The following is a 461,373-nucleotide window of genomic DNA, read 5'->3' as shown; positions in this document are numbered from 1 at the left end:
GCTGTTTGTTACGATCAAACATGAGTGTGCAATCGGGAGCATAGCCGACAATCGGTTTCGGTCGAGAACACCGCATAAAACCAAAATCGGGAGTTCCCGGTGTTTCATCAGGGCCGAGGATTGTATCCCAGCCATCGTCATATTCCCGGACCACGAACCCGCCGGGTATCTCATACTGCTTTGTAATCTCCGTTTTCCAGTGGGAAGGACTGCCGTCCCAGGCTGAGTCCCACAGCTCAGAGACAGTATTGTTGACAGACTGGACAAGGATCAGAATGTTGTCGTCCCAGCCGGGCACGTCACGAGCCAGTGCCCTAAAATCGGTGCGGGAAACTTTGATGTATATTCCTCTGCCATCATCAGACGTTGCGGTGCGGCTGTAATCTTCGGGAACAATGTAATGGCGACCGGCAATGGTTGCCTTTTTCTCACGATGCCAGAATAGCCCCGCTGACGAATTGTTGGCGCAAATGCCGATGATGAGAAGGGCGGCCGCGAAGCTCGCCAATCTGATAAACCAAACTTTCCATCTTGAGCACCAACGCTGTGCGGTGCTCATTTGATCTTCCAGTCATGCTGAGACGGGTTTTCACAAAGCATAAATTTCCCTTTTTTCTGGGTGGCATTATGCGCAATTCACAATTCCGTGAAACCCCACACTCAATCGTGCAACAAGGCGGATGTATTTTAGAGCTAAGTTTAGTTGTTCTGGAACGAGTTTATCCGGCCGGAATAATCTCTACGGCCTATTTAACGTTGCCATCAGACCGAGCGAGGTCGATCAGACCAGCATCTGGCAGAAACTTCATGAGAAAAAGCAATGCCCCGGTGTTTACTGGGGCCGGAAGGACACTAAACACCGGGGCGATGCACTATGCGGGCGGAGGTAATACATAGCGCACGATGTTTAAAGCATGGACGGTTATTAAGCGCTAATAGCAATTAATAGGAATATACAGCAAAGCATAAATTAGGAGTTATAAAAATAAAAGCTCTTACCTGCGCCCCCGCGCCAAGTAAGAGCTACGCCAATGTATTAGAAATATGTAATAAAAATACTTAATACTTACCACGGCGCAATATCATAGTAGCAATAAGTAGCTATATGTAAAGTCCACTGTCTAATATTTCCTACTAGGAAGAATTTTGCGTTGCAGGTGCTGGCATGAGGCGTGAAAATACACCCTGCGATGGCTGCACAGGCGCGAGCGCCTGTTTAAGGAAGGGGGAGTGAAGGTATTCAGGGACGGCGCCATCCGAGACTAAATAGCAAGAAATACTTTTTTAACACGAGGGTGTCAGAAAAGACTCTTACTACCAGTGTCAGCAATTAATCGCTTTATAAGCAAATCAGCAATTCCTACAATTGGGTAGCACTTCTATCGGCGCGGTATCAACCGCACTGCGACAACGGCAATCAACAGCGCGACCGATACCGCGCCCTCCATGGTGTAGAACCAGTTCATTTATTTTCCCGCCCCTCCGGCGATCAACACGGTTCGTCACATCTCCGAACTTGGGGAAGAGACGGCGCATAGCCTCATGATTGGTCGTGATGTTGTAAAGATTGCACATGCGATCCTCCGTAATGAAAGGAGGTAGCGCGCAAATTATCGGCGTCCAGTTATGTTGAAATACGACAGGGGCCGTATTTCCTCTCAAGCAGGATTGATTGAATATCTTCACACCTTCCAAAGTCGGAAGGCTTGATAGGAGGGCAACATGAAATACGCAATTATCGTTTTAGCCACATTGCTGGCTGGCGCATCGACAGCTTCGGCGATGGCGAGTTGGAAGCCGCCGGCAAAGCAATGCTATGAGTGCAAGAAAAGCAAATAATTCAAAAGGGAGCCTTTCACAGGCTCCTATTTTTTCCGTCCAGCCAGCGCATCTCCGCCTTGCTGCTTATGTGCGCGGCAGAACCAAAGCTGGCCGTATTTAGTCTTATATCCAAACGTGCCCCATGCCTTGCAGTCGGCATCATTACACCAATGCTCGAACAGTTTGCCCGGTTGCGAAACGTGAGCCTTGTCGTTGTTGTATCCTGACATTTATTACCTCGGAGCGCGATAAACCACGAATTCACTCTGCCCTTTCATCGTGCAAGCCTCACAGCGAAGCTTCCATTGATGCTGTTGCAGCGGTTCGTCTTTGCCAATTTTGCGCTGAACTTGTTTTATGCTCACATCGTTAATGTATCCGCATCGTGTGCACATTCCACATAGAACCGCCCACGGCTCCAGATCAACAATGCGGGTGAACGCGTCAATTTTTTCGTGTGAAGGTGGCCTTGGCATGCGATTTATCGAACGACAATTCGTTCCCATATGCCATCGCCAAAAGGCTTGCCGCCATGGCGGCGCATGAAAACGCTCATGCGTCTTTCCGAAGGGAAGCTAAACACGCAAAAATCGATTCCAGACTTACGCGCCATGCGATGAGGCAAGCGTGCACCAAGACGTCCTGCGTCTCGGTGCACTTCACGCCGAGCGCATTTCAATGCGTATGCTTCAGGAAGGGCGACTTGAAACGTATTCATCACGCAGCCCTCTTTAAAAATGTGCGTTGGCCATGGGTGACGGCAAAGCGTGAGAGCTCAACTTCACGTGCAAGAAAGTCTCGGTCTTTCAGGAGCGCTTCTATAGCCGCGTGCACATCCCCGCCGTGGTAGGCGAGAACCATCTCAATTTCGGCTTCATAATTCTGCACAAAGGTGTTCATGGATTTCTCCTGAATTATTGAATGTTCCTATTTTGTTCTAATTTGGGATGGTAGTCAAGACGTATCGAACGTGATACGAAATGTGAAATAAACTGTGAAACAATATGTGTAACAAAATTGAATTTCAGTCAGAAAATATATAACAAAAACAATGGATTGGTCGGTGGTTCGAATCCACCCGTCCGTACCATCTAATCTCCCAAAGTATATGATTTTATTATACAAACCAGTTTTGTTTAAATCCTTTGCTGGGCAAGCCCATTTTTGCGCCACACTCACAGTTATGAAATGCCTGGCGCGGGCCCCTTAATTATTTGCAAGAACGCAGCATAGAAGATGTCGAGGCCTTCCGCACCGGGATAATCGAAGTATCGAGCATACAGATAATCTGAAGTCCTTCGCTTCGAATAAATTAGAAGGGGATGGCTCGATAATCCGGGCTGTTAGGTCTAACGGGTTGACTGAGCGCACTTCTTCTTGTTGTGCCAGAGTGCATTCTGTTGCCAGTTCCCCACCATGTTCGGTCAATAAGGGGTGGCTTGGTCAACGATCTCGGCCAATCCGTATTCCCCGATCTGCGCCTTGACCTATTTGGTGTTTCAGTAAGCGCCAGGCCGTTCGGAAACACCGCTGAAGAAGCGAATGTCCACACCATCTGACAAAGTGAACTCAATAAATGGATGGCAATTCTGAAGGCGCAATAACATTATCGCGTTGGCAGTTTTGAGCTCGAAATCGCCCTAAAAAAATTTGGCTGAACTTTTAAAGTTTATACGCGAGATGCTAACGAATTTGATACCTTCATCAGTCAAGTTGCAAGGAATCCCAAGGACTTATGAGGAGTAATCTTGGGTGGCATTTAGGAGGAATTTATGAAGATTACTGCGCTGGAAACCGTGCGCGTGGCTGAACGCGCTAACCTGCTCTGGGTACTTGTCCATACCGACGAAGGTATTACCGGGCTTGGTGAAACATTTTTCGGCGCAGAAACGGTCGAAGCTTATATTCACGAATATGTTGCACCAAGGGTAATAGGTCGCGATCCTTTGGAAATCGACCTGCTGGCAGCGGATCTCGTTGGTTATGTGGGCTTTCGCTCGTCCGGCGCAGAAGTCCGCGGAAACTCGGCTTTCGATATTGCGTTGTGGGATATATTCGGCAAAGCCACCAACCAACCGATAGCGCAGCTTCTGGGTGGTTTTTCGCGACGGGAAATTCGAACCTACAATACCTGTGCGGGTACTGAGTATATCAAGAAAGCGACTGGTCAAACTACGGGCAATTATGGTCTTTCAACCGGTCGCGATTACGATGACCTCAACGGCTTTTTGCACCGTGCAGATGAATTGGCCCACTCTCTCCTTGAAGATGGCATAACGGCTATGAAAATCTGGCCGTTCGATGCAGCAGCGGAAAAAACGCGGGGACAATATATCTCGTCAACGGATATGAAAGCCGCGCTTCAACCTTTTGAAAAAATCCGCAAAGCTGTTGGTGATCGCATTGACATCATGGTGGAGTTTCACTCCATGTGGCAGCTTTTGCCCGCTATGCAGATCGCGAAAGCACTAACGCCTTATGGTACTTTCTGGCATGAAGATCCGATCAAGATGGACAGCCTTTCCAGCCTTAAGCGCTATGCAGAAGTCTCGCCTGCGCCCATTTCCGCATCTGAAACACTCGCATCCCGCTGGGGTTTTCGCGATTATCTTGAAACCGGCGTTGCTGGAATTGTCATGCTGGATATCTCCTGGTGTGGAGGATTGTCAGAGGCCCGGAAAATTGCATCGATGGCCGAAGCATGGCATCTGCCTGTCGCTCCGCATGATTGCACGGGTCCAGTGGTGTTATGTGCTTCGACCCATTTGTCACTGAATGCGCCTAATGCTTTGGTGCAAGAGAGCGTCCGCGCTTTTTACAGGACCTGGTATCGCGATCTTGTCACCGCCCTCCCAGAGGTGAAGAATGGCATGATTACGGTTCCTCCCGGTCCTGGCCTTGGCATGGAATTAAATCCGGAGCTGGATAAGGCATTCACAGTGAGCCGCCGTATTTCAGATACGACCTCGATTTGATGTCGGGTGAAAACTCCCAGTTCTGATTGGAGGCTCCATGTCTGCCACAACGCAACAGCAGGGCGGCAGCGCACTTCCGGCAATTGCCGGACCTGCGCTCATGCTCATAGGCATGCTGATGTTTTCATTGAACGATGCAATGGGTAAATGGCTCGTTGCCAGTTACAGCGTGGGTCAGGTCATTCTGATCCGCAGCGTTGCAGCACTTGTCATTCTAGCCCCTTTTCTTTGGCGGGCCGGGCTGCAACCCATCGTAAAAGCAGAGAAGCCGCTTCTTCAGGCAGCGCGTGTTTTCTTTTCGACCTTTGAGGTCTTTGCGTTCTACTATGCTGTCATGTATCTGCCTTTGGCTGACGTCATGACCTATTGGCTGGCCGCACCGATCTATGTGGCAGCGGCATCGCCTTTTCTGCTTGGCGAAAAGGTTGGCTGGCGGCGCTGGACAGCTATCGGCATCGGTTTTGTGGGCGTCATTATCGCGCTCAATCCGTCCAGCGCCATGTTTACTGCTCCAGCCATCATCTCGATCCTTGGCACGATTGCCTTTGCATTTATGATGATTTCGGGCCGCAGTCTCCGCGCCACACCGGACAAGACGCTCGTTTTCTTCCAATTAATGGGTGCGCTGATCGCAGGCGTTATTTTTGCGCCGCTGGATTGGCGCCCGCTGGGCGCACCCGCCGAGATCGCGCTTATGCTGCTTTTGGGTATTGTAGCGATGGCTGCCCATATGCTCGTCAACCGTGCGCTGAAAATCTCCGACGCAGCAACGGTGGCACCACTCCAATATACGCTTTTGCTATGGGCTGTCTTATTTGGCTGGATGTTCTTCGGGGATATTCCGAAAACGAGTATGGTGGTTGGCGCAGCGCTGATCGTCGGATCAGGATTGTTTATTTTCTTCCGCGAACAACGAGTGAAACGGGGAGCGTAAATGGACGAGCAGTTGCCCCGTTCATAAAATCCTCTCGAAAAAAAAGCCCGCGGTGAGAGATCACCGCGGGCTTTCTTGTGCGTTTGAACCTAAACTTACTTGCGCAGATCGGCAAGGATACTCTGAGCACGTTCCACGATGTCAGTGCCGATATCAGCTTTATGTTTCTCGTAAATCACCTGAGACTTTTCGAGAATACGCGCCTGTTCTTCTGGTGTAATCGTGTTGAACTTCACGCCAGCCGCTTCGATTTTTTCGAGCGACTTTTTGTTAAGTTCGGCGATTACCTTGCGCTCTACATCGCGACCGACGTCAGCACATTCCCTCAGAGCTGCCTGCTCTTCAGGAGAGTAGGTGTCGAAGATCGGCTTTGAGAACAAGAAAAGGAATGGTGTGTAGGCGTGTTTTGTTTCCGAAACATAGGCTTGCACTTCATAGAATTTTGAAGTGTCGATCGTCACGTATGGATTTTCCTGAGCGTCGATGGCCTTGGTTTCCAGCGCCGAGAAAATTTCGCCAAATGCCATCGGAGTGGCATTGGCACCAAAATTCTTGAACGTATCGAGGAAGATATTGTTCTGCATCACGCGAACCTTCATCCCTTCAAGATCTTCCCATTTGTTGATGGGATGCTTGGAGTTTGACAGGTTGCGGAAACCGTTTTCCCAATAAGCCAGATTAACTAGACCGGCTGCCTCGAGCTTTTCATTTAGCAGATCGCCAAACTCACCATCCATGACGGTATAGGCTTCATCGGAATTCGCAAACAGGAATGGAAGATCAAAGATGCCAAGTGCTGGAACAATACCAACCAGCGGCGATGAGGAAGTGACAACAGCTTCCTGAACGCCGGAACGCAGAGCCTGAGTTGCCTGAAGGTCGCCGCCCAATGCGCCGCCCCAGAACGCTGTGAGCTTCAGATTGCCATTCGACTTTTCGTCGAGACATGCTTGCATCGCCTTGATGCCGTCGCCGACAGGGTGATCGGCATTGATACCATTGGAGACGCGGATGTTGCGGCTCTTGAATTCAGCCTGTGCTGGCCCGACGGCAAAAGTGGCAACGGCAGAAACGAGTGCGGTTGTTGCGATTAGGAATTTTCTCATGAGTATCCTCCCAGAGTTAGAGAAAATGAAAGAGTACCAGTGGCTCAATAGAGCCAGCTGGCGGGAACAAGAACGAGATCGGGGAACAGCACCAGAAGGAACAGTACGCAAATCTCGGCAAGCAGGAACGGGAGTACGCCCTTTATGACCCGACCCAGTGGAACGCGACCAACACCTGAGACCACGTTCAGCACGACACCGACTGGTGGTGTGAGAAGACCGATAGATGTGTTCATGATGAAGAGGACGCCGAAGTAAACGGGGTCGATCCCTGCTTTCTGAATAATCGGCATCAGAACTGGCGTTAAGATCAGGATCGTTGGCGTCAGATCAAGCGCTGTGCCGACCACCAGAACCAGCAGCATGATGACGAAGAGCAACAAAGTCGGACGGTCGATCAACGGTTCGATGTAGTTGCTGATTTCGGCCGGAATGTTGGCTGCCGTAATGAGCCATGCAGATACGAGTGCGGCACAGACGAGGAACATAACGACGGAAGTCGTTTTCGCTGCGCGAAGGAACACGTGACCAAGGTCCGTGATCTTCAGTTCGCGGTAAATGAACATACCCACGAAGAGTGCATACATGGCCGCAACCACAGCTGCCTCCGTTGGCGTTACGACGCCAGCCTTGATGCCACCCAGGATGATTACGGGCATACCGAGTGCCCATGCGGCGCGACCACTGGCTTTTAGGCGCTCTTTGCCCGAAACGCGTGGAAGAGTTTGAACTTTGTCCTTACCAACTACCAATAACCAGGTGATAATCAGGGAAATACCCATCAGAATACCGGGAAATACACCTGCCATGAACAACTTAGTGATCGAGACATTGGCGGCCACACCGAAGACGATGAAGGCCATCGAAGGTGGAATCACAGGTGCAATAATGCCGCCTGCTGCGATAAGACCAGCAGAGCGAGGAACATTGTAACCTGCTTTGGCCATCATAGGGATGAGGATAGCAGCCAGAGCAGCAGTGTCCGCGGCTGCGGAGCCAGAAATCGACGCCATGATGATGGCTGCAAAAATGGCCACGATGCCAAGTCCACCGCGAATATGGCCAACACATGCAATCGCGAAGTCGATAATACGTCGGGACAGGCCGCCCGAGTTCATCAACTCACCAGCCAGAATGAAGAACGGAATAGCCAGCAGCGTGAATGTATCTGCGCCTGCAATCATGTTCTGCGCAATGATTTGCGAATTGAACATGTCCATGTGCCACATAAGCGCGACACCACAGAGCATAAGCGCGAAAGCGACTGGAACGCCGATGGCCATAGCGCCGACGAGCGATCCAATGAATACGAGAAGAGTCATCAGGCACGCTCCGAAAGTTGTTCAATGCTCATATGTTCGCCGGCGAATGCCGAAATCTCTTCTTCGGTGATGCGACCCGTCAAAATGCGAAACAATCTTTCAAGCGAGATCAGGAAAATGCCGGCGCCGGTGAACAATCCGATGCCGTAAACCCAGCCCATGGAAAGGCCACTTACAGGTGCAACCATGGAGGAGTTGATGGGCAGCTGCTGCCAGGTTCCCAGAAAGAGAATTGCGGAAACGCCCAGAATAACCAGATTGGAAACGCCCATAAGGACAACTCGGCCCTTTCGCCCGAAGCGAGAAACCACTGTTTCCACACCCATATGCAGGTTTTCACGGTGAGCAACGACCGCGCCAATAAAGGTCAGCCAGACAAAAAAGTATCGGGACATTTCATCGGAAATGGCAATGCCTGAATTCATGCCATAACGAAGGACGACATTGACGAAAACCATCAGTGCCATGCCTGCCAGAGCTAAAATCATAAGCAGCGCCAGAAAGCGAAAGAACAGGTCGATCAGCTTCTGAATCATGGAATTATACCTTTGTGAGAAGGCCGCGAGCGGCAAGGTTCCGGAAGAGCGCCCTTGTGCCGAAAGTCCATTCCGGGCATGCATCGGTACGATCGACCCAATTGACAAGTCGGCCCAGCGACGGCGTCGAAATCTCCACGCGATCACCGATTTCGTGCGTGAAACCTTGGCCGACACCGCGTCGGTCTTTGACGGGGGCGAACATGGTTCCCAGGAACAGGACGGCCCCATCGGGATATTGGTGATTACGATTACGAAGCTGCGATACCAGATTGGCAGGTGAGCGGCTGATGGCTTCCATTGGGCTTTCGCCAGTCATTTCGAAGCCGTCTTCACCCTTTACCAGCAGTGAAACGCGAACCTTGGAAAGAACGTCAAGCGTGAAGGCATCGTGGAACAGGCGGATGAATGGGCCAACTGAACAGGATGCATTGTTGTCCTTGGCTTTTCCAAGCAACAGAGCCGATCTGCCTTCAACATCGCGCAGATTGACGTCATTGCCAAGCGCTGCGCCAAGAATTTCACCGTCGGAACGCACCGCGAGAACTACCTCGGGCTCCGGGTTATTCCATTCTGAAATCGGGTGAATGCCTACCTTATCGCCACATCCTACAGAAGACATCGGCTGTGCCTTGGTGAAAATCTCGGCGTCCGGTCCAATGCCGACTTCGAGATATTGCGACCAGAGATTCATGTCTTGAAGAAGGGTTTTAATGCTGGCCGCTTTTTCTGAACCAGCCGTAACGCCGCGCAGGCTGTCCCCAAGGACGGGAGCGAGCTTTTCACGGATAGAACGAGCGCGAGAAGGATCACCCTTTGCCTGCTCTTCAATGACACGCTCCAGCATACTGTCGGCAAAAGTGACACCAGCAGCTTTGATTGCTTGCAGATCGATTGGAGCCAAAAGGTGGCCAGTCGTACCACTCAGAAAATCGTCCAAAGAGCCGAGATCCGGCAAGTCTGTGGTGGCGGCGAGCTTCGCGGCAATACCATCGATCTCAAACAGGCCCGACACGGTTGCAGCAATAGCTGTCAGGTCGAGCACGCGTTCATCACGGATCAGAACCGGGCAGGGGCCGTCTGCAATCTTAGACCAGACACGTCCTACCAGAACGGCGGTCGTGGCGTCGTCCGGCAAAATTTGTTGTGCACTCAACGAATGCTTTGAAGTCAAGCTGTCCTCCTCCCGGCAGTCTCCATCAAAATGGAAAGCTACAATTATATGGCTCCAGTCCGGCGCAGTGGTTTCAGAAGGTCGATAGTTCCGCAGGGTTTAACCCGTCGGTTTATCTCATCCTTTTCGCCAGTTGCGGCGCCCCCCACTGTTCAGGCAGTGACCCTCCAAAGCCAACTTGCCTTATTGTCAGGATGTCTGACAACTGTATATATCGTTTTAGTTCGAGAATTTATCGCTGTCTAGAACCGAAATCGGTTGTTCAGAAAAATGCAGCTTTCCGCCTTCTTTGAATCATAGGCAGCGACCCGTCCTAGTAGGATTCAAGTACCAGCCCGATCCTGGCTGCGGCTCCCATAAGATGCTTGCGCATGGCATCCCGCGCCAGCGCTGGATCGCGGCTGGCAATGGTGTCGCGTAAATTGACATGCTCCTCAATCGTTATATTGACGATTTCTTCCAGAACGGCCTTTGAGCGGGCAACGTTGATTGCATGACTGATGCGCTCAGTAATAAATCCGACGAATGTTGAAAAATATTCGTTTCCGGTGGCATCAGCCACTGCCTTGTGAAAGGCGAGGTCCGCAATGATCCCTTGATCTGTCCATTTTGCAGCCCCGGTCATTTGCTCGAGTGCTTCATCAAGACGTGCCAGATCCTTGGCAGTGTGATGGGCTGCAGCCAATCCTGCCGCTTCGATCTCGAGAGGGAAGCGCAACTGGAACAGGTCGCGAAAACTATCGCGGCTGAACAATTCATCCTCATTTATTCGGATCGAACGTGCCTGTCGCTCGGTTACGAAGGCACCGACGCCTTGTCGAGTATCGACGAGGCCTTCATTGCGCAACTGCGCAATCGCTTCGCGAACAACTGAGCGGCTTACGCCAAAGGATTTTGAAAGGACATGTTCAGTCGGTAGCTTGTCGCCAGGCTTTAAACGCCCTTCATGGATATCGCTGCCGATCTGGGCGGCGATCCGCGCAGGAAGGTGTTCGCTGCGCTTTATATGGCCAAAATCCGTCGACATGTTGCGTCCTTCTAATTGCTCGTCTCTGAACAAGGCGGCAAGCTCAATTGGCAACCCGGGTTCATCATAAGGCTAGGGTCTATCGCAGTCTTGATTGCGGATAGCAATTGGCGCTGCACATTAGGCATACGCTTTTCAAAATCCGGTCGTTTAAGCCGACCAATTCCATGCTCTGCGCTCATGGAGCCGCGATAGCTATCGAGTACATCGTTGATGATGTTTTTTGCTTTGTAGATACGAGCATCGATCTCCGCGCGGTCGAGCGTGTTCGGAGGTAATACATTAAGATGGACATTCCCATCGCCCACATGACCATAAGATACGCAGACACAGTCTGGCAGACCAACATAGACCGCGGTCTCTGCATCACGTACAAAATCCGCAAGGCGCGATAGGGGCACGGAAACATCGGTGCGCAAATGAGGGCCTCTCTTGGCTTGGCCTTCGTTCATGCCTTCGCGGAACAGCCACAGCTTGCGGGATTGGTCGCGGGATGTCGCGATGACGCCATCAGCCACCAGCCCGTCTTCCATAACCTTTTCAAGGAAGCGGCCCATGAGATCTTCGATGTCGATTAATCCAGAACCGGAGATCTCCATCAGAACATAGGCTGAATAATTGCCGTCCATTGGCATGGCCAAGTCCGGCATCGCTTCTCGCGCCAGTGTGAAAGCAAGCGGCGGCATAAATTCGAATGCCGACATCAGATCGCAACAGTCGCGTCGTGCGCGGCGATAAAGAGCGATAGCGTCATCGAGAGCGTTGAGACTGAGCAGTGCAGTCGCTACCTGCTCCGGTTGCGGCATAAGCTTTACCGCGACCGCTGTAACAATCCCCAAAGTTCCTTCTGCGCCAATGAAAAGCTGCTTCAGATCGATGCCGCGATTGTCTTTACGCAAGGTTGAAAGACCATCGAAAATGGAACCGTCAGGTAGGACTACTTCAAGGCCGAGCACGAGCTCACGTGTCATGCCATATCGCAACACATTGATACCGCCCGCATTGGTCGATACGTTGCCGCCGATGCGACAAGAACCCTGTGCACCCAATGCCAGCGGAAAGAACATCCCCGCGGCCTCTACCTTGTCCTTGAATTCGGACAGAATACAGCCAGCATCTACCACGGCGGAAAAATCATCTACATCGATGCTGCGAATAGCGGTCATACGTTCGAGGCTGATTACGACCTGAGATTCTGGCGAGTCGGGCGTTGCTCCCAGTACGAGGCCAGTGTTGCCGCCTTGCGGAACAATAGACAGGCCACGAGCGCGAACAGCTTTAACACAAGCAGATACGTCCGCTGTGGAGCGGGGGCGAAGCACTGCAACTGCACTGCTCTTCACGTCGTCGTGCCAGTCGCTGCAATAGCGCGCTACTTCTTCACCCGAGAGAACAAGGTCCATGCCCAGGCTGCCGATCAGCGCCTGTATATGCTCATGCGTTGCAGTGTCGACGCTCATCATCTTGCGTTCCTGGGACATGATTCCTCCTGCGGCCTGCCTGCCAATGCGAAGTAGGTGGCAACTGCATTATTTTGGTTTTCAAGTGCATGATATAAGGTTATCAGACAACCTTACAAATACTTTTTCGCAATCGGCGTTTTTACGATGGTGAAATCGACTACGGTACATGGTGGAGGAGAAACAAATGCACATTTTGATCATCGGCGCGGCAGGCATGGTTGGCCGCAAACTCTCCGAACGTCTCACGAAAGACGGTTCGCTTGATGGTAAGACGATTGAGACGCTTACGCTTGTGGATGTGGTGACGCCCCAGGCGCCTGCGGGTTTTGCCGGACAGGTAACCCTTGAAACTGGTGACCTTTCCGCACCCGGCACTGCTGAAAAGCTGGTCGCAAGTCGCCCAGATGTAATCTTCCATCTGGCAGCTATCGTTTCGGGCGAAGCAGAGCTTGATTTCGACAAAGGCTACCGTATCAACCTTGACGGTACGCGTTACCTGTTCGATGCGGTTCGTGTTGCCCACAATGAAGATGGATATTTCCCACGCATTGTCTTCACCTCGTCGATTGCGGTCGTGGGTGCGCCACTTCCTTTCCCAATTCCCGACGATTTCCATCTAACACCGCTCACCAGCTATGGCACGCAAAAGGCAATTTGCGAACTTTTGCTGTCCGATTACACCCGCCGGGGCTTCTTCGATGGAATAGGCATCCGACTGCCCACAATCTGCATTCGGCCTGGCAAACCCAATGCGGCTGCATCTGGATTTTTCTCAAATATCCTGCGTGAACCGCTTGTCGGCCAAGAAGCTGTCCTGCCAGTTTCTGATGATGTTCGCCATTGGCACACCTCACCACGTTCCGCTGTTGGCTTCCTGATCCATGGAGCCACAATGGATCTCCAACGCGTGGGCTCGCGTCGCAATCTGTCTATGCCCGGCCTTTCCGCGACTGTAGGAGAGCAGATTGCAGCGTTACGCCGTGTAGCGGGCGATAAGGCTGTTGCTCTCATCCGTCGCGAACCGGATGAAATGATCATGCGCATGTGCGCGGGTTGGGCTCCGGGTTTTGAAGCCAAACGCGCGCGCGAGTTGGGCTTTACTGCCGAATCCTCGTTTGACGAAATCATCCGTGCTCATATTGAGGATGAGCTTGGAGGTTCACTGTGACGCGTAAAATTGCTTTTCTTGGCACCGGCCTTATGGGCGCGCCGATGGTGCGCCGCCTTCTCAATGCTGGCTTTAGCGTTCACGTGTGGAATCGTGACTCAGCCAAAGCTGAAGCATTAGTCAAAGACGGCGCGGAAGTGGCATCAAGTGCTGCTGAAGCAGTCACGAACGCCGAAATCGTCTTCACCATGCTGTCCGATGGGAGGGCTGTGGGTTCAGTGTTGTTTGATGGCGGGGTCGCGACAGCTTTGAAAGCTGGTGCCATCGTTATCGACACGTCTTCAATCGCGCCGCCAATTGCAAGAGAACATGCCGAGAAACTTTCCTCTCTCGGCATTCGTCACATCGATTGTCCCGTGTCAGGCGGCACAGTTGGTGCGGAAGCAGGAACACTGGCATTAATGGCTGGCGGTGATGCAGTCTTGATCGAAGAACTGGCAGATGTTTTTGCGGCGCTCGGGCGTGTCACTCATGTCGGCCCCTCCGGTGCAGGACAGATTTGCAAACTGGCTAACCAGCAGATTGTGGCAATCACAATTGGTGCAGTTGCTGAAGCGATGATGCTCGTAGAAGCCGGTGGTGCGGATCGTGGCAAGTTCCGTGATGCCATTCGGGGTGGCTTTGCAGAAAGTCGTATTCTTGAATTGCATGGGAAACGCATGGTGGATCGTAGTTTCCAACCGGGCGGTCCTTCAGGGCTGCAATTGAAAGATTTGAATGCCGTGGCAGCGATGGCCGAGAGCCTTTCGCTGACGTTGCCATTGACTGAAGAAATTCGCGATGAGTTCCGGGCTTTTGTAGAAGCCGGCCATGCGGAAACGGATCATTCGGGAATTTTGCTGCATATTGAAAAGATCAATAATCGCCAGCGGGAAGACGATAAATGAGTGATGATCAAAACACACCGCGCCGTCTGCGCTCGCAGGACTGGTTCGACAATCCCGACCACCTTGATCTGACAGCGCTCTATCTGGAGCGCTTCATGAACTACGGTACGACGCCAGAAGAACTCAGGTCAGGCAAGCCGATTATCGGCATTGCGCAGTCTGGCAGCGATCTTAACCCCTGTAATCGTCACCATCTTGATCTTGCCAAACGCATCCGTGACGGCATTCGCGATGCAGGCGGAATAGTGATCGAGTTTCCAAGCCACCCGCTGTTTGAAAACTGCAAGCGACCAACTGCAGCGCTCGACCGGAATCTCGCCTATATGGCGCTTGTCGAGATCCTTTATGGTTATCCGCTTGATGGTGTTGTCCTCACCACCGGTTGCGACAAGACCACGCCTTCCGCACTGATGGCGGCTTCCACCGTGGATATTCCGGCTATCGTGTTTTCCGGAGGTCCGATGCTTGATGGTTGGCATGAAGGCAAGCTCGTCGGTTCCGGAACGGTAATATGGCAGTCGCGTCGCAAATATGCGGCTGGCGAAATCACCAAGGAAGAATTTCTCGAAGCGGCACTCAGTTCCGCGCCTTCGGTGGGCCATTGCAATACAATGGGCACGGCCTCCACAATGAACGCAATGGCCGAGGCTTTAGGTATGTCGCTCACCGGTTGCGCTGCCATTCCCGCTGCATACCGGGAACGTGGTCAGATGGCATATCGGACGGGTCGTCGTGCTGTGGAGTTGGTGCTCGAAGACATTCGACCATCCAACATTCTGACACGTGAAGCGTTTGTAAATGCCATCAAGGTCAACTCCGCCATTGGTGGTTCGACCAATGCCCAGCCACATCTTATGGCGATGGCAAAACATGCGGGTGTGGAGCTGAAGCCTGACGATTGGCAGGACGAAGGCTTTGATATTCCGCTGCTTGCCAATATTCAGCCTGCTGGCAAATATCTTGGCGAGAAATTCCATCGTGCCGGTGGTGTGCCAGCGATTATGTGGGAACTGCTGTCCGCAGGAAAAATCGACGGCTCTTGCGCGAGTGTTACTGGAAAGACAATGGCGGAGAATCTCGAAGGTCGGGAATCATCGGATCGTGACGTCATTTTCCCTTACGACAAACCACTCAAGGAGCGTGCTGGCTTCCTCGTTATGAAGGGCAATCTGTTTGATTTTGCCATTATGAAAATGAGTGTGGTCTCACCTGAGTTTCGTGATCGCTATCTGTCAGAGCCGGGACACGAAGGAATTTTCGATGGGCGGGCTATCGTTTTTGATGGCTCGGAAGATTATCATAAGCGCATCAACGATCCTGCGCTCAACATTGACGAACGCTGCATTCTCGTCATTCGGGGCGCTGGTCCGCTCGGTTGGCCGGGGTCTGCCGAAGTCGTAAACATGCAGCCGCCGGATCATCTGATCAAGCGTGGAATCACGAGTTTGCCAACCATCGGTGACGGTCGCCAATCGGGCACAGCAGATAGCCCGTCTATTCTCAATGCTTCACCGGAAAGTGCAGCGGGTGGTGGTCTGGCCTGGGTGCGTAACGGTGACACCATTCGTATCGACTTCAACAAGGGGCGGTGTGATATGCTGGTGGACGAGGCAGAAATTGCGCGCCGCAAAGCGGAAGGTATTCCGCAGACACCTGCAGATGCAACGCCTTGGCAGATGATCTATCGACAGACGGTAACGCAGTTGGCCGATGGAGCTACGATCCGGGATGCGGATAAATTCCGCCAATTGTCCAAAACTCCGCCGCGCCATAACCACTAGTGAACTGGTGAAGCGGTTGAAATAAAAGCAGGCAAGTATAGCTATCCTATAGCGCCGATCTCATTGAAACAGGTCGGCGCTATAAGCGTTTGATTTAACACGCACCTTATGAGGAGGATAGTTATGCCAAAATTCGTGACGATCGGATATGGCGATCAAGAAGGTTATGATCGGACTCCGAAATCCATTCGGGACGCAGCTCATGCCCACGATGCGAAATTGCAGAAGAATGGGGTGTTGATGGGCATAGCGGGCGCGTCCGTGCAGGTTCGCAATCTTGACGCTGTTCAGGTTGAAACGACGAATGGACCATTCATGAGTTCCTCCCTGCCAGTGGCCGGATTTGCTATAATTGAGGCCGCCAATCTGGAGGAAGCCATAAAATTAGTGTCACAAACGCCCTGTGCTGTTGCTCGCGGTGTCGTTGAGGTTTGGCCACTGGAACGTTCGTCCTAACGCTGCACGGAAAACGTTGTTAAGCAAAGCGCCCGGTAATTTTCAACAGGCGCGTAAAAGTTTTTCATGGGCTCGTTCTATGCACGGCCAAGCATTGTGATCGTTAAAATTTTGAGGGAGACATGCTGGCCAAGTTTTCTTTATCTCCGTATTTAACTTATGGTTGCATCTTTTTGGAAGATAACGCATTTTCTACCAGTTAATTTGTCCGGATCGATAATATAAGCGTTGTATTTCGTCTGTTTTCTTGCAAGAAAAACATCAGCTGGCGATGGAGAAGAGATGCAATGGCCAACATCCCTTTGACGCGTAGCCAGTTTCTTCTTCCTTTCATGGGCATACTTGATGAGTTGGGTGCGCCTACGAGCGCGCTTTTGGAGAAAGCACGGCTACCATCTTCTCTCGAGACAAAGGGCGATCTCTATGTTCCGGTATTGCCAGCAATCCGGTTTATTGAAACTGCCCAAAGCTCTCAGGGCATTACAGATTTCGGTTTCCTAGCCAGCCAGCGGCTGCATTTTTCTCATCTGAGAGAAAAAACCAGAGCACTGATCGCACACTCCCCGACATTGCTTGTTGCATTGCGGCATGCCTGTACCGAGGCTTCGAGGGAAGACACTATCCTGAGCATGTGGATCGAACACGATAGTGACCACGTCCGGGTTTGCAGCAAGCTCGCAATAACAAAAGAGCTTCAGCACCTGGAGCATGCACAATGGCTTCAGAATATTTTCTCGATCTATATTGTGCGGCAATTTACTGGTCCCAGCTGGACACCGCCAGCAATGGCTTTTGAAGCGCACTATTCGCCGAGTGAAGCGACGCAATCTTTCTGGCCAAATGTGCGCTTCATGTCTGGACAGCACGCGGCGTGGATCAGCATACCTATCTCATGCCTTAGTCTCTCCAACCGTTTAGCTGGATCGTTTCATCCAGTGCAGGATCAGGAGGATGGGCCCTCGGGCTATGATATCGTGGAACTTCTCAAACTGATGTTGCCATCTTATCTTGACGGAGGCGTTCCCACGCTTGCTGAGATCGCGGAGATGGCAGGCGTCAGTGCGCGTACCTTCCAGCGCAAACTCGCGAATGTTGATTTTGTGTATTCAGATATTCTGGATGCTGTGAGATTTGAGCGCTCAAGCAACTTATTACGTGAATCCGATTCCAAGATCATCGATATCGCATTTGCGTCTGGCTATTCTGACCCAGCCCATTTCACGCGAGCATTTCGCCGTATTTCCGGTGTAACCCCCCGCCAATTTCGTGAACAATCGCGATTGCGATAAGTGTTTCACCTGAAGCACCGTCGCCTGACTAAAGTTGGCACGAAATGGCAAGACTGATGATCTGTCCCTGCTAGAAGCAGTTTGAAGAGAACTTGTCCGCCAATCCCTCAATGATTGGTTAGATGTCGTTTGCATTGGTCCGTGTCACGCTCTGCGGCATGGCATCATCTTACGAATACAGGGTAAATTCAGCGTTTGCTTAAAGGGGGAAAGATGCAGGGCATAAATGGTCTGTTCAGTTGGTGCAAGCAATGCGGCACCATGATTATTTCGATCGCTGGCCTTATTACGTTTAATACTGGCGCGGCGTGGTCCCAATCCTCGGCTGATGATCTTTCGCAACAATTAGCCAATCCTCTGGCCAGTCTCATTAGCGTTCCTTTTCAAAATAACTTCGACTTTAAGGCCGGGTCTAACAAAGACGGTTTTGCCTACGGTCTCAACATTCAGCCTGTTATTCCATTCAGCTTAAACGACGATTGGAACGTTATATCGCGCACAATTATACCAATCGCTTATCGGGATTATATGCCTGGTGGCAGCGTTTCCGGGTTAGGTGATATAAATGCCAGCTTTTTCCTGTCTCCCAAGAAAACGGGGCCTGGCGGCTTGATATGGGGCGTCGGGCCGGTATTTCTTCTTCCTACGGCGACCGACGATTATTTAGGTAGCGGGAAATTTGGACTTGGCCCTACAGCGGTAGCACTTATTCAGGAAAAAGCGTGGACCGTCGGTGCGTTAGGTAATCATATTTGGTCTGTCGCGGGCCCTTCGGGCAGGCAAGACGTGAGTGCCAGCCTGTTGCAGCCGTTTGTTTCCTATAATTTCGGCCAGGGAAGATCGATGTCGCTCAGCGTGGATTCAACCTACGACTGGGAAGCGGAGCAGTGGACAGTTCCAATTAATTTAGGCGCTACGCAGGTTTTCAAGGTGAACGATCAGGCCATGAGCCTTCAAGTAGGTGGGCGTTATTATGCTGATGGTCCTGCCGGTACGCCAGAGTGGGGACTTCGCACGACCCTGACATTTATGTTTCCTGAATAGCGAAATGACAAAGTCGGATGGAAATGTCACAAAATGGCAAGACTGGCAGTTCGCGAGTGTTAGAAGCGATCTGGATAGGGTTAGTCAGCTGATCAAATAGTGATTTGCAGACCGTTTTTGGATTGATCCCTGCCGCATTCTGCGAAGGGGCGCCGTCATCGTTATTTTGATTGAATGAAGAGGTATTCCATGTTCCGTTCGGTTGGGATCAGTTTCGTAGTTGCCTCGGTTGCATGGACCGGTGGTGCCTTTGCTGAGACCTCAGGCAGCAAAATGCCGGTCACAGTTGAGAGTTTCGTCCGCGCTGAGACCGACCATTACCTCGCAGCCAATGTGAAGGACATAGGCCGATTGGGAGAGTTTAAACACTCTCGGGAACCCGTGGCGATCGATAAGCAGACCGTCATTCGTATGAACCGCGATACGCTTTATTCATTTGCTGTGTTTGATCTTGCTGCCGGGCCAGCCACGATATCACTGCCAGATACGGGCAAGCGTTATATGTCGATGATGATCGTTGATCAGGATCACTACCTGCCAATTGTCGCCTATGGTACGAAGCCGGTTACGCTAACACAGAAATCCGTTGGTACGAGATATGCTTTTGTCGCTGTCCGGACGCTGGTGGACCCCAACGATCCAAAAGATCTTGATGAAGTCCATAAACTCCAGGATGCCATTAAGGTCAGCCAGAAGGAGCCTGGCAAGCTCGATATCCCAAACTGGGATGACGAGAGCCTGACAGAAATCCGAAATGCTCTGCTCGCGTTAGCAAAACATCAAACGTCATATAACGGTTCATTTGGAACCCGCAGCGCGGTCGATCCGATCCGTCATCTAATTGGTACAGCTTCTGGATGGGGTGGCATTCCAGAAAAAGACGCAATGTACCCGAGTTTTACGCCAGAGAAAAACGATGGCAAAACGGTCTATACCCTCAACGTGCCAAAGACTGTGCCGGTGAAGGCTTTCTGGTCGATCAGCGTTTACAACGCCAAAGGCTTCTTCGAGAAAAACGACTACAATGCCTATTCGATCAACAACCTTACGGCGACAAAAAATGCGGACGGATCGGTTACTGCGCAATTTGGTGGTTGTGATGGAAAAATTCCAAATTGCCTACCCGTCGTTGAGGGCTGGAACTACACTGTAAGGCTTTATCGGCCGGATCAAAATGTTGTTAGTGGCGAATGGAAATTTCCAGAGGCCGAACCGCGTTTAAACTAATTCACATCGGCTAAAAGGCTAAGTTTACAACAACAAAGACGCGTGGCGAAACGCGGAGTGTCCGTTATCTGCACAACTATGACGGACATCCGCTTACGAGCAGCTTGAAACTATAAATCTAGGAGCATTTGAATGTTGTCGAAGGTCGGCCGAATGGCCTTGCTCACCACTGTAGTATTCGCTGGCCAAGCTGTGAGTTCCGCGATGGCAGAAAATGCCGCTGGCCCAAAGGTAACGGACCCGCATTTTCACCTCACACCAGGATATCTGCAGTCGAGTGAGCTTCCCAACAGTCTTGTTTTGCTGGGTTCGCCTCCAGCTGAGGGAAGTGCTGCACTGGCACGTGATGAGGCAGCAAGAGAGGCTACTATCGCACTACGCGGAAAAGCGCGCTGGGATCAGGCACGGACAGATGCGGATTTGCAATTCCCCCAGCCTGCGAAGAATTTCTCATGCGCTATGGGTGTGGATATTAGTGAAGAGAAGACACCGCATCTCTATAATTTGATGCAGCGAGTTCTCACCGATGCGGGTCTTTCGACCTATGGCATCAAGAACAAATATAATAGAACTCGACCTTTCGTCGTGCACAACGAAGGTACATGTCAGCCAGACGAAGAAAATGTGTTGCGTCAAGACGGTTCCTACCCATCGGGGCACACGGCTGCGGGATGGGCATGGGCGCTCACATTGGCCGAAGTCAATCCAAAGCGTGCGGATGATCTGTTTAAGCGCGGATTGTCGTTTGGACAAAGTCGGGTGATCTGTAACGCTCACTGGCAAAGCGATGTCGATGCCGGACGCATTATGGGAGCAGCAACAGTTGCTAAACTACACAGCAATCTTGAATTCCTTGCTGATATTCAGGCAGCGCGGAAAGAATTGGAAGCAGCGAGCAGCCCGACTGTCGATTGTGCTGTTGAGGATCAAACGCTCTCAGAACAAGTTCAATGACAACCCTTTCCCTCAACTGATCACTGAAGCGGAATTTCGGGGGGATAATGCATCACAATAGACTTTTCGCAATTGCGCTGACAGCTTTGATTGGTAGCCAGCATGTGAGCTTAGCTGCTGATATTCCGATGACCCCCGCCGTCTCTGAGCCTGTAAGGCAAGAAGTCAACCCGGACGGGTGGCGTTTTAGTGCAAGTCCTTACTTCTGGGCTGCAGGCATTAGCGGCACCGCAGGTCAATTTGGGCTGCCGCCGGTAAAAATGAACTCTGACTTCGGAAGCCTCTTCAAAGAACTCGATTTCTCGTTCATGGGTGTCATTGAAGGGCATTATGATCGTTATAGTCTGTTCAGCGATATCATCTATACTAAAATATCAACAGGCGGTCAGACTCCTTACGGGGTGTTGAGCAACAGCGTCGATATTAAATCTGAGACGTTTTCCGGCTTTTTCGGTGGCGGTTACAGTCTTCTTGAAGAGGGAAGAAACCGCCTTGATGTGGTGGCAGGAGGACGTGTCTGGTACGCGAGTACGGAAATTTCTTTTGATGGTGGATTATTCGACGGGCACAGCGGGCGCGACAGCGCTGCATGGGTCGATGCCATGGCTGGAATGCGCGGCAAGTATTTCCTGACGGACACTTTGTACTTCAGCGGCTGGGGTGTTGTGGGTGCAGGGCAGGCAAAAATTGACTGGGACGTGGCTGGAACATTGGGCTACCAGTTCAAGGACAATCTATCGGCTGTTGCAGGCTATCGTGCGCTTGGCGTGGACTACAATCACAATGGCTTTGTCTACGATGTGGTTCAAAAAGGGCCCATACTAGGAGTGGTCCTGCACTTCTAAATAGCATCTGATGGCCAGCTCTGGGTTGCAACGAAATACGGCATCTGACGTATGTGCCAATCCGTATCTTCCGATTAATGTCATGCTGGATTGTGAAAACAGTGCCAGCATGATCACCGTTTAATTTGGTTCTTGGCGCTTTCTGGCCTTAGCCAGTATCGGAGGAAAAGATGAAGACTATTTTGTTATTCGCAGCTGGCTCATTGATGACTGCTAGTGCTGCGTTGGCCGCAGCTCCAACCAGCGGTCAAATTGATACATCGACCGCCGTGAAGCAGGAGCAGGGTGCCACGATGCAGTTGGCAGTAGGACCAAACCGGATGGGTAGAACCTCTGGGCCAAGCGGCGGTCTTTCGGGCGGTAGAACTCTCTTTGGTTAAAAAACTGCAATGCACTGCCTCGCAATTTGCGGGGCAGAATTTTCTAAATCATCCTCGATAATAATATTTCTCTCTCGTATTTTCTATCATTTCTTCCCCTGCTGAGCGCGCCAGGTCGCAGGGCTTAACGAAGTGACGCGCCGAAATTCCCGATTGAAATTGGATTTGGTCTGAAATCCTGATTCAAACATTATTGTAGTTACGGACAACGCAGTCTCGCGCAACAGGCGGCACGCTTCAGTGATGCGATAATCATTGATGTATTGTGATACATTTTTGCCGGTAATGCGGTTTATGGAGCTTGATATTTGGCGTGCTGGCAGCCCCACTTTTCGTGCAAGCCTTATGAGAGTCAAATTCTCGTCCAGATATAGTCTGTTCTGAATGAGGATATGTTCAACACGTGCGAGATTGTCACGATCTTGCTCATCATAGACCTCATCTTCACTACTTTCGAGTGGTGCAGAAGGCTTCGCGCGACTTGCAGCCATTGCTGTGAGGCCCACGAAAAGCAGCCCGAGCAGATTGGCGTTGCTGACGATCAGTGCCGCATTTTTTCCGTTGGTCCATTCAAAATCCATCAAGACTGCCAGATCGAAAAACGCCGATAGGCAAAGCGATACTGCGGCAATAACAAGTGCGCGATGTGCCGAAATCGCGCTATCAAAACGCGCGTCGTCAAGCGCGTCAGGTCCAGTTCTGCCAAGATATAGAAGTGCGAGTGCATATCCGACAAACAGAACAATAAGGCCAAAATCTAAGAGAAGGGGAATAGTCAGGAGAATGACGGTAACCGCCACCGGGAAAGCTGCGATATGCCAAATGTGACGGTCTTTAGCGTTGCTCTGTCCTCGTATCAGGCTTCGAAAACTTGCATAGACAAGTGGAGGCAAGCAGCTCGCGACAATGGGAAGAATGTAGCGAAACTCTGCCAGCCCATAGCCCCAGCGAAGGCCAACTACAAAAGACTGAACCGCGCATAAAGCGATCAACAGTTGGAAGGGGCGATTGGAAGCAGCGTTCTCCTGCCGACGCCACATCTCTACCAACAGGATGAGCAACAAAAGCGCGACGACAAAGGGCAAAGGAACGAAAATCAAAAGCGGTCTCGTAATCTGATGGGCGATATGTTGCCGACCAATGATCTATATCGCGATTCTGAACGACCTGAATCGTGATTTAGAACGCCAGATAATACGATATCTGGAAAGCATGGCTCATCGTATGAAATATGGAGATACACAATGAGCCGCTTTAATCTGTTGTTCTCAGCCATCGCTATGGGCACAACACTCACCACTTTCAATGCATTCGCTGCGGACGTGGGTGTCCGCACATTTGAAGTACCATCACAAGCACGCGGGAAAAATCTTGCTGTAACACTCTGGTATCCCGCAGCGGGAAGCGGCGAGTCGGTACTGTTTGGCGATAACAGGATATTCCAAGGTAGTGCTGCATTAAAAGATGCACCGTTCGACAGCGGGCAGCTTCCACTTGTCATACTGTCCCACGGCTCAGGAGGGCGCACCGAGGCGATGGGCTGGCTTGCAGTGGAACTTGCAAAAGCAGGATTTATTGTTGCAGGCCCCAATCATCCCGGCACAACTTCCGGTGACTCTTTACCCGCTGAAACGCCAAAGCTTTGGGAGCGCGCACAGGATCTCTCGACTGTCATCAATTACTTGACCAGTAATCCCGACTGGTCAGCTCTTATCGATGCGGATCGTATCGGCGTCGTCGGCTTTTCGCTCGGCGGCTCAACTGCATTAGAGATTGTCGGTGCTCGAGCCAGTCTGGAAAGTTATGCGCGCTACTGCGACACTTACACGAAATGGGATTGTGCGTGGTACGCAGGCGGTCGGGGCTATGCCGATGGTGAGGCTGTGGACGTTGAAAAGCTTGATCTGCGAAGTATCGATAAGGCGCGTTTTGAACAGTCAAACCTCGATCAGCGTATCAAGACTGCTGTGATGATCGATCCGGGGTTGGCGCAAGCCTATGTGGAGCAAAGTCTCAAGGAAATCAAAATACCGATGAGCTTTATCAATCTTGGCAATGCAGGAGACGTTCCGACTGCAGTTCTCGCGGATCATCTGGCAGCACTCATTCCAAACAGTACATATGTGACGGTCAAGGATTCGGATCATTTCAGTTTTCTCCCTGAGTGTAAGGAAGGAGCGTCTGCATTTCTCAAATCAGTTGGAGAAGTTGATCCGATTTGTGAGGAAACCAGCAGGGAGCGCAAGGATATTCATGCTGAAGTTTCCAATCTGGTGTTGATGAGCTTGCAGATGACGCTCAAACGTTAATCGATCTCTATTATGTTAATAGACAATCAAAGCAGCGGGCACGTTTTGCCCGCTGGTGCCTTGTTGAAGGCTTGCCATCTCATCCGATGCACTTTGCGTGATGATCCACGTCAATAATAGCAGGCACATCGCCAGTACGGCGCTGACAACAGTATCCGGTTTCATGGAGTTATTCGTCCTTTGACGTCAGTCTTGCAAACGGCGCCAGGAACTGGTGTCAGCAACAGATATTAAATTATAGCTGTTATGCAATTAGAAGGTCACGCTGAAATGTTTAAAAATCTATTCAAATAATATTATCTATCGTCTGAATGCTGGAAGATGATCAGATCAACTGCATCAATTTCGGGTGGCGTTACTTTTTCTCCAGTGGGCTTTGTAAATATAAGTACTGCAATACAGTAGACGATAAAAGACAGTACGCCCAAAGCGAAAATTATGACGAAGATAAGTGGCCAATCAATCATGTCTGGAATAATCGATTGATGCATTTGGTTTTTCAAGAACTATTTGAAAATTCGATGCTTTGCCCGTCCACGAATAGATTTGATCCAGCTGTTGTTGAACATTATTGCACCAATGACGAACGCAACGACACCAAGAATCATCATTCCAACGGCGACTCCTTGATCGCCAAACTGCTGATAGAGCCAGCCTGATTTTTCAACGATCTGAGCCGGTTGCCCGAGCCTTAAAATCCCCTGAATGAGCGCGCCAACGCCGACAATCAATAAGCAAACACTACGGATCATGAGGGGAAAGCCTACACGAGATTAACGCAAACGTTCGGACAGGAGAGGCCTCAGCTTTGCGCGCTCGTGAATAAAACTCGCAAAGACAGGGACACGCTGAAGGGCAAATTTTCCGTACTGTTCTGGAAAGCCTCGGAAAACTGGAGCGGGCGAAGGGATTCGAACCCTCGACCCCAACCTTGGCAAGGTTGTGCTCTACCCCTGAGCTACACCCGCTCGCGCCAGTCTTCTCTGAGAGAAGTCGTTTCCGTTAGGCACGCGCTATATGGACTAATGATTTCGGGATTGCAACAGGGAATTTGATGTTTTGGCTAAGATATTTACAAAGATTCACAGGCTGATCCATTCCGCTGTTAACGCTTGCGCCTTGCGATGCTGATGATGGAGGCAAATGCAGCAAAGCCAGCAGCAACGAGCAAGATGTTGGGGATATTGACGATCCCCCAATGGGCGAGCAGAAAGGCAACAAAAGCCGCGCCGAGCGATTGTCCCATCAATCTCGCAGTTCCAAGCATGCCACTTGCCGCGCCACTTCTGGCACGTGGAGCAGAGGTGATAATCATGCGGTTGTTGGGTGCCTGGAAGAAGCCGAAACCAATGCCGCAAATTGCCATTCGCCAGCAAATGTCTTGAATCGTGGGTTGTTCTGGCAAAAGTCCGACCAATGTGAGACCAATCGCAAAGATTACCAATCCAACCAGCCCGAGCGTGGCGGGCGAGTATTTATCTGAAAGTTTACCTGACAGTGGGGCGATAATGGCGAGCGCTATTGGCCAGGGCATTATCAGGAAGCCGACTTCGATGGGTGTGAAACCATAAACAGATTGAAACAGAAACGGCAGAGAGATGAAGGCCATCATCTGCGCCAGAAATGACATGATCGATGTGCAAAGCGACAAACTGAAAACGGGGATTCGCAACAGATCGAGCGGTAACAGCGGATCGCTTGTGCGAAGCGAGCGACGGATGAGCCATACTGCAGCGAACACGCAAGCAGCAGCCTGCAATAAAAGCCAGCCAGCATCGAGTCCATTGCCAGCACTGTCGATCACCGTTACCAGCAACCCAAGCGCGAGCGCACTGAGGACGGCACTCAGATAGTCGAAACGGCGTGAAGAGCGTTCATTGTCGGGCAGGCTCTTGATGCCCATTGCGACTGCCAGCACTCCAAGCGGAATATTTATGACGAAAAGCCACGGCCAGCTGAGCGAATGCAGGATGATTCCCGCAAGAGTGGGGCCGATGGTCGAGGAAACAGCAACAAAGAGCGCGTTGAGACCGATGGCCGTGCCGAATTTGGCCTGCGGAACCGTATAGCGCAGCAATGCAGTGTTGACGCTCATCAGGCCTGCAGCGCCAAAGCCCTGAATGATGCGCGCTATGGTCAGCGCTTCCAATGAACGGGAGAAAACACAAGCGATCGAGGCAAGTGTGAACAATGATACGCCTAAAAGGTAGACACGCCGGTAGCCATATATTTCACCCAGTGCGGCCAATGGTAAAAGCGTGATGACGATGGCCAGCTGATAACCATTGACGATCCAGATCGATGCTGCAGGTCCTGCGGAAAAGTCCGCTGCGATTGTCGGAAGCGCAACATTGGCGATGGTGCCGTCAATGACGGCAAGGGTGAGCCCCACCATGAGCGTTGCCCAAGCCCAGTATATGCGCGGCTTGGGAAGGCCATCCGGTGCTACGAATGTCCCTTCTTTGACGACCATTTCATGCTTCATTTCACGACCAATTATATGGGTGGCGAGCGACAGATCGTTGCGCTGCGAATAAACGAGAGAATTCTGCCAACCTTATCCGGATTGGCAAGGTCAGCAAGGCATCTACTCTAAAATTCTGCGCAAAACATCGTCTTTAACCCATGAAAGGAGTCAGGTAACGCTATTGTGTGCTGTTTTCCGCAGTAACAGGGAAGTTCATCACCCGTGCATAGTGGCGTGGGTTAAAGCTCAGATAGAGTGGGCAGATGCTTGCGACCAAAATGAGATGCATTATCCAGCCGGAAGCAAAGCTGCCGGTCAGATTATGCAGGAAAGCTGTAGCAATCGGGCCGAGGGCGGCAATCAGAAAGCCACCGCCTTGCATCATAGCCGCCAGCGCGCCAGCTTCTTCCGGTTTTGGAAGGTGGTCGAGCGATGTTATCATTGCGAGCGCGAAACTACCGCCGAGACCGGCTCCACAAATTGCAGACCAGAACATCGGGGAAAGCTGTGGGGTGAAGGCGAGACCCGCAAATCCTATGCCCTGCATGGCCAATGTCAGAAAGAGCCAAGGTCGACGGTCGACGCTGCGTCGTGCAAGAAGTGGGAGGCCAAAGGCCGAGAGCGCCTGTGCAATTGCCATAACTGCAACCAAATTGCCGGTCGCTGAGGCTTCAACGCCCAGCGACTGATAATAAGGTGCAAGCCAGGCCACCATCGACGAGTAACCTGCATTCACCAACCCGAAGGCAGCCATCAGTATCCATGTTCTTGGGCGTTGAAGCAGTTTGATCGTTATACCCGATTTCGAACCAGATGATGCCGTTTCACTGAGGATAGGTATTGCTGCGAACAAAGCTACGACTGTAGGAATTGCGAGAACTGCGAGCGCAAGGCGCCAATTGTGCTCGGAACCCGCAAACCATGGTGTCAAACGTGCGCCAAGCGCTCCACCACCCATGATCATTGCGGAATAAAGACCAGTAACAGCTGCAATACTTGCTGGAAACTTTGCTTTGATGAGCCCAGGCATCATTGCTTGAATCATGGCAACGCCTGCACCGCAGAGAACGGCAGTGAGCACCAGTGAGAATCCGTTTGGTACGAAGCCGCGCAGGACCGAGCCTGCTGCAAGCACAATCAGCGCTGCGAACATGCTGCGCCGAGTGCCGATCGATGACTGAATACGTGGCGCGATAAAGGCACCAAGCCCCATCAACAACATCGGTAGAAACGTGAGCAGCGACAGCGCACCAAAGCCCATTCCGGTATCGCTTGCGATATCAGTGAGAACAGGCCCCGGTGCCGTGAGGAAAGGTCGGAGATTAAGACCGATCAAAACAACCAGAATTATAAGAGCGACTGAGCTGGCTTGTTTGCCAACGGGCGCGGCTGTGATGGGATTCATGTTTTATCTAGCGCTTTGACTGTTCTTTTTCCTGCCATACACGATAGAGACGTTCGCCATCGTCAGGGGAGCAATGCTCAACATTGATGCCAGTTTGCTCGCTTATAGGCTTGGAAAGCTCTTCTGCAATCTTTGCAGTCGAGAGATTGTAGGGCGCAGCCTGATCGTTTGAATAGGCAAATATGATTTTGCCTACGCCTGACATCCGCATGGCAGCAAAGCACATGGGGCAGGGCTGACCGCTTGCATAAACGCTGCAACCGTCGAGGCGCGACGATTGCAATGCTTGGCCTGCAGCGCGTAATGCCAGCAACTCGGCGTGCGCAGTTGGATCGCAGTCTGCCTGCATGCGATTTATACCGGTTGCAATGACCTTCTCGTCTTTAACAACAACAGCGCCGAATGGGCGTCCACCGTGCTCGACATTTTCAAACGCAAGTGCGATTGCCTGATCGAGAAATGTGCGGTTCACACTCATTTCGCGCCAGCCTTTTCCAGCATCGCCACCATAGGTGTAAAGCCGCGCTGACGCGCATGCTGCAATGGCGAAACGCCATCATTATCGGCAAGATTTACATCTGCTCCAGCATCAATCAACAATTTCACGATATCGACATGGCGCTGCCCACCATCTCCAAGGATGATGGCTTCGAGAAGAGCGGTCCAACCGAGATTATTGACGTGATCAACCTTCACGCCGGCTTCAATCAGCGTTCGCACGGTTTCTACATGACCACGTTCTGCGGCGGGGATTAGCGCTGTGCCGCCATAGCGATTGGTGCTTTGAAGGTCAGCGCCGTGGGAAAGTGTGAGTTTCAGGATTTCGAGATGGCCGCGTGCACCCGCATAAAGATAAGGACTATCCTTGATCGCATCTTTGGCGTTCACATCTGCGCCCGCTTCAATAAGCGCGCGAGCGACATCGACATGATTGGCGTGGGTGGCGGCAAGCAGTGCCGTTTCGCCGCGCTTGCCGCGTGCATCGAGCTCGACACCTGCTTTGATCGCCTCATCTACTGCCGAAAGATTGCCGGCTGCTGCTGCTTCAATGAGCGAGCTTTGCGCATATGCAACTGCGTAGTGGCCCGGCAGTGTTGGTTCGGTCATGACTAATGTCCCTGCAATCAATGCCAAGGCACTCAAGCTGAATATTGTTTGACGCATCGGCAGTGCTCCTAATTTGTTGATTAAATACTAGCTACAAGTCATATTTAGAAATTAAATGTTCAACTGGGCCCTATTCAAATTATGAATAACGTATTCAGTCTCGATCTTCTGCGCGCGTTTGTAGCTGTTGTTGATAGTCGGAGCTTCACGGCTGCGGCACAGCAACTGCACTCCACCCAGTCGACTGTAAGTCAGAAAATAATCCGTCTTGAAGAAGCGGCGGGGCAATCTCTTCTGGAACGTGCACGGCATGATGTCCGCCCAACAGATGCCGGCGAAAAGTTGCTCGGTTATGCTCGGCGAATGCTGCATTTGCACGATGAAGCAGCCGCAGCTATGACTGGCAATGCACTGACCGCCGTTCTTCGGCTTGGATTGGCCGAGGATTTTGCGGCAAAGCTCGTGACTCCGGCACTCGCAGCTTTTCTACGCACGCATCCCAATATGAAGTTGGAAGTGACCAGCGGATTGAGCCGCGAATTACAAAAGGGCTTTGAAACGGGTGAGTTTGATCTTGTCATGATCAAACAGAGGCGGGGGGAGACTGCAGGAACCATGCACTGGCCCGAACCACTGTCATGGCTGGAGAGCACGGATTATCCGGTTTCGCACGTTGATCCATTGCCGCTGGTCGTGTTTCCACCAAACGGGCTTTATCGCAGCGACATGATGGAAGCGCTCGACCGCATTGGGCGGCCGTGGCATGTCGTTTTTACAAGTTCCAGTCTCGCGAGCGTTCAAAGTGCCGTTGCTGAAGGATTGGGCGTCAGTCTTCTCCCCACACGCGTTGCGCAGCCTGGGCATCGAATTGTGCCTGTCGCGGCAGGTTTACCCGCTGTTGATCCGATGGAAATCGTCATTCGCCATATGGAAAATGGTCCCGACCAGATAGGCCAGTTGGTCGAAATGCTTGCCGAAATTGTTGGGGAATGATCGAATATTGCTTTAACAAGCTGATTTAATGTGACTCATTGCGTCAAACAACGTGAGACTGCTTGACTCTACCGCAAACGCGGTGTTTTTGCCTGTTCGTAGCGCTACAGATATGCCGACAGGATAGCCCCCACTTTCACCATCTTAAAGTTCCTTTCGCTCGCTGCGACAGCCAAACGGCATGGTTCTTGCTTATTGCAAGCGGGAGGCGCTTTACGGGATTATGATAATGTCCAACACCACCATCACTCATAACGATGGAAACACCCTGTTTCCAATCGTTCTTTCAATCGTTGCGGCTGCTGCAACAGGCGTTCTTTGGGCCTATGCGAACCCGATCCAGCTCGTGCCAGGCGTTATCCAGTGGCGTATCTTCGCTTTCCTTCCGCCGCTTGTTGGCATTCTTCTTGGCCGTAAAAGTGGCTTTATCTGCGGTTATCTCGGTACAGTCATCTGGTCTTTGCTCGCTGGAACTTTCATTCCTGCGCATTCGCTCATCATTGATGGCATCATGGTTGGCTTGACTGGCTTGATCCCCGGCATGTTGTTCGATCCAAAGACGACAACATTTAATCGCACGACATTGATTAAAATTGCAGCAACCTGCCTTGTTGTTGGTCTTTTGATGGTTGCCTCCGTTTCGGCCAGCTTGGCTTATCTCGGTATTTTCCCATACTGGTGGGCAGTGTTGTATCTCGGCCTTTCGGACATTGTACCAATGCTCATTGGCACACCGCTGCTGGTCGTCCCAGCTCTGAAGATCCTCAAGGGCGCTCATCCGTCCGGCTTCACCCGTTTCTGATTGCGAGCCCAGAAAAGTGCTCCAACTACAGAATGTAAAAGTAGGCGTTGGCGATTCCGTTTTAGGCATTGCCGAAGCCAGCCTGAATATTCGTGATGGCGAACGCCTTCTCATTTGCGGCGCTGGCGGCAGTGGTAAAACCACGCTGCTCAACGCGGCGTCCGGCATCGTACCGCGTCTGATCACGCCTCAGGTTTTCGCTGGCGAAATATCGCTTAATGGCAAGCCAATTTCCTCCATGCCGAAAGACGAACTCTTCAGCATGGTCGGGGTGGTGTCGCAGAATGTCGAAGACCAGCTATGGGATTTGAGCGTTGAAGATCTCGTCGCCTTTCCGTTGGAAAATCGCGGTCTTGCCAGAGATATAATCCGTGCGCGGATCGACGATCTTCTGAATGAGCTGGAGCTCAACGCTTTGCGTGGTCGCCGCGTGCTGACGCTTTCAGGCGGCGAACGCCGGATGGTTGCGATGGCAGCAGCTCTGGCCGCCGAGCCGAAACTACTCATTCTTGATGAGCCGACCACAGGTCTCGATCCAGCTGCACGGCAGCGTCTTGTGCGCGTTTTGAAGAAGCTCGGCGCGGAAATCCCTGCTCTGCTGATTGCAGAACAAGACCCAGCATCTTTGCAAGCTGTGGTGACAAATGTCGGTTTGTTGAAAGAAGGAAAGCTGGCGCCTCTCGTGTCGCTTTCCGAAATCATCAATAATGCTGCGGCATGGGAAGATGCGGGCGTTCTCCCACCCATTGGCGTTCGCAAGCGTCTTATTGGTGCCAAGCCTGACGGCACGGTGTTTGTTTCCGTTTCCGGCATCAAGACCCAGCTTCAGCGTCGTGACGGTCAGCCAGTGTTGGAAAACGTGAACTTCCAAATCCGTGCCGGTGAAGTCGTGGCTTTGATAGGCAAAAACGGTGCCGGCAAAACCACGCTGTTTCAATCGATCCTTGGGCTTCAGAAAATTGCAGCAGGTTCAATTATCATTGGAGGCGAGAATGCCGACAAGTGGACGGCCGCAAAGCGTGCCCGGTCGGTCGCCTATCTGCCGCAGAATATGCGCCGTATCCTGTTTAATATGACTGTGCTGGAAGAGGTGGTTTTTGCTATCACCGCAGCCACGCGTGCAGCAAAGGATGATGCGGTGACTGCGCGCGCAACGGCGTGCCTGCAAAAATATGGGCTTGGTGGGCACGAAGAAACCAACCCGTTTGCGCTCTCGTCCCGTCAGCAGGCTCTGCTTGGTCTTGCTTGTGCGGAAGCAGCAGGCGCTTCGGTTGCCATCCTCGATGAGCCGCTTCTGGCGCGTGATCTTAACGGTCGCCGTATGCTGGAACTGTTCCTCGAAACGGCACTTTCTGAAAACCGTGCGGTCATGCTGATCTCTCACGATTTGGAACTCGTGGACGATGTTTCGTCCCGTGTCATGATACTGGATCGTGGTCATGTCACCTATGACGGCGATGTGGATGCATCATGGGAGTCGGACGCCTATCGTGCGCTTGACTGGCCAAAACCGCGCGTTGTCGAGACAGGAGAAGCAGCATGAAAGTCTTTTATGATCTGAACTTCTTCGTCAAACTTGCGGCGGCATTCCTGGTCATGCTTGCAGCCTGGCTTGTGCCGGGCTGGAAATATGGTTTGCCGCTGGCGCTCCTTACGGTCGCCTTTCTGGTGCTGGTCAAGGTGCCGGGCTTACGTGGCTATCTCAAAGGTGCTGTGCTGCTGACGCTGCTTGTCATGGCGAGCTGGATTCTCAACCTCGTCCTTCAAGGCATGGCTTTCGTTGATACTTTGCCGATTGCGGCAGGCATGGCTGCACGTCTGGTGACAACGACTGCGGCGTTCTATTTTGTGATGGAAACCAGCACGCCCGGCTCTATTCTGGCTGCTGCCAGTGCGGCCCGACTGCCGCCGATGGTGACGCTCGTCTTGTCTCTGACATTCGGCATTATTCCTATGCTGCGCGAGGATTTTGAACGTATCGCAGACGCTCAACGCGCGCGCGGCATGGAAATTGATGACGTTTCTTTCCCAATGCGTCTGCGTTTTGCGCTGGCGCGCGGGGTGCCATTGTTGGTTCAGGCTATCCGCATGGCCCATGCGATTTCGCTGTCGCTCGCCATTTATGGTTTTGATACCAAGCGCAAGCGTACCACATGGCGTAACGTCGGCCTGCTGGTCGAATCGAGACTTAATTCCAAGGATGTAAAACGATGACTGAAGACAGCGCAAAACTCTCCGGAAACGGCCAAGTCTGGACTGTCGATGTAGCGGGCAGCAAGGTCGATCTGCCTATTGTGCCGATCAATCCAAACTTCGCCATTTCGTTGATGATGGTCATTGATCTCGGTGTTCGTTTTGGCGAACACGTAGGCAAGGCACTGGCTGAAAAGCTTGCGCCGTTGAAGCCGGATGTGATTGTCGGCGCTGCAACGCTTGGCATTCCTGTTGCGATTGAAGTCTCGCGAGCACTTGGTCTGGACAACTATGTTATTCTGCAGAAATCGCCAAAGATTCATCTTGGCGACGCGCTGGTGCAGACCATTTCTTCCATCACCTCAAAAGGCGAGCAGCGCCTGCTTCTCGATCGTCAGGCGATCCCGCTTCTCAAGGGCAAGCGCGTGGTTGTGGTGGACGATGTCGTTGCTTCCGGCTCAAGCCTCAAGGGCTCGGTAGAACTGGTACGCAAGGCGGGCGGAGAAGTCGTTGGGGTTGGCGTGATTCTTACTGAAGCTAAGGATTGGCAGGAGGTACTTGGTGATGATGTGAAGCTGCTTCACAGCCTCGCGCATATTCCACAGTTCGATAATCAGGATGGCGAGTGGAAGCCGATATCCAAGAGTTTTCTCTAAAGACCGCAGCCATGCTGCCGTTGCACTCGAAAACGCCGCGCTTGTCGCGGCGTTTTTTATGCATCTTGCGCCTTGTTTCGCGCGACGGTTACTATCCGGAATTATCCTTCGTCAGCACACATAAAACTTTTCAGAAAACGCGCTGCATTTCGGATTGACTGATTTTGTATCCAGGATATTGTACTCAGAAAAGTTGGGAGGCTTATCTATTGGCGGCTTTTGAATGGCGCAGTCAGACCCGTTTGTTGGACGAAGTTGCAGAGGCACTTCGCGAGCGAATTTATTCGGGCGTTTATGCGCCGGGCGCGATACTCCGGCAGGAGCACATGGCCGCTGAGTTCGGCATCAGCCGCACTCCGTTGCGTGAGGCGCTGCGTGTCCTAGAACGCGACGGACTGGTTGTTCATCTGCCGGGTCGAGGTGTTCGCGTGGCTTCTGCCGATCTTACCCGCCTCATTGATGCATATGCTGTGCGTGAAGTGCTGGATGGTGTTGCAGCGCGCTTTGCCGCGGAGCGCGCTACAGACGAGGATATCGCAAAGCTGCGTGCCCATGTTGCCGGGCAGGGTGCAGTCGTCGATCCGTGGGACCCGAAAGCCTATACCCAATCCAATGTCGATTTTCATATGGCGGTGATGAACACAGCAGGCAACGCTTCGCTGATTGCATTCGTTCCGCTGTTGCGCATGACCTCGCAGGTATTTGCCCCCTCCTTCTCGCTGTCGGTGGACAGGGCGCGCGATGCGATCCGCGAACATGGCGGGATTGTTGAGGCTATTGCTGCGCGTGATGGCGAAGGGGCCGAACGGCTGGCGCGGGCTCATATTCGCGCGACCACGGCACGACTGGAGGCTGAAATGCCTCTTCAGGAGAATGAAAATGAAGCATGATAACAAGGCTGGAGGCTCTGGCTTGCTGCGCTATGGCAATTACATAAACAATGAGTGGCTTGCTGCGCTGGGTGGCGAACACATCACTTTGCGTAATCCTTCTGATGGCAGCGATCTGGCTCTCATCGCGCGCGGTGCGAAGGCCGATGTTGATCTGGCCGTGGCCGCCGCGCGCGCCGCACTTTCCGGTGATTGGGGCAAACTGACCGCGACAGAACGCGGTCGTGTGCTGCATCGTATTTCAGAAGAAGTGTTGAAGAACGTCGATCTGCTCACCGAGCTGGAATCGAAAGATGTCGGCAAACCGATTACGCAGGCGCGTGCCGATGTGATTGCGCTTGCACGCTATTTCGAGTTCTACGGTGCTTCTGCCGACAAAGTGCATGGCGACACGCTGCCATATCAGAACGGCTTCACGGTTCTTTCAATTTACGAACCGCATGGTGTCACTGGCCATATCATTCCTTGGAATTACCCAATGCAGATCCTTGGCCGCAGCCTTGGTGCAGCACTGGCGATGGGCAATGCAACAGTGGTGAAGCCTGCTGAGGAAGCCTGCCTTACCATTCTGGAATTTGCGAAGATCGCAGAACAGGCTGGTCTTCCGAAAGGTGCACTTAATATCGTGACTGGTCTTGGAGCGGAGGCGGGGGCCGCTCTCTCCGAGCATCCGGATGTCAATCATATTTCCTTCACTGGCTCGGTTCGTACCGGGGAGCTCATTCAGGCAGCCGCTGCGAAAAACACTGTGCCTGTTACGCTTGAGCTGGGCGGTAAGTCGCCGCAGATCGTTTTTGCTGATGCAGATATTGAACGCGCTGTCCCGTTTCTCGTTAATGCGGGTATCCAGAACGCAGGCCAGACCTGTTCTGCGTCGTCGCGCATTCTGGTCGAACGCAGCATCTATGAAGATGTTGTGGCACGCATGAGCGAACGTTATCGCGCGTTGAAAGTTGGTCCGGCGGGCGATGACCTGTCAGTTGGTCCGGTGGTCTCGCCGCGCCAGAAGGCAATCATCGAAGGCTATCTTGATGTAGCGAAAGAAGATGGGCTGGCGATAGCGGCGCAAGGTGTGCTTGTCGATGACGCGCCGGAAGGCGGTGCTTATGTTCTGCCGACTTTGATCCGCGATGTTCCTGCCGATCATTGTCTTGCGCAGGAAGAAATCTTTGGGCCGGTACAGGTCATCCTGCCATTCGATACGGAAGAAGAAGCAATCGCCATTGCCAACGGCACGTCCTATGGTCTCGTGTGCGGAATCTGGACCAATGATGGTGGACGTCAGTTCCGGCTCGCCCATGCGATCCATTCCGGTCAGGTCTTCATCAATAATTATGGTGCTGGCGGCGGTATCGAGTTGCCGTTCGGCGGCGTGAAGAGATCGGGGCATGGTCGTGAAAAGGGTTTCGAAGCGCTTTATGGCTTCGCCTCGCTGAAAACGATTTCCGTTTATCACGGTTAAGAATAGCATTTGGGAGAATGACAGTGTCGCTTGAAGGTAAGGTCGCGCTCATCACTGGAGCAGGTTCTGGATTTGGCGAGGGTATGGCTAAGCGTTTTGCCGCTGGCGGCGCTAAGGTCGTGGTCGTTGATCGCGATCAGGCTGGTGCGGACCGCGTTGCATCGGAAATAGGTAATGCAGCACTTAGCGTTGCTGCCGATATTTCCAGGGAATCCGATGTTGATGCGGCCGTAGAAGCGGCCCTGTCGAAATTCGGCAAGGTCGATATTCTGATCAACAATGCTGGCATTGGCCACAAACCGCAGAATGCCGAACTGGTTGAGCCGGAAGAATTCGACCGCATTCTTGGTGTCAATGTGCGCGGCATCTATCTGATGACGCGCAAGCTGATCCCGCATATGAAGCAGAATGGCGAAGGCGTCATTCTCAATGTCGCGTCGACCGGTGCTGGTCGTCCGCGTCCTAATCTCGCCTGGTATAATGCGACGAAGGGCTGGGTGGTTTCCGTCACAAAGGCGCTGGCCATCGAGCTTGCGCCTGCAAAAATTCGTGTTGTCGCACTGAACCCGGTTGCAGGCGAAACACCGCTTCTCACCACCTTTATGGGTGAGGATACCGAAGAAATTCGCAAGAAGTTCCGCGATTCCATTCCGATGGGCCGCCTGTTGAAACCTGATGATTTGGCTGAAGCTGCGGCTTTCCTTTGCTCGCCCGCTGCATCTATGATTACCGGGGTGGCGCTCGACGTGGATGGCGGGCGTTCGATTTAAATAAGAGATAAGGGGAGCCCAAGAGGAACGATGAGTAAACTGCTGAAAGCCGGGCTGATAACAGCCACGATGCTGGCATCGATCAACGGTGCCTTTGCAAAGGATACGCTGGTGGTCGGCGAAGTGCTGGAACCTCCAGGCCTCGACCCGACGGCAAATGCCGCTGCCGGTATTCGGCAGGTTACTTATGCCAATCTCTATGAAGGTCTGGTTCGTATCGTCGAAGACGGCACAGTGAAGCCACAGCTTGCTGAAAGCTGGACCGTTTCAGACGATAAAAAGACTTACACTTTCAAGCTGCGCCAGGGCGTGAAGTTCCACGATGGAACGCCATTCGATTGCTCGGTTGTAAAATTCTCCTATGAGCGCGCGGTGGCTCCAGATTCCACGAATGCGCAGAAGGGTCTTTTTGAGCCAATCGCCAGCACTGAATGTCCTGATTCAGCGACCGCCGTTGTCACACTGAAACGTCCAACCTCGAACTTCCTGTTCAATATAGGTTGGGGTGATGCTGTAATGGTTGCGCCTAATTCAGCAGCCGATAACCGCACCAAGCCTGTCGGTACAGGCCCGTTCAAGTTCAAGCGTTGGGTACAGGGTGATCGTGTCGAACTCGACCGCAATCCAGACTATTGGGGCGAGGCTGCAAAACTCTCTGCAGTTACCTTCCGCTTTGTGAGCGATCCATCGGCTGCAGCAGCGGCCATCCTTGCGGGGGACATTGACGTATTCCCGATGTTCCAGGCTCCTGAACTGATCAGCCGCTTCAAGAACGATGATAAGCTTCAGGTGGAAGTAGGTGATACTGCAGGTAAAGTTCTGCTTTCGCTTAACAATGCCAAGGCTCCATTCGACAATGTGAAGGTGCGTCAGGCACTGGCCCATGCCATCGACAGCAAGGCACTGATCGAAGGTGTTTATTCCGGGTTTGGGACGCCAATCGGCTCGCATTATGCACCAGTCGATCCGGGTTATGTCGATCTGTCCGAAACCTATCCGTATGATCCGGCCAAGGCGAAGCAGTTGCTGGAAGAAGCAGGCGTTCCTGAGGGCACGTCGATCACCATTACGCTTCCACCTCCGGCCTATGCGCGTCGCGGTGGTGAGATCATTGCGGCCATGCTGGCGGAAGTGGGCATTCAAGCCAATCTCGTTCCAATCGAGTTTGCGCAGTGGCTTGACCAGGTATTCAAGCGTTCAGATTTTGATGCGACGATCATTGCTCATACCGAAGCACGTGATCTCGATATCTATGCCCGTGACAAATACTACTTCAATTACAACAACCCGGAATATAAGGCGCTATACAAAGCTTATGCCGAAGCCGGTAGTGACGAAGAACAGCTTGAACTCGTGAAGAAGCTTCAGGAAAAGCTTGCCGCAGACGAGCCGAACATCTTCCTCTATGCGCTGCCAAAAATCGGTGTGTGGAATAAGAACGTCAAAGGCCTCTGGAAGAACATGCCAATCCCGGCTGATGATCTGACACAGGTTTACTGGGAAAACTAAAAAATGATCCGCCCCGGCGTTTGGTGCTTAGGGGCGGATATTCACGCGCGTTCCGAAAGGTGTAAGACGGTTTTCGGACAAAAATGCGCGTAGAACAACTTGAAGGGCCGCGCAGCGATAATAACCAAGGGGCTGCGGCGCGGTAAAGAATGGAATGCGGAGTGTGCGGCAGACGCCAACACTTCAAGGAGGTCGCTTTGCTGGCTTATATATCCGGGCGGTTAGTCTCGCTCTTGCTTACGACGCTTGCGGCCTCCGTCATCGTCTTTCTGTTGATGCAGGTGCTGCCGGGCGACCCCGCGGCAGTCATCCTTGGTATCAATGCACAGCCTGAAACATTGGCTGCATTGCATAAGCAGCTTGGCCTCGATCAGCCGCTGTGGTGGCGGTACCTATCATGGATTGGCGGCTTTCTGAAAGGTGACTTCGGAACAAGTTACACCTATTCCGTGCCGATCAGTGAGTTGCTCGGTCCGCGCATCATGGTCACGCTGCCGCTGGCTTTACTTTCCATGGTGCTCTCTGTTGCAGTCGCCATTCCCGTGGGTGTTTATGCGGCTTCCAAGCGTGGCAAGACCGGCGATGTTCTTTCGATGGGTGTGGCGCAGGTCGGGGTGGCGATCCCGAATTTCTGGCTGGGCCTCCTGCTCATCCTTCTGTTTGCACTGCAACTTGGCTGGTTCCCCGCATCTGGTTTTGCCGGATGGGAAAATGGCTTCTGGGTAGGTATTCGTTCGTTGTTCTTGCCTGCGCTGGCACTCGCCTTGCCGCTTGCCGCCATTCTTGCGCGCGTTACCCGTTCAGCTGTTATTGAAACACTCGGCGAAGATTTCGTACGGACCGCGCGTGCAAAAGGTCTCACACGCAACGCGGCACTCTGGCGTCATGCAGTGCCGAATGCGCTGATCCCGGTTGTGACGATTATCGGTCTGCAATTTTCCTTTCTGCTCGCAGGGACTATCATTATCGAGAACGTTTTTAATCTTCCCGGCCTTGGAAGGCTGGTGTTTCAGGCGATTGCGCAACGCGATCTCATCACCGTTCAGTCGCTGGTTACATTGCTCGCAGCTTCCGTGATTGCCGTCAATTTCGTCGTTGATCTGGTCTATGGCTTCATTGATCCGCGTCTTTCGACAGGAGGCAGCCGATGAGCGACGTTCAGAACATCGCCAAACTGAACCGCTTCCGAGTGTTGTTTCTAAGCCGTAGCTTGTTTGTCGGGTCGCTCATTACCGCTATTTTGGTAGCTATGGCCTTGGTGTCTTATTTCTGGACGCCATATTCGCCCACCGCGATGAACTTCCGCGATAAACTGCAAGGCCCAAGTCTGACGCATTTCTTCGGAACAGACAATTTTGGTCGCGACGTCTTTTCCATGATCATGGTCGGCGCGCGCAATTCGATTGCTGTTTCGATCATTGCCGTGCTGGTTGGCGCGGGTGTCGGCATTCCGCTTGGCGCCTTCGCAGCAGCACGCGGCGGTATGGTTGATGGCTTTGTCATGCGAATGACAGACCTTGCGTTCGCTTTTCCGGCACTTCTCACCGCCGTTATCATCACCGCCATTTTTGGTCCGGGTGCGGTCAATGCGATGATTGCAATTGGCATCTTCAACGTACCGGTCTTCGCTCGCGTGACACGCGGTGCATCACTTGGTCTTTGGAAACGGGAATATGTGCAGGCCGCACGCTGTGCTGGACGTGGCGACATCTCGATCACGATTTTGCATGTGCTGCCAAATATCAATCACGTGCTCATCGTGCAGGCGACTATCCAGTTTGCGCTGGCCATCGTTGCAGAAGCAGGTCTGTCCTATGTCGGGCTTGGCACCCAACCACCAATGCCAAGCTGGGGCAAGATGCTCAATGATGCACAAACTTTCATTTATGACGCGCCATGGCTGGCGATTTTCCCCGGCCTCGCAATCACGCTCGCCGTTCTGGGGCTTAACATGCTCGGAGACGGATTGCGCGATGTGCTCGACCCGCGCGTAAGGAGGCAGAGATGACAACACCTTTGCTTGAAATGATGAATATGTCCGTGGAACTACCCATTGGCTTGAAGGTCGCGGATATTGTTTCTGACATTACGCTGACACTTAATCGCGGCGAACGCTTAGGCATCGTAGGTGAATCCGGCAGCGGTAAATCTATTACCGCCCTTGCGGCCATGGGGCTGCTTCCCGATCGTATGCGCGTGCGTGGCAAGCTCCGGTTTGGCGGTCAAGACCTCGCGTCTTTGCCGGAGGCGCAATTATGCAAAATGCGTGGACGCCGCATGGCGATGATTTTTCAGGAGCCGATGACTGCGCTTAATCCAGTGAAATCCATTGGAGCACAGATTGCCGAAGGTCGCCGTCTGCATCTCAGCGAAAGCCGCACCGATGCCGAGCGGAAGGCTCGCGAGTTGCTCGACCGTGTTGGATTGCCCGCACCGCGCTTCAATCTTGATCTATATCCGCACCAGCTTTCGGGTGGTCAACGCCAGCGCGTGATGATCGCTATGGCAATAGCCTGCGAGCCTGACCTGCTGATTGCTGATGAACCGACAACTGCACTTGATGTGACGGTACAGGCGCAAATCCTCGATCTCATGGATGAACTGATCGATGAGACCGGAACGGCGCTGATGCTGATCACGCATGATCTTGGTGTGGTCTCGGAAATGACCGACCGTATTGCCGTCATGTATGCAGGGCGGATTGTGGAAACGGGGCGAACCGAAGCCGTCTTTCGTCGTATGGCGCATCCTTATGCACGAGGTCTGTTTGCGGCGTCACCGCATGGCGCGGCACTGGTGCGACATAGCTCCGGCGGGCGGCAACGGTTGAAAGCCATTCCGGGCGTCGTACCTGATCCGCTTACACGTCCGGCGCATTGCTCATTTGCTGATCGCTGCGCCTTTGTGCAGGATGATTGCCGGCTGACAATCCCGCCTCTTGATGTGTTGGATGAGAACAACGGGATCACACATCGCGCTGCCTGCTTCCATCCTTGCGAAGGCGAGGTGATGGCATGAGCAAGCATATCCTGGAAGTGCACAACGTTGTGCGCGAATATCGTCTGCCGCGTGCTTCGTTTTTGTCGAAGCAGGAGAGCCTGCGCGTGCTCCATGGCGTCAGCGTCGACATCGAAGCGGGGCAAAGTCTTGGCATTGTTGGCGAAAGTGGTTCCGGTAAATCCACACTTGCGCGTGCCGTGATGGGGCTGGAACGACCGCAATCTGGGCAGATCCTGATCAACGGGCAGGATATTTATGCGCTGGATCGCGGTGGGCTGCGTGAAGCGCGTAAAGGCTTCCAGGCGATTTTTCAGGACCCTTACGGCTCTCTCGATCCACGCCATACAGTGAGGCGGATTATATCCGAGCCGATTGTCTCGCTGGAACGTGGAACAAGCACTGCTGAACGCAATGAACGCGTTGCGGAGGTGCTGGCAGCGGTTGGTCTGCCGCCCGCATCGGCAGACAAATACCCCCATGAATTCTCTGGGGGGCAGCGTCAGCGTATCGCGATTGCGCGCGCTCTGATTACCAAGCCTGCACTCATCGTTGCCGACGAGCCAGTCTCGGCGCTTGATGTTTCCATTCAGGCGCAGGTGCTGAATTTGATGATGGATTTGCAGGAAAAATTTGGCCTTAGCTATCTTTTCATCAGCCACGATCTTGGTGTCGTGCGTGCGATTACCGACCGCGTTGCCGTGATTTATCGCGGCAATATCGTCGAAGAGGGACCCACCAACGAAGTCTTCGACAATCCGCAGCACGAATATACCCGTGCGCTTGTTGATGCGGTGCCAAAGCCTTTTTCGGGACGGCGCAAACGGGCTCCGCGCAAGACTGCCAACCTCCAATTACCGGAATGATAAAAGGGAACTTAAATGTCAAATCTTGCAGATTTGTCTGCCGTTGCGCTTGTCGATGCCTATAAAACCAAGACGCTTTCTCCGGTAGAAGTAACAGAAGCAGTTATTAATCGCATTGAAGCCTATGAACCGAAACTCAATGCACTCTGGGCTTATGATCCGGATGCTGCACGTGCAGCGGCAAAAGCATCGGAAGCGCGCTGGGTGAAGGGTGAACCGGCGGGCGTAATTGACGGTGTGCCGCTGACGCTCAAAGAAAATATCGCAACAGAAGGTTTGCCCGTACCGCTAGGCTGTGCGGCATTGCCGTTGAAGCCTGCTGCAGCTGACGCCCCGGCTGCTGCTCGCACGCGTGAAGCTGGCGGAGTGCTGCTCGGCAAGACGACCATGCCGGATCTTGGCATGTTGTCTTCCGGCCTTTCGAGCTTCCATAAGCTTGCACGCAACCCATGGGATTTGAACACCAATCCGGGTGGTTCAAGCGCAGGGGCGGGTAGTGCTGCTGCTGCCGGTTACGGACCTTTGCATGTCGGCACAGATATTGGTGGTTCGGTTCGTTTGCCTGCTGGCTGGTGTGGTCTAGTGGGCCTCAAGCCGTCCTTCGGGCGTATTCCGATTGATCCGGCATTTTTAGGCCGGGTTGCCGGTCCTATGACCCGAGATGTTGCCGATACCGCGCTTTATATGTCGGTTTTGTCAAAACCAGATCGTCGTGACGGCATGAGCCTGCCTTATCAGCCGATTGACTGGATGGATCTTGATGTCGATGTGAAGGGCCTGAAGATCGGCTTTTGGCTCGATGCTGGTTTCGGCGAAGATGTTGGCGAAGAAACGAAGGCAGCCGTGGAAGCCGCAGCGAAGCTTTTTGCCGACGCGGGTGCCATTATCGAGCCGGTTGCGCCGTTCTTGAATCGCACGATGATTGACGGTCTTGATCGTTTCTGGCGGGCGCGATCATGGTCGGACATCAAGAAGATGACACCTGAAAATCGTGCAAAGATATTGCCTTATATCTATCAGTGGACCGAAACCGCAGAAAACCTATCTGGGGAAGAAGTCTACACAGGCTTCGCCCAGATTGATGCCATGCGCAATGCAGCACTTGCTGCATCGAAAGGCTTTGACTTCATCATTTCGCCGACGGCGCCAATGGCGACCTATCCGGCAGAATGGGCATCGCCGATCAATGATCCGCAGCGTCCATTCGAGCATATCGCCTTTACGGTTTCGCTCAATATGTCGGAGCAGCCCGCTGTTTCCATCAATTGCGGCTATACCTCAAAGGGTCTGCCCATTGGTTTGCAGATTTTCGGTCAGCGTTTTGATGATCTGGGTGTGTTGAGGCTTGCAAAAGCCTACGAGGATATGCGGCCAGCGCAACGGCCTTGGCCAGTCATCGGATAAGTAAAAAGGCCGCTTAATGTGGCCTTTTTATTATTTTGATCTGAGTGGCGCCCGCTCTTTGTAACGCTCGGTGGCGGTCAGCTTCACGATAAGCGGATCGGCATCACGCCAGCCGTAAATTTCCGTACGCAGATACTCCAGTTCCGTGTCCAGTTCGTCCTCGTCGACTTCCGTCCACCAGGATTTCGGGCGACCATCAGTGCCATCAGACCAGCGATAGCGCCGCTCTTTCAGCTTGTCCTTCATTTCGAATGGACTGTTTTCAGCATAGATGCGCAGGCGCGATTTGCGGCTGGCTTTGAGCAGTTCTGAAAATGGGGTTTGTTTTCGGCCTGACGTTTCGCGCAACACCGCCAACAATGCCTGACAATCATCCTCGGCGCGGTGGCCATTATGAAAATAGCCGCTTTGACCGATCAGATAGCCAAGCTTGGTTCCTTCAAAGCCACGTGCGGTCCAATCGATTTCTTTCACCGAGCAGGCCCATGGCTTGTTGGCAAAGGTTGGCGAAAATCGCTCAAGAAATGGTCGGTCGAAACCCGCATTATGCGCGATGATCAGATCAGCGTCTGCGATCAAGGCTTCCAGTTTCGCGCGCGGGATCATCTGCCCTGCCACCATCTCATCGGTGATACCGGTAATGCGCGTGATCTCCGCTGGAATAGGTTTAGATGGTTCCTGCAATGCACCGAAAGTGGCGCAGACATCGCCAATAGAGCCATCATCTGCATAGCGGAAGGCTACCGCGCCGATCTCGATAATTTCTTCCTGTGCGGCACTCAAGCCAGTGGTTTCCGTATCGACCACAACACCAAGACGCGGGAAAGCAAGTTTGTCAGCATCGGGCACAATCGGGGCAGGGTCGAGTCTCTGCAAAATCCGATAACGACCACTGTCCTTGAGGCGCTGTACCATTTCCGATTCATCCATACCGGTTGTCTTGCCGGGTTTGGTGCGGGTAGGGCGCAGTTCCGCCTGTTTTCTCCCGTCCACTGCTGGAGGAGTAAAAAGGTCGAACTGATGGCGCATATGTTTTCTCCGCTGGGGCTGTGCGTATTGATAAAATGACATTTCAGAACTTCGTCACCAAGCCCTCAATAAATTTAGTAACAGGTAATGTTGGTATTCTTGGCTTTTCTTGCCATATTTGGCGAGTGTGTAAAATCAATATCTGGGGATAACTGGAAGTCGGTAGAATCCAAAATTCTCTATATACGCAGCGATCCTGTTGATTGTAGGTTATTATTAGAATATTATTATTTTATAATAAAGTAATTAAATGGAGTTTCTTCTTATTTATACTAAGAGCCCACTTGATTTAAATCGTTTGTTACCGTTTTAAAGGGGATCAATTTCGATTTTCATGCATTTTTAATTTAACGGTACCGTCTGTCGTGAAATTTGTTCCGCCTCTCTTGATTATGTTGTTTGCGACGACAATGTCGGGCGTTTGGATGCTCGACACCAGACGCGGGCACATATTGCTATTTGGACTGGGATTCGCAACCTTTGCGGCTGGCTTGCTGCTGCAGGTTCTGCATCTTTTGCCGAGCTTAAATGGGGCGGTATTTGCAGCGACTACCTTCTATCTTCTGGCCGGACTTTTCTTTTGCGAAGCTGTGATGGTTCGTCTTGGCAAGCAGTTTTCCCCGTTTACGGGTGCGTCGATTAGTGTGCTTACATTGGTGGTAATTGCCTATCTCGGGCAAGCTGGCATTGCTTACAAATATATGGCGGTTGTTTCAAATTTCGGGCTTGGAGCACTGATTGCTGTCCTTTGTATAAAGTCTCGGAGACTAGCGGAAGGCAATTGGATCGAGCGGACATTGCACAGTCTACTTGTGATATTTGCGCTACATTTCTTTCTCCGAAGCGTGCTAACTTTCAACATGCTCGATGGTGTTCAAAGCACCCAGCAATTGATCAATTCCCAATACTGGACTCTTGTAACGATTTCCGTCTCATTCATCAGTGTATTGCTCGGCCTCGTTATTCTCGTTGTTGCGACCGCTGACGTGATCAACGAACTGCAAGGGGAGCGTGACTCTGATCCGCTAACAGCCGCTCTTAATCGTCGTGGATTGGAACGATCTGTTCAAAGGAAACTCAACACATCGGCTTGCGATAATCGCGCGGTCATCATTGCAGATATCGACCATTTTAAAGCAATCAACGATGAATTCGGTCATTCTATTGGCGATCAGGTGTTGGTGGAGTTTTCTTCTCTCCTTCATTCAATGGCTGAAGAGGGCACAATTGTTGGCCGTGTTGGTGGCGAAGAATTCATCTTGATTGTCGAAGGCAGCGCACAGCAATCCGAAATCTTTGCCAATCGCCTGTGTAATCATGTGGCACGCTACAGTTTCTCGATGTTGCCAAATGGGCGCAAAATTACCAGCAGTTTTGGCGTGGCGCTTATGCGCGAGCACGAGACAATTTGGGATACTGCGGAACGCGCAGATATTGCCCTTCTAGGCGTGAAACGCCGCGGGCGTAATCGCGTGGCGGTCGAGGGTTTTGAGTTTCGGAACGTTAGCCATTTCGACTATTTGCTCACGGCATAGTGACCCTGCCTGAGAGCGACAGCCAGACTTTCTTTGTTTCGGCTGAGCGATTGTAAAGAATTTAGTTACCATAATTCTGCATGCTTAGTGTGACTTTCAAGTTAGCACTTTCGCCATGATTGCTTCGCTTTTCCGCCGAACTTTCATGCAAAGCGACAGCGAGAAAACCAGTTATTATTCAGGACGAGTAGTATGGCGTTCGTCACAGAAACGTATAATTTCGCTTTGCCGCGTGGGATTAATATCCCTAACCCCTTTGTATTTAAAGGTATTTTGCGTATTGCAGGTCTGTTGGGTGCCGGCCTTCTGGCAGGTAGCTGTCTTATGACCGCGTTGGGTACTGTAGAAGCCGTTCTGCCGGCTTTCGTGCCTTTAGCACCTGTCATGCGACGTCTTCCGACGGCAACACCCCATCGATTAGCCGTTGTAGATCAAAAAATCGGCCTGGGTCATGTTATCCGTCAGCGCTTCATCGAAGCCTATACTGCCGATGCGCCCTATTCCAATCTTGATTGGCGGCGCAACAAAGCAATTGCGGATGCGGCGATCATTGCAGATGTCGGTCCTGAATCGGTCATAGAAGACGTGCCGGTTGCGGTGACCGTGATAACTGAACCGCGCGAGGAGCGCGTGGCACAGCTTGCGCCCATCCAAGATGTGATTTCTCCGGCCGTTTTGGAGTCAGCCTCGAAAACGGCGCAGACGGCTGCACAAGATTATATTGAAAGTTCAGTGGCTGCTTTGCCATCCGGCGATGCGGTTCCCGTTCCGGTGGCTGCACCAGATACACAAATGGCGCATGCGCCTATTGAAAATGATACAGACAGCTTCGTGCCTGACGAAGTTCCTTTTCCTGGCCAGAAGCCCATCATCGATAAACCAACTGTTGCAAAGCCTGAAAAACAGGAAAAAACACAGCTGGCTTATGCGCCTCCAAGTGGCCAAACCGAGAATATTCAACGCGGCCTTTTTGGTCGGCTCTTCGGTCAGGCAGCGCGTAACAAGACGGCGATTTATGATATCTCCGCAGCGACAGTTTATCTGCCTAGCGGTGAAAAGCTGGAAGCCCATTCAGGCATGGGCCACATGCGCGACAACCCGCGTTATGTTGACCAGAAGATGCGCGGGGCCACGCCGCCGAGCACCTATAAGCTTCGAATGCGGGAAAGTCTTTTCCACGGTGTTGAAGCTGTGCGTTTGCTTCCTGCCGATGGACGCAACCCGTATAATCGGGACGGACTTCTGGCCCATACCTATATGCTGCGCCGCGCTGGCGATTCAAATGGCTGTGTGGTCTTCAAAGATTATAAGCGGTTTCTAAATGCGTTCAAACGTGGGGAATTTGATAAGATGGTCGTTGTAACGAGCATGTCTTCATCATCGAAGCCTGCACGCATTGCTTCCATTTTCTGATCGCCATAGAAAAGAGCGCCAGAGTAAAATCCTGTTCAATTCAGGCGCTCCAATCGGTATCAAGCTCCAATGTTTTCATAAAGCGGAGCGGTGATTTCAAGGATCAGGTCAAGGGCACGATCAGCAGATTGCTGGTGTTCGGGCAATTCAAATTCTGCAAGTTCGATTGCCGCTATCTGCGACGAAGGAATTGCGGCCAGTGCGTCGCGCAGTTGTGGCGCGAGCAAACCATTTTCGATTGCATAAGCGGCTGGAATTAGCCCCGGCTCCATGACATCCCAGTCAATGTGTACCCAGACCGGGCCTGCACCGATCGCCGTTAAAAGCGATTGTGCATTCGCGGCTTCGGGCCTGATCACAGTTACATTGTTGCGATTGAGCGTTTCCATTTCATCTGGATCAATGTCGCGCGCTCCGAAAATCACCACCTTTTCAGGTGTTACATTGCCGCCGTGTCCGCTATCCCAAAGTCCGCAGATACCAGCGAGCGCCATTCCGCCCATGTAGCCTGATCCGGTTGTTTCCGGCGTGTTGAAATCGCCATGCGCATCGACCCACAGAACGGTCAGTCCATCAATCTGGCTGGCTGCTTGTGGAATGGTCGCAAGGCTTGCCGAACAGGTGTTGGTGGCAAGGAGCGGTCTGCGTCCAGCGGTCAGTTCTTCGGAAACAGCTGCCGCAAGACCTTTGAGCGTTTCACGCGCTCGCGGAAGTGCTTCGCTCCAGTCATCAGAGACAGCAGGTGCAGGTGTGCCAACCGTCTTTATGGAAAGATCGTAACGTGCTGCCAGAGCTTTGCCGACGGCGAGGGCACCCGGAATAGCGCCGGGAGTACGGTCTGCTACACGGCCTTGCGAGGTGATGATGCTCGATTTCATGCGAGTCGTCCTTGATACTTGAAACAGGCAGAAGTTCTTTAGCGAGTCTGAAGAATTAACTCTATCTCTTTGTTTTTGCGAAGCTTACAGCGGCTCCAGCTAATATTGAATCGTTGGAACCGCTGTAACTATTTGTTTTACGCATTTCCGAACGCAAAACCGGTTCCTACTTTTGCTGGAAATGCTCTAAAGCCATGAAATTCGCATTGATAGAGTTCACTTGAATTTGAGCCGTAGGTTTAAAGTTTGTTCCGTTGATGAAAATGCATTCTCGTAATCGGGGGCAACTTGATATAAGCCTGCGCGACATCGTTCCTTGTTCCGGTTACTGAATTTGTTGGGATCGATAAATATTCTTGCTCACGGTTAGAAACAGGAACCGATGATGTTCAACGGTTTTCGGCTTTTTGTGCCCATATTGGCGGGTGCCAATCTGCGCGACCGGTTAATTGGCAGTCTTGGCGCATTGATCGGCATTTGCCTGACGGGTCTGATAACCGCACTCGTTATGGGTAAGGGGATTGGACTGCCTTTGATCGTGGCACCAATCGGCGCTTCTGCAGTGCTGATATTTGCAGTTCCCGCCAGTCCACTGGCACAACCTTGGTCAGTCATCGGAGGAAATGTGATCTCGGCGCTTGTCGGCATCACAGTTGTTCGTTTCATAGGTAATCCGTTGATCGCCATCGGGGTCGGTGTTGCTCTGGCTATTGCGATCATGTCGCTTTCGCGTTGCTTGCATCCTCCAGGTGGCGCTGCCGCTTTGACAGCTATTATTGGTGGCTCAAACGTGACCGATTTGGGCTATCACTTTGCTTTCATACCCGTCGGGTTGAACTCTGTGTTGCTGGTTGCCCTTGGCATCGCCTTTCACAAACTGGCTGGGCGGAAATATCCGCATGTGCCCGTTGCAGCCCCTGCCAATACCCATAAAACCAATGACCTTCCTGCTCCTTTGCGGGTCGGTTTTACGTCTGACGACGTTGCTTCGGCGCTGAAAGAAGTCGATGAGACGTTTGATATTGACCCGGGTGATCTGGACCGACTGTTAAGGCAGGTCGAGTTGCAGGCGCTTATCCGCACCCATGGTACAGTGACGGCCAAAGACATCATGTCGCGCGATGTTATCAGCATCGCCGAGCACGACAGCCCAGACGAAGCGCGGCGCCTGCTGCTAGAGCACAATATTCGCACCTTGCCGGTGGTTGGCGAACAGGGAAAGCTGCTTGGCACTATCGGGTTGCGCGAGCTGAACCAAACTGCGGCAAATGTCGGTGTTTTAATGATCAATGCTGTAAAGGCGCAAAAAGATGATCCGGTTGTTAAACTGGTGCCGCTGCTGACAGACGGTCGCTCTCATGCAATTATGGTTACGGATCAGGACAACATTGTTCAGGGGCTCATTTCGCAAACGGATTTGCTGAGTGCGTTGGCGCGTTCGCTGCGGTTTCAGGAACCAGAGCCGCCTAAGAAACGTAAATCACGGCTTAATCTGCTTCGTGGCGCGGGCATATAACGTCACAAATATTGCACCGACTCCTCCAATGGGCTGGCGTTTTGGGCGGCGATATCGCCGTTGCGCGCCTGCGTTTCGTCGGCGCTCCTAAGATAGGGCCGCCGATCCGCCGGTCCTGGCCGAAATAAATTGCACCTAAGCTGCGCCAACACGATTCCAAAGGAGTAGAGAATGCGCGGCGCAGATATTTTGGTCCAAATGTTGATTGGCTATGGCGTTGAGACAATCTTCGGGGTGCCGGGCGATACCAACGTGCCTCTGTATGAAGCTCTACAGCAGCGGGAAGGCGAAATACGACATATCATGGCGCGCGATGAACGCTCCGCCGGGTATATGGCCGATGCCTATGGACGTTTTACAAACAAGCCCGGGGTCTTTGAATGTCCGTCGGGCGCAGGCGCTATGTATTCGCTGCCGCCGGTCGCTGAATCGAACGGATCGTCAATACCTGTTATTCTCCTTACCATTGATATTCCTTTGCCGGGAGAAGGGCGCGGTGTTCTCACCGAGCTTGATTGCGCAAAACTGTTTGAGCCTGTGACCAAGCTCTCGGTGCAGGTGAAATCGGCCGAAAAACTGCCCGAAATCATTCGTCGTGCGTTTCGTGTTGCCTGTTCCGGTAAACCGGGCGCGGTGCATCTCCAGATTCCCGAAGATATGCTTCTTGCGGAGGTTGATCCGGCGCGGATATCGCTGCATGTCGAAGAAGAGTGCAAAACCTTCCCGGCATTCCCGACACTGCCGCCAAAACAGAAGCTGCAAGAACTGCTCGAACTGATTGCGAAAGCAGATCGACCTTTGATCGTGGCGGGTGGTGGTGTTAATCGCGCCAGAGCCGGTGAACAGATTTCAAGGCTGGCCGAGAAGTATAACATTCCAATGTGCACAACGATGACGGGGCAGGGTGCGATTGACGATGATCATCGTCTGGCCATCGGCGTGATCGGAGATAATGGCTATCATCCTCATGCCAACTGGGCGTTGGAACATTCCGATTTTACATTGTTTGTCGGTTCCCGCATTGGTTCTGTTGTGACGATTGGCTGGACTTTCCCAAAGATCACACTCAACAGACGTCTTGCGCAAATTGATATTTCGCCTGAAATAATGGCCAATAATTACGAAAATCTGCTCTCTATTCAGGGCGATGCATTGCTGGTGTTGGATGAGTTGCTGCAGATCGAGCTGACGATTGAGCCCAAAAAGCACGATAGCTGGATCGAAGAATTGAACGCCCATAGGCGCATCTTCTGGGAACATGCCGAGGAAGCATTGAACGACGAGCGTGTTCCTTTGCGCCCTGAACGTGTTGTGCGTTCGTTCAACGAAGCGCTCAGCCAGTCGAGCCAACCAGCCCTGATTTACTCTGACGCAGGCACACCCACGCCCTATATGACACGTTTTCTCAAGATCAATGATCAGGAAACACGGTTTGCCATTCCGCGTGCTTTTGGTGGTCTTGGATCAGCACTTCCTGCCACTGTCGGTGCTTGGCGAGCCGATCCTGACAAGCGACCGATTGGACTGTTTGGCGATGGATCATTCGGCATGACGGTAGGCGAGCTTGAAACGCTGGTGCGTTTGCAGGTGCCCGCGATCCTTATTTTGTTCAACAATGCGACTTTCGGCTGGATCAAAGGCCTGCATCGATTAAAGGGGCATAACCAGTGCTTCGGTGTCGATTTTCTTGCGCCCAAAGGTCAGGCAATTGCCGAGGCCTACGGCTTGAAGGCATGGACCGCCAAAACCGCCGATGAGGTTGACCAAGCGATGGCGGAAGCCTTTGCCTGGAAAGACGGGCCGTGTTTTATCGACGTCCATGTTGAATCGATAGCTGACCGGGTGCCGCCAGTTTATTCTTGGCTTTTAAAGCGCGGTGAAGATCCGCTCAACCTGAAGCCAGTTGAGCGTTCTTACATCTAAACTGATGACGCCACAGGCAGATGATGTTTGTGGCGTTTTGCTTCTGCAATGAACCAGTCGCGGAACAGTCGGACATTTTTCGAGCCCTGCCGCGCCTGCGCTGAGCAGAGAAAATAGCTCTCGCCAGATGTCTGTACGCGCTCAAGTGCCAGCTTGAGTTTTCCGGACTGCAGTTCCTCCTGCACTAAAATTTTAGGTGCGATTGCAAGCCCCATACCTGCAACAGCACATTCGATGATTACATCATGTGTTGGCAGGCGCGGCCCAAAGATACGCTTGTTGTAATGAATACCTGCACCCCGCAGCCAGTGCAGCCACAGGCTTGGCCTGTTTGAGTTCTGGATCAGCGGAAAGTCGAGCAATTCGACATCTCCGGTCAGTCCGTTCTCGGGTACAATTTCCGGTGAACCGATCACCACCAATTCTTCAGGAAACAGCAGACGGCTGCGCACATTGGCCCAATTGCCAATGCCGCGCAGTATGGCTAGATCGAGATCGGATTTACCCCAATCGAGATCATGTGAGCAGGGAAACACCTCGAACCATATTTGAGGATATGTCCGGGCGAAGGTGCTGATGATGCTCGGCGCCCATTTCCGCATTAGTGTCGGCGGCAGGCCAACTTTGAGCAGGCTCTGCGTTTTATACCCACGCACTGCATCCATAGAAACTTCTTCAAGTTTTGCGAGAATACGCGAAACTTCCTCGTAGTAACTCTGTCCTTCTTCCGTGAGAACCAAACGCGGCCCCGCCCGTTCAAATAGCTTGAGACCGAGAAAAGACTCAAGATTTTGAATCTGACGGCTGACGCCGCTTTGCGTCATGCCGAGATTTTCCGATGCGCGTGTGAAGCTCAGATAGCGCACCGACGCATCGAAAGCATGCAGAGCTGAAAGAGAAGGAAGAAAGCGGCGCATGGGTTTCCTCAGATTTTGATCATGAGTTTAATTCATGCTTAATCCAATTTTCAATGCTTTTATTTGATGAGAAAGCGCCGCATTCTCATTACAAATAAACATAAGGGAACACGATGGACTACGGTGATAGTATCGACCGAAATCTGGTCAGTATCCTGGAGGAAAATGCACGTCTCCCGGCGAGTGAACTGGCAAGGCGCGTGGGCCTTGCCCGATCGAGTGTTCAGGAACGAATAGGCCGTCTGGAACGGCGCGGCGTCATATTGGGATACCGGGCTATCGTCCGTCGGACCAAGGATGACAACAGCATCTCCGCTTATCTGTTCATCACAGCTTCACAACGCATAGTGCAGCGCTTGTTTGCGGCGTTACGCGCTTATCCGGAAATTCTTACAGCAGATGCCATCAGCGGTCCGGCGAACATATTGTGTCGGGTTCATGTCGGATTTCTCGAAGATCTGGAGGCATTGATTGAAGAGCTGGCACAGATCGAAGGAATCGAGAACGTCAGTTACTCAGTGGTACTTTCCAATAAATTTAATAGAGAAAGCAGCCTGGCGCATTCAAGCGCACAGTAATGCTCGGTTCAACAAGAGGGAAACAACGATGAATAGACGTAAGTTTATCCAGACAACGCTTTTGGGCGGCACTGCTGTCATGCTTGCCCCTGGCTTTTCGTGGGCTGTCGAAGACGGCGTGACACTGAAATCCATCAAGGACCGGGGCGCGTTGCGCATCGGCGTATTCAACGGCACACCGCCGTACTACCAGAAAAACCTCGCCACTGGTGAATGGGACGGTTTCTGCGTTTCCATGGGCAAGGACCTCGCCGAATATATTGGTGTGCCGCTGGAAATGGTCGAAACCACCTGGGGCAACTCCGTCATGGACCTTCAGGGTGGCAAGATCGACATTATGTTTGCTCTCAGCAATAATCCTGAACGTGCGAAATCGGTCGACTTCACCGAAGCTATGATGGACAACGTCTTCACCGTCATCACCAGCAAGGATCGTGAGATCAAAAACTGGGAAGAGCTGAACAAGCCTGAAATTCGCGTCACGGTTGATCTCGGTTCTACGCAGGATCTCTTCGCTCGCAAAACGTTGCCCAACTGCACGCTTGTCGCGCTTAAAGGTGCGGATGAAACCGTTATCGCTCTACAATCTGGTCGGGCCGATGTAATCGTGCAGGTCGCACTGATGTCTGTTGTGACGGCGCATAAGCTTGGCGACAAATTTAAAGTATTTGTTCCTGAGCCGCTGGATAGCCAACCCACCACGATTGGCGTGCGCAAAGATGCAAACGGCGAATTCCGCGACTACGTTGACGTTTGGCTCAAAAAACGTCGTGAAGACGGCAAGGTCAATGAATGGATCGTCAGCAGCCTTTCGCTAGTGGGTGTGCAGCCATCTGACTTGCCGCCAACTTTGAAGTTCTGACGCGTCAACCATCATGCAGCATCAGCAAAGATCACTCGGTGTCATCATGCTTGACACCGGCTTTCCGCGTCCGCCCGGAGATGTCGGGAATCCGGCATCATGGGAGATGCCGGTAAGGTTCAAGAAGGTAAGCGGAGCATCACCCGACAAGATCATTCGTCAGGGTGGTGCGGGGTTGATCGAAGACTTCGTTATTGCTGGCGAGGCTCTGATTGCTGAAGGATGCAGGGCGCTCGTTACCTCTTGCGGCTTCATGGCGCGCCACCAAGGCACTTTAAACGGAAAACTGTCGGTGCCGATTGCTACCTCCAGCCTGCTTCAGTTGCCGATGGTCAGCACATTGGTCGGCCCGCAGCGCGCGGTGGGGGTAATCACCTATGATGAAGCGAGCCTTGACGATGCAATCTTCGCCGCCTGTGGTGCCAGCATCGGCACGCCAAGGATTGGCATGCCGGGCGGTGGTGCCTTTCGCGAGTTGATTGAAGGCAGCGGAACTTATGATCGCTCGGCTCTTGAAACTGAAATTACAAACGCCGCACAAGAGCTGAAGTTACGCGAACCCAATCTTGGTGCCGTTGTTCTTGAGTGCACGAACATGCCGCCATTTGCACAAGCAGTCGCAAAAACATGTGGCTTGCCGGTGTTCGATGTCCTGTCGCTGGGGCATTGGCTGTTCAGCTCAACGTCTTCCCGTGCCTTCGCCGGGATGTCAGAAAGAGTGAATTAATGGACTATCAATGGGACTTTTCCGGCCTTTGGCAGTATCGGGGATTATTCCTCCAAGGCCTGGCCTACACGGTCGGTTTTACGATTATAACCGTACTCTCGGGCATATTCGTTGGAACAGTCTTTGCTCTTGGCAGGCTTTCCGGCAACAAAATCATCACCGTTCCCATTATGACGGTCGTTGAGATATTTCGCTGTACGCCAGTACTGGTGCAGTTGGTCTGGTGCTACTACGCACTCCCGATGCTGATTGGTTTTGAAATTTCGCCTGCCATGGCGGCTTTCATTACGCTTACCTTCTATGGTGCTGCATTTTATGCGGAAATCATCCGTGGTGGCATCGTTTCCATTGATGCGGGGCAGTGGGATGCCGGCCGTGCAATCGGTATGCGTCGCGGTCAGCTCATGGGAAAGATCATATTGCCGCAGGCACTGCGCCGCATGGTGCCGCCACTGGTCAACCAGTCCGTGCTTCAGCTGAAAAACACATCGCTTTTGTCGGTCCTTGCTGTGCCTGATCTTCTTTATCAGGGCCAGCTTGTAACTTCGGCTACCTACCGACCGCTTGAAACCTACACCCTGATTGCAGTGCTTTATCTCGCTGTCCTGTTCCCTCTGACACGGCTCGCCCATGGGCTGGAAGGCAGGCTGAAATGATGAGCCGAATGAAGCAAGCAAGCCTTGTGGAGATAAGCCATGAATGCTGAACCGATGATCGAAGTGCGTGGGCTGAAAAAGTCTTTTGGCGACATTGAGGTGCTGCGCAATATCAGTCTCACAGTTGAGCGCGGGCAGGTGGTTGCGCTGATCGGGCCAAGTGGCTCCGGCAAATCGACACTGCTCCGCAGTCTTAATCTGCTTTCGCTGCCAGATGCGGGTTACATCGCAATTGGTCAGCAGAAGATAGATTTCTCGTCCGGAGATGTGTCGCTCAAGGACAAATATCTCGCGGCATTCCGCGCCAATACCGGGATGGTGTTTCAGAACTTCAATCTGTTTCCGCATATGAGCGTTCTCGATAACGTCATGATTGGGCCGGTCACTGTTCTCAAACAGGACAAAAAGGCTGCCCGCGAACTGGCCATGGAACTGTTGGAAAAGGTCGGGCTTGCAGCCCGTGCGGACGCCAGACCAGAGCAGCTCTCGGGCGGTCAGAAACAGCGCGTTGCGATTGCAAGGGCGCTCGCGATGCGCCCCGATGTGATGCTGTTTGACGAGGCAACATCGGCTCTTGATCCAGCACTGGTCGGTGAAGTTCTGGCGGTCATTCGGCAATTGGCCGAGCAGGGCATGACGATGATCCTTGTGACCCATGAAATGGCCTTTGCTCGTGATGTCGCTGACAAGGTCATCTTCATGCAGGACGGTTACGTCGTTGAAACCGGCGATGCCCGTCAGGTGATCAATGAGCCGCATGAACCCGCAACCCGAGAGTTTCTGAGCCATTTCCACGGCGGTCTCGCATAAATGCACGCGCAGAACGGATAAATGTCATGACAGGCAATGTAATTGTCGTCGGGGCTGGCATTATCGGCTCCACCACCGCCTTGCGGCTCGCTGATGCCGGTCTGAAAGTAACGCTTTGCGACGGCTCAGAACCGGGCGGAGAGCAAAGTGCAAGCTACGGAAACGGTGGCTGGATCAGTCCCGCCTCGATCATTCCCATGAGTATGCCTGGCTTGTGGCGACAGGTTCCCGGATTTCTGTTTGATCGTAACGGGCCACTGACCGTTGACTGGAAATCGGTCCCAAGGCTGACACCATGGCTCACGCGGTTTCTGCTCGCAGGGGCCACAAAATCGCGGGTGACAAAAACTGCGGCCAAGCTCAACTGGCTGCTTAATGATGGACCGAAACGCCACCTTGAGCTGGCCAGCAAGACCGGGCAGGAACATCTCATCGTGCAGAAGGGCCTGCTTTACGCCTATCCTGATCGTGCAGCCTTTGAAGCTGAAGCGCTTAGCTGGCAGCTGCGCCGTGATAACGGCATTCTGTTCGACGAATGGCAGGAAGCAGAACTGCGTGAACGCATTCCGGCGCTTGGAGGCAATTTTCGCTTTGCCATTCATGTAACGGAAGGCGCGCATTGTCTCGATACTGGAGGCTATGTTGCGGGTATTGCAGCGCAAGCGGAAAAGGCAGGCGTTCGTTTTATTCGAAAGAACGTCGTAAAAGTTCTCACAGGTGTTTCGCCGCGTGTTGTGCTCGATAATGATGAGAGTATCGCTGCCGATTATATCGTGCTGGCAGCGGGCATCCATTCCGGGCGCATCATGAGCGATCTCGGCTTGTATGTGCCGATGCAAAGCGAGCGGGGGTATCATGTGACCTTGCCCTTGAACGAGCTTCCCTTTGATATCCCGATCATGCCGAGCACCGGGCGAATGGGCAATACACCCACCAATATGGGTTTGCGTCTCTCCGGTCAGGTCGAGCTGGCAACGGTGGAGAAAGCGCCCGACTGGCGACGCTCGGAGGTGCTGCTTAAGCACGCATTGGCGAGCTATCCCAATTTGGAAAAGCAGGATCTGCAGCATCTCAAACTTTGGATGGGGCATCGCCCGTCGCCTGCAGATGGCGTTCCGGTGATAGGCAAACTCACGCCCCATCCGGGGATCATTGCCGCCTTCGGTCACGGTCATATCGGGATCGCTGCAGCCCCCAAAACCGCTGAGATCGTTCTCGACGCAATCAACAACGTACCCCCATCAGACAGCGTTCGCGCCTTCTCGCCCGCGCGCTTCGGTTGTTAGAGCGGTTCCTGTTAATATTGAACCGTTGGAACCGCTCTATCTTTTTGTTTTTACGCATTATCCCTACGCAAAACCGCTTCGCACTTTTGCTGGAAATGCTTTGATTACCCATAATTCAGAGGAATGAAACTATGATGCTCAAAGGTGGCTTCACCAATTATGGCCAGCAGATCGGTGTGCTGATGCTGGACACGATTTTCCCTCGTCCTGCTGGCGATATCGGCAATGCGCTGTCCTATGATTTTCCTGTGCGTTACAAGACAGTAAAAGGTGCACATGCCACACGCATCATGGGCAAAAATCCTGATCCAAAACTGATCGAGCCGTTCATCGATGCGGCACGCGAACTCGAAGCGGAGGGCGTACGCGCCATTACCACAAGTTGTGGTTTTTTGGGGCCGTTCCAGAAAGATATTGCCGCAGCGGTCAACATTCCAGTCTTCACATCATCACTGATGCAGGCGCCGATTATTCACGCGATGCTGCCACCTGGTAAAGTCATCGGTGTCTTCACTGAGCGAGCGCATCATATGAATGATGCGCATTTCAAAGGCGTTGGCTGGTCGTCCGATGTAATCCCTGTGCAGGTGCAGGGCATGAAGCAGAATGCCGAGTTTCCACAGACCTATATTGAAGGTCGCGATTATCTCGATACGGAAGTGTTGAAGGAAGAAATGCTGGAAATGACGCGGGAATTTATGGTGAGCTGTGAAAATCCGGGCGCTATTCTGTTTGAATGCACCAATATGTGCCCGTTTTCATCTTATGTTGCGGCGGAATCCGGCTTGCCTGTGTTCGATATCAATACGCTGATCAATACCTTCTATCTGGCAGCAAATCCACGTCGATATCTCTAAATTCAACCCAATGATAAATCACAGCGGCAGTGCATTTTAGCCGCTGTGAGAATTTTCAATCATTTTTCATGAGGAAAGGTGGATCAGACTGTCATCAAACAGTCCGTTTCAACATATTCCACCGACACAGAATAAATTTGCCCCAAGACCGCATATTTCAGTCGCCTGATCTTTGAGATTTTGTCTCGAAGCCGAGAAACTACGCTCGGCTGATCCATGTTCGCGCGCCGCGCCTAAGGTTCTGCCCGAAATTGCGATGGTCAGCGAAAGTGGATGTGCCGATGCCCTATCAGTTAAGCCTTCTCGACAAGAGCCCGGTGGCGCAATCAGGGAGCGCGGAAATAGCGCTCGCGAATACCGTTTCTTATGCGCAGGCTGCGGAGCAGTCGGGTTACAAGCGGTTCTGGGTTGCGGAGCACCATCACGCGGATGAGCTGGCCGGGCCTTCACCTGAGGTGCTTGTTTCCTATCTTCTGGCATCGACAAAGCGGATCAGGATTGGTTCCGGCGGCGTGATGCTGCAGCATTACAGCCCTTACAAAGTTGCCGAAAACTTTAACCTTCTGGCAGCCCTTGGGCGCGGACGCGTTGATCTCGGTGTTGGCAAGGCTCCAGGCGGACTTCCATTGTCAACCAAGGCCTTGCAGCAGGAAACAGGCAGCGAAAAACGGCTCGATTTTAACAGCAAGCTTGAACAGCTCAGCGCATTTCTTGGCGGTGACAAGATCGCTTCCGGCCCGTTTGAAGGACTGGCCGCAACTCCCAAACCACAGGTGTCTGCGGAAAAATTCGTGCTGGGTGCAAGCCCTGAAAGCGCGTTGCTCGCCGCGCATTCCGGCTGGGATTTTGTTTATGCCGGTCATTTGAACGGCGATACTGCCAATCTGCAGAAGACGTTCGACGCCTATCGCAATGTGACTGGAAAAGTGCCCGTGCTGGCGCTTGGTGCGGTCGTTGCCGAGAGCCAAGACGCGGTTGATGCTGCGGTTTCGAAAATTAAAATCTTCAAGGTTCATCTCACCTCCGGACAATCAGTTTCGGTTGGCACACAGGAGGCAGCCGCCGAGTTTGCGCGGCAGGCTGGAGAGACTGATTATCGGGTTGAAGAAAAACATCCAAATGTGCTCGCAGGTTCAGCAAAACAAGTGAAGCAGAAGCTCGATGAACTGCACGAGCAATATGGGGTGGCTGAGTTTGTGCTCGAGTTTCCCGCTGTTTCTCATGAACTAAGAATAGCTGCCATCGAAAGCCTCGCAGGCGAACGTCTGGCTATTGCCGCCTGATCCAAAGCCACTGGCTATAGGGAGTACCTCAAATGAGTTCCAAGCAGATTAGATTCGGTGTGATGCTGCAGGGTGCAGGCGGACATATGAATGCCTGGAAACATCCATCCGGGCCGGCAGATGCCAGCGTGAACCTTCAGTTTTTCATTGATGCGGCACGCAAGTCCGAAGAGGCTGGCATCAGCTTCGCCTTCATCGCGGACGGGCTTTATATCAACGAGATTTCCATTCCGCATTTTCTCAATCGCTTTGAGCCTTTGACGGTCCTTTCAGCGCTCGCTGCAAACACAAAGCGCATTGGTCTCGCAGGCACGGTTTCGACGTCCTATAGCGATCCGTTTACGATCGCGCGGCAATTCGCATCGCTTGATCTCATCTCCGGCGGTCGTGCGGGCTGGAATGTGGTGACAACACCGCTCGAAGGGTCAGGCCGCAATTATGGCAAGCCGCATCCCGAGCACGCTCTGCGTTATGAAATCGCCGATGAATATCTTGAAGTGACCAAAGGTCTTTGGGATTCATGGGATGAAGACGCCTTCGTTCGCGATCGTGAAAGCGGACAGTTTTACAAGCCGGAAGGTTTTCATCGGCTCGACCACAAGGGGCGCTTCTTCTCGGTTGAAGGGCCGCTCAATATCCAGCGCTCGCCTCAGGGCCAGCCTGTTATCTTTCAGGCTGGTGCTTCCGAAGCGGGTGTAGGACTTGCGGGCAAACATGCGGACGCTGTCTTCACCAATGCGGGCACCATCAAGGACAGCCAGACATTTTATGCGCAGATCAAAGCAAGTGCGGTTGCCCATGGGCGTTCGCAGGACGATGTCGGCATTTATCCGGGCATCGGCCCCATCGTTGGACGAACCGAAGCTGAAGCCGAAGAGAAATACCAGGCGATCCGCAATCTCGTAAGCATCCACGAAGCGCTCTCCTATCTCGGACGTTTCTTCGATCACCATGATTTCACCGCCTATGATCTCGATGCGCCTTTCCCTGAGCTTGGTGATGTCGGCAAGAACAGCTTCCGTTCGACAACGGATCGCATCAAGCGCGACGCGGCTGCAAACAAGCTGAGCCTGCGTGAAGTGGCGCTGAATGTGGCCTCGCCACGCACGTCCTTCATCGGCACGGCAGAGAAGATTGCCGACGAAATCATTCTCTGGAAAGAGCAGAAGGCTGCTGACGGTTTTATCCTTGGCTTCCCGGTGATTGCCGAAGGGCTGGATGATTTCATTGCCTATGTTCTGCCAATTCTGGAAGAGCGCGGATATCATGAAGGCAGCCTGAAACACGATACGCTGCGCGAAAATCTCGGGCTTGAGCATCCGCAGAGCCGTTATGCGAAGCACGTTGAAAACAATGATGCCGGAAGTCACCGAAAGGGTGCGGCATGAATATTCAGCGGTCGCCAGACGTAAACCGGAAACTGGAAATCGAGACAGGTCTTGCCTCGTTTATCGACGAGTTTATCGCTTTGCGTCGCGACATTCATACCCATCCGGAACTGGCGTTCAAGGAAACCCGGACGTCTGCTCTGGTGGCAGATTATCTGAAGCAATGGGGCTATGACGTTACAACCGGCGTTGGCGGTTCTGGCGTGGTTGGCACATTGAAGCGTGGCAACTCCGGCAAGACCATTGGCATCAGGGCGGACATGGACGCCTTGCCGATCAACGAGGCGACTGGCCTCGATTACGCAAGCAGCAATTCTGGTGTGATGCACGCATGTGGCCATGACGGACATACGACAGTTTTGCTGGCTGCGGCTCGCTATCTTGCCCAGTCTGGTCGCTTTTCCGGTACGGTGCATCTGATTTTCCAGCCCGCTGAGGAGATCGGGGCAGGTGCCCGACGCATGATCGAAGACGGCCTCTTTGAGCGCTTTCCGTGCGATGCTGTCTATGGTTTGCATAACTGGCCGGGTGTGCCCGCAGGAAAGTTCGGCTTTGTCACCGGGCCTGCGATGGCATCGGTGGATCGCGCAAGAATTCGCGTGAACGGGCGTGGCGGTCATGGTGCAGAACCACACAAGTCGGTCGATCCGGTTGTGGTTGCCTCATCCATTGTTCTGGCCCTGCAAACGGTGGTCGCGCGCAATCTTGATCCGCTTGATATGGGTGTGGTGACGGTGGCCTCCATTCATGGCGGCGATGCGTTGAATGTCATTCCCGCGCATGTCGATCTTGGCATTACCATCCGCTCGTTCTCGCAAACTGTACGTGAAGAGTTGCGGCGGCGGATTGAAGCTGTCGCGCGCTCACAAGCCGAAAGCTTTGGTGCTGTTGCTGATGTCAATTATCAGTGGGGCTTTCCTGCCCTGATCAATGCAAAAGCCGAGACGGAATTTGCGCGACAGGTCGCGCTCAGCACTTTCCCCACTGGCACCGTTATCGAAGATTTCCGTCCGCGCACGGCAAGCGAGGACTTTGCGTTCATGCTCGAACAGAAGCCGGGGACGTACTTTTTCGTCGGCAATGGCGACAGTGCGGGCCTGCATAGCCCCAATTATAATTTCAACGATGAAATCCTGCTTCCAGCCGCGCTGTTTTGGGTTCGACTGACTGAAGCCTCGCTGATCTGAGATTGCACGATTTCTTCAATATGGATGGCACATCATGGCGGATGAATTTCTATACACTTCAACGACCGATATTCGTGCGGTGCCGCTGATCGAGGCGCTGACAATCGAGTATGACACGCGCTACGGCACCTATTTCAATGAAGAGGGTGCAGCAGCCGAAATGAACAAATATCCGCCGGAAGCCTTCGCGCCTCCGCACGGCAATTTCCTGCTGCTGCTCCGTGACGGTCAGACAATCGGTGGTGGTGCATTCATGCGCTATGACGATGTGACAGCCGAATTCAAGCGCATCTGGACGCATAGTGATCTGCGCAGGCAAGGGCTTGCCAAAAAGGTGCTTGAAGAGCTGGAAGCGCAGGCACACCGTCAGGGTTACACGCGCGTTTATCTGACCACTGGTTTCCGGCAGCCAGAAGCCAAAGAGCTTTATCTCAGAAATGGTTATACGGCGCTTTTCGATGTGTCCGCCGACCCCGAGGTTTACGGGACTTTGCCTTTCGAGAAAAATATCGAGAATATCAGACAAGTTGATTTTAATGCTTCCGATACGACTGCGAAGCACGCGGCATTTGGCTAAGTAAATGCTAGGGTACAAGAGTGGGTGTTATGGAAAAAACATCCACTGATCGATGTTTAAATAGACTTATTTGTTTTGAAACTTGACGCTTCATCTCCGAAACTCAGGTTGAGTGACTTCCATGACAGACACGTCTGCATTGGATCATAAGTTAAATGATATTTCGGAGCGGCGTTGATTATGGCAATTGCTACAGATTTTGCAGGGACAGACGGGGAAGTTAATTCCCGCGTAAGTCCGGGTGACTTCAAGCACTACAAGATCGTTCCGGCGCGCTATCCGGCGCGTGTGATTGGTACTATCTTGGCTGCTGGCCTGATTATCGCCGTACTGCAGTCGGTTCTGACCAACCCTAGATGGGGCTGGTCAGTCTTTGCAGAATGGTTCTTGTCAGAGCCCGTTCTTGTCGGTTTGATGCGGACGCTGTGGCTGACAGCGCTTGCAACGGTGCTTGGATTTGCACTGGGAACCGCACTCGCGCTTGCTCGCGTTTCACGCTCGCCGCTGCTATCCGGTCTTTCCTGGGCCTATATCTGGCTGCTGCGATCCATTCCACTGATCGTCCTGCTTCTTGTTCTGAACAATCTCGGCTATCTATATGAAACTGTTAGGCTTGGTGTTCCTTACACGGATATCACTTTTGCCGAATATCCAACCGTTCAGATACTCAGTCCGTTTGCTGCTGCCCTTCTGGGGTTGAGTCTTAATCAGGCAGCGTTCTCTTCCGAGATTATCCGTGGCGGTATTCTGTCTGTCGATCAGGGGCAGCTCGAAGCTGCCGCCGCTCTCGGCTTGCCGCGACGCAGACAGGCCTTCCGCATCGTGCTTCCGCAAGCCATGCGCACAATACTTCCGACGGGCTTTAATGAAATCATCGGTCTCGCTAAAGGCACATCGATGGTCTACGTGCTTGCGCTGCCGGAACTCTTCTACACGGTGCAGGTCATCTACCGCCGCAACCTCGAAGTCATTCCCCTGCTGATGGTCGCAACCGTCTGGTATCTGATCATCATGACGGTGCTGTCGATCGCGCAATATTACATCGAACGTCATTTCTCACGCGGTGCTTTGCGGAATCCGCCTCCAGCCATTCTGACACGCCTTTTCGCTCGTTTCATTCCTGCGCAAGCAACGACATCGACCAAAGCGCAGAACGTAGTCAGCCGCGAGCAGGACGTACAGATTACTGATGCCCTTGCCGTCAGCGGGTTCACAGGTGCGCGACGCGGTGCGGTGGATATTCACGGTGTATCCAAAAGCTTTGGCAACAATCTCGTTCTTGATAATGTCAGCTTGCATATCAAACCCGGCAGCGTGACCGCGATCCTCGGACCATCAGGTTCAGGCAAATCGACATTGCTGCGATCCATCAATCATCTGGAGCGTGTTGATGACGGCTTTATCTCGATTGACGACGAACTGCTGGGTTATCGCCAGAGCGGCAACACCCTCTACGAGCTTAAAGAAAAAGACATTCTGAAAAAACGCGTCGATGTCGGCATGGTGTTTCAGAACTTTAATCTCTTCCCGCATCTGACCGTGCTGGAAAACATCATCGAAGCACCGATGATTGTGCGTGGACTGAGCCGGGATGCCGCGACCGTGGTTGCAAAACGTCTGCTGGCGCGCGTTGGTCTCAGCGAAAAAATCGATGCCTATCCGCGTCAACTTTCCGGTGGTCAGCAACAACGTGTCGCCATCGCCCGCACACTGGCCCTCAATCCAAAAGTCATCCTGTTCGACGAACCAACCTCGGCACTTGACCCTGAACTGGTTGGTGAAGTGCTGGATGTCATCAAGGAGCTTGCACGCTCTGGCACCACGCTTGTCATCGTAACCCATGAGATCGGCTTTGCCCGTGAAGTGGCGGATACGGTGGTCTTCATGGAAGAGGGCCGTATTCTCGAAACCGGCAGGCCGGAGCAGCTTTTCAATGCGGCAACGCATCCCCGAACCCGGGAGTTTCTCGCAAAAGTCCTCTGACGCCAGAACGCCCGCTTTGTTAAGCGCATTCCGAAAATCGGTTCTCACTTTTCGGGATGCGCTCAGGATCCAAACCACAACTCCCGACACTTACGATTGCCCTGACGGGGCAGTCGACGGGGATTGTTTGTCCAATATTCAGATTATTCTCAGGAGTCATTCAATGAAATCAAGCAACTACAAGAACGCAATATTGGGCAGCTTTCTGGCAGCAGCAACGCTGTTCAGCGCGCCAGCCTTTTCCGCAGAGCTTGATTTTAGCCCGGAGCAGCCAAACCGTTTGCGCACGGAAAAGAGCGAAGCCGTCGTCAATGCCGTTCCCAAGGATTTCAAGTTCGTGCAGGACGGCAAGTTCGTCGTCGGCATCAATCCTTGGGTGCCTCCGATCAGCACTTATGCAACGGATGCAAAGACTGTCGTGGCTTTCGATCCTGATCTCATTCAGCTGGTTTCCGATACGTTGGGCCGTGAGCTTGTGCTGGTGCCAATCGCCTGGGCTGACTGGCCGCTTTCACTTGAATCCGGCAAGTTCGATGCCGTGATTTCCAATGTGACCGTGACCGAAGAACGCAAGGAAAAGTTCGACTTTTCAACGTATCGCAAGGATGAGCTTGGATTTTACGTCAAGGCGGACAGTGCGATTACATCACTGAAAGAGCCAAAGGATATTGCGGGCCTGAAGATCATTACCGATCCCGGTACCAATCAGGAAAACATTCTTCTGCAGTGGGACAAGCAGAATGTTGAAGCTGGTCTGAAGCCCGTCGAAGTGCAGTATTACGACGACGATGCGGTCAAGAGCCTTGCGCTTGAATCCGGTCGTGCGGATGCGGTCTTCAGCGTCAATGCAGTGCAGGCCTATGCCGCATCGCAGCACGGCAAAACCAAGCTTGTCGGCACGGTAAGTGGCGGCTGGCCGCAGACGGCCGAGGTGGCAATCACCACACGCAAGGGCAGCGGTCTGGCCGATGCGCTGACGCTGTCGCTTAATGAACTCATCAAGAACGGCAAATATCATCATGTGCTTGAGCGTTGGAGCCTGAGTTCAGAAGCCGTCGATGAGGCCAAAACCAACCCTGCCGGATTGCCGAAAAGCGGATCGTAAGATCCGCTCGTAACGGGGTAAAATTTAAAGAAATCAGGTCATTACACAGAGTTTTACACTCAAGGAGATGGGAATATGGCTTATATCAGAAAAGCGGGATACTTCACTGCGGGCCTGATTTCAGGGGCTTTGCTGATGACGAATGCTGCATGGAGTGAGGGCAGATTTGATCTCAGTCCAGAACAGCCAAACCGTTTGCGGGTTGAAAAACTCGATAAGCGTATCGATCAGGTCAAAGACTTCAAATTCGTCAAAGACGGTGTTCTGACTATTGGCATCAGCACCAGCGGTCATCTGCCGTTGCATGACTATGCATCAGATTCCAAGACCGTCATCGGCTACGATGTCGATCTGGCACAGATCATTGCCGATAGTCTAGGACGCGATCTGGAACTGGTTTCGGTTGCGTGGGCCGATTGGCCTCTTGGGCTTGCTTCGGGCAAATTCGATGCGGTGATTTCCAACGTCACAGTGACGGAAGAGCGGAAGGAGAAGTTCGATTTCTCCACCTATCGCAAGGATGAGCTTGGCTTTTACGTCAAAGCTGATAGCGCGATCAAGGAGCTGAAACAGCCCAAGGATATTGAGGGCCTCAAGATCATCACCGATGCAGGCACCAATCAGGAAAAGGTGCTGCTGGAGTGGGATCGTCAGAATGTTGCAGCCGGTTTGAAACCGATTGAGGTGCAATATTATGACGATGATGCGGTCAAGGATCTCGCCATTCAAAGCGGCCGTGCCGATGCGGTTTTCAGCGTGAACGCGACACAGGCCTATTCCGCTGGCATCAATGGCAAGACCAAGCTGGTTGGCACGGTCAGTGGCGGCTGGCCGATCACCGCCGAGATTGCGGTCACAACGCGCAAGGGTAGTGGGCTTGCAGCTCCACTGACCAATGTTCTCAACGATCTGATTGCAAACGGTGCCTATACCAAGGTTCTAGATACTTGGAACCTTGGACCGGAAGCCATCACCGAAGCCAAGACAAATCCACAGGGCCTGCCGAAAAGCGGTTCGTGAGGGGCTGGGCTGGCACATGAGGGGACGCATATGCCAGCCCGCTTTAATTTACTTAAATGGAGAACGGTTCATGAGAGCAGGCGCTCTGTTAGTTGCTGCATGGGCGTTGGTAGGCGCTTCATCCCTGTCGGCCTTTTCGGAGGATGGTTTTGATTTATCACCCGAGCAGGCTGGCCGCATTCACGTGCAGAAAGATGCTGCAGCAATCGCTGCCATTCCCGCAGATTTCAAATTCGTCACGCCGGGCAAGCTGACTGTGGCCGTTGCGCCGGGCGGTCCGCCGCTGGCGGCTTACGCCACAGATGCCAAGACCGTTGTGGGTGCGGATGCAGACTATGCGTCCGCAATTGCTGAAAGCCTTGGGCTTGAACTCGAAAGCGTTCCGGTCGCATGGATCGATTGGCCGCTGGGTCTCGCATCCGGCAAATATGATGCCGTGATATCCAATGTTGGTGTCACGGAAGAGCGCAAGGAAAAGTTCGACTTTTCGACCTATCGGCAGGGCTTGCATGGCTTTTTCGTAAAAGCCGACAGTGGCGTTACCTCCATCAAGGAACCCAAGGATGCTGCAGGCCTCCGCATCATCGTGGGTGCTGGGACCAATCAGGAGCGCATTCTCGTCAAGTGGAGCGAAGAGAATGAGAAGGCGGGGCTTAAGCCGCTGGAACTGCAATATTACGATGACGAAGCTGCCAGCCTTCTGGCTCTGCAATCGGGCCGGGCCGATGTGATCGTGCAGCCCCACGCGCAGCTCGTGTTCATCGCCTCCCGCGACAAGAATATCAAACGCGTCGGCACGCTGAGTGCGGGCTGGCCGGATCGCTCGGATGTGGCGATTACAACGCGCAAAGGCAGCGGACTTGCCGATGCACTGACCATTGCCACCAACAGCCTGATCGCAAGCGGAGCCTATGCCCGCATTCTCGACCGCTGGCATCTGAAGGAAGAGGCTCTCAAACAATCGGAGACCAATCCGCCCGGATTGCCGAAGTTCAAATAACGTTTCTGCGCGCATCTTATCCGAAAACAGGTTCACACTTGTCGGGATGCACTCACATACAAAAGGATAAAACGTGCCAAAATCGATCGACTATTTCTTTTCCATCGGTTCGCCCTGGTCATATCTCGGGCTTGATACGCTTGATACGCTTGAGGAGCTGGCAGAGCGGCATGTGGTCGAAATCAAGCCTTATCTTGCGACCGTCATCGAGGAAAATGGCGGCATCTTTTCGCGCAATCGTCCGGAAGCCCGTCGCGCTTATGGCACGCAGGACCTCAAGCGTTGGGCCAAGTTTCGCGGCAAACCGCTTTTCATTGATGACCGACCGGCTCTGAGTGACCCCACGCCTGCTTCATTCAGTGTGATTGCCGCCTATCTTGAAGGTCAAAACTGGCTGCAGCTGACACGTGTGCTTCAACATGCATTTTGGTCTGAGGCTAAGGATATTGGCAAGCCGGAAGTCCGCAGTGCCGTGGCCGATGAAGCTGGCTTTAACGGTCAGTATCTGTTGGGCCGTGAGAATGATCACGACGTTCAGGCCAAATGGAAATCGGATCGTGAACGTGCCGTCGATAGGGGTGTGTTTGGTTTTCCGACCTATATTTACGATACTGAGACCTATTGGGGACAAGATAATCTCGGCTTTCTGGCGAGCCATCTGCGCGGAGAAACCTATTAAATTCAACCGGCTGCATTAGAAACTTCAGATATTGCAGCCAGTTGTTATATAGGCTGTCAGCGAAGCGCGTATCCACCATCCGGATAAAGGTTCGATCCGGTCACAAACCTGTTTCCCATCAGGTAAAGTACTGTATCGGCAATCTCGGATTCAGTGCCTGGTCTGCCGACAAGCGAATTTTGACGATAGTGTTCAAAGGCCATTTCGCGTATTTTCTGCGGACGATTTTGCCAAAGATGGCCGTCGATTGTGCCAGGAGAAATCGTGTTCACCCGAATGGGTGCCAGATCAATCGCCAACCCGCGACCGAGCCCTTCGATTGCACTGTTGCAAGCTGCATAAACTGCGCCACCCTTGATTGGCCTTGCACTGGCCGCACCGGCCATCAAGGTGATCGAACCAGCCTTGTTGAGATGCGGAACAGCGTGTTTCACAGCCCAGTATTGGCCCCAGAACTTTGAACGAAACGGGCTTTCAATTGCCTCTATGTCGTCGCTGTCGAGGCCGGCTACCGTGTAAGTGGCCGCCGGGATGAACAGATGATCGAAAGCGCCGATTGCTCTGAAAAATGTCACAAGAGATCCGGTGTCGGAGGTGTCGACTTCCAATGCGGTTGATCTCTCTCCCAGAGTTTTAGCAGCCTGGCCAAGTCTTGCAGGATCGCGTGCGCCTATAACGACCTTGCCGCCTGCTTCTACTGCCTTCTTTGCAACGGCGAACCCGATCCCGGTACTTCCACCGATCACAACGATTTTCTTATCTTGCAGTGCTTCTGACATTGCTCATCCTTCACAACTCTGAAACTTTGTGAAAGGCAATTTATCATGGAGAAAATTTCGCATTTCTGGCATTATTTATATTCAATCACGACAAAAATTATCGGCTGATGATTTCAAACGAACGGTTTAACGGTATCAGAGCATTTGTTCAGGCTGAGCAATCGGGCAGCTTCGCGGCTGCATCAACCGTGTTGGGCCTGTCGCAATCTGCAGTCAGCAAGTCTGTTGCGCGGCTTGAAGATCGTCTCGGTGTGCGGTTGTTTCATCGCACGACCCGCAGTCTAAGCCTGACCGACGAGGGGCGTGTTTATCTGGAAAGCTGCCGTCGGGCGCTTGAAGAGCTTGCGAATGCAGAAATTGCACTTTCTTCCCGCATAGCTGTTCCGTCAGGACGGGTGCGGATTAATCTGCCGGATTTGTTTGGCCGGAAATGCGTTGCACCTTTGTTGATGCAACTCGCACAAGCCCATCCACAGCTGCATTTTGAAGTGTCATTTGAAAACCGCGTCGTGAACCTCATCGAAGAGGGGTACGATCTTGCGGTGCGGATCGGTGATCTGCCCGATAGTACGGATTTGATTTCTAAACGCGTGGGTCAACAGGACGTCATCATTTGTGCATCACCCTCCTACATATCGGCCTATGGTAAGCCTTCGAAACTGAGTAACGTTCAAGAGCATTTCTGCGTCACGCAGTTTCGTAGTGGGCGGAACGAACCATGGGTCGTTTTAAACGAGAATGGGGAAAAGGTTCGATGCGATATCCGCTCAAACCATAGCTTTGCTGCTTTTGATATGATCGTCGATGCGGCTATTGCTGGCTTGGGGCTTGTTCAGGTACCCCGCTGGCTGGTCGAAGAAGAGTTCTTGTCCGGCGCGTTGGTTCAGGTTTTACCGGATATCAGAACGCCTTCGTTACCGATCCATATCATATGGCCGGGCGGGCGTGTTCTTGCATCACGCGTGAGAGCAACGATTGATGCAATTGCTGAAGGCTTGCGGTAGATCGCGCCGCGCTTGATAAACGCGGCGCTGCTTAATTTTACTGGCTGGAGAGGCTGTTTCCAGCTGGGGCACCAAGCTCAAAAAGCTTGGAACCTTGCTCGCCATCGATCTCCCGATAACCAATGATCCGAAACCATTTAACGACATCAGGACGATCAAGCCAGCTTCTGGAATGTATCGGACGGTCGCCGGAAAGCGCCTGAATTTGCTTGATGTGCTTCCGACAAAACCGGACGGATCGCGCATTGAAGAAGTCCTCCTTCGCCGCAAACAGGGTATCTGTTCCATCATCCGCCTCTTGCCAGGCAATGATCGCCACGACCTTGTCGTCTTCAATCAGTGCATGTGCGCGTCCTTCGCGCAGGTTCATGGTAAGGTTATCGTAGGCCGATCTTACGTCTTTCCCGGCCGCGATATATTCCGCTGCCATTCGCTCTGAAAGGTCGTGAAAAACGCTTTCCAGATCACCAACACTTGCTGTGCGTGCTTTCATCTTTCTGACCTCCCTTGGTTATTTTCCTCCGCGCCCAAAGGGATAATCTGATTATCCCAAGGCTGATCGGATCGATATCTTCAACGTCAAAACGCTGAAGCCGGTTCCACTTTGAAAATATGCCATGTTGGGTTTGTCGAGAAAACCCAATAAAGCCAACGCAAGATATTGGGATAGAGTCTAACATTGCTCTGTGACGGGCGCTTAGCACGATGATCCATGAATCACGGAAATATGAAGCGCAAATTCCTTGAGTGAGGCAGGCAGCGCAATCATATTTCTTAGTTCAATGAGTACGTAGTCGTAAAATCACCGTTCTGACAAACGCTCATCGAGAAGCGCCCACCTCATTTCGCAATAGCCTCAGGAACGATCAATTGAACAAGTCTCTTCATCTTACGGCGTTTATGCGCCCTGTAAGCCTGCATACTGGCGCTTGGCGATATCCCGGTGCCTATGCCGACGCAAATTTCAATTTCAAGCATCTGAAGGCTTTTGCTCAGAAACTTGAAGCGGCGAAATTCGACGCATTCTTCATGGCGGATCATCTTGCTGTCCTCAACATGCCGGTCGAGGCGCTAAAGCGCAGTCATACAGTTACATCGTTTGAACCATTCACGCTGCTGTCGGCTCTGGCTGCGGTGACTGACAAGATCGGACTGGCCGCAACGGCGTCCACCACATTCGACGAGCCCTATCATATTGCCAGACGTTTTGCCTCGCTTGACCATATAAGCCAGGGGCGCGCAGCGTGGAACATCGTCACGACGTCCAATCCCGATTCAGCGCTCAACTTCGGCAAGGACGAGCATGTCGAACATGGCGAACGCTACAAGCGTGCGCGCGAGTTCTATGATGTTGTAACGGGACTTTGGGACAGCTTTGCGGATGATGCGTTCATCCGGGATCAGGAAAGCGGCATCTTCTTTGATCCATCCAAGATGCATGTTCTGGATCATCATGGCGATGATTTTAATGTGCGTGGACCACTTAATATTGCGCGTCCCGTACAGGGATGGCCGGTGATTGTTCAGGCTGGTCAATCAGAACCGGGTCGCCAGCTGGCAGCAGAAACGGCGGAAGTGGTCTTCTGCGCTCCGCGTGACATCATTGAAGCCAAGAAGCTTTATGCGGATTTGAAGTCGCGGTTGTCCGCCGCCGGTCGCGCGCAATCGTCGTTGAAGATATTGCCTGCAGCCTTCATCGTCCTTGGCGATAGCCTTGAGGAAGCCAAGCAGAAGCGTGCGAAGCTCGATAGTCTTGTTCATTATGATAGCGGTATCGCATCGTTGTCGATTGCTCTGGGCCATGATGTATCAGGCTTTGATCCAGACGACTATCTGCCTCAAATTCCCGAAACCAATGCAAGCAAGTCGGGCAGGGCGCAGGTTCTTAAATTGGCCGAAGAGGAAAAGCTGACTGTCCGTCAACTCGCCCAGCGTTACGGCGGCTATTCAGGTCTTGCTTTCGTCGGAACCGTCGAAAGCGTTGCCGATGAAATGCAGAAGTGGCTGGAAGAGGATGCCAGTGACGGCTTCACGGTTGTATTCCCCTTCCTGCCGGAAGGCCTTGATGATGTGGCGGAAAGACTGGTGCCTGAGCTACAGCACCGTGGTATCTTCCGCACTGATTACGAGGGCAGCACGCTGCGTGAACACCTAGGCCTCCCACGCCCTTCAAACCGCTTTTTTGACGGCAGCTAAGGTGTCTGAACTCTGAACCGATGCAGCTGGATGGATCGGTATTTTCAAACCGAGATTGTCCCGCAATGTCGTACCATCATAATCGCTGCGGGCAAGCCCGCGGCGACGAAGCTCCGGCAGAACCAGCTCGGCAAAGTCTTCCAGTCCCGCCGGGAAGATAGGCGGCATCACATTGAAGCCATCCGCGCCATAGGTTTCAAAACGCTCTTCGAGCGCGTCAGCCACGTCCGTCGCTGTACCGACGATTTGCAGATGACCACGCGCGCCCGCAACCCGTAGATAAAGTTCGCGAATGGTCAGATTTTCGCGCCGCGCCAATTCAAACAGAAGCTCTTGTCTGCTTTTGCTGCCTTGAGTTTCCGGCAACTCAGGCACGGGACCGTCGAGATCGAACTGCGAAAGGTCGGGACCAGACCAGCCCGAAGAAAGAATATTGAGCCCCACAGACGGGTGAATGAGGTTTTGGAGCTGATCGAACTTATCCTGAGCCTCTCGCCTTGTGCGACCAACAACCGGAAAAATGCCCGGCATGATTTTGATATCGTCGGCATCACGGCCATATTTCGCTGCACGCAGTTTGACATCTTTGTAGAAAGCGACGGCTTCCTCAACAGTCTGCTGTGCCGTGAAAACAACATCTGCACTTTTTGCTGCCAAGTCCTTTCCAGCCGCCGAAGAACCGGCCTGCACCGTCACGGGATGCCCTTGCGGCGAACGCGGTACATTCAACGGTCCCTGAACCGAGAAGTGCTTACCCTTGTGATCAAGCACATGCCGCTTGTTAGGTTCAAAGAACCGTGCCTGCTCCTTGTCATAAAGAAAGGCATCATCTTCCCAGCTGTTCCATAGCCCCCTGACGACATCGGCAAATTCTTCCGCCCGTTCATAACGGTCGGCATGTTCATAATGACGGTCGAGATTGAAATTGCGCGCCTCAAAGTCGCTGGCCGAAGTCACAAGGTTATAGCCCGCGCGACCACCGCTTAAATGGTCGAGTGAGGCAAATTTTCGCGCGATGTGAAAAGGCTCATTGAAGCTCGATGAGGCCGTCGCAACAAGACCGATGTGGCTGGTGACAGACGAGAGCGCGGACAAAAGCGTGAGCGGCTCAAACTGTGCTACATAGCTGTGCGCTGTGCGGCTCAGAATTTCGAGATTGTCGCCGCGGGTTCCCGCACCATCGGCAAGAAACAGCAGATCGAATTTGGCTGCTTCTGCCAGCGAGGCAACGTTGCGGTAATAGTCGAAGTTGATGCCAGCATTTGCAACAGCATCCGGTTGCCGCCATGCCGCAATATGGTGGCCGACCGGATAGACGAACAAGCCAAAACGCAGAAAACCCTCACGCTTTGCCATTTCAGGCGCTCCGGGCCTGAGATGGTGTTGCAACGGATAAGGCTGGCAGTTCCAGATTGGCGCGGAAGTCAGAACCGATATAATCCGTATCAATCAACGACCGGCGTCGAAGCTCCGGGATCAGACCATTTAGAAGCAAATCTTCCTGATCGGGATTACCAATGCCATGCAGCGTGAGAACATCAACAGCACCTGTGTTGAAGCGTTCTTCAATCGCATCGACGAGTTGCTCCGGCGTACCTGCAATCGACCAGTGACCGGTTTCCTGTGCCTCAATAATCAACTGACGCAAGGTCAGACCTTCGCGCGCATAGCGACGGAAAACTTCGACACGGCCCCGGCGGCGGTTAATGCTGGTGACTTCCGGCAGCAGGTTTTCCGGTAGAGACTTGTCGAGCGGCAGATCGCTCAGATCAATATGACCGCCGAGCATATCTGCAAGTTTGACACGTCCCTGATCATAATCGATTGTTTCATGCTTGTCTTTCAGACGGCGAGCAACATCGGCTTCCGATGAGCCAATCAGCGAATGAAGCGAGTTCATGATGAATGGCAGATTGTTGGCTCGGCCAAACTGTGCTGCTCTGCGGCGCAGCTCGGTGGCAAAGGCCACAGCATCTTCGAGCTTCGGCTGTGACGTATAGACGACTTCAGCATAGCGCGCGCCAACCGTGACACCGGCGTCGGATTGGCCGGCCTGAAACTGAACCGGACGACCCTGCGGCAGAGGTGGCACATTCAGTGGCCCTTCTACGCTGAAATGCTTGCCACGATAGTTGATGGGGTGAAATTTTTCCGGGTGCACAGAGATATTACCCGACGCTTTGCGCGTGATCGCATCACGTTCATTTGCATCATAGAGCGCGTTCACGATCTCTATGAATTCCGCAGCCCGTTCATAGCGCTCTTCCGGACTTGGCAGATCGCCGCCGAAATTCTCTTCGCCGACCGAAGAGGTCACAGCATTCCAGCCCGTTCTGCCACCGCTCAAATGATCCAGCGTTCCGATCTGGCGTGCGAGATTATAAGGATGCAAAAATGTTGTTGAGACCGTCGCAATAAGCCCGATATGCGATGTGGCATGTGCCAGCGCCGCAAGCGCGATAACCGGGTCTTGCGTGCCGGTGGTGCCTGCAAGACCGGCCGGATCAAGTTGTAGAAGGTCGGCTGTAAAAAGACCGGTGATTTTCTCAGCTTCAGCCTTCTTTGCCAGCTCTATTGCGCGTTTGAACCCAAAGGTCTTGTCCTGGTCATTGTCCGCGGAAACAACGTTGCTGGCACCGAACAGGGTTTTCAAGCGACGGGTACGTGTTCTTGTCATAGTGATCTCCTTAAGAAGCGCATCCCGAAAAGTGTGAAACGTTTTTCGGAAAAGATGCGCGTTAAATAGTAAGCTAAGCGGCGCTAATCGTTGGAACGGCATCCAGCAGGGCGCGTGTGTAATTGTGCTGTGGTTGGGAAAAGACGCGTTCAACGGCGCCGCTTTCAACAATGCGACCGTCCTTCATCACCAGAACGCGGTCTGTCAGATGATGAACGACGCCAAGGTCATGTGAAATGAACAGAAGCGATGTGCCAGAATCTGCTTGTAGCTCAGCCAGAAGGTCGAGTACCTGAGCCTGCACCGATACATCAAGCGCGCTTACAGGCTCATCGGCGACCAGAAGTTTCGGGCGCGGTGCAAAGGCACGCGCGATGGCGACACGCTGGCGCTGACCGCCCGACAATTCACGGGGATAGCGCTTGAGAAACTGCGAACCGAGACGCACAGCATCCAGCACTTCCACCACGCGCTTGCGCCGTTCATCACCAAAGACATGAACGGAATCGAGGCTTTCACCGACGATCTTATCAACCGTGTAACGCGGGTCGAACGAACTGAGCGCATCCTGCGCAATGAGCTGCATATGTGCACGTTGCGAACGGCGTTGCTCTTCGCGCAGATTGCTCCAGAGCTTGCCATCAATATGCACTGTACCCTGATCGGGTTCTGTAAGGCCCAGAACAATCTTTGCGACGGTGGTTTTGCCGGAACCGGATTCTCCGACAATGCCGAGCGCTTCGCCAGCTTTCAGCGAGAATGAGACATCATTGACGGCTAAAGGCGTGTTGGCCTTGCCATAATGTTTGAAAAGTCCTTTGGCTTCCAGAATATTGGTGCTCTCATCGATGCGCTTTGCTGGCAGGGCCACCCTGACTTGAGGTTGGTGCGGCTGTGCTGGCGATAGCCGGTAGCCGCGCGATCCGGCCGACGGTACGGCTTCAAGCAAATGTCGCGTATAGGCTTCCTTCGGCGCATTGAGTATCTGCCTTGTTAGGCCTTCCTCAACGATGCGGCCATTGTGCATGACCAGAACGCGATCCGCCAGCCGCGAGACGACGGCAAGATCATGGCTGATCAGAAGAAGTGTATGGCCAGCGCGGCGACGCTCCGCAAGAAGATCGAGGATCTGTTTCTGAACCGTCGCATCAAGCGCTGTGGTTGGCTCGTCCGCGATCAACAGCGACGGCGAACGCGCAACCGCTGTTGCGATCAGTGCGCGTTGCCGTAAGCCGCCCGAAAGCTGATGTGGATATTGCAACAATCTGCGATCAGGGTCGGGAATGCCGACCGAGCGTAGCAATGCCTTGCTGCGATCCGTGACATCCGGTCGCCGGAAAAAGCTTGTTGTCCCGAAGGCATCGGAAAGCTGTTGCGAGATACGACGTAGCGGATCAAGCGAGACCAGCGCGTCCTGTAAGACAAAGCCGATCTTGTTGCCGCGCAAACACCGCCATTGCTTGTCGCGATAATCAAGGACATTCAGACCATCAATCTCGAAAAGGTCAGCCTTGACGATTGCGCTTGGGCCTGAAAGTCCGATCAGTGCTCGTGCCGTCACCGACTTGCCCGAACCGGACTCTCCAACAAGCGCTACCGTCTCACCAGGATGAATGGTCAAATTGATGCCTTCGACGACTTTGACCAACTGGTCATCGCGTTGAAAGCTGATGGATAGATTACGGATTTCAACAAGGGGCGTTGTCATGACTGCCTCCGGCCTTCAAAGGCAAGCTGCCAACGGCGTCCGAGAATGCTGATGGAGATAACGGTGAGTGTGATGGCCAGACCCGGCCAGACGCCAATCCACCATGCAACACGCAAATAATTGCGCGCTTCTGAGAGCATCGCGCCCCATCCGGGAGCTGGCGGCTGCGGTCCCATGCCAAGAAAGCTCAAGCCTGCTGCACTGATGATTGCTGTGCCAAGCCCGATGGTTGCAAGGATTGGTACCTGCGCAATGGCGTGGGGCAATACGTGCCGCAATACGAGGATGTGACGCTTCAGCCCAAATGTTTTCGCCTGCTCGACATAACCGCTTTGCGCAATAACAAAGGTTTGCGCGCGCACAACGCGGGCGAAACGCGGAATGATGGCGACCCCGAGTGCAAAGATCAGATTGATGGTGCCGGGTCCGGTGAACGAGATGAAAACAAGAGCCAGCAGCAGATCGGGAAACGAAGACACCACATCAAGAAAACGGGAAATTGCTTCATCAATCAGGCCGCGCGATAGTCCAGCCAACAGCCCCAAAATCGAGCCAGCGATAGCACCGATAGCCACAGCACTAAAGCCGATCAGTACCGAATAGCGCGCACCGTGAACCACGCGTGAAAACACGTCGCGGCCCAAATGATCGGTGCCAAACCAATGTTCTGCAGAAGGCGGCAATTGTGCCTGTAGCGGATCGGCTAACAATGGATCGGCTGTTGTAAGTAAACCCGGCCAGAGCGTTGCAACGGCAATTAGCGTTAGAAAGAGCGATGGTAGTGCCAGTGCCGGGCGCGAAAGGACCAATCGGGCCAGATTACGTAAGCTTGTGCCAGCCGGATTTGCCGTCGAGTGTGTTTCAAGTGCGGGGGTGACACTCATGATCTATCTCCGGCCTTCGGTTCTCAGGCGCGGATCAATCAGCAGATAGAGCACATCAACGATGGTGCTCATCACCACATAGATGAACGCCGAGAAGATAGCGACAGCCAGCACCACCGGCAGGTCGTGATAAAGCACTGCATCAACGGTGATGCGCCCAAGACCGGGACGTCCGAAGACGGCTTCGGTAATGACAGCGCCTGAAAGAAGGCCTCCAATCAGCCAGCCTGTCAGTGTCACTGCGGGCAGCGATGCATGACGCAAACCGTGCCTTAATCGCAGCACAAGATCGCTGGTCCCCCAACTGCGCACCGTAAGCGCAAAGGGTTCTTCCAGTGCGCGTTCAAGACCTTCGCGCAAAACCTGTCCAATGACCGCGCCTAAAGACAAACCAAGCGATAGAGCTGGAAGAACGAGTGCTGCGAAATTCCTGTCCCCCGACACCGGAAATAGCTTGAGTGTGAAGGAGAAGACGAAGAGCAGAACGATGCCAAGCCAGAAGGATGGCGTTGAAATCAGTACAAGTTCTGTGCCCGCTGCGATTGAGCGTGGCAGCTTTTTACCGGCAGTCAGAACAGCGCTGCCAACAGCAAAGACGATTGCCACAAAGAGCGCGGCCCCTGCGAGCTTTAGCGTCGGCCACATCTGCGAAAACAGCAGCTGTGAAACGTCTGTCTGCAGATAATAGGAGCGGCCAAAATCGCCATGCAGAATACGTCCGAGATAGGACAGGTATTGCATGAAGATTGGATCATCCAGCCCCCATTCTGCGCGAATGGCAGCTTCAACTTCCGGCGTACGCAACTGCTCGCCAATCAGTATGCTGACGATGTCGCCCGGCGCGAGGTGGACGCTGATGAAGCTCAGCGTGATCGCGGCCCAAAGAACCAGCAGGCCTGAACTTATGCGAAGAGTGATTTGTCCCGTAAGGCTGTTACGCGGGACTCCGAAACGCCGGGGCAACCAGCTTGCGGGTGCGCGACCGATGGTCGTGGTATTTTCAACATCCATGATCTGTAGCTCCTCTGTGCCGAAGTCCCCAGGACGGCGTGTTTATTCGCTGCGCCAGATGTCGTAAGCGCTTTCAGGAAGTTGCTTGAATGGACGGAAGCTTATGCCTTTGACATAGCCTGCAGCCGCAACCTGATCTTCAGGCTCGTACAGCGGCAAGGCATAGGCCTGATCCAAAATGGCGAAGTTTTGCAGCTTGCTGTAAAGCTCAAACCGTTTGGTCTGATCGAGCGTTGAGGCGGCTTCATTCAGCCATTGCGCCAATTCGGGTGCTGAAGCGCGGCTGTAATTGATATAACCGCCCTTATCGAGTGGCAGGTAATGCAGCTCGATATCGATAGCGTCTGTTGGCGTATTGGAATTGGCAATCGAGCCAAATTCGCCGGTCTTGCGGCGATCTGTGTAGGTTCCGGCATCCACATAAACGATCTTGAGATCAATGCCCGCACTCTGGCGCGCCTGTGCCTGCAAAGCCTGCAAGAGAACGTCGCGCTGATCACGCACGGTTGCCTGTGCCTGAATAACTTCAATAGTCAGCGGCTTGCCATCCTTGGTGCGGAAGCCTTCCGCATTGCGTTCGGTCCAGCCTGCTTCATCCAGAAGTTTGTTGGCAAGCTCTGGATTGGCGCCGTATTTTCCTTCGATGCTTTTGTCGTAGAACTGCGGATCAATCGGCGACGTGATGCCCCATGCGCGAGTGCGTTCCCCGCGATAGACAGACTTGAGAACGGCATCGACATCAATGGCTGCAACCAGCGCCTTGCGAACATTAAGCTCCTGCGTCGGCCCCCATTCGACATTGAGGAAAAGCGAATAAGGCGTGCCGGTGTTCAAAGCCGTCTGATAGGTGAAATCAGGATTGTCTTTGAACAAGGCCGCATCATTGCCGGACACACCTTCAATGACATCAACCTGACCAGAGGTAAGTGCGCCGGTTCTGACTGAGGACTCGCCTAAGAAGCGATAGGTCACTTCATCAAGATAGGCTGGACCCTGATGACCGGCATTTGCCGGTGCCCAGTTGTAATCCGGGTTTTTTACGAAGTTGAGTTCCTGTCCTTTGGCATAGCGCTTCAAAATGAAAGGGCCGGTTCCTGCAACCTCAGGTCCGCCGGATTTGATTTCTTCAGATTTGAATGCAGCAGGTGAGAGAATTTCCAGGCTGGCAATATAATCGAGAAATGGCGCGTAAATGCCTTTGAGCGTGAAACTGACGGTGTTTTCATCAAGCGCTTTCGCTTCTGCAATGCGCGACACTGGCCCGGTGCTTGTGCTGCCGGAATAGGCCGGGTCTTTGAGCGCTGTAATGTTGGCTACGACAGCTTCCGCATTGAATTTTTCGCCGTCCGTAAACTTCACATCATCGCGTAGCGTGAATGTGTAGGTTTTACCGTCGTCCGAAATCTTATGATCTTTCGCAAGCCAAGATACATAACCGCCGTCAGCGGTGCGTGCGAGCAGCGATTCATAAGCATTGCGCAGCAGAAGCTTGGTTTTGTCCTGACCATTAAGCTGCGGATTGAGCGTTGCAGGCTGGGTTTCAACACCCCAGACCAGCTTGCCACCTTCAACGGGTTTGGCATCTTCCGCGAATACGATTTTTGGCAGTGCGACCGCTGCGAAAAATGCGGTTCCGAGTGTCAGGAAATATCGGCGATTAAGCATGTATCGGTCTCTCGTAAGAAGGATGAAATTAATCTTGAAGCCAGATGTCGTAGGCATTTTCCGGAAGCCGCTTGAAAGGGCGGAAACCAATGCCTTGAACGCGGGATGATGCGACGATCTGATCGGCAGGCACGTAGAGCGGCAGGCCATAGGCCTGTTCGAGCAGCGCAAAACGTTGTAACTCTCCGTAAGTCTCAAAGCGCTTTTTGGGATCGAGCGTGGAAGCGCCTTGGTCCAACCATTGGGAGACTTTGGGGTCTTCTGTCCGGCTATAGTTGATTGAGCCGCCCTTATCGCGTGGCAGATAATGGAAATAGATGGTGACGCCGTTTTCCTGCGTCGTGGTCGAATTCGGAATGATGCCGTATTCGCCGTCTTTCTGACGGCTGGAATAGGTGCCCGTATCGACATATTGCAGCGCAATATCGATGCCCGCATTCTGTCGGGCCTGTGCCTGTACCGCCTGTAAAAGAATATCCCGCTGGTCGCGCACGGTGGATTGTGACTGCACAACCTCAATTGTCAGACGTTTGCCGTCTTTCGTGCGGAAGCCGTCCGCATCGCGTTCTGTCCAACCGGCCTCATCGAGAAGCTTACTGGCAAGTTCTGGATTAAACCCGTAAGTGCCTTCAATCGACTTGTCGTAAAAGTCTGTGTCGGCGGGCGTAAGAATGCCCCAAGCACGTTCGCGTTCACCGCGATAAACTGACTGAATAATGCGTTCGACATCGACGGCAGCCAGCACTGCTTTACGCACATTGACGTCGGAAGTGGGTTCGCGGGTGATGTTGAGATAGAGCGTATAAGGCGTTCCGGTATTGATTGAAGTTTGGTAGCCAAATTCCGGGTTATCCTTGAAAAGTTGGGCATCATTGCCGGAGATGCCTTCTGCGGCATCAATCTGCCCGGAAGTGAGTGCGCCGATACGCACTGAGGATTCAGGCAGGAAACGATAGGTCACATCATCGAGATAGGCCGGGCCTTGATGAGCGGCATTTTCGGGCGCCCAATTATAATCCGGGTTTTTAACGAAGCGGATTTCCTGACCCTTGATGTACCGGTCGATAACAAATGGGCCGGTTCCTGCGACTTCTGTTCCACCAGCCTTCAGCTGTGTAGACTCGAATGCTTTGGGCGAGATCAGTTCTATGCCCGCAGCACCATCCAGAAAGGGCGCGTAAACGCGGTCAAGTTTTATGACGACAGTCAGTGGATCAACAGCCGTGACTTCGCTGACACGCGCGACATGGCCTGCACTGATGCTTCCCGAATAAGTGGGTTCTTTGAGTTTGCTAAAGTTGAGAGCAACAGCCGCCGCATCGAATTTCTCACCATCCGAAAACTTCACGCCGTCGCGGAGTTTAAACGTGTAGGTCTTGCCGTCTTCAGAAACTTCATAGCTCTTGGCGAGCCACGGCACATAACCACCCTCCGGTGTGCGGGCCAAAAGGGATTCATAGCTGTTGCGTAAGATGAGCTTGGCTTTGGCCTGACCGTTCAAATGGGGGTTAAGTGTGCTTGGCTCTGTCTCCACACCCCATGTGAGAGAACCACCGCTGACGGGTTCAGCATTCGCTTTGGCTGAAGTGATTTCAGCACCAGCGGCAATGATCAGGGTAAGGGCGCTGGCGCCAGCCAGAAAAGCTCGTCTTGTTACCACGTTGAATATCCAGTGTCGGAAAAATGGGGGAGGTTATGCTGCGATTGCCGGGCGACTATTGGCGAGCAGCTCAATGGTTTTGAGACGATGCCTGCCTTCTGAGACAGGGCAGTCGATAACGAATTCAGCGATGTCCAACTCACGATGCAGGCGTTGAAGTTCAGTGTGAACATGCAAGGCTGTGCCACGGACGACACGGGGCGTGCGTTCTTCGATGCTGTATTGTGTGGCTCCGGCCTGTCGCACATATTCAAGCGCCTGTTCGTGGCTGCCGACATTGACCGGCTGTAGGCCTTCGACCGAAACACGGAAGCGACGAATATCGCCTGCCAGTTTTTCCGCCTCAGCATCGCTCTCAGCAACAATAACGCTGACGGCTAAAATGGCAGGGCGGTTCGCAATTGCCCGATAGGCTTCAATCGCTTCTTTTATTGCTGCCGGATCGCCCTGAATGTGTCCGGCGTAGACAAAATCCCATCCGAGGCGAGCAGCAAGCTCCGCACTTTCGACGCTCGCTCCCAAGAGGAACCGTTCAGGTTTTTGCGGCGGCACTGGATATGCGGCAATGCCATTTTCATCATCTGATTTCTCTGAACCATGATCGAGAAAGCCATCAAGCTCTGCGAGTTGCTGTTTAAAGGATGGCTTTCGGTCCGGGTCATAAGCCCCTTGCAGTGCGCGGGTTGAAAGCGGCAGGCCTCCAGGTGCTTTTCCGACGCCCAAATCGACCCGTCCCGGGGCAAGTGATGCAAGCAGATTAAAGTTCTCAGCGACTTTATACGCGCTGTAATGCTGCAGCATCACGCCGCCAGAACCAATCCGGATATGATGGGTATGAGCCAACAAAAACCCGATCAGTACCTCCGGTGACGAACTGGCAAGCCCCGGTGAGTTGTGATGCTCTGCCACCCAAAAACGGTGAAAGCCTGCGGCTTCTGCTTTCTGCGCAAGCTTAATCGTGCGGGCCAACGCCTCTTTGGCTGCTTCTCCATCATGAATGGGGCTCTTATCGAGAAAACTAAGCGCGTAGGGCATTTCATCCTCACTAACAAATTCAATGAAGATGTAATCTATGTTTTTTGTAGAATATTAATCGAGCAACGATCTTCCAATATTTGCGCACTCATTAAACGTTCATGCCGTGCAAACAGCCCAACAAAGATGCACCGTTAAAGGAAGATACTGTTCGATGGTGGCTTTTTGCTTCCACTCAATACACGTCGGACAGGATTTGTTTCAGCGGAGGCATTCTATGGTTGATACTATTATCCAGTCCTCTCTTTTGGACCCGGCAGCGCAGCCTCTCATTGATGGGCTGGTGCAAGAATATGACGGTCGATACGGCAATCTTGATCGTCCTGGTGGCGCGCGAACGGAAATCCTACGCTATCCGACAGAGGCATTTTCGGCTCCGCTTGGTGGTTTTCTGCTGCTTCAGCGCAATGGCGAAACCATTGCTGGTGGCGCTTATATGAGCCACGACGACGAGACAGTGGAACTTAAACGTATCTGGACGGCATCGCATTTGCGAAGGCAGGGGTTGGCTCGACGCATTGTGTTGGCGCTTGAAGAGAGTGCTGGTGATTTAGGCTACACGCGCGCCTATCTATCCACCGGCTTTCGCCAGCCGGAAGCAACCGCGCTTTATATTTCGCTCGGTTATCGTCCACTTTTCGACACGTCGGTTGATGTGCAGCAATACCGCTCGCTGCCTTTTGAAAAGCATATAGGTGTTAAGTCGGGGCAGCCGATTTCCACCCCAATCTATCCGGCATCTGCCTCATTTGAAGAGGCAACCCAGCGGGTGCAGGAGCGCAAAGCAGTGCAAGAAGCAAAAATTCTAGCGCGGCTGCAAAGCTATCGCGAAACTGCCGCGTGAGAAGGGAAACGAACCATGCCTCTTTCACAGATTGAACATTTTGCCTTTCTCATTCCCGGCAGTCATTGGGAGAATGATCCCGTACGGGGTTTAGAGGACACGCTTCAGCTTTTCGAACATGGAGAGCGACTGGGATATGACAGCGCATGGGTGCGCCAGCGTCATCTGGAACGCGGCATTTCATCTGCCGCTACCTTCCTCGCAGCCGCTTCGCAGCGAACAAAGCGCATCGGTCTTGGCACTGCGGTCATCCAGCTTGGCTATGAAAATCCGTTCCGGCTGGCTGAAGATCTGGCGACCGTGGATTTGCTGTCCCATGGCAGGCTGAATGTCGGTGTTTCGGTCGGCGCGCCGCCCTTTGGGCATTTGATCGCTGATTTTGTGGATGCTGCTCCCATCGCTGATTACAGTCATGCGCGTGCAGAAAAACTGGCACAGGCACTGCGGTCAGAACCACTTTCGGGCGATACCGAAGCAGGCAATGCCGCTGGAGCGCAAATCCCGCGTTTAAGACCCTTTGCCAAAGGGTTGACCGACCGCCTCTGGTATGGCGGTGGATCACAGAATTCAGCACGTTGGGCGGGGCAGGCTGGGTTTAATCTTCTGACGGGAAACATTGTCAGCGGTGAGAACACGGATGATTTTCTGACAGCCCAAAAAGCACTCATAGAACGGTTCCGTCAGGAATGGGTGCATGAGCGTGCGCCGCGTGTCGCACTTGGCCGGGTGATCCTGCCCACGGACAGCGCCAGTCCGGATGCGCGCCGTCGCTATGCGGAATTCGCCGCCGAACGCGACAAGCGAACGGGTTTCGCCCATGGTCCGCGCCGCACTTTGTTTCTGCCCGATATTGTGGGCACGACAGAGCAAATTCTGGAAACACTCGCAGCCGATCCTGTTCTGCCGCTTGTCTCCGAATTTCGGTTGGAGCTGCCTTACGAATTTCATGCCGAGGATTATGCGCAAATACTCACTGACTTTGCGCGGCTTCTTCCTGCCTCGGGCAAAAGCAAGCCGGAACTCAGCGTTGCTCGTGCTGGCTAGTTATCCAATCCATTCAATTACGATCGGAATAAAATCATGACGCAGTCTAAAGCCCTGCTCTTAGGCGTGGGTATCAGCGCCGCAGCCGCACCTCGAGCCAGCCTCAAGCAATCGCGGCAGTTCTGGACGGAGCTGACAAAACCGTTCGATGGTTCATTTGCATTTCTGACACTGGAAGATGAGTTCGCACACGAGGGCGGCGATGGGCTGGATGCCATCTTGCTGGCAAACTGGCTTGCACCACGTCTCACCAATATTGGTATCATCCCCGGTGCGCCGGTGAATTTTGTGGAACCGTTTCACGTTTCGACCGCCATTGCGACGCTTGATTATGTCAGCGAGGGGCGTGCTGGACTTCTTGTGCAGCAGCTCACAAAACAGCGCGATCTGGAAGCCAGCAAAGCGCTGGGTGCATTGAATGGTTATCCATCGCTTGATCAACAGGCGCTTAAAACCGACACTCAAGACGCAATCGAAGTTATTCGCAGGCTTTGGGATAGCTGGGAAGACGACGCAGTTATTCGCGATAAGAAAACGCAGCGGTTTCTCGATGCGTCCAAACTGCATTACATCAATTTTGAGAGCGACAATTTCCGGGTTCTCGGCCCTTCGATCACGCCGCGTCCACCACAGGGACAGCCGATTGTAGCTGCAACGCTTTCAAATCTTGATGAGTTGAATGTCGCCCGCAATGCGAATGTGGTTTTTGTTCCAGCAGATGAGCCGCTTATCAGGGCTGCTGGCGCATCCGTGCATGATCGCGCAGCGCCGTTTGTCGTCGCCGACCTCGCGCTTTCTGACACGCCAAGTGTTCAGGAAACGATTGATGTGGTTACTGAGAGCCAGGCATGGGGCGCGTCGGGCATAAGGTTGCTCTTGTCTGATCCGCAATCGCAAAGCGATTTCGTTCTCAAAGAACTGCTGCCCGCATTGCAGGCTCACAAGCTTGTTCACAACGGCGAAGGCACCACGCTGCGGGCGCGGTTTGGTTTGCCGGAAGCAATCAATCGTTATTCAACAGCCGCCTGAGCGAAGGAACCGGGAAAATGACAAAGCTGAAGCAGGTTATTCTCGGAGCGCAGTTTCCGGGCGTCAACAATTTCACCGTATGGAGCGATCCGGCAGCGGGTAGCCAGATCGAGTTTTCTTCATTCCGGCATTTTGCTGAAACGGTCGAGCGCGGCAAGTTTGATTTCATATTTCTTGCGGAAGGCTTGCGCGTGCGCGAGCAAAAGGGAAAGCTTCACGAGCTTGATGTTGCCGGTCGGCCCAATACGCTGGCTATTCTCACCGCACTCTCTGCAATCACCGAAAATGTGGGCCTTATTGGTACGCTAACAACCACATTCAACGAACCCTACGCGCTTGCGCGGCAGCTTGCCACCTTTGACGCTCTTTCCGGCGGGCGCGCAGGCTGGAATGTGGTGACGTCGCCGGGTGCATTTACTGGCGCGAATTTCCGGCGAGGCGATCATCTGCCCTTCAACGAACGCTATGAGCGTGCGCGCGAGTTTATTGATGCCGCGCAAAAAATCTGGGCTGGAGGCGATTTTGCTTTCAAGGGCAAGCATTTCGACATTGCTGGTCACTCAGATTTGGCACCGCTACCGCAAGGCGCGCCAGTTATTGCGCAGGCTGGCGACTCGCAGGAAGGGCGCGAGCTTGCCGCAAGCCACGCCGACGTCATCTATTCCCGCCATGGCACACTGGAAGCGGGGCAGGAGTTTTATCGCGATGTGAAGCAGCGTTTGGCTCATTATGGGCGCAGTCCAGATTCGCTGAAAATCCTGCCGGGAGCCAATTTTGTTTTGGGCGATACGCAGGAAGATGCAGAAGAAAAGCTGCGGGAAATCCGTCTCCAGCAGGTTAGCCCGAAATCTGCCATTACGTTTCTGGAGCAGGTCTGGAACCGTGATCTTTCAAACTATGATCCGGATGGACCGCTTCCAGAATTGGAGCCGGATGTTGCACACGAGCAATTGGCTCTCGGGCGCGCCAATCGCTATGATGACCGTATTGATACGGCGCGTGCGTGGCGCGAGCTCGCTGAACGTGACAAGCTCAGCATCCGTGACCTGATTATTAAGGTTACAGCGCGTCAGCAGTTTGTCGGCACGCCGCAGACGATAGCGGACGAAATCAACACCTATGTGCAGGCTGATGCAGCCGATGGGTTCGTTTTTGCTCCGCATCTTACGCCCGGAGGATTCGACGAATTTGTTGAGAAGGTTGTACCGATCCTTCAGGAGAAAGGCGTGTTCCGCACCGATTATGCCGGAGAAACATTGAAAGACAATCTCGGCTTATCAGCTTAACCGCTAAGAACAATGAGCAGTGGTGCGTAATTGCGTCGCTGCTGGTTCTAATTTTCTACAAAATCAGTCGAATATAGAAAGCGCATTCTCGGCCAATCTGTCGAGCGCTGCTACCGTGTGGCAGATTGATAAATCTGGAGTAATAAACAGACATGGGATCAACGGTAACATATCTCCGCGAGAGTATTCCGCAGTATGTTGAAGAGCCTGTAGATATCGAGGTTTCTCCAGGCGAGCTCAAGGCAGCTATGCGACAGCTTGCGGGTGGGGTAAGCGTTGTTACAGCAGGGTTTGATGAAGGGCGCACGGGCGCAACGGTGACGTCAGCGACGGCACTGTCTGTCGATCCTCCAACAATCATCGTGAATATCAACCGTGGTTCGTCGGTCTGGCCGGTGATCAGCCGCCACAACCATTTCTGCGTAAACATTCTGTCTGCTGGTCAGCAGGCTATTGCGGACCGTTTTGCAGGGAAAGATGGCGTGAAGGGCGCTGCCCGATATGAGGGCGCTGCTTGGTACGCCCTCGAAAGCGGTGCGCTGGCGTTGCATGACGCGTTGGCTTCTGTCGATTGCGCGGTTGAGGACGTTATTGAGCGCCATACCCACGCTATCATTATCGGACGGGCACTGAAGATTGTGACCGGCGGAGGTGAGCCGCTTCTCTATCATGGCGGCGGTTACAGGCTTCTTGGTCTTTAATGATCAGCGGTGAAGATGGTTAGCAAATGACCGGGGAGTGCCATCTCCGGTTTATTTGATTTGTATTATCAGTATGAAATATTCGTTATTATTAATAAGAAATAAATTTTAATTGCATAGTATAATTTGAATAACCATTTCTATCATTGTCAAGCTTCGATAAGTAAATTCAATCATCTTTATTTATATGTAGGGGTGATTGCATGACTTCCGAAAATAATAAATCTTATCTATCTCGGCGTGCTTTTCTGGGGGCATCCGCGATTGGTCTTGGTGCTGCAGCCGTTGGTGGTTCCAATGGTTTTGTGCGCAAGGCTTTTGCGCAAGGCACTACATCGTCTCCAAGGGTGATTAAGCTGGCCTGGGGGCAGACAGCTGTGTGTCAGTCGCCAATTTCGGTGGCACTCAAAAAGGGACTGTTTGAGAAATATGGACTGACTGTTGAGCCTGTCAATTTCTCTGGCCCTACCGACCAGCTGCTACAGGCAATTGCCACCGGCAAGGCAGATGGCGGCATCGGCATGGCGCTGCGCTGGCTTAAGCCTCTGGAGCAGGGGTTTGACGTATCGCTGACGGTCGGAACGCATGGCGGCTGTATGCGCCTTCTGGCTGCACCCGATTCAGGCATCAATTCCATCGCCGATCTGAAAGGCAAGAAGGTTGCCGTCAGCGATCAGGCAAGCCCGATCCGCAATTTCTTTGCTATTCAGGCGGCCAAGCAGGGTATCAACCCAGATACCGAAATCGAGTGGCTGCAATATCCGGCCGATCTCTTTGCGGAAGCCTTGAAGAAGGGCGAAGTGCAGGCCGTGGCTGGCGATGATCCGCACGCCTTCCTCCAGCGCGAGCGTGATGGTCTCAAGGAAGTCGCGACCAATCTTGATGGGCAGTATGTCAACTCCGCCTGCTGTGTGCTGGGTCTGCGCGGAAGTCTGGTTCGTGATGAGCCGGAAGTTGCGAGTGCCCTCTCGCGTGCAATCGTAGAAGCGCAGGCTTGGACTGCAGCGCATCCTGATGAAAGCGCTGAAATCTTTGCACCTTTCGTTCCGGGCAATGTCTCTGCAACGGACGTTGCACGTATCCTGCGCAGTCACACGCATGACCATCATTCGACGGGCGATGCCTTACGCAAGGACGTCGCTCTGTTTGTGGATGAGCTCAAGATCATCAATGTCATCCGACCAAATACCAATACGGATGCATTTGCCGAAAAGATCGTCGCCAATGTCATCACCTGACACAGTCTATATCTCGTCAAAGGACGACGCGCGGGAGGCTCTGCCCTCCGCGCTTCGTCGCTCGCTATGGCCGTTTGTGGCGGTGATCGCCTGGGCTATCGTCAGTGCGATTTCCGTCTTCCTTCCCAATGTGGTGGTTGGCTTTGCCGAACCGCTTTATGTTCGTGAAACCAATGGCTTGTTCATCGGTTGGACGATCCTTCTGGCAGTCGGTGCAGCATTGGTTGCGGTCTATCCGGTATTTGGCAAAAGGCTGGTTTACTGGTCGCCATGGCTGACGGCTCTTGCGGTATTTTTTGGTGTTTGGGAATTGCTTACGGCCAAGTTTGCAGCGCTTCCTGTGCCGTTTTTCCAGCCACCTTCGTCTCTGCTCGAAGTCTATCTCGATGATTGGCCGCGCCTGCTCGACAGCCTGTATAACTCGTTCAAACTGCTGGCTTCAGGTTTTGTGCTTGGTGCGATTGCTGGTTTTCTGACCGGTATTTCCATCGGCTGGGTACAAGCAATCGGCTATTGGGTTCATCCGGTGTTGCGGTTTCTGGGGCCAATTCCATCGACTGCACTGTTGCCGATGGCGTTCTATTTCTTTCCATCGGGCTTTTCAGCCGCAGTTTTTCTGATTGCACTGGCGACATGGTTTCCGCTTACGGTTCTGACATGGTCGGGCGTGGCGAGTGTCGATAAAGCCTATTACGATGTTGCACGCACGCTGGGCGCCAGTCAGTTGTTCTTGATCCTGCGCGTCGCAATCCCCGCAGCATTGCCGCATGTTTTTGTCGGTCTTTTCATGGGGTTGGGTGCATCTTTCTCGGTGCTGGTCGCCGCCGAAATGATGGGCGTCAAGTCCGGTCTCGGCTGGTATCTGCAATGGGCGCAAGGCTGGGCGGCCTATAACAATCTTTATGGCGCGCTGATTATCATGGCGATTGTGTTTTCCGGGCTGATTACGCTGCTCTTTACGGTGCGTGATCGCGTTCTGACTTGGCAGAAGGGGGATGTGAAATGGTGAATGCGGCCCTCAAACAAACGCCTGCTGCTTCCCCTGATAAAAGCCGTGGTTTCCATATTCAGGTTGAAAATGTGAGCCACCGCTTTGGTCTTGAAGGCAAGTCATTGCCGGTTCTCAACCACATTGAGCTTAATGTGAAACCCGGTGAGTTTGTCGCCATTTTGGGTCCATCGGGTTGCGGCAAGAGTACCCTGTTGCGGCTCGCTGCCGGACTGGAACCGCCAAGCGAAGGGCGGATTCTTGCCGATGGCGAGGAAATCCTCGGACCTAATCCGTCGCGCGTGGTGGTTTTTCAAGACCCCACACTTTATCCATGGCGCACGGTGCGGGACAATGTGGCTTTGGGGCTTCAGGCGCGTGGCGTGCTGAAAACTCAGGGACACCGCATCGATGAAGCGATTGAGCTGGTGGGATTGTCGGCCTTTGCAAATGCCTATCCGCGCCAGCTTTCGGGCGGCATGGCGCAGCGTGCAGCCTTGGCGCGTGCGCTCGTCAATGATCCGAAATTGCTCATTCTGGATGAGCCATTGGGGAAACTCGATTCCCTGACGCGGCTTGCAATGCAGGCAGAGCTTCTGGATCTTTGGCAACGCAACGGTTTTACCACATTGCTCGTCACGCATGATGTCGAGGAAGCGATTTTCCTTGCGCAGCGGGTCATCATCTTTGGCAACCGTCCGGCAAGCATCGAAGCCGAACTTAAAGTGGATCTCAGCTATCCGCGCCATCGCGGCGATCCGCGACTGGCGGAACTGCGCAGGCAGGCGCTTGCGCATCTTGGGCTGGATGCCGACTGGTAAAATCAGGAAAGAAAAATGTTCAAAAAAGCAATTCTTACAGCGGCCCTTTTATTGGGGTCGATGACGCAACTTTATGCGCATGCTCATCTCGCACAATCCGAGCCCGCCGAAGACGCTGTGCTCAATAAAACGCCTGCCACTGTTTCCATCGAATATACCGAAGCGCTGGAACTCGGCCTTAGCAAACTCGTCCTCAAGGATGAGAGCGGGGCAACTATCGAGACCAGTAAGCCTGAACATATTGACGGCAACACAAAGACGCTTTCTGTCACACCGCCAGCTTTGAAGCCGGGTACTTATACGGTCGAGTGGGGCGCTGCGTCGGTCGATACGCACCGCACCGAAGGTGCGTTCAAATTCAAGATTGCTAATTAAGGTTGCCGGGCGCAATGACTGGAATTGATATTGTCATTGCGCTTGTGCGATGCCTCAATTTTGCTGGCCTCGCAATGCTCGCTGGCGCTCTTTTTTCCGCATTCTGCTTGTTCCAAGCGAAATAAGTGACGGCAAACTTGCGGCTTTTGTGAGAATCTGGCGTCAACTTTATGGCTATTCCGTGGCAGTCGGCGCTTTTGGACTGGTTCTGTGGGTACCGCTTCAGTTCTCACTGCTGTCTGGTGCGAATAGTTTTTCTGATGCATTAGCCTTTCTCCCAAGCGGACTTTTAGGCACAGCCTTCGGCATTGCATCGTGCCTGCGCGCTCTGGCAATCGTGCTTGCTGCTTTGCTTCTGCCGTATGCGATAAAGTCTCAAGCCGTCCGTATCCTGTTGTTTTTGAACGTTGTTTTAGCGCTTGGTCTCCAGATTCGTATGGGGCACGCCGCAGCAGCTGATACTATCTGGCTACCCTTGGCAGTTTCTGCGCATGTGATTGCAGGCGCGCTATGGTTTGGTTCGCTGCTTCCGCTCTATCTTCTCTTACGTGTTTCGCGGGATGACGGCTTGCAAGCCGCGCGTCGTTTTTCGCTTTATGGCATTGTTTTTGTTACAATTATTGTTGTTGGTGCCTCCATTGCAGGATGGCTTTTGACAGGTGGTTTGCCGGGGCTGGTTGGTACCACTTATGGCAGGATCATGATCGTGAAGATCGCGCTTTTGGCCGCCATGCTGACACTTGCAGCACTCAATCGTTTGTGGTTGAGCCGTGATGGCCGCAGCGGGCGGGGACTTGGTTATGCGCTCATCCTTGAGGGCACAATCGGCATCGCAGTGTTTCTCGCGGCGTCGCTTCTCGCGACACAACCACCCGGCGTGCATGAAGACATCATCTGGCCTTTCGCCTATCGTTTGCGCGACAATGTTCTGGGAGATGCGTTTCTCGTCGATGCCGTATGGCGGAGCTTCAAGCCACTTCTGCTGGCATTTCTGATCGGTACTGGGTGCCTTTTTCTGTCTAAATGGCGATGGCAAGCTATTGTTATCGTGACAGTTATCGGCTTTGCATTGTTCCAGCCACTGCGCATCGGATTGTTTGTTCAGGATGCCAATGAAGCAAGTTTTCTGCGCTCGCCCACATCCTATACGTCTATCGCAATTTCGCGGGGTGCAGCGGCTTTCGGAGGCAATTGTGCGTCCTGTCACGGCAATGAAGGGCGCGGTCGCGGTGAACAGGCAACCGGCGATCCGGTATGGCCGCCCGATCTGACAGCACCCTTGTTTGCTGATCGCAGTGACGGCGAAGTCTTCTGGGCGATCATGCATGGCAAGGAGTTGCAAGACGGTCGGCAATCCATGCCCGGTTTTGAAACGGTGTTGGATGCGAAAACCGGGTGGTCGCTGGTAGATTATATCCGAACGATTGCGTCCGCCCGTACGATCAGTCTGCCTGCGCCTGATGGTGCGGTTTATCCGGCTGCAAGCCCGCGAATTATGGTCTATTGCGGGGCTAGACGGCATGAGGTCGGTCGGCAATCCGACAATTTCTGGCTGCTTCATCTTCAGGACGAACAGCTTGAAGCCTTTGCTGTTGATAGCAATGGCATCCCGGCACAATGCGATGTTTCCGACCAGACTGCGGCTGTGGCTGTGCAGCTTCTGACGCCAACTGCCGATGGGGCAAGCTTTCTCGTAGATCAGAATGGCTGGATACGGTTTCGATGGTCAGGGTATGAAAAGCCGGAGCCTTTGATCCTTGAGGCCGCTATCGGGGAGGCTCGTGCGAATCCGGTCAGTCTATCGAATAGAGGACATCATTCATGATGATCCGAGCAGCGTTGCTACGCGAATATAAATGCAAAGAGGCCTCCTGCAGTGGATTGCAAATCTATGTGCCGGGCGAACTAAGTGAATAATTTTCTTAATAAAATTCAGTAGCTGGTGAAGATTAGACGTTGAATTTTGATGCCTGTTGGCGAGAGGGAGTGGATCATGGGTAACATACGCAATGGCTTTTCGGAGCTTGTCGGCAATACGCCTCTGGTTGCTTTCTCACGCCTTCAGAAGAGCAATGACGTTTCTGTGCGGCTTCTCGCAAAAATCGAATATCTCAATCCGGCTGGCAGCATTAAAGACCGTACTGCGTGGGGGATAATTCGGGATGCCGAGCGTGCCGGCAAGATTAAGCCGGGTGATCTTCTGGTAGACCTGACGAGCGGAAATACCGGCATTGGTATTGCGGCTGTTGCTGCCGCAAAGGGCTATCGAACGAAGTTTTATCTGCGTGATACGATCAGTGAAGACAAAATCAATATCCTGCGTCAGTTCGGGTCTGAAATCGTGCTGATTGATAATGACGAATTGCTGGAAGTGGGAGCGTTGCAAAAGGTGCTCGATCGCATTCGCAGCGAAAATCCGGGAGCTTATTACACAGGCCAGCGGTCCAATCCTGCCAATCCTGCAATCCATTTTGAAACGACTGGCCCGGAAATCTGGCACGACACGGATGGCGAAGTGGATATTCTGGTCAGCACAGTGGGCACTGGCGGGACCATTTCAGGGGCGGGAAAATATCTGAAAGAAAAGAAATCATCTCTTCGCATCATTCTGGTGGAGCCGACGGCAGATTCTGTGCCTTCTGCCGATAATCCAAAAGCCGAAACCATTGAAGGCGTTCACAAAGTCACCGATATCGATGAGACCATTCTGCCTGAAAACTACGACAAGACTATTGTCGATGAAATTGTTGCGGTGACGACGGAGCAGGCTCGACGTGCCGCATTATCGGTTGCGCGGGAAGAGGGCTTCCTGGTCGGTACGTCTTCCGGGGCTGCGATTGCTGCGGCCCTTCAAATCGCAAAGCGCCCGGAGAATGCGGGAAAGACCATCGTTGCCGTTCTGCCTGATAGCGGAGAGCGCTATTTGTCACTGTTTCAAGAACCAGTCATAGCTGACTAGGGGCTGGTTCGATTATCATTGAATTCAAAAGAAAATAACGAGAAAGTATTCAATATTATATAATTTATATTAGTTTTGTTTGTCGAAACTATAGAATATAATTTTGTTGAGTTGTGTAATTATATCAATTTTGAATATTATTATAAGAAACATTATTTGTCATATATTTTACAATAATTAGATATAATTGCCTTAATTGAATTATCCCTCTGAAATAGAACGATTTTGTTTATTGTTAGTGGGGATAATTATGATTCTGAAAAACACTGTAATCGGTTCGGCATTCGCTGTTCTTGGGGTAACACACGCAAATGCAGCCGATGCAATTGTAGCGCCGGAACCGGAGGCTGTAGAATATGTGCGTGTCTGTGATGCTTACGGAGCGGGTTATTTCTACATTCCGGGAACGGAAACTTGCCTGCGTATCCATGGTTATGTTCGTTACGACCTGAGGGGAGGCGATAACGTCTATTATCGTGGTGCAGGTATCAGCCGTGCTCCGGACGGAAGTGCTTATAATCTGAGCCTGCGTGGTAAGTCCTATGATACCTGGACGAATAATACGCGTTTCACATTACGCACATCGACGGCTTCCGAAACGGAGCTTGGTACGCTTTCGACCTTTACTGAAGCCCGGTTCAATTTCGGTAATGGTGTGGATGCCGGAACGACGCTCAACCGTGCGTTCATCCAGCTTGGCGGTCTGCGCGTTGGTCTGGATGACACGGCATTCTACACTTTCACTGGATATTTCGGTGATGTTTTGAATGACGATGTTATCAGCGCCGGTGGTTATCGCACCAATCAGATCAGCTACACATTCAAGGGCGGTAACGGCTTTTCGGCCATTATTGCTCTTGAGCAGGGCAACAATGTTGATGTCGACTGGAATGGCGTGATTGATGATTACACACCACATGTGGTCGGTGGTTTGAAATATGCTCAGAGCTGGGGCTCGATTGCCGGTGTCGTTGCCTATGATGCCGTCAACGAAGAATGGGCCAGCAAGGTTCGTCTTGATGTCAATGTAACCGAACAGTTCTCTCTCTGGCTGCTGGGCGCATACAAGTCGAATGATGATCACTATGTTCACTACGATGCAGGTGGCGCTGTCGTCCATGATGGCGGCAGCAGCACCTATCGGGGTGTGCGTGTCATCGACAGTTTCTATGGAACATGGGGCGGTGATTGGGCTGTCTGGGGTGGTGCCAAGTTTAAAGCCACCAGTAAGGCAGTCTTTAACGTTCAGCTGGCTTATGAAGATGCCAAAACATTCGCAGCGAGTGCAAACGTTGCCTATCAGCTGGTTCCGGGTTTCACCATCACCCCACAGATTTCCTACACCAAATGGGATGACAAGAACTCAATCCTGAAAGGTCAGGATGCCTGGCAGGGTGTGGTCCGTTTCCAGCGGTCATTCTGATCTCGTAGTAAGGCAGATTTTCAGCTGTGAACCATGGAATGGCGGCTTTGGCCGCCACTTCTCTCATGGGACTTTTTTCCATTAATCTCGGTCTAACAAAGGTCGATATTCCTACTTTCCGCACGTGAATAGCTTGAACTGCCTCGTTTCTGCTGCATAGCAAACGCTACAATGAACACTAGACCATTAGATCGTAAATGCCATGGATAGGAGGTGTGATTATGATGCAAGCGCAGTCAGATTATCAGCATTCTTCATCGCCGAGCTATACCGAAAGCGGAAGAGCGCGAGGGACCATTGCGTCACTATTGGCCGCTGTTGAATCTGCCAAGCAGGAGGCGAATGAGAGCCTACGTCGTGCTCAGTCTGCCCCGTTGCCGCATATCGCAGACAATACGATTTTCATCGCACTGTTTGAGCGACATTTATCTGATCGTGAAATTTTGTTTTCGAAAATACGTCAGCTTGACGATGCTAAGGCGTCTTTGCGGGCTTGAGGACGAGGGCATTTTCATTTCATAATAGCCGGGGCTTGGCACAAGGTTCGTTTAAATAGGAAGAAGTGCATTGACTGATTTTGCATCCAGAATGACGCTGACTGAGGAATTGGTTTCGCTGAGCATTCGGGCAGAAGTAGATCGGGGGCCGGAACCAAATAGGGTTCCGATGACTGATCTTGATGTGCAAAAACTTTCAGAAAAACTGTATCTCGAAAGTGGCAAAGATCCATTATGGGTGTTCGCTTATGGCTCCCTTATATGGAAACCGGATTTCAATGCCGTCGACTGGCGTTATGGCGGACTGAAGGGCTGGCATAGGTCATTCTGCCTGAGGCTGACACGCTGGCGCGGCACACAAAGCCAGCCCGGTTTAATGCTTGCTCTAAAGCGTGGCGGCAGTTGCAATGGAATTGCCTTCCGGCTCTCCGAGGAAGACAGGTTGGGCCAGATTCAACGCATGATCCGTCGAGAGATTAGCTCGATAAGTGACGCATCGAGCATTCGCTGGGTGTCACTTGAGACACCTGAAGGACCAGTGCGGGCGCTTACATTCTGGGCTGGACCACGCGGAGAGCGGGTGTTGAACGGTTTACCGCTTGAGACGGTGGCCCGAACATTGGCGCGTGCCTGTGGACATATTGGGTCCTGCGCGGAATATTTGTATCTCACAGTCAAGCATCTGGAAGAAAAAGGCATCCGCGATCGCAATCTATGGAAGCTTCAGGAGCTTGTGGCGACGGAAATCGCAGAACTTTACGAGCTGAACAAGCAGGCATCCGCTACTTCCCATTCAGGCGATCTGTGCCTTTCTCACTAAGCTGATATTAAGCAACAGACTGAATGTGACATTTGGTCTGTTGCGGTAGACTATTAATCCGCTCGATTTAGTGCAAAGCCTCCGTTTATAAAATCGGCGGAGGTTGTTCTATGCTTACGAAAAAGGGGAAATACGGCCTCAAAGCGCTGGCGCACCTCGCTTTGCTTTCCCCAGGGGAGAGCGCATTCGTTGCCGACATCGCCACTAAAAACAACATTTCGAAAAAGTTTCTTGACGCAATCCTGTTGGAGTTGCGCAACGATGGTATTTTGCGTTCGAAGAAGGGGCCGGGCGGTGGTTATAGTTTGGCAAAACCAGCCAGCGAAATCACGATGGGGCAGGCCATCCGTGTTCTGGATGGGCCTTTGGCGCCTATTCGCTGTGCCAGCCGTACCGCCTATGAACCTTGCGAAGATTGCGAGGATCATAAGGCCTGTCAAGTTCGTCGTTCGATGCTTCTTGTCCGCGAGGCAATCGTTGGCGTTTTGGATGCTATGACGCTGGATCAATTTGCGCTTAATGGCGGGCTTGAAGATGATGGCGCTGCGCCTGAGTGGGCCAAGCTTACTGCGTAGCGACCGATTACTTCCGATATGCGATCGTGTAGGTCAGGCTACCTTCCGTAACTTCTTCAATTTCAATAACGATATCGCGTATTTCGACGGTCTTCTGATCTTGCGGAAAGTGGGAGGTCTGTCCTGTCGCTGGAGAGTTCAAATCTGCGATCGAGTAGCCGCGAACCTCAAACTGCATTTCCCCATTTTCGATCCCCAGAAAAGCAATATCGTAGATCGTTCCGCTTTCATCCGGGCTGTAGTCATCGGTATCAGGAACCTCCAATCCCTTTGCATAATCGCGTGGTGGGGCGATCGGATTGCCAGACAGAATGAATTGGGAGCGTCCGAAAGTGTCCGTGCCGGGTGCCGGTTGTTCCTGCATTTCCTGCTGTGCAATCGCTGCTTCAGCCCCTGCGGCAGGTCCAGCACTTCCAATGGCAACATGAGAAATTGCAAAGACTGCATTGATGGTTGATGCCAGGACAAGTGCGCGCAGTGTTCTGTTCATTTCAGATGCTTTCTTGATCATGATCTAATACCTATACTAAGGCTGGCATCGATCACGGCTTGCAATGGAACCTTGGAACTTCCGTATCTTCTGCCAGAACGAAAGCAATCATTTTATCGCATTGCAAACATCCACAGGTGAGTCAATTGCCTGTTCTGTGGACAATACTGAATTGACCTTTCTCCGATCTTCCGTCTAGTGTTCGTTGATATAAGGCATTTTTTGCCGAGACGAGCTTGTAAGGCGCATCCCGAAAAGAATGAAACATTTTCGAACAAGATACGCGTTAAAACAAACGGTTAGACCACCGGTCTGATTTAATCAGATCGAAACGGGCTGCAAGAAAGTTGTCTGATGAACTCAGTATGGACCAAGTGGCTTATTAGTATTGTATTTGGCATTTTGTTGGCACGTTTTGGATTTGGTCTCTTGGCACCATTGGCAATGGCCTTTTTTCCAGCCCAGATGGACACCGTGACTGCTGCAACGGCCAATTCAGACAGCCTTGATAGTGCAATCATCATTACAGTGCTTGTTCAGCTACTCGTGGTAGTTGTGGGGGCTGTTTGGTTGTTCCGATTTGAAACCCGCAAACTTCAAATGGGTTGGGGCTGCTTTGTGCTGGGAGCTGTTATCCTCCTCGGTTTGCTTGCTACGCTATTTGTTTCTAGCCCAGCTATGCAGGAAGGCGCGAACCTTGGGGCGTCGGGTCGTAACGATGCAGCCACCGCGTTTTTGTTCTGGTTGTTCGTCCTAGTATTGCCAATGGCAATCGGAGGCGGGCTGTTGACCGTCATCGGTTGGGTGATGATTTCAAAAGGACGGCGCGAGTTGCAACACAAGTAGTTAGGTCCTCAAGGTTGTAGATAAAGGACCAATTTATTGGGCGGTAATCCACTATCTGCTTAGACGAATGAACAATTACCGATTGACATCAATCTGTTGAATCGTATTGCAATAAATGAATTGAATGCAGATCAGAGTTTTGGGCGGACGGATGCCTTATTATCCGGGATAAAAGCCGTGCCATATTGATGAAATTAGCGGAATGGGGACTTTCGAATGCGTCTGTTGGGTGCGGTTTTCTTCGCGAGTTTCATCGCGTCCAATCTTCCTGCCCATGCAGAATTTGAGAGGGAACTAGGCCCACTCGCCTCGGCTGCATCATCGCAGATTGTTCAGGGTTGGACCGGGGCCGCACATGATGGATGGTTTGTTCTCAATAACCAGCAGGCCAGCGCTACGGAGCAGACACTGGTTCTCAATGCCGGACCCGCGCCTGAAGCTGGTCGCGCAACAAAGGTAACAATTGCCGTCAATTCGTCGAAGCCTAGTGCTTCTCTGGGCCTGATTGCATCCAATCCCGCCAATAAGGCGATCTGTCTTATGGAGGTCGTCGCAGATAAGAGCGTCAAGCTTTTCTGCATGGAAAATGGCCAGCAGCGCAATATTGCAACGATACCAAACGTCGCCAAGCTCGACGGTACCGACGTCATCGAGATGGTCGAGGTTCCCGGTGTAACACGGTTCCTTCTGAATGGAAGAATGATTGGCGACGTTCAGGGCTCACCAGCTCTCGGTGCACAAATCGGCGTAATGGCGTACGATACTGGAATGTTCGGGATCGCCAATTTCAGTATCACGTCTGACGGCGAGAACGTCCCAACACAACCAATTGTTGGAAGCGGGCAGGGCGGTGGTGCGGCGCCACAGACAGCCGATACCGGCTCACAACCCGCGCCGCAAACGGCCGATAATGGCTCTCAACCTGTGTCGGGTTCAGGGGGAGATTCTGGCCCGTTACCGGACTTTGGTGGTGATGGAAACCGGATCGCCTCGGTGTATTTCGGACTTATGCGCAGTATCTTTGCGCATGAATTTGGTCATGCCTTGATTGGGGAGCTACAACTCCCATCGACTGGTCCCGAAGAGGATGCCGTCGACATCTATTCCGCTCTACAGATTGTCGAGCCAACCATGTATCCATCAGGCGACAAAGAAGTCGACGACATGGCAATTGGAAGCGCGAGCTATGCTGCGCTGCAATGGTATTACAGCGGCAAACTCAACGAAATGAAGGGTAGCGCGCCGTCACCATGGCAGGACGAGCATACGGCCGATCTAAAGCGTTTCCGTAACATGCTTTGCATCATGTATGGCGGAAACCCGAAAGTCTTCAGTTCGATTGCCGATGGAGTGCAGTTGGACGAACGGACACGGTTCCGTTGTTCAGATGAGTTCAACAAGCAAAACCGTGCCTGGCGCAAAATTCTTGCCCCGCATACCCGTTCGGGTGAGTGGCATCCGGAAGGCGAGCAGCCAGCAAATGCGCCGGGAGCTGCTATTAAAACTGTGTTCGAACCTTCATCGCGCAGAGTGGGTAACTTTTATGCGGCGAAGCTGTCGGGCGCTTTGACGGGCTATTTCGATAACTTGTCTCAGACCTATGTGCTGCCACGACCGATAACCGTTACGTTCCGCGACTGTGGTCAGTTGAACGCTTGGTACGATCCAAAAGAAGGATCGATCACCATGTGCTATGACTTGTTTGAACATCTGGCGGTCATGATTTCTGACGTTGAGACTGGAAATGCTCAGGGCGGTTCTGCGGGACAAACCACCAATGCCTCGGCTCCAGATTCAGGTGGAGCGGCAGGCGCTGACTTAGACGAGTTGCGCGATGATGGTGTTGCCGCGAGCATGGTACTATTTCAGTCACCATATGTTGGACCAACACCGAATAAGCACGCCAGAGCGACGGTTATAACCACCGTTGAAGTTGTGAAGATTATCACGAATGGTCGAAAAACTCTTTTCGTCGATACAAGCGGTCTGCAAGAGACTTTGCAAAACGCCTATTCTCTGCCGGATGCCGGGCGCGACGGCAGCGTTACGGATAGTCTGCAGCAACCTTTAGATGAATGGCTGACTGAAAAGGCTGGCGGCGACAAGAGCGTGGGCGTTGTTTTCTTCGGTAAGGGACTGCGTGACCGTTCATCCTATAATGCTGCATTGCGCGCGGCCACGCTTGGCTGGACGACGTTCTGGTATCGTGGCGGACTTGAAGCGTGGACTGGAAACGGCTTGCCAGTGAGCAAGTAACGGGCTGGGTTGATAGTTGATATCCGCCCGAACTGGAACTGCTCGGACATTAAACGAGAGAACGACCGGAATCCCTCAAGACCTTTTGCTCTCTTTCGCCCAAACAACAAAAGGCGGAGCCTGAAGAGGCTTCGCCTTTTTGTATCTGACCTGCTTGCGCCGGTCTTAGTTTTGATAGCTTGAAGGCGATGCATCACCAAAGCGATTAGCGGAGCCGTCCTGATAGGTAGTCGTCTGACCAATCGAAGCAGTTGCCGTGTTATCAACCTGCTGGGTTGCAACGGGTGTACGGTCATTTGCATAAAGATCGGCAGGTTCACCAACATGTGGATTTTCAGCGAAAGCAGCACCGGCGCTAAGGGCAACGGCTACGGCAGCAAGAGCAAACTTTTTCATTTTTCTATTCCTTCTATTCGCCCCTTTGGATGGCATCAGTGCTTCCGGGGACACCGGGGTGACACCAATGCCATCCACCGGGGAGATAACTGGGATGCCGTTTGGATTATTCCGTCAGGCGGGATTGTTTAATATTAAAGCTTAGTTCTGGAAGCTTGAAGGCGATGCATCACCGAAGCGATGAGCAGAGCCGTCCTGATAGGTAGTCGTCTGACCAATCGAAGCAGTTGCCGTGTTATCAACCTGCTGGGTTGCAACGGGTGTGCGGTCATTTGCATAAAGATCGGCAGGTTCGCCAACACGTGGATTTTCAGCGAAAGCAGCACCGGCGCTAAGAGCAACGGCTACGGCAGCAAGAGCAAACTTTTTCATTTTCTATCTCCTAGAATTTGGGAAGCGACGGTGTGTTCGTCGTTTCGATGATTGAGAGATAGGCCTTTCAAAGGGCTGCGCCTAGATCGCAAATGGTTCACGCATTGTATTCATATCAGTAGACAATAAGCCTTGAAATTGGCTCAATCGACCAATGAGGCGCAATTTATTCAAGTATATGTGAACAGTATGAGGTCGAAAAGTGGCTGTTAAAGCATAGGTGGAGCAACCAAGTTTTGGCTCTGCGGCTGGGAAGGTTGCCGCATATTCCTTAAGCTTTCCGAATTAAGCTCTCGTATGATCTTTATTGGACATGGGGGCACCAATATGAATGCGGGTGTGGAGCGCGGTGAGTTCGTAAGTTTGATTGCGCCGTTCCTGGAGCCGATGGCGTCAGCTCTCGAGTTTTTTGGTGTGGCCGTGATCCTAATTGGCGTCGCCGTTGCAACGCTTGGTTATCTTAAAGACGTTTTCGTACTTTCAGGCGAGAAAGCCTATACACGCTACCGCGCCAATCTTGGTCGCGGCATCCTCCTCGGTCTGGAAATTCTGATCGGTGCAGATATCATCGCCACCATTATTTCCCCGCTCACATGGGAAAGCGTTGGCCTGCTGGGGCTGATCGTTTTGATCAGGACCTTCCTCAGTTTTTCTCTGGAAGCGGAAATCGATGGTGAATGGCCATGGAGACGCCGCCGCCGCGAAAGGATTCTCACGAACGGCGAATAAGTCTCGCTCACAGGGGAGTTCTATCCGATGGATATCAATTCGCGTGAAAGCCTGTTCATGCTTTCTGCACCGCTTGTGGTTATCAGAAACTGTTCTTCGATCATCAGGGCACCAAGCCCATCGGCATAGAACGGAGTTTCCAGCGCCAGAACCATGTTTGGTTCAATCAGCATTTCGTTGCTGCTTGAGATAAACGGCCATTCTTCAATACCTACAGCAGCGCCTACCGAATGGCCAAAATGGCCACGGTAATATTCGCTGAAACCACTCTGCCGCATGATGCCAAGCATTGCTGAATGAATATCGCAGAATCGCGTACCGGGCTTTAACAGTGCTTCGCCCACCGCAAAGCTTTCCTGCAGCACCTTGTATATCTCGCTCGCAAGCGGATCGGGCTTGCCGCAGACATAAGTGCGCGCACCATCCGATGAATAGCCGTTGATCAGGGTGCCGACATCGGCTTTCACAAGATCACCTTCTTTGAGCTTGGCCTTCATGTCCTGAAGATCACGGCCGGTCGAGATATAAGCCCAATGCCCGGAAAGGACCTGACCATTCCGGCTGGCTTCCTGTGTGGCGCCATCAAACCAGGCTGCTGAAAGTGCATTCAGGCTGGAGCCGCGTCGGGCGGTGTTCAGCATATTTTCCAGCCCGCTTTCTGCATAACGGGCTGCATTTCGCAGATACTCGATTTCGCGGGCATTCTTGATAAGACGCAGGCCCTTGACGAGAATGGAAGCATCCTGCCAATCAACCGATGGAAGCGCTTTTTTGAGAGCCTCAAAATCAGCCGCTGGCATGAACTCCAGATCAACACCGATCTTTGCTTTGGAAAGCCCACGCTCTGCCAGCAGATCACCTAAAAGCCTGAAAGCTGCTTCCTGATCGAAGGTCTCAGCGCGCGGGCCGATATTGTTTGCCTGCCTGTAGGCTGCATTGATATCTTCAATTGTTTTTGCATTGTGGACCGTCACCATATCGATCCAGATACGATGCGTGCGGAAATCGATCCTGTCGCCAAGATGCGCAGCAGCTGCATAGGCATGATCGCTGATGACCACGCCGAGTTTTGCCTTTTCATCAGCTGGCACCAGTGCAATGGCAGAGCCCGCCCGACCCCACATAGTCGCGACACCGGCTGCTACACCGGTCGCATAGCGGAAGTTTTCAGGTTGAAACAACGCAAGCGCATCAAGCCCCTCCGCTTCAAGAAATATCTTGGTTCTATCGCGATTGATCTGGCTCATTATGTTCTCTCAATGCCATAAGGCCGTGATCGTGTATCACGAAGCCATTGGTTTATCGTCGTTTATATAAAACGGAGCGACTTGGTAATCCAATTTTTGAAGTTGGCGAGCTATCCGACTATCGTGAAGGATAAATCATCTACCAATTTTGATTATTATAGAATAATCTTCTAAATAATCCCCGTATAGCACAGCTGCGCCGCTTATCGTCGCTCAGATGGTCGCTGTATAACCTGTATCAACTGAGGACCCTATGGCGACCTCGAAGCAGGAGAATAAAATGAGCGGTTTGACCATTCTTAATCGCAAAATGAAGTTGAGCAACTGGGGCCTGACCACGGCGCTGACCGTTGCGCTCGCTTTCGGCTCGTTCACTCAGGCCTATGCCCAAGAAAACGACGCAGATGCGACGATCAATATCGGATCGCTCTACGAGCCGCAGAACCTCGACAACACCGCAGGTGCGGGGCAGGGCATCAACGAAGCCTTCAATGGCAATGTTTATGAAGCACTGTTCCGTCTGGATGATGATGGCAAGGTCGAGCCGGTTCTTTCGAAGGATTACACTGTCAGCGATGATGGCCTGACCTATACGTTCAAGCTTCAGCCGGGCGTCAAGTTCCACTCTGGAGCACCACTGACCTCGAAGGACGTCAAGTTCTCCATCGAGCGTGTCGCAGCGCCGGAATCCAAAAGCTCACGCAAGAGCAGTCTCAAGACTATTACGGGCATTGAAACGCCTGATGATGAAACCGTCGTCGTCAAGCTTTCGTCTCGCTCAATTTCGCTGCCTTACAATCTCAGCTATGTCTGGGTCGTGAATGATGAAGCTACCGACTTCCAGTCGAAGGAAGATGGTACTGGACCTTACGCGCTGGAAGATTGGCGTCGCGGTTCATCGCTCGCCATCAAGCGTTTTGATGGCTACTGGGGTACGAAGCCAAAAAATGAAGAAGTTGTCTTCCAGTATTTCACCGATGCGAGCGCGCTCAACAATGCGCTTCTGACCGGTTCGGTCGATATTATCACTTCTGTTCAGAGCCCGGATTCGCTGGCACAGTTCAAGGATAACCCTGACTTTACTGTTAGCGAAGGCAAGTCCACGACCAAGTTGCTTCTCGCCTATAACGACCGCGTTTCACCTTTCGACAATGTGAAAGTTCGCAAAGCACTGGCTCGTGCTATCGATGACAAGAAGCTGCTCAATGCAGTTTGGGGTGACTATGGCACTCTGATTGGTTCGTTCGTTCCACCAACAGATCCATGGTATGTCGATCTGACCGGCGTTGACGCTTATAATCCTGAAAGCGCCAAGGAGCTCTTGAAGGAAGCGGGCTATCCGGACGGCTTTACTTTCACTATCGATACGCCGAACTATGACCCGCACCCGATTGCAGCGCAGTTCATCCAGAGCGAACTGGCCAAGATCGGCGTGAAGGTGAACATCAACATCATCACGGCCAATGAATGGTACACGAAGGTCTATAAGGCGCATGATTTCCAGGCGACCTTGCAGGAGCATGTGAACCACCGTGATATCGTGTTTTATGGCAATCCGGATTTCTATTGGGGCTATAACAACCCGAAGGTTGTTGATCTTATCAAGGAAGCCGAAGCAAGCTCCACCACCGATGAACAGGCGGCCAAGCTGACAGAAGCCAACAAGATCATTGCAGAAGATGCAGCTAGCAACTGGTTCTACCTCTATCCGCAGATCGTGGTTTCAAAAAAGTCAGTCAGCGGCTATCCGGTCAATGGTCTGAACTCACAGTTCTTTGCTTATGATATTGAGAAAACAGACAACTAATCAGCTGTCCATAATTGAGAACTGATACTCGACACGAAGCGCCGCCTGAATTATTTTCCGGCGGCGTTATCGCATTTTTGAGTGGCTAAAAACTGCTCCGTCATACCCGAGAGGTATTCGCCATTCTTGCCTATATTTTGCGCCGTTCGGCCATTCTGATCCTGTCGGTATTCGTCGCAGCTATCGTTCTGTTTTTGCTGCTGCGCCTTTTGCCGGGGGATCCAGCAAATGCATTGGTTTCGGTTGGTGCTGACGCCGCGCAGATTGAAGCTGCGCGTAAACAGGTCGGCTCCGACCTCCCGCTCTATCAGCAATTCACACAGTTCGTCGGCTCACTTGTGCGCTTTGACCTCGGCAATTCCTTTGTCAGCGGCGCACCTGTTTTGACTGAAATTGGCAAACGCCTGATTGTGACGCTGCCACTGACATTGATGGCTTTCGTGCTCGCGATAATTATCGCCGTTCCGCTTGGCATCCTTTCGGTTGTGCGTCAGAAGAGCTGGTATGGCTCGATCATTTCTGTGATCTCACAGCTTGGCATCGCAGTGCCTGTTTTCTGGATTGGTATTCTGCTGGTCTGGATCTTTGCTGTTAAACTGCGCATGTTCCCATCGGGTGGTTTTCCTTCACGTGGTTGGCAGTCCGCGCCTGCTGCATTTCAGTCGCTGACATTACCGGTCATCACCATTGCCATTGTCATGTCGGCATCGCTCATCCGCTATGTTCGTTCGGCAACGCAGGATGTATTGGGCAGCGATTACCTGCGCACGGCGCGCGCGCTGGGCTCTACGTTCTCGCAAGCGCTGATCCGCCATGGAATCCGAAATGGCGCAGTTCCTGTGATTTCGATCCTTGGTATCGAACTCGCTTCAACGCTTCTTGGCGCTGTGGTGGTGGAACGCGTTTTCTCGCTCCCCGGCCTCGGCTCCATGCTGCTATTGGGTATTGAGCAGCGTGATTATCCAAATGTGCAAGGCGTCTTGTTCGTCTCGACGCTTCTGGTTCTTCTGGTGGGCTTCGCTGCCGATCTGGTGCAACGCTTGATCGATCCGCGATTGCGCAGCCGGTCTGCGGGAGGCCGCGCATGAGCAGCATCACCACATCTTCGCAAAGTTTCCGATTGCCTTGGCCTCTCGTGGTCGGCGGTATTCTTGTGGGCATTCATGTCGTTGTTGCACTGCTTACGCTGTTCTGGACACCTTATGGGGTTGGCGACATGGTTGGCGGACGGCTGGCAGCGCCATCATGGGAACACTGGGCAGGCACAGACCGGCTCGGTCGTGATCTCATGACGCAGATCATGGTCGGCTCACGCATCGCGCTTTTTGTGGGCCTCGGCGCTGTCACCATTAGTGCTGTGATTGGCGTCACCATCGGCGTTCTGGCCGCTTTTGCGACGCAGACACTCGACGATATGCTGGCTGCAACGCTCGATATTCTGATTGCTTTTCCAACATTGCTGCTTGCCATGCTGATCGTCGCTTCAAGCGATGGCGCAAGCCTTTCGACGGCCATTCTCGCAATCGGCATTGCAGCATCAGCCATCGTCGCGCGACTGACACGCATTCTCGCCAAACGCGTTCTGGCGATGGATTATGTCACAGCGTCGCGCATTTCCGGCACTTCATGGCTCGGTGTCGTTCGTATCCATGTGCTGCCGAACATCTGGCCGACGCTGATTGTCAATTTCGCGCTGCAATTCGGACTGGCCGTTATTGCCGAAGCTTCACTGTCTTATCTTGGGCTCGGTACTCCGCCACCAAACGCCTCCTGGGGACGGTTGCTGCAGGAAGCACAGGCTTCGGTTTATACGGCTCCCTTCGGTGCAATCGCACCGGGTCTGGCACTGGTTTCGCTCGTCATCGGGCTTAATCTTTTTGCAGATGGCTTGCGTGATGTGGCCGATCCAACGCGGAGAAGGCAACGATGAGCCCATTGCTGAACGTTGAAAATCTTGAGATCGAAACAGCAGGCCGCGTTCTCGTTTCCGGCGTATCTTTCTCAGTCGCACAGGGCGAACGCGTTGGCCTGATCGGTGAATCCGGCTCCGGCAAATCACTGACCGCATTGGCCGTCATGGGACTGCTTGCGGACGGAATGAAAGCAAGCGGCTCTATCACGCTCGATGGCCATCAGATTATCGGGGCGCGTGATCGTGCGCTTGTTCCGCTGCGTGGACGCAGCGTCGCCGCTGTTTTTCAGGAGCCGATGACGGCACTTGATCCTTTGATGCGGATTGGCAAACAGGTTGCCGAAGTCGTGCAGAGGCGTGCATCGCGCGATGGTCGCAAGCTTGGCAAAGCGGAACTTAAAGGCGAAGTGATGAGCCTTCTTGAGCGTGTATCCCTGCCGGAACCGGAGCGCATTGCACGCTCATGGCCGCATGAAATTTCGGGCGGTCAACGCCAGCGTGCAGCCATTGCCATGGCGCTTGCCTGTCGTCCAAAGCTGCTCATCGCCGATGAGCCGACAACAGCACTCGATGTGACGACGCAGGCGGAAATCCTTAAACTTCTTGAGCAACTCGTTCGCGATGAAGGCATGGGGCTTTTGTTCATCAGCCATGATCTGCCGGTCGTTGCAAGCATTGCCGAACGGGCGCTCGTACTCAGGCACGGCAATTTGATCGAGCAGGGTCCAGTGACTGCGCTTTTTGCCAATCCCGTTGAAGACTATACCAAGGGACTTGTTGCAGCCGCGCGAGCCTTCGACGCTGCATTGGAGGTGGCGCGATGAGCCTCATTGATCTTTCCAAAGTATCGTTTGCCTATAACGGCGGCAAAACCGTGCTGCATGGCATCGATCTCACGCTTGAAAGCGGCAGCAATCTTGGCATTGTGGGTGAATCTGGCTCCGGCAAGACAACCATTCTCAAGCTGCTTCTAGGATTGCAGGTCGCAACATCCGGCGATGTGAATTTTCGCGGCCAGAAGCTCAACATCAAAGACCGCAGCTTCATGCGTGGCTTTCGCCGTTCGGTGCAGGCGGTTTTTCAGGACCCTTATTCGTCACTCGATCCGCGCCAGCGCGTGTTCAACATCATTGCTGAACCGCTGCGCTCGCTGAAAATCGAGACAGACATTGCGCAGGCTGTCGCGCAGGCACTGGCTGCGGTCGATCTGCCAGAAGATGCAGCAACACGTTATCCGCATGAGTTTTCAGGCGGTCAGCGTCAACGTATCGCGATTGCGAGGGCGATTGTCGCCAACCCCGACCTGATTATTGCCGATGAAGTGGTGAGCGCGCTCGATCTTACCACGCGTGCGCGTATCATTGATCTCATGCGGACATTGTCCGAACGCACGACTTTCGTGGTTGTTTCGCACGATATCGCACTTGTGGCTTTGCTTTGTGAAAGACTGATCGTGCTGGAAAAAGGCAAGATTGTTGAGCAGGGCAATACGCGAGACATTCTTGCTCATCCGCAACATGCCTATACGCGAAAGCTGCTGACCAGTTTGCCTCGAATGCCGAGAGAATCGTGACTTACTGCAGGCTCAAAAGAGGGGACTTCGAGCCTGATCACGGTTTTGTGCATATACGAAAATATGAAAATAATTAGCAAGTTTTAGCGGGTTTTTGAACAAATCATCCCATTGATTTCATTATTTTATTTTAAAATTTCGGAAGATGGACAAACGCCCACAATATGGGCCTCGGTCACGCCCCTTACAAACAAACCGAATTCTCGAAATTTGAATTGTGGCAAATGTTTGTATATCGCAACACTTTGTTTCATAATGCCATAATATATATGGAATCCCCCGAAACAAATTTAACCGTCTTACCCACCTAATCGGCAGGAAACGACAAATGACCGACCTCCCCGGCTATCCGAGCCGGCGCAGCTTTTTGAAAGCATCCGCAGCAAGCGTGATGCTTTCAGGATTGGCTGTGTCAGCTCAGGCGCAACAGTCGACGCCCCCTGTTGCTCTCGAACAATACGAACGCCAATATTTTAATGATCTTGAATGGACATTTATCCTCGCTGCGACAGCAAGGCTGATCCCGTCTGACGGTGATGGCCCGGGTGCCATCGAAACCCGTGTTCCTGTATTCATCGATCTTCAACTCGCTGGCGACTATGGTCGCGCAGACGACTGGTACATGGTTGGCCCGCATGATGCCTCGGCAGATCCGACGCGCGGCTGGCAGACCCCGCTTAACCCTGCGCAGATCTATCGTCAGGCAATTCCAGCATTCAACGGCTGGTGCGAGCAGAAGTATGGTGCTGCATTTTCCGCTTTGACTGCTGAGCAGCAGGATGCAGCACTCACATCCCTTCAGAAGGGTGAAGTTGGCTTGCAGCCTGAGCTGCGCGATTTCTTTGGCATTCTCTTGCAGAATACCAAAGAAGGCTATTTTGCCGATCCGATGTATGGCGGCAATCACGGCATGCAGTCGTGGACCTATATCGGCTTCCCCGGCGCACGCGGCAGTTATAAGGAATGGGTTGAGCGCTACAATGTTCGCTACCCACTAGGCCCGGTTTCCATCAAGGGCGAGAGGGCTTAACATGGCACGTCAGGAAAAGAAAAAAGACGTGGTCATTGTTGGCCTCGGCTGGACCGGCGCGATTCTTGCAATGGAATTGGCTCAGGAAGGTCTTGAAGTCGTTGCTCTTGAGCGCGGTCACGATCAAAATACGGTTCCGGATTTCAAATATCCGAACATGATCGATGAGCTGAAATATGGTGTGCGTCTCAAGATGATGCAGCGCGCCAGCCAACAGACGGTCACTATACGCCGCACTGACAGTGAAATCGCACTGCCTTATCGCAGTTTCGGTTCGTTTCTTCCGGGCAATGGTGTCGGCGGTGCCGGTACGCACTGGAACGGCCTGAACTGGCGTCCGCAGGCAGAAGAACTGCGTCTTCGTTCGCATGTTCTTGAAAACTGGGGCGAGCAGATCATCCCGGAAGATATGCTTCTTGGCGACTATCCTGTCACTTATGACGAAATGGAACCTTTCTTCGACCGTTTCGAACGCGTTGCAGGTATCTCGGGCAAGGCGGGCAACATCAACGGCAAGATCGTTGAAGGTGGCAATCCTTTTGAAGGTTGGCGCGCCAACGAATATCCGATGCCGCCAATGCATACGACATGGGATGGCCGGAAATTTGCCGATGCGGCAAAGGCCATGGGTTATCATCCGTTCCCATCACCGGGCGGCATTGCTTCAACGTCCTATGTCAATGAATATGGCATGCAGATGGGACCGTGCAACCATTGCGGTTTCTGCGAGCGTTTCGGCTGTTATCAATATTCGAAGTCATCGCCACAGACGACCATTCTGGATGCGCTGAAGCGTATGCCGAACTTCTCCTACCGTACGGAATCTGAAGTTCTGCGCATTGAAATGGCACCGGACGGTAAGACTGCAACCGGCGTTACTTATTTTGACGACAAAACGCAGGAAGAAGTCTTTCAGCCCGCCGATATCGTCATCATGGCATCGTTCCAGCTCAACAACGTGCATCTGGCGCTGTTGTCCGGAATTGGCACACCATACGATCCGGTAACAGGCGAAGGCGTAACGGGCCGTAACTATGCCTATCAGCTCACCGGTGGTGTGACGCTCTTCTTCAAGAACGAAGAGTTCAACCCGTTCATCGGTACGGGCGCAAACGGCATGTGCATCGATGATTTCGGGGTAAACCAGATCGACTTTGGTCGCGAGGGCTTCATCGGCGGTGCTTATTGGCGTTCGGGCCAGACCAATGGTCAGCCAATCCGCAGCATGACGCTGCCATCAGGCACACCCGGTTGGGGTGCTGGCTGGAAGAACGCCATTGCTGAGTGGTACGGTCACTCCATGAATATCGGAACCCATGGTTCTGTCATGGCTTACAAGACTAACCACCTTGACCTCGACCCGACCTATAAGGATCCGCATGGTCGTCCTTTGATGCGAATGACCTTCAACTGGAATCCGAACGATATCCGGATGACCCAGTTCATGAAGGGCAAGGCTGAAGCACTGGCCAAGACCATGAACCCGGACTTGATACAGTCGTCCTTCAAGAAGGAAGGTTCGCAGTTCGACGTTCGTCCTTACCAGACGACACATACGACTGGCGGTCACACCATGTCGGCCAATCCGCGTGAGGGTGTGGTCAACCGCTTTTCGCAGGCATGGGACAAGCACAACGTGTTCATGCTTGGCGCGGGTAACTTCGTGCAGAACACACAGTATAATCCGACCGGTCTTCTCGGTGGTCTGGCTTACTGGACCGCACATGCGATCCGTACACAGTATCTTTCCAATCCACGTCCGCTGGTTTGAGGAGAATAGTCATGAAAACTTTTCTTCGTATCATCGGCGTTCTGGTCGTTCTGGGAGTTATCGCGTTTCTGGCTTTCTTGTTCGTTCCGGTGCAGCTGACCAAGCCAACGAAAGAGCTTGCTGCTGACTGGAAGCCAGCGAAGGGTCAGGGCGAGTATGTAATGTACGCTTCCGACTGTATGGCTTGCCATACAGCGGAAGGGGGTAAGTCCTTTGCTGGTGGCCGTCAGATTGCAAGCCCGATGGGCACTATCTGGACCACCAATATCACCCCGGACAAGGAAACAGGTATCGGTGACTGGACACTCGATCAGTTTCGTGCAGCGCTTTATGACGGCATTCGTGCCGATGGAGCACATCTTTATCCGGCCATGCCATACGAAAACTACCGTAAGCTAACCGAAGAAGATGTCCGTGCGCTTTACGACTACTTCATGCATGAAGTGGAACCGGTAAAGAATGAAGTGCAGCAGACCGAACTCGGCTTCCCGTTCAACATGCGCTTCGGTATCCGCGCGTGGAACTGGCTCGCTCTGAACCATAAGGCTGGTTTCACGCCTGCGGGTAAGAACGAAGTCCAGGAACGCGGCCAGTATCTTGTCGAAGGTCCGGCACACTGCGCAGCCTGCCACAGCCCACGTAACATCCTGATGGCGCAGGACGGTATTCAGGCTGGCGACAAGGCCTTCCTTACGGGTGGCGTGGTCGATGGTTGGAATGCACCTTCGTTGCGTGGCCCACAGTCGGCGCCTCAGAAATGGTCCGTCGAGGAAATGGCTTCGTATCTCGCAACCGGTCGCAATGCACATTCAACTGCAAATGGCGAAATGGGGCTTGTTGTCGAACATTCCCTTCAGCATCTGACCGATGCCGACAATCTGGCGATCGCTGCTTTCCTTAAGGGGATCGACGGTGCAGCGGTTGAAGTTCCACAGAACTTTGCCGAGAAGGTTCCGACAGCATTGCCTGCAGCTCCTGCCGATGCTGCTGGTGAAGAGACTGCAAAGATGCTGACCGAAGCCTCTCCGAATATGCCAGTCGGCGCACGCCTCTACATTGACAACTGTGCAGCTTGTCACTTTGTGACGGGCAAGGGCGCTCCTGGAATCTTCCCGGAATTGGCAAACAATGATCTGGTCACTGGTTCGGAAGTAAAGCCTCTGATCTCGATCATTCTGCATGGTGCGGAAGTGCCTTCGACCGAAAAGCGTCCAATGCGTCTGGTGATGCAGGGTTATGCCGACCGCTTGTCAAATGAGGAAGTCGCAGAGCTTGCAACTTTCGTTCGTTCTGCTTGGGGCAACAAAGCTGGTGCAGTTTCCGCAACCGATGTTTCAGCGGTGCGAGATCAGCCTTCGCATTAATAAAGAAGCGAAAAGCGGCTGCATAAAAATACAGCCGCTTTTTGAATACGAAATAAAAAAATACCCCCGCAGCCAAACGCGGGGGTATTTTTGTTTGGCTCGTTTGCAATCGATCAGAGATGATCGCGTGGGATGGTCTGGTTCCACTCGCGGGTGACAACCGCTTCGCCATTTTCCTTCGCCGTCAGAACGCCGGAAATGTAGAACTTTTCGGCATCCGAATGCATCTTGGTCGTGCTGTCGATATCGATCATCCAGCCTTCGCGACCCATCTGATAGGCCTGTGTCAGCACATAGGATGCAGACAGCGGATCATTGTCATTGATGCGCAGTTCGCGCTTGAGGCTATGGCTCAACTGTGTGCCAAGATCGTCAAAGCGCAGCACGCCTTCGCCGAAAAGACCGCCAATGCCTTCTGTCACGTAAAGCGTTTCGCCGGTGACGTGATCCTGCTCGGTCCAGCGACGCACGCTGCCCGGATCAAGCTGCGTCATCGGCGTTGCAGGGCCGTGGGCTGGCTTCTGGAATACGACCTTTGCATCAATCGCAGCGACTTCACGCACTGGCAGATCGAGAACCGACGAAGCGGTATCGAGTGTCAGTGTCACGCGTTTTGGCGATGGCCAGACCATCGGCCAGTAGCCGGTCGCAACCGAAAGACGGATGCGATGACCCTGCTTGAAGCTGTAGCCGCTGTCGTTGAGCTTGATCGCGATTTCGTAAGTCTTGCCCGGTACCAGCATTTCCGGCTTGTCATGGCCGCTGATGTGGTTGAGGTTGAAGACCTGATAGCTGACGCGGGTGATGCGGCCATCCGGCAGAATATCGCTCAAGCGCAGCGAAACCTGTGCAACCGGCTGATCGACGGTGAATGTCAGACGTGCAACCGGCGCGCCGAGAATTTCGAGATCTTGCGTCAGAACAGCGGTGTCGAAGTTGAGCGAACCGCCATCGTCAAGACGCTGATCGGTTGGGTGTTCACCCGGGCAACCTGTCGCCATCCATTCGCCGCCGGCCTTGCCGTGGCTGTTTGGCGAGGAAATCGAAAGCACGCCCTTGGCGGCCTCGGCTTTGCCCAGCGTGAAGTCTGCGCCAAGCGCGAAAGGCGTGTGTGTGATTTCGGTCGAAGGCCAGTTCTTTTCACCGACCCAGCGGCCATTGGTGAAGTCGCGCGAGCCGGTTGGCTCGATGGTATCGCAGACATAGGCGCGCAGCTTCGGCTCATCCATGATGCCGGTCTCTTTGCCCTTGAGCCACTGGTCCCACCAGCGCACTGCTTCCTGAAGGAAGCCGATTGCCGGACCCGGAACACCATCCTGCGGATAGACATGGCCCCATGGGCCGATAATGCCGCGTGCAGGAACCTGAAGGTTTTCAAGCAGGCGCGGGACCGCGTTGGTGTAGCTGTCGGCCCATGCGCCAATAGCGAGAACCGGGCATTGGATTGCAGACCAATCTTCGCAGATTGAACCATGCTTCCAATATTCATCGTAATGCTGATGTTCGAGCCAGAGGGCAGGGAAGAACGGCAGACGCTCCAGACGTTCAATCCATGCATCGCGCCAGCCTGCACCCACAATCGCCGGATCAAGCGGACGCGACTGATAGGCGAGCATGATCGTGCCCCACCACAGATTATCATTGAGCAGCAGGCCGCCCATGTAGTGAATGTCGTCGCGGAAGCGGTCGTCGGTCGAATAGGCGGTGATGATCGCCTTCAACGCAGGTGGGCGGCAGGCGGCGACCTGAAGACCGTTGAAACCGCCCCAGCTCTTGCCCATCATGCCGACATTGCCGCTGCACCATGGTTGCGCGGCAATCCAGGCGATGACTTCCAGCGCATCGTCTTGTTCCTGCTGGATATATTCATCGGCCATGTGGCCGTCGGATTCACCCGTGCCGCGCATATCAACGCGGATCGCGGCATAACCGTTTTGCGCGAAATAGCCATGCATTGGCTCATCGCGGCCACGCGTGCCGTCGCGCTTACGATATGGAATATATTCGAGCACGGCAGGAACAGGATTTTCCTCGGCGCCTTCAGGCAGCCACAGGCGCGCGCCAAGACGGGTGCCATCCTTGAGTGTGATCCACAGATGCTCGGTGATGTTGACGGTCATGATCGGTTCCAATGTCTATAAAGAGAAGCCGGTGCGGCATTAGCGCCGCATCGGTAGATTAACTGGCAGCACGTGCTTTCAGGATGTCGTCCAGCCAGTCGCGGCGCAGCTCCGGAACGGACGTGATGAGCTGCTCCGTATAGGGCTCATAAGGCGGTTCGAAGATTGCCTTTGTGGTGCCTGTTTCGACCACCTTGCCCTTCTGCATCACCATGGTGCGATCGGCGAGCCGACGTACGACGCCAAGGTCGTGGGTGATGAAGAGATATGACACTTGCAATTCATCCTGCAATTTACGCAGGAGCCTGAGAATTTCTTCAGCGACCAGAGGGTCGAGCGCCGAAGTGACTTCATCGCAGATGATAAGATCAGGCTTTGCTGCCAGCGCACGTGCGATACACACACGCTGCTTTTGTCCGCCTGAAAGCGCGCCGGGAAGGCGGTCTGCAAAGTCGGCAGGCAGGCCGATGAGTTCAAGCAGACGCTTAACCTCGATCTCGCGCTGATCTTCATTCATGCCGAAATAGAACTTCATCGGGCGACCGATGATTTCGCCAACGGTCTGGCGTGGATTTAGTGCCACGTCAGGGAGCTGATAGACAAGCTGAATGCGGCGCAGTTCTTCGCGGCTACGCTTTTTGTAGTTCGCTTCAAGCCTCTGTCCGGCAAGCGTTATGATACCGCTCGAATGCGGCGGCAGACCTGCAATCACACGCGCAAGCGTCGATTTTCCGGAGCCGGATTCGCCCACAACAGCAAGTGTTTCGCCGCGACGGATGTAACAACCCACATCGGTTAGAACGAGCTTCTTACCGTAATAAGCAGTCGCATTCTTCACTTCCAGCAGGATTTCGCCGGTCTTGTGTTCGGCCTGTTCGCCTGAAATGCTGGCTTCACGCTCAGACACCAGACGCTGGGTATATTCCTGCTTTGGCGCTTCGAGAATTTGCTCCGCAGAACCAAGCTCGACCATCTTGCCATGACGCAGAACCATGATGCGGTCGGCGATTTGCGCCACAACCGCAAGGTCATGCGTGATGTAAAGCGCTGCAGTGTTGTACCGCTGGATGAGGCTGCGAAGCAGTGCCAGCACTTCGATCTGGGTCGTCACGTCAAGCGCAGTTGTCGGCTCGTCCAGCACCAGAATATCCGGGCGGCACGACATGGCCATGGCAACCATTGCACGCTGAAGCTGGCCACCGGAAACCTGATGCGGATAGCGATCGCCAAAAGTATCGGCATCGGGGAGCTGCAATGTATGCAGCAGTTCCAGCATCCACGCTTTTGCTTCGGCCTTTGTCATGAGGCCGTGATAGAGCGGGCCTTCCATGATCTGATCGCCAATGCGATGCGCCGGATTAAACGACGCTGCCGCACTTTGCGCCACATAAGCGATACGCGCGCCGCGTGCCTTTTCTCGCGTTTCGCGGGTGCCGTCCATCAACGAAATATCGTCAACGACAATAGTGCCCTCGGCGATTTTGCAACCGCCACGGCCATAGCCCATGGCTGCAAGTCCAATGGTGGACTTGCCAGCGCCGGATTCACCAATCAGGCCAAGCACTTCACCACGCTTCAGCGTCACATTGACATGATCGACGAGTGTTGCGTCGTTTGGAGCTTTGACGACAAGGTCGGAGATTGAAAGAACGATATCCTTGCTCATCGATCAGCTCCCTGCGTGGTCGTGCGTCCGGCCAGAAGCCAGTCAACGACGAGGTTGACGCCAACAGTTAGGATGGCGATTGCAGCCGCCGGGAACAGCGGTGCGTAGAGGCCATAGAGAATAGCCTGCTGGTTGTCCTTCACCATGCCGCCCCAATCCGCAAATGGCGGTTGGATGCCAAGGCCAAGGAACGACAGGCCAGCAACGAAGAGGAAGGTGAAGCAGAAACGCAGACCGAATTCCGCAATCAGCGGCGGCAGCGTGTTCGGCAGGATTTCACGCCAGATCAGCCAGCCAAGACCTTCGCCGCGAAGCCGGGCGGTTTCGGCATATTCCAGCACATTCACGCCCTGCGCCACGATACGCGCCAAACGGAACACACGGGTGGAATCGAGCAATGCGATGGTGATGATCAGAACCGGCAGCGATGAGCCAAGCGCCTGCAGGATGACGAGTGCTGAAATGAGCACGGGAATGCACATGACGGTATCGACAATGCGGGACAGAACTGTATCGACCCAGCCGCCGAAAATGGCAGCGAGGAAGCCGAGCGGCACGCCGACGCTGAACGACAAAAGCGATGCTGCGAGCGATACGCCAATCGACATCTGCGCACCAAAAAGCAGGCGCGAAAGCATGTCGCGGCCATTCTGATCGAGGCCAAACCAGAACTGCGCCGATGGGGGATCAAACGGCGCGCCGACGATTTCTTCCTGTCCATAAGGCGCGATCAGCGGGCCAAACAAGAACATGAGAAGGCACAGGGTGACGATAGCGAGACCAACCCACGCCGTCAGGGGAATTGATTTTTTTTGTAGCTTTCATCGTGGGTGCCTCAGGCGCGGATTGAGCGCGATGGCAGCGACATCGGCAATGATATTGAGAATGACATAGGCCGCACCGAAGACGAGGGCCGCAGCCTGCACGAGTGGAAGGTCACGCTTGGAAACTGCATCAACCATGAAGCGGCCAAGGCCGTTATAGTTGAACACGGCTTCGACAAGCACCACGCCAGTGATGAGGTAAGCAATGTTGAACGCCACCACATTGACGATTGGAGCCGCCGCATTTGGGAGAGCGTGCTTGGTCACAACGCGCTTGGTGCGCAGGCCTTTGAGATATGCCGTTTCAACGTAGGCCTGGTCCATGACTGACAGCACAGCGGTACGCGTCATACGCATCATCTGCGCAACGGTGACGAGAACCAGTGTCAGTGCGGGCAGGGCAGTCGCCTGAATCCATTCGAGAAACGTCATGCCTTCATACGTGTCGGCGAGACTTGGCAGGATGTTGAAGCGGATCGACAAAAACAGGATCAGCAACAGACCGAGGAAATATTCAGGTAGAGAAACAAAAAACAGCGCTACGATATTGATAACACGATCAAAAATACCGCCACGCTTTACCGCAGTGATAAGGCCAAGGAGAATAGCGATAGGAACGCTGACGACAGCGGCAAAGGCTGCAAGGGCCATCGTGTTCCAGAAACGCGGCCACAGGAGGTCGGCCACCGGCTGCTGGTTGGCAAGCGAAGTGCCAAGGTCGCCGGTAACGAAACCAGCAAGCCAAGAGAAATAGCGTGCAAGGAGTGGTTGATTAAGACCGAGGCTTTCGCGCAGCGTGGCGAGCGCTTCCGGCGTTGCATTCTGACCGAGGATAGCAGAGGCAACGTCACCCGGTAAAATCTGCGTGCCGGCGAAAATCAACGCCGACACGAGGAGTAGCGTGAGGGCACCAAGCCCTACACGCTTGAGGATAAGAACGAACATTATGCTTCCAGCCAGACTTTTTCCGCGAGACGCGCACCCATAAGGTTGAACATCGGATGCGTAGTCACGCCCTTGAGCTTCTTGGAGGTGGCGTCGAGATAGTCACCGAACATTGGAATAAGCGCGCCGCCATCATTGCTGATCATGGCCTGCAATTCGGCGTAGATCTCTTTGCGCTTGGCCAGATCGAGCATTGCACGGGCTTCGAGCAGCTTGGCGTCAAAATCAGCGCTCTTCCAATGCGTATCGTTTTGCGAAGCGTTGGATGCATAAGCGATCGACAGGGCCTGATCAGCGGTCGGACGACCACCACGATAGGACATGCAGAATGGTGCCTTCATCCAGACATTGTCCCAATATCCGTCTGCTGGCTCACGCTTGATATCGATCTCGATGCCCGACTTGGCGGCGGCGGTGCGGAAGATAGCTGCTGCGTCGACGGCGCCAGTAAAGGCGGCATCCGAGGCGGACAGCTGAATTTTCAGCGAATCCATACCAGCCTGCTTCAAATAAAACTTGGCCTTTTCCGGATCGTAGGCACGCTGTGGCAGTGCTGCGTCGAAGAACGGGTCAGTGCTTGGAATGGGATTGTCGTTGCCCAGTCGTCCATATCCGCGCAAAGCGGTCTTGAGCAGCTGATCGCGGTCGATGGCATGCTTGACTGCAAGGCGGACATTGTTGTCGGTAAATGGTGCCTGCGTGCAATCCATCAGGAAAGAGAAATGCTGGCCACCAGAAGACTGGACGATATTGAGGTTCGGGTTGCGCTTCAACAGATCGACGGTCTTGAAGTCGAGCTGGTTGATGGCGTGGACCTGACCGGACATCATGGCGTTGGTACGGGCAGACACGTCGTTGATGACGATCACTTCAACCGCATCGACCCATGCCGAATTTGGCTTCCAGTAGCTTTCATTGCGCGTGAAACGCGAACGCACGCCTGGCTGGAAACGCTCGAAGACAAAAGGTCCGGTGCCAACCGGCTTGTTGAAATCGGTCCAGTCCTTTGGAACCACGAGGAAGTGGTAGTCTGACAGGATGTAAGGCAGATCAGCATTGCCGCTATTCAGCGCAATCTTGACTGTACCAGCGTCAACCTTGACGACATCGGTGAATTCTGACGCCAGCGAGCGCGCACCGGATGTGGTTTCGCCGCGATGCAGGTTGATCGAATAGATGACGTCGTCGGCATCGAGCGTCTTGCCGTTGTGGAAGGTTACGCCCTGACGAACCTTGAAGGTCCATTCCTTGGCGTCGGCTGATGGTTCCCAGCTTTCGAACAGCTCAGGCACGGCCTTGTTGTCGGCGTCGATTTCGACAAGGCCGTTCATCAGCATGTAAGCCTGATTGACTGGAACCCAATCTTTCAGAAGGCGCGGATCGAAATTGTCGGTGGTGGAGCCGCCGCCAATGCCGAGCTTAAGAACTCCGCCTTTCTGTGGGGTGCCCTCCGTTGCGGCGGCTGCCGGCGAGGTGATCAGGCCGCTCATGCCGGTGACGGCGATGAGGCCAAAACCTGCGGCGCCTGTCATGAAGGTGCGGCGGGAGAGGTTAAAATCGTTACGGTGCTCAGTCATGCGTTACCCCTATTGAAGTCTTAGCTTGTATTTTATGCATAGCTAATTCGATTTTGCGGGTTGGACTAGCCCACACATCCCTAAGTTTTCAAGGGTTCTAGGCGGTTTTTCTGGTATGACTTTTATGCATACCCCCATGCCAAATGTCCTCTTGGCTTTTACGCGAACAGGAATAAAGGAGCACTCCACAGTGACCTGCGGGGGCATATTCTTCTGTAAAAGAAGCGGCTTCTGCGATTGAATTCTTGCTGATCGTGGAGATCAAAATGGGTTTGCCGGATATCGTTGGCTTGTTGGGCGCAGTCTTTTATCTTTCTGCTTATGCCCTGATTCAGCTGCGGATTTACACGGTGGACGATGCCATCATCACGGTGCTTAATATCCTGGGCGGTATAGCGCTGATCTATTCACTTTCGTGGAACTTCAATCTGGGTTCCATCATCACGCAAATCGCGTGGCTTGTCTTTACAATTGTTGGCTATGTGCGTTTCCGTGTGATAGCGCGCCGCCGCGCAGCGATGGCGCCTGCGGAATAAAGCTGATCATCTTTATGTGATTACATCTGTTCCATTGCTGGCGATCAGCCAGTCGGACACTTCGCGCACAATTTTGCGCTGATGACGGTCAGCAGGCCGCATCAGGTAGAAATAGGCGTCGGATCGCATCATATGGTCGTGGACAGGTACAAGCGTACCTGCCGCAAGCTGCTCCTTGATGAGCCATGTCCAGCCAAGTGTAATGCCTATACCTTGTGTAGCCGCTGCAACGCAGAGGCCATAGTCACCTAGCCGCCATTCAAGTGCGCCGGGAGGAGGAGAGAGGCGGGCATCCTGCCACCACTCCGGCCAGCCCTGCCATTCGCGCATTGTATCTTCTATTGAAAGAAGAACAGGTGTTTCCTGCTCCATGATACTGGCTGTGCCGGGCGCTGAAACCGGAACGACTTCTTCACGTCCGAGCACTGTGAGGTTCACTCCAATGGGGCGTTCTTTGCGATAGAAAAGGGCCAGGTCAAATTCGTCCAGACGTAAATGCGCCACATCGTCGGTTACGCGTAGCCGGATTTCGATACCGGGAATTTCTGCTTTAAGCATTCCTACACGCGACAGGAACCATTGATCGGCAATCCCACGTGAGCAGGCGATGGTGATCTGTCGAGGGCCGGTCCATGCACGCAGACCGTCGGTGACTGCGGTCAAATCACCAAGCAAACGGCTGACATCGGAGGCGTAGCTTTCACCCATAGTGGTCAGCTGAACGCCGACGGGGAGGCGATTGAACAGCTTCGAGCCGATAAAGGCTTCTAGCTTGCCAATCTGACGACTGACAGCACTCTGAGTAAGGCCGAGTTCCAGACCCGCGCGCGAAAAGCTGCCAAGACGCGCAGCACTGTCGAACACGACGAGCGCGTTAAGCGGCGGCATAGATTGGCGTCCACCTGCCATGAAAATTCTCCAGAAGAATGAGGCTGTTGTTAATGCGATCTCGCCTCCACTGCAAGATGGCTCAACATGCGTGAATGCGCCCATTTTTGATTTCTTCCATTTTGGAAGAAGTTCAATTCGTAACGACTATCTAATCATTTCACAAACTTTTCGGCATGTTTGGTCTCAAACATTCATTGTTGGAAATGAGGTCTATCGTGATCGATAATCGTACCGCCCCTTATGCAATTTTCCTTCTTCGTCTCGCACTAGGCATTCTTTTCCTTGCCCATGCTGGACTGAAAATCTTTGTATTCACACCTGCGGGAACCGCAGCATTTTTCGGATCGCTCGGTCTGCCTGGCTGGTTTGCCTATGCCACCATTCTTTGGGAATTGATCGGTGCCGCAGCACTGATTATCGGCATCTATCCACGTGTTGCGGCCGTCGCTCTGATCCCGATCCTTCTTGGCGCAATCTTTACGGTTCACGGTGCTGCCGGGTTCTTCTTCACCAATGCTAATGGCGGTTGGGAGTTTCCGGCATTCTGGATCGTAGGGCTTATCGTCGTGGCATTGGGTGGCAATGGCGCCTATGCTGTGAAGCCGAGTGCATCTGCCTAAATAGCAGACATCGCCATTTGCTGGATTTGCGGGGAGGGAACTCTCCGCAATTCTAACGACAATTTTCAAGGATAAGCGCCATGCTTGTAGATGGTAAGTGGACAGAAGACTGGCAGCCGGTGCAAGCCAAGGACGAAAAAGGCGGCTTCGTGCGCCAGATTTCAGGCTTTCGAAACTGGGTAACACCTGACGGCAGCGCGGGACCGACAGGCGAGGCGGACTTTAAAGCGGAAGCTGACCGATACCATATCTATGTTGCTTATATCTGTCCGTGGGCCTCGCGCACGTTGATTGGACGTAAGCTTAAGGGGCTTGAAGATGTTATTTCTGTATCTGTGGTGGAGCCTGCTCTGACCAATCAAGGCTGGCGGTTTGGTGATTATCCCGGCGCAGATCGCGATATTGTCAATGGCGCCACCTACATGCATGAAATCTACACGAAAGCCGATCCGCATTATAATGGCCGCGCCACAGTGCCTGTGCTGTGGGACAAGCATAAGCAAACTATCGTGAATAATGAGTCTGCCGACATTCTGCGGATGCTGAACTCAGGTTTTGGTGACCTTGCCAGCGCGGGTTTCGATTTCTATCCGGAAGCCTTGCGCCCAGAAATAGATGCATTGAACGAGTACATTTATCCTCGTCTCAACAACGGTGTTTATCGCACGGGGTTTGCCACGACACAGGTTGCTTATGAGGAAGCTTTCCGCGACGTATTTAAGGCGCTTGCCGTGCTTGAGGAGAAGCTTGATGGAAAGGGTCCATTCCTGTTTGGCGAGAGCCTGACGGAAACGGACATCAGGCTGTTTGTGACGCTCATACGGTTTGATGCAGCGTATTTTGGCTTGTTTAAATGCAATCTTCGCCAACTTACGGATTATCCGGGTCTGAGCGCGTGGCTGTTGCGTGTTCTGGAAATTCCGGGTGTCCGCGAAACAGTCAATGTCGACCACATTAAGCGTGGTTATTATTCAATCAAGACATTGAACCCGACAGGTATTGTACCGCTTGGCCCTGATTTACCCGGGATAGCCAGCGTTCAAATCTAAACGGCTGCTTTGATTATTTCCATATTCTGGCTATTTTACGCAAAATATGTGTAAAAATAGTCAGAATGGAAACAGTTATGGATCGGCTTGATAGTGAGCGGATGTTTGTTGCCGTACTGGATACGGGCAGCTTTTCCGCAGCCGCTCAGCGCCTCGGCACAAGCAGCGGGCAGGCCTCCAAGCTCATATCCAAACTTGAGGCAGCTCTCGGCGTTCAACTCATAAAGAGGACCACCAGAGCGCTTTCTCCGACCGAGGTTGGGTATGCATATTATCACCGGATCAAAGGGTTATTGCATGATTTTGATGCGCTGGACGCATCTGTACGTAATGCATCCGGGGCGCCGAGTGGGCGAATAAGGCTTACTGCGCCCATGTCCTTCGGAACGCTACAGCTGACACCTGTGTTGCTTAAGTTTGCCAAGGCATTTCCCGACATTCAGATGGAAGTCAGCTTTTCCGACCGTATCGTCAATCTTGTCGACGAGGGCTTTGATATTGGCGTCAGGATAGGAAAACCGCTCGACAGCACGCTTATTGCAAGGCGATTATGCGATGCTCGCGTTGTGCTCGTAGCCGCAGCGGATTACATTCGGGAGCAGGGCGCACCGCAGCATCCACGCGATCTATCCAGACATAGTTGTATCGTCGATACGAATTTCCGCGAGCCGTTCGTCTGGCGTTTTGCGCCGTTACCGGATGGAGAAATACAATCTGTCAGCATTGCCGGACGACTTCAGTTTTCAAATGGCGAGGCCTGTCTGCAAGCTGCTTCCGCTGGGCTGGGGGTTGCGCACGTACCGACTTTTATAGCCGGTCCATCTATTCGTAATGGTGAAGTGCAACAGTTGCTGGCTGAGTTTGAAGATAGTCCACTTGGTATCTATGCGGTTTATCCACCGGCCCGACATCTGGCTCTAAAGGTCAGAGCTCTGGTCGATTATCTGGCCGATAATTTCAGTGGGGAACCGGCATGGGATCGCGGCTGGAACTCACATTTATCATAGATATTGAGGATATTCTGGAAGTCTTATTTCTCGTTCCAGATGTCTGAATAGTAGTGTCTACGACAACCGTCGTGCGCCAACACGGCATTATTTCTCGTTTCGTTTGCTTGGTATGGACGTGAGACGCGATGAACGTGAGCGGGAAAAACCGCCGCATGAACGTCTTAAGATATTGGCCAGTTTCGTCCAATCTTTTGATGGTGCTGTCATTTGATGATGAGCCTTTTTCAGTTCACCTTTACTGGCAGCGTGCTTCTCGTCGTGTTGTGGATTGATGGGCAGGGCTCGCTCTGTAGTATTGTTGATATTTTCTGCTGTCATGATGGCCTCCTGGTGATCTGTTTAACGCTTTAGTGAAGCGCAATCCGAATAATGAGAAAAAGTCTCCGGAAATACTGTTCGCTAAAACAATCTATTAGAGCACTCTGACGAGTACGCTGCCGGCATTAGTCAAAGGAATATCGAACATGCGGCGACTGCTGCGGTAGCATCGATAAAATACCAGCCAGCGGCAGGTTTTACCTGTTCAAATTTGTTCATGGGCGTATCCGATATTCCGGGATTGGATACACCTAATTGTGTATTAGAACTCCACCATACTACTTTTAGTCGCAAACCGCGCATGAATTCGTCGACGAAATGATCCTTGTATCGTTGAATAAGATGAACCGGAGAGAAAAAGCCCGTCATTACAACCGATAAGCTGTTGCGCCTGATCTCCCGATAGATCGTCGAGCGATGACGCCCATCAGTCGCGCATTATCGCCAAGAGGGACTTTGAGCTGTTCAAGCGCAAATAGCCTGCAACGTTCGGCCAAAGTGCTTTGCTAATAACAATTAGACATCCAATCGCCTCCAAGGCTAACACCATGAATTCATTGGCATGTTGCAGTTTAAAATAGAATGTATCCCTCTTACACATTCTGATCGCATAATCTATCTTATGGAACATACTCAACAATAAGAAACCAGCGCCTTATTGTGATAAAACGTCTGCGACGAGTTTAATGTGATGTCCCGATGATCGGGTAAACAACGCTTACGTTCAACGTTTTCCACAACTCGAAATCGCTGATCAAAATTTAAGCGAATCGTATGTCAAGAACTGAATAAAACTGCTGACAGCAGCAGCGCAAAAGTGCCGCAAAATAAGGATTTTTCGTGATTTTTTTACGTCTTATACTATGCATAAATCCGTGTTTGATAGCTACTGCGTACCATTTTTGTTGCCTTCTAAATTAGTGTTACCGTAGTAAATCCATCAACTAATTCAATGCGTTAAGAACTTCTCTTGCAAGAGTCAATCTTATCCATAAGATGCACGCCATTTCAAAAATTACCAAGGAGGGGTTCTTCGTGTTTCGCAAAACTTTACTGACAAGCGTGTGTCTTCTGGCGCTGATGGGAGCGGCATCGGCTGAGACTGTTCTAAATCGTGGCAACGATACCGATCCGGCAACGCTAGACCATCATCGCACGTCCACAGTTTCTGAAGGTAATGTGCTTCGTGATCTTTACGACGGCCTGACCATTCAGAATGCAGATGGCGAAGCCGTACCGGGTGTGGCAAAGTCTTGGGATATTTCGGAAGATGGCACTTCATACACTTTCCACCTACGCGATAATGCCAAGTGGTCGAACGGCGATCCGGTTACAGCCGGTGATTTCCAATTTGCGTTCCGCCGTCTGATGGACCCAAAGACCGCTGCGGGCTATGCCAGCATGCTGTTTGTGATCAAAAATGCTGAAGATGTTGCTGGTGGCAAAAAGCCAATTGATGAGCTTGGGGTTGAAGCAGTCGATGATCACACGCTGAAGGTGACGCTGAACTCCCCTGCTCCTTATTTCCTTGAACTTCTAACGCACCAGACGGGTTTCCCGCTGCACCAGAAGAGCGTTGAGGAAAATGGCGACAAGTTTACGACACCGGGCAAGATGGTGACGAATGGCGCTTATGAGCTTGTCAGCTTCACGCCAAACGACAAGATCGTCATGAAGAAAAACCCGAATTACTACGAAGCGGATCAGGTCAAGATCGATACGATCAACTGGATTCCATTCGAAGATCGCGCCAGCTGCATGCGCCGTTTCGAAGCCAAGGAAGTTCAGATCTGTTCTGACGTTCCAGCTGAGCAGATGGATTATGTGAAAAAGAACCTCTCCAAAGAGTTCCGCATGGCGCCATATCTTGGCGTCTACTATCTGCCAGTCAAAGGCAAGACTGCCGACAGCAAGCTAAAAGATCCCCGTGTTCGTCAGGCCCTTTCAATGGCGATTGATCGAGACTTCATTGCCGATCAGGTTTGGCAGGGTACCATGCTGCCGGGCTATTCTATGGTTCCTCCGGGCATCAATCATTACGTCAAGGATGCGCCAAAGCTCGACTATTCCGACGATATGCTCGATCGTGAAGACAAGGCCAAGGAACTCTTGAAGGAAGCAGGCGTTGAACCAAACACGCTTTCGATTGAGTTGCTCTACAACACATCTGAAAATAACAAGAATACAATGGCGGCAATTGCTGATCAGCTCGGTAATATCGGTGTGAAAGCAACGCTCAACGAAACCGAAGGCGCTACCTACTTCAACTTCCTGCGTGAAGATGGTCCATTTGATATCGCACGCGCCGGCTGGATCGGTGATTACAACGATCCGCAGAACTTCCTCTATATCAGCCAGAGCGATGTCAGCTTCAACTATTCCAAGGTGAAAAACCCTGAATATGATGCGAAAATGGCTGAAGCTGCCAAAATACTTGATCTCGATGCTCGTGCAAAAGTTCTCGCCGAAGCTGAGCAGCTCAAACTCGATGATATGAGCAATATTCCGATCCTTTATTATTCTTCGCGCGCTCTTGTTTCCGACAAGGTCGACGGCTGGAACGATAACATTATGGACAGCCACAAAACCCGCTGGCTTTCGTTCAAACAGTAATTTTCAATTCGGGCTGCGCCGCCAGCATCGGCCCAAAAATCGAAATCGATTTTTGAAAAGCAGGATGTGTAGATCAAATGAGTTAGAGCGTCCTTTGTGCGTCCGAAAGGGCACACGGCGCTCTAGTGGCGCAGCCCCTTTTTCTTTCGACCGCGGGAGGGTCGGAGGGCCCCTTTTCATGGGGCGTATATTTTTAAAGTTTTATGGGAGTTTTCGATGGTTCGCGAAATTTTGTTGACAGGCGTTTGTCTGGTTTCGCTTGGCAGCGCCTCTTCAGCTGCAATTGTACTTAACCGTGGAAATGACATGGATCCATCAACGCTGGATCAACAGCTCACTACAACGGTTCAGGAATACCGTGTTTTAAAAGATCTTTATGAAGGTCTGGTTGCACAGGAAGTTTGGCGCGGTACAATGCTCCCTGCCAGCTCGATGGTGCCTCCCGGCATCAATAATTACGTCAAAGACGGACCGCAGCTGAGCTACGCCAAAGAAGACATTCTTGATCGCGAGGAGAAGGCAAAAAAGCTGTTGGCAGATGCGGGCGTCACACCTGGTAGTCTGTCGATAGTGCTGAAATATAGCACGTCGGAAAATCACAAGAACACGATGGCGGCGATTGCCGACATGCTCAAAGATATTGGTATCAATGCTACGCTCGACGAAGTCGATGGCACGACTTATTTCAATTACCTTGAGCAAAAAGGCATGTTCGATATCGCACGCGATGGCTGGGTTGGGGATTACAACGATCCGAACTCGTTTCTGTCACTCTTCGCGAGCGACAGCTACTTCAACTATGCGCAATGGTCGAACAAGGATTATGACGCGCTGATGATGAAATCAGCCACTACGGCAGATTTGGGTGAACGGGCGAAAATCCTCACCAACGCAGAGGAGATTTTGCTCCAAGACGGGGCTGCTATTCCTCTGCTCTACTATTCATCTACCGCATTGGTTGCCGACAAGGTCAAAGGCTACGACGACAACCTGATGAATTCGCACGCCACGCATTGGCTGTCGATAAAAGGCTAAACAAAAACAGGAACGCCCTTAGAGCGCCGCGCGCCTAAAGGCGCACAAAAAGACGCTCTAAAACGTATAAGGCTGCATAATTTTCTTCAATCGGGTCCGATTTAAAAATTATGCGGAAATGGGATTTGCAGGATCACATTTTGAGTGTTCCGGCAAAGAAGGGAAATAAAAATGCTGGGCTACACGCTCCGACGATTGGGTAGTGCAATACCCACGATCTTTATCATAGTGACTTTGACATTCTTCCTTATAAGACTGGCACCCGGCGGGCCTTTCGATCTGGAGCGTCCGATCGACCCCCTGATTCTTGAGAACCTCAAGAAGGCCTATAATATGGATGCGCCGCTTTGGCAGCAGTATCTGATTTATCTAGGCAATCTGCTGCGTGGTGATCTTGGACCAAGCTTCACGCGTCGCGATTTTACCGTGAATGACCTGTTTGCTTCCGGTCTGCCGGTTTCGGTCATGCTTGGCGCTTTGGCGCTTAGTCTTGCTGCGATTATCGGAACATTTCTCGGTACAATTGCAGCGCTGAAACAGAATTCTTCCATTGATTATTTCGTTGTAGCACTTGCCACTTTCGGTATCACAACGCCCAACTTCGTTGTTGCTCCCCTCCTCAGCCTGCTTTTCGGTGTCATTCTTGGCTGGGTCCCAGCCGGGGGCTGGTCGTCTGCGAATATCACTTACTGGATATTGCCGGTGCTAACTCTGGCTTTGCCGCAGGTTGGCGTTATTGCGCGCCTCGTTCGCGGCGCAACCATTGAAGCCTTGCGCGCCAATCATGTTCGCACCGCCCGCGCCTATGGCCTGCCATCGCGCGTCGTGGTCGGCGTACATGCCTTGCGTGCTGCGATGCTGCCCGCTGTTTCCTATCTCGGCCCGACAGCTGCAGCACTTCTTACTGGCTCTGTTGTCGTTGAAACCATCTTCGGTATTCCCGGCATTGGTCGCTACTTCGTGCAGGGCGCGTTGAGCCGCGATTACACGATGGTCATGGGCACCGTGGTTGTTATTTCCGTTTTCGTCGTGGTGTTTAATCTCATCGTCGACCTCCTTTATGCATGGCTTGATCCGAGGGTTCGCTATGACTGATTTTACTGCAGCCGTGGAAACAGAAAAATTGGGTTCAGTCCAAAGCCGCTCGCTCTGGCAGGATGCTTGGTTGCGTCTGCGCAAGAACAAGGCGGCTGTTACAAGTGCCATCGTCCTCATCGTGCTGGCACTTGTCGGCATTTTTGGACCCATGATCAGCCCGCATCCTTATGACAAAATCTATCCGCAGTTCGTGCGCGTGGCTCCAAGTCTGGAAGCATATCCGCGTGCCGATACGATTATGCCCGGACTGGAACGTGAACTTGCCCGCGCCCGCCTTGACGCGTCAGCGGAGCCGGAATTGACCGGCAACAGTGTGTTGGTTAACTTCACCGCCCAGCGCCCGACCGATGAGCGCGTGTTGCGTTATTTCCAGCGCTCTGACCTGTTTAGCAATCCGAAAATCGAACTTGCTGCAGATGGATTATCGGGCAAGCTTACACTCAACGTCTCGCGCAACTATTTTGTACTCGGTACAGATAATCTTGGCCGCGATTTGATGACACGCATTTTCATTGGCGTTCGTATGTCACTCGCTATCGGCCTGTTGGCTTCGGCAATGGCTTTGGTGCTCGGCGTTGGATATGGCGCGATATCGGGCTACCTCGGTGGCCGTGCCGACAACATCATGATGCGGCTTGTCGATATTCTCTATTCCCTGCCCTTCATCTTTTTCGTCATATTGATGCTCGTCTTCTTTGGGAGGTCGATTTTCATCATCTTCATTGCCATTGGTGCAACCGAATGGCTGGATATGGCGCGCATCGTGCGTGGGCAGACATTGAGCCTTAAACGACAGGAATTCGTGCAGGCAGCGGAAGCGCTAGGCGCAACACGACGTGGCGTCATTACACGACACATCATTCCGAACGCGCTCGGACCGGTCATCGTCTTCGTGACACTGTTGGTGCCCAAGGCAATTCTTCTTGAAAGCCTTCTGTCATTCCTCGGTCTCGGTGTGCAGGACCCACTCACCTCGCTCGGTCTTCTCATCTCGGAAGGTGCACAGAACATGCGCGGCGCAAGCTGGCAATTGATCTGGCCTGCCGCAACTCTCACCATCATTCTGTTTGCGCTGAACTTCCTGGGCGATGGCCTGCGTGACAGCCTTGACCCGAAGGATCGCTGAGATGACGAACGAAAACATTCTGAGCGTGCGCGACCTGCGCGTTACCTTCGATACAAATGACGGTCCAGTTGAAGCCGTGCGCGGCATCAATCTGGACGTCAAAGCTGGTGAGACGGTAGCCATTGTTGGTGAATCTGGCTCCGGTAAAAGCCAAACAACCATGGCAATGATGGGCCTGCTGGCCCAGAACGGCAGGGCTACAGGGCAAGCGCTTTATCGCGGGCAGGACCTGATCGGCATGACCGATAAGGCACTCAACAATATACGCGGCGCAAAGATCACAATGATCTTTCAAGAGCCGATGACCTCACTCGATCCGCTTTATCGCATCGGCGATCAGTTGGCAGAACCGTTGCGTTATCACCGGGGTATGAGCAAAAAGGAAGCGCGTCCGCGTATTCTTGAACTGCTAAAACTGGTTGGTATTCCAGAACCCGAACGCCGCATCGACAGTTATCCTTACGAGCTTTCGGGTGGACAGCGCCAGCGTGTGATGATTGCCATGGCGCTCGCCAACGAGCCGGATGTTCTGATCGCTGACGAGCCGACGACTGCGCTCGACGTCACCATTCAGGCACAGATACTCGACCTGCTGGCAGATCTGCAAAAGCGGCTCGGCATGGCCGTGGTCTTCATCACGCATGATCTCGGGATTGTCCGCCGGTTTGCGGATCGGGTTTATGTCATGCGTTATGGTGAGGTCGTTGAGACCAACGAAACTGACAAGCTCTTCACTGCGCCTAAGCATCCTTATACGAAAATGCTTCTTGATGCCGAACCGGAAGGCGAAAAGCTCTCACCGCCTGATGAGGCACCTGTGCTCATCCGCGCTGATAATGTGAAGGTCAACTTCCTTATCAACAAACCATGGCTGGGTGCTGCAACCTATCTCACTGCCGTCAACGATGTTTCACTGACGCTTAAACAGGGCCAAACCATCGGTATTGTTGGGGAATCCGGTTCGGGCAAATCGACGCTTGGTCGTGCTATCCTGCGATTGCTGCCGTCCGAAGGACGTGTGGCTTATCTTGGCAAGGAGTTGCCTGTTGAATCGCAGGCCATGCGGCCAAAGCGCCGCGAATTGCAGCTTGTGTTTCAGGATCCGTTCGGTTCCCTAAGCCCACGCATGACCGTGGGCCGCATCATTACCGAAGGGCTTTTGATCCATGAGCCGAACCTGTCGGCCAAGGAACGCGACCGCCGTGCCTGTGAAGCGCTTAAGGAAGTCGACATGGACCCGGCGATGCGTAATCGCTATCCGCACGAGTTTTCGGGTGGTCAGCGTCAGCGCATCGCCATTGCACGCACCATGATCCTGAAACCAAAGGTGATCGTACTTGACGAGCCGACAAGTGCGCTTGATCGCTCGGTCCAAAAGCAGATCGTCACGCTCTTGCGCGATTTGCAAAAGGATTATGGACTTTCCTACATCTTCATCAGCCATGACATGGCAGTGGTCCGGGCGGTATCAGACTACGTGATCGTGATGAAGAACGGTAAGATCGTGGAGCAAGGTGATACAGAGCAGGTCTTCGATAATCCGCATGAGGAATACACCAAAGCGCTAATGGCGGCAGCACTGAGCGAAGAACGTTTCGGAACTGATGCATAGTTATAAATTAGCAATAAAAACGGGGCATTGGCCCCGTTTTTTTATAATGAAATACAACTCTAAAAAACAAGCGAACGGTGAGCCGAGACGCCTGCGGTAACTCCATCCGAAACAGACCAGGCAACGCTATGCGCGCCGCGTGTAACATCGCCTGCCGCATAAATTCCCGCAACACTTGTCGCTTTCATCTCGTCTGTCTTGATAGTTTTACCAAGCGGCATTTCTTCGAGTGTGCAGCCGAATTGTTCGGCAAGAGAACTGTTGAGCCGGTTGCGGGGAGCAATATATAGCGCCTCTGTGGAAGTCATCCGGCCATCAGCCAATTCGACCTCCGACAGAGAAGTCCCCTCGCCTCGTAAGCCCACAACTTTGGCAGGTTCTATAGTTATGCCGCGATTTTCCAGTTCCAGGAGTGTCGCTTCGTCTGATTCATTGCCACCATTCAAATAGAATGTTGTCGGCCCCCATTCTGCGATTAGCATGGCCTGATGGGCTGACATTGGTGAAAGGTTCAGTACACCAAGTTTTCTGCCGCTGAACTCATAGCCATGGCAATATGGACAATGGATAACCGAATTGCCCCATCGTTCCGGGAGTCCCGGCACATCTGGTAATTCGTCCGAGATACCAAAGGCAAAAATGAGCCTGCGTCCGTGCACTGTCTCGCCTGTATCGAGTTCGATTGAAAACTCATCAATCCCCCCGGTTCCACCAATGGCCTGTCCTTTGGTTATTTCGACACTGGGATAGGCCAGCACCTGAGTTCTTGCCGTTTCAAGCATGGCTGCCGGATTGCTGCCATCCTGCGCAAAGAAGCCATGCGAGTGCTCAGCAAAGCGATTGCGGGGCTTGCCTGTGTCGATCACGCGGACAGATCGTCTGCCACGAGCGATGTAGGTTGCAGCGGTGAGCCCGGCAAAACTTCCGCCGATAATGATTGCATCATGATGCGTCATGAGCTGTCTCCAAATCGAATGTCGCGCCGCGTTCGAGGGCGCGTTTATGGAAATCCTCGCTCAACATGGCGAGTGACACTTCTCCAAAGCGTTTCAACAGGAGTTCCTCTGCGTCATGAAACGCTTTGTTCAGAGAGGCATTCACTGCCTGCTCAACGATGCATCCCGGCATTTCGGTGCGATTGCTCATGGCAAGCAGCGACGGTTTGCCGATAGCATCATAGATGTGTCGCAACGTGACCTTTGATAGATCACAGGCGATCTCCCAACCACCACCATGTCCTTTTTCGGAGCGAACATAGCCCTGCTCGCGCAGGCCGCCCATAATGCGACGGATCACAACAGGATTGGTGCCCATTGCTTTCGCCAGCACCTCGGAAGTCACCGGCCTCTGATATTCAGCCATATGAAGGAGGACGTGCAGAACGCCCGATAATTTGCTGTCTCTTTTCATGTAACTTTATATGTTACGAGTCTTGTGCATTGTCAAGAGGACAAAATTTGGAAGCAATTTTCGGGAAGCGGTGGCAGGACTTTATGCTAAGATCGCTCAATGAACGATCTCTTTTCCAATCTCGAAACGCGTGAAAATCTGACAGACGGAGCGATGCTTTTGCGCGGCTTTGCTCTTGCGAACGCTAAAGACGTTATCAGTGCATTACGAAGTGTCGCTGAAGAAGCACCCTTTCGCCACATGACCACCCCGGGCGGTTTTCGCATGTCTGTGGCGATGACCAATTGTGGTTCATTCGGTTGGGTCACAGATCGCCGCGGCTATCGTTACAGTCCAGCCGATCCAGAAACTGACAGGCCATGGCCCGAGATGCCGGATGCTTTGCTTAATCTGGCTGAAACTGCTGCGCAGGAAGCGGGTTATGCTGCATTTTCACCCGATGCCTGCCTCATCAATCGCTATGAACCGGGTGCAAAGATGTCGCTTCATCAGGATAAGGACGAGAAGGATTTCACCAATCCGATTGTGTCCGTATCGCTTGGCCTTCCCGCGACATTTCAGTTTGGTGGTTCGCAGCGCAATGACCCCGTGCGCAAATTTGTGCTGCATCATGGTGACGTGGTTGTCTGGGGTGGCCCCTCAAGGCTGTTCTATCATGGCATTCTGGCGCTTAAAGACGGCGAACACCCTCAGCTGGGGCGCTATCGTTACAATCTGACATTCAGAAAAGCGCAATAGAGCGCCGTGCGCTATCACAGTGTAATTATGCAATAGTCGAAACCAATCGGGGATCGTTCTTACAAGGACGATCCCCGATTGAATTGCTTTAATTGAATGCGCCGCCGTCACTTTTGCTTTCAGGACGCTCTTTGGCAACTTTTTCGCGATAGCCGCTGGCGCGATAGGCCGAAATTGGTTCAATCGCCCCACCAGTTCGGCGACGTGCTTCGGCCAATATAGGCTCAACATCTGTGCGATACGCACGTTTCAGCGTGTCTGATGCCATCAGAGCATCGTTTTCCTGCTGATAGGTTTCGAGAGCCTCGCGATCCACCAACAGTGCTTGCGCATAAGCACGGCGTATTTCGTTTGCTGAAGAGATGAGGCTTTCCAGCGGATCAGTCACATTATGCGACTGATCAATCATGTGAGCTGGATGAAAGTCCTTCACACCGGGATAATCCGCATCCACCAATTCGTTGAAAACAAGGAACAGGCGATAAGGATCAATAGACCCCGCATCAAGATCATCATCGCCATATTTGCTGTCGTTGAAGTGGAAGCCGCCAAGCTTTCCAAACTGCATCAGCCGGGCAACGATCATTTCGATATTGGTATTTGGGGCGTGATGGCCAAGATCAACCAGACATTGCGCTTTTGGACCAAGCGTTGAGGCGATGAGGTAATTGGTGCCCCAATCCTGAACCACGGTCGAATAGAAGGCTGGCTCGTACATCTTATGCTCAGAGAACAACCGCCAATCATCCGGCAACGCCTTATAAATCTCGCTCATCGAATGCAGATAACGCTCGAAAGCGCGGGTGAAATTCTGCTGGCCCGGGAAGTTTGAGCCGTCAGCAAGCCAAACCGTCAGTGCCTTGGAGCCAATAGCATTTCCGATTTCAATACACTCAATATTGTGCTCAACGGCCTGCGCGCGGACTGCCGCATCCACATGCGTAAGTGAGCCATACTTATAAGAATGTTGCTGATCGGCTGAATCCGCAAACGTGTTGGAGTTCATCGCATCAAAGCCAAGCCCCAAGGCAGCGGCATGTGCCATCAGCTCTTTCGGATCGGCTTTATCCCATGGAATATGCAACGAGACATTTGGCGTTGCACGCGATAGCTCGTTGATAACGGCGCAATCATTGAGCTTGTCAAAAATACCCCGTGGTTCACCGTGCCCCGGAAAGCGACCGAAGCGGGTGCCGCCCGTTCCCGTACCCCAAGACGGTACGGCAACATAATACTTCGCGACCTTTTCGGTGATTTTTTCGATTTCAATGCCGCGGCGTGCAAGGTGGTCGCCAAGCGCCTGATAATCGCTCTTCAATGGGCTTTCGTAACCGAAATTATGCTCAGCGATGAAATCAGCTGCAATACGTTGTTCGGACATGGTTCCTCCCAGAATGCCCTCAATTTCTTGGATAAAAGGCAGGAAGGCAAGATCGCCTCGCCCGCCTTTTCAATGATCAGCGCGGGAAGCTTTGCTGGTTTCCGGCATCCACATTAATGATATTGCCGGTAGATTTGGCCGAGGCATCACTCGCGAGGAAGTAGATGGCTTCCGCAATATCTTCGGGCAGCACATTGAGCTTCAAAAGGGAGCGCTTGCGGTAATGTTCCTCGAGCTCCGTGACGTCGATTTTGGAAGAAGCTGCGCGCTGCTCCCGCCACTCACCATCCCAGATTTTCGAGCCACGCAAAACAGCATCAGGATTGACGACATTCACCCGAATGCCGATCTCTGCGCCTTCGAGTGCCAGACAACGTGCCAGATGAATTTCGGCCGCCTTTGCAGTGCAATAAGCGGATGCGCCGGGTGACGCGGCCAGACCATTCTTGGATGCCACGAAAACAACATTTCCGCCAAGTTTTTGACGCCGGAATAACCGGAATGCCTCACGAGAGACAAGAAAATACCCTGTAGCAAGAATGTCGATATTGCGATTCCACATCGAAAGCTCGGTAGTTTCGATGGGTGCCGATGATGCAATACCTGCATTGGAAACCAGAATATCAATGCCACCAAGTTCAACACTTGCCTCGATGAAGGCGCTTATCACGGCCTTCTCATCGGTCACATTCAGCTCGACGCTACGCACCTGATCCGCGCCGAAGCGTTTCGACAAATTATCATGAGCTGATTTGAGCGACCCTGCGTCAATATCAGCCAGAACCACGCAAGCACCCTCGCCTGCAAGATGTTCTGCGGTCGCGTAACCGATACCACCTGCTCCACCGGTAATGAGTGCGATACGCCCTGCTAGGCTTTTCGGCTTTGGCATCCGCTGGAGTTTTGCTTCTTCGAGCAACCAATATTCGATGTCGAAGGCTTCCTGCTCCGGCAAGCCTTGATATTCGGACACGGCAGATGCGCCGCGCATGACGTTGATCGCGTTGACGTAGAACTCACCGGCAATGCGCGCGGTAGCCTTGTCGCGTGCAAATGACAGCATACCAACGCCCGGGATCAGGAAAATCACCGGGTTTGGATCGCGCATTTTTGGCGAATTATCGCGCTTGCAGCTCTCATAATAGCGGGCGTAGTCAGCGCGGTAGGCTTCCAACGCGGCGTCCAGTCCGTCAACTATACGATCCACATCGGGCTTGGCTGGGTCAAAATCGATTACAAGCGGGCGGATTTTCGTACGCAGGAAGTGATCCGGGCAGGATGTGCCCAGGCGAGCCAACGGCTGAAGATGTTTCGCGTTTACGAATTCAAGCACAGCCTCCTGATCATCAAAATGACCAAGCTTGCGTTCGCTGTTTCCAATAAGACCGCGAATCTCCGGCATAAGACGCGCGGCAATGGCGCGACGTTCCGGTGCTTCGAGGCTTTGTGCGACAGCTCCACCGAAAGCAGCTTTACCGTCGGTCTTCTGATCAAGCCATTCGATAGCTTTGTTGATGATTGCCAGGGTCGTTTCATAACAGGTCTTTGCATCATTGGCCCAAGTGAAAAGACCATGACTTTCAAGGACTACACCCTTTGCCTTCGGATTTGACTTCACAAAGGCTTCGAGGTCGAGGCCAAGCTGGAAGCCCGGTCGGCGCCAAGGCAGCCAGCCAATATCACCGCCAAAAATCTCGGCGGTCAGTTCGCGGGAGTTCTTAGATGCGGCGATCGCGATGATCGCGTCAGGATGCATGTGATCGACATGGATGAATGGTACAAAACCATGTAGCGGCGTATCAATGGAAGCGGCGCGCGGATTGAGGTTGAAGGTACAATGCGGAAGAAAGCCGACCATGCGGTCTTCATCGTCACCCCCCTTGTAAATACCCTTCAGTGCATCAAGCTTATCCTGATAAAGCGTGGCAAAGCCATCCAGCTTAATCGTGCCAACATCGCCGCCTGAACCTTTGACCCAGAGAACCTGAACTTTCTGGCCTGTCAGCGGATCAATTTCCTCCACCTTTGCAGACGTATTGCCGCCGCCATAATTGGTGATGCGCTTGTCAGAGCCAAGGAGATTGGAGCGATAAAGCAATTTACCCGGTTCATCCAGCGTCGCTGCCTTGGCATCATCCCAGCGGTTATCCAAAAACCTGCTTTCGGCCACCATGTCATCCTCCCGTTTTATGGTGAAGACCTGATTGCGCACTTTCTTTTTCGCGCACAAACGATCATGTTGGCGACAGATATGGCGTAATGTGCAAATTAATGTCAATCACAAACGATCAAAAATAAGCAATACTATTCTTATTTTGCATAAATATGATTGTTTATGATTGACACCGCCCGCATTTGTGTTTGATACAAGAAAAAGGAGGAGCCATGCACGAAAGAGAGCGCCACCGTATTATCCTGAGCGCAGTTCAGGAGAAGCCGGTGATCACCATTCAGGATCTGGTGGAATTGACGGAGGCGTCCGAAGCGACTCTTCGGCGCGACATTGCATCGCTTCATATGCAGGGCCGTATCAAGCGAGTACGTGGTGGCGCAGAGGCCATTCATCCACCACAGCTTGGCAGTCTTGCTGGCCGACCTTTTAAAGTATCGGAAACGGAAAATACTGACCGCAAGCGTGCAATCGCTCGCGAAGCTGTGTCGCTTTGCGAGGAAGGCGACAGCATCATTATCAATGGTGGTTCAACCACTTTTCAGATGGTGCACTACCTCGCAGCGCGTCGATTGCAGGTTCTGACCAATTCCTTTGCCATTGCCGAACACCTTCTGCGTCAGTCCAAAAGCACAGTTATCGTGCCTGGCGGAGCTGTTTATCGCGATCAGAGCCTTATTCTTTCGCCCTTTGATAACGATGTGATCCGCAATTTTTACGGTCGACGCATGTTCATGGGCTGTCAGGGCGTCAGCCCTCTCGGCGTGATGGAATCGGACGCACTGATCATTCAGAGTGAACAAAAACTGATGGGCCAGGCAGACGATATTGTTCTGATGGTCGATTCATCGAAATTCACCCGTCGCTCCAGCCTTATTCTCTGTCCTCTCGACCGTATCAGCACGCTGATTACCGATGACGGCATCTCGGATGAGGCGCGGCGGATGGTGGAAAATGCAGGCATCAAGCTCATCGTGGCTCAGGTTTCTGCCAATGCCGGTAAAGGCAGCGAACGGGGGGAAGCCACAGAAGTCGCCTGAACCGGACTTATCAATCTTAATGTTCTTAATCGGGAGGAATAGGACATGAAACTTTTCAAGAAACTGGCAATGGGCACGGCGTTGGCCGTTGCCTTCATGGCGACTGCCGCTCAGTCTGCCGACATGAAGATCGCACTTGTCGCGAAATCGCTTGGTAACGGCTTCTTTGAAGCGGCCAATAAAGGCGCACAGGAAGCCGCCAAAGAATTGGGTGGCGTTGAGGTCATTTATACTGGCCCGACAACGACCACTGCTGAAGGCCAGATCGAAGTCATTAACTCGTTGATCGCTCAGGGTGTCGACGCAATCGCTATCTCGGCCAACGATCCGGATGCTGTTGTTCCCGCGCTCAAGAAGGCCGCACAGCGCGGCATCAAGGTTATCTCTTGGGATTCCGGTGTTGCCGCCGAAGGTCGCATTGTCCATCTTAATCCCTCGTCAAATGATCTGATCGGCAAAATGTGCCTGACGCTTGCAGCTCACCATTTGCCGGACGGCAAGGGTGATTTCGCAATCCTGTCGGCAACGACCACTTCGACCAACCAGAACATCTGGATTGACGAGATGAAGAAGCAGCTCAAGGATTTTCCGGGCCTCAATCTCGTGACCACCGTTTACGGTGACGACCTTGCCGACAAGAGCTATCGCGAAGCGCAAGGCCTCCTCACCTCCAATCCAGATGTGAAGGTGATTGTGGCGCCGACCACCGTTGGTGTACTCGCGGCCTCGCAGGCAGTTAAAGATGCAGGCAAGATCGGCGATGTTTATGTGACCGGCCTTGGCCTTCCATCTGAAATGGCTGGTGCCATCAAGTCGGGTGCGACCAAGGAATTTGCGATCTGGAACCCGATTGATCTCGGCTATTCCGCAACGCAGATTGCCTATCACCTCGTAAAGGGTGATGCAGACGGCAAGCCGGGCTCGGAAATCGAAGCTGGCCGCATGGGCAAGATCAAGATTGGCGAAAACGGCGAAGCGGCAATGAGCGATCCGTTCGTTTATGATGCCTCGAACATCGACGAATTCTCCAAGGTCTTCTGATTTCAGATTGAGACTTGATTGAGGTTGGCGGTGTAAGGCAGCACCTGACACCGCCATCATCTTCCGAATTTATTTCAGGTATTTCTGATGAATGCAGCTTTGCAAAAAAGCGGGCAATCGACTTTGTCTGCGGGGCCTGTTGATGGAACGGTTCAACCGTTGCTGGAGATGCGCGGCATTACCAAGACATTTCCCGGCGTCCGCGCGCTCGACAATGTCAATATTGCGCTTTACCCCGGCAAGGTAACAGCACTCATTGGTGAAAACGGTGCAGGCAAATCGACCCTCGTTAAGATCCTGACCGGGATCTACCAACCCGATGACGGCGAAATCGTTATCGACGGCAAAGCATTGCGTTTTGCGACAGCGCAGGATGCGACCAATGCGGGCGTAACAGCAATTCATCAGGAAACCGTACTTTTTGACGAATTATCCGTCGGTGAAAATATCTATCTTGGTCATGCGCCACGCACGAAGCTTGGTTTTGTGAACTGGAATGCCGTTTATGCACGGGCACAGGCCCTCCTCTCCTCACTTGAAATTACTGTCGATGCCCGCATCAAGCTCAAGGAGCTTTCGATTGCGCAACGACATCTTGTGGCAATCGCACGTGCGCTGTCGGTTGATGCGCAGATCGTCATCATGGACGAACCAACGGCAGCACTTTCACGCAAAGAGGTCGACGATCTTTTTCGGATCGTCGAGCGCCTGAAGGTGCAAGGCAAAGCGATCCTGTTTATCAGCCACAAGTTCGATGAAGTTTATGAAGTCGCCGATCATTATGCGGTTTTCCGCGATGGTTGTGCGGTGGGACACGGACTTCTCTCCGAAATGAACGAAAAAGAAATCGTCCGGCTGATGGTTGGACGTTCTGTGGCGAAAGCTTTTCCCAAGCAGGATTTTGCGCTTGGCGACACGGTTCTCAGTGTTGAAAATTATTCGCATCCAACAGAGTTTCGCGACATTTCATTTCATCTCAGGCGCGGCGAAATTCTCGGCATTTATGGGCTTGTTGGTGCAGGTCGTTCAGAGTTTGCGCAATCATTGTTTGGCATGACAACACCTTCTGAGGGGCGTGTAACCTTGGAGGGCAAGGAAATCAGAATACGCCGCTCTGGCGAAGCCATCGCGCATGGCATTGTCTATGTTCCCGAAGAGCGCGGTCGGCACGGCGCAGTTTTGCAAATGCCGATTTTCCAGAATGTTTCCCTGCCCTCGCTTGGACGCACATCGCGTAACGGGTTTTTGCGCATGGCGGAAGAATTCAAGCTCGCGCGTAAATATGCCGAGCGGTTTGATCTTCGCGCCGCAGCACTTTCTGTACCTGTCGGAACGCTTTCTGGTGGCAATCAACAGAAGGTTGTTATTGGCAAGTGGCTTGCAACCAATCCAAAGGTCATCATTCTCGATGAGCCGACCAAGGGCATCGATATAGGTTCCAAAGCCGCCGTTCATGAATTCATCAGTGAGCTTGCTGCCGAAGGTCTCAGCATTATTATGATTTCGTCGGAACTGCCTGAAATCATTGGTATGTCGGATCGTGTCATGGTCATGCGGGAAGGTTTGATGGAAGGTATTTTTGATCGAGCAGGGCTTGATGCAGAAGTGTTGGTGCGTGCTGCAACGGGGAATGCGGGATGAATATGAAACAGCTTCTCAAACAGCGCGAAGTTCTGCTGCTTGTTATCATTGCGATTATGATCGGGCTGTTCTCATTGCGCGCACCTGGCTTTGCCTCACCACGTAATCTGGCAAATATCTTCAATGACACGTCGATCCTGATCATACTGGCACTGGGCCAGATGTCGGTCATTCTCACTAAATCCATTGATCTTTCCGTTGCGGCCAACCTGGCTTTTACCGGTATGGCTGTGGCGATGCTCAATGCAACCTTCCCAGAGCTACCGCTGATCCTCCTGATCATAACGGCCATTGGCATCGGCGCGATCCTCGGCGCAATCAACGGTATACTTGTCTGGAAGCTTGATATCCCGGCGATTGTGGTCACGCTTGGCACACTCACCATCTATCGCGGCATGGCCTTTGTGCTTTCTGGCGGTGCGTGGGTGAATGCGCACCAGATGACAGCGCCGTTTCTGAATACGCCACGCACCGTCTTCCTTGGCCTGCCTTTGCTTGGCTGGACAGCCATCGTAATTGTTGCGCTGGTCTTTGTGCTGCTGACACGCAGTTTCTTTGGACGCGCGCTTTATGCATCCGGCGGCAATCCAACAGCAGCGGTCTATGCAGGCATCGATGTCGGGCGCACACGCTTTCTGGCCTTCGTACTCTCAGGTTCTCTGGCTGGGCTTTGTGGATACCTCTGGGTATCGCGCTATGCAGTTGCCTATGTCGATATCGCCAACGGGTTCGAGCTCGATAGTGTTGCAGCATGTGTGATTGGCGGCATTTCAATTGTGGGCGGCATCGGCACAGCAGTTGGTGCGGTGCTTGGCGCTTTGTTTCTCGGCGTGATCAAGAACGCCCTGCCCGTCATCAATATTTCTCCCTTCTGGCAAATGGCGATTTCCGGCGCTGTCATCATCGCCGCTGTGATCTTCAATGCACGACAGGAAAAGCGCGGTGGACGCATCATTTTGCGTGAGAAAGCCGCAAAGACTTATGAGGAGCCAGCCGCGTGAGCGAAATAACCGAACGCCGTCAAATCCCTGATCGGCTTGGAACCTCCTATACACGCCTGTTCGCCAGCTGGGAAATGTTGCTGCTTGGCGTTGCCATTGCGATCTTCATTGCGAATGCCTTTGCCTCGCCATTTTTCCTCAATGCTTGGAACTTGTCGGATGCGACCTTCAATTTTACGGAAAAAGCACTCATCGCTTTTGCCATGACGCTATTGATCATATCCGGCGAAATTGATCTGTCGGTCGCAGCAATTATCGCACTGGCCTCCACAGCGATGGGAGCTGCGGCACAAGCAGGCGTCGGCACGCCCGGATTGGTCCTGATAGGTATTGGCACCGGTCTTGTCTGCGGAGCAATTAATGGGGGTCTTGTTGCAGGGTTGAAACTCCCCTCCATTGTGGTCACCATTGGCACTATGAGCCTCTTTCGCGGTGTTTCCTATATCGTGCTTGGCGATAAAGCTTATGGTGGCTACCCGGCAAGCTTTGCATATTTCGGGCAGGGCTATCTTTTCTGGGTTTTCTCATTTGAATTTGTGCTGTTCATTGTGGCTGCCATCATTTTCGGCACGCTCCTTCACTGCACTAGTTTCGGCCGGCGGATCTATGCCATCGGTAACAATGAATTCGCAGCGCGCTTTTCAGGTATTCCGGTAGCGCGGGTGAAGTTTACCCTGTTTTTGCTAACCGGTGTCATGAGCGGCATTGCTGCCGTCTGTCTTACGTCTCGCCTTGGCTCCACCCGGCCTTCCATCGCACAGGGATGGGAACTTGAGGTGGTCACAATGGTCGTGCTTGGCGGTGTGTCTATCCTGGGCGGCGCAGGCAGCATCATCGGCGTAGTGATTGCCGCCTTCGTTATGGGACTTGTGACCTTCGGGCTTGGGCTTCTCAATGTGCCAGGTATTGTAATGTCTATCTTCATTGGCCTTTTGTTGATCATCACAATTTCGCTTCCGATCCTTGGCCGAAAATTCAAGGCGAGGCACAGGACATGACAACTGAGCGCTATGCTTTCCGGATGCGGCTACATCCCGGCATGGAGGCTGAATATCGCCGCCGCCATGACGAAATCTGGCCTGAACTCGTTGATCTTCTGCATGAGGCGGGCGTTTCTGATTATTCAATATGGCTGGATGAGGATACGCATATTCTGTTTGGTGTGCTGACACGCACCAAGCCGCATGACATGGCAGTCTTGCCCGATCATCCGGTGATGAAAAAGTGGTGGGCGCATATGGCGGACATCATGGAAACCAACCCCGATAACGCGCCGATCTCCTCCAACCTCAACCTCGTATTTCATATGCCATGAAGCGAATTGCCATTCTCGATATCGGCAAGACCAATGCCAAGACCGTTCTTTTGAACTCAGAAACGGGTGAAGAGATTGCGGTTCATCGCACACCGAACACGGTCCTGCGCAATGGCCCATATCCGCATTATGACATTGAGGCTTTGTGGCGCTTCTTCATCGAGAGCCTGAAAGCCTTTGCCAGAGAGCCGGGTTTTGATGCCATATCAATAACGACCCACGGTGCATGCGCTGCCCTGCTTGATAAAAATGGCGAGCTTGCCATGCCTTTACTCGACTATGAGCACGATTACGGTTCTGAAATTCGTGCAGCTTATGCTCGCATCAAACCTCCTTTTGAAGAAACCTTCTCGCCGACACTATCGCTGGGGCTTAATGTCGGTGCGCAACTTCATTATCTGAAAAAGGAATTTCCCGATGATTTTGCGAATGTGCACCGCATTCTGACCTACCCGCAATATTGGGCATATCGGCTTACCGGAATTGCTTCTGTGGAAGTTACATCGCTCGGTTGCCACACAGACCTGTGGTGTCCAAAGAGGGGTACCTTTTCGTCGCTGATCGAAAGTCTAGGCCTTGAAGGCAAGTTTCCGCCCTTGCGGTCCGCTTTTGATGCGCTTGGAACACTGCGCCCGGAAATAGCCGATGAAATCGGATTATCGCCCCCCGTACCGGTTCACTGCGGGCTTCACGATTCAAATGCATCGCTGCTATCACATCTCATGGATCGTAAGCCGCCGTTCTCAGTTGTCTCTACTGGTACTTGGGTGGTGAGCTTTGCGGTGGGCGGCAATCTTGAGGGCCTCGATCCGAAGCGCGATACGCTGGCAAATGTCGATGCCTATGGTCGTGCTGTCCCCTCCGCCCGCTATATGGGTGGGCGGGAATTCGACCTTATGACCGAAGGCATCGATGCACCTTCATTAAAGGAGAGTGCCAGAGTGGTTGAGGAGGTTCTGAAGCGTGGCATCATGGCGCTGCCATCTGCTGTTCCGGGCTGCGGTCCTTACCCGGACACAAGTCTGCGCTGGATCAATACAGAAAGTGCCAGCTCGGAAGCGCTTTATATTGCTGCCTGCCTTTATGCGGCGCTGATGACGGAAGCATGTCTTGATCTGTTGGGTGCGGGTGGGCCGATTATTGTCGAGGGGCCATTTGCGGCAAACAGTTTCTATCTCTCAGCATTGGCCGGATTTTCAGAGCGCGAAGTGATTGCTGTTTCGGGCTCGACTGGAACGGCATTAGGTGCAGGTTTATTAGCTGGGGCCACAATTCCGGTGATGCAAAATCAAAGATATCTAGCCAATATTGACCAGTATAAAATTTATAAAAAACAATGGGTAAATCTATCTAATTGACAGTTTAATTTATCAGGAAAAGCCCGGATTCCACATCTGAAATCCGGGCTATCACTTATTAGTTCAGTGCCTTGTCCCGCGTTTCCACATTGATGAAAAATGCAATGATCCCGGCCAATGCCAGCAATCCAGCAAACATTGCCACTGCCATGTTGAAGCTTTGGCTGATGACCAAAGCGAGGGCAGACGGTGCGAGCAATCCACCAAGACGAGCCATAGCGCCTGCCGCACCCATTCCACTTGCGCGCAAGGCTGTTGGGTAAAGCTCAGGCGTGAAGGCATAGAGAGCGCCCCATGTTCCGAGCAGAGCAAAGCTCATAATCAGGATTGAAGCACCAACCAAGGTCGAGCTAACCGCAACTGTGAAGAGCGCGCAGGCAGCCGCACTGATGAAGAGAAAGCCGATCAGCGTTTTCTTGCGACCCCATGCTTCGACGCCATAGGCTGCAAGCGCATAACCTGGCAACTGCGCCAGAGCAACGATAACCAGAAAGCCATATCCCCGCACAAAGCCAAAACCGTCACCGGCAAGCTTTGCCGGGATCCATGTGAAGATTCCGTAATAGGAGACCGATACAAGGAACCAGATCGCTAAGGTGGTCAGCGTTCGCTGACGTAAGTTCGGCGATAACAGCTTTTCGTTGGTCACCATAAGCGGCGCCACAAGAATCGTCTTGGGTGGCAGTTCGGCCTTACCGTTCTTACGCAGAACGCGATTCATAACGGCTTTGGCTTCTTTAGTCCGGCCTATTTTGAGCAGGTGCATTGGCGATTCCGGCACCCAGAAACGCAACCAGATGCCGATCAACGCAGGAGCAGCAGTCACGACAAAGATATAGCGCCACGCGTCTGCAACGCCTGCAAGGCTTGCAGCCCATGCGGCCAACGCAATGATGACGGTGCCGACGGCCCAGAAACCTTCAAGCATCACCAGCCAGCGCCCGCGGTTCTTTGAGGGGAGGAACTCCGCCATCATCGCATAATCGACAGGCAAGGTGCCACCAACAGCGATCCCCGTCAGAAAGCGCAGCCCAAGCAGAATGGCAAAATTGGGTGAGAAAGCTGATAGCAGGCCAAACACGGCATCGCAGGCAACTGTAATAAGAAGGACGCGACGACGACCATATTTATCAGCGAGCCTGCCGAAGAGCGCAGCACCTATAAGCATCCCGAGAAAGAATAATGTGCCGGTCTGCAGAGCTTGCGGGACGGTTAAGCCGAAAGTCATTGCAATTGAAGCGGCAGTAAAGCCTACGGCCAGCACTTGCATGGCATCTGCAGCCCAGACCAATCCAAATACGCCGAGAAGGTTACGCTGGAAGGGGCCGGCTCCGGCCTGATCGAGCGTTTGTTCGATAGTAACTTTCATGCCGCGCTGATCCCCTCTTTCCGGCCGAAATTCTACGGTGCTTTTGCTGCGCCTCTCAATGACATCTGTCAATGATAGTCCGGCGAAAAAGCCCGGCTTTTGCTTAAAGTGAGCATAAGTAATGTATCGGTGCGACTTTCATGACACTCTCAAAGGGCTGCTATACTCCGACTCGGCATTCGTGTCCCAAATGGATGCTGCGCACTGGCGGGCGAGTCGAGCAAGTCGTGTCACACTGAGTCTTACGGTGGGTGCGCATACAGTCGCAATCGCAACTGTAAACCTTGCCGTGAGGTGGCTTGATCGTCATATTTTAAATTAATAATCTTTTGTATCTATCCGGCATTTATATGCAATTACCGTTACTCTATCATTTTCGAGACTACTTTATGACTGACCCCATCTGAGAAATTTGTCGGTTTTGAGTGAATTATGAAGGGGGTTGTTAACCTTCATTTTTTATTACTAAGGCTCATTCGGGCGACATATCTATGGTTCAGGTATCATGCGTAATTTGAGAGAAAACTTTCCCCATACTAATGGTAATCGTGCAGAAGCTGCTTCCGAGCAGAAGCCGCAACGCGACCCGTTGGGAGCGCATTCACCGGATTCGGATGGAGCGTGGAAGGCGCATTTTTCGCTTGGAGCAAATGTACGCTTTACCCGTACGCCGGAGGTTGAACTCGTTCGACGTCGCGGCGAAGATCTGCCGGATATCAACGGTCGTACGAAGGGTGTCGTTTCAGAAGCCTCTCCTGCTGAAGTTGAGAAGGCTGCAGAAGCCCAGCCGATGGCTGTCGCTGCTCTTCAGCAGTCGGTATCACAAAATATGGTTCGCACGCCCGTCGCACCTGTTCCACCTGTTGTGACGGCCGCCCCTGTCGCTCCGCTCGCACAGCCGGTTGAAGCTGCACCTGCGCAGGTCGCTGTGACGGCGGAGGTTGAGCCGATTAGCTCAAGCAACCCAATCAGTAATGCAACTGTTTCTGCATTCGCTCATCTGTCAGATTTCGCGTTCTGGGAAAGCTTCGATTTTGATTCAGCTCCGGCACATCCTATTGCCGTTGTCGTCGCAGAAACACCAAAGCGCCCTGCTCCAACAGTTGAATCCATCATTGCGCAGTTCCGCACTGTCGAGTGGAACAAGCAGAAAGTTGAAGAAGTACCAGTTGCTGAGGTCGCGCAGCCAGCCGTCACCGAGCCTGCACCGCAGCCTGCTGTAGCAGCTGTCGCAGAAGTGAGAATTGAAGCGCCCGTCATGCCTGAGCCTGTTGCTGTTCAGGTTGAAGCACCTGCGGCACCAACTGCGGAAGCGCCGAAGGTCGAGGAAGTCGTCGCAGCATCTCAGGAACCTATCGAAACCGATGTGGTCCTGAATGTTGTCGACGAGCAGTTTGTTGAAGAGGCAGAACAGCCCGCGCCGGTTGCTGCACCTGCAAAAACTGCACCTTCTATTGCGCTTTATCAGCCTCAGCCCCTCCCCCGTACGGAAGCTGTCGTCATGCATGGCGACTACGAGTTTCCGCCGCGCGATCTGCTTCAGGAGCCTCCTTCGCTGGATGGCAATGTCATCACGCAGGAAATGCTTGAGCGTAGCGCTGGCCTGCTCGAAAGTGTGCTGGAAGATTTTGGCGTGCGTGGCGAGATCATTCATGTTCGCCCCGGCCCTGTCGTTACGCTCTATGAATTTGAACCTGCACCGGGTGTAAAGTCTTCCCGCGTCATCGGTCTGGCGGATGATATTGCGCGCTCAATGTCGGCATTGTCGGCCCGCGTTGCTGTTGTTCCAGGCCGTAATGTCATTGGTATCGAGTTGCCGAATGCCAATCGCGAAACGGTTTATCTGCGTGAGATGATCGACTCCCGGACGTTCGAATCTTCGAACTATCGTCTGCCGCTTTGCCTTGGCAAAGGCATTGGTGGCGAGCCAATTATCGCGGAACTGGCCAAGATGCCTCACCTGCTCGTAGCTGGCACCACAGGCTCGGGTAAGTCGGTTGCCATCAACACGATGATCCTATCGCTGCTCTACCGATTCAAGCCGGAAGAATGCCGTCTGATCATGGTCGATCCAAAGATGCTGGAACTCTCCATCTATGATGGCATTCCGCATCTGCTGACGCCTGTTGTTACCGATCCGAAGAAGGCCGTTGTGGCTCTCAAATGGGCCGTGCGCGAGATGGAAGACCGCTATCGTAAGATGGCACGTCTTGGCGTGCGCAACATCGAGGGCTTCAATCAGCGTGCAGCTTCCGCCAAGGGCAAAGGCGAAACCGTGATGTGCACGGTGCAGTCGGGCTTTGACAAGGAAACAGGTGAACCCACCTACGTTCAGGAAGAACTCGATCTGACGCCAATGCCATATATCGTCGTTATCATCGACGAAATGGCCGACCTGATGATGGTTGCTGGCAAGGATATTGAAGGTGCCGTGCAGCGTTTGGCGCAGATGGCGCGTGCTGCAGGTATCCACCTTATCATGGCAACGCAGCGTCCTTCGGTTGACGTTATCACTGGCACGATCAAGGCAAACTTCCCGACCCGTATTTCGTTCCAGGTCACGTCCAAGATCGATAGCCGCACGATCCTCGGCGAAATGGGCGCAGAACAGCTTCTCGGCCAAGGAGACATGCTGCATATGGCCGGTGGTGGCCGTATCGTCCGTGTCCATGGACCATTCGTTTCTGATGAAGAAGTCGAAAAGGTCGTCAATCATCTGAAGGAACAGGGCCGCCCAGACTATTTGGCGACTGTAACCGAAGATGAAGAGGATGATGACACAGCGCAGGACGCGGCGGTGTTTGACAGCTCTGCAATGGGTTCGGAAGATGGCGACGATGTCTACGAGCAGGCCGTCAAGGTCGTGATGCGCGACAAGAAATGCTCGACTTCCTACATCCAGCGCCGTCTAGGCATCGGTTATAATCGCGCTGCCTCGCTCGTTGAACGCATGGAACAGGAGGGCCTGGTTGGCGCTGCCAACCATGTCGGCAAGCGCGAAATTCTGACTGGTAGTCGCGACTGATTGGTCAAAATAAGAGTGTCAAAAAGCCGGATCGCGTGAGCGTTCCGGCTTTTTTATACGCACGGACAAGGGCTTACGCAGGGTTGCAAAACGCCGCTTGTCAACTTATCCATTTAGGTTAATAATTGGTTCATTCGTACATTCTTGACTACCGGACGGCGTAGCTTTCGAAGTTATCGCCGCGCCCAAAAACAGGGAGAATGATCGATGAAAAGCATAATCGTTGGACCTAGCGACAGAGATCGAGTGGTCACACAGCAGGTATTGCAAAACATAAAATCCCAGATGGAAAAGCCGTCCGAAGATCGGACACAGGTTTGCAATGTTTTGCGCCTTTCTAAAGGTGGTTATTCGCATCGCAGACGCAGAGTTCATAAAAGCGCATAACCTAATTTATATATGCCAGCGCCATGTCCGCTCAGAGGACATCAGGCGCTGTTTTTTTGGCTAAAGCATGTCGCATCAAATCGTAACCACTGCACGCGCTCTATCTCTTCGTTTGTCCGCGACATGCTCTAATATGCTCTTTCAGTAACATTCTTTTGCCGTGCGCTGCACTTTCTAAAGTATGCCTTCTGGGGTATCTGAGGGCAGTTTGCCCCTCCCCCAAAGTTCAGGAAACTGCCATGTCCGCCCCGGCCCAAACAAATGAAGCCCCTCAAAAGAAGAAGTCGCGGTTCTTCCTCGGTTTTTTGTCAATTCTGGCTTTTGGTTTGTTTGCCTTGTTTCTTGGTCTGGGGATTTGGCAGGTAGAGCGCTTACAATGGAAGCTCGATCTCATAGCGCGCGTTGATGCACGCGTGCATGCCGAACCAATTGCAGCTCCGGGGCGTGATGACTGGGCCAATGTCAATCAGGCTGAAGATGAATACAGGCATGTCGCACTGACCGGAACCTATCTTAACGACAAGGAAATACTTGTTCGTGCTTTGACCGAGCGTGGTTCAGGTTTTTGGGTTCTTACCCCTTTACGCTCTAACGATGGTGCTCTGACATTCATAAATCGCGGTTTTATACCAGACACCAAGCGTGATCCTGCATTGCTGGCCGAGACGCAGATTGCCGGGGAAACGACTGTAACTGGCCTTTTGCGTATGCCTGAGCCGGATGGCTTTTTCCTTCGCCCCAACGATCCCGACCGCAATGAATGGAACTCGCGCGACGTGGTGGCTTTTGCCGCCAAAGAAGGCCTTGGCACCGTAGCGCCTTATTTCATCGATGCTGACGCACAGTCAAACCCGGGCAACGTGCCAATTGGCGGTCTTACTGTCGTCACTTTCCGCAACAACCATCTTTCTTATGCGATTACATGGTTCGCACTCGCGGCGATGGTTGCCGGTGCCGCCATTTTTGTCTGGCGGCACGAGCGGAAGGCAAATAGCTAGACATGCAGCGCGTGGCCGAGCGCCTTCATGCTGGCCTCGGCAAAGCCTTCACTCAGCGTCGGATGGGCATGGATCGTACCGGCAATATCTTCCAGACGTGCACCCATTTCGACGGCTTGAGCAAAGGCTGCTGATAGTTCCGAAATGCCAGCCCCAACTGCTTGAATACCAAGGATGGCATGATTGTCAGCTCGCGCGACCACGCGGATCATGCCGTCCTCTCTCTCGATGGTCATCGCACGACCATTGGCTTGAAACGGAAAAATTCCGGTCTGAATGTTGTGGCCAGCCTTGCGGGCATCGTCAGGCGATAAGCCCACAGTCACGATTTCAGGATCTGTAAAGCAGACGGCAGGAATGCAGCGTTTATCCCACACCTGCTTGCCGCCTGCAATAATTTCAGCCACCATTTCGCCTTGCACCATAGCTCGATGCGCAAGCATCGGTTCGCCGGTCACATCTCCAATCGCATAGACACCGCGCATGGATGTGCGACATTTGTCGTCAATGCGGATAAAACGCCCTTCCATATCAAGCCGGATTTCACTCAAACCCCAGCCATCCGTCTGCGGCTTGCGGCCGACCGTGACAAGAACCTTGTCCGCATCGATAGAACGGGTCGCGCCATCAGATGTGGTGACCTCCAATGCTGTGCTGTCCGACTTCATGCCTTTGGCGGAGGTATTGGTGAGTACCTCAACACCAAGCTGTTTCAGCCGCGCCATGACTGGTCGCGTCAGTTCCACATCATATTGCGGCAGAATGCGGTCAGTTGCTTCAGCGATCGTGACTTTCGAGCCGAGTTTGGCAAATGCCGTGCCTATTTCAAGCCCTATATAACCGCCGCCAACGATTGCCAGTTTTTCTGGTATTTTTTCGAGAGCGAGTGCTTCGGTCGATGAAATAATATTGCCGCCAAACGGCAACGAGGTAATTTCTACCGGCACAGAGCCCGTCGCAATGACGACGTTTTCAGCATGGATTGTCTGGCGTCCGGTATCGGTATCGACCAGCACGGTCTTGCCATCGATGAACCGGGCCTGTCCCTGAAACATGCGCACATGGGAGCGTTTTAGAAGACCCGCCACGCCGCTGTTAAGCCGGTTGACGATACCGTCTTTCCACTCAAGCGTTTTGACAAAGTCAATTGCGGGGTTTTGTGTCGTAATGCCAAGAGAACTCTTGTTTGCGAATGTTGTGAGGCGATGAAACTCGTCTGCTGCATGGATCAGCGCCTTCGACGGAATGCAGCCGACGTTCAGACATGTGCCGCCGAGACGCTTTTTTTCGACGAGTACCGTATCAATGCCAAGCTGTCCTGCACGTATGCCGCAGACATATCCGCCGGGACCACCACCAATGACCAGAAGTTTGCAGGAAATTTCACTCATAGTGTCAGCCTTCCACAAAGATCATCGCAGGTGTTTCGAGCAGGCTTTTTAGTTTCTGCACAAAGACGGCAGCGTCCCAGCCATCAATCACGCGATGGTCGAAGCTGCACGAAAGGTTCATCATCTTGCGCGGCACAAATTGTGTGCCGTCCCACATCGGGCGGACGGCCATCTTGTTAATACCGACAATCGCAACTTCCGGTCGATTGATGATTGGTGTCGTGGCGATTGCACCGAGCGGTCCGAGCGATGTGATTGTGATTGTGGAGCCGGACAGTTCTTCGCGCTTTGCAGTGCCATTGCGTGCAGCTTCTGTAACGCGCGTGAGCTCGGTTGCAGCCGCAAACACACTCATGCTTTCAGCATGACGCACGACCGGAACGATCAGCCCGTTCGGCGTTTGCGTAGCAATCCCCATATGCACGCCACCGAACTGACGGATAATGTCGGCTTCGTCGTCAAAATGTGCATTCAGTCCCGGCTGCTCTTTTACAGCCTTAACGATTGTGCGGATGACAAAAGGCAGCAGCGTTAATCTCGGGCGCCCTTCCTTCTTTTCATTATTGAGACCCGCGCGCAGTTCTTCGAGCTGCGTAACGTCGACCTCTTCGACGATGGTGATATGCGGGATATGACGTTTGGCTTCCGCCATGCGTTCGGCAATTTTGCGTCGAAGCCCGATTACTTTGATTTCATTAATCGAGGTATCGGCAACATATCCAGCTGTTTGCGGCGAACCACCTGCTTCCAGCTTGAAGTATGCATCCATGTCTTCATGTGTAATACGCCCTGCAGGGCCTGTGCCACGAACACGTCTGAGGTCTATGCCTGCATCCCGTGCTCGCAGCCTGACCGAAGGTGTCGCGAGCGGCTTTTCGCCCTCTGCGCGCAAGGGCCCTGCTCCGGTGAAGGTACGATTTATGGCTTCGCGTTTGGGCGCGGCGGGCTTTTCTGGAACCGGTGTTTGTAAAAGAACCGGTGCCGCTTCTTCAGCCTTTGCCTTGGGAGGCTCGACTGAAGCCGATGGCTCAGTCTTTACCGATTCTGGCTTTACAGATTCTTGTTTGCTATCCGCAGCGCCTTCGATTTCAAGTCTTACGAGTTCGGAGCCTACCGCAATTTTTTCACCGATTTCACCATTGGTCAGTACGACCTTACCGGCACGTGACGATGGAATCTCTACCGTCGCCTTATCGGTCATAACGGCGGCAAGCAGGTCATCTTCGCGCACAATGTCGCCAACCTTCACATGCCATTCGACAAGCTCGGCCTCAGCAACGCCTTCTCCAACATCGGGGAGCTTGATTGTAAAATGAGCCATGTTTCTCTCCCCTCAAGCTTCCATGATCGATGTGAGCGCGCGCCCAACCCGGTCAGGGCCAGGGAAATAAGCCCATTCCTGCGCATGTGGGTATGGCGTGTCCCAGCCGGTCACACGAACGATTGGCGCTTCGAGATGATAGAAGCAGTCGCGTTGCACGAGGGCTGCAAGTTCCGCACCATAGCCACAGGTAAGTGTTGCTTCATGCACGATCACACAGCGCCCAGTCTTCCTGACGGAAGCCATAATGGTTTCCGTATCAAGTGGTAACAGCGTACGCAGATCGATGATTTCAGCATCGACGCCTGTCTCTTCTGCCGCTGCAAGAGCCACATGAACCATGGTGCCATATGCCAGCACGGTCACATCATTACCTTCGCGACGGATCGCAGCCTTGCCAAGCGGCACGGTATAATAGCCTTCAGGCACATCGCCGAGATCATGCTTTTTCCACGAGGTAACCGGCTTATCGTGGTGACCATCGAACGGGCCGTTATAAAGCCGTTTTGGTTCAAACATGATGACTGGATCAGGATCTTCGATGGCTGCCAAGAGCAGACCTTTCGCGTCGGCTGGCGTTGAAGGCATTATCGTTTTCAAACCCGAAACGTGGGTGAAAAGTGCTTCCGGGCTCTGGCTGTGGGTCTGTCCGCCATAGATGCCGCCACCCGAAGGCATACGGATCACCAGAGGGCAGGTAAATTCACCCGCCGAGCGATAGCGCAAGCGTGCCGCTTCAGAGACAATCTGATCATAAGCCGGATAGACATAATCCGCGAATTGCACTTCGATACAGGGCCGCAGGCCATAAGTCGCCATACCGATGGCTGTTCCGACAATACCAAGTTCGCTGATAGGCGCGTCGAAACAGCGTTCTTTACCATATTTTTTCTGCAAACCGGCAGTGCACCGAAACACGCCGCCAAAATAGCCGACATCCTCACCGAACACGACGACCTTCTGATCGCGCTCCATGGCAATGTCATGGGCGCTCTGAATGGCCTCGATCATGGTCATTTTCGTCGTCTTGGTCATGTCTTAGAACCCCGCTTCGTGGCGCTGGCGGATCAGATGCGGCGGCGTTTCGGCATAGACATCCTCAAACATGTCGCGCATGGAAGGCTTGCGTCCGTCATGCAATGTGCCGATGGCCTCCGCCTCGCGCTGCGCTGCCACAACCATGTCCATCACTTCCGCTTCGGCCTGCTTGTGGCGTTCATCACTCCAAACGCCGCGCAAAATGAGATGGTTTTTCAATCGCAGGACTGGATCGCCCAAAGGCCAAGCATCGCTTTCAGCTTTCGGACGATACGCGGACGGATCGTCGGATGTTGAGTGCCCACCGGCCCGATAGGTCACATATTCAATGATTGTCGGGCCTAGATTACGCCTTGCGCGCTCGACAGCCCATTTGGCCACGGCATGGACAGCCAGATAATCGTTACCATCTACACGCAATGACGGAATGCCGAAACCGTGGCCGCGTGCTGCAAACGTACCCGAGCCGCCGCGCGCAATGCCCTGAAATGTCGAGATCGCCCATTGATTGTTGACGATATTCATCACCACAGGCGCTTTGTAGGTGGATGCAAAAACAAGTGCCGCGTGAAAATCACTTTCTGCGGTCGAGCCATCGCCAATCCAGGCAGCGGCAATCTTGGTATCGTGGCTGATGGCCGATGCCATGGCCCAGCCAACAGCCTGCGTATATTGCGTGGCAAGATTACCGGAAATGGTGAAGAAGCCATGCTCCTGTGACGAATACATCACCGGCAGCTGACGGCCTTTCAGCGGGTCCTGTTCGTTGGAGAAAATCTGGTTCATCATCGTGACGAGCGGATAATCATCAGCGATGAGAAGTCCCGCCTGTCGATAGGTCGGGAAATTCATATCGCCCTTACGCAGCGCCTTACGGAAAGCACAACTGACCGCTTCTTCCCCCAGATGCTGCATATAAAACGAGGTCTTGCCCTGCCGCTGTGCCATCATCATGCGCGCATCATAAGCGCGCAGTATCATCATATGACGCAGACCCTCTTTCAGCTCATCATCTGTAAGGGTTCCAGCCCATGGACCAACCGCCTCGCCATCCCGATTGAGCACCCGGATGATGCTGAATGCCAAATCGCGCATGGCTTCCGGCTTTTCATCTATTTCGGGGCGGCGCACGCTGCCTGCACGCGGGATCTTAACATGGGAGAAATCCGGCGCATCGCCGGGCCGCCATTCCGGTTCAGGAACATGCAGGGATAGGACGACATCGTCGCTCATGCGGGCATACCTCGCAAAACTGGCACAAAATGTCGAACGGGTGGATTGTGATTTTGTTCCGGCAAAGCATCTACGCTCTTCCGATAGCCAACCCTAAACAGATTGGCTTCATTCCTCCCATGCGACGTGAAGCCGGTTTTCCTCCTCCGATTTCACTTCATTCAGGGTGGAACGGCTTTCAGAATAAAGCAAGATTATTCTTGACTGGCCTTGCTCAATAGAAATCCGGTTAGTTCCCACGAGAAATATGGACTGTTGAAACCCGCTGTCGAAACAAGCTTATACAACTGATTTCATATATGTTTTTTATGAGAAGATTGATTGCGTATTGCGCAACATTATTTCCTTTCGTTGACGAAAAGGTCAGTACCAGCTGGTACTGACTGGATGTAAACGCGGAGAAAATTATGCGCTTTGCTGCCATGTGAGGCATTTTGTCCACAGCTCCAATGGCTGTGTTTGTTGCCGGATTGTAGGAATCGATTTGGTTTTGACACCAAATAAAGAAATGGCCCGTTTCCGGGCCATTTCTGTTGCTAGTCTAATGATGCTTGGTGCCTTCGCGCGCCAGTTCAGCGGTTGGGTCTCCAGCAAGGCGCTTACGCGCCCTGTCGTCCATCAACTCATACCACATGGCGTTCAATACGGCGAAAGCTACAGCAAGCGGCAGACCAAGAAGCCAGGAGAAATACCACATCTTGCTCTTCCTTTCTTAGTTTGAGGTAAAATTATGCTCTCATTTTAAAGTGTTAGAGCTACCTTTGTGCGCCCAGGTGGGCGCACGGTGCTCTAATAAGCGTGGTTGCTTTCGTCTTCGATCATTTCCTTATCAACCTTGCCCCACAGAACCTTATAAACCCACGAGGTATAGGCGACGATGAGTGGAAGGAAGATCAAGGTTACAACCAGCATGATGAACAAGGTCATGTGGCTCGACGATGCATCCCAGACTGTCAGGCTCGAACGGGGATCGATCGAAGATGGCAGAATGAACGGGAACATCGAGACACCGACTGAAGCGATAATGCCGAAGACGGATAGCTGTCCGGTGAGTATCGGTGCGATGTCTCGTTTGCTGCGAAACATGATGAAAAGAAGCAGCGGACCGAGAATGCCAAGGGCCGGTGCGATCAGGAGGATCGGATAGTTCATATAATTGACGAACCAGGCACCATGATCGAGTTCAACGGCCTTGCGCAGGGGGTTCGATGGTCCCCCTGTCACCACAGCACTGGTGATTGTGTAGCCCGATACCCAGAGCCAGCTGATGATGCCTGCCACCACGTAAAGTACGGTCGTCAGCAACGCTGCAATGCTGCCATATGAACGCGCCCTTGCGTGCACCTCGCCAGTGGTTTTCAACACCAGCCATCCCGCGCCGAGCATCGTCAGCATCGTGACGGAAAGCACACCGCAGAGAAGTGCAAACGGATTGAGCAACCCGAAGAATGTTCCGTCATAGAAGATCTGAAGATCGTCGTTGAAACGGAATGGCACGCCTTGCAAAACGTTTCCGACAGCAACGCCGAAGATCAACGAAGGCACGAAGCCACCGATGAACAACGCCCAGTCCCAGCCCGTACGCCACGCCACGCTGTCGCGTTTCGAGCGAAACTTAAAGCCAACCGGACGCAGGATCAGGGCAAACAATATAAGAAACATTGCCAGATAGAATCCTGAGAAGGATACGGCGTAAAGCGGTGGCCAAGCGGCGAAGATAGCGCCGCCGCCAAGGATCAACCACACCTGATTGCCTTCCCAAATGGGACCGATGGTATTGATGACAATACGCCGCTCGACATCCGTTCTACCGGCAAACGGCAACAAAATCCCGACGCCAAGATCGAAACCATCCATCGCAGCAAAGGCGATCAGCAATACACCGAGCAGCACCCACCAGATGATGCGGAGTGTTTCATAGTCCAACAAGTCGCTGAGTATCATGATCTTTACTCCGCTGGCGCAATGCTTACAGGTGCAAGCTTTGCTTCTGGTTTGCTGTCGGGTTCAGGCCCGGCTTTGATCGCGCGCAACATCAGGCCCATTTCGATGATGAACAGGACTGTGTAGATCGCTACAAATCCGACGATCGTCAAAAGAACCGTCGAGGCACCAAGATTGGAGACGGCAACCGCTGTTGGCAGAATACCTTCAATAATCCAAGGCTGTCGTCCGAACTCAGCGACAATCCAGCCCATTTCCGCAGCGATCCATGGCAGTGGAATGGCGAAGACTGCAACTTTGAGCAGGAATGGATGGCGATCCAGCTTGCGCCGCGCAGACAGCACGAAGAATGTGCCGGTCAACAGGATCAAGAAGAAGCCGATGCCGACCATGATGCGGAACGCCCAGAACAAGGGCAATACGCCCGGAACGGTGTCATTGGCCGCCTGCGCGATTTGCGCATCAGTTGCTTGACGCGGATCATCGACATAGCGCTTCAGAAGCAGCGCATAACCCATCCACTGGCTATTATCGGCGAATACATCCTTGACGTCCTGCGGCACAACGCTTGTATCGCCTGCAGCACGGATTTTCTGAAGCGCATCATAAGCGATGATGCCCTTACGGATATGGCCCTGCGCATTTTCGACGAGCTGCTCAATGCCTTCGATTGGCGTTGTCAGCGAGCGTGTACCAATCAGACCCATGACCCAAGGAATATGCACGGCATAATGGGTTTCACGTGCTTCCTGATTTGGAAAGCCGAAGACAGTGAATGAAGCCGGAGCCGGCTCTGTTTCCCACATGGCTTCGATGGCCGCGATTTTCATCTTCTGATGTTCATTGGCGAGATAACCGCTTTCGTCGCCGAGAACGACCACTGAAAGAGAAGCCGCGAGACCAAACGACGCCGCAACAGTCATCGACCGCTTGGCGAGCTCGGTGGAGCGACCCTTCAACAGATACCAGGCAGAAACGCCGAGTACAAAAATCGAAGCCGTTACATAGCCAGCCGAAACGGTGTGCACGAATTTCGCCTGCGCCACTGGGTTCATCAGAACCGCAAAGAAGTCGGTGATCTCCATACGCATCGTTTCGGGATTGAATGCTGAACCAACCGGGTTTTGCATCCAACCGTTGGCGATCAGAATCCATAGCGCGGAGAAGTTTGACCCGGCTGCGACCGCATAGGTCGCCATGAGGTGACCGACCTTGGACAGACGATCCCAGCCAAAGAAGAACAGGCCAACGAAGGTTGCTTCAAGGAAGAAGGCCATCATGCCTTCAATAGCAAGCGGCGCTCCGAATATGTCGCCGACATAATGGCTGTAATAGCTCCAGTTCATGCCGAACTGAAACTCCATCACAACGCCGGTAGCGACGCCCATAACGAAGTTGATACCAAACAGCGTACCCCAGAATTTTGTCATCTGCCGCCAGATGAGCCTTCCGGTCATGACATAAACGGTTTCCATGATGGCAAGCAGCACGGACAGACCCAATGTCAGAGGTACGAAGAGGAAGTGATAAAGTGCCGTAATTGCAAACTGCAATCTCGACAGGGAGACAATATCGAATTCCATCTCTTTAAGCCGGCAAATCCGGCCCTCCTGATGTTACGAGCTGCTACCGATGCTGAACCGGCTCACAGCCCCCCTACTTAAAATTCACCTCAAAGATTTGAGGGCTTTGTCGAAAGAGGGTTCTCCTTTGGTCATCGAATGAACGAGCGCGCCTTGATCCAAAACAATTGCACGATCACAAATGCGTGCTTCGCGTTGAATATGCGTCGCAATCAATAAGGTACGGCCCTTGGCCTGTTCACTGAGGCGGCAAAGCACATCCTCGGCAGTTGCCTGATCGAGTCCTTCAGTGGGCTCATCAAGGAGCCATAAAGGAGCATCGGTCAGGAACAGTCGGGCCAAAGCAAGGCGTCTGGCCTGACCACCAGAGAGCCCAAGTCCCCCCTCGCCCAAAACCGTATCCATTCCCTCGGTCTGGGCGTCCATGAAGTCGCCTAAACCGGCGGCTTCTAATGCGGCGTTTAACTCCGCATCGCTTGCATCTGACTTCGCGAGCTTGAGATTGTTACGAAGACTGTCTTTGAACAGCTCAGTTCGCTGCGTCAGAAGTCGTGCTGGCAAAACCCGGACATTGCCGTCCTCGGCAGTGATCTCGCCAGCCAGCACATTGAAAAGAGTAGACTTACCAGCACCACTGGTGCCGATGATCGCCAAGCGTTCGCCTGTAAAGATGTTCAGATCAACCGTATCAAGAGCTTTCGCTACAACACCTTCATGGCGAACGGTGACATGTTCCAGGTTCACGGCATAGCCTCTTGCAGGCGCTGCCAGCGATTGGATGTTGTCCGGTGCTTCAAGTGCAGGAGCGACGCGGCGCGCAGCGAGTATTGTGCGGCCGAGTTCCATTGCACCACGGCGCAGTGCTGCAAATGGCTCCATCGCGCCAAGGATAATAAGCAATCCAAGCGCCGCTACCGGGGCATTGATCAATCCAGCTTGCATGAGTAATCCGACACCGATCAGTCCGCCCGCCAGTAGGCCAGCATGAAGAATGCCAAGACCGGCACCGGTCGAAATTTCAATGCGGTTGAGAACGCGGTCGCTTGATGCGATGTAGCTATCGGCCCGCATGATGCTTGCATTCTGACTGTTCATGCGCCCAGCCATTAAGAGTTCAGTCTGACCTGCGACCAGATCGACCGTCCGCGCACGCAATGCTTCAGTGCCTTTGGCGCGCTGGCGCATTGGCTTTTCAGCCCGTTTAGCCGCAATAAGTGGCAGTCCCAGTCCGATAAAAAGCAACGTCAACGCAATGATCAAACCAAAAAGCGGATACATCAGACCAAGCGCCACACCAGTGGTGATCGCTGTTGCGAGTGCTGCCCCTGCTGGCACAAGGACGCGCAGATAAAGTGAATCAAGTGCATCGATATCAGCAGTCAGCCTGAACAGAAGCCGTGCCGGTCGTTTGAGCAATGCACTGGCCGCTGCCGGGCGGGCCCAGCTGCGGAACAGCTTTTCGCGTAGCGCTGCGAGAATGGCGAGCGTCGCATCATGCGTTACAAGACGCTCCAGATAGCGCGCGCCTGTACGTAAAATTGCCAGAAGTCGAATACCGGCAGCTGGCGCAAAAACATCGAAAACTACGGCAGTTGCAACACTTAAACCGGCAATAGCAGTGGCTGTAATAAACCAACCGGAAAGCCCGAGCAGCGCGATGCCCGCGAGAACCGTTGCTGTTGCGGCTGCAATGCCCGCATAAAGCATCAACCCTTTTGTGCGGAAGAAAAGCTGCAGGATCGGGCCGAGCGATTGAAGTCCCTTCATTCTGCTGCCCTTTTCTGCCAGATTTGCCCATTGCCACTCAAATCATTGAGCCGAACCACGCGATCCATACGGCTTGCGAGCGTCTCATCATGTGTTGAAATGATGAGCGTCTTGCCCTTGGCAAGACTGATCAGAGTATCAGCGATGCGATCCGCTGTTTCATGATCAAGATGTGCCGTTGGCTCGTCAGCGAGAATGATATCGGCATCTTGATCCACAGCAATCCGCGCTAAGGCCAATCGAAGTGCTTCACCACCGGAAAGCCCGGCACCATTTTCGCCGATTACTCCGGCTCCGGTAATGCCTGCGACATGGCTCAAGGCCATCTGGTCGATGATAGAAGCAGTCTTCTCGACACAGGCATCGCGACCAAGAGTTATATTGTGTCGGGCGCTGCCTGCAAAAATATGCGGCTTCTGGCCGACCCATCGCATTCTTGTACGCAGGGTTGCAGCCGTTTCATTTTGAAGCGGAACACCACCAATCCGGATTTCACCTTCCTGTGGTGCCGCCAATCCAGCAATCAAAGCAAGCAATGTCGACTTGCCATAACCGCTCGGCGCGAGAAGTGCCACGTGCTCTCCCGATTCAATATCGAGATTAAAACCGCTGAAGACATCCTCACCAGTGGAATACCGAAAGCGGACATTCCGAAGCATCAGCGACGGCGCGTTCTCGACTTTCTCCACAGCAGTAATGCCACCAACCACAGGCATTTCGTGCATTGAAAGTTCCTCGAGTGCATCAATGGCGGCTTCGCCAGATGCCCTGTCATGCCAAACGGCGGAGAGATCGCGCAGAGGTTCAAAGAATGCGGGAGCAAGCAGGAGAATAAATAAGCCTTCAGCGAGGCTTAGCTTATTTCCCCAAGCACCAAAGCCTAAAGGTCCGAGCAGATGAAAGCCGATGTAAACCGCCACCATGGCAACGCCAAGGGCTGCGAAGAGCTCCAGAACGGCAGATGACAGGAAAGCGATACGTAAAACAATCATTGTCTTGCTGCGTAGTGTCTCGGCATTATCGCGGAGACGTGTCGCGGTCATATCGACAGCACTAAAGCTGCGAATTGTTGCAAGCCCACGCAGACGATCAAGCAGAAAACCGTTCATGTCGCCCAAAGCAATGAGTTGCTTTTCACTGGCAGCTTTTGCACGCCAGCCAATAAGCGCCATGAAAATCGGGATCAAAGGTGCTGCTATCAGCAGGATCGCTGCTGCTATCCAGGAAAACCAAAACACGACGGCAAGGATTGCCAGTGGCACGAGCATAACCCGAATGCGAACTGGTACAAAACGAGAGAGATAGGGAACAATCATCTCAGCCTGTTCAGCGAGTATGCTTGCAGCTTCACCGGAAGACGGACGGGACGTATCAAGGGGAGAGTGTTGCGATAACGCCGTTACAGCTTTTTCTCGTAGCTTGGCCAACTCACTTCTGGCTGCATCGAACGCCTTTTTCGCGCCATGTGCGTCCAGAAGGTTACGCACACAGCCTATAAGAAATAGTCCCGCAGCAAGATAATAGATTGTTGCATCAAAGCCTGTATTAGCGAGATAGCCCACGCCATAGGCGAGAAGTGCAGCCTGTGGCAGCCATAAAAGTGCTGCCACAGCTTGAAACCTTGCCCCCGTTTTTAGCAGAGACGGAACTGGACGCCGACGCGGACGACGTTTGTCGCCAGAGGTTTCGCCGTCTTGTCGTGCCGCTTCTTCCGTTCGGGGGGCAACGGGTTTCACTCTCGCTTAGGCTCCTTTTTGGCCGATGTTCTACCCCTTCCCAGAGCCACGATCCTGTCGGTCGTCTCCAGAAAGCGGGTCACCTTGGCGCCAAGCGCCAGCAGGCTGGTCAATCTGTCGGTATCGAGTTTCTTGACGTCGTCGTACCAGTTGGTTAGCCGCTCGATGAGCGCGTACATGTCCTTCATGCGGTCTTGCGCATATTGGTCGCCGGCGTCCTGCGGCTGTTCCATCAGGACTTCGCGCAGAACTGTAAGGGTCGGATCGATCTCGCGCTTCTTGCGTTCTTCGGCAAGCGTTCGCAAAATCACCCATACATCGCCCGGCGTCGTGAAAAAGTCGCGACGATCACCGGGTATGTGCTTTAACAGCACAAGATTCCAGCCCTGCAACTCGCGGATGCCCATCGAAACGTTGGAGCGCGAAACACCAAGCGCATCAACGATATCATCCGCACACAAGGGTTCAGACGATAGATAGAGCAGCGCATAAATCTGTCCAACCGTACGATTGATACCCCAGCGGCTACCCATCTCTCCGAAGTGGAGTACAAACGACTGAACAATTGGCGATAATTCCAAGTTCTCTCTCCCGTAAATTCTGAACTTTCAGAAATTACTGAAATTCAGATAATTCAAATGGCCTCAACCTTCAATCCGCATGTCTGGATGCAAGGTGCATATGGACAATTGGCCGCAGCCTTCAGCACTCCTCCAAATGCCTCAAGCCGATGCTTCCAACCATCATTTCTGGTCGGAAGATGAAGGAAGCTCTTTGCTGTCCTGCGTTTGATCACGATGAATCACCGCGCGGCTTAGCAACATGAGCGTTACCGGCGTTGTGATGACCACAAAGACGGTAATCAACACTTCATGCAGAATCGGCTTGGATTGCAAGATGGAGAAAAACATGATGGAAGCGATCAAGATTCCACCGGCACCGAACGAAGAACCAATAGTCGGCGCATGAATGCGTTCATAAAAACTCTTAAAACGAACAAGTCCAATGCAACCGACGAGCGTCAGGAAGGCGCCGGAAACAAGAAAAAACGAAATGACGATTGCGGCCCAGACGGGCAGATCAGCAGCTCCGATCATTCGATGACCTCCCCGCGCATCAGGAATTTGGCAAGTGCAACAGTGGCTACAAAACCGAGCAATGAAATGATAAGTGCGGCTTCAAAATAGATGACGCTGCCTGTGCGCATGCCAAAAGTAAGCAGCAATAAAAGCGCGTTGAGGTAAAGGGCGTCAGTTGCCAGTACGCGATCTTGCGCACGTGGTCCGATGAGCAAGCGATAAACCACACAGCCCATGGCGGCGATGAGCATGATCTGTGCGGCGAGTAGTGACCAGAAAAGAATAACTGCGCTCATGCCGATTGCTCCTCTTTCACTATGTCTCGCGCCCCGAAGATGCGAATGAGTGGCTGTTCATAACGTTGCTTGATCGTTGTTCGCCAAGTTTTGGCATCTTCCAGATCAAGAACGTGGATCGTCAGCGCTTTACGGGCAACGTTGTAATCAACCCATGCAGTTCCCGGCGTCGTTGTGATGATACAAGCAAGGATTGCCAGCCCTGTCCGGTTTTCAAGATCAAGCGGAATGACCACGAATCCCGGATGGCGCTCCTTACGCCGAGACAGGATCAGTTTCACGACTGCAATGTTCGATGTGAGGATGTCGATGCTGACGGCCCAAAACAGCCACAACATGGTCGGAATCGAGCGCAAATGATTTTTCTGTGGCTGAAGCGCTGTCATCGCATGACAGGCAAAGAGCGCAATAATGATGCCCAGGATCAGCTGAGCGCGTGTAAACCCGTTCAGCAGAAGCCAAAACACGATCAAAGATACGAAGAGCAGCGGGAAAGGTAGAATTTTTCTCATTTTACCTCCACCGTTGCTCCGCCCACACGCGGGGCGTCCAGGACACTGTTGATGTAGTCTTTCGGATTGTGCAGCGAACGAGCTGTTGCATCCATATAACGCATGGCCGGACCTGCTGCGATGGTGAGTGCCAGGCAGACGGCCAGTAGACCGGCTATAGGCACCACTTCGCGGACCAGAACGCGCGGGACATTGCCCTCAAGCGACGCCCAGAATGTGCGAATGCCTGTGCGCGTCATCGCAATCAGCGCCGAAAGTCCAGAAAGCAGGATAAGCGCGATCAGTGCCCAACTTGCCGGGCTGACTGGCATAGCCAATGTCGGTGCGGCTCCATCGCCGTTGAAAACGGCTGCAAGGATCAGGAACTTCGCGATAAAGCCAGAGAATGGTGGCAAGCCGATCAGAAGTATAGCCACTACGGCAAAGCAGGTGCCGAGAATGGCCAGGGTTGCAGGCAGTACTACGCCAACTTCCTCTTCCTCTTCTTCTTCCTCGTCGTCGCCATAGGCTTCCATCGTGACCGCAAGAACGTTTGCCGCAGCATCCTGACCACGCTCGACAAGTTCGATCAGCAGGAAGAAAGCAGCAATCGTCAGTGTGGAGCTGACCATGTAGAAGAGTGCTGCACCTGTCATCGCGGTGTTGCCGCTGCCGATGGCGGCAAGCAATGTGCCGGAGGATACCAGAATGCTGTAGCTCGCAAGACGACCCATAGCCTGCGATGCGACCACGCCGATTAAGCCAAATGCCAGCGTGACCATCCCGCCGTAATAGAGCCAGTCGTTACCAAACCCGTAGGATTCGCCAGCTCCAATACCGAACATGAGCGGTGAAAGACGCAAAAGAACGTAAATGCCGACCTTACTCATGATCGCGAAAATAGCCGCAATCGGAGCAGCAGCTGCCGTATAAGCAGGTACGAGCCAGAAATTGAGTGGCCACATACCGGCTTTCACGAGGAACGCAACGGCGAGAATGGCAGCGCCTGCTTCAAGGAGCATACGATCTTCTGGCGCAACCTGCGAAATCTTCTGCGCCAGATCCGCCATGTTAAGCGTACCCGTCACACCGTAAATCAGACTGACCCCGATCAGGAATAGCGACGAAGCAACCAGATTGACCGCGATATAGTGCATGCCAGCTTTAACGCGTGCCGGACCTGAACCATGGAGCGCCAGGCCGTAAGATGCTGCAAGCATAACCTCAAAGAAAACAAAGAGATTGAACAGATCGCCTGTCAGAAACGCGCCATTAAGGCCCATGAGCAGAAGCTGGAAAATCGTATGGAAATTCGGGCTTGCCTTGTGCCAATGGGCAAGCGCAAAGCTGAGTGCTGCCAGTGCAAGCACACTGGTTAGCATCAGCATCAACGCAGCAAGCCTGTCGAGAACCAACACAATGCCGAATGGTGCGGGCCAGTTGCCGATCAGATAAACTGATGCTTCCGGTGCTTTTTCGCTCGCAACGCCGAGTAGCGTGTACGCAATGTAGATCAAGCCGATGATAGAGATCGTATTGATCGTCATTTTGAGCTTGCGCTTGCGTTCGTCGAACATCAGCAACAATGCAGCTGTTACAAGCGGCAAGAGAATGGGCGCGACGATGAGGTGTGACTTCCAATCCATCATCAATTCTCCTTGCCGTCGACATGGTCGGTGCGTGTCATTCCGCGCGATGCGAGCAACACGACAAGGAAAAGCGCAGTCATTGCAAAGCCGATAACGATCGCTGTCAGAACCAGTGCCTGAGGCACAGGATCGGTATATTGCGCGGCCTGAACATTAATGCCGGAATCAAGAACAGGAGGTGCATTGGTGCGCAAACGGCCCATCGAGAAGATGAACAGATTAACCGCATAAGAGACAAGCGCCAGACCGATGGCGACCTGAAACGTGCGTGGGCGCAGGATCAGCCAGACACCAGACGACATCAACACGCCGATTGCTATAGCGAGAACCAGTTCCATCAGTTCTCCTCCTTCGCAGCGGCAAGTTTTTCAACACGATGTTTACGGATCGACTGGTGAGCAAGCGCAATCAACATCAGAACCGTGGCGCCCACGACGAGAGCGAAGACGCCGATATCGAAGATCAATGCGCTCGCAACGGGCATTTTTCCTACATATGGAATATCTGCATACTGGAAGAACGTGGTCATGAACGGGTAACCGAATATCCATGCACCTGCACCAGTTGCCGCCGCTATCAACAAGCCAAAACCGATCCAGCGCACAGGAAGAATACGCAGGTGGTCTTCAACCCAGCGCGTACCAGCCGCAAGATACTGCAGAATGAATGCAACGGCCAAAGTGATACCGGCTGCAAAGCCGCCGCCCGGCAGATCGTGACCGCGCAGGATTAGATGAACTGCAAGCACGATGATGACCGGGAACAGCCACTGCATGATCACAGAAGGTACAGCCAGATAATCGGTGAGGGTTTCGCCCTTCTCGCGATCTTCCATAGCCTCATCATACGCATCCTGAATCTTCTGCTGTGCAGTTGAGCCAGTGCTGTCTGGTGCCGGACGGAAACGGCGCAACAATGCGAACACAGTTAGGCCAACGATGCCTAGAACCGCGATTTCACCGAAAGTATCGAAGGCGCGGAAATCAACCAGAGTGACGTTTACGACATTTTTGCCCCCGCCGCCCGAATAGGCGTTTTGCAGGAAGTAGTCGCCAATGCTGACAGGCGATGGGCGGGTCATCATCGCATAGGAGATGATAAACACACCGACACCACTGCCAATAGCCAGCGCGAAATCGCGATAACGGCGAATTCTTGGCCCGAATTTCACCGGAATTGGATCTGGATCTTCCCAGCGCTTGGGCAGCCAGCGAAGACCAAGCAGGAGCAGTACGGTCGTCACGATTTCCACCAGTAACTGCGTTACGGCAAGATCAGGCGCTGAGAGCCATACAAACGTTATACAGGTGATAAGCCCTGCCCCGCCGAGCAGGATCAAAGCTGCAAGACGGTGATATTTTGCCTGATAAGCAGCGCCAATTGCACATGCTCCGCCCAAAATCCAAAGCCCGGCAAAAATTGGATCGACAGGCTGCACGCCAAGCATACCCGCATGGATGCCATCTTCGAAAATTGGCCATGCGGCGGCAACGAGAGCAACGGCCACGACAATACGCAGCTGTGGCTGGAGACGACGCGTGCTGAAGAAGTTTTCGGCCTTACGCGCCCAGTTCCATGAGACTGTGACGAGCACACGCTCGAAAATACGCTGACCCTGTAAATGACGGAAGAAGGGGGGGCCATCTTCACTGGTCGCCAGATAATTTTTCAGCGCCCAATGCAGAATAATACCGCCAATCATGGCAACGATACTCATCATCAGCGGAAGGTTAAATCCGTGCCAGACTGAAAGGCTATATTGCGGTGCTGCATCTCCAAGCACTGAAACCACAGCCGAGTGCAGGAAAGGTCCGATTGCGATATTCGGAATGATGCCGATCAACAGGCAGAGCAAGACCAGAAGCTCGATCGGGCGACGCATCCAGTGTGGCGGCTCGTGCGGTGCTTTCGGCAGGTCATGCGGTGCAGGGCCGAAGAAGGTCGAGTAGATGAAACGTACCGAATAAGCGACCGTAAATATACCTGCTAATGTGGCAATATAAGGCGTGATTGTATCCAACGACGATGCCATGTGCGTTTCGACGGCTTCGGCAAAGAACATTTCTTTGGATAGGAAGCCGTTGAGCAGCGGAACACCGGCCATGGAAGCGCTCGCAACCATTGCAAGCGTCGCGGTATAAGGCATGGCGCGAGCAAGACCACTCAGCTTGCGCATGTCACGCGTGCCAGTTTCATGGTCGATGATGCCCGCTGCCATGAACAAAGACGCCTTGAAGATGGCGTGGTTGACCATGTGGAAGATCGCTGCAACAGCAGCAAGCGGACTGCCAAGGCTCAACAGGGCGGTAATAAGCCCAAGATTGCTGATGGTTGAATAAGCCAGCAAACCTTTGAGGTCCTGCTGGAATACCGCAAAAAAGCTGCCGATCAACAAGGTTGTCAGGCCGGCAAGGCCCAAAATCCAGAACCATTCTTCGGTGCCCGCAAACACTGGCCACAAGCGCGCGAGCAGGAAGACACCCGCTTTCACCATCGTTGCCGAATGAAGATAGGCGGACACAGGCGTCGGCGCTGCCATTGCATTGGGTAGCCAGAAATGGAACGGGAACTGCGCCGACTTGGTGAAAGCGGCCATAAGAATAAGAACCAGCGCGACCGTGTAGAGTGGATGCGCGCGAACGACATTTCCTGCTTCAAGAACTTTGTCGAGATCGTAGCTGCCAACAATGTGACCGAGCAAAAGCACGCCTGCAAGCAAGCAGAAGCCGCCAATACCGGTTACTGTCAAAGCCATACGCGCGCCATCGCGGGCGCTGGCATTGTGATACCAGTAGCCGATGAGCAGGAACGAGAAGATGCTGGTCAGCTCCCAGAACACGGCGAGCAGAACAATGTTGCCCGACAGGACGACGCCGAGCATCGAACCCATGAAGGACAACAGGAACGAGAAAAAACGCGGGACCGGATCTTCCGGTGACATGTAATAGCGTGCGTAAATGACAACCAACAGACCGATGCCGGTAATCAGCATGGCGAATAGCCACGCAAAACCATCCATCCGGAACGTTACATTCAAGCCGTAGTTCGGAAGCCAGTCAATTGATCCGCGAACAACACCTCCGTCCGCGACGATGGGGTAAAGGCTTGCTGTAATGATAAAGGCTACAAGCGCAATCGCTGCTGTAAACCATGCTGAACCTGTGCGATCAACACCCCTGAATAGACCTGTTATAGCGCTGCCAAGAAAGGGTAAAAGGACAAGCAAGAAAAGCATTCTGCCGTCCATCGTCATGCGCCACAGGCCTCCATTCCGTAATCAATGTTGATCCGAAGCAGGCACCGCTCATGAAAACAGCAACAGGAACGCTCCGGTAAGTTGTCGAGAGGAATCATATATTCCGATGTCTTTATTATGACCGGCTAGGGGCTATTATGGCAATAGCTTTCAATGGCTTATCGCGATATTTTGAATCATTTTAGTCTGCAAACACGCCAGAAAACAGCTTCCTTAGTGCCAGATTTCCACACAACCGCATTTTATCGGGCATATTGACGCGCAATTTTTGCAACCGAATGACAGCCTGCACCGTGTGCGTTGGCGGATTAATTAGTGATTCCTAACCTTCCAGAAGCGTCTTAGCGAGTTTCTCTGCTTGAACGCGAATATCCGGCACGGCCGTCACTTCCCAGAAGACACCTTTTGTTACCGGTCCAATCGCGAAGATTGGCCCTGACGGTTCGCCACGCGCATTCAAGACCTGCAGATCTGCTGTAACATCAAGGCCTAGATCGACAGCGTCAGGCTTTGCAAGTCCATGCTCCATCAGACTAGTCAGCGCGAGATTGCGCGTCGTTGAAAATCGCGAACTTCCGCCACGACAATCAATGATCGTTTGAACGTCAAGCTCCTCAAGTCCAACGCCCCATCGTTTGCGATAGCTAATTATGACGCGATCAGCTTTGTTCTTAACAGAAGTGAGATGTGCAGCGGTGATTGTGAGCTGCCCCGATTGCTGTGCAATTTGAATGCGATCAGCGACCTCCGGGGCCATCCGGTGACGATGTACGTCCCACCATGGCCGTAGGTGCCGCAGAAAGCTCTGGCGTTGCCTCGCAGGCAGTCTGTTCCAGATGTTCTTCGTGTGAGGTCGCAATCCATCAATTACGCTGCGCCAGCTTTTACCCTCCGCCTCACATTGAACAATCATCTTACGAACAATATGCAAAAGCCTAGGCAATCCATCGGCAACCAGTAGCGCATCCGCGTCGATTGGGAATGGTTCAGCCGGTGCATGGCGTGCCGGCAGCAAACCTCGCCGGGAAATCGCATGAATCTTGCCCTTGTGCCCCCTGTCTAGCAGTGAAATCACACTGTCGACCATGGACAATCCTGTGCCAAAAATCGCTACCGGATGATCGGAAGGAATGTCGAAATAGCCGTCGCTGGACCAGTATTCGGTCACATGAACGCCAGATGTCGCAATTGCGGCTTCATTGCCTGTGGCGACAATAATAGTATCTGCGTGGAAGCTTTCACCTGTAGAGTTTGTTACCTGCGGACGCAGGCCTTCAAAAGAGACGTCGGAAACATCTGAAGTTTCAATAAAAATTCGCGGCGCATCACTCTCGATATATGGTTTGAGCAAATCATTGAGGTATAGCCGATAAAGAGCGCGTGGCGCGAAGGATTGCGGCTGCCACGCAGCTTCCGTCATAGAGTGAGAATTGTTTTGAAGCCAGTTGAGAAAATGTTCTGGCTGATCTGGAAACGCGCTCATATTGCTGGCGCGGACATTCAACAGATGATTGGGATTTTGCGTTGAATAGGCGATCCCTGCCCCTAAATCACCTGAACGCTCGAAAACACGAACCGTCGTTTCTGGGGAACGGCCAAGCAATTGTGCGGCCATGAGAACACCACTCGCACCGCCTCCGATAATAATAAATGACTTCAAACGATCGTAACCTCGTAGCGCTTAGTCGGTTATGAACTGGCGGTTCACACCGACTTTTTCTTTGGCGTTCCCATATTCCGATAAATTTTGTCAGATTTCGAATAAAAACGAAAGGCAAAAGCTAAATTATCCCAAAAATCCGCATCGTTCAGTTCACAGAACTGAAACAATTAAGCGAAGAAACGCGTCATCTGTTGACAGTGTGTTTCAGAAACATGGGCTGGCTTCTTGTTCAAAAATCACAATATTTTGCATGAGATTTTCCCAAGCGCTGCAATAAGTTTGCAGCACAGAATCGCCGTAAAAACAGGACACTGATGATGAGCAATAGTTATATCGCCGCCCTTAAGAAGCGTCGTACACAATACGCACTCGGCAAAAACCTTCCCCTCTCCCAGGATGCGACTGCCGAGCTGATCCGCGAAGCAATTAAGCATTCGCCATCCTCCTTCAATTCGCAAAGCTCGCGCGCTATTGTTCTTTTTGGTGCTGAGAGCGACAAACTCTGGAACATCGCCAAGGAAGAGCTCCGCAAGATCGTTCCTGCTGATGCTTTTGAGCAGACCGAAGCCAAAATCAACAGCTTTGCTGCTGGCGCAGGCACTGTGTTGTTCTTTGAAGACCAGAATGTCGTTAAGAGCCTTCAGGAGAACTTTGCACTTTATGCAGACAATTTCCCGGTTTGGTCGGAACAGGCTGGCGGCATGGCACAGCTTTCGGTTTGGTCGGCACTTGCCAATGCAGACATCGGTGCAAGCCTCCAGCATTACAATCCGCTGATCGACGCCGAAGTTGCCAAGACCTGGGATATTCCATCGTCATGGAAGCTGCGTGCGCAGATGCCATTTGGCTCGAATGAGCAGGCTTTTGGCGACAAAGCTTTTATGGATGATGGCGAACGCTTCAAGATCTTCGCATAATACATTGCCATTGATTTATGAAACGGCTGGAATTTTCCAGCCGTTTTTATTTTACGGCTAAATATCTCCCGCCATTGTGCCCCCTTTAAAAACGGAATCTAATACTTCCACGTTCAGGAGAGTCGTCACCGGAACGAGTTGGGAATTGATGAGCATGTCCGGGCAACGGACGTGATCTCCAGGGGAAAACACATGAAATTCGGAACTACATTACCTGTTATTGCTCGGCAGAATGGGACACTCACCACCAGACTGATGCGTACGTCCATTCCTGCGGCGCTGGCATTCGCTCTTTGCCTGTCAGCCTCACCAAAGGCCGTGGAAGCCGCTACGCCAGCCGACACGCTCGTCATTGCGATGAGTATCGACGATATTATTTCGCTCGATCCAGCAGAAATCTTTGAAATCACTACGTCTGAAATGCTGACCAGCACTTATGAACGACTGGTGACGACAGACACGAAAGATCCAACCAAGATCATACCACAGATCGCCGAGAGCTGGACTTTCTCCGACGATGGCAAATCGATCACGTTCAAAATTCGCGATGGCCTAAAATTTGCCTCCGGCAACCCCATTACGGCGCATGATGCCGCCTATTCGCTCCAACGCGCAATCAAACTCGACAAGAGCCCTGCATTTATTCTGAGCCAGTTTGGCATCACTGCTGAAAACGTCGACCAAAACGTCGTTGCAACCGATGACAAGACATTCGTTTTCACGACCGGCAAGGCCTTTGCGCCAAGTTTCGTCATGAACTGTTTGACCTCCAGCGTCGCATCGATTGTCGATAGCAAACTGGTCAAGGAACATGAACAGAAGACCGAGAAGACGGACACGTATGCTTATGATACGGACTTCGGTTATGACTGGCTGAAGAATAATTACGCTGGGTCTGGGCCGTTCGCTTTGAAGCAATGGCGCGCCAATGAAGTTATGCTTCTGGAGCGAAACGAGAATTATTCTGACACCAAGCCGGCCATGAAGCGCGTTATCTATCGTCACGTGAAGGAAGGCGTGTCGCAGCGTCTTCTGCTACAGGCTGGAGATATCGACATTGCGCGCAATCTCGAACCGGGTGACATTGAAGAACTTGGCAAGGATGCCAAGTTCAGCGTTATCAACGCTCCAAAGGGCCGCATTTATTACCTTAGCGCGAACCAGAATGTGCCGGAACTAGCCAAGCCGGAAGTGCGTCAAGCACTGAAGTATCTGATTGATTACGATACGATTGAAGCAACCCTGATCAGAGGAATTGGCCGCAAGCATCAATCCTTCTTGCCGGTCGGCATGTTTGGTGCAGTCGATGACAAACCTTTCAAGTATGATGTTGAGAAAGCAAAGGAATTGCTTGAAAAAGCAGGGCTAAAAGATGGCTTGAGCATCACGCTTGATGTTCGTAACAACCAGCCATACGTTGGCATTGCTGAAAGCATCCAGCAAACCATGGCCAAGGCCGGGGTCAGTGTTGAAATCCTACAAGGCGATGGCAAGCTTACGACCACCAAGGTTCGTGCCCGCAAGCATCAGCTTGCATTGGGTATTTGGGGGCCAGATTATTGGGACCCACACACCAACGCCGTCACATTCACTAACAATCCGAATAACGGTGATGAGGTAAATTTGCGGACAACCGCCTGGCAGGCTTCATGGGATATTCCAGAACTGACAGCCGAAACCATGGCAGCGGCAGAGGAACGTGATACGACCAAGCGTGAAGCCATGTATCATGATCTTCAAAAGAAATTTCAGGAAGATAGCCCGATAACGGTCATTTATCAGCAGATCGAAACGGCTGTGACGGCTTCAAACGTTCACAACTTCGATATGGTCGCCGATGCGAACTATGTTGCGACCGTAACAAAAGACTAAAAAGTAAAAGCCGAGTGGATTAGAGTACCGATCAGATTCAATAGATCGGTACTCTAACACTTTTCGGGATGCGCTCTGACCCCGTCTTTTCTCTACTGATCAAAACTGAAAGACGGCAACTGCTCGAGCGCCGACTTCAGCGCTTCAGACCAACTTTCCGAAACCGTCTGATAATAAGGGTCGCTTGCTTCAAAGCGCCTGTGTTCGCCGAGCTCGAGGCTGTCGGTCTCATAAATCTGCATATCAAGCGGCAGCCCTACCGAGAGATTTGCCTTCAATGTCGAGTCAAAAGAAACGAGCAGCAGCTTGACCGCTTCCTCGAAACTCATTGTCTCCTGATAAGCGCGCACCAAAATTGGCTTGCCGTACTTGTTCTCACCAATCTGAAAAAATGGCGTATCGACCGAGCTTTCGATGAAGTTGCCTTCAGGATAAATATAGAAGAGCCGAGGCTGTCCGCCTTTGATCTGCCCGCCCAGAATGAACGATGCGCCAAATGCGTCCGCACTCTGCCCGCCTGTTGCCGAGTTCGTAATGACTTCCTTGACCGTATCGCCAATGAGACGTGCCACCTGAAACATGGAGGGTGCGTCGAATACTGACGGGTGCCTGTCCTCTGGCGCCTTCATGCGCTCTTCAAGCAGGCTCGCAACAGCTTGTGTGGTAGCGAGATTACCCGCCGATAAAAGCACAATCACACGTTCACCAGCTTTGTTCCAGCTACGCATCTTCGAGAATGTCGAGATATTATCGAGACCTGCATTCGTCCTTGTATCGGACATAAACACAAGGCCGCGATCAATTTTCATTCCAACGCAATAAGTCATCAGCAGTTTCCGGCATGCAATTTATAATCATAGAGCATTTCCAGCAAAAGTGCGCAGCGGTTTTGCGTAGGACAATGCGACAAAACAAACACTTAGAGCATTACTTCTCATTCAGTCATCAAGCACAATGCTCTAAACAATCACTGCCCTACATTGATGTGGACCGCAAGGCTTTCAACCGCGCCTCCAAGCCTTACCCCGGAAATTGGCGCTGCATCGCGATAATCAAGCCCCGTTGCCAGACGAACATACCGATCATTTGGGCAGACATTATTGGCAGCATCAAACCCTACCCAGCCAAGTCCATCGATATGCGCCTCTGTCCATGCATGGCTCGCGGTTTGCTCATCGATGCCTTCCATTAACAGATAGCCGGACACATAGCGGGCCGGAATTTTAAGCAATCGCGCTGCAGAGAGAAAGATATGACTGTGGTCCTGACAAACGCCCCTACCCGCCTCGAGTGCACTTTCTGCGTTGGTCGCGACGCTAGTCGTGCCAGGCATATAGGCAACTGCAGTATGAACTGAATTCATCAGTTCATGTAACAATGCAAGACGTTCCTTATCTTTCGGCAGATCACCAGAAAGTGCGCGGATGTGATCGCCGGGCATCGTCAGGTGGGTTTCGCGTTCAAACAGCCACAGAGGCGCATAGCCATACACTGGACCCAGAACGCCAACACGATCTTCCACTTCAACATTGCCGCTCGCGGTAATGATGATCTCGTTCACATTGCGGGCATGCTGGACAAGATCGGTCTTGTTGCCGAAGCCATCGATATAGGAAACTTCAGACTCGCCGCCTTCAATCTTAAGTTCCCAGTGTTTGACCACTTGGCCGGGTAAAGTCGGCGGGCGCAGCCGCAACCGCTGAACCGCATAGGGAACCGGGTTTTCATATCGATAATGCGAAACATGCCGGATATTGAGCAACAAGCAATCACCTCAATAAAAATTATAGGTTTCAGCGATCTCGTTGCCGAGCCGGTTGTTGCGGGAAATGAAATCTGTCAGGAACTCATGTAAACCGACATCGAAAATTGCACCAATCTCCTGATTTTGCAGGGTTGCATAGATTATCTCGCCCGTCTGGTGACAAACAGCGCTATCGCCATAATCCTTGGCTAGATAGTTCAAATGTCCGTTAATGCTCTGATAGCAATAATTGAGCGATCGCGGCATACGCCCATTGAGGATCAGATAGTCCGCCACATGCGCAGGACGATAGTCACCATCATAAACCCAGCGATACGACCGATGTGCTGAGACTGATCGGAGAATCGACTCCCACTGATAATTGTCCAGCGTGGTTCCGACATAAGAAACAGCCGGCAGGAGCACATAATATTTCACATCGAGAATACGTGCCGTATTGTCTGCGCGTTCGATAAAAGTGCCGAGCCCCGCAAAATCGAAGATCTCGTTACGCAGCATCGTCCCGTGAAACGCACCGCGGATCAGTGCTGTCTCGCGTTTGATCTGATCGAGCAGCGGCGGTAAATCGGCTTCTTTCAATGGCTTACAGAGCGACTTTTTAAGGACCATCCACGCTTCATTGACGCTTTCCCATGCTTCGCGAGTTAGTGCAGTTCGCACCATACGTCCATTGGAACGTGCGTTTTCTATGCAGGACATGACGCTTGACGGATTATCCATATCCCGAAGCAGAAAGTCAGCGACGTTTGCAGCATTATAAGCGTGATATTTCGCCGAGAACGTCTGGCTTGCGCCTGCCGATACCACCACAGAAGACCACTCTTCCGGTGCATCCGATGTTTTTGTAAGTGCCATACGCAATCCCGCATCAACCAGACGCGCCATGTTTTCAGCGCGCTCGATATAGCGGAACATCCAGTAAAGCCCGTTTGCCGTACGGCCAAGAAGCATAAATTCATTCCCCTTCAACACGCACCGGTCTTATCGCCGGTTTTGATGCGCAATTCCAAAAACTATTATCTTATACCAAAGTTCATTGAGTAAGACTCATCGGACTTTGGTTAAGCCTGTGTGGCGATTGAACATTTTCAAGGCTTAATGCGTCAGCATCTTAGCGCCTTGGTATTAGAGCGGGTCGAGTTAAGACTGAATCATTAGAACCGCTCTTAACTATTTGTTTTTGCGCCTTTCCCCACGCAAAACCGCTTCGCACTTTTGCTGGAAATGCTTTAGTCGTCGAGTACCCAAGTGTCCTTTGTGCCGCCGCCCTGACTGGAGTTCACAACGAGCGAGCCTTCCTTCAGCGCCACACGCGTCAATCCGCCGGGTGTGATGCGAATGCGGTCTGACACCAGTACGAACGGCCTAAGATCGACGTGGCGTGGAGCAAGGCCGCTTTCAGTGAAGATCGGTGTCGTTGAAAGTGCTAATGTCGGCTGCGCAATATAGTTCCGAGGACGGGCTTTCAGTTTCTCCGCAAAAGTGTCGCGTTCAGCCTTGGTCGCGGCCGGGCCGACCAGCATGCCGTAGCCCCCTGAGCCATGCACTTCCTTGACGACGAGATCGGCAAGATTATCGAGCACATAGGCCAGACTGTCAGGCTCTGAACAGCGCCAAGTCGGAACGTTTTCCAAAATAGCCTTGCGACCGGTATAAAACTCAATGATCTCGGGCATATAAGAGTAGATCGCTTTATCGTCGGCAATTCCTGTGCCCGGCGCATTGGCAATTGTGATGTTTCCAGCGCGATAGACATCCATGATGCCTGCGACGCCAAGCGTGGAATCTGGTCTGAATGTTAGTGGATCAAGATAATCATCGTCGACACGACGATAAAGCACATCGATGGCGCGATAGCCTTTCGTAGTGCGCATGGCGACACGCCCATCCACAACGCGCAGGTCACTCCCCTCTACAAGTTCCACGCCCATTTGATCCGCCAGAAAGGCGTGCTCGAAATAGGCCGAGTTGTAGATGCCAGGTGTCAACACTGCCACCGTTGGCACACCTTGCGTTCCGGGTGGTGCCACACTTGCGAGTGATTGGCGCAGCAATTGCGGATAGTTCTCGACTGGGCGAACCTTCACATTCTGAAACAACTCTGGGAACAGTTGCATCATAGTTTCGCGGTTTTCCAGCATATAGGAAACACCGGAAGGTGTTCGCGCATTGTCTTCAAGCACATAGAATTGGTTTTCAGCCGTGCGCACGATATCGACGCCGATAATGTGCGTATAGACATTCCCGGGTGGGCGAAACCCGATCATTTCCGGAAGAAATGCTTCATTATTGGTAATGAGTTCTTTTGGGATACGCCCTGCCCGGACGATTTCCTGTCGATGATAGATATCGTCCAGAAAAGCATTGAGCGCCATCACACGCTGCTCGATGCCTTGTGAAAGTCGTCGCCATTCCTGACCTGAAATAATACGCGGAATGATATCGAATGGGATCAAACGTTCCGCTGCGTCTTCATCGCCATAAACCGCAAATGTGATGCCTGTCTTGCGAAATACGCTTTCAGCATCCTGCGTTTTCTGCAGAAGTTTGTGTTGATCCTGCTGGTCGAGCCACTGCTTGAGAAATTCGTAAGGTTGGCGGACACTCCCGCCATGATTGAGCATCTCATCGAATGGCTTCACTGAATTCCCCTTCTTTTCGCTAATATTCAGCTTCAAATCAGGGAAATGCAAGTGTGCATATCATGCAAAAGCGCAAGGCTGGGTTGCGCAATTTCGTCGCGACAGCGGTTTAACGATAGTTTCTAATCCCGCGCAACTGATATTCAGCGCTGGATTTCAGCTGGGACGATGGGCTTTGACAACTGTGGGATCGGTCTCGATGCGGCCTGCTCCGATTAAATCAAGGCAATAAGGCACAGCCGGGAAAATGGCCTGCAAGGTCATCGCGATGGATACGGGTTTGCCCGGCAGGTTGATTATAAAACTCTTTCCGCGACTGCCTGCAGTCTGACGCGAGAGTATCGCGGTTGGTGTTTGTTCAAGGCTCGCGCGGCGCATCTGCTCGCCAAAACCCCGCAACTCTTTATGTAAAACGGCAATCATTGCTTCCGGTGTTTCGTCACGTGAACTAGGACCTGTGCCACCTGTGGTCAGGATCAAATCGCATCCGATATTGTCTGAGAGATCGATCAGCGTATCACGCACAGAATCCATGCCGTCCGGAATGACGCGTTTGATGATTTCATAGGGCGTTACAATCGCGCTTTTTAGCCAGGATTCGATTGCCGGACCGCTCAAATCTTCGTATTCGCCGCGGCTTGCACGGTCAGATACTGTAACGACGCCGATTTTCACTATCGCATCCTTTTCTTTTGGCTTTTGTCTTGGCTTATAGCGTTGTATCTCAGGCTTGTGAAGGTTTGCCTTCCAGGCGGAGACATCACGAAAACAGTTTAACAAACCCAGTTTAAAATGCTGTTGCTTTCCTTTGAAATTCGAGCTTCAATCAAATAATTCAGGGGGAGAACACCATGCCATTCAAAGGCAGCCAATATCACGGAACGTTCACGCCCGAGGACTTGCAGTTGATGCAAGCCGCCTATAATCGAAGCTGTGCTTTGTTGGAGCGTTGTCCAACGACGCATGAGGCCAAAAACGATCTAGCACGCGCCATTATCAGGACATTTCAATCAGGCGAGTGCGACCCAGAGAAAATTGCTGCAATCGCAGCGCGAGTAGAGCTTATGCGCAGTTGAAACCAGTTACTGAATGTAAACTATCCATATGTATGGTAGTAATGCGTTCAGATTTACTAAGGACATGCTTTTAGAACGCATCCCGAAAAGTGTGAAACGGTTTTCGGTAAGATGGGTGTTAAGACAAGTGAGTGGAGCGCCGGTCTGGTGTAATCAGATCGATAAGCGCTCTAAACTATCGTCCAGGTTATGAAATTCGGTCAATCACGACCAAACTGCGAATGAAATGATATGCCGTTTTCGAGAGATTATTATTTTAAGCGTTTCAAGCCCGCTGAACTGGAACAGTTGCAGGCGGCCTTTATAGAGACGTGTCAACGTTTAGGGCGTTGCCCGATAACCTCTCCTCAGAAAGATGAAATGGCGCGAGAAATCATTCAGATTTATGAATGTGGTATTTCAAATCCTGAGAAAATTGCCGATCTCATGATGCAAATTGAAAGCGTGAAGCCAAAGCCCTTTGCAGAACAGGTCTTTGAGCAGGATTTTGATCGCACCGCGAAAACCGCCTGACATTTCTGCTAAAAATCTGGAAATTTATCTGACATTCAACAGGTGGAAACCTCCCTATCTTAAGTAATATATTATATTAATAACATAACATATTGTTTTAGTTTAATAATAGTTGATCCCATCACAGTCACTCGCTCATGCGCCCTTAAGTCTTTCGTAAACTTTGGATTCAGCTTTGTGCGGTAATCTTTGGTTAGCAATTTGCTCGGGAGGAGCGTTGCGAGTTTTGGTGGATGGCATTTCTGCAACCTTTTTTGGTCTGGCTGTAGAGCGCCTGAGTTTTGTGTACGGGTATCATGCGTTTTTCAGTTGTGTCAGCAATTGCCCTTGCCTGCACCGCTCTGGCGGGTTGCACGTCAAGTTCCGGCATCGACAGTCTCATGCCGCAGCCATCTGCTGAGCTGACCAGCTCCGTGGTCCGGCCATCTGCACCTGTGATAGAAACAGCGAGGGCGTCGCAATCGATGCCCGCCGCCCCGCAGGAAGAAGTTCTTGCTTGGGCCGGTCCCGTTCCCGATGCAGGCCCGTTTAAAACCGAGCCTCCCGCTCCCTTGACGCAGCGCCCTGAACAAAGGGTGGCGGCGCCTATTTCAGTTCCCAAGCCGGAAGTTGCCGCCTATCCGCCTGTGCGTCTTGCGCCTCAGCAACGTTCGCGCGTCTATAGCCAGCGCTTCCGGGATGCAAAGCCAATCAACTTCGGGAGCGTATCGCCGCGTAGGCACGCAGTGCATGGCGTCGACGTCTCACGCTGGCAAGGTAATATTGACTGGGCTACGTTGCGCCAGAATGGCGCTAACTTCGCATATATTAAAGCAACGGACGGTGGCGATCATCTCGATCCGATGTTCCGCAAGAATTGGCGCGATGCAAAGGCAGCAGGCCTGAAGCGCGGCGCTTATCACTTCTTCTATTGGTGCCGCGTCGCAAGCCAGCAGGCCGATTGGTTTATCCGCAACGTGCCGGTCGATCCTGACGCATTGCCACCTGTTATCGACGTGGAATGGAATGGTGATTCATCCTGCAAGCGCCGCCCATCTCCGGCACAGGTACGCGAAAAGATGCAGGTCTTTATGGATGCGCTTGAGCGCCATTACGGTAAGCGACCGGTTATCTACACGGCACCAGATTTCTATGATGATAATCTCAAAGGTGCATTCACGGATTATCCGTTCTGGCTGCGTGCGGTGGCTCAGCATCCATCAAAAGTCTACCCGGGCCGTCGCTGGGTCTTCTGGCAGTATTCTGGCTCAGGCTTGTCTCAGGGCGTTAATGGTAAGATCGATTTGAACGTCTTCCATGGCAGCGAAGAGCAATGGCACAAATGGGTTGACCGCTTCGCCAGTCAATCTTGATATTTAGAAAGCTAATCCCCTCGAGGGGATTAGCTTTTTTTGTTCAAGACTTGCCGATATTTTCGAGGTCATAAGGCGTTGACTGGTACATCTCATTGATCCAGTTGCCAAAAAGCAGATGCGCGTGGCCACGCCAGCAGTTCTGTGGCTTACGGCTGACATCATCATTTGGAAAATAATTGGCAGGCGGCGGTGTTTCCGGTTGAAGCTGGATATCCCGGAAATACTCATCTGCAAGCGATGTCGTATCATATTCAACATGGTTGAACATGTGTAGCGCGCGATGCTGCGGATCTTCCAGCAAGCACAGGCCGCTTTCTGGACTGTCAACCAGAACCCTCAGGCTGCTTTCTGACGGGATGTCGTCTTTGCGTACTTCAGTCCAGCGAGAGACTGGGATTGCGAAGTCATCTGAGAAACCGCGCAAATAAGGCGAAGACGGTGCCAAATTCTGCTGGCTGTAAACACCGGAGGCTTTACCGGGCAGATCATATTTACTCATGCCGTGAAAATGATGCACAGCAGCTTGCGCAGCCCAGCAGATATTCAGCGTGCGATGAACATGCGTCTGCGTCCAGTCGAAAACGCGCTGCATCTCATCCCAATAAGTGACTTCCTCAAATGGCATGCGTTCAACTGGCGCGCCCGTAATGACAAAGCCATCAAAGCGCTCATCACGCACCTCTTCCCATGGACGGTAGAAGGAAAGCATGTGGTCGGCTGACGTGTGACGTGCAACATGATTGGTTATACGCACGAGCGTTAGTTCGAGTTGTAGCGGGGTAGCCCCCAGCAGCCGCGCAATCTGCGTTTCCGTCGTCGCTTTATTCGGCATCAGATTAAGAAGGCCAATTTTCAACGGCCTGATATCCTGACGGATAGCATCCGCCTCACGCATGACCATAACGCCCTCGGCTTCGAGAACACTGGTTGCGGGCAGATCGTCAGGAATTTTAATAGGCATGTCGCGTCGGTCCTTCTTTATATCAGAGCAGACGCGCGTGGCTTTATCCGTATACTTGCCGGTTGGCCACATCCTTCCTTTTTTAAGGAAGTACCACCTTGCCCGGAAAGGCAGGTTGGCGTTGGGCGTCGCCCCAACTCTTGATGTGACGCTACTTCTACTCAAACTGATGCGCGCTGACAAGAGTGTTTAAACACTCGCCACTCCAACACTGCGGAATTTTATTCTGTTCACTCACGTAATGAAGGCGATCAGATCGCCCTTAAAGAGCCAAAGACGAAAAGAACTGTCTTTTCAATGCAAATGATGAGCTTCGAGTGGAAAGCATCACAATCGATACGTTCTGGGAACCAGCCGTCATTTCGCGCGTTTTTCCTTTATCCGGCGGATATGTTAAACTGGCGGAAAAGGGAGGGAAAAATGAGCAATATTATTTTCTGGATGGCGCTTGTCATTCTGCCGATTCTGGCAGGAACAGCTTTCGCCTATCTTCGTCATATGCATCACGGCGATGATTTTTAAGACGGTCCTTTAATGATGAGGCTAACTAACTGGCTTGACGAAATAGATTGATATCAACATTACTAGGCAATGCCAGAAGTTCGCGACGTCCCGTTTGAAACCACGCTTCTTGTGCGTGACACTTGTTTATGTCTGCATGTTCAGCGTGCAGCACGCGCACTTGCGCGCTTTTTTGATGAGGAGCTGCGCCCATCGGGCTTGAATAACGGGCAATTCTCGCTGCTCATGTCACTCAATCGCCCTAGCCCACCTCCTATGAAACCAGTGGCTGAGCTTCTCGCCATGGATCAGACCACCCTCACCGCAGCACTAAAACCCTTGCAGCGAAATGGCTGGGTCGAAGTTGTCGTTAATCCGAAAGATCGTCGCGAGCGGCTTCTTGTTCTAACATCTGAAGGACAATCAGTGCTTGCCTCTGCCGTTCCTATCTGGATGGCAGCGCATGCGAAACTTGAAAGCACTTTTCCCGGCAATAACCTTGAATTATTTCGTCAAGAATTAGTTTCACTTTGCCGTTAGGCTCTTTACCATCCACCTGATAGCGTTAGTTTGCAAAGCGCGACTATCTTTTGACAAGCGTGAACAGGCTTCACGCCAAAATGCAGGTGTAAAATCTCAATGAGCGGACCGGATACCCCCCATATCCTCGTCGTTGGTGCAGGCTTTGGTGGCCTGCAATTTATCCATGATCTGAAAGGCGCGAATGTTCGCATTACGCTTGTCGATCAACGCAATCATCATCTTTTCCAGCCGCTGCTTTATCAGGTTGCGACAACAATCCTCGCCACGTCTGAAATTGCCTGGCCAATCCGCCACCTTTTTCGGGATCGCAAAGATGTCACAACCTTGCTCGGCGCAGTTGTCGGCGTGGATACTGCGGCACAAAAAGTGCAACTCGAAAACGGCGAGCAAATTGCTTACGACACACTCGTGCTCGCAACGGGCGCGCGCCACGCTTATTTTGGCAATGATCGTTGGGAAAAGGTTGCTCCGGGTCTGAAAGCGCTGGAGGACGCCACGACCATTCGCCGCCGTTTGCTTCTCGCATTTGAGCGTGCGGAGCGCGAGACCGATCCTGCAAAGCAAAAGGCATTGCTAACATTCTCGGTGGTTGGTGGGGGACCGACCGGCGTTGAATTGGCGGGCATTATTGCAGAACTCGCCAAGCAGACCATGTGGCCGGAATTTCGCAATATCGATACGCGGCAAGCACGCATTCTGCTTGTTGAGGCGGGACCACGTATTCTGGCGGCGTTCCCCGAATATCTTTCGACTTACGCACAAAACGCCTTGCAGAAGATTGGTGTTGAAGTCCGTCTCGGCGTGCCCGTCAAGGAAATCACCGAAGACGGAGTGACCGTTGGTGAAGAGTTCATCCCTTGCAAAACAGCCATTTGGGCTGCTGGTGTTGCTGCATCACCTGCAGCAGCATGGTTGGGCGCTGAAAGCGACCGCGCTGGCCGCGTTCGCGTTCTACCCGACCTGACCGTAGCTGGTCATGAAAACATCTTCGTGATTGGCGATACGGCGTGGGTTGAAGGCCCGGACGGAAAACCTGTCCCGGGTATTGCTCCGGCGGCCAAGCAGCAGGGAGCCTATGTTGCGAAGGTCATTCGCAGCCGCACGTCGGGAAAGGCAATTCCAGCGCCATTTCGCTATCACCACCAAGGAAATCTTGCGACCATCGGTCGTGGTGCGGCTGTGGTCGATATGGGACGCATCAAACTAACCGGTGCAATTGCTTGGTGGGTATGGGGTATTGCCCATATCTTCTTCCTGATTGGTACGCGAAGCCGAGCCGCAGTTGCATGGAGTTGGCTCTGGACCTTCATATCTGGCCAGCACAGTGCACGCCTGATTACGCAAGGCAAAGCCGCAGAAGACAATAAATGAAACAAAACGGCCCGCCAAAAGCGGGCCGTTTCTGTTGCCTGAGATATTACTCTGCAGGTTGCAAAACCAGTTCGCCCACTGGCTCCGGTTCCATGACTATCGGTTTGCCATTCATCGCGGCATTAAGACGCTCGACATCCAGTTCGTTTTCCCAACGCGCAACCACGATGGTTGCAACTGCATTGCCGACAAGATTGGTCAGTGCACGGCATTCCGACATAAAGCGGTCGATGCCCAGGATCAGCGCCATACCGGCAACCGGAACTGCTGGAACAACCGACAGTGTTGCAGCAAGGGTGATGAAGCCAGCACCGGTGATGCCCGCTGCACCCTTAGAACTCAACATAGCCACAAGAAGCAGCAGAATCTGGTCGGTTAACGAGAGTGGAATATCTGTCGCCTGCGCGATGAACAGTGCTGCAAGCGTCATGTAGATATTCGTGCCATCAAGGTTGAACGAGTAGCCAGTTGGAATAACAAGGCCAACGACGGAGCGCTTGCAACCTGCCTTTTCCATTTTGTCCATGAGGCTCGGCAACGCGGCTTCCGAAGAAGATGTACCAAGAACCAGCAGGAGCTCTTCCTTGATGTAGCGAATGAGCGCAATGATCGAGAACCCGTTATAGCGAGCAACAGCACCCAGCACCACGAGTACGAACAACAATGCCGTGATGTAGAATGTAGCGATGAGCATTGCCAGATTGGCAATAGACCCGATGCCATATTTGCCGATTGTGAATGCCATTGCGCCGAAGGCACCAATTGGCGCAGCTTTCATCAGGATCGAAACCAACTTGAAAACAGGCGCAGTCAGCATCTGCAGGAAGTCTGTAACTGGCTTGCCTTTATCGCCAACCATGGCAAGAGAGACACCGAACAGGACCGAGAAAAACAGAACCTGAAGAATGTCTCCAGAAGCGAATGCGCCAACGATTGTGGTTGGTATGATGTTGGACAGGAAGCCGCTGATCGTCTGTTCATGCGCTTTTTCGGCATAGTTTGCGACAGCGCTTGGATCAAGCGAGGCCGGATCAATATGCATACCTGCGCCCGGCTGCACAACATTGGCAACGATGAGACCAATGATCAGTGCCAGTGTGGAAAACGTCAGGAAGTAGATCATGGCCTTACCGGCCACGCGCCCGACTTTCTTCATGTCGGTCATACCGGCAATGCCGGTTGCTACCGTCAGGAAGATCACCGGAGCGATGATCATCTTCACGAGCTTGATAAAGGCATCGCCCAAAGGCTTCAAAGAGGTGCCAAGCTCAGGATAGAAATGTCCAAGCAAAATACCTGCAGCAATCGCGAACAGAACCTGCACATAAAGTTGCTTATAAAATGGGATTGGGCGGCGTGGTTCAGCCACAGCGCCATTCGGTACGGCAATCATGATGTCCTCCGTTTGGCTCTATCTGGATCCCGTCCAGCCTCCCGAGCCTTTCGTCCTCTTGTTCAGCGGCCCTTGCCGCCGCTCACATCATGATTTGCAAGGACTATGCCAGTTTTCATTAGGTGATTAATATATTGAAATATAATGGTAATTTCTTTGTTCGCCGAATATTTCGTTTCATTTGTGCGATTTATCGCACATATATCTTTTCATAAAGTGCGGAATAATGCACAATAAGCTTTATGAAAGAAGCGCCTGTCTCAACGATCGAAACAAGCCCGTCACCCGCCAGCAATCGCCGGACATGGTGGATATTTGGTGTGATTTGCGCTGCCATTTTCGCAATGGCTTTCTGGTTTGTTGGCAATGCGGCGCGCGATCGTGCTTTGCTCTCATTGGGCGAACAGACGCGAATAGATGCTAATCTAAACACAGCCCTCCTCCGCACTGTTCTGGAGAAACAGCGTGCACTTCCATTGGTTCTATCCAAAGACAAAGAACTGGCGGATGCGCTTGCAATGCCAAGTGCGGTGGTTGTGGACCAGTTAAACCGTAAACTGGAGGCGCTCGCTGAAGGCACGCAAGCTGCTGTGATCTATCTTGTCGGCCTACACGGCTATGCGATATCGGCCAGCAACTGGCGCGAGCCTGACAGCTTTGTCGGCAACGACTATAAGTTTCGTCCCTATTTCAATGATGCTCTGAAAAATACCAATGCCGAATATTTTGCGCTCGGTAACGTTAGCCTTCGTCCAGGACTTTACATTTCGCGTCGGGTAGACGGGCCAAACGGACCGCTTGGCGTCGTTGTGGTGAAACTATCGTTCGATCAGCTGGAAAGCGATTGGAACGAAACCGGTCGCCCGACTTTTGTGACAGACAATAGAAATATCGTGCTGATCACGACCATGCCGTCTTGGCGGTTCATGACCATTGGTGAATTACAGCCTCAGAATGTCGAAACCATCCGTAATAGCCTCCAGTTTGGCAATGCGCCTTTGAAGCCATTACCACTATCGCTAAAGCCTGTGGCTGGCGATGATATGGTGCTGGTCGATGCCATTCTGCCCGGCTCGGCACGCAGCACGGACTTTCTGGCCATTCGCTCCCATGTGCCGAGCACACCATGGTTGATGTATAGCCTTGCTCCCATCAGGCAGCCGGTTGAAGCGGCTATGCGTGAAGCGCGCCTGATTGCCTTCATTCTACTTGCGAGCATCGCCACTGTTGCAGGTATCCTGTTGCGTCGTCGCCAACGTGTTGTTGCACGAATTGCCGATGCGCAACGCAGACAGATTGAGCTGGAGCAGCGAGTAGCGGAGCGGACTCGTGATCTCATCACAGCGCGTGACCGTCTCGAAGCGGAAATCGGCGACCACCATAAAACGGAGACCATGCTGCAAGGTGTTCAACAAGACCTCGTTCATGCAAACCGACTGGCTATTATGGGGCAAGTAGCAGCGGGTGTCGCACATGAAATTAATCAGCCCGTCGCGACAATCCGCGCTTATGCAGATAATGCCCGCACCTTCCTTGATCGAAAGCGCCTGGATGAAGCGGCTGATAATCTAACTGAGATTGCATCGCTTACGGAACGCATCGGAACCATTACGGGCGATTTGCGCGCGTTCGCTCGTAAAGGTCATCGTGCCTCCGAGCCTGTGCCGCTTGCACAAGTAGTTTCCGGCGCATTGGTGCTGCTTCGCAGCCGGTTTGCGGGAAGCATGGATCAGCTCAATATCGAACTGCCTGCGCCTGACCTCTGCGTAGCCGGACATTCAATTCGGCTTGAACAAGTGCTTATAAACTTGTTTCAAAACGCTCTGGAAGCTGTTGAAAATAAAGGCAATGAAGGTCACATAGAGGTTAGAACAAAAGCTCTGTCAAAAAGCGTTGTGCTCACAGTTTCTGATAATGGCCCCGGTATTCCGCAGCAAATTCTGGATAACCTTTTTACGCCGTTCAACACCTCTAAGGAACGGGGCCTTGGGCTTGGTCTGGTGATCGTCAAGGAAATTCTGACCGATTACGGCGGCAAGATTTCAGTGAAAAGCAGCGCGTATGGCACTCTATTCCGCGTGGAATTTAAGAAAGCATGATGAACATTCCAGTCATACTCGTCGATGACGACAAATCACTACGCCGTGCAACCAGACAGACATTGGAACTCGCGGGTTATGAAGTGTTGGATTTTGCTAGTGCCAGCGAAGCATTGGCCGCTATCAGCGGTTCATTCGAAGGGGTGATCGTTACAGATGTGCGAATGCCACAGATAGACGGGCTTGAGCTATTTGCCCGCATTCGTGAAATTGATCCCGATTTACCAGTTATTCTGATCACAGGTCACGGTGATATTCCTATGGCAGTTCAGGCCATTCAGGATGGCGCTTATGACTTTATTGCCAAGCCTTTCGCGACGGATAGGTTGGTTCACAGCGTTCTGAGAGCCGGAGAGCGGCGCAAGCTTGTTCTGGAAAACCGCAGTCTGCGTCAGATGGCCGATGAAGCGCAGAATGATATGCCGCTCATAGGCCAAACGCCTGCGATTGAAAATCTTCGCCGCACGATACGCGACATTGCCGACACGGATGTCGATGTGCTGATTGCAGGCGAAACCGGCAGCGGCAAGGAAGTTGTGGCTCAATTACTTCACGATTGGGGCCGAAGACGAAAAGGCAATTTCGTTGCACTCAACTGCGGAGCATTGCCTGAAACTGTGATCGAAAGCGAATTGTTCGGCCATGAGGCGGGAGCTTTCACCGGTGCTCAGAAAAAACGTGTTGGTCGTATTGAGCACGCGAGCGGCGGTACTCTGTTTCTTGATGAGATCGAAAGTATGCCAGCCGCAACACAGGTAAAGCTGTTGCGCGTGCTGGAAATGCGCGAGATTACCCCACTTGGAACCAATGAAATCCGGCCAGTTGATCTTCGCGTTGTCGCAGCGGCCAAGATTGATCTCGGCAGCCCCGACCAACGGGGTGATTTTCGCGAAGACCTCTATTATCGGTTGAATGTCGTCACACTGACCATTCCGCCCTTGCGCGAACGCCGCGAGGATATTCCCCTTCTTTTCTCGCATTTTCTTGCACGTGCTGCGCGGCGCTTTAATCGAGATATTCCCGTACTGGATGCCTCCACGCACCGACATCTCATGGAGCATAACTGGCCTGGCAATGTCCGTGAACTTGTGCATTTCGCGGAGAGATTTTCGTTGGGCGTGTCCGCTCCTGCCAAGTCTGCGCTGGTTCTGGATGAACAAGCAACGCTACCAAAGCGGCTTGAATTTTATGAAGCGACACTCATCCGCGAGACGCTTGCAATAAACAATGGCGATGTGCAGCAAACGCTCGAAGCCCTCGGCATCCCGCGTAAGACCTTTTACGACAAGATGCAGCGCCACGGCATAAATCGAGCGGATTACAAATCCAACGGCTAACACTTCCATTTATCGAGGTGCCGCGATCAGGTGGCCTGTTGATGCATGTTGCATAACGTCCATTTGAATGCCGTAAATTTCTTTAAGCTGTTCCGGAACCATAATGCCGGTCGGTGTCGATTGCGCGATGAGACGACCGCTGTGTAGTGCGAATACAGCATCGCAGAAACGCGAAGCCATATTCACATCGTGAAGTACGACGAATACACTCAGGTTCTTTTCATGCGAGAGTTTCTGCACAAGCGAGAGAACTTCAATCTGGTGAGCAATATCGAGCGCCGATGTCGGTTCGTCCAGCAGCAGGCATTCTGCATCCTGTGCGACCAACATTGCCAGCCAAACCCGCTGACGTTCGCCACCCGACAGCGTATCGACCATGCGATCCACGAAACGCGAAATACCCGTCAATTCGATGGCTTCATCGACCTTTTGACGGTCAATAGCGCTAAAGCGACCAAGAGCGCCGTGCCATGGATAACGGCCAAGTGCCACCAGCTCTTTAACCAACATGCCCGATGCTGCTGCTGTTTGTTGCGGTAGATAAGCGAGTTTGCGCGCAAACTCGCGATCACCCCAATCGTTCAAAGGCTTGCCGGCAAAACGCACTGTTCCTCCCGACGCGGGATGCTGACGGGCCAGAATTTTCAGAAGCGTCGACTTTCCCGATCCATTATGTCCGATGAGTGCCGTCAGGCTTGCCGCTGGGATCGACATGGTCAACGGCTGCAACAAGGTGCGCCCGGGAACTGCGAAGCTGACATTCTCAAGTTCGAACAATGCGGAAGTCATTAATTTATCCCGTTTTCGGATAGCAGCTGTGCGTTAAAACTATGTTTGGCCGGTTGATAGCAAAACATGACGAATATATACATGTTAAAATTGTTTCATCGGGAAAAATCCTATTGGGCTTCCATCCGCATATGAAAAGCCGCATCGAAGACGTCTGTTTGCTGGATGATCTTCATTATCGCGTCTGGAACGGCGCCATCGCGGATGTGTGGTCAGTCGAATGCGGTCCGGATGCGCGTGGAGAATATGTTTCGCAAGCCCCACGACTTTTTCTGGTGCTTGAAAGCCGTGGTGAACTGGCTATCAGGCCTGAGCAAAGCTCCCGTGCCATTGCACAAACCGCAGAGCAACCAAAACTTTGTTATATACCCGCTGGTATGACGATCTGGAGTCGCGTCACCAGACCGGGAAAGCTGAAACATCTTGATCTGCATCTCGACACCTGCGTGCTCCAACAGCGCTTTGGCAATGCGCTTGACGTTAATGCCATGGAGCGCCCGCGCCTGCTCTTCTCCAACACAAAGATAGAACAGATCGGCACTCTGCTTGCTGAAGAATGCCTGTCTGACGCGCCATTGCATGGGCTATATGGCGAAGGACTGATCAATGCGCTTGTCAGCGAGCTGTTTGAAGCGCGCCCCGAACAGGCAGCACGCACGAGCAAGCTTTCTCCGTGGCAGCTGCGCCGTGTCACTGATTTCATCGAGGATAATTATTATCGCATTATCCGCCTTCAGGAGCTGGCTTCACTGGCAGAGTTGTCAGAATCCTATTTCTGCAGCGCATTCAAAGCATCAACCGGCGTTTCACCTCATGCATGGCAGATGAAGCGGCGCATTGAACATGCGCAGTTATTTCTCCTGCAGCCTCGTGCTTCTCTGCCTCATATAGCGGCTGTCACCGGCTTTTCTGATCAGGCCCATTTTACACGCGTATTCAAGAAGTTGACCGGTATCACGCCAGCCGCATGGTTACGTTTGCAATCATAAAACGATCCTGTGGCTGTTTCGTCATATTAGCGAAATATCGTTCAATCTAGCAGAATATCGATCAATCTTCGCGATATATCCTGATGTAAATACTCATATTAACTTGCAACTTGATCAAAGTTCGCAATGATTGTGCCTGAGAATATACCCGGAGAGGAAACTCTCGCGTTACGCAGGCACTTATCAATTTACATGAGGGGCCATAGCCGTATGACAATATCGATGAAGCAAAAAATGATGATGCTGTTGGCAAGCGGAACGGCTCTCGCCCTGCTTCCACTCACAGGCGCGTCGACTTACGCACAGGATGCTGACACATCGATCCGTCTTGATACAGTTGTCGTACAAACTGGCAGTGGCAAACCATCGGATGGCACTGCACCGGTAGAAGGCTTTGTTCCGGCTGCAACGACCACAGGCTCGAAAAGCAGTGTGGCGATCGAAAAAATCCCACAGTCTGTTTCTGTCGTTGGGCGCGATCAAATGGACGCTATTGGCGCACAGAAGCTTGATGAAGCTTTGCGTTACACGCCGGGCGTACTTAGCCAGCCTTTCGGCGTCGATAACGATACGAACTGGATTTACATTCGCGGTTTTGAAGCGACGCAGTACGGCACCTACCTGAATGGCCTTCAAAACTTCAGCTATGGTTTCGGTGGCTTCCTTATTGATAGCTTCGATATAGAGCGCATCGATGTTCTGCGAGGTGCTTCTTCAGCACTTTATGGCGGCACCAATCCAGGTGGTATCGTCAACTATATCAGTAGACGTCCGACCGGTGAGCGCATCCGCTATCTGGAAGCTGGCATTAACAGCTATGGTAACGGTTATCTCGGCTTCGATATCGGCGACAAAGCTACCGAAACCGTCAATTACCGCATCAACGGTAAGATTCAGGGTGGCGACAACTACACTGACTATTCCAAGGAATTCCGCGGCGTCATTTCACCGAGCATTGAATATAAGCCGGATGAAACAACGCGTCTGACCATTCTGGCCAATTATACGCATCTCGACCTGACACATGATGGCGGCGGTTTCCTCCCATATTATGGTACAGTCGTTCCTACCGAGTTCGGCAAGATCTCGCGTAAGACAAATCTGACTGAACCAGATCTGGACGATTATAAGCGAGAGCAAGGCCAGATCGGTTATGAATTCGAACACCAATTCGACAATGACTGGACCATTCGCCAGAATGTTCGCTACGGCTTTGCGCATGTCAAAGAGCATAGCCTTTATGCATATGGCTATAATTATCTCCCACAGCCTGCTCCCGGCGATCCGAATGTCTCGCGCATCAACTTCAAACACGACACGACTGTGCATACGTTTCAGGCCGATAATCAGCTTGAAGGTGCTGTGACTACTGGCGCTCTGACTCATAATTTGCTGTTCGGCGCTGAGTACCGTTACTTCCGCATCAATCAGATGCAGCAAACAGGCGGTGCGACGCCGATCAATCCGTATGATCCTGTTTATGGTGAGCCACAGGGGCCGATGTGGGACCCTTACATCGATCAGGATTTGCGACGTCATCAGCTCGGCGTCTATGCGCAAGATCGTATCGAATTTGGTGATGGCTGGATTGTGACGGCGAATGGTCGCTACGATTATGTCTGGACCGATGCGACCGGTCTGCCCGCCTATGAGTATAATACAGGTCGCCTTTCTGGCCGTGCCGGTGTGGGGTATCAGTTTGACAACGGTCTCACGCCTTATCTGAGCGTTGCAACTTTCTTCAATCCGATCATCGAAACGCTTTATGACGGCAGCTATGCCCAGCCAGAAACAGGCACGCAGTATGAAGTCGGCGTGAAATATCGCCCCGAACTCTTCGATGGTCTTATTACGGCATCGCTGTTTGATCTGACCAAAGAAAACGCACTGACCGGCAGCAGCTTCGCTCGCGAACAGCTTGGCAAGGTCAATTCGCGCGGTTTCGAGCTGGAAGTTCAGGCAAACATCACCGATGCATGGAAACTGACAGCTTCAGTGACCGCTTATGATTTGAAGATCAAAGAGAACCAGAGCAATGAAGCACTCGTTGGCAAGAGACCATATCTTTTGCCTGAACAACAGGCTTCGGTCTTTGTTGAATACAAGGTGCCGGAAGGCAAGCTGGAAGGTGTAACTCTGGGTGGCGGTGTCCGCTATGTCGGTTCCTCTTATGCAGACGAAGAGAACACGCTAAAAGTGCCAGCTGTTGCCCTCGCCGATTTGAAAGTCGGCTATGAAAAGGACAATTGGGGCATTGATCTCAACGTCACGAACCTGTTCGACAAGAATTATGTTGCCGGATGTCAGGGTGTCTTCGTCTGCGGATATGGCGAAGGCCGTAAGGCGCTTCTGAAGGTTCATACCAAGTGGTAAAATAGAAATCGGATTAAAACTAGATAAGCAAAACGCCCTAAATTGCCATATTCAGGGCGTTTCTTTTATTTCATATATTACAAATAGATAATAAGTTTTCCTAAAAGATCAATTCAGGACAAACTCAGCAATCATCCGGCGGCGGAAAACATCCCGTCACCTGATGAACCTGCCTGTACCGCATGAAGGCGTTTGTAGCGTCCATTCTTTACAGACAGAAGTTCAGCATGACTGCCCTGCTCGACAATCTGACCACCCTCGACAACCATTATTCGATCTGCGTTGACGATGGTGGCAAGCCGGTGCGCGATTACCAGCGTCGTGCGACCTACGGAAAGCTCCGACAAAGATTGCTGGATCGCGCGTTCAGTTTCCGTATCAAGTGCAGAAGTTGCTTCATCGAGGATCAGGATCGGTGGGTTGCGCAGGAAAATGCGCGCGATCGCGAGACGTTGCTTCTGTCCACCAGATAGCTTGACGCCACGTTCGCCGATAACCGTGTCATAGCCTTCTGGCATTGCAGCAATGACCGCATCAAGACGCGCACGACGAGCGGCATCGGCAATGTCCTGATCGCTTGCGTCCAGGCGACCATAGGCAATGTTTTCGCGTATTGTTCCTGCGAACAGAAAGACATCCTGACTAACAATTCCGATATTGGAACGCAGCGATTTCAAGGTCATATCGCGAATGTCGATGCCGTCGACCAGAACGGCCCCACCGCTGACTTCGTAAAACCGCGGTAACAACGAGCAAATCGTCGTCTTGCCTGCCCCGGACGAACCAACAAAAGCGATTGTTTCGCCCGCACTGATAGCCATGTTCAGGCCATCGAAAATCGGTCGCTCTGAATTATAACCGAAGCCTACATCGCGGTATTCGATATCACCTTTGAGGCGTGCAACCGATTTCGCATTCGGACGATCGGCGATATCAGGACGTGTATCCAGAAACTGGATATAGCGTTGAAAACCGGCAATACCCTTCGGATAAGTCTCGATAACCGAATTGATCTTATCGATAGGGCGGAAAAAGACATTGACGAGCAACAGGAAGCCGACAAATCCGCCAGCAGTCAGCTCGCCGCGCAAGACAAACCAGGCACCGGCAAGCATAACAACGACCTGCACAAAGCGCATGGAGAGATAAGATAGCGACATAGAGGCTGCCATGATCTTGTAGGCGGCGAGCTTTGTTTTCTGATAGTTCTCGTTGCTTTCCGCAAAGAGTTTGCGTTCATGGTCTTCATTGGTGAAGGCTTGCACGACGCGGATGCCACCGACATTTTCTTCGATACGGGCGTTAAAATCGCCGACACGACGATAGAGCGCATGCCATGTGGTGGTCATGCGGCCACCGTAGCGCAGCGTGACATAAGCACAAAGAGGCACGATAACCGCTGTGATTAACGCCAATGGAACGTGAACCCACATCATCAGGCAGAACGCACCAATCAGCGTCATGATAGCGATGAACAGATCTTCCGGTCCGTGGTGGGCGACTTCGCCGATCTCCTCGAGATCCTTGGTCAATCTGGCAACCAAATGGCCGGTTTTCTGATTATCGAAGAAGCCGAAGGACAGCTTTTGCAAATGGTCGAAAGCCTTACGGCGCATCTCGGTCTCGATATTGATGCCGAGCATGTGTCCCCAATAGGTCACGATAACCTGAAGAAACGCATTGAGCACGTAAATCCCCAGCAAACCTATGGCTGCCAGTGAAATAAGGCCGAGCTGGCCAGTTGGCAGCAGCCTGTCGATGAAGAGCGTTACTGCAATCGGAAAGGCAAGTTCCAGAAGACCCGCGGCCACAGCACTTGAAAAGTCCAGTACAAACAAACCGCGATGCGGTCGGTAATAGCTGGCAAAGCGTTTCAACAAATCGGCCATGGCATGGCTCCTTCTATTCACAATTAGTAGGGTGCCTAGCGCATTCCGTTTGCGAGTGAAAGGTTATTATGACCTCCGGGATCGGCATTCTTTTGGTAAGGACATTTTTCGATAGAGTGGGCGGCGTTTGATTGTATTTCTACCGCTCACTCTAGATTCCGCTTACTTTAGCCAGCCATGAAACCAACGGCATCCTTGTGCCAATAACCGGCAACAAGTGTACTTTCCCTACTCTTACCGAGTGTTTGTCGCCAATACTGTCGAACAATCTTGGCCTGATCCGCCTCGCCCGCAAACCAGCCGAAACTATCCGGGCCTTCTGGCCATTCTGCTTCGCAGAGAACTTGCGTCAATTTTTCTGCAGCACGTTTCTGATCTGAATCCACAATCCAGTCGACGGAAACACCTTGTGGATGCTGCAAAGTTTGTATGTCTTTTTCACTATCGACTGCGATGATAACGCGACCCGTCACGTCTGCGGAAAACTCCTCAAGCATACGTCCAATAGCTGGCAATCCGGTCGCGTCGGCACCAATGAGATAACGGGCTGCCTGGCGCAGCGGACGGCCCACAGGTCCCATCAGGCCGATAGTGTCGCCAATCTGCGCGCCTTTAGCCCACTTGCAGGCCAAGCCTTCCACTTCATGCAGATAGAAGTCGATTTCGATCCAGCCCGCATGAATATCCAAATCACGGATCGTATAGGCACGTGATGCCGGTTTGCGCGCTTCATCGGGCCAGAACGGCAGGCCGTTTGGTCCCATGATAGGCCATACAGGCTGAGATACCTCTTCTGTTGGAAGCAGCAAGCGAACATGCATTGCGCCAAAAAGTGAAAACCGCTTCAAATCTTCACCGGCCAGCCGCACGCGCAACATATGCGGTGTGAACAGGCTCGTCGACAGTACACGCATCAACCGAAACTGTGGCAAAACCTGTTCGCCTGCATGATCGCCTTGCCACACAATCTCCGGCGCTTCTTCTTTGGTGTAGAGCTTGATCGCCACCGCCGCGAGGTCTTTCAGACGATGCAGGCCGATATCCTCATCAGCGAAAAGCGAAACGCGATAACCGCTATCAGCGGCATCGATTTCGATTCGGCCGAAATCGTAACCGAATGAATGGCGACCTTCATGACTACCATATTGCGCCTGATAGGAATGCAGCCGATCAATAATGTTCGGCAGATAGGCTTCACCGTTTTGAAGGCTAATATGGGAATGGCTTGTCAGCTTGGAGGTCGGTACTGATGACATCTTAGACACGGCTTTTCTCAATCTTTTCTTTCCACAATCTCATAGCATAAACATGAGTATTCTGGAAAAGTTTATCATTTTGATTAAGGCTTGTTAGGGAATGGCAGGCGAGGCAAATCGCCTCGCCTGCTGCAAAGTTACCCGCCGATGCGACCGGTGATGGCGACCTTAAAAGTACGCCCCTTTGCCTGTTCGATATCCGTGCTGGTAGCCCAGCCAGTCTGTGCATCCGTATAGGCTTTGTTGAAGAGGTTATCGACGCCGAAGTCGAGCTTCACATTGTCCGTAACCTGCCAGTTGGCAAAGACATTTACGAGATCCACGCGCGGATAGACTTTGACGCCGCCTGTTGTAAGCGCGCGATTGACCTTGCCCACACTTTCATATTCGACACCGTAGACGAGCTTTTCCTCAAACGCCTTCAGGCCGAGCGTTGCACTAAGGTTGTTGAGCGGTGTGTTGCTTAGGCTTTCGCCTTTGTAGACGCCATCCTTCATTTCCGCGTCGGTGTAAGAAGCTGCGAGGTTCACGTAGCCCCACCAGTTGTCATAGGTGCCTTCAAGCTCAACCCCGCGCAGACGTGCATCGCCGACATTCTCAGATGTCGTCACGCTGCCGGTCTTGACGGTGTTGATGTAATTCTTGACGTCTGTATGGAAGAAGTTGAGCTTGGCGCGGACCTGATCGCCTGCATCCAGAATGCCGTCCTGGCGAAGATTGACACCGAATTCATAAGAGGTTGCGACTTCAGGCTTCAAGAGAAGGTTCGGTTCATATCCCGAACCGTGCGCTCCGTTCTGCCTGAACATATCTTGCATGTGGGGAACTCGATAACCCTGCGAATAAAGGCCGTAGAACTGAACGCCATCCCACGGTGTTACACCGACACTGAAACGCGGAGAAACACGATTGCCATCAACGCTGACGTCTTCCGAAGGCAGAACATTGGTGGCCTTGGTCGTGCCGTCGAGACGATAGCCATCGTAACGGAGGGCACCGATCAGCTCGAGCCACTTCTGATAATCGCCCTGCCACTGAATAACACCGCCATAAGCCTGTTGTTCACCGTTGCCGAAGTTGTCGGTGTCGGATTTACCGCGCATCTTATAATAATCAACGCCATAGGTAAGCGTATGGCTCATGGTCGTCGTTTCAAAGCGCGAGCTGTTATAGGCGCGGAAACCGGCTGTCGAAACGTCGTAATAACGCGTCTTGCCGATACTGGCCTTTGGCCAAACCTGATACTGATCATTGTCGGTGTCGCTGTAATAGGCATTAACCGACAGGTCCCAAAACGGATTATCGTCAGGCTTATAGGTGTAGTTGCCGGTATAGGTGCTGACGATCGTTTCGGCATTATAACGCGACAATGTGCTGGATGTTGATCCGCTGCTGCCTGTCATGATGTCGTTATATTTCTGACGCTGGAAACCGAGTTTTACTTCGTGACCATCGGCCGGGCGGATCGTGACTTTGCCCAGACCGCTGACGACGCGTTCTCCTGTCCAGCGGACAACATCGCCATCGCCATTCTTATAGGCATCACTATCACGATAGTTGATATTGCCAATGACATCGAAATTTGGGTTTAAGCGATAGGCGCCAACTGTGCTGGTCATCCAACCGTTTCCGTTACTTTCGTAACGCAGCTTTTCACTCAACGCCCAGGTTTCGTCGTCGCGCAGGAAATCGCCGGCATCTTTGGTTTCAAAGGCGACAAGACCGCCGATACCCCCAGAACCATAGGCATTGGAAACAGGCCCGCGAATAACCGTTACCTGTTTGAGCATTTCCGGGTCAATATAGAATGAACCTGAGCCGTGACCGACGCGCCAATAGTCCTGACGTGCGCCGTCAATCGTTACTGCGACACGGCCATATTCCTGAAGGCCGCGAATATTGATGGATGTCGCCGGATCATCACCATTCAAAGAGGCATGGACACCTGGTGTCGAACGGAAAATATCAGCGGCAGTAGTTGCCTGAATGCGATCCAGCTGCTGCTGCGTGATGACACTCGTTGATGCCTTCGCATCAATAGCGGCCTGGTTCTGAATATTGGGTGAAATGGTGATTGTATCGAGCTGAAGTGCCTGCTCTTTCTTTTGAGCTTGCTGTCTTTCCTCAGCTGTCTTCTGATTCTGAGCAGTCTGCCCAAAAGCGGGCATCGCAATCAGGAGACTTAAACCAATTGCTCCACTCAAAACTGTTGTTTCCAACAGATAGCTGCCAAGTCTCGACTTCATTTTCATTGCAACCCCCGAATTGGCCATCACCGCCATGTCACTAAGATGATAAAAAGACTCATATTAATTGGAGGCTATATTAATCCTGATATTATGAGTCAACTTTAATTATATGAATGGGGATAAGGGGTGCGCGCAGGTTGTGAAATGTGAGGCATTGCGTGGCTTTAATCGATTAAAGAATACAGCGTTAAGTTTGCCGGGTTAAGTCATACCTGATGCCAAATAGTGTAATTTTTTGCAGAATGGTGAAATAATTACACTATGTAAGTTGGGTAATGAAGACGTTGCAATTAAAGCTTGGTAGCTATTTTGCATCAACACTTAAATGTACATTAATTTCAGTAATTTCTGAAAATTAGAGCTGAATATTAAGGGGTTGCTTTTTGATCGCTTGCGGTTATTGTCGGCTCCACTTGGAGGAGGATCGAGCCGCCCCAGCGCGTTTATCGCTGCGGGGCGGTCTCTTTTTTTGAGCTATTCATAAATGCATAACTGCCTTGCAGCATCGCCTCTTGTAAGTGGCGGGCCTCGCTCCTATTTTGGGCTTGTTCAGTTTCACTCCTCCTCCCAGAAATTGAACGCGAAGCGCGGCACTCCTCCTCCCAGTCGCGCTTTACAGATCAGCCCGTTGCACACTCCTCCTCCCAGTGCAGCGGGCTTTCTTGTTTTTAAAGCACGTCCGAAGATCTGTGAAATGCCTACGCGCTGCGTAGATTCAATAGTTTGGAGCGTGCTTATGTAGCGCCCAAGTGAACACACGGCGCTTTATCCCTCTGCACTTCCCGAGTCTTTTCAATCAGTTTTCTTTTGCGGAGCGATATCTGTCTTCTGTTCTTGTGCGAGAAGAGACCAGGCAGCGATAAACATGGCAGCGATCATCGGACCAACGACAAAGCCATTAATTCCCACCAGCGAAATACCGCCGATTGTCGAGATAAGCACGACAAAGTCGGGCATGCGCGTACCTTTACCAACCAGCGGGGGGCGCAAGAAGTTGTCGATCAGGCCAATCACGAAAACGCCTACGAATATCAGAACTGCTGCCTTTATCCAGATGCCGTTGACCATGAACCAGATGGCGGCCGGTCCCCATACGAGAGAAGCGCCGACAACCGGAAGCAGTGAGAAAATCGTCATCATCACGCCCCAAAGCAATGCCGCCTCGATGCCCAGAAACCAGAAGGTCAAGCCGCCAAGTGTTCCTTGAATAAGCGCAATGATGATGTTGCCTTTAACCGTGGCGCGAATAACCGCAGTGAACTTTTCCAGAATTTGGCCGGTATATTCTTCGCTAAGAGGAATTGTTTGGCGAATTTTGGCACCCAGCTCAGCGCCATCGCGGAACAGGAAAAACAGCAGATAAATCATGATGCCGAAGCTTATGAAGAACTGGAGCGTGTTTTGGCCCAGACTCACCAACCGGCCAGCAAAGATCTGACTGCCCTGCAAAATGGCGGATGAAATGCGCGAACGCCATTCAGCAAAACTGCCGAGTTCAAAACGAACCATCCATTCTTCAAGTGAGTCAGGCAACGCTCCTAATATGCTGGTGATGTAGCTATTGAGATCAAACTCACGCGTACTGAGCCGCTGATAGAGCGAGTTGCCTTCCTGAACCAGCGATCCAAAGATCAAAAGCGTTGGAATGATCACCAGACAAATACACATCAACACCGACAACAGCGCGGCAACATTGCGTCGGCCATTCAGAACTCTCAGCAACCATTGTTGAACAGGGTAGAAAATGACCGCGAGGATGACGCCCCAAAGCACTGCGGAATAATACGGAATAAGCAGCCATGCGAAGGCTATAGTGACCAGAGCCAGAAGAATGTAGAAGCTTACGCGCTGGACGGACATGAGATCTCTTCAGTCTGGAGTTGGCATCAAACGTGAGTGCAATTCAATTTGCATCCAACAAACCCTAAATCATTTGAGCCAAAAGTGCGAAGCGGTTTCGTGGAAGACGAATACGTTAAAACAAATAGATAGCGTGGTTTCAACGATTCAATATTGAATGAGATCATTCCCCTGATTGGGCATGTGACGTTTGCAGGAAATGATCAGGGGCAAGCCGTTATAATGAAGTATTTTATCCCTTTCTAATAAGCATTGTGACCACGCTACTTCCATATTGTTTATGATGATAATTAATATTGTTGACAATTTTTAAGATGTGGCGTTCAATCCATCATGCTCTTCTCCATCAAACGAGAGAGGGGTGATTTAAACAAGGGGAATAAAAATGTTTAACAGACGCGCAGTTATTAAAACTGCGGCGCTGGGCGCCGTGTCACTTTTTGCGCTCATGTCCGCCAATGCCTCCCAAGCAGCAGACAAAGAACTCAAAATCGGCTTTGTCGGTGTAACGAGTGGACCGGCTGCATCATGGGGTACTTCCAACGTTCGTTCGATGCAGGTACGTGCCGATTGGCTCAATGAGTCCGGTGGTGTGAAAATCGGTGACGATACTTACAAAATTAATATCGTCACATTCGATGATCAGAAAGATCCAAAACGCGCCATCGCTGGCATGGAAAAAATGGCTCAGGAAGGCGTACATTACGTTGTCGGGCCTAATGTCGATGACGGCGCAGCCGCTGTTCGTCCAGTCGCCGAGTCCAAAGGGATTATTTACTTCCCTTATTCATTCCCGAAAGAACTTTACACGCCGCCAGCATCCAATGCCGTTCTTGGTATGATCGCTAACTATCAGTCAGGTCCGGCGATCTATAAATATCTCAAGGACAATAAGGGCATTAAGAGCGTTGCGTTCGTCGCCGCCAATGAATCTGATCCACTGAGCCAGCGCGATAGCGGTATTGAGGCTGCCAAAGCTCTTGGCCTTGAAGTGGTCTCTACCAGCGACGCTTATCAGAACGACACACGTGACTTCACGCCGGTTCTGACGCCAATTATCATGCAGAAGCCTGATCTTCTCGTTCTTTCTGGCGTTGCGCCCGGGAATGCGCCTCTTTTGATCCGTGCTGCACGTGAACTCGGTTACGAAGGCTTCATTTCAACCGAAACCGCACAGGATGCCAAGGTTCTTGAAGAAGGCGCGGGCGAGCTCGCGAATGGCTTCATTTCCGTAGGCGGTGCTTCTACGCCAGAAATCGCGTCTGACACCATGAAGGAATTCGTTGATCGCTACACCAAAGCCTATGGCGAGTATAATGACGAGTCCAACACCAAGGTTTATGCGCTCGATTACATTATCGAAACGATCAAAGCCAATCCGGCAGCAATCGATGATGTCAAAGAATTCATGAAGACCATGGATACCTTCTCGGCAAAGAACCCTTTCGTGAAGGGTGATGACGCGAAGCTGACTTATGTTGGCACAACGTCATTTGGTCAGAAGCGCCAGATCGGCATTCCTATGGTTGTGACAGAATACAAGGACGGCAAGTTCGAAACGCTGTTTGTGGCGCAGGTCGACTAAACGACAGCGCTTAAAACAATTGCCTGATGCGGTGTCGATATATTCCGCATCAGGCCTCCCAACCATAAAGAACTGTCACGGAGGCTTTGGCGTAGCCCTGTCTCCGCAGGGGGAGTCTGCCTTCATGGAACAAATTATAGCCAATGGGCTGTATCTTGGTGCGCAATATGCACTGATCGCGTTAGGTTTGACGCTGATCTTCGCTCTGATGAACGTCCTCAATTTCGCGCACGGCCAGATGTATGTGCTCGGCGGATTCGTCACTTACACGATCTATGGCCAGCTTGGATTACCATTTGTCGTGGCATTGCTCGCTTCAGCAGTCACATTGATGATTGTGGGCGCGTTGATTGAGAAGCTGTTGTTCAGACCCGTTATTAAACGAAGTCTGCGAGATGAAAGTACGATGCTGCTTGCAGCGGCGGTCGCGTTCTTTCTTGATGCAATTATCCTTCTACTCTTTGGCGAAAAGCAGCGTGGCGTACCGAAAATCATAAACGGTGTCTTCGTTTCTGATTGGCTGATAATGCCTTATGACCGCATGTTGATCGGCGCGCTCGCCGTCATCTTCATCGCAGCTTTCGTTCTCTTTATGCAATTCACGAAACCCGGTCGCGCCATGCGCGCGCTCGCTCAAGACCGCGTAGCTGCGCAGTTGATGGGTGTGAATGTTGACCGTTACTCCATGATCGGCTTCGCAATGGGGGCTATGCTGGCAGGCCTGGTCGGTGGTCTGTTGGTCGCCATTACCGGTGTTAATTCAGGCATTGGTGGAGCAATTTCCATCAAGGCTTTCATGATGGTGATGATTGGTGGCGCAGGTGTCGTCAGCGGTGCAATTGCCGGTGGCTTCATCCTTGGCATGTTGGAGTCGGTCGGCCTCACCGTGCTGCGCCCTTACGGTGATATCACCTATCTCGTCATCTTTGCCGGACTGATGGTCTTCCTCAGTCTTCGCCCGAATGGGCTTATGGGCAAACCTTGGGGTTGATGGGGGCAATCATGACAAAGACAACAAAAATTCTCGGTGTCGTTGCCTTTCTCGCACTCGTGCTAATTGGCATTCCGCTGCTCATCGAAGTGACCGGACGTAGCGACCTCTATTATACCCTGACCTCGGTAGCTCTGTTATCTATCGTCAGCGGTGGTGTGTGGCTTACCTTCTACATTGGCCGCATCAATATCGGTCAGGGTGCCTATGCACTGATGGGGGGCTATGTCTCGGCCATTCTTATGGTCAAATACGGCGTTTCTTTCTGGCTGACACTACCGTTGGCCGGTCTGTTCTGCGCCTTCGCCAGCATCCTTATCGGCATTCCGATCCTGCGACTGCGCGGCGTTTACTTCGCCATGGTCACTCTGGTGCTCACAGAAGTTGCGCGTCTGCTGGCAATGGCCCTGCCAATCACCAATGGTGCGAAAGGCATGGTAAGCATTCCGATGCCCGGTGGCATATCAATATTCGGTCTGACCATTTTGCCCGATTTCGCAACGCTACAGAACCCGCGTGCAGCTTTCTATTATGTGTCGGTTGTATTGATGGTGCTGTGCTTTGCCGGACTTTATCGGCTTATTCATTCGCGTATTGGCGGGCTTTGCCAGTCGCTGCAACAGAATGAAGAACTCGCCTCCTCCATTGGCGTCAACATCACCTATCTGCGCGTACTGGCCTACGCCATTTCCTCTTTCCTTGGCGGTCTTGGGGGCGCGATGTTTGTGGCAATCTCGCAGTCAATCTATCCGTCAAGCTTCACCGTCACGGACTCCGTTAACTTCATGCTCAACTGCTTCCTTGGCGGCCTTGGCTATGTTTTCGGTCCCATCATCGGCACATTTGTTCTCTATTTCGGTTGGGATTTCCTGTTCCAGACCGGAAAGTTCCAGCTCCTTATCTTCTCAAGCCTGTTGATCATTCTGATGCTGTTCCTGCCTAACGGCCTGCTCAGCCTTCGGCTGACTGGCAAGAAAGGATCGAGATCATGAGTGCACTTCTAGAAATTAAAGGGCTGACTAAGCGTTTTGGTGGACTTGTGGCGGTCAACGACGTTTCCTTCTCGGTCAAGGAAAAGGAAATTCTATCGGTGATCGGACCGAACGGTGCGGGAAAGTCGACCCTTTTCAAGCTGATCGCGTCCTTTATCACACCGACTACTGGCGAAGTTCGCTTTAAAGGTGAACGTATATCGGGGCTTGCTCCGCATATTGTTGCCCGTAAAGGCGTGGTTCGCACATTTCAGGAAACAACTATCTTCAAAGGCATGACGGTGCGTGACAATGTGATTGTCGCTCATCATTTGCGCGCCAAAGCAAGTTTCCTCGGATGTTATGTCGGCACGGGGCTGGCTCGACAAGATCAGGAGGAGTTTGGCCGCTCTGCGGACGAAATTCTGGATTTTCTTGGACTTGGCAGTCAGCGCAATGAAGTTGCGCAGAACCTCCCACATGGCCATCTTCGCGCACTTGGCATTGCGATCGGACTGGCAACGGAGCCTAAAATCCTGCTGCTTGATGAACCTTTTGCGGGCATGAACCACGACGAAACCGTCAAGGCGGTGGAAATGGTGCGCGCGGTGCGAGACCGTGGCGTTACCGTTCTTCTCGTTGAGCACGATATGCCAGCCGTCATGAATATCTCCGACCGGATCGTTGTCATCAATTTCGGTCAGAAGATTGCGGAAGGCACGCCCAAGGAGATTCAGGAGAACGAGAAAGTCATCGAGGCCTATCTTGGCGCAGAAGATGAAACGATTGGATACTGATCATGACAGAGCTTCTGAAAGTTACTGATGCTGAACTCTATTATGATCACGTCTATGCCCTCAAAGGCGTTTCGCTAACGGTCAACCAAGGCGAAACAGTCGCCCTAATTGGTGCGAACGGTGCTGGAAAATCCTCAATTCTGCGAGCGATTACAGGGCTGAACAAACTGCGCAAAGGCGAGATTTATTTCGAAGGACGTCGTCTTGATGGCACCCGTTCGGATACGATTGTTGAAATGGGTATCGCTATGGTTCCGGAGGGACGCCGTGTCTTTCCTTATATGAGCGTACGCGACAATCTCTTGATGGGGGCTTTTACGCGATCCGGTAAGGCGGAAATTGCCAACACGCTGGAAATGGTGATGGGCCGCTTCCCTCGTCTTAAAGAACGCTACTCGCAAGCAGCTGGCACTATGAGTGGCGGTGAACAGCAGATGCTCGTCATCGGGCGCGCGCTGATGGCAAAACCTAAGTTGTTGCTTCTTGATGAACCATCACTGGGCGTCGCACCTAAGCTGGTGCAGGACATCGCTCGTTCAATCGTGGCCATCAATCGTGATGAAAAAGTGAGTGTTCTGCTCGTAGAGCAAAACTCGCGCATGGCGCTTCGTATCTCACAGCGGGCTTATGCGCTCACCACCGGCAAGATTGTGCTCTCGGGTAATTCAGAAGAGCTTATCTCAGACGAGCGCGTGAAGAAACTCTATCTGGGGGGCGAAATCTAATTCGCGACACCAGATCAGCAGCCGTGTCTTGGGGGTATGCACGGCTGCTCGAATTCGGCTTAGAGGCAATGCTGTGCCTATAGAGGCAATGCTGTGCCTAAAGCATTTTCGGAAATCAAGATCAAGATTTCCTTTTAAAATAACAACTTGAAGCGTGGAGCGGAATTTATAATCGCTGTGCGCTTCAAGCCATCAACAACGATAAAAAAAGATGGTTTGAGGAAATGGACATACTTGTCGTCAACCCGAATACGACCGCTTCCATGACGCGGAAGATCGGCGAAGCTGCGCGCAGCGTAGCAATGGCCGATACCAATATCATAGCCGTCAATCCCAAGGACGGCCCACCCAGCATAGAAGGTTATTTCGACGAGGTATTTGCAATTCCTGGCTTGATCGGAGAAATGCGGAAGCATTCGTCGGCTGATGCTTGCATCATAGCTTGTTTCGACGATACGGGATTAGATGCTGCACGTTGTGCCAGCACAATGCCTGTGATTGGCATTGGTGAGGCTGCGTTCCACACGGCGAGCCTGATTTCAGGCAAGTTCAGTGTAGTGACCACCCTCTCCCGCTCGGTGCCTGCAATCGAGCATAATCTGGTTCGTTATGGCTTGGCGACGCGTTGCACTCGTGTAAGAGCCAGCGATGTTGCCGTTCTGGAATTGGAAGTTCCCGGCTCAGATGCGAGAAAGCGAATTTCTGAAGAGATAGCGCGTGCAATTCGGGATGATCATGCTGAAGCAATTGTGTTGGGCTGTGCGGGCATGGCCGATCTCGCTGCGTCCTTATCGCAAGAACATGGTTTGCCGGTGATTGATGGCGTGACGGCTGCAGTCAAACTCTGTGAAGGGCTGGTAAGCTTAGGTTTGAAGACATCCAAACGAGGCGGATACCTTCCGCCACGGACGAAGGCCTTTGAAGGAATATTTGAACCATATTCACCAGGCCGGTGAATTGCGCATAAAGACGGAGCGGTTCCAGTGACTGAGGGTTGGCGGGAGCCGCTTTGTCTAACCTATCGATCCCATGTTGTAGATCAAATTGCCGAATTTGTTGACAATTATTGAGGTGAGTTCGATATGTACGTGAGAAGCTCTGCGTGTTCGTAGAGTTTCCAGCGAACTGAATAACCTGGCAACCGGACACAAATGAATTTTTTTGGCTCTAACGCACCAGACACAACTGATAACGGCAATAGCAATGGGGGCGCGCGCTGGCACTCCGTTTATCAAGGCCTGCGTGACGCAATAGTTGGCCATCAGTTGCTGCCCGGCACCAAACTGCCGGAAGATGAGCTGGCAACGATATATTCTGTCAGCCGTGCAGTCGTGCGATCAGCCCTACAGGCGCTCTCGCATGATCGACTTGCGCGCCTTGAACCCAATCGCGGCGCATTTGTTGCAGAACCCTCGCGGGAAGAAGCGCGAGAAGTGTTTGAGGCTCGGACACTGATTGAGCCCGAAGTCGCAGCACTTGCAGCCAAGGTGGCAACGGCAGAGGATATTGCCAAGCTTCGCAAACATCTGGATGATGAACACGCGGCGCTTCATGCTGGCCGCGACAGCGATGCAATCAGGCTTTCGGCACGCTTTCACCTTGATCTTGCAGAGATTGCGGGACATTCCATTCTGGCGGGTTTCGTTGCAGAGCTGTTGCCGCGCTCATCGCTTATCATTGCGCTTTATTGGCAGCGCCGGGAAACGACCTGTGAAAGCCATGCGCATAATGCGCTTGTTGACGCTATTGAGCAGCATAAAGTTGAAGAAGCTGAATCCCTGATGAAGACGCATATTCTGGACCTACTTGCCGGCCTCAATCTTGATCGCATGGAAAAAGAGCAGAAGCGCCTCTCCGATATTCTCCGTTAAATAAAAAGGCTGATCTTTGATCAGCTTTTTTATCAGACTTAAAGCATTTGCCGCAAAATCGCGAAGCAGTTTTGCATAAGGATAATGCGTAAAAACAAATAGTTAGAGCAGATTCAACGAACAAGCTTTGCTCTAACGCGGAAAACGTTGATTTTCCTCCAGAACATTCAGATCCATATGATTGCGCATATAGCGTTCTGATGCCTTCTGTAATGGTTGATAATCCCATGGATAGTAAGCACCGTTGCGGAGTGCTGGATAAACCACATGGCGGCGCGCCTGGCTTGCCCGTACCTGGCTATCATAAAGTTCAAGGTCCCAGCGTTGCGCGGCTTGGCCCGAAAGTCGCTCTAGTGTTTCTTTATGTTCAGGCGAAGCAGCCAGATTTTTTAGTTCATCCGGATCATTGACAAGGTTGAACAATTGCGGCGGGTCAAATCGGCAAAGATTCAACTTCCACTCGCCTTCCCGCAAAGAAACCATCGGCGCGATGGTGCCCTCAGCGGCATATTCCATAGGCACTGCGCCACGCGGCTGCACACCTGAAGCAACATCGATAAGCGATACACCGTCCGTCCACGGCATGATGCCTTTAAGGTCTATACCCGCGAGATCAGAAAGCGTTGGCAGCACATCAAGCGTGGAGACGGCTTCTCCTACCAATCCCGGCGTTAACTGGGGTGCGGCAATCATCAGCGGTACGCGTGCAGAGCCTTCAAAGAAGTTCATCTTGAACCACAGACCACGTTCCCCTAGCATATCGCCATGATCGGAAGTGAATACGATCAGTGTGTTCTGGCTCATACCGCACCGCTCAAGCACATCAAGCAGATTGCCAATCTTGTCATCGACATAGGAGATATTGGCAAAATATGCCTGCCGAGCGGCTCTTATCTGCTCGCTAGTAATATCATAGTCTTCGGCCTTACAGGCGCGCAGCAGACGCTCGCTGTGTGGGTCGATTTCGCATTCCGGCAAAGGCCCAATTTTCGGATCAAGCTCTGGAATATTTGCATAAAGATCATGGAAACGTTTGCGGGCGACATAGGGGTCGTGCGGATGTGTGAAGCTCACGGTCAAACACCAGGGGCGTTCATCATGACCACGCGCAAGATCGTAGAGCTTGGCTTCTGCCTGATAGGCGACTTCATCGTCATATTCGAGCTGATTGGTGATTTCTGCCGTTCCAGCACCGGTGATCGAGCCAAGATTATGATACCACCAGTCAATACGTTCGCCCGGCTTGCGATAATCAGGTGTCCAGCCAAAATCAGCAGGATAAATGTCTGTCGTCAGGCGCTGTTCAAAGCCGTGCAACTGATCCGGGCCGACAAAATGCATTTTTCCTGATAGGGCCGTCTGATAACCCGCATTGCGCAAATGGTGCGCATAGGTCGGAATTTCGGACGAAAACTCCGCTGCATTGTCATAGACGCCGGTTCGGGAAGGCAGTTGTCCCGACATGAACGATGCGCGTGCCGGAGCGCATAACGGGCTTGCTGTGTAGCAATTTGCAAAACGCACCGAGCGCTCGGCTAGTTTGCGTAAGTTCGGCGTGTGCAGAAATTCCGCGGGGCCATCAGGAAAGAAAGTTCCGTTCAGCTGATCAACCATCAGAACGAGGATATTCGGCTTTTTCATTTGGCTGTGACCATAAATTAAAAGAAATCAACGCAGAGCGGCGGACGCTGAAAACGCCCGCCGAAAAAGAATGCTTAGAGCATTTCCAACAAAAGTGCGTGAGCCTTCTGCGTTGGATAATGCGTAAAAGCAAACCGATAGAGCGGCTCCAACAATTCAGTCTTAACTGGAACTGCTCTAGCGGATTTTACAGGCCAAGTTTTGCCTTTACCGCTGCCGCTCCTGGTTCGCCTTTGAAGGTGGTGACACCCTCGAGCCACTTATCGATATGCTCCGGATTAGCCTTCAGCCATGCGGTAGCCGCCGCTGGACCTTCGGTCCCTTCATTCAGGATCTTGTCCATCACCTCATTTTCAATATCGACAGTGAAAACGAGCTTCTTGAAAAAGTTCGCTGCATTCGGGCATTCGCCCGCCCAGCCAGTGCGCGACAGCGTATAAACTTCCGCGCCACCATAGTTCGGGCCGAAATAATCATCACCACCAGACAGATATTCAATATTGAGCTTGGTGTTCATCGGATGCGGCGCCCAAGCCAGGAAGACCACCCATTGCTTGTCCCGGTTTCTACGATCAACCTGCGCAAGCATAGCCTGTTCGCTCGATTCTACGATCTTCCAGCCATCGAGCTTGAACTTCTTGTCTTCGATGATTTTCTGAATGTTCTGATTGGCCGGGGCGCCCGGCTCAATGCCATAAATTTCTTTACCAAATTTGTCGGCGTGAGCCGCGAGATCTGCAAAGTCCTTCACGCCGTCTTTGGCGACATAATCTGGTACAGCCAGAGTAAATTTTGCGCCTTCAAGGTTCTTGACCAGTACTTCAGCAGCCTTGGCGCTATCGAGGTCATCGCGGAACTTCTGTTGCGCTGGCATCCAGTTGCCAAGGAACACATCGGTGTTGCCAGTTTTAAGGGCCTCATAACCAATGGGCACCGACATCGTTTTCACGTCGGCCTTATAGCCCAGACCGTCGAGCAGTACGCTGGCGATGGAATTTGTTGAGGTAATATCTGTCCAACCCGGATCAGAAAGACGTATAGTTTCGCACTTTGCAGAATCTGCTGCAGAAGCCACGCCCGTAAGCCCCGTGAACGCTGCCAGTGCAAGTGTCGTCAGTTTGAGATAGCGCATTCATTTTCCCCTGTTTGGCTCTGACGAAATCCGATCCATAAAATCAAATTTCGTTATGTCTTGCATTCTGCCTTTAAGGAAAACATCTTTAAGGATAAGGGAAAAGACATTCATTTTTTATTGAAGACATAAAGGATATTTATGGTTTCTTCATCTTGGGATCTTGGCAGTCTTGGCGTTTTTGAAGCGGTCGGGCGTTTGGAAAATCTGACCCTTGCGGCGCGCGAACTGGGCATGACTCAACCAGCGGTCAGCTATCAAATAAAACGAATGGAAGACCGGCTGGGCGTTTCACTATTCGCAAGACGCGCACGAGGCGTAGAAATATTGCCCGAGGGACGCATACTTTATGAGGCAGTGCGTCTTGGCCTTGATGGAATCGAAGAGGCCATTCAGCAAATCAGACGCAGACAACGGACACCGGGGCTTCGGATAGCCACGGATTATGGCTTTGCTGCCTTCTGGTTGATGCCGCGTGTCGCAAAATTCCGTCCGAAATATCCAGAGGTGGATGTTCGCATCACAGCATCATCCATGTTGCAGCCGCTTGATCACAGAGAGGCAGATATCGCCATTCTGTTTGGTTCACGGGAGGACTTTCCAAAAGACGCGATTGCTTTTGTGGGAGAGTCCGTTGTGCCGGTCTGTTCCCCCGGCTTTCTCGATCAGCACGGGCCGTTTCCGAATGGAAAGGGGTTAAGATCAACAGCACTTTTGCATCTCGATACCTTGCAGGGTGATCGTTGGTTTACGTGGCAGACCTGGCTTGATGCGATTGACGAGGAAATTGACGACGGTAATTATGGGCTGGTGTTCAACACCTATAATCTGGTGCTAGAGGCGGCAATTGCCGAACAAGGGGTAGCCCCCTTGGGTGGGCCGGACTGATCGACGGAGCGATTAAACGGGGGCAGCTTGTTCCTGCTTGTGATGTGACCCTCAAGAGTAAGAAAGGCTATTGGCTGGTATTCAATCCCGATATTTCGGACGCCAGCAAGGCATTGTGCATGGAACTGCTTGAATCTGAGCCAAATCTATAAAAACTTGAATGCAAGGCCTGAGATCAACGCTTTGACATAGCGTTGCTTCTGAAAGTTACCATTGAGCGATATGCGCTTTATAGCCGTTGGCTTTAAAGCGTCTGATCGCTGCAAAACTGCTGGCTGAGTCGTAACGGCTGCCACAAAGCCAGCCTTGGCTGTCATTTCTATTTCTCGTTGGCCGACCGCCGAGCACCAACCGTAAGGGTATGAGAATGATTTGGGTCGATAGCCGACACAGTCCTCAATTGCAGCGGTTGATCCATCTATTTCGTGGGCAAGGCGTTCTTCATTCACACGTCGAAGGTTAACATGCGCGATCGTGTGTCCGCCAATGTGAACGAGCGGATCGTTCGCCAACGATTTTAGCTGTGCACGGTCCATAACCAGGTTTTCGACAATTACATGCGGATCAATGTTGCATTGCGTGGTTGCAAGTTCGTCAACACGCCGAACAGCCTCATCTTCATCAAAAAAACGAACAAATGCAGCTAATCTGTCAAACGCTGCATATTTTTGCGCTACCGTTTCGGTGCGTATTGTCTCCAGCCCTTTACCAAAATCGAACCTGATCTGCGGATTATTTCTCAATAGCACTTCTGTCGTTTCCCACCAGATTGTATGGGTACGATCGACAAAGCCCATTGTCGGAAAAACTGTATAGGGAATACCAAACTTAAGGAAAATCGGGGCTGCAATCTCTGCATTGTTTCGATAACCATCGTCGAATGTGAAGGCCACAAATTTTCGATCATCGAAGCGGTCTGTGAGGAGTCCAGGCAAATCATGCAGATGAACGGGCGTTAGGCCAGCTTCAAGCACAGTTTGAATTGTCTCTGTAAGAAACTCAGGTGTAACCGTCAGAATGGAATTGGGCTGAAATCCATCAGTCTGGTTTGGGCCAACATGATGCAATGTGAAGACCACGCCGCGTCCGCCAGCAGCCGGAAAAATTTTACCCAGACCCGAAAAGGCAATTGCGTTCAAGCCGGCCCGGATAGCTCCATATCGCATGTTTAGCCTGAAAGATTGCAAACACACCATGTTCGAAAACGCTCCCCCGCGCACTGACATACGTCAAGACTACAAGAATGCAAGATCAGTGTTGGATGCTTGTGCATCTTTGAACTCTCGTTGCAGCCATTCCATAAACACGCGCACGCGTGGCGAAAGCTGACGCTCTCGTCTGTAAAGCAGCGAAACAGGCGTCGGCTTTGGAGGGAAATCCGCAAGCACTTCAATGAGTTCTCCGGATTCCATCAGCTTTGTAACATGATAGATCGGAACTTGGATCAGGCCTAACCCTAGGCGCGCAGCCGAAACATAACTTTCGGCCGCATTGACTGATATCGGCGCAGGCAAACTGATCTCGACGACCCTACCCGCGACTGCAAACTCTAAAGGTAGCAAACCACCGGTCGATGTTGAGTGAAATCCAACCATCTGATGACCGTGTATCAAACTGTCAGGATGCCTGGGCATCCCATGGCGTTCCAGATAGGCTGGAGAAGCCAGCGTGATCTCTTTTAGCAAGGCAACGCGGCGAACAATCATGTCGCTATCCTGCAGTATGCCGGCTCTCAACACACAATCCATGCCTTCACGGACGAGATCGACGAAACGGTCGCCTTCACTCATGTAGATTTCAATTTCGGGGTAGGTTTCGAAGAAGCGCGGCAAGGCCGGTAGAAGAAAATGGCGGGCAAGCGTGCCATGCACATCAATGCGCAATATTCCTTTCGGCTTGGTTCCTGCAAAGGCGCCTTCCGCGTCTTCCAATTCTTCGATAATAGAAATGCAGCGCCGATAATAAGCTTCACCGTCAAGTGTTGGGCTTACATGACGGGTCGTGCGCTGAAGCAGACAGACACCAAGACGCTTTTCCAGCTGCTTGATCGCATCCGTTACAGTCGATCTTGGCAGCCCCAAATCTTCCGCAGCAAGTGTAAAACTGCGTCGTTCTGTAACCCGGGTAAAAACCCGCATGGCATCAAATCGGTCCATAATATTATTCGCCATATTCGGATAGTGATGCCGAACTATGCATGATTATCCGGCATTATAGAAGCGCTATGTTTTGTCTCGAACGTGGAGCGTTCATTTCTGCCAATCGACGCTCAAACATTTATTTTCAACGCGCATCTCTCTTTGAGATGCGTTCCAAAAGGAAGTTAAGCTAATGCCTGCAAACAATGACAAGGTTGCAATCGTTACGGGTGCATCACGTGGCATAGGTGCTGCTATCGCACGCCGAATGGCAAAAGATGATTTCACTATTATCGTCAATTATGCAGGTAGCAAGAAAGCAGCCGAAGAATTGGTGGCTGAGATTATCCACTCCGGGGGCCACGCGGTTGCGCATCAGGCAGATGTCAGCGATCCGGCATCCGTTAAGCACATGTTTGAAAGCGCTGAATCCACCTTTGGTGGCGTTGATGTGCTGGTCAACAATGCTGGAATTATGAAGCTTGCTTCTGTGAAGGATGGTGACGATTCAGTTATCGAAAGCCAGATTGCGATCAATCTCAAAGGCAGCATCTATACAATGCGGGAAGCGGCCCAGCGCCTGCGTGATGGTGGACGTATTGTCAATTTCTCGACAAGCGTGGTGGGTCTGAAGCTTGAAAATTATGGTGTCTATGCTGCAACGAAAGCTGCCGTTGAAACGCTGACAGCAATTCTCGCAAAAGAACTGCGCGGTCGCGGCATCACTGTCAATGCGGTCGCGCCCGGGCCAACAGCAACAGATTTGTTCTTGAACGGCAAATCCGACGACCTTATCGAGCGGTTGGCAAAAATGAACCCGTTGGAAAGGCTCGGAACTCCTGAAGATATCGCTGCAGCAGTCGCGTTTCTGGTGGGGGAAGACGGACGTTGGATTAACGGTCAGGTTCTACGTGCAAATGGCGGAATGATCTGACTTCCATTAGGTAAAGAGCGAGGATTTCCCTTGCTCTTTACTCTGGTTCAAGCTTTGCCCGTCGTGGCATTCCAAAGCGGCTCTGCAATTTTGGCCATGAAAATCACAATCAGCGAACCAAGCACAAAACCGAACACACCATCTGCAAAGGCTGTTGCAAACCAGTTTACGGTGCTGGCGAGGCCTGTTGAAACATAGGCTGCCAGGTCGGCGGCAGTTTCCGTAATCCACGCAAAAGGCTGATGAACGCCCAATCCGTGCAACCCATGGATAAATATATTGCCCCCAACCCAGAGCATTGCAGCTGTGCCAATGATTGTAAGCACTAACAGCAGCTTGGGAACCGCGCGAACTGTAAAACGTCCTAATGCCCGTGTAGCCGAAAGACGACCCTTTCGCGCCATTAACACGCCGAAATCATCAAGCTTTACGATAACTGCTACAACGCCATAGACCAGAACGGTAATCATGATGCCAACGACTATAAGTGTGGCAAGCTCGATCCAGATTGAGTTGGTTTCAATCATCGAAAGAGCCAGCGTCATGATTTCAGCGGAAAGAATGAGATCGGTTTTAATGGCGCCAGCGACGCGCTTTTCTTCAAGCGCAGTTGGGTCTTTATCCTCTTGAGAGCCATCTTCATGTTGGTCTTCACCAGGAAACAATTTATGCCAGACCTTTTCGGCACCTTCGAAACACAAATAGGCACCGCCAATCATCAAAAGCGCGGTAATTGCTATTGGTAGAAAATAATCGAGTGCCAGAAGAACAGGAATAAGCAGAGCTTTATTTCTAAGGCTGCCCATTGCAATTTTGCCGATCATTGGCAATTCACGTGCAGCCGTTATGCCAACCACATAATTGGGTGTGACTGCAGCGTCATCAATCAATACACCGATGGTTTTGCTGCCCGCTTTTGCGGCGTTGGCGGATATATCGTCCACTGATGCCGCAGCAATTTTTGCTATCGCTGCAACATCATCCAGAAGGGCAAGAAAGCCGCTCATATAGTCTCTCCGCTTCAAGCATTTCCAGCAAAAGTGGGAAGCGGTCCCAACGATCCAGTCCTAACTTGAATCGCGGTAACGCGCCATCATCTGAGCGCAGAACCTGTCATCATGTGACAGGGATAACGCTTCCAATAAATCTACATTGCAGACTTGCATATAATTCGGCAAGTCATACACAGCGCTCGTCTCAGGGTTTTCCAGTGGCTTAGCGTGTTTTAGTTTACGTACTCAAACGAAAAAAGGCGGCTAATGCCGCCTTTCATGCTTAGAAACTCTGATTGCTGTCGGCTTTACCGTGCAGCAAGGATACCCGCGATAAGACCGGTTGCAGCAGTGACCAGCAAATACTGGTTATCTACCTTTACCCAATGCTGGCCGCGGCCTGGCTTGCGAAGACCATATCGCTTGTAATCGCGAATTTCCTGATGACGACGCCAGTCACTGTAGCGTTCACCACGCGACCAACGCTTGTGCCCCTGATCCCGGCGATCATAGCGCTGGAACTCCTTACCATGTGATGGACGAGCAGGCTCTACACGATTGTAACCGGGCTTACGTGGTTGATGGTAATCCTGAGCCTGTGCAAGAGGCGCACCAACAAACGAAAGAGCAATGGCGGCGAGAACGGCTTTCTTAATCATGGAACACTCCTTTTGTGTTGATACGAATGTATCGTCGCTGGAGTGAACGCGAGATGAATAAATTAGGATCCAAACATTAAATAAAATCAATGTGATTAGAATAGAATTGGGCGACATTTAAAGCGCGTGGCTTTCAATGTCGCCCTTGGAATGCGTGGCCCATACTACTCATACCAGAAACAGAGCGAGCGGTACGAGTATAAGAAATGCAGCTGCAACGCCTGTTTCAATCTTCGAATATAGCAACATGCTAGCCTCCATCATGGTTAATGACAGATGAACAACGCAACTGTAGCGATTTGGTTCAATCAGGCTTCGAGATAAGCGATAACTTTTATGAGATGCCCCGACGGGTTGGGCTTCAGAAACACCATCGGCAAAACCCGAACGATATTCCGCCCAAAAAAGGGTTATTGTTTAATGATCATAATCATTTACGGCCTAAATATTTGATAATAATGTTCAGAGGCTCGATGTTGAGCGGGTGGGTAATAATCATGAAAAGAATAAAAATTGCGGGCGCCGCATCGGCTGCCCTGTTTATGCTTGTCGGTGTAGCGAAAGCAGATGATCTGGTCTTTGACCTAAAGAATGGTACGAATTCTGTTCTGACGCATTTTTATACTTCTCCAGTTGGCGTCAACAACTGGGAAGGCGACGTTTTTGGACAACAGGTGCTCAATCCAGGCGAAACAATCGAAATTACAATCGCCGACGGTCGTCGCGTGTGCAAATACGACATGCGTTTTGAATTTCAGGAAAGTGACGATCTGGACACGACGACAGACACGCAGAACCTTTGCGAGCTCAGCACCTATACCATCGAGGAATAGAGCATGTCGCGCTCAAATGGATTCATCTGGCGTTCGCGAACATGCCGATAATTAAAGGAAACTAGAGCGAGCGCCATTGGTGCGATTGAGCGCGACACGCTCTAGGTTTAGTTTTGGGCGGGGAATAGCGGCTGGACCTGAAAGTCCAGCCGCTTTTTTTGATCTGTTTCAGATCCCTCTCCCCAGAGCTACCACGGCGCTGCGCATGGCTTTGGAAATAGCTGCGAATTTGAGCGCCTGCCAATAGCGATAATCATTGACCAAAGTGGCAGACAGCCAGCAATCGCCACGATTGCCGGCGCGTTCCCAGCCCATAAGGCCGGCGTCGCGTGCGCGAGCGAGAATCCGTGCCGTGTTGCTTTGTGACATTCGATATCGGTTGGATATGCCGTTTGATGTCACCTGCCCTATCCATATACGGTCGCCGGAAAACTCCCAGGGTGCACGCGAAGCGACATCGTGCAGGATATTGTTTCCAGATTCCGCGCGCGTAAAATTTGCGATGCTCGCCACAGGCCTGCACCAGTCGCTGTTGTGCAAAACTTCGCGGGTCATAAGCGGCTGAGCATATCGTAACAATTCAGGCTTCGTCTGCATAAGTAGAGCGCGATTGCCGCCGTCCATCAAGTCCAATGCAGCAAGATGTGTCGTCAGCCACAAATGGATCAGCGCTTCCGTTTCCGGCTTCGCACGGAACAATTGCTGTCGGCGATCAGAGGTCGGAATTGCCTCGAGCAACTTATAGTGGCGAGTTTCCTGCAGAAATGCCAACGTCGTGTTTTTGCTGGCAATAGGTGTGCCTTTAAGAAAGTTAAGCAGGTTCGTCGGCGAGATAGGTGGATTATCCGGATTGGTTACATGTTCGAAATGGACGGCAAACGTCGCTTGACTGAGCAACCATTTCTGCATGTCGGAAAGATAACGTACTTCGCGCGGCAATCGAGCTGTGATTGCGAGAAGTTCTTTTGCGGCAGATGTAAGACAATCACCGAAGCGCGGGGAATAGCGCAACTCGGATGCTTCGAAAGCCTGAGGCAGAACGCTCAATTCTTGAATGGACAACGCGGCTTCCATGATTGTAACTGCATCCGAAATTTGCAGGTGGCTAAGTGCCTGATATTTTAGCTCAATCGTATACAGCTTTTGGAACCAGATTTAAGCAGGTCTTTTCGTCGCTTTGACAACTCTGCAAACCTTCAACTTGTCCAGAAAATATGCTTGCTTTGGTTCAGCATCACAAGGTACCGCATGACAGATATTCCAACCCCTGCAATTCATACCCGCAAGAAAAAAATCATTGTATTTGACACCGAGACGACGGGGTTATTGCCCTATGATCGAATTATCACGCTTGGCGCAGTGAAGATTGAAGGTGATGAGCTACTAAGCCAGTCGCTCTATTTGATTTTCGATCCCAGAAAAGACAGCTCATCGCAAGCCGAAGCGGTTCATGGCTTCGATAACTGGATGACACGCTATCAGGATCTGTTTGCTGATCGCGCAAGCTCATTACACCAATGGTTCAGCTGGGCAGACGAACTGGTCGCCCACAACGCTGAATTCGATATGCGTTACATTCAAAGAGAATTTCGCAAAGCGGATGTTGAGATGCTTACTCAGCCGGTTCGTTGCACAATGATGCGCGCCAGGCTCCTCTGGGGAGGCGAATCCGCCAAGCTGGACCATTGTCTTTCCAGAATTGGTTTGTCGCGCGTAGGAGCCCGCCACGGCGCTCTGGAGGATGCTTATTTGACGGCGGGGCTTTACTTGCATCAACAAGGATCAAGAACGCCGTTGCCGCCAATAAATGCTTGGCAGGAACCAGAGAATATAAAGCCCTACCCAAGTCGTCCTTCGGGTCAGCTTCCTCGTCGAGCACCAAAGCGCAGGCAGGGAGGTGTGGACCTCTCCGAATGATCACGTTCCGACACCTGCATTTAATTCGACAAGGTATGGCCGCTTAGGCTCTATGGCCCGGGGGAGAACGAGTCGTATTCCTGTAGTTGTTTTGTGCGAGCTTCGATCACGCTCGCTCTACAGCCGGGATAATGAAGCACTTGACCTTCCCTGCCCCAATCGCCATTTGCGTAGAAATTGCAGGACGATTCCTTATAGCTATTCCACAGCCGCTGCTCAGCCAGCAGGTCAGTTTTGGTTTGCCCGTCGGCCTGCCCATAAACTTTCTTCCACGCAGCATTCAGCTTATTATCAGCGCGCTTTAACCAGTCACCACCACACTGCCCCCAAGCAGTATTGGTTCCATCGGACTGCTTAATGCACTTGTCATAGACACTATCCGCAGCAACCGGCGAAACGGAAAAGGCGATAACAGCAGCAAGAATAGATCTTTTCATAGTGCCCACCCAGTTAATCTTAGTATTAATAATGTAGTTATGCATCCCCAAGTCAAGAGATAATAAAATCCCTGCCAGCTACTGAGCTGACAGGGCAATATTATAGATTGATTATTTTAAATATCTCTAATTGTGAGACTCCCGTTTTTTGGGAATGAAGTAGCGATTACCGCGGTCGCGATAGTGCCTCTCAGACCTATGATGACGCTCGCCTCTCCAGTCGCGGGACGGTCGATCGCGATGCCAGCGAGGCGGTGGCGGTGGTGCATTGCGACGCACACGTACACAGCGTCCACGACGGTCCGTTACACGGCCTGGTCCACAGCGATAATCGACTTTATGCGTCAACCCGGTCTGATTGGTCGGCTCTGGCATGGAAACAGGCGCTGCATTCGCGCCAAATGAAAACATAGCCATGGCAGCGGCCAGCGAAATCACAGAAAGCTTCATATCTTTCTCCATTCATGAGACTTGGCGATGTTGGATAGGATAGTCGAACAACAGGATACGATGTCATCACTTTGTATTTTCAACATGCCGATATCGTTGATGTTTTCGAAATTGGAACCTCATCAGCGCTTACGAAGAATAAGAAAATAAATCAGAATCACGGCGACCAATGGAACGCCAAACAGCCACATCACACCTGCGGTCAGCATATTTCTCTCCTGCTTACGTAGAGATATAACTGCGAGGATAGCAATCCGGTTCCACGCTTGATGAAACAAGCTGCGATTCTATAAAGTAAAATCTGTTTGAGATTGTTTTGTAGGCAAAGAAGCGAATCATTAGTTCGATCCATAACCATCGATCAATGATCGCGAGCGTGTCTAATGCCACTTATATATTTGAAAACGGAACTGATATGATTTTGAGCCTTACAGATAAACTTAGTCTCTCCAAATACTTACAAGAAGTAAGTGGCTCCCCGGGCCGGATTCGAACCAGCGACCAACCGGTTAACAGCCGGTTGCTCTACCACTGAGCTACCGGGGAAGAGGTGCTCGTTGCGTCAGCGAGGTGGCGTATAGCAGGAGGATTTCTGATTTGCAAAGCCCTAATTTCGATTTTTTCCAACTTTTTGCATTCTGATCGTGAAACCCTATATTCTCTGGTACGTTTCTAGATACGAAGCGCCCCATTTTAACCTGTGAGAAATGTCGAGTGACCGAAGAATACGAACCCAAACCACGAAAACGCGCAATTGTGATTCTTGGAAAGCGAATCCCGATGCCGCAATCGGTCATGATGCGACGAACACTTGGCGGTTCACTCGTCGTCGGTGGAGCATTGGGATTCTTACCGGTCCTCGGCTTTTGGATGTTGCCGCTCGGTTTAATCGTCTTATCTCACGACTCTCATCGCGTACGTCGCTTGCGACGCAGAAGCGAAGTTCACATCTGGCGCAAATGGCTAAAGCGCGGTTCGACGACGACGGCAGGTTAAGAGCGTCATTGCCAACGGTTAAATAACAGACGCTCTCCGTTTGTCCCTGTTCAGGGCGTGCGGTATCTTAGGTGTGAGCTCCGGCGCCTAATCTCACCAGGTGTAAGGCGTCTGTATTTCCGCAATGCTGTTGTGAGGTGGCTCTGGCTTGAGAAACTTAATCGTGCCGCGATGGTGCTGATTGGCATATCTGTTTCTCTCAGCCATCGCTCGGCCTCATCCAGCCGCAAGCTCATGAGATACTGATGTGGGGTTTGTCCGAAGCTTTCCCGGAAACGCGTTGCAAAGTGCCCCGCTGATATACCCAGTGCCGAAGCCATATCAGGTACTGACACTGGTTCACGGAACTTATCTTTCAAATAAGCTTCTATTTGACGAGCTGCATAGCTGCTGAGGCCGGCTGGCGTCACCATTGAAGATTGAACGATCATCGCATTTCGCTGCAAAAGATGGACAAGAACAGAATAAAGGGAGGCAAGATAGTTTTGCTCTCCACCTGCGGGTTCCATCAACTGCTCTATTACAAGCTGGCATACCTGCAGACACTGCTTACTAGAGAAATTAACAATCTCGGCCACCGTAGACACAGCATCTGTCCCGCTCTCTTTATCAATCTCGACCAAATTGCCAGCTATTGGGATAGTTAGCTGCAAATACTCCGCAGCTTCTGTCCACCAGATTTCCAAGGTTTGGTTGGCGGGAATAACGAAAGCGGTTCCAGCGGTAAAACTAGACACTAGTTCTTCACCACATCCAGGTTTCCACTTTAGATTGCGCACAGGCTCCAGCAAAATCACTGCGCAATTTTGATCCGAGGAATAAGTATGCTGGCCGAATTCAGTCATGCCATAGGTGAAGCGACTTAGTACACAATCCACCATTCCGGGGTGCAGATTTGATCCCACTCGCCCTTGTGTACCAGACACAAGTTCATGTAAATTATTAATATTATCAGTATTTGAACGCATCCCTGTCCCCGTCTCAAAAAATCAATATGAGAATGAATTCGAGTGTATGCTCGTCGTTGATCACGGAATTTACTTGTACAGTTGATATAAAAATCGTCCGAAACGTCCTTAAGTCCTACGTACCCGCCATGCGCGAAGTTACACAATATTAATTTGAAATACAATTTATAGGTGCATTTCCTAGCAAATATTTGTGACCAAATAAATTCGGTTCTTTTGCAAATGATTTGCAAAAGCGCTTGTGAGTCGCCATTATCTAATTTATGCAATTGCAAATTATTAGCATTAAGGAGATGGGAATGATTCGACCTTTCATGCGGGCTTTCACCGCTGGCCTTGCCGGGAGTGTGTTGTTTTGTGCAGTATCTGGAGCTGCCTTGGCAGCTGAAAAATTCAAAGCTGTAACCACATTTACAGTGATTGCGGACATTGCACGCAATGTTGCAGGTGACGCGGCAACGGTTGAATCAATTACCAAGCCAGGCGCTGAAATTCATGAATACCAGCCAACGCCCGGCGATCTTATAAAAGCGCAAGATGCCAAGCTTATCCTGTGGAATGGTCTTGGGCTGGAGCTATGGTTCGAAAAATTCTTCTCACGCCTGAAAGACGTGCCGAGTGCCGTTGCGTCCGACGGAGTTGTGCCGATGGATATCAATGAAGGCCCATATAGTGGCAAACCCAATCCCCATGCGTGGATGTCCCCAACCTCGGCTCTCATCTATGTCGACAATATTCGTGATGCCTTTGTAAAATATGATCCGGAGAATGCGGAAACCTACAAGGCGAATGCTGAAAATTACAAAGCCCAGATTAAAGCTGCAATTGATCCGATCCATACCGAGCTTGATTCAATTCCGGCAGACAAGCGCTGGCTGGTGACGAGTGAAGGCGCGTTCTCTTATCTCGCACGAGATTTCAACCTGAAGGAGCTGTACCTCTGGCCGATCAATGCTGATCAGCAAGGCACGCCACAGCAGGTTCGCAAGGTGATTGATGCCGTGCGCGAGAACAACATTACCGCTGTGTTCTCTGAAAGCACGGTTTCCGCCGCTCCAGCAGAGCAAGTTGCGCGTGAAACTGGGGCGAAATACGGCGGTGTCCTCTATGTTGATTCTCTTTCAGAAGCCGATGGCCCCGTGCCAACATACCTTGACCTGCTGAAAGTCACCTCGAGCACAATCGCAAAAGGCCTCAAACAATGAATGTTCCGATCAGTCATCACGCTGAAAATCTCGCCGCGCTTGAACAAAGCGCGGCTAAAGGTTTGAACGTGAAAGATGCGACTGTAACCTATCGCAACGGTCACACTGCCTTGCGCAATGCGACGTTCAATATCCCGACCGGAACGATTACAGCACTTGTGGGTGTGAACGGTTCGGGCAAGTCGACTTTGTTCAAAGCTATTATGGGCTTTGTGCGCCTCGCCAAAGGTGAAATCACAATCCTTGGCGTGCCGGTTAAAGAAGCGCTCAAGAAAAACCTTGTCGCTTATGTGCCACAAAGTGAAGAAGTTGACTGGAACTTCCCTGTTCTGGTCGAAGACGTCGTCATGATGGGGCGTTATGGCCATATGGGCATGATGCGAAATCCCCGTCGCGCTGATCACGAGGCGGTCGAGACCGCCTTGCGCCGTGTGAACATGCTCGAATATCGCAAGCGTCAGATCGGTGAACTCTCGGGCGGCCAAAAGAAGCGTGTGTTCCTTGCCCGCGCCCTTGCTCAGGATGGCCGCGTAATCCTACTCGATGAGCCATTCACTGGTGTGGACGTGAAGACGGAAGAAGCAATTGTCACACTTCTACGCGGACTCCGTGACGAAGGTCGCGTGATGTTGGTTTCAACACATAATCTAGGCAGTGTACCGGAATTCTGTGATCGAACGGTTCTGGTTAAAAATACCGTGCTCGCCTATGGCCCAACGGAAGAGATTTTCACGCAAGCCAATCTAGAAAAGACGTTTGGTGGCGTTCTGCGCCATCTGGTTTTAGACGAAGCAACCAAACAAAATCGCTCAGCTGTCGGCGTAATTACCGATGATGAGCGCCCTTTCGTTCTCTACGAGCAAAATGCAAAGGGACACGATTGATGGCTCTTCTGCTCGAACCGTTTCACTACGGCTACATGATAAATGCGATGTGGGTTTCTGCCCTTGTTGGTGGTGTTTGCGCGTTTCTTTCGGCCTATTTGATGCTTAAAGGCTGGTCACTCATCGGTGACGCCCTCTCCCACTCCATCGTTCCGGGCGTTGCGGGTGCCTATATGCTGGGCCTGCCCTTTTCCATCGGTGCATTCTTCTCCGGTGGGCTTGCGGCGGCGGCGATGCTGTTTCTCAATCAGCGCACCAAGCTCAAAGAAGATGCAATCATTGGGCTTATTTTCACAGCGTTTTTCGGCCTTGGTCTTTTCATGATTTCGCTCAGGCCAACCTCGATCAGCATCCAGACAATTGTGCTTGGCAATATTCTCGCCATCACCCCCGGCGACATCGTTCAATTAGCGATCATCGGCTTCGTGTCGCTCGCATTGCTTCTGTTGAAATGGAAAGACCTCATGGTGGTCTTTTTTGATGAAAGCCATGCGCGATCGATCGGCTTGAAGCCAACCGCACTCAAAATCATGTTCTTCACGCTGCTTTCGGCCTCAACGGTTGCAGCAATGCAGACGGTGGGCGCATTTCTTGTCATCTGCATGGTCGTGACACCAGGTGCGACGGCTTATCTTTTGACAGACCGTTTCTCACGGCTTTTATGGATTGCAGTCATTATCGGTGCGCTGACGAGCTTTATCGGTGCTTATGTCAGCTATTTCATGGACGGGGCCACTGGTGGGATTATCGTCGTGTTGCAGACACTCGTTTTCCTCACTGTGTTCTTTCTCGCACCAAAACATGGAATGCTGGCGGCCAGAAGACGCGCCGCAAGCGCATTGCGGGAGGCGCAGTCATGAACTGGTTTGACATGCTTTTAATGCCATTTCAGTTCGATTTTATGGTCTATGCGCTGATCGCTTCGGTGCTGATTGCAATACCAACCGCCCTGCTCTCATGCTTTCTGGTGCTTAAAGGCTGGTCACTGATGGGCGATGCTATCAGTCATGCTGTTCTGCCGGGCGTCGTTATTGCCTATATGGTGGGACTGCCCTTTGGCATCGGTGCTTTCGTCGCAGGCATGATTTGCGCTCTGGCAACCGGATTTCTCAAAGAAAACAGCCGGATCAAGCAAGACACAGTGATGGGCATTGTTTTCTCCGGTATGTTCGGGCTGGGTCTCGTGCTTTACGTATCGGTACGTGCAAATGTGCACCTAGATCACATTCTGTTCGGTGATATTCTGGGCATCAACACGGGCGATCTTATCGAGACAGCTATCATCGCTGCGGTGACAGCCGGCGTTCTCATCGTCAAATGGCGCGATTTTCTGCTTCATGCATTCGATCCGGCGCAAGCGCGTGCGGTCGGATTGCCGGTAAGGCTTCTGCATTATGGGCTTCTGTGTCTCATTTCGCTGACGATTGTCGGTGTTCTAAAAGCAGTCGGCATCATTCTTGCCATCTCTTTGCTCATCGCGCCCGGCGCAATCGCTTTTCTGCTCACCCGCAGGTTCAGCAGTATGATGATTGTCGCAGTCGTTGTTGCAGTCTTTTCATCATTCATGGGTGTCTATCTGTCTTTCTTTATCGACAGCGCCCCTGCTCCTACAATCGTTCTGCTGATGACCCTAATTTTCATTGTAGCGTTTCTGTTCTCGTCTTGGCGCACCGCCCGAACAGAAGCACGACATGATGCTGAAACGGCCTGAATGAATTACCTGTAGGCTGTCTTAAAGCGCGACGCATGTCTTTATCCCAAAACTGGTATCTGCTTTTGGGACACATGCCTAACGTATCGGAACAGCTTGCGTGCAGCGTGGACAGCTTTACAAAGCTGTCCACGTTTTGCGCACCTGCGCAGCGCCAGTCATACGACTGTTATAAAACCTCGTTAGATAGCCATATCAACGGGCAGCAAATATATGCTGCTCACGATTTTCCGCTGCAATTCAATTTGTCGCTTGTCGAGGTAAATTAAAAATGCTTCAATCCGGATTGCACGGCTGTGCAGAAATAATAATACCGGCCGTCGATCCTGGGGAGGATACGCAAATGCCTGCGTTTTTGGAGGTAGCGGATGCACGCGTCCGTTATGGCAATAATGAGATTCTTAAAGGTGTAGACCTTTCGGTCAAGAAAGGTGAATTCGTAGCGCTGCTTGGCTCGTCGGGATGTGGAAAGACAACCTTGCTGCGTGCGATTGCGGGCTTCAACACGCCGAGCAATGGAGCGATCCGCGTCGGTGGTAAGGATGTCACTCGCCTTCCGCCAGACAAGCGCGGCATGGCTTTGGTTTTTCAATCCTATGCGCTCTGGCCACATATGACGGTGGCGCAGAATATCGGATACGGTCTGCGAATTCGTGGAACGTCAAAGGACAAAATTCGTCAAAAAGTTCAGGAAGTAGCGCGCCTTTTGGGGCTTGATGCTCTTCTCGATCGCAAGCCTGCCGCACTTTCAGGCGGTCAGCGCCAACGTGTTGCACTGGGCCGGGCACTGGCTATTGAACCTGATATTCTGCTGCTCGATGAACCGCTCTCTAATTTGGATGCGCGCATCCGCCTGTCGGTTCGTCATGAAATCAGCGCCTTGCAGCGTCGTCTGGGTATTACGGCGGTTCACGTGACCCATGACCGCGAAGAAGCAATGGTTATGGCAGATCGCATCGTGATCCTGAACAATGGTGAAGTGGCACAAGCCGGGGCACCGGAAGAAGTCTATAATCATCCGGCTTCCGATTTTGTTGCCGCTTTCATGGGAGCTGAAAACCTCATTGAGCTGCCTGTTACAGTCAAAGCTGACCGTATCGAGATTGCTGCCGGACCACATAACAAGGCGAGTACAATTCCGGCAGGCCGCCGTAATTTGTCGGATGGAATAGCAACAGCACGTTTTCGCAGTGAAGCAGCAAAGCTCGCAGTGCCGGGATCGCCCAACTTCGCCACAACGCCTGAACTCATCCTGTCCGGAACGGTCGACCAAACCAGCTATCCTGGCGGTCTTTGGCGGCACATGGTGAGCGTAGGCGGCAGACACTTGCTGGTCGATTCAGCGGAAAGTCACCAGCCCGGTTCACAGGTAGAAATTCGCATTCCCGAACAGGCTTTATTTTTGTTCGACAAGTGATTTGATCGACCAAACTGTAGGCTCCGGAGAATTGCACAGGTGTGCACCACTCCAGGGGCTGACTCGAAAGGCGATCTTAGCAGTGTCAACTGCTCACCACAGGATTGCGGGCCGTCAACCGTCCGCAGCCGCACAAAATTCCCGATCACACCTCACCGGATATCCAATATCCAACCGTCGAAGTCTTCCGCTATGCGGATCAAAAAAGCAGGAATTATTCGATGAAGACGATTCTGAAAACAGCTCTCGTCCTTGGTCTGACGGCATCACCCGCCGCAGCCGATGAACTGACCGTGCTAACCGCAGGCGACCAGAATATGGTCGACTATGTGAACGAGTATCTCGGCCCATTGTTCGAGAAGGAAAATCCCGGCACGACGGTTCGCGTTGTTGGCACCGGCCCCGGCGATGCAGGTTCACAGAAGATTCTCGAGCGCTTTGAAGCACAGTCCAAGGCTGGGGTTGAAAAGTGGGACGCGGATGTCGCCGTCGTCCATGAGAAGTTTGCTGGCCCGATGGTCGAAAAGAAGTTTCTAGAAAACTACCGCACCAAGATCGACAGCGGCAAGCTCGTAACGCGTGGCAACGCCAAAATGGCGCTTGGTACCGATGTTGATGGCTATGTCATGCCAATGTTCAACAGCCAGACTGCCCTTGCGTATAATCCTGCGCTCGTTGCCAATCCACCAAAGAGCTATGACGAGCTGGTTACATGGGCCAAGGAAAACCCGAAGCAATTCGGCTATAATGGCATCAAGGGCGGCGCTTCCGGTGTAAGCTTTGTGATGGGCTGGATTTATGCCTATGGCGGCGATGCCGACAAACTCTTGAAAGGCCCGTTTGAAGAAGGCGAAGCCAAAAACTGGGACAAGGCTTTTGCCTCACTCAAGGATTTCACCACCAATGCAACGCTGACGCCCGGCAATGCAGGCACGCTCGACATGCTGAGCCGTGGGGAAATCGCTATGGGTCCAGTCTGGGTGGACATGTTCTATTCTTGGAAAGCCAATGGTCAGCTTCCACCAGAAATGAAGCTCGTTCTGCCTTCGCCTGGCATGCCTGGCCAGCCGATGCATTACGTGATCCCTGAAAAGAGCGCCAACAAGGAACTTGCTGAGAAGTTCGTGGCACTGGCAACTAGCCCGAAAGTTCAGGCTGAAGGCATTGTAAAACGTTTCAACTGGTATCCGGGCATTGATGCAGATCACGTCAAGGCGGAGCTTGATGCCGATACGTGGAACAAGCTTTTCACCGACATTTCGCCTGAAGATCTGGCCAATTACGGCAAGCCTTTCCCGATCGCCCCATACAACACTGCGATACTGGAAGCTTACGAACGCCAGGTTGGCAACTGATGAAGGCCTAGACCGGGTGCGTTAAACACGCATCCGGTCGATAATTCAAAAATTCGGGGAATACTCATGTCGCAGAGAATGACGGGTTTTCTGCTGGTCGCTCCAGCGCTGGCCATCGTGCTGATTCTGTTCATCGTGCCGCTATTTGGTTCGATAACCGGCGCATTTCATGTTGGTGAAGATTGGGGCTTCGGCAACTTCACAAAGGCATTTGAGCTTTATTCAAGCGATATGCTGTTTACCGTTGTGATTGTCACCCTCTCCTCAGCGCTGATCGCGCTTTTTGCGATTGCTATTGGCGGATATTTAACCCTTGGATCCAATCAGCGCGCCGTAACTGTTCTGCGCTGGCTTTATCGTTGGCCACTGTTCATTCCCTTCATCGTCGTCGGCCAGATATTGCGCACATTTCTCGCCAAAAATGGTCTGATGAATAGCCTGCTGATCGAAAGCGGTGTTCTGACACCACTCCAAGCCATGAGCTTTCTCGACTGGCGCGGCATCGTGATCGCATTTGTCTGGAAGCAGACGCCATTTGTCACTTTGCTACTGGCTGGCGCAATGGCATCGATTGATCGCAGCACCATTGAATCGGCACGTAATCTTGGCGCAGGACGCCTACGCATTCTGATCGAAATCGTGCTGCCCCAAGTGCGCCCGACACTGCTGGTGGGCTTGATCCTCAGTTTCGTCACCATGATGTCGGTGCTTTCCGTTCCGCTTATGATCAATGCCCAATCTCCAACGATGATCACCGCCAATATGGCCTTCCGCATCAATGCCTATGGCGATTATGGCGTTGCCAATGCGCTAGGCACCATCTCGCTCCTGATGACCAGTCTGGTCGCGTGGATTTATCTTAGACAAACCATGAAGGAGCACGGCTGATGAGCACTGCATTTGACTGGCGTTGGATACCACGCGGCATCGTGCTTGGCCTACTGGCCTTCGCTATCTTCGGACCGTTGGCCAATCTGCTTCTTTGGGCTGTCGCTGAACGCTGGTATTTCCCGCATACGCTGCCTATTCAGTACGGCTTTTCCTTCTGGGCGAATGTGTTTTCGGCGCGGGGCAATGCGCTTTCATCGCTCGGGACCAGCGTGGTTATTGCAAGCCTGACAGTCGTCGTCTCGCTCGGCCTTGCTATTCCGGCTGGCTATGCGCTGGCACGATTGAAACTACCGTTTCGCGGGCTAGTGTTGCTGATCCTCTTGATCCCGCAAGCCTTTCCAAACTTGCCGATTTACGTCAACATCGCGCAGATGTTCTATTCGCTGCGTCTGAATGGAACGATTACCGGCGTTGTGCTGGTGCATGTGACGCATGGTCTGGTTTATGCCGTGTGGATCGCGACCGCTGCGTTCTCAGCGATTGATCGAGAGCTGGAAGAGGCAGCGCGCTCCATGGGGGCATCAGCCATGAAGACTTTCTTCCACATCACATTACCGATTGCAGCGCCTGGCCTGCTCGCCAGCGCAATCTTTGTGTTCCTTGAATCACTCGATGAATTCACCGGGACATATTTTGTGGGCGCACCCGACATTACAACATTACCGCTCATGCTCTATACAGCAAGCTCGGGTGGCAATTATCAGATCGCATCGATCAGCGCATTGATCCTGCTGGTGCCTTCAATTGCCTTCATGTTTGTGGTTGAGCGTTTCCTGAGAGCCGATGTGCTTTCCAAAGTGGGTCGATAGCAATGGCAGATAGTGATCGCGGTCATGATGAGCTTTCAGAAAATCTGCCCCGTTTTATCAGCGCGCATGAGGTCGCGGTAGAAGCCGGTGTATCTCGCTCTGCCGTGTCTCGAACGTTTACGCCGGGTGCCAGTGTGTCGCCTTCCACGCGAGAAAAGGTGCTGAAAGCAGCCGAAAAGCTCGGCTATCAGGTCAATGATCTTGCACGTGGCCTGTTGGCCAAGCGTAGCCGAATTGTTGGCATGATCGCTGCTGATCCAGCCAGTCCTTTCCGCTCGCGCCAGATTGCAGCGCTTTCACGCAGGTTGACCGCGCGTGGCAGCGTTCCCGTACTGATTCCAACCGGACAACATGGTGAAAATCTGTCCGCGGCACACCAGACGCTTCTCCGCTATCGAGCTGAAGCAACTGTCGTTCTGTCCGGCATGCCGTCGTCATCGTTTGTCGAACTCGCGCAACGCAATGGACATACATTAATTGTCGTTGGTCGCAACGAGGATGGCCCCGATCATATCCGTATCAATAACCGACAGGCTGCAGAAACAGCGGTTGACGTATTCGCAGCACGTGGCATGAAACGATTGGGGCTGGTCACGTCCAATGTCCGTAGTCCCAATTTGTTGGAACGCGAAGAAGCTTACATCACACGTGCCGAAAGCATTGGTCTCAAGGTCAGTGTTCAGCGTGGCGAACTGACAGACTACGATGGTGGCTTTGCCGCAGCATCCTTGCTTTTGAGCGAGCGTGACCGGGTTGAAGCTGTGTTCTGTGTGAACGACTTGATGGCTTTCGGTCTGATTGATTGCGCCCGTGATGTCTTCAATCTCTCGATACCAGATGATCTTTCGGTGATTGGCTTCGACAATGTCACTGAAGCGCGCTGGGGTGCCTACAGGCTCACAACTTTCGACCAGAATGCCGAGCGTTTGTCAGCCGAGATTATTCGCCTGCTCGACGAACGGCAGAGTGCACCCAACGCACTGCCTCAAATGGTGATGATTGATACGCCGTTGATCCTGCGTGGAAGCGTGCGGCCACTCAAAGCTGATAATGCTGCTAACGGAAGCAAATCCTGAATGTCTGACTATTCCATATGGCTCCGCCCCGCACAGGACGATCTTAAGTTTCTTGAAGAAATTGTCCGGGATTTAAGCCAGCGTTTCAATTCAACCGTATTCGAACCACATGCAACGCTTGTCCCTGACATGAGCTATTCAGCAGAAGAGCTTCTGCCAAAAGTGATCAGCCTTGCGATCGGACGCAGGCCGCTTGAGCTGTTGATTGAAGATGTGACCGGAAGCGAAGCCTATTTTCGCTCATTCTATGCGAGGCTTGAGAAAGCACCGCCCCTGATGCGGCTTAAACAAGACTCTCTTGAGATATCCAGTGAAGCCAGCTTGCAAAGCTTCATGCCGCATGTCTCGCTGGCCTATGGTGTTGACGATTCAACGCTCAAACAGACCGAAATGCAACGCCTCGCCACTAAGCTTTCAGGGCGAAAGCTGCGATTTGACCGTCTTGTTATTGTGAGCTCATCAAGCGACACGCCAATTGATGACTGGCATGTAAAACACGAGATTTATCTTAAAGGTTAGGCCAGCCACCATATATGTGGCTGGCCTTCTATAATTAAAGTGGACGTGGATAGGTACGATAGACTTTTTCAATATCTACCAGAACATCGTCTGAAATATTTACTTCGCTTGCAGCGATATCGGTCTTGAGCTGCTCCACTGATGTCGCACCAATAATGACCGAGGTCATGAAGGGGCGTGTCAGCGAAAAGGCGATTGCCATCTGCGCGATATCGAGATCGTGCTTCTTCGCAACATCAATGTAAGCGCGAATGGCAGGTTCTGAATAGGAGTTATCGCGCCAAAGGCCGCCGTCAGTAACAGAGGCACGTGAGCCTTCCGGGATCTTTCCGCCAAGATACTTTCCAGTCAGAACCCCGGCAGCGAGTGTGGAATAAGCGAGCAAACCAACGTCTTCGAATATGGAAACTTCCGCCAGGTCGAAATCAAACTGGCGCTGCAGCAAGCCATATTCATTCTGGATTGACGCCATACGCGGCAGCCCGTGTTCTTCGGCAATTTTCAGCCATTGCATCGTGCCCCAGGCTGTTTCATTGGAAAGACCGACATGTCGGATTTTGCCTGCGCGAACTGCATCTTCGAGACCGAGAAGAACATCGTGAATCTGCGCGGTTTCGGCCTTCGGGTCAACTTTGGATGGATCAAAATTCCAACCTTGACCGAAATGGTAGTGCGGGCGGGATGGCCAGTGGATCTGGTAAAGATCGATGTAGTCCGTCTTAAGACGGGTCAGGCTGTCGTTAACCGCCTCGGCAACACTTGCGCGACTTGGCTTTGCACCACCGCGAATCCATTCCTGACGTCCACCGCCTGCAATTTTGCTGGCGAGGATGACGCGGTCGCGTTTTCCTGACTTTTTGAACCAGTTGCCAATATAGGATTCAGTCTTGCCATAGCTTTCCGAGCTCATCGGAATGGCATAACCTTCGGCCGTGTCGATGAAGTTAACACCGGCATCAATGGCATAATCAAGCTGTTCGTGGGCGTCGTTTTCAGTATTCTGCACGCCCCATGTCATGGTTCCAAGGCAGATTTCAGTTACATTGAGGCCCGTGCGGCCCAAAGTTTTCATTTTCACGAGATTTTTCCGGATCGGTTTGGCCGCAGAACGCGGATTGGACGGAGGTCGAATTGATAACCCCGGGACACCGCAGCTGACAAGACCGCTCTCTAAGATTTGAAACCGCTTATAGGAAACGTTTTGCCGAATATGGCGTCGGATCTGTAAATGTCTTCTCGCCCGTCATCATTTCGGCCAACAAGCGGCCGCTGGCTGGTCCAAGCGTCAGACCATGATGGGCATGGCCGAAATCAAACCACAGCCCTTTATGGCGTGGTGCTGGCCCGATCACTGGGCGCATGTCTGGCAAACAAGGCCGCAAACCAAGCCATGGTTGCGCTTCGACAGCCTCTCCCAGTTGTGGCAGAAGTCGGCGCGCCACCTTTTCGGCTCGCTTAAGCTGGATAAAGTTGGCAGGCGTGTCGGGCGAAGCAAACTCGATACCTGTCGAAAGGCGTACGCCCTGCACCATCGGCGCAAGTACATAACCCGCTTCCTCATCGACCAAGGTGTGACCGAGCCGCGCACCATCCTGCATTTCAAAATGCATATGATGACCACGCTTGATACCTAGCGGGATTGCATAACCGAACTTCTGGAAAATCAACCCCGATTGCGGGCCAAGCGCCACCACAGCATCGCGTGCAGAGATTGGACCTTGCTCGGTTGTCACCTGCCAGCCATTTTCGGTTTCAACAAGCGAGGCTGCGTCCCCATGCAAAAGAGTTCCGCCGTTCTGACGGAAAAGATCGGCGTAGGCTTGCACAAGGCCGCCCGGGTTTACGATTGTCTTCGGATCAAGCCAATGAATGCCGCCAGCAACCGCGCCAAGTGTTGTTTCCCTCTGCCTCAGAGCATCAGAATCAAGGACATCATAGGCAAGATTGTATGGCTGCAATTGCGGAAGGCGCTGAACAGCTGTATTAAATGCGTGTTCATTGCGAAACACTTCGATCCAGCCCTGCGAACGAACAAGCCTTTCACAGCCAGCTTGAGCTATCAGCGTGTCATGTTCTCTAACGCTCGCTTCAATAAGCGGCAGCATCGCGTTTGTTGCAATCTTCAACCGTTCAGGTGAGGATTCACGCCAATATTGAAACAACCAACGCGCAATGCGCGGTACATAAAACGGATCATAACGCACGTCTGAACGGCGATTAAGGCCATAGCGCAAAAGCGCGCCAAAGCCCTGCGGGAATGAATAAGGAATAACGCTTGAGCGTTCGATGAGGCCGGCATTACCAAAGCTCGTGCCCTGCCCCGGTTCACCTCGATCAACCAGAACAACAGAACGGCCCCGCGCTTGTAAATGCAAAGCTGCGGAAACGCCCACAATACCCGCGCCCAGAACGATGACATCTTGTTGCTGCATGGTATTCCCGCCAATCCCATAAAACGAAAGAGCGCGCTGACGATTTGCCAGCGCGCCCTTGCATACATCAAAGAGTGAAACTTTTTACAAGTAACTTATCTTGGATTGCTGCATAATTCCCTAAACATGAAGCAGGTTAAGGTAAAATTATGCAGCAAGTCTAAACTGTAAGAGCGATCTTTGCGCGCCCTATGGCCGCACGGCGCTCTAGTAAATATCGAAGTCGAAATATTTCTTCACCACAGTTGCGTAGGTGCCGTCCTCACGGATTTTCTTGATTGCTGCGTTGAACTGCTCACGCAGATCGTTGTCGTCCTTACGCACCGCTATAGCGGTGTCAGTCTGCGTACCCGGCACATCGCCAATCAATTTGCAGCACTCACCACCATCGCCCTTGATCCAATCGGAAATCGGGAACTTGTCCGAAATGACTGCATCAAGACGGCCGCTTTTAAGATCGGCATTGGCTTCATCTGCAGTCGGGTAAAGCTTCACATCAGCACCGGCCTTGCCGTATACGTCTTCGGCATAGGTCGCCTGCGTAGTCGATCCTTGTGCGCCGATTGATTTACCCTTGAATGCTTCTGCATCAAGCGCTGTGATCGGGCTGTCTTTTGGAACTGCAACCGAAAGCGGTGTCGAATAATATTTGTCGGTGAAAGACACCTGCTTCTGGCGCTCTTCGGTTACGCTCATCGAAGCGATGACTGCATCGAACTTGTTTGCCTGCAGTCCTGGAATCATGCCGTCCCAATCATTGGCAACGATTTCACATTTTGCTTCCATTGCCGCGCAGAGCGCCTTGGCGATTTCAACATCAAGCCCTTGCAACGAGCCATCAGCCGCGACGAAATTGAACGGAGGATATGCACCTTCCGTAGCAATCTTGATTTCTTTCCACTCCTTGGCCTGCGCTGGAAACGCAACAAGAATGGAGGCAACGCCTGCGAACAGGATGGATTTCAACATGATATTCCCCTTGACCGTTGTTATGGTTCTGTTTTGCAGGTTTCCCGCCCGCATATTTATTCGTTGAATGAAGCACCGGACGCCTCATGTTTCAAGTGAGACATTTGGAGGCGTCCGGTTATTTTGTATCAATAGATGTCGAAGTCGAAATACTTCTTGCGGATCGTTTCATAAGTGCCGTCATCACGGATTTTTTTAATTGCCGCATTGAACTGTTCACGCAGATCATCGTCACCCTTGCGCAAAGCTACCGCAATCTTGGTTTCTGAACCTGGAATATCGCCTAGGAACTTGCAGCAATCAGCGCCTTGTTTCTTCAACCAATCAGCTGCAAGGAACTTGTCAGCTGCAATCGCATCAAGGCGACCGCTTTCAAGGTCGGCATTGGCTTCGTCCGCCGTCGGGTAAAGCTTCACATCTGCACCAGCTTTACCGTAAACGTCATCGGCATAATTGCCCTGCGTGGTGCCAGCCTGCGCACCGACTGTCTTGCCGTCCAATGCTGACGGCTCAAGCGATGTGATGTCGGTATCCTTGGGAACAACAACGGCCAGCGGTGTGGTGTAATAGCGCTCAGAGAATGCGACTTGCTGTTCGCGCTCTGGCGTAATTGCCATGGATGCGATCACGGCATCAAACTTGTTTGCCTGCAGGCCGGGGATCATGCCGTCCCAATCATTGGCAATGATTTCGCATTTGGCTTCCATGGCTTCGCAAACAGCGTTGGCAATGTCGATATCGAAGCCAGCCAGCTTGCCGTCTGGAGACATGTAGTTGAAGGGCGGATATGCGCCTTCGCTGGCGATACGGATTTCTTTCCATTCCTTTGCCTGAACAGGCATGGCAAAAACGACAGTGGCCAGACCGGCCAGCAAAACTGATTTAAACATCGCTTCCCTATTCCAGTTATTAGTCGCGGGCTTTGTTAAGTTCTCAGTCCGGCTTGCCCGCAAAGCCGAACGAATTCAATCGCAACTTTAGGCATACTTAAACGCAAAATGACCCGCTGCGCGTTTAGCGCAACGGGTCAGGTATGGCCTCAACGGTGCTTTCAGGCAACAAGACGTGTCGAATGATCGTCTTGCGCATAAGCTTTGCCGAAGCGGTTTGCGAGGAATGCATCGAGCGTGATGTCTTCCTGACGAACAAAACCCTTCTGTGCGATTTCGCCCTTTGCCAGCATATCGAGCACAGCGCAGATGGCAGAAGCAGTCGTGATCTGGATGCCCGAACGGACGATCTTGCCAACCTGATTGGCATAAACTTTGTTCGCGTAGGTTTCCTGAACCAGACGACCGTTCTTGGTGCCGGAAACGGTCACGAAGATTACGATAACGTCCTGCAATGTGCTTGGCAGAGCGTTTTCGAAAATGTCCTTGAGCACTTCACGGCGATGACGAAGACCGAGATCGTTGAGCAACGCCTTCATGAGAGCAACGTGGCCCGGATAACGGATCGTGCGGTAGTTGAGCGTGCGTACCTTGCCTTCAAGCGTGTCGCAAAGCGTGCCAAGGCCGCCCGACGTGTTGAAAGCTTCATAGGTCACACCGTCAAGCGAGAATTCTTCGCGTTCTTCGAGCGCTGGAACCTTTGTCAGCTTGCCATTTACGATGGCTTCGCATGGCTCGATATATTCGTTGATGAGACCGTCGGTGCTCCAGGTCAGGTTGTAGTTGAGAGCATTCGATGGAAATTCTGGCAGAGCACCAACGCGCATACGCACGTTTTCAAGCGTGTCGAAGCGCTTTGCGAGGTCATAAGCAACGATCGAGATAAAGCCCGGAGCCAAACCGCACTGTGGAATGAAAGCAGTCTTGGCATCCTGTGCCAGTTCCATGACGCGCTTGGTGCTGGCAACGTCTTCGGTGAGGTCGAGGTAATGAACGCCAGTCTTGGCTGCAGCTTCAGCGATCAGCGTGGTCAGCTGGAATGGAGCGGCACTTAATACCGCGAATTTGCCCGCCAGAACTGTTTCAAGTGCCTTGGCATCTGCGATGTCCAGAGCCTGCGTCTTAACTTCCGCACCAGTGTCCAGCGCATCGAGCTGTGCCTGCGAGCGGTCAACAACCGTTACAGCATAATCACCAGTCGAAGCCAGAAGATCGGCAATGGTCGCGCCAATTTTGCCCGCGCCTACAACAACGATCTCTTTCATGTATTTTCCCCTTCAACAAATAAGTTGGGTAATGCAATTACGATGGATACAGAATCTCACAAATTTCGGCGAAAAGAAGCATTTAAACCGACGATTTCACGTTGTTTGTTTGTGCAAAATGACGTATCTAATATGCATTATGACGACAAATGCAGACCTTACCCTTATCGCCCTATTGCGTGAAAACGCCCGCGCCTCCACTGCAGACCTCGCAAGGCGGCTCGGTGTGTCACGTACGACCGTGCAAAGCAGGCTGGAAAAGCTGGAAAAACGGGGTGTGATCGAGGGCTATACCGTTCGAATCGCGCCGGAATTCGAACGTGATCTGGTTCGTGCCCATGTGCTGGTAACGGCGTTGCCCAAGTTTGCACCAAAGGTTGAAACTGCGTTGCGCAGCATCATGGCAGTGCGCACGCTGCATTCTGTCAGTGGCCATTTCGATATGATTGTTGTGGTGGAAGCGCCGTCAATTCAGGAACTCGACATTGTACTCGATAAAATCGGGGCGCTCGAAGGTGTTGAGCGCACCATGTCTTCAATCATTCTCTCGACGCGGATTGATCGGTAATCAATCCTTAGAACTGCCTTCCCAGCCAGCATAAAAGACACCGTTCTGTGTCTCCATAAAATGCGCGACGGTGTCGATTTCATCTGGATCGATTGAGGTACTGACAAGCGTTGCGAGTATCTCAACAGTCTCTGCATTACGATCTGTAAGCTCTATATCGCTAACGGGATATTTCGCCTCTTCGAGTTTTTCAACCAGCAATTCACGCATTTCTTCCATAACTGAATGCGAGACTATTACGCGAACCTCATAGGTCTGTTCGAGCGCCTGCTCGCTGATGGGAATGCGGTTGATGAGATTAACAAGCGGCCGCAGCAACGTATTGCCGAGCAAAACGTAGATTGTCAGCAAAGCTGCTTCTGCCAGCATATCTGTGCCAGCACACGCTCCAACGGCCGCCGAGCACCAGAGGGTGGCCGCCGTATTGAGGCCACGAACATTCATGCCCTCCTTCATAATGACGCCAGCACCAAGAAAACCAACACCGGAAACCACGTAGGCGATCACACGTAGCGATTCCGCGCTGCCTGCGAGACGCGCAGCCAAATCAACAAAGGCCGCAGCACCCAATGCTACGAGCGCATTGGTTCGCAGCCCTGCTGTTCGCTGACGATACTGTCGTTCAGCGCCGATCATTGTTCCAAAGATAAAGGCGGCGGTGAAACTCACCGCCGTATCAAGGAATGGGTAAAGGTCAAAGGTATTCAAAAATTGCATGGTCAAAAATCCGATTTTTGCCAGTGCGTTAGCAGGTTAATTTAAACCCTTTATGACAATTTTATTAGTCCGACTAATTGCCGACGAATTCAAACTTATCGACATCGACAAGCCCGCGATCCGTGATCTTCAGATGCGGGATGACCGGCAGAGCAACAAACGCTAGCTGCAAAAATGGTTCTTCTAAAACCGAACCGAGCTCTTCAGCCGCATGTCGCAGTTCGCGAAGCTGTTCACGCACGGTTTCATAAGGCTCTATGCTCATCAGCCCAGCGATTGGTAGCGGCATTTCAGCCAATACTTTACCATCACGAACCACTACAAAACCGCCTTCAATTTCACCAAGTCGGTTAGCGGCAGCGGCGATATCTTCGTCCGACACGCCGACCACACAGATATTATGGCTGTCATGGCTGACAGTTGACGCAATGGCTCCGGCCTTCAGGCCAAAACCATGCACGAATCCGGTGGCGATATTGCCATTCTTTCCATGCCGTTCAACCACTGCGATTTTGACAACGTCGCGGTCAAGATCGGGTTCAACGCCATGCGGTCCGACTTTCAAATCAAACTCGAGGCTTTCGGTGATGATCTTTCCCGGAATAATGCCGATTGCACGCGTCTTTCCGCTGTTGGATTGTGATCTGAAGCTTGATGCACTAACAGTTGGCGCTTTCACGCTGTTGCGACCGACTTCCGTAACTGATCCCCGCGTTGAGAACAGTTCTTCCGAAACCACCCTGCCCGCAGACAGAACGATTTCAGCATTGCAGCCTTCAAGACTGTCGACGATCACGAGATCGGCGCGCTGCCCCGGCGCAACAAGTCCGCGATCAAACAGCCCGAAAGCGCGCGCTGCCGAAACACTTGCCGCGCGATAAATTGCAAGCGGTTCAACACCACCAGCGATTGCCGTGCGGATGAGATAATCAAGATGGCCCTGATCTGCGATATCGAGTGGATTGCGGTCATCCGTGCAAAGCGCCAGAAACTGCGAGTGCCTCTCTGTGATAATCGGCATCAAAGCATGCAGGTCTTTGGAAACCGAACCTTCACGCACAAGCACATGCATACCCTTGCGCATCTTTTCGAGCGCTTCCTCAGCACTTGTCGCCTCGTGTTCAGTACGGATACCGGCTGCGATATAGCCATTCAGATCTAGCCCTCGCAGCAGTGGCGCGTGACCATCTATGTGGCGTCCCTGAAAGGCTTTGAGCTTCGCCATACATTCAGGGTCTTTCGACAAGACGCCCGGAAAATTCATGAACTCAGCGAGCCCAATAACCTTGGGGTGGTCGGCAAAAGGCAGCAGATCGTCGATCAGAAGTTCGGCACCAGAGGTTTCCATATGGGTTGCAGGCACACAGCTTGAAAGCTGCACCCGAATATCCATGATCGTTTCCAGCGAGCTATCGAGGAAGTATTGTAGGCCTTCGACGCCCAGAACGTTGGCGATTTCGTGCGGATCGCAAATAACTGTGGTGACACCTTGTGGCAGTACGCAGCGATCAAATTCATGCGGGGTCACATTGGATGATTCAATATGCAGGTGCGTGTCGATGAAACCCGGCACGACGATGCGGCCCGAAATATCGATTTCCTGCTTGCCCCGATAGGTGCCAAAGGTGCCCACGATGCGATCACCGCTAATCGCAATATCGCTTTCAACGAGTTCGCCCGTCACGAGATCGAAGAAGCGGCCGCCTTTCAATACGATATCGGCGGGTTCGCGACCGGCACCTTGATCGATCATCTGCTCAAGCATTGGCTCACTCCATTCAAATCATTTTCGGAATCAATTTTCCGAAAATAACACAATGAAGCTTGTTCAACGCTGATATTCAATCATGCGGCTGCGGTTAAGAACCAGTTCAAGACGATCTTTGTCGAGCATATGGATACAGATGCGCTTGTTCCAAGGCCCATCGCGCAATGTGAACAACGCCCGGCCATTTCCGAGGTCTTCCAATGGCATGACCTGTCGCGTTGGGCCAATTCCCATAATAATATGGCCGTTATCGATGGTGAAGGAGGCACTATAAAGTCGTGCGGCCCACTGGCCATCAAACTCTTTGCCTGCGGGGCGAGCGATTACAGACTTCAATTCGCGCGCTACATGGCCGATTTCGCCTTGCAGCGCATCACCAGTCCAACGCAGCTTCATTGGCGATGACGGGGACAACGACGAGAACCAATCATCGCCGATATTGTAGAGACGATCTTCAGCACCAAGGTAATTGGCGACGCCTTCACGCATCTCGATCCAGAATGGCCCGGCGTCCGTTACGTATAATCCGTCTGGAATAGTGCAGCTGGTATCAGGCAGATCCAACCCGTTGAGCGCTGCCATGCAGTCTCGCGCGATTTTATAAGTGTCAGCGTCTTCGCGGTTACTAACAACTATCATGCCGGTTTTCTCAGCCGGATCGAGCATAAAATAGCTTTTGTAACCCGGATGCGATCCGCCATGACCAATGAAGCGCTTTCCGTCAATTTCATTCCAGCGCAAACCGAGACCATAGCCGGTCGGTCGACCATCGTTGAGAAACCGCTCGGTCGAAAGTCTCGAAAGCATTTCGTTTAACGACCCTTGGTCTTCCAGGAGAGTCTGCGCCCATTTAGTCAGCGCCATACCACTACCTGCAAGACTGCCTGACGCGGAAAGCTGAAGGCCAGCCGCACTTTCCTGCCATTTGTCTCCAGACTTCCAATAACCCGGCGCAAGTCCTTTGACAGGATCGGCCCAAACATTGGGGACATCAATGGAATCGCTGATATCGGATTTCACAAAATCCTTGAAAAACAGTCCTTTACGCTCAAAGGCTGCTTCAACAAGCCTATAACCGGTATTTGAATAGGAAATTTCGCTACCGGCGTTAAAGTTCAGCCGGTTGATTGTTGAAAGAAATTCTAGAAGGCTTTCCGCATTGGTATGCGTGTAAACAGACAGCCCCAAAAGCGTCAGGCACTCGCGCACATCCGGCAAACCCGCCGTCATATCAAGCGCCCGTCCGACAGAAACGTCAGCTAATGGGCTTTGCAGCTCCGGCAGATGATCTCCAAGCCGATCATTGAGGCTAATCACATCAGCGTGGTGCAGTACCATGGCACAGAAAATATGCTTGGTTATGGATGCGTAACGAACAACCGTGTTGGCTGTAAAAGGAACGCCTGTCGCGAGACTTTCCAAGCCACCGGCATATGCAAACTTCACGCCCTGCGGATCAAACCCGATAATAACGCCGCCAGGTTCGTTCTTGCCCCATGTTCTGGAATAAAGCTTTGCAGACAATGAAGCTGCATTCCAGTCGGCGCGAATGGGCATAAAAACTCCGTCATGCGGTTTCCGGAACAGAAAACTGCTCCATATATGCGAATACTCTAATTCTTGGTTGTAAGGGTTGACTATATATTGAGCGCAACCAACGGCAATCCTCACAGGTTGAGAGCCACATAATTGAGATTCTTGCACTCACGCAAGCCCCTGAGTTTACTGAATTTTATATAGCGCTCTTGATGGGAGCAGGAAGGTCGTTTCAATTCTGCAGAGTGAAGAATGGACGAGGGCACAGTTTGTGAGTTGGCTAAAGGGCCAGGAGCTGTGGTTGTTATGCTAAAGCGATAGCTTGAAAAGCTATCCACATCTTCTCCCCAATATTATCGATTCTTTTTCGTTTTTTTTCCTTTTAACCATTAACATTTTCGGTTTTATTCTATTAAAGCGATCTAGAAGTTGATCCAGTGAAATTGCAGTCATATAAGTGTAATAACAATAATGCAGGTTCCGGCACCCTGAGCGGTGGATTCCACTCTCGATGTTCACGCAACCTCATTTCCGAGGAGGAAATATGCTTACCCGTCTGATCACGACTTCGGCGCTGACTGGCGCCCTTGCCCTCACCATTGGTTCGCAGGCTTTCGCACAGACGGAGCTTAGCTGGTGGCACGGCATGACCGGTGCCAACAACGAAATGGTCAATGAACTTTCCAAAGAGTTCAATGAAAGCCAGAGCGAATACAAAATCGTTCCGGTCTATAAGGGCAGCTATCCTGAAACGTTGAATGCAGGCATCGCCGCATTCCGTTCAAAGCAGCCACCAGCAATCATTCAAGTTTTCGATGCCGGTAGCGGCGTCATGATGGCCGCCGAAGGCGCGATGGTTCCAGCAGCTGAAGTGCTCGAAAAGGGCGGCTTCAAGTTCGACAAGTCGCAGTACCTGCCGGGTATCGTTGCCTATTATTCGAAGCCAGACGGCACAATGCTGTCCTTCCCATACAATTCGTCTTCGCCGATCCTTTATTACAACAAGGACGCTTTCAAAAAAGCTGGCCTTGACGAAAACAACCCACCAAAGACCTGGCCGGAAGTTTTTGAAGCAGCCAAGAAGATCAAGTCGAGCGGTGCATCTGCCTGCGGCTTCACTTCGACCTGGCTCACCTGGATTCAGACTGAAAACTTTGCTGCCTGGAACAATGTTTCCTACGGCACCAATGAAAACGGCCTCGGCGGCACCAACGTCGAACTCAAGATCAACGAACCGCTTTTCGTTGAGCATTTCCAAGCCATCGCTGATCTGGCCAAAGACGGCACTTTCCGTTACGGCGGGCGCGTTTCTGAAGCCAAACAGCTCTTCACCTCGGGTGAATGCGCAATGCTGACGGAATCGTCGGGGGGCCTCGGCGATGTCATCAAGTCAGGCATGAACTACGGCATTGGCCAGCTTCCTTACTATGAAGGTCATGGCCCGCAGAACACTATCCCGGGTGGTGCCAGCCTCTGGGTCTTTGCTGGCCTCAGCGATGAGCAGTACAAGGGCATTGCTCAGTTCTTCAACTTCCTTTCGCAGACCAAAATTCAGCAGAAGCTGCATGAAAAGTCGGGCTACTTGCCAGTGACGATGGCTGCTTATGAAGCAACGAAGAACTCGGATTTCTATGAAAAGAATCCGGGCCGTGAAACACCCATCCTCCAGATGATGGGCAAAGCACCAACGGAAAACTCCAAGGGTGTGCGTCTCATCAACCTGCCGCAGGTTCGCGATATCCTCAATGAGGAATTCGAAGCCATGCTAGGCGGCAAGCAGGATGCAAAGACTGCGCTTGATAACGCCGTAAAACGCGCAAACGAAGCGATTGCAGCAGCACAATAATCTGATGAACTAGAGCGTGCCGCCTGCCCTTAAAAGGGTTTGGCGGCATTGCTATCCGCAAGGAAACTTCCCGTGCAGAAAGTCACGTTTCCAAACAAGATCTTACCCTACTTCCTGCTGGCTCCGCAGATCATATTGACTGTGATCTTCTTTTTCTGGCCAGCAAGTCAGGCGATTTATCAGTCATTCATGCGCGAAGACGCATTTGGACTGAAATCTACATTCGTTGGGCTCGCCAACTTCACCACCGTTCTGGCTGATCCCAATTATCTGCATTCCTTCAAGGTAACGATTGTCTTTAATCTTTTGACCGCATTTGTAGCCATGGGCGCAGCATTGTTGCTTGCAACGGCCGCTGACCGTGTCATTCGCGGCAAGACATTTTATCGTACATTGTTGATCTGGCCTTACGCTGTGGCACCCGCTGTTGCTGGTATGCTTTGGCTTTTCATGTTCAATCCTGCAATGGGTACGCTTGCGTATCTGCTGCGCAGCTACGGAGTTGCATGGGACCCACTGCTTAATGGTAATCAGGCGATGGCCATGATTGTGGGTGCTGCGGCATGGAAACAGATTTCCTACAACTTCCTGTTTTTTGTTGCAGGCCTTCAGGCAATTCCGAAATCACTCATTGAAGCGGCGGCTATTGACGGCGCGCGCGGTGCACGACGGTTCTGGTCAATTGTGTTCCCGCTTCTGGCACCAACCACATTCTTTCTGTTGGTGGTCAACACGGTTTATGCCTTCTTCGACACATTCGGCATTATTCATGCCGTCACCGGCGGCGGCCCTGCCAAAGCTACTGAAACCCTGGTCTACAAGGTTTATAACGACGGCTTCGTCAATCTTAACCTCGGCTCCTCATCGGCGCAGTCGGTTATTCTGATGATTATCGTGATCGCCCTGACCGCATTCCAGTTCCGCTTCATCGAGAAGCGCGTGCATTATTCGTGAGTGAGGCGACCATGATTGAAAAACGCCCAGTCTCCAATCTGTTAGGCCATCTGATCCTGATCATTGGGATCATCGTTGTAGCCTTTCCGATCTATTACACCTTTGTCGCTTCGACGCTGACCTCTGGCGATATCATTCGCCCGCCAATCCAGCTTGTGCCCGGTGGACACATGATGGAGAACTATGGCGATGCCATTTTCGGTGGCGTTGAGCGGGTCGTTGGTGTCAGTCTCGAGCGACTTCTGTGGAATTCGTTCGTGGTGGCAATGCTGATCGCAGTCGGTAAGATCATCATCTCTTTCATGTCGGCATTTGCGATCGTGTTCTTTCGCTTTCCGTTCCGCATGTTCTTCTTCTGGATGATTTTTGTCACGCTGATGCTGCCTGTCGAAGTGCGTATCCTGCCGACCTATAAGGTCATCGTTGACCTCGGCATGATCGACACCTATGCGGGCCTCACGCTACCGCTTATGGCATCGGCGACGGCGACGTTCCTGTTCCGACAGTTCTTTCTCACCATTCCAGGTGAGCTGGTTGAAGCTGCACGCATTGACAATGCAGGTCCGTTTCGCTTCATGCGTGACATTCTGCTGCCGCTGTCGAAGACGAATATCGCTGCTCTCTTCGTCATTCTCTTCATTTATGGCTGGACCCAGTATCTGTGGCCGCTGCTCGTCACCAATGATGCAAAAATGAACACCATTATTATCGGTCTGCGCCGTATGGTGGATTTCGCTGATGCTTCCACGCCGTGGAACTACGTCATGGTAACGGCCATTCTGGCTATCATACCACCGATCCTTGTGGTGGTATTGATGCAGCGCTGGTTCGTCAAAGGTCTCGTTGAAACGGAAAAATAATGAGCAAGATCATTCTTGATAATGTCCGCAAGAGCTATGGCGGCAACATTGAAGTCATCAAAGGCGTTTCGCTGGAGATCCAGGACGGTGAATTCGTTGTCCTCGTCGGCCCGTCGGGCTGCGGTAAGTCGACACTTCTGCGCATGATTGCAGGGCTTGAAGGCATCAGCTCTGGCACGATTGCTATTGGCGACCGCGTTGTAAACGATGTGGAGCCCGCTGAACGCGACATCGCAATGGTGTTTCAGAACTATGCGCTCTACCCGCATATGTCCGTGCGCGACAACCTCGCCTATGGCCTGAAAAACCGTAAAACACCGAAGGACGAAATCGAACGCCGTATCGCCAAAGCGGCAAAGGCGCTCGAAATTGAGCCGTTCCTTGATCGGAAGCCACGCCAGCTTTCGGGTGGTCAGCGCCAGCGTGTCGCTATGGGTCGCGCTATCGTGCGCGAACCGGCTGCATTCCTTTTTGATGAACCACTGTCGAACCTTGATGCGAAGCTTCGCGTGCAGATGCGCGTTGAAATCAAGCGGCTGCAGCGCGCGCTTGGAACGACAAGCGTTTACGTGACCCATGATCAGATGGAAGCCATGACCATGGCAGACCGTCTTGTCGTTCTCAATGCGGGTAATATCGAACAGGTTGGCACCCCAATCGAACTCTACGAAAAGCCTGCTTCTACCTTCGTTGCGACTTTCATCGGTTCGCCTTCCATGAACCTGCTTGAAAGCGGTGACAACAATGTCTGGCAGCCAGGCAATGCTGTGCCCCTTCCTTCGACCAAGTACACCTTTGGCGTACGCCCTGAAGACATCCGCATCATCGAAAACGGTGAAGCTGACGCAAATGGGTTCAACACCGAAGTGCGCATTGATGCCATTGAGCTGGTTGGTGCGGAAAGCTATATTCATAGCTCTCTCGCCGATGGAAAATCGCTGATTTTCCGCGTCGCAGGCCGTTCAGAGCACGCGATTGATGAAAAGATCAAGATTGGTGCGCTTGCCAAAGACATCCATATTTTTGATGCCGATGGACGCCGCACAGGCAACTAATGTCAATATCGGGCGTTCTGGATTTTGAGCGCCCGATAGATACGAATGCGAATTAATTAGCCGTTTTCGTTTTCTTTTTTATGCGCTACACAACGGTAGAATATTTTTCTCTTCCTGAGGAATGCGCGTAGAATGACCCATCCGCAGATACTGTCCTTTGCCGTGATTATTCTCATGATGGGGGCATTTATCTGGGGTAAGTTTCGCTACGATATTGTGGCTCTTTGCTCACTACTGCTGGCTGTTGCGGTTGGCGTCGTTCCCTTCGATCAGGCCTTTACAGGTTTCAGCGACGATATCGTTATCATCGTTGGTAGCGCACTCATCGTTAGTGCAGGCGTTGCTCGATCCGGCCTCATGCAAGAAGCCGTCCAGCGTTTTCTTCCAGAAATGAACAGCGTGCGTTTGCAACTTGCTGTCCTTGTGGCAATCGTCACAGTTCTATCCGCATTCTTAAAAAATGTGGGCGCACTGGCAATCATGATTCCGGTCGCATTTCAGTTTGCGCGCCGTTCCAACGTTTCGCCATCCACATTTCTAATGCCGATGGCATTTGGTGCGCTTCTTGGCGGCTTGATGACACAGGTCGGCACTTCGCCCAACATCGTGGTTTCGCGTATTCGCGGCGAGATGGTGGGCGAGCCTTTCACCATGTTTGACTTCACGCCGGTTGGCGCTGTGTTGGCAGCGGTTGGGTTGATTTATCTCGTTACTTTTTATTGGCTGGTACCCCAGCGCACACGCGAAAGCGTCTCGCTGGACGAAGCTATCAAGATCAAGAATTATGCGTCAGAAGCAAGTGTAGCCGCCAATTCCTCCGTCATTGGAAAACGGATCAGCGACCTCATCAAGCCCGCGGAAGGCGAGGCCATGGTGACGTCAATCATTCGGAAGACGAGCCGCATTACGCCGCTGCCCGACACCGTTCTTCTCCAAAACGACGTTGTATTGCTGGAAGGAGATCCCAAGGCGCTCGATCTCGTGGTTAGCTCAGGAAAGCTCAGCCTGTCTAAGAACCGCAATCCATCCGATACGAGTGGGTCGACCGAGATCGAGGCTGTTGAAGCCGTTATTGGAACCAATTCCCGGCTCGTCGGCCTAAATGCTCAACAGCTCGATCTATATGCCCGCCATGAGGTCAATCTGCTCGCTGTCAGCAGACCAGGAGTGCGTATATCGGAGCGTCTGAGTGAAGTACGCCTTAACTTTGGTGATGTGGTCGTCTTGCAGGGCAGACAGGCGAGCCTGTCCACCTTTCTTACAGAGTTTGAACTGTTGCCGCTCGCAAGACGAAAACTCATGCTGGGGAGCGTGAGGCGCGGTCTGATCCCGTTGGCAATACTGATTGCGGCAATCGGTGCGACTGCACTCAGCTTAGTTCCGGTAGCAGTTGCGTTCTTCGCAGCAGCAGTCGCCATGCTGCTCTTTAAAGTTATCCCGGTCAATGAAGTCTACGATGAAATTGACGGACCCATCCTTGTGATGCTTGCCGCTCTCATTCCCGTTTCCGATGCGTTACGCACAACGGGCGGCACGGAGCTTATTGCTCAATGGCTTTCCAGCATCGGCCACCAGTTGCCGCCTGCTGGCGCTCTCGCGCTCATTCTTGTCACTGCAATGATGGTGACGCCGTTCCTCAACAATGCAGCAACCGTGCTGGTTATGGCACCGATTGCGACGAGCTTCGCATCGGGGCTTGGCTTCAGACCGGAAGCATTTTTGATGGCTGTGGCGATCGGCGCAGGTTGTGACTTCCTCACGCCAATCGGTCATCAATGTAATACATTGGTGATGGGGCCGGGCGGCTATCGTTTTAGCGATTATCCGCGGCTCGGTCTGCCGCTTTCAATCATCATCGCGCTTGTAACGATACCGACGCTGATGTTCTTCTGGCCGTTAAAGTAGATTGTCTGCACGCGCAGTCGACTGGACCCAGCTGAGACTTTCGGCAACTATTTTCTCAATCGGGTCAGCCACATCAGCTCGAAATACAAACGGCTCGCCGACAGGGCTTTCCAAGGTCGCAAGCTGACTTTCAAGCATTGTCACCGGCATAAAATGGCCGGTACGGTGGCCCATATGCTCGTACAGAACATCAAAGCTTCCATCGAGGAACACGAACAACAGCGGGCCATCTGATGCGTTGCGCAAGCGATCACGATAACTTTTTTTCAGCGATGAGCAGGACACAATGATACCGTTTTCTGCTGTCGCCAGTCTTTCGCCAATTGTATCGAGCCACGGCCAGCGATCTTCATCCTGCAAAGGAATGCCGGAGGCCATCTTGTCTACATTGGTTTTAGGATGGAGGCTGTCGCCCTCTAGAAAAGGCAGAACAAGCCCTGCGGCCAACTTCTCTCCAACAGTCGACTTTCCAGAGCCGGAAACTCCCATTACGATGATGTGCAACTTCATTTTCCTTAAAATGTTTCGAGCTGAAGATTAACGCGACTTGCCGCACCAACGACGTGGTTCCGCATGACTTCGCGCGCCTTCAGGGGATCACGCAGCGCAATCGCGTCTCGAATAGCAGTATGCTCTGCAATGGTGATTTCGACGATCTCTTCAAGCACAGCGCGGGCGCGGGCCGCCCGAATTGCCTGACTTATCCGCTCTGCAATGAAGCCTAAAACGAGCGGGAAATATTCATTGTGCGTTGCAGCTGCAAGCGCGCGATGAAATGTCAGATCGGCAGAAATCCCCTCATCCGTCCATTTTTCTCTTCCGTTCATCGCTGACAGCGCTTCATCGAGTTTGCACATATCCTCAGCCGTGTGATGCACAGCAGCAAGGCCAGCCGCTTCAATCTCAAGAGCCATACGCAATTGAAATAGGCTTTGGAAATGATCTCGATCAGCAAGTGTTTCTGGTTCGATGCGGATTGCATGACGACGATCTGGCTCGGTGACAAAAGCTCCAACGCCCTGCCGAGTTTCGATCAGCCCCTCATTGCGCAGCTGAGCAATTGCTTCGCGGATAACGGAACGGCTGACGCCAAAGCTTTGTGCGAGATTGTGCTCGGTGGGCAATTTATGCCCAGGCAGAAAACTACCTTCTGTAATCTGGCGCACAATTTCAGAAGCAATGCGGGCGGGTAGCTGCTCGTTGCGTCTAATTTCACCGAACACGTCCTGCTCCTCCCTGTATATCCTCTGCCACTGATTTGTCGTCAGTTTTTGCCCAAGTCAAGCGAAAGCTGGCACCCAGGGTTCATGATCGCATCGGGATCAAGAACGTGTTTCAGGCGGGTTAGAAGCGCTTTGCGTACAGGATCAAGACGGTTCTCGAAATCCTCCCGCTTTAGACGACCAATGCCATGTTCCGCGCTAATGCTACCGGCATAGCGATCAAGCACCCCATTGATGGTTTGCTTGGCACGTTTGATCTTCTTGTCCTTGCTCGCATTATCCAAATCGCTACGTGGAATGACGTTGAGGTGCACATTCCCGTCCCCAACATGACCATAAGAAATAGCCAAACAATCCGGCAGAGCTCCCGCCAGTTCAGCCTCAGCCTCGGCCACAAATGCGGCCAACTTTGAGAGCGGTACAGATACATCTGTGCGCAAATGCTTGCCGCGGAGCGCCTGCCCCTCATTCATCCCTTCGCGAAACTGCCAGAGATTTTGTGCTTGCATGCGTGAAGAAGCTATCGTGCCATCGAGCACAAGACCGCTTTCCAAAGCTTCGCCCAAAAAGGCTTCCATGAGTGCCGCAGTATCGACCAGACCAGAGCCTGATATTTCCATCAATACATAGGCCGGATATTGCCCTAAAGGCGCCACGAGGTCAGGTATTGCCTCTTGTGCGAGGGTAAATGCCATTGGTGGCATAAACTCGAACGCTGACATCAGATCACAACACTGAATGCGCGCACGACGATAAAGCGCGATTGCATCTTCCAGCGAATTGAGCCCAAGCATTGCAGTTTCAATCTTGTCGGGCAAAGGCATCAGCTTTATTGCAACAGCGGTGACAATCCCGAAAATGCCTTCAGCACCGATAAACAGTTGCTTAAGATCAATTCCGCGATTGTCTTTCCGCAAAGTTGAAAGCCCATTAAAGATGGCTCCATCAGGCATTACCACTTCAAGACCCAGCACCAGTTCTCTGGTCATTCCGTAGCGGAGAACGTTGACACCGCCGGCATTGGTACTAACGTTACCGCCAATCCGGCAACTTCCCTGTGCGCCTAATGAAAGCGGAAAGAACATCCCCTGTGCGGCGAGTTGCGTTTTCATTTCAAGGAGAATGCACCCAGCGTCGACAATCGCCGAAAAATCGTCGGGATCGACTTGCCGGATGCGGTTCATCCGTTCAAGGCTCAGTATAACAACATCGCTTTGACCATCGGGAACCCCGCCCTGCACCAAACCTGTGTTGCCGCCTTGCGGAATAATGCCAAGACCAAGCAAGCGGCACGTCTTGACAGCTTGCGAGACCTCTTCTGTGTTACGCGGCCGCAAAATGGCTACGGCAGCATTCTCCACATCGCCAGGAAAGTCGCGGCAATAACGCGGCATCGCCTCTGGATCGGTCAGCACCATATCCAATCCAAGCGCCTGTTTCAGTGCTACTTGCCGGTCAGTATTCATATTGAACGATTCTCGCATTTTAAACCTCAAGCCATATGATCATGACCTGTGTCATCATAAATCTCTGATCTACGCGAACATCAGCTGCACGGCATGCTATTTCATTCCAATTCTGGCGCCCGACGCATAAAAGAGTTTTCAACCATTGAATATATAGTTATCAGACAACCCAACAATATAATCTTGGAGGAATTGGATTGTGATGTTTTCAGCGTGACCAAAAGCGGCCAGCATTTGATTTGAACATCACGCCTTCATTCAGCAAATCCAATCATTCACATCTTGAACTGAACGAACCGGGAGGAATATCCGTGCAAGACAAGCATACTCTGAACTCGCCCGTCATCCTGCCAGAAGACAGCGCTTCGGCAGTGCTCATCGGACGTGTATGGTCGAAGGAAGAAAATGGTCCCTGCCCCGTATTGATCGCAAACGGCCGTGTGCATAATCTTTCAAACATTTCTGCAACCGTCTCAGGTTTGCTGGAGCGTAAGGAGTTGGTTGGCGAGTTGAAAGAAGTAAGCCGATTTGCTGATCTCGGCGCGCTTGACGACTATCTTTCCGGCGAAAAGGGTGAATTGCTTGCGCCAATTGATCTGCAGTCGATCAAGGCCGCAGGCGTGACCTTCGCTGACAGCATGCTTGAGCGGGTAATCGAAGAACAGGCCAAGGGCGATCCAAGCCGTGCTCGCGAAGTGCGCGATCGTCTGGCACCGGTGATCGGGGACAGCTTGCGCGGTGTTGCTGCAGGCTCCGAAAAAGCGGCACAAGTCAAAGCATTGCTTCAGGAAATGGGCCTGTGGTCGCAGTATCTGGAAGTCGGCATTGGCCCGGACGCTGAAATTTTCACAAAGTCACAGCCAATGTCTGCAGTCGGCTGTGGCGCGACCGTTGGCATTCTGCCAATTTCTCAGTGGAATAATCCAGAACCGGAAGTTGTTCTGGCTGTCGCTTCTGACGGCCGTATCGTTGGTGCAACGCTCGGAAATGACGTCAATCTGCGCGACGTCGAAGGACGTTCTGCATTGCTGCTTGGCAAAGCCAAGGATAACAACGCATCTTGCGCAATTGGTCCGTTCATCCGACTGTTTGACGGCGACTTCACCATGGACGTCCTGCGCAAGCTCAAGCTTTCGCTGAATGTAAACGGCACCGATGGTTTTGAGATGACCGGCGAAAGCCCGATGGAAGCAATCAGCCGCGACCCCGAAAATCTTGCCGGACAGATGATGAACCGTAATCATCAATATCCAGACGGCGCTGTTCTTTTCCTCGGCACCATGTTTGCGCCGGTCAAAGACCGTCGTGGCGCGGGTCAGGGCTTTACCCATGAAATTGGTGACAAGGTAGAAATTTCGACACCAAAGCTTGGGCGTCTGGTCAATTGGGTGGATCGCACCGATAATTGCGCAGAATGGACGTTTGGCATTCGTGCGCTGATCCAGAACCTGCAGAAGCGCAACCTACTCGACAAGATCTAAAATCAAAGGCCGCATATCATTTTTGATATGCGGCCTTTGATTTAGAGTGCATCCCGAAAAGTGTGAAACGGTTTTCGGACAAATATGCGCGTTAAAACAGATAATTAGAGCGCCGATCTGATCCAATCAGATCGAAATGCGCTCTAATTCAATGGAATGGCATTTCCGACTTTTGAAGACTGGTAGGCACCAGACATCGCGTCATATTTGGCACGAATGGCATCAAGTCGCTTTTTAAAGCGGGAACGATCCGGCTCGGGCAGCGAAGCCACCATTTTGGGGATCGAATGGCTGTGCCAGAAGCTATTGTCGCGGTTATAGCCGCCTGGTTCTAGAGTGAAGACTTCTTTGAGTATTTTCAGATCGTGTGGGATCGAAAACGCGTCGCGGGAATCCTCATGACTGAACAGATAATAGAAATTATCAAAGCCGCTCCAGGTAATTGCCGAAAGGCACATGGAGCAAGGCTCGTGCGTTGACAGAAAAACCATACTCTTCGTATCCGGGCGCCCCTGCTCCGGCATTTCATAGAAGCGCTTCAACGTATGCACTTCACCGTGCCAGAGCGGATTCTCGGTCTCGTTGTTGGTTTCAGCAAGTACTAGAGACAAATCAGACTTGCGCAATAATGCTGCCCCGAAAACCTTGTTGCCATCTGCAACGCCCTGCTCCGTCAGGGGAATAATGTCTTGCTCGATGACATCAAAAAGCTTCTCGAGCAATTTCAATTCTTCCGGTGTCATGCCCTTAACTCCCAAATAAGGTAGACTGGAGCATTTCCTGTTTACGATGAATCGTTGGAAATGCTGTATATCTTTGTTTTTGTGCACATCTCATTTCGAAAACCGGTTCCCACTTTTTGGGGATGTGTTCCAGATAATGCACCAAGAAAAACGCCGGGGTGTTGCCCCGGCGTTTGTTGTTATTCTGGGAAGAATGCGAAGCGGATCACGAACAATGCCGCCACGATCCAAGTCGCCAAGTGCACCTCACGCGCTTTGCCGGTTACAGCCTTCAGGACAACATAGCTGATGAAGCCAAAAGCAAGACCGTTTGCGATCGAGTAGGTGAAAGGAATTGAAAGCGCGGTAAGAGCTGCTGGTGCTGCTTCCGTGATTTCATCCCACTTGATTTCCGACAATTCACGCATCATCAGGCAAGCGACATAAACGAGCGCCGGCGCTGTTGCATAGGCAGGTACGGAACCAGCCAGTGGCGAAATGAAGAGCGCCGCGAGGAACAGCAGAGCAACAACAAGCGCCGTCAGACCTGTACGACCACCGGCCTGAACGCCCGAAGCGCTTTCGACGTAAGCTGTCGTTGAAGACGTGCCCAGCAGCGAGCCACCAAGAATTGCCGTGCTGTCTGCGAACAAAGCCTTACCAAGACGGTTTGGCTTGCCTGGTTCGATCAGGCCGCCACGTTTGGCAACGCCAATCAGCGTGCCCGTCGCATCAAACACTTCAACCAGGACGAAAACCAGAATGACGTGCAGGATACCGGTGTGCAGCGCTCCCATGATATCGAGCTGCAGGAAGGTTGGCGCAAGACTTGGAGGGGCGGAGAACACGCCGCCAAACTGGGTGATGCCCAGCGATATCGATGCGATGGTGACGACAAGGATACCGATCAGGATCGCACCGCGAACCTTGAGCGCGTCAAGAGCTGCGATGATAAAGAAGCCACCGATAGCGAGAAGAGGACCAGATTCACGCAAGTCACCAAGACCTACGAGCGTTGCTGGATTGTCAACGACGACGCCTGCGCTCTTCAACCCAATCAGGGCTAGGAACATGCCGATACCAGCAGCAATCGCGCTACGCAACGAATGCGGAATGCCCTCGACCAGCCAACGCCGGATACCCGTTACCGTCAGGAACAGGAAGATAATGCCGGAAATGAAGACCGCACCGAGCGCTTGTTGCCATGAGAAGCCCATAGCACCGACAACGGTAAAGGCGAAGAAAGCATTGAGGCCCATGCCTGGTGCCATGCCAATTGGCCAGTTGGCCACGAGCGCCATGACAATCGAGCCCAATGCTGCCGCAAGACATGTAGCAACGAAGACTGCGTTGCGATCCATGCCTGTTGTAGACAGAATATCAGGGTTGACGAAGATAATGTAAGACATCGTCAGGAAGGTCGTCACACCAGCGATGACTTCCGTTCTCACCGACGTGCCATGTTCCTGCAATTTGAACAGCTTTTCCAGCATGATCCCTCCAGGGCAAAAGCTCGCTTTCAAAGGCACCAATGATCAGCCGAGGGCAATTGCTTGCGATCAGCTGGATAAAATCGGTGCAATCTATTGCGATTGCCGTATTTGTTAGCCGCAGCCGCATTTTGCGCGAGCGGATTTGTTCCCCATACACCCAACGCGATCAAAAACACAGTTCTGCCGCAAGAATGCCTGTTTATTAACGTGATTTAGTTTGGACTGACTTTCGAAAGCGCGCCAGTCACCTATTCGGGCTTTATTTTTTGAAAGTGCTTCAAAAATGGTAGCTGTCTAAGTTACAGATACCAAACCTATCTATATGATTAAGCTAATGTTTTCAGAATAATACCTGTGCCATACATGCCAAGGGCAAAAAATGTATGGGCGACGAGATTGAGAATACGGACATTTCCGGCATTTGGCAAACGCGATGCTGCCCAGCCGATTCCCAAGCCTGGTTGCAAAAGAAACCAGCCTGCTGCCACGGTCAGGATACCGAATATCCAGACGGGAAGGAAAATTGGATTCGCAAACCATGCCGCGCCGCCATAAAGCGCAAATATAATGCCGTAGAGAATGCCAACAGCATAGTGACCGATCCAACCCAAGGCAACTTCATGCGCATAGGGTTTTGAAGCCGCAATATCATCATGAAATATCTGGCCTTTTCGTAAATGCCAGAACCAGCGACCCACAAGGCCCCAATTTGGGCGAGACTGCCCCGGAAATTGCGCAAGAACCAATGCCCAGATGTCCATAATGATCGTCGCGCCTAAGCCGATCAAAGTTCCATTTATGATGAGATTGAGCATGGTGAGGTCCTTGTGCCGTCGGGCAGCCACATAACCGTGTGACCGCCCGACACGCAAGGCATATAATCAGTCAGAGTGAATGCTCGGCAATAAAACAAAATGCAATTATGCTTCACATTAACAGTTAAAATAACTTTCGGTCATGAAAGACTCAATAAATTGGCGGCAATGAAGACAGGTGAGTTAGCAGTAATAACTATTCACAGACCCATCTTCATCGCCAGCCCCCGCATCACATCAATACTCCTTCAGCCACCTTCCACTCAAGTGGCAGATGTCCCAAATAGAATATCGTTTTGTCTCATTGGATGGAATCGCTGTCGGGCGCGAATAAATATGACGCCACTTGCAGATAGCAGATTTCTTATGAAATTTCCTAGGCGTTCAAAATGAGCGACCGATAGAATAAATTTGCAATATACATATAAAAAACAAAAGCGCCGGGACTGGAGTACCGACGCTTTGTTATTTTATTTCAGTTTCACTTTCGGGGCGATTAATTATCAGCCGCGCCATCAGTGATTACTTACCGAAAACTGCGCTCTGGATCTGAGAACGCGAAACTCCGATATCGGCAAGAAGATGGTCGTCCATTGCACCCAGTTCACGCATTGCGCGACGGCGGGAAACGTACTGCTGGAATTTCTGACGAATGTTCATTTCTTTTCTCCTCGTTGGATGCCTGTTAAATAGTCTTTTGCACAAAATTCCACCACGGATATGATTGCAAATGAGGCATGCGTTTTCGATGGAGCTCGCCTTCTTGAAAACGCCGCAATCGCCTACGTCGTAGGGGATTGCGGCCGGTCATTATTTTGAATTTTATAAAATTGCCTTTTGCAAAACCGGCTTTAATCGATTAATCCGGTCAGCGGAGGAGATTATCTCTAGCCCATTGCGGACACCACCATGCTTTACGGTATTTTCCTCGCGTTTGCGTCCTATGCTGCATTCGCTGTAAGCGACGCCTGCGTCAAGTTTCTCGACGGCACGCTATCGCCCTATGAAATAGCCTTTTATGGTGCTGTTCTGGGCTCTCTCGCCATACCCTTTGTCAAGAAACCCGAAGATCAGTGGCTCGATATGTTTCGAACCACAAATATAAAGCTCTGGTTACTTCGTACACTCACCGCTGCAATGGGTGTCATTGGCAGTGTCGTAGCCTTCACGCATCTTTCTATGGCCGAAGCTTTTGCGCTTATCTTCCTGCTCCCAGCATTTGTGACGATACTCTCGGTGATTTTCCTCAAAGAGCAGGTTGGCTGGCGTCGATGGTCAGCGGTCGTGATCGGCTTTATCGGCGTTATGGTTGTTTTGCGTCCGGGCTTTCGTGAATTGTCTATTGGTCATCTGGGTGCACTGGGCGCAGGCTTGGGCGGCGCATTCAGCATCATCATTTTCCGCGCCATGGGCAAAAAGGAAAAGCGCATCTCGCTTTATACGGCCGGGCTTGTCGGACCGATCCTGATCTGTGGCGTGCTTATGATCCCAAGTTATCAGACCCCGTCTGCCGTTCAGTGGGGCTATCTCGCTGGTTATGGCCTGCTTGCGGCGCTTGCCAACATTCTGCTGATGCTTGCAGCGCATCGTGCACCTGCAAGCGCGATTGCCTCACCACAATATAGCCAGATGCTCTGGGCGATCCTGTTTGGCTATTTCATCTTCCACGACCATATCGACCTTCCGATGCTTATTGGCATCATATTGATCACGATTTCAGGCCTGTTCACGTTTGTACGCGAACGCCAGCGCGGCGTGGAAGGTCCAGCAGCCGTTGCCACTTCCGATCCATCGCCTGCCTTGGCTGAAGAAAAATAAGGCAGCACATATCGCACACTCGTGATCTTTCCGATTATTTGAAAGGCCTGAAACGGGTTCCCAGTTTCAGGCGACGTGCTATAACATGCTCGGAATTCCCACCAGCACTCGCGCGTCTTCCAGAAAATTAGTCTGATGTCGAAAGCGTCGAACGCGGGTCTGCGCGGAAGAACGAGATTTAAAAGGACGAATAGAATGACCGAGACGCGAGCAATGTGGACCTATTACAAGGGTGAATGGCGTGAAGGCGATGTGCGCATACTTGGTGCAGCATCGCATGCAACCTGGCTCGGGTCGCTCGTTTTCGATGGTGCGCGTCTATTTGAAGGCGTCACACCGGATCTTGATCTTCATGCCGCCCGCGCAAATGATTCAGCACGGGCGCTTGGACTCGCCCCCACTCTGAGCGGCAATGACATTGAAGCGCTGGCCCGCGAAGGCCTGAAGAAGTTTGCTCCCGACACAGACGTCTATATCCGCCCCATGTATTGGGCAGAGGACGGAGACACCAGCACGGTTGCTGCTGCTCCTGAATCGACCGATTTTGCCCTTTGTCTCGAAGCCATTCCCATGGTCGAGCCAAAGGGCTTTACCGTTACGACAACATCGTTCCGTCGTCCTTATCTCGAAGTGATGCCGGTCAATGCCAAGGCTGCATGCCTTTATCCGAATAACGCCCGTATGCTGCGAGAAGCCAAGGCCAAGGGCTTCCACAATGCGCTTGTGACCGACGTGCTCGGTAATGTTGCAGAAACTGCGACGTCAAATGTGTTCATGGTTCGTGGCGGCGAAGTTTTCACGCCTGTTCCCAATGGCACCTTCCTCAACGGCATTACGCGTCAACGCGTGATTGGACTTCTGCGTGAAGCGGGCGTCAACGTTCACGAAACGACACTTAAGGTTCAGGACTTCCGCGAAGCAGATGAAATTTTTTCGACCGGCAATATGAGCAAGGTTGTGCCAATCATCGGCTTTGATGAACGCAAACTGGAGTATGGTGCTGTTACCAAGCGCGCGCGTTCGCTCTATTGGGAATGGGCACATAGCTGATAGAAGCGCTGATAAGCCATTATTTTACTAGCATCACGGTAACTGTCTGAATGCTTGAACATACCCCGTTGTTTATGACAGTTGCCGTTATTGCGGCTTTTCTGGTTGGGCTGTCGAAAGGCGGCTTGCCGTCAGTTGGAACGCTTTCGGTTCCACTGATGGCGTTGGTTATATCGCCGGTCACAGCCGCCGCTCTTCTGCTGCCAATCTATGTTGTCAGCGACATGTTCGGCCTATATCTCTACCGCCATCATTTTTCAGCGCGAAATCTGGCGATCCTTACTCCTGCCGCTATTGTCGGCATCGAGCTTGGTTGGTTGTTCAGCTCACATCTTTCAAGCACGTTCATTGGGATGCTTGTGGGACTTGTTGGCCTCTTTTTCTGCTTCAATGTCTGGGTGGGCGCCAGATATCGCCGTCAGGCGCGCAAGGCGGATATTCCCGGCGGAACGTTCTGGGGCATTCTGACTGGTCTTACGAGCTTTGTTTCACATTCTGGCGCTCCGCCCTTCCAGATGTATGTGTTGCCACAGCATCTTGAAAAGCTCGTCTTTGCCGGCACTTCGACCATCCTTTTTGCGATCGTCAACGCGGTTAAACTGATCCCCTATTGGCAATTGCAGCAGTTTTCCAATCTCGACTGGTCGCTCGGTCTTTGGCTTTTGCCTGCCGCAATTATTGGAACATTTGTCGGCGCAAAGCTCACCCGCATCATGCCAGACGGTCCGTTTTTCCTGTTGGTTCAGCTGACGCTTTTCGGACTTTCAATCAAGCTGATTGCTGATTGGATTGTACCCTTCTTCGTGGCTTAAGAAGACCTTGCCAGCAGCATTCCCATAAGCCACTCTCCCGGTGAGGGAGGACGCGGGTATGAAAAATGCGGATGCAATTATCATTGGCTCAGGTCTGGCGGGGCTTGTAGCTGCTCAAGAGCTCACGAGCGCCGGGCGGAAAGTCATCCTGCTTGAACAGGAAGGCGAAAATTCAGTCGGCGGGCAAGCGTTCTGGTCGCTTGGTGGGCTGTTTATGGTCGACAGTCCCGAGCAACGACGTCTAGGCATAAAGGATAGCCTTGATCTGGCTCGGCAAGACTGGCTTGGATCAGCGCAATTTGATCGCCCGGAAGATTATTGGCCCAAACAATGTGCTGAAGCCTATTTGCAGTTTGCAGCCGGTGAGATGCGATCTTGGCTGCACAGTCTCGGTATGCGCTGGTTTCCCGTTGTTGGCTGGGCAGAACGCGGAGGTGCTCAAGCACACGGTCACGGAAATTCCGTTCCGCGTTTTCATGTGACATGGGGCACTGGCCCCGGAGTGGTCGCTCCCTTTGAACGTCTGATGCGGGAGGCTATTTCAAATGGCTTGCTCACACTGAAATGCCGCCACCGTGTCAATGAAATTGTCATGACCAACGGACAGGCAAGTGGAGTTCGCGGGGATATTCTTGTGCCTTCCACAGTCGCACGCGGACAATCGTCATCACGTGACACCGCCGGTCAATTTGAACTGTCAGCCAGTTGCGTGATCGTAACATCGGGCGGTATCGGCGGCGATCCAGAACGTGTCCGTAAGGCATGGCCGCGCGACAGGCTAGGCAACCCACCCGAAAATATGGTGCTAGGTGTGCCTGCGCATGTGGATGGCCGCGGCATCGACATAGCCGTAGCTGCAGGTGGACACGTTATTAATGGCGACCGTATGTGGCACTATACGGAAGGTCTTCGCAACTGGAGCTCCATCTGGCCCAATCATGGCATCCGTATTCTGCCGGGACCGTCATCGATGTGGTTCGATGCGGAAGGCAACCGCCTACCCTCACCCTATCTGCCTGGTTTCGATACCCTCGGCACGCTTAAGCATATTCTGGCAACGGGTTATGATTATTCGTGGTTTATTCTCACTGAGAAGATCATTCGCAAGGAGTTTTCTCTCTCGGGCTCCGAGCAAAACCCGGACCTCACCGGCAAAGACTGGAAGCTTCTGATCAAAAGCCGCCTTGGCAAATCGCCGCCACCTCCTGTTAAGGCATTCATCGATCATGGCGAGGATTTCATTACTGCAACCAGTATTGAAGAACTTGTCGTCAAGATGAACCGGCTAACCGGAGAAAAGCTGCTGAACCTCGCTCATATCCGCAACCAGATCGAAGCGCGTGATCGCGAAGTTACCAATCGTTATTCCAAGGACGCACAGATCACAGCCATCCACAATGCACGTGCTTATATTGGCGACCGGCTGACACGCGCGGTTCCGCTTCACGCGTTGCTTGATCCGAATAACGGTCCGTTGATTGCCGTCAAACTGCATATCCTGACCCGGAAAACCCTCGGTGGACTGCATACAGATCTAAATTCTGCTGTTCTCAACGAGAAAGGCGAGCCTGTTCCGGGCCTTTATGCAGCTGGAGAAGCAGCAGGCTTTGGTGGTGGTGGTTATCACGGGTATAATGCGTTGGAAGGGACTTTCCTCGGAGGCTGCATATTCTCTGGCCGAGCTGCAGGAAGAGGTGCAGCACGTGCGCTTTAGAGAAATGCGGAACCACACCTATCGTCCCGCGTTCGGTAAGTAGTGAATGACGTCAACGGAGGCACATCATGGTTGAGCTGGTCAATAATATCGAGAATATCGAATTCATTATCTCCAAAGCGCGTGAATATGACGTTCAGGTGCCCGCAGTTGATGAAAATTCCGGCTCAAATGCCTCCGATGACGGCGATATTGATATCCTTGATGCCTCCATCGACAATCCCACGCGTAAGGAATTGGTGGCAGCCATTCGTTCTCTCAATGAAGACGAAAGAGTAGAGTTATTGGCCTTGGTATGGGTCGGGCGCGGCGACTTCAGTGCTGAGGAATGGGAAGAGGCTCTCTCAACCGCAAGTGATCGCCACAATGGACGCGAGGCAAAGTATCTGCTCGGTATCCCCCTCCTAGGTGATTACATTGAAGAGGGACTGGAAACGCTGGGCATCGAGTTTGAAGCTTACGATAATGAATAAGAAAAATTGATACATCCATCGAACCTTCTGTTTTGACGCAGCCTCTTATGGCGGCTAGTCTCCGCGCAAATCAGGGAAACGGGTGGAATATCGCCTCTCAAAGACAACATTCCCATCAAAGACGGCATTCAAGGAGGACTTCATCATGCTTCAGAAAAATCTGGATCAAAAAACGGATTTCTATATCGACGGCGCGTGGCGCTCCCCACTTGAAGCAAAATCGATTGAGGTCATCAACCCGGCGACCGAAAAGCCTTATGCAGTAATTTCTGCAGGTTCAGCCGCTGATATTGATCTCGCAGTTGCAGCCGCTCGCAAAGCGTTTCCATCATGGAGCGAAACGCCCGCTGAAGAACGTATCGGCTATATTCGCCGTATTGTTGAAATTTATGAACGCCGTCTTGAAGAAATGGCTCAGGCAATTTCCAAGGAAATGGGCGCGCCAATCAAGCTCGCACGTGAATCTCAGGCTGCTGCCGGGCTGTCGCATACCAAGGCGTTCATCGCAGCTTTTGAGAATTTCGAGTTTGAAGAAATTCTTTCACAAAAGCATTCCAATCAGGCCATCGTGCGTGAACCGATTGGCGTCTGCGGTCTGATTACGCCATGGAATTGGCCGATGAACCAGATCGCACTCAAGGTCATTCCCGCAATTGCAGTGGGCTGCACGGTTATCCTCAAGCCGTCCGAAATCGCACCGATGTCAGCCATGCTGTTTGCTGAATTTGTTGATGAGGCAGGTCTGCCAAAAGGCGTGTTCAATCTTGTCAATGGCGAGGGCCCGGTTGTCGGTGAAGCGATGTCGCAGCATCCCGATATCGACATGATGTCATTTACTGGTTCAACCCGCGCAGGCACCGCTGTTTCTCGCGCGGCTGCAGCAACCGTCAAGCGCGTGTCGCTTGAACTCGGCGGCAAATCGCCAAACATTGTGTTCGCTGATAGCGACCTTGAAAAGGCCATCGAGCGCGGTGTGAACCATTGCTTTGAGAATACCGGCCAGTCGTGCAATGCCCCAACACGTATGCTGGTTGAACGTTCGGTTTACGATAAGGCGGTCGAGTTCGCCAAAAAAGCAGCCGCGAAAACCACTGTTGATGATCCGGCCAAGGACGGCGAACATATCGGTCCTCTTTCCTCTTCGATCCAGTTTGAAAAGGTTCAGGCGCTGATTCAGAAGGGTATTGATGAAGGTGCGCGTCTGATTGTCGGCGGCACAGGACGTCCCGATGGTATTTCGGAAGGTGACTTCGTCAAACCGACAATCTTTGCTGATGTAAACAATGATATGACAATCGCCCGTGAGGAAATCTTTGGCCCTGTGCTGGCGATGATCCCTTTCGATACAGAAGAAGAAGCAATCGCCGTTGCCAACGACACACCTTATGGGCTTGCGGCCTATATCCAAACCGGCAATCCAGAGCGGGCCAAACGTGTTGCGCGCAAGCTCCGTGCAGGCATGATCCAGATCAACGGAACGTCGCGTGCACCCGGAAGCCCGTTTGGCGGATACAAGCAGTCCGGCAATGGTCGTGAAGGCGGCAAATGGGGTCTCGAAGACTTCATGGAAGTCAAGCTCATCAGCGGCTGATAAACCTCATCAGAGCAAACAAAAAGCGCCGGTTATCCGGCGCTTTTTTATCTGGGATTTCTGCCAGCTATAATAAGCGGCACAACAGGCACATGATACCCTGGTACCCCCGAACCTGTTCCTTGACGGAATATACAAAATGACTACAGTCAACCGTCAAGGAATGGGTTTAATTAGTAAGAGGAGCCCAGCTTCAAGCTGGCGAATTCCGGGGAATCCAGCAGATCCTGATGATGGGCGCGTGCCACATCTGGATGTGAGCGCAGACGGCTCTTCAGGTTGTTCTGGCCTACTTCGCGGAAGAGCGTATTGAGCGGATCGACTGTTACGCCGCGTTCCTTCGTCTTCAGTTCTTCCGGCAAATCGATAACAGGGATCGTCGCGTCATAGCGAGCGCCCAGGAAGAAGGCGACTGAGAAGCGCTCAGTTCCAGCAGGTGGTGCGACAACGCCATGAACATCGGCTTTCACGAAGCCGTTGGTTGCCAGTTCAAGCAACTCACCAGTGTTGATAACAAACGTACCCGGCACCGGCGGTGCATCAATCCAGACACCGTCTTCACGCTGCACGCGCAGACCCGGCACAACGTCTTGAAGCAGCACAGTCACGAAGCCGCCGTCCTTATGCGCACCAACGCCCTGCTCGCTTTCAGCGACATCACGACCCGGATAGCGAATAATTTTCAGAAGCTGGGACGGGTGAGGCTCATAAATCTGTGCGAAGAAATCTTCGCTCTGACCAAGCGCCTGCGCAATGGCTTTCAGAACATCTATACCAACGCGTGTGACTTCCGCTTGATAGGCAAGCAATAGTGGCTTCAATTCAGGCAGTGCTTCTGGCCACTGATTAGGGCCAATCAAACGCTTCCATGCCGGGCTGTCAGGACCCAATTCGGTGGGTTCTGCTTCGGTGTTGATATCGAGTTGCTCACGCCAATCCTGCTCGCCACGGGTGCGTTCAAGACCGGCACGGTTATAGCCGCGGAAATGCGATGTGTTGATCATTTCGATCTTGAGCTTTTCTTCCGTGGGCAAGGCGAAGAAGCGCTTGGCCGTAGCCACAACATCAGAGATCAGTTCAGGGTCAACACCATGGCCTGTCAGGTAGAAAAAGCCATGATCATGAAGCGTGCGGCGAAGCTCATCAATGAAGCTTTTCCTTTCTTCAGGTGAACCATTGTAACGAGAGATATCAAGCAGCGGCAGGTTGATCGGATGTGAGTGTGCGGTCATTTTATGTCTCCTCTAAATTTCAGCGTAAGCGGCGGCTGCGCGCTACGCGATGATTGACGACCCGAGCGGCATAATCGCCCGTAACTTGAATGGACTGAACGATGGCGACAAGAATGATCACAACGGCGATCATCACTTCTGGCATAAAACGCTGATAACCAAAGCGGATACCGAGATCGCCAAGACCGCCACCGCCAACTGTACCCGCCATGGCCGAATAACCGACAAGGCTCACCAGCGTGACAGTCTGGCCTGCGATAATTCCAGGTAAAGCCTCGGGCAGAAGAACCTTGAATATGATCTGCAACGGCGTTGCACCCATACTTTCAGCAGCTTCTATAAGACTTTGATCTACCTCACGCATTGCGGTCTCAGCAAGGCGCGCATAGAGCGGAATGATTGCAACTGTCAGTGGCACGATTGCCGCGTAAGTGCCGACCGTCGTGCCTGCCACAAGACGGGTAAACGGAATGATTGCCACCATCAGAATGATGAAAGGCGTGGACCGCACCAAATTGACGATAGTGCCCGCAATGCGGTTGAAAACTGGTCGCTCAAGGAACTGTCCCGGAGCAGTCACAACCAACGCGATGCCGAGCGGCAAGCCGATCAGGGTCGAGAGAATTGCGGAAGCAGCCACCATCATGATCGTCTGCTTGAGTGACTCGAGCAGCAGGTTGACAAGCGCAGGTGAAAGCAGATCAGACAACATGGCCGAGTACCTCTCCATGCAGATCGAGCGAAGTAAGATATGCGAGGACGTCAGCAAGATCAGGCTCGCCGTTTTCAGCGATCAGCGTCATGATTCCGAGCGGCTTTCCGCCGATATAATCGATGCGCCCATGCAAGATATTTGGATTGATACCAAAGCGCTGAACAAGTGTTGCCACCACCGGTGAATGGGCAGCCTCACCCGAAAAGATAATCCGCAATACAGGGTTCGATCCGGGAACTGCTTCTGGCATCAGTTTTTGCGCAACTTCAGGCGGCAGATCATGCGCTACGATGCTCGAGAGAAACGACCGTGCGATGGTCGATTTTGGAAAAGCGAAAACATCAAATGTCGGGCCGCTCTCAACCACGCGCCCCCCCTCGAGTACTGTCACATGATCCGCAATCTGGCGCACCACATCCATCTCGTGGGTTATCAAAACGATACTCAGGCCAAGACGACGATTGATATCCTTGAGAAGTGCCAAAATTTGTTCGGTTGTTTCAGGGTCAAGCGCAGACGTAGCCTCGTCTGATAAAAGGACACTTGGCTCCAACGCCAAAGCACGTGCAATGCCCACACGCTGTTTCTGCCCGCCAGACAACTCGGACGGATAAGCATCGGCCTTTCCATCCAGCCCGACCAGATCAAGCAGTTCAGAAACGCGCTTGCGGATGCTTTCGCGCGGGACTCCAGCCAATTCCATAGGGAGAGCTATATTAGCTGCAGCACTTCGAGAGGAAAGAAGGCTAAAATGTTGGAATATCATGGATATATCGCGACGGGCCTGTCGCAGTTCACGACTTTCCAGTTGGCTCACCTGACGTCCAGCGACGAAAACATCACCTCTTGTTGGCTGCACAAGACCATTAAGGCATCGTACCAGCGTGCTTTTACCAGCACCTGAACGACCAATGATACCGTGTATAGATCCTTTGCCGACCTGCAACGAAACGTCGTCTAAAACCGCGCCAGCTTTCGGATCATAGGTCTTGGTCAGCGACTTAACCTCAATGATCGGCGGTACGGAGCCGACCTGGCTCCGTGCTGTTTTAGCTATGCGAACCGAAAGGTTCATCTCACCATCCCGCAATGATATTGCCTTCGAACTTCTGTTCGATAAAGGCTTTGACTTCTGGCGACTTGTAGGATTCGATCAAGGTCTTGACCCAAGGCGCATCCTTGTTCTTTTCCGCAACGGCGATGAGGCAGAAATAGTCGGACAGCTGGTCTTCAATCAGGATTGCGTCGCGGCTTGGAACTAGACCGGCGCTCAGCGCGAAGTGAGATGTGATTACCGAAAAATCGACATCTTCCAATGAACGAGCAAGCTGGGCGGTTTCCATTGGAATGATTTTTACTTTCTTCGGGTTCTCAACAATGTCGAGCTCTGTGGCATTGAATGTCACGCCGGGTGTAAGCTTGAGAATACCGCTCTTTTCAAGCAGCTTCAGCGCGCGCCCGGCATTGCTTGGATCATTCGGGATTGTGATCTGTGCACCTTCCGGCAGGTCTGCGAGCGTCTTGAACTTATGTGAATAGCCCGCCATCGGCAGAAGAACTGTGTTACCGCCAACGGCTACGAGATTAAGCCCGCGATCCTTGTTCTGCTGGTTCAAATATGGCGTGTGCTGAAAACCATTTGCATCGAGATCACCATCATTCGTTGCCGGATCAATCATTGCGCCATCGGAAAACTCAACGATTTCGATCTCAAGTCCCTTGGCTTTCGCGATCGGCGCCAGAGCTTCAGCGATCTGGGCATGCGGACCGGACGTGACACCGAGGCGTATCTTTTCGGCCAACGCAGGCGATGCTGCCAGAATAGAAAGCAAAACCGCTGATAGAGCGCCACGAATGAAAGGGGTATATTTCATGCAAATGTTCCTCGAAATGATCTTTTTGGGCCGTTTCTTAAGCGGGTGTTTTTTCGCATGTCTTTATCCCAAAACCGGCATCCACTTTTGGGAGACGTGCCTCAGGAAGCCGCGCGCCAGTTTTGTTTTGCTGACCACTGACCAAGCCGATAGACAGCTTCTGAAAGGGTTTCTTGCTTCTTGGCAAAGCAGAAGCGAACATGGCTTTTCACGTCGCGCTCACCGTAGAAGGAAGAAACCGGGACTGGTGTCACACCGGCCTCAAGCGTCAGGCGGTGACTAAAGGCGAGATCATCGCCATCGGGATCAAGCGCGCTGATATCGGCGACGGCAAAATAGGTTGCCGGAGCATCCGCAATCTCAAAACCCGCGCCCCGCAAGCCGCTGAGCAACAGATCGCGGCGCGCTGCCAGCGTCTCACGCAGATTGATGAAATAACCGTCGGGCAATGAAAGACCGACAGCGACAGCGGCTTGCAAGGCAGGCGGAGTGGTAAAGGACACGTATTGATGAGCGCGGGCAATCGGCGCGAGGAGTTTTGCGGAAGCTGTCACATAGCCAACTTTCCAGCCCGTTACTGAAAAGCTTTTTCCAGCGGAACCGATCCGCACGACGCGATCTCGGATATCAGGCACAGCCAAGAGCGAGTGAAAGGGTCTGCCGTCGAAGATCAGGTGCTCATAGACCTCATCCGAGATAATCGTCAGATCGTGCTTAATCGCAAGGGAGGCTAGAAACTCAAGCTCTTGCGGATCAAAAATCTTGCCAATCGGGTTCATCGGCGTATTGACGACAATCAGCTTTGTCTTTGCTGTAATCGCTTTTTCCAGCGCCTCGCGCGGCAATTCCCAGTGTGGCGGTGCTAGGCGAAGCGGCACGACTTTGCCGCCCGCACGGCGAATAAGGGTCGCATAGGCATCATAAACAGGCTCGAAGACGATGACTTCATCGTCGTGGTCAAGCAGCGCCAGAAACGTATCGGTCAGAGCTTCCGTAGCACCGGACGTGACCAGAACCTCGGTCTCCCAATCTATGTCCAATCCGAGAAACCGTCGCGCATTGTCTGCAACCGCTTTGCGCAAAGATGAAAGCCCAAGCATCGGCGGATACTGATGCGAGCCATCACGCAATGCCCGAATTGCGGCTTCAACAAGCTCCTGCGGCTCAAAGCCTTCCGGAAACCCCTGTCCGAGATTAATTGATCCAGTTTCTGCGGCAAGGCGCGACATGGATTCAAAAATGGACGTGCTTGTTGCACCAAATATTGGATTGACCATCAAATCGCCCCGCTGCGCATTATGAATTACGGCGGAACGATAGGGTTTATAAAAACATCAAACAAAGCATGGGCTTGCTGTTCTACCTCCATAACCGGAATGCTTTTTCTTAAAACGGTATAAGTAGAATAGTTTTCGACGCCTGCTTAAAAATTGATCACAAAAACATCGACAATCAGTGTTGGTGACGAGCCTTCCAAAGCTCCTCTGCCTTTTTATGGAATTGACCATAGCTGTCATTATCGGCCTGGAGAACAGTCATCAAAGCCATGGCCGTTGATGCGATAACCGTCAACTCAGCGCGCTCATCGCTGGCGGTGCCGGACCAGACGGCAAGCCAATATTCAAAAGTCGTCTGGCTAGTGTGTTTCTCAGTTCCAACCTTCGACAACATAGGCAGAGTCAGCTCTGATTTCTGACTATTAAACAATCTGTGGATTGTATGCGTGTGATGTGGGACCAATTCAGCCACATCGCGGCTTGTCGAAACGACTGAAACAGAAGGCAAGTCGAGCAAGGCTCCTGCATCACGATGCAATTCACGGTAAGCCGGCTGCGTCACACCAAGGAAAGAAGCTGGAAGCCCCATCGGATTGAGCAGATGCGCGACGCTGTTGATGGACGATCTTGAATCAAATAGCGGATAGAGCGAGAGCAAAGCATGGACTTGCGCTGCAAACCCCGCCACCGGCATGAAGCAGATGCCGTGTGCTTTCAAGGCACTTTCAGCCGACGAAAGCGAACTGGTAATTGGCATGTTGAGAGCTTCAGCGGCCAGCTCAAGCTTGCCTGAAAGTTCGCCCGTGCCACAGTTGCCGTGAAGCGCTACCGGATAACCTGCCTGAGCGACAAGAATTGCCGCCAGCATAAACCACGGTGCTTGATGAGAATTCGGTGAAAGGTAGGCAGGCCAATCAAGCGCAGGTAAGCGAGTATTTGCCGTTGTTGAGCAATATTTGCGTGCGGCCTGTGTCATGCCCGCGAGTTCAGGTGCTGTTTCACCACGATAATGAATCAGTCGTAGCAAGGCACTGATTTGCATGGGGTCTGCCTCCCCTGCGAATATCGTATTAAAAGCATCTTCTGCTTCATACATTTCCAACGGGCGCGTATAGCCAACCTTTCGCCCGGTGATTGCTATGTATTTTGCCAGTCGTCGAGCAGGATCGTTTTCATCCTGAATATTGGCGAACTGTGCCGCGAGCTGTTCCGGTGTTGGGTGATTTTCAAGTTTCACGACTCTCCGGATTCCGAGCGGCGGGGGTGCAGCAATGGCGCTCGTACGTGCCCAACCATGTCTGCCTTTGCAATGAGCTTTCGACGTGTCATCGCCATCAAAACTCATCAGTGCTTCGGTTTCATTTGCCAAACGACGTAAGCGCCCCCGCAAAGCTTCGGCTTTGGGCGTGGCAATCATGTTGCGTCCAGACCGTATGAAAATTGGATCATCGAACTTTTCACGGATTTGGCCAAGCAATCGGCTCATAGCAGCCATACTCAACCCCATCTGTTTGGCAGCACCTCCAACGCTTCCTTCCACAAGAAGGGCATCGAGCGCGATCAACAGACGTAATTGACCGAGTTTCAAGCTTTCGCCGTCCGCCATTCCCGCCTCTGCCTGTGATTTCATGCGCTTGCCAGACATTGCTGCTTCATCCGTTCAGTTGCGTTTTACAAAACTTAGAATCGTTATAAAAGATGACCGTTGACGTCATCTTATTGCCATACATAAGGAGAGCAGAAAACTCAACTTTAAGGGTGACATTTATGACCAGCTTGTTTCGGGGATTGCGCGCTCATGGTACGCAGAACAGGCAATTGGCCAGCAAATCGCTTTTCGCAAAAGCCATTCTTGCGGGCACATGCCTTTCAACCGCACTTATTCTGAGTGGAACTGTTTCTCTCGCACAGACAACCTCAGCTGAGGAAGAAGCCGCGAAAAAGAAACAGGCCGAAGCGCAAGCCGCAGAACAAGTAAGCCCCGAAGGCGGCATCAAACTCAATCAGATCGTCGTGTCTGCAACGGGGTTTGAACAGAACATTACTGACGCACCTGCAAGCATTTCGGTTGTTCCAGGTGAAGAACTGGAAAAAGGCGCCTATCGTGATTTGACTGATGCCTTGAAAGGAGTTCAGGGCGTCGCAGTGACTGGTCCTGCAGCGGAGCGCGATATCTATATTCGCGGACTTCCGGGTGCCTATACGCTCATTCTGGTTGATGGAAAACGCCAGAGTACACGTGATGCTCGTACCAACGGCAATGCCGGTTTCGAACAAAGCTTCCTGCCTCCTGCCAATGCGATAGAGCGAATCGAAGTCATCCGTGGGCCCATGTCTTCGCTTTATGGCTCGGACGCCATGGGCGGTGTTATCAATGTCATCACCAAAAAGGTATCGGACAAGTGGAGCGGTTCGCTCAGCGTAGACACAACGTTGAACCAACACTCCAAGTTCGGAAACTCGCTGCAAGGCTCTTATTATATTACCGGTCCTCTCGTTCCTAACCTTGTTGGCGTTCAGGTCTGGGGGCGTGGCCTCAAGCGACAGGAAGATCAGATCACCAGTGGCACGCCGGAACAGCGCGATATCGACATTACTGGTCGTATCACCATCACTCCGAATAAAGACCACGACATCATGCTTGAGGTCGGGAAGACGAAGTTGCGTCGTGATGCAACGGTTGGCAAGACTGCGGCTTCGGGAACAGATGCTTATAATCTGAATGACCGCAACCATTGGTCGATAAGCCACACTGGTCGTTGGGGTCCGACCACGTCAGAGTTCTCGTTCTTGCAGGAAACTGCAGAGCGCACCAACTTCAACTGGAATGCAACTCGTGCGGCATATGACGAAAATCTGCGTTCTCCTCATATCCGCAACTCCATTCTCGATGGAAAGTTCACCACGCCATTCGAACTTTACGGCAGCCACACTTTGGTGACGGGAGGGCAGTTTATCGAATCGGTACTGACTGATCAGAATCCAGGTAATCGTACCGGTCTTGATGAGGAGTTCTCTGTCAAGCAGTGGGCACTTTTTGCTGAAGACGAGTGGTGGCTAACGCCTGACTTTGCATTAACGGGTGGTCTTCGCATGGATCACCATGAAATCTATGGCGCTCATTGGAGTCCCCGTGGTTACGCCGTTTGGCATGCAACTGAACAACTCACCTTCAAAGGCGGTATATCTACCGGTTTCCGTGCCCCAGAAATTCGCACGATCGCGCCCGGTTATGCTTACACAACGGGTGGCGCAGGATGTAGTTACGGTCCAAACGGCACCTGCGGTGTCATTCTTGGTGCACCCGGATTGCAGCCAGAAAAAAGCACTAGCTATGAAGCAAGTGTGCTCTGGGATAATCAGTCAGGCTTACGTCTTGGTGCGACCTACTTTTATACTGACTTCAAAGACAAGATCGCAAACGAACTTGTAACAGATCCTGCAACTGGTCTTCCAGTACGTTGGGAACAGGATACAAACTACCGTTTGTGGCGTAGTTTCAATATTGACGATGCTGTCATGCAGGGCGTGGAACTTACCGCTGATTGGGAATTGACCGATACAGTCACTTTGCGCGGTAACTATACCTATACCGACTCCGAGCAGAAAACCGGTACATATGCCGGTCTGCCGCTTGCTCGCACGCCAAAACATATGGCCAGCCTGCGTGGTGATTGGGAAACTCCGATTGATGGCCTTAAAGCCTGGGCAGCTGGTAACTATAACGGTGAAGAAACAAATGCAGGTGCTCGTATTGGAACTGCAGGTACACCCGTCTACGCAGCGGATGGAAAGACAGTCCTTGCGCGCAAGTATAAAGGTTACGCAACGTTTGACCTCGGCGGCTCTTACGAGTTCAGCGAAAACGTGACCCTCAATGCGGCCGTCTACAATATTTTCGATAAGAAAATCGGTGTTGACGAATTCAACAATGTTGTTGAAGGCCGTCGCCTCTGGCTCGGCATGACCTCGCGCTTCTAAGACACTCTATGGCGCCAGCTACTTTTGGCTGGCGTCATTATTTATGGAATGGATGCTCTCGTGAGCAAGAAGAAGAACGTTTTTATAAAGGTTTGCCTCATGCTCGGAAGCTTTCTTGTGAATGCAACCGCGCAGGCAGAGAGGCCGCAAGCTGGTTCTTTTGACATGCAGGCGAACGGCATCAACTATCGAATTTTTGTTGCTGCTCCGGCAGAAAAAGCGCCCAAGGATGGTTTTCCCGTCGTTTATATGACTGACGGAAATCGTATGCTTCCAATTGCTGCAAAACTGATGGAAGAAAATCCGAAGCTTAACGCCGTTTTTGTCGGCATCGGCTATCCAACTGAAGACAAGGACGAGATTGTTCGTCTGCGCTATTTCGATCTCACGCCGCCAACACCAAATGATCTGATCCCAGTCCGATTCAATGTTCCCAAGACTGGCGGACGCGACGCCTTTTTCGATTTTTTAGATCATCAGGTTAAAGCGGAAATTGAAGGTCGCTTTCCAATCGATCCAACCAAACAAGCTCTGTTCGGCCATTCGCTTGGCGGTCTTTTTACGCTTTATGCGTTGTTCAATCACACAGATTCTTTCCAGACTTACAGCGCCGGTGATCCATCAATCTGGTGGAACGGTCGCGCAATTTTGGCCGATAAGGATCAGTTTGTGAAAGCCTTCAAGGTCGATCCAAAACCTCTGCGTCTCCTGATCGAATCCTCTGGCAAGCGCGGCGAACGTCCCAGCCAATCGCAAGAGGAAACAGAACGCCTGAAGACGTTACGGGGTGGCCCATCAGGCACGGATATTCAAGCCGAACTCAAGCAATTGCCCGGATTTGAGGTTGCATATCGTCGTTTCGACAATGAAAGCCACGGCTCGATGATCCCACTGACGGTTGAAGACAGTTTGAAGTTCATCCTGCTCAACGAGACGCCAGGCACACAAAACAACTGAATTACCATCTTCCGGCTTTGACTGGAGGAAAACTGGACTATAAAGCACAAGATTGACGAAAGGATTGAACGCCATGCTGAAATTCAGCCAACACTTTTCCCGTCTATGCGGCGCAGCACTTGTTGTCGCAGCGCTTGCCTCCGGCGCTAACGCCGCTGACGTCTCTGTCAAACATGCGCAAGGCGAAACGACCATTGCGACAAATCCTGAGAAAGTCGTTGTGTTCGATTTCGCGACGCTCGACAACCTTGACCGTCTGGGAGTTAAGATCATTGGCGTTCCCGGCAGCATCGCTTTCCCAGAGTATCTCAAGAAATATGACAGTGCTGATTACGCCAAAGTCGGCACGCTGTTTGAGCCAGATTACGAAGCCGTCAATGCCGCAGAACCCGACCTCATCATCGTAGGTGGTCGCTCGGCCGCGAAATATGGTGAACTCGCGAAAATTGCCCCGACAATCGACCTAACCGTCCCTGCCAAGGAATTTATTTCCGGCACCGAAGCCAATGTCGAAAAGCTTGGCCAGATTTTCTCCAAGGAGACGGAAGCTAAGGCCGAAGTTGAAAAGCTCAACAGCGAACTCGCAACGCTGAAAGACAAGGCCAAGGGTAAAGGCAAAGGCCTGATGATCCTGACGTCTGGCGGCAAGATCAGCGCCTACGGCCCCGGCTCGCGTTTTGGCGTGCTGCATGACAGCTTTGGTGTCGAGCCAGCAGCCCCTGACCTTTCCGTTGGCAATCATGGTCAGCCAATCAGCTCGGAATTCATTCTGGAAACCAATCCGGATTGGCTTTTCGTACTGGATCGCGACGCGGCAATCGGTCGTGAAGGCACATCTGCCAAGCAATTGCTCGACAATGAACTCGTGCGTCAGACCAACGCCTGGAAGAAAGATCAGGTCGTCTATCTGAATGCGCAGAACTGGTATCTCGTCGGCGGTGGCCTTGGTGCGCTGCACAGCACAATCCGGCAGCTTTCGGAAGCTTTTGACAAAACGAAATAAAGCGCATCCCGAAAAGTGGGAACCGAATTTCGGACAAGATGCGCATTGAAACAAACCATTAGAGCGCGATTTGATGTAATCAGATCAAAAGCCGCTCCAATATCTTCTGACCCAGTCATTTCGGGCCGCACAATTTGTGGCCCGATTTCATGACAAGGCAAGAGAACGGGAATTGAGCGTGAAGGCACTCGCCGCAGCTATAGTTGTTGTCGTCATACTGGCTTTTATCAGCTTGTTTATCGGCGTCAGCGATGTATCGCTCAGCACACTGTTTGGTGCAAATAGCACCGATCGGGCGGCCGAAGTTCTTTTGATCAGCCGCATACCGCGTACGCTTGCAATCATTCTTGCCGGCATGTCGATGGCCGTGGCGGGCATGATCATGCAGATGCTCACCCGCAATCGTTTTGTCGAGCCCTCAACTGCTGGCACAGTTGAATCTGCGAGCCTCGGCATTCTGCTGGTTATTCTATTTGCACCCGACACACCGGTCTTCGGCAAGATGTTGGTAGCATCTGTCACTGCTCTCGCAGGCACGGCCCTTTTCCTACGCATTCTGCGTAGTATTCCGCTTCGTTCGGTTCTCGTAGTGCCGCTTGTCGGCATCATGCTGGGTGGTGTGATCAGTGCCGTGACAACCTTCATTGCCTATCGTTATGATCTGCTGCAAGCACTAAATTCATGGACAACGGGAGACTTCTCCGGTGTCTTGCGGGGGCGCTACGAATTGCTGTGGTTGTCGTTTTTCCTGACCGTCATTGCCTATATCGCGGCTGACCGGTTCACAGTTGCCGGTATGGGCGAGGATTTCACAACGAACCTCGGCCTAAACTATCGCCGCGTCGTAACACTGGGGCTTGTGATCGTTTCAATGGTCAGCGCCTGTGTGGTTGTAACAGTAGGCATGATCCCGTTTCTGGGGCTTATCGTGCCCAATGTGGTGAGCATGTTCATTGGCGATAACATGCGCCGTTCCGTGCCATGGGTGGCTGTGCTGGGTGCGGGTCTTGTACTTGCCTGCGATATCGTCGGGCGTCTGGTCCGCTTTCCTTATGAAATCCCCATCGGTACCATGATGGGCGTCGTCGGCAGTGCGATCTTCCTATATCTGCTTTTGCGGCGGGGATCACGCCTTGCTTAAACGTCCCGGCCTAATCATCGCGCTTCTTGCAATCCTTGTTATTGCTTCCTGCATCGCCTTCATGACGCTGGGTGCAAAAGGTAGTTGGTCTTTCATCTTAAGCTTTCGCGGCACCAAGCTTGCGGCAATGGTGCTTGTTGCCTATTCGATTGCGGTCTCGACGGTACTGTTCCAGACAGTCACAAATAACCGCATCCTCACCCCCTCGATCATGGGGTTTGATGCACTTTATATTTTGATCCAGACACTTGCAGTCTTTGCAGTTGGTGCCATCCATGTGAACGGGATCGGACCCAATGCGCGTTTCTTTGCCGAAACCGCCATCATGGTGGTTTTTGCCAGCACGCTCTATGCATGGCTGTTTTCGGGCGCTGCTCGCAGCCTGCATCTCGTCATGCTCGTCGGGATTGTCTTTGGTGTCTTTTTCCGCAGCCTGTCGAACCTCATGCAGAGGATGATCGACCCGAACGAATTCGCCGTACTTCAGGACCGCTTCTTTGCAAGTTTCAACAGTGTGAATGCGGATATTCTGCTTCTTGCGGCAATCATTGTGGCGATAGTTACAGTTTACGGTCTGCGCTTTCTCAATATGTTCGACGTTCTGGCACTTGGCCGCGACCCAGCCATCAATCTGGGCGTCGATCATCGTCGCGTTGTGCACCGCATTCTGCTGATCGTTACGATCCTCGTTTCCGTATCGACTGCCCTTGTTGGGCCGATAACCTTCTTCGGCCTGTTGGTCGCCAATCTCGCTTACATGATTGCTGGTTCGTCAAAGCACCGCGTCGTGTTGCCCGTCGTCGTCTTGCTGGCAATCCTTTGTATTGTCGGCGGTCAAACCATTCTTGAGCGCGTTTTCTCATTCAACACCGCGCTCAGTGTCATCATCGAGTTTCTGGGCGGGCTCGTCTTTATTATCCTTCTCGTCAGGGGGAACGCGCGTTGATCGAAATAAACAAAGTCAGCAAATCCTATAGCGATGCAATCGTTGTCGATGATGTCACGCTCAAATTGCCAGCGCGTGGCATTACCTCAATCATCGGGCCAAATGGCGCTGGAAAATCGACTTTGCTTTCGATGGTCAGTCGCCTGCTGCCAATGGATAAAGGCCGTGTCACTGTAGATGGGCTGGATGTTTCAACCACGCCGGGCGATGTGCTGGCAAAACGACTTTCGATCTTAAGGCAAGAAAACGCGATCAATTCACGCCTGACCGTGCGCGATCTGGTGACGTTTGGGCGCTACCCGCATTCCAAAGGGCGGCCAACGCGCGAAGACTTCAATCACGTTGAACAAGCAATCGGCTATCTCGGGCTTGAAGAACTGGGTGAACGCTTTCTGGACGAACTATCAGGCGGGCAGCGTCAGCGCGCCTTCGTAGCGATGGTTCTCTGTCAGAATACCGATTACGTCCTGCTTGATGAACCGCTCAACAATCTCGATATGAAGCATTCAGCTTCAATGATGAAACTGTTGCGGTGTGCGGCAGACGAACTTGGGAAAACAGTTGTACTGGTCCTACACGACATCAATTTCGCGTCCTGCTATTCCAACCATATCGTTGCCATGCGCAAGGGCAAGGTCGTTCATCAAGGGTCACCGGAAGAAATCATTCACCCGGATATTTTGCGCGATATTTACGAGATGGAGATTGCCGTCGAAATGATCGGCGGCAATCGCATCGGTATTTATTATCTCTGATTAAGCGACAGGTGTGTTTGGGAACAGTTGCTGCAAAGCATCATAAGCCGAAAGAACGGTTTCCATCTGCGCCGTATGACCTTTCACAAAGGCATCGCCATAAATGGTTTCGTCCGGATATTCGGTAATCAGGGTCAATGGAACCGTGTGACGGTCATCAACACCGACCATGCACGGAAAACCGTTGATGATGCGAAAGCCGGTTTCGCCTGCATGTTGCTCGAACAGCTTGATCTGAGCATCGTTGTACTCAACAAGACCGTTGATCGCGCCAAGATGCCTGGTCACGTAATCCATAAGCTGTTCGGCTTCTTTTTCCCATGACGCATGATGGCGAATAATCAGGAAAAAGCCCTTCGGTAGCGTCCACATCGCAAAGGAGCGTGGGACATAACCCGACAGCGGCCGTGTCCACTCATGCGATGGATAACCATGCAAATTGACGTGAAGCTTCGCATTCGTGAGCGCTTCCGCCTCTACGCGAATAGCCTTCTCATAAAGCCCCTCACCGCTGCGATACTCCAGATCGTCACCCAAAGCAGTATAACGTGAAGCATGATGCATATGATGCGGCTGCAACACACAGAGACGCTTGTGAATTTCATATCCGTCAGGGTTTTCCTGCGGCGAAATTGAGAAATGCGCTCCATTACGTGCTGCAAGACGATTTGCTGCACGCAATGCACCGACAACGCCTGTGGTCTCATTCGCATGCTGACCAGCACTGATCATCATCGGTGCATCGCTACCTTTGACAAAGGTTGCGCGCACGGTGCGGCCTGAACGAGTTTTTGCTTCAAAAGGCGAGCCGCCAAGCTTTGCAATCTCACGGCGGATTTGATCAGCGGAAAGCGGTGCCTGTGCATTTTCAAGCACCTGCTCGGCAGTCAAGGCATCTGTCGTCGAAAGCGGACGTGTTTCAATTTTGACTGAAGCTTCTGTATCACGGAAGCGCACTTCCGGTACAATCTGACCCGGCTGCAATCCGCGATCGCCGACAGGGCGACCTGACTTCTTCTGGAATACTTCGAGAAGCGAGAAATAAATATCCTCGTGCAGCGCCTCAGTAAGGCTCAGCGCTTCCTCATCATATGGAAGGCGCCGATCCGTGATCGGCAAGCTGACTGAAATATTCAGCTCTTCAAAATAGGGTTCGCCCCGACCCCAGTCTTGGGCCGCAACGATCGAAATCGTATCATGAAACAGCTTCTCATAAGCTGTCTCAAAGCGCGCATTTTCAACGCTGCCTTCATGTTCGACGATCAGCCAGCCTGTCGGTGAAACAAGCGTTTCGCCGATAAAATCTTCATGCACGCGATTGGGCGCGAAGACCCGGTGGCTTTCATTACGTCCATCAAAAAAAGTAAGGTCAATTTCATAGATGAAATCGTCCTTGCCGGATGCGCTAAAGCTAATTTCAGCCTGTGGCAGAAGCGCCGATAGTGGATAGGTTTCCAGCAAAAAGCGGTTTTCTACGCAATTATTATGGCGAGGATAGCGAATTGATGCCGCTTTGAGTGCGGCGCCATCTACCTCTTCAAGAAAAAAATGCAGAAGCGGCTTATAGGCAGAGCGCAGCTTGGCATTGATCCCTGCTTCACGCAGTTTGGTTTCCGCTGAATAACGGCTTGGCTGATCATCGAACAACCAGGCCTCAACCTTCGCACCGCGCATTTCCGGCTTCGCAAAGCGTTCAATCAGCAAATTGATCGAACGCGGATAGGTCTTTTCAAAAATCACGCTCATCGCGAAGTCCTGCCAGTTGGATCGAGGCTATCACGCAGCCAGTCACCCAGAAGGTTAAGACCGAGCACGGTGAAAAGAATGGCAAGGCCCGGGAAAAGGCTTACCCACCACGCAGTCTGCAGATAAGTACGACCGTCGGCCAGCATTCCACCCCAGCTGGGAATGGTTGAATCAATGCCGAAGCCCAGGAAGGTCAGGCTGGATTCAAGCAGGATATTGTTGGCGACATTCAGCGTCATCAAAACGATGACAGGACCCAGCAAGTTAGGCAGAAGATGCTGGAAAATGATGCGCCAGTCCTTCACGCCAATCGCACGAGCCGACAGGATGAACTCACGTTCGCGCAGCGACAGCACGGAACCACGCACCAATCGTGCATATTGCACGCATTGCGAGACGATCAGTAGAATGATCGTGTTGAGCAGTCCGCCTCCAAGAATGGCCATGAAGGTAATCGCAAGCAGGATGAACGGCATTGCGAGCTGCACATCGACAAAGCGCATGAGCGCCATGTCCCAAAAACCGCGATAATAACCCGCAACAAGCCCCATGATGGTGCCAATGATTACTGAACCGATCACCGAGACAAAGCCAACGAACAGCGAAATCTTGCCGCCGATGACTACGCGCGCAAGCACATCCCGCCCAAGCGGATCAGCGCCGAAAATATGTGCTGGATTGACGAATGGCGGCATGAGACGCGCCATGAGATCAATCTTGTTGGCACCGGCTGGAAACAAATAGCCTGAGAAAATTACTGCAAGACAGATTACGCCGGTGAGCGCAAAGCCAACCACGAACTCCAGGCTTGCAAAGCGCGAGTACACGAGGCTCGATGTTTTGGTCGCCATTTGCTCTACTCCGTACGAATGCGCGGATCGACAAGGCCGTAGGCGATGTCCACCAGAAGATTAACGCCGATAATCAGCATCGACAGAATTGCGATTGTGGCCTGCAAAACCGGATAATCGCGGCTGGCAACAGCTTCAAAGGCAAGCGTACCCATGCCGGGCCAGTTGAACACGCGTTCAACCACAACGATGCCGCCCAAAAGTCCACCAAACTGAAGACCGATATAGGTAATGAGCGGAATGGCGCAGTTACGCAATGCATGCTTGTAGAGTACCTTGTTCTCGCTCAAGCCTTTAGCACGGGCGACCATGATATATTGCGACTGCAGGGTTTCGAGCATTGATGTCCGCACCAGACGAACATTGGTTGCCGTCAGAATGATGCCCATGGTCAACGCTGGCATCACAAAGCTTGCAATACCGCTCATGCCACTCGGTGGCAGCCATTGCAGGTAGATACCAAACAACAGCACCAGCATGGTGGCAAGCCAGAAGTTCGGAAAAGACAGGCCAACGAGCGAACATATACGAATGAGCTGATCGGCCCATTTGCCGCGCGATACAGCGGCCTTAATGCCAAGCGGTACCGAGATCACAATAGAAACGAACAAAGACGCGAAGGCCAGCATCAATGTTGCAGGCAGCGCGCTTCCAACAAGAACCGAGACCTGAGTACCGCCAAGAAAGCTCCGCCCGAGATCAAGTGTGAACAGTCCTTTGAGGAACTGCCAATACTGCACGAGGAACGGCTGGTTCAAACCCAGCCCTTCACGGATACGCACAAGATCGGCTTCAGTAATACTACCCGCACCTTGCGTCAGCATCAGTGCCGGATCGCCTGTGAGGCGGATCGCAAATGCGACGAGCAGCGTCATCGCAATCAACACGAATAACGCCTGCAAAATTCGTTTTATGAGAAATCCGGCCACCAGAGCGCCTCCGAAATGCTGCGGCAAGCCGATGATAACCGGCTTGCCGTATTAGTTACTACTCAACGGTTACGTCGGTCAGACGCAGACGGCTGTCAGGAACCGGAACGAAGTTCTTCACACGCTTGTTGACGCCGAAGATTGCCTTCAGGTTGTAAAGCGGCATTTCGAGAGCCCGATCGGCTGCATATTGCGCGATTTCCTGAAGCAGCTTCTCGCGCTCGCCGCGGTCGAGAACAGAACGCTGTGCTTCGAGCATCTTGTCGAGCTTTTCGTCCTTGTCATACGGGTTCCACTTTTCGCCCGAATGATACATCGAGTAAGCAGTGTTATCGTAATCGAAGGTCCAGCCGCCCCAGGCCTGCTGGAACATTGCGCCGGTCTTGCCCTGCGGGATGATGTCGTTGAGCAGAACGTTGGTGTCATAAGGCTTTATGGTTGCATTAACGCCAACCATCTGCAGGAAGCTTGCGACGGCCTGTGCAACTTCATTAAAGCTCGCATCCTGACCACGCACGTCGATCTGCACCGTTGCACCCGGCTGCACGCCGGCTTCTTCGAGCAGCTTCTTAGCCTGTTCAGGATCGTAAGGTAGTGGCTTCATGTTCGGATCGAAACCAAACGAGAGCGAACCCTGGAAGCTTGCGATAGCTTCAGCCTGTCCAGCAAGGATCGACTGAATGATCGCATCACGATCCACGGCCATGATGAGCGCCTTGCGGACACGTTCATCTTTGGTGATACCGTCAGCTGTATTGAAACGCAGAGCGTAAACCGTTGGCCCCGAGGTCGTTACGAGTTCCAACTTCGGATCGCCTTCAATTGTCGGGATCATGCCAATTGGAATTGTCGGTGGAATGACAATGTCAACGCGACCGGCCTGAAGTTCGGCTACAGCAGTCGAAGGCTCAGTGATGAAGCGGTATTCGACTTCTGAAAGCTTTGGTGCGCCACCCCAATGATCCGCAAAGGCTTCGAGCTTGATGCTGACCTTCGGTTCATAGGAAACAACCTTGAACGGGCCAGTTCCGACCGGATGCGTGTTGAAATAGTCGTCACCCTTTTCGGTGATGTATTTCGGCGGAACGATCATCGCGCCATAACCGGCGAGCTTGGTGATCAGGACCGGATCAGGGGTTTTCAGGTGGAAATCCACAGTTTTATCGTCAATAACTTCAACCTTCTCGATTGCGATATAGTTGGAACGCTGCGGACCTTTCGCGCCATCTTCGCCAAGCAAACGATCAAAGGTGAACTTTACGGCTTCCGCATTGAACGGCTCGCCGTCATGAAACTTGACGCCTTCGCGCAAGGTGAAGCGGATGCGCTTGCCTTCGTCGAGTTCTTCCCATGACGTCGCCAAGCCTGGAACGATCTTCAAATCAGGACCGCGATAAACCAGACCGTCAAAAATATTGGTGGCGACCGACGCCCAGTTGACGAGGAATGTGTCGATCGGGTCCCAGCTGCCCGGGTCCTGCGGCGATGAAATGGTCAGCTTGCCGGCGGCAAACGCCGGAGCAGATGCAAACACAGCCGCTGACAGAGCGGAAGCCAGCAGAGCAGCTTTCAGTGTTTTCTTTATCATTATTTTTCCCCTTTGGGTTTGTGGAGCATTTCCGGCAAAGGTGTGAAGCGGCTTTGCGTAGGGATAATGCGACGAAAACTACTTCGGTCGGTCAGGCGCTTTCGGCGACAAAATGCCCTAACGCAACCTCGCGATGATTATAGATTGTCGGCTTGTCATCGATACGACGCGTGGTGCTCGGAATTTCACCTTCCAATGCGGCGCGCTCAGTCCGAACCGAAGGATCGGCAACAGGAACAGCCGACAACAGACGCTGCGTATAAGGATGCGATGGCGTCTCAAAAACCTGCCTGCGCGAACCGAGTTCCATGATTTGACCGAGATACAGAACAGCAACGCGGTGGCTCATCTTTTCAACAACAGCCATGTCGTGGCTGATGAAGAGATAAGCCAATCCATGTTCCTTCTGCAGATCCATGAACAAATTGATCACCTGAGCCTGAATGGAGACGTCGAGGGCAGACAGCGCCTCATCGGCAATAATCAGCTTGGGTTTTGAAGCCAGTGCGCGCGCAATGCAGATGCGCTGTCGCTGACCGCCTGAGAACTCGTGAGGATAACGCGTTGCGTGTTCCGGTCCAAGACCTACACGCTCAAGCAACTCAGCCACGCGTGCATTAATGGCCTTGCTATTGTCGAGAAGGCCATGAGTGCGGATTGGTTCAGCGATGGAAAATCCGACAGTCTTGCGCGGATCGAGCGATGCGAACGGGTCCTGAAAAATATACTGAACTTCACGGCGCATAGCGTAGCGCTCGGAAGAACTCATCTGAGAGTAGGCCTTGCCATTGAATCGAATATCGCCAGCCAGCGGAGACTGAAGCTGTTGGATCGTGCGCCCAATTGTTGACTTGCCGGAACCGGACTCGCCAACGAGCGCCAGCGTTTCGCCGGGATATATATCGAAACTCACTTTCGATACGGCGTTGCAGACATGGGTGACTTTACCGAAAAGGTTTTTCTTGATCGGGAAGCGCACATAAAGATCGTCAACAGCCAATAGAGGCTTGTCGCTATAGCTCGCCGTATCCTGAATGCGCTCTTCCCCGGAAAGAACCGGCACACCATCGCGCATCATCATGACCGGCATACGCTTAGGGAATGCTTCGCCTGTCATGCTGCCAAGCTTGGGAACGGCAGACAAAAGCGTTTGCGTGTAAGGGTGCTGCGGCGCTTCGAAGATACGGCCAACCGGACCCTCTTCAACCTTCTTTCCCTTCCACATGACGACGACATCATCAGCCATTTCTGCCACCACGCCCATGTCATGCGTGATGAAAATGACTGCCATTTCAAGCTCTTTCTGCAAATCCTTAATAATATGCAGGATCTGAGCCTGAATGGTGACATCGAGCGCTGTAGTTGGTTCGTCGGCAATCAGAAGCTTTGGACGGCATGCAAGCGCCATGGCAATCATCACGCGCTGACGCATCCCACCGGAAAGCTGGTGCGGATAACGCTTGAGCAGCCCTTCCGCATCCGGCAGGCGCACCATTTCCAAAAGGCGCTTACCTTCTGCGAGAGAAGCAGCTTTAGACATGCCCTCATGCAGCATAAGCACTTCGGAAAGCTGATTTCCGATGGTAAACACCGGATTGAGCGATGTCATCGGCTCCTGAAAAATCATCGCGATGTCTTTGCCGCGAATGCCGCGCATAGCCTTCTGATCAGCCTTCAACAGATCGCGCTCGCCATCCGGACTATTGAACAAAATGCGACCGGACGGAAATTTTGCACCGCTCATATCTGCGAGCCGCATAATGGAAAGCGACGTAATCGACTTGCCCGAACCCGATTCACCAACGACAGCCAGAGTACGTCCGGGCGCGACGGAAAAGCTCAAATCATCGACCACCCGGCTCGAGCCGAATTCTACACTGAGGCCCTCGACCGTCAGCAGAGGTTTTGAAACAGATAAGTTCAACTCGGTTCCGTTCAAAAGCGTAACTCTCTTATAACGTGATGGCAGACCGTGTGGCCTGATTGAATGCACCGGACATGAAACGCAGCAGTGCTGCCACTTCAGATAAGGTCTCTTCAGATGGACGCGCATTGGCTGTGGAATCAACCAGAAGACGTTCGCGGATTTGCGCATAGCGGGCGCAAGCCTCTGCGCCCTTCTCCGTAATCTTGACCGTCTTTTCCTTGGAAGCCTTGCCGGTTGTCAGCAGTCCGGCTTTTTCCAGCTTGCGGATAGCGTAAGTTGCGATGTGCGTGTCTTCTATATCCAGCACGAGGCATATATCCGCGAGCTTCTTCTCCCGTCCGCGGTGGCGGATCGAATGCAGGATCAGCACTTCAATGGGAGAAAGTCCCGGCAAACCAGCGGCTGCCATGCAGCGAACCATCCAGCGCGAGAAAGCATGCGATGCAAGGATAAGGCCATACTCAACTTCGGACATACCGGGAGAGCCGCCTTCGGCGAGATGAGCAGACGAAACAATAGGACCGAGAGAGGCAACAGAACGCAGATGCTTTGGCAGTGAAACTTCATCGAAGCCCTGCTCTGGCATCTCTGCCGCTATTTCCGAGTCTCTCTTATTCCCCATTATGGCTGCTCCCTTATTTATGTGAATTTTATGTCACCATCTTATCGACATTTTGTCAATAAAGTGGGAGTATGAAAATCTGAAAAGATTTAGAAATACACTGTCTTCATGCATGAGGGAGCCAAGAATGAGCGGAACGGGAAGCGGGGTGTGGGACTTCTGGATCGACCGTGGTGGCACGTTCACCGACGTCATCGGGCGCGACCCAAAGGGCACTCTTCATGCACGCAAGGTTCTCTCCGAAAACCCGTCAGCCTATAAGGATGCGGCCGTTCACGGCATCCGTTTGCATCTTGGCCTGACCGCTGGCGAGTCAGTTCCAGCAGGGCTGATTGGCGAAGTGCGCATGGGCACGACCGTTGCCACGAATGCACTTCTCGAGCGTAAGGGCGAACGGCTGGCACTTATCACCACCAAGGGCTTCCGCGACGCTCTGCGCATCGGTTATCAGGAACGCAAAAACATCTTTGCGACCGAAATAATCAAGCCAGAAGCGCTTTATGATAGTGTGACCGAGCTGAATGAGCGCGTCCGTGCAGACGGCACAGTCGAAAAAACGCTCGATCCTGCCGAGGCCGCAGCTGCGCTGCGTTCTCTTAAAGAACAGGGCTATAAGTCGATCGCAATTGCCCTCATGCATGCCTATAAGTTTCCTGAGCATGAAGCTGAAATCGCTCGCATTGCGCGCGAAATCGGATTTGAACAAGTATCCGTCAGCCATGAAGTCTCTCCCCTGATCAAGCTGGTCGGGCGTGGCGATACGACTGTGGTCGATGCTTATCTTTCGCCTGTCCTTCGCCGCTATGTCGCACAGGTTTCCAATGAACTCGACGTCGAACGCACTGGCGCTCGCGTTATGTTCATGATGTCATCGGGTGGCCTTACCGCCGCTGATCTGTTTCAGGGCAAAGATGCAATTCTGTCCGGTCCTGCGGGTGGTGTCGTAGGTCTCGCCCGTACCGGTGAGACTGCCGGATTCGGTCAAGTCATCGGCTTTGATATGGGCGGTACGTCAACCGACGTCGCCCATTTTGATGGCGAATATGAGCGCGCCTTTGAGACAGAAGTCGCGGGCGTCCGTGTTCGTGCGCCGATGATGCTGATCCATACAGTCGCTGCTGGCGGTGGCTCTATCCTGCATTACGATGCTGGACGTTTCCGCGTTGGACCAGATTCGGCGGGTGCAAACCCCGGCCCTGCCTGCTATCGCAATGGTGGGCCACTCGCTGTCACAGACGCCAATGTCATGCTTGGCAAATTAATCCCCGATTACTTCCCGGCGATTTTTGGACCTGAGCAGAATCAACCGCTCGATGTCGCGCGCGTGCGTGAATTGTTCACAGATCTGGCCGCTCAGATTGGCGACGGTCGTTCGCCGGAGACAGTGGCAGACGGCTTCATCCGCATTGCTGTGGCCAATATGGTCGAGGCGATCAAGAAAATCTCCGTCCAGCGCGGCTATGATGTCACCCGCTACGCGTTAAGCTGCTTCGGTGGGGCTGGCGGTCAGCATGCTTGCCTCGTTGCTGACGCACTCGGCATGAAGAACATCCTTCTTCATCCAATGTCGGGACTGCTTTCAGCCTACGGCATGGGCCTCGCGGATATTCGCGCAACGCGTCAGAAAGCTCTAGGCGTATCACTTGATGCTTCGGCACCTGCTGCACTGAATGTCCTTGCCGAAGAACTCGCACTAGAATGCGTTGCGGAACTCACAACACAAGGCATCGAAACCGATGCCATCAAGCGACATCTGCGTGCGCATATCCGTTATGCGGGTACGGATACGGTGCTTTCAATTGAAGCAACCTTCCCTTCTGAGGACAACGCCCAACGTTTGCGTTCTGAATTTGAAATCGCACATAAGCGCCGTTTCGGGTTCATTGCGGAAAACAAGGCATTGGTCATCGATGCTGTTGAAGTCGAAGCAGTTGGCGGTGGTGCAGGCGAAACGGAAACGAGCCTCCCTCTCGAAAGCGATCTGGAGGCGGAAACCGCGAAGCGCTCTAGCTTCTTTTCGCATGGGGAATTCCATGATGCAGGCGTTGTTATTCGCGAGAAGATCCAGCGTGGCCAGACTGTTACCGGCCCTGCAATCATCATCGAAAAGAACCAGACGATTGTCATCGAAGATGGCTGGCAAGCCCGCCTGACCCAGCATGATCATATCGTTCTGACACGTATCAAGGCACTCCCTTTGCGCACAGCAATCGGTACAGAAGCCGATCCGGTCATGCTTGAGATTTTCAACAATCTCTTCATGTCTATTGCAGAGCAGATGGGCGTAACGCTCCAGAACACGGCCTATTCGGTCAACATCAAAGAACGTCTCGATTTCTCTTGCGCCGTGTTTGATGCAGAAGGCAACCTGGTTGCCAATGCACCGCACATGCCAGTGCATCTCGGCTCCATGGATGCGTCCGTTGCAACGGCTATCCGTGAGAACACAGATATCAAGCCGGGCGACGTGTTCCTGATCAACGCGCCTTACAATGGTGGAACGCACCTGCCCGATTTGACCGTCTGCACGCCAGTGTTTGACGATGAAAATCGTGAAATTCGGTTCTGGGTCGCAAGCCGTGGTCACCATGCCGACATTGGAGGCATTGCGCCTGGTTCAATGTCGCCCTTGGCAGTGAACATTGAGCAGGAAGGCGTCTATATCGACAACTTCAAGCTGGTTGATCGCGGTACTTTCCGCGAAGATGCTCTCTCAACACTTCTGACAGGCGCGACCTATCCGGTGCGCAACCTCACTCAGAACGTCAACGATCTGAAAGCGCAGATTGCGGCCAATGAAAAGGGCGTCGCTGAGCTTAAAAAAATCATCGGCCTCTTCGGCGAAGATGTCGTCAAAGCTTATATGGGCCATGTTCAGGACAATGCAGCTGAAAGTGTGCGCCGTGTTCTCGACAAGCTGCCAGACGGTCATTTCACCTATGAAATGGATCAGGGTTGCCAGATCGAAGTTCGGGTCACAATTGACCGCGATAAGCGCGAAGCAACGGTCGATTTCACCGGCACCTCAGAACAACGTCCAGACAACTTCAATGCACCCGAACCCGTAACGCGTGCTGCAGTGCTGTACGTGTTCCGCGTGTTGGTTGAGGGCGACATTCCGATGAATGCCGGTTGCCTGAGGCCGATCAAAATCATCGTTCCGCAAGGCTCGATGCTCTCTCCACGCTTCCCGGCTGCTGTTGTAGCAGGCAATGTCGAAGTCAGTCAGGCAGTCACCAATTGTCTGTTTGGCGCAACCAAGGCGATGGCTGCAGCGCAAGGCACCATGAATAATCTGACATTCGGCAATGACGAGTATCAGTATTACGAAACCATCTGCTCCGGTGCCCCTGCTGGGCCGGGATTTAATGGTGCTGATGCGGTCCATACGCATATGACCAATTCCCGCCTCACCGATCCAGAGATTCTGGAAACACGGTTCCCGGTATTGCTGGAAGACTTCCATATTCGCGAAGGCTCTGGTGGAAAGGGCAAGTGGCATGCAGGTGATGGCACCAAGCGCACGATCCGTGCACTGAAGACGCTCGACTTTGCAATTTTGTCTGGTCATCGTCGGGTAGCACCATTCGGTCTTGAAGGCGGCGAACCGGGTCATACCGGACGCAACGAAGTGCGCCGCAAGGATGGCACCGTTGAGGTGCTCGGCAATTGCGACCAGACCGTGCTTGAAGCAGGTGAAGCCTTTACCGTTGTGACGCCAACAGGCGGTGGTTTTGGTAAAGCCTGATTACAGAGACAATCGATCTACAAACGCCGCCGAAAGGCGGCGTTTTTCATTGCGGTTCAGCATGTTTCCCAAAAGTGGGAACCGGTTTTGGGACAAAATCATGCGTGAATATAAAGATCGCATGGATATTATAAAATGCGCCGTACTTTAGAACCAGAAATTGCCAGATCCCGATATGCGGATTCAGATTGCTGTAATTGATAATAAAATAGAAGTAATTTCTTCATGAGGGGCTAAGGCTGCGATTTTAGACGCTTCATTAGAATTAAATTCCTGTATTTTACGTCTCACCGAATAATTTTACAGGTAGCCTCAAAATGAAGTTCGCAAAAATCCTCGCCACCGTTGGTGTTCTCCAGGCAGCCCTCCTCTCGACCGCACTGGCCGGTGAAAACCTTGACGCCATCAAATCGGCAGGCGTGCTGAAGATCGGCACAGAAGGCACCTATGCACCGTTCACCTTCCACGACAAGGAAAACAAACTTGTCGGTTTTGACGTGGAAATCGGTGAAGCTGTTGCTCAGAAGCTCGGCGTGAAGCCTGAATTCGTCGAAGGTAAGTGGGACGGTCTTATTGCCGGTCTCGATGCCAAGCGTTATGACGCAGTCATCAATCAGGTTGGTATCACTGAAGAACGCCAGAAGAAATTCGCTTTTTCCAACCCTTACATCGTTTCCAAGGTTGTTCTTATCGTCAATGACAAGAACGATACGATCAAGGATTTTGCTGACCTGAAGGGTACAAAGTCTGCTCAGTCGCTGACCAGTAATTATGGTCGCATTGCCAAAGAAGCCGGCGCAGAACTGGTTGCAACCGACGGCTTTGATCAATCGGTCCAGCTGGTGCTGACCGGCCGTGCCGACGCGACGCTCAATGACAGCCTGTCGTACCTTGATTTCAAAAAGCATCAGCCAAACGCACCTGTGAAGGTTGTCGCTGAAAAGGAAAATGCAGACGCTTCAGGCATCATTGTTCGCAAGGGTGATGACGATCTGGTCGCTGCAATCAACAAGGCTCTTGATGAAATCAAGGCTGACGGCACTTACGACAAGATTTCGCAGAAGTATTTCGGCCAGGACGTTTCGAAATAATTTTCAAATAAGTGCAATTAAGGAAGCCGGAACATGTTTCCGGCTTCCTTTCGTTGTGCCTATATACCGTTCTGAAGCGCATCCATTTCTGGAATCTCCCATTTAAGGACCGAACACGTGCCCGATTGGCTTCTACTCATGGCGGATTCCCTGCCCACCCTGCTGTGGGCCGGGCTGATGTTCACCATCCCTCTGACAATTCTGTCCTTCATATTTGGGCTGTCCCTCGGGCTTCTTACAGCGCTCGTACGCCTGTTTTCCCCTGTTTGGGTGTCGCTCATCGCACGTTTTTACGTGTGGATTTTCCGCGGCACACCAATGCTGGTTCAGCTGTTCGTGATCTTTTATGGCCTTCCAAGCGCTGGCATTTATCTCGACGCCTTTACGGCAGCAGTCATTGGCTTTTCGCTCAACGTCGGCGCCTACAGCTCCGAGGTCATTCGCGCTGTTATTTCCTCTGTGCCGAAAGGCCAGTGGGAAGCCGCGTATTCGATTGGCATGAGCTGGCGTCAGGCACTGACCCGCACCATTCTGCCACAAGCTACCCGCACTGCTGTTCCGCCGCTGTCGAATACCTTTATCTCGTTGGTAAAGGATACCTCGCTTGCCGCAGCAATTACGGTGCCAGAGCTTTTCCAGTCAGCACAGCGCATTGTTGCTACGACCTATGAACCTCTGATCCTCTATATCGAAGCTGCGCTGATTTATCTGGCGCTCAGCACTGTCCTGTCCCATCTTCAGTCACGGCTCGAAAAGCGCTTCAGACGCTATGGCGGAACATTGGAGACAAACGCATGATCGAGCTCAAAAATATCGTAAAAAGCTTCGATAACGTTGTTATCCTCAATGATATCAATGTGAAGATCGCCGAAGGCACGGTTACGGCACTTGTCGGGCCGTCGGGCGGCGGCAAAAGCACCTTGCTGCGCTGCATCAATCTGCTTGAGATTCCGACTTCCGGCACGCTGGTTCTTGGCGGACAAAGCATTACGCTCGATCCTGATCGTAAGCCAAGCTGGCAGGCGATCCAGTCGATCCGCCGCCAAACCGGCATGGTGTTTCAGAACTTCCAGCTCTTTCCGCACCAGACTGCAATCCAGAACGTCATGGAAGGCCTCGTAACGGTCCTGAAATGGCCAAAGGCAAAGGCGCAGGAACGGGCAATGGAATTGCTGACAAAAGTCGGAATGGCGCACAAGGCCGATGCATGGCCTGCAACTCTTTCCGGCGGACAGCAGCAGCGCATCGCCATAGCGCGTGCGCTGGCTCCTTCGCCGCGTGTGCTTCTGTGTGATGAGCCGACGTCAGCACTTGATCCAGAGCTCGCATCCGAAGTTGTAGATGTGTTGAGCAAACTGGCCAAGGAAGGCACGACAATGGTCATTGCGACGCATGATTTGCGTCTTGCTTCCAAGATCGCGCAAAATGTCGTGTTTCTGGAGTCAGGCAACATTATCGAGACTGGCAGCGCGCATGATGTCTTCGTCAATCCGGCGCGCGAACGCACCAAACAATTCGTAGCTACGATCAATGCGGCACATAGCTACGATATCTAACGCTCACCAGAACAACTTATATTTCGAGATCAGGGGCTTTTGTGCACAACGAAAGCCCCTGATCATATGTGCCCTATTAAATTCATTCGTGGTTTTATCAATTTTCCAATGTCACTTCCCTGCCTGCCCCTTGGTAAATGCCCAAAGCGCTGTTACATTAAGGACAACGTAAAAATTGAAGCGCCTTGCTTGCGTCCTTTCAGGTTCGCGCGGCGCCATAAGGATAAAAACCTTGAAGAACCCCGAGGAGCGCCCTGCAGGAATGGCGCATCAAGGGGCGTCCGGTGGACAAACGGGCAATCTACAGACCCGGAATCCGCCCGAGAACGGCAAGCGCAAACCGCGCAAGGAAGCCGTTTCAGAAGTCGGCAAGGCACCCAATGCCTCCGATTCAGGACGCTCAGACACGGAAAACAAGGGCTCGCAAAGCCAGCGCAAGCGTGCACGCCGTCGCAATCGCGGGAAAGTATCTCGCGGTACGGAAGCGCATACGCAAAAGCCAATCGTTGCTGAAGCTCCTGCTGTCGATGCCAAATCTGTCGACGGCAAACCAGTTGGGAAAATATCGAATCGCCGTCGCCGCGCCCGCAAGAAAAAGCAGGCCCGGCAGCAAAGCGGTTTGCCTTTGCATGCAGACAATGTAGCGAAGGCCCAGAATGCTGCTCCCCGCTCAGATAACTCTCAGGGGCAATCACAGCAATCCAAGCGCAATCAAAGTGGAACGCATCTTCCGCGCAGCAATGTGCAGGAAGCACCGCTTTATGCAGCGCTGGATCTTGGTACCAACAATTGCCGCTTGCTGATCGCCTCGCCAACACGCCCGGGCCAATTCCGCGTAGTCGATGCATTTTCGCGCATTGTTCGCCTTGGCGAAGGTCTTAGCTCATCTGGTCGTTTGAGCGAACATGCCATGCAGCGTGCAATTGATGCGCTCAAAATCTGCCGCGATAAGCTTGCAGCACGCAAGATCAGACGTGCACGCTTGATTGCCACTGAGGCTTGCCGCTCGGCAGCCAATGGCGAAGAGTTTCTCGCTCGGGTCCGTGAAGAAACCGGGCTTGAACTTGAAATCGTTGACCGCCAAACAGAAGCACGCCTTGCTGTATCTGGTTGTGGAACACTGGTAACACGCGAGACCGACGCAGTCGTGCTTTTCGATATTGGCGGCGGTTCGTCAGAAATCGCACTGATCGATGTATCCCAGCGCCGTTCGCCGCGTCTTGCCGAACATATCACGGCATGGACTTCCCTCCCCGTCGGTGTTGTCACTTTGGCCGAACGCTTTGGTGGACGTAACGTCACGCAAGAAAGCTTCGACGCCATGGTCGGCCATGTCACGGAGCTTCTGTCCGGGTTTGCGGAACGTCATTGTCTGGGCCAGCTCACCGCAAGCTCACGTTTTCACCTGCTTGGCACATCCGGCACCGTGACCACACTCGCCGGAATCCATCTCGGACTGGAACGCTATGATCGGCGTCGCGTCGATGGTATGTGGATGGGATCAGAAGAGGTAACACAGATGACAAGCCGTCTTTTGTCATGGGATTTTGACGCGCGGGTTGCCAATCCTTGTATTGGTGCCGACCGAGCCGATCTCGTACTGGCTGGCTGTGCCATTCTCGATGCCATACGCAATGTCTGGCCCAGTGAAAAACTTCTCGTTGCTGATCGCGGACTACGCGAGGGCATATTGACCGAACTCATGTCGCGTGACGGTGCCTGGCGCCATAACCGCGCCCAAACTGCCAAAGCTGGCGGTAAAACCGACGTAAGAAACAGGCATTGAAGATGAGCAAAGCAGGCGGAAACAAAGGCGGCACGAAAACCGGTGGTCGCGGTGGTGCTGGCACAAGCAATCTGCGCGTTCGCGTGAAGAAAAAAGCCGGAACCATCAAGGAATCCTCGCGGCGCTGGCTGGAACGTCACCTGAACGATCCCTACGTGCACAAGTCGAGGAAAGACGGCTATCGCTCACGCGCGGCTTATAAGCTGATTGAAATCAACGATCGCTACGACCTTCTGAAAAAAGGCCAGAAGATCATCGATCTGGGCGCAGCTCCCGGCGGCTGGTCGCAGATCGCAGCTAAGATTGTCGGTTCCACCGATGAAAACCCGCAAGTTGTCGGCATCGACTATCTGCATGTTGATCCATTGCCCGGCGTTATTTTGCTGGAAATGGACTTTCTCGATGAAACGGCACCAGAGAAGCTGATGGAGGCGCTCGGTGACAAGCCTGATCTGGTGATTTCGGACATGGCGGCACCGACGACCGGTCACCGCCGTACGGACCATTTGCGTACCGTGCATCTTTGTGAAGTGGCGGCCGACTTTGCGGTATCAGTGCTGAAGCCGGGTGGGCACTTCCTCACCAAGACATTCCAGGGAGGCACTGAAAACGATCTGTTGGCAATGCTGAAACAGAAGTTCCGTTCCGTTCATCATATCAAGCCACCAGCATCGCGTGCAGAATCGGTCGAGCTTTATCTGCTTGCCCGCGATTTTAAGGGTTAGTCATAGCGCGATAAGATAGGTTGAGAAAAAGGCGGCTTTCAAAGCCGCCTTTTTATTTGCCGTTAGCGGAATCCGCGGCCTCTAAAGCTGTGCGCTCTTTGCTCTTTGACTTGAGGATTGCCGGGCCGGAAAGCTCACGTCCAGCATCTGGCGCCAGCTTTGCAAACCAGAAGAACGCTGTGGCCGAAACAGCCGCAACAACGAAAAAGCCAATATGGAAATCCGCAAGCTGCAGCGGAGCTCCCCGCACAGCTGTACTGATTTCAAGAATGCCACCCGCCATCGCAACACCCAGTGCAATTGAAACCTGCTGCGCAACGGCTGTAATCGGTGTCGCCTGACTTGTCTTGGCATCGGGAATTTCGGCAAAAGCCAAAGCATTGACGCCGGTAAAGAACATCGAGCGGAAAAATCCACCAATCAGCAGAAAGCCGATGATGAATCCATAAGGCGTTTCAGGAAAGAACAGGCCGTTTGCGGCGATGAATGCCGCTGAAATCAGTGAACCATACATCAAGGTTCTGCGGAAGCCGAACAGGCTAAAGACGCGCTTAGCCCCAAACTTCATGCTGATAGCACCAATCGCGGAAACGAATGTCATCATGCCTGACCGAAACGGCGTCATGCCAAAACCAAGCTGGAACATCAAGGGCAGCAGAAACGGAATTGCGCCAATACCAAGCCGGAACACACTGCCGCCGAAAACCGCAGAGCGGAAGACTTGATTATCGAAGAGTTTCAGGTTGAGAAGCGGATCGCTGACACGACGCGCGTGAAGGATATAAAGAACCGAACAAATCAGCCCGACAGCGACTGTCACAACACCGATCATCGGCGGCAGAGCCGGAAGGCTTACAACCGACAGGCCGAAAACCACGCCCGACATCGCAATGCCAGACAGAAAAAACCCCGGCCAGTCGAGAGGCTTTATGATCCGCTCATCATTGTCGGGCAAAAACCGGGTCGCAAACCAAATTCCGATTACGCCGATCGGAACGTTGATCAGAAATATCCAGTGCCACGAGAAGAAAGTCGTTATGAAGCCGCCCACAGGCGGGCCAACCAACGGCCCAACCATCGCAGGGATCGTGAGCCACGCCATGGCTGAGACGAGTTCGCTTCTGGGTGTCGAACGGATGAGGACCAATCGCCCGACCGGTGTCATCATCGCGCCACCCATGCCCTGCAAAAACCTTGCGACCACAAAAGCAGCGAGCGAGTTGGACGCAGCACAAGCCAGCGAGCCAACCACGAAAATTGCAATCGCCGCCCGGAAGACATTCTTGGCACCGAATCGGTCGGCCATCCATCCGCTCACCGGAATAAAAACCGCAAGAGAGACGAGGTAAGCCGTCAATGCGAGTTTTAACGCAATTGGACTGGTGCCGATATCCGCGGCAATTGCAGGAAGCGATGTTGAAATAACGTTCGAGTCCATTTGCTCCATGAAAAGAGCAATTGCGAGCACGAGTGGAACGATCCGGTTCAAGATGAAAATCCGAATAAAAGCAGAGAATTAAGGACGACTTCGTCAGTCAATCACAACTTCTGCTTTATGTAGCGTCCGCGCGAAATTTGCCAGTTAATTTCACGTCACAATGCGGTGACTATCTCACAAACGAACCAATATCGGGGATCTGGGCACTTTCTCACGGGCTGTTACACTCGTTCACATTTATGTAAAATGGGTTGCGCTACCCGTAACGGGCTGTTACATTTCGTTACAGTTCTCGAGCTTTAGAATCCGATGTGGAGGCGTCGCGGTTCAAGGAGGTAGAAAATGAGCGATATTACAAGAACAGCGATCGTCTATGGAATGATGATCATTTCGCTGAATACCGCACTGGCAATCGGTCTTCTTGGGTTGGACTTCCTGCGTTAGACGCAGCATCCACAAAATAGAATTTTGCCCTCCAGGCAAGCATGAAAAAGGGTGTTCCTAATTTTGGGAGCGCCCTTTTCATTTGGAGCGCCAATCTGCTTCAATCAGATCGGCGCTCCGAATGGTTGCAGTGTGCAGCGACTGCATAGTTCCTTAAATTTGAATGAGTGTAAGGAACTATGCAGCAAATTTATTCTGTTAGAGCGACCTTTGTGCGCCCAAGAGGGCGCACGGCGCTCTAATGAGGCGCACCATAGGCAAAAGTCAAACCATCACCCAGTTTGCAGTCAAAAACCTTTTTCTCGGTTATAACGTCATATGTTCTTGGAGAGAGCATTTGAACGGTAACCGTTGCACTGTCGTCTGACACCACGCGATAACGGACAAACTCAAGGACAGGTGTACCGTCTTCGCGAACAGTCATATGCGCATCCGAGAATATAATCGACGGATTGGGGTTCGACAGCTTCATAAAGGACTGAACAACGACACCACCCGTAATGGCCGTTCCTTTGATCTTGCTACCAGTTTTCTGCTGACAGGCATCAAGTTTCAGTAGAGCGGTTGTCCTGTCTCCCGCAATCAGATGCGTGCTTAATGCTTCATACTGACTTTTGCTCTCAGCATGAGCTACGCCCGAAACAACAGTGGCGGTCAACACGATTGCCAGTTTGGTCTTCCAATGCATCACATGAACTCTCTGTTCAGTTTCCATGCATTGGAAGCTAGTCAAATCCGCTGTTCGAGCTATTCCAAAGAATAGCCCGTTAAAATGAACCGCTATAAAATCCGACCTTGAGTTGATGGATCGAAAAACACCGACTTGTCGAGATTAAATGCGAGCCGCGACCTTTGGCCTGCAACAATGCGGGCATCAGCACGTAAACGCGCGACTACCTGCTTGCCACCAATGCGCGTCACAGCGAACGTGTCCGATCCTGCTGGTTCCACAACATCAATCAGGCACTCACCTTCAACCACCGCATGAGCATTGCGGTCAGCGCCATCAGGATCGGTCAGGGCTTCAGGGCGGATACCAAACATGACTTGCTTGCCCACATACTCACCGAGGCTTTGTGGTGCTGTTTTCAGCGGCAGCCTTAGCGTTTCACCCTCGCCCTGCTCAAGCACGACCGCAAGCTCTGAACCGTTCTTTTCGATGCCGGCATGAAGAAGGTTCATCGCAGGTGAACCCATAAAATCCGCGACGAACATATTGGCCGGGTTGTTATAGATTTCAGCCGGAGTGCCGAATTGCTGCAAAACGCCGTCCTTCAGAACAGCGATTTTGGTCGCAAGCGTCATCGCTTCAATCTGATCATGGGTCACATAGACAATCGTGGTCTTCATGCGATGATGCAACCGCTTGATCTCGGTACGCATATCAACGCGCAGCTTGGCATCGAGGTTCGAGAGCGGCTCATCGAACAGGAAGACCTGTGGATTGCGCACCAAAGCGCGCCCCATCGCTACACGTTGCCGCTGACCACCAGAAAGCTGACTTGGTTTGCGGTCTAGCAGATGGCCGATCTGCAGAATATCTGCGACTTCCTGAATGGCTTTCTCGCGTTCAGGCTTAGGCACTTTGCGAATTTCCATCCCGAAAGCGATGTTTCCGCCCACGGTCATGTTCGGATAAAGCGCATAGGACTGAAACACCATCGCAATATCGCGCTGCGAAGGATGCAGGCCGGAAACAGAACGATCATTGATCAAAATATCGCCGGACGTAATAGGCTCAAGACCGGCAATTGTGTTCAGCAATGTGGACTTGCCGCAGCCTGATGGGCCGACGAGTACCAGAAAGCCGCCTTCCTCAATCTCGATATTGATATCCTTCAAGACCGAGACATTGCCGTAGGATTTGTAAAGATCAGTAATTTTCAGAAATGACATGTCAGACTTATCCCTTAACGGCACCGGACATCAGGCCGCGCACGAAGTAGCGCCCGGAAACAATGTAGACGATCAGCGTTGGCAACGCCGCCAGAATGGCAGCTGCAAAGTGAACGTTATATTCCTTGACGCCTGTAGAGGAGGAAACGAGGTTATTAAGCGCAACAGTCATGGGCGTTGAATTTGCACCAGAGAAGGAAGCACCGAATAGGAAGTCGTTCCAGATATTGGTGAACTGCCAGATGACTGAGACGACGATGATCGGGCCAGACGATGGCAGAAGAATGCGCCAGAAAATCTGGAAAAAGCTGGCTCCATCGATTTGCGCCGCACGTACCAGCTCGGTCGGAAATGCCTCGTAATAATTGCGGAAGTAAAGCGTCGTGAAGCCGATACCATAGACCACGTGAACGAGGATCAGACCCCAGATTGTGCCCGCAATACCGAGCATTCCCAGAACGCGCGCCATTGGGATAAGGACAATCTGAAACGGAATGAAGCAGGACAGCAGCAACAGGCCGAAGAAAATATTGGAGCCGCGAAAGCGCCATTTGGTAAGTACATAGCCGTTGAGTGCGCCAACAACAGTGGAGATGGCGACGGCAGGCACGACCATCAGGATCGAATTGATAAAGAAGGGCTTGAGGCCTGTAGGCTGCACCCCGATTTGTGCAGTCGACCATGCCGAAAGCCAGGGTTCAATTGTCCATTGTTGCGGCAGGCCCAACATGCCGCCCTGACGAATTTCCTCCAGCGGCTTGAAGGAATTCACCAGCATCACATAGAGCGGCAGCAGATAGTAAATTGCGAAGAGCAGCAGCGCAGAATAGATCAAAGCGCGTGTCAGCTTGCCACTGTTGATGGCGTTTTCCTGTGTCTGGGCGCTCATGACCGTGACCCCCCGCGAATTTCCGAATAGAGATACGGAATGATAATCGAGAATATCATAACAAGCATGATGATTGCCGAAGATGCACCGATACCCATCTGATTGCGGGTGAACGTATAGGAATACATGAAGGTCGCGGGCAATTCGGTTGCCTGTCCGGGTCCACCGCCAGTTAAGGCGATCACAAGATCATAGGCCTTGATTGCAAGATGCGCTAGCACCACAAAAGCCGACAAGAACACCGGGCGCATCAAAGGAATGATGATGCGGCGATAAATTGTTCCGGTCGAAGCTCCGTCGATCTGTGCCGCTTTGATGATCTCGTTGTCAACGCCACGCAGACCAGCAAGGAACATGGCCATTACAAAGCCTGACGACTGCCAGACAGCAGCAATCACCAGACAGTAAATTGCCATCGTGTTGCTCTTGATCCAGTTGAAGGTGAAACCTTCCCAGCCCCATAATCGAACAGTGTGCTCAAGACCGATACCCGGATCGAGAAACCATTTCCACGCCGTACCTGTCACGATGAAGGAAAGCGCCATCGGATAAAGGTAGATCGGACGCAGAAAGCCTTCTCCGCGGATTTTCTGATCGAGCAGGATTGCCAGAAAGAGGCCGATAACCGAACAAATGATAATGTAAAGCGACGCGAAAATCGCAAGATTGGTTACCGCACGCCACCAATGTGGCAATGCCCAAAGCTTTTCATAATTTGACAGGCCAACAAAGCCGTAGGACGGCAACATGCGGCTGTTTGTGACAGAAAGAACGCCTGTATAGATAATAAATCCATATACAAAGACGAGGACAATCAAGAAGCTCGGCGCGAGAACCAGCTTGGGCACCAGTTCTTGTAGTCGGCTGTTACGCTGCATATTTGCGCCATCCTGTTTAAGCTACTGCCTCCTGCTGCCAGCTTGTTTAAGAGCGCATTCCGAAAAGTAACAATGATTTTCGGATCAGATGTGCGTTAAGACAAGACCTTAGAGCGCAGGTGTTGTGGGCGGTATTAAGCCATTATTTTCATTGAATTATAGCGTGTGCAATGAGAGCATCCGGGTGTATCCCGGATGCTCTCCAGACAATCTCTGTCTGCTTACTTCGCGCCTTCAACGGCGGTAACCAGTTCCTTGACAGCATCTTCAGACGAGAGCTGACCGTTGAACTGACGGGTGACAACGTCATAGATCGCATTCTTGACGGAAGCCGGATTTGCATAGCCATGAGCCATGGAGCCGAGCATCGTTCCCTTATCTGCAGCTTCCTTCACATCAGCGATGGCCTTCTTGCCGCAAGCGTCGAAATCGGTGTCAGGCACGTCGGTACGTGCAGGAGCCGAACCCTTGACCACATTGAAGGCCGACTGGAATGCTGGGCTTTCAATAGCCGAAGCCATTTCGAGCTGTGCAGGCACCTTGTCTTCGGCAACCTTGAACATCGCGAACATGTCGGAGTTGAAGGTCACAGAACCCTGTGTTTCTGGGTAACGCATGCAGACGAAATCTTCGCCTGGCTTCTTGCCAGCCTTGATGAATTCGCCTTTTGCCCAGTCACCCATGAACTGTACGCCAGCCTTGCCTTCGATAACCATTGCCGAAGCAAGGTTCCAGTCACGACCGGAGAAGTTGTCGTCCACATAAGAACGCAGCTTGGTCATGCGGTCGAAAGCTTCCTTCATCTTATCGCTACCCAGAGTTTCCGGGTCGAGATCGACGAAAGCCTTTTTGTAGAAGTCCGGACCAAAGGAGAGCACGACGGCATCAAAAATCGTCGCATCTTGCCATGGCTGACCGCCGTGAGCGATTGGGGTAATGCCCTGTTCCTTGAACTTGTCGAGGAGCGCTACGAGTTCATCCCAGTTGGTTGGCTCTTTGCCGCCAGCCTTATCGAGTGCTGCCTTGTTGATCCACATCCAGTTGGTGGAGTGAACGTTTACAGGCGCTGCAATCCAGTGGCCGTCATATTTGGCAAATTCTTGCAGAGGTGCCGGGATAACCTTGTCCCAACCTTCTTTGCCTGCAACCTCATCGAGATTGCCGAGAGCACCCTGCTCCGCCCAGTCGCGGATATCGAAGCCGAGCATCTGCACTGCAGTTGGCGCATTGCCTGCGGTAACGCGGGCACGAAGAACCGTCATGGCTTCCGTACCGCCACCGCCTGCAACTGGCATATCCGTCCAGCTGATGCCTTTGCCTTCGAGGTCTTTCTTCAGAACATCGAGGGCCGCAGCTTCGCCGCCAGCTGTCCACCAATGCAGGACTTCAACGTTCTGCTTGTCTTGTGCGCTGGCCGTAACAGGTGCCATTGCTGCAAGCATCGCACAGGCAGCTGTGCCCATCGCGGCCATTCTGAAAAACTTATGCATGTGTCTACCTCCCGTAGAACTCTACAAAACAAAATTTCGTCGGATGCTGTCGTCAGGCATCAGGCCCGCACACCCAGAGGATCGTTCAATCTGCTTTGAGACCTCCATCCCACTTATTTCTCGCAGCTCCTACTGCGATTGACAACGTTGTCTTTTTTGAATGAAAATCATCTGCAAGACAAGATGTGTTCTTAGGATAGGCTCAAATACGGGATATGTGTCAATATGGATTAGGCGAGAAAAATCGGGAAGCCCAATCCGCACGTGTGGAAAGCTGAAAAAACCTACCAAATATACTAGCAAAATTAAACACTTGGTTCGTTCATCATATTTCTGATGACAAAACTTCCCTCAGTTCAGAAAATCGGCAAAGCGCAACGCATTCTGCTTTTTAAAGTAGTATAAAATTACCGTGAGCGGGCTAGACATTATCCTCGAGAATGCATAATTTTCGTTCGCTCGCACAATGGTGTGCGGGTTTGTTCTCGGGGCGGGGTGAAACTCCCCACCGGCGGTATGAAGAGCGATCTTCGAGCCCGCGAGCGCCTGCAACAGAAAGCCGATTCGGCAGTTTGTTTCAGGGTCAGCAGATCCGGTGAGATGCCGGAGCCGACGGTTAAAGTCCGGATGGAAGAGAGCGAAAGAATGTTTGGTTACGCTCAAATCGGCGTGACTCGCGTTCCTTTGTGCGCCCTGATTCTAGTTTCGTGAGGAACCTATGAACCAGAGCTATCCGAACAAGACATCCTTCAAAATTGCCTTCATTCAGGCACGCTGGCATGCGGACATTGTCGATGAAGCACGTAAAAGCTTCATCGCCGAGCTTGCAGCCAAAACCGGCACCAATGTGGAAGTTGAAGTTTTCGACGTTCCCGGTGCTTATGAAATTCCACTTCATGCAAAGACGCTCGCCAAGACCGGCCGCTATACTGCCATTGTGGGCGCTGCTTTTGTGATTGATGGTGGCATTTATCGCCACGATTTCGTTGCTACTGCCGTCATCAACGGTATGATGCAGGTACAGCTTGAGACCGAAGTTCCGGTGCTTAGCGTATCGCTCACCCCGCATCATTACCACGACAGCAAGGAGCATCACGACTTCTTCTTCAATCATTTCAAGGTGAAGGGCGTCGAAGCCGCCCATGCAGCTTTGCAGATTGTTAGCGAACGCGCTCGCATTGCGGCGCTTGTTTAAGTAAAGATTGGCCGACCTTGCGATTGCTGGGTCGGCTACTCGCTTATGATGCGCTCAGGATGGGTATAGACGTCGAAATCGTCGCCTCTGACGAGCGCCACAAGCGTCAGATTAGCGTCTTCTGCTGTGCGAATGGCAAGCGCCGTCGGTGCCGAAATCGCCGCAAGCAGCGGCACTCCGAGAATAACGGCCTTCTGCACCATCTCGACTGAGACACGGCTTGTAATGGCCACCAATCCGCTATTTGCAGGCTTGTTCGCTCGGGCCAGCGCGCCGATTAGCTTGTCGAGCGCATTATGCCTGCCAACATCCTCGCGAACCGCAAAAAGCCCCTCATCCGGCACGACAAAACCAGCACCGTGCACCGCATGTGTCTGCTTATTCAATTGCTGTGCGCCACCCAAGGCATCCATTGCAGCAACAATCGATCCAGCTTTCACCTGAAAGCTATCCGCCTTGATCGCAGATAATGGACGTATTGCCTGATCGATGGAATCGATCCCGCACAAGCCGCAACCGACCGGCCCAGCCATGAAACGGCGACGAGCGACAAGCATTTCCTCCCGCTGTCCGACAAGCCGCATCTGAATATCAATGCCTTTTTCAAAGACTTCAATGTTCAAATCTTCGATTTCCGATATGCAGTCTATGACGCCTTCGGTCAGGCTGAAACCCACTGCGAAATCTTCGAGATCATTTGGTGTAGCCATCATGACGGCATGCGTTGTGCCATTATAGCTCATGGCTACAGGCACTTCTTCCGGGACGTCACGGTCGCTTTCGTGAAAACCGGTTTCACGACGAGCAAGACGCGGAACACTTTGGCTGATGTTCTGCATCGTCATATCGTTCCGCCGCCTGTCGTTTCTGCCCGCATGTGGAATTACTATCCAACACCTCTGCAGCAAGCAAGTCCAGCGGCTCAACACTTGCGGATCATGCCGATAACGAGCTATACCCGCTAACCGGAAATGAGCCTTTCAGCGACTTATATTACAGGTGGAAAAACGATGGATATTCGGCAGATCGACAACAATTACTCAGTCACCGGGCAAATTTCGCCGGATGATGTGCGTGATATTGCGGCTGAAGGTTTTCAGACGATTATCTGCAATCGTCCCGATGGTGAAGGCGGAGAAGATCAGCCAAGTTTTGCCGAAGTTGCCAAGGTTGCCGAAAAGGCTGGCATCAAGACCTATTACATCCCGGTTGTTGGCGGCCAGCTGACCCAGGAGAATGTTGATGACATGGCCTCGGCTCTCACTGAAGCCGAAGGCCCTATTTTGGGCTATTGCCGTTCAGGCACCCGCTCTACGAATATCTACGGTATCGTCCAGAACCAAAAGCGCGGATAAAGAACGAACGCAGACTATGTGGACGGTGTTGCCGCAGAGGCATTTGAACAGTCTTTGCAAACATGGCTGTCACCGTCCAGAAACGCGTGGGCCAAAAAAGCGCGCATTTGTAAATTTGGTACGGCGCACATTCTGCGCCGAATACTGGCGATAATAGCCCATGCCTGTGCGGATGGCTGTCGCAACGACACCGCCTACCACCATCATCCAACCAATAATCATTGGCCAGTTGAAGCTTTCAATTCCGCTGCTCAGAGCGACGATGACAACACCCGCCCAAAGAACTGCCGCGGTACGGCGCCAGAAAACGGGGTTGAGTTCATCAAAGACCGCCTTCCACAAAGAGTGCACAAGGCAGGCGAAGAAAACGGCGGCAGCCAAACCAATATTCAGCAACTCGACCGGGAGCCATTGTTGCGTATCCAGCATTGTTTTCATCATCCAAGTCATGCCCGGAGTGTTTAAGACCAGCCCGTATGGCTATAGTGTCTAAATCCGAGACGTTGTTTCCATGTGCCCATTCAGCTTTCGCTTTGTGGCTTCAACGTGGTAGAAGCATGGAAACCCCTTCATAATACAGTCACATATTATTGCGTTCACGCGAAATATCGTGTTGAAATCATTGAGCTATCTCGGTCAGAGTGTACCGACACACCGCTGTAAAGCCCTTGATAGAGCTAGACTTTTTGCATTTATGGAACTTCGAAAGCGGGAAAGTACTACCGCGTTAAAGTCGCGATAGATAACGGCTTTGTAACAATTTGATATTGCAGAACTTCCGCTACTAACTGCGTTTTCCACCCAAACGGCGTCCAATACGCGCGAGCAGAATAACCGGCAATATGCCAACTGCCACAATTGCCAATGCTGCAACTGAGGCCTCTTCATAGGTTCCACGCGCAGCTTCACCATAAAGATGGGTGGCAAAAGTCTCTATATTGAGCGGGCGTAACAGAAGCGTTGCAGGCAGCTCCTTCACGCAATCAACAAACACCAGAAGTCCAGCAGCAACGATAGCCGTTTTTGAAAGCGGCAGATGTATCTGGCGGAATGTTGTCGTTACCCCTCGCCCCAGAGTGCGTGACGCATGATCAAGCGATTGTGGAATGCGTTCGAGTCCCGCATCTATACCTCCGGCAGAAATTGCCAGAAAGCGCGCTACATAGGCGTAGATAATGGCAGCGCCTGTACTGATCAGCAGCAGCCCCGTTGAAACTCCAAAGAAATAGCTGAAAACTCCATCGAACAGCCGATCAACCGCGCCTGAAACGATCATGATCCCAATTGCAATCACTGTGCCGGGCGCCGCATAGCCCATGGTCGAAAAACGGTAGAACCAGCGCGAGGCAGTTCCCGGAAAGAGCCGCATCGCATAAGCCACCACCATGCCGAACAGCAGGACCAGAACAGTTGCGGCCGAAGCCAGCATCACCGTGTTGAACGCTTCACCGGCAAGACGAGGAGAAATGCCCGCAAAACGCATGCGTTTGACTGCCTCAATTACGAGATAGGTCGCAGGCATGATGAAGCCGATGATTATTGGTGCGGCACAGAGCACAAAAAGCCAGAGGCCTTTGATACCGCTTACCCTAAGCGGTTCAAAGCCACGCGAGTGGCGAATATTGGATGAAAAGCGTTGCTTGCGCCGCGCCCAGCGCTCAATTGATACAAGTGCGACAACCAACAACAAAAGCGCCAGGGCTAGCTGTGCAGCGCCGGGCAAATCAAAGCGCGTGACCCATGTTGTGTAGATCGATACCGTCAATGTCCGAACGCCAAGGAACTCGGCCGCACCAACGTCATTGAGCGTTTCCATTAAAGCAAGGCTTACACCGACGGCAACGGCGGGACGCGCGAGCGGCAATGCCACGCGCCAGAAAATCCCTCTGCGGCTAACGCCCAATGTGCGCGCTGCTTCAATCAGGCTGGCCGATTGTGTGAGGAACATCGCCCGTGTCGGAATATAGACATAAGGATAGAGAACGAAACCGAGCAGGATAATGCAGCCGGTCATCGATCTTATATCCGGCAAGCGAAACTGGCGTGGCGTATCATAGCCAAGCACAAAGCGGATCGCACCCTGTACTGGTCCGATCGGATGCAGAATATCGAGATAGGCGTAAGCGATAATATAAGTAGGAACCGCGAGGGGCAGCAAAAGCGCCCATTCGAGTACGCCACGCCCGCGAAAATCATAAGCCGTTACAAGCCACGCAGCAGACGTGCCGACAAATGCAGTAATAAGTCCGACGCCTGCCAGCAGAATAATCGTATCGGTAAAGGCCGTCGCAAAAACTGTTGAAAACAGATGGCCCCAAAAGCCGGAAGAGCCACGAAGCGCCTCCACAACCAATGCCAGAACAGGCAAGCAAACCAGCAGTGCTATCAATCCGGAAAGCCACAACCAGTTGCGCCCAGAACGGGTGCGATAAGGCATGGATGACGATGCAGCTTGCACAGGTTCCGGCACTTTGGTCGACCTTCATATTACAACGCCGGCGCAATGGTTTTGCACCGGCGTCATTTTTACAAGAATATTCAGCTTTTATACCAAGGCGCTAAGATGCTTACGCATCACGCCTTGAAAATGTTCAATCGCCACACCGGCTTAACCAAAGTCCGATGAGTCTTACTCAATGAACTTTGGTATTAGTTATCAAAGCCGACTTTGTCGACCAGTTCGCTGGCCTGCTTGCGATGCTTTACGATTTCCGAAAGCGGAACCTTGTCGATCTTCAGTTCGCCGAAGGATGCAACGATTGGATCAACCGGAGCACCTGCCTTGACCGGATATTCGTAATTGGCCTTTGCATACAGCTGCTGGGCTTCGTCCGAAGCAAGGTATTCGAGAAGCTTGACAGCTTCATCCTTGTTTGGCGCATTCTTGGCAACGGCTGCACCACTGATGTTTACCTGCGTGCCGCCGTCCTGGAAGGTTGGCAGGATGACCTTGATGCCATCGCCCCATGCCTTCTGTTCGTCGCCGCTCTTGCCAGACCGCATCAGCCCAACATAATAGGAATTCGCGACTGCGATATCGCAGATGCCGCCAACAATATCCTTGGCGCCGTCACGGTCACCACCGGCAGCCTTACGCGCCAGATTGGCCTTGAGACCAGTCAGCCATTCTTCGGTCTTTTCTGCACCGTGATGAGCGATGTAATCAGCAATCAGAGCAGTGTTATATGGATGCTGTCCAGCACGGATGCAGATCTTGCCCTTCCACTTCGGATCAGCCAGTTCTTCATAGGTGATCTTGTCGAGTTCGAGATCTTTGTCTGCATAGACAACGCGAGCGCGCATCGACAGACCAAACCAGTTGCCGTTCGCATCGCGGAGCTGTTCAGGCACAGCGTCTTTCAGAGACTGGGAATCGACTGGCTGGGTAAGGCCCTTGTCGACGAGATCAACCAGATTGCCCGCATCGACAGTCATCAGAATATCGGCTGGCGATTTGTCGCCTTCAGATGCAACTCGCTCGGCAAGACCATCCTTAAGGAAAACAGTATTAACAGTCGTGCCTGTCTTTTCCTTATAGGCGTCCAGCAGAGGCTGGATCAAGCCAGGTTCACGCGTCGTATAAATGTTCACCTCATTTGCATTGGCCGCACCTGAGAGAAACGTCGCTGCCATAAGAGCCAGTCCAGCACGCGCGATCTTGGGCATTTTACCTCCGGGATAATTTGGTTCATTTGAAACTATGAGTAATGCAATTAGACTATAGGAACTGGCATATTCAGGGTCAATAATTCACGCCACTAAATATGAGTTATTTACTCATTTTTTGCAAAAATCATAGCTTTACTCCAGTCGATCTGCACACAGACATGCGTTGCTTCGGCGGCAATATGCTGATCTGTCCGCACACGGAGGCGGACGTTCTGATCATCCAGATAGACAGTCAGCTCTTCCGTTTCGCCTAAATAGGTGCGGCTTTCGATGCGGCCGCACAATCCGTCTTGTGCTTTGGTCTGAGTAGAAATGACTTCTATATCTCTTGGGCGCAGATAGACGGCGACGTCTCCGGTTTGTCGCATATTATCTGGTAATGCCAATGCGCCGACAGGTGTCTGAACGGAAACATCATCTACCCTCCCATCGAGGGCGTTAAAATCGCAGAAGAAATCCGCAGCATAGCGCGTTGCAGGCTGGTTATGGAGTTCGCGGGCTGGACCGGCCTGAATGATCTTTCCAGAACGCATCAACACCACGCGGTCGCCAGTGGACAACGCCTCTTCAGCCTCGTGCGTCACAATAATGACTGGCGTACCCAATGCACGAAGCAAAGCAATAGTCTCGCTTCTGACACGCGCACGCAAACCGCGATCAAGATTGGAAAAAGGTTCATCCATCAGCAACAGATCAGGTTCGGGCGCCAGCGCTCTGATAAGAGCGACCCGCTGTTGCTCGCCACCCGAAAGCATATGCGGATAGCGATCCGCCATTGCTGCCAGACCAACCAGCGCAAGTAATTCATCAACTCGCGCTTTCGCCTCGTCCTTGCGCATCTTACGCAAACCGAACAGCACATTTTCCTTAACCGTCAGATGCGGAAAGAGCGCATAATCCTGAAACACAACGCCTATGTTGCGTTTTTCGGGCTCTACGAAGATAGAAGAACTGACAAGCATCTTACCACCCATGGTAAGCTGACCTTCGTCCGGCGCGTCGATCCCTGCAATAATCCGCAGGAGCGAGGTCTTGCCACAGCCGGAATGACCGACGAGACAGATGATCTCTCCCGGTTGAACATCAAGCGAAATATCATCAACGGCGCGCACAGTACCAAACTGGCGACTGATGCCTGAAAGTGTCAGCGCCGGAGCGGTATTTCTATCCAGCCTGGTGTTTTGCAGAGTGCGTGCGTCCATAGATGAGGCCGAGAGTCCTGTTATCATAGGATGGCATATAAATGCAGTTGAACGACTTTGCCAATAAAACCCGACCAAAGGTGTCAGGCATTTGCTAGAACATGCTGGAACGCGCAATAATTTGCTGCACTATCCAGTTGAAAAAGCTTGTAAATCGCGCAATGTTGCTCCGGTCTTAGTTCGATATTCGTATTGCAGGAGTCTGATGATGGGGCCGATCACCGACAAGGTGGCAACCGCCGAGCGTTTGCCGCAGGGAACAAAGGTCGCCGTCATCGGTGGCGGTGTGATCGGTGTATCGACAGCCCTTTTCCTGGCAGAGCGCGGGATACCTGTCGCTTTGTTTGAGAAAGGCGAAATTGCAGGCGAACAATCAAGTCGCAATTGGGGTTGGTGCCGCAGAACCGGACGCGACAGTCGAGAAATGCCACTGATTGTCGAGAGTATGCGCCTCTGGGAAGGTATGAATGGACGTACGGGCCGCGAAACCGGGTTTCGCGTGACGGGTATCGCTTATACCGCCGAGAAGGAAGAAGAAGTCGAGCGCTATTCGCAGTGGATTAAAATCGCCAGCCAACACGGTATCGAGACAGAACTCTTAAGCAGCAAGCAGGCCGCCAGCCTCGCTCCCGGCCTCAGGCGTCCGCTTAAAGGCGGTATGATTACCCCGCTTGATGGCCGTGCTGAACCACAGAAAGCAGTTCCGGCTTTTGCAGCCAAAGCGCAGGAACTGGGTGCCGTCATTCTGCAAAATTGTGCGGTGCGCGACATTGAGACAACCAATGGACGCGTTTCGGCAGTTCTGACCGAAAAAGGCCGCGTTGCCTGTGAGGCAATTGTGGTGGCAGGCGGGGCCTGGTCGCGATTGATCATATCGGACTTCAAGGCCCGCCTTCCGCAACTCAAAGTCAAATCATCGGTGTTTCGCACTGCCCCTATTGAGGCAAATGTGGACCCGGCAATTGCGTTTTCAGATTTCGCGCTGCGTAAGCGGCTTGATGGCGGCTACACGGTCGCTAGCCTTGGTGGATCGATTGCGGATATCGTGCCTGACAGTTTCCGTTTTTTCCGCGACTTCCTTCCATCGCTCTCCACCGAATGGAAATCATTGCGTTTCCGTTTTGGTGAGCGGTTCATCGAAGAAGCCTTCCAATGGAAGCTTCGGCCCGCAGATCAAGTTTCGGTCTTTGAAAAAATCCGCACACTTGATCCTGAACCGCACCGCGCTGCGAATGCGGCAGTATTGGCCAAACTCAAGGCTGCTATTCCATCCTTTGCATCAGCAACAATTGCTCAGGAATGGGCCGGCCTCATCGATACTATGCCGGATGTCATTCCAGTAATTTCACCCCTGCCCGATATTGATGGTCTTATCGTTGCAACAGGGTTTTCGGGACATGGTTTTGGCATCGGCCCCGGTGCCGGACGGCTGGTTGCAGATATGGTCAGCGGCGAAACGCCAGTGGTCGATCCGTCGCCGTTCCATATTTCGCGTTTCTCCGACGGTTCAAAAATCCGCATAGAGAATTGGGGTTAAAGCATTTCCAGTAAAAGTGCGAAGCATCTATGCAGGGAAATCAAATGAAGCTTTACTCAATTACGCCACAGGCGAAACGCGCACCGCCACCACCAAGTGGCTTGGGTTGGTCGGCATAGTTGTCTCCACCCATATGCACCATCAGTGCTCGACCTTTAATGTCGTCCAGTGATTTAAGGCGAGGTGCAACAACCGTTTCACTGACCTTACCGTCCGCATCAGCCTTCAACAGGGGTAAATCGCCCATATGACCATGACCTTCCGGACCCATATGGTGTTTCGAACCTTCCGGATCGTAATGGCCACCGGCTGCTTGCGCCGGAACCATTTTCCCATCCTGTTCCGCAGGCGCACAACTGCCCTTTTCATGAACATGGAAGCCATGTTCACCACCGGGCATTCCATTTAAATCCGCTTTGAATGAAAGGCCGTCAGTACCCTGGGACACTGTTACGGTTCCCATCTCCTTCCCCTGCCCGGTTTCCAGAGCCTCGTACATTTTAACGGTCACGTCTTGGGCAAAGGCTGGTGCTGCAATAAGTGCCATCGTTGAAGCTAGAACGAAAGATCGCATTATCTCCTCCTCTTATTTGGTTTGGTGATAAGCGGTAAACGCACAGCGAAGCGAATTGTTCGAAACTTATAAAACTGCGCGTCGTTTGTGAACGACGCGCAGAATACTTGTTGATCAGGCCGTTACGAATTGCGCCATCATGCCAACGTCTTCATGTTCCAACACGTGACAGTGGAACATGAACGGATGATTGCGCGTGGCTTCGCGATCAAAATGGACCAGAATTTCGGCCTTGCCATTGATCAAAGCCGTATCTTTCCAGCCTGATTGATGGACCGGCGGTGTCTCGCCATTCAGCGAAAGAATGCGGAACGACGCGCCGTGAATATGGAAAGGATGCGCCATTTCTTTGGTCGTCAACTCCCAGATTTCCCAGGATCCAAGCTTAACTTCGGCATCAATGCGGTTCATATCGAAAGGCTTTTCTGCGATCGCCATTTGAACGCCTGATGTGAGCGCCTGCAATGAAGGTCCGGCGTCGGTATTGCTCCGACCCGAATGCATGTCGTGATCGCTCATAGCTGGCATGTTATGTCCGGCATGTGGATCACTCGACATACCGCCCATCATAAGCTTCATGTTTTCGGCCATACGTTCATCGAAGAAATATGACCGCCTGCGCACCGAAAGCTTTTCGTCAGGCTTATCAGGACCATCAAGCTTGGTAGGCAAAGCTTTCACCGGACCGTCGATTTTGTCATCCACGATGAACTGCATCAAAGACAGGTCGTCACCACCGCTGTCATCGCTGGCCGTGAGCAGATCCAGAGCGCCTTTCGTTTTGGAAAAATCGACCAGAATTTCATAGCGCTCGCCCGGGCTGATCGTCAGGCGTTGGACTGTATCGAGCTTGCTTAAATAGCCTCCATCCGATCCGATGACGTGCAATGGCTGATCATCGCTGAGACGCACATGGAAATTGCGCGCATTGGCACCGTTCAGAATACGTAACCGCACAATGGATGGCGGAACTTGCGCTTGTGGGGCAATCACGCCGTTGACGATTAGCTTATCGCCGCGAAAGCCGTGCATCAGATCCATGATATCGGGCTGATAAACCTTGTCTCCGTCAACAACTCTGCGATCCTGCAAGACGAGCGGGATGTCATCAACTCCATAGCTCTCAGGCAGGCCACGTTCACTATCCTTGCCATCCGTAACAATCATCAGCCCGGCAATGCCCATATGCGCCTGTCGGGCGGTGTCGCCATGCAGGTGCGGATGGAACCAGTTAAACGAAGCAGGTTGATTGACGGTAACTTTCGGCTCCCAGCTTTTACCTGCTGCGATCACATTATGCGGCCCACCGTCCAGAATGGAGGGAACGAAAAGACCGTGCCAATGAAGGGTTGTGTCCTCATCCATACCATTCTCAACCGATAGCGTGACCGCCTCTCTGTTCTTCAGCCGGACAACCGGACCAAGATAAGTGCCGTTAATCCCTGCAGAAGCAGCATCGCTTCCTTCGATGAAGGAATGTCGCCCCTTTTGAACCTTCAGCTTCACAAGGCCTGCGGCATCGGGTTCTATTAGTGACGGGATCGGCAAAGCCTGTGTTTTTGTCTGTGCCTTGGCCACGCCATGCTGCATATGTTGCTGATGGGCGTCCTGCGCAAAGCCCTCAAAAGGCCGCACCACAGATAAGACAGCAGCACTTGCACCAAGCGTCAGCAGACGGCGGCGAGTCATACTCGTCATGATTATTCTCCAGATAAATCTCTATCAACGCGCACCAAACTCGAAATCGCTTTACGAATTTCGGGATGCACTCATTACCGCCGAGAAGTGGCAGCGTTTCGGAGGATCAGATCTGGTAAGATATTGGAGGACGTAACACGCCAAATGGATCGCTACTGTTTAATGTTGCAACGCGTGGGGGAAAGCCGAACTCCTGATCAGGCGTGAAAAGTGCAACATCCGAAGCGAGCTGTATGATGCCGCCGCAGCTCATCATTACACAAGCGGCGGACGCTTTCTTGCCATGGTCAGTCGGCGTAGAATGCCCGCCATCATGTTTGCCAACTTGCGCAGTCGTGTGACAATCGGTGAAAGCAATAGTCTGTGGCAAATCATGTGCCATGGCATAACAAAGCTGCGTTGAAACCAGAAACAGCAACGAGAATAGAGCAATCAACATACGGGAAGGCATTCGCAAAACAGAGTGCTTGCGAAAATTCATGCCAATAATGCCGTATCTGAAAGACTGTGCAGTCATCGTGATTCCAAGTTGCGGAAATCAGCTTAAGGCTGCCTTAAGGCAATTGAAAGGCCCTGGTTCTTTTCCTTGAAACTACGTAGTGCATTCATTTTGTTTCGAAAACAGCACAATCGAAATCAGAAAATTACGCGAAAGCCCTTTTAAGCTTGCGGTTTCGTATTTTGTGGCACTAAGAAGGCAGTATCTCGGGCTTTCCCCCAAAACGTACAGCCCACAAATATGGATATGAAACAATGACTGTCGCTCAAGCAGTTGTTCCGAAGAAAAATTCTGCGCGCCGCGTTCTGGCCGCGAGCATGATCGGCACAACAATCGAATTCTTTGACTTTTATATTTATGCCACCGCCGCGGTAATCGTATTTCCGCACCTCTTTTTCCCGGCAAGTGACGGCAACTCGGCACTGCTCCAGTCCTTAGCAACATTCGCAATTGCCTTCTTTGCACGCCCGATCGGCGGTGCGTTGTTCGGCCACTTCGGTGATAAGGTTGGCCGCAAGGCAACACTCGTCGCAGCACTGATGACCATGGGTATTTCCACAGTCGCAATCGGCTTCCTGCCAACCTATGAATCCATCGGCGTATGGGCGGCTCTCTTGCTTGCTCTCTGCCGTCTGGGTCAGGGTCTTGGCCTTGGTGGCGAATGGGGCGGTGCTGTTTTGCTCGCAACCGAAAACGCGCCGGAAGGCAAACGTACTTGGTACGGCATGTTTCCGCAGCTCGGCGCGCCTGTCGGCTTCATTCTCGCAACAGGTATTTTCCTTATCCTTGCTGAACTGCTGACCGAAGAACAGTTTATGTCGTTCGGCTGGCGTATTCCTTTCATCGCCAGTGCTCTTCTGGTTGGTGTTGGCCTCTTCATTCGTCTGAAGATTGCTGAAACACCAGAATTTCAGAAGGCAATCGACAAGGCTGAACGCGTTGAAGTTCCAGTCGCAACGCTTTTCAAGAAGTACAAGGCGAGCCTGTTCCTCGGCACCATCGGTGCTGTTGCAACCTTCGTTCTGTTCTATCTGATGACCGTGTTCTCGCTCGGTTGGGGTACGCGTGCGCTCGGCTATAGCCGTGAACAGTTCCTCATCCTGCAGATGGTTGGGGTGATCTTCTTCGGCCTCACCATCCCAATTGCAGCGCTACTTTCCGATAAGTACGGTATGCGTCCTGTGATGATCGTTGTCACGGTCCTGATCGGCCTCTATGGCTTCATCATGGCTCCGCTTTTCCTCAGCGGAACTGCCGGCGTTCTCGCGTTCCTCATTATCGGCTTTGGCCTGATGGGTCTGACTTATGGTCCAATTGGCGCAGCTCTTGCTGAACCATTCCCGACCTCGGTTCGCTATACCGGCGCTTCGCTTACCTTCAATCTGGCAGGTATTCTCGGCGCATCGGTTGCACCTTACATCGCAACTTGGCTCGCAACCCATTATAGCTTCGCCTATGTCGGCTATTACATGACTGCTGCGGCTGTCATTTCGTTGATTGGCTTTGCATTCATTTCGTTCAAGCGCGGCGAATAAACCTCGCTACTGCCAATAAAAAGCCCGCGAGGAGCGATCCACGCGGGCTTTTGTTTTATGTAGGTTCGACTGAACCTTATTCGGTGTCAGCAGCTTCCAGAGCAATAGCAACCGACTGGATGATCGACGCGAACCGTGCAGCAGTCTGGATCACTTCGGTTGTCACATTTGCTTTGCGCAAGACGTCTTCATGCGCATCGATGCACATCCCACAGCCATTGATTGCTGAAACAGCGAGCGACCACAGTTCAAAATCGACTTTGTCCACGCCTGGATTGCCGATAACGTTCATGCGCAGCTTGGCTGGCATGGTGCGGTAATCCTTGTTGGTGGCAAGATGCACGAAGCGATAATAGACATTGTTCATGCCCATGATCGATGCAGCCGACTTTGCAGCCTGCACAACACTCGCATCAACCTTACCAGCTGCTTCAGCAACCAGCGCCTTGCGCACATCCGCATTGCGCGAAGCAATACCGCAGGCAATGAACAGGCCGTATTTCTGCTGTGGCGTCAGCGTTTCGTCGCTCGCCATGGAAGAAAGGTTGAGACGAACATCCTTGGCAAAATCCGGGATTTTTGACTTCAGATCATCAATGGACATGGAACCCTCATTATTTGTCATTTTGTGTATTAGATAAACAAAAGGCGGGCCTGAACCCGCCTTGTCTCAGATCATTTTGGCCGTTTAAGCAGCCTTGAGCGTTTCGCCACCGACTTCGCGGTTGCATGGGCAAAGCTCATCAGTCTGCAGAGCGTCGAGAACGCGCAGCGTGTCTTTAGGAGCGCGGCCAACATTGAGGTTGGTTGCGTAAACGTGCTGGATGGTGTTATCCGGATCGACAACGAAGGTATAGCGGTAAGCAACGCCATCCGGCGAACGAACGCCGAGGCCGTCAACCAGCGAACCGTTGGTGTCAGCAAACGACCAGATTGGCAGCTTGTCGAGGTCCTTGTGATCGCGACGCCATGCGAGCTTCACGAATTCGTTGTCGGTCGAACCACCGAGAACAACTGCGTCACGGTCTTCGAAATCCGAAGCCAGACGTGCGAATTCAGCGATTTCGGTTGGGCAGACGAAAGTGAAGTCCTTAGGGTAGAAGAAGATGACCTTCCACTTGCCTTCGAAGCTTGCTTCGGTAACTTCTTCAAAAGCCGAAACGCCGTTTTCTTCGTGGAAGTTGAAGCCAGGCTTAACGCCAGTTACTTTGAAAGAAGGAAGCTTGTCACCGATACCGAGCATCTCATACCTGCCTGTAAATTCGTTGTTATGCAGAAAATTCAGAAGTTTCAGAACTAACTGCTTGCGAGTCATATATAGGCACTCTAAATCAATCGGTCAAAGCGATTAAAACGATCCAATCCATCGATTTTAACGATGGGGATAAGTTTCAGACTGAAGACCATGCTCAATATCAGTGTTCGTCAACTCCACTATTTTATAGCCCTTGTCAAAGCGGGCTCTTTCTCGCGTGCAGCCGAGGCAGTTGGTGTCACTCAATCCACCTTAAGCGCGGCCATTCAGACGCTCGAAGCCGAGATTGGCGTTACCCTGATTGATCGCACAGGGCGGCGAATGCAATTGCTGCCTGCCGGAGAAGATTTCCTCAACCGTGCACGCGAGATTGTGGCCTCCATTGAAGAATTGCCGGAACATGCAAAGCAGGCCGAACGCCCGCTGACGACGCGTCTTCGACTGGGTGTTATCCCCTCTATTGCCCCTTTCCTGCTGCCAAAGGTACTGCCCACGACTGCGCAGGCATTCCCCGAGCTGCAATTAAGCGTTCGCGAAGGTCTGACCCGCACTCTCCTCGACAGCCTTCGTTCTGGAACGCTAGATGTGGCGCTGGTCGCTCATCCCTATGATCTCGATGACTTTGAGGTCGCAGAGATTGGCAAGGACCCGTTTTTTCTGGCCGTGCGCAGAGACCACGCCCTTGCGAATCGCGATAGAATTGATGCCAACGACTTGCAGGATCAGCCGTTTCTCTTGCTTGAAACCGGTCACTGTCTGCGGGAACATGTGATGGCAGCTATCGGTTCGAAGCCCGCACATGCTGCTGGTGATGTTCATGCAACAAGCATCATGACGCTGGTCCAGCTGGTAGAATTCGGCATGGGAGTAACGCTGTTGCCGGAGGTCGCAATCAAGGCAGGTGTCACACGCGGCAGTGAAATCAGTATTGTCCCTTACGAAGGACAGAATAATTTCCGCTCCCTCGCCTTAGCATGGCGCGCCAATGCGGCCCGGCGCAATGAATACCAGCTATTTGCCAACCATCTGCGAAATCACTGCATGAAGAAGTAAATTACAGAATGCCCCAGGCGCGAAACCGTCCGCGCCCGGTTATCTCCCGCAGATTGAGATCGGAAATCAGCTTCAGCGCGCCCTGCTGCGTAACCTCCAGTTCTTTCTCAACCATCTGGCTTGAAACCAGTGGGCTGCGCATCATCATATCCACAAGTTGCGGCAACCGCGAATTGGAACGACGGCCCTTAAGCTTGCGTTGCATCTGTTCACGCGCAAGCATTAAACGGTCATGTTCTTTCATGCTCAGTTCGGCAGCTTCTTCTATCGCCGCCAAAAACGTCTTAAGCCGCGCCAATCGGTTGGTTGAACGCCGTTCATCAGGCCTTTTTGTGCGAAGACCGATATTGAGCGCGGGCAAATGATTGGCAGCAATGCCCGACTGGCGCAAATATGCGGCAGCAAGTAGCCGGCCGATCCAGTTTGATCGCTGCACGACTTCGAGTGAATACCATGCGTCATGCATCAGTGCGGCGCGTAAAAGTGGCGGGAAGTGAGCCGTTCTGGCAAAAAGATCGCGCCACTCCTGCAGGCGGGCATCGCTATCCCAATCGTCGTCGTAAAGAAGCGAATCCGCGTCAACTGGCTGTAGTTTGGGTTGCTCTTTGACGATGCCTTTCAGCAGAGCATCGGTACGCGCCAGCAAGGCATCTACATCATCGAGAAGAGGATCGCTCTCATCGTCTTCCCGTTGACTATAGTCACGCCCTTCTTCGCTGCGAACGTCAATATTCCGTCCGAGAACCTGCTGCATACCTGCAGGACTCAACGCCCAACCCGGTGCTCGGCCAAAAATCTGACGTCTCAAACGCAACACGGAATGCGCAATCGTCAGCGCGTGGCTCGGTGTGCGCGTGTCCATGAGCGCATCATGCAGCACGAGATCTTCGAGATGCACCAGTTCACCCTCAAGCCACATGGATGCAACGGCATCATGCATATGCATGCGCTCAAGTATTCCATCGCGGATCGGAGATCGTGCAAGCCGCTCGTCAAGTCTAGTCAGTGCAGCCGTGGCATTCGCCACCGGCACAAAAAACTCTTCGAGCGGCAGCTTGTCGATTTCATAAGCCATGTCCCGCATATCGCAGTCGATCGCAGAGAAAGGCAAATGAAAATGAATGCTTAAGCCAGAACTTCCGCAACTTTCACGGTTCGACCTTCTTTGACAGAAAGAAGAGCTGCTTCCGCAAGCGCCAAAGCCTGCAAACCGTCTTCAGCCGAAGGCGTCGGCGCCTTGCCACTATCAATAGCATCGATGAAAGCTGCAATTTCGGCAGCATACGCATCCGTATAGCGCGTCATGAAGAAATCATGCAGCGGTGGGCGTGTATAGCCATCCTTCGATGCTATTTCAATGGAAACAGGGCGCTGGTTTTCAGCCGAGACAGCGCCTTCCGAACCATGCACTTCAATGCGCTGGTCATAACCATATGATGCACGGCGCGAATTAGAAATCACGCACTGACGTCCAGACGCGGTGGTCAGGATGAAGCTGGCACTGTCGAAGTCGCCGAGTTCACCGATCTTTGGGTCCACCAGAACCGAAGCAGACGCAGACACCGCTGCAATTTCTTCGCCGAGCAGAAAACGCGCCATGTCAAAATCATGGATGGTCATGTCGCGGAAGATGCCGCCCGATACCTTGATATATTCCGCAGGCGGAGCACCCGGATCGCGGCTGGTGATTGTCACCATTTCGACCTTGCCGATACGGCCATCATTGATTGCCTTGCGGACAGCGGCAAAATGCGGATCAAAACGGCGATTAAAACCAAGCATGACCTTGCCGCCAGTTTCCTTGATGACGCCGAGGCAAGTCCGCACGCGCTCGATATTGAGATCAATCGGCTTTTCGCAGAAAACAGCCTTACCGGCGCGCGAAAAACGTTCAATCAGATCAGCATGTGTGTTGGTTGGTGTGCAGATCAGCACAGCGTCCACATCCGTCGACTTTTCAATCTCGTCGATTGTACGAACTTCCGCACCAGCCGCATCGGCAATTGCACGCGCTGCGTCCTGATTGGCATCAGCCACCGCAATCAGTTGAGCCCTCTTGTCGGAAGCGATTGCGCCCGCATGTACTTTTCCGATACGACCAGCGCCAAGCAGAGCAAGACGTGTAACCATTGCCTTCATCCTCCCAAAACGGCCAACGACGATTGACCGACAAAACAGATTCTCTATTCCGTTCTGCGCATTTCCTGATTATGTCACGGATGCAAAGCGCAATGGAATATTTATTCTATTTTGCTAGATTGTGATATATGGGATGTCAAGAGAACGTTTCTGAAAGGATGGCAATGGACACCGAACAAGCTGTTGCAGCACAAGCCGATACTTCCGCCAGTGTGCCAGCCCCGACGAATGTCAAAGAATTTGAAGCGAGACTGCTCGAAGTGGCAGACCGATTGCCAAAACGTCTCAAACAATGCGCCGATTTTGTTGCTGCCAATCAGGACCGCATCGCTGTCTCGACGGTCGCGGAAATGGCAGAAGGTGCAGGCGTTCAAAGTTCGGCCTTCATGCGCTTTTGTCAGATATTGGGCTTTTCCGGCTTTTCGGAAATGCAGAAACTTTTTCGCGACTCCTATGCTGGCGGTTGGCCCGATTATTCCACGCGCCTTGAGCATTTACGCGAAACAGCGGCGGGCAGCGCCCCTGCCTTGTTGGCCGAATTCGCAGAAGCCGGACGCACATCGCTTGAAGGCCTTCTGAAGGCGATTGAACCCGACGCGCTTGAAAAGGCCGTCAAACTGCTGGCGAATGCCGAAACCATCCATATTATTGGTGTTCGTCGCGCATTTCCGGTTGCGAGCTATCTGGCCTATGCGCTTGAAAAGATGCAGGTTCCGGCAATGCTTCACAGTACCGTTGGCAAGCTGGAAAACCAACACGCTATCCGCAAAGGCGATGTGCTGCTCGCGATTTCGTTCTCGCCCTACTCGCCAGAAACCATTGCCATGGCAGAAAACGCGAGTGAACGAGGCATAGACGTCGTTGCGATAACAGACACAATTGTCAGCCCAATGAGTAAATTTGCCAACCAGTCGCTACTTGTCTCTGAAGTTGATTTCGGTGCTTTCCGTTCTCTTTCCGCAACGCTGTGCCTTGCCATTACGCTTGCTGTCGCTGTCGGCACAGAGCAGCAGTCTTAATATTTAATCGGCATTCTATTTTTCGGTTGAAATGGAATAATAAATCCATTTTAATCAGAAATAGAATGGCTACTGCGTGTCGTGAGTCCCAGGCAGCCTTTCCGGGCTACCGCATCGGCCCGAAAATCGATTCAGATTTTTGGATAGCACGATGCGTAGATCAAAAGAGTTAGAGCGTCCTTTGTGCGTCCTTTCTGACGTGCGGCGCTCTGATAAAAGCATGCGCCGAGGGAGGACTTTAATGAAGCGGCTGGATTTGATTACGATTGGCCGATCTTCGGTAGATCTTTACGGTGCACAGGTTGGCGGCCTTCTCGAAGACATGTCATCCTTCAACAAATATGTCGGCGGCTCTCCTACCAATATTGCGACTGGCACTGCGCGACTGGGCCTTAAATCGGCACTCATTACCCGCGTGGGTGATGAACATATGGGGCGCTTTCTGTTGCGCGAACTCGCACGTGAAGGCGTAGATACACGCGGCATCGTCACCGATCCACAGCGCCTGACAGCACTTGTCATTCTCGGTATTCGCGATCAGGAACATTTCCCGCTGATCTTCTACCGCGAAAACTGCGCTGACATGGCGCTTTGCGAAGACGATATCGATCCCGATTTCATCGCCGAGGCTGGTTGTGTGTTAGCTACCGGCACACATCTATCGCATCCGCGCACCGAAGCGGCTGTCATCAAGGCACTCAAGCTTGCCCGCGAAAATAATAGCCGTACCGTGCTTGATATCGATTATCGCCCCAACCTCTGGGGACTCTCCGGGCATGGCGATGGTGAAAACCGCTTTATCGAGTCCGCTTCTGTCACCACCAAACTGCAATCGACGCTGCATCTCTTTGATCTCATTGTCGGCACCGAAGAAGAATTTCACATTGCAGGCGGCTCTACCGATACGCTGGAAGCATTGAAAGCCGTCCGCAAAGTGACGCAGGCAGCGCTTGTCTGCAAACGCGGCTCACTCGGCGCTGTCGTCTTTGACGGCGAAATTCCCGACAATCTCGACAAGGGACAATCTGGACAGGGCTTTCCGATCGAAGTGTTCAACGTGCTTGGCGCAGGTGACGGCTTCATGTCTGGCCTGTTGCGCGGTTGGCTCAAGGGTGAAGATTGGCCAACCAGCCTGAAGTTCGCCAATGCATGCGGTGCCTTTGCAGTGTCGCGTCATGGCTGCACACCTGCTTATCCAAGCTGGGAAGAGCTGCAATATTTCTTCAAGACCGGCATTCGCGACAAGGCGCTGCGCAAAGATCTGGCGCTTGAACAGGTACACTGGTCCACAAATCGTAATCGTGAATGGCCGCATATGCGCGTCTTCGCTTTTGACCACCGTATTCAGCTTGAAGAAATGGCACAGGAAACCGGCGCCACCGATGAAAAAATTGGTGAATTCAAGGAATTATGCCTGAATGCTGCATTAGAGGTTTCAGGCGGAGAAAATGGCTATGGCATTCTTTGCGATGGTCGTCTTGGACGCGATGCGCTTTACCGTGCTGCTGGCACTGGCCTGTGGATCGGACGCCCAACAGAGTGGCCCAGCTCACGCCCTTTGGAGCTTGAGCCTGAACTCGGCCCCGATTGCGGTGGCCTTGTTGAATGGCCCGTCGAAAACGTCGTGAAGGTTCTATGCTTCTATCACCCTGATGACAGCGCCGACGTAAAGGCACAACAGGAAGCCACCGTGAAGCGACTTTTCACGGCTGCTCGCCGCAACCGTCTCGAGTTTCTACTGGAAATCATTCCGTCCAAGGTCGCACCCATTGATGACTTGAGCACTGCCACGGTCATTGAACGCTTTTATGAAATCGGTGTTTATCCAGACTGGTGGAAGCTCGAACCGCTGAAGACAAAGGAAGCCTGGAGCAACGCTTGCGACGCAATCACTCGCAACGACCCTTATACGCGCGGCATTGTGGTTCTGGGACTTGATGCTCCTGCCAGAGAACTTGAAGCAAGCCTTAAAGTCGCGGCAGGCTTTGATCTCGTTAAAGGTTTCGCCATCGGTCGCACCATTCTGGGTGACGTTGCCCGCCAATGGCTCGCAGGCAAGATGAGTGACGCCGACGCGGTTGCTGAAATGGCAAAACGTTATCGCGGTTTCTGCGATCTTTGGGATAGGCTGCGACAGAAATAAGCGCATCTCTGGCACAGGTGGAGGCCTGTCTTCTGAGTTTGCGAGAATGCGGATTTCCGCCGGGAGGAAAGATGAAGACCGTTCGACTGACAGCCGCACAGGCGCTTGTGCGCTATATTGCCAACCAGATGACCCCGGAGGGTGAACCTTTCATCGCTGGTGTCTGGGCTATTTTCGGCCATGGCAATGTGGCAGGGCTTGGCGAAGCGCTGCATGGTATCCGCGATAAGCTCGTTACATGGCGCGGCCATAATGAACAAACTATGGCGCACGCAGCCATTGCCTATACCAAGCAGCTAGGCCGCAAACGCGCCTGCGCCGTAACATCGTCCATCGGTCCCGGTGCAACCAATATGGTGACGGCAGCAGCTCTCGCTCACGTCAATCGCCTGCCGGTTTTGTTTATTCCCGGCGATGTTTTCGCCAATCGCGGCCCTGATCCGGTTCTACAGCAGATCGAGGATTTCAACGACGGCACCATGACCGTCAATGACTGTTTCCGCCCAGTGAGCCGCTATTTTGATCGCATCACCCGTCCAGAACAGCTTCTGACCGCCCTGCCGCGTGCCTTCCGCACAATGACCGATCCTGCCGATTGCGGGCCTGTAACGCTGTCTTTCTGTCAGGACGTGCAGGCAGAAGCCTTTGACTGGCCGGAAGAGTTCTTCGCGCCAAAGGTTTGGCATTGGCGACGACCGCCAGCCGATGAACACGAGCTGGCAACGGCAATTGCCGCAATCAAAGCTGCCAAGACCCCGGTTATCGTTGCAGGCGGTGGCGTACATTATTCAGGCGCCCATGAAGCGCTGAAAAGCTTTGCCGAAACCCACAATATTCCGGTTATCGAAACACAGGCAGGCAAATCAGCTCTGCCGTGGGATCATACGCTCAATTTCGGGCCGGTCGGCGTTACCGGTGCAGACAGTGCAAACGCAATTGCAGCAAGCGCCGATCTGGTCATTGGGGTGGGAACACGCTTTCAGGATTTCACCACCGGCTCTTGGGCATTGTTCAAACATCCGGGCCGAAAGCTGCTCTCGGTCAATGTTCAGCCATATGATAGCCACAAGAATGCCGCAATTTCGCTCGTTGCAGACGCAAAAATTGCGCTTATAACGCTCTCTAATGGCCTTAAAGACTATAAACGCAGCACTCTCGACAACACGCTCAAAGCGCATTGGTTTGAAGCAGCGGATCGCTTCACTGCTGCTCCCGGTGATGCCAATCAGCTTCCCACCGACATGCAGGTGATCGGCGCAGTTCAGCGCCAATCAAAAGAAAACACCGTCGTCATGTGCGCGGCTGGCACCATGCCGGGTGAATTGCACCAGCTCTGGAAAGCCGGACGCCCCATGTCATATCACATGGAATATGGCTTTTCCTGCATGGGCTATGAGATCGCGGGCGGCCTTGGCATCAAGATGGCTGAACCGGACCGCGACGTGATCGTGATGATAGGCGATGGCTCTTACATGATGGCCAATTCCGAGCTTGCCACCTCAGTGACGATGGGCATCAAAATCACCGTCGTCCTCACCGATAATCGCGGCTATGGCTGCATCAACCGGTTGCAGATGGCAACGGGCGGCGCTGAATTTAACAACCTCCTCGACCACACAACCCATGTGAACCCATCCAATATCGACTTCGCAGCCCATGCGAATGCGATGGGTGCGGATAGCAAAAAGGTTGGCTCAGTCCGCGAGCTCGAAGATGCACTTGCCGAGGCTCGCAACAGTCCGCGCACGACCGTGATCGTCATCGATACCGATCCTTATCCAACGCCTGAAACTGGCGGCTGGTGGTGGGATGTGGCAGTGCCAGAAGTATCGGAACGCAAAGAAGTGCGTGCCGCACGCGAAAACTATGAAGCCCAGATCAAAGAAAGAAACTGACCGATGATCCTCTATGGCACCAACCCGATTGCCTGGTCGAACGATGATGATCGCAGCCTCGGCGCGCATATAAGCCTTGATCAATGCCTAGACGAGGCTTCAAGAATCGGCTTTGACGGAATAGAAAAAGGTCATAAATTTCCGCAGGTAGCACGCGAACTTAAAGCAGTACTCGAACCACGCAATCTGCACTTTGTATCTGGCTGGCATTCACTCAATCTGTTGACCAGTCCGGTCGAAGACGAGAAGGCTGCTATGCAGCCAGCGCTTGATCTTCTGAAGGCAATGGGCTGCAAAGTCATCATTGTTTGCGAAACGTCGAACGCCATTCACGGCGATGACGATAAGCCGCTTTCTGAGCGTCCCGTTCTGGAAGAAGCCCGCTGGGAGGCTTTTGGCGCAGGCGTTGAAGCACTAGCCGAATATGCCTCAGCACAAGGTATCGCACTCGTCTACCATCATCACATGGGCACGATTGTTCAAAGCGAAGACGAGATCGATCTTCTCATGAAGCATACCGGGCCTCACACCAAGCTACTGCTCGACACAGGCCATTGCCTGTTTGGCGGCGGCAATCCGGAACGCGTTGCGAAGAACCATATGGGCCGCGTTCGTCACATCCATGCGAAGAATGTGCGCCCGGCGATTGCGACGGAAGTACGCGATCAAAGCCTGTCTTTCCTCGAAGGTGTGCGTCGCGGTGTTTTCACTGTTCCAGGTGATCATGAAGGCGGTGTCGACTTTGTGCCGGTGCTCAAGGTTGCTGCTAAACATGGATATCAGGGCTGGCTGGTCATCGAAGCGGAGCAGGACCCGGATGTCCGCAATCCATTTGAATATCAGTCGCTGGGGCTGAAGTCTTTGAAGGCGTTCGCGCACGAAGCAGGACTCGATAAAGGAGACTGAGCAATGGCCAATCTGTTACGCAAACCCAATGGCACGCATGGCAAGGTGCACGACATCACGCCGGAAAGCGCCAATTGGGGTTATGTCGGCTTTGGCCTCTATCGTCTGAAAGCTGGTGAAACCGCAACGGAGAAAACCGGTGACCGAGAAGTCATTCTGGTTCTGGTCGAGGGCAAAGCAAAGCTCAAAGCCTCCGGTGAGGATTTCGGTGAAATGGGCGAGCGGATGAGCGTGTTTGAGAAACTCGCCCCGCATTGCCTCTATGTGCCAGCTGAGAGCGATTGGGATGCCGTTGCGACAACGGATTGCGTGCTTGCTGTTTGCACAGCACCTGGTAAACCGGGCCGCAAGGCACAAAAAATCGGACCGGAAGGCCTGACATTCGATACGCGTGGACAAGGTGCCAACACCCGCAACATCTTCAACATTGCCATGGAAGGCCGCGATGTCGCCGACAGCCTCTTGGTGACGGAAGTTTTCACACCACAGGGCAACTGGTCATCCTACCCGCCGCACCGGCATGATGAAGATAATTTCCCTGATATGACCTATCTGGAAGAAACCTATTATCATCGCCTAAACCCATCGCAGGGCTATGGTATTCAGCGGGTCTTTACCGAAGATGGCAGTCTCGATGAAACCATGGCCGTTTCTGACGGCGATGTCGTTCTCGTGCCAAAGGGGCATCACCCATGCGGTGCGCCCTATGGTTATGAGATGTATTATCTCAACGTCATGGCCGGACCTATCCGCAAATGGCGATTTAAAAACCATCCTGATCACGACTGGATTTATAAGCGCGATAATCCATCAACATAAAAAGAAAGCCCCGGATTTCCGGGGCTTTTTTCTTACAGTTTTGCCACTTTCTTCAAATCATCCACCGCGCCGGGTGCCGCAACGAAAACGTGACTACCTTTGGTGAGCTTTTCGCCTTCCGTTGGAAATGGATGCGCATAGCCGCCCGCTTCCTTGACGAGGCAGAAACCGGCCATGCAATCCCAAGCGTGCATGTAAGGCTCATAATAGCCAACCAGACGACCGGCCGCGACATAAGCAATCATAAGCGCGCCTGAGCCGTTGCGGATGAATGTGCCACCCGCTTCAAGCAGGTCTTCTACAATTTTTGCAACCACTTGCGGCGTGACATAATTATTCGCGCCGATGCCTGTCACCGAGTTGCGAATGTTGCGGGACGGGTCAAGTGTCAGTTTCTTGCCATTAAGCGTTGCACCCTGCCCCTTAGCCGATGCGTAAAGCTCATCAAAACAAGGTGCCTGAATAACACCGATGATTGGCTCGCCATCCTTGAGAACCGCAATGGAAACACACCAGTTCGGCATTCCATTGACGAACGGGCTGGTGCCATCGATCGGATCGACCACCCATGTAAAGCCTGAGCTACCTGCATTCAGCCCATATTCTTCACCCAGAAAGCCATCGTCGCTGAAAGCTGCCGAAACGCGCTCGTTAATCAGCTGCTCGACATTGCGGTCAGCAATGGACACCACATCCTGCGGATCGCGCTTGATTTCAATCACAAGCGTCTCGCGGCGATTGAAGTAATCGAGTGCCAGCGCACCAGCCTCGCGCGCAATGTCTTGCGCAAGCTTAAACCGTGCTTCAAGCTCTTTTGAAATGTCTGATGTCATGCTTGGTTTCCAGTCAGAGGGAATAAAGGCGCATGGTTCATGCGCTCAATTGTTGATGATGGCAAGGCCGCGTGGCTTGAAATGGATAGCCACATCCGTTTGTGGCGGAAGCGCTTCTTCAACAGCCGGATCGACAATGAAAAGCTTGCCGTGTTCAGTCTCGATTTCATATTCGATATGATCACCGAGATAGGCGGAATGGGCCACGCGGCCCGGAAAATCTCCACCAGCTTTTGCTTGCAGGCTCACCGCATTTGGGCGAACCGCCAGCTGTGCTGGTCCTAGCCTTGCATGTGATGATGCAAGGCGATGACTGAGCTTCCCAATACGAATGACAGCTTCTCCATTTTCTGCGCTGACAACTTCACAGGGAACGACATTTGCCTCACCCATGAAGTCTGCAATGAAGGCAGAGGCGGGAGACTCATATAGATCGCGCGGGCTGCCTTGCTGCGCTATATCGCCGTCTTTCATGACAATAATTGTATCGGACACAGCCAAAGCTTCGTCCTGATCGTGGGTGACATAAACTGCTGTAAAACCAAGCCTTTGCTGTAGTTCTCTGATTTCGGTCCTCACGCGACGACGCAGCCGCGCATCGAGATTGGAAAGCGGTTCATCAAGCAGCAGCACCTGCGGCTCCAGCACAAGAGCACGCGCAACTGCAACACGCTGCTGCTGCCCGCCGGAGAGTTCCGCCGGAAGGCGATGTCCCATACCGGCAAGGCCAACAAGCTTCAGCCCTTCCTCCGCCCGCTCACGCGCTTCCTTCTTCTTTAATCCAGAAGATTCAAGCCCATAAGCAACGTTATCGAGCGAACTCATATGCGGAAACAGCGCATAGGATTGAAACACCATCGATACATCGCGCTCGTTGGCGGGAAGCATTGTCACATCCTTGTCGCCGATCAGAATGCGGCCTGAGGTTGGATGTTCAAGGCCCGCCAGCAGACGCAGGGTCGTGGTCTTCCCGCAACCGGATGGGCCGAGCAACGTAACCAATGTGCCGGGTTCAACGGTGAGCGAAAGATCAGGCAGAGCGGTGAAATTACCGAACTTCTTCGTCACGTTTTGAAAGGTAACGGAGCCGGGACGGATCGTGGTCATACGGCTTTCTCCTGTTGAACGGTTTTGATCGGCGTGAGCGTTGCGACGCGATTTTCGCGCCGCAGCCTGCGTTCGCCGACAAGAAGCTGGAAGGTGACGATCACAACCACCATGACGAGGATGAGTGCCGAAGAATAGGCGATCGCCACACCGAACTCGCCATTTTCGACAAGGCCTACGATGTAAGAGGTCGCCATGTTGTATTCCGCCGAAACAAGGAAGATCACGGCGCTGATTGATGTGATGGCACGCACGAAGGAATAGACGAGCGCTGCTGTGATCGCAGGTCGCAGAAGCGGCAGGATCACCTTGCGGATGGTGCGGAAACTACCTGCCCGCAGGGTAAGCGAAGCTTCATCAAGGCTCTTGTCCAGCTGGCTCATCGCAGCAATCCCGCCACGCACGCCAACGGGCATATTGCGGAACACGAAACAGGCAATCAGGATCAGTGCTGTGCCCGTCATTTCAAGCGGCGGCAGATTGAAAGCCATGATGTAACTGACACCAATGACCGTTCCTGGAATGGCGAAGCTCAACATTAGTGCGAACTCAAACACACTGCGCCCAAAAAACCGCTGTCGCACGATCAGATAAGCAGTGAGCAGCCCAACCGCCGCGGTGAGCGGTGCGGAGATAAGCGATATCTCCATCGTGGTCCAGAAGGAGTTCCACGCAACGCCCGTCCAGGCAAAGCCGCTATCGGTCCACGCAACCGAGAAAGCACGGCGATAATGATCAAAGGTCAGTGAATTATCGAGGCCCCATGTACGTACAAAGCCACCAATAAGGATCATCAGGTAAACAACGACCGTGAAGATCATCCATGGAATAACAAGAGCATAAACGCCGATCTTGAGTCCATTTGGTAGCGCGGCATGTATGCCGGAATCACCCTTGCCGGTGACGGTCGCAAAGTTTTTGCCCGATAGCCACAAACGCTGGATAAGAAACGCGGACAGTGTGAAGCAGAGCAGAACGATCGCGAGAACCGCAGCGCGCGACGGATCGTTTTGCGCGCCCACAACGGCAAAGAATATCTCGGTCGAAAGCACACCATGACTGCCACCCAGCACCATCGGGTTACCGAAATCCGCCATGCTTTCGATAAAAGCAATCAGGAATGCATTGGCAAGACCCGGCGCCATAAGCGGCAGCGACACACGATTAAACGTTCGCCAGCGATCAGCACGCAGAGTTTGCGATGCTTCTTCCATTGAAGGAGAAACGCCCTCAACAACGCCGATCAAAACCAGAAAGGTAATGGGCGTGAACGAAAGCACCTGTGCGATCCAGATACCCGTAAGGCCATAAAGCCAGCGGCCCGGTTCAACGCCAAAGAAGTAGGAAATCTGTTCAGTTACCACACCAGCGCGACCGAACAGCAATGTGAGCGCCAGACCAATGACAAATGGTGGCGTGATGATCGGCAGCACAGTGAGAATACGCAGGCCCTTCTTAAACGGAAAACCCGTACGCGTTGCAACAAGCGCAAACGAAAGCCCAAGCACTGTGGAACCAGTGGCGGTCATCAGTGCCAGCCACAACGTGCGCCATGCAACGCCGCAGCGCCCGTCGCCAATCACACAGGCAAGGCTCCAGATCGAGGAATCCTGAATGTTGCCGATGAAACCATCGGGATTAAAAGAGCCATCAAAGTCCTGAACCGAACCTGCAAACATGCTGATGATCGGATAGAATACAAAGACGCTGACAAGGGCTACCAGCAACGTGATGGAAGAGACAACAAAAGCATCACCTTTCATCACCCCACGTTCAGCAAGAGCGAACGAAAAAATCAAAAGAAAGCATAGGCCTGTCAGAACAGCACCCGCACCGAACGCTGGTTGCCCGTCTGCAAGCTGCCCGAAGAATGTTTCGCTTAAGGCCCAGTTCCAGCCGGTAAAGCCGATTGCCAGCCCCTGCAGCGCGAGGAATCCAGCGCCCAAAAGGCTCGCACCGATCAGAACAGAGGTGCGTTTTTCCGGAGACATCGCAAAACGTGCAAACCCACATATGAGCATAAGCACCGCGACTACAGCGAGCCAAGGTCGACCGTAAGCGAATATTTGCAAAATGCCCGGAGCGTTTTCGGCTTGACTGAAAAACCCGTCAAGCCAGCTGAAACGGAAGAAGCCTTGCTCGATGCGGTACCAGGGCAAGATAAGAAACGCTATCAAAGCCAGCGCCAGAACCACATCAAGCCGTCGATTGTGTTGTTTCATATTCTATCCGCTTTTCTGCTCATTTTTTGCTCATGGCCTGCAAAGTGGACGCAATTATCCGTCTCCCGCCTGATGAAGGCGGGAGGGTTCGTCACGAAAGTGGATTGCAACCGCGGATGCGGTTAAGTTTTAATTGGCCTTGGCGCCAATTTCCTTATCCCAGCGTTCAAGGATTTCCTTGCGCTTGGTCGGTTCGCCATAGGTCTTGAAGTCGTAGTCGATCAGCTTGATATCCTCAAAGCGCGGTGACTCTTTCGGCACTTCGGCGTTCTTGTTGGATGGAAGCTGGAAGGATTTTGCATCCTTCATCTTAGACTGCACTTCTGCTGTTAGCGCCCAGTCATACCATTTCTTGGCATTCTCGAGATTGCGGGCACCTTTGAGGATTGACATGGAGCCGATTTCGTATCCCGTCCCTTCGCAAGGCGCGATGGATTTGATCGGGAAGCCTTCGGCAGTCATCGCAACTGCATCATGCATGAAGACAATACCAATGCCGTTTTCGCCACGCGCTGCCGACTTTACGGGCGCAGAGCCGGACTTGGTATATTGCGAGACGTTGTCGTTCAGTTTTGCCAGATATTCAAACGCCTTTTCCTCACCCATCAATTGTATGAGCGTTGCAAGAGCCGTATAGGCTGTGCCGGATGAATTCGGGTTGGCCATCTGGATTTCGCCCTTATAGGACGGATCAAGCAAATCAGCCCAGCAGGCCGGTTCCTTCAGGTTCTTTTTCTTGAAAATGTCGGTGTTGTAGCCCCAGCCTAGCGCACCAGCATAAACGCCGACAGTGCGGAATTCAGAGCTTTCTGCCTGCTTTTTTGCCCAATCCTGCAACTGGTCAAGCATTGGTGACTTATATTCGAGCGTCAGACCTTCTGATGCGGCCTGCAAATGCGGATCGCCAGTGCCGGCCCACCAGATATCAGTCTTTGGATTACGCGCTTCAGCGCGCACTTTCGCATAGGTTTCGCCGGAAGACAGGCGCACCATATTGACTTTGATATCCGTTTCTTTCTCGAAATTATTCTTCATTTGCTCGCAGATCACGACGTCTGCCGAACAGATAAGATTGAGATTGCCTGAAGCCTGTGCAGAAACCGCAAATGATGAAACGCCAGCGGCAAACGCCGCGGCCATAAGTGCCCAACGCATCATTATTCCTCCCTATGATCAGCGCCTCCACGCTGTGGCTTTTTGCAAGCCTGTGCACAGTCTTTGCCTTTTAGGCTTATGTGTCAATCTGCTTTTGTAAATTTCATTCTGAAAACTCTGGAAACGATCTGATAATTCTGTTTCTGCACAGCCTTGCAATGATATGCAAACAAAAAAGGCGACCCGAAGGTCGCCTCTTTCGAAGTGTTATAAAGGCTTATCAGCCGATGGCCATGAGGCTGGCATTGCCGCCCGCGGCTGTTGTGTTGATGGAAGTCGAAACCTCTTCGAGCAACCAGCTCAGGCAATAGCAATCAGCGCTCTCAGCAAGCTGCGCCGAGGTTGCAGCCTGTGTCAGCACGAGCGGGCCAGGAAGCGCGGCCAGCTTCTTGTTGATTTCAATCAGGCGCTCGCCCTCTCCTTCAACAAGCGCACCGGCGAAAGGCGCATCCGCCTGCCAGTCCTTTGTCCATACGACACGCGAAGCAGCACTTGCAGGCAGATCCTTGAGCACGCTGCGCAGACCCGACGCTTCGTCGATCACAGCCGTATTGCCCGTGGCGAGCACTGCCGTCAGCTGGCGATAAAGGCCTGTTTCTGTCTGTGGAGCCAGCAGAATGCGACCACGCGCATGCAGCGCATAGAGGTTGCGTTCGCCAACCGGACCCGGAAGCTCAATATTCAGACCAAGTGCTGAAACACTGCCAGTTTCGCGTGCTGCATGCGCCAGTTCGTTCATGCCGCGATTGCCGAGCCATTTTGCGAAATCATTAAGCGCAGCATCGGTGTGAACCGAAGCCATACGCGGCGGGATTGGCGCTGTTTCGACAAGGCGACCGAGATAGAGCGGACCACCAGCCTTCGGGCCCGTGCCGGACAGACCACGACCACCGAAAGGTTGGACGCCAACAATCGCACCAATAACATTGCGATTGATATAGATGTTACCAACCCGGATGCGGTCGGCAACATGAGCGATGGTTTCATCAAGGCGTGTATGCAGACCAAAGGTCAGACCATAACCGGTTGCGTTGATGTCATCAATCAGGCGATCCATGTCATCACGCTTGTACCGCACCACGTGCAGAACCGGGCCAAACACCTCGCGTTTCAGATCACGGAGGCTATCAATCTCAACGATTGTTGGCGCTACGAAAGTGCCCTTATCGGTTCCCGATCCAAGCGGAAGCTGCTCCACCTTGCGACCCATATCGCGCATCGCCTGAACGTGCGTTTCGATAATGTCCTTGGCTTCTTGTGTGATAACTGCACCGATATCAACTTTGAGCTGGTCGGTACGGCCAATGGAAAGCTCCTTAAGCGCACCCTTGAGCATCGTCAAAATGCGGTCGGCAACATCTTCCTGCAGACAAAGCACACGCAGCGCCGAGCAACGCTGACCGGCGCTGTCGAAAGCCGAGCCAATCACGTCGAACACGACCTGCTCTGCAAGCGCAGAAGAATCCACGATCATTGCGTTCTGGCCGCCTGTTTCAGCGATCAACGGGATCGGCTTGCCATTTGGCAGCAGACGCGAAGCAAGCTGCGCCTGAATGAGGCGTGCAACTTCGGTCGAGCCGGTGAACATCACGCCACAGGTTTCCTGCGCTGCAACAAGTGCTGCACCGATGCGGCCATCGCCAGGCAGAAGCTGCAATGCATCAGCAGGAATGCCAGCTTCGTGCAGAATGCGAACGCCCTGCGCTGCAATGAGTGGGGTTTCTTCGGCAGGCTTTGCCAGAACAGGATTGCCCGCAACAAGAGCGGCTGCAATCTGTCCGGTAAAGATTGCCAGCGGGAAGTTCCACGGGCTGATGCAAACAATGGGACCGAGCGGCTTGTGAGCAACGCCCAGTGTGCGGCGGGTCTGTTCTGCGTAGTAACGCAGGAAGTCGATAGCTTCGCGCACTTCTGCAATCGCATTTGGCATGGACTTGCCAGCTTCACGCATGATGAGGCCAAGCAACTCCGGCATTTCGCGCTGCATGATGTCGCTCGCGCGATCGAGGCAAGCTGCACGGTCAGCCGGCGAAACTTTAGACCAGCTTGCGGTTGCTTTTTCGGCCGCCTTCATTGCCGTTGCAACATCGGCTACTGCGATTTCCGTGACTTTGCCAACCACATCGGAATGGTCGCCGGGGTTAAGAACCGGACGTGTTTCACCCTTGACCTTGGCACCCGCAACCTGCGGCTCGGCAGTCCAGGCACGCGAGGCATTGGTTTTAAGTGTTTCGCTCAGTGCGGCCAGCTGCTCTTCGTTGGAAAGATCGAAACCTGCCGAGTTTTTGCGAATACCGTAAAGGCCTTCAGGCAGATTGATCTGGTCGTGGCGCGCGCCAACCACAGCCATCGAACGAACGACTTCTGCAGGATCGGCAATCAGTTCATCAACCGACACGCTCTTATCGCCAATGCGATTGACGAAGGACGAGTTGGCACCGTTTTCAAGCAGACGACGCACCAGATAAGCAAGCAGCGTTTCGTGCGTACCAACTGGCGCATAAATTCGTGCCGGACGACCAAGCTTTGATGCACCAACCACTTCATCATAAAGAGGCTCACCCATGCCGTGCAGGCACTGGAATTCATAAGAGCCGGTTTTGAAGTCTGGACCTGCCAGATGGTAGATCGTGGCGAGCGTCTGCGCATTGTGTGTTGCAAACTGCGGGAAGATTACATCCCGCGCGCCAAGCAGCTTACGGGCGCAAGCAATGTAGGAAACGTCGGTATGAACCTTGCGGGTATAGACCGGGAAATCTTCAAGGCCGTCTACCTGCGCGCGCTTGATTTCCGCATCCCAATAGGCGCCCTTGACCAGACGAACCATGACGCGACGATTGGTGCGACGCGCAAGATCAATAATAAAATCAAGTACAAACGGGCAGCGCTTGCCATAAGCTTGGACCACAAAGCCGATGCCTTCCCAATCAGCGAGATCAGGGTCTTCACAAAGGCTCTGCAGAAGGTCGAGCGAGAGCTCCAGACGATCTGCTTCTTCAGCATCGATATTGAGGCCGATATTGTACTTCTTGGAAAGAGCTGCGAGCGCTTTCACTTTTGGCAGAAGCTCGTCCATGACGCGCTCGCTCTGCGCGCGAACATAACGCGGGTGCAGTGCCGAAAGCTTGATTGAAATACCCGGGCCATCATAGATGCCGCGACCGGCCGACGCGCGACCAATCGCGTGGATCGCAACCTCATAATCCTTGTAATAGCGTTCTGCATCAGCCGCCGTGGTGGCTGCTTCACCCAGCATATCATAGGAATAGCGGAAGCCGCGTTCTTCAAGCGACTTTGCACGCTTGAGTGCTTCATCAATGGTTTCGCCAGTGACGAACTGCTCGCCCATCATGCGCATGGCCATATCCACGCCACGACGGATAACCGGCTCACCGCAACGAGCAATGAGGCGCGTGAGTGCTGCCGAAAGGCCGCTGTCATTAACGGTGTTCGTCAGCTTGCCGGTGACAACAAGGCCCCAGGTCGCGGCATTAACGAACAGCGAGCGACCACCGCCGACATGCGACTTCCAATCGCCGTTCGAAATCTTGTCACGGATCAGCGCATCGCGCGTTGCCATATCCGGAATACGCAGCAGAGCTTCGGCCAGGCACATCAGCGCCACGCCTTCCTGGCTCGACAGTGAATATTCATGCACCAGACCTTCGACGCCTGTGCCTTTATGCTTGGCGCGCAGCGCTTCGATCAGCTTACGAGCTGTCGCGCGAACCTGCTTTACCGTTTCTTCAGGCAAGGTTGCCTGCTGAACCAGCGCGGTTACGCATTCTGCTTCAGGCCGACGGTAGGCATCGGTGATTGCCTTGCGCAGGGACGTCTCCTCGCGGATCGGCGGCGCGAAATTCTGGAAAACAGGAGTGGGAGCGGATATCTTATCAGTCATGGTGCAATGCTCGCGAAAACAGGCTCAGGCCCAGTTCAACTGTGCTTTTATGTGGGGGCACACTATCATCAGCGCAAATTGCATTCTGCCTTCATTTGATCCATATAAAGACAATTCGATCTTATTAAAGTGACTTCAAGAGGCAGTTTGAATGCGAAAGATAGACTCTGTAGACGATCTGGATCAGTTCGATCGCCGCATTCTTGAAGTGCTGAGCGATGATGGTCGCATCGCTATGACCGAGTTGTCAAAAAAAGTCGGTCTTTCCAAGACACCGTGTCAGGCGCGCGTCAAACGGCTGGTCGATGAGGGCTATATTTTAGGCTTTCGCGCGGCCATAAATCCGGAAAAACTCGGCCTCGATCATATCGCTTTTACGACTGTAAAACTATCGGACACACGTGAGACTGCACTCACAGCGTTCAACGTCGCTGTGCGCAAGATACGCGAAGTCGAAGAATGCCACATGATCGCGAGTTCCTTCGACTATCTCTTGAAAGTGCGAACGCCCAACATCCGACGTTACCGCGAGGTGCTGGGCGAAAAAATTTCGAGCCTGCCGAATGTGGCAAGCACCTCCACCTTTGTGGTGATGGAGTCGGTGAAAGACAACCGCCCGGTAAGGGTTTATCCGGGCGCACTGTAATTATCGTTTTACAATAATTATTTTCTGTATAATATGAAGCTGTTAATTAAGCAATCAAGGTCATACAAAATGAATAAATCCCCACTTAGCACTACGGGTCAGCGTCTATATTGGTTATGCGCGGCTTTGGTTCCTATCCTTCCGCTGCTGCTGTTCACATTTTGGATGACGGCGGACCTTAGCGCTCTGCTCGCGTTTGTGAACGGTACAAACTGGCACATATCGGAGATCACTTCTGGCCAACGTATTTTTGGTTTCCTGATTTCTCTGCTTGCCATATCACCGATCATTTTTGCACTTTTTCGTCTAAGGCAACTTTTTTCACTCTATGCGCGGGGAATTCTGTTTTCGCGCGAAAACATCGCCGCTTTGCGAGACACAGGATTCAGTTTCATTATATATGCAGGAATTGATCTGTTAACCTCCCCGCTATTTGCCGTTGCCCTGACCTACAATAATCCTGAGGGGCAACGCGTGATTACGTTAGGTATTAGCTCATCTACGTTCGGATCAGTCTGTCTCGGACTTATTATTCTGGCGATTGCCAAAGCGATGGACGAAGCGAGGCTCATAAATGACGAACTTGCGTTAACGGTTTAAACCCATGGCAATCGTGGTTCGGCTGGATGTAATGCTGGCAAAACGCAAAGTACGTTCCAACGAATTGGCGAAGGCAATAGGAATTACCGAAGCCAATCTGTCTCTGTTGAAATCGGGAAAAGTGAAGGCAATTCGCTTCAATACACTAGAAGCTATTTGTACTTATCTGGATTGTCAGCCCGGTGACATTCTCGAATATTGCGCAGAACTTCAAAATAAATCTTAAAAGCATTAAGGGAGGACGGCGTGTCGTCCTCCCTTACCAATATGGCATTATAGCGCTTCGTCTGCCAGGTAACGCTCAAGCGTTTTGGCTGTTCCATCATGCCAGATGCGCTTAAGCGCTGCAGAGAACGCGGCAACATAAGCCTGATTGGAAGCGAGTGAACCGAAAATATCGGTCATTTCGAGCCAACGTGACGGTTCATCCTTGGCAAGTACCGCATGCTTCACCAGACGATCCCATGACGGATCATTCGGCTCGATAACCGCACCACTATCTGTCGTTCCGTAGCAGTAACGGCACCAGAGAGCAGACACCAAAGCAAGCCCAGCGACCGAGTGGCCTTTGGCCAGACGGTCCGTAACAGTCGGCAGAATGAATTTCGGCTGGCGGTTCGAGCCGTCGAGGCACAGACGACGGATCGTGTCGCCGATCTTCGGATTGGCAAAGCGCTTATCGATGAGCAGACGGTAGTCTTCCAGAACAGTATTCGGCACTGGCGGCACTTCTGGAATGATTTCTTCCTTGGTGAGCTTTTCCAGATATTTCCGGATCAACGGGTTTTCCATCGCTTCATGAACGAAGTGAATGTCGAGAAGTCCGCCCGGATAAGCAATTGCCGCATGGCCGCCATTGAGGATGCGAATTTTCATTAGCTCGTAGGCATCAACCTGATCGGAAAAGGTAACACCGACCTTATGTAGCCTTGGACGCCCGGTTGGGAAATTGTCTTCAACAACCCACTGCTTGAAACCTTCGCAGAAAACTGGCCAGCCGTCTTCCACTTCGAACTCATTCAAAGCGATTTCGCGTTCACGTACACCTGTTGCAGGTGTGATGCGATCCACCATGGAGTTTGGGAATGCGACATTCGCTGAAATCCAGTCTGCGAAGTCTGGATCGCTGAGTTTTGCAAGCCCGACAACCGCATCTTCTGTCACGTGGCCATTGCCCGGAATATTGTCGCAAGACATAACCGTAAATGGCTCGACTTCTGCCGCGCGACGTAGTTTCAACGCCTGCACAATGAGACCAAAAACGGTGTTGGGTTTATCAGGATATGCTCCGTCAGCAACAATATCAGGATGAGCCGCATCAAAATGCTGGCTAGCCGGGTCAATATAGTATCCGCCCTCAGTGATCGTCATAGAAACAATGCGAATATCGGGCGACGTGAGATAATCCATCAGGGCTTTACGCCCCTCCTCCGTCGAAATAGTCACATAATCAACCATGGAAGCGGTAATTCGCGCTTCCGAGTGTTCCGCTTCCTGATCAACAACAGTCGTCAACCAGTCCTGGGCTTTAAGCGTATCGCGCATTGCATCGTCGCTGGCCCGCACGCCAGCGCCGACCAAAGCCCAATCGTGATCGAGCCCCAGACCAAACAGATCATCGAGATAAACGGCCTGATGCGCGCGATGGAAATTACCCACGCCAAAATGAACTATCCCGGGTACAAGGTCTGCCGGATCATAACCAGGCTTGTGAACTTTGTTGAAGCTCTTGAGCGTTGCTCGCGACAGCTTGGTCATAACCATAATCCTCCTCGATGAATCCAGACAACCCAGCCTATGGCCTGATCTCGCGGCGGGCAATATCTCTTTATGAGTATCGTTCATTACAAATGAAAATGGCGGGCAAGGCCCGCCATTTTACATACTGTTTAAGTGCCTTAATTCAGGCCGAGCGTACCGCGCAGCGTCGAAAGATCTTCTGCAAGCGTCGTAATAGCGCCTGCCATGACCTTACGATCGTCCTCGGTCAACTTATCGTATAATTCATAGCCATCACCCTTCTTGTATTTCACAAGAATGTCGTTGACGGTTTTGAAGTTGGCATCCGACTTTTTGAGAAGCTCAGGATTTTCCTTCTCGATCAGCGGACGGAAAAGTTCAACGATTTTCTGCGAACCATCAACGTTAGCCTGGAAATCCCAGATATCCGTGTGGCTGTAGCGATCTTCTTCGCCCGAAATCTTGGTTGCTGCGACTTCTTCCATAAGGGCTGCTGCACCACCAACAACCTTTTCAGGTGGGAAGGTCATGTCCTTGATGCGCTTCTGCAGCTCGACAACATCCGAATAGAGCTTATCGGCATATTTATCGAGACCTTCAGTCGAGTTCTGTGAGAACAGGCCATATTCGAGACGATGGAAGCCAGTAAAGTCGTCAGACTTTTCTGCATCTTCATGGTCATCTGCGCGGCTATCGATGGAGGCGTCGAGGTCTGCAAAAAGCTCTGCAATCGGCTCGATCTTTTCGTAAGAAACACGCGAGGATGGATAAAGTTCTTTCGCCTTCGCCAGATCGCCAGCCTTGATCGCATCGGTGAAAGCCTTTGTGTCTTTCACGAGAATATCAAGATTGTCCTGAACGTAGATCTTGTAATCAGCAATCGGCTGAACCAGATCGAGTGGGGAGACTTCGGCCTTTGCAGCACCGAAGCTGAGGGACAGAGCGACGACACAAGCCGACGCGAGCAGTGGCAGACGATATTTCATGTTTACCTCTCCGTGGTGATAAGACCTTCACCCACGCGCGTTCTGCGGCCCGCCAGTGGCCCGATCCTGACATTTGCCTATCGCTGGGATAACTGCAGAGCAAATGTCAGGATCTAATGGGCCACGGCCAACTTTTAAAACGAGTGGAGCTTTTGAATTTGACGTTTGAACCGGCATTTGCAGTCAGCCTTTATCAAACGTCAAATTCGCTCCACTCGCCTGCAAAAGAGCACTTGCGTAAAAGTCATCTTGATTTTTCACGCCGGGTAGCGTGAAGAAATAACCGCCGCCGACGGGCTTGATATACTCTTCCAGAGGTTCGCCATCGAGGCGCTTCTGAACGGTGATAAAGCCCTTTTCCAAATCGGCCTGATAAGCGATGAACAGCAGCCCCATATCGAGCTGGCCGGACTTCGTGACCCCGTTGGAATAGTTGAATGGACGCCGCAAAATCAGATGCTGCTCGGCATTGGCATCGCGTGGATTGGCCAACCGGATATGAGAATCCATCGGCGTAACCTTGCCTTCCGGGTCCTTCGAATAGTCCGGAACGTCAGCTTCGGTTTTACCGTCGAATGGCGCGCCACTATCCTTATGGCGACCAAAAATCGTCTGCTGTTCCTGCAGCGGTGTGCGATCCCAGCGCTCGACGAAATTACGGATGAGACGCACGACCATATAATTGCCGTGAGAAGCCCATTCCGGCTCATCTTTGCCTGGCTGAATCCAGACAACTCGATCCATCAATCCCTTGTCGGCAGCATCAGGATTGGCAGAGCCATCGCGAAAGCCGAGGAAATTGCGCGCACTTTCCTTCGCTTTGGGCGAATGAGGCGGCTGAACCGGCACTGAGCCTTCTTGTTTCCAGCGCACCATCAGAAGATCAGGCATGTTCTTCATGATATCGCGCAGCGCATGGATATTCGTGTCTGCAGTGTTGGAGCAAAACTGAATTACCAGATCGCCATGACACAAATCCTTTTGCAACGCGTCATTGGGGAACCCCGTCATGCGTTGCAACTGTTTTGGCTTGAACGGCTTGAGCCCAAAACGATCATCAAAAAGCGAGCTGCCCAGACCCACGGTGATAGTCAGGTTATCAGGGGTAACGGTCGGCCCGAGAATGCCGGAGTCGGATGGCGGAAACTTTGGATCAAGCGCCGGTGGCTCGCCACCCTCCATGAGAAAAGCTGCGCGCTCTGTCAAAAGTCTGAACATGCGTTCGAGACCCGCGCGATCACGCGCAAGAACATCGAAAGAGGCCACGAGACCAGTTGCAGGGCGTGGTGTCACAATGCCGGGCTGATGCACGCCATAAAATGGCTGGCTCTCCTGCAACTTGTCGCTTTCAGGTGCATTGGTCACGCTTTCCGATGAAAGCGCGTTGTTAGAGGCGCGTGCGTTAGCCGCCTGCGATGCAAGCACGCTCGCGACACCTGTAGCACCGGCACCGAGCAAAAGGGCGCGGCGCGTTGGCGACGTTGGATTGTCTGTTTCAGAACTATCGTCTTTGAAAAATTTCTTGGTCATTAATCCACTCCAAGTTGATCGCGGAGTTTTGAAAACTGGTCGGCGAGAGCAGTCGCGCCGTCCTTGATCTTCGCCTTCTCGTCAGTAGAAAGCGTGTCATATGACTTGCCGTTCTGAGCACTTAGCAGCGCCTTCACGGCAGACACCTGAGCATCAATCCCTTCAAATACCTTGGGATCGACTTTGACGACGATCGGACGCAATACGTCCGCCGTCTTTGCGGAGCCTTCAACAAGGCCTGCAAATACCTGCAAATCTGTGTGTGCGTAGCGATCGTCACCTGCGTCAGCAGCGGTAGACGCAAAGCGGTTGAGCGCTGACGATGTGCCTGCCAGCATCCGGTCAGGCGAAATACGCAACGCACGGATGCGGTCTTTCAGACCAGCGGCATCCTGAACAAGCTTTGTGGCGACGGGCTGCAAGCCGTCCAGCGACTTCTGTTCAAACAGCCCATATTCAATGCGATGCAGGCCACCAAATGCAGGGTCCTGCTCACGTTTTTCAAAGAAATCGGCGCGCGCATTGATCGCTGTATCAAGATCAGAGAAAGCTTCTGAAACGGGAGCAATACGGGCATAAGCTTCGCGCGCCGGTGCATAAGCAGCCTGTGCGGCTTCGATATTGCCGCTTGAAACGGCATCCGAAAGCGTTGCAACAGCCTTCTGGAACTCAGCGACTTCGGTAGCTAGATAAATTTGATATTCAGCCAACGCGCCAAGGAAAGCGGTCAGCGGCATCTTACCCTTTTCGGCTTCGCTGCTTGCCGATGGCGTCACGATCAGCTTTCCACGCGGATTGGAAAGAAGGCCGCAAGTAATCTGATATTCGCCCGGCGAAAGCTTGGCGGAAAGTGTCTGCTTGAAGCCCGGTGCGATATTCTCGCGCTCTTCGAGAACCATCACGCCGTCGAGAATTTCCCATTCAACCGAGCGGTCGGACTTGTTGACGATTTCAAAAACCGTGCGCCCAGCCGGAACCGTCAGTTCATTTGGATCGCAGCTTTTCGCGTTGACCACGATCTGCACTTTGCCATCACCATCTGCATGGCGCGATTTATCTGAAACGCGCGAGGCGTAATAGAAAGCAGCACCTGCCGCCAGCACCAGCAGAACGGCCAGCACCAGAACCGCTCGCACGAGGTTGCGGGAGAATGGTGCAACAGGTTTTGGGCTTTGCGGCTTGGTCATGGAAAATCTCTTCGATTAAACTGTGTGCTTCGCGGCTGCGCTCTGCGCAGGTGCGGAAGACGGCATCAGGAAAATAATGAGCGCAGGCACGAGGAAGCCGAGATAGGCAACCACTTCGCTGATCGTCGGCGTTGCGATATAGCCGAAGATACCAGCCAGAACCGAGCCAAGCGTGCTGTCGAGCGGCAGCATTTCGCTTGTGTCGAACACGACCGTCTGGAAGTGGTTCCAGATACCAGCCTCATGCAGCGCCATCACCGAATTTGCGAGAATGCCCGCTGCGATAATCAGTATGAAAACACCGGTCCAGCGGAAGAAGCGGCGCAGATTGAGTTTCAGGCCACCACGATAGATACCGTAACCAACCAAAGCGGCAAGCAGAACACCGAGCAATGCGCCAAGCGGTGCCGCGCCACCTTCGCTCTGCTGGAATGCGGCGAGCAGGAAGAAGACCGACTCAAGCCCCTCACGGGCCACAGCAAAGAACACCATCAGGATCAGACCGAAGCCCTTATGCGTGGGCGTTTCAAATGCCGCATCAATGGAATGATGCAGTTCCGCTTTGATGGAACGAGCCGCCTTACGCATCCAGAAAACCATGGACGTCAGCACGAAAACGGCTATGAGCCCGATAATGGCCTCGAAAAGCTCCTGCGCCTTTTGCGGGAATTCTGCGCTTACAAGCTGGAGGATTGCGCCAACTGCCAGCGACATCGCCAGGGCCAGCAGCACACCAATCCAAACAACCGGCATCCAGGCGCTGCGTCCGGTCTGGTGCAGATAGCTCGCGATAATGCCAACGATTAGCGCAGCTTCCACGCCTTCGCGGAACATGATGAGAAATGGTACGAGCATTCGAGTTCATCCAAAAGGCAGAGTGATCAATCCGCCCCTTGATTGACACTCTTCACAACCGGCACAAGCCTTCGTCTATTTGTCATCTTTCTATATCTACGCGCGCACCACTGCAAGCCAAATGAAGTTGACTACCATGGGAATGTTTTAGAATTATTCTAACTATTTCAGAAACTTACAGCGATGTAAGTTAGCTACCCCTGATGAGACTGCAAGTTTTTTGAGGTATAGTAAGCCTTTGAAAAGGCTTCATAGTGAAGCCTTTTCGCGTATTGAATTGCGGCTATCAAGCCTCGGCTACCGTCCGAAATTCTATCGAATTACCGTTTAATATTTCCGGGCAATCCCGCTTTGCCCGCTTCCGACGGGTTAAGCCTCACATAGTCAGCCTTCAAATCTTCCGATGTTTTACGGCTTCCGTCGTGACTCCAGCCGGGTGGCGCGACCATATATAGAAGACGTTGGCGCAAGGTCAGGCCCGGCGAGAACACGTCCTTCAACATACCGAACCATTCATGGAACGCCACGCGCACGGGATTGAACGTTCCGACGTTCTTCACAATGCCGTAACGAGGCATATCTTCCGGCAATTCTTCCACAAAGGTGCCGAACATTCGATCCCAGATGATGAGGGTGCCTGCATAATTGGCATCCAGATAGCGCGGGTTCGTTGCATGATGCACGCGATGATGCGACGGCGTATTGAAGATATACTCAATCGGCCGGGGCAATTTGTCGATGGCTTCGGTATGAATCCAGAATTGGTAAATCAGATTAAAGCCGTAAACAAAGGCGATCACCGCAGGATGAAACCCGAGCAAAACCAGCGGCACTTGCAGCACAAACATGCCGGTCATCTGCCCGGTCCACGACTGCCGCAAAGCGGTTGTTAGATTATAATGCTGGCTTGAATGATGGTTGACGTGCTCGGCCCAAACCCAACGCACTCGATGCGCTATGCGATGGTAGCAGTAGTAACGCAGATCATCGAGAATGAAGGCGACAACGAAAACCCACCAATGCAGGCCCAGGTCGAAGAACCGGAACTGCCACACCCACAATAGCGCAACGACGGAGACAAAACCGAGCAGCAGACCTGCTGCAACATTCCCCGCCCCCATCAACAGGCTGGTCAGAGCGTCGCGTGTTTCGAACTCTCCCCTCCGTTTCCAGTAGCGGATCGCAACCAGCTCGATCAAAATTCCCAATACATAAAGTGGAATTGCGAGGCGCGTCACATCTAAGAATACCGGATTGCTATTCATGCAGCTTCCCCTCGTGAGATGGAACCGACAGCCAGTCTTTCACCTTCTTCCGATCTATCGCATCGGTAAAGACCAGTTTGACCTTGGGCCAGGTGAAATCTTTCATATGCAGTATGAGTTCGGTATTGCCGTTCTCCACAAGTGCGAGAACATCGGACGCAACCAGACAGCGCGTCAAAAACCGATCCCCAACGCTATGCACCAGCCCCGTTCCAAGTCCTGCCAGCGGAAAAAATGCTGTGCCGCGATCTTCGGTGTAACAAATTTCACCCATCTCGATTTCGGGATAATCAAGATGGAAACGCTCTTTGACCGTTTCGTCGTCAGCAAGAATGCTGCGCTTTGTTCCCCCACCCAAAAAATGAATTGCCAGTACGCCAAGCCCTATCCCGGCGATAACCATAAGTAGAAGCAGCCGCAAATCCATGAACTCTCCCGTTCGCAGCGATGCCGATCAATTTCCCGACTATACTCTAGACATGAGGCCACGCGAATACACCCGCAAAACTTAGGGGCTTGATTCACGAGTCGCAGTTGCCTGGGCAATACAACAGGAGATTGTTTCGATTTGGAGCACCGTGAGCCTGCATAACGAGCTCAAACATTGACCAATCAACTGCCTGAAATTGTCAAAACTCCGAAAAGTTTCAGAATTTTCCGAAATGGTCAAAAATTTCGCGTTTCAGGGGTTGAAGAATAGCTTCAACTGATCCATATGACAGGTGCTTACCGCTTGCGCCTCCTCCCATTGCGCGCGGTAAGTGTTCCCCTCTGGAGGTTTGCCTTTATGGCACCTTCATAACTTAGCCGGACTTTTTAGTCCGGCTCTTTTTTTGCCTAAATTTCAGTAAGTTAGAACCAAAATAAAAAGCGCTACGTTACCGCAGCGCTTTCAAAAACAATGGCAGTTTTCTGACGGAAATGACTGTCCAAGAACATGGTTCTCATCATCATTCCCGCTGCAAAAAGACGTTCCCAATTCTTTCGCCGACAAACAAAAGCGGCATCCGGACCCGGTAATTTTATTTCTGTCGGAGCGATAGAGTACCGCTCCGACCTGTCGCTTTACAAAGCGTTAAAATACGACCAATGAGCTGTATCAGCCGTAAGATGCAACTGGCGGGCAAGAGCAGATGAGATTTCTGTCACCACCGACATTGTCGACGCGGCTGACCGGCGGCCAGTATTTTGCCGTCGTGTCAAAATCTCCGCTTAAGGCACGTGCTGGAAACACAGCGTCCTCACGGGTGTAAGGATGCGTCCATTCTGTTGCCAGCGTATCACCTGCCGTATGCGGCGCGTTGGCAAGCGGATTGTCATCCTTTGGCCAGATGCCGTCGGCAACCTTCTTCGCCTCGCCTGCAATGGCAATCATAGCATCACAAAGACGATCAATTTCCGACTTCGGCTCGGACTCAGTCGGTTCGATCATCAGCGTTCCGGCAACCGGCCACGACATGGTCGGTGCATGGAAACCGTAGTCGATCAGGCGCTTGGCCACGTCTTCAACGGTTACGCCTGCGTTGTCTTTGAGCACGCGCGTATCCACGATGCACTCATGCGCCACGCGATCATGCGCGCCGGTGTAAAGGATCGGGTAAGCGTCCTTCAGACGATGCGCGATGTAGTTGGCATTGAGGATTGCAGCCTCGGTTGCCTTCTTGAGACCCGCGCCGCCCATCATGCGGATATACATCCACGTAATGACCAGAATGGATGCACTACCAAAAGGTGCAGCCGAGACTGCATGCTTGGAACCGAGATCAACATGACCCGGCAGATAAGGCACCAGATGCTTGGCCACACCAATCGGACCAACACCCGGACCGCCGCCGCCATGCGGAATGCAGAAGGTTTTGTGGAGGTTCATATGACAGACGTCAGCGCCAATATCGCAAGGGCGAGCAAGGCCAACGAGCGCATTGAGGTTAGCGCCGTCGAAATAGACCTGACCGCCATTATCATGGACGATTTCGCAGAAAGCCTTGATGCCTTCTTCGAACACGCCATAGGTCGACGGATAGGTAATCATGAACGCCGCAAGATTGTCGCGGTGCTTCTCAGCCTTGGCTTTCAGATCATCAATGTCGATATCGCCGTCAGGACGGCAATTCACGACGACAACGCTCATGCCTGCCATCGATGCACTGGCAGGATTGGTGCCATGTGCCGAGGATGGAATAAGGCAGATGTTACGATGACCTTCGCCGCGTGACTGGTGATAGTGACGGATTGCGAGAAGACCCGCATATTCGCCCTGACTACCGGCATTTGGCTGCAGCGAAACACCCGCAAAGCCGGTGATTTCGCAAAGCCATGCTTCAACATCAGACGTCATCTTGGCATAGCCGGTGGTCTGCGCGGCTGGAGCAAATGGATGCAGATTGGCAACCGTGTTCCAGCTCACCGGCATCATTTCTGCTGCCGCATTGAGCTTCATCGTGCAGGAGCCAAGCGGGATCATCGCACGATCAAGCGCCAGATCCTTGTCAGCCAGACGACGCAGGAAGCGCATCATCTCTGTTTCGGAACGATGCGAATGGAACACATCCTGAGTCAGGAAGCCTTCGCCACGTCCCTTGGATGGCACGAGCAGATCGTCATTGCCGACTGGCTTTGCACCAAACAGAACGGCAAGTGCTGCAAGATCGTCTTCGGTCGAGGTTTCATCAAAGGTCACACCAACCGTATCCGCATCGACGATACGGATCAAACGACCGCCCTTGTCGGCTTCGTCTGCAATGCTCGCGGCTTTGCCCGTAACCTTAATCGTGACAGTGTCGAACAGGCTGTCGCCTGCTATTTCGACGCCAGCAGCCTTGAGGCCCGTGGCAAAGCGCGACGCAAGACCGGCAACACGCGTTGCAATGGCCTGAAGGCCTGTCGGGCCATGCCAGATGGCGAAGGATGCAGCCATATTGGCGAGCAGCGCCTGTGCGGTGCAGATGTTGGAAGTCGCCTTATCACGACGGATATGCTGCTCACGTGTCTGGAGCGCTAAGCGATAAGCGGCACGGCCATGTGCATCAACCGACTGCCCGACAATGCGGCCCGGAATGATGCGGGTCAGCGGCTCGGATACTGCAAGATATGCAGCATGTGGACCACCAAAGCCCATTGGAACGCCGAAGCGCTGCATGGAGCCGACAGCCATATCCGCGCCCCACTTTGCAGGGGCTTCCAGAATTGTCAGCGCCAGCGGATCGGCAACTGCGATCAACAAAGCGCCTTTAGCTTTGGCATCGGCTATGACAGCGGTAAAGTCGCCATAAACGCCGCGTGTATCGGGCCAAGGAACGATGACGGCAGCGGTATTGTCGTCAACAGCAGTGCCCGTTTCAACCTGCCAGCCAAGTGGTTCCGCACGTGTGTTGATCACGTCAACAGTTTGCGGATGCAGATCGCCTGCAAGCAGAACGCGCTCACGCTTGTCGCGATGATGACGAACGGCAACGCCAACAGCTTCGGCCACGGCAGTTGCTTCATCCAGCAACGATGCACAGGCGACCGGCAGGCCGGAAAGCTCGGCAACAAGCGTCTGGAAATGGAACAGCAGTTCCAGACGGCCCTGGCTTATTTCCGACTGGTAAGGCGTATAGGCCGTATACCATGCCGGATTTTCAAACAGGTTGCGCTGGATAACTGGCGGCGTCAGCACACCATGATAGCCCGCACCGATGAAGCTCTTCTTCACCACGTTGCGGTCCATAATTTCGCTGAGTTCCGCAAGCGCTGCGTGCTCGCTCAAAGCTGCTGGCAGATCAAGCGCGCGGTTAAGCCGGATAGAAGCCGGAACAGCCTGCGTGATCAGCGTTTCCATGGAAGGAAGGCCGAGCGCTGCAAGCATTGCGCGCTCGTCTTCGACTCTTGGCCCGATATGACGGGCAACAAAGGGGAGAACCTGTTGCGTCATTTCATTATCCTACGAGTTTGTCGTAACCGGCCTTATCGAGAAGACCCGAAAGCTGGCCTTCATCGGAAAGCTTCAGCTTGAACAGCCAGCCTTCGCCTTCTGCGGCCTGATTGATGAGTGCTGGATCGCTCGATACGGCGTCGTTAACTTCAACCACTTCGCCATTGACCGGCGCATAAACGTCCGAAGCAGCCTTGACGGACTCTACAACGACGATGCCCTCGCCCTTGGAAACGGTGCGACCGACTTCCGGCAGATCAACGAATACGAGGTCGCCGAGCTGTTCCTGTGCGTGGATCGTAATGCCGACAGTGGCAACGCCAGCTTCGACGCTGATCCACTCATGATCTTCGGTGAACAGGATATTGGCCATGGATATCATCCTTTGCGATAGCGATGTGGTGTGAAGGGAAGCGCTGAGACGTCAACGGGAACCTTGTTCCCGCGTACTTCGGCGAAAATGCGGGTGCCGGGCTTTGCGAGACTAAGCTCGACATAGCCCATGGCGACCGGAAAACCAGCGGACGGACCAAAACCGCCCGAAGTGACGGTGCCGACCTGACGGCCGCTCTCGTCAAAAAGATCAACGCCTGCGCGCACTGGCTGGCGACCTTCAGCCTTCAGACCAACGCGCTTTGCGTCAACGCCCTGCTCAAGTCTTGCAAGCACGGCTGGCGCGCCGGTAAAAGCGGCCTTTTCGCGCACTGGCTTGGAAATTGCCCAGGTGAGACCAGCCGAAACCGGATCGGTCTCTGGCGTAATGTCCTGACCATGGAGGCACAGTCCGGCTTCAAGGCGCAAGCTGTCACGGGCGGCAAGGCCGATCCACTCGACACGCTCATCGGCGAGAAGCTTCTTCACCAGTTCACGCGCTTCGTCGGCAGGCAGGCCAACTTCAAAGCCGTCTTCGCCGGTATAGCCTGAGCGGGTCATGAACCAGCCAGCCTTTGGCTCAAAACCGTTCATGAAAGAAAGATCGGAACCAGCAAGTCCCAAATCTTTAATGACGCTATCTGCTTCTGGTCCCTGAATGGCGATGAAAACGCGGTCAAGCGGATTGACCTTTACGTCCTTGCCAGCGGCTTCTTCATTGAGATGCTCAATGTCCGCATCTGCATTGCCCGCATTGGCGACAACCATATAGCGATCTTCGCCAAGGCGCGTGACGATAAGATCGTCAAGAACGCCGCCTTTTTCATTGAGGAAGAAAGTATATTTCGACTGCCCTACCCCAAGCGCGGAGGGATCAAGCGGACAGGTCTGCTCCAGAAGTTCCGCCGCTTCCGGGCCGGACACTTCGATCAGCTTCATATGGGAGATGTCAAAAAGACCGACATGAACTCGGGTGTGAAGGTGTTCCTTCATCACGCCGAGCGGATAAGTGATCGGCATGTTCCAGCCAGCAAAGCCGCCAAAGCGTGCGCCAGCTTCTTCATGCAGGTCATGCAAAGGCAGAGTATTCAAAAATGCGGTATCGCCCATAACAACTCCAGAGTCGCACGTATGCCCCCGCGAAATGCGGTTGCTTCGTGCCCCTCTGTCTCAGGCCTGAGAGACTCGCATGGCTGTACAGAAAGCCATACTTACACCTTCGGCGCGGGGTTTCCCCCGACTTTCCAGAGTTGCCTTACCCGTCTGCGGTTCATGGTACCTGAGAGATTTCGGGCGATTTCCCCTTCGGTGGCCAACTTGCGTCAGCTCTCTCCCGCAGACAAACAGTGACGGAACATCCTCGTAAAACGTAATGCTCCACCACACGACATAAGTCACTTAGCTTAAACCGTTTCTGGAGTCATGTAGAATTATTGTCACAAGACGACAATTCCCGGGGATTTTGCGACAAAAATTGCACAGCTCTTTCCCAATAAGCCGAAAGAATAACTTTAAGTTTCATGCAAACATGGCAATAGGCAGCAAGCGCATTGCACAGTCATTTCATTCGAAGGAATATTCTCTTGTGTAGACGTAAAATTGGTTTGGCAATCATTCTGTCTTTATCGAGTGCATCCGTAGCTTATAGTGACGAACCATCCAAGGCAGATTACCTTTCTTTTGCAGAGCGATCATGGAAGCATTTTCAATGCGGCTATCTGCATGAAGCCGCTATGGGCCACAATATAACCGGCATACAGTTTACGCGCCGGGGCTTTGAACTCGGCAAACAGTTCTTTGATGCGGTGAAAGATGGGAAAATAAACCAGATGGATTTTACCCTGAAAACGCCGCGTGATTTTTGGGTCGGTATCACAGAACTATCGCCCGAATTCGATCTCGGACGCGCTTCAATCATTGCACAACATCAAATCGCAAGTGAAATACTTGCCTTTAATGAAAATCTTCCTGCAACACTCAATGACATCAAAGACAGCGGGTTTCAGATCGACGACGAACAAACCGCAAGCAATGCGATTGAGCGCATCAAAACCGAAAACTGCGATTATGAAGATCTGGGCTTTTCATCAGAGATAACAAAGAGCATGCGCGAGAATGCTCTGCGCGGTCCCATGCTTTTAAATGGCCGCAAGCCACCGAAAAAAGAGTGATTTGGTCAGTGCGCCTGATGATTGTGATCACATAATGACCAAGCTGCGCAAAAGACGTGCAATCGACAGGCTAAATTGCACAGCAGCTATGCAAATCTGTCTCTGCAACTTTCAGATCAACCCACCTATATGCTGTTGGCAACAAAGAGATTTGATTTTTTGACTAGGTGAGAGAAATGAACCTGATCCGCTCGTACAACAACTGGCGCCGTTACCGTAACACTGTAAACGAACTGAGCCGCCTGAGCCCACGTGAACTGAACGACCTCGGCATCATGCCTTCGGAAATTCCGTTCGTCGCACGCAAGGCTGCTGCTCGCTGATAGCGAATTCCGAAAAGCGTAAAGCGGTTGTATAACAAGCGACGCTGATTTCGGAAAGCAAGCGCCGAATACAGGCCCCTAGATGGCCTATTAGGGACCGCGCCCTACAAACCGTGCGGTCCTCACAGTTTTCCAATTATCGCCGGGGCATCCCTCCTCCCATTAGCCTCGGTGATTATAAAGATCGGAACTCCTCCTCCCAATCCGGTCTTACCCTAAACACACCCGTCGCTTCCCCTGCGACGGGTGTTGTTTTTTGTGCACTTCATTAAGATGCAAGTAATGCCTTTGCCCGGCCTGCGCGATCCAATACAACCGACAACGCGAACACGCCGAGGCCTGCAACGGCCAGTAACGCGCCAACAGTTCCCGTCGATGTCCAGCCAAAGCCCCACGCCACCGCTAACCCGCCAAGCCATGCGCCAATTGCATTGGCGAGATTGAGTGCAGAATGATTGAGCGCTGCGGCCAGCGTCTGTGCGTCAGCGGCCACGTCCATCAAGCGTGTCTGTAAAGCTGGAACAAGAGCAAACCCGCCGCCAACAAGCAGGATATTTAAAAACGCCGTGGCTGGATGTTGCATCAGAAACGGAAAGACCAGCATGACGGCCATATCATAAAGCAGCACCATTCCCACTGTTCCCATGACAGTGCGGTCGGTCAGTTTTGAGCCAACGACATTGCCCAACACCATACCAAGACCGAATGTGGCGAATACAACCGGCATCCACTTTGCGTCGATATGCGAAACTTCCGTCACTGTGGCAGCCACATAGGTAAAGACGGAGAACAGACCGCCGGTTCCAATAGCGCCGATACCGAGCGTCAGCCAAACCTGTTTGCGGCGAAATGCACCCAGTTCTCGCAATGGAGATGCGCCTTCATCGGCAGGCTGCTTCGGCACATAAATCATGACCAGCACCATTGTGAGAATGGCAATCAGGCCAACGGCTGCAAACATCGCGCGCCAACCAGCAGCTTGTCCCAGCCATGTCGCCAAAGGCGTTCCGCACAATGTGGCAATGGTCAGCCCCATCATAACACGCCCAACAGCCTGCGCACGCTTGCCAGGCTCCGCCAATGATGCCGCTACCAACGAGGCCACGCCGAAATACGCGCCATGCGGAAAGCCTGCAACAAAGCGCATTATATAAAGACCGGTATAGTCATGCATGAATGCGCTGGCGAGATTGCCGAAAGCAAAAAGCCCCATCAGCAAAAACAGCAGCTTGCGACGATCGAGCTTTGCACCCAGAACGGCCAGTACAGGCGCACCAATCAACACACCCAAAGCATAGGAACTGATAAGATGCCCGGCGCTTGGTATGGTGACATTCAGATCGCGCGCGATATCGGGCAAAAGCGCCATGATCGCGAACTCTCCGGTGCCAATACCGAAGCCGCCGATGGCGAGTGCAAGTTCTGCAGGCCTTGCGGATGCACGCGGCGATGTTTCCCGCAGCGCAGCGGAGGACTTTAACTGAGACATGAATGAGCCTGAAGGGAGTGGAGGATGTCGGACAACCCTACCATTCCTTTCAGGCAAAGGCGATACGCATTGTTGTGATGCGGTATCGTATCAGCGCGCCGCAACAGCCTCGATTTCGACCTTGAATTCCTCTCGCGTAAAGCCGGAAACAATCATCAATGTCGAGGCAGGTGCCGGCTGTGGAAACAGCCGGTCACGCACGTCCATATAAGGGCGCATATATGCACGATCCGTTACATAGGCATTGATACGCACGATGTCAGAGAGTTCCATGCCACCGTCGCGCAGGATGCGGCGGATATTCTCAAAGCAAAGCTCTGCCTGTGCGCCCGCGTCTTCAGGTACCGAACCATCTGGTCCAATGCCAAGCTGGCCAGAACAGAAAACCAGCTCTGCACCGGCACTTACCTTCACGCCGTGGCTATAGGCAGCAAAGGGAGCCGCCATATCGGCAGGCAACAGATGTTTCAAAACAGTCATCGTAAAACCTCAAACCTTCGGTGCTGACACGAGCAGCTCTTTGAGACGCGCTGGACCTGATGCAATGTCATCTTCTGTGGGATTTATCCCCGCAGCCAAAAGACGCCGCGCAATCATGTGATCGGTCGGACGATTAATTGAATCGACAGCAACCAGCCTGTCGCCTGCAAAATGGAACACCGAGAAAGCATTATCTTCCAGATTGCCCGACAGAATATGACGGTCGGCATCAAAGGACAGCCCAGCCGTCTGCAATTTCATGTCACCCTGGTCCGACCAGAACCACGCAACATCGCGGAAAGGCGTGCCGCGCCCGACAATCGAACGTGCAACATGCTTGGCCTGATCGGTGGCATTCTGAACCGATTCCAGGCGCACGCGCCGTCCGGCATGAAAATGTTGATAGCTGACACAATCACCTATTGCATAAACATGCTCGACGGATGCGCGCATATGCTCATCGACTATGATGCCATTATCGACGGCAAGTCCGGCTTCGGTCGCAAGTTCGACATTTGGAACTGCGCCCGTACCAAGTACCACCATATCCGCAGGATAAACTGTGCCGTCTGCCGCCGTTACGCTTGTCACGCGTCCATTTTCACCTTCAATAGAAGTGACACCAAGTCCGGTCAAAAGCGTAATATCCGCAGCGCGGCTGCGTGCTTCGACATGGGCAGAAATATGCGTTGCAACAGAACGCCCAAGAACGCGCGAAGCAGCCTCAATCAGTACGGTCTTTTTACCAAGTGCTATGGCACTATGCGCCATTTCGAGGCCGATAAACCCACCGCCGATAATCACGACATTCTGCACATTAGGCATCATTGTTGCTATGCGGCGCGCGTCATCCAGACGGCGCAGCGTGACGACACCTTCAAGAGCGACGCCCGGAACGTCCGGGATACGCGGGCGCGCGCCAGTGGCGAACACCAATTCCGACCAGGTCAGGATGACACCGTCGTCAAGAGTGACAGTCTTGTCAGTCAGCGAAACGCCATCGACGCGGTGACCGAAAAGCATCTCAATATTGTTATCGCGATAGGTGTTTTCCGGCCGAAGCACCAGAACACCACTTTCAGGAGCTTTCAGATAAGATTTGGATAAAGGCGGCTTGTGATAGGGAATATCCTGCTCATCATTGATAAGCACGATTTCGCCAGCATAGCCTTCCTGCCTCAGACTGATTGCAGCCTGCGAGCCGGCGTGGCCCGCACCAATAATTATGCATCTGTTGTCCATAGGACCTCCGGAAAATTCCCGCGCATCATAATCATGATGGCGGGCTGTCGCGTGGCGAATTCGTCACGGATTCACACCTTAATTGCATGCATCCTTGAAGTTTTAAACATTTAGTTTGACCGATCGGTCAGATTGTTTAGTAAGTTCTGTGCTTCAGCATGCAGCCCGTCGCCAGCAGCCAGCCCAAAAGCAAGCCCCGAGGCAAACAAGGAGCGCCACCTTGAAACGATATTGGTCCGATTATACGAGCGAAGCGTTCTCACGCCTTGATCGTGAGAAGCTCGTGGCAGTTCTGCCCGTGGGGGCGATTGAACAGCATGGGCCCCATCTGCCGGTCGCTGTCGACGCGGCAATTGTGGACGGCATGGTCAAGGAAACCATCGCGCGCCTGCCTGACGAAAGCCACGCGCTGTTTCTCCCAACTCAGGCCATTGGCAAGAGCAATGAGCATAGCCTTTATCCCGGCACGCTGACTTTCTCTGCTGAAACGATCATCCGCATGTGGTGCGAGATTGGCGACTGTGTCGCCGCAAGCGGCGTGCGCAAGATGGTGCTGCTTAACAGCCATGGCGGCCAGATCAGTGTCATGGATATTGTCGCGAGAGAGCTGCGCATCAAACACAACATGATGGTGGTCAGCGTCAACTGGTTTGCACTCGGTATGCCCGAAGGCATCTACAGCGAGCACGATCTCAAGCACGGCATTCACGCGGGCGACATGGAAACATCAGTGATGCTGGAACTGCATCCAGATTTGGTCGACATGTCGAAGGCGCAGGATTTCCGAACGCTTACGGAAGCTTTTGCAAGCGAATACAAGCATCTTTCGTTGAGTGGTGGCGCAAAGCCCGCCTGGCAGATACAGGACATCAATCCTTACGGCGCGGCGGGTGATGCAACGCTTGCAACGGCCGAGAAAGGCCGCAAAACCATCAATTTCGCTGCTGAGCGGTTGGTGGAGGTGCTGGATGAAATCGAACGTGCGCCACTCTCGTGGTTCGCAAACAAACCGGCCTGGTAAGGATGATGAGCGTGGCCCCCAACTCGCAAACCCCATCTTCCCTGATCGATATCAACGGCGTCTATAAGCAGTACGGCACCGGTGTCATGGCCGTGAGCGATATGTCGCTCAAAATCGAACAAGGCCAGTTCGTTAGCTTTCTCGGCCCGTCGGGTTGCGGCAAGAGCACAGCTCTGCGCATGATCGCAGGTCTGGAATCCATTTCCGCAGGCGATATTCACGTCAACGGCCACACACCGGGCAAAGGCCCAGTTGGCGCTCAGGATATCGGTTTTGTGTTTCAGGAACCAACGCTGATGCCGTGGGCCAGCGTTTTCGACAATGTTTATCTGCCTCTTCGTCTTTCCGGCCTTTCTCGCAAAGAAGCCACGCCGCGCGTGGACGAGGTGCTGACTCAGGTCGGGCTATCCCGTTTTGCCAGCGCCTATCCGCGCGAGCTGTCCGGCGGCATGAAAATGCGCGTGTCGATTGCCCGCGCGCTGGTCACGCGCCCTCGTCTTTTGCTTATGGATGAGCCGTTCGCAGCATTGGATGAAATGACCCGCTTCAAGCTTAACAATGACGTGTTGCGGCTCTGGCAAGAGCATGGGCTGACGGTGATCTTCGTCACGCACAGCGTTTATGAGTCTGTATATCTGTCCAACCGCGTGATCGTCATGGCAGCACGCCCGGGGCGTGTTGTTGCCGATATTGCCATTGAGGGCAGCTATCCACGCGCTGAAAACTTCCGCACCACGGAAGCTTATGCAAAGGATTGCGCACGCGTTTCCGATGCACTCACCGCGACACTTTCGTCTCAAGATATAGACCATTGATGCATTTCCAGCAAAAGTGTGAAGCGGTTTTGCGTGAGGATAATGCGACGAAAAAACTTACGGGCGAGAAAATGAACCAGATGCAAACCGAACTGCCGGTCCTTAATTCAGAACAACACCGCCTCGCCCGCCGCGATCGCAATTTGCGCATCATCATGCCGACGCTTGCAATCATCATCGCGCTCGGTATCTGGGAAGGCCTGGTGCGCTATTATAATGTGCCGCATTATCTGATCCCGGCCCCGTCGCTCATCGCAGAAACACTGGTGAAAGACGGGCCGTCGCTGATGACGTCCATGTGGTTTACGGTCAAGCTCACGCTGATCTCGCTGCTCTGCGCGATTGTCGGCGGCGTTCTGCTTGGCATGATCTTCGCGCTGTCGCGACCGATTGAAATGGCTTTCTTTCCATTTGCCGTCATTCTTCAGGTAACGCCGGTCATTGCCATTGCACCGCTGATTCTGATCTATGTACGCGATACGTTTTCCGCATTGCTGATCTGTGCATGGATCGTCGCCTTCTTCCCGATCCTGTCAAACACCGTCATCGGTCTGCGTAGTGCGGATCATAATCTGCGCGATCTGTTTAAGCTCTATCGTGCCTCGCCATGGCAGCGTTTGCGCTATCTGCTTGCGCCAAGCGCCCTGCCTTATTTCATGGCAGCGCTCAAGATCGCTGGTGGGCTTTCGCTGATCGGTGCTGTGGTGGCAGAATTTGTTGCAGGCAGCGCCGGCCAAAGCACCGGCCTCGCCTCGCGTATTCTGGAATCGAGCTTCCGCAACGAAATCCCGCGCATGTTTGCTGCACTTTTTCTCGTTTCACTGCTCGGCATCGTGATCTTCCTCATCACAAGCTGGCTGTCGCGCCTTGTCCTTGGACGCTGGCATGAAAGCGAGATCCGTCGTGAACGCTAAGATGTTAATGGGTGTCACAATTGCTGGCATCAGCGGTCACTACGACATCGGGATCGATGGCGGACGCATTGCATCGCTGACGCCTTCACAGACAAAGAATGGCGGCTTTATCACATCGCTTCTCGCTGATGTTCATGTGCATCTCGACAAGACGTTCACCATTGAGCGTATTGCCCAACGGGGTAGTGCCAAGGTCGAATGTCTCTTCGATGCGATCGACCTGATGAACGTTGATCGCGAGAGCTGGAGCGCCGACGATATTCGAGTGCGTGCTACGCGCGGACTTGAAGCAGCTTTTGCGCAAGGCGTTGGTGCCATGCGAACTCATGTCGATTGGACCACACCTGATGTACCGACCGCCTGGCCGGTGCTGAACGAGTTGCGTCAGGAATGGAAAGACCGCATCGATCTTGAGCTTGCCGCTCTTATCCATGGCGACATTGTGCTCGACGCAGGCCCAGCAATTGCCGAGCGCGTGGCAAAAGACGGCGGTGTCCTTGGCGCTTTCTTCTATCGCAATGCTGATCTTGAAGCCAAAATCGAAGAGATGTTTCGTCTTGCCGTGCAGCATGATCTCAAGCTCGACTTCCACGTCGATGAAGGGCTTGAATCGGAGGCCGACGGCTTCTCGCTGATCGTGGCTGCAACCAAACGTCACGAGATGAGCGGACGTGTTCTTTGCGGCCATGCTTGCTCACTATCTCTGCGTTCACCGCAAGAACTAAGCGGCATTCTCGATGCTGCTGCGGATGCGGGAACCGCTCTCGTTTCGCTGCCGACTTCCAATCTCTATCTGCAAGACAGGCTTGGCGGAAAATCGCCGCGCCAGCGTGGTGTAGCGCCGCTTAAAGAAGCACGTCGTGCAGGCATGGACGCCATGCTTGGTTCAGACAATGTGCGCGACGCTTTCTATCCCTATGGCGATTATGATCCGCTTTCGGTTCTGCGCCTCGCAGCCCCGGTCTGCCACGTCGAGCCGGATGAATGGCTCGACAGCATCACCACCCTGCCCGCGCGTTTCATCGGAAGCGACCGCGTACAGGCGCTGTCGGCAGGCGGGACTGCGAATTTTATCTGGCATGACGCTACAGACATTAACGACCTTATCAGCCGTCCGCAGGCGCGTCGCGTCATATGGCGTAATGGTACAAAAATTTAATCGGAGAACCCCATGAATTCTGCCGCACCACAGCGCATCTATGACTGGGTCGCATTTCGCACCGAAATCGAAGGCATCCGCATTTATGACGACCCCAAGCAGGTCGAACTGCGTTCGCGCGATTATTTCTGGTACAGCCCGATCCTGACCGAAGATATCGGCCATTATTTGGGCGATCTCGTCGTTATCCCGAAAGATCAGGATGAAGTGCGCCGTGTGGCAGCGGCTGCAGCCAAGCTTCGCATTCCGATCACCGTTCGCGGTGGCGGCACCGGCAATTACGGCCAATGCGTTCCACTTGAAGGTGGCATTATTCTCGATATGACCAAGATCGACCGCATCATCGCAATTGAATCAGGTAAAGTTCGCGTTGAAGGTGGTGCACGTATTTCGCGCCTCGACGATGCGGTGCGTGAAACGGGGCAGGAATTGCTGATGTATCCATCCACCCGCCGCATCGCCACCATTGGCGGCTTTTTCTCGGGCGGTTCAGGCGGAATCGGTTCGCTGCGTCATGGCATGTTGCGTGATGACGGCAATGTCTTTTCCGTGAAGGTGCTGACGGTTGAGCCAGAGCCGAAGATCATCGAACTGACAGGTCGTGATATCCATAAGGTGCAGCACGCTTATGGCACAAACGGTATCATTCTTGAGCTTGAAATCGGCCTGACGAAGGCAACGGAATGGGTGCACACGGCTGCATTGTTCGATACTTACGAAGCAACGCTGAACTTCTGCCTGAAGGCGCTGGAAAACAACCTCGACTGCTACCTACTGACGACTGTGGATCGCCGTTTTGCGCGCTTCTACACCAAGTTTGGCGAACTCTTCCCATCCGATAAGGATGCCGTTTTCGCGATGATCGCGCCAGAGGAAGTCGCACGTTTTGAGGCGCTTGCAACCGAGTTCGGCGGCAAGGTTTCATTCTCGATGACGCTCGATGAATTGCACAAGGCTGGTCTCCAGCCCGCTTATGAATGTGGCTGGAACCATACAACCCTCCAGGCGCTGAAAGCTGAACCCGGCTGGACCTATTTGCAGGTTGCCTATCCTCGTCCGTTTGATGTGGCGCTGGTCAATCGCCAGATCGAACGCTATGGCGAAACGCAATATATGCATCACGAAATGGCGCGCCTTGAGGGTGAAGTTCAAATTTTTGCCTTACCGCTGGTGCGCTTTGAAGGCCGTGATGAAATGTATCGCCTCATCGAGGAGTTGGAACAGGTCGACGGCTGCGACATCTATGATCCACATGCCTACACAATCGAAGACGGTGGCATGAAGGAAATCGACAATGTTCAGATCGAATTCAAGAAGCAGGCCGATCCTTACGGTCTGCTCAATCCCGGCAAAACTCGCGGCTGGACGACCGACATGGCATTGAAGAATTAAAACAAGGGGAACCAAAATGAAAAAGACACTCGTTGCAGCGCTCGCTGCACTATCCATGGGCCTTTCCGCACAGATGGCCTATGCGCTCGACAAAGTGACGCTCGGCACCAACTGGCTGGCACAGGCAGGTCATGGCGGCTTCTACCAGGCTCTTGCCGACGGCACCTATGAAAAATACGGCCTCGACGTGAAGATCGAAATGGGTGGACCGCAGGTCAACAATCGTCCGATGCTGGCGGCTGGCCGTCTCGATTTTCTTCTGACCGGCAATCTGCTTTTGTCGTTCAACAATGTTGCCAATGGCGTGCCAACCACCGTTGTCGCGGCTTTCTATCAGAAAGACCCGCAGGCGCTGATGGCGCATGAAGGCGAATATAAGGACTTCAAAGACCTCGCCAATGCGCAGACGATCCTGATTTCCAAGGATGGCCAGTTCTCGTTCTGGCCGTGGCTGGTCAAAGATTTCGGCTTCAAGGACGAGCAGCTTCGTCCTTATGGCTATAGCCTGGCTCAGTTCCTCAGCGACAAAAAGACGGTGCAGCAGGCCTATGCCACCGCTGAACCGATCTATGCCGAGAAAGAAGGTGCCAAGGTTGCAACTTTCCTGCTCGCAGATCAGGGTTATAGCACCTATGCCAACACCATCGAAACGCGTCAGGATCTGATCGAAAAGAACCCTGATGTCGTACAGCGTTTTGTGACCGCTTCCATCGAAGGCTGGACCAACTTCCTCTATGGCGACAACAGCAAGGCCTATGAGATGATCCTCAAAGACAATGCTGATATGAGCAAGGAAACGCTCGATGCAGAGCTTGCACGTCTTAAGGACCTCAAGCTCATCGACAGTGGCGACACGCTGGAAAAGGGCATCGGCGCAATCGACATGGACCGGGTCAAGGAGTTCTACGAACTGGCTCGCAAGTCGGGCATCGTCAGCGGTGACGAACTGGACATGACCAAGGTTGCCACCGACGCGTTCGTAAACAAAGGCGCAGGTCTCGACATCAAGAAGCAACTGGGCCAATAAGCGCCTATATTTTAGATAGCGGCTGGCACGTATGACAACAGATGACCAGAATGACGACAACGAACTAACCGGACGAGACAAAGTTCTCGGCCGTAGGCGTCGCATTCAAGGTGCTATTCGCACAGCCGCTATCGATGAGTTTGCGGAAAAAGGACTGGTGGGCGCATCAACGCAAGGGATTGCTCAACGCGCAGGCCTCACCAAGCCGCAGCTTCACTACTATATTTCCAGCAAGGAAGAGCTCTACGAGGACATTATCGTCTTCATCCTTGATGAGTGGGAAGAGATTTTCCTCGGAGCCAGCACCGAGCAGGATCCCGCCAAGGTGATCCGACAATATATTCGCGCAAAACTCGTCTATAGTCAGAAAAACCCCAAAGCCTCCCGGCTATTTACTACCGAGATAGCCAACGGTGCGCCCTATCTCCGCCGTCACTGGGCAAAACACGTCAGTGCGACGCACAATGCGGTAAAGCTCATCCAGTCATGGGTCGATGATGGTCGTATCAAGTCAGTCGATCCGCTGTTGTTTCAAATGCATATATGGGCTGTCACACAACATTATGCTGACTTTGAAACACAAGTGCGCAGCATGATGGAACTGAGCAAGGACGAGCCACTCGATCTTGAACGCATTGAGAAAGAAGTTTCAACACTGTTTCTCCGCGCTTGCGGACTTGAGTGAAAACCTCGCAGAAATATCAGCTTTTCCGTTAAAGCCTAAAAATGTCAAATTCGGCATAAGGCGAGCAAGAATCTGGTTGCATCCATAATAAAACGTGCGTTAAAGTTGCCCACACAAGATTTAGCGACCTCAATGAGTTAGTCCTAATCTTGACAGTATCAGGTCAAGCATCGACCAACCCTTGGCGGGGGGCGATGCATTAAGGAGCAGGTTCTTGGGGAGGAGCCTGCTCCTTTTCATTTTACTAAACATCACAAATACAAAAAGCCCCGGCAAATACCGGGGCTTTATTATATTCATTAGAGCGCATCCCGAAAAGTGTGAAACGGTTTTCGGACAAAGGTGCGCGTTAAAACAGATAATTAGAGCGCCGATCTGATCCAATCAGATCGAAACGCGCTCTAAAGTATTTGCAGCAAAACAGCGAGCGGCTTTGCTTAAAGCATGTCGCGCTCAAATGGATTCCTTTTAACTCCCGCGAACATGCGACAGTTAAAAGAATCTGGAGCGAGCGCTATGGGTGCGATTAAGCGCGACACACTCCAGGATAATGCGTAAGAGTAACTAATTAGAGCGGTTCCAACGATTGTAACTTAACTGGAACCACTCTAACGACCCGCTGTTTATTCAGCCAGCCATTCCTTGATCCGATCAGGATGCTCGGCAATATACTTGTCGACTGCCTTCTCGTAAGATGTTTCCTGCGCTTCAAACATTGCTGTTTCAAGCTCGTTGATCGGAATGCTCATCTTGGTGAGGAAAGCGGCCGCCTTTGGGTTATCTTCCTTGAAGCCCTTACGTGCAATCGCGTCAACGTGTTCTGCGCCGCCCAATGCGCCTTCCGGATCAGCAATATAACGCAGCTTATATTTGCCGAACATCCAGTGCGGGCTCCACGACGTTGCAACAAACCAGCCATCGGAACGGGTTGCGCGGTCGACGGTCGTCAGCATCGCGGCTTCACTGGAAATATTGAGCTTATAGTCCAGCCCGTATTTCTTGATTGCTTCGTCCGAAAGACGGGTCAAACCTGCGCCCGGATCGATGCCTTGAATTTCGCCCTTAAGCTTCTCGCGAACTTCTGGCTTTTTCAGATCTTCAATCGAGCTGATTTCGCTTTCAGGAATATAGTCCGGAACGATCCAGCCAAGCTTTGCGCCTTCATATAGCGGGCCAAGATTTTCGACCTTGTCTTCGACGCGCTTGTAATAATCGGCATGAGTTTCAGGCAGCCAGGCCATCATCATCGCATCGATGTCGCCACGGCTAACGCCCTGATAAAGCGGCGCTACGTCAGTCTGCACCAGCTCCACTTTCTGACCGAGATTGTCCTCGATAAGCTTCGCAGCAAGTTTGGTCACAAATTCTGCGTCAGACCATGGAGCCCAGCCAATTTTGACTGTTTTGCTGTCTTGCGCGAAAGCTGCTCCGGCAGTCATGCTGCCTGCAACTACTGCTGCGAGGCCGAATTTTGTTAGCTTGCCTAACATGGCTTCTCCTTTTCCGATTAACTGTCGTTCCCGTTTATTTGAGCAGTCACAGCAAAGATGAATGCGCAGTAACCGCTCAATCTTTTTGTGTTCACGCATTATCCAACGCAGAAGGCTCATGCACTTTTGTTGGAAATGCTTTGTATTCATACTTCCTGCTTACGGAGCGCAGATGAGGACTGCTCACCTGTCGTCTTTTTCATAAAGGACAGCCTTTTGAAAAAGCCCAACACGCCCCCGGAATTTCCTTTGCCAAAGCTCTGCGTAATGCGGTCGAGAATAACGGCCAAAATGACCACGGCGAGACCGCCCTCAAAACCCTTGCCCACATCAAGACGCTGAATGCCCGTAAGAACCGTGTTCCCAAGACCACCGGCACCAATCATCGATGCGATGACCACCATCGAAAGTGACAGCATGATGGTTTGGTTCATACCCGCCATGATTGATGGCATGGCATTTGGAAGCTGGACCTTGAACAGCAGCTGCCGTGAGGTGCAACCAAATGCCAATCCTGCTTCAACGAACTCCGCATGAACCTGACGGATACCAAGATTGGTTAGACGCACAACCGGCGGCATCGCAAAGATGACGGTTGCAATCGTGCCCGGCACAGCGCCAAGACCAAAAAACATAGCGGCTGGAATGAGATACACGAATGCAGGCATAGTCTGCATGAGATCAAGCACCGGGCGAACAATGGAGGCCACCGCATCGCTGCGGGCCATGGCGATACCAAGCGGAATACCAATCACCACCGCGATAATTGTGGACGCCAGTACCAGCGACAAGCTTTCCATTGTGCCGTTCCACAGCCCCATATGGATGATGAGTGCCAGCGCAAGTGCAGTGAAAATCGCAAACTTCCACCCCACACGCCAAAGCGCGAGCAATGTGAGAATTCCGATACCCGCTACAGGTGGGATGGAAAGAAGTGCATTTTGAATTCCGTCTGTGACGAAACCAATTGTGGCGGCAATCATATCGAGCGCTGGCGTAAAGTGGTCAAGAATGTAGTTGACCACCACGTCTGCCCATCCGCCAATACTAAAATTCAATTCCATATTTTACCGTCCATTTCAGATTTTGTTGCCTCTGGATTGGACCAATCCTATTAATTGTCGGGCTCTTGCCCGGCAGGCATTTGCGCGATGGAATTCAGCCAGCGCGGCCGAGCGTTTCAAGCAGAGCTGATTTACTGATTGCCCCAAGATAGCGGTTGTTCCGGTCTGTCACCGGTACCGGCCATGGGCTTTCAGCAACACGCATTAGAAGTCCGGAGAGTGGCGCATCAGCCTGAATGGCAGCTGCACTGTCGAGTTGATCATCGCCCGGTTTGAAACTTCCACTGGCAAGAGCATCACGGGTAACGACGCCGCGATAAATTCTGTCAGCGTCAAGCAGGACACCATATGTCTGTCCGCTCGCATCAAGGCGCTCTAATGCCGAAGCCAACTGTGCTGGATCGAACATGATCAGCTCGTCATCCCGAGCGACATCCGACGCCTTGAAAACGCGCGAAACATCAACATTGCGGAAGAATGAGCGGACGTAATCATTGGCAGGTGAAGAAACGATTTCGTTCGGCGTTCCAACCTGAACAACCTTGCCGTGCTGCATGATGCAGATACGGTCGCCTATTCGCATTGCCTCGTCGAGATCGTGACTCACGAAAATGATTGTACGGCTGTTTTCGGCCTGAAGGCGTTTCAGCTCATCCTGCATCTCCGTGCGGATCAAAGGATCGAGCGCGGAAAAAGCTTCGTCCATAAGCAGGATTGTTGGCTCACTCGCCAGCGCTCTCGCGAGGCCGACACGTTGCTTCATGCCGCCTGAAAGCTGATCTGGCATACTATTGGCATAGGGTTCGAGCCCCACAGCGGCCAGCGCTTTCAATGCTTTCTCGTGGCGCTCGGCTTCACCCATTCCAGCCACTTCAAGACCGAAAGAGGCGTTGTTCAACACCGTGCGATTGGGAAGCAGCGCAAAAGACTGAAACACCATGCTCATGTCACGGCGGCGAAGATCGATCAGCTCGCGCTTTGACATTTTGACAATGTCACGACCATCCACTTCGATGGAACCGGCCGTCGGTTCGATAAGGCGATTGAGCAGGCGCAGAAGTGTAGATTTACCTGAGCCTGAGAGGCCCATGATGACGAATACTTCGCCTTCTTTAATATCGAAGGTCGCGTCATCTACGCCGATTGTGGCGCCATGATCACTGTGAATCTGGGCCTTTGATTTGCCTGCACGCAATTCCTGCATTGCGCGCTCCGGATCGTCGCCGAAGACTTTAAACACGCCACTCAAGCTTATCTTTGTCTTAGCAGGCGACTTCATACTATCTTCCTTGTATAAAATACCATGCATTATGCTTAACCCCGCTGTGCTGGCGGGTTTAATCTCCTTTTTAACATCATTATTTCTTCATTCTTGCGCGAATTGGACATGCGCAACTTGCAGGCAGCGAACGACCCGCAGAGAATGATTAGCGATTGGTGTGACGTATTTATATAGACCATTTCCCGACATGTCCACCCACAGTCATGGATTCATCTCTGCGCGACCCGTCCCCTTGTTTGTTTTTGATGGGTTGCGCGACGAAATATGCGGACTAACCGACACATCCGATTATCAGAAATAATCGGCCAGCCTACCAACAATAGTAATCCTGTGAAAGCGCTGCACACGAGCGAGCTGCGACAAATATGCAATTAGCTGCGACATGAGGCAATTTAGTATTCGTAGAATATAATTTTGCTTAATTGCAGTAAATTTGTGTGATTATACTTTTGCCTTATCTGGTGCCACTTGCCATAAAAATGGGCGCTGATCAAGCAATCCGCGCCCATAAAATTCTCACATCGAAACCAGTCTAAATTAGCTATTAACCATATATCCAATGAAGCCCGTTATACGCCAACGTTCAGCGTGCCGACGGCAAAAATAAAGTGTCTGCCAATCCAGCCGATCATGTGTTCCGTCGGCCTTTGCGATCGTTCCATCGAACTTTTTGCGCGCGATAGCAATGTCGCCATTGATGTCAATAACGCTAAGATTCGTTGCACGAAACACGCCATCAGCCAAAGATTCGGCATATTCGGTAGCTGCACTATCGGCAGCCTGGCGTAACCATTCATCACGATAGGCGGTCAAAGTTGGAAACGCAGCATCCCATTTGTCAGGATTAGCTTCTCCATGGGCATGAATGCCCAGGAACCGCGGCTCATCAAAATCATCGGCAACAAGCGCCCAGTTTTGGCCGACAAACGCCTCGATATCGCGGCGAACGAGCATTTCCCAAATCTGCTCACGATCCTTGTCGCCGGCAAATGGATTGATGGCTTCTTTCATACTGGCCCCTTTATTAATTCAGCTTTCCACGTGCAGCTACCGGCAAGATGTCGATAACATCGTCGCCTGATATGAGATGCACTTCATCAAAGAGATTGGATACAACGCACACATGGTCGGGAATGACCCGCACCTTGTCACCCACTTTCAGCCCGGCAATATCGCCCTTGAGCGTGCCGTGTTCTTCACTCAGGCCTGTGACACGCGCATCTGGCCTCCCGGCCAGTTCTCCGAAATCGGCAAGTCCCAAGGTGTCGCTCGAAAGCGACTTGGAACCGGCATCAATTATTGCACGGTCGAGTGTTGGATGGCTGACGATCGTTGAAAGCACAGTCAATGCACAGTCATCGAGCGTTGCTGCCCCCTGCCCGACTTGATAACGATCGAAATAAATATAGGTGCCGGGCCGATATTCGGTGACCACGCTTTCTTTCGGAGAACGCCACATATCCGGCGTGCCGCCGCTTGAAATGGTTTCACATTGGAGGCCGTTCGCAGCGAGCAGATTACGTGCCTCAACAAGCCATTGTTCAGCTTGTTCGGCTTTGCCCGTCGCTGGATACGTCATCAACCCACCAAACTTGAGCCCCTTGCTCTGATCGATATGGCGCGCGAGTTCCAGCGCCTCTTCTGGCGTCTGAACACCACAGCGCCCCATACCAGTGTCGCATTCTACCAACACAGTGAGCGGGCGCCCTTCATTGGTGAAACGCTTTTCCAGTCCGTCAAGGCTCGTGGCATTATCGACCGTGACAGAAATCGTAATGCGCTGATGGAGAGAATAAAGTCTCTCGAGCTTTTCCTTACCGAGAATATTGTATGGCAGAAAAATATCGATAATTCCCGCATCGGCCATAACTTCGGCCTCGCCAAGCTTCTGACACGTAATCCCTACAGCACCTGCCTCAATCTGGCGGCGCGCAAAGAACGGCAGTTTATGCGTTTTGATGTGCGGGCGAAGTTTTACGCCAATAGCGTCGGCGTGAGCTTGCGCTTTCTTGATGTTGGCCTGGACACGATTAACATCAATCAGAACCGCAGGCGTATCGATTTCATAGACAGTTTTAGGCCGTGTCATTGGTCAGTCTCCCATCAGTCACTCATCAGTCACCCAGGGGCAAGCGCGGATCATCAATCTTGAGTGTGTTTAAACTGTGCTTGATACGACGCAGACTCTCAAGCACCTTCGGCCCATGAACTTCAGCCGTTGCAGTTGCAATCATGTCCAGTATTGCCATCAAGGCAAATCGCGACGATGTCGGCTTATACAAATTACCATCTTCATCGGCTTGAAACGGAATGACGGTATTGGCAGCTTTTGCGAGATCAGATCCTTGTGCGGTGATAGCCACAGTTTCCGCACCATATTGCCGGGCAACCAAAATCGCCTCGACCACAGAGCGGGCATAACCAGAAACCGAAAATGCAATCACCGTCGTCTCACGCGTTGCCACCGCCGCATACATGCGCTGCAACTGACCATCCACCTGCGCTAGAACCGGAATGCCAAGTCGAAACAGCCGATTTTGCAACTCTGTCGCCATCATGGAAGAAATGCCACCCGAGCCCACGCAAAGGACCGAGCCCGAAACGGCAATCCGTTCGGCAATTTTCATGACGACAGACATGTCGAGATTATCGCTGGCACGATGAATAGCCGCAACTGCGGCATCTGTAACAGCAGAGGCAATCCGCGCCTCGCGAATATCGCGAGCGGGCGCTTCCGCCGTCAGGTACTGACCACCAATTGCCAGCGCTTGCGCCAGGAAAAACTTGAAACCGCGTACGCCATCGCAGCCCAACCCGCGACAAAACCGCGTGACTGTGGGCTCACTTACTTCCGCACGCGCCGCTATTTCAGATATAGCAGCTTTGGATGCGTAATCAGGATCAGACAACACCAATGCAGCCAGTCGGCGGTCAGATTTTGACCCTTCCTGTGCTGCGGCATGAAGCCTTGTGATGATGTCTGCAACCTTGCTCATGCGAATTCTACAGCGGCAAACCGCTTTCCTTATCAAAGAGATGGATGTGTTCAGGCTTTGCCGTTACAGGGACTCGCTCTCCCGGTGCAAGGTGAATACGCTCGCGGAATACTGCCCGCACAGCTTCACCGGCAATTTTCCCATAAACATGGGTTTCCGGCCCCGTGGGTTCGACGACCTCAATAGCAAGCGTAAGCCCCTCGCCGTCTTTCGCGACAATGAAATTTTCCGGCCTGATACCGAGTTCCGCACCGCGCTCTGACGTCGTACGGCCCGGCGTAGCAATCTCTTCGCCGTCAGTTGTGCGGAACCTACCACCCTCAATCACAGCACCGGGGATAAAGCTCATCGAAGGTGAGCCGATAAATCCAGCTACAAACTTGTTGGCAGGCCGGTCATATAACTCCAGCGGCGCACCGATCTGCTGAATCTTGCCCTGATTCATAACCACGATGCGGTCGGCCATGGTCATGGCTTCAATCTGATCGTGCGTCACATAGATTACAGTTGATTTCAGCCGATGATGCAGTGCCTTGATTTCAGTGCGCATCTGAACACGAAGCTGTGCATCCAGATTGGACAAGGGTTCGTCGAACAGGAACACTGACGGTTCGCGTACAATTGCCCTGCCCATCGCAACACGCTGACGCTGCCCGCCGGAAAGCTGGCGCGGATAGCGATCGAGATAAGAATGCAGATTGAGAATCGATGCGGCTTTATCCACCTTTGTCGCCGTGGTCGAGCTATCCTCACCCCGAATGCGTGGACCAAAACCGATATTTTCGCGCGCCGTCATATGCGGAAACAGCGCATAAGACTGAAACACCATCGCGATATTGCGTTTTTGCGGTGGCAATTCATTGGCGCGTTCGCCACCAATGATCAAATCGCCACCGGAAATTGGCTCCAGTCCCGCGACCATACGTAAAAGTGTGGATTTACCACAGCCGGACGGACCAACGAGGACGAGAAATTCGCCATCCTCAATCTCCAGATCAACGCGATCCAGAACATTCATCTGTCCGAAAGATTTGGTAATTCCACGCAGGGAAACATTTTTCATCACTCAGTTCCCACCTAAGATATCTTCAATAAAAGGTCTGCAACCGGCCATGAGTCCGGCATCGACCGGCAGAATTGTGCCGGTTATGCCGGACGCCCGGTTAGATGCGAGAAAGGCAACCGCTTCGGCCACCTCATTAACGTTGACAATACGTCCCAGCGGATAAAGGCGCTTGAGCTTGTCGAGAATAGCGGGGTCTTTCGCGATGCGATGATCCCATGCAGGCGTATGAATAGAGCCGGGGCATACAACATTGGCACGCAATCCCTGTTGCCCATATTCAACCGCGAGAGCGCGCGCAAAAGCGTTGATACCGGCCTTGGCCGCCGCATAGGCTGGATTGCCGAAATGCGAAAGTGCGTTAACCGATGATATAAAGACAAAAGCCCCACAGCCGTTAGCCGCCATCTTCTGTGCAAGCGCTGTAGAAAATGAACAGACCCCAGTCAGATTGAGATCAATCTCCTGGTTGATTCGCGCCTGATCAAGCTCTTCAAATGATTCCGCTCGGGTCCATCCGGCATTATTGATAACAATATCAGGCACGCCGTCGGCATCTGTAATGGTGTTTACGGCAGACTGCAGCGAATTGCGGTCAAGCAGGTCAAATACATGACGACTGTAAAAATTATCAGCCTGCATGACTTCCAGACTGGAATCACAGCCTATAATTTTCGCTCCGCGCGATGAAAACATTTTCACAAGCGCTGTGCCGACACCGCCCCCGGCGCCGGTAATCAATACGGATTTTCCGGCAAATTCGCCTGAATGCTCCACTCTCTTCCCCTTTAAAAGCACTTTTCGCGCATACTTATTCAGACCAGCCTAAAAGTGAAAATGTAAGTTTGCAACAAAACTTTTTACTTGAAAGCGCAAAATTTGCCGATAATGTAAGAAAATAACAAAAATCAAGACGTCTTCACATGAAGCATGGGCAAACAAGGGAACGGGAAAATGTCTATCAATAAATGGAAGGCCGGCCTTTTGGCTGGATTGAGCATTCTGGCAATTGGTTCAGCTGCACAGGCTGGCGAAGTGCGTATGACGGTCGCTGAATACAGCTCAAAGACCGGCCCATACTTTGAAGAAGTAAAGAAGGCTTTCGAAGCCGAGAACCCAGGCATCACGCTCAAGTTCGAGATCGTGCCATGGGATGTACTTCTTCAGAAACTGACCACCGACATTTCAGCTGGCACCAATGCCGATCTTTCGATCATTGGCACGCGCTGGCTGATCGACTTCGTACAGCAGGGCATCGCAGAGCCACTTGATGGCTATATGGACGATGCATTCAAGGGACGTTTCATCGAAACATTCCTGTCGCCTTCGGTGCTGGAAGACAAGACATACGGCCTGCCGATCGCTGCATCGGCTCGCGCTATGTACTACAACAAAGACCTGCTCGAAAAGGCTGGCGTCGCCAATCCACCAGCAAACTGGGATGAGGTAAAGGCCGCAGCAGAGAAGATCAAGGCACTTGGCGGTGAGAATTACGGTTTCGGTCTACAGGGCAAAGAAATCGAAACTGACGTTTATTACTATTATGCGATGTGGTCGCAGGGTGCAGAAATCCTCAACAAGGATGGCACTTCTGGATTGAGTACACCGGGTGCGCTTGAAGCTGCCAAGCTCTACAAGTCGATGATCGATGGTGGTCTTACCCAGCCGGGCGTTACGTCCTATGCGCGTGAAGATGTTCAGAACCTCTTCAAGCAGGGCAAGGTCGGCATGATGATCACTGCGCCGTTCCTGTCGAACCAGATCAAAGAAGAAGCACCAAATCTGAAATATGGTGTGACTGCAATTCCTGCTGGTCCAACGGGCGCACGTGGTACTTATGGCGTAACGGACTCCGTTATCATGTTCCAGAACTCGAAGAACAAGGAAGAGGCCTGGAAGGTTCTCGACTTCCTGTTCCAGACAGAATGGCGCGCCAAGTTCACACAGGGTGAAGGCTTCCTTCCTGTGAACAAGGAAGAAGCGAAGATGGATTATTACGTCAATAATGCCGATCTCGCTGCTTTCACTGCCTTGCTCCCTGATGCGCGCTTTGCGCCAATCATTCCGGGCTGGGAAGAAATCGCCGATATTACGTCCAATGCGATGCAGAGCATCTATCTTGGTCAAGGCGAACCGGAAGCTGTTCTTAAGGAAGCTGCCGCTAAGGCGGATGCAATCCTGAAGAAGTAATCCCATCACCCCGGCAGCGGACGGAAACTGTAGACAGTTTAAACTGTTCTGCTGCCGGGTCCCTTTTCTTCCGTGGAATTTTTGGCCGATGCAAAATCGCACCCTGCCCTATTTTCTGATCCTGCCAAGCCTGCTGCTGGCTGCGGTAGTGATCTTCTGGCCGGTCGTGCATCTCTTTGAGATTGCCACGCATGATGTAAACCGTTTCGGGCAATTACGCGATTTCAACGATGGTGCAAACTTCTCAGCCCTTTTCGCGTCACCGGATTTTCTGAACGCATTGTGGCGAACAGCCGTTTGGACCGTAGCCGTTGTCGGTGGTGCGCTTGTCGTTTCCATACCGGTCGCGATCATCCTGAATATGGATTTTTACGGTCGGTCCGTCGCGCGCGTCATTGTTATGCTGCCGTGGGCCGTCTCTTTGACTATGACAGCCATCGTCTGGCGTTGGGCGCTGAACGGTGAAAGCGGCATGCTTAACTCGGCATTGCGCAATCTCGGTATCATTGACAGCAACATCCAATGGCTGGCCAGTGCCACAACAGCCTTTCCGATGCAGATACTTGTCGGCATTCTGGTCACTGTACCGTTCACAACAACAATCTTTCTTGGTGGCCTTTCCTCCATTCCAGACGATCTTTATGAAGCGTCGTCGTTGGAAGGTGCCAGCCTCTGGCAGCAATTTCGTGAAATCACCTTGCCGTTGCTCAAGCCTTTCGTGAACATCGCAATCGTTCTAAACACGATCTATGTGTTCAACTCATTCCCGATCATCTGGGTCATGACGCAGGGTGGACCGGCAAACACGACCGATATTCTTGTGACCCATCTTTACAAGCTGGCTTTCAGGCTCGGAAAACTCGGTGAAGCTTCGGCTGTCTCGCTGATCATGCTCGCCATTCTTCTGGTTTTCACAGCCATCTATATCCGGCTATCCATGCGGAGCGAACGCACATGATCGCATCCAAAGTCAAACGCACCATCCTCGCCTGGATTATCCTCGCGCCGCTGATCGTGCTGACGCTGTTTCCCTTTGCGGTCATGTTTTTGACTGCCGTGAAACCGCCACAGGAAGTGCTCTCGCCAACATGGTGGCCAAGCGAATTCCGCTGGCAGAATTTTTCTGAAATGTGGGTACGCACTGGCTTCGGCAACGCATTGCTGAACTCGTTTTATGTGTCGGTCATCGCATCGGTTGGCGCGATCATCGTGTCTATCCCGGCTGCCTATGCGATGTCGCGTTTTCACTTTGCAGGTCATGGTGCGTTCCGTCAGTTCCTGCTTGTCTCACAGATGATTTCGCCGATCGTTCTGGTGCTGGGCCTGTTCCGTCTGCTTGCAGCTTACGGATTGATCGAGAGCGTCTCGGCGGTTGGCGCGATTTACATGGCCTTTAACATCGCCTTCACCGTCTGGATGTTGCAAAGCTATTTCGACACCATTCCCAAGGACCTTGAAGAAGCCTCCTGGATGGAAGGTGCTGGCCGCTTCAAAACGCTCGTCAAAGTGTTTCTGCCGCTCTGCATACCTGCCATCGCCGTAACCGCGATCTTCACTTTCATCAATGCATGGAACGAATTCGTGGTGGCTCTGACCATGTTGCGCAGTCAGGACAGTTACACGCTTCCAATCCAGGTTTTCTCGCTGGTGGCAGGCCGATACACCGTTGAATGGCACTATGTCATGGCCGCAACGCTTGTCGCCACTCTACCCGTCGCGATCCTATTCATATGGCTGCAGCGTTACCTCATCAAAGGTCTTTCGCTCGGCGCTGTAAAATAAGCGGAGTTCAACATGCCCAAGAAACAGGCATTCGGCGCATCACATGTGCCGCTATCCCCCGCCGTGCGTGCTGGCGACACCGTCTATATTTCCGGTCAGGTGCCAATGGGCGCAAATGGCAGAATTGTCGAGGGTGGGATCGAAGCGCAAACCGCGCAAGTGCTCGAAAATGTCAAAGCAGCGCTGGCCCTTGCAGGGGCCAGCATGGAAGACGTCGTCAAAACGACCATCTGGCTCGAAGATGCGCGTGATTTTGGGCGTATGAATGCGGTTTACGCGACGTATTTTCCGAAAGATCCTCCTGCACGCACAACGGTCGAATCCCGTCTGATGATTGACATCAAGATCGAGATCGAAGCCATCGCCTACGCACCGCAAAAATAGCCCGGGCAGACAATATGCGTATTTTCACCGCGTCGCTTGCAACTGAAACCAATACATTTTCGCCCGTACCAACCGACCGCGCGTCGTTTGAAATGGCTTTTTATGCCGCACCGGGCAAACACCCTGATACGCCGACGCTGTGTTCATCGCCAATCGTGGCATTGAGAAAGCGAGCCGCTGCAGAAGGGCTGACAGTAATCGAAGGCACAGCCACTTGGGCTGAACCTGGCGGCTTGCTGCAGAAGCAAGCCTTTGAAGAACTGCGTGATGAAATCCTTGAACAGTTGAAAGCTGCGATGCCGGTGGACGCCGTGGTGCTTGGCCTGCATGGCGCCATGGTTGCCCAAGGCTATGATGATTGCGAAGGCGATCTGCTTGAGCGTGTACGCGCAATCGTGGGACCGGATATTCTGGTTGCCAGCGAGTTCGACCCGCATAGCCATCTCACTCAAAAACGTGTCCAAAACCTGAATATTTACGCTGCTTTCCTCGAATTTCCTCACACGGATTTTTATGAACGCGGCGAACATGTCGTGTCGATGGCGCTCGATACCTTAAAGGGCAACATCAAGCCGATCATTTCCACCTTTGACTGCCGCATGATCGGGGTGTTCCCCACAAGCAAGGAACCGATGCGCTCGTTCATCGATCGTATCAAGGCCATGCATGGCCGGGACGGAATTCTATCCATCTCCGTCATTCATGGTTTCATGGCAGCGGATGTTCCTGAAATGGGGACGCGCATTCTTGTCGTCACCGACAACGACCGCGCAAAAGGCGATGCGCTCGCAGAAAAATTGGGGCGAGAGCTTATCGGGATGCGCGAGCAGACATTGATGACCATGTACAGCATCGATGACGGCATTGACCGCGCGATTGCGGCACATGCGGTCAACCCGGCAAAGCCCGCAGTGATTGCCGATGTGTGGGATAATCCAGGTGGTGGTGTTGCGGGCGACGGCACCCATATTCTGCGCCGCTTGATAGACCGCGGTATCCGGAAAGCCGCGGTTGCGACCATATGGGATACACTGGCCGTCACTTTCTGCCATGCGGCAGGCGAAGGCGCCGTGATTGATCTGCGCATAGGCGGCAAATCTGGTCCACAGGCCGGAGAACCAATTGATGCGCGCGTGACGGTTATGAAAGTTTTGCCCGAAGGCTGGCAGAGCTTTGGCCTTAGTCGTGTCACGCTCGGACCGTCGGCAGTTGTGCGTATTGAGGGGACCGAAATCGACGTCATTCTCAATACCAACCGCACGCAAACTTTTGAGCCGGATGTTTTCTCCAATATCGGTATTGATCCGATGCTAAAAGACATTCTGGTCGTCAAATCGACCAATCATTTTCATGCAGGGTTTGCGCCCATTGCAGCCGAGATCATCTATGTCGACGCACCGAGTTCTTATCCCGTCAATCCGAGAGCTACGAACTACCAAAAAATGACGCGGCCAATATGGCCGCGTGTAGATAACCCTTGGGCGTAAAACAAAAAGCGCGAGAAGCCTCCCGCGCTTTTTTCATTAGAGCATAATCCGACCGGAGTGAAACGAGGATCGATAAGATTATGCTTTAAATAGAATGCGTTAGAGCGCCAATCTGATCCAATCAGATCGAAACGCGCTCTAATGTGCCAGAAACGTAGAGATGAATGGCACATAAGTTACCAGCGCAAGCAGGATGAACAGTGCCAGATACATGCTGAATGCCTGACGGGTGAAGTCACCCACTCTGACCTTTGCGATATTACACACCATCAACATGACAGTACCAACGGGCGGTGTCAGCGTCCCAATCGAAAGATTGACGATGACGACAATACCGAAATGCACCGGATCAATGCCCAAAGCCTTCACAGTTGGCATCAACAGTGGAACCAGCACAATCATCAGTGCTGTACCTTCGATCAATGCGCCAAGAAGCAGCAGGATCACGTTAACCGCTAGCAGGAATGCATAAGGATTGCTCGTGAAGGACGAAATCAGCTGCATCAGTGACTGACCGGCCTGCTCGAGCGAAAACACCCATGCGAGTGCCGATGAGGCCATGATAACCAGCATGACGGAAGCCGTCGATTTCGCGGTTTCGATCAGCGAGTCGACTACGTGTGACACACGCATTTCGCGATAGATCACAAACCCGATGATCAGCACGAGCGTAACCGCGACCGCGCCAGCTTCTGTCGGCGTGAAGATATTCATGCGGATACCGCCGATAATGGCGAACAGCAGAAATACTGCAGGCCAGGCAGATGCAAGAGTGGATGCAACTTCCGAACCGCTCATCCGCGTCTCCCGGCTTGGCTTGTAACCACGCTTTACCGAAGTGATGTAGGCTGCAATCATCAGAATGACCGCGCCAAGAAGTCCAGGAATGACACCCGCCATGAACATCTTGCCGATCGAGACGTCAGCAATCAGACCATAAATAATCAGCGCAATACCGGGAGGAATGATCGGTGTAATGAGCGAGCCAGCAGCTGTCACGGCACAGGAGAATGCCTTGTCATAGCCGCGCTTGACCATTTCCGGAACCATCATGCGGGTAAGCATGGCGCTATCTGCAAGATTGGACGCACTGACACCGCCCATCAGGGTCGAAACCATGATGTTGGTCAGCGCCATACCACCGCGCATACGGCCGACCAGAATATCAGCAACCTTGATTAGCCGCTCGGCGATACCGGTATGCGACATAACGGTGCCAAGCATGATGAAGAACGGAATAGCGAGCAGAGACGTATTCTGTGCAGGGCTGATAAAACGCTGAACAGCGATTGCGATTGGCATCTGATTGAAGAAGATGAAGTAAGTGAAAACGGCAATCAGAATAGCAACGTACAGGCGCATGTTGAGCGCAATCAGCGCCAGCATGATGAGAACGATGGTGGTCAGATTCATGCCTTGCCTCCCGCAAAGGCGGCGCGCAAGGTTTTGAAAGCGCCAGCGAACATGTAACAAGCGATAATCACGAAGCCGACAGGCACTGCGATGTCGATCCAGAAATAGGAAACGCGAAGCACATCGGTCACTTTGAACTGCGCTGCGACCGAAAGCTTATAACCGGCATAGGACACATAAAGCAGAAAGAGCCCGGAGAGAATTCCGATCACAGAATTGATGATGTCGCGGACCTTGTCTGAGAACATGTCCACGAGCATCGGAATTGCGAGATGCTGGTTAGTGCGCTCAGCCGCAACACTGCCCAGCATAATGATCCAGATCATCAACAGACCGGCCATCTCTTCAGTCCATTGCAGTGGTTGATGCATCCAATAACGCATGACGACCGCGGCGTTGAACATCGCCAGCAACACGAAAAGCGGCGCTGCGGCCAACCAGTCGATCAGTTTTTCAAAAAGTTTCATCGGATTAAATTCCATGACGGAGCCATGCCGCAGCGAGGGTCACGACCCAATCTGCGACATGGCAATATCCGGATTGAAGGGGATTAGTTCAGTTCAGCTTTGATCTTTTCGTAAAGACCTGGCGACCATTCCGGGAACTGCGTGTAGACCTTTTCAGCAAGCGCCTTGAAAGGAGCACGATCGACATCGATCACTTCGACGCCTGCTTCCTTCATCTTTTCGATCATTTCATTGTCTTTTTCGATCGTAAGCTTCTGGCTGTAGAGACCCGCATCATAAGCAGATTCATGGATCATCTTGAGCTGTTCTTCTGGCAGCGTCGAGAAGAAGGCTTCACCACCGACGATGAGTGCAACGTTGGTCAGATACCCGACCTTGCTCAGATACTTGGCTTCTTCCTGGAATTTCTGGCCATAGAGAACCGAAATTGGATTTTCGACGCCATCGATCACACCTTGCGCCAGTGCCGGGAAGGTTTCTCCCAGAGGCATAGGAGTTGGTGTAGCGCCCATGGCTTCAAAGGTTTTGATCTGCATGACGTTGTTTGGCACGCGGATTTTCAGGCCCTTAAGGTCTTCAGGCGTGCGGATCGGCTTCTTGGAAATGATCTGACGAATACCGTAAAGATAGTTCGGCATTACGATGTGAATGCCCTTCTTTTTCAGTTCTTCGCTCTTCTCCTTGAACCAAGGACCGTCATACACTTTGAAAAGCTGTGCCGGATCATCCGTCAGGAACGGGCCATAAAGCACGCCGAGGTCAGGATCATATTCTGCCAGAAAGCCAACATCGGAAATCGTCACGACATTGAGGCCCATCATGGCCTGCTCGGTCACATCCTTCTTGGAACCTAGCTGCGAGCTTGGATAAAGCTCAAGCGTGATTTCGCCATTGCTGCGCTTGGCAAGATCGTCTTTCCAGTAATGCATCACCTCATCAAAAGGCTCGCCCGGGTTGTTTTCATAGGCAACTTTGATCGACACGTTGGCAGCATAGACTGCCACGCTTCCTGCCAACAACATGCCAGCGGCGATCATGCCGGTAACGAGTTTCTTCATGATATTCCTCCCTTTTGGGGTCTTCAAACAATGGCCACGAGGCCGGTTTCCTCCACTAGCGCTCAATGCCGTCCTTCCCGACACGGAGCATTTGCTTCGATTCAGTTGCGTTCAATGATGATTTTCAGGATGTTACGGTCGCCGTCCCAATAAGACAGCGCCTGTTCAGCTTCCTCAAATGGAAACACCTTCGAGATAAGTTGATCCGCATCGCTTCCAAGCTTTTCCAGATGGGCGATGACAGCTTCAAAATCGGTGAGCGTCGCATTACGCGAGCCCATGATGTCGAGTTCTTTGAGATTGAAGAACTGGGTCTGATAGGTCACTGGCGACTTGGAATAGCCGACATAGACCACACGACCAGCAAAGCCTGCGAGGTCAACTGCCTGCGTGAAAGTGATCGGCAGCCCGACCGCTTCAAAAGCAATATCCACACCATCGTCATTGGTAAGCTCCTGCACGGATGCCACCACACCTTCACCACCCGGTAGAGCGTGCGTAGCGCCAAACTTCAGCGCCAGTTCGCGCTTTTCCGCACTTGGATCAATCGCGATAACCTTAGCTCCACGCGCAATTGCACCGATCAGCACGCCCATACCGATCATGCCACAGCCGAGAACGGCAACCGTGTCGCCAGCCTCGACGCGCCCGCGCTCAACAGCGTGAAATCCAACAGAAAGCGGTTCAACCAATGCCAGATGACGTGGTGCCAAGCTTTCGTTCAGAATGAGCTTTTCGGCTGGAAGGACAATCTGTTCTGCCAGTCCGCCATTCTGCTGAACGCCGAGAGTCTTATTGTAGCGACAGGCGTTCAATCGGCCTTTACGGCACGACGAGCAGGTACCGCAATTGGTGTAAGGCAACACGATAACGCGCTTACCCTTGGCATAAGCAGCACTCACGCCCTCATCTGCTTCGATGATCTCGCCGCCAATTTCGTGACCCGGAATACGGGGAAGTTCGACCAGAGGATTTAGTCCTTTGAACGTATTCAGATCGCTGCCGCAAAGTCCCACATGACGCACGTTAACCCGGACATGACCAGGCAGGAGAGGTGCTTCGGGAATTTCAGCAAAACGGGTAACGTTTTCGCTCTCGATACGCAGAGCTTTGACCATCGAAATATTCCTGTCAGTCGTCATTGAATAAAGGGCAGATCAGGTTACGGCACCGACCTGCCAAGGTACGAATTCGTTATCGCCATAGTCGTAGATTTCGCTGAGCGTCTGCTCACCCGAAGCGACTGCGATAATGTGTTCGAAAATGCGCGTACCGGACTCTTCGATGGTTTCGTCCCCTGTGACGATGCCACCGCAATTGAAGTCCATGTCTTCCTTCATGTGCTCGTACATTTCGGAATTGGTCGCGATTTTGATGCAGGGCGCTGGCTTGAAACCTGAGACCGATCCGCGACCAGTCGTGAAGCAGATCACATTGCAACCGCCGGCAACCTGCCCCGTCACAGCAACCGGGTCATAGCCCGGCGTATCCATGAACGTGAAACCCTGTTCCGTGACGGTCTCAGCAAATTCATAAACGGCCTTAAGCGGCATCGAGCCACCTTTGGCAACAGCACCCAGCGACTTTTCGAGAATGGTGGTCAGGCCACCAAGCTTGTTTCCGTGTGATGGATTGTTGTTCAGCTCGTCACCGTTGCGCGCCGTATAATCACGCCACCAATCGATACGCTGCAACAGCTTCTCAGCTACCGCAGGCGTAACAGCGCGGCGCGTCAGCAGATGTTCTGCGCCATAGATTTCTGGCGTTTCAGATAGAACGGTCGTGCCACCATTACGCACGATAAGATCAGACGCATAACCCAAAGCCGGATTTGCAGAAATACCCGAATAACCGTCAGAGCCACCGCATTCGAGCGCGACTTTCAGCTTCGACAAAGGCTGTGGTGTGCGCTTGGCAGAATTCACCAGCGGCAGCATTTCCTTGATTTCGGCAATTGCGTGATCAATGGTCTTGCGGGTACCGCCATGTTGCTGGATCGTCATGGTGCGCAGGCGCGTACCCTCTTCCATGCGATAATGCTCCATAATCGGCGCGATCTGGTTGGTTTCACAGCCAAGACCGATCAGCAGAATGCCACCGAAATTCGGATGTTTGGCGTAGCCCTGAATTGTCCGGGTCAGCAGGCGATAGCCTTCCGATTTGGTGTTAAGCGCACAGCCACTGCCATGGGTTAGCGCCACCACGCCATCGACATTCTCGAAGCCATCGAGACCGCCCATGCGGTTAAAATAATCCGCGATATAGCGCGAAACCGTGGCCGAGCAGTTTACCGATGAAATGACGCCAATATAGTTACGCGTACCAACACCGCCGAACCCGCGATCATAACCCATGAACTGACGACGCTCTGCTTGCGGCAGCATTCCGCGTTCTTCGATATCAACCGAAAACTGATGCTCATGTTCTGATGGAAGCATTGCGAGATTATGCAGATGAACATGCTCGCCAACAGCAATATCCTGAATGGCAACACCAATCACCTGACCATATTTGTGCACTTCCTTGCCGGCCGAAATATCGCGCAAAGCCACCTTGTGGCCACGCCCGATCAGATCGCGCGCGATGATATCGCTAAGCCCAATTGGGTCTCCTGCACGGACCGAAATGCGCGCTACCGCCACATCGTCGGACGGATGTAAAAGGATTACCGGCGTCACAGCCGAAATAGCCTTATCGTTCATAGTTCTGACCTCACTCCCAAATCCGCTACAGCAAATGTTCGAACCTAATCCCGAGGCTCGTTCTCCATCCATCGCTGCTTTGATGTATCCAGATGCGTTCGCATCGCTGCCTGTGCCAGAAGTGGATCCCTCGCTTCAAGGGCAGCAAAAATCTTCTCGTGTTCCGCCAAAGCATATGTCCATGTTTCGGCGTTCTCGTAACGCGTACGCATCTGCGCTGTGAGTGGACTATGCCGCTCGTCAAACAGGTCGCGTACAATACGCATCACGACCGAATTCCCAGACTGCTCGGCAATAATGAGATGAAACTGTCGATCCAGTTCGATGGGTTTGCGACCGGCCTCAATCTGCAACCGCATGGCATCAAGGTTGCCACGCAGGCGATCCAGCGCATCAAGCGTGATATGGCTGCACGCCATGAGCACAGCACTACCCTCAATCAGTGAGCGCGCCTGCATGATTTCAAGCGGACTTTCGCCAATCGAGCCGCCTTGTGCTGGAAGTCGCGTTTCTTCGGCCGCAACATAGATGCCGGAGCCCATGCGGATTTCAACATTGCCTGCAATTTCAAGCGCGATGAGTGCTTCACGCAATGACGGTCGCGACACGCCCAGCTGATGCGCAAGTTCACGCTCAGCGGGAAGCCTGCTTCCAGCCGGAAAATGCCCCTCACGGATCAACAGCCTGACCCGGTCGGCAATCTGTTGGTAAAGCCTCCGTGGTTCCACGGAGCCGATGTGCTCACTCATGTTATCTCCCAAATTGGCCTTACCATATTTTGAAGACGCAAAAAGTGCAATATCACCTATGTCATTGTTATTGCATGATTTTGATGGTTTTGTCAGTTTTGTCGCAGCTCGCTCTAGATGACTTTTAAAGAGTGGCTTGACCAATTTTACTCGCTGGAATAGCTATTCCAACCTATTCAAGGGAGGACTTCATGACCGATCAGCCATCGATTCTACAGTTCGGAACGAGCCGCTTTCTGCTCGGACATGCGGATTTCTTCATTTCGGAAGCGCTTGCAAAGGGCGACGCAATCGGAACGGTCGCAATCGTTCAGACCACCTCCAATCCAGAAAGTGCGCGGCGCATCGCAGCGCTTAATAGCGGCGAAGGCTATCCGGTCATCATTCGCGGCCTTACAGGTGGCGAACCAATTGATGAGAAACATCAAGCCAAAAGCGTGACTGCCGCCTATTCCGCTCATACGGATTGGCAGACGATCCGCACGCTGGCAACAAAGGTTAAGGTCATTCTGTCCAACACGGGCGACAAGGGTTTTGAGCTCGACGCCAGCGACGATGTTTCTTTGCTCACCGAGACAGACTGCCTTCCAAAAAGCTTCCCCGCAAAGCTACTTGTGCTGCTGCACCATCGCTGGCAGGTCAATCCAGACGCTTCGCTGTCGATTTTCCCTTGCGAGCTAATCTCACGCAATGGCGACAAACTGCGTTCGATTGTGCTGGGTCTCGCGGAAACGTGGAGCTTGCCCAAGGCTTTCACGCAATGGATTGAAAGCAAATGCGTCTTCGCCAACAGCCTCGTTGACCGCATCGTATCAGAACCGATTGATCCGGTCGGCGCGATTGCCGAACCCTATGCAATCTGGGCAATCGAGCAGGCGAAAGGCCTGAGGCTGCCCTGCACGCATCCCGATATCGTCTTGACGGATAATCTTGCGCTCTATGAGCGTCTCAAGCTTTACTTGCTCAACCTCGGCCATAGTTTCATTGCCGAACGGTGGCTGAACGGCAATCGTCCGAAAGATGAAATCGTGCTGGAAGCAATGAACGACGAAACGATCCGCAATGAACTTGAAGCGCTTTGGCGCGAAGAAGTTCTGCCGGTTTTTGCCGCAGATGGCCTTGGCGAACAGGCGGAAGCCTATGTTGTTACCGTTCGCGAGCGCTTCCTCAACCCGTTCCTCAAGCACCGCATTGCTGACATTGCTTCAAATCACGCAGAAAAGAAGCAGCGTCGCTTTGCGCCAATCATTGCTCGCGCGAAGGAGCTCGGCCTCGATCTGGAACAGCGTCGTTTAAAGACGGCTGTCGGCTGAGCCAGTCGTTAAGTTCAATTTCGGCGCGCTCCAGCGCGCTGTAATTCAAAAGCTTGCGCAAAAACGCGACTGTCACGGCACGAGCGCGGAGGTTGAAACGTCCTTCCTCCGGCTCACCTTTATCCTGATAAACACCCAGCTTTTCATAGAGTTGCTGTAGTCTGTTTTGCACACTTCGCAGTGACAGATTGCGCCGCCGTGCGATCACCCGATCAGTCAGCCCGAGTGCGATATCAATCAGAATTTCATATTCGCTTTCGCTGAAACCGCTGGCGTGACCAAGGCTTTTCTGCTGCAAACCACGCACTTCGCGATCGATCACACATTGCGCTTCGACAAAAATGCTTCGCAACGCCAGTCGCAATTTGTCATCAGATGCCGACTTCAGCACGTAGCCGTAGGCGGCCCCTTCCGGCACGATGCGCGAGACACCGCGCACATAGGCTTCATCAGCATAATTCGACCAGAACAGGATGCGGGTTTCCGGATTTTCCTTCCAGATTGTGCGGGCCGCTTCGATGCCATTTCGCCCGCTCATTTGTAAATCCATTACAATATGGGCAGAACGATGCATCCGCGCGAGCTTCTCGCCCGCTGAACCATTGTCTGCTTCCAGCACATCGTTGCACTCCGGCAATGCTGCGCGGATCGCTTCGCCCAGATAAGTGCGATGCAACGGATCATCTTCCACGATCAGAACCTGCATCCTACCCTCCACTTGACTGACATGTTTCCGGTGGCAGATGGATCGTCACGCATGTGCCGCTGCCCTCCGTATTCTTTCTGATGGCAAAGCTCGCCGAAATCAGCCGCGCACGTGTGCGCATATTGTCGATACCATGACCAATACGCTGCGCCTGACGGTCCATACCAATACCATCATCCATAACTTCGACGAGAAGCCGCCCGCCCTTATCGCGAAGACGAACGCGGATTTCTCCGGCGAGCGCATGGCGGATCGCGTTGTTGATCGCTTCCTGCACAATTCGGAAAAGCGAGGTCGCAACCGTCTCCTCAAGCTTGTCCGTCATACCTTCGCTATAGTCGTCGAGAAACCACTCGATTGCAGCCCCGCTTTCGCGAATTGAACGATCAAGATGGTTCTCTGTCGCCTGCGCGAAGCCAAAAAGCTGCAACACAGAAGGTTTTGCTTCTTCAATGATTTGACGCAAATCCTGCATGCAGTGCTGTAGGCCACGAAACAGTGGTTCCAGTTGCTCGCCGGAAAGATCGGGGGCTCGCGTCAAACGTTCGACATGACGCGCTAAACGGGTCAGGTCTGCCAGCGTCTGATCATGCAGATCCATGCCGATGCGATGCCGCTCAATCTCCAGCGCTTCGGTGAGTTTGAGGGCGCCAAAGCGCAATCCTTCCTCCCTCGCCCGCGCTTCCGTCTCGACAATAGCTGAACGTTTGGCCTGTTCCGCAGCACGGATTGCAAAGAAATATGGAGCCAGAAGATCGGCAATCGACTGCGCGTTTTCAACATCCCGTGTTGAATAGCAGCCCGACTGCAAACTGGAGCAACTCAGCGCCCCGATAATATCCCCTTGCGCCTTTAGCGGTACATGGAGACGGGCCTTGAGATCATGTTCGATGATCGGCGTTGAAAACGACCCCTCGAAATGAAACCGAGTGTCGGTGCGCGCATCGTCCGTTAGCAGATATTCAACTTCACCCGATAGAAGAGTGCGAATTGGACTGCCTGATAGAAGCGCAGGCGGATTTCGGCTCCAGGCCGTCTCGATCCCGCTTTCATAAGCGATGTGAAACTTGCCATCGACCATCTTGATACAAACGTCGAGGTGGTCATAGGGCAGGATATGATTGATCTCGGCTGCCACCGCTTGAATGATGGAATCAAAATCCAGCTGGCCAGCCAGCAATCTCGAAATATTGAGATAATGGTCGAGCAGGCGCTCAGGCGCTAATTCCAGCAAGCGACGCTCCTCCCAAAGACAGATTGCTTTGCTTCTTATCATACGCCGTTAGCCAATAGAGCGCTGCGCCCTGGGGGCGTATTAAAGTCGCTCTAATATCTTAAATAGCTGCGTAATTTCATCTTAAACTGATTACAGTTTAAGAAATTATGCTGTGACGCGTCTTGCGGGTTCCCGCAATTATGCTGCAGGAAACCGCACCATGGTTGCTTCGATCAGCCTTCACAGGACAACGCATTTATTTCATTCTCGCTTCACCAGAAAATTGCCCACAAGACAATAGGTAATGTGATGCGCAAACTGGGACCGTTGAGGAGCGGTCGTGCGGGAGGCTTCGCACATAAGGATTCAAACGGACCGAAGCGTCAAGAACGCTGCGGCACCGCAAATTTGTAACTGGGAGGAATAAAATGAAGCTTGGGAAAATTCTTTTGGCATCCGCAGCACTCACCACTGTGATGGCGACTGGCGGTGCATTTGCCGACACAGCGTCGAAGAAGATCGCCTTCTCGAACAATTATGCTGGCAACTCATGGCGTCAGGCCATGCTTCAGAGCTGGGACAAAGTGACGAAAGAAGCTGTCACTGCCGGTACGGTTTCTGCAGCAGACGCTTTCACCACCGCAGAAAATCAGGCGACAGAGCAGGCCGCGCAAATTCAGAATATGATCTTGCAGGGTTACGACGCTATCGTCATCAATGCAGCTTCGCCGACGGCACTCAATGGTGCAGTCAAGGAAGCTTGCGATGCGGGCATCACGGTTGTTTCCTTCGACGGTATCGTAACCGAGCCTTGCGCATGGCGCATTGCGGTGGACTTCAAGGCGATGGGCGAAGGTCAGGTCGAATATCTTGCAAAGCGCCTGCCTGAAGGCGGCAATCTGCTTGAAATTCGCGGCCTAGCTGGCGTTTCGGTGGATGACCAGATGCATGCTGGTATCGAGGAAGGCGTCAAAAAGCATCCGAACTTCAAGATCGTCGGCTCAGTCCATGGCGATTGGGCGGCCGACGTTGCACAGCGCGCGGTTGCCGGTGTTCTGCCAAGCCTGCCTAAAATCGATGCAGTCGTGACGCAGGGTGGCGATGGTTATGGCGCTGCGCAAGCATTTGCTGCTGCAAAGCGCGAAACACCGATCATCATCATGGGCAATCGTGAGGACGAACTGCAGTGGTGGAAGCAGCAGAAAGACGCGAACGGCTATGAAACCATGTCGGTTTCGATTGCGCCGGGTGTTTCAACACTTGCTTTCTGGGTCGCGCAACAGATCCTCGACGGCAAGGAAGTCAAGAAAGACCTCGTCGTTCCGTTCCTGAGCGTCAGCCAGGAATCGCTCGAAAAGGACCTTGGCAACACCCAAAAGGGTGGCGTTGCGAATGTCGAATATTCGCTTGAAGACGCACAGAAGGTCATCGCGGAAGCGAAGTAATCCTTTTTCTCACGGGGTAGGCGTGTCTCATGCCTGCCCCTCCCTCATCTCTAATACAGTTCGGGTGCATGTCTGAAACAATCGACAAACGCGAGGTTGTCGCCGCACGCAATATTCGCGTGCAGTTCGGTGCGGTAAAGGCACTGGATGGCGCTGAGCTTGTGATCCATGAAGGCGAATGCGTGGGACTTGTCGGCCATAACGGCGCGGGCAAATCCACCATCGTCAACGTCATTAATGGCGGACTTTCGCCGCATGAAGGCAGCATCTCCTACCATGGCGAAGAAGGCCACGGCGTGGTGACTGCGCGCAAGCACGGTATTCGCTGCGTCTTTCAGGAATTATCACTCTTTCCTAATCTGACGATTGCCGAAAATGTGCGCATCATGCAGCGCGACCTTACGGGCGCGAACTGGCGCGGCAAGGCGGTTGACCTCATTTCGCAAAAGCTCAGCGATATTTTTCCCGGCCATAAGATTGATTGCTCTTCAACAATCGATGAGCTCACGATTGCCGAGCGGCAGATGGTGGAAATCTCCATTAATTTTACAGCACCAAGCATAGCACCTAAACTGGTTATTCTCGATGAACCAACTTCGTCGCTCGATGCGGGTATTGCGGCTCAGCTGATGGCCTATGTCCGCCGCTTTGTGGGTACAGGCGGCTCGGTTATCCTTATTTCACATATGCTTGGTGAAATTCTCTCGACCTCAGACCGCATCGTCGTGATGAAGGATGGTAAGGTCGTTGCCAATCGTGCGGCAAAAGATTTCACCAATCGTAGCCTTGTGGAAGCCATGGGCAGCGTGGAACGCGAGAAATCTGCTCGTCGGGCTGCAAAGGTCGATTCAAGCGGCAAACCTGTGCTTGCATCCACCAAGCGTGCCAATGACATTAAGCCGTTTCAGGCTTTCAGAGGCGAAGTTATCGGGCTTGCGGGGCTTGCCGGTCATGGCCAAACAAAGATGTTGCTCGATCTTTATTATGCTCGCCGACCAAACTGGCTGCCTGCACGCAATTGCGAGATAGCCTTCGTTGCGGGTGATCGCAGCCTCAACGGAACGTTTCCGCTCTGGAGCATCCTTCACAACCTCACAATCGGTTCGCTTGACCGTCTGTCATCCATGAAACTCGTTGATGAGAGCCGCGAAGACACGCTTGGCGCACAGTGGAAAGACAAGATCCAGATCCGCACACCGGATATGGGCAATCGTATTCTGTCACTCTCCGGCGGCAACCAGCAGAAAGTGCTTTTTGCGCGCGCACTCGCGACAAGCGCCAATGCCATTCTGATGGATGACCCCATGCGCGGCGTCGATGTCGGCACCAAGCAGGAAGTCTACGAAATCCTGCGTCATGAAGCTGAAAAAGGCCGAACCTTTGTCTGGTATTCCACCGAAATGGACGAAATCGAACTGTGTGATCGCGTCTATGTCTTCCGCGACGGTGCAATCGTGACAGAACTCGTCGGCGATGAAATCACGGAAAAAAGCGTGCTTGCTGCATCATTTGAGGGAGGACACGAATAATGCGTCTCTCCGCATCATCCCTTCGCCTCCTAACACCGGTTTTCTCACTCGCTCTGTTGCTGGCCGCTGTCTTCTACATGCAGCCCCGCGCCATGAGCTATACCGGCCTCAATCTCCTGTTCAATCTGGCGGTGCCGATTGCACTCGCTACGATTGCGCAAATGCTCATCATGGCGGTCAACGACCTTGATCTTTCGATGGGAACTTTTGTGAGCTTCGTGGTCTGTGTGGCCGCGACTTATCTCAACACCAATCCGGTCATCGGCGTGCTTATCCTGGCCGCAGCCATTGCCGCCTACGCGGCCTTGGGTGCAATCATCCACCTGCGCAATCTGCCGTCCATTGTCGTGACACTTGGTATGAGCTTTGTCTGGGGCGGACTGGCCGTTCTGCTATTGCCCTCGCCCGGCGGTCAGGCGCCAGACTGGGCGCGCTGGATCATGACCACCAAGCCGCCATTTGTGCCAATGGCTATCGTTGCCAGTGTGCTGATCGCAATCGTCACGCATTTCATCGTCATGCGGACCACTTTCGGCGTGCTGATGCGCGGCGCAGGCGGCAATACGCGTTCCATCGAGCGCGCGGGCTGGTCCATCACCGCAATCCGTGCAGGTACCTATGCATTGGCTGCTTTCTTTGCCGTTCTTGCCGGTATTGCACTTGTTGGCCTCACGACTTCAGCCGATGCCAATATTGCGCTGCGCTATACGCTGCTCTCGATAGCAGGTGTCATTCTCGGAGGCGGTGAATTTGTCGGCGGACGTATCTCTCCCATCGGTGCCGTCATCGGCGCACTGACGCTGACGCTTGCAGGTTCGTTCCTTTCCTTCATGCGTATTTCGCCAGACTGGCAGATTGGCGCGCAAGGAGGAATTCTGATCGTCGTTCTGGCTCTGCGTCTCTTCCTCAACCGTCTCGACAGCCGTGGGAAAAAGCAATGACCGCAATTTCTGTTCTCACAAGTCGTCCATGGATTTGGTCTTTCGTTGCGACGATCGCGGTCTGGATTATCACTGTCCTGTTTACAGGCGGGGCCGGTGCACATGGTCTGTCCTATGCGGCCTTCACTTTCGCATCCTTCTCCGTGATTGTTGGTCTTGGGCAGATGTTCGTCATAACGCTGGGACCCGGCAACATCGATCTGTCAGTGCCTGCTACTATGACGCTGGCTGCAACATTGGCTCTCAAGCTGATGGATTCCCAGGACAATATGGTATTGGCAGGTTTGGCTGTTGCCCTGCTGATCGGGCTTGGAATTGGCATCTGCAACTATGCGCTGATCAAGCTGCTGCGCATTCCACCCATCATCGCGACCCTGTCGATGAGCTTCCTTATTCAGTCGACTGCAATCTGGAGCAATCGGGGCTTACGTGTAAAGCCGCCGGAAGTTTTGGCTCAGTTCACCACGTCGTCAACGCTTGGCATCCCCAACGTCGCAATCGTGGCGCTGGTACTATCCCTCATTGGCTGGGTGCTTCTTAAAAGGAGCATCTATGGTCGGTGGATTTCGGCCATTGGGCAAAACCCGTTTGCTGCACGCATGGCAGGCGTTCCGGTCGATGGTACGCGTTTCATCACCTATCTGCTCTGCGCTGTTCTCGCTTCTCTTTGTGGGTTTCTGCTTGCCTGTTTCTCGGGCGGAGCGGCACTCAACATGGGCGCTGAATATCTGCTGATGTCGATTGCCGTGGTCATCATCGGTGGCACAGCTGTTGCAGGCGGCGATTCCAACATCCCCGGTATTTGGGGTGCCGCACTCTTCATGTTCCTCATAGTCTCCATGCTCAACACCTATGGCTTCGGTGCCGGTGTTCGTCTCGTTCTGACCGGACTCACCATCATTGCGGTGATCTTCCTGGCCAGCAGCCGCAGACCTGAGCGTTAAACAGCATTCCTGGAGTAATTTTCTTGTCCCAGAATAATTCAATTTACGAAATCCACGACGAGCGTTTCAAGCAGATGATCGTGGCAAGCGCCGATCTTGATGAACTTTATACGGGCTGTCGTTGGGCCGAAGGACCGGTTTGGATCAGCGATCATAATTGTCTGTTGTGGAGTGACATTCCTAACGAGCGTATCTTGCGCTGGGTTCCTGAAGGCGGAGTTTCTGTTTTTCGGCAACCGTCCAATTTCGCCAATGGCAACACACGCGACCGCGAGGGACGGCTCGTTACCTGCGAGCATGGCGGACGTCGCGTTACACGCACGGAAATCGACGGCAGCATCACCGTGTTGGCCGACAGCTATCAGGGAAAGAAACTAAACGCTCCCAATGATGTCATCGTGCGTTCAGATGGGGCTGTCTGGTTCACCGATCCGACCTACGGCATCATGGCGGATTATGAAGGCTACAAGGCCGAACCGGAACAAGCGACACGCAATGTTTATCGCCTCGATCCGACAACCGGCGAACTTAAGGCAGTCATCACTGACTTTAACCAGCCAAATGGTCTCGCCTTTTCACCCGATGAAACAAAGCTCTTTGTTGCCGATAGTGCATATAGTCATGACGAGAATGCACCACGCCATATCCGCGTTTTCGATGTCGCGGATGACGGCAAGAGCGTGACGGGTGGCAAGATTTTCTGCACCGTCGATAATGGCCTGCCAGATGGCTTTCGTTTCGACACAGACGGCAATCTGTGGACCAGTGCGGGCGACGGCGTTCATTGTTTCTCACCGCAGGGCGACCTTCTCGGCAAGATCAAGACACCGCAAACAGTGGCAAATGTCACCTTTGGTGGACCACGCCGCAATCGTTTGTTTATCACCGCAACCAAATCGCTCTATGCGGTTTATCTGACGGTCACAGGCGCACAGTATCCCTGAATAAAGTACGGCGACCACCCGAAAAGGCTGGTCGCCGTTGAATAAATCTTACACTAATTCATTTGAAAAATTACATTAGCCACATGCCCGCTTTAGGTTCTGCCCCCGCAGCACAGACATGCCAACATCTATACCTTATTCAAATTTGAACCATCATCGATCCACGAAATCGCCCATGGAAACCGATTTAGGTTCACACATCTGGAACCCGAAATAACGATGCATCCGCAATATGATTGCATCGATCACTCCGGTGACGTGATCTCAATTTTTACAATCGAGAAAGCGCTTTTCCAAATGCGAGATGCGCCCATATAAACAAATCGTCAATGAAATGGAAACAGTTTGTCAACTAAATCACTCACAACGACGTGATAAACTTAAGAAAAAAATGAAGCTTTTCACAAACTTAGTAAAAAACAATCATCATATATATTAGAAACTACTTTAAATAACGCCTATTTATTTCGATCTGAATTGATGAATATTACCAAAGGCGAATGAATGGTTTCTATGCCGATTGCTTAAGTTCTAGCGCGGCATAACCTGGCACACGATAGCGAATATGACATCCATGCACACCGTGATATTCGACATCCACCTCGACGCCGAAAACACTGCGAATACATTCGGCTCGTAAAACCTCGCGCGGCGTCCCCAAATCTACAATCCGCCCCTTGTTCATGATTGCAATACGGTCGCAGAACATGGCAGCATGGTTGAGGTCATGAAGTGCGGCGACAACAGTTAATTGCTGGCGCCTGACCAGATCGAGCAACCCGATTTGGTGACCTATATCGAGGTGATTTGTCGGTTCGTCCAGAAGTAATATCTGCGGGTCTTGTGCCAATGCACGGGCGATATGCACGCGTTGACGCTCTCCACCTGAGAGCGTATGCCAGTAACGATCCGCCAGATGTGCCATATCGACATTGGCCAGGGCGCGATCGACAATGGCATCGTCCTGTTCTGACCATGGAGATAAAGCGCCGAGATATGGTGTGCGCCCCAGCTCCACCGCCTGCCTCGCGGTGATACGCTCAGTCGTTCCGGCCTGTTGCTCAACAAGTGCCAGCTTGCGCGCAATCTCACGCCGGTTGAATTTCTGGATTGGCTTGTCGCAAAGTCTGACTTCACCTGAGCGGCTTCGCCTTACACCTGAGAGCAAAGACAGAAAGCTCGTTTTACCCGAGCCATTTGGCCCGATGATGCCGAGAAATTCACCCTTTGTCACATCGAGTGAAACATCGCGCAGGATTTCAACGCCTCCAGCCGACCAGCAGACGTTGTTTGTAGAAAGCATCATGATTGTGCCCTTCTCTGTCCAAGCAGCAGCGCAAATGCTGGGGCACCGACCAATGCCGTAATGACTCCGATCGGCAAAACCTGACCGGGAATGATAATGCGGGACACAATATCGGCGAGGATCATGAAGATTGCCCCGATAAGTGCTGCCGCAGGCAACAATCTGCCATGACGCACACCGACCAGCATGCGGGCCGCATGGGGAATGACCAGACCAATGAAGCCAATGGAACCGACAATCGACACCATCACCGCTGTCATCATGGCGCTGACACCAATCAGAACGGCATAGACGCGCCGCACGGGAATTCCAAGCGACGCAGCGGATTCCGAACCGAAGGTGAAAGCATCTAACGCACGGGCATGCCAAAGACAGATCAGAAGCCCCGCCACACAGGCGGGCAAAGCGAGCGCCACATCCGGCCAGCGCACACCAGAAAGATTCCCCAACAACCAGAACATGATACCGCGCGCCTGTTCGGCGTTTGCTGCCTTCGTGACGATGAGAGATGTCAGCGCGTTGAAAAGCTGCGAACCAGCAATGCCGGCTAGAATGATCGCACTGTTTCCGCGCCCTGCCCGCAATGCGAGCAAGGAAACGAGAACAAAAGCAACGATTGCGCCAATAAACGCTCCCATTGACAACGAGAGCACACCAGCACCAATTCCGAGAATAGCAACGCTCACTGCCCCCGTTGAAGCCCCGGCAGAAATACCCAGAATATAGGGATCAGCCAGCGAATTGCGGAGAAGCGATTGCAGAACCACACCTGACAAGGCCAGTGCCGCACCGCAGCAAGCTGCGACAACAGCACGGCTCAGCCGATAGCTCCAAACGATACCTTCATCAATCGGCGCGAGTGGGTAACCGGCATTCCAGACGCGGTTGGCGATGGTTTTAGCCACCACGTCCAGAGGTATTGCGGTTTCGCCAATGGCAGCACCCAGCCACAAAGCAACAAAGAGCAGGACGAGCGCAAGTGCTCCCAAAAGCACCCGGGAACTCATCGTGGTTTTCAGTGAAATGCCCGCTGTGGCTGCCTTTGACGTCACTTGTTCATATCCGAACCGGCGATATCAGCAGCCAGCGTTTCAATGCCTTCGATCACTCGCAACGACGTACTCATCGACTGCGCATCGATATCAAAAACATACCCGCCTTCAACAGCAGGCATCAACTTCGTCACTGGATCAGACTTGAGAAACTCGTGTTTGACTGCAATGTCATCAGCAGGATAACGACGACGATCAAGCTTCGCTGCAACGATCATCGACGGCCCTGCCTTGGCGATGGTTTCCCAGCCCACGGCTGGCCATTCTTCTTCACTCTCAATCACATTCTTGATGCCGAGTGCAGAAAGAATATAGGCAGGAGCGCCGAACTTACCGGCAACATACGGATCAGCATCAACCTGCGTGCTGGAGAACCAGACAACCGCTGAGAGCTTGCCATCAGAGGAGCCGATCTTTTGGCGGGCCGTGTCTTCACGTGCCTTGAGGTCTGCGATCAGCTTTTCACCACGATCCTGTACATTGAAGATCTGAGCCAGTTCGCCGATTTCCTGATAGACGATATTCATCGTGAATGGCTCTGTGCGAATACCATCGCCGCCACCTGAATTATCTTTGCCAACGCAATCGGAAGGCGATGTGTAGGCAGGAATACCTAATTCTTCGAACTGTTCCGGCTTTGCGACAATGCCCATTGGGCCAACGTGCCACTGGAAATCCGCTGTAACAATATCTGGCTTTTGCGCCAATACGCTTTCAAAACTCGGATCGTTATCTGCCAGGCGCTTTACCTTGGCATTCACATCCTCAAAGCCTTTGAGGACTGGGCCGAACCAAACGGCCGTACCCACAACTTTGTCGCCGAGGCCAAGGCTGTAGAGAATCTCGGTGCTGCTCTGACCAACGGCCACTGCCCGCTCCGGTGCATGTTTGAAGGTTACATCGCGACCGCAGTTTTTCAGTGTTAGCGGATATTGGGTTTCAGCTGCCTGCGCTGCGAAACCGGTTGCGAAAAGAACGACTGCGCCCAGAAGTGCGCTATATGGCACTTGGCCTGAAAGTTTCATTTAAATCCCCGAAATGACATGAGAAAAAGCCGCATCAAACGGCGGAAGCGATCCGGCGCATGAAGCAGACTGACATATCCGGGGATATGAATGACAATGGGAGGCGACGTCTTGCGACGTTTAAAGCTGTCATAACCAACTCCTGCTCCGGGCATCCCCGCCCGTGACAATGGACTACGTTAGACGGCAGGTCTCCTGGCTCGCGGATGTTCGCTGTTCATCTGCCTTCCCGAGCCATTTTGTAGAGACTCAGTGGCATGACGCTTTTAGGGCGTCACGAGGATGAACGGCAATCCGCTTACAGTTGCGGGGGCAGCCACGGTCTCGGCCCCTTTTGGGTCGTCCTCACCGTGTTCCCTATTAATCCCCTTCACTCTCGGTCGGGGGAACCGTCGTAACTGTATTACATTCTGGCATTATACGCGTCAAGCGAAGCCGAAGACTTATTCGGCTATATAAAACGGTCGCATCAGACTTTTTGCTAATGCTGTTAAACGAGTAAAAAGTTGCCGGGAGCCTTGCTGGTATATTGCAATTCTCTGCTGTAGTCTCCAGATCAGTAGTCTCTGCCCGGGAAGCAGAGGATTTTGAGGAGGGCTGTCAAAAGACAGCAGCAAATGCACGCAAAGTGCATTCAGGGAGGACTTATGCATAAATGGATTCTGGCCATCACATCCGTGACGGCGCTCGCGATAGCGGGAGCAGCTTCGGCGGAAGATTATAAGGTTCTGGCGCCAGCAGCACCGGGCGGCGGATGGGATCAGACAGCACGCACAATGCAAAGCGTGCTTCAGGATGAAAAGATTTCCGGTAGCGTTCAGGTTATCAACGTTCCGGGTGCAGGCGGCACCATTGGCCTCGCCCAATTTGTCAATCAGAACAAAGGTGATCCGAGCCAGCTTATTGTTGGTGGATATGTCATGGTCGGCGCAATTCTGACCAACAATTCTCCCGTCAATCTTGATGCGATCACCCCGATTGCTCGCCTTACCGGCGAGTATGAAGCCATCGTTGTTCCAGCTTCTTCCGATATTCAAAATCTGGGTGATCTCGTCACCAAGCTCAAAGCCGATCCCGGTTCTGTTTCCTGGGGCGGCGGTTCTGCTGGTGGTACGGATCACATCACCGCTGGACTTTTCGCCAAAGCCATTGGCGTTGACCCGACAAAAGTCAATTACATTGCCTTCTCCGGTGGCGGTGAGGCACTTGCAGCTATCCTAGGTAATCAGGTCACCGTGGGCATTTCAGGCTACGGCGAGTTCGATCCACAGATCAAGGCTGGCACGCTTCGCATCATCGGTATTTCCAGTGACGAACGCCTTGAGGGCATCGATGCACCGACCTTCAAGGAAAGCGGTGTTGATGTTTCGATCCAGAATTGGCGCATGGTGGGCGCTGCTCCCGACATTACTGCGGAACAAGTAGCGGTTATCAATACCGATGTTGAGAAGATGGTAAAGTCGGAATCCTGGCAGAAGGCCCTCAAGGATAAAGGCTGGGCCGACACCTATCTCGCAGGCGATGCGTTCAAGGAGCAGCTTGCCAAAGATGTGGCGTCTACTGAAACTATCCTCAAGGAAATCGGCCTCGTCAAATGACAGGACGTGAACAGCAGGCAGAGCGCCGTTCCACAGGAACGGCGCCAGATTACGCAGCTCTTGTGATCGCCCTCATTCTGGGGGCGGTTGCTATCGCAATTGCCTGGTCCACGGCCTATGGAAATAACGTTCTTTCGTACTCACCGGTCGGACCGAAAACCGTTCCTTACATTATAGCAGCCGGGCTGTTCATTCTGTCTATATGGACGGTGATCAGCGCGTTTAAGGGTGAGTTTCCAGAGCGCGAGCATCAGGAAATTGCGCCAATGGCCTGGATCGTCGGTGGGTTGGTCATTCAAATGCTGACTATGAAGACCTTGGGCTTTTCCATTGCAACAGGCTTGCTCTTTGCAGCAACAGCGCGCGGATTTGGTTATCGCAAATTCTGGATCAGCGTCCCTGTCGGCATCGTCTTTGCATTCGTAATCTGGTTCATTTTTGCACGCGGCCTGCAGCTTTCGCTGCCATCAGGCTGGCTTGAGCATCTGGTTTAGAGCGAGATAACAATGGATACTGTCACTCTTCTCGCCAACGGACTTCTGGTGGCGCTTGAACCAGCGAACCTTATTTATGCGCTGATTGGCGTCACGCTTGGTACGGCTGTTGGGGTGCTTCCGGGCATCGGTCCCGCACTCACTGTGGCATTGCTTCTACCCGTTACCTATAAGCTCGATCCTGCTGGATCGCTCATCATGTTCGCGGGTATCTATTATGGCGGTATGTATGGGGGGTCGACCACATCGATCCTGCTCAACACACCGGGAGAAAGCGCTTCCATCGTTACTGCATTGGAGGGCAATAAAATGGCCCGAGCGGGGCGTGGAGGGCCAGCACTGGCGACCGCCGCCATCGGCTCCTTTATTGCAGGGCTTATCGCTACACTGGCACTGGCATTCGTTGCCCCCTGGGTGGTGAAATTCGCCCTCTCCTTCGGTCCATCTGAGTATTTCGCATTGATGCTGCTCGCTTTCATGACGGTGTCGGCAGCCTTTGGCGATTCCACTTTGCGCGGCCTCACCTCACTTTTCGTCGGCCTGACGCTTGGCCTGATCGGCATAGATCAACTGACCGGACAGGCACGTCTTGTGATGGGGACACCGAACCTTCTCGACGGCATCAATGTTACCACGCTCGCGGTGGCACTCTTTGCGATCGGAGAAACGCTTGCGGTCGTTTCCAAAAAATTGAGCCCTGACGATGAAGTCATTGCGGTCAAAGGCTCTGTCTGGATGACCAAGAATGACTGGAAGCGCTCTTGGATGCCATGGTTGCGAGGAACCGCAATCGGTTTTCCTATCGGCGCAATGCCTGCAGGCGGCGCAGACGTGTCGAGCTTCCTTTCCTATTCGGCAGAACGTCAATTCTCCAAACATCCGGAAGAGTTCGGTAAAGGCGCGATCGAGGGCGTTGCAGGGCCGGAAGCCGCGAATAACGCATCAGCTGCAGGTACTCTCGTGCCCTTGCTTACGCTCGGGCTGCCAACGACAGCGACGGCTGCAATCATGCTTGCCGGGTTCCAGCAATTCGGTCTGCAGCCTGGACCGTTGCTCTTTGTGACAAATGCTCCACTGGTTTGGGGGCTTGTCGCAAGTCTTCTGGTCGCCAATCTGATGCTGCTGGTTCTGAACCTGCCGCTTATCGGTCTATGGGTGAAGATGCTCACCATCCCACGCCACTGGCTTTATGCGGGTATTCTGGTGTTCGCCACACTCGGCACCATTGGCGCCAATGCATCGACATCGATGCTATTCGGCCTTCCGGTTTCGTTCGAGCTTGGCCTGCTTTTGGCATTCGGCCTGCTCGGTTATGTGCTCCGGCGCTTTTCCTACCCGATTGCTCCTGTCGTCGTGGGACTTATTCTTGGGCCGATGGCAGAGAAAAGCCTCCGCCAAGCACTGCAGATTAGTCAGGGAAACCCGATGACGCTGATAAACTCATGGGTGTCGGTGACATTGATCGCATTGGCACTCGCCGCTGTGGTCGTGCCGATGATCATGCGTCAACGTGGCAAAGGCGAATTGCTCAAGCAAATGGCTACCGACGAAGACTAAAAAGCATAAAGCCCCGGAAAACCGGGGCTTTATGTCATTCAGCAATTATAATCTTAGTCATTGATTTTACGGAACTGAGCCACGTCGATGCCGAGCGTCTCAAGGTCTCTGGCAGTCGGTTGATGACCGACTCGCAGGGCAGCAGACGCGCGGACGGCACTGCCGAATTGCGCAAAAGCACGACCGAAACGATTATTAAAACGGGCAAACATTTTCATCTCCATCACGGACGCTCTACTGGTCCGCTTCCTAAAAGATGGTGTTGTTCAGTCGCTGTTTAAACATCGGACTTTGCATGTCAGCCATGCGTTATCTGCATGTGCTGATATTCCTCCCTATTGATCGGGATCAATGAGACTCCGTCGGACAACTGCCAACCTGCTTCTTATCAAAGGAAGGAGAACTATATGTCCAATACACCACACACCCTCGGTGAGGAGTTTCCAGGAAAGCTTGTCACTATTCATGCGCTGAAGGCAGCTGATCCACGCTTTGCCCGCATTCTTGAAGAATACGATTCAGTCAATGACCGTATCCATCGCGCGGAAACTAAGATCGCACCCGTCAGCCAGGAGGAGGAAACGAACCTTCGCAAACAGCGGCTCGTTTTGAAGGACACAATCGAACAGGCTCTCGCTCCGCTCTGAGCTGTTTCTTGTAAGCAGAGTGCTTAACTCGGTTTGCTATTGTCCGAAGCAACCTTTTGCTCCAGTTTACCGACAAGGATCAACATGGCGACAGCAATGACTGTCGCCATGATTGCGATATGCCAAAGCCCAAGCCCGCTGGCCAAGCCAATTGCCGCGGCTAACCACATGCCGGCACCTGTGGTTATTCCTGTTATCTTGCCTTTGGCGAAAATGATGAAGCCCGCAGCCAGGAATGCGACACCGCTTGTGATCGCCTCTACCAGACGTGACGGGTCCATGCGGATATTCTGATCATCAAACTCAGGCACATTCACCAGTTCAAGTGAGACGATGGTAAAGGTCGCCGAAGCCAAACAGACCATCATATGGGTCTTTAATCCGGCAGGTCTTTGCCGCCATTCACGTTCAAGCCCGATAATTGCTCCCAGTAACGTTGCCAGCAGCATACGCGCCAGAACAACTGGCAGGCTTATTAAATTGTCGTGTGTGAATTCGGCCCAGAATTGCTCCATTCCCTTCAACGGAAAGGAACGGCTTTTGTTCCAACTTGCTGGGATAGAAAAGCCTTTGATGCCCTAATTAGGGATCGTTTTACTGGCCCTGCCCTGATGCAGGAGGCACCGTTTCTGTTGCTGCTGGCGGAATTGAGCCTTCGCTATTTGAAGGAACGTCAGGAGCAATTACATTACCGAAAATTTCGACGAGAAACCAAACCACTGCTGCCGCGGCAATACTCACCAGCAAGATAATCAGAACTGGTTTGCCCTCTCGGCCTTGCCGTGCTTCACGCGGGCTGACCTGTTTCATGGATCAATACCTCCTGTTCATCTCGAAACCATGCAATAGCCCAATGAGCGGCGGCTAGATTGGTTCCATATTCAACAGAGAGGGCCCATTGGCGCCCACAAATCATTGCCTTTTCAATCTTTTAAGAACAGGCCGCATCCCAAACTTCTGCGAATTCAACGGTATCGTCTTCGGTGAATGCACCTATGCTTTTCCCAGCTCCCATGTAGCGCCTGCTACCGCCGTTGCCAGCAAAGCTATTCTTCGATTCCACTCTCCCGCATACGACTGGAGAGCCTGACCTATAGGACACAAATTCGTCGCTGAACCTAGCATCGGCAGAATCTTTCAGACGCTCAAGGAGAAGCGGTCGATTTTCCTCTATCCAAAGGGTTTCCTTTTCTTTGGACAGAGTTTCGGCTGTGGCAGCCATCCCCTAAGTTGACGCCACTAACAACAAAAGCACGACAACTTTCAACTGGATCGTAATTTTCAACAAAGCTTTCATCCCCTACCCTGTCCTCCCTAGCAATTGTACCAGACTGTAACACCAACAGGCGCAATAAAAGCCGAAAATCCTAGCGATTCAGCAGCGTGGCAAGATGTCTCTTTTGATCGCCGCGTATGGCAATGTAAGCATTCTCCACACCGTATACACGTCGTTTCATCCCGCCCATTCACTACACAGAATATACACAAAGCGTGCCCCTTGCAGTGGTTATGTATAGACGAGGATGGATGTAGAAATAGAAGTCAAAGCCCAGAGTTTCATGGGCTTTCGACAAATAGAGATGTGCATAGAAAACTAAATGGCGGAGGGGGTGGGATTCGAACCCACGGTACGATCTCTCGCACGCCGGTTTTCAAGACCGGTGCCTTAAACCGCTCGGCCACCCCTCCAAGTATTTGTAATGGTTGTACTTTTCTCGGTTTCAGAAAAGCCTCAAATCAGTGATTGCTACCGATTTGCTACCCATTCACTCAGCGAGTGACTTCTTAGCAGCTTTTATAGCGGCGTCAACTTGTTCTGCCGCATTTGCCTGCATTCCCGGCATGACATGTGAATAAAGGTCGAGCGTGATGCCGATGGTCGAATGCCCCAGCCTCTCACTGGCAATCTTCGGATGGACACCAGCGGCCAAAAGCTGAGTAGCATGAGAGTGACGCAGATCATGAAACCGGATGCGCGGAAGCGAAGTCTTTGCCACCAATCTCACCCATTCGTGAGTAAGAGAAGTGGGCTTCAATGGCCTGCTATCGATCTGGGCCACCACGAAAGAATTTGCGTCTGGCCGAATGCCAAGCTTCAATTGTTCTTCCGCTTGGGCGATCTTGTGGCTCTTGAGTTCTTCACGAACGGTTGAGCCTAGCGCCACAGTGCGAGCCTTGCCCGATTTGGTTTCTTTGTATCGAACGTCCTTACCGACCTCCTCGGCGCTTTCCCTGATCGATAGCGACCCATTATCAAGATCAACGTCACGCCAGCGCAGCGCAAGGATTTCGCCGCGGCGCAGCCCACAGAGCGCAGCCAGCAACGCGGGGATGAAAACTCTTGTATGGCGAAGCTCATCAATCAAAACGGCTGTCTGCGCAGCGGTGTACGCATCCATACTGACCTTCTCGACCTTTGGCGGACGTGTGAGTGCGACAGGGTTCTTTTTGAGCAAGTCCCATTTCAAAGCCTGATCCATTGCCGTTAGCATCACGCGGCGGCAGTGATGGACTGTTCGCGGTGATAGACCGCCCTTCCCGTCCCTTCGTCCACTCTCAAGCAAGTGCGCCCAGCAGCCGTCTATTCTGGCAGCAGTTAACTTATTGAGTGTGACAGCTCCAATGACCGGGGCGATATTCTTCAGGAGCAATTCTTCATACCGCTGGTGCGTTTTAGGTGAGACGTTGGCTTTCTCGTGCGCCAACCAGCGCGTAAAATACTCTCGCACGGTCGTTTTCGCTGGCTCGATATAGCTTCCGCCATCCAGTTCAGCGATCAGTCGAGCACTCTCGGTTTCGGCCTGCCTCTTAGTGCCGTGAAACGTATGCCACTTACGTCGACGCTTTCCTGTCTCAGGATCAGGAACATCAATAACTATCGCCCACTTGCCGGGCGAGCGCTCGCGGATATGACCTTTCACGACTTGCTCTCCTCATCGTCGTTGTATGCCGGTAAGGATTTCCGATATTCGGCTATTCGTATTGTCCAGAACGCCATACGTTGTTCTGGTGTCATTTCTTCATGCGCTTTCCTTTCCTCGGATGTCATTTTTTGGCTGATATCGCGAATTGCCGTTACATCAGAGTACCTTTCATCGTCGGACGCATAAGCGGAAATGATTTTGCTTATTTGGTTCTCACCAGCACCAGCCTTGTTAATTGCTTCCGATATGTGAGCTTCGTCTAAAAGAGGAATAATTCTATTGTTCTCACGCATCAGCATTAAGTGAATAGCTTCACTTCTTCTTAAAATATTCTCGGAATATCCGACAAAAAAATCAAATATTTCTTTATTCTCATTTGTAGCTGTTCCCGACTTCAGGAGAGCGTAATCGAATAATTGCCGCGCCTCATGAACTAGCCACTCTGAGTGATCAGTTGCGGCGGGTATCACCCACTCCAACGAATTGCCGATTTGGATCAGACGCCTGACCGCTTCGGATCGCGTCGCGATGCGGTTTTTAAAACGCCAATCATCCACAGCCTCTAGCTCTTCATCCGACATCATAATCGGAATTCTGTTTTCACGCGGCTTAACCATCTCATCGCCCTTCCTGTTACTAACTCATACAAAATCGGCACAAGTAGCACAATATCTATTGCGAAACGATGAAAAATCTCTTAACAGTTAAAAATCGGCACAAGTAGCGCCTATGGCGCTTATAAAAGATAGGATCAGACATGACGCTACAAGAAGCCCTGACAAAGCCGACAATTTCAGTTGTTGATGCAGGAAAGCTGTTTTTTGGCCTTGGCCGTTGCTCAGCATATGACGCTGCCAAGCGCGGTGATTTCCAGACAATCAAAGTGGGAGGAAGAATTGTGGTGCCAGTCGCGCCGCTGGCTGCAAGCCTTGGCCTTCGTGCAAACATCGGTGGCCAATCATGACCAAGAAAGCAAAAGGCCCGACAGAGGTTGCAGCCTCAATGCCGAGCCGGAATTCAAACCAATCCAGTTAAGAACGAGAGTGAATATGACGAGCATTACCACAACAATTCAATTCATTAAAGACAGTCTCCAGCGTCAGGCAGACTATTGGGAGGGCCAGCGCGACCATTCGAGTGATGACGCTTATGAGGAAGCTGTATCGGCTCTTAATGATCTGCGTGACACGACAGACGTTATTGACGAAGCCATTCTTCAGGCTTTTAGTTCCGCTTGGGATGGCGCACTCGAACCGGAGTCGGATTGGGCTGATTTGCTTAAGAGCGTAGGCGTCAGCTTTTTCCCAGACGAGGCAGAGGGTGTTCTTCGGGAGTTTCTGAACATGGCGTCAGGCGGTGACGCATGATCGATCTTCCGTGGATGCAGATTTATGTAGGTGATGAGCTGGCGGAAGCGTCAGGCCTCAGCGCCGAGGAATATGGGGCGCATATGTTTTTGCGCCTCCATCAATGGCGACACGGTGAACTGCCGCACGATGAGGAAAGGCTTCGCCGGATTGCTCATGTGGATGCAGATCGCTGGTTTTCGATCCGTGAAACTTTAGCGCCTCTGTTTGATTTTTTATGGGTTCACAAGCGCACAGCTGACATTCGCGCACAGTCTGAAGCCAAGCATAAAAACCTGTCTGAGAACGGCAAGAAAGGCGGTCGCCCACGTAACTCTGAAAAAGCCGATGAAAAGCCTAGCTTTAATTCGGCTTTCAATCGGCCAAAAGCCGATGAAAAGCAGTCACAACCACAACCACAACCACCTTTACATTCATCTTTAAATTCAAAATCACAAACACCGTCAGATCATGGGGCTTTGGAGGATAAGAAAGCGGCATCTACGTACGCGAGCGTGAGCGGAGCGAGCGAACCTTTTCCAAAGCTTGAAAATCCAGAAGACGCCAAGGCCTTTGTCAAAAGCCTTGGTCTGCCACTGCATCATATCTCGATAGCGATCGAACGTGTGATGGCGGGGACACTTTTTCCGCGGATTGTCGAAAATTGGAAACGCGAAGCGAGGGCCGCATGAGCCAGCTTGATCTTTTCGCATGGTCCGAAACTAAGCCGTCGAATGCAATCGACGCAATGCCGAGCCTTATCCACAAGGCCGCGTTGGAAGTCATCTATAACATTCCAAACAGGCGGGGAGATGGCCACGTCATCAACCTCTCCGCGCGGAGGGCGGCATGAATGGTTTTTCCAAAACTGGTGAGATGCGTGCTGCATTTAACGCTTGTCTTCGGGATGAATCCAACCATCACAGGCTGGACACACCCCTCGGCGGTTCCACGGGCGATTTCAAGGCTGATGGGAGTTTGTGTATGTTCCTGCTCGGTGCCAAGAACACCTCAGATCCTATCGTTTATTTCCGCACGGTCGCACGAGCATTGATGGACGTATCTGTGGAGTGTCCGGAACAGGCAGCTTGGGCTGACACGTGCATTTTTCGCATTGCAGCATGGATAGCACCTGATGAAGAAGACGGCGATGGAAGCATGTGCAGCGATCACAGAAACAAACCTGATCAAAGCGAGGGCATTATGAAAAACACCGTAGAATTGTCCACTGAAACCCACGTGGAAATCTGGTCTGGCGTAAGCTCTGAGACCGGGAACACCGTCTGGATTGTCGATATGCATTTTGACGGTGGGATTGCGACCATTGCCGATTATCACACCGTTGAGGATGCCCGACAGGCCGCTCAGGAATTGCGCGATCAAGGCACTCTCGTCATTTGGAAAGGTGAGTTTTGATGCAAGGAAAACACCATCAGAAACAGGCTCTCCGCGAGCTTGAAACCATCTTTTCCAGTGATTTATTTCCGCGCACCATCGCGCTGACGATGATTGCATTTGATCGCCTCAAACGCGGCGAAACCACACCGGAGGATTTTTTTGCTGACGGCCTTCGTGGTTTGTTGCTGTGCGAATGCACTGAATCCGGTCTGGATAATGAAACTGCAATTGCTTGGACAGCTACGCTTGCAGATCAGTCGGTCGAATTAGCGATGGCGATGGTTGCTGCTCTGGATATTTCGGAAGGGAGTATGCAATGAACGCTAGACCTCAGAAAAATGCGCAGCGACAGCTCAACAGAATGTTGGATCACGTGCTTTTTGTGCAGATGGCAGCGCTTTCGTTTGCCGGGCTGTCTTTAGCCGAACACACACGTACCCCTGTCACAAGCCTGTACAGGGATCACCTGAGAGCCGCCTTGCAAAACGCATTGAGCGTTACTGGAATGGTTGATGCTGAAGCCAGCGCCCTGACCGAGAGATTTATCGAACGCGTCCAGACGCTTGCGGATGACATGGTTTCTATCATGACAGCGACAGCAACGCAGGAGGTTGCTCCGTTTTGAAAACGCCAAAACGTACACCTGTCAAAAAATGGAGTTCCAAGAAAATCGGCCAGATTGCGTTTTGGACTGGTCGGGGTCGCTCATCCAAAGAAATCGCGGAAATTCTTGGAGACAAAACAAATCCGGCAACAATTCGAGCTGTTTGGTATCGCTGGGGTCTGCCGCGTCGTAGCCGAGCACAAAAATCGGCTTTTATCACTTTTCCGGTTTCTTATAATGAGCGGCTCATCATCAATCGTCGTGCAAAGCGACTGAACGTTGCACCGGAAGATTTTATCAGGCGAGTGTCATTCTACGCTGCGAAAGATGATCTCTACCATGCAATTGTTGACGGAAGGAAGTGATGGACCATGCTTGATATTCCACCACTAATTTTCAGTCCATCTGATGCCACACTATGCGTCAAGCAGGCCACGCATGTTTCAGGCTTGTCTGATCGAGTGGTACGGCGGCTATGTCGCGAGTATCGCATCGCACAGCAAGTCAGCCCGTCAGCTTCAATCAGGATTCATGCAGCTGCTTTCTTAATGCTGATTCACAGCGACGAAGCTGCACTTGAGCTACTGAGGGGCGGAGAGCGCAATCACGCTTCAGTAGTGCGATACCTCCAAGAAGTACGAGAGATGGTGACAGACCGTAAATTTGCCGTCTGACGCAGTTGCCGAATTCGCCGGATCGGGGGAATAACCTTCGGTCCGGCGTTTTCATAAGGTCTCCGTGTGAAAATCAACATATGGAGTCCTAAAATGGACGTATCCGAAAAAGCGGTTCTGCCATTAAGGGCAGTCACGGTCACTTCTTCTCTGAGAGCTGCACTCGAGAAGCAAGCTGCGCGCTCAGGCCTTTCAATCACCGAACTTGTAACGCGTTATGCGGCCGGTGTTATTGCTCTGCGTGAAAGTGACATTTCAGGCGTATTCGAACCAGGCGATCTTGCAGACAATCAAGCTATCGCACCTCTCCTTGTGACCAACGGGAGGTTTAGCCGATGAAAGTGCTAGAAGCGGCTCTTGCAGCGCCAAGGCTCATCTTGCCCATCTTGATGTACAGCGCGACTGCTTGCATTCTGTCTGCGTAAGATTACATGAACTACCTCCCTGGTAGTCCAAGTTTTCGTCCGCCCCCCCATCACGTTGTGACCCTGTTCAGAGCGACAATCCGGCTGATCGTTGCACGGCATAATCGGAACAGGCGCGCAATATCGGCGCGGATCAACCGGTATCGAGCTGTCAAGCGAAACGAGGTGCTTTCAAAACCCATACGCGGCAATCCAGATTAAAACTGGCTACTTCACCTAGATCGTGGAACGATCATCTATGGATACGTTGCCCTCGACGAGATGTATATTTACATCGGCGATGGCAACGCAACGGGGATCGTGAGTGACCACAATACAGGTCCTCTCCTGTGAGAGTTCCCGTAAGGTTGAAAGAACCTGATGGGCGGTTTTCGCGTCTAGCGCCGAAGTAGGCTCGTCGAAGATCAACACCTCTGCATCGTGATAAAGCATACGGGCAAGGCCGATGCGCTGACGCTGGCCGCCGGACACATTCATACCGCTCTCTCCGACGCCCCGGTCAGCAAGGGTCTCATATTCGCTTTCTGAAATCCCGGCCCTTCGGAGAGCCCATAACATCCTGTCCGGATAAAAGGGAAGTCCGAGCGTAATGTTTTCCTCAATCGTAACATCGAAAACATGCACATCCTGCGTCATGTAGAAGATGCGATCGGAGTTCCTTTGTGAGTAGATCGTGCCACTATGCTGGCATAATCCAGCTAGGCAGCGGGCTAAGGTCGATTTGCCTGAGCCTGAGGCGCCACTTATCGTGGTTAGTTTACGTTCCTGAATGGTGAGTTCATCGATGTCCAGAACTATTGCCTTGTCATATGCAACCGTCAGTCCGGACACACGGAATTCGCCACTGTTTTGGAGTCGTTCATGACCGATCTTGGCTGGAACTGGTTGCGTGTCGAGAAGGTCAAGCAATTGACGTGCACTGGCAAGGCCCTGAATGAAGAGCCTGTATGCACCGGAGAATTGAAGCAACGGCGATACGATCTGCAGCAGGAGCCCGTTGACTAGCACAAGGGTCGCCACTTTTTCGCCGGTTGGAACGTTGGTTGCCATGACCGTGCCAACGGTCAATCCCATGAGAAGCGCCAGCAGCAAACCCTGCACAAGTCCGAGAATAATTCCGGGCCGCAATGAAGAGATCACTTGTTCGATGAAGCCATTTGTCGCCTTGCCGTACCTGTCGCGCGCCCAATCGCCTTGGTCAAATGAGCGGATTGTCTCGTAGGACCGCAGATTTTCGGAGAGTATCTTGTAATTCACCGATGATAATGCAAACCATTTTTCTTGAAGGATGCGCGTGCGTTCTGACAGCCGAGTGGTGGCCCATAAGAAAACGGCCAAGATGGTGATTGCCAATGCGGCCAACAATGGGTTGATACGAAATCCAATGATGACGAGTAGCACAGTAGCTTCAATGCAAACAGGCGCAAGCGCGAAAATGCCATTGTAAAGGACCGCTCGTAATCCGCTGAGCCCCCGGTCTACGGCTATAGCGTTTTCGCTCGGCGACCTTGCCTGTGATGAGGATAGAGGAATCCGGAAGAAGATGTCGATGGTGCGAAGGGCTACGGCTTTCTGTACCTCCTGTTCGAAGGAGACGTAAAAGGCGAAGCGCAATTCCTCTAGAAAACGTATGCAGAAGAACAGTGCCGCATAAGTGACCGCGCCCCATATTAGACCGCTGGCTGTGTCCTGCACACTGGCGACGATCCAAGCAAAAACAATAGGTGCCGTAACGCGAAGAGCGGAAACCACGGCGAACAGGACTGTCGAAGTGGCAAAGAGTAGGCGTGAACGCCCGCTCAGCGTTGCAACAATCTGGCGAAATGGGAATGCAGTTTGCTTCATGCGAAAGGCACAGCCCCAGTCCTGATTTGGCACTTGTAGCCAAAATTTGAAGCTGCTTGTAATTCGGCATTGCTTGCCTGGTCTTCGATTGACATGAGCGGAAATCCGGGCATGCAGAGCGTCACAACGTAGGTCAACGATGTGCACAGCCGCCCGAAGGACAATGTCTGCTGGTAGGAAAGGATATCAACAGTCTCTAAATCCGTGGGCCACTGGGAGTGTTCCCAAAAGTGGGCAGGGTCTATCATTCGGTTTTCAGCCAGCGAGGTAAACTCAATAGCGGTCTCTAGTTTGTTAAAAGAGAGATAGCCTTTAGTGATGTCATCAGCGCTTTCAACAAAATCGCTCTCGGTCGTTTCACAACCAAGACTTTGATATGTCAGCACATAAGCTTGGTAAAGTTCTATCAGAGCCTTTCTCGCCGCTTCTGAAGCATCTCGGCTGGCGGAACCACCAGCAGCAAAATAAACAGGGCCTTTAGTGTTGACATAGATAGCTAGTATGCTGCGATAAGGGGCAATGACGGAGACGTCTAAAAGAAATACGCGTGCGCTGGGGTCGGAATGATACCACTGTAGTATTCGCATCGTTTCGGCGCACTTCGTGACATCGATATCCGCGTGACGCAGTTCAGTTGCTTGGTTCAGATGTCCGAAGTACCAAAACAGCGTTAGCCCCTGTCGCTCTGCAAGCTCACACACAGCAGTTTCCAAGGCCCTATCCGGGTCTGGATGAATAGCGCAGCCGGAACTATCCCGATTGGGCATAAAACGCTCGTCAGGGTGTGGAGCGAGGGTAAGCGCCACGGCAGGAATGATAACCCTCGTGCCATCGCGTAAACGAGTTGCTTCAACACAGGCAAACTTATGATCAAGAAGGTCCGATTGCGCAGCCGCTTGAAAAAGGGATTTGAACCAAAACGATATTCCTTCTTCCAACTCATCCAGCCGGCTGTGGAAGCGTGCGGGCGGCATTCGGCTAAAAGACATTTGCCTTTCCAGTGCCTCGCCGACAGATCGCACCACGGTTTGGCGATCGTAACCGGTCGCGCAGCTGCCGCGCGTTTCCCCCATGCGACCAACCACCATTAAGGGTAGTTGCTTGTTAGCAGACTGGGAAATGTAGAAACGTGGAAAGCAGGGACCGATCATAACGCCTCCCGACCAACAAGATGGCAGATGAAGGGCCATGACACGCGTGGGTCGATGCCCATGGCAAGCGCCAGTGCTTCATCGGCAAAGCCGCCCCAAACTCGAGAGCGCAATCCGAGTTTCTCCGATTGCATGATCAGAGACTGATACATAGACCCGATCTCAATGCATGATAAACGATAACCGCGCATGCCATATTTGGCGATGGTCAATGTCGGCATGCTTGAATAGAGCACAAAGAACGCGTAGTCACGAAGTGGCTTGTTGTCACCGAGGAACAGGTGCTTTTCTATCTCTTGTTCCGGCTGTGCGTTCAGCCGTTCAAGTTGCTGTGCGCGCGGAAGATAATGATAGACACCGCGTTCAAGTCCATAGACATGCTTGGTGTAGATCGTGACCTGACCGCTATACATCGCCCCGCCGCTTGGATAAGGGCGCGTGTGAGGTGCATCCTGTGATTCACCAAACGAAGCGGCGAGCAAATGCATCAATGATTCATATGCAAGACCTTCAAGGGCGCAGAAAGCGGACGCTGAAGATTTTCGAGACTTCTCAACGGGGGTCGAATGTTTTGATGGCTCAATTCGTTCCCCACCGAATACGTGCTCCATCCACTGAAAAGAACTAATATGTTCGTCGCTCAGATTTGTTACAGATGGCGGCATAGCTGACCATGGGACGCTGTCGCGATGGTGCGCGCGGGTGTGAAATACGTAGGCATCGCGCAAGATGCGCCGATCAATGTGATCGGCTGCCACATTAGATTCTATCTCATGCATTGTGGTGTGCTCCATCCGCCTGGTTCACGGGGTAACGATGAATGCAATCGCACAGAGGAGAGAAAGGAACTCGGACTGATTGACGGTTCAGGGCAGTGAAATCGATGATTGACGCCATGAGCGGATCGAACGGCGCAAACCCACCGAAACCCATTCCAGTCAAAGCATCTGTATGCTGCCTTAAATACCTTAGAACAAAGGCTATATCCAAATCAGCCAATGGGATATGTGGTTCCGTTGTCCCCAAGCTGCGGGCCAAGCTATAGACATCAGACAAGCCCATCACAGTGTCTTTAGGATCATAGAATACTCGGTCAAGAGCAAAGTCGATTACACACATTGGACACGGCAAGCTTGAGTTTGCCGACCAGACAGAGCTGACCACAAAATTGTTCCGCGCCAGAAATCCAATTACAAGCCGACTTACGCCCGGTTGATGCTGCATGGTGTTTCGCACCATATCTTCGTCCGGCGTCCCTTCAAACAACAGCACGTTTACATCTGCTTTTGGTGCCATCGGATGATTCGATAATTCAAAATTGAGTACTCGTGCCACTTCGGCCAGCCTGTTTGATGACGTTATGACCGACAGAGAGGAGGGAGTAAGCTTCGTTTCGGACACGATGCCTAGAACCTCACCAAGATATGCCAGCACTTCCTTGCCGTCATCGCCGATATGTCTTTTGAGCAAAATATATAGGTCGTCTTTTGAAACCAAGCCTTGTCGCGGAAGCGCCGTGATAAGGCGGCAGACGTTCGCTTCGTTGATTTCAAAAAAACCTCGGCTTGTCTGCACCAGAAGCCCATTCTGGAACGGATTGAGCCCAAAAGATTGTATACAGTACATGCCCTGTTCCACCGAATGGAGTCCCCCGACATAGAAGATGCCGGGGTGACTAATTTACAATGCAGCGCTGTTAGTTTGCGCTGTTGTTGCAGGAAGCACAGTTACTCGGAGACTGATTGCTGAGACGAGTTTTCAGGGCGTCGACGTTCTTCGAAAGCGTTTTGCCATACTTATTAGTCATTGTTGTATTCTCCTATGGTGTTAAGTCGCGACAATGAGCCGCCAACTCTTTCATCAAAGTGTTTTTATGACTAATTGTATATCCTTATTAATTGCCTAAAATTTAAATGCTTTCTTCAACTTGTAGCTAATCAAACACAACCTTGGAGAGTTCGCGCGCAAGCCGACGATCTTAGGAGTTTACAACTCAGATTTTAGTTGCATATACTATTCCGAATATTTGGGGAGAAGTGGAGTGAACCCCATTGGCTGGACCAGCGAAGCTCGAAACTAAACCGCCTGCTGGGTAAGTCGGGTTTTAAATTCTACTGGTGATCGATAGCCAAGAGCTGAGTGTATCCGTTTGGCATTGTAAACCTCTTCTATGTACCGGGGTAATCGTTCCGCAATGTCAGCGAAGGGTTCGTAGTCTTTACGCTCCCCGAATTCGTGGCCCGATGCTGTGTTTCGGCCCTTTAATTGCGTCTCCTTGTCAAGCATGTGCTAAATCCTTGCCGGGGTCATGGTCCTTTCCGAGGTCAGCACCTCATGATGATGTTCGGGTCGGATGCCTCAACGTGTGGAGCGCTGTGCGGCGGGGGCCGCCAACAGCGGACACTGGCGAGTTTCCTAAGCGTGGCGTAAGCAATTTCGATTCCATGGACCGTAAGCATGTATTCGGGAACGTCTTTTCTACGTAGACGTGGACGATTTAAGAGAAAAGCCATCGGTACAGGTGTGTTTTTCGTTTCGATATCCATTTTTTATTCCCTTTTTTAAATTAACGTCAGATGTATGAAGAACCTTTTCTGAACCGCATCAGACGCCGGATTCAGCTAGGGTTCAAAACCTTCGTAATCGTTAGAATTCCTGAAAATACTAACGATGGAGGCCAGAATGGCACGGACGTTAATCGGTGAACTCTTGCTCCGAGTGAAAGCTGATACAAAAGAGGCTCAGACCGTCAGCAATGCGCTTCGGCAAATTGAGCAGGATTCCAAACGCTTAAATGCCACCCCTTGGGGTCTGGGAATGCAGCGCCAGCTTGATAAACTGAAGGCCACTCCGCGAGAGTTGGATCTCGTGCGGCGCAGCTGGGATAATTTGATTAGCGGTTTTCAATCTCGAAATCTCAACGCCGCTATGCGCAAAAACGACATCTCAGTTTGGCGTCAATCAACAGTATCCCATCTGACCGCTGTTCGGGCAGAATGGAAACGCCTTGGGGATGGTCAAGAGTCTGCAATGCGGCGTTTCCGTGAGGCTGCTCGATTTGGCGCAGGCACACTTGGCGTTTACGGTGCCACACATGCAGCAGCCAGAGGTGGACGCGAAGCGCTGACAGCCGCTTCACGCGAACGGGTCCAGCAAGCCGAAATGAAATATGCTGGCCTGTCCGAAAGTGAGCGTGGAAAGATCGATATGTCGGCAGATAAGTACGTTTCGAAATACAATTTGAATAAGGCTGAAGTCCTTGAGGTTTTGAAGGACTCGTCTCTTAACGCCATCGATACAGATACCGCCTTGAGCATGGCTGACCCGATGATGCGGGCCATGCTTGTCCTGAAGAACCTTTTTGGCAAAGAGGGTGCGGTGGATGGTCTCCGTGCCTTTAACAAGGCCATGGACAATCGTGGTGTTCAAGAGCCACAGCGATACGAGAAGATGCTCGATAGTTATTTGCGAATGCAACAAATTATCGGCAAAGATATCGATCCTGAAGCTTTCGCGCAGATGCAAAAGTACGGGCGAGCGCCCGGTAAGGCATATGGCGACAACTTCATGTCATTATGGGGCCCACTTATGGCGGCGGAAACAGGGGGTTCTGACGCGGGCAGTAAGATGCGTGCTGCATTCGATAATCTGGCAAGTGGTAAGTCCGCAAAGTATGCACTCGATCTCCAAGATGAATTGGGTTTAAGGCAAGGGGTTGTCAGAAATTCAAAGGGCAAGATCGTAGAATCCGGCACGCTCACTGAAGCAGATCGTTTCTTCGCTAATCCTTTGGAGTGGATGCATGGCGTTGTAATGCCAGCGTTGAAAAAGAAGGGGATTGACACAGACAACCCCGGCGAGGTCGCAGCCTATGTTGGAAAAATCATGTCGAACCGACTTGGTGGCGACATGCTTGCCGCTGCTCTTCAACAGTTCGACCAATACCAGAGACAGGTGGAGAAGCGTGGTCCGAATGCTTACGGTCTGAAGGCGGCAGATACCATTCAGGCAGAAAACCCGTTTGCTGCGTTCGATGCGTTCAAAGACGCTATGTCAAATTTATCGGCAGCTGTTATGCCGATGGATACGATCTCGTCTGGGTTGAACACGATGGCCAGCGTGATCAATAACTTCCAGCAGTCACTTCGTGACGGCAACCCTGTCGCGTGGGGCGGGTTGGCACTCGGCGGAACAGTCGCTGTGGGCGGACCTGTCGCAATGCTCGTCAAAGCTGGGTGGGATCTAATCACTGCTGGTACGGCTTTGAAAGGCTCCGCGGCTGCCCTTGATGCTGCTGCTGCGCGCCTTGGTGCGTCTGGCGGCGGCATTCCAGGTAATCCAGAAACTAAAACACCTGCCGGGGGAAATGGAGCATGGTCAGCCATCACTGCTGCGCTGGGCAAGGCCGCAACAGTAGGAGCAGGCTTAACGACTGCAACCAGCTTATTGTCACACAGTCCAGGAGATACATTCGAAGAGCAAGTATCTATCCAGGCAAATCGTAAAGACGGCCTGAAACGCGACCTGAATCGCTATTTCGGATGGGCAGCTGACCGTGACTTTTGGCTTGGCGACAGTTCAACCAGCCTTCGCGACAAGCTCAGCATTGATACTGGCGGCACTTTCGCGAGCAACAGAGAATCGTCTGGGAACTCGATCGCGCCGCACGTGGATGGCGAGCAGGCTGTAGAACAGGCCCGCAGCACGGCGGAGGATATCCAAAACGCGCTGAATGTCACTGTTGGGCCAACTGTTGACCTCGCCGGACTGAGTGCGTTGCAAGCCAAATTGCAGGCGTGTGTTGCTACCCTTCAGCAGTTAGCCGTTGGCATTCCTTCAACTGTCGCTGATCTCAACAGCCAGCTCAATAGATCGTTCGCCGATCACCAAATCACACCATAAGGAAACTTCCGATGGCGCTGATAATACTTGGCCTGGAGATCTTCGAGCCTGATTGCTAAGACATAAGGCCGGGTCTATCCGGCCTTATTGCCATGGTCATGCCATGGTCTCGGTTGGTCTGATCGATGATTTATGCGAATAAGCTGCTTTCGATCTCGAGTCACCCATGGAGAACCATTTGTCGGATATACTTAGATCGTCATGGTTAGTGGGTATTGTCATCGGAGTAGCGGTTCTGTTCTCCAGCAAGTATCTGTTAGGCCCGAATACATGCCAAGATGGGTGGCAATCGTCGTCAATTGGCTCACGAGGAGCGTGTTCTCATCATGGCGGAGTAGATGGTACGAAGGATTTTCTGTCGATTATGGCGGGACTGTTCTGGGGGGTGCAGCAGGCATGTGGCGAAGCGAACGCAATACGAAAGTGCCGCCCAAGCCCAAAAAGGCTCCGCCGCTTCCACAAATCGCTGCGGCTGGAAAACTTGCGTCCCTTGATCCGGCTACGGAAGGCGTTAATGGTCGTGATGGCTGTCATGATACCTGCGTAAACGAGCCTGATTCAGAGAGTAAAATGCGAATTCTTACAATGCAGTCGGCCGACCACGTTGCCTCAGAGCTCGCAAAGGCCGAGGTCGCTAGAAAAAAAAGGAATAGGCTCAGAGCTTATAGGAGCTAATTTGACTGGCTGCTTCTATCATTAAAGACATAACTCACAATGACAGTTCTGCCCGTGACAAGTCCCCTTGTTTTGGCGCGAGACTCGCGCTTGTATTCCTGATGGGTGATGGAGGGGTGACATGTTGAGAACAATTACGATATTGGCCGCGGTTTACGTAGCGCTGGTAATCTGGTGGCCAGAAACATCATCGACTTACGTTTGCAATGGCGAATTGATTAAGAGCGATGGCACAGGGGCCAATCCCAAACAGTATTCTGCGAAAGTAGTCCGTTATCAACCTTGGATTTTGTGGGCTGTGAACAAAGGAGATGTCATAACCGAGAACGCCTTGGGCTTTTTCGATTTTCGTCCCGCCACCTTCACGTCACTTGAAGCCTACTTTGATAGTGACGGCGAACACAGATCATACTTTTCCTTGGTGTCGCACCGCATCGTTATCTATTTCAAGGATAGCCGAGAATTTCGCGGGCGCTGTGAACTTACATAAAGGATCATCAGCTTGGAGCTCTCGGTAATTACCGAATCAGGCTTGAGCAGTGGCCGTTTTAAATTGCTCCGTTCTGATCGCTTTACGGCTGCGCTGCATTCTTGCACCGTGCCGTGCCCTTTAGCGAAGACCACGTGACATCCTACTGTATCGCAGCGGCCATCTTGCACGATGCATGTATTTTTCCTGCGCCCGGATTATTGTGACAAACGATTCTTAGGCACCTGAAAGGCCCGGATGGAAAAACGTGAGCAGTCAGCGACAGAAGTTCTGGCCGGTCTTGTTGAACGCGTAACGTTCCACAATGATGAGAACGGCTTCGCTGTCCTTCGCGTCAAGGCACGCGGCAAGCGTGACCTGATTACCGTAGTCGGCCATGCCGCCGTGATTTCCGCCGGTGAATTTATTCAGGCGAGTGGTGAGTGGAGCAACGACCGTCAGCATGGCTTGCAGTTCCGGGCGCGTTTTCTCAAAGCCATGCCGCCGACGACTGAAGAGGGAATAGAAAAATATCTTAGCTCCGGCATGATCCGGGGTATCGGTCCTGTCTATGCGAAGAAGCTAGTCAGGGCTTTTGGCGACAAGGTGTTCGATGTCATTGAAGCAGAACCGGAACGCTTGCGTGAGGTCACAGGCATTGGTCCTAAGCGCGCGGAAGGCATCATCGCCGGTTGGGCGGAGCAACGCGTCATCCGCGAGATCATGATTTTCCTGCATACCAACGGTGTCGGCACCTCAAGGGCGGTTAGGATCTACAAGACCTACGGCAATGATGCAGTGCATCTCATCTCGGAAGATCCGTACCGGCTGGCACGCGATATTCGCGGCATCGGGTTCCGCACCGCCGATGCTGTCGCCATGAAACTCGGTATAGAGAAGACAGCCATGATCCGGGCGCGTGCCGGTATCTCATATGCCCTCACCGAAGCTCTGAACGATGGTCACTGCGGCTTGCCACGTGATGAACTCATGCCGTTGGCCGTGAAACTCCTGGATATCCCTGAAAGTATTGTCATAGATGCGCTTGCGTTAGAGCTTGGCGGTGACACGGTGATAGCCGATACCGTCGACGGCCGCTCTTGCATCTTTCTGGCCGGGCTTTATCGGGCTGAACAATCCATTGTGGCTCGGCTAAGATCGCTGCTGGCGGGTTCTCAGCCTTGGCCGTTGATAGATGTCGACAAAGCCTTCCCATGGGTTGAGCAGAAAACCGGGCTGACGCTGGCCGAAAGTCAGAAGAACGCTGTGCGGGTGGCTCTGGCGTCCAAGGTTATGGTGATTACCGGCGGACCCGGTGTCGGCAAGACGACATTGGTTAATTCAATCCTGAGAATTCTCGCTGCAAAGCATGTCAACCTCCTGCTCTGCGCACCAACGGGACGTGCTGCAAAACGCATGACCGAAACCACAGGACGGGAAGCAAAAACAATTCACCGCCTGCTAGAAGTCGATCCCAAAAACGGTAGCTTTAAGCGCAACGAGGAAAATGCTCTCGAATGCGATCTTCTGGTGATCGATGAAACCTCTATGGTTGATGTGCTACTTATGAACTCCCTGCTGAAGGCAGTCCCTAACAATGCGGCCGTCATCTTCGTTGGTGACGTCGACCAGCTTCCGCCAGTCGGTCCGGGCCAGGCACTGGCAGACATCATTGCCAGCAAGGCGGTTCCTGTCGTGCATCTCACGGAGGTGTTCCGGCAAGCGGCAGAGAGCCAGATCATCCAGAATGCACATCGCATCAATGCCGGAAAGCTTCCTGATCTCACCAAACCCGATCATGAAACCGATTTTTATTTCATTCCTGCCGACACGCCGGATGCAGCCATAGCGCGATTGGTCGAAATCGTAAAAGAACGTATCCCCCGCAGGTTCGGCGTCGATCCAATGCGCGATATTCAGGTGCTCTGCCCAATGAACCGGGGTGGCGTCGGTGCTCGTTCGCTCAACATCGAACTTCAAAAGACCTTAAACCCGCATGGCGAGCCACGTGTGGAAAAATTCGGTACGACCTTCGCCGTAGGTGACAAGGTGATGCAAATTGAAAACGATTATGACAAGGAGGTCTATAACGGCGACATCGGCTATGTCGAAGGCATCGACATTGACGCAGGCGAAATGATCATAGGGTTCGACGAGCGCCCTATCTCCTACCTGTTCGGTGAGCTTGATCAGATTGTTCTGGCCTACGCGACGACGATCCACAAATCACAGGGATCGGAATATCCAGTCGTCGTTATCCCGGTTCTCACCCAACACTACGCCATGCTCCAACGAAACCTGATTTATACTGGTGTCACGCGTGGAAAACGTCTCGTTATCCTGCTCGGACAGAAAAAGGCCATTGCCATGGCTGTGAGGAATACAGCCGGAAGGCGGCGTTGGTCAAAGCTGAGAGAATGGCTCACGTGAGCGGTCTGGTTAGACGACTGCCTTACGTTGACTTTCGTCATTAGTCCGTCACCAACAGGGTACTGCCTTTTCATACCTGTTTCACAATCGTCCAAAAGCCGGACTTACGGCCATGGAGCTTTTGCAAGTCAGCACGGTAATCAGAATGTGAAATAACGCCGTTGATAGCCGTGGCTTCTGTATCCGACTTTGATGCCAAACCATCAAGCTTCTTGAGGTAACGTGCCGCATGTGGATAAGCTTTCGAACGGGCCCGTGCGAGAATATCGTCAAGAAGTGCGCGGTAAAGGATGACAGCCGCTAATGGATAATCGTGCTGTAAAGAATCCGCTACCGGCGGCAGCATGTAATATTGGTGACCGTCCCATTCATCTTGATGCTCGATGATCAACTGTGCAGCAAGGTCATGCCTTGGCCATTCCATTAAAAACGATAGCGCATTGTAGATGTGCTTTGATGACAAAGCATGTGAAAAGGCGCAGTCGAGGACGGAAAATTCCTCGAAATCCGGCAACGCAGCCACATATTCCTTCAATATTGCGGTATCGAGCGACGTCTTGAACGCAGACCACCGCAAAGACTGCGCGGCTTCCTTGTCGTCGAGAGCTTCCAATATTTTCGCCTCAAGGCTCGTTCTCTGCGAGGCTGTTGGATCTCGTGGCAGCCAGCCGTCGGCCAAATCGGCAGCATCCATATACCTTACGCCCGGATTATTCGGACGCCTGATCCAGTTGAGCGCCTCCTTTGCCTTGCCAGCTTCGAGAAGGCGTCGAGCGATGCCGACCGTATCCTGCGAATTCGGATGCTTCTTTTCCTCAAGAGCGATCAGTCCGTCGAGATCGCCAAGTCCGTCGGCCACAAGTTGCCTGACATCGCGATATTGAGAAGCATTGGAAAAGATGTACCGGTCTTTTGATTTGGCATCTTTCGCTTCCTGCTCCCTCTGCATCACCGCTAAATCAGCATCCCATTTTCGTAACGTTACTTCCGGCAGGCGTTCAACCACCTGTTGCGCCACGTTGACCAGATAGCCATGGCTGCTTTTGCCCAGCGCCAACATGATTCTGCCCGGCAAAAGAGATGCTTCGTCCTCGGTCAGCTTTTTCGTAAGTCCACCAAGCGCCGCAATGGACAGATAATAGACATTCTGAATATGACCGGAAGAGTCGTCCACCCGCTCGAATACCTGTTCATGTGTGGCGATGAAACGTAACAGGCGGTCAATAGCCATGAGAGGAGCGGCTTCGCCCAGTTCGCCTGAAATTGTTGCTACTGTCGCTGTCAGGTCATCACGAAATGGCCGTACCTTTTCCCATTCAATGAAACTGCGCGCCTTTTCTAGCGCACCAAGCCGCCTGTCAACGATTTTGGCGACGGCCTCCGGGCCTTTCTGCCCTGCAAGCGCGGCAGACACCAATTTGCGAAATGCGCTGTTACCCAGGGCTTCGTCCAACACCAGTCGCGCAAGCTTCTCAGTCCCAAGTTCGGCTAATGTCTCCACCGAAAGTGCGGGTTTGCGTGCCATGACAATACTTCCAGCTGAAAATGAATGTGATCCGATCCACTTTTGCCAGAAGCTAACTGGTCAAGACAAGTCATTTTGACTGGACGATTGAAAGCCAGCGGCTACAGCGCCAAACGTTCCCTGATTTTGCGAGCCAATTGAGGTCTCAGAAGTGTGCTCCTGCTACTGGAAGTGCTTCTTTTCAATAGTTTAGGTTAGGTACTTCCCCTTAACAGGGAGGAACCCCCTTTAAGCAAATAACTTCGCAGATTATCTGGGATGCTGCGCCCCGCAGGCCATGCAAGACATATACGGTCCCTAAAGCTTTCTCGATGCATCGCATTTACCCCAGACGAGGTCGCACACGCGCATTCACACATCATCATGTAGGTGCTAGCCTTCACAACAAACGCCACTCCACGGCCTTCCTAGAGAGTAGTTGTAAGGTGTAGTTGCATGATGCTTGGCTTAGTAGATGCCCCTTGCCTATTGCTCTCTCTCGTCAGCTTTGCACCCCATGGGCGTTGGCACATCTAGCCCTATGCATATGAGGCATGAGGTAAGGCGGCTTGATGCTGAAGGGGATAGAGAACGGCATGGACATTTCGGCTTGCGTTGCCTTGCATATGTCGCGTTGCGCACATATCGCCTATCATCATAGGCCAGCGACGAACCACTCATAGCGGTCGGGTCACTGAGAGCGGCGGGCGGGTCTTTTGCACGGCGTTCACACTCGATGAAATACTGGCGAGCCCGTTTACCCTTCTCGTTGCGCTCGACCATCGAAAGCTCTTTCGCCATGTCGAGCGAGAGGTGGTATTCCTTGGATGGACGCCCGCCAGAGCTTTCGCTCAAAAATGAGCAAAAGTCTTTTCCGTCTTCAAATCCGTAGTCTGCAATGCGCCGGGCAATCCAATCCTTAAAGACCGACCCTACTTCCAAGAAATAGTGCAGATCGCGGGCGTTAACCGTCTGGATTGAGCCTTCGCCTACAAAAGAGCCCCCGCCGAAGCGGGGGTATGCGCGCCTATAGAGTCTCAGCCGGTAGCGGTGAGAACCTGTCAGGCGGATAGATATCTGGGCGAAGCTCGCAACAAGGAATGCCCGTTAAAGCCTCCACATCTAAAACACGTTCGGCAGGAATCCGTTTCCACCCATAAAGGGCTGTATGTTTAATGCCCAGCGCATGAGCAAGCAGAGTGACACCGCCAGCATTCTCGATTGCAAGCCCTACCTGCGCCTGTAATGCTTCAGCATCAACCGTGCGTATTGGCATTGGCACGACAACCGTGCGGCGGGGCATCTCCTGTTTCGGGAGGGGCTGCTCACTATTCCCGCCCGGAGCCTCGATTTCCTGTAACCAGTTGGCGACGTCGTGCTCTCGCCAGCGTACACAGGTTGGGCTTAACCTTAAAGGGCGTGGGAACTTCTGCTCGTCCATCCATTTGTAGACAGTTGATTTCCCGATGCTGATGGCTTTGCAAACCTCGTCTATTGAAAGAAGCGTGGGTATCGCAGTCATATGTTTGTCTCCATTTTGATTAACGACACCCATCACTACAAGATTCGGCTTTGACGCTTATCCGCCCGTACCCTACTCTTCCGAACTCTGCCCCTCCGTTAATCGTACCCCAGCACCACCGCCAGAAGATTACGCGCCGTCATCAAAGAAGGTGAGCGCCCACTCTGTCGATTGCGGAATTCTCGTACCCAATTTTGCGTGTCTTTTAATGCCTGAACTGGTTCGCAAAATTATTATTTGTATGTACGAAAATCATTGCCTAATAAGGTGAATTCGTGTACATACAATATATGAAGATTGTATGGGATGAGCCAAAGCGACAGAGCAATATTTCCAAACACGGCTTGGATTTCGCCAAGCTTACATTTGAGTTCTTTCTGTCTGCCGTAAACGTCCCTGCAAAGGATGGTCGATCCATGGCAATCGGTCGGCTGGAAGATGGCACTGTTGTCGTGATTTATGTTGCGCTGGGCACGGAAGCACTATCAGTTATTTCGATGCGCGCGGCGCGTAAGAATGAAAGGAGCTTGCTCAATGGCTAGACGTTGGCCGAGTTTCATAACCAAAGATTTGGGTGATGCACCTGAAGACGATGCAGAACTGCACCGTCGCTGGGAAGCCTACGATAGGGAGATGAAAGCCCTTATCGCCGCCGGTAGCGTACATCAGGACGATGATGGCTGGTGGATAGATGATGCCACTGGAGAAATGATCGGGCCTGATCCTGAAATAGAGCGTCCACTCTCGACGGAAGAACTTTCTCAGGCAAAGCCATTCAAAAAGGCTTTTCCAGAAATGGCCGAAAAAATCGAGCGTGCAGTTGCTGCTCGTGGCAGACCGCGACTGGAGCGGACCAAAACACCAGTTACGATCCGGCTTGATCCAGATGTTGTCGAGCGTTTCAAATCTACGGGAAAGGGCTGGCAGGGTCGCATAAATGACGCACTACGGAAGGCCGTCGGCCTTTAATCCGTAATACAAAGATAAAGGGGAGCAAAAATGGGTATTGATATCGGCCAGAATTCATCAGGTGAAATGGTGTCGCTCCCCCTGAAGCTCGCTAACCGTCACGGAATTATTGCTGGCGCAACAGGCACCGGCAAGACGGTAACAATGCAGGCTATGATCGAGCAGTTTTCTCGCGCTGGCGTGCCAGTATTCGCAGCTGACATCAAAGGTGACCTTTCGGGCGTAGCTGCTAAGGGACCACCTGGTGCGATTGCTGATCGCTATGCTGAAATGACGGGATCATTCAACCCAGACGCATGCCCGGTTCAATTCTGGGACATTTACGGCAATCAGGGTGCGCCGATCCGTACATCTGTGCAAGAAATGGGAACTCAGTTGCTAGCGACAATGCTGCAATTGAACCAGACACAGGCCGGCGCGCTGGAGATTGCATTCCGTATCGCGGAAGATGAAAAGAGTTATCTGCTAACTCTCAATGACTTGCGCTGGTCGCTGAATTCAATGTTGGAAGAGCGCGAAGATGTCAGCCGCCGATATGGAAACGTCACAGCGTCCTCAATATCGGCCATACAGCGCAGTATCCTTACATTGGAAGCACAAGATGCCGATCAGCTCTTTGGCGAGCCACCGTTTGAAATTGTTGATTTCTTGCGCCATGACAGCGCCGGGCGTGGTGTCATCAATCTTCTGGATGCCACGCACCTGATTGAAGCGCCACGTGCCTATGCCACGCTACTGCTGTTTCTTCTGACAAAGCTATTCCGGGAATTGCCGGAAGTTGGTGACCTGGACAAGCCGAAGCTGGTTTTCTTCTTCGATGAATCGCATCTGTTATTTCGGGATGCCCCGAAACCACTTCTGGAAAGCATCGAACGACTTGTGCGCTTGGTCCGTTCTAAAGGTGTTGGCGTATTCTTCGCTTCACAGGCTGCATCTGACATTCCAGAAACTGTTCTAGCTCAGCTGGGCACACGCATTCAGCACGCTCTCCGTGCCTACACACCATCAAGCCAGCGCATGGTAAAAGCCACTGTTGGTGCATTCCGTGAGAATAAGACGGTAAACGCATCTGATGCGATTATCTCAATGGGAATTGGTGAAGTGCTCGTCTCTGTTATGTCTGAAGGCAATATCCCGTCGCCAGTTGAACGGGTCAAAATCCTGCCGCCACGCGGTCAGGTCGGGCCGATTAGAACTGAAGAGCGCATCGCAATTCGTGGCACGTCAGAAATAGACTCTAAATATGCTGAGATCCTGCTTGAACATGAACAATCTGGCCGATTTTCGAACCGGATGCGCGCGCGACGCGGGCTTGAACCGCTCGACCACGATGTCAAAGAACCACCAAAGCCGCTGGACTGGGATCAGATAATGGCCCCAGTTTACTCAATCGGAGTGCCGAAACAAAAGTCGTTCTTGCGTAGGCTGCTAAATTGGAAAAGCCACTCGATGCGCTGAGTTAGGGGCCATTTTGTGGCGTTTCACGTTTGATGAATGGCGCGCCGCCGGGCCGAAGAAAAAGCGTGGACACTCGATCGCGCGCTTGCTGAAGTCGGTGCCCAACGCGATGATGCACGTCGCCAAGTTGCCAGAATCCGGCCTACAGAAGCAGAGATCGCCCCTCCAGCCTCGTTGTCCGAAGGTTTTCAGGGGGTAAAATAATGCGGAAAAGGGGCTGCTCCAAAGTTTCGAGCGTGTGACTAACGTCATTCATGAAACGTGAGCCTCGTGCACATGCCGGAGTGCCCGGTTAAAGAAATGACGCGTCGCTTTGTCTCGAGCATCAGCATCGGAAAGGACGATGTTGCGCATTTCATTGTCGCGCTGAAACATGCGAATAGCGCCCTGAAAGAATGCTTGGGCGAAGGCGGTGTAAACGACATCGGGCGGATTGTTGCGGAGCATTTCTGACAGGTCAGTGCTAAGAATTTCGGTATTCACAGCCTCGAATCTGATCATATCAGCTTCAGAGAACTGTGTGCCATAACGCTCATTGAACGCTTTCACGATCTCCGAAAGTTCTTTCTGTTCGTCCTCGGTGTACGGCTTTGCTCCAAATTCACTGATCGCGTTGAGCGGTGTGCGATCACCTGCCGACAGCGAAGCGTTTCCCTGTTCCTTCTGTTCAACCTTGAACTTCTGGAGGCGTAACATTTCATCAGTGATCTCGATTTCAGGCGGAATTTCCCGGTTCGGCAATAAACGAAACAGCCACGAAGCATACGCCGATAACTTCTCCAGGCCAGTATCCTCAAGCGTCATGACCTGTGAAATGAAGCTGTAAAAGCGCATATAGCTGCGTAAGAGTTGACGGAACTCCTCCTGCCGTCCTTCGTCGTCATCAACCTCAAAACGATGAACAGCATGGCGAACAAGTCCTTCAAGGCGAGCACGGTCGCCACCATCCAATGGACCTTTGAAATAAGTCTGTGCGAAACGCTCAATCTCCTCTTTATCAAGATAGCCAAATTTGAAGAGGCGCCCTTCTAGGTCGTAAACAAGGTTAGGGTCGGAATTGGCTTCTAGCTCCGTCACCTCAAAATAGGGGCGGAAGGCGTTCTGTATGTCCTCAATGGTATTCTGGAAATCGAGAATAAAGGTTTGGTCTTTCCCCGGCCTCGTGCGATTCAGACGAGAAAGCGTCTGGACCGCCTGCAAATTCGCTAATTTCCGGTCAACATACATGGCGCAGAGTTTTGGCTGGTCGAACCCAGTTTGGTATTTTTCAGCGACAATCAAGATTTGATATTGCTCGGGATAGGCTGTCCCGTCGGGTTTGAAGCCATCGAAGCGTCGGGGCAGTTCTGTTTCCGCGAAACCATTTAGATCAGCTTCGGTGTATTTTTCGTCGTTGAAAGGAAGTTCACCTGAAAAAGCAACAAGGGCACGAAGATCCGTATAGCCTTGTTGTCCAATGTAGTCGCGCACACCGAAATAATAACGCAGTGCGTGGTCTCGGCTGCTTGCAACGATCATTGCTTTTGCTTGCCCGTCGAGCAATCCAGCGACATGGCGACGGAAGTGCTCAACTATTATCTCGACCTTTTGGCCAATAGCGGTGGGGTGAAGATGAGCATAGCGGGCGACTTTGCGCTGACCGCTGCGTCCATTAAGTTTCGGATCGTCCTCTACGGCCTTTTCAAGCTCGTAATATGCTTTATAGGTCATGTAATTCTGGAGCACATCCAGAATAAAGCCTTCCTCGATAGCCTGACGCATAGAATAAACATGGAAGGCATGAGGCAAGCCGTCTGTCCCCTTGGTTCCAAAACGCTCCAGCGTCACGTTGCGCGGTGTCGCCGTGAAGGCGAAGAAACTGATGTTCGCCTGCGGACCGCGTGCTTTTTGATAGGCGGCAATAATATCTTCGATGTCATCACTAGAATCGGCATCGCGGGTCAGCGCGTCGGTCATAGCTTGGGCGGTTGCGCCAGACTGGCTGCTATGGGCCTCGTCAACGATGAGGGCGAAGGTCCGCCCTGATTGGCCGGAAATCTCCCGCAAATGGTCCGTCGAAAACTTCTGGATAGTGGTGACGATAATGCGTACACCGTTCGCAATAGCTTCCTTCAACTGGCGGGAAGTGCCGTCGATCTTGCGCACAATGCCCTGCACCTGCTCGAACTGCGAAACGGTGCTTTGCAACTGGCGATCAAGTACGATGCGGTCAGTGACAATGATCGCCGTGTTGAACACGGCCTTATCTTGCGCGTCGTGCAGATTGATTGCGTGATGCGCAAGCCAGCCGATAGTGTTGGATTTACCTGATCCTGCGGAATGCTGAACAAGATAGTTCTGACCCGCGCCGAACGCCTGCGCGTGGCTCATTAGCTTACGCACAGCATCCAGCTGCTGGAAACGAGGAAAGAGCAAAACTTCTTCTCTTCCGCTCGTATCCAAATGTATGAAACGCCCGATAATGTCGAGCAATACAGGTCGGGAGAAAATCGCTTCGCCCCAATCGCCAGAACGATAAAGATAGGCAACGCGAAACTCTTCTTCCACATCAGGGTTTCCAGCGCCACCATCACGACCACGGTTGAAAGGCAGGAAGCGAGTGCGGCCATTTTGCAGGCGCGTTGTCATCGATACGTTGTCTTCGTCCAACGCGAAGTGAACCAAAGCACCACGCTTGAAAGTCAGCAACGGCTCCCCTCCGGGAGAACGGTCCTTGCGGTATTGCCTTTCCGCATGACGGAAGTTGGAACCAGTAAGCAGGTTTTTCGCCTCAAACGTGGCCACTGGAAGGCCGTTAAGGTACAGAACAACGTCCAACCTGTTGCCGTTCTTCTGGCTATATTCCACCTCTTTCATAACAGAGAGGATATTGGCCTGATACTCGACTACACGCTTCAGCTCCAGCGCACTCGCAGGACGGAAATAGCAAAGCGCGAATTTGATGCCGGGGACAATCTTGATGCCTTGCCGCAGCACGTCTAGCAGCCCGCGATCTTTGAGGGACTTTTCAAGCTGTTTGAAAAATGTGTCCTGAGCGGAAGCCGAATAGTGGCTTTCAAGTTTGGCCCATTCGTCTTTTTGGGTACTGCGGACGAAACGCAATGCAAGCGCCTTGTCCACGGCAAGGGCGCGGTCGTAATCCGTCTTAGGATCTCGAACTTCATAGCCTTCTTCAGAGACAAGCTGGGAGATTAGATGGTCTTGAAGAACGTGTTCTTTGTGAGCGCTATGGGCGGCATATGTGGTCACGTGAAAGCCCCCTCGATCTGCTCTAAGCGGCAGCCAGCATACCCTTTCTTGTCCCATATCGCCAAATCGATCTGGCCGGTGACAGCGGCTGTGATGAGGGCCGCGCGGAACTCTTGAAGACGGTTGATAGATGCTTCAACCTGCTCGACAGTGTTTTTCAGAAGCTGGCTTTTCAAGTCGATCTGTGAGCAAATTGATTGTTGAGCATCTAGCGGAGGGCACGGAATATTGACATTTGCGACTTCACTAAATCCAAGGCCCTGTTTCAGGCCGTATTGTGCTAGTCGAAATTGCAACTGCCCAACCTCTGAGTACAAAATCTGAGCCAGGAACTTTGGAATTATCTTCGATGTATCTGGACGAATTAGACATACATGCTGATTTATGTATGCTGTCTCTGGTACTCTTGGAATAAAGCCGACAGCCCCTGTTCGTCCACCAGTAATGCAGACGAGTACATCGTTGGCGCGCACACGGGTACGATCGGCCTCGGCACCCTGCTGTGGCGATATACGTTGTGCGTCTTCAAGAGACACTTCCATCTTACTTGTGATACATCCACTTTGTAGAAATAGCTCGCCATCATCTTGTATTTGATCTCCCCATCCGCGGGACCCCGAAGTCATGTGCGAAACGACGTGTTTCACTTTCAGGCGCTGCCATCTCGGTGCCATTCCCGAGAAGCTCAAGGTATTCGAGGAGCTATCATAGTCCAAGCCTTCAAAACCAGCGCGCATAATCCGCAACGTGGCTGCCGCATGGGAAAGTACCAACGTGTCAATCAACCGTTGCTTCTTCTCAATCAACTGGTCAATGCGGGCAGTTTCGCGGTCGAGGAAATCGGCAATGGATTTTTGAACCGCCAACGGTGGCACTATGATCGGAATCGAATTCCAGTCATCTGTCTTGACCTGAAAGGAGTTTGGTCGGATGCCGTAAAGGTATCTTAGGTATATCTTGAGATAGTATTGCGAGCGCAGCAGGTGATGGACAAACCTGCATTCCAGCTTCGGAGAAATGTCGTAGACTGCGTAGGCTGGGCTCACATGGCCCAAATGTTCTGACACGCCAAGTCCTAAATGGTTTAGCCACATGGTGTTGACTGCCAACTGCCCCTTCCGCACCACGCGATAGTTGCTTAATTCATCATCGGTTCTGCGCTGCTCTTCGTTGTCATATTCGCGCGGAATAACTCCGTTATATTCGGACACTGAAAGCATATCGCCCACCGGTTGATCGCCGTTTCTTTCCTTGCTTTCACGAAACAGAAAGCGAAACCGCTGAACGTCCCAGCTTGGCGGCAACGATGGAATTTCATTCTCGTGGATCAGCCTGTCACGAGGTTCTGCGAAGGACGGGAAGACGCTCATGCTACAACCTCTCGCAGGAGCACTGCGATTTCCGTCTCCAATGCCCTTAGTTCCCTGTCGATTTCTTCCAGTGGACGCGGCGGGACGTAACGATAGAAATAGCGGTTGAAGTTGATCTCGTAGCCAACGCGTCCAATCGCCCCGTCGCGGCCGTCGCGGTAGTTTTCGTCCACCCATGCGTCGGGGGCGAAAGGGATGACGTCCCGCACCACATAGTCGCGCCAATCCTCGTTGAGCGGCACAAGCTCATGGTCGCGCAAGTCAGTATCGGGCTCGGGCTTTCCATGGTTGTCGGCGCAGATATCTGCCTTTTCGTCGCGCTCGGAAAGAGCCGCGAAAATTGCCTTCCTGACAGGGCCGCCGATTTTGACACTTGCGGCTTTTAAAGCCCTGGCAAAGACTTTTTCGAAAGCGTCTCGGTTGGTGAAGAGCTTGTCGCCAACTGTGAATAAGACAGCCTCTATTGCCTCCCGCGCGTCTTCAGAAAGACGCATGAAGGTTTTTTCGACGCGAAGGCGCGCGATGCGCCCAGCGCTCGCCTGAAAATTCAAACGTAACGGACGTTCTACGCGGATTTCACGATAGCCAAAATCTTTGATGTCGAAGATTTTGGCAACGTCGCCTTCGCCAGCCTCGCCATTCAGAAAACCTTCATAGAGCCTCACGATGTCGGCCCGCGCTTCATCGGGAATCTCGCGGCGTTTGGAGCCGAGTGATTTGCGCATGGACTTCCAGAATCTTTCGCCTGACGCGTCAATCAACTGCACTTTGCCTCGGCGGTTCATAGGCTTGCGGTTGGTGAGCAGCCAGATATAGGTTTGTATGCCTGTATTATAGAACAAGTCGGCTGGCAGAGCGACGATGGCTTCCACCCAATCATTCTCAAGCATCCACCGGCGGATTTCGCTTTCACCGGAGCCTGCGCCGCCACTAAAAAGCGGGGAGCCATTCATGACGATGCCGATACGCGAACCATCCTCATCATCACGCATTTTAGAAATCATGTGTTGAAGGAAGAGAAGCTGTCCGTCCGATATGCGCGGTGTTCCTGCTCCGAAGCGGCCTGAAAAGCCCAGCGTGTTGGCCTCTTCCTTTATAGGCTCCTGGTATTTCTTCCAATCCACGCCATAAGGTGGGTTGCACAACATATAGTGGAAGCGCTTGTCCTTGTGCGCGTCCTGTGTAAGCGTATTTCCGAACGCGATTTGCTCGGGGTCGTGGCCCGTCACCAGCATGTCGGCTTTGCATATTCCGAAGGATTCACCATTCAATTCCTGCCCAAACAATTCCACACGGATTGAGGGATTAAAGTCCTTCAACGCTTCCTCGGTCAGCGCCAGCATCCCGCCAGTTCCACATGCTGGATCATAGACCTGTCTAATGGTGCCGCGTTTCGTGAGCTTGGTGTCGTCGTTAGCGATCAGCAAATCCACGATGAGACGAATAACTTCGCGGGGCGTGAAATGCTCCCCCGCTGTCTCATTAGAAATTTCCGAAAAGCGGCGAATAAGCTCCTCAAAGAGATAACCCATTTCGATATTAGTCACGCTATCAGGGTGAAGGTCGATCTCTGTCATGCGCTGGAACACGTTCCAGAGAATGCCGCCATCGTTCAGCCGCTTTAGTTGTTCGGTGAACAAAAACTTGTCGAGAAAAATATCCCGGACGTTAGCAGAAAACTTCGTGACGTAATCTACGAGATTTTTGTGAAGCTGGCCGGGGTCCTGACCTTTTAAAGTGGCGAACGTGAGAGCTGAAAGGTTGTAAACCTTAACATTGTCGCCAACAGCACCGAACAGGATCATGTCACGGGTAGCATCATCCACGTTATCGGGCAAACTCTTGGCTGTTTCGACTACCTGCTTTTTAGACGCTTCAAGAATGCAATCAAGACGGCGAAGCACAACGAAGGGAAGAATGACTTTACCGTATTCCGACTGTTTGAAATCGCCCCGAAGAATCTCGGCAATCGACCACACAAAACCACCCAGCGAGCGGATTTCTTCCCTTTGCATTTCTCTTCTCTTTCCCTGACAAGCGCTATGGCACCCGTCACTATCAGGTGAAGCCTGCGCCGCCATCGGGACTGCTTAACAAAACCTCACACTTTTACGTTTTCCACATGAAACCATTCAAAGGTTAACAGTCCCACGTATTGGGAGCAGAAAGTCCGGTTGTGCGATTTGCGCCGGTCTTTCCGCTACACTAACCTTTTCAGAGGGATTGGAGAAAACTTTTGCATAAGGTGTTAAAGAAACGGCGCACGTGCGCAGAATGGATAAGGCGGGACATAGGAAGACGAAGGAGAAGTAGTCCGGCAAGGAAGACCATATTGCAGTTGCTTAGCCTCTTCTTGGCCATTCTCGCCATAGCGTCACCCATGCCGTGAAGTATTTCCGCTTCCGGTAGAGATCGTCCGCCGTTTCGGCAACTTCCAACCCTGCGATTTGAGGGGAAGGTTGCAGTTATCCACAGCCCTACCCCGTAGAACAGTCAGTGAACAGGTTGCAGCCCGGTTGCTACCATTTTGCTACCCAACTCGGTAGCAAAATCAAATACGGGGCAGTACAAAAGCGGACTTGCGCTGAGCTAAAGTCATACGTTGTGGGAGTTTTGAGGATGGAGGGATACGAGGGAATACGGCAATAACCGAATTTCAAGACCGGTGCCTTAAACCGCTCGGCCACCCCTCCGCATCTGAACGAAGCAGACTTGAACGCCTCTTTATCGTTATCAAATAGCAGCGTCAATCTGCCACTTGCTATCATCCGCTATTAAATCGCTGAAAGTCTTGCTCTCATCGTTAATGAAGTCTAAACTTGAAAGTAATAGTCATAAAGAAAAGGGAACTCATGAGTCTGGAATCGGTCAAGGCGTTTTTCGCGGACAAGGCACCAGAAATCGAAGTGATCGAATTGCCGACCAGCACCGCGACGGTTGCATTAGCCGCTGAAGCACATCGTGTGGAGCCTGGACAGATCGCCAAAACACTTTCCTTCGCAGCGAAAGATCAAACCATTCTGATCGTTACGCGTGGAGACGCGCGGATTGATAATCGTAAATTTAAGGACCGCTTTGGTACCAAGCCACGTATGTTGGATGCCGAAAGCGTTTTGAACGAGACAAGCCATCCTGTTGGTGGCGTGTGTCCGTTTGGGTTGCCGAGTAACCTGCCCGTTTTTTGTGACTTGTCGCTCAAAAGTTTTAAAGAAGTTGTGCCAGCCGCTGGCGCCACAAATAGTGCGGTGCGGATAACACCGCAAAAAATGGCTGAACTTGTTGCGGCTGAATGGATTGATGTTTGCCAATGAGAGCAGCCATCATCGACAACGCCTGATCGCGATCACGTGATGATTGAAGCGCTTTTTTCCTCTTTAAAGGTGATAAAAGACTTCATATATTTTAAGAATAGTTCTAAAGTGGATTCGAGATGAATGCACTCGCTTGGCACATGCCCTTGAAAACTCCGGTTTCGGATGGGACTGTGACGTAACAAAAGCAAAGTTTTCCTATGGAAAAGACCATGTGGAAAGCTTGAGTATGTGCTGAAAGGAATAATCAATGCGTCTTACTCGTCAGACGAATTATGCCATTCGCATGCTTATGTATTGTGCCGCCAATGACGGCAAACTGAGCCGCGTTCCGGAAATTGCCCGCGCTTATGGTGTTTCGGAGCTTTTTCTTTTCAAGATTTTGCAGCCTCTCGTCGAGCATAAGCTGGTTGAGACAGTACGCGGCCGCAATGGTGGTGTGCGTCTCGGACGTGCGGCTAAGGATATTTCGCTGTTCGACGTTGTGCGCGTGACAGAAGAAAACTTTGCCATGGCCGAGTGCTTCGAAAACGACGCTACTGAATGCCCGCTTGTTGATAGCTGCGGCCTGAATTCAGCCCTTCGTGAAGCACTCAATGCCTTCTTCGGCGTTCTGATGAAATACAGCATTGCGGATTTGGTTAAGGCTCGTCCAAATGTTCGCGCCCTGCTTGGTATCGATGAAGTTGAAGTGGAACGCGTTGCCAGCTGACGTTTAGCGGCAACCGGAAAATGCAAAAAGGCTGAGAACTGGGTAAGTTCTCAGCCTTTACTCATTGTTAGAGCTTTTTATAGCGCAGTAGCATAAGCCGACTGTGGCAGCACAAACGGAACCCCCTTTGCTGGCGGAACCCCCACTCTCAAAGAACATTCATAAACCCGTTCAAGCCGGTCATCCGTCAGAGTGTGCTGCGGTGTACCGATAGCATCGAGTCGGCCTTTGTGCATGACTGCAATGCTGTCGGCGAACATAGCTGTCAGATTGAGATCATGAAGGATAGCAACCACACCGCCGCCTGCTGCAGCAAAATCGCGCGCGATTTCCATCACTGTGATCTGATGTTTGATATCGAGGCTCGAAATCGGCTCATCCAGAAACAGATAACGTGACTTGCCATCAACAACCGGCTTCCAGACTTGGCACAATACGCGCGCAAGTTGCACACGCTGCTGTTCACCGCCGGAGAGCTCCTGATACAGCCTGCCACTGAAGCCAGCAAGATCGACCTTCTGCAACGCAAGATCAGGTAGCCTTTCCTGTTCAGCGCCTGTTACGCCGCTAAAGCCACCCGTCAGTCCAATATGCACAATCTCGCGGACCGTGAATGGGAAAGACAAAGCACTGGCCTGAGGCAATACTGCACGACGCGCTGCCATCCGCCATGGTTTGATCCGGGCGAAATCCTCACCGTCGAGATAAGCCGAACCTGTGTAGGAAAGATCGCCCGAAAGTGCGCGCAACAAAGTGGTTTTTCCAGAGCCGTTGGGACCGACGATTGCTGTCACCTCACCGGGGCGTGCAACAAAATCGATGTTCTCGATGATCTGTACGCTGCCGATGGAAACACCGAGTTTTTTGGTTTCAATCATTTCGTGCCTCACAGATCAAGAACGCCGCGCTGCCGCAGCAATATCCAGAGGAAGAACGGAGCGCCGCAGACGGCCGTGATAATGCCGATTGGCAATTCCGCAGGTGCGACGATCGTTCGGCTTACAGCATCAGCAAGCAGCAACATGATGGCCCCGAGAAGTGCTGCCGAAGGCAACAGATAGCGATGATCCGGCCCGATACTCAGACGAAGCATATGCGGAACCACAATACCGATAAAGCCAATACCACCGGATATGGCCACCGTTGCGCCGGTCGCGGCTGCCACTGTGACAATTGCTACGTTCTTGATGCGTTGAACAGGAATACCAAGGTGGCCAGCAGCAGCCTCCCCCAAGGCTAACGCATTAAGGCCGCGCGCCAAAAACGGCGTTGCGACCAGAACAACCGTAATAATCGGACCTGCGGTGCCGATCTTGCCCCATGTTGCCCCGGCCAACGAGCCAAGCCCCCAGAAAGTCAGGTCACGCAACTGGCGGTCGTCGGAAATATAGACTAGCGCGCCTGTGGCAGCGCCTGTGAGAGCACCAAGCGCTATACCGGCCAGCAACATCGTTGCTACAGACGTGCGGCCACGCCGGGTCGCCACGCGATAAAGAAGAAGCGTGGTGATAAGCCCGCCAAAAAATGCGGCGAGTGGCAAGGCATAAAGGCCGAGCAGAAGATAAAGCGGCGCAAGCGTCGTACCGCCTAGAACAATCATCGACACAGCACCCAAACTGGCACCGGCAGAAACGCCAACAAGACCTGGATCAGCGAGAGGATTGCGGAACAGTCCCTGCATAACGGCTCCCGAAACTGCAAGTGCGGCGCCAACCAAAATTCCCATGATAATACGCGGCAAACGTATTTCCATGATGATCAGATGATCGCGCCTAAATGCTTCAGCGCTTTCCTGTGTGCCGAAAACAAGTGCACGCACAACACTCCAAACAGAAGCGTCCGAAGCCCCTGCTGTCAGGCTGAAAAGTGCTGTGAGGCACAAAACTACAGCAAGAATTAAAATAGCTAGACGCGCACGTACAGAGCGATCTCCGGCATGCTTGCTGATGGCTTGATCACGCATGGCAAAGCCCCCGGGTTTTGCCACACGATCTTGGCTGGTCATTTTGAAATGTCCTCATTGCGGGCTTCCGCGATATGCCTGCCGGTGCAGACATAAGTTTTAGTTTGCGGCCTGCTTGCCATAGAGCTTTTCAGATAGCTCGCGGCTGGCTGCACCCGTGCGCGGACCAAATCCGAGCAGATAAAGTGAATCCATCTGAACAATATTCCCACTACGCCCGGCAGGGGAATTGGCAAGCGCCGGGTTCTTCAGAAGGTCTTCTTTCTGAACACTGTCTTTGCCGATATCCATGGTTAGGATCAGATCAGGCGCCGCCTTTTCGACAGCTTCATCTGTCAGCTGCTTATACCCCTGATAGGATTCTATGGCATTCACACCACCCGCAAGAACGATGATGCCGTTGGCCCCTGTGCCGGTACCAGACGCCATGATGCGCCCTTCCTGCGCCGACATGATGAACAGCACACGCTTTCGAGGGTTCTGGTTTGCAGAAATTTTCTGCGCAGCTTCCAGATCGCGCGATACATCTGCTGCCAGCGCTTTGGCCTTTTCCTCAAGTCCAAGTGCCTTACCGACAGCTTCAATCTTGGCAATTACGCTTTCGCCGGTATGCTCTTCGGGAATAACAACCATCGGAACCGAAGCCTTTTTCAGAACTTCAAGCGCCTCTGGCGGGCCACTACCCTCAAGCATCAAGATACCAGTGGGATTGACCGAAAGAACACCTTCTGGCGAAAGACGGCGCATATAGCCGACATCAACAAGCTTCCTAGCTTCTTCTGGATAAGTGCTGGTTTGGTCGCGGGCCACGAGCCTATCGCCCGCGCCAAGCGCATAGACAATTTCGGTGACGGCGCCGCCGACGGAAACGAGACGCGATGTATCGGCGATTTTCTCAACCGTATCGGCTTTTGCCATTCCGCCAAAGGCAACTGAAGCAGCCAGTACAGCCAAAGCTGCGCAGCGCCCGATGCTGGATGAAATGATTGACATTTGCTGTTTCCCTAAAGCACGTCGCGGAAAATTAAGAACCGAGGGTCCGCCAAAGACGTGCGTAAAAACTATGGTTCTGGGTGTGGTCCGGAAATGAAAGACACTTCCGGACTGCACTCAAAACAAAGGCTTGGCTACTTTTTAAGCAGCCGTCGACTGAGGCAGACGCGGGAGATTTTCGGCAATCATGCGCCAGTCAGCAAGTTCAACTTCACCTTCATGACGCTCACCGAAGAACTGAATGATCAGTTCGCCATTGGCGTCATAAGCTTCGAGCGAAGTGACATGGCCGTCTTTCGTCGGCTTGCGAACAACCCAAGCGTCAGCAATATGATCTGCTCGCAGATGCAGATGGAACGTTGGATCAAGCACATTGAGCCACGGGCCCATCATCTTGATCTCCGCGATCTTGCCAGTGTGAATCTGGATACAACCACGACTTCCAACGAAGCACATGATCGGAATTTGTTCCTGAACCACGTGGTTCATCATGGCTTCAACTGCCGAAAGATCAACGCGCCAAGCAAAGTCCTGTCCGGCAAGATGCACGGCCTGATGACGATCAACACCAAAATCTTTCAAGAGACCGACAAACTGATGAACGTCGGTCAGAGAGCCCCAACGTTCATGGAATGCATCGCCATCAATTGTTGAAACGTCAGCTTTTTCTGGCTTTACAGCGATTGGCTTTGTTTCAATTGCAGGAGCCTGATCGTCAAGCAGCAATTCGGAAACGATCTGCTCATAGGCTTCCAGATTGGACGCCGGGCGAAGATGAATTTTGTGAACGGCTTCGCCTGACGCATCAAAGTACTGCAAGCTGCGGCGAACATGTTCACCATCAAGTTTTGCTACAGCAAAGCCATGCACCCAATGCTTTGGGAAAATACGGAGATCGATTTCCTTACCAAGCGTAAGGGACGCATGCGGCCCCCATATCGTCTTTTCAAAAGGGCCAATCTTTTCATGCACAGCGCTTTCATTACGCGTCAGCGCCATGACTTCGCCAAGCGAAGGCGCATGTTTGAGCAAGGTTTCCACATCTGCACGGATGCGGCGCGCGGAGATCGAGCTGTCAGCTTCTGCACCGGTGTAAGCCGCAATGAAATCGGCCTCTGATATCCCGAGACTTTGAGCGAAATCACGCTCGCGCATTTTCGGGTTATCTGCCCGTGCCTTGAGAATCTGCTCTGGGGAGGGCTTGGTCTGGGTCGTCATCTGTTGTTTGCCTATTTGTTCAGGATGAGCTTGCCTTGACGGGTGATCTTCAAACGATAGAGAGAGCCGCCATGCTCTATCGCCACTTCGCGGGAACCGTTGAAGAGTTCACGGCTGCCATAAGTCTGGAGCTGCGGCTCGAGCGGAGATTCAGAAGTGCGCGATTTGTTTTGTCCGTCCGCTGCAAGGCGGGACTGGATTTCGGGCATGCGGCTGGAGACGCGTTCCCGCGGCAACCGCACCTGCATGTCGATGTGAATACGCCTGTTCATTTTTCTGCCTCTGCGCCAGTTATGGAGCCGTCTTGTTAACTGACCGAATGTCGACCAAATCATTAGTTGACATCTAAAGTCATGTTTAATAATCACTGCCTTACTGGATTAATCGAGTCAAGTTTAAATCTTGTTTTTTCCAGAGCAAGCCCGAAGGTTTCTCCTTCCAGCCAGCGCTGACGCTCCCCTCGGGATGGGGAGGATGTAACCTATTGAGAAATTTAACTTTCTCACCTCAGACGGGCGTGAGAATTTTGCTTTGTCCTTCAGGAGATACTAGGCAATGCGGGCAATAAACGGGGAACATAAGCGGTCATTTTTGGCGAGCACCAGTCTCGCAGTCGTAATTCTAGCAATGGTGTCGAACGCATACGCGCAGGAACAAACTGCAGCGACGGAAAGCAACGGCGTCGAGCTGAAACCTATTGTTATCAAGAATACACGCGGAACAAAGGGAGCGGTTTCAGACACACCTTTGGCAAACGTCACAACTGCTGACGAAATCCGCAAAAAAGACATCGAGTCTGTCAGAGACCTATCCAATACGCTTGAGCCGGGCCTTGCTGTAAGCGCGACCACTGGAAGCGTGAACATTCGCGGCCTTCAGGATGATCGCGTACTCACTACAATCGACGGCATTCCTATACCATATCTCGATGCAGCCATTCGTACTGATGTGAACGGCGGCGGCAGCGATGCATATGATATTTCCGCACTCTCCACATTTGATGTGCTTTATGGGGCCGACGCAAGTCGCCTCGGCTCTGGCGCGATGGGAGGTGCCATCGCCCTGAGGACACTGGAGCCAGAAGATCTGCTCGCACCGGGCAAGGCATTTGGCGGTATCGCTAAACTTACTTACGATGGTTCCGATCGATCCTTCATCGGTTCAGGTGCTGTCGCACAAAAGATTCAGAACACATCCGTCCTGTTTCAAGGTTCGTATAAGCGCGGCCATGAAGTTCGAGGAACTGGGGACGTCGGTGGGTATGGCGCAGCGCGCACCGAAGCCGACCCCAAGGATTATGATCGCAGCAATCTTATGTTCAAGCTGCGACAAGAGCTTGAAGGTGGCCACACTGTCGGCATCACCGCTGAACGCAACCGTTATGATTCCGACACCAATCTGAATTCAGATGCCGGGACAACTTACAACAATCGCGATTACAACCAGAACCGGAAAAATGATCGCGACCGTGTGTCACTAGATTATCGCTATGAGAGCCAGAACGATGGCCTTGTAAACAATGCCTGGGCGACTGTGTACTGGCAGAAGATGACACGATCTTACGGCACAGACACCATACGTAAAGGTGCACTCGCAGGCCCTTTCAGCCGCCACTACAAACTTGAAGATGAGCGCTACGGTGCTAGCGGTTATACCAATCTCGGCTTTGACACTGGTACCCTTTCACACTCGCTGACTGTCGGCGGTGATTTCAGCATCGGTAAAAGCACTCAGTCATTCACTGGCGACGACGCATGTATTCGCGGCTTACAAAACCCGACCTGCGCATTCCTGCACATCAATCAAGCAGACACACCTGACGTAGACTCCTATCGCCTTGGCCTGTTCGCAGAAGACCGTATCGAAATAGGTGATACACCGTTTGCCATCACTCCAGGTATGCGTTTCGATTGGTTCAAATACGAACCAGATTCCATCAGCGGATATGACAATAATTCGGACGGCCGAGTATCGCCAAAAATCCGCTTCTCTTGGCAAGCCACACCAGGTCTTGAGCTTTTCGCGCAAGTCTCATCGACTTACAAAGCACCAGAAATTGATCAGCTATATGTAACTTATCTTTCGGCAAGCTATGGAACGATTGGCAACCCCGACCTGAAGCCTGAAACGGGTTACGGCATTGATGTTGGTGCCAAGTTCGGCGATCAGGACTCTGGTGGTAAAATCACAGTCTTTGCAAATCGTTATAATAACTTCATCGACACTGTAACGACGCCTACGGATGAATATCCTGATGGATTGACTACCTTCCGCAACCTTAACAAGGCTCGGATTGCTGGTATTGAAGTCAAAGCCCACCATAACTTTGTAAATGGTTTCAATGTTCACGGGACACTCGCTTATTCTAAAGCAATGAACCTTGACGACGACATCGCGCTGTCATCATCGCAACCTTTCAAGGGCATTTTCGGCGTTGGATATAACACCGAAACTTGGGGTGTAGACACAAGTGTCGTTGGGGCGGCCTACTTGAACCAGACAATTTCAACCAGAGCAGGTAGCGCAACGCGCAGACTTCCTGGCTATGGCGTTGTAAATTTAACGGGCTGGTGGGAACCAAAGCAGCTGAACGGTACACGCTTGCAGGCTGGCGTCTATAATATCTTCGATAAAGGATACTATGACGCGATGAATATCAGCACCGTTACAAACGTTACAGAACGCTACACGGAAGCTGGTAGATACTTCAAACTGTCGCTGACGCAGAAGTTCTAAAAATATCGGGAGGCTATAACCTCCCGAACACTGATCGTCGTGTCTACGAAGTCCACCCATCTCTGACCGCGGCTGTGGCCTTCATATCCCGAGATACGACGCGGCGAGTGCGAGCCCTATCACCGCACTCGCCGGAAAACCAACAGGACACGGCACAACATCTGTGCAATTGTTCTGAAAATTTTGTAGCCAGTCCATCTTTGCAAAGAAAAGGATCAGCAATGTTCATCGCAATGAATCGCTTCAAAGTTCTCGTCGGCAACGAAGCCGATTTCGAAACAGTCTGGAGAAACCGCGATTCCCAACTTTCTGAGCTTCCCGGCTTTGAAAGCTTCAACCTGCTGCGTGGTGCGACCAACGAGGAAGAAGGCTATACGCTCTATTCTTCCCACACTGTCTGGCGCACACGTGATGATTTCGTCTTTTGGACAAAATCCGAACAATTCCGCAACGCTCACCGCAACGCTGGCAACAACAAGCCACTCTATGCAGGTCCACCACAGTTCGAGGGATTCGAGGCCGTTGAAGGCGTTTGAGCCACTCTCGCGCGATGTTTTCCACATCATGCGGCGAAATGGCGCATAAGTTTTAAGCAGGGCAAAAACTGCCCTGTTTTACCCTATGTAAAAGTCTAATTAACGTTTAAAGATGGGCGCTTAACTCATATTTAGAATAATTCTAAGTTATTGATTTTTAGAACGTTTCAAAAACATAAAATTTGACAGAACCACTCCTCCCCAGCCATAACCTGACTTAAATTGGTGGGTTTTTGAAGACTTACCTAAGTCTACCTTTGATGTTCGGGCCTTTAACCCCTGCGATTGGAGGAACCTTTGTTCGGTTCAACACGGTATTTTGCCAATATTGAAGTAAAAATCGGCGCGACACGCCGTATTTTTAATGATCAAAATAGCAACGAACAAAGTGTGTCACTCCGCATTGTGAGTTTTATACAATCACAGCGTATTGCAGATGCTGGAGTTTACTTTTCATGCTAGTCTGCAGCTGCAACGTTATTACCGATAAAGATATTGAGATCGTCGTCACACAGCTTCTCGATGAAGATTGCTGGCGATTAATTGTTCCTGGCACCGTCTATAACGCCATGTCGAAGAGCGGTCGCTGCTGTGGCTGCTTCCCAAACGTCGTAGAAACGATCATAAGGGTGACCGAAGAATACCATCTTCGTCACAACCAAATGGACGAAAACGTGGTCCTGTTCATGGATCGTGTGCGTTCTCTACGAGACAAATTCGGGAGTTCATGGAATGAAAGGCGAACCAAAGGTCATCGAGCGGCTTAACGAGGCACTGTTTCTCGAACTTGGCGCAGTAAACCAGTACTGGTTGCACTATCGTCTGCTCAACGACTGGGGGTTCACGCGTCTTGCTAAGAAAGAACGTGAAGAATCCATCGAAGAAATGCAGCATGCGGACAAGTTGATCGACCGCATCATCTTCCTTGAAGGCCATCCGAACCTGCAGCAGGTTGCGCCACTGCGCATCGGTCAGAACGTCAAGGAAGTTCTGGAATGCGATCTTAAGGGCGAATACGACGCTCGCGCATCCTACAAGAAGTCCCGCGAAATCTGCGATGAACTCGGTGATTATGTTTCCAAGCAGCTTTTTGACGAGCTTCTGGCAGATGAAGAAGGTCACATCGACTTCCTCGAAACCCAGCTCGATCTGCTCGCCAAGATTGGCGAAGAACGTTACGGCATGCTCAACGCAGCACCTGCCGACGCAGCCGAATAAATTCGGTTGAGTAAAACTTTAAGCCGGGGCTTTGCTCCGGCTTTTTTATTTGTTTTGTCTTTCGTAACGGTATGCGAACGCATAGGTTTGGTTTTTTCAGAATCCAAGCCTGTGGAAGTTTCTTATGACCGATGCCACCATATCCATTCGCAAAGCCATTGAGGCTGATCTTACGGCAATTGTAGCCATGCTTGCGGATGATGCGCTAGGGACCACACGCGAGGACAACAGCAGTCCGCTCAACCGATGCTACACTGATGCGTTTAAAGCCATATATAGCGACCCCAACCAATTACTCGCCGTCGTCGAGCATGATGGAAAAGTAACAGGCTGCTTACAGCTCAGCTTCATTCCGGGGCTATCGCGCAAAGGCATGTGGCGCGGGCAAATCGAAAGTGTGCGCATCGCCAGTGACACACGTGGCGGCGGCATCGGCAGGCAAATGATCGAATGGGCAATTGAACAATGTCGCGAACATGACTGCGGTCTGGTGCAACTTACAACCGATAAATCTCGTTCCGATGCCATACGCTTCTACAAATCGCTGGGCTTCGTTGACAGTCATGAAGGTATGAAACTGTCGCTTTAGAGCATATGCCAGCCGGAGTGAAGCGAGGATCGAAACGCGCTCGGCAAATAAAAAGGGCGCTTGAAGCGCCCTTTTTATTTAAATGTGTCACAGCTTATTGCGGCAGCTTGTCGTCAACGCCAGCAACGTAGAAGTTCAGACCGAGCAAGGTCTTGTCGTCAGCCTGTTCGCCTTCCTTGAGCCACTCGGAGCCGTCCTGCTTCTTGATCGGGCCAGTGAACGGCTTAAGTTCACCCGACTTGATCTTGGCTTCAGTTTCTTCAGCCATTTTCTTAACGTCATCAGGCATGTTGGTGTAAGGCGCCATCTTCACGAGGCCTTCCTTCATGCCCCACCAGATGTTCTGAGTCTTCCACGAACCGTCAAGAACTGCCTTGGCACGGTCGATATAGTATGGGCCCCAATCATCAACGATTGCCGTAAGCTGGGTTTCAGGACCGAACTTAATCATGTCCGAAGCCTGACCGAATGCCTTGATGCCACGCTCATGCGCAACCTGGATCGGTGCGGTCGAATCCGTATGCTGGGTGAGAATGTCTACACCCTGATCGACGAGAGCTTTAGCAGCATCCGCTTCCTTGCCCGGATCAAACCAGGAATTGACCCAGATGACCTTGACCTTGAAGTCTGGATTGACCGACTGTGCGCCGAGCATGAATGCATTGATGCCCTGTACGACTTCCGGCACGGGGACTGACGCGATGTAGCCTGCAACGCCCTTGGTCGACAGCTTGGCAGCAATCTGGCCCTGTACATAGCGTCCTTCATAGAAGCGCGCATTGTATGCTGACATGTTGTCTGCAGTCTTGTAGCCGGTTGCGTGCTCAAACTTCACATCCGGGAACTTGGCCGCCACTTTGAGTGTCGGGTCCATGTAACCGAAAGAGGTTGTGAAGATCAGCTTATTGCCTGCACGCGCCAGACGCTCAATCGAGCGTTCGGCATCCGCACCTTCGGGCACGTTTTCGAGGAAGGTCGTCTCCACCTTGTCACCGAGAGCTTCGATCATCTCCTTGCGGGCAACGTCGTGCTGGTATGTCCAGCCGAAATCACCTGGAGGTCCGATATAGATGAAGCCGATCTTCAGCTTGTCTTCTGCATGTGCCGCCCCACCAAGCATAAAGCTGGCCGCGGTGGCGATTGCCAACAACGTCTTTTTCATGTTCCCTGCGCTCCTTTTTCACCCTCAAAATAAAACAGCTGCCCGTGGGAGCCGAGATGCCGTTCAAAACTGTCACCTGTCCGGCACGAAAGGCTTGCCGAGCGATGCAGGCGTGTTCATCATCGTCAAACGCCTGTTGCGTGAGATGATAACCAGAACCACGATTGTCGCGATATAAGGTAAGGCCGACAAAAACTGCGATGGCAGGCCGAAGCCAAGCGCTTGCGCGTGCAGCTGGCCAATTGTGACCGCACCAAACAAATAAGCGCCGATCAGCACACGCCACGGACGCCATGAGGCGAACACGACAAGCGCGAGCGCTATCCAGCCGCGCCCTGCCGACATGTTCTCAACCCATTGCGGCACATAAACGAGCGAAAGCTGTGCACCAGCAAGCCCGGCGCAAGCGCCACCAAACAACACAGCAAGATAACGGGTGCGTACCACATGCACGCCGAGCGCATGGGCCGAGCCATGACTGTCACCAATGGCACGCAATTGCAGACCCGCCCGCGTGCGGAACAGAAACCACGTCACCCCAACAACCAGCAGAATGGAGATGTAGAAGATCGGGTCCTGCCCGAACAGGAAACGGCCGACATAAGGAATATCGCTGAGATATGGAATGCTGATTGCATCAAGCCGCACACCCGGCATACCGACAAAGCTTTCGCCGAGCATTGCTGAAGCACCAATGCCAAGAATGGTCAGTGCTAAACCGGTCGCAACCTGATTGGTCACAAGTGTGAGCGTCAGAAATGCAAAAATGCCTGAAAAGAGACTGCCTACAAAGATAGCAGCCAGCATGCCAAGCCAGGCCGAGCCTGTGTATTGTGCGGCGGCAAAGCCTGAAACCGCACCCATCAACATCATGCCTTCGACGCCAAGGTTCAGCACACCAGAGCGCTCGACGACCAGTTCACCAATTGCCGCTATCAACAAGGGGGTTGCCGCGGTTGCAATGGTGAGAAGAATTGCCTGTGTCAGGTCCATTGATCACACCTTCCCTGCTGAACGGCCCGCTACAAAGCGGATGCGATAATGGATGAGCGTGTCGCAGGCGAGCACGAAGAACAGGATCATGCCCTGAAACACACGGGCTGATTTTTCCGATATGCCAATGGCAACCTGTGCGGCCTCGCCGCCCAGATAAGACAGCGCAAGCACAAAGCCTGCAGCGATAGCGCCGATCGGATTAAGACGACCAAGGAAAGCAACGATGATTGCCGTAAAGCCGTAGCCAGGAGAAATGACCGGGCGAAGCTGTCCAATGGCGCCAGATGTTTCCGCAATACCGGCAAGACCTGCGAGCGCACCTGAAACAGCGAAGACAAAGAAGACCAGCTTGCCAGAACTGAAGCCAGCAAACCGGCCTGCCCTCGGGCTTTGCCCGATGACCTTGACCTCAAAGCCTTTCAGCGTTTTGGCCAGAAGGAACCACACTGCAACAGCAGCAACGATTGCAAATATGAAGCCCCAATGGGCGCGACCCGATGCGCTCCAGATTTCCGGCAAAACGGCACTTGGATTGAACTGGCGTGTTTCCGGGAAGTTGTAGCCTTCAGGATTGCGCCATGGTCCGCGCACCAGCCAGTCAAGGAACAGCTGCGCGACGTAGACCAGCATGAGGCTGGTCAGAATTTCATTGGTGTTGAAACGAACTTTGAGCAGCGCCGGAATGGATGCATATGCGGCACCGCCCGCCATACCCATCAGCATCATCAGCGGAAGAACGATCCAAAGCTGCAATTCTGGAAACATGACTGGCAAAACGGAGCCGGTGATCGCACCGATAATGAACTGACCTTCGGCGCCGATATTCCAGTTATTGGAAAGGAAGCACACGCAAAGGCCAACAGCAATCAAGATAAGTGGTGTCGCCTTGACCAGCAACTCGTGCCATGACCACACATCAAGCAATGGCTCGACAAAGAAGACATAAAGCGCCTGAAACGGGTCTTTGCCCATCAGTGCAAAGGCGAGACCGCCGAACACCATCGTGAGCGCCAGCGCCAGCAAAGGCGATACTGCGCTAAAAATTTTTGAAGGCTGAGGCCGTTTGACCAGTTCTATACGCATTATGCTGCCCCTGCCTGATCCGTGCCGGATACCCCGCCCATGAGAAGGCCGATCTTTTCCAGCGTCACTTCAGCGATGGGCATGGGATCAGAAAGCGCGCCATGATTCATGACAGCAATACGGTCGCTAATTTCAAGCAGTTCATCGAGATCCTGGCTGATGACAAGAACGGCAGAGCCGGAGCGCGCCAGATCGAGCAGTGCCTGACGGATATGCGCAGCAGCCCCGGCATCCACGCCCCATGTCGGCTGGTTCACAACCATGACAGATGGAGCGCGATCAAGTTCACGACCGATGATGAACTTCTGGAGATTGCCACCAGACAATGCAGAGGCCGGTGGGTTTTCAGCGCTCTTGCGAACATCCATCGTCTCAATAATGCGCTTTGCAGCGGAACGCAGCGCGCTTTCGGCAATCAGCTTCAGTTTACCACCGCGCAAAAACGTTTTCGCGTCAGTTTTATAGCGCGACAGGAAGAGATTATCCGTCAACGGCAGGGATGGCACTGCACCGTGACCAAGTCGTTCTTCGGGGACAAAGGCTGCACCCATCAAACGCCTTTCGCTGATGCCGAGTTTACCTGCATCTTTGCCCCGAATACGCACGGCTGACGCTGATGATTGAAGAAACTCGCCGGATACAGCTTCAAAAAACTCGCCCTGCCCGTTGCCCGCCACTCCCGCGATACCGACAACCTCACCTGCTTTTACCGAAAGCGAGATATTGTCGAGAGCCGTCGAAAAGGGGCCGCGCGGTGCCTGAGACAGGTTTTTAATTTCAAACAATGGTGTAGCCGTGGTTTCAGCTACATCAATCGGTTTGCGGGCTACGACCTTGATGTCATTGCCAACCATCATGCGTGCAAGCGATGCCGCCGTTTGCTCTCGCGGGTCGCAATGAGCGATCACCTTGCCATGACGGAGCACGGTTGCGCGATCACAAAGCCGCTTCACCTCTTCAAGCCGATGGCTGATATAAAGGATCGACTTGCCTTCTGATTTCAGGCGCTCCAGCGTCTCAAACAGCCGATCTGCTTCCTGTGGTGTCAGCACCGATGTTGGCTCATCGAGAATGATCAGATCCGGCTCTTGCAGGAGACAACGCACAATCTCGATACGCTGACGCTCACCCACCGAAAGATCGCCAACATGCGCCTGCGGATCAATAGGCAGGCCATATGCTTTTCCGATCTCGCGCGCACGTTTCGCCACTTCAGGAAGCGGCAATGAACCGTCAAGTGACAATGCAATATTCTCGGCAGCAGTCAGCGAGTCAAATAGAGAGAAATGCTGGAAAACCATACCGATGCCCAGCTTTCTTGCTGTGGCGGGCTGGGTGATCGTAACGCGTTCGCCCTTCCAGACGATTTCGCCCTCCAGCGGCTGTAGCGCACCGAATAGCATTTTAACGAAGGTGGATTTCCCAGCACCATTTTCGCCCAGAAGCGCGTGGATTTCCCCCTCTGCAATGACGAGATCTACCGCGTCGCAGGCTCTGAGTTGACCAAATACTTTGGTGAGCCGGCGGACATCTAAAAGAGGCCGGTCGGATAAAGGCGCTGACATTGTTCCCCGAGGTTATTTTTTTACGACCTTATCCAGCAAGACCGCAATTGAAAAGCCAAAAAGAAATCGGCGGAGGACATATGCACACCGCCGATATTGCCGAAGCACAATTCGATATCCTTATGGGAGCAGAATACTCGCGCCCGTCGTCTTGCGCGCTTCCAAATCTTCATGCGCTTTACGCACATCATTGAGCGCGTAAGACTGATTGATTTCTATCTTAACTGCACCGTTTGCTACAACGTCGAAAAGATCGTTTGCAGTTCTCTCCAGATCAGGGCGCTTCGCCACATAGTTGAACAATGTAGGACGGGTCGCAAAAAGCGATCCCTTCTGCGCAAGAATGTTCAAATCAAATGGCGGGATTGTTCCAGAAGACTGGCCGAAGCAGGCGAACATGCCAAGCGGCTTCAACACATCGAGCGAGCCCATATAGGTGTCGCGCCCAACCGAGTCATAGACGACGTCCACACCTTCGCCGCCGGTCAGTTCCTTGACGCGTTCGACGAAGTTTTCCGTGCGATAGTTGATCATATGGTCATAGCCGTGAGCCTTGGCAAGCGCGACCTTGTCTTCTGAACCTGCCGTTCCGATGACAGTCGCACCAAGATGCTTGGCCCACTGGCCTGCAATAAGCCCAACGCCGCCTGCAGCCGCATGAAACAGGATCGTGTGGCCGGGTTTGACGACGAAGGTCTGACGCAGAAGGTATTGCGCAGTCATGCCCTTGAGCATCATCGCAGCGGCCGACTTCAGCTCAATCGTTTCCGGCACTTTCAGCAAACGATCAGCTGGAAGAATACGCTCATCGGCATAAGAACCTGGTGTCGCCGCATAAGCAACGCGATCACCAACCTTGATACTATCGACGCCAGAACCCACAGCAACGACAGTGCCTGCGCCTTCATTACCGGGGATGAACGGCATCTGAGCCGCCTTGTAAAGCCCAGTCCGAAAATAGACATCGATGAAATTCAGGCCAATCGCCTCGTGGCGCACTTTCGCTTCACCCGGACCCGGCGCACCAATTTCAATCTGTTCATATTGCAGAACGTCAGGGCCACCAGTCTGATGGACGCGAATTGCATTGATCACGATGCTTCTCCAGTCGTTGTTTTCCTAGAGCGTCCTGCGCCTCTTGGGCGCTACATAAGGACACTTTGAACTATTGAATCTACGTATCGTGCTTTCCAAAAATCGATTCCGATTTTTGGGCCGATGCTGCAGCAGTCGCAGCCTCAGCGGCAATCACCGCAGCAGTCCGGCCAAGATTGGGGAAAAATTGCATGATGGCACCGATGAAGTAGATATAAAGCCCGGTCACGGTGATACCGACACGCACCCAGAGCGGCGCATCAAGTGTGTAGTACAGGCCTGCGGCACCGAAAGCGCACCACAGCAAGAAGACGGTCAGGTTCAGCGGACGCAGACGCACCACGCGCACCGGATGTAGGAAGCTGATAGGCAGGAATGAGAGGATCGCTGAAGCAACGACGATGGCGAAGGCTTCCCATTCGCCGGGTCTGACGATGAAGAGCGTGAACACCACCATATTCCAGACAACGGGGAAGCCTTTAAAGAAGTTCTCTTTCGTCTTCATGCCCGTATCGGCGTAATAAATGGCGCTCGAAACCACGATGATTGCGCCCGATATGAAGGACAGGTTCGTCCCCATAAACCCGCTTTGGTAAAGTGCGAAGGCCGGTATCAGCACGTAAGTCACATAGTCGATGATGTTATCGAGCAACTCACCAGACCAGTTGGGTAGCACGTATTTGACTTCGAGCTTGCGCGCGATCGGGCCATCAATACCATCAACAAACAGAGCCAGACCCAACCACCACCACATTGCGGTGTAGCGGCCATCGCTTGCCGCGACGATAGACAAAAACGCCAGAAACGATCCCGACGCGGTGAGCAGATGCACGGAAAATGCCTTCGCCTGCGGCGCGGTCACTTTCTTGGCTTTGAGTTTTCCGGTCAGTCTGGTTTTCACGCCGTTCGCCATTTCTCTTGAAGGCTACCCTCAATCTTCCAGCATTCATCCTGCCGGGTGCGGGTCAGCCAATATGACTCTGAGGCTCTAAGCCAAAAAGCCGTGATCTTGCATAAAGCTTTCCCCGAATAAGGTGAAAAGAGCAAGTAAGTCATGAGACAAAACCGCCCTCATTCCACCAAAGATTAGGTTTTAATTAACGCGACATTGGCCTTTTCAGCCTATTTGCGGTTAAGTGCGGCTGAAACAGAACGAATAAGAATCGCTTTCGGCCAGCATTTTGGCGAAGGATAGAATACGATGAATGACGTGGTTGTCGAGAAGCCCCTTACCGAGATCGTCATCAGTGGCGGTGGACCAGCCGGGATGATGGCAGCACTTGCTTTGAGCGCAAAAGGCTATCGGACATCATTGCTCGGCCCCGAAACCGACAAGGGCGACCGCCGCACGACCGCACTCATGATGCCTGCAATTCGCTTTCTCGATGAGATTGGCGTTTGGAACGACATTGCTCCGGAAGCAGCCCCTCTCGCCTCCATGCGCATTGTTGATGCAACGCGTCGCCTCATTCGCAGCCCAGCTGTTACATTTCGGGCCGGCGAGATCGACGAAGTGGCTTTTGGCTATAACATTCCAAACGCAACACTCAATCAGAAGCTTGCGGAGGCGGTTGAGAAAAACAGTGCGATTGAACGCATCACGCTTCCGGCAATCGAATATCGCAACAACGATGACCACGTGACAATCACGCTTGCAGGCGGCGATACACTCCATACGCGCCTTGTTGTTGCCGCTGATGGCCGCAACTCAAGTGCACGTGAGGCTGCAGGCATTCGTACGCGCCGTTGGAGCTATCCGCAAACAGCTGTCGTGCTTTCGTTCAGTCATACGGTCGACCATGAAAACATCTCGACCGAATTCCATACCGAGGAAGGCCCGTTCACACAGGTTCCGTTAAAGGGTAAACGATCCAGCCTCGTCTGGGTGGTCAATCCAGGACGTGCAGAAACGCTGCTCGCACTTGATGATGAAACACTTGGTCAGCGCATCGAAGAGATGATGCAGTCCATGCTCGGCAAGGTTACTCTGGACGTCCGTCCGCAGGCATGGCCACTGTCTGGTCTGGTTCCACATGCTTTTGCCGCCAAGCGCACTGTGCTGATAGGCGAAGCTGCTCACGTGTTTCCGCCAATCGGTGCGCAGGGCCTTAATCTTGGGACGCGCGATGTGGAAACGCTTGTAAAGGCCATCGCGAGTGATCCATCAGATCCGGGTTCTGATCGTGTCACGCGCGCTTATGATCGTGGTCGTCGCCCAGACATTCTGGCGCGTACAGGGTCTGTTGATGCTCTGAACCGGTCGCTCCTGTCACCAATGCTGCCAGCACAGATTGCACGCGGCGTGGGACTTGAAATGCTGCGTTCTTTTGCACCGCTCAGAGCATTCTTCATGCGCGAGGGTTTGCGTCCCGGCAGTGGTTTTTCGCAGTTTATGCCCAAGCTTCCAAGCTTGGGCGAACCCGGGAAAACTTCACCAAAGCAATAAAACGCCCCAATAAACGAACCTGAAACCTCCCGCAGCTTTATTTCGGCGCGCGGTGAACTACATATGTCTTATGAGTATGGCACAGATAAAACACGCTAAGTTTCAGATCGGACAGGTGGTCAAGCATCGACTGTTTCCGTTCCGCGGAATCATTTTCGATGTCGATCCGGAATTCGCCAATACGGAAGAATGGTATGAATCCATTCCCGAAGAAGGGCGTCCGCGTCGCGATCAGCCCTTCTATCATTTGCTGGCTGAAAATTCAGATTCGGAATATGTGGCCTATGTTTCGGAACAGAATCTTGTCCCGGATTTAAGCGATGAGCCGCTTCGCCATCCGCAGCTCAACGATATGTTTGAGCGTCTGGAAAACGGATCATATCGCGTGAAACTGCACGCAAACTGAACTTTTCTGGTCATTTCTGATTAGAAGGCACAACAAAAAGGGCGCTTTGAAGCGCCCTTTTTGTTTCATGACATCAGAACAGCTTAGTTAGCTGCACCCTTTGCCTTGGCCTGTTCAGCCTTCATCTTTTCTTCGAATTCCTTCTGGCGCTTTGCAACAGCGTCCTGAAGTTCCTTCTGACGTTCTTCAAGTTCAGACTGCTTCAGGCCTGGACCCGTAAGAGCTGCTGAGAAGCCGGTCAGTGCGACTGGAATCGGGTTCTGCTTGTTCTGGTAGTTGACCGAAGTCAGAGTTACCTTGCTGCCCTTCTTGAGAGCATTGATCAGATCATCGGAAAGCGGAGCTTCCGCAATGCAGCGATCTGGGAAGCAGATGCCGTATTCAAGCTTGGTTGGCTTGTTGTTGTCGATCTGCAAACCAACGCCAGCCGGGATCAAGCGGCCAATCGGAACAGTGACCTGAAAAATCTTACGATTGATCTTGCCCTTGATTTCGATGAGGTTGACAGCGGTTAGCAGCTGGCCGGAGTCAGCCGTGATAATATTCTGCGTGTTGCAGATGTCGTTATCTTCCTGCTTCGAGCAAACCTTGAACCAGCCCTGTGGCGGCTGCTGCTGTGCGGCTGCAGGCATCGTCGCAGAGGCAAGCAAGGCGAACGCGCCAGCAAATGCAGATGCGGCAGCGATTGTCTTCGTGCTGGTCATGATCAACAATTTCCTTTCAAGGCTTTGATCTTCCGTCTCTGGTTTGAGTCAGCGATAGACCGTCACTGATTTGAAAATGCGGCAACAGCGTGACCTCCGGAACTTATCGTCCCAATCCGAGGGCCGTGTTACAACGACTTCTGATATGAATCCAGATGGTCGACTGCATTCAGACAGCAAAATACGCCATATTTTTTGTTTTAATCAGCACTGTCACGCGCCAGACACGCTCTTAATCCGCACAAACGCAAGGTTCATGCTAATTTCGCCACACGAATCGATACTAAACTCACACTTATTTACAATGGACCTATTAAGTTGAACGGGGACGCGAGAAAGTTGACTGGATTGTTTGCTCTTTTCCGCAACACAGCTTTAGCAAGCCTGCTCGGCTTCTTTGCAGGTATTGCTCCAGCATGGGCAGAAGATAACGCATCGCCAAATTATGCGCTTTCAATGCATGGCGATGTGGCCCTGCCCGCTGACTTCACGCATTTTCCTTATGCGAACCCGAAAGCGCCCAAAGGTGGCGCGCTTAAAATGGGAGTCGTTGGTACATTCGATAGTCTCAATCCGTTCGTGCTCAAAAGCATGCGCACGACCGCCCGCGGTTTGTTCGGCGATCTAGACTTCGGCAATCTGCTCTATGAAACGCTCATGCAGCGCTCACGGGACGAGCCGTTTACCCTTTACGGACTGTTAGCCGAAAAAGTTGCAATCGATCCAGAACGCAAATGGGTAGATTTTACGCTTAATCCAAAAGCCAAGTGGTCTGACGGTAAGCCGGTCACTGTGGATGATGTCATCTTCACCTATGAGATTCTGACCGAGAAAGGTCGCCCACCCTATAACAACCGTATGAGCCGGATTGAAAAAATCGAGAAGACAGGCGAGCGCTCGGTGCGCTTTGTTTTCAATGACAAGTCAGACCGTGAATTTCCTCTGCTGATTGCAGCAACCATGCCGGTGCTTCCCAAGCATGCAATTGACCCCGCGACTTTCGGCAATTCGACGCTTAAAGCGCCGGTCGGCAGCGGTCCTTACACTGTATCCGGCATACAGCCAGGTCAGCGGATCATCTATAAACTGAACCCTGACTATTGGGGTAAGGACCTACCCGCCCGACGCGGGTTCGATAATTTCGAAACCCTGAGCATCGAATATTATCGCAACGAAACGGCCTTGTTTGAGTCCTTCAAGAAAGGACTGCTTGATGTGTTTCTTGAAGGCAATCCAACACGCTGGGAAAAATCCTATAATTTCCCGGCAGTGATACAAGGAAAGGTCATCAAAGAAAACTTCGAAAAAGGCACTCCAGCAAACATGCTGGGCTTTGTCTTCAACACACGCCGCCCGGTTTTCGAAGATCGCCGCGTGAGACAGGCGCTTGGGCTGCTGTTTGATTTTGAATGGGCCAATCGCAATCTCTTTGCCGATCAGTACAACCGCCTGCAAAGCTTCTGGGAAGGCTCTGAGCTATCATCCGTAGGCAAGCCCGCAAGCGCGCGCGAACGTGAGTTGCTGGCACCGTTCCCTGATGCGGTTCGCAAGGACGTTCTGGACGGGTCCTGGCACCCGTCGATCACAGACGGAAGTGGTCATGATCGTGGGCCAGCAAAGACAGCCTATGAGCTTCTGATTGAGGCTGGCTTCTCTTTCGAACACGGCAAAGCGATCGATCCATCCGGCAAGCCATTACAATTTGAGATCATGACGCGCTCGCCGGACGAGGAAAAAGTAGCGCTTGCCTATAAGCGCAATCTTGGACGCCTTGGTATCGATGCCGAAATTCGCAGCGCTGACGATGCACAATATCAGCAACGCCTGCAAACCTTCGACTATGATATGATCCTCGGCGCCCTGACCGGCTCGCTGTCGCCGGGCAACGAACAATGGCAGCGCTGGGGCTCAGCATCGCGCGAAGCCCAGGGGAGCTTCAATTATCCTGGCGTCGCCGATCCGGCGGTTGATGCCATGATCGAAGCGATGCTTGCAGCACGCAAACGTGAGGATTTCGTGAGCGCTGTACGCGCGCTCGACCGCATTCTCATATCCGGAGACTACTATATCCCGCTCTATTACCTGCCTTATCAGTGGGTTGCGCGCTGGGATCGGATCGGACATCCTGAGAAGACATCGCTGTATGGTTATCAGCTCCCAACATGGTGGCAGGTTGCCAAATAGCTTCAGTTGATAAGGCCGTAATTCACCCTACATTTTAGAACTATAGAGATAAGCGAGCAGGAGAACACATCTCCTGCTCGCTGAACGGAGCACCTTTATGACAGCAAGAAAAATCACCATCGATGTTGTTTCAGATGTCGTCTGCCCATGGTGCTTCCTTGGCCGTAAAAGACTTGAACAGGCCCTTGCTCTGGCGCCTGAAGTCGACGCCGAGGTCCGCTGGCGCCCCTATCAGCTCGACCCATCTTTGCCAGCACAAGGCAAGGATCGTCAGGCTTATATGCGCGAAAAATTCGGCACCGGATCAAAGATTGACGATATTCACAAACAACTCACCGAGCTGGGCGAAGAGAATGATATTGTCTTCGATTTTGAGGCTATCACACGTGCGCCGAACACGCTTGATGCACATCGCCTGATCCATTGGGCAGCACAAGCTGGTCTTGGCAAGCAGGATAAGCTCGTCGGCACCCTGTTCTCACTCTATTTCGAGCAGGGACAGGATATTGGCGATCACGACGTGCTTGTTGATGCTGCAGCCAGCATTGGCATGGAAGCACCAATTGTCGCCCGGCTTCTGCAAAGCAATGCTGACACGGATACGATCCGCGAGGAAATTGACACCGCCAATCGCATCGGTGTCCGCGGGGTGCCGTGCTTCATTATCGATCAGAAATATGCCGTCATGGGCGCGCAGTCAGCCGCTGTACTTGCTGAAGCTATTCAACAGACGGCCGAAGGATTTGAACCGGGTATTGCCGAAGATCGCTGACGATAAAGCACATCAAACAAAAAGCCCGTGCGTCCAGATGGAGCACGGGCTTTTTGTTTGAATATCAATAGAATGCTTACATGCTCTGATCAGACACGCGAACCAGAGTCCAGCATGGCTGCTTGGCAAATTCGTATTCCATATACTCGCCGCCATCCGTGCCCTTGATGACAACGACCTTATTGCCATTGGCGGCATCTTTGTATTCAGCCTGAAGCTTCTGCCGATCCAGGGTTGCCATATCTGGCATCACCGGCCATTCGACATCAGCGAGTGGAACTTCCTTGCTTGTCTTCTTTGGCTCTGGATCAGCTTCCATATCGAGGCCTTCAAAGATGACTGTCTTTGCGGTCTGAGCTTCCTGAATTACAATGTTGTGGCTGAAACGCGTGACAAAATTCTCAATACCTTCAACCTTGCAGTTGAGCGTGGTCAGAGCGAAAGCCGATTGGGAAGCCAAAACAAATGCAGCAGCAGTGCAGGAAATGCGCAAAGCATTCTTAAACATCAAAGTTCTCTCCGTTTTAAACTTCGGAACCAACAGGCGACTCCGAACCCTCAGTGTTTAATCTCTGTGTGCCTCAGCCACCAGTAGCGATTTTTGCAAGCTGAGTCATGATAACTGCCGAGCCGTTAAGCCGCTTTTCTGGTGTTGCCCAGTCGCGGATGAAAACGATACTCTGATCTGGTCTGATCTTGGCCATTGATCCCTGTTCCCCGATCATCTTCACGAGACCAACTGGGTTTGCAAAGGTTGCGTTGCGGAATTGGATAACCACGCCCTTTGGACCGGCATCGAGTTTTTCGACATTGGCGCGGCGGCACAGAGCCTTGATATAGACGATCTTGAGCAAATGCTGCACTTCTTCCGGCATCGGGCCGAAGCGGTCGATCAGTTCTGCGCCGAAGGCATCGATATCCTGTGGCTCAGCCAGATCGGCGAGACGGCGATAAAGTCCTAGACGCAACTGCAGATCCGGCACATAAGCTTCCGGGATCATAACAGCCGTACCAATCGCAATCTGTGGCGACCACTGGCTGTCTTCGACCTCAATTGTGCCCTTGAGGGTGGCAACAGCCTCTTCCAGCATCTGCTGGTAAAGCTCAAAGCCCACTTCCTTGATGTGACCCGACTGCTCTTCGCCTAGCAGATTGCCTGCACCGCGAATATCCATGTCGTGACTTGCGAGCTGGAAGCCTGCACCGAGTGTATCGAGCGACTGTAGAACCTTGAGGCGACGCTCGGCAGTGGCCGTCAATGTGCGTCCGGCAGGAAGTGTAAAGAGCGCAAAGGCACGCTGCTTGGAGCGTCCAACACGTCCGCGCAACTGATAAAGCTGCGACAGACCGAACATATCCGCGCGATGCACAATCATGGTATTGGCCGTCGGAATATCGAGGCCCGATTCCACGATGGTCGTGGACAAAAGCACATCATATTGGCCGTCGTAGAAGGCATTCATAATGTCATCAAGCATACCTGGTGCCATCTGACCATGAGCCACAGCAACTTTCAGCTCGGGAACATGTTCCTTGAGGAACTCCTCAATTTCGGTGAGATCGGCAATGCGTGGACAAACATAGAAGCTCTGACCGCCGCGATAGCGTTCGCGCAGCAACGTTTCGCGGATCACAAGTGGATCAAATGGCGAGACGAAAGTGCGCACAGCCATACGATCAACAGGAGGCGTCGTGATAAGCGACAGCTCGCGCACGCCCGTCAAAGCGAGCTGCAATGTACGCGGGATCGGTGTTGCTGACAGCGTCAGCACATGAATGTCTGACTTCAGCTCCTTGAGCCGTTCCTTGTGCTTGACGCCAAAATGCTGCTCCTCATCGATGATAAGCAGGCCAAGATTCTTGATCTTGATAGAATTGCCAAGCAGAGCGTGCGTCCCAACGACGATATCGACAGTGCCGTCTTCGAGGCCCTTTTTGGTGGCGGCAAGTTCTTTTGCGCCAACAAGCCGCGAGGCATGGGCTACATTGACTGGCAGGCCGTGGAAACGTGCGGAAAAAGTCTTGAAGTGCTGACGTGACAGAAGCGTGGTCGGTACGACCACCGCCACCTGAAACCCGCTTAGCGCTGCAACAAAGGCTGCACGCAATGCTACTTCTGTCTTGCCGAAACCAACATCACCGCAGATGAGACGATCCATTGGCTTGCCTGCCGCAAGGTCATCGGCAATGGCATCGATTGCACGCTGCTGGTCTTCGGTTTCATCATAAGGAAAGCGCGCTGCAAATTCAGCATAAAGTCCGTCGGGTGGCGTCATGGATGGCGCGCCACGCATCTGGCGTTCAGCGGCAATCTGGATCAGATGCCCCGCAATCTCCAGCAAGCGCTTCTTGAGCTTCGCTTTGCGCATCTGCCATGCGCCACCACCAAGCTTATCCAGAACAGCTTCAGACCCTTCCGACCCAAAGCGTGAAAGCAACTCGATATTTTCGACCGGCAGAAACAGACGATCATCGCCTGCATAATGAATCTCCAGACAGTCATGTGGCGCCCCCGCCGCCGTGATTGTCTTGAGGCCAATAAACCGGCCGATACCATGATCGACGTGGACGACGATATCACCAGCTGAGAGCGATGCTACTTCAGAAATGAAATCCTGATCGCGTTTGCGGCGCTTGGTGCGGCGCACAAGGCGATCACCGAGAATATCCTGCTCGGCAACGACGACCAGATCGCCCGCATCAAAGCCGCTCTCAACGGCAAGAACCGCCGCTGTAATCTTGTCACGCGAGAGTGCTTTGACCATCGAAAGGCGATCAACGGTTTCGATTTTCTCAAGTCCGTGCTCATCCAGCACCTGCAGCAGACGGTCGAGCGAACCTTCGGACCACGCCGCCACCAGCACCTTTTTGCCCGCGACGCGCAAATCGGCGATGTATTTCACCACCGCTTCAAAAAGGTTCACATCGGTTGCAGCACGTTCTTCAGCAAAGTTGCGGCCCTTGTGCACATCAGCATGAATGATCGAACGGCCAGAGACTTCTGGTGTACCAAATGGCGTCAGATCGATACGCAGGCCGACCAACGCGGCAAACGCTTCAACTTCCCGTGGCGTCAGATAAAGCGTTTCCGGCTTAACCGGCTTATAAGGAATAGCATCGCTGCCCGGCTCTTTACCTTCGGCCTGTCGCAGGCGTGCCTCGTAATGATCGACCACCATTGTATGGCGTTCTGTCAGCGCCTCATGCACCAGATGATCGAATACCACTGGCATATCGCCCGCGTGGTCGAACACAGTTTCAAGGTTGTCGTAGAAAAGCGGCAGCCAGTGTTCCATGCCCGCAAAGCGTCGCCCTTCACTGATTGCCTGATAAAGTGCATCGTCGCGCTGCGGCGCGCCGAACATGGCCACGTAATTCTTGCGGAAACGGCTAATCATATCCGGCGAGAGCGAAATTTCGCTCATAGGCTGAAGCACGAATTCCTTGCGCGCGCCTGTGGTGCGCTGCGATGCCGGATCGAACGCGCGGATTGTTTCGAGCGTGTCGCCAAAGAAATCGAGCCGCAGAGGCTCCTCTGAACCTGGTGCAAAAAGATCAAGAATGCCACCGCGCACAGCATATTCGCCAATGTCACGCACAGTCGAGACACGCTCAAAACCGTTGCGTTCCAGCCGTGCACCCAGATCGTTCATGTTGAGTTGATTGCCGGGACGCGCTGAAATCACCTGCTCGGCGATCGCGGCCTGTGGCGGCAGCTTTTGCAGAATGGCATTCGCCGTTGTGATGATGACTGCTGGATGCGGCGATTTTTTCAAGGACGCCAAAGCGGCAAGTGCCGCAAGCCTGCGCGCGCTGGCATCAGCCCCCGGCGATACGCGATCATAGGGAAGACAGTCCCACGCCGGTAGATGCAGAACCGGCAGATCAGGCGAAACGAAATTCAGTACCTGTTCCAGATCGGCAATGCGCTGGCCATCGCGGACAATATACATGACGGGACCGCGTTCACCGATCTCCTCGACCAGACGCGCAAGGCAAAACGCTTCGAAACCATCGGCGACGCCGTCGATAACGATATGCTTGCTGCTTTTAACGCCTGGACTGGTTTTAAGACCGAGTTTGCTGAATACGGGCATGGGGACTTATTCTCAGAATTCGATGCGGTCGCGGAAATCGATAATATCGCGGAACAGGGGCGTATCATGTTCTTCAGGTGTCGGGCTTTCGCCTGTCACCCATTTCAGAAGATCACGGTCGAGCACTTCAAGAATCTGCTCAAACTCATCAAGTTGAGCATCGGTGAAGCCAGCGAGATATTGATCCGCATATTGCCCAAGGATCAGATCCATCTCGCGCATACCACGGTGCCAGGCGCGAAACAGAAGCTTGCGACGCCTTACATCAAGATTTCCCGCCGCAAGTGTGCTGCCAGTCATTGTTCAAGCGCTCCATTTATAAAGTTCGAAGCCGGTATATAGCATCTGCTGCTCATCTGGGAACCCTTTAAGCCGTCAGAGCACTGTGCACCCAATTGGTCCCGCAAAGGCCGCTCTAAAGAGTTGAAACCGGTCACCGTACTCTCCAATAATCGATTCCGATTTTCGGGTCGATGCGTTAGAACAAAAATAGTACAAAAACCATTTCAAAGGCTTGCACAGAAAAGCAAAGCAGTTAATGCTCGCCACCATGCGTCCGTCTGTACTCGATCCGTTTTTTGCTTCCGTCCGCTCACTTTCAGGCATTGGCCCGAAAGTGGCTGCTTTGCTTGGCAAGCTTTTAGGAACGGATGTCCCCGGTGCCGAGCCGAAAGTTGGCCAACTTCTCTTTCTGCCGCCACATAGTGTGATCGACCGGCGCAATCGCCCCGGCATCGCTTTTGCGCAGGAAGGCGCGATCGTTACACTGGAGGTGATGGTCGATCAGCACCAGCCCGCGCCACGCGGTAGAGGAAATGTTCCCCATCGCGTGATTGCCCATGACGATACTGGTGAAATCATTCTCACCTTCTTCCATGCGCAATTGCCGTGGCTTGAAAAAATGCTGCCGGAAGGTGAAACTGTCGTTGTCTCCGGCAAGGTGGAATGGTTCAACGGGCGCGCCTCGATGGTACATCCGGATTATATCGCAAGCTTGGAAGATGCGGCTAACCTGCCGATGGTTGAGCCGGTCTATCCACTGACGGCTGGGCTTTCGTCCAAAACACTCGGGCGGGCGATGAAAGAAGCACTCACACGCGTACCAGTGCTACCAGAATGGATAGATCCACCGCTTCTCGCGCGCGAGCGTTTTCATACTTTCAAAGATGCACTCGATACAATGCATCTGCCGGAAGACCCGAGCGATGTTGCGCTCGAAAGCATCACGCGGCGCAGATTGGCTTATGACGAGTTTCTGGCAGGGCAGTTGGCTTTGGCACTAGTGCGTGCCAAAACACGCCGTCTTTCAGGTCGCCCGCTTGAAGGCAATGGCCGCATCGTTGCTGAAATCATGCGCCACCTCCCCTATAAACTGACCGGGAGTCAGGATCAGGCGGTTCACGAGATCATCACCGATCTAAAATCTCCAGAGCGTACGCTTCGCCTGCTACAAGGCGATGTCGGCTCGGGTAAGACCGTAGTGGGCCTTTTATCGATGGCACATGCAGCAGAATCTGGGGGGCAATCGGCCCTGATGGCACCAACAGAAGTGCTGGCACGACAGCATTTTGCAACCATTGCGCCTCTGGCTGAAAAAGTTGGCCTGAAAACTGCCCTCCTCACCGGACGCGATAAAGGGAAAGAGCGCAACACTGTTCTCGAAGGCCTCAAGAGCGGTGACGTCGATATCGTCATCGGCACACATGCGCTTTTTCAGGAAAAGGTCGAGTATCACGATCTTGTCTTCGTTATTATTGACGAGCAACATCGTTTCGGCGTGCATCAGCGACTGATGCTGACGGCAAAGGGCAGCGCGCCCGATATGCTGGTGATGACGGCAACGCCTATTCCGCGCACGCTGGTTCTAACCGCATTTGGCGATATGGATGTGTCCAAGCTCACCGAAAAGCCAGCCGGCCGCCAACCGATCACCACGGCTATTCTGCCAATAGAGCGCTTGGGTGAACTCGTTGAGCGCATCCGTAAAGCTGTGAACGAAGGGCAAAAAATCTACTGGATTTGCCCGCTCGTGGAAGAATCCGAGGTTGTCGAGCTGACCTCGGCCGAAGAACGCTTTGAATCGCTCAAATCTGCTTTTGGCAACAAGATCGGACTCATTCATGGCCGCATGACTGGCGTTGAGAAAGACGAAGCCATGCGCGCTTTCAAACAGGGGGAAACGCGGCTTCTGGTAGCAACGACTGTCATTGAAGTTGGTGTTGATGTGCCGGATGCCACCATCATCGTCATCGAACATGCCGAGCGTTTCGGTCTCTCCCAATTGCATCAGTTACGCGGACGCGTGGGGCGTGGCGACAAGCCTTCCACATGCCTGCTGCTTTACAAAGGCCCGCTTGGAGAAATCGGTCAGGCACGTCTCAAGGTGATGCGCGAAACGGAAGACGGGTTCCGCATTGCCGAGGAAGATTTGAAGCTGCGCGGCGAAGGAGAACTGCTCGGCACCCGCCAGTCCGGCACACCGGGTTTTCGCCTTGCGTCCATAGAAGCACATGGTGATTTACTGGAAATTGCGCGCAAAGATGCCCGTTATATTCTGGCAAGCGACCCCGATCTAGAGGGCGAACGCGGGCAAGCGCTGCGAGTACTGCTCTATCTCTTTGGTCGTGATGAAGCGATCCGCCTACTTCGGGCAGGATAAACCTTGTCGCGGAAAAGTGGAAACCGCCTTCGCGGGGAAATCAGTCCATTGGACTGATTTCTGATCCCGCTACGATCCGATAACGACATGCATAAAAGTTAGAACAAAAATGGCCGCATTGTTGCGGCCATTCCATTCATTTATCAAAGTCTATCTATAATAGACTGTTTTTATTTCACTCTACAGTCACCGACTTCGCGAGATTACGCGGCTGATCGACGTCAGTACCCATAAGAATTGCGGTGTGATAAGCCAGCATCTGGATCGGCAGAGCATAGACCAGCGGCGTGATAAATTCTGGCACGTCAGGCAGAACGATGGTTGCCATCGTATCAAGACTTGCTGCCGCTGCACCCTTCTTATCAGTAATCAGAATAATACGACCGCCGCGAGCTGCCACTTCCTGCATGTTGGATACAGTCTTCTCATAGAGACGATCCGACGGTGCAATGACGATTACCGGCATGGTTTCATCGATCAGCGCAATCGGTCCGTGCTTCAGCTCACCAGCCGCATAGCCTTCAGCATGAATATAGGAAATTTCCTTGAGCTTCAGCGCACCTTCCATCGCCAGTGGGAAGGACGTGCCGCGACCGAGGTAAAGCACATGATTGACTTTGGCCAGCTCATGACAAACAGCCGCAATCTGGTCTTCAAGCTTCAACACCTGATTGATGAAACGCGGCGCTTCGGAAAGCTGGCGCACCAGCTCCTGCTCGCGTTTGTCGTCAATCACCCCGCGCGCCTTTGCGGCAGCAATTGCAAGTGACGCCATAGTCGAAAGCTGACAGGTGAATGCCTTGGTCGAAGCAACACCGATTTCAGGACCGGCAAGCGTGGGAAACACAGCATCCGATTCTCGCGCAATGGTCGAGCCGGTCACATTGACCACAGAGGCGATTTTCAAGCCCTGCTGCTTGCAATAACGCAGCGAAGCCAGAGTATCAGCCGTTTCGCCGGATTGCGAAACGAACATCGCCAGCGAATCCTTTGAAAGCGGCATTTCGCGATAACGGAATTCCGATGCAATATCGCTGTCGACCGGCAAACGCGCAATCTGCTCGAACCAGTATTTGCCAACTGAGGCTGCATAAAAAGCGGTGCCACAGGCAGAAATGGTCAGACGATCAACCTTGCTAAAATCAATACCGACTGCTTCTTCACGCACTTTTCCGGTGGTGAAATCGAGATAGTTTGCAAGCGTATGGGAAATAACTTCCGGCTGCTCGAACATCTCCTTCTGCATGAAGTGGCGATGATTTCCCTTCGACACCAGCATATTTGCAGTCTGTGATTTTTGGACCTCGCGCTCGACCTCGGCATTGGTTTCGTCATAGACGGTTACACTCTTGCGTGTCAGCACAGCCCAATCGCCATCTTCCAGATAAGCAATTG

The 461,373-nt window shown here is 52.4% G+C and carries 414 protein-coding genes, 3 tRNA genes, 2 pseudogenes and 4 riboswitches (1 of these 423 only partly in view); of the genes and pseudogenes, 218 read left to right on the top strand and 201 right to left on the bottom strand.

Annotated features, from left to right (window positions below):
* Together OIV19_RS05280 and OIV19_RS05275 are read right to left on the bottom strand one after the other, a co-directional pair.
* On the bottom strand, positions 1–559 hold the 5' portion of the coding sequence (locus tag OIV19_RS05280; protein WP_264230883.1) for a hypothetical protein. Its footprint begins 98 nt before the window's first position; the window shows 559 of its 657 coding nt (coding positions 1–559); its start codon is at positions 557–559; its stop codon lies beyond the left edge, outside the window.
* A 1,979-nt stretch (positions 560–2,538) separates the two neighbouring features.
* Entirely contained in the window at positions 2,539–2,721 is a 183-nt protein-coding gene (locus tag OIV19_RS05275) for a CUE domain-containing protein (protein WP_264230882.1), read from the bottom strand.
* Between the two features lie 872 nt (positions 2,722–3,593).
* Here OIV19_RS05275 and OIV19_RS05270 point away from each other — a divergent pair.
* Entirely contained in the window at positions 3,594–4,796 is a 1,203-nt protein-coding gene (locus OIV19_RS05270; protein ID WP_151091591.1) for a mandelate racemase/muconate lactonizing enzyme family protein, read from the top strand.
* A 37-nt stretch (positions 4,797–4,833) separates the two neighbouring features.
* Entirely contained in the window at positions 4,834–5,730 is an 897-nt protein-coding gene (locus OIV19_RS05265) for a DMT family transporter (protein WP_264230881.1), read from the top strand.
* 95 nt (positions 5,731–5,825) lie between these two features.
* Here the strand turns inward: OIV19_RS05265 and OIV19_RS05260 are convergent, their stop codons facing one another.
* The 6 genes from OIV19_RS05260 to OIV19_RS05235 form a co-directional block, all read right to left on the bottom strand.
* Positions 5,826–6,836 (bottom strand): TRAP transporter substrate-binding protein, encoded by a 1,011-nt coding sequence (locus tag OIV19_RS05260; RefSeq protein ID WP_151091590.1) that lies wholly within the window; start codon positions 6,834–6,836, stop codon positions 5,826–5,828.
* 44 nt (positions 6,837–6,880) lie between these two features.
* Positions 6,881–8,158, bottom strand: a complete 1,278-nt coding sequence (locus tag OIV19_RS05255) for a TRAP transporter large permease (protein ID WP_191792740.1) — start codon at positions 8,156–8,158, stop codon at positions 6,881–6,883.
* A complete protein-coding gene (locus OIV19_RS05250) occupies positions 8,158–8,691 on the bottom strand; it encodes a TRAP transporter small permease (protein WP_151091808.1) in 534 nt (177 codons plus the stop codon). The genes OIV19_RS05255 and OIV19_RS05250 overlap by 1 nt, the downstream gene beginning before the upstream one ends.
* 7 nt (positions 8,692–8,698) lie before the next feature.
* The gene (locus OIV19_RS05245; protein ID WP_151091588.1) at positions 8,699–9,868 is read right to left on the bottom strand and encodes a fumarylacetoacetate hydrolase family protein; all 1,170 of its coding nucleotides are present in this window, start codon (positions 9,866–9,868) and stop codon (positions 8,699–8,701) included.
* A gap of 313 nt (positions 9,869–10,181) precedes the next feature.
* The gene (locus OIV19_RS05240) at positions 10,182–10,895 is read right to left on the bottom strand and encodes a FadR/GntR family transcriptional regulator (RefSeq protein ID WP_264230880.1); all 714 of its coding nucleotides are present in this window, start codon (positions 10,893–10,895) and stop codon (positions 10,182–10,184) included.
* 11 nt (positions 10,896–10,906) lie between these two features.
* On the bottom strand, positions 10,907–12,298 hold the full coding sequence (locus OIV19_RS05235; protein WP_498831030.1) for an FAD-binding oxidoreductase: 1,392 nt from the start codon (positions 12,296–12,298) through the stop codon (positions 10,907–10,909).
* A 244-nt stretch (positions 12,299–12,542) separates the two neighbouring features.
* On the opposite strand from OIV19_RS05235, the gene denD reads away from it, so the two are divergent.
* The 10 genes from denD (at position 12,543) to OIV19_RS05185 (ending at position 22,389) form a co-directional block, all read left to right on the top strand.
* Positions 12,543–13,526: a D-erythronate dehydrogenase gene (gene denD, locus OIV19_RS05230; protein WP_264230879.1), complete on the top strand. Its 984-nt coding sequence runs from the start codon at positions 12,543–12,545 to the stop codon at positions 13,524–13,526.
* Positions 13,523–14,413, top strand: a complete 891-nt coding sequence (locus OIV19_RS05225; RefSeq protein WP_264230878.1) for an NAD(P)-dependent oxidoreductase — start codon at positions 13,523–13,525, stop codon at positions 14,411–14,413. The genes denD and OIV19_RS05225 overlap by 4 nt, the downstream gene beginning before the upstream one ends.
* Positions 14,410–16,194, top strand: coding sequence for an IlvD/Edd family dehydratase (locus OIV19_RS05220; RefSeq protein ID WP_264230877.1), 1,785 nt, complete (start codon positions 14,410–14,412; stop codon positions 16,192–16,194). Before OIV19_RS05225 ends, OIV19_RS05220 begins: the two co-directional genes overlap by 4 nt.
* A gap of 123 nt (positions 16,195–16,317) precedes the next feature.
* Complete coding sequence (locus OIV19_RS05215; RefSeq protein ID WP_264230876.1) at positions 16,318–16,650, top strand: YciI family protein; 333 nt, start codon at positions 16,318–16,320, stop codon at positions 16,648–16,650.
* Positions 16,651–16,937: 287 nt separating this feature from the next.
* Positions 16,938–17,939 carry an AraC family transcriptional regulator gene (locus tag OIV19_RS05210; protein ID WP_264230875.1) on the top strand — a complete coding sequence of 334 codons (1,002 nt, stop codon included), beginning with the start codon at positions 16,938–16,940 and terminating at the stop codon, positions 17,937–17,939.
* A gap of 213 nt (positions 17,940–18,152) precedes the next feature.
* On the top strand, positions 18,153–18,983 hold the full coding sequence (locus OIV19_RS05205) for a transporter (RefSeq protein ID WP_235901728.1): 831 nt from the start codon (positions 18,153–18,155) through the stop codon (positions 18,981–18,983).
* 189 nt (positions 18,984–19,172) lie between these two features.
* Positions 19,173–20,210: a DUF1254 domain-containing protein gene (locus OIV19_RS05200; RefSeq protein ID WP_210246938.1), complete on the top strand. Its 1,038-nt coding sequence runs from the start codon at positions 19,173–19,175 to the stop codon at positions 20,208–20,210.
* 132 nt (positions 20,211–20,342) lie between these two features.
* Positions 20,343–21,164, top strand: coding sequence for an acid phosphatase (locus tag OIV19_RS05195; RefSeq protein WP_151091581.1), 822 nt, complete (start codon positions 20,343–20,345; stop codon positions 21,162–21,164).
* 47 nt (positions 21,165–21,211) lie between these two features.
* Positions 21,212–22,009: a hypothetical protein gene (locus OIV19_RS05190; protein WP_264230874.1), complete on the top strand. Its 798-nt coding sequence runs from the start codon at positions 21,212–21,214 to the stop codon at positions 22,007–22,009.
* Positions 22,010–22,179: 170 nt separating this feature from the next.
* Positions 22,180–22,389 (top strand): hypothetical protein, encoded by a 210-nt coding sequence (locus OIV19_RS05185; protein WP_264230873.1) that lies wholly within the window; start codon positions 22,180–22,182, stop codon positions 22,387–22,389.
* An 86-nt stretch (positions 22,390–22,475) separates the two neighbouring features.
* Here OIV19_RS05185 and OIV19_RS05180 read toward each other — a convergent pair whose 3' ends face one another.
* Positions 22,476–23,489: a helix-turn-helix domain-containing protein gene (locus tag OIV19_RS05180; protein WP_264230872.1), complete on the bottom strand. Its 1,014-nt coding sequence runs from the start codon at positions 23,487–23,489 to the stop codon at positions 22,476–22,478.
* Positions 23,490–23,633: 144 nt separating this feature from the next.
* Here OIV19_RS05180 and OIV19_RS05175 point away from each other — a divergent pair, with 144 nt between their 5' ends.
* Entirely contained in the window at positions 23,634–24,698 is a 1,065-nt protein-coding gene (locus tag OIV19_RS05175; protein WP_264230871.1) for an alpha/beta hydrolase, read from the top strand.
* Positions 24,699–24,713: 15 nt separating this feature from the next.
* On the opposite strand, the gene OIV19_RS05170 is transcribed toward OIV19_RS05175, so the two are convergent.
* The 7 genes from OIV19_RS05170 to OIV19_RS05140 form a co-directional block, all read right to left on the bottom strand.
* On the bottom strand, positions 24,714–24,863 hold the full coding sequence (locus OIV19_RS05170; RefSeq protein ID WP_264230870.1) for a hypothetical protein: 150 nt from the start codon (positions 24,861–24,863) through the stop codon (positions 24,714–24,716).
* Positions 24,864–25,204: 341 nt separating this feature from the next.
* On the bottom strand, positions 25,205–25,450 hold the full coding sequence (locus OIV19_RS05165; RefSeq protein WP_264230869.1) for a hypothetical protein: 246 nt from the start codon (positions 25,448–25,450) through the stop codon (positions 25,205–25,207).
* Between the two features lie 141 nt (positions 25,451–25,591).
* Positions 25,592–25,666: transfer RNA gene (locus OIV19_RS05160), tRNA-Gly, on the bottom strand.
* A gap of 137 nt (positions 25,667–25,803) precedes the next feature.
* Positions 25,804–27,183, bottom strand: coding sequence for an MFS transporter (locus OIV19_RS05155; RefSeq protein ID WP_151091576.1), 1,380 nt, complete (start codon positions 27,181–27,183; stop codon positions 25,804–25,806).
* A 160-nt stretch (positions 27,184–27,343) separates the two neighbouring features.
* Positions 27,344–28,570, bottom strand: coding sequence for a cyanate transporter (locus OIV19_RS05150; RefSeq protein WP_264230868.1), 1,227 nt, complete (start codon positions 28,568–28,570; stop codon positions 27,344–27,346).
* A 7-nt stretch (positions 28,571–28,577) separates the two neighbouring features.
* Positions 28,578–29,048 (bottom strand): nucleoside deaminase, encoded by a 471-nt coding sequence (locus tag OIV19_RS05145; protein WP_264230867.1) that lies wholly within the window; start codon positions 29,046–29,048, stop codon positions 28,578–28,580.
* Positions 29,045–29,677 carry an ankyrin repeat domain-containing protein gene (locus OIV19_RS05140; RefSeq protein ID WP_264230866.1) on the bottom strand — a complete coding sequence of 211 codons (633 nt, stop codon included), beginning with the start codon at positions 29,675–29,677 and terminating at the stop codon, positions 29,045–29,047. The genes OIV19_RS05145 and OIV19_RS05140 overlap by 4 nt, the downstream gene beginning before the upstream one ends.
* A gap of 141 nt (positions 29,678–29,818) precedes the next feature.
* On the opposite strand from OIV19_RS05140, the gene OIV19_RS05135 reads away from it, so the two are divergent.
* The 14 genes from OIV19_RS05135 (at position 29,819) to OIV19_RS05070 (ending at position 44,219) form a co-directional block, all read left to right on the top strand.
* A complete protein-coding gene (locus tag OIV19_RS05135) occupies positions 29,819–30,670 on the top strand; it encodes a LysR substrate-binding domain-containing protein (protein WP_191792747.1) in 852 nt (283 codons plus the stop codon).
* Between the two features lie 229 nt (positions 30,671–30,899).
* On the top strand, positions 30,900–31,472 hold the full coding sequence (locus OIV19_RS05130; protein WP_191792748.1) for an aminotriazole resistance protein: 573 nt from the start codon (positions 30,900–30,902) through the stop codon (positions 31,470–31,472).
* A 16-nt stretch (positions 31,473–31,488) separates the two neighbouring features.
* The gene (locus OIV19_RS05125) at positions 31,489–33,015 is read left to right on the top strand and encodes an ABC transporter ATP-binding protein (protein ID WP_264230865.1); all 1,527 of its coding nucleotides are present in this window, start codon (positions 31,489–31,491) and stop codon (positions 33,013–33,015) included.
* A complete protein-coding gene (locus OIV19_RS05120) occupies positions 33,012–33,686 on the top strand; it encodes an energy-coupling factor transporter transmembrane component T family protein (protein WP_151091569.1) in 675 nt (224 codons plus the stop codon). The genes OIV19_RS05125 and OIV19_RS05120 overlap by 4 nt, the downstream gene beginning before the upstream one ends.
* Positions 33,683–34,321: a phosphoribosyltransferase family protein gene (locus OIV19_RS05115; RefSeq protein WP_151091568.1), complete on the top strand. Its 639-nt coding sequence runs from the start codon at positions 33,683–33,685 to the stop codon at positions 34,319–34,321. The genes OIV19_RS05120 and OIV19_RS05115 overlap by 4 nt, the downstream gene beginning before the upstream one ends.
* A gap of 209 nt (positions 34,322–34,530) precedes the next feature.
* Entirely contained in the window at positions 34,531–35,211 is a 681-nt protein-coding gene (locus tag OIV19_RS05110; protein WP_151091567.1) for a GntR family transcriptional regulator, read from the top strand.
* Entirely contained in the window at positions 35,201–36,673 is a 1,473-nt protein-coding gene (locus OIV19_RS05105; RefSeq protein ID WP_264230864.1) for an aldehyde dehydrogenase family protein, read from the top strand. The genes OIV19_RS05110 and OIV19_RS05105 overlap by 11 nt, the downstream gene beginning before the upstream one ends.
* 23 nt (positions 36,674–36,696) lie before the next feature.
* On the top strand, positions 36,697–37,443 hold the full coding sequence (locus OIV19_RS05100; RefSeq protein ID WP_151091565.1) for an SDR family oxidoreductase: 747 nt from the start codon (positions 36,697–36,699) through the stop codon (positions 37,441–37,443).
* 30 nt (positions 37,444–37,473) lie between these two features.
* Positions 37,474–38,952, top strand: a complete 1,479-nt coding sequence (locus OIV19_RS05095; RefSeq protein WP_264230863.1) for an ABC transporter substrate-binding protein — start codon at positions 37,474–37,476, stop codon at positions 38,950–38,952.
* Positions 38,953–39,149: 197 nt separating this feature from the next.
* A complete protein-coding gene (locus OIV19_RS05090; protein WP_264230862.1) occupies positions 39,150–40,103 on the top strand; it encodes an ABC transporter permease in 954 nt (317 codons plus the stop codon).
* Positions 40,100–40,960 carry an ABC transporter permease gene (locus OIV19_RS05085; protein ID WP_191792752.1) on the top strand — a complete coding sequence of 287 codons (861 nt, stop codon included), beginning with the start codon at positions 40,100–40,102 and terminating at the stop codon, positions 40,958–40,960. Before OIV19_RS05090 ends, OIV19_RS05085 begins: the two co-directional genes overlap by 4 nt.
* The gene (locus OIV19_RS05080; RefSeq protein ID WP_264230861.1) at positions 40,957–41,970 is read left to right on the top strand and encodes an ABC transporter ATP-binding protein; all 1,014 of its coding nucleotides are present in this window, start codon (positions 40,957–40,959) and stop codon (positions 41,968–41,970) included. The genes OIV19_RS05085 and OIV19_RS05080 overlap by 4 nt, the downstream gene beginning before the upstream one ends.
* Positions 41,967–42,815, top strand: coding sequence for an ATP-binding cassette domain-containing protein (locus OIV19_RS05075; RefSeq protein WP_264230860.1), 849 nt, complete (start codon positions 41,967–41,969; stop codon positions 42,813–42,815). Before OIV19_RS05080 ends, OIV19_RS05075 begins: the two co-directional genes overlap by 4 nt.
* Positions 42,816–42,830: 15 nt before the next feature.
* Positions 42,831–44,219, top strand: a complete 1,389-nt coding sequence (locus OIV19_RS05070; protein WP_264230859.1) for an amidase — start codon at positions 42,831–42,833, stop codon at positions 44,217–44,219.
* A gap of 30 nt (positions 44,220–44,249) precedes the next feature.
* Here the strand turns inward: OIV19_RS05070 and OIV19_RS05065 are convergent, their stop codons facing one another.
* Complete coding sequence (locus OIV19_RS05065) at positions 44,250–45,248, bottom strand: 3'-5' exonuclease (protein WP_264230858.1); 999 nt, start codon at positions 45,246–45,248, stop codon at positions 44,250–44,252.
* 365 nt (positions 45,249–45,613) lie between these two features.
* Here OIV19_RS05065 and OIV19_RS05060 point away from each other — a divergent pair, with 365 nt between their 5' ends.
* Together OIV19_RS05060 and OIV19_RS05055 are read left to right on the top strand one after the other, a co-directional pair.
* Positions 45,614–46,783, top strand: coding sequence for a GGDEF domain-containing protein (locus tag OIV19_RS05060; protein WP_264230857.1), 1,170 nt, complete (start codon positions 45,614–45,616; stop codon positions 46,781–46,783).
* 192 nt (positions 46,784–46,975) lie between these two features.
* Positions 46,976–48,196: a DUF2778 domain-containing protein gene (locus OIV19_RS05055; protein WP_264230856.1), complete on the top strand. Its 1,221-nt coding sequence runs from the start codon at positions 46,976–46,978 to the stop codon at positions 48,194–48,196.
* A gap of 59 nt (positions 48,197–48,255) precedes the next feature.
* Here the strand turns inward: OIV19_RS05055 and OIV19_RS05050 are convergent, their stop codons facing one another.
* Positions 48,256–49,074 carry an arginase family protein gene (locus tag OIV19_RS05050; protein ID WP_151091556.1) on the bottom strand — a complete coding sequence of 273 codons (819 nt, stop codon included), beginning with the start codon at positions 49,072–49,074 and terminating at the stop codon, positions 48,256–48,258.
* A 382-nt stretch (positions 49,075–49,456) separates the two neighbouring features.
* Here OIV19_RS05050 and OIV19_RS05045 point away from each other — a divergent pair, with 382 nt between their 5' ends.
* Positions 49,457–50,590: an HPP family protein gene (locus tag OIV19_RS05045; protein ID WP_264230855.1), complete on the top strand. Its 1,134-nt coding sequence runs from the start codon at positions 49,457–49,459 to the stop codon at positions 50,588–50,590.
* Positions 50,591–50,761: 171 nt separating this feature from the next.
* Positions 50,762–52,513: a thiamine pyrophosphate-binding protein gene (locus OIV19_RS05040; RefSeq protein WP_191792760.1), complete on the top strand. Its 1,752-nt coding sequence runs from the start codon at positions 50,762–50,764 to the stop codon at positions 52,511–52,513.
* Here OIV19_RS05040 and OIV19_RS05035 read toward each other — a convergent pair.
* Positions 52,510–53,430, bottom strand: coding sequence for a LysR substrate-binding domain-containing protein (locus OIV19_RS05035; protein ID WP_264230854.1), 921 nt, complete (start codon positions 53,428–53,430; stop codon positions 52,510–52,512). The two genes, OIV19_RS05040 and OIV19_RS05035, sit on opposite strands and share 4 nt — an antisense overlap.
* A gap of 113 nt (positions 53,431–53,543) precedes the next feature.
* On the opposite strand from OIV19_RS05035, the gene OIV19_RS05030 reads away from it, so the two are divergent.
* The 16 genes from OIV19_RS05030 (at position 53,544) to OIV19_RS04955 (ending at position 69,428) form a co-directional block, all read left to right on the top strand.
* Complete coding sequence (locus tag OIV19_RS05030; protein WP_151091552.1) at positions 53,544–54,008, top strand: Lrp/AsnC family transcriptional regulator; 465 nt, start codon at positions 53,544–53,546, stop codon at positions 54,006–54,008.
* Between the two features lie 28 nt (positions 54,009–54,036).
* Positions 54,037–54,870 (top strand): transporter substrate-binding domain-containing protein, encoded by an 834-nt coding sequence (locus tag OIV19_RS05025; RefSeq protein ID WP_151091551.1) that lies wholly within the window; start codon positions 54,037–54,039, stop codon positions 54,868–54,870.
* A gap of 13 nt (positions 54,871–54,883) precedes the next feature.
* A complete protein-coding gene (locus OIV19_RS05020) occupies positions 54,884–55,597 on the top strand; it encodes an aspartate/glutamate racemase family protein (RefSeq protein ID WP_151091550.1) in 714 nt (237 codons plus the stop codon).
* A complete protein-coding gene (locus tag OIV19_RS05015; RefSeq protein WP_012093406.1) occupies positions 55,597–56,253 on the top strand; it encodes an amino acid ABC transporter permease in 657 nt (218 codons plus the stop codon). The genes OIV19_RS05020 and OIV19_RS05015 overlap by 1 nt, the downstream gene beginning before the upstream one ends.
* A 39-nt stretch (positions 56,254–56,292) precedes the next feature.
* Positions 56,293–57,063 carry an amino acid ABC transporter ATP-binding protein gene (locus OIV19_RS05010; RefSeq protein WP_318285329.1) on the top strand — a complete coding sequence of 257 codons (771 nt, stop codon included), beginning with the start codon at positions 56,293–56,295 and terminating at the stop codon, positions 57,061–57,063.
* Between the two features lie 26 nt (positions 57,064–57,089).
* Positions 57,090–58,349, top strand: a complete 1,260-nt coding sequence (locus OIV19_RS05005; protein WP_264230853.1) for an NAD(P)/FAD-dependent oxidoreductase — start codon at positions 57,090–57,092, stop codon at positions 58,347–58,349.
* 131 nt (positions 58,350–58,480) lie between these two features.
* Positions 58,481–59,206 (top strand): aspartate/glutamate racemase family protein, encoded by a 726-nt coding sequence (locus OIV19_RS05000; RefSeq protein ID WP_151091548.1) that lies wholly within the window; start codon positions 58,481–58,483, stop codon positions 59,204–59,206.
* 281 nt (positions 59,207–59,487) lie between these two features.
* Positions 59,488–60,489 (top strand): MsnO8 family LLM class oxidoreductase, encoded by a 1,002-nt coding sequence (locus tag OIV19_RS04995; protein ID WP_191792763.1) that lies wholly within the window; start codon positions 59,488–59,490, stop codon positions 60,487–60,489.
* Positions 60,490–60,521: 32 nt separating this feature from the next.
* A complete protein-coding gene (locus tag OIV19_RS04990) occupies positions 60,522–61,877 on the top strand; it encodes an LLM class flavin-dependent oxidoreductase (protein WP_264230852.1) in 1,356 nt (451 codons plus the stop codon).
* Positions 61,874–63,064, top strand: coding sequence for a M20 aminoacylase family protein (locus tag OIV19_RS04985; protein WP_264230851.1), 1,191 nt, complete (start codon positions 61,874–61,876; stop codon positions 63,062–63,064). The genes OIV19_RS04990 and OIV19_RS04985 overlap by 4 nt, the downstream gene beginning before the upstream one ends.
* 34 nt (positions 63,065–63,098) lie before the next feature.
* Positions 63,099–63,641 (top strand): GNAT family N-acetyltransferase, encoded by a 543-nt coding sequence (locus OIV19_RS04980; protein ID WP_264230850.1) that lies wholly within the window; start codon positions 63,099–63,101, stop codon positions 63,639–63,641.
* A gap of 180 nt (positions 63,642–63,821) precedes the next feature.
* The gene (locus OIV19_RS04975) at positions 63,822–65,624 is read left to right on the top strand and encodes an ABC transporter permease subunit (RefSeq protein WP_319637583.1); all 1,803 of its coding nucleotides are present in this window, start codon (positions 63,822–63,824) and stop codon (positions 65,622–65,624) included.
* 163 nt (positions 65,625–65,787) lie between these two features.
* Positions 65,788–66,729 carry an ABC transporter substrate-binding protein gene (locus tag OIV19_RS04970; RefSeq protein ID WP_264230849.1) on the top strand — a complete coding sequence of 314 codons (942 nt, stop codon included), beginning with the start codon at positions 65,788–65,790 and terminating at the stop codon, positions 66,727–66,729.
* 135 nt (positions 66,730–66,864) lie between these two features.
* Positions 66,865–67,749 (top strand): ABC transporter substrate-binding protein, encoded by an 885-nt coding sequence (locus OIV19_RS04965; RefSeq protein WP_498831029.1) that lies wholly within the window; start codon positions 66,865–66,867, stop codon positions 67,747–67,749.
* Positions 67,750–67,819: 70 nt separating this feature from the next.
* The gene (locus OIV19_RS04960; protein WP_264230847.1) at positions 67,820–68,749 is read left to right on the top strand and encodes an ABC transporter substrate-binding protein; all 930 of its coding nucleotides are present in this window, start codon (positions 67,820–67,822) and stop codon (positions 68,747–68,749) included.
* Between the two features lie 73 nt (positions 68,750–68,822).
* Positions 68,823–69,428, top strand: a complete 606-nt coding sequence (locus OIV19_RS04955; protein WP_264230846.1) for a DsbA family protein — start codon at positions 68,823–68,825, stop codon at positions 69,426–69,428.
* A 56-nt stretch (positions 69,429–69,484) separates the two neighbouring features.
* Here the strand turns inward: OIV19_RS04955 and OIV19_RS04950 are convergent, their stop codons facing one another.
* Positions 69,485–70,207, bottom strand: coding sequence for an SDR family oxidoreductase (locus OIV19_RS04950; protein ID WP_264230845.1), 723 nt, complete (start codon positions 70,205–70,207; stop codon positions 69,485–69,487).
* Positions 70,208–70,314: 107 nt separating this feature from the next.
* Here OIV19_RS04950 and OIV19_RS04945 point away from each other — a divergent pair, with 107 nt between their 5' ends.
* Positions 70,315–71,211, top strand: coding sequence for a LysR family transcriptional regulator (locus OIV19_RS04945; RefSeq protein WP_264230844.1), 897 nt, complete (start codon positions 70,315–70,317; stop codon positions 71,209–71,211).
* 37 nt (positions 71,212–71,248) lie between these two features.
* Here the strand turns inward: OIV19_RS04945 and OIV19_RS04940 are convergent, their stop codons facing one another.
* Complete coding sequence (locus OIV19_RS04940; RefSeq protein ID WP_007878990.1) at positions 71,249–71,704, bottom strand: hypothetical protein; 456 nt, start codon at positions 71,702–71,704, stop codon at positions 71,249–71,251.
* Between the two features lie 407 nt (positions 71,705–72,111).
* Here OIV19_RS04940 and OIV19_RS04935 point away from each other — a divergent pair, with 407 nt between their 5' ends.
* Positions 72,112–73,407: an LLM class flavin-dependent oxidoreductase gene (locus OIV19_RS04935; RefSeq protein ID WP_264230971.1), complete on the top strand. Its 1,296-nt coding sequence runs from the start codon at positions 72,112–72,114 to the stop codon at positions 73,405–73,407.
* Here the strand turns inward: OIV19_RS04935 and OIV19_RS04930 are convergent.
* The 8 genes from OIV19_RS04930 to OIV19_RS04895 all read right to left on the bottom strand — a co-directional run bounded on the left by OIV19_RS04930 (position 73,381) and on the right by OIV19_RS04895 (position 84,047).
* Positions 73,381–74,763, bottom strand: a complete 1,383-nt coding sequence (locus tag OIV19_RS04930) for an LLM class flavin-dependent oxidoreductase (RefSeq protein WP_264230843.1) — start codon at positions 74,761–74,763, stop codon at positions 73,381–73,383. The genes OIV19_RS04935 and OIV19_RS04930 overlap by 27 nt on opposite strands.
* Position 74,764: 1 nt before the next feature.
* The gene (locus tag OIV19_RS04925) at positions 74,765–76,084 is read right to left on the bottom strand and encodes an NtaA/DmoA family FMN-dependent monooxygenase (protein WP_264230842.1); all 1,320 of its coding nucleotides are present in this window, start codon (positions 76,082–76,084) and stop codon (positions 74,765–74,767) included.
* A 73-nt stretch (positions 76,085–76,157) separates the two neighbouring features.
* Positions 76,158–77,792, bottom strand: coding sequence for an ABC transporter ATP-binding protein (locus tag OIV19_RS04920; protein ID WP_264230841.1), 1,635 nt, complete (start codon positions 77,790–77,792; stop codon positions 76,158–76,160).
* Entirely contained in the window at positions 77,789–78,676 is an 888-nt protein-coding gene (locus OIV19_RS04915) for an ABC transporter permease (protein WP_264230840.1), read from the bottom strand. Before OIV19_RS04915 ends, OIV19_RS04920 begins: the two co-directional genes overlap by 4 nt.
* A gap of 3 nt (positions 78,677–78,679) precedes the next feature.
* The gene (locus OIV19_RS04910) at positions 78,680–79,687 is read right to left on the bottom strand and encodes an ABC transporter permease (protein ID WP_264230839.1); all 1,008 of its coding nucleotides are present in this window, start codon (positions 79,685–79,687) and stop codon (positions 78,680–78,682) included.
* A gap of 42 nt (positions 79,688–79,729) precedes the next feature.
* A complete protein-coding gene (locus tag OIV19_RS04905) occupies positions 79,730–81,352 on the bottom strand; it encodes an ABC transporter substrate-binding protein (protein WP_264230838.1) in 1,623 nt (540 codons plus the stop codon).
* Between the two features lie 28 nt (positions 81,353–81,380).
* Positions 81,381–83,012: an ABC transporter substrate-binding protein gene (locus OIV19_RS04900; RefSeq protein WP_264230837.1), complete on the bottom strand. Its 1,632-nt coding sequence runs from the start codon at positions 83,010–83,012 to the stop codon at positions 81,381–81,383.
* 33 nt (positions 83,013–83,045) lie between these two features.
* Positions 83,046–84,047, bottom strand: coding sequence for an LLM class flavin-dependent oxidoreductase (locus tag OIV19_RS04895; RefSeq protein WP_264230836.1), 1,002 nt, complete (start codon positions 84,045–84,047; stop codon positions 83,046–83,048).
* Positions 84,048–84,264: 217 nt separating this feature from the next.
* On the opposite strand from OIV19_RS04895, the gene OIV19_RS04890 reads away from it, so the two are divergent.
* The 15 genes from OIV19_RS04890 (at position 84,265) to OIV19_RS04820 (ending at position 98,647) form a co-directional block, all read left to right on the top strand.
* Positions 84,265–84,891, top strand: a complete 627-nt coding sequence (locus OIV19_RS04890; protein WP_191792783.1) for a GNAT family N-acetyltransferase — start codon at positions 84,265–84,267, stop codon at positions 84,889–84,891.
* Between the two features lie 15 nt (positions 84,892–84,906).
* Entirely contained in the window at positions 84,907–85,935 is a 1,029-nt protein-coding gene (locus OIV19_RS04885; RefSeq protein WP_264230835.1) for an LLM class flavin-dependent oxidoreductase, read from the top strand.
* Between the two features lie 36 nt (positions 85,936–85,971).
* Positions 85,972–86,964 (top strand): LLM class flavin-dependent oxidoreductase, encoded by a 993-nt coding sequence (locus OIV19_RS04880; RefSeq protein WP_264230834.1) that lies wholly within the window; start codon positions 85,972–85,974, stop codon positions 86,962–86,964.
* Positions 86,965–86,981: 17 nt separating this feature from the next.
* Positions 86,982–88,250: an LLM class flavin-dependent oxidoreductase gene (locus tag OIV19_RS04875; RefSeq protein ID WP_264230833.1), complete on the top strand. Its 1,269-nt coding sequence runs from the start codon at positions 86,982–86,984 to the stop codon at positions 88,248–88,250.
* A 152-nt stretch (positions 88,251–88,402) separates the two neighbouring features.
* On the top strand, positions 88,403–88,951 hold the full coding sequence (locus OIV19_RS04870) for a flavin reductase family protein (protein ID WP_151091523.1): 549 nt from the start codon (positions 88,403–88,405) through the stop codon (positions 88,949–88,951).
* A gap of 203 nt (positions 88,952–89,154) precedes the next feature.
* On the top strand, positions 89,155–90,189 hold the full coding sequence (locus OIV19_RS04865) for an ABC transporter substrate-binding protein (protein WP_151091522.1): 1,035 nt from the start codon (positions 89,155–89,157) through the stop codon (positions 90,187–90,189).
* Positions 90,176–91,198 carry an ABC transporter permease gene (locus OIV19_RS04860; RefSeq protein WP_151091521.1) on the top strand — a complete coding sequence of 341 codons (1,023 nt, stop codon included), beginning with the start codon at positions 90,176–90,178 and terminating at the stop codon, positions 91,196–91,198. Before OIV19_RS04865 ends, OIV19_RS04860 begins: the two co-directional genes overlap by 14 nt.
* Positions 91,192–91,998 (top strand): ABC transporter ATP-binding protein, encoded by an 807-nt coding sequence (locus tag OIV19_RS04855; RefSeq protein WP_151091520.1) that lies wholly within the window; start codon positions 91,192–91,194, stop codon positions 91,996–91,998. Before OIV19_RS04860 ends, OIV19_RS04855 begins: the two co-directional genes overlap by 7 nt.
* Positions 91,999–92,013: 15 nt before the next feature.
* Entirely contained in the window at positions 92,014–92,373 is a 360-nt protein-coding gene (locus OIV19_RS04850; RefSeq protein WP_079213870.1) for a copper resistance CopC family protein, read from the top strand.
* Between the two features lie 148 nt (positions 92,374–92,521).
* On the top strand, positions 92,522–94,198 hold the full coding sequence (locus OIV19_RS04845; RefSeq protein WP_264230832.1) for a CopD family protein: 1,677 nt from the start codon (positions 92,522–92,524) through the stop codon (positions 94,196–94,198).
* 168 nt (positions 94,199–94,366) lie between these two features.
* Complete coding sequence (locus OIV19_RS04840; RefSeq protein ID WP_151091517.1) at positions 94,367–95,332, top strand: PLP-dependent cysteine synthase family protein; 966 nt, start codon at positions 94,367–94,369, stop codon at positions 95,330–95,332.
* 250 nt (positions 95,333–95,582) lie between these two features.
* Positions 95,583–96,755 (top strand): porin, encoded by a 1,173-nt coding sequence (locus OIV19_RS04835; RefSeq protein WP_264230831.1) that lies wholly within the window; start codon positions 95,583–95,585, stop codon positions 96,753–96,755.
* Positions 96,756–96,976: 221 nt separating this feature from the next.
* Positions 96,977–97,252, top strand: a complete 276-nt coding sequence (locus OIV19_RS04830; RefSeq protein ID WP_151091515.1) for a hypothetical protein — start codon at positions 96,977–96,979, stop codon at positions 97,250–97,252.
* Between the two features lie 91 nt (positions 97,253–97,343).
* Positions 97,344–98,072, top strand: a complete 729-nt coding sequence (locus OIV19_RS04825; RefSeq protein WP_264230970.1) for a gamma-glutamylcyclotransferase — start codon at positions 97,344–97,346, stop codon at positions 98,070–98,072.
* A 110-nt stretch (positions 98,073–98,182) separates the two neighbouring features.
* Positions 98,183–98,647, top strand: a complete 465-nt coding sequence (locus OIV19_RS04820; protein ID WP_095444465.1) for an RrF2 family transcriptional regulator — start codon at positions 98,183–98,185, stop codon at positions 98,645–98,647.
* 7 nt (positions 98,648–98,654) lie between these two features.
* On the opposite strand, the gene OIV19_RS04815 is transcribed toward OIV19_RS04820, so the two are convergent.
* Positions 98,655–99,158 (bottom strand): hypothetical protein, encoded by a 504-nt coding sequence (locus OIV19_RS04815; protein ID WP_264230830.1) that lies wholly within the window; start codon positions 99,156–99,158, stop codon positions 98,655–98,657.
* Positions 99,159–99,491: 333 nt separating this feature from the next.
* On the opposite strand from OIV19_RS04815, the gene OIV19_RS04810 reads away from it, so the two are divergent.
* Together OIV19_RS04810 and OIV19_RS04805 are read left to right on the top strand one after the other, a co-directional pair.
* On the top strand, positions 99,492–99,983 hold the full coding sequence (locus OIV19_RS04810) for a hypothetical protein (protein WP_264230829.1): 492 nt from the start codon (positions 99,492–99,494) through the stop codon (positions 99,981–99,983).
* 216 nt (positions 99,984–100,199) lie between these two features.
* On the top strand, positions 100,200–102,239 hold the full coding sequence (locus tag OIV19_RS04805) for a DUF4344 domain-containing metallopeptidase (RefSeq protein WP_264230828.1): 2,040 nt from the start codon (positions 100,200–100,202) through the stop codon (positions 102,237–102,239).
* A gap of 165 nt (positions 102,240–102,404) precedes the next feature.
* Here the strand turns inward: OIV19_RS04805 and OIV19_RS04800 are convergent, their stop codons facing one another.
* Both OIV19_RS04800 and OIV19_RS04795 read right to left on the bottom strand, forming a co-directional pair.
* Positions 102,405–102,635 (bottom strand): hypothetical protein, encoded by a 231-nt coding sequence (locus OIV19_RS04800; RefSeq protein WP_264230827.1) that lies wholly within the window; start codon positions 102,633–102,635, stop codon positions 102,405–102,407.
* Positions 102,636–102,776: 141 nt separating this feature from the next.
* A complete protein-coding gene (locus OIV19_RS04795) occupies positions 102,777–103,007 on the bottom strand; it encodes a hypothetical protein (protein ID WP_151091327.1) in 231 nt (76 codons plus the stop codon).
* A gap of 327 nt (positions 103,008–103,334) precedes the next feature.
* On the opposite strand from OIV19_RS04795, the gene OIV19_RS04790 reads away from it, so the two are divergent.
* A complete protein-coding gene (locus OIV19_RS04790) occupies positions 103,335–103,736 on the top strand; it encodes a DUF1622 domain-containing protein (RefSeq protein ID WP_095445663.1) in 402 nt (133 codons plus the stop codon).
* A gap of 20 nt (positions 103,737–103,756) precedes the next feature.
* Here OIV19_RS04790 and OIV19_RS04785 read toward each other — a convergent pair whose 3' ends face one another.
* On the bottom strand, positions 103,757–104,983 hold the full coding sequence (locus tag OIV19_RS04785; RefSeq protein ID WP_264230826.1) for a M24 family metallopeptidase: 1,227 nt from the start codon (positions 104,981–104,983) through the stop codon (positions 103,757–103,759).
* Between the two features lie 280 nt (positions 104,984–105,263).
* Here OIV19_RS04785 and OIV19_RS04780 point away from each other — a divergent pair, with 280 nt between their 5' ends.
* The 8 genes from OIV19_RS04780 to OIV19_RS04745 all read left to right on the top strand — a co-directional run bounded on the left by OIV19_RS04780 (position 105,264) and on the right by OIV19_RS04745 (position 114,440).
* A complete protein-coding gene (locus OIV19_RS04780) occupies positions 105,264–106,790 on the top strand; it encodes an ABC transporter substrate-binding protein (RefSeq protein WP_264230825.1) in 1,527 nt (508 codons plus the stop codon).
* 137 nt (positions 106,791–106,927) lie between these two features.
* On the top strand, positions 106,928–107,878 hold the full coding sequence (locus OIV19_RS04775) for an ABC transporter permease (protein WP_264230824.1): 951 nt from the start codon (positions 106,928–106,930) through the stop codon (positions 107,876–107,878).
* Positions 107,875–108,720, top strand: coding sequence for an ABC transporter permease (locus OIV19_RS04770; RefSeq protein WP_264230823.1), 846 nt, complete (start codon positions 107,875–107,877; stop codon positions 108,718–108,720). Before OIV19_RS04775 ends, OIV19_RS04770 begins: the two co-directional genes overlap by 4 nt.
* A complete protein-coding gene (locus OIV19_RS04765) occupies positions 108,717–109,526 on the top strand; it encodes an ABC transporter ATP-binding protein (RefSeq protein ID WP_264230822.1) in 810 nt (269 codons plus the stop codon). The genes OIV19_RS04770 and OIV19_RS04765 overlap by 4 nt, the downstream gene beginning before the upstream one ends.
* Positions 109,523–110,275 carry an ABC transporter ATP-binding protein gene (locus OIV19_RS04760; protein ID WP_264230821.1) on the top strand — a complete coding sequence of 251 codons (753 nt, stop codon included), beginning with the start codon at positions 109,523–109,525 and terminating at the stop codon, positions 110,273–110,275. The genes OIV19_RS04765 and OIV19_RS04760 overlap by 4 nt, the downstream gene beginning before the upstream one ends.
* Before the next feature lie 328 nt (positions 110,276–110,603).
* Positions 110,604–111,305, top strand: a complete 702-nt coding sequence (locus OIV19_RS04755) for a gluconate 2-dehydrogenase subunit 3 family protein (RefSeq protein WP_095444456.1) — start codon at positions 110,604–110,606, stop codon at positions 111,303–111,305.
* Position 111,306: 1 nt separating this feature from the next.
* A complete protein-coding gene (locus tag OIV19_RS04750; protein ID WP_095444455.1) occupies positions 111,307–113,076 on the top strand; it encodes a GMC family oxidoreductase in 1,770 nt (589 codons plus the stop codon).
* A gap of 11 nt (positions 113,077–113,087) precedes the next feature.
* Complete coding sequence (locus OIV19_RS04745) at positions 113,088–114,440, top strand: cytochrome c (protein WP_264230820.1); 1,353 nt, start codon at positions 113,088–113,090, stop codon at positions 114,438–114,440.
* A 113-nt stretch (positions 114,441–114,553) separates the two neighbouring features.
* On the opposite strand, the gene OIV19_RS04740 is transcribed toward OIV19_RS04745, so the two are convergent.
* The 5 genes from OIV19_RS04740 to OIV19_RS04720 are packed head-to-tail and all read right to left on the bottom strand — an operon-like array spanning position 114,554 to position 121,572.
* Positions 114,554–116,560, bottom strand: a complete 2,007-nt coding sequence (locus tag OIV19_RS04740) for a CocE/NonD family hydrolase (protein ID WP_264230819.1) — start codon at positions 116,558–116,560, stop codon at positions 114,554–114,556.
* A 58-nt stretch (positions 116,561–116,618) separates the two neighbouring features.
* Positions 116,619–118,226, bottom strand: coding sequence for an ABC transporter ATP-binding protein (locus OIV19_RS04735; RefSeq protein WP_264230818.1), 1,608 nt, complete (start codon positions 118,224–118,226; stop codon positions 116,619–116,621).
* Positions 118,223–119,029, bottom strand: a complete 807-nt coding sequence (locus OIV19_RS04730) for an ABC transporter permease (protein ID WP_264230969.1) — start codon at positions 119,027–119,029, stop codon at positions 118,223–118,225. The genes OIV19_RS04735 and OIV19_RS04730 overlap by 4 nt, the downstream gene beginning before the upstream one ends.
* Positions 119,030–119,047: 18 nt before the next feature.
* A complete protein-coding gene (locus OIV19_RS04725) occupies positions 119,048–119,995 on the bottom strand; it encodes an ABC transporter permease (protein ID WP_151091498.1) in 948 nt (315 codons plus the stop codon).
* Positions 119,995–121,572, bottom strand: coding sequence for an ABC transporter substrate-binding protein (locus OIV19_RS04720; protein ID WP_264230817.1), 1,578 nt, complete (start codon positions 121,570–121,572; stop codon positions 119,995–119,997). The genes OIV19_RS04725 and OIV19_RS04720 overlap by 1 nt, the downstream gene beginning before the upstream one ends.
* Before the next feature lie 266 nt (positions 121,573–121,838).
* On the opposite strand from OIV19_RS04720, the gene OIV19_RS04715 reads away from it, so the two are divergent.
* Positions 121,839–122,108 (top strand): CBU_0592 family membrane protein, encoded by a 270-nt coding sequence (locus tag OIV19_RS04715; protein ID WP_151091496.1) that lies wholly within the window; start codon positions 121,839–121,841, stop codon positions 122,106–122,108.
* A gap of 12 nt (positions 122,109–122,120) precedes the next feature.
* Here the strand turns inward: OIV19_RS04715 and OIV19_RS04710 are convergent, their stop codons facing one another.
* Positions 122,121–123,017: a LysR substrate-binding domain-containing protein gene (locus OIV19_RS04710; protein WP_151091495.1), complete on the bottom strand. Its 897-nt coding sequence runs from the start codon at positions 123,015–123,017 to the stop codon at positions 122,121–122,123.
* Between the two features lie 197 nt (positions 123,018–123,214).
* Here OIV19_RS04710 and OIV19_RS04705 point away from each other — a divergent pair, with 197 nt between their 5' ends.
* The 3 genes from OIV19_RS04705 (at position 123,215) to OIV19_RS04695 (ending at position 125,675) form a co-directional block, all read left to right on the top strand.
* Complete coding sequence (locus tag OIV19_RS04705; RefSeq protein WP_151091494.1) at positions 123,215–123,619, top strand: DoxX family protein; 405 nt, start codon at positions 123,215–123,217, stop codon at positions 123,617–123,619.
* Between the two features lie 80 nt (positions 123,620–123,699).
* The gene (locus OIV19_RS04700) at positions 123,700–124,668 is read left to right on the top strand and encodes a glutathione S-transferase family protein (protein ID WP_264230816.1); all 969 of its coding nucleotides are present in this window, start codon (positions 123,700–123,702) and stop codon (positions 124,666–124,668) included.
* Positions 124,669–124,745: 77 nt separating this feature from the next.
* Positions 124,746–125,675, top strand: coding sequence for a LysR family transcriptional regulator (locus OIV19_RS04695; RefSeq protein WP_264230815.1), 930 nt, complete (start codon positions 124,746–124,748; stop codon positions 125,673–125,675).
* 87 nt (positions 125,676–125,762) lie between these two features.
* Here OIV19_RS04695 and OIV19_RS04690 read toward each other — a convergent pair whose 3' ends face one another.
* Positions 125,763–125,996 (bottom strand): hypothetical protein, encoded by a 234-nt coding sequence (locus tag OIV19_RS04690; RefSeq protein WP_151091491.1) that lies wholly within the window; start codon positions 125,994–125,996, stop codon positions 125,763–125,765.
* Between the two features lie 1,035 nt (positions 125,997–127,031).
* Here OIV19_RS04690 and OIV19_RS04685 point away from each other — a divergent pair.
* From OIV19_RS04685 to OIV19_RS04665, 5 genes and pseudogenes are all read left to right on the top strand, one after another.
* Positions 127,032–128,609 carry a peptide ABC transporter substrate-binding protein gene (locus OIV19_RS04685; protein ID WP_264230814.1) on the top strand — a complete coding sequence of 526 codons (1,578 nt, stop codon included), beginning with the start codon at positions 127,032–127,034 and terminating at the stop codon, positions 128,607–128,609.
* Between the two features lie 387 nt (positions 128,610–128,996).
* A pseudogene (locus OIV19_RS04680) lies at positions 128,997–129,644 on the top strand (ABC transporter substrate-binding protein); the annotation flags it as partial.
* A gap of 171 nt (positions 129,645–129,815) precedes the next feature.
* Positions 129,816–130,739 (top strand): ABC transporter permease, encoded by a 924-nt coding sequence (locus OIV19_RS04675; RefSeq protein WP_151092341.1) that lies wholly within the window; start codon positions 129,816–129,818, stop codon positions 130,737–130,739.
* Positions 130,732–131,868 carry an ABC transporter permease gene (locus tag OIV19_RS04670; protein WP_151092339.1) on the top strand — a complete coding sequence of 379 codons (1,137 nt, stop codon included), beginning with the start codon at positions 130,732–130,734 and terminating at the stop codon, positions 131,866–131,868. Before OIV19_RS04675 ends, OIV19_RS04670 begins: the two co-directional genes overlap by 8 nt.
* A gap of 1 nt (position 131,869) precedes the next feature.
* A complete protein-coding gene (locus OIV19_RS04665; RefSeq protein ID WP_264230813.1) occupies positions 131,870–133,480 on the top strand; it encodes an ABC transporter ATP-binding protein in 1,611 nt (536 codons plus the stop codon).
* A gap of 59 nt (positions 133,481–133,539) precedes the next feature.
* Here OIV19_RS04665 and OIV19_RS04660 read toward each other — a convergent pair whose 3' ends face one another.
* Positions 133,540–134,436 (bottom strand): NAD(P)/FAD-dependent oxidoreductase, encoded by an 897-nt coding sequence (locus OIV19_RS04660; protein ID WP_264230812.1) that lies wholly within the window; start codon positions 134,434–134,436, stop codon positions 133,540–133,542.
* The gene (locus OIV19_RS04655) at positions 134,423–134,890 is read right to left on the bottom strand and encodes an Rrf2 family transcriptional regulator (RefSeq protein WP_264230811.1); all 468 of its coding nucleotides are present in this window, start codon (positions 134,888–134,890) and stop codon (positions 134,423–134,425) included. The genes OIV19_RS04660 and OIV19_RS04655 overlap by 14 nt, the downstream gene beginning before the upstream one ends.
* Before the next feature lie 99 nt (positions 134,891–134,989).
* Between OIV19_RS04655 and alkB the strand changes: the two genes are divergently transcribed.
* Positions 134,990–135,628: a DNA oxidative demethylase AlkB gene (gene alkB / locus OIV19_RS04650; protein WP_264230810.1), complete on the top strand. Its 639-nt coding sequence runs from the start codon at positions 134,990–134,992 to the stop codon at positions 135,626–135,628.
* Between the two features lie 88 nt (positions 135,629–135,716).
* Here the strand turns inward: alkB and rhaI are convergent, their stop codons facing one another.
* Positions 135,717–137,009 (bottom strand): L-rhamnose catabolism isomerase, encoded by a 1,293-nt coding sequence (rhaI, locus tag OIV19_RS04645; RefSeq protein ID WP_264230809.1) that lies wholly within the window; start codon positions 137,007–137,009, stop codon positions 135,717–135,719.
* Positions 137,010–137,085: 76 nt separating this feature from the next.
* Positions 137,086–139,182 carry a bifunctional rhamnulose-1-phosphate aldolase/short-chain dehydrogenase gene (locus OIV19_RS04640; RefSeq protein ID WP_264230808.1) on the bottom strand — a complete coding sequence of 699 codons (2,097 nt, stop codon included), beginning with the start codon at positions 139,180–139,182 and terminating at the stop codon, positions 137,086–137,088.
* Between the two features lie 212 nt (positions 139,183–139,394).
* On the opposite strand from OIV19_RS04640, the gene OIV19_RS04635 reads away from it, so the two are divergent.
* The 7 genes from OIV19_RS04635 to OIV19_RS04605 all read left to right on the top strand — a co-directional run bounded on the left by OIV19_RS04635 (position 139,395) and on the right by OIV19_RS04605 (position 146,575).
* Complete coding sequence (locus OIV19_RS04635) at positions 139,395–140,219, top strand: DeoR/GlpR family DNA-binding transcription regulator (protein WP_264230807.1); 825 nt, start codon at positions 139,395–139,397, stop codon at positions 140,217–140,219.
* Positions 140,220–140,264: 45 nt separating this feature from the next.
* Positions 140,265–141,260 carry a rhamnose ABC transporter substrate-binding protein gene (gene rhaS, locus OIV19_RS04630; RefSeq protein WP_151092323.1) on the top strand — a complete coding sequence of 332 codons (996 nt, stop codon included), beginning with the start codon at positions 140,265–140,267 and terminating at the stop codon, positions 141,258–141,260.
* Between the two features lie 87 nt (positions 141,261–141,347).
* Positions 141,348–142,901 (top strand): sugar ABC transporter ATP-binding protein, encoded by a 1,554-nt coding sequence (locus tag OIV19_RS04625; protein WP_498831027.1) that lies wholly within the window; start codon positions 141,348–141,350, stop codon positions 142,899–142,901.
* Between the two features lie 2 nt (positions 142,902–142,903).
* Positions 142,904–143,902 carry an ABC transporter permease gene (locus OIV19_RS04620; RefSeq protein ID WP_264230967.1) on the top strand — a complete coding sequence of 333 codons (999 nt, stop codon included), beginning with the start codon at positions 142,904–142,906 and terminating at the stop codon, positions 143,900–143,902.
* On the top strand, positions 143,899–144,900 hold the full coding sequence (locus OIV19_RS04615) for an ABC transporter permease (protein WP_264230806.1): 1,002 nt from the start codon (positions 143,899–143,901) through the stop codon (positions 144,898–144,900). Before OIV19_RS04620 ends, OIV19_RS04615 begins: the two co-directional genes overlap by 4 nt.
* Positions 144,897–145,217, top strand: a complete 321-nt coding sequence (gene rhaM, locus OIV19_RS04610) for an L-rhamnose mutarotase (RefSeq protein WP_264230805.1) — start codon at positions 144,897–144,899, stop codon at positions 145,215–145,217. Before OIV19_RS04615 ends, rhaM begins: the two co-directional genes overlap by 4 nt.
* Positions 145,214–146,575 (top strand): FGGY-family carbohydrate kinase, encoded by a 1,362-nt coding sequence (locus OIV19_RS04605; protein ID WP_264230804.1) that lies wholly within the window; start codon positions 145,214–145,216, stop codon positions 146,573–146,575. Before rhaM ends, OIV19_RS04605 begins: the two co-directional genes overlap by 4 nt.
* 58 nt (positions 146,576–146,633) lie before the next feature.
* Here OIV19_RS04605 and OIV19_RS04600 read toward each other — a convergent pair whose 3' ends face one another.
* A complete protein-coding gene (locus OIV19_RS04600) occupies positions 146,634–147,944 on the bottom strand; it encodes an MFS transporter (protein WP_151092313.1) in 1,311 nt (436 codons plus the stop codon).
* 505 nt (positions 147,945–148,449) lie between these two features.
* Here OIV19_RS04600 and OIV19_RS04595 point away from each other — a divergent pair.
* The 3 genes from OIV19_RS04595 to OIV19_RS04585 all read left to right on the top strand — a co-directional run bounded on the left by OIV19_RS04595 (position 148,450) and on the right by OIV19_RS04585 (position 152,354).
* Positions 148,450–150,969 carry a DNA translocase FtsK gene (locus OIV19_RS04595; RefSeq protein WP_264230803.1) on the top strand — a complete coding sequence of 840 codons (2,520 nt, stop codon included), beginning with the start codon at positions 148,450–148,452 and terminating at the stop codon, positions 150,967–150,969.
* A gap of 207 nt (positions 150,970–151,176) precedes the next feature.
* Entirely contained in the window at positions 151,177–151,356 is a 180-nt protein-coding gene (locus OIV19_RS04590; RefSeq protein ID WP_095444420.1) for a hypothetical protein, read from the top strand.
* Between the two features lie 239 nt (positions 151,357–151,595).
* The gene (locus OIV19_RS04585) at positions 151,596–152,354 is read left to right on the top strand and encodes an SURF1 family protein (protein WP_264230802.1); all 759 of its coding nucleotides are present in this window, start codon (positions 151,596–151,598) and stop codon (positions 152,352–152,354) included.
* On the opposite strand, the gene lpdA is transcribed toward OIV19_RS04585, so the two are convergent.
* From lpdA to OIV19_RS04500, 17 genes are all read right to left on the bottom strand, one after another.
* A complete protein-coding gene (gene lpdA / locus OIV19_RS04580) occupies positions 152,351–153,745 on the bottom strand; it encodes a dihydrolipoyl dehydrogenase (RefSeq protein WP_264230801.1) in 1,395 nt (464 codons plus the stop codon). The genes OIV19_RS04585 and lpdA overlap by 4 nt on opposite strands.
* A 4-nt stretch (positions 153,746–153,749) precedes the next feature.
* On the bottom strand, positions 153,750–155,066 hold the full coding sequence (locus OIV19_RS04575) for a dihydrolipoamide acetyltransferase family protein (protein WP_264230800.1): 1,317 nt from the start codon (positions 155,064–155,066) through the stop codon (positions 153,750–153,752).
* A 12-nt stretch (positions 155,067–155,078) separates the two neighbouring features.
* The gene (locus OIV19_RS04570; protein WP_095444416.1) at positions 155,079–156,101 is read right to left on the bottom strand and encodes an alpha-ketoacid dehydrogenase subunit beta; all 1,023 of its coding nucleotides are present in this window, start codon (positions 156,099–156,101) and stop codon (positions 155,079–155,081) included.
* A gap of 3 nt (positions 156,102–156,104) precedes the next feature.
* Positions 156,105–157,337 carry a 3-methyl-2-oxobutanoate dehydrogenase (2-methylpropanoyl-transferring) subunit alpha gene (locus OIV19_RS04565; protein WP_111787176.1) on the bottom strand — a complete coding sequence of 411 codons (1,233 nt, stop codon included), beginning with the start codon at positions 157,335–157,337 and terminating at the stop codon, positions 156,105–156,107.
* Between the two features lie 541 nt (positions 157,338–157,878).
* The gene (gene cydX, locus OIV19_RS04560; protein ID WP_151092303.1) at positions 157,879–158,034 is read right to left on the bottom strand and encodes a cytochrome bd-I oxidase subunit CydX; all 156 of its coding nucleotides are present in this window, start codon (positions 158,032–158,034) and stop codon (positions 157,879–157,881) included.
* Positions 158,035–158,126: 92 nt separating this feature from the next.
* A complete protein-coding gene (gene cydB / locus OIV19_RS04555; protein ID WP_264230799.1) occupies positions 158,127–159,281 on the bottom strand; it encodes a cytochrome d ubiquinol oxidase subunit II in 1,155 nt (384 codons plus the stop codon).
* A 5-nt stretch (positions 159,282–159,286) separates the two neighbouring features.
* On the bottom strand, positions 159,287–160,864 hold the full coding sequence (locus OIV19_RS04550) for a cytochrome ubiquinol oxidase subunit I (RefSeq protein WP_095444412.1): 1,578 nt from the start codon (positions 160,862–160,864) through the stop codon (positions 159,287–159,289).
* An 84-nt stretch (positions 160,865–160,948) separates the two neighbouring features.
* On the bottom strand, positions 160,949–162,631 hold the full coding sequence (cydC, locus tag OIV19_RS04545) for a thiol reductant ABC exporter subunit CydC (protein ID WP_264230798.1): 1,683 nt from the start codon (positions 162,629–162,631) through the stop codon (positions 160,949–160,951).
* Positions 162,628–164,367 (bottom strand): thiol reductant ABC exporter subunit CydD, encoded by a 1,740-nt coding sequence (gene cydD / locus OIV19_RS04540; RefSeq protein ID WP_264230797.1) that lies wholly within the window; start codon positions 164,365–164,367, stop codon positions 162,628–162,630. The genes cydC and cydD overlap by 4 nt, the downstream gene beginning before the upstream one ends.
* Positions 164,364–164,948, bottom strand: a complete 585-nt coding sequence (locus OIV19_RS04535) for a GbsR/MarR family transcriptional regulator (protein ID WP_191793232.1) — start codon at positions 164,946–164,948, stop codon at positions 164,364–164,366. Before OIV19_RS04535 ends, cydD begins: the two co-directional genes overlap by 4 nt.
* Before the next feature lie 162 nt (positions 164,949–165,110).
* Positions 165,111–165,464: a monovalent cation/H(+) antiporter subunit G gene (gene mnhG, locus OIV19_RS04530; RefSeq protein ID WP_024897890.1), complete on the bottom strand. Its 354-nt coding sequence runs from the start codon at positions 165,462–165,464 to the stop codon at positions 165,111–165,113.
* On the bottom strand, positions 165,461–165,742 hold the full coding sequence (locus tag OIV19_RS04525) for a K+/H+ antiporter subunit F (protein WP_024897889.1): 282 nt from the start codon (positions 165,740–165,742) through the stop codon (positions 165,461–165,463). Before OIV19_RS04525 ends, mnhG begins: the two co-directional genes overlap by 4 nt.
* Complete coding sequence (locus OIV19_RS04520) at positions 165,739–166,254, bottom strand: Na+/H+ antiporter subunit E (protein ID WP_151092295.1); 516 nt, start codon at positions 166,252–166,254, stop codon at positions 165,739–165,741. The genes OIV19_RS04525 and OIV19_RS04520 overlap by 4 nt, the downstream gene beginning before the upstream one ends.
* Complete coding sequence (locus tag OIV19_RS04515) at positions 166,251–167,879, bottom strand: monovalent cation/H+ antiporter subunit D (RefSeq protein WP_151092383.1); 1,629 nt, start codon at positions 167,877–167,879, stop codon at positions 166,251–166,253. The genes OIV19_RS04520 and OIV19_RS04515 overlap by 4 nt, the downstream gene beginning before the upstream one ends.
* Positions 167,880–167,881: 2 nt before the next feature.
* Entirely contained in the window at positions 167,882–168,220 is a 339-nt protein-coding gene (locus OIV19_RS04510; RefSeq protein WP_007879195.1) for a Na+/H+ antiporter subunit C, read from the bottom strand.
* The gene (locus OIV19_RS04505) at positions 168,220–171,135 is read right to left on the bottom strand and encodes a monovalent cation/H+ antiporter subunit A (RefSeq protein ID WP_095444404.1); all 2,916 of its coding nucleotides are present in this window, start codon (positions 171,133–171,135) and stop codon (positions 168,220–168,222) included. Before OIV19_RS04505 ends, OIV19_RS04510 begins: the two co-directional genes overlap by 1 nt.
* Before the next feature lie 325 nt (positions 171,136–171,460).
* Positions 171,461–172,798, bottom strand: a complete 1,338-nt coding sequence (locus OIV19_RS04500; RefSeq protein WP_264230796.1) for an FAD/NAD(P)-binding protein — start codon at positions 172,796–172,798, stop codon at positions 171,461–171,463.
* A 320-nt stretch (positions 172,799–173,118) separates the two neighbouring features.
* Here OIV19_RS04500 and OIV19_RS04495 point away from each other — a divergent pair, with 320 nt between their 5' ends.
* Entirely contained in the window at positions 173,119–173,718 is a 600-nt protein-coding gene (locus tag OIV19_RS04495; RefSeq protein WP_191793312.1) for a nitroreductase family protein, read from the top strand.
* Positions 173,719–173,910: 192 nt separating this feature from the next.
* A complete protein-coding gene (locus OIV19_RS04490) occupies positions 173,911–175,590 on the top strand; it encodes an ABC transporter substrate-binding protein (RefSeq protein ID WP_264230795.1) in 1,680 nt (559 codons plus the stop codon).
* Between the two features lie 92 nt (positions 175,591–175,682).
* Here the strand turns inward: OIV19_RS04490 and OIV19_RS04485 are convergent, their stop codons facing one another.
* The 5 genes from OIV19_RS04485 to mog all read right to left on the bottom strand — a co-directional run bounded on the left by OIV19_RS04485 (position 175,683) and on the right by mog (position 180,672).
* Entirely contained in the window at positions 175,683–176,417 is a 735-nt protein-coding gene (locus OIV19_RS04485; protein ID WP_151092285.1) for a proteasome-type protease, read from the bottom strand.
* Between the two features lie 140 nt (positions 176,418–176,557).
* On the bottom strand, positions 176,558–177,355 hold the full coding sequence (locus OIV19_RS04480) for a transglutaminase-like domain-containing protein (RefSeq protein WP_264230794.1): 798 nt from the start codon (positions 177,353–177,355) through the stop codon (positions 176,558–176,560).
* 9 nt (positions 177,356–177,364) lie between these two features.
* Positions 177,365–178,306 carry an alpha-E domain-containing protein gene (locus OIV19_RS04475; protein WP_264230793.1) on the bottom strand — a complete coding sequence of 314 codons (942 nt, stop codon included), beginning with the start codon at positions 178,304–178,306 and terminating at the stop codon, positions 177,365–177,367.
* Positions 178,307–178,584: 278 nt separating this feature from the next.
* On the bottom strand, positions 178,585–179,997 hold the full coding sequence (locus OIV19_RS04470; RefSeq protein ID WP_264230792.1) for a circularly permuted type 2 ATP-grasp protein: 1,413 nt from the start codon (positions 179,995–179,997) through the stop codon (positions 178,585–178,587).
* Positions 179,998–180,153: 156 nt separating this feature from the next.
* Entirely contained in the window at positions 180,154–180,672 is a 519-nt protein-coding gene (gene mog, locus OIV19_RS04465) for a molybdopterin adenylyltransferase (protein ID WP_264230791.1), read from the bottom strand.
* 176 nt (positions 180,673–180,848) lie between these two features.
* Between mog and OIV19_RS04460 the strand changes: the two genes are divergently transcribed.
* The 3 genes from OIV19_RS04460 to OIV19_RS04450 all read left to right on the top strand — a co-directional run bounded on the left by OIV19_RS04460 (position 180,849) and on the right by OIV19_RS04450 (position 182,938).
* Entirely contained in the window at positions 180,849–181,073 is a 225-nt protein-coding gene (locus tag OIV19_RS04460) for a hypothetical protein (RefSeq protein ID WP_151092276.1), read from the top strand.
* 231 nt (positions 181,074–181,304) lie between these two features.
* Positions 181,305–181,586: a hypothetical protein gene (locus OIV19_RS04455; RefSeq protein WP_151092274.1), complete on the top strand. Its 282-nt coding sequence runs from the start codon at positions 181,305–181,307 to the stop codon at positions 181,584–181,586.
* Between the two features lie 296 nt (positions 181,587–181,882).
* On the top strand, positions 181,883–182,938 hold the full coding sequence (locus OIV19_RS04450; protein WP_095444396.1) for a glycoside hydrolase family 25 protein: 1,056 nt from the start codon (positions 181,883–181,885) through the stop codon (positions 182,936–182,938).
* Positions 182,939–182,981: 43 nt separating this feature from the next.
* On the opposite strand, the gene OIV19_RS04445 is transcribed toward OIV19_RS04450, so the two are convergent.
* The gene (locus OIV19_RS04445) at positions 182,982–183,902 is read right to left on the bottom strand and encodes a homoserine O-succinyltransferase (RefSeq protein ID WP_095445657.1); all 921 of its coding nucleotides are present in this window, start codon (positions 183,900–183,902) and stop codon (positions 182,982–182,984) included.
* Between the two features lie 41 nt (positions 183,903–183,943).
* Positions 183,944–184,054: riboswitch (SAM-I-IV-variant riboswitch) on the bottom strand.
* Positions 184,055–184,493: 439 nt separating this feature from the next.
* Here OIV19_RS04445 and OIV19_RS04440 point away from each other — a divergent pair.
* Both OIV19_RS04440 and OIV19_RS04435 read left to right on the top strand, forming a co-directional pair.
* On the top strand, positions 184,494–184,943 hold the full coding sequence (locus tag OIV19_RS04440; protein WP_151092268.1) for a MarR family winged helix-turn-helix transcriptional regulator: 450 nt from the start codon (positions 184,494–184,496) through the stop codon (positions 184,941–184,943).
* A gap of 99 nt (positions 184,944–185,042) precedes the next feature.
* On the top strand, positions 185,043–186,317 hold the full coding sequence (locus tag OIV19_RS04435; protein ID WP_264230790.1) for an NAD(P)/FAD-dependent oxidoreductase: 1,275 nt from the start codon (positions 185,043–185,045) through the stop codon (positions 186,315–186,317).
* Between the two features lie 46 nt (positions 186,318–186,363).
* Here the strand turns inward: OIV19_RS04435 and OIV19_RS04430 are convergent, their stop codons facing one another.
* Positions 186,364–187,710: a dicarboxylate/amino acid:cation symporter gene (locus OIV19_RS04430; RefSeq protein WP_264230789.1), complete on the bottom strand. Its 1,347-nt coding sequence runs from the start codon at positions 187,708–187,710 to the stop codon at positions 186,364–186,366.
* A gap of 242 nt (positions 187,711–187,952) precedes the next feature.
* Between OIV19_RS04430 and OIV19_RS04425 the strand changes: the two genes are divergently transcribed.
* A complete protein-coding gene (locus OIV19_RS04425; protein ID WP_264230788.1) occupies positions 187,953–189,809 on the top strand; it encodes an ATP-binding protein in 1,857 nt (618 codons plus the stop codon).
* Positions 189,806–191,146 carry a sigma-54-dependent transcriptional regulator gene (locus OIV19_RS04420; RefSeq protein ID WP_264230787.1) on the top strand — a complete coding sequence of 447 codons (1,341 nt, stop codon included), beginning with the start codon at positions 189,806–189,808 and terminating at the stop codon, positions 191,144–191,146. The genes OIV19_RS04425 and OIV19_RS04420 overlap by 4 nt, the downstream gene beginning before the upstream one ends.
* Before the next feature lie 9 nt (positions 191,147–191,155).
* Here the strand turns inward: OIV19_RS04420 and OIV19_RS04415 are convergent, their stop codons facing one another.
* Entirely contained in the window at positions 191,156–191,935 is a 780-nt protein-coding gene (locus tag OIV19_RS04415; protein ID WP_264230786.1) for an ATP-binding cassette domain-containing protein, read from the bottom strand.
* A gap of 131 nt (positions 191,936–192,066) precedes the next feature.
* On the opposite strand from OIV19_RS04415, the gene OIV19_RS04410 reads away from it, so the two are divergent.
* Positions 192,067–192,924 (top strand): helix-turn-helix transcriptional regulator, encoded by an 858-nt coding sequence (locus OIV19_RS04410; RefSeq protein ID WP_235901771.1) that lies wholly within the window; start codon positions 192,067–192,069, stop codon positions 192,922–192,924.
* Between the two features lie 210 nt (positions 192,925–193,134).
* The gene (locus tag OIV19_RS04405) at positions 193,135–195,297 is read left to right on the top strand and encodes a TonB-dependent siderophore receptor (RefSeq protein WP_264230785.1); all 2,163 of its coding nucleotides are present in this window, start codon (positions 193,135–193,137) and stop codon (positions 195,295–195,297) included.
* Between the two features lie 131 nt (positions 195,298–195,428).
* Here OIV19_RS04405 and OIV19_RS04400 read toward each other — a convergent pair whose 3' ends face one another.
* From OIV19_RS04400 to OIV19_RS04385, 4 genes are all read right to left on the bottom strand, one after another.
* Positions 195,429–197,186, bottom strand: coding sequence for an ABC transporter ATP-binding protein (locus OIV19_RS04400; RefSeq protein WP_191793240.1), 1,758 nt, complete (start codon positions 197,184–197,186; stop codon positions 195,429–195,431).
* A gap of 167 nt (positions 197,187–197,353) precedes the next feature.
* Positions 197,354–198,442, bottom strand: a complete 1,089-nt coding sequence (locus OIV19_RS04395; protein ID WP_264230966.1) for a siderophore-interacting protein — start codon at positions 198,440–198,442, stop codon at positions 197,354–197,356.
* 137 nt (positions 198,443–198,579) lie between these two features.
* A complete protein-coding gene (locus tag OIV19_RS04390; RefSeq protein ID WP_264230784.1) occupies positions 198,580–200,694 on the bottom strand; it encodes a TonB-dependent hemoglobin/transferrin/lactoferrin family receptor in 2,115 nt (704 codons plus the stop codon).
* A gap of 789 nt (positions 200,695–201,483) precedes the next feature.
* Positions 201,484–202,551: an AI-2E family transporter gene (locus OIV19_RS04385; RefSeq protein ID WP_151092252.1), complete on the bottom strand. Its 1,068-nt coding sequence runs from the start codon at positions 202,549–202,551 to the stop codon at positions 201,484–201,486.
* A 385-nt stretch (positions 202,552–202,936) separates the two neighbouring features.
* Between OIV19_RS04385 and OIV19_RS04380 the strand changes: the two genes are divergently transcribed.
* The 7 genes from OIV19_RS04380 to OIV19_RS04350 all read left to right on the top strand — a co-directional run bounded on the left by OIV19_RS04380 (position 202,937) and on the right by OIV19_RS04350 (position 209,491).
* On the top strand, positions 202,937–204,136 hold the full coding sequence (locus OIV19_RS04380; RefSeq protein WP_095444383.1) for an ABC transporter substrate-binding protein: 1,200 nt from the start codon (positions 202,937–202,939) through the stop codon (positions 204,134–204,136).
* Between the two features lie 124 nt (positions 204,137–204,260).
* Positions 204,261–205,127 carry a branched-chain amino acid ABC transporter permease gene (locus OIV19_RS04375; protein WP_024896230.1) on the top strand — a complete coding sequence of 289 codons (867 nt, stop codon included), beginning with the start codon at positions 204,261–204,263 and terminating at the stop codon, positions 205,125–205,127.
* An 11-nt stretch (positions 205,128–205,138) separates the two neighbouring features.
* Complete coding sequence (locus OIV19_RS04370) at positions 205,139–206,119, top strand: branched-chain amino acid ABC transporter permease (RefSeq protein WP_095445655.1); 981 nt, start codon at positions 205,139–205,141, stop codon at positions 206,117–206,119.
* The gene (locus OIV19_RS04365; RefSeq protein ID WP_191793243.1) at positions 206,116–206,895 is read left to right on the top strand and encodes an ABC transporter ATP-binding protein; all 780 of its coding nucleotides are present in this window, start codon (positions 206,116–206,118) and stop codon (positions 206,893–206,895) included. Before OIV19_RS04370 ends, OIV19_RS04365 begins: the two co-directional genes overlap by 4 nt.
* Before the next feature lie 2 nt (positions 206,896–206,897).
* On the top strand, positions 206,898–207,620 hold the full coding sequence (locus OIV19_RS04360) for an ABC transporter ATP-binding protein (RefSeq protein ID WP_095444381.1): 723 nt from the start codon (positions 206,898–206,900) through the stop codon (positions 207,618–207,620).
* A 224-nt stretch (positions 207,621–207,844) separates the two neighbouring features.
* Positions 207,845–208,576, top strand: a complete 732-nt coding sequence (locus OIV19_RS04355) for an aspartate/glutamate racemase family protein (protein WP_264230783.1) — start codon at positions 207,845–207,847, stop codon at positions 208,574–208,576.
* 195 nt (positions 208,577–208,771) lie between these two features.
* A complete protein-coding gene (locus OIV19_RS04350; protein WP_151092246.1) occupies positions 208,772–209,491 on the top strand; it encodes a GntR family transcriptional regulator in 720 nt (239 codons plus the stop codon).
* A gap of 132 nt (positions 209,492–209,623) precedes the next feature.
* On the opposite strand, the gene betC is transcribed toward OIV19_RS04350, so the two are convergent.
* Both betC and choX read right to left on the bottom strand, forming a co-directional pair.
* Positions 209,624–211,132 carry a choline-sulfatase gene (gene betC, locus OIV19_RS04345; RefSeq protein WP_264230782.1) on the bottom strand — a complete coding sequence of 503 codons (1,509 nt, stop codon included), beginning with the start codon at positions 211,130–211,132 and terminating at the stop codon, positions 209,624–209,626.
* Between the two features lie 187 nt (positions 211,133–211,319).
* Complete coding sequence (choX, locus tag OIV19_RS04340) at positions 211,320–212,264, bottom strand: choline ABC transporter substrate-binding protein (RefSeq protein ID WP_264230781.1); 945 nt, start codon at positions 212,262–212,264, stop codon at positions 211,320–211,322.
* Positions 212,265–212,405: 141 nt separating this feature from the next.
* Here choX and OIV19_RS04335 point away from each other — a divergent pair, with 141 nt between their 5' ends.
* Complete coding sequence (locus OIV19_RS04335; protein WP_264230780.1) at positions 212,406–213,152, top strand: LysR family transcriptional regulator; 747 nt, start codon at positions 212,406–212,408, stop codon at positions 213,150–213,152.
* 146 nt (positions 213,153–213,298) lie between these two features.
* On the opposite strand, the gene OIV19_RS04330 is transcribed toward OIV19_RS04335, so the two are convergent.
* Together OIV19_RS04330 and OIV19_RS04325 are read right to left on the bottom strand one after the other, a co-directional pair.
* A complete protein-coding gene (locus OIV19_RS04330; RefSeq protein WP_319637581.1) occupies positions 213,299–214,291 on the bottom strand; it encodes a polysaccharide deacetylase family protein in 993 nt (330 codons plus the stop codon).
* 96 nt (positions 214,292–214,387) lie between these two features.
* On the bottom strand, positions 214,388–215,308 hold the full coding sequence (locus OIV19_RS04325; RefSeq protein ID WP_151092233.1) for a LysR family transcriptional regulator: 921 nt from the start codon (positions 215,306–215,308) through the stop codon (positions 214,388–214,390).
* 175 nt (positions 215,309–215,483) lie between these two features.
* Between OIV19_RS04325 and OIV19_RS04320 the strand changes: the two genes are divergently transcribed.
* A complete protein-coding gene (locus OIV19_RS04320; protein WP_264230778.1) occupies positions 215,484–216,224 on the top strand; it encodes an SDR family oxidoreductase in 741 nt (246 codons plus the stop codon).
* 47 nt (positions 216,225–216,271) lie between these two features.
* Here OIV19_RS04320 and OIV19_RS04315 read toward each other — a convergent pair whose 3' ends face one another.
* Both OIV19_RS04315 and OIV19_RS04310 read right to left on the bottom strand, forming a co-directional pair.
* Positions 216,272–217,231 carry a DUF808 domain-containing protein gene (locus OIV19_RS04315; RefSeq protein ID WP_191793248.1) on the bottom strand — a complete coding sequence of 320 codons (960 nt, stop codon included), beginning with the start codon at positions 217,229–217,231 and terminating at the stop codon, positions 216,272–216,274.
* A 293-nt stretch (positions 217,232–217,524) separates the two neighbouring features.
* Positions 217,525–217,875: an RcnB family protein gene (locus OIV19_RS04310; RefSeq protein ID WP_151092224.1), complete on the bottom strand. Its 351-nt coding sequence runs from the start codon at positions 217,873–217,875 to the stop codon at positions 217,525–217,527.
* A gap of 497 nt (positions 217,876–218,372) precedes the next feature.
* Here OIV19_RS04310 and OIV19_RS04305 point away from each other — a divergent pair, with 497 nt between their 5' ends.
* On the top strand, positions 218,373–218,708 hold the full coding sequence (locus OIV19_RS04305; protein ID WP_151092220.1) for a hypothetical protein: 336 nt from the start codon (positions 218,373–218,375) through the stop codon (positions 218,706–218,708).
* Positions 218,709–218,876: 168 nt separating this feature from the next.
* On the opposite strand, the gene OIV19_RS04300 is transcribed toward OIV19_RS04305, so the two are convergent.
* Positions 218,877–219,770, bottom strand: a complete 894-nt coding sequence (locus OIV19_RS04300) for a hypothetical protein (protein WP_151092216.1) — start codon at positions 219,768–219,770, stop codon at positions 218,877–218,879.
* A gap of 186 nt (positions 219,771–219,956) precedes the next feature.
* On the opposite strand from OIV19_RS04300, the gene OIV19_RS04295 reads away from it, so the two are divergent.
* Positions 219,957–220,625 (top strand): 3'-5' exonuclease, encoded by a 669-nt coding sequence (locus tag OIV19_RS04295; protein WP_264230777.1) that lies wholly within the window; start codon positions 219,957–219,959, stop codon positions 220,623–220,625.
* 50 nt (positions 220,626–220,675) lie between these two features.
* Here OIV19_RS04295 and OIV19_RS04290 read toward each other — a convergent pair whose 3' ends face one another.
* The 3 genes from OIV19_RS04290 to OIV19_RS04280 all read right to left on the bottom strand — a co-directional run bounded on the left by OIV19_RS04290 (position 220,676) and on the right by OIV19_RS04280 (position 222,058).
* Positions 220,676–221,062, bottom strand: coding sequence for a lysozyme inhibitor LprI family protein (locus tag OIV19_RS04290; RefSeq protein ID WP_151092212.1), 387 nt, complete (start codon positions 221,060–221,062; stop codon positions 220,676–220,678).
* 126 nt (positions 221,063–221,188) lie between these two features.
* A complete protein-coding gene (locus OIV19_RS04285; protein WP_095444367.1) occupies positions 221,189–221,512 on the bottom strand; it encodes a hypothetical protein in 324 nt (107 codons plus the stop codon).
* 471 nt (positions 221,513–221,983) lie between these two features.
* Positions 221,984–222,058 (bottom strand) — tRNA-Asn (locus tag OIV19_RS04280).
* Between the two features lie 168 nt (positions 222,059–222,226).
* On the opposite strand from OIV19_RS04280, the gene OIV19_RS04275 reads away from it, so the two are divergent.
* Positions 222,227–222,508, top strand: coding sequence for a hypothetical protein (locus tag OIV19_RS04275; RefSeq protein ID WP_095444366.1), 282 nt, complete (start codon positions 222,227–222,229; stop codon positions 222,506–222,508).
* Positions 222,509–222,558: 50 nt separating this feature from the next.
* Here OIV19_RS04275 and OIV19_RS04270 read toward each other — a convergent pair whose 3' ends face one another.
* Positions 222,559–223,476: an AraC family transcriptional regulator gene (locus OIV19_RS04270; RefSeq protein ID WP_264230776.1), complete on the bottom strand. Its 918-nt coding sequence runs from the start codon at positions 223,474–223,476 to the stop codon at positions 222,559–222,561.
* Between the two features lie 299 nt (positions 223,477–223,775).
* Here OIV19_RS04270 and OIV19_RS04265 point away from each other — a divergent pair, with 299 nt between their 5' ends.
* From OIV19_RS04265 to OIV19_RS04220, 10 genes are all read left to right on the top strand, one after another.
* Positions 223,776–224,681, top strand: a complete 906-nt coding sequence (locus OIV19_RS04265; protein WP_264230775.1) for a metal ABC transporter substrate-binding protein — start codon at positions 223,776–223,778, stop codon at positions 224,679–224,681.
* The gene (locus OIV19_RS04260) at positions 224,678–225,565 is read left to right on the top strand and encodes a manganese/iron ABC transporter ATP-binding protein (RefSeq protein ID WP_264230774.1); all 888 of its coding nucleotides are present in this window, start codon (positions 224,678–224,680) and stop codon (positions 225,563–225,565) included. Before OIV19_RS04265 ends, OIV19_RS04260 begins: the two co-directional genes overlap by 4 nt.
* Positions 225,565–226,425 (top strand): metal ABC transporter permease, encoded by an 861-nt coding sequence (locus tag OIV19_RS04255; RefSeq protein ID WP_095444363.1) that lies wholly within the window; start codon positions 225,565–225,567, stop codon positions 226,423–226,425. Before OIV19_RS04260 ends, OIV19_RS04255 begins: the two co-directional genes overlap by 1 nt.
* The gene (locus tag OIV19_RS04250; RefSeq protein ID WP_095444362.1) at positions 226,422–227,276 is read left to right on the top strand and encodes a metal ABC transporter permease; all 855 of its coding nucleotides are present in this window, start codon (positions 226,422–226,424) and stop codon (positions 227,274–227,276) included. The genes OIV19_RS04255 and OIV19_RS04250 overlap by 4 nt, the downstream gene beginning before the upstream one ends.
* Before the next feature lie 343 nt (positions 227,277–227,619).
* Positions 227,620–228,693 carry an ABC transporter ATP-binding protein gene (locus tag OIV19_RS04245; protein ID WP_151092208.1) on the top strand — a complete coding sequence of 358 codons (1,074 nt, stop codon included), beginning with the start codon at positions 227,620–227,622 and terminating at the stop codon, positions 228,691–228,693.
* Between the two features lie 221 nt (positions 228,694–228,914).
* Positions 228,915–230,048 carry an extracellular solute-binding protein gene (locus OIV19_RS04240; protein WP_264230773.1) on the top strand — a complete coding sequence of 378 codons (1,134 nt, stop codon included), beginning with the start codon at positions 228,915–228,917 and terminating at the stop codon, positions 230,046–230,048.
* Positions 230,049–230,114: 66 nt separating this feature from the next.
* Positions 230,115–230,936: an ABC transporter permease gene (locus OIV19_RS04235; protein ID WP_151092204.1), complete on the top strand. Its 822-nt coding sequence runs from the start codon at positions 230,115–230,117 to the stop codon at positions 230,934–230,936.
* On the top strand, positions 230,936–231,748 hold the full coding sequence (locus OIV19_RS04230) for an ABC transporter permease (protein ID WP_095444359.1): 813 nt from the start codon (positions 230,936–230,938) through the stop codon (positions 231,746–231,748). The genes OIV19_RS04235 and OIV19_RS04230 overlap by 1 nt, the downstream gene beginning before the upstream one ends.
* A 2-nt stretch (positions 231,749–231,750) precedes the next feature.
* Complete coding sequence (locus OIV19_RS04225; protein WP_264230772.1) at positions 231,751–232,824, top strand: LacI family DNA-binding transcriptional regulator; 1,074 nt, start codon at positions 231,751–231,753, stop codon at positions 232,822–232,824.
* A complete protein-coding gene (locus OIV19_RS04220; protein WP_264230771.1) occupies positions 232,825–233,343 on the top strand; it encodes a haloacid dehalogenase in 519 nt (172 codons plus the stop codon).
* Between the two features lie 34 nt (positions 233,344–233,377).
* On the opposite strand, the gene OIV19_RS04215 is transcribed toward OIV19_RS04220, so the two are convergent.
* From OIV19_RS04215 to OIV19_RS04195, 5 genes are all read right to left on the bottom strand, one after another.
* The gene (locus OIV19_RS04215; RefSeq protein WP_264230965.1) at positions 233,378–234,415 is read right to left on the bottom strand and encodes an aldo/keto reductase; all 1,038 of its coding nucleotides are present in this window, start codon (positions 234,413–234,415) and stop codon (positions 233,378–233,380) included.
* A gap of 115 nt (positions 234,416–234,530) precedes the next feature.
* Positions 234,531–235,775, bottom strand: coding sequence for an FAD-dependent oxidoreductase (locus OIV19_RS04210; RefSeq protein WP_264230770.1), 1,245 nt, complete (start codon positions 235,773–235,775; stop codon positions 234,531–234,533).
* A gap of 207 nt (positions 235,776–235,982) precedes the next feature.
* The gene (locus tag OIV19_RS04205) at positions 235,983–236,744 is read right to left on the bottom strand and encodes an ABC transporter substrate-binding protein (RefSeq protein WP_191793258.1); all 762 of its coding nucleotides are present in this window, start codon (positions 236,742–236,744) and stop codon (positions 235,983–235,985) included.
* A 128-nt stretch (positions 236,745–236,872) separates the two neighbouring features.
* The gene (locus tag OIV19_RS04200; protein WP_191793259.1) at positions 236,873–237,634 is read right to left on the bottom strand and encodes an ABC transporter substrate-binding protein; all 762 of its coding nucleotides are present in this window, start codon (positions 237,632–237,634) and stop codon (positions 236,873–236,875) included.
* A 161-nt stretch (positions 237,635–237,795) separates the two neighbouring features.
* A complete protein-coding gene (locus OIV19_RS04195) occupies positions 237,796–238,899 on the bottom strand; it encodes a saccharopine dehydrogenase family protein (protein WP_151092192.1) in 1,104 nt (367 codons plus the stop codon).
* A 139-nt stretch (positions 238,900–239,038) separates the two neighbouring features.
* Between OIV19_RS04195 and OIV19_RS04190 the strand changes: the two genes are divergently transcribed.
* A complete protein-coding gene (locus tag OIV19_RS04190; protein ID WP_039860826.1) occupies positions 239,039–239,467 on the top strand; it encodes an Lrp/AsnC family transcriptional regulator in 429 nt (142 codons plus the stop codon).
* Here OIV19_RS04190 and OIV19_RS04185 read toward each other — a convergent pair whose 3' ends face one another.
* From OIV19_RS04185 to OIV19_RS04175, 3 genes are all read right to left on the bottom strand, one after another.
* Positions 239,468–240,184, bottom strand: coding sequence for an MgtC/SapB family protein (locus OIV19_RS04185; protein WP_191793260.1), 717 nt, complete (start codon positions 240,182–240,184; stop codon positions 239,468–239,470).
* Positions 240,185–240,257: 73 nt separating this feature from the next.
* Positions 240,258–241,949, bottom strand: coding sequence for an adenine deaminase (gene ade, locus OIV19_RS04180; RefSeq protein ID WP_264230769.1), 1,692 nt, complete (start codon positions 241,947–241,949; stop codon positions 240,258–240,260).
* A 63-nt stretch (positions 241,950–242,012) separates the two neighbouring features.
* Complete coding sequence (locus tag OIV19_RS04175; RefSeq protein WP_264230768.1) at positions 242,013–243,509, bottom strand: serine hydrolase domain-containing protein; 1,497 nt, start codon at positions 243,507–243,509, stop codon at positions 242,013–242,015.
* Positions 243,510–244,032: 523 nt separating this feature from the next.
* Here OIV19_RS04175 and ugpB point away from each other — a divergent pair.
* The 5 genes from ugpB to OIV19_RS04150 all read left to right on the top strand — a co-directional run bounded on the left by ugpB (position 244,033) and on the right by OIV19_RS04150 (position 250,108).
* Positions 244,033–245,334 (top strand): sn-glycerol-3-phosphate ABC transporter substrate-binding protein UgpB, encoded by a 1,302-nt coding sequence (ugpB, locus tag OIV19_RS04170; protein WP_167388238.1) that lies wholly within the window; start codon positions 244,033–244,035, stop codon positions 245,332–245,334.
* Between the two features lie 72 nt (positions 245,335–245,406).
* Complete coding sequence (gene ugpA, locus OIV19_RS04165; protein WP_095444348.1) at positions 245,407–246,288, top strand: sn-glycerol-3-phosphate ABC transporter permease UgpA; 882 nt, start codon at positions 245,407–245,409, stop codon at positions 246,286–246,288.
* Positions 246,289–246,299: 11 nt separating this feature from the next.
* Positions 246,300–247,148, top strand: a complete 849-nt coding sequence (ugpE, locus tag OIV19_RS04160; RefSeq protein WP_094574358.1) for a sn-glycerol-3-phosphate ABC transporter permease UgpE — start codon at positions 246,300–246,302, stop codon at positions 247,146–247,148.
* Positions 247,148–248,203 carry a sn-glycerol-3-phosphate import ATP-binding protein UgpC gene (locus OIV19_RS04155; RefSeq protein WP_095444347.1) on the top strand — a complete coding sequence of 352 codons (1,056 nt, stop codon included), beginning with the start codon at positions 247,148–247,150 and terminating at the stop codon, positions 248,201–248,203. Before ugpE ends, OIV19_RS04155 begins: the two co-directional genes overlap by 1 nt.
* 132 nt (positions 248,204–248,335) lie before the next feature.
* Positions 248,336–250,108 (top strand): SLC13 family permease, encoded by a 1,773-nt coding sequence (locus OIV19_RS04150; protein WP_264230767.1) that lies wholly within the window; start codon positions 248,336–248,338, stop codon positions 250,106–250,108.
* On the opposite strand, the gene OIV19_RS04145 is transcribed toward OIV19_RS04150, so the two are convergent.
* The 3 genes from OIV19_RS04145 to OIV19_RS04135 are packed head-to-tail and all read right to left on the bottom strand — an operon-like array spanning position 250,100 to position 252,815.
* Positions 250,100–250,618, bottom strand: a complete 519-nt coding sequence (locus OIV19_RS04145) for a gluconokinase (protein WP_264230766.1) — start codon at positions 250,616–250,618, stop codon at positions 250,100–250,102. The genes OIV19_RS04150 and OIV19_RS04145 overlap by 9 nt on opposite strands.
* A 5-nt stretch (positions 250,619–250,623) precedes the next feature.
* Entirely contained in the window at positions 250,624–251,331 is a 708-nt protein-coding gene (locus OIV19_RS04140; protein WP_151092179.1) for a FadR/GntR family transcriptional regulator, read from the bottom strand.
* Positions 251,332–251,372: 41 nt separating this feature from the next.
* Positions 251,373–252,815: an FAD-binding oxidoreductase gene (locus tag OIV19_RS04135; protein WP_264230765.1), complete on the bottom strand. Its 1,443-nt coding sequence runs from the start codon at positions 252,813–252,815 to the stop codon at positions 251,373–251,375.
* Between the two features lie 293 nt (positions 252,816–253,108).
* On the opposite strand from OIV19_RS04135, the gene OIV19_RS04130 reads away from it, so the two are divergent.
* Positions 253,109–254,278, top strand: a complete 1,170-nt coding sequence (locus OIV19_RS04130) for a fumarylacetoacetate hydrolase family protein (RefSeq protein ID WP_264230764.1) — start codon at positions 253,109–253,111, stop codon at positions 254,276–254,278.
* 143 nt (positions 254,279–254,421) lie between these two features.
* Here OIV19_RS04130 and OIV19_RS04125 read toward each other — a convergent pair whose 3' ends face one another.
* The 4 genes from OIV19_RS04125 to OIV19_RS04110 all read right to left on the bottom strand — a co-directional run bounded on the left by OIV19_RS04125 (position 254,422) and on the right by OIV19_RS04110 (position 257,968).
* A complete protein-coding gene (locus OIV19_RS04125; protein WP_264230763.1) occupies positions 254,422–255,021 on the bottom strand; it encodes a deaminase in 600 nt (199 codons plus the stop codon).
* A gap of 179 nt (positions 255,022–255,200) precedes the next feature.
* On the bottom strand, positions 255,201–256,493 hold the full coding sequence (locus OIV19_RS04120; protein ID WP_095444340.1) for an NCS2 family permease: 1,293 nt from the start codon (positions 256,491–256,493) through the stop codon (positions 255,201–255,203).
* A 326-nt stretch (positions 256,494–256,819) separates the two neighbouring features.
* Complete coding sequence (locus OIV19_RS04115) at positions 256,820–257,308, bottom strand: DUF2938 domain-containing protein (RefSeq protein WP_151092172.1); 489 nt, start codon at positions 257,306–257,308, stop codon at positions 256,820–256,822.
* A 522-nt stretch (positions 257,309–257,830) separates the two neighbouring features.
* Positions 257,831–257,968 carry a DUF1127 domain-containing protein gene (locus OIV19_RS04110; protein WP_084486677.1) on the bottom strand — a complete coding sequence of 46 codons (138 nt, stop codon included), beginning with the start codon at positions 257,966–257,968 and terminating at the stop codon, positions 257,831–257,833.
* Positions 257,969–258,217: 249 nt separating this feature from the next.
* Between OIV19_RS04110 and OIV19_RS04105 the strand changes: the two genes are divergently transcribed.
* The 6 genes from OIV19_RS04105 to OIV19_RS04080 all read left to right on the top strand — a co-directional run bounded on the left by OIV19_RS04105 (position 258,218) and on the right by OIV19_RS04080 (position 264,766).
* Positions 258,218–259,126 carry a DMT family transporter gene (locus tag OIV19_RS04105; RefSeq protein WP_151092170.1) on the top strand — a complete coding sequence of 303 codons (909 nt, stop codon included), beginning with the start codon at positions 258,218–258,220 and terminating at the stop codon, positions 259,124–259,126.
* 195 nt (positions 259,127–259,321) lie between these two features.
* Positions 259,322–260,176 (top strand): branched-chain amino acid aminotransferase, encoded by an 855-nt coding sequence (locus OIV19_RS04100; RefSeq protein ID WP_264230762.1) that lies wholly within the window; start codon positions 259,322–259,324, stop codon positions 260,174–260,176.
* Between the two features lie 50 nt (positions 260,177–260,226).
* On the top strand, positions 260,227–260,988 hold the full coding sequence (locus OIV19_RS04095; RefSeq protein ID WP_264230761.1) for a sulfite exporter TauE/SafE family protein: 762 nt from the start codon (positions 260,227–260,229) through the stop codon (positions 260,986–260,988).
* A gap of 58 nt (positions 260,989–261,046) precedes the next feature.
* The gene (locus tag OIV19_RS04090; protein WP_264230760.1) at positions 261,047–262,702 is read left to right on the top strand and encodes an FAD-binding dehydrogenase; all 1,656 of its coding nucleotides are present in this window, start codon (positions 261,047–261,049) and stop codon (positions 262,700–262,702) included.
* A gap of 68 nt (positions 262,703–262,770) precedes the next feature.
* Entirely contained in the window at positions 262,771–263,175 is a 405-nt protein-coding gene (locus tag OIV19_RS04085; protein WP_151092162.1) for a DUF3775 domain-containing protein, read from the top strand.
* A gap of 145 nt (positions 263,176–263,320) precedes the next feature.
* Positions 263,321–264,766, top strand: coding sequence for an aldehyde dehydrogenase family protein (locus OIV19_RS04080; RefSeq protein WP_095445651.1), 1,446 nt, complete (start codon positions 263,321–263,323; stop codon positions 264,764–264,766).
* 173 nt (positions 264,767–264,939) lie between these two features.
* On the opposite strand, the gene OIV19_RS04075 is transcribed toward OIV19_RS04080, so the two are convergent.
* From OIV19_RS04075 to OIV19_RS04050, 6 genes are all read right to left on the bottom strand, one after another.
* Positions 264,940–265,998, bottom strand: a complete 1,059-nt coding sequence (locus OIV19_RS04075) for an isopenicillin N synthase family dioxygenase (RefSeq protein ID WP_151092160.1) — start codon at positions 265,996–265,998, stop codon at positions 264,940–264,942.
* Between the two features lie 19 nt (positions 265,999–266,017).
* Positions 266,018–266,710, bottom strand: coding sequence for a methionine ABC transporter permease (locus OIV19_RS04070; RefSeq protein ID WP_264230759.1), 693 nt, complete (start codon positions 266,708–266,710; stop codon positions 266,018–266,020).
* Complete coding sequence (locus OIV19_RS04065; RefSeq protein ID WP_264230758.1) at positions 266,700–267,788, bottom strand: methionine ABC transporter ATP-binding protein; 1,089 nt, start codon at positions 267,786–267,788, stop codon at positions 266,700–266,702. Before OIV19_RS04065 ends, OIV19_RS04070 begins: the two co-directional genes overlap by 11 nt.
* A 1-nt stretch (position 267,789) precedes the next feature.
* Positions 267,790–268,587, bottom strand: a complete 798-nt coding sequence (locus tag OIV19_RS04060; protein WP_264230757.1) for a MetQ/NlpA family ABC transporter substrate-binding protein — start codon at positions 268,585–268,587, stop codon at positions 267,790–267,792.
* Positions 268,588–268,688: 101 nt separating this feature from the next.
* A complete protein-coding gene (locus tag OIV19_RS04055; protein ID WP_264230756.1) occupies positions 268,689–269,864 on the bottom strand; it encodes an aminotransferase in 1,176 nt (391 codons plus the stop codon).
* Between the two features lie 175 nt (positions 269,865–270,039).
* Entirely contained in the window at positions 270,040–271,509 is a 1,470-nt protein-coding gene (locus OIV19_RS04050; RefSeq protein WP_264230755.1) for a glycosyl transferase family protein, read from the bottom strand.
* A 122-nt stretch (positions 271,510–271,631) separates the two neighbouring features.
* Here OIV19_RS04050 and OIV19_RS04045 point away from each other — a divergent pair, with 122 nt between their 5' ends.
* From OIV19_RS04045 to OIV19_RS04020, 6 genes are all read left to right on the top strand, one after another.
* Positions 271,632–273,845 carry a TonB-dependent receptor domain-containing protein gene (locus OIV19_RS04045; protein ID WP_264230754.1) on the top strand — a complete coding sequence of 738 codons (2,214 nt, stop codon included), beginning with the start codon at positions 271,632–271,634 and terminating at the stop codon, positions 273,843–273,845.
* 60 nt (positions 273,846–273,905) lie between these two features.
* Positions 273,906–274,802 carry an alpha/beta hydrolase-fold protein gene (locus tag OIV19_RS04040; protein ID WP_264230753.1) on the top strand — a complete coding sequence of 299 codons (897 nt, stop codon included), beginning with the start codon at positions 273,906–273,908 and terminating at the stop codon, positions 274,800–274,802.
* A gap of 73 nt (positions 274,803–274,875) precedes the next feature.
* A complete protein-coding gene (locus OIV19_RS04035) occupies positions 274,876–275,805 on the top strand; it encodes a siderophore ABC transporter substrate-binding protein (RefSeq protein WP_151092145.1) in 930 nt (309 codons plus the stop codon).
* 178 nt (positions 275,806–275,983) lie between these two features.
* Positions 275,984–276,946, top strand: a complete 963-nt coding sequence (locus OIV19_RS04030) for an ABC transporter permease (protein WP_264230752.1) — start codon at positions 275,984–275,986, stop codon at positions 276,944–276,946.
* Positions 276,939–277,892, top strand: coding sequence for an iron chelate uptake ABC transporter family permease subunit (locus OIV19_RS04025; protein WP_264230751.1), 954 nt, complete (start codon positions 276,939–276,941; stop codon positions 277,890–277,892). Before OIV19_RS04030 ends, OIV19_RS04025 begins: the two co-directional genes overlap by 8 nt.
* Positions 277,889–278,647, top strand: coding sequence for an iron ABC transporter ATP-binding protein (locus OIV19_RS04020; protein ID WP_264230750.1), 759 nt, complete (start codon positions 277,889–277,891; stop codon positions 278,645–278,647). The genes OIV19_RS04025 and OIV19_RS04020 overlap by 4 nt, the downstream gene beginning before the upstream one ends.
* Here OIV19_RS04020 and OIV19_RS04015 read toward each other — a convergent pair whose 3' ends face one another.
* The 6 genes from OIV19_RS04015 to OIV19_RS03990 form a co-directional block, all read right to left on the bottom strand.
* Positions 278,648–280,393 carry a peptidase M14 gene (locus OIV19_RS04015; RefSeq protein WP_264230749.1) on the bottom strand — a complete coding sequence of 582 codons (1,746 nt, stop codon included), beginning with the start codon at positions 280,391–280,393 and terminating at the stop codon, positions 278,648–278,650.
* Positions 280,390–281,244, bottom strand: coding sequence for an ABC transporter permease (locus OIV19_RS04010; RefSeq protein WP_095444321.1), 855 nt, complete (start codon positions 281,242–281,244; stop codon positions 280,390–280,392). Before OIV19_RS04010 ends, OIV19_RS04015 begins: the two co-directional genes overlap by 4 nt.
* 5 nt (positions 281,245–281,249) lie before the next feature.
* Positions 281,250–282,173: an ABC transporter permease gene (locus OIV19_RS04005; RefSeq protein WP_095445649.1), complete on the bottom strand. Its 924-nt coding sequence runs from the start codon at positions 282,171–282,173 to the stop codon at positions 281,250–281,252.
* 58 nt (positions 282,174–282,231) lie between these two features.
* On the bottom strand, positions 282,232–283,761 hold the full coding sequence (locus OIV19_RS04000) for an ABC transporter substrate-binding protein (RefSeq protein ID WP_264230748.1): 1,530 nt from the start codon (positions 283,759–283,761) through the stop codon (positions 282,232–282,234).
* 91 nt (positions 283,762–283,852) lie between these two features.
* Positions 283,853–285,700 (bottom strand): ABC transporter ATP-binding protein, encoded by a 1,848-nt coding sequence (locus OIV19_RS03995; protein WP_264230747.1) that lies wholly within the window; start codon positions 285,698–285,700, stop codon positions 283,853–283,855.
* Positions 285,701–285,713: 13 nt separating this feature from the next.
* A complete protein-coding gene (locus OIV19_RS03990) occupies positions 285,714–286,310 on the bottom strand; it encodes a winged helix DNA-binding protein (RefSeq protein ID WP_167382733.1) in 597 nt (198 codons plus the stop codon).
* 112 nt (positions 286,311–286,422) lie between these two features.
* Here OIV19_RS03990 and OIV19_RS03985 point away from each other — a divergent pair, with 112 nt between their 5' ends.
* The 6 genes from OIV19_RS03985 to OIV19_RS03960 all read left to right on the top strand — a co-directional run bounded on the left by OIV19_RS03985 (position 286,423) and on the right by OIV19_RS03960 (position 295,216).
* Positions 286,423–290,058: a hydantoinase B/oxoprolinase family protein gene (locus OIV19_RS03985; RefSeq protein WP_264230746.1), complete on the top strand. Its 3,636-nt coding sequence runs from the start codon at positions 286,423–286,425 to the stop codon at positions 290,056–290,058.
* Positions 290,059–290,375: 317 nt separating this feature from the next.
* On the top strand, positions 290,376–291,149 hold the full coding sequence (locus OIV19_RS03980) for an amino acid ABC transporter substrate-binding protein (RefSeq protein ID WP_151092126.1): 774 nt from the start codon (positions 290,376–290,378) through the stop codon (positions 291,147–291,149).
* Between the two features lie 117 nt (positions 291,150–291,266).
* Positions 291,267–291,947, top strand: a complete 681-nt coding sequence (locus OIV19_RS03975; protein ID WP_264230745.1) for an amino acid ABC transporter permease — start codon at positions 291,267–291,269, stop codon at positions 291,945–291,947.
* A complete protein-coding gene (locus OIV19_RS03970) occupies positions 291,944–292,705 on the top strand; it encodes an amino acid ABC transporter ATP-binding protein (protein WP_264230744.1) in 762 nt (253 codons plus the stop codon). Before OIV19_RS03975 ends, OIV19_RS03970 begins: the two co-directional genes overlap by 4 nt.
* A 232-nt stretch (positions 292,706–292,937) precedes the next feature.
* Positions 292,938–294,491 carry a Ppx/GppA phosphatase family protein gene (locus OIV19_RS03965; RefSeq protein ID WP_264230743.1) on the top strand — a complete coding sequence of 518 codons (1,554 nt, stop codon included), beginning with the start codon at positions 292,938–292,940 and terminating at the stop codon, positions 294,489–294,491.
* Positions 294,492–294,493: 2 nt separating this feature from the next.
* On the top strand, positions 294,494–295,216 hold the full coding sequence (locus OIV19_RS03960) for an RlmE family RNA methyltransferase (RefSeq protein ID WP_151092120.1): 723 nt from the start codon (positions 294,494–294,496) through the stop codon (positions 295,214–295,216).
* Between the two features lie 52 nt (positions 295,217–295,268).
* Here the strand turns inward: OIV19_RS03960 and OIV19_RS03955 are convergent, their stop codons facing one another.
* The 6 genes from OIV19_RS03955 to OIV19_RS03930 all read right to left on the bottom strand — a co-directional run bounded on the left by OIV19_RS03955 (position 295,269) and on the right by OIV19_RS03930 (position 302,251).
* Positions 295,269–296,705 carry an MFS transporter gene (locus OIV19_RS03955; protein WP_264230742.1) on the bottom strand — a complete coding sequence of 479 codons (1,437 nt, stop codon included), beginning with the start codon at positions 296,703–296,705 and terminating at the stop codon, positions 295,269–295,271.
* A gap of 631 nt (positions 296,706–297,336) precedes the next feature.
* A complete protein-coding gene (locus OIV19_RS03950) occupies positions 297,337–297,786 on the bottom strand; it encodes a VirK family protein (protein ID WP_264230741.1) in 450 nt (149 codons plus the stop codon).
* 92 nt (positions 297,787–297,878) lie between these two features.
* Positions 297,879–298,994 carry an ABC transporter ATP-binding protein gene (locus OIV19_RS03945; protein WP_151092114.1) on the bottom strand — a complete coding sequence of 372 codons (1,116 nt, stop codon included), beginning with the start codon at positions 298,992–298,994 and terminating at the stop codon, positions 297,879–297,881.
* Between the two features lie 7 nt (positions 298,995–299,001).
* Entirely contained in the window at positions 299,002–299,883 is an 882-nt protein-coding gene (locus OIV19_RS03940; RefSeq protein WP_151092112.1) for a carbohydrate ABC transporter permease, read from the bottom strand.
* Positions 299,880–300,761: a carbohydrate ABC transporter permease gene (locus tag OIV19_RS03935; RefSeq protein WP_024896313.1), complete on the bottom strand. Its 882-nt coding sequence runs from the start codon at positions 300,759–300,761 to the stop codon at positions 299,880–299,882. The genes OIV19_RS03940 and OIV19_RS03935 overlap by 4 nt, the downstream gene beginning before the upstream one ends.
* A gap of 221 nt (positions 300,762–300,982) precedes the next feature.
* Positions 300,983–302,251, bottom strand: a complete 1,269-nt coding sequence (locus tag OIV19_RS03930; protein ID WP_151092110.1) for an ABC transporter substrate-binding protein — start codon at positions 302,249–302,251, stop codon at positions 300,983–300,985.
* A gap of 477 nt (positions 302,252–302,728) precedes the next feature.
* A riboswitch (FMN riboswitch) is annotated at positions 302,729–302,894 on the top strand.
* 75 nt (positions 302,895–302,969) lie between these two features.
* Between OIV19_RS03930 and OIV19_RS03925 the strand changes: the two genes are divergently transcribed.
* Positions 302,970–303,446: a 6,7-dimethyl-8-ribityllumazine synthase gene (locus OIV19_RS03925; RefSeq protein ID WP_264230740.1), complete on the top strand. Its 477-nt coding sequence runs from the start codon at positions 302,970–302,972 to the stop codon at positions 303,444–303,446.
* A 35-nt stretch (positions 303,447–303,481) separates the two neighbouring features.
* On the opposite strand, the gene fdhD is transcribed toward OIV19_RS03925, so the two are convergent.
* Entirely contained in the window at positions 303,482–304,291 is an 810-nt protein-coding gene (fdhD, locus tag OIV19_RS03920; protein ID WP_191793284.1) for a formate dehydrogenase accessory sulfurtransferase FdhD, read from the bottom strand.
* A 165-nt stretch (positions 304,292–304,456) separates the two neighbouring features.
* Here fdhD and OIV19_RS03915 point away from each other — a divergent pair, with 165 nt between their 5' ends.
* Entirely contained in the window at positions 304,457–304,801 is a 345-nt protein-coding gene (locus tag OIV19_RS03915) for a protein tyrosine phosphatase family protein (RefSeq protein WP_151092106.1), read from the top strand.
* 69 nt (positions 304,802–304,870) lie between these two features.
* Here the strand turns inward: OIV19_RS03915 and OIV19_RS03910 are convergent, their stop codons facing one another.
* From OIV19_RS03910 to OIV19_RS03895, 4 genes are all read right to left on the bottom strand, one after another.
* Complete coding sequence (locus OIV19_RS03910; protein ID WP_151092104.1) at positions 304,871–305,230, bottom strand: hypothetical protein; 360 nt, start codon at positions 305,228–305,230, stop codon at positions 304,871–304,873.
* A 355-nt stretch (positions 305,231–305,585) separates the two neighbouring features.
* Entirely contained in the window at positions 305,586–307,238 is a 1,653-nt protein-coding gene (locus OIV19_RS03905) for an ABC transporter permease (RefSeq protein WP_264230964.1), read from the bottom strand.
* A gap of 212 nt (positions 307,239–307,450) precedes the next feature.
* Positions 307,451–308,467 (bottom strand): Fe(3+) ABC transporter substrate-binding protein, encoded by a 1,017-nt coding sequence (locus OIV19_RS03900; protein WP_191793286.1) that lies wholly within the window; start codon positions 308,465–308,467, stop codon positions 307,451–307,453.
* Positions 308,468–308,574: 107 nt separating this feature from the next.
* On the bottom strand, positions 308,575–309,672 hold the full coding sequence (locus OIV19_RS03895) for an ABC transporter ATP-binding protein (protein ID WP_264230739.1): 1,098 nt from the start codon (positions 309,670–309,672) through the stop codon (positions 308,575–308,577).
* Between the two features lie 208 nt (positions 309,673–309,880).
* On the opposite strand from OIV19_RS03895, the gene OIV19_RS03890 reads away from it, so the two are divergent.
* Positions 309,881–311,209: an NAD(P)/FAD-dependent oxidoreductase gene (locus OIV19_RS03890; protein ID WP_264230963.1), complete on the top strand. Its 1,329-nt coding sequence runs from the start codon at positions 309,881–309,883 to the stop codon at positions 311,207–311,209.
* A 52-nt stretch (positions 311,210–311,261) separates the two neighbouring features.
* Here OIV19_RS03890 and sodC read toward each other — a convergent pair whose 3' ends face one another.
* The 3 genes from sodC to OIV19_RS03875 form a co-directional block, all read right to left on the bottom strand.
* Positions 311,262–311,783, bottom strand: coding sequence for a superoxide dismutase [Cu-Zn] SodC (gene sodC, locus OIV19_RS03885; RefSeq protein WP_264230738.1), 522 nt, complete (start codon positions 311,781–311,783; stop codon positions 311,262–311,264).
* Positions 311,784–311,897: 114 nt separating this feature from the next.
* Positions 311,898–313,481 (bottom strand): multicopper oxidase CueO, encoded by a 1,584-nt coding sequence (gene cueO / locus OIV19_RS03880; RefSeq protein WP_264230737.1) that lies wholly within the window; start codon positions 313,479–313,481, stop codon positions 311,898–311,900.
* Between the two features lie 106 nt (positions 313,482–313,587).
* Positions 313,588–313,998: a hypothetical protein gene (locus tag OIV19_RS03875; protein WP_235901766.1), complete on the bottom strand. Its 411-nt coding sequence runs from the start codon at positions 313,996–313,998 to the stop codon at positions 313,588–313,590.
* A 236-nt stretch (positions 313,999–314,234) separates the two neighbouring features.
* Between OIV19_RS03875 and OIV19_RS03870 the strand changes: the two genes are divergently transcribed.
* Positions 314,235–315,515 (top strand): MFS transporter, encoded by a 1,281-nt coding sequence (locus OIV19_RS03870; RefSeq protein WP_151092094.1) that lies wholly within the window; start codon positions 314,235–314,237, stop codon positions 315,513–315,515.
* Positions 315,516–315,591: 76 nt separating this feature from the next.
* Here OIV19_RS03870 and ahpD read toward each other — a convergent pair whose 3' ends face one another.
* Together ahpD and OIV19_RS03860 are read right to left on the bottom strand one after the other, a co-directional pair.
* Complete coding sequence (ahpD, locus tag OIV19_RS03865; protein WP_095444295.1) at positions 315,592–316,119, bottom strand: alkylhydroperoxidase, AhpD family; 528 nt, start codon at positions 316,117–316,119, stop codon at positions 315,592–315,594.
* 84 nt (positions 316,120–316,203) lie between these two features.
* Complete coding sequence (locus OIV19_RS03860) at positions 316,204–316,758, bottom strand: peroxiredoxin (protein WP_024896329.1); 555 nt, start codon at positions 316,756–316,758, stop codon at positions 316,204–316,206.
* 162 nt (positions 316,759–316,920) lie between these two features.
* Between OIV19_RS03860 and OIV19_RS03855 the strand changes: the two genes are divergently transcribed.
* The gene (locus OIV19_RS03855; RefSeq protein WP_151092363.1) at positions 316,921–317,823 is read left to right on the top strand and encodes a hydrogen peroxide-inducible genes activator; all 903 of its coding nucleotides are present in this window, start codon (positions 316,921–316,923) and stop codon (positions 317,821–317,823) included.
* 1 nt (position 317,824) lies between these two features.
* On the opposite strand, the gene OIV19_RS03850 is transcribed toward OIV19_RS03855, so the two are convergent.
* A complete protein-coding gene (locus tag OIV19_RS03850) occupies positions 317,825–318,898 on the bottom strand; it encodes an RHE_PE00001 family protein (RefSeq protein ID WP_264230736.1) in 1,074 nt (357 codons plus the stop codon).
* Between the two features lie 50 nt (positions 318,899–318,948).
* A complete protein-coding gene (gene iolG / locus OIV19_RS03845; RefSeq protein ID WP_264230735.1) occupies positions 318,949–319,953 on the bottom strand; it encodes an inositol 2-dehydrogenase in 1,005 nt (334 codons plus the stop codon).
* Positions 319,954–320,126: 173 nt separating this feature from the next.
* Here iolG and OIV19_RS03840 point away from each other — a divergent pair, with 173 nt between their 5' ends.
* From OIV19_RS03840 to iolB, 5 genes are all read left to right on the top strand, one after another.
* Positions 320,127–320,981, top strand: coding sequence for a MurR/RpiR family transcriptional regulator (locus OIV19_RS03840; RefSeq protein ID WP_264230734.1), 855 nt, complete (start codon positions 320,127–320,129; stop codon positions 320,979–320,981).
* 241 nt (positions 320,982–321,222) lie between these two features.
* Entirely contained in the window at positions 321,223–323,124 is a 1,902-nt protein-coding gene (locus OIV19_RS03835; RefSeq protein ID WP_264230733.1) for a bifunctional 5-dehydro-2-deoxygluconokinase/5-dehydro-2-deoxyphosphogluconate aldolase, read from the top strand.
* Positions 323,125–323,195: 71 nt separating this feature from the next.
* Complete coding sequence (gene iolD / locus OIV19_RS03830; protein ID WP_151092084.1) at positions 323,196–325,019, top strand: 3D-(3,5/4)-trihydroxycyclohexane-1,2-dione acylhydrolase (decyclizing); 1,824 nt, start codon at positions 323,196–323,198, stop codon at positions 325,017–325,019.
* Between the two features lie 3 nt (positions 325,020–325,022).
* Positions 325,023–325,925 carry a myo-inosose-2 dehydratase gene (gene iolE / locus OIV19_RS03825; RefSeq protein ID WP_264230732.1) on the top strand — a complete coding sequence of 301 codons (903 nt, stop codon included), beginning with the start codon at positions 325,023–325,025 and terminating at the stop codon, positions 325,923–325,925.
* Positions 325,926–325,928: 3 nt separating this feature from the next.
* Positions 325,929–326,744, top strand: coding sequence for a 5-deoxy-glucuronate isomerase (iolB, locus tag OIV19_RS03820; protein ID WP_264230731.1), 816 nt, complete (start codon positions 325,929–325,931; stop codon positions 326,742–326,744).
* Positions 326,745–326,776: 32 nt separating this feature from the next.
* On the opposite strand, the gene OIV19_RS03815 is transcribed toward iolB, so the two are convergent.
* From OIV19_RS03815 to putA, 5 genes are all read right to left on the bottom strand, one after another.
* Positions 326,777–327,577 carry an inositol monophosphatase family protein gene (locus OIV19_RS03815; protein ID WP_264230730.1) on the bottom strand — a complete coding sequence of 267 codons (801 nt, stop codon included), beginning with the start codon at positions 327,575–327,577 and terminating at the stop codon, positions 326,777–326,779.
* A gap of 45 nt (positions 327,578–327,622) precedes the next feature.
* Entirely contained in the window at positions 327,623–328,684 is a 1,062-nt protein-coding gene (locus OIV19_RS03810; RefSeq protein ID WP_264230729.1) for an ABC transporter ATP-binding protein, read from the bottom strand.
* A complete protein-coding gene (locus OIV19_RS03805) occupies positions 328,681–330,906 on the bottom strand; it encodes an ABC transporter permease (protein WP_151092072.1) in 2,226 nt (741 codons plus the stop codon). Before OIV19_RS03805 ends, OIV19_RS03810 begins: the two co-directional genes overlap by 4 nt.
* Positions 330,907–331,035: 129 nt before the next feature.
* Complete coding sequence (locus OIV19_RS03800) at positions 331,036–332,061, bottom strand: ABC transporter substrate-binding protein (protein ID WP_264230962.1); 1,026 nt, start codon at positions 332,059–332,061, stop codon at positions 331,036–331,038.
* Positions 332,062–332,281: 220 nt separating this feature from the next.
* A complete protein-coding gene (gene putA / locus OIV19_RS03795) occupies positions 332,282–335,962 on the bottom strand; it encodes a trifunctional transcriptional regulator/proline dehydrogenase/L-glutamate gamma-semialdehyde dehydrogenase (RefSeq protein WP_264230728.1) in 3,681 nt (1,226 codons plus the stop codon).
* A gap of 151 nt (positions 335,963–336,113) precedes the next feature.
* Between putA and OIV19_RS03790 the strand changes: the two genes are divergently transcribed.
* The 3 genes from OIV19_RS03790 to OIV19_RS03780 all read left to right on the top strand — a co-directional run bounded on the left by OIV19_RS03790 (position 336,114) and on the right by OIV19_RS03780 (position 337,434).
* Complete coding sequence (locus tag OIV19_RS03790; RefSeq protein WP_095444281.1) at positions 336,114–336,608, top strand: Lrp/AsnC family transcriptional regulator; 495 nt, start codon at positions 336,114–336,116, stop codon at positions 336,606–336,608.
* Between the two features lie 69 nt (positions 336,609–336,677).
* Positions 336,678–337,208, top strand: a complete 531-nt coding sequence (locus OIV19_RS03785) for a DUF2975 domain-containing protein (protein ID WP_264230727.1) — start codon at positions 336,678–336,680, stop codon at positions 337,206–337,208.
* Positions 337,209–337,212: 4 nt separating this feature from the next.
* The gene (locus OIV19_RS03780) at positions 337,213–337,434 is read left to right on the top strand and encodes a helix-turn-helix domain-containing protein (protein WP_264230726.1); all 222 of its coding nucleotides are present in this window, start codon (positions 337,213–337,215) and stop codon (positions 337,432–337,434) included.
* Between the two features lie 47 nt (positions 337,435–337,481).
* Here OIV19_RS03780 and OIV19_RS03775 read toward each other — a convergent pair whose 3' ends face one another.
* From OIV19_RS03775 to gcvT, 10 genes are all read right to left on the bottom strand, one after another.
* Positions 337,482–338,966, bottom strand: coding sequence for a mannitol dehydrogenase family protein (locus OIV19_RS03775; protein WP_264230725.1), 1,485 nt, complete (start codon positions 338,964–338,966; stop codon positions 337,482–337,484).
* 140 nt (positions 338,967–339,106) lie between these two features.
* Entirely contained in the window at positions 339,107–339,934 is an 828-nt protein-coding gene (efeO, locus tag OIV19_RS03770; RefSeq protein ID WP_151092064.1) for an iron uptake system protein EfeO, read from the bottom strand.
* Between the two features lie 183 nt (positions 339,935–340,117).
* On the bottom strand, positions 340,118–341,464 hold the full coding sequence (efeB, locus tag OIV19_RS03765) for an iron uptake transporter deferrochelatase/peroxidase subunit (protein ID WP_264230724.1): 1,347 nt from the start codon (positions 341,462–341,464) through the stop codon (positions 340,118–340,120).
* Entirely contained in the window at positions 341,464–342,651 is a 1,188-nt protein-coding gene (gene efeO / locus OIV19_RS03760; protein ID WP_264230723.1) for an iron uptake system protein EfeO, read from the bottom strand. Before efeO (OIV19_RS03760) ends, efeB begins: the two co-directional genes overlap by 1 nt.
* A gap of 15 nt (positions 342,652–342,666) precedes the next feature.
* Positions 342,667–343,506: an iron uptake transporter permease EfeU gene (gene efeU / locus OIV19_RS03755; RefSeq protein ID WP_264230722.1), complete on the bottom strand. Its 840-nt coding sequence runs from the start codon at positions 343,504–343,506 to the stop codon at positions 342,667–342,669.
* A 320-nt stretch (positions 343,507–343,826) separates the two neighbouring features.
* The gene (locus OIV19_RS03750) at positions 343,827–344,771 is read right to left on the bottom strand and encodes a sterol desaturase family protein (protein WP_151092058.1); all 945 of its coding nucleotides are present in this window, start codon (positions 344,769–344,771) and stop codon (positions 343,827–343,829) included.
* Positions 344,764–345,198 (bottom strand): hypothetical protein, encoded by a 435-nt coding sequence (locus tag OIV19_RS03745; RefSeq protein ID WP_151092056.1) that lies wholly within the window; start codon positions 345,196–345,198, stop codon positions 344,764–344,766. Before OIV19_RS03745 ends, OIV19_RS03750 begins: the two co-directional genes overlap by 8 nt.
* Before the next feature lie 672 nt (positions 345,199–345,870).
* Complete coding sequence (gene gcvP / locus OIV19_RS03740; RefSeq protein WP_151092054.1) at positions 345,871–348,684, bottom strand: aminomethyl-transferring glycine dehydrogenase; 2,814 nt, start codon at positions 348,682–348,684, stop codon at positions 345,871–345,873.
* 4 nt (positions 348,685–348,688) lie between these two features.
* Positions 348,689–349,057: a glycine cleavage system protein GcvH gene (gcvH, locus tag OIV19_RS03735; RefSeq protein WP_151092052.1), complete on the bottom strand. Its 369-nt coding sequence runs from the start codon at positions 349,055–349,057 to the stop codon at positions 348,689–348,691.
* Positions 349,058–349,062: 5 nt separating this feature from the next.
* Positions 349,063–350,166: a glycine cleavage system aminomethyltransferase GcvT gene (gene gcvT, locus OIV19_RS03730; RefSeq protein ID WP_264230721.1), complete on the bottom strand. Its 1,104-nt coding sequence runs from the start codon at positions 350,164–350,166 to the stop codon at positions 349,063–349,065.
* A 146-nt stretch (positions 350,167–350,312) separates the two neighbouring features.
* A riboswitch (glycine riboswitch) is annotated at positions 350,313–350,402 on the bottom strand.
* A gap of 204 nt (positions 350,403–350,606) precedes the next feature.
* On the opposite strand from gcvT, the gene OIV19_RS03725 reads away from it, so the two are divergent.
* Both OIV19_RS03725 and OIV19_RS03720 read left to right on the top strand, forming a co-directional pair.
* Complete coding sequence (locus OIV19_RS03725; RefSeq protein WP_264230720.1) at positions 350,607–351,227, top strand: hypothetical protein; 621 nt, start codon at positions 350,607–350,609, stop codon at positions 351,225–351,227.
* A 176-nt stretch (positions 351,228–351,403) separates the two neighbouring features.
* Positions 351,404–351,550 (top strand): DUF1127 domain-containing protein, encoded by a 147-nt coding sequence (locus tag OIV19_RS03720; protein ID WP_084486680.1) that lies wholly within the window; start codon positions 351,404–351,406, stop codon positions 351,548–351,550.
* A gap of 268 nt (positions 351,551–351,818) precedes the next feature.
* Here OIV19_RS03720 and OIV19_RS03715 read toward each other — a convergent pair whose 3' ends face one another.
* From OIV19_RS03715 to OIV19_RS03705, 3 genes are all read right to left on the bottom strand, one after another.
* Positions 351,819–353,039: an MFS transporter gene (locus tag OIV19_RS03715; RefSeq protein WP_095444269.1), complete on the bottom strand. Its 1,221-nt coding sequence runs from the start codon at positions 353,037–353,039 to the stop codon at positions 351,819–351,821.
* Between the two features lie 90 nt (positions 353,040–353,129).
* On the bottom strand, positions 353,130–353,519 hold the full coding sequence (locus OIV19_RS03710; RefSeq protein WP_151092046.1) for a RidA family protein: 390 nt from the start codon (positions 353,517–353,519) through the stop codon (positions 353,130–353,132).
* 9 nt (positions 353,520–353,528) lie between these two features.
* Complete coding sequence (locus OIV19_RS03705; RefSeq protein WP_264230719.1) at positions 353,529–354,761, bottom strand: NAD(P)/FAD-dependent oxidoreductase; 1,233 nt, start codon at positions 354,759–354,761, stop codon at positions 353,529–353,531.
* A 220-nt stretch (positions 354,762–354,981) separates the two neighbouring features.
* On the opposite strand from OIV19_RS03705, the gene OIV19_RS03700 reads away from it, so the two are divergent.
* From OIV19_RS03700 to OIV19_RS03670, 7 genes are all read left to right on the top strand, one after another.
* The gene (locus OIV19_RS03700) at positions 354,982–355,782 is read left to right on the top strand and encodes a creatininase family protein (RefSeq protein ID WP_264230718.1); all 801 of its coding nucleotides are present in this window, start codon (positions 354,982–354,984) and stop codon (positions 355,780–355,782) included.
* A gap of 5 nt (positions 355,783–355,787) precedes the next feature.
* Positions 355,788–356,597, top strand: a complete 810-nt coding sequence (locus tag OIV19_RS03695; RefSeq protein WP_151092040.1) for an ABC transporter ATP-binding protein — start codon at positions 355,788–355,790, stop codon at positions 356,595–356,597.
* 71 nt (positions 356,598–356,668) lie between these two features.
* Entirely contained in the window at positions 356,669–357,511 is an 843-nt protein-coding gene (locus tag OIV19_RS03690; protein ID WP_264230717.1) for an ABC transporter permease, read from the top strand.
* Positions 357,483–358,670, top strand: a complete 1,188-nt coding sequence (locus OIV19_RS03685) for an amidohydrolase family protein (protein WP_264230716.1) — start codon at positions 357,483–357,485, stop codon at positions 358,668–358,670. The genes OIV19_RS03690 and OIV19_RS03685 overlap by 29 nt, the downstream gene beginning before the upstream one ends.
* A 12-nt stretch (positions 358,671–358,682) precedes the next feature.
* On the top strand, positions 358,683–360,062 hold the full coding sequence (locus OIV19_RS03680; protein WP_264230715.1) for an FAD-binding oxidoreductase: 1,380 nt from the start codon (positions 358,683–358,685) through the stop codon (positions 360,060–360,062).
* A 16-nt stretch (positions 360,063–360,078) separates the two neighbouring features.
* Positions 360,079–361,089: an ABC transporter substrate-binding protein gene (locus OIV19_RS03675; RefSeq protein ID WP_264230714.1), complete on the top strand. Its 1,011-nt coding sequence runs from the start codon at positions 360,079–360,081 to the stop codon at positions 361,087–361,089.
* Positions 361,090–361,120: 31 nt separating this feature from the next.
* Positions 361,121–361,774 carry a TetR family transcriptional regulator C-terminal domain-containing protein gene (locus OIV19_RS03670; RefSeq protein ID WP_151092034.1) on the top strand — a complete coding sequence of 218 codons (654 nt, stop codon included), beginning with the start codon at positions 361,121–361,123 and terminating at the stop codon, positions 361,772–361,774.
* A 623-nt stretch (positions 361,775–362,397) separates the two neighbouring features.
* Here the strand turns inward: OIV19_RS03670 and OIV19_RS03665 are convergent.
* The 8 genes from OIV19_RS03665 to OIV19_RS03630 form a co-directional block, all read right to left on the bottom strand.
* Positions 362,398–363,264, bottom strand: a complete 867-nt coding sequence (locus OIV19_RS03665) for a glycine betaine ABC transporter substrate-binding protein (protein WP_151092032.1) — start codon at positions 363,262–363,264, stop codon at positions 362,398–362,400.
* Between the two features lie 146 nt (positions 363,265–363,410).
* Positions 363,411–364,328, bottom strand: a complete 918-nt coding sequence (locus OIV19_RS03660) for an ABC transporter permease (RefSeq protein ID WP_264230713.1) — start codon at positions 364,326–364,328, stop codon at positions 363,411–363,413.
* A 94-nt stretch (positions 364,329–364,422) separates the two neighbouring features.
* Complete coding sequence (proV, locus tag OIV19_RS03655) at positions 364,423–365,607, bottom strand: glycine betaine/L-proline ABC transporter ATP-binding protein ProV (protein WP_151092028.1); 1,185 nt, start codon at positions 365,605–365,607, stop codon at positions 364,423–364,425.
* Positions 365,608–366,147: 540 nt separating this feature from the next.
* Positions 366,148–366,621 (bottom strand): hypothetical protein, encoded by a 474-nt coding sequence (locus OIV19_RS03650; RefSeq protein ID WP_151092026.1) that lies wholly within the window; start codon positions 366,619–366,621, stop codon positions 366,148–366,150.
* A 13-nt stretch (positions 366,622–366,634) separates the two neighbouring features.
* Positions 366,635–367,699 (bottom strand): D-TA family PLP-dependent enzyme, encoded by a 1,065-nt coding sequence (locus OIV19_RS03645; protein ID WP_264230712.1) that lies wholly within the window; start codon positions 367,697–367,699, stop codon positions 366,635–366,637.
* A gap of 25 nt (positions 367,700–367,724) precedes the next feature.
* Positions 367,725–368,606, bottom strand: coding sequence for a MurR/RpiR family transcriptional regulator (locus OIV19_RS03640; protein WP_264230711.1), 882 nt, complete (start codon positions 368,604–368,606; stop codon positions 367,725–367,727).
* Positions 368,607–368,613: 7 nt separating this feature from the next.
* A complete protein-coding gene (locus OIV19_RS03635) occupies positions 368,614–369,669 on the bottom strand; it encodes an ABC transporter ATP-binding protein (RefSeq protein ID WP_151092020.1) in 1,056 nt (351 codons plus the stop codon).
* A gap of 3 nt (positions 369,670–369,672) precedes the next feature.
* On the bottom strand, positions 369,673–370,446 hold the full coding sequence (locus tag OIV19_RS03630; RefSeq protein ID WP_151092018.1) for an SDR family oxidoreductase: 774 nt from the start codon (positions 370,444–370,446) through the stop codon (positions 369,673–369,675).
* A 177-nt stretch (positions 370,447–370,623) separates the two neighbouring features.
* On the opposite strand from OIV19_RS03630, the gene OIV19_RS03625 reads away from it, so the two are divergent.
* The 5 genes from OIV19_RS03625 to OIV19_RS03605 all read left to right on the top strand — a co-directional run bounded on the left by OIV19_RS03625 (position 370,624) and on the right by OIV19_RS03605 (position 375,512).
* Positions 370,624–371,859 (top strand): ABC transporter substrate-binding protein, encoded by a 1,236-nt coding sequence (locus OIV19_RS03625; RefSeq protein ID WP_151092016.1) that lies wholly within the window; start codon positions 370,624–370,626, stop codon positions 371,857–371,859.
* Between the two features lie 88 nt (positions 371,860–371,947).
* Positions 371,948–372,817: a carbohydrate ABC transporter permease gene (locus tag OIV19_RS03620; RefSeq protein ID WP_151092014.1), complete on the top strand. Its 870-nt coding sequence runs from the start codon at positions 371,948–371,950 to the stop codon at positions 372,815–372,817.
* Positions 372,814–373,641 (top strand): carbohydrate ABC transporter permease, encoded by an 828-nt coding sequence (locus tag OIV19_RS03615; RefSeq protein WP_191793300.1) that lies wholly within the window; start codon positions 372,814–372,816, stop codon positions 373,639–373,641. The genes OIV19_RS03620 and OIV19_RS03615 overlap by 4 nt, the downstream gene beginning before the upstream one ends.
* A gap of 12 nt (positions 373,642–373,653) precedes the next feature.
* Positions 373,654–374,025 (top strand): RidA family protein, encoded by a 372-nt coding sequence (locus OIV19_RS03610; RefSeq protein ID WP_264230710.1) that lies wholly within the window; start codon positions 373,654–373,656, stop codon positions 374,023–374,025.
* Between the two features lie 14 nt (positions 374,026–374,039).
* Positions 374,040–375,512: a M81 family metallopeptidase gene (locus tag OIV19_RS03605; protein ID WP_264230709.1), complete on the top strand. Its 1,473-nt coding sequence runs from the start codon at positions 374,040–374,042 to the stop codon at positions 375,510–375,512.
* A 138-nt stretch (positions 375,513–375,650) separates the two neighbouring features.
* Here OIV19_RS03605 and OIV19_RS03600 read toward each other — a convergent pair whose 3' ends face one another.
* The 6 genes from OIV19_RS03600 to OIV19_RS03575 form a co-directional block, all read right to left on the bottom strand.
* The gene (locus tag OIV19_RS03600; protein WP_264230708.1) at positions 375,651–376,925 is read right to left on the bottom strand and encodes a TRAP transporter large permease; all 1,275 of its coding nucleotides are present in this window, start codon (positions 376,923–376,925) and stop codon (positions 375,651–375,653) included.
* Positions 376,922–377,392: a TRAP transporter small permease gene (locus OIV19_RS03595; protein ID WP_264230707.1), complete on the bottom strand. Its 471-nt coding sequence runs from the start codon at positions 377,390–377,392 to the stop codon at positions 376,922–376,924. The genes OIV19_RS03600 and OIV19_RS03595 overlap by 4 nt, the downstream gene beginning before the upstream one ends.
* Positions 377,393–377,475: 83 nt before the next feature.
* Complete coding sequence (locus OIV19_RS03590) at positions 377,476–378,450, bottom strand: C4-dicarboxylate TRAP transporter substrate-binding protein (RefSeq protein ID WP_264230706.1); 975 nt, start codon at positions 378,448–378,450, stop codon at positions 377,476–377,478.
* A 101-nt stretch (positions 378,451–378,551) separates the two neighbouring features.
* A complete protein-coding gene (locus OIV19_RS03585) occupies positions 378,552–379,568 on the bottom strand; it encodes a zinc-binding alcohol dehydrogenase family protein (protein WP_264230705.1) in 1,017 nt (338 codons plus the stop codon).
* A 39-nt stretch (positions 379,569–379,607) separates the two neighbouring features.
* Positions 379,608–381,152: an altronate dehydratase family protein gene (locus tag OIV19_RS03580; RefSeq protein ID WP_264230704.1), complete on the bottom strand. Its 1,545-nt coding sequence runs from the start codon at positions 381,150–381,152 to the stop codon at positions 379,608–379,610.
* 44 nt (positions 381,153–381,196) lie between these two features.
* Positions 381,197–381,901 (bottom strand): FadR/GntR family transcriptional regulator, encoded by a 705-nt coding sequence (locus OIV19_RS03575; protein WP_095444242.1) that lies wholly within the window; start codon positions 381,899–381,901, stop codon positions 381,197–381,199.
* A 191-nt stretch (positions 381,902–382,092) separates the two neighbouring features.
* Between OIV19_RS03575 and OIV19_RS03570 the strand changes: the two genes are divergently transcribed.
* Positions 382,093–383,214, top strand: a complete 1,122-nt coding sequence (locus OIV19_RS03570; RefSeq protein ID WP_264230703.1) for a mannitol dehydrogenase family protein — start codon at positions 382,093–382,095, stop codon at positions 383,212–383,214.
* Here the strand turns inward: OIV19_RS03570 and OIV19_RS03565 are convergent.
* Positions 383,147–383,920, bottom strand: a complete 774-nt coding sequence (locus OIV19_RS03565) for a response regulator transcription factor (protein ID WP_191793306.1) — start codon at positions 383,918–383,920, stop codon at positions 383,147–383,149. The two genes, OIV19_RS03570 and OIV19_RS03565, sit on opposite strands and share 68 nt — an antisense overlap.
* Position 383,921: 1 nt before the next feature.
* Positions 383,922–385,154, bottom strand: coding sequence for a GAF domain-containing sensor histidine kinase (locus OIV19_RS03560; RefSeq protein ID WP_264230702.1), 1,233 nt, complete (start codon positions 385,152–385,154; stop codon positions 383,922–383,924).
* A gap of 410 nt (positions 385,155–385,564) precedes the next feature.
* On the opposite strand from OIV19_RS03560, the gene OIV19_RS03555 reads away from it, so the two are divergent.
* From OIV19_RS03555 to OIV19_RS03535, 5 genes are all read left to right on the top strand, one after another.
* Complete coding sequence (locus tag OIV19_RS03555) at positions 385,565–386,581, top strand: ABC transporter substrate-binding protein (RefSeq protein WP_264230701.1); 1,017 nt, start codon at positions 385,565–385,567, stop codon at positions 386,579–386,581.
* A gap of 68 nt (positions 386,582–386,649) precedes the next feature.
* On the top strand, positions 386,650–388,110 hold the full coding sequence (locus tag OIV19_RS03550) for a sugar ABC transporter ATP-binding protein (protein ID WP_264230700.1): 1,461 nt from the start codon (positions 386,650–386,652) through the stop codon (positions 388,108–388,110).
* A complete protein-coding gene (locus tag OIV19_RS03545) occupies positions 388,110–389,051 on the top strand; it encodes an ABC transporter permease (protein ID WP_151091994.1) in 942 nt (313 codons plus the stop codon). The genes OIV19_RS03550 and OIV19_RS03545 overlap by 1 nt, the downstream gene beginning before the upstream one ends.
* Positions 389,048–389,995: an ABC transporter permease gene (locus OIV19_RS03540; protein ID WP_151091992.1), complete on the top strand. Its 948-nt coding sequence runs from the start codon at positions 389,048–389,050 to the stop codon at positions 389,993–389,995. Before OIV19_RS03545 ends, OIV19_RS03540 begins: the two co-directional genes overlap by 4 nt.
* Positions 389,996–390,069: 74 nt before the next feature.
* Complete coding sequence (locus tag OIV19_RS03535) at positions 390,070–390,939, top strand: SMP-30/gluconolactonase/LRE family protein (RefSeq protein ID WP_264230961.1); 870 nt, start codon at positions 390,070–390,072, stop codon at positions 390,937–390,939.
* Between the two features lie 511 nt (positions 390,940–391,450).
* Here OIV19_RS03535 and OIV19_RS03530 read toward each other — a convergent pair.
* Genes OIV19_RS03530 through OIV19_RS03520 form a run of 3 tightly spaced genes read right to left on the bottom strand, consistent with a single transcriptional unit; the run spans position 391,451 to position 394,322 of the window.
* Positions 391,451–392,245, bottom strand: a complete 795-nt coding sequence (locus tag OIV19_RS03530) for an ABC transporter ATP-binding protein (protein ID WP_151091990.1) — start codon at positions 392,243–392,245, stop codon at positions 391,451–391,453.
* Positions 392,242–393,252, bottom strand: a complete 1,011-nt coding sequence (locus tag OIV19_RS03525; protein ID WP_498831028.1) for a FecCD family ABC transporter permease — start codon at positions 393,250–393,252, stop codon at positions 392,242–392,244. The genes OIV19_RS03530 and OIV19_RS03525 overlap by 4 nt, the downstream gene beginning before the upstream one ends.
* A gap of 41 nt (positions 393,253–393,293) precedes the next feature.
* Positions 393,294–394,322, bottom strand: a complete 1,029-nt coding sequence (locus tag OIV19_RS03520; protein WP_264230698.1) for an ABC transporter substrate-binding protein — start codon at positions 394,320–394,322, stop codon at positions 393,294–393,296.
* A gap of 168 nt (positions 394,323–394,490) precedes the next feature.
* Positions 394,491–394,731, bottom strand: a riboswitch (cobalamin riboswitch).
* 238 nt (positions 394,732–394,969) lie between these two features.
* On the opposite strand from OIV19_RS03520, the gene OIV19_RS03515 reads away from it, so the two are divergent.
* Genes OIV19_RS03515 through OIV19_RS03505 form a run of 3 tightly spaced genes read left to right on the top strand, consistent with a single transcriptional unit; the run spans position 394,970 to position 397,971 of the window.
* Positions 394,970–395,920 (top strand): Bug family tripartite tricarboxylate transporter substrate binding protein, encoded by a 951-nt coding sequence (locus OIV19_RS03515; protein WP_151091984.1) that lies wholly within the window; start codon positions 394,970–394,972, stop codon positions 395,918–395,920.
* A complete protein-coding gene (locus tag OIV19_RS03510; RefSeq protein ID WP_264230697.1) occupies positions 395,917–396,414 on the top strand; it encodes a tripartite tricarboxylate transporter TctB family protein in 498 nt (165 codons plus the stop codon). Before OIV19_RS03515 ends, OIV19_RS03510 begins: the two co-directional genes overlap by 4 nt.
* 12 nt (positions 396,415–396,426) lie before the next feature.
* Complete coding sequence (locus OIV19_RS03505; RefSeq protein ID WP_151091980.1) at positions 396,427–397,971, top strand: tripartite tricarboxylate transporter permease; 1,545 nt, start codon at positions 396,427–396,429, stop codon at positions 397,969–397,971.
* Positions 397,972–398,024: 53 nt separating this feature from the next.
* On the opposite strand, the gene OIV19_RS03500 is transcribed toward OIV19_RS03505, so the two are convergent.
* The gene (locus OIV19_RS03500) at positions 398,025–398,183 is read right to left on the bottom strand and encodes a hypothetical protein (protein ID WP_167388234.1); all 159 of its coding nucleotides are present in this window, start codon (positions 398,181–398,183) and stop codon (positions 398,025–398,027) included.
* 195 nt (positions 398,184–398,378) lie between these two features.
* Between OIV19_RS03500 and OIV19_RS03495 the strand changes: the two genes are divergently transcribed.
* On the top strand, positions 398,379–398,618 hold the full coding sequence (locus OIV19_RS03495) for an HP1242/YdcH family protein (protein ID WP_095444228.1): 240 nt from the start codon (positions 398,379–398,381) through the stop codon (positions 398,616–398,618).
* Between the two features lie 23 nt (positions 398,619–398,641).
* Here the strand turns inward: OIV19_RS03495 and OIV19_RS03490 are convergent, their stop codons facing one another.
* From OIV19_RS03490 to OIV19_RS03465, 6 genes are all read right to left on the bottom strand, one after another.
* Entirely contained in the window at positions 398,642–399,133 is a 492-nt protein-coding gene (locus OIV19_RS03490; protein ID WP_151091978.1) for an MgtC/SapB family protein, read from the bottom strand.
* A 79-nt stretch (positions 399,134–399,212) separates the two neighbouring features.
* Positions 399,213–399,428: a hypothetical protein gene (locus tag OIV19_RS03485; protein ID WP_151091976.1), complete on the bottom strand. Its 216-nt coding sequence runs from the start codon at positions 399,426–399,428 to the stop codon at positions 399,213–399,215.
* Between the two features lie 121 nt (positions 399,429–399,549).
* A complete protein-coding gene (locus OIV19_RS03480) occupies positions 399,550–399,681 on the bottom strand; it encodes a hypothetical protein (protein ID WP_264230696.1) in 132 nt (43 codons plus the stop codon).
* Between the two features lie 536 nt (positions 399,682–400,217).
* Positions 400,218–400,307: transfer RNA gene (locus OIV19_RS03475), tRNA-Ser, on the bottom strand.
* A gap of 77 nt (positions 400,308–400,384) precedes the next feature.
* Positions 400,385–401,539, bottom strand: a complete 1,155-nt coding sequence (locus OIV19_RS03470; protein ID WP_264230695.1) for a tyrosine-type recombinase/integrase — start codon at positions 401,537–401,539, stop codon at positions 400,385–400,387.
* A complete protein-coding gene (locus tag OIV19_RS03465; RefSeq protein WP_264230694.1) occupies positions 401,536–402,159 on the bottom strand; it encodes a hypothetical protein in 624 nt (207 codons plus the stop codon). Before OIV19_RS03465 ends, OIV19_RS03470 begins: the two co-directional genes overlap by 4 nt.
* A gap of 140 nt (positions 402,160–402,299) precedes the next feature.
* Here OIV19_RS03465 and OIV19_RS03460 point away from each other — a divergent pair, with 140 nt between their 5' ends.
* The 9 genes from OIV19_RS03460 to OIV19_RS03420 all read left to right on the top strand — a co-directional run bounded on the left by OIV19_RS03460 (position 402,300) and on the right by OIV19_RS03420 (position 405,903).
* Positions 402,300–402,506, top strand: a complete 207-nt coding sequence (locus OIV19_RS03460) for a hypothetical protein (RefSeq protein WP_264230693.1) — start codon at positions 402,300–402,302, stop codon at positions 402,504–402,506.
* Positions 402,507–402,591: 85 nt separating this feature from the next.
* Positions 402,592–402,909 (top strand): hypothetical protein, encoded by a 318-nt coding sequence (locus OIV19_RS03455; protein ID WP_264230692.1) that lies wholly within the window; start codon positions 402,592–402,594, stop codon positions 402,907–402,909.
* Positions 402,906–403,580: a DUF1376 domain-containing protein gene (locus OIV19_RS03450; protein WP_264230691.1), complete on the top strand. Its 675-nt coding sequence runs from the start codon at positions 402,906–402,908 to the stop codon at positions 403,578–403,580. Before OIV19_RS03455 ends, OIV19_RS03450 begins: the two co-directional genes overlap by 4 nt.
* Positions 403,577–403,741, top strand: coding sequence for a hypothetical protein (locus OIV19_RS03445; protein WP_264230690.1), 165 nt, complete (start codon positions 403,577–403,579; stop codon positions 403,739–403,741). The genes OIV19_RS03450 and OIV19_RS03445 overlap by 4 nt, the downstream gene beginning before the upstream one ends.
* Positions 403,738–404,304: a hypothetical protein gene (locus OIV19_RS03440; RefSeq protein WP_264230689.1), complete on the top strand. Its 567-nt coding sequence runs from the start codon at positions 403,738–403,740 to the stop codon at positions 404,302–404,304. Before OIV19_RS03445 ends, OIV19_RS03440 begins: the two co-directional genes overlap by 4 nt.
* A complete protein-coding gene (locus OIV19_RS03435) occupies positions 404,304–404,606 on the top strand; it encodes a hypothetical protein (RefSeq protein WP_264230688.1) in 303 nt (100 codons plus the stop codon). The genes OIV19_RS03440 and OIV19_RS03435 overlap by 1 nt, the downstream gene beginning before the upstream one ends.
* On the top strand, positions 404,603–404,911 hold the full coding sequence (locus OIV19_RS03430) for a hypothetical protein (protein WP_264230687.1): 309 nt from the start codon (positions 404,603–404,605) through the stop codon (positions 404,909–404,911). Before OIV19_RS03435 ends, OIV19_RS03430 begins: the two co-directional genes overlap by 4 nt.
* Positions 404,908–405,255: a hypothetical protein gene (locus tag OIV19_RS03425; RefSeq protein WP_264230686.1), complete on the top strand. Its 348-nt coding sequence runs from the start codon at positions 404,908–404,910 to the stop codon at positions 405,253–405,255. The genes OIV19_RS03430 and OIV19_RS03425 overlap by 4 nt, the downstream gene beginning before the upstream one ends.
* 402 nt (positions 405,256–405,657) lie before the next feature.
* Positions 405,658–405,903, top strand: coding sequence for a hypothetical protein (locus tag OIV19_RS03420; protein ID WP_264230685.1), 246 nt, complete (start codon positions 405,658–405,660; stop codon positions 405,901–405,903).
* Between the two features lie 302 nt (positions 405,904–406,205).
* On the opposite strand, the gene OIV19_RS03415 is transcribed toward OIV19_RS03420, so the two are convergent.
* Genes OIV19_RS03415 through OIV19_RS03400 form a run of 4 tightly spaced genes read right to left on the bottom strand, consistent with a single transcriptional unit; the run spans position 406,206 to position 410,623 of the window.
* Positions 406,206–407,834 carry an ABC transporter ATP-binding protein gene (locus OIV19_RS03415; protein ID WP_264230684.1) on the bottom strand — a complete coding sequence of 543 codons (1,629 nt, stop codon included), beginning with the start codon at positions 407,832–407,834 and terminating at the stop codon, positions 406,206–406,208.
* On the bottom strand, positions 407,831–408,985 hold the full coding sequence (locus OIV19_RS03410) for a YcaO-like family protein (protein ID WP_264230683.1): 1,155 nt from the start codon (positions 408,983–408,985) through the stop codon (positions 407,831–407,833). Before OIV19_RS03410 ends, OIV19_RS03415 begins: the two co-directional genes overlap by 4 nt.
* Positions 408,982–409,764, bottom strand: a complete 783-nt coding sequence (locus OIV19_RS03405; protein WP_264230682.1) for a SagB/ThcOx family dehydrogenase — start codon at positions 409,762–409,764, stop codon at positions 408,982–408,984. Before OIV19_RS03405 ends, OIV19_RS03410 begins: the two co-directional genes overlap by 4 nt.
* Entirely contained in the window at positions 409,757–410,623 is an 867-nt protein-coding gene (locus tag OIV19_RS03400) for a hypothetical protein (protein WP_264230681.1), read from the bottom strand. The genes OIV19_RS03405 and OIV19_RS03400 overlap by 8 nt, the downstream gene beginning before the upstream one ends.
* A 1,044-nt stretch (positions 410,624–411,667) precedes the next feature.
* Between OIV19_RS03400 and OIV19_RS03395 the strand changes: the two genes are divergently transcribed.
* The 4 genes from OIV19_RS03395 (at position 411,668) to recD2 (ending at position 417,461) form a co-directional block, all read left to right on the top strand.
* Positions 411,668–413,887, top strand: coding sequence for a hypothetical protein (locus tag OIV19_RS03395; protein ID WP_264230680.1), 2,220 nt, complete (start codon positions 411,668–411,670; stop codon positions 413,885–413,887).
* Between the two features lie 166 nt (positions 413,888–414,053).
* Positions 414,054–414,434, top strand: a complete 381-nt coding sequence (locus tag OIV19_RS03390; RefSeq protein WP_498831026.1) for a DUF3761 domain-containing protein — start codon at positions 414,054–414,056, stop codon at positions 414,432–414,434.
* A gap of 249 nt (positions 414,435–414,683) precedes the next feature.
* On the top strand, positions 414,684–415,052 hold the full coding sequence (locus tag OIV19_RS03385; protein WP_264230679.1) for a hypothetical protein: 369 nt from the start codon (positions 414,684–414,686) through the stop codon (positions 415,050–415,052).
* A gap of 237 nt (positions 415,053–415,289) precedes the next feature.
* Positions 415,290–417,461 (top strand): SF1B family DNA helicase RecD2, encoded by a 2,172-nt coding sequence (gene recD2 / locus OIV19_RS03380; protein WP_264230678.1) that lies wholly within the window; start codon positions 415,290–415,292, stop codon positions 417,459–417,461.
* A gap of 70 nt (positions 417,462–417,531) precedes the next feature.
* Here the strand turns inward: recD2 and OIV19_RS03375 are convergent, their stop codons facing one another.
* The 3 genes from OIV19_RS03375 to OIV19_RS03365 all read right to left on the bottom strand — a co-directional run bounded on the left by OIV19_RS03375 (position 417,532) and on the right by OIV19_RS03365 (position 420,487).
* On the bottom strand, positions 417,532–418,986 hold the full coding sequence (locus OIV19_RS03375; protein ID WP_264230677.1) for a DUF6880 family protein: 1,455 nt from the start codon (positions 418,984–418,986) through the stop codon (positions 417,532–417,534).
* Positions 418,987–419,451: 465 nt separating this feature from the next.
* Positions 419,452–419,943, bottom strand: coding sequence for an antA/AntB antirepressor family protein (locus tag OIV19_RS03370; RefSeq protein ID WP_319637584.1), 492 nt, complete (start codon positions 419,941–419,943; stop codon positions 419,452–419,454).
* Positions 419,944–419,992: 49 nt separating this feature from the next.
* The gene (locus OIV19_RS03365; protein WP_264230676.1) at positions 419,993–420,487 is read right to left on the bottom strand and encodes a YdaS family helix-turn-helix protein; all 495 of its coding nucleotides are present in this window, start codon (positions 420,485–420,487) and stop codon (positions 419,993–419,995) included.
* A gap of 290 nt (positions 420,488–420,777) precedes the next feature.
* Between OIV19_RS03365 and OIV19_RS03360 the strand changes: the two genes are divergently transcribed.
* The 3 genes from OIV19_RS03360 (at position 420,778) to OIV19_RS03350 (ending at position 422,914) form a co-directional block, all read left to right on the top strand.
* Positions 420,778–421,029: a BrnT family toxin gene (locus tag OIV19_RS03360; protein ID WP_264230960.1), complete on the top strand. Its 252-nt coding sequence runs from the start codon at positions 420,778–420,780 to the stop codon at positions 421,027–421,029.
* Positions 421,030–421,195: 166 nt separating this feature from the next.
* Complete coding sequence (locus OIV19_RS03355; RefSeq protein WP_264230959.1) at positions 421,196–421,456, top strand: BrnA antitoxin family protein; 261 nt, start codon at positions 421,196–421,198, stop codon at positions 421,454–421,456.
* A 30-nt stretch (positions 421,457–421,486) separates the two neighbouring features.
* Positions 421,487–422,914, top strand: a complete 1,428-nt coding sequence (locus tag OIV19_RS03350) for a helicase HerA-like domain-containing protein (protein ID WP_264230675.1) — start codon at positions 421,487–421,489, stop codon at positions 422,912–422,914.
* A gap of 252 nt (positions 422,915–423,166) precedes the next feature.
* Here the strand turns inward: OIV19_RS03350 and OIV19_RS03345 are convergent, their stop codons facing one another.
* From OIV19_RS03345 to OIV19_RS03330, 4 genes and pseudogenes are all read right to left on the bottom strand, one after another.
* Positions 423,167–425,461 (bottom strand): type I restriction enzyme subunit R domain-containing protein, encoded by a 2,295-nt coding sequence (locus tag OIV19_RS03345; RefSeq protein WP_264230958.1) that lies wholly within the window; start codon positions 425,459–425,461, stop codon positions 423,167–423,169.
* A gap of 126 nt (positions 425,462–425,587) precedes the next feature.
* A pseudogene (locus OIV19_RS03340) lies at positions 425,588–426,220 on the bottom strand (type I restriction endonuclease); the annotation flags it as partial.
* A complete protein-coding gene (locus OIV19_RS03335) occupies positions 426,160–427,533 on the bottom strand; it encodes a restriction endonuclease subunit S (protein WP_264230674.1) in 1,374 nt (457 codons plus the stop codon). The gene OIV19_RS03335 and the pseudogene OIV19_RS03340, both read right to left, overlap by 61 nt.
* Positions 427,530–429,548 carry an HsdM family class I SAM-dependent methyltransferase gene (locus OIV19_RS03330; protein ID WP_264230673.1) on the bottom strand — a complete coding sequence of 673 codons (2,019 nt, stop codon included), beginning with the start codon at positions 429,546–429,548 and terminating at the stop codon, positions 427,530–427,532. Before OIV19_RS03330 ends, OIV19_RS03335 begins: the two co-directional genes overlap by 4 nt.
* Positions 429,549–430,385: 837 nt before the next feature.
* On the opposite strand from OIV19_RS03330, the gene OIV19_RS03325 reads away from it, so the two are divergent.
* Together OIV19_RS03325 and rirA are read left to right on the top strand one after the other, a co-directional pair.
* Complete coding sequence (locus OIV19_RS03325; RefSeq protein ID WP_264230957.1) at positions 430,386–430,844, top strand: YbaK/EbsC family protein; 459 nt, start codon at positions 430,386–430,388, stop codon at positions 430,842–430,844.
* A gap of 250 nt (positions 430,845–431,094) precedes the next feature.
* Entirely contained in the window at positions 431,095–431,556 is a 462-nt protein-coding gene (gene rirA / locus OIV19_RS03320; protein ID WP_151091862.1) for an iron-responsive transcriptional regulator RirA, read from the top strand.
* A gap of 77 nt (positions 431,557–431,633) precedes the next feature.
* Here the strand turns inward: rirA and OIV19_RS03315 are convergent, their stop codons facing one another.
* The 5 genes from OIV19_RS03315 to hemP all read right to left on the bottom strand — a co-directional run bounded on the left by OIV19_RS03315 (position 431,634) and on the right by hemP (position 436,002).
* Complete coding sequence (locus tag OIV19_RS03315) at positions 431,634–432,434, bottom strand: heme ABC transporter ATP-binding protein (RefSeq protein ID WP_264230672.1); 801 nt, start codon at positions 432,432–432,434, stop codon at positions 431,634–431,636.
* 8 nt (positions 432,435–432,442) lie between these two features.
* The gene (locus OIV19_RS03310) at positions 432,443–433,561 is read right to left on the bottom strand and encodes a FecCD family ABC transporter permease (RefSeq protein WP_421521792.1); all 1,119 of its coding nucleotides are present in this window, start codon (positions 433,559–433,561) and stop codon (positions 432,443–432,445) included.
* Positions 433,562–433,618: 57 nt separating this feature from the next.
* Positions 433,619–434,512 (bottom strand): ABC transporter substrate-binding protein, encoded by an 894-nt coding sequence (locus OIV19_RS03305; protein WP_264230671.1) that lies wholly within the window; start codon positions 434,510–434,512, stop codon positions 433,619–433,621.
* A gap of 141 nt (positions 434,513–434,653) precedes the next feature.
* Positions 434,654–435,730 carry a ChuX/HutX family heme-like substrate-binding protein gene (locus OIV19_RS03300; RefSeq protein WP_264230670.1) on the bottom strand — a complete coding sequence of 359 codons (1,077 nt, stop codon included), beginning with the start codon at positions 435,728–435,730 and terminating at the stop codon, positions 434,654–434,656.
* An 11-nt stretch (positions 435,731–435,741) separates the two neighbouring features.
* Positions 435,742–436,002, bottom strand: a complete 261-nt coding sequence (gene hemP / locus OIV19_RS03295) for a hemin uptake protein HemP (RefSeq protein ID WP_151091849.1) — start codon at positions 436,000–436,002, stop codon at positions 435,742–435,744.
* Between the two features lie 319 nt (positions 436,003–436,321).
* On the opposite strand from hemP, the gene OIV19_RS03290 reads away from it, so the two are divergent.
* From OIV19_RS03290 to OIV19_RS03270, 5 genes are all read left to right on the top strand, one after another.
* On the top strand, positions 436,322–438,466 hold the full coding sequence (locus OIV19_RS03290) for a TonB-dependent hemoglobin/transferrin/lactoferrin family receptor (RefSeq protein ID WP_264230669.1): 2,145 nt from the start codon (positions 436,322–436,324) through the stop codon (positions 438,464–438,466).
* A gap of 221 nt (positions 438,467–438,687) precedes the next feature.
* Positions 438,688–439,002 (top strand): heme-degrading protein HmuQ, encoded by a 315-nt coding sequence (gene hmuQ / locus OIV19_RS03285; RefSeq protein ID WP_095444204.1) that lies wholly within the window; start codon positions 438,688–438,690, stop codon positions 439,000–439,002.
* Between the two features lie 455 nt (positions 439,003–439,457).
* Positions 439,458–439,769, top strand: coding sequence for a (2Fe-2S)-binding protein (locus OIV19_RS03280; protein ID WP_151091846.1), 312 nt, complete (start codon positions 439,458–439,460; stop codon positions 439,767–439,769).
* Complete coding sequence (gene bfr / locus OIV19_RS03275) at positions 439,735–440,220, top strand: bacterioferritin (protein WP_095444203.1); 486 nt, start codon at positions 439,735–439,737, stop codon at positions 440,218–440,220. The genes OIV19_RS03280 and bfr overlap by 35 nt, the downstream gene beginning before the upstream one ends.
* Before the next feature lie 124 nt (positions 440,221–440,344).
* Positions 440,345–440,809 (top strand): GNAT family N-acetyltransferase, encoded by a 465-nt coding sequence (locus OIV19_RS03270; protein WP_191793311.1) that lies wholly within the window; start codon positions 440,345–440,347, stop codon positions 440,807–440,809.
* A gap of 94 nt (positions 440,810–440,903) precedes the next feature.
* Here the strand turns inward: OIV19_RS03270 and OIV19_RS03265 are convergent, their stop codons facing one another.
* From OIV19_RS03265 to pcsA, 6 genes are all read right to left on the bottom strand, one after another.
* Entirely contained in the window at positions 440,904–441,971 is a 1,068-nt protein-coding gene (locus tag OIV19_RS03265) for a BMP family ABC transporter substrate-binding protein (RefSeq protein ID WP_151092851.1), read from the bottom strand.
* A 72-nt stretch (positions 441,972–442,043) separates the two neighbouring features.
* Positions 442,044–442,964 carry an ABC transporter permease gene (locus tag OIV19_RS03260; protein WP_264230668.1) on the bottom strand — a complete coding sequence of 307 codons (921 nt, stop codon included), beginning with the start codon at positions 442,962–442,964 and terminating at the stop codon, positions 442,044–442,046.
* Positions 442,965–442,967: 3 nt separating this feature from the next.
* Positions 442,968–444,050 (bottom strand): ABC transporter permease, encoded by a 1,083-nt coding sequence (locus OIV19_RS03255; RefSeq protein ID WP_191793215.1) that lies wholly within the window; start codon positions 444,048–444,050, stop codon positions 442,968–442,970.
* Complete coding sequence (locus OIV19_RS03250) at positions 444,050–445,615, bottom strand: ABC transporter ATP-binding protein (RefSeq protein ID WP_264230667.1); 1,566 nt, start codon at positions 445,613–445,615, stop codon at positions 444,050–444,052. The genes OIV19_RS03255 and OIV19_RS03250 overlap by 1 nt, the downstream gene beginning before the upstream one ends.
* Positions 445,616–445,735: 120 nt before the next feature.
* On the bottom strand, positions 445,736–446,710 hold the full coding sequence (locus tag OIV19_RS03245; RefSeq protein ID WP_264230666.1) for a quinone oxidoreductase family protein: 975 nt from the start codon (positions 446,708–446,710) through the stop codon (positions 445,736–445,738).
* A 79-nt stretch (positions 446,711–446,789) separates the two neighbouring features.
* A complete protein-coding gene (gene pcsA / locus OIV19_RS03240; RefSeq protein WP_264230665.1) occupies positions 446,790–447,623 on the bottom strand; it encodes a phosphatidylcholine synthase in 834 nt (277 codons plus the stop codon).
* Between the two features lie 288 nt (positions 447,624–447,911).
* Here pcsA and OIV19_RS03235 point away from each other — a divergent pair, with 288 nt between their 5' ends.
* The gene (locus OIV19_RS03235) at positions 447,912–449,156 is read left to right on the top strand and encodes a UbiH/UbiF family hydroxylase (RefSeq protein ID WP_264230664.1); all 1,245 of its coding nucleotides are present in this window, start codon (positions 447,912–447,914) and stop codon (positions 449,154–449,156) included.
* Between the two features lie 70 nt (positions 449,157–449,226).
* Positions 449,227–449,562 carry a heat shock protein HspQ gene (hspQ, locus tag OIV19_RS03230; protein WP_095444194.1) on the top strand — a complete coding sequence of 112 codons (336 nt, stop codon included), beginning with the start codon at positions 449,227–449,229 and terminating at the stop codon, positions 449,560–449,562.
* Between the two features lie 83 nt (positions 449,563–449,645).
* Here hspQ and OIV19_RS03225 read toward each other — a convergent pair whose 3' ends face one another.
* Entirely contained in the window at positions 449,646–450,266 is a 621-nt protein-coding gene (locus tag OIV19_RS03225) for an invasion associated locus B family protein (protein ID WP_024900261.1), read from the bottom strand.
* 456 nt (positions 450,267–450,722) lie between these two features.
* Here OIV19_RS03225 and OIV19_RS03220 point away from each other — a divergent pair, with 456 nt between their 5' ends.
* A complete protein-coding gene (locus tag OIV19_RS03220; protein WP_264230955.1) occupies positions 450,723–452,450 on the top strand; it encodes an extracellular solute-binding protein in 1,728 nt (575 codons plus the stop codon).
* Between the two features lie 97 nt (positions 452,451–452,547).
* Positions 452,548–453,222 carry a DsbA family oxidoreductase gene (locus OIV19_RS03215; RefSeq protein ID WP_264230663.1) on the top strand — a complete coding sequence of 225 codons (675 nt, stop codon included), beginning with the start codon at positions 452,548–452,550 and terminating at the stop codon, positions 453,220–453,222.
* Between the two features lie 76 nt (positions 453,223–453,298).
* Here the strand turns inward: OIV19_RS03215 and OIV19_RS03210 are convergent, their stop codons facing one another.
* The 3 genes from OIV19_RS03210 to OIV19_RS03200 all read right to left on the bottom strand — a co-directional run bounded on the left by OIV19_RS03210 (position 453,299) and on the right by OIV19_RS03200 (position 457,619).
* On the bottom strand, positions 453,299–453,730 hold the full coding sequence (locus tag OIV19_RS03210) for a hypothetical protein (RefSeq protein ID WP_151092835.1): 432 nt from the start codon (positions 453,728–453,730) through the stop codon (positions 453,299–453,301).
* 73 nt (positions 453,731–453,803) lie between these two features.
* The gene (gene mfd, locus OIV19_RS03205; protein WP_151092833.1) at positions 453,804–457,319 is read right to left on the bottom strand and encodes a transcription-repair coupling factor; all 3,516 of its coding nucleotides are present in this window, start codon (positions 457,317–457,319) and stop codon (positions 453,804–453,806) included.
* 12 nt (positions 457,320–457,331) lie between these two features.
* Positions 457,332–457,619 (bottom strand): FAD assembly factor SdhE, encoded by a 288-nt coding sequence (locus OIV19_RS03200; RefSeq protein ID WP_264230662.1) that lies wholly within the window; start codon positions 457,617–457,619, stop codon positions 457,332–457,334.
* 238 nt (positions 457,620–457,857) lie between these two features.
* On the opposite strand from OIV19_RS03200, the gene recG reads away from it, so the two are divergent.
* Positions 457,858–459,978 (top strand): ATP-dependent DNA helicase RecG, encoded by a 2,121-nt coding sequence (gene recG / locus OIV19_RS03195; protein WP_264230661.1) that lies wholly within the window; start codon positions 457,858–457,860, stop codon positions 459,976–459,978.
* A 175-nt stretch (positions 459,979–460,153) separates the two neighbouring features.
* On the opposite strand, the gene glmS is transcribed toward recG, so the two are convergent.
* Positions 460,154–461,373 (bottom strand): glutamine--fructose-6-phosphate transaminase (isomerizing) (gene glmS / locus OIV19_RS03190; RefSeq protein WP_264230660.1); only part of this gene is annotated, 1,220 nt, incomplete at its 5' end.

It is taken from the genome of Brucella sp. HL-2, from assembly GCF_025846885.2.
Taxonomy (GTDB): Bacteria; Pseudomonadota; Alphaproteobacteria; order Rhizobiales; family Rhizobiaceae; genus Brucella; species Brucella quorumnocens.
This window is presented reverse-complemented; position numbering and strand designations above follow the sequence as displayed.

Coding starts and splice junctions, on each gene's coding strand:
- OIV19_RS03935 (WP_024896313.1), bottom strand. CDS start 300,761: ATGCAGCGTAACAGCCGACTACAAGAACTGGTGCCCAAGCTGGTTCTC.
- OIV19_RS04975 (WP_319637583.1), top strand. CDS start 63,822: ATGGCAATTGCTACAGATTTTGCAGGGACAGACGGGGAAGTTAATTCC.
- OIV19_RS03465 (WP_264230694.1), bottom strand. CDS start 402,159: ATGGTTAAGCCGCGTGAAAACAGAATTCCGATTATGATGTCGGATGAA.
- recD2 (WP_264230678.1), top strand. CDS start 415,290: ATGGAAAAACGTGAGCAGTCAGCGACAGAAGTTCTGGCCGGTCTTGTT.
- OIV19_RS03585 (WP_264230705.1), bottom strand. CDS start 379,568: ATGGTCAAAGCTCTGCGTATCGAGAGCGAAAACGTTACCCGTTTTGCT.
- OIV19_RS03675 (WP_264230714.1), top strand. CDS start 360,079: ATGAAAAAGACACTCGTTGCAGCGCTCGCTGCACTATCCATGGGCCTT.
- OIV19_RS04915 (WP_264230840.1), bottom strand. CDS start 78,676: ATGAGTGTCACCCCCGCACTTGAAACACACTCGACGGCAAATCCGGCT.
- OIV19_RS03495 (WP_095444228.1), top strand. CDS start 398,379: ATGTCCAATACACCACACACCCTCGGTGAGGAGTTTCCAGGAAAGCTT.
- OIV19_RS03405 (WP_264230682.1), bottom strand. CDS start 409,764: ATGCATGAGATAGAATCTAATGTGGCAGCCGATCACATTGATCGGCGC.
- denD (WP_264230879.1), top strand. CDS start 12,543: ATGCACATTTTGATCATCGGCGCGGCAGGCATGGTTGGCCGCAAACTC.
- OIV19_RS04150 (WP_264230767.1), top strand. CDS start 248,336: ATGACCCATCCGCAGATACTGTCCTTTGCCGTGATTATTCTCATGATG.
- OIV19_RS04575 (WP_264230800.1), bottom strand. CDS start 155,066: ATGGCTCATTTTACAATCAAGCTCCCCGATGTTGGAGAAGGCGTTGCT.
- OIV19_RS04570 (WP_095444416.1), bottom strand. CDS start 156,101: ATGACCAAGACGACGAAAATGACCATGATCGAGGCCATTCAGAGCGCC.
- OIV19_RS03860 (WP_024896329.1), bottom strand. CDS start 316,758: ATGCTCGGTATCGGTGACAAGCTTCCTTCTTTCAAAGTAACTGGCGTT.
- OIV19_RS03580 (WP_264230704.1), bottom strand. CDS start 381,152: ATGAACGATAAGGCTATTTCGGCTGTGACGCCGGTAATCCTTTTACAT.
- OIV19_RS03980 (WP_151092126.1), top strand. CDS start 290,376: ATGAAGTTCGCAAAAATCCTCGCCACCGTTGGTGTTCTCCAGGCAGCC.
- OIV19_RS03900 (WP_191793286.1), bottom strand. CDS start 308,467: ATGCCCAAGATCGCGCGTGCTGGACTGGCTCTTATGGCAGCGACGTTT.
- OIV19_RS04765 (WP_264230822.1), top strand. CDS start 108,717: ATGAGCCCATTGCTGAACGTTGAAAATCTTGAGATCGAAACAGCAGGC.
- OIV19_RS04060 (WP_264230757.1), bottom strand. CDS start 268,587: ATGAAATATACCCCTTTCATTCGTGGCGCTCTATCAGCGGTTTTGCTT.
- OIV19_RS03610 (WP_264230710.1), top strand. CDS start 373,654: ATGCCCAAGAAACAGGCATTCGGCGCATCACATGTGCCGCTATCCCCC.
- OIV19_RS03800 (WP_264230962.1), bottom strand. CDS start 332,061: ATGCGTTGGGCACTTATGGCCGCGGCGTTTGCCGCTGGCGTTTCATCA.
- OIV19_RS05265 (WP_264230881.1), top strand. CDS start 4,834: ATGTCTGCCACAACGCAACAGCAGGGCGGCAGCGCACTTCCGGCAATT.
- OIV19_RS04375 (WP_024896230.1), top strand. CDS start 204,261: ATGGAACAAATTATAGCCAATGGGCTGTATCTTGGTGCGCAATATGCA.
- OIV19_RS03545 (WP_151091994.1), top strand. CDS start 388,110: ATGCGTCTCTCCGCATCATCCCTTCGCCTCCTAACACCGGTTTTCTCA.
- OIV19_RS04715 (WP_151091496.1), top strand. CDS start 121,839: ATGGGTTTGCCGGATATCGTTGGCTTGTTGGGCGCAGTCTTTTATCTT.
- rhaM (WP_264230805.1), top strand. CDS start 144,897: ATGACAACTGAGCGCTATGCTTTCCGGATGCGGCTACATCCCGGCATG.
- OIV19_RS03895 (WP_264230739.1), bottom strand. CDS start 309,672: ATGGACGCACGCACTCTGCAAAACACCAGGCTGGATAGAAATACCGCT.
- OIV19_RS04410 (WP_235901771.1), top strand. CDS start 192,067: ATGAAAAGCCGCATCGAAGACGTCTGTTTGCTGGATGATCTTCATTAT.
- OIV19_RS03355 (WP_264230959.1), top strand. CDS start 421,196: ATGATCGGGCCTGATCCTGAAATAGAGCGTCCACTCTCGACGGAAGAA.
- OIV19_RS04225 (WP_264230772.1), top strand. CDS start 231,751: ATGGCAGATAGTGATCGCGGTCATGATGAGCTTTCAGAAAATCTGCCC.
- OIV19_RS03750 (WP_151092058.1), bottom strand. CDS start 344,771: ATGAATAGCAATCCGGTATTCTTAGATGTGACGCGCCTCGCAATTCCA.
- OIV19_RS03915 (WP_151092106.1), top strand. CDS start 304,457: ATGGATATTCGGCAGATCGACAACAATTACTCAGTCACCGGGCAAATT.
- OIV19_RS03985 (WP_264230746.1), top strand. CDS start 286,423: ATGAGGGAGCCAAGAATGAGCGGAACGGGAAGCGGGGTGTGGGACTTC.
- OIV19_RS05200 (WP_210246938.1), top strand. CDS start 19,173: ATGTTCCGTTCGGTTGGGATCAGTTTCGTAGTTGCCTCGGTTGCATGG.
- choX (WP_264230781.1), bottom strand. CDS start 212,264: ATGCGCTATCTCAAACTGACGACACTTGCACTGGCAGCGTTCACGGGG.
- OIV19_RS04490 (WP_264230795.1), top strand. CDS start 173,911: ATGAAATTCGGAACTACATTACCTGTTATTGCTCGGCAGAATGGGACA.
- OIV19_RS04750 (WP_095444455.1), top strand. CDS start 111,307: ATGGCACGTCAGGAAAAGAAAAAAGACGTGGTCATTGTTGGCCTCGGC.
- OIV19_RS04670 (WP_151092339.1), top strand. CDS start 130,732: ATGACTGATTTTACTGCAGCCGTGGAAACAGAAAAATTGGGTTCAGTC.
- OIV19_RS03305 (WP_264230671.1), bottom strand. CDS start 434,512: ATGTCAATCATTTCATCCAGCATCGGGCGCTGCGCAGCTTTGGCTGTA.
- OIV19_RS04960 (WP_264230847.1), top strand. CDS start 67,820: ATGAGAGCAGGCGCTCTGTTAGTTGCTGCATGGGCGTTGGTAGGCGCT.
- OIV19_RS03365 (WP_264230676.1), bottom strand. CDS start 420,487: ATGACTGCGATACCCACGCTTCTTTCAATAGACGAGGTTTGCAAAGCC.
- OIV19_RS04930 (WP_264230843.1), bottom strand. CDS start 74,763: ATGGCAAAGCGTGAGGGTTTTCTGCGTTTTGGCTTGTTCGTCTATCCG.
- OIV19_RS05275 (WP_264230882.1), bottom strand. CDS start 2,721: ATGAACACCTTTGTGCAGAATTATGAAGCCGAAATTGAGATGGTTCTC.
- OIV19_RS04785 (WP_264230826.1), bottom strand. CDS start 104,983: ATGAGCCAGATCAATCGCGATAGAACCAAGATATTTCTTGAAGCGGAG.
- OIV19_RS03815 (WP_264230730.1), bottom strand. CDS start 327,577: ATGACATCAGACATTTCAAAAGAGCTTGAAGCACGGTTTAAGCTTGCG.
- OIV19_RS04935 (WP_264230971.1), top strand. CDS start 72,112: ATGCGCCCTGTAAGCCTGCATACTGGCGCTTGGCGATATCCCGGTGCC.
- OIV19_RS04605 (WP_264230804.1), top strand. CDS start 145,214: ATGAAGCGAATTGCCATTCTCGATATCGGCAAGACCAATGCCAAGACC.
- lpdA (WP_264230801.1), bottom strand. CDS start 153,745: ATGAGTGAAATTTCCTGCAAACTTCTGGTCATTGGTGGTGGTCCCGGC.
- OIV19_RS04860 (WP_151091521.1), top strand. CDS start 90,176: ATGTCATCACCTGACACAGTCTATATCTCGTCAAAGGACGACGCGCGG.
- OIV19_RS04065 (WP_264230758.1), bottom strand. CDS start 267,788: ATGAACCTTTCGGTTCGCATAGCTAAAACAGCACGGAGCCAGGTCGGC.
- OIV19_RS04850 (WP_079213870.1), top strand. CDS start 92,014: ATGTTCAAAAAAGCAATTCTTACAGCGGCCCTTTTATTGGGGTCGATG.
- OIV19_RS05015 (WP_012093406.1), top strand. CDS start 55,597: ATGGACTATCAATGGGACTTTTCCGGCCTTTGGCAGTATCGGGGATTA.
- OIV19_RS03890 (WP_264230963.1), top strand. CDS start 309,881: ATGGGGCCGATCACCGACAAGGTGGCAACCGCCGAGCGTTTGCCGCAG.
- OIV19_RS03200 (WP_264230662.1), bottom strand. CDS start 457,619: ATGACTGGCAGCACACTTGCGGCGGGAAATCTTGATGTAAGGCGTCGC.
- OIV19_RS05050 (WP_151091556.1), bottom strand. CDS start 49,074: ATGAAATCGAGCATCATCACCTCGCAAGGCCGTGTAGCAGACCGTACT.
- OIV19_RS03325 (WP_264230957.1), top strand. CDS start 430,386: ATGAGTCTGGAATCGGTCAAGGCGTTTTTCGCGGACAAGGCACCAGAA.
- OIV19_RS04415 (WP_264230786.1), bottom strand. CDS start 191,935: ATGACTTCCGCATTGTTCGAACTTGAGAATGTCAGCTTCGCAGTTCCC.
- OIV19_RS03235 (WP_264230664.1), top strand. CDS start 447,912: ATGAATGACGTGGTTGTCGAGAAGCCCCTTACCGAGATCGTCATCAGT.
- OIV19_RS03950 (WP_264230741.1), bottom strand. CDS start 297,786: ATGCATTGGAAGACCAAACTGGCAATCGTGTTGACCGCCACTGTTGTT.
- OIV19_RS03960 (WP_151092120.1), top strand. CDS start 294,494: ATGAGCAAAGCAGGCGGAAACAAAGGCGGCACGAAAACCGGTGGTCGC.
- OIV19_RS04310 (WP_151092224.1), bottom strand. CDS start 217,875: ATGATTAAGAAAGCCGTTCTCGCCGCCATTGCTCTTTCGTTTGTTGGT.
- efeO (WP_151092064.1), bottom strand. CDS start 339,934: ATGAAATATCGTCTGCCACTGCTCGCGTCGGCTTGTGTCGTCGCTCTG.
- OIV19_RS04690 (WP_151091491.1), bottom strand. CDS start 125,996: ATGACAGCAGAAAATATCAACAATACTACAGAGCGAGCCCTGCCCATC.
- OIV19_RS04075 (WP_151092160.1), bottom strand. CDS start 265,998: ATGACCGCACACTCACATCCGATCAACCTGCCGCTGCTTGATATCTCT.
- OIV19_RS04135 (WP_264230765.1), bottom strand. CDS start 252,815: ATGCGAGAATCGTTCAATATGAATACTGACCGGCAAGTAGCACTGAAA.
- OIV19_RS04590 (WP_095444420.1), top strand. CDS start 151,177: ATGAAAAGCATAATCGTTGGACCTAGCGACAGAGATCGAGTGGTCACA.
- OIV19_RS03705 (WP_264230719.1), bottom strand. CDS start 354,761: ATGGACAACAGATGCATAATTATTGGTGCGGGCCACGCCGGCTCGCAG.
- OIV19_RS03520 (WP_264230698.1), bottom strand. CDS start 394,322: ATGAAACTTTCAGGCCAAGTGCCATATAGCGCACTTCTGGGCGCAGTC.
- OIV19_RS05095 (WP_264230863.1), top strand. CDS start 37,474: ATGAGTAAACTGCTGAAAGCCGGGCTGATAACAGCCACGATGCTGGCA.
- OIV19_RS04895 (WP_264230836.1), bottom strand. CDS start 84,047: ATGCCCTACGCGCTTAGTTTTCTCGATAAGAGCCCCATTCATGATGGA.
- OIV19_RS04420 (WP_264230787.1), top strand. CDS start 189,806: ATGATGAACATTCCAGTCATACTCGTCGATGACGACAAATCACTACGC.
- OIV19_RS03615 (WP_191793300.1), top strand. CDS start 372,814: ATGATCGCATCCAAAGTCAAACGCACCATCCTCGCCTGGATTATCCTC.
- OIV19_RS03515 (WP_151091984.1), top strand. CDS start 394,970: ATGCATAAATGGATTCTGGCCATCACATCCGTGACGGCGCTCGCGATA.
- OIV19_RS03505 (WP_151091980.1), top strand. CDS start 396,427: ATGGATACTGTCACTCTTCTCGCCAACGGACTTCTGGTGGCGCTTGAA.
- OIV19_RS04035 (WP_151092145.1), top strand. CDS start 274,876: ATGCTGAAATTCAGCCAACACTTTTCCCGTCTATGCGGCGCAGCACTT.
- OIV19_RS04240 (WP_264230773.1), top strand. CDS start 228,915: ATGAAGACGATTCTGAAAACAGCTCTCGTCCTTGGTCTGACGGCATCA.
- OIV19_RS03260 (WP_264230668.1), bottom strand. CDS start 442,964: ATGGACCTGACACAGGCAATTCTTCTCACCATTGCAACCGCGGCAACC.
- OIV19_RS04710 (WP_151091495.1), bottom strand. CDS start 123,017: ATGGCAGGTGGACGCCAATCTATGCCGCCGCTTAACGCGCTCGTCGTG.
- OIV19_RS03530 (WP_151091990.1), bottom strand. CDS start 392,245: ATGATGCTTTCTACAAACAACGTCTGCTGGTCGGCTGGAGGCGTTGAA.
- OIV19_RS05215 (WP_264230876.1), top strand. CDS start 16,318: ATGCCAAAATTCGTGACGATCGGATATGGCGATCAAGAAGGTTATGAT.
- OIV19_RS04515 (WP_151092383.1), bottom strand. CDS start 167,879: ATGGATTGGAAGTCACACCTCATCGTCGCGCCCATTCTCTTGCCGCTT.
- OIV19_RS04270 (WP_264230776.1), bottom strand. CDS start 223,476: ATGCGTTCAAATACTGATAATATTAATAATTTACATGAACTTGTGTCT.
- efeO (WP_264230723.1), bottom strand. CDS start 342,651: ATGACCAAGCCGCAAAGCCCAAAACCTGTTGCACCATTCTCCCGCAAC.
- OIV19_RS04460 (WP_151092276.1), top strand. CDS start 180,849: ATGCCATTCAAAGGCAGCCAATATCACGGAACGTTCACGCCCGAGGAC.
- OIV19_RS03625 (WP_151092016.1), top strand. CDS start 370,624: ATGTCTATCAATAAATGGAAGGCCGGCCTTTTGGCTGGATTGAGCATT.
- OIV19_RS03715 (WP_095444269.1), bottom strand. CDS start 353,039: ATGTCTCAGTTAAAGTCCTCCGCTGCGCTGCGGGAAACATCGCCGCGT.
- OIV19_RS03780 (WP_264230726.1), top strand. CDS start 337,213: ATGGCAATCGTGGTTCGGCTGGATGTAATGCTGGCAAAACGCAAAGTA.
- mnhG (WP_024897890.1), bottom strand. CDS start 165,464: ATGATCGGAGCTGCTGATCTGCCCGTCTGGGCCGCAATCGTCATTTCG.
- OIV19_RS03265 (WP_151092851.1), bottom strand. CDS start 441,971: ATGAAAAAGACGTTGTTGGCAATCGCCACCGCGGCCAGCTTTATGCTT.
- OIV19_RS05170 (WP_264230870.1), bottom strand. CDS start 24,863: ATGAAACCGGATACTGTTGTCAGCGCCGTACTGGCGATGTGCCTGCTA.
- ugpE (WP_094574358.1), top strand. CDS start 246,300: ATGATTGAAAAACGCCCAGTCTCCAATCTGTTAGGCCATCTGATCCTG.
- OIV19_RS04985 (WP_264230851.1), top strand. CDS start 61,874: ATGAATATTCAGCGGTCGCCAGACGTAAACCGGAAACTGGAAATCGAG.
- OIV19_RS03605 (WP_264230709.1), top strand. CDS start 374,040: ATGCGTATTTTCACCGCGTCGCTTGCAACTGAAACCAATACATTTTCG.
- OIV19_RS05030 (WP_151091552.1), top strand. CDS start 53,544: ATGGACTACGGTGATAGTATCGACCGAAATCTGGTCAGTATCCTGGAG.
- OIV19_RS04800 (WP_264230827.1), bottom strand. CDS start 102,635: ATGAAAAAGTTTGCTCTTGCTGCCGTAGCCGTTGCCCTTAGCGCCGGT.
- OIV19_RS04725 (WP_151091498.1), bottom strand. CDS start 119,995: ATGTTCGTTCTTATCCTCAAGCGTGTAGGGCTTGGTGCCCTCACGCTA.
- OIV19_RS04910 (WP_264230839.1), bottom strand. CDS start 79,687: ATGGATGTTGAAAATACCACGACCATCGGTCGCGCACCCGCAAGCTGG.
- OIV19_RS05025 (WP_151091551.1), top strand. CDS start 54,037: ATGAATAGACGTAAGTTTATCCAGACAACGCTTTTGGGCGGCACTGCT.
- OIV19_RS03315 (WP_264230672.1), bottom strand. CDS start 432,434: ATGATTGAAACCAAAAAACTCGGTGTTTCCATCGGCAGCGTACAGATC.
- OIV19_RS03555 (WP_264230701.1), top strand. CDS start 385,565: ATGAAGCTTGGGAAAATTCTTTTGGCATCCGCAGCACTCACCACTGTG.
- iolD (WP_151092084.1), top strand. CDS start 323,196: ATGAAGACCGTTCGACTGACAGCCGCACAGGCGCTTGTGCGCTATATT.
- OIV19_RS03660 (WP_264230713.1), bottom strand. CDS start 364,328: ATGGAATTGAATTTTAGTATTGGCGGATGGGCAGACGTGGTGGTCAAC.
- OIV19_RS04175 (WP_264230768.1), bottom strand. CDS start 243,509: ATGCCCATTCGCGCCGACTGGAATGCAGCTTCATTGTCTGCAAAGCTT.
- OIV19_RS04635 (WP_264230807.1), top strand. CDS start 139,395: ATGCACGAAAGAGAGCGCCACCGTATTATCCTGAGCGCAGTTCAGGAG.
- OIV19_RS04970 (WP_264230849.1), top strand. CDS start 65,788: ATGAAATCAAGCAACTACAAGAACGCAATATTGGGCAGCTTTCTGGCA.
- OIV19_RS03990 (WP_167382733.1), bottom strand. CDS start 286,310: ATGGGGAATAAGAGAGACTCGGAAATAGCGGCAGAGATGCCAGAGCAG.
- OIV19_RS03255 (WP_191793215.1), bottom strand. CDS start 444,050: ATGCGTATAGAACTGGTCAAACGGCCTCAGCCTTCAAAAATTTTTAGC.
- gcvP (WP_151092054.1), bottom strand. CDS start 348,684: ATGACGCAACAGGTTCTCCCCTTTGTTGCCCGTCATATCGGGCCAAGA.
- OIV19_RS04925 (WP_264230842.1), bottom strand. CDS start 76,084: ATGACAAGAACACGTACCCGTCGCTTGAAAACCCTGTTCGGTGCCAGC.
- OIV19_RS03850 (WP_264230736.1), bottom strand. CDS start 318,898: ATGGCTTATGAAATCGACAAGCTGCCGCTCGAAGAGTTTTTTGTGCCG.
- OIV19_RS03390 (WP_498831026.1), top strand. CDS start 414,054: ATGGAGAACCATTTGTCGGATATACTTAGATCGTCATGGTTAGTGGGT.
- OIV19_RS04980 (WP_264230850.1), top strand. CDS start 63,099: ATGGCGGATGAATTTCTATACACTTCAACGACCGATATTCGTGCGGTG.
- OIV19_RS04015 (WP_264230749.1), bottom strand. CDS start 280,393: ATGAGCGTGATTTTTGAAAAGACCTATCCGCGTTCGATCAATTTGCTG.
- OIV19_RS04880 (WP_264230834.1), top strand. CDS start 85,972: ATGACGCAGTCTAAAGCCCTGCTCTTAGGCGTGGGTATCAGCGCCGCA.
- OIV19_RS05140 (WP_264230866.1), bottom strand. CDS start 29,677: ATGACCGAACCAACACTGCCGGGCCACTACGCAGTTGCATATGCGCAA.
- ahpD (WP_095444295.1), bottom strand. CDS start 316,119: ATGTCCATTGATGATCTGAAGTCAAAAATCCCGGATTTTGCCAAGGAT.
- OIV19_RS04905 (WP_264230838.1), bottom strand. CDS start 81,352: ATGCTTAATCGCCGATATTTCCTGACACTCGGAACCGCATTTTTCGCA.
- OIV19_RS04255 (WP_095444363.1), top strand. CDS start 225,565: ATGGCTCTTCTGCTCGAACCGTTTCACTACGGCTACATGATAAATGCG.
- OIV19_RS03445 (WP_264230690.1), top strand. CDS start 403,577: ATGAGCCAGCTTGATCTTTTCGCATGGTCCGAAACTAAGCCGTCGAAT.
- OIV19_RS04790 (WP_095445663.1), top strand. CDS start 103,335: ATGAATGCGGGTGTGGAGCGCGGTGAGTTCGTAAGTTTGATTGCGCCG.
- OIV19_RS04875 (WP_264230833.1), top strand. CDS start 86,982: ATGACAAAGCTGAAGCAGGTTATTCTCGGAGCGCAGTTTCCGGGCGTC.
- OIV19_RS03410 (WP_264230683.1), bottom strand. CDS start 408,985: ATGATCGGTCCCTGCTTTCCACGTTTCTACATTTCCCAGTCTGCTAAC.
- OIV19_RS03440 (WP_264230689.1), top strand. CDS start 403,738: ATGAATGGTTTTTCCAAAACTGGTGAGATGCGTGCTGCATTTAACGCT.
- OIV19_RS05000 (WP_151091548.1), top strand. CDS start 58,481: ATGATGCTCAAAGGTGGCTTCACCAATTATGGCCAGCAGATCGGTGTG.
- OIV19_RS03430 (WP_264230687.1), top strand. CDS start 404,603: ATGAACGCTAGACCTCAGAAAAATGCGCAGCGACAGCTCAACAGAATG.
- OIV19_RS04865 (WP_151091522.1), top strand. CDS start 89,155: ATGACTTCCGAAAATAATAAATCTTATCTATCTCGGCGTGCTTTTCTG.
- OIV19_RS04385 (WP_151092252.1), bottom strand. CDS start 202,551: ATGTCCGTCCAGCGCGTAAGCTTCTACATTCTTCTGGCTCTGGTCACT.
- OIV19_RS04100 (WP_264230762.1), top strand. CDS start 259,322: ATGACCGAGACGCGAGCAATGTGGACCTATTACAAGGGTGAATGGCGT.
- OIV19_RS05035 (WP_264230854.1), bottom strand. CDS start 53,430: ATGCGCCGCTTTCTTCCTTCTCTTTCAGCTCTGCATGCTTTCGATGCG.
- OIV19_RS03420 (WP_264230685.1), top strand. CDS start 405,658: ATGGACGTATCCGAAAAAGCGGTTCTGCCATTAAGGGCAGTCACGGTC.
- OIV19_RS04660 (WP_264230812.1), bottom strand. CDS start 134,436: ATGACGCATCATGATGCAATCATTATCGGCGGAAGTTTTGCCGGGCTC.
- OIV19_RS04760 (WP_264230821.1), top strand. CDS start 109,523: ATGAGCCTCATTGATCTTTCCAAAGTATCGTTTGCCTATAACGGCGGC.
- OIV19_RS03665 (WP_151092032.1), bottom strand. CDS start 363,264: ATGTTAGGCAAGCTAACAAAATTCGGCCTCGCAGCAGTAGTTGCAGGC.
- OIV19_RS03710 (WP_151092046.1), bottom strand. CDS start 353,519: ATGACTGTTTTGAAACATCTGTTGCCTGCCGATATGGCGGCTCCCTTT.
- OIV19_RS03685 (WP_264230716.1), top strand. CDS start 357,483: ATGAAAGCGAGATCCGTCGTGAACGCTAAGATGTTAATGGGTGTCACA.
- OIV19_RS04390 (WP_264230784.1), bottom strand. CDS start 200,694: ATGAAAATGAAGTCGAGACTTGGCAGCTATCTGTTGGAAACAACAGTT.
- OIV19_RS05085 (WP_191792752.1), top strand. CDS start 40,100: ATGAGCGACGTTCAGAACATCGCCAAACTGAACCGCTTCCGAGTGTTG.
- proV (WP_151092028.1), bottom strand. CDS start 365,607: ATGAAGTCGCCTGCTAAGACAAAGATAAGCTTGAGTGGCGTGTTTAAA.
- OIV19_RS03575 (WP_095444242.1), bottom strand. CDS start 381,901: ATGAGTGAGCACATCGGCTCCGTGGAACCACGGAGGCTTTACCAACAG.
- OIV19_RS05135 (WP_191792747.1), top strand. CDS start 29,819: ATGAATAACGTATTCAGTCTCGATCTTCTGCGCGCGTTTGTAGCTGTT.
- OIV19_RS05255 (WP_191792740.1), bottom strand. CDS start 8,158: ATGACTCTTCTCGTATTCATTGGATCGCTCGTCGGCGCTATGGCCATC.
- pcsA (WP_264230665.1), bottom strand. CDS start 447,623: ATGGCGAACGGCGTGAAAACCAGACTGACCGGAAAACTCAAAGCCAAG.
- OIV19_RS03500 (WP_167388234.1), bottom strand. CDS start 398,183: ATGTTTGCCCGTTTTAATAATCGTTTCGGTCGTGCTTTTGCGCAATTC.
- cydB (WP_264230799.1), bottom strand. CDS start 159,281: ATGATACTCAGCGACTTGTTGGACTATGAAACACTCCGCATCATCTGG.
- OIV19_RS03875 (WP_235901766.1), bottom strand. CDS start 313,998: ATGACTGCACAGTCTTTCAGATACGGCATTATTGGCATGAATTTTCGC.
- OIV19_RS04745 (WP_264230820.1), top strand. CDS start 113,088: ATGAAAACTTTTCTTCGTATCATCGGCGTTCTGGTCGTTCTGGGAGTT.
- OIV19_RS04510 (WP_007879195.1), bottom strand. CDS start 168,220: ATGGAACTGGTTCTCGCTATAGCAATCGGCGTGTTGATGTCGTCTGGT.
- OIV19_RS04735 (WP_264230818.1), bottom strand. CDS start 118,226: ATGAGCAAGGATATCGTTCTTTCAATCTCCGACCTTGTCGTCAAAGCT.
- OIV19_RS03785 (WP_264230727.1), top strand. CDS start 336,678: ATGAATAAATCCCCACTTAGCACTACGGGTCAGCGTCTATATTGGTTA.
- OIV19_RS05130 (WP_191792748.1), top strand. CDS start 30,900: ATGTCCAACACCACCATCACTCATAACGATGGAAACACCCTGTTTCCA.
- OIV19_RS03745 (WP_151092056.1), bottom strand. CDS start 345,198: ATGGATTTGCGGCTGCTTCTACTTATGGTTATCGCCGGGATAGGGCTT.
- OIV19_RS05270 (WP_151091591.1), top strand. CDS start 3,594: ATGAAGATTACTGCGCTGGAAACCGTGCGCGTGGCTGAACGCGCTAAC.
- OIV19_RS05055 (WP_264230856.1), top strand. CDS start 46,976: ATGGCGTTCGTCACAGAAACGTATAATTTCGCTTTGCCGCGTGGGATT.
- OIV19_RS04815 (WP_264230830.1), bottom strand. CDS start 99,158: ATGATCAAGAAAGCATCTGAAATGAACAGAACACTGCGCGCACTTGTC.
- OIV19_RS04125 (WP_264230763.1), bottom strand. CDS start 255,021: ATGACACCGGAAGAATTGAAATTGCTCGAGAAGCTTTTTGATGTCATC.
- OIV19_RS04950 (WP_264230845.1), bottom strand. CDS start 70,207: ATGTCAGAAGCACTGCAAGATAAGAAAATCGTTGTGATCGGTGGAAGT.
- OIV19_RS03535 (WP_264230961.1), top strand. CDS start 390,070: ATGATCGTGGCAAGCGCCGATCTTGATGAACTTTATACGGGCTGTCGT.
- OIV19_RS04425 (WP_264230788.1), top strand. CDS start 187,953: ATGAAAGAAGCGCCTGTCTCAACGATCGAAACAAGCCCGTCACCCGCC.
- OIV19_RS05040 (WP_191792760.1), top strand. CDS start 50,762: ATGCGCGGCGCAGATATTTTGGTCCAAATGTTGATTGGCTATGGCGTT.
- OIV19_RS03490 (WP_151091978.1), bottom strand. CDS start 399,133: ATGGAGCAATTCTGGGCCGAATTCACACACGACAATTTAATAAGCCTG.
- cydC (WP_264230798.1), bottom strand. CDS start 162,631: ATGAAGGGACTTCAATCGCTCGGCCCGATCCTGCAGCTTTTCTTCCGC.
- OIV19_RS04205 (WP_191793258.1), bottom strand. CDS start 236,744: ATGTTGAAATCCATCCTGTTCGCAGGCGTTGCCTCCATTCTTGTTGCG.
- iolB (WP_264230731.1), top strand. CDS start 325,929: ATGGCCAATCTGTTACGCAAACCCAATGGCACGCATGGCAAGGTGCAC.
- gcvH (WP_151092052.1), bottom strand. CDS start 349,057: ATGGCCAATATCCTGTTCACCGAAGATCATGAGTGGATCAGCGTCGAA.
- OIV19_RS04940 (WP_007878990.1), bottom strand. CDS start 71,704: ATGAAAGCACGCACAGCAAGTGTTGGTGATCTGGAAAGCGTTTTTCAC.
- OIV19_RS03485 (WP_151091976.1), bottom strand. CDS start 399,428: ATGAAACAGGTCAGCCCGCGTGAAGCACGGCAAGGCCGAGAGGGCAAA.
- OIV19_RS04370 (WP_095445655.1), top strand. CDS start 205,139: ATGACAAAGACAACAAAAATTCTCGGTGTCGTTGCCTTTCTCGCACTC.
- OIV19_RS03435 (WP_264230688.1), top strand. CDS start 404,304: ATGCAAGGAAAACACCATCAGAAACAGGCTCTCCGCGAGCTTGAAACC.
- OIV19_RS04640 (WP_264230808.1), bottom strand. CDS start 139,182: ATGGTGGCCGAAAGCAGGTTTTTGGATAACCGCTGGGATGATGCCAAG.
- OIV19_RS05165 (WP_264230869.1), bottom strand. CDS start 25,450: ATGATCCGTAGTGTTTGCTTATTGATTGTCGGCGTTGGCGCGCTCATT.
- OIV19_RS03805 (WP_151092072.1), bottom strand. CDS start 330,906: ATGAAACAACACAATCGACGGCTTGATGTGGTTCTGGCGCTGGCTTTG.
- OIV19_RS04265 (WP_264230775.1), top strand. CDS start 223,776: ATGATTCGACCTTTCATGCGGGCTTTCACCGCTGGCCTTGCCGGGAGT.
- OIV19_RS04620 (WP_264230967.1), top strand. CDS start 142,904: ATGAAACAGCTTCTCAAACAGCGCGAAGTTCTGCTGCTTGTTATCATT.
- OIV19_RS05065 (WP_264230858.1), bottom strand. CDS start 45,248: ATGCGCCATCAGTTCGACCTTTTTACTCCTCCAGCAGTGGACGGGAGA.
- OIV19_RS03775 (WP_264230725.1), bottom strand. CDS start 338,966: ATGACCAAGCTGTCGCGAGCAACGCTCAAGAGCTTCAACAAAGTTCAC.
- OIV19_RS04835 (WP_264230831.1), top strand. CDS start 95,583: ATGATTCTGAAAAACACTGTAATCGGTTCGGCATTCGCTGTTCTTGGG.
- OIV19_RS03870 (WP_151092094.1), top strand. CDS start 314,235: ATGACTGTCGCTCAAGCAGTTGTTCCGAAGAAAAATTCTGCGCGCCGC.
- rhaI (WP_264230809.1), bottom strand. CDS start 137,009: ATGTCCGAACAACGTATTGCAGCTGATTTCATCGCTGAGCATAATTTC.
- OIV19_RS04770 (WP_264230823.1), top strand. CDS start 107,875: ATGAGCAGCATCACCACATCTTCGCAAAGTTTCCGATTGCCTTGGCCT.
- OIV19_RS05145 (WP_264230867.1), bottom strand. CDS start 29,048: ATGAGTGTGAACCGCACATTTCTCGATCAGGCAATCGCACTTGCGTTT.
- OIV19_RS03635 (WP_151092020.1), bottom strand. CDS start 369,669: ATGAAAAATGTTTCCCTGCGTGGAATTACCAAATCTTTCGGACAGATG.
- OIV19_RS04045 (WP_264230754.1), top strand. CDS start 271,632: ATGACCAGCTTGTTTCGGGGATTGCGCGCTCATGGTACGCAGAACAGG.
- OIV19_RS05210 (WP_264230875.1), top strand. CDS start 16,938: ATGGCCAACATCCCTTTGACGCGTAGCCAGTTTCTTCTTCCTTTCATG.
- OIV19_RS05115 (WP_151091568.1), top strand. CDS start 33,683: ATGACTGAAGACAGCGCAAAACTCTCCGGAAACGGCCAAGTCTGGACT.
- hemP (WP_151091849.1), bottom strand. CDS start 436,002: ATGAACAGGCGTATTCACATCGACATGCAGGTGCGGTTGCCGCGGGAA.
- OIV19_RS03455 (WP_264230692.1), top strand. CDS start 402,592: ATGACGAGCATTACCACAACAATTCAATTCATTAAAGACAGTCTCCAG.
- mfd (WP_151092833.1), bottom strand. CDS start 457,319: ATGCCCGTATTCAGCAAACTCGGTCTTAAAACCAGTCCAGGCGTTAAA.
- OIV19_RS03695 (WP_151092040.1), top strand. CDS start 355,788: ATGAGCGTGGCCCCCAACTCGCAAACCCCATCTTCCCTGATCGATATC.
- OIV19_RS03540 (WP_151091992.1), top strand. CDS start 389,048: ATGACCGCAATTTCTGTTCTCACAAGTCGTCCATGGATTTGGTCTTTC.
- OIV19_RS04360 (WP_095444381.1), top strand. CDS start 206,898: ATGACAGAGCTTCTGAAAGTTACTGATGCTGAACTCTATTATGATCAC.
- OIV19_RS03600 (WP_264230708.1), bottom strand. CDS start 376,925: ATGAATCTGACCACCATCGTTCTCATCATGCTGGCGCTGATTGCGCTC.
- OIV19_RS04115 (WP_151092172.1), bottom strand. CDS start 257,308: ATGCTCAATCTCATCATAAATGGAACTTTGATCGGCTTAGGCGCGACG.
- OIV19_RS04780 (WP_264230825.1), top strand. CDS start 105,264: ATGAGCGGTTTGACCATTCTTAATCGCAAAATGAAGTTGAGCAACTGG.
- OIV19_RS03415 (WP_264230684.1), bottom strand. CDS start 407,834: ATGAAGCAAACTGCATTCCCATTTCGCCAGATTGTTGCAACGCTGAGC.
- OIV19_RS04665 (WP_264230813.1), top strand. CDS start 131,870: ATGACGAACGAAAACATTCTGAGCGTGCGCGACCTGCGCGTTACCTTC.
- OIV19_RS04990 (WP_264230852.1), top strand. CDS start 60,522: ATGAGTTCCAAGCAGATTAGATTCGGTGTGATGCTGCAGGGTGCAGGC.
- OIV19_RS03565 (WP_191793306.1), bottom strand. CDS start 383,920: ATGCAGGTTCTGATCGTGGAAGATGATCCGTTGCATCGCACTTATCTG.
- OIV19_RS04095 (WP_264230761.1), top strand. CDS start 260,227: ATGCTTGAACATACCCCGTTGTTTATGACAGTTGCCGTTATTGCGGCT.
- OIV19_RS04585 (WP_264230802.1), top strand. CDS start 151,596: ATGTCCGCCCCGGCCCAAACAAATGAAGCCCCTCAAAAGAAGAAGTCG.
- OIV19_RS03395 (WP_264230680.1), top strand. CDS start 411,668: ATGGCACGGACGTTAATCGGTGAACTCTTGCTCCGAGTGAAAGCTGAT.
- OIV19_RS04455 (WP_151092274.1), top strand. CDS start 181,305: ATGCCGTTTTCGAGAGATTATTATTTTAAGCGTTTCAAGCCCGCTGAA.
- OIV19_RS03940 (WP_151092112.1), bottom strand. CDS start 299,883: ATGAGCGCCCAGACACAGGAAAACGCCATCAACAGTGGCAAGCTGACA.
- OIV19_RS04595 (WP_264230803.1), top strand. CDS start 148,450: ATGCGTAATTTGAGAGAAAACTTTCCCCATACTAATGGTAATCGTGCA.
- OIV19_RS04120 (WP_095444340.1), bottom strand. CDS start 256,493: ATGCTGGAAAAGCTGTTCAAATTGCAGGAACATGGCACGTCGGTGAGA.
- OIV19_RS04380 (WP_095444383.1), top strand. CDS start 202,937: ATGTTTAACAGACGCGCAGTTATTAAAACTGCGGCGCTGGGCGCCGTG.
- hspQ (WP_095444194.1), top strand. CDS start 449,227: ATGAGTATGGCACAGATAAAACACGCTAAGTTTCAGATCGGACAGGTG.
- OIV19_RS04105 (WP_151092170.1), top strand. CDS start 258,218: ATGCTTTACGGTATTTTCCTCGCGTTTGCGTCCTATGCTGCATTCGCT.
- OIV19_RS04695 (WP_264230815.1), top strand. CDS start 124,746: ATGGATCGGCTTGATAGTGAGCGGATGTTTGTTGCCGTACTGGATACG.
- OIV19_RS04945 (WP_264230844.1), top strand. CDS start 70,315: ATGATTTCAAACGAACGGTTTAACGGTATCAGAGCATTTGTTCAGGCT.
- OIV19_RS04070 (WP_264230759.1), bottom strand. CDS start 266,710: ATGTTGTCTGATCTGCTTTCACCTGCGCTTGTCAACCTGCTGCTCGAG.
- OIV19_RS03330 (WP_264230673.1), bottom strand. CDS start 429,548: ATGCAAAGGGAAGAAATCCGCTCGCTGGGTGGTTTTGTGTGGTCGATT.
- OIV19_RS04445 (WP_095445657.1), bottom strand. CDS start 183,902: ATGCCTATTAAAATTCCTGACGATCTGCCCGCAACCAGTGTTCTCGAA.
- OIV19_RS03460 (WP_264230693.1), top strand. CDS start 402,300: ATGACGCTACAAGAAGCCCTGACAAAGCCGACAATTTCAGTTGTTGAT.
- OIV19_RS04495 (WP_191793312.1), top strand. CDS start 173,119: ATGAGCAATAGTTATATCGCCGCCCTTAAGAAGCGTCGTACACAATAC.
- OIV19_RS04365 (WP_191793243.1), top strand. CDS start 206,116: ATGAGTGCACTTCTAGAAATTAAAGGGCTGACTAAGCGTTTTGGTGGA.
- OIV19_RS04400 (WP_191793240.1), bottom strand. CDS start 197,186: ATGGCCGATTTGTTGAAACGCTTTGCCAGCTATTACCGACCGCATCGC.
- OIV19_RS05080 (WP_264230861.1), top strand. CDS start 40,957: ATGACAACACCTTTGCTTGAAATGATGAATATGTCCGTGGAACTACCC.
- OIV19_RS04675 (WP_151092341.1), top strand. CDS start 129,816: ATGCTGGGCTACACGCTCCGACGATTGGGTAGTGCAATACCCACGATC.
- betC (WP_264230782.1), bottom strand. CDS start 211,132: ATGAAAAAGCCGAATATCCTCGTTCTGATGGTTGATCAGCTGAACGGA.
- OIV19_RS04600 (WP_151092313.1), bottom strand. CDS start 147,944: ATGAAAGTTACTATCGAACAAACGCTCGATCAGGCCGGAGCCGGCCCC.
- OIV19_RS05195 (WP_151091581.1), top strand. CDS start 20,343: ATGTTGTCGAAGGTCGGCCGAATGGCCTTGCTCACCACTGTAGTATTC.
- OIV19_RS05240 (WP_264230880.1), bottom strand. CDS start 10,895: ATGTCGACGGATTTTGGCCATATAAAGCGCAGCGAACACCTTCCTGCG.
- OIV19_RS04840 (WP_151091517.1), top strand. CDS start 94,367: ATGGGTAACATACGCAATGGCTTTTCGGAGCTTGTCGGCAATACGCCT.
- OIV19_RS04485 (WP_151092285.1), bottom strand. CDS start 176,417: ATGACTTATTGCGTTGGAATGAAAATTGATCGCGGCCTTGTGTTTATG.
- OIV19_RS04830 (WP_151091515.1), top strand. CDS start 96,977: ATGATGCAAGCGCAGTCAGATTATCAGCATTCTTCATCGCCGAGCTAT.
- OIV19_RS04050 (WP_264230755.1), bottom strand. CDS start 271,509: ATGTCTGGCAAGCGCATGAAATCACAGGCAGAGGCGGGAATGGCGGAC.
- OIV19_RS05190 (WP_264230874.1), top strand. CDS start 21,212: ATGCATCACAATAGACTTTTCGCAATTGCGCTGACAGCTTTGATTGGT.
- OIV19_RS04010 (WP_095444321.1), bottom strand. CDS start 281,244: ATGGCGACCAAAACATCGAGCCTCGTGTACTCGCGCTTTGCAAGCCTG.
- OIV19_RS04475 (WP_264230793.1), bottom strand. CDS start 178,306: ATGCTTCTTGGCCGTACGGCAAACGGGCTTTACTGGATGTTCCGCTAT.
- OIV19_RS04525 (WP_024897889.1), bottom strand. CDS start 165,742: ATGAGCGCAGTTATTCTTTTCTGGTCACTACTCGCCGCACAGATCATG.
- OIV19_RS04145 (WP_264230766.1), bottom strand. CDS start 250,618: ATGAAGTTGCACATCATCGTAATGGGAGTTTCCGGCTCTGGAAAGTCG.
- OIV19_RS03450 (WP_264230691.1), top strand. CDS start 402,906: ATGATCGATCTTCCGTGGATGCAGATTTATGTAGGTGATGAGCTGGCG.
- OIV19_RS03640 (WP_264230711.1), bottom strand. CDS start 368,606: ATGAGCAAGGTTGCAGACATCATCACAAGGCTTCATGCCGCAGCACAG.
- OIV19_RS04565 (WP_111787176.1), bottom strand. CDS start 157,337: ATGAGCGACGATGTCGTCCTATCCCTGCATGTTCCTGAACCGGAATGG.
- OIV19_RS03590 (WP_264230706.1), bottom strand. CDS start 378,450: ATGAAGAAACTCGTTACCGGCATGATCGCCGCTGGCATGTTGTTGGCA.
- OIV19_RS05010 (WP_318285329.1), top strand. CDS start 56,293: ATGAATGCTGAACCGATGATCGAAGTGCGTGGGCTGAAAAAGTCTTTT.
- OIV19_RS03250 (WP_264230667.1), bottom strand. CDS start 445,615: ATGTCAGCGCCTTTATCCGACCGGCCTCTTTTAGATGTCCGCCGGCTC.
- OIV19_RS04820 (WP_095444465.1), top strand. CDS start 98,183: ATGCTTACGAAAAAGGGGAAATACGGCCTCAAAGCGCTGGCGCACCTC.
- OIV19_RS03680 (WP_264230715.1), top strand. CDS start 358,683: ATGAATTCTGCCGCACCACAGCGCATCTATGACTGGGTCGCATTTCGC.
- OIV19_RS04245 (WP_151092208.1), top strand. CDS start 227,620: ATGCCTGCGTTTTTGGAGGTAGCGGATGCACGCGTCCGTTATGGCAAT.
- OIV19_RS04625 (WP_498831027.1), top strand. CDS start 141,348: ATGAATGCAGCTTTGCAAAAAAGCGGGCAATCGACTTTGTCTGCGGGG.
- OIV19_RS03690 (WP_264230717.1), top strand. CDS start 356,669: ATGAACCAGATGCAAACCGAACTGCCGGTCCTTAATTCAGAACAACAC.
- OIV19_RS03210 (WP_151092835.1), bottom strand. CDS start 453,730: ATGTTTAAGAATGCTTTGCGCATTTCCTGCACTGCTGCTGCATTTGTT.
- OIV19_RS05105 (WP_264230864.1), top strand. CDS start 35,201: ATGAAGCATGATAACAAGGCTGGAGGCTCTGGCTTGCTGCGCTATGGC.
- OIV19_RS05205 (WP_235901728.1), top strand. CDS start 18,153: ATGCAGGGCATAAATGGTCTGTTCAGTTGGTGCAAGCAATGCGGCACC.
- sodC (WP_264230738.1), bottom strand. CDS start 311,783: ATGCGATCTTTCGTTCTAGCTTCAACGATGGCACTTATTGCAGCACCA.
- OIV19_RS04720 (WP_264230817.1), bottom strand. CDS start 121,572: ATGACTGAGCACCGTAACGATTTTAACCTCTCCCGCCGCACCTTCATG.
- OIV19_RS04440 (WP_151092268.1), top strand. CDS start 184,494: ATGCCAGAAGTTCGCGACGTCCCGTTTGAAACCACGCTTCTTGTGCGT.
- OIV19_RS03220 (WP_264230955.1), top strand. CDS start 450,723: ATGCATGGCGATGTGGCCCTGCCCGCTGACTTCACGCATTTTCCTTAT.
- OIV19_RS04740 (WP_264230819.1), bottom strand. CDS start 116,560: ATGACCGTCAACATCACCGAGCATCTGTGGATCACACTCAAGGATGGC.
- OIV19_RS04195 (WP_151092192.1), bottom strand. CDS start 238,899: ATGAAAGAGATCGTTGTTGTAGGCGCGGGCAAAATTGGCGCGACCATT.
- OIV19_RS03550 (WP_264230700.1), top strand. CDS start 386,650: ATGTCTGAAACAATCGACAAACGCGAGGTTGTCGCCGCACGCAATATT.
- OIV19_RS04230 (WP_095444359.1), top strand. CDS start 230,936: ATGAGCACTGCATTTGACTGGCGTTGGATACCACGCGGCATCGTGCTT.
- OIV19_RS03810 (WP_264230729.1), bottom strand. CDS start 328,684: ATGACCACGATCCGTCCCGGCTCCGTTACCTTTCAAAACGTGACGAAG.
- OIV19_RS03570 (WP_264230703.1), top strand. CDS start 382,093: ATGACCGATCAGCCATCGATTCTACAGTTCGGAACGAGCCGCTTTCTG.
- rirA (WP_151091862.1), top strand. CDS start 431,095: ATGCGTCTTACTCGTCAGACGAATTATGCCATTCGCATGCTTATGTAT.
- OIV19_RS05220 (WP_264230877.1), top strand. CDS start 14,410: ATGAGTGATGATCAAAACACACCGCGCCGTCTGCGCTCGCAGGACTGG.
- OIV19_RS03720 (WP_084486680.1), top strand. CDS start 351,404: ATGAACCTGATCCGCTCGTACAACAACTGGCGCCGTTACCGTAACACT.
- fdhD (WP_191793284.1), bottom strand. CDS start 304,291: ATGACGATGCAGAACATCAGCCAAAGTGTTCCGCGTCTTGCTCGTCGT.
- OIV19_RS04215 (WP_264230965.1), bottom strand. CDS start 234,415: ATGAAAACTTTGGGCCGCACGGGCCTCAATGTAACTGAAATCTGCCTT.
- OIV19_RS03595 (WP_264230707.1), bottom strand. CDS start 377,392: ATGAAACTTTTTGAAAAACTGATCGACTGGTTGGCCGCAGCGCCGCTT.
- OIV19_RS05155 (WP_151091576.1), bottom strand. CDS start 27,183: ATGAAGCATGAAATGGTCGTCAAAGAAGGGACATTCGTAGCACCGGAT.
- bfr (WP_095444203.1), top strand. CDS start 439,735: ATGAAAGGCGAACCAAAGGTCATCGAGCGGCTTAACGAGGCACTGTTT.
- OIV19_RS05075 (WP_264230860.1), top strand. CDS start 41,967: ATGAGCAAGCATATCCTGGAAGTGCACAACGTTGTGCGCGAATATCGT.
- OIV19_RS04000 (WP_264230748.1), bottom strand. CDS start 283,761: ATGATAAAGAAAACACTGAAAGCTGCTCTGCTGGCTTCCGCTCTGTCA.
- OIV19_RS03270 (WP_191793311.1), top strand. CDS start 440,345: ATGACCGATGCCACCATATCCATTCGCAAAGCCATTGAGGCTGATCTT.
- OIV19_RS04200 (WP_191793259.1), bottom strand. CDS start 237,634: ATGTTTAAATCAGTTTTGCTGGCCGGTCTGGCCACTGTCGTTTTTGCC.
- OIV19_RS03385 (WP_264230679.1), top strand. CDS start 414,684: ATGTTGAGAACAATTACGATATTGGCCGCGGTTTACGTAGCGCTGGTA.
- OIV19_RS03375 (WP_264230677.1), bottom strand. CDS start 418,986: ATGGCACGCAAACCCGCACTTTCGGTGGAGACATTAGCCGAACTTGGG.
- OIV19_RS03280 (WP_151091846.1), top strand. CDS start 439,458: ATGCTAGTCTGCAGCTGCAACGTTATTACCGATAAAGATATTGAGATC.
- OIV19_RS04810 (WP_264230829.1), top strand. CDS start 99,492: ATGAACTCAGTATGGACCAAGTGGCTTATTAGTATTGTATTTGGCATT.
- alkB (WP_264230810.1), top strand. CDS start 134,990: ATGAACGATCTCTTTTCCAATCTCGAAACGCGTGAAAATCTGACAGAC.
- OIV19_RS04210 (WP_264230770.1), bottom strand. CDS start 235,775: ATGCAGCAACAAGATGTCATCGTTCTGGGCGCGGGTATTGTGGGCGTT.
- OIV19_RS04350 (WP_151092246.1), top strand. CDS start 208,772: ATGAATTTTTTTGGCTCTAACGCACCAGACACAACTGATAACGGCAAT.
- OIV19_RS03360 (WP_264230960.1), top strand. CDS start 420,778: ATGAAGATTGTATGGGATGAGCCAAAGCGACAGAGCAATATTTCCAAA.
- OIV19_RS04090 (WP_264230760.1), top strand. CDS start 261,047: ATGAAAAATGCGGATGCAATTATCATTGGCTCAGGTCTGGCGGGGCTT.
- OIV19_RS04260 (WP_264230774.1), top strand. CDS start 224,678: ATGAATGTTCCGATCAGTCATCACGCTGAAAATCTCGCCGCGCTTGAA.
- OIV19_RS04290 (WP_151092212.1), bottom strand. CDS start 221,062: ATGAAAAGATCTATTCTTGCTGCTGTTATCGCCTTTTCCGTTTCGCCG.
- OIV19_RS04520 (WP_151092295.1), bottom strand. CDS start 166,254: ATGAGAAAAATTCTACCTTTCCCGCTGCTCTTCGTATCTTTGATCGTG.
- iolE (WP_264230732.1), top strand. CDS start 325,023: ATGATCCTCTATGGCACCAACCCGATTGCCTGGTCGAACGATGATGAT.
- efeB (WP_264230724.1), bottom strand. CDS start 341,464: ATGACCAAGAAATTTTTCAAAGACGATAGTTCTGAAACAGACAATCCA.
- OIV19_RS04655 (WP_264230811.1), bottom strand. CDS start 134,890: ATGAAAAGAGACAGCAAATTATCGGGCGTTCTGCACGTCCTCCTTCAT.
- OIV19_RS03620 (WP_151092014.1), top strand. CDS start 371,948: ATGCAAAATCGCACCCTGCCCTATTTTCTGATCCTGCCAAGCCTGCTG.
- putA (WP_264230728.1), bottom strand. CDS start 335,962: ATGACTGATAAGATATCCGCTCCCACTCCTGTTTTCCAGAATTTCGCG.
- gcvT (WP_264230721.1), bottom strand. CDS start 350,166: ATGGGCGATACCGCATTTTTGAATACTCTGCCTTTGCATGACCTGCAT.
- OIV19_RS04110 (WP_084486677.1), bottom strand. CDS start 257,968: ATGAACATTCGTCAGAAATTCCAGCAGTACGTTTCCCGCCGTCGCGCA.
- OIV19_RS04355 (WP_264230783.1), top strand. CDS start 207,845: ATGGACATACTTGTCGTCAACCCGAATACGACCGCTTCCATGACGCGG.
- OIV19_RS05070 (WP_264230859.1), top strand. CDS start 42,831: ATGTCAAATCTTGCAGATTTGTCTGCCGTTGCGCTTGTCGATGCCTAT.
- OIV19_RS04295 (WP_264230777.1), top strand. CDS start 219,957: ATGACAGATATTCCAACCCCTGCAATTCATACCCGCAAGAAAAAAATC.
- recG (WP_264230661.1), top strand. CDS start 457,858: ATGCTCGCCACCATGCGTCCGTCTGTACTCGATCCGTTTTTTGCTTCC.
- OIV19_RS04795 (WP_151091327.1), bottom strand. CDS start 103,007: ATGAAAAAGTTTGCTCTTGCTGCCGTAGCCGTTGCTCTTAGCGCCGGT.
- OIV19_RS05175 (WP_264230871.1), top strand. CDS start 23,634: ATGAGCCGCTTTAATCTGTTGTTCTCAGCCATCGCTATGGGCACAACA.
- OIV19_RS04920 (WP_264230841.1), bottom strand. CDS start 77,792: ATGACAACGCCCCTTGTTGAAATCCGTAATCTATCCATCAGCTTTCAA.
- OIV19_RS03525 (WP_498831028.1), bottom strand. CDS start 393,252: ATGAGTTCCCGGGTGCTTTTGGGAGCACTTGCGCTCGTCCTGCTCTTT.
- OIV19_RS05150 (WP_264230868.1), bottom strand. CDS start 28,570: ATGAATCCCATCACAGCCGCGCCCGTTGGCAAACAAGCCAGCTCAGTC.
- OIV19_RS03650 (WP_151092026.1), bottom strand. CDS start 366,621: ATGAAAGAAGCCATCAATCCATTTGCCGGCGACAAGGATCGTGAGCAG.
- OIV19_RS03905 (WP_264230964.1), bottom strand. CDS start 307,238: ATGCCTTATCGCACCCGTTCTGGGCGCAACTGGTTGTGGCTTTCCGGA.
- OIV19_RS04435 (WP_264230790.1), top strand. CDS start 185,043: ATGAGCGGACCGGATACCCCCCATATCCTCGTCGTTGGTGCAGGCTTT.
- OIV19_RS04700 (WP_264230816.1), top strand. CDS start 123,700: ATGCTTGTAGATGGTAAGTGGACAGAAGACTGGCAGCCGGTGCAAGCC.
- OIV19_RS04965 (WP_498831029.1), top strand. CDS start 66,865: ATGACGAATGCTGCATGGAGTGAGGGCAGATTTGATCTCAGTCCAGAA.
- OIV19_RS04185 (WP_191793260.1), bottom strand. CDS start 240,184: ATGCAATTTTTGAATACCTTTGACCTTTACCCATTCCTTGATACGGCG.
- cydX (WP_151092303.1), bottom strand. CDS start 158,034: ATGTGGTATTTCTCCTGGCTTCTTGGTCTGCCGCTTGCTGTAGCTTTC.
- OIV19_RS04305 (WP_151092220.1), top strand. CDS start 218,373: ATGAAAAGAATAAAAATTGCGGGCGCCGCATCGGCTGCCCTGTTTATG.
- OIV19_RS03930 (WP_151092110.1), bottom strand. CDS start 302,251: ATGCATAAGTTTTTCAGAATGGCCGCGATGGGCACAGCTGCCTGTGCG.
- cueO (WP_264230737.1), bottom strand. CDS start 313,481: ATGACGAGTATGACTCGCCGCCGTCTGCTGACGCTTGGTGCAAGTGCT.
- OIV19_RS04885 (WP_264230835.1), top strand. CDS start 84,907: ATGCCTCTTTCACAGATTGAACATTTTGCCTTTCTCATTCCCGGCAGT.
- efeU (WP_264230722.1), bottom strand. CDS start 343,506: ATGCTCGTACCATTTCTCATCATGTTCCGCGAAGGCGTGGAAGCTGCG.
- OIV19_RS04855 (WP_151091520.1), top strand. CDS start 91,192: ATGGTGAATGCGGCCCTCAAACAAACGCCTGCTGCTTCCCCTGATAAA.
- OIV19_RS03670 (WP_151092034.1), top strand. CDS start 361,121: ATGACAACAGATGACCAGAATGACGACAACGAACTAACCGGACGAGAC.
- OIV19_RS03790 (WP_095444281.1), top strand. CDS start 336,114: ATGCGAAAGATAGACTCTGTAGACGATCTGGATCAGTTCGATCGCCGC.
- OIV19_RS03510 (WP_264230697.1), top strand. CDS start 395,917: ATGACAGGACGTGAACAGCAGGCAGAGCGCCGTTCCACAGGAACGGCG.
- OIV19_RS05185 (WP_264230873.1), top strand. CDS start 22,180: ATGAAGACTATTTTGTTATTCGCAGCTGGCTCATTGATGACTGCTAGT.
- OIV19_RS03350 (WP_264230675.1), top strand. CDS start 421,487: ATGGGTATTGATATCGGCCAGAATTCATCAGGTGAAATGGTGTCGCTC.
- OIV19_RS04085 (WP_151092162.1), top strand. CDS start 262,771: ATGGTTGAGCTGGTCAATAATATCGAGAATATCGAATTCATTATCTCC.
- OIV19_RS04055 (WP_264230756.1), bottom strand. CDS start 269,864: ATGGTCAATCCAATATTTGGTGCAACAAGCACGTCCATTTTTGAATCC.
- OIV19_RS03215 (WP_264230663.1), top strand. CDS start 452,548: ATGACAGCAAGAAAAATCACCATCGATGTTGTTTCAGATGTCGTCTGC.
- OIV19_RS05045 (WP_264230855.1), top strand. CDS start 49,457: ATGATGTTCAACGGTTTTCGGCTTTTTGTGCCCATATTGGCGGGTGCC.
- hmuQ (WP_095444204.1), top strand. CDS start 438,688: ATGTTCATCGCAATGAATCGCTTCAAAGTTCTCGTCGGCAACGAAGCC.
- OIV19_RS04080 (WP_095445651.1), top strand. CDS start 263,321: ATGCTTCAGAAAAATCTGGATCAAAAAACGGATTTCTATATCGACGGC.
- OIV19_RS03910 (WP_151092104.1), bottom strand. CDS start 305,230: ATGCTGGATACGCAACAATGGCTCCCGGTCGAGTTGCTGAATATTGGT.
- OIV19_RS04315 (WP_191793248.1), bottom strand. CDS start 217,231: ATGAGCGGCTTTCTTGCCCTTCTGGATGATGTTGCAGCGATAGCAAAA.
- OIV19_RS04755 (WP_095444456.1), top strand. CDS start 110,604: ATGACCGACCTCCCCGGCTATCCGAGCCGGCGCAGCTTTTTGAAAGCA.
- OIV19_RS04325 (WP_151092233.1), bottom strand. CDS start 215,308: ATGGACCGATTTGATGCCATGCGGGTTTTTACCCGGGTTACAGAACGA.
- OIV19_RS04505 (WP_095444404.1), bottom strand. CDS start 171,135: ATGACGATGGACGGCAGAATGCTTTTCTTGCTTGTCCTTTTACCCTTT.
- OIV19_RS04890 (WP_191792783.1), top strand. CDS start 84,265: ATGGTTGATACTATTATCCAGTCCTCTCTTTTGGACCCGGCAGCGCAG.
- OIV19_RS03300 (WP_264230670.1), bottom strand. CDS start 435,730: ATGACGACCCAGACCAAGCCCTCCCCAGAGCAGATTCTCAAGGCACGG.
- OIV19_RS03945 (WP_151092114.1), bottom strand. CDS start 298,994: ATGTCATTTCTGAAAATTACTGATCTTTACAAATCCTACGGCAATGTC.
- OIV19_RS03925 (WP_264230740.1), top strand. CDS start 302,970: ATGAACCAGAGCTATCCGAACAAGACATCCTTCAAAATTGCCTTCATT.
- OIV19_RS04825 (WP_264230970.1), top strand. CDS start 97,344: ATGACGCTGACTGAGGAATTGGTTTCGCTGAGCATTCGGGCAGAAGTA.
- OIV19_RS04190 (WP_039860826.1), top strand. CDS start 239,039: ATGACGACAAATGCAGACCTTACCCTTATCGCCCTATTGCGTGAAAAC.
- OIV19_RS04405 (WP_264230785.1), top strand. CDS start 193,135: ATGACAATATCGATGAAGCAAAAAATGATGATGCTGTTGGCAAGCGGA.
- OIV19_RS05260 (WP_151091590.1), bottom strand. CDS start 6,836: ATGAGAAAATTCCTAATCGCAACAACCGCACTCGTTTCTGCCGTTGCC.
- OIV19_RS03310 (WP_421521792.1), bottom strand. CDS start 433,561: ATGACCAGCCAAGATCGTGTGGCAAAACCCGGGGGCTTTGCCATGCGT.
- ade (WP_264230769.1), bottom strand. CDS start 241,949: ATGCTTGAGCAGATGATCGATCAAGGTGCCGGTCGCGAACCCGCCGAT.
- OIV19_RS03970 (WP_264230744.1), top strand. CDS start 291,944: ATGATCGAGCTCAAAAATATCGTAAAAAGCTTCGATAACGTTGTTATC.
- OIV19_RS04220 (WP_264230771.1), top strand. CDS start 232,825: ATGTCTGACTATTCCATATGGCTCCGCCCCGCACAGGACGATCTTAAG.
- OIV19_RS05235 (WP_498831030.1), bottom strand. CDS start 12,298: ATGGACCTTGTTCTCTCGGGTGAAGAAGTAGCGCGCTATTGCAGCGAC.
- ugpB (WP_167388238.1), top strand. CDS start 244,033: ATGCTTACCCGTCTGATCACGACTTCGGCGCTGACTGGCGCCCTTGCC.
- OIV19_RS04395 (WP_264230966.1), bottom strand. CDS start 198,442: ATGTCATCAGTACCGACCTCCAAGCTGACAAGCCATTCCCATATTAGC.
- OIV19_RS03835 (WP_264230733.1), top strand. CDS start 321,223: ATGAAGCGGCTGGATTTGATTACGATTGGCCGATCTTCGGTAGATCTT.
- OIV19_RS04285 (WP_095444367.1), bottom strand. CDS start 221,512: ATGAAGCTTTCTGTGATTTCGCTGGCCGCTGCCATGGCTATGTTTTCA.
- OIV19_RS04995 (WP_191792763.1), top strand. CDS start 59,488: ATGCCCTATCAGTTAAGCCTTCTCGACAAGAGCCCGGTGGCGCAATCA.
- OIV19_RS04335 (WP_264230780.1), top strand. CDS start 212,406: ATGGTTTCTTCATCTTGGGATCTTGGCAGTCTTGGCGTTTTTGAAGCG.
- OIV19_RS05020 (WP_151091550.1), top strand. CDS start 54,884: ATGCAGCATCAGCAAAGATCACTCGGTGTCATCATGCTTGACACCGGC.
- OIV19_RS04235 (WP_151092204.1), top strand. CDS start 230,115: ATGTCGCAGAGAATGACGGGTTTTCTGCTGGTCGCTCCAGCGCTGGCC.
- OIV19_RS05120 (WP_151091569.1), top strand. CDS start 33,012: ATGAAAGTCTTTTATGATCTGAACTTCTTCGTCAAACTTGCGGCGGCA.
- OIV19_RS04450 (WP_095444396.1), top strand. CDS start 181,883: ATGCGTTTTTCAGTTGTGTCAGCAATTGCCCTTGCCTGCACCGCTCTG.
- iolG (WP_264230735.1), bottom strand. CDS start 319,953: ATGGTTACACGTCTTGCTCTGCTTGGCGCTGGTCGTATCGGAAAAGTA.
- OIV19_RS03335 (WP_264230674.1), bottom strand. CDS start 427,533: ATGAGCGTCTTCCCGTCCTTCGCAGAACCTCGTGACAGGCTGATCCAC.
- rhaS (WP_151092323.1), top strand. CDS start 140,265: ATGAAACTTTTCAAGAAACTGGCAATGGGCACGGCGTTGGCCGTTGCC.
- OIV19_RS04250 (WP_095444362.1), top strand. CDS start 226,422: ATGAACTGGTTTGACATGCTTTTAATGCCATTTCAGTTCGATTTTATG.
- OIV19_RS04550 (WP_095444412.1), bottom strand. CDS start 160,864: ATGGAATTCGATATTGTCTCCCTGTCGAGATTGCAGTTTGCAATTACG.
- OIV19_RS03645 (WP_264230712.1), bottom strand. CDS start 367,699: ATGACACGGCCTAAAACTGTCTATGAAATCGATACGCCTGCGGTTCTG.
- OIV19_RS04870 (WP_151091523.1), top strand. CDS start 88,403: ATGGGATCAACGGTAACATATCTCCGCGAGAGTATTCCGCAGTATGTT.
- OIV19_RS03855 (WP_151092363.1), top strand. CDS start 316,921: ATGCTCAATATCAGTGTTCGTCAACTCCACTATTTTATAGCCCTTGTC.
- OIV19_RS04430 (WP_264230789.1), bottom strand. CDS start 187,710: ATGATTGCCGTACCGAATGGCGCTGTGGCTGAACCACGCCGCCCAATC.
- OIV19_RS03840 (WP_264230734.1), top strand. CDS start 320,127: ATGGACACCGAACAAGCTGTTGCAGCACAAGCCGATACTTCCGCCAGT.
- OIV19_RS05005 (WP_264230853.1), top strand. CDS start 57,090: ATGACAGGCAATGTAATTGTCGTCGGGGCTGGCATTATCGGCTCCACC.
- OIV19_RS04805 (WP_264230828.1), top strand. CDS start 100,200: ATGCGTCTGTTGGGTGCGGTTTTCTTCGCGAGTTTCATCGCGTCCAAT.
- OIV19_RS04320 (WP_264230778.1), top strand. CDS start 215,484: ATGCCTGCAAACAATGACAAGGTTGCAATCGTTACGGGTGCATCACGT.
- OIV19_RS03225 (WP_024900261.1), bottom strand. CDS start 450,266: ATGACCAGCACGAAGACAATCGCTGCCGCATCTGCATTTGCTGGCGCG.
- OIV19_RS04155 (WP_095444347.1), top strand. CDS start 247,148: ATGAGCAAGATCATTCTTGATAATGTCCGCAAGAGCTATGGCGGCAAC.